Source organism: Sphingobacterium sp. UBA2480 (assembly GCF_002341965.1).
Classification (GTDB): Bacteria; Bacteroidota; Bacteroidia; order Sphingobacteriales; family Sphingobacteriaceae; genus Sphingobacterium; species Sphingobacterium multivorum.
Genome location: NZ_DDPA01000007.1, coordinates 57672 through 519044, shown reverse-complemented (window position 1 = coordinate 519044; position 461373 = coordinate 57672). Strand labels below are relative to the sequence as shown.

At 40.1% G+C, this 461373-nt stretch carries 387 protein-coding genes, 1 tRNA gene, 3 pseudogenes and 1 riboswitch (1 of these 392 cut by a window edge); of the genes and pseudogenes, 193 read left to right on the top strand and 198 right to left on the bottom strand.

All coding sequences use genetic code 11. The features are described from left to right. The 6 genes from B3600_RS15475 to B3600_RS15450 all read left to right on the top strand — a co-directional run. On the top strand, window positions 1-607 hold the end of the coding sequence (locus B3600_RS15475) for a SusC/RagA family TonB-linked outer membrane protein (protein WP_286753582.1). Its footprint begins 2273 nt before the window's first position; the window shows 607 of its 2880 coding nt (coding positions 2274-2880); the start codon falls outside the window, past its left edge; its stop codon occupies window positions 605-607. Window positions 608-628: 21 nt separating this feature from the next. Continuing rightward, on the top strand, window positions 629-2392 hold the full coding sequence (locus tag B3600_RS15470) for a RagB/SusD family nutrient uptake outer membrane protein (protein WP_286753581.1): 1764 nt from the start codon (window positions 629-631) through the stop codon (window positions 2390-2392). Between the two features lie 16 nt (window positions 2393-2408). Beyond that, window positions 2409-3434, top strand: coding sequence for a DUF5627 domain-containing protein (locus B3600_RS15465; protein WP_286753580.1), 1026 nt, complete (start codon window positions 2409-2411; stop codon window positions 3432-3434). A 23-nt stretch (window positions 3435-3457) separates the two neighbouring features. Next, a complete protein-coding gene (locus tag B3600_RS15460) occupies window positions 3458-5143 on the top strand; it encodes an endo-1,4-beta-xylanase (protein WP_286753579.1) in 1686 nt (561 codons plus the stop codon). A 31-nt stretch (window positions 5144-5174) separates the two neighbouring features. Further along, window positions 5175-6905 carry an RICIN domain-containing protein gene (locus B3600_RS15455; RefSeq protein ID WP_201638900.1) on the top strand — a complete coding sequence of 577 codons (1731 nt, stop codon included), beginning with the start codon at window positions 5175-5177 and terminating at the stop codon, window positions 6903-6905. A 100-nt stretch (window positions 6906-7005) separates the two neighbouring features. Then, window positions 7006-7821, top strand: coding sequence for a sialate O-acetylesterase (locus tag B3600_RS15450; protein WP_286753578.1), 816 nt, complete (start codon window positions 7006-7008; stop codon window positions 7819-7821). Window positions 7822-7960: 139 nt separating this feature from the next. Here the strand turns inward: B3600_RS15450 and B3600_RS15445 are convergent, their stop codons facing one another. From B3600_RS15445 to B3600_RS15415, 7 genes are all read right to left on the bottom strand, one after another. Next, window positions 7961-9103 carry a TlpA disulfide reductase family protein gene (locus B3600_RS15445; protein ID WP_286753577.1) on the bottom strand — a complete coding sequence of 381 codons (1143 nt, stop codon included), beginning with the start codon at window positions 9101-9103 and terminating at the stop codon, window positions 7961-7963. Between the two features lie 33 nt (window positions 9104-9136). Next, window positions 9137-10591, bottom strand: coding sequence for a PKD-like family lipoprotein (locus tag B3600_RS15440; protein ID WP_286753576.1), 1455 nt, complete (start codon window positions 10589-10591; stop codon window positions 9137-9139). 1 nt (window position 10592) lies between these two features. Beyond that, the gene (locus tag B3600_RS15435; RefSeq protein ID WP_286753575.1) at window positions 10593-11399 is read right to left on the bottom strand and encodes a DUF4843 domain-containing protein; all 807 of its coding nucleotides are present in this window, start codon (window positions 11397-11399) and stop codon (window positions 10593-10595) included. A gap of 12 nt (window positions 11400-11411) precedes the next feature. Further along, window positions 11412-12905: a RagB/SusD family nutrient uptake outer membrane protein gene (locus tag B3600_RS15430; protein ID WP_115050343.1), complete on the bottom strand. Its 1494-nt coding sequence runs from the start codon at window positions 12903-12905 to the stop codon at window positions 11412-11414. A gap of 43 nt (window positions 12906-12948) precedes the next feature. Beyond that, window positions 12949-16320: a SusC/RagA family TonB-linked outer membrane protein gene (locus B3600_RS15425; protein ID WP_115050341.1), complete on the bottom strand. Its 3372-nt coding sequence runs from the start codon at window positions 16318-16320 to the stop codon at window positions 12949-12951. Between the two features lie 112 nt (window positions 16321-16432). Next, window positions 16433-17629 carry a FecR family protein gene (locus tag B3600_RS15420; RefSeq protein ID WP_286753574.1) on the bottom strand — a complete coding sequence of 399 codons (1197 nt, stop codon included), beginning with the start codon at window positions 17627-17629 and terminating at the stop codon, window positions 16433-16435. A 65-nt stretch (window positions 17630-17694) separates the two neighbouring features. After that, complete coding sequence (locus B3600_RS15415) at window positions 17695-18282, bottom strand: RNA polymerase sigma factor (RefSeq protein WP_286753573.1); 588 nt, start codon at window positions 18280-18282, stop codon at window positions 17695-17697. 238 nt (window positions 18283-18520) lie between these two features. Here B3600_RS15415 and B3600_RS15410 point away from each other — a divergent pair, with 238 nt between their 5' ends. Next, a complete protein-coding gene (locus B3600_RS15410; protein ID WP_286753572.1) occupies window positions 18521-20227 on the top strand; it encodes a trypsin-like peptidase domain-containing protein in 1707 nt (568 codons plus the stop codon). Window positions 20228-20232: 5 nt separating this feature from the next. Here B3600_RS15410 and B3600_RS15405 read toward each other — a convergent pair whose 3' ends face one another. From B3600_RS15405 to B3600_RS15395, 3 genes are all read right to left on the bottom strand, one after another. Next, the gene (locus B3600_RS15405; RefSeq protein ID WP_286753571.1) at window positions 20233-21867 is read right to left on the bottom strand and encodes an alpha-L-fucosidase; all 1635 of its coding nucleotides are present in this window, start codon (window positions 21865-21867) and stop codon (window positions 20233-20235) included. Between the two features lie 251 nt (window positions 21868-22118). Further along, the gene (locus B3600_RS15400; RefSeq protein ID WP_286753570.1) at window positions 22119-23723 is read right to left on the bottom strand and encodes a RagB/SusD family nutrient uptake outer membrane protein; all 1605 of its coding nucleotides are present in this window, start codon (window positions 23721-23723) and stop codon (window positions 22119-22121) included. A gap of 15 nt (window positions 23724-23738) precedes the next feature. Then, window positions 23739-26846: a SusC/RagA family TonB-linked outer membrane protein gene (locus B3600_RS15395; protein ID WP_286753569.1), complete on the bottom strand. Its 3108-nt coding sequence runs from the start codon at window positions 26844-26846 to the stop codon at window positions 23739-23741. A 511-nt stretch (window positions 26847-27357) separates the two neighbouring features. Between B3600_RS15395 and B3600_RS15390 the strand changes: the two genes are divergently transcribed. Continuing rightward, the gene (locus B3600_RS15390; RefSeq protein WP_286753568.1) at window positions 27358-27573 is read left to right on the top strand and encodes a hypothetical protein; all 216 of its coding nucleotides are present in this window, start codon (window positions 27358-27360) and stop codon (window positions 27571-27573) included. A 44-nt stretch (window positions 27574-27617) separates the two neighbouring features. Here B3600_RS15390 and B3600_RS15385 read toward each other — a convergent pair whose 3' ends face one another. Next, the gene (locus B3600_RS15385; protein WP_286753567.1) at window positions 27618-28115 is read right to left on the bottom strand and encodes a transposase; all 498 of its coding nucleotides are present in this window, start codon (window positions 28113-28115) and stop codon (window positions 27618-27620) included. A gap of 95 nt (window positions 28116-28210) precedes the next feature. On the opposite strand from B3600_RS15385, the gene B3600_RS15380 reads away from it, so the two are divergent. Both B3600_RS15380 and B3600_RS15375 read left to right on the top strand, forming a co-directional pair. Continuing rightward, on the top strand, window positions 28211-29182 hold the full coding sequence (locus B3600_RS15380) for a helix-turn-helix domain-containing protein (RefSeq protein WP_286753566.1): 972 nt from the start codon (window positions 28211-28213) through the stop codon (window positions 29180-29182). Between the two features lie 190 nt (window positions 29183-29372). Continuing rightward, window positions 29373-30833, top strand: coding sequence for a tagaturonate reductase (locus B3600_RS15375; protein ID WP_286753565.1), 1461 nt, complete (start codon window positions 29373-29375; stop codon window positions 30831-30833). A 51-nt stretch (window positions 30834-30884) separates the two neighbouring features. On the opposite strand, the gene B3600_RS15370 is transcribed toward B3600_RS15375, so the two are convergent. After that, a complete protein-coding gene (locus tag B3600_RS15370; RefSeq protein WP_286753564.1) occupies window positions 30885-31808 on the bottom strand; it encodes a hypothetical protein in 924 nt (307 codons plus the stop codon). A gap of 189 nt (window positions 31809-31997) precedes the next feature. Here B3600_RS15370 and B3600_RS15365 point away from each other — a divergent pair, with 189 nt between their 5' ends. Next, on the top strand, window positions 31998-32477 hold the full coding sequence (locus B3600_RS15365; protein ID WP_286753563.1) for a hypothetical protein: 480 nt from the start codon (window positions 31998-32000) through the stop codon (window positions 32475-32477). Window positions 32478-32510: 33 nt separating this feature from the next. On the opposite strand, the gene B3600_RS15360 is transcribed toward B3600_RS15365, so the two are convergent. Further along, complete coding sequence (locus tag B3600_RS15360) at window positions 32511-35912, bottom strand: family 43 glycosylhydrolase (RefSeq protein ID WP_286753562.1); 3402 nt, start codon at window positions 35910-35912, stop codon at window positions 32511-32513. Between the two features lie 272 nt (window positions 35913-36184). Between B3600_RS15360 and B3600_RS15355 the strand changes: the two genes are divergently transcribed. Continuing rightward, entirely contained in the window at window positions 36185-38914 is a 2730-nt protein-coding gene (locus B3600_RS15355; RefSeq protein ID WP_286753561.1) for a DUF5695 domain-containing protein, read from the top strand. A 194-nt stretch (window positions 38915-39108) separates the two neighbouring features. Here B3600_RS15355 and B3600_RS15350 read toward each other — a convergent pair whose 3' ends face one another. The 5 genes from B3600_RS15350 to B3600_RS15330 all read right to left on the bottom strand — a co-directional run bounded on the left by B3600_RS15350 (window position 39109) and on the right by B3600_RS15330 (window position 46596). After that, window positions 39109-39765, bottom strand: coding sequence for a response regulator transcription factor (locus tag B3600_RS15350; protein WP_286753560.1), 657 nt, complete (start codon window positions 39763-39765; stop codon window positions 39109-39111). A gap of 86 nt (window positions 39766-39851) precedes the next feature. Further along, window positions 39852-40679 (bottom strand): CheR family methyltransferase, encoded by an 828-nt coding sequence (locus B3600_RS15345; protein WP_286753559.1) that lies wholly within the window; start codon window positions 40677-40679, stop codon window positions 39852-39854. Then, the gene (locus tag B3600_RS15340; protein WP_159333172.1) at window positions 40676-41050 is read right to left on the bottom strand and encodes a response regulator; all 375 of its coding nucleotides are present in this window, start codon (window positions 41048-41050) and stop codon (window positions 40676-40678) included. The genes B3600_RS15345 and B3600_RS15340 overlap by 4 nt, the downstream gene beginning before the upstream one ends. A 77-nt stretch (window positions 41051-41127) precedes the next feature. Continuing rightward, window positions 41128-44742 carry a response regulator gene (locus B3600_RS15335; protein ID WP_286753558.1) on the bottom strand — a complete coding sequence of 1205 codons (3615 nt, stop codon included), beginning with the start codon at window positions 44740-44742 and terminating at the stop codon, window positions 41128-41130. Window positions 44743-44880: 138 nt separating this feature from the next. Then, complete coding sequence (locus tag B3600_RS15330; RefSeq protein ID WP_286753557.1) at window positions 44881-46596, bottom strand: FAD/NAD(P)-binding protein; 1716 nt, start codon at window positions 46594-46596, stop codon at window positions 44881-44883. 206 nt (window positions 46597-46802) lie between these two features. Here B3600_RS15330 and B3600_RS15325 point away from each other — a divergent pair, with 206 nt between their 5' ends. Beyond that, the gene (locus tag B3600_RS15325; protein WP_167450487.1) at window positions 46803-47270 is read left to right on the top strand and encodes a PA2169 family four-helix-bundle protein; all 468 of its coding nucleotides are present in this window, start codon (window positions 46803-46805) and stop codon (window positions 47268-47270) included. A gap of 68 nt (window positions 47271-47338) precedes the next feature. Here the strand turns inward: B3600_RS15325 and B3600_RS15320 are convergent, their stop codons facing one another. Together B3600_RS15320 and B3600_RS15315 are read right to left on the bottom strand one after the other, a co-directional pair. Further along, a complete protein-coding gene (locus tag B3600_RS15320; RefSeq protein ID WP_286753556.1) occupies window positions 47339-49765 on the bottom strand; it encodes a glycoside hydrolase family 95 protein in 2427 nt (808 codons plus the stop codon). Between the two features lie 206 nt (window positions 49766-49971). Beyond that, window positions 49972-50574: a Crp/Fnr family transcriptional regulator gene (locus B3600_RS15315; RefSeq protein ID WP_286753555.1), complete on the bottom strand. Its 603-nt coding sequence runs from the start codon at window positions 50572-50574 to the stop codon at window positions 49972-49974. 457 nt (window positions 50575-51031) lie between these two features. Here B3600_RS15315 and B3600_RS15310 point away from each other — a divergent pair, with 457 nt between their 5' ends. Further along, the gene (locus B3600_RS15310) at window positions 51032-51907 is read left to right on the top strand and encodes an AraC family transcriptional regulator (protein WP_286753554.1); all 876 of its coding nucleotides are present in this window, start codon (window positions 51032-51034) and stop codon (window positions 51905-51907) included. 104 nt (window positions 51908-52011) lie between these two features. Here B3600_RS15310 and B3600_RS15305 read toward each other — a convergent pair whose 3' ends face one another. Continuing rightward, entirely contained in the window at window positions 52012-52923 is a 912-nt protein-coding gene (locus B3600_RS15305; protein ID WP_286753553.1) for an alpha/beta hydrolase family protein, read from the bottom strand. Window positions 52924-53149: 226 nt separating this feature from the next. On the opposite strand from B3600_RS15305, the gene B3600_RS15300 reads away from it, so the two are divergent. Next, window positions 53150-53500 (top strand): lipocalin-like domain-containing protein, encoded by a 351-nt coding sequence (locus B3600_RS15300; RefSeq protein WP_286753552.1) that lies wholly within the window; start codon window positions 53150-53152, stop codon window positions 53498-53500. 186 nt (window positions 53501-53686) lie between these two features. Here the strand turns inward: B3600_RS15300 and B3600_RS15295 are convergent, their stop codons facing one another. Then, window positions 53687-54307 carry a discoidin domain-containing protein gene (locus tag B3600_RS15295; RefSeq protein WP_286753551.1) on the bottom strand — a complete coding sequence of 207 codons (621 nt, stop codon included), beginning with the start codon at window positions 54305-54307 and terminating at the stop codon, window positions 53687-53689. A gap of 459 nt (window positions 54308-54766) precedes the next feature. On the opposite strand from B3600_RS15295, the gene B3600_RS15290 reads away from it, so the two are divergent. Continuing rightward, window positions 54767-55762: a metallophosphoesterase family protein gene (locus B3600_RS15290; protein WP_286753550.1), complete on the top strand. Its 996-nt coding sequence runs from the start codon at window positions 54767-54769 to the stop codon at window positions 55760-55762. Between the two features lie 63 nt (window positions 55763-55825). On the opposite strand, the gene B3600_RS15285 is transcribed toward B3600_RS15290, so the two are convergent. Next, window positions 55826-56710 (bottom strand): NAD(P)-dependent oxidoreductase, encoded by an 885-nt coding sequence (locus B3600_RS15285; protein WP_286753549.1) that lies wholly within the window; start codon window positions 56708-56710, stop codon window positions 55826-55828. 140 nt (window positions 56711-56850) lie between these two features. Here B3600_RS15285 and B3600_RS15280 point away from each other — a divergent pair, with 140 nt between their 5' ends. The 7 genes from B3600_RS15280 to B3600_RS15250 all read left to right on the top strand — a co-directional run bounded on the left by B3600_RS15280 (window position 56851) and on the right by B3600_RS15250 (window position 67259). After that, window positions 56851-57207, top strand: coding sequence for a winged helix-turn-helix transcriptional regulator (locus tag B3600_RS15280; RefSeq protein ID WP_286753548.1), 357 nt, complete (start codon window positions 56851-56853; stop codon window positions 57205-57207). Window positions 57208-57621: 414 nt separating this feature from the next. Further along, a complete protein-coding gene (locus tag B3600_RS15275; RefSeq protein WP_286753547.1) occupies window positions 57622-57804 on the top strand; it encodes a hypothetical protein in 183 nt (60 codons plus the stop codon). 45 nt (window positions 57805-57849) lie between these two features. Further along, window positions 57850-58578, top strand: coding sequence for a PRC-barrel domain-containing protein (locus B3600_RS15270; protein ID WP_286753546.1), 729 nt, complete (start codon window positions 57850-57852; stop codon window positions 58576-58578). A gap of 415 nt (window positions 58579-58993) precedes the next feature. After that, complete coding sequence (locus B3600_RS15265) at window positions 58994-59152, top strand: hypothetical protein (protein ID WP_156167705.1); 159 nt, start codon at window positions 58994-58996, stop codon at window positions 59150-59152. A 93-nt stretch (window positions 59153-59245) separates the two neighbouring features. Next, window positions 59246-64654: a translocation/assembly module TamB domain-containing protein gene (locus B3600_RS15260; protein WP_286753545.1), complete on the top strand. Its 5409-nt coding sequence runs from the start codon at window positions 59246-59248 to the stop codon at window positions 64652-64654. After that, entirely contained in the window at window positions 64620-66950 is a 2331-nt protein-coding gene (locus B3600_RS15255; RefSeq protein ID WP_286753544.1) for a BamA/TamA family outer membrane protein, read from the top strand. The genes B3600_RS15260 and B3600_RS15255 overlap by 35 nt, the downstream gene beginning before the upstream one ends. Before the next feature lie 45 nt (window positions 66951-66995). Then, window positions 66996-67259: a SemiSWEET transporter gene (locus B3600_RS15250; RefSeq protein WP_286753543.1), complete on the top strand. Its 264-nt coding sequence runs from the start codon at window positions 66996-66998 to the stop codon at window positions 67257-67259. 51 nt (window positions 67260-67310) lie between these two features. On the opposite strand, the gene B3600_RS15245 is transcribed toward B3600_RS15250, so the two are convergent. Then, the gene (locus B3600_RS15245; RefSeq protein WP_046675215.1) at window positions 67311-67496 is read right to left on the bottom strand and encodes a CsbD family protein; all 186 of its coding nucleotides are present in this window, start codon (window positions 67494-67496) and stop codon (window positions 67311-67313) included. 96 nt (window positions 67497-67592) lie between these two features. After that, window positions 67593-68576 carry a YihY/virulence factor BrkB family protein gene (locus tag B3600_RS15240; protein WP_286753542.1) on the bottom strand — a complete coding sequence of 328 codons (984 nt, stop codon included), beginning with the start codon at window positions 68574-68576 and terminating at the stop codon, window positions 67593-67595. A gap of 305 nt (window positions 68577-68881) precedes the next feature. On the opposite strand from B3600_RS15240, the gene B3600_RS15235 reads away from it, so the two are divergent. Continuing rightward, window positions 68882-69337 (top strand): PA2169 family four-helix-bundle protein, encoded by a 456-nt coding sequence (locus B3600_RS15235; RefSeq protein ID WP_286753541.1) that lies wholly within the window; start codon window positions 68882-68884, stop codon window positions 69335-69337. 119 nt (window positions 69338-69456) lie between these two features. On the opposite strand, the gene B3600_RS15230 is transcribed toward B3600_RS15235, so the two are convergent. The 9 genes from B3600_RS15230 to B3600_RS15190 all read right to left on the bottom strand — a co-directional run bounded on the left by B3600_RS15230 (window position 69457) and on the right by B3600_RS15190 (window position 75329). Continuing rightward, entirely contained in the window at window positions 69457-69912 is a 456-nt protein-coding gene (locus B3600_RS15230; protein ID WP_286753540.1) for a hypothetical protein, read from the bottom strand. Between the two features lie 11 nt (window positions 69913-69923). Then, complete coding sequence (locus tag B3600_RS15225; RefSeq protein ID WP_286753539.1) at window positions 69924-70514, bottom strand: CHAP domain-containing protein; 591 nt, start codon at window positions 70512-70514, stop codon at window positions 69924-69926. After that, the gene (locus tag B3600_RS15220; protein ID WP_286753538.1) at window positions 70433-70819 is read right to left on the bottom strand and encodes a hypothetical protein; all 387 of its coding nucleotides are present in this window, start codon (window positions 70817-70819) and stop codon (window positions 70433-70435) included. The genes B3600_RS15225 and B3600_RS15220 overlap by 82 nt, the downstream gene beginning before the upstream one ends. Before the next feature lie 30 nt (window positions 70820-70849). Beyond that, window positions 70850-71404 carry a DUF6266 family protein gene (locus B3600_RS15215; RefSeq protein ID WP_286753537.1) on the bottom strand — a complete coding sequence of 185 codons (555 nt, stop codon included), beginning with the start codon at window positions 71402-71404 and terminating at the stop codon, window positions 70850-70852. Window positions 71405-71495: 91 nt separating this feature from the next. Beyond that, window positions 71496-72140 (bottom strand): DUF6266 family protein, encoded by a 645-nt coding sequence (locus B3600_RS15210; RefSeq protein ID WP_286753536.1) that lies wholly within the window; start codon window positions 72138-72140, stop codon window positions 71496-71498. 146 nt (window positions 72141-72286) lie between these two features. Next, window positions 72287-72415 carry a hypothetical protein gene (locus B3600_RS15205; RefSeq protein ID WP_286753535.1) on the bottom strand — a complete coding sequence of 43 codons (129 nt, stop codon included), beginning with the start codon at window positions 72413-72415 and terminating at the stop codon, window positions 72287-72289. 240 nt (window positions 72416-72655) lie between these two features. Then, complete coding sequence (locus B3600_RS15200) at window positions 72656-72997, bottom strand: hypothetical protein (RefSeq protein WP_286753534.1); 342 nt, start codon at window positions 72995-72997, stop codon at window positions 72656-72658. 101 nt (window positions 72998-73098) lie between these two features. Next, window positions 73099-74154: a hypothetical protein gene (locus B3600_RS15195; RefSeq protein WP_286753533.1), complete on the bottom strand. Its 1056-nt coding sequence runs from the start codon at window positions 74152-74154 to the stop codon at window positions 73099-73101. Window positions 74155-74324: 170 nt separating this feature from the next. Further along, on the bottom strand, window positions 74325-75329 hold the full coding sequence (locus B3600_RS15190) for a hypothetical protein (protein ID WP_286753532.1): 1005 nt from the start codon (window positions 75327-75329) through the stop codon (window positions 74325-74327). Window positions 75330-75565: 236 nt separating this feature from the next. Between B3600_RS15190 and B3600_RS15185 the strand changes: the two genes are divergently transcribed. Further along, window positions 75566-76180: a hypothetical protein gene (locus tag B3600_RS15185; protein ID WP_286753531.1), complete on the top strand. Its 615-nt coding sequence runs from the start codon at window positions 75566-75568 to the stop codon at window positions 76178-76180. Between the two features lie 268 nt (window positions 76181-76448). Continuing rightward, entirely contained in the window at window positions 76449-76676 is a 228-nt protein-coding gene (locus B3600_RS15180) for a hypothetical protein (protein ID WP_286753530.1), read from the top strand. Between the two features lie 97 nt (window positions 76677-76773). Here the strand turns inward: B3600_RS15180 and B3600_RS15175 are convergent, their stop codons facing one another. The 3 genes from B3600_RS15175 to B3600_RS15165 are packed head-to-tail and all read right to left on the bottom strand — an operon-like array spanning window position 76774 to window position 83087. Continuing rightward, window positions 76774-78039 carry a TlpA family protein disulfide reductase gene (locus B3600_RS15175; protein ID WP_286753529.1) on the bottom strand — a complete coding sequence of 422 codons (1266 nt, stop codon included), beginning with the start codon at window positions 78037-78039 and terminating at the stop codon, window positions 76774-76776. 5 nt (window positions 78040-78044) lie between these two features. Then, window positions 78045-79397 (bottom strand): RagB/SusD family nutrient uptake outer membrane protein, encoded by a 1353-nt coding sequence (locus B3600_RS15170; RefSeq protein WP_286753528.1) that lies wholly within the window; start codon window positions 79395-79397, stop codon window positions 78045-78047. A gap of 12 nt (window positions 79398-79409) precedes the next feature. Beyond that, the gene (locus tag B3600_RS15165) at window positions 79410-83087 is read right to left on the bottom strand and encodes a SusC/RagA family TonB-linked outer membrane protein (RefSeq protein WP_286753527.1); all 3678 of its coding nucleotides are present in this window, start codon (window positions 83085-83087) and stop codon (window positions 79410-79412) included. 464 nt (window positions 83088-83551) lie between these two features. On the opposite strand from B3600_RS15165, the gene B3600_RS15160 reads away from it, so the two are divergent. Then, window positions 83552-83914 (top strand): helix-turn-helix domain-containing protein, encoded by a 363-nt coding sequence (locus tag B3600_RS15160; RefSeq protein WP_286753526.1) that lies wholly within the window; start codon window positions 83552-83554, stop codon window positions 83912-83914. A 4-nt stretch (window positions 83915-83918) separates the two neighbouring features. Here B3600_RS15160 and B3600_RS15155 read toward each other — a convergent pair whose 3' ends face one another. Beyond that, complete coding sequence (locus B3600_RS15155) at window positions 83919-84788, bottom strand: HEPN domain-containing protein (protein ID WP_286753525.1); 870 nt, start codon at window positions 84786-84788, stop codon at window positions 83919-83921. 645 nt (window positions 84789-85433) lie between these two features. On the opposite strand from B3600_RS15155, the gene B3600_RS15150 reads away from it, so the two are divergent. The 6 genes from B3600_RS15150 to B3600_RS15125 all read left to right on the top strand — a co-directional run bounded on the left by B3600_RS15150 (window position 85434) and on the right by B3600_RS15125 (window position 93489). Further along, window positions 85434-87170, top strand: coding sequence for a hypothetical protein (locus B3600_RS15150; RefSeq protein WP_286753524.1), 1737 nt, complete (start codon window positions 85434-85436; stop codon window positions 87168-87170). Window positions 87171-87249: 79 nt separating this feature from the next. Continuing rightward, entirely contained in the window at window positions 87250-88227 is a 978-nt protein-coding gene (locus tag B3600_RS15145) for a hypothetical protein (RefSeq protein ID WP_286753523.1), read from the top strand. 97 nt (window positions 88228-88324) lie between these two features. Further along, window positions 88325-90169, top strand: a complete 1845-nt coding sequence (locus B3600_RS15140; protein WP_286753522.1) for a GNAT family N-acetyltransferase — start codon at window positions 88325-88327, stop codon at window positions 90167-90169. Window positions 90170-90171: 2 nt separating this feature from the next. Then, window positions 90172-91296 (top strand): RNA-binding domain-containing protein, encoded by a 1125-nt coding sequence (locus B3600_RS15135; RefSeq protein WP_286753521.1) that lies wholly within the window; start codon window positions 90172-90174, stop codon window positions 91294-91296. A 3-nt stretch (window positions 91297-91299) separates the two neighbouring features. After that, window positions 91300-92439 (top strand): hypothetical protein, encoded by a 1140-nt coding sequence (locus B3600_RS15130; protein WP_286753520.1) that lies wholly within the window; start codon window positions 91300-91302, stop codon window positions 92437-92439. 381 nt (window positions 92440-92820) lie between these two features. After that, a complete protein-coding gene (locus B3600_RS15125; RefSeq protein WP_286753519.1) occupies window positions 92821-93489 on the top strand; it encodes a hypothetical protein in 669 nt (222 codons plus the stop codon). 232 nt (window positions 93490-93721) lie between these two features. Here B3600_RS15125 and B3600_RS15120 read toward each other — a convergent pair whose 3' ends face one another. Together B3600_RS15120 and B3600_RS15115 are read right to left on the bottom strand one after the other, a co-directional pair. Continuing rightward, window positions 93722-93967, bottom strand: coding sequence for a hypothetical protein (locus B3600_RS15120; protein ID WP_248932228.1), 246 nt, complete (start codon window positions 93965-93967; stop codon window positions 93722-93724). Between the two features lie 490 nt (window positions 93968-94457). Further along, entirely contained in the window at window positions 94458-94871 is a 414-nt protein-coding gene (locus tag B3600_RS15115; RefSeq protein ID WP_286753518.1) for a hypothetical protein, read from the bottom strand. Window positions 94872-95147: 276 nt separating this feature from the next. Here B3600_RS15115 and B3600_RS15110 point away from each other — a divergent pair, with 276 nt between their 5' ends. Next, window positions 95148-96053, top strand: a complete 906-nt coding sequence (locus B3600_RS15110; RefSeq protein ID WP_286753517.1) for a hypothetical protein — start codon at window positions 95148-95150, stop codon at window positions 96051-96053. Window positions 96054-96104: 51 nt separating this feature from the next. On the opposite strand, the gene B3600_RS15105 is transcribed toward B3600_RS15110, so the two are convergent. From B3600_RS15105 to B3600_RS15095, 3 genes are all read right to left on the bottom strand, one after another. Continuing rightward, a complete protein-coding gene (locus tag B3600_RS15105) occupies window positions 96105-96464 on the bottom strand; it encodes a putative quinol monooxygenase (RefSeq protein WP_286753516.1) in 360 nt (119 codons plus the stop codon). A 315-nt stretch (window positions 96465-96779) separates the two neighbouring features. Continuing rightward, the gene (locus B3600_RS15100) at window positions 96780-97832 is read right to left on the bottom strand and encodes an alpha/beta hydrolase (RefSeq protein ID WP_286753515.1); all 1053 of its coding nucleotides are present in this window, start codon (window positions 97830-97832) and stop codon (window positions 96780-96782) included. Continuing rightward, a complete protein-coding gene (locus tag B3600_RS15095) occupies window positions 97829-98404 on the bottom strand; it encodes a DapH/DapD/GlmU-related protein (RefSeq protein WP_286753514.1) in 576 nt (191 codons plus the stop codon). Before B3600_RS15095 ends, B3600_RS15100 begins: the two co-directional genes overlap by 4 nt. 195 nt (window positions 98405-98599) lie before the next feature. Between B3600_RS15095 and B3600_RS15090 the strand changes: the two genes are divergently transcribed. Then, entirely contained in the window at window positions 98600-99496 is an 897-nt protein-coding gene (locus B3600_RS15090; protein ID WP_286753513.1) for a helix-turn-helix domain-containing protein, read from the top strand. 175 nt (window positions 99497-99671) lie between these two features. On the opposite strand, the gene B3600_RS15085 is transcribed toward B3600_RS15090, so the two are convergent. Then, entirely contained in the window at window positions 99672-101453 is a 1782-nt protein-coding gene (locus B3600_RS15085) for a right-handed parallel beta-helix repeat-containing protein (protein WP_286753512.1), read from the bottom strand. A gap of 389 nt (window positions 101454-101842) precedes the next feature. Between B3600_RS15085 and B3600_RS15080 the strand changes: the two genes are divergently transcribed. Further along, the gene (locus B3600_RS15080; RefSeq protein WP_286753511.1) at window positions 101843-102229 is read left to right on the top strand and encodes a hypothetical protein; all 387 of its coding nucleotides are present in this window, start codon (window positions 101843-101845) and stop codon (window positions 102227-102229) included. Between the two features lie 7 nt (window positions 102230-102236). On the opposite strand, the gene B3600_RS15075 is transcribed toward B3600_RS15080, so the two are convergent. The 3 genes from B3600_RS15075 to B3600_RS15065 all read right to left on the bottom strand — a co-directional run bounded on the left by B3600_RS15075 (window position 102237) and on the right by B3600_RS15065 (window position 103577). Beyond that, complete coding sequence (locus B3600_RS15075; protein ID WP_286753510.1) at window positions 102237-102728, bottom strand: DinB family protein; 492 nt, start codon at window positions 102726-102728, stop codon at window positions 102237-102239. A 32-nt stretch (window positions 102729-102760) separates the two neighbouring features. Beyond that, complete coding sequence (locus tag B3600_RS15070) at window positions 102761-103141, bottom strand: DUF7674 family protein (protein ID WP_286753509.1); 381 nt, start codon at window positions 103139-103141, stop codon at window positions 102761-102763. A 70-nt stretch (window positions 103142-103211) separates the two neighbouring features. Further along, window positions 103212-103577: a hypothetical protein gene (locus B3600_RS15065; RefSeq protein ID WP_286753508.1), complete on the bottom strand. Its 366-nt coding sequence runs from the start codon at window positions 103575-103577 to the stop codon at window positions 103212-103214. Between the two features lie 443 nt (window positions 103578-104020). On the opposite strand from B3600_RS15065, the gene B3600_RS15060 reads away from it, so the two are divergent. Next, window positions 104021-104683, top strand: coding sequence for a hypothetical protein (locus B3600_RS15060; RefSeq protein ID WP_286753507.1), 663 nt, complete (start codon window positions 104021-104023; stop codon window positions 104681-104683). Window positions 104684-104821: 138 nt separating this feature from the next. On the opposite strand, the gene B3600_RS15055 is transcribed toward B3600_RS15060, so the two are convergent. Next, a complete protein-coding gene (locus B3600_RS15055; RefSeq protein ID WP_286753506.1) occupies window positions 104822-105472 on the bottom strand; it encodes a hypothetical protein in 651 nt (216 codons plus the stop codon). A gap of 13 nt (window positions 105473-105485) precedes the next feature. Further along, on the bottom strand, window positions 105486-106028 hold the full coding sequence (locus tag B3600_RS15050; RefSeq protein ID WP_286753505.1) for a cysteine hydrolase family protein: 543 nt from the start codon (window positions 106026-106028) through the stop codon (window positions 105486-105488). 309 nt (window positions 106029-106337) lie between these two features. Here B3600_RS15050 and B3600_RS15045 point away from each other — a divergent pair, with 309 nt between their 5' ends. Together B3600_RS15045 and B3600_RS15040 are read left to right on the top strand one after the other, a co-directional pair. Beyond that, window positions 106338-107162 (top strand): KilA-N domain-containing protein, encoded by an 825-nt coding sequence (locus B3600_RS15045; protein WP_286753504.1) that lies wholly within the window; start codon window positions 106338-106340, stop codon window positions 107160-107162. Between the two features lie 73 nt (window positions 107163-107235). Continuing rightward, window positions 107236-107511 carry a DUF4262 domain-containing protein gene (locus B3600_RS15040; protein ID WP_286753503.1) on the top strand — a complete coding sequence of 92 codons (276 nt, stop codon included), beginning with the start codon at window positions 107236-107238 and terminating at the stop codon, window positions 107509-107511. Window positions 107512-107558: 47 nt separating this feature from the next. Here B3600_RS15040 and B3600_RS15035 read toward each other — a convergent pair whose 3' ends face one another. Next, the gene (locus B3600_RS15035; protein WP_286753502.1) at window positions 107559-107726 is read right to left on the bottom strand and encodes a hypothetical protein; all 168 of its coding nucleotides are present in this window, start codon (window positions 107724-107726) and stop codon (window positions 107559-107561) included. Between the two features lie 70 nt (window positions 107727-107796). On the opposite strand from B3600_RS15035, the gene B3600_RS15030 reads away from it, so the two are divergent. The 5 genes from B3600_RS15030 to B3600_RS15010 all read left to right on the top strand — a co-directional run bounded on the left by B3600_RS15030 (window position 107797) and on the right by B3600_RS15010 (window position 110963). After that, window positions 107797-107940 carry a hypothetical protein gene (locus tag B3600_RS15030; RefSeq protein ID WP_286753501.1) on the top strand — a complete coding sequence of 48 codons (144 nt, stop codon included), beginning with the start codon at window positions 107797-107799 and terminating at the stop codon, window positions 107938-107940. 97 nt (window positions 107941-108037) lie between these two features. After that, window positions 108038-108634: a hypothetical protein gene (locus B3600_RS15025; protein WP_286753500.1), complete on the top strand. Its 597-nt coding sequence runs from the start codon at window positions 108038-108040 to the stop codon at window positions 108632-108634. A gap of 81 nt (window positions 108635-108715) precedes the next feature. Continuing rightward, a complete protein-coding gene (locus tag B3600_RS15020) occupies window positions 108716-109486 on the top strand; it encodes a DUF6896 domain-containing protein (protein ID WP_286753499.1) in 771 nt (256 codons plus the stop codon). A 49-nt stretch (window positions 109487-109535) separates the two neighbouring features. Continuing rightward, complete coding sequence (locus tag B3600_RS15015; RefSeq protein ID WP_286753498.1) at window positions 109536-110147, top strand: Crp/Fnr family transcriptional regulator; 612 nt, start codon at window positions 109536-109538, stop codon at window positions 110145-110147. Between the two features lie 114 nt (window positions 110148-110261). Further along, the gene (locus B3600_RS15010; protein WP_286753497.1) at window positions 110262-110963 is read left to right on the top strand and encodes a family 16 glycoside hydrolase; all 702 of its coding nucleotides are present in this window, start codon (window positions 110262-110264) and stop codon (window positions 110961-110963) included. Between the two features lie 20 nt (window positions 110964-110983). Here B3600_RS15010 and B3600_RS25615 read toward each other — a convergent pair whose 3' ends face one another. The 3 genes from B3600_RS25615 to B3600_RS15000 all read right to left on the bottom strand — a co-directional run bounded on the left by B3600_RS25615 (window position 110984) and on the right by B3600_RS15000 (window position 112567). Then, window positions 110984-111298 (bottom strand): penicillin-binding transpeptidase domain-containing protein, encoded by a 315-nt coding sequence (locus tag B3600_RS25615; protein WP_376749762.1) that lies wholly within the window; start codon window positions 111296-111298, stop codon window positions 110984-110986. A 202-nt stretch (window positions 111299-111500) separates the two neighbouring features. Then, window positions 111501-111872, bottom strand: coding sequence for a response regulator (locus tag B3600_RS15005; protein ID WP_286753496.1), 372 nt, complete (start codon window positions 111870-111872; stop codon window positions 111501-111503). Between the two features lie 110 nt (window positions 111873-111982). Next, window positions 111983-112567: a ferritin-like domain-containing protein gene (locus B3600_RS15000; protein WP_286753495.1), complete on the bottom strand. Its 585-nt coding sequence runs from the start codon at window positions 112565-112567 to the stop codon at window positions 111983-111985. A 379-nt stretch (window positions 112568-112946) separates the two neighbouring features. On the opposite strand from B3600_RS15000, the gene B3600_RS14995 reads away from it, so the two are divergent. Together B3600_RS14995 and B3600_RS25610 are read left to right on the top strand one after the other, a co-directional pair. After that, window positions 112947-113375, top strand: coding sequence for a GAF domain-containing protein (locus tag B3600_RS14995; RefSeq protein WP_286753494.1), 429 nt, complete (start codon window positions 112947-112949; stop codon window positions 113373-113375). Further along, window positions 113293-113694: a sensor histidine kinase gene (locus tag B3600_RS25610; protein ID WP_414711861.1), complete on the top strand. Its 402-nt coding sequence runs from the start codon at window positions 113293-113295 to the stop codon at window positions 113692-113694. The genes B3600_RS14995 and B3600_RS25610 overlap by 83 nt, the downstream gene beginning before the upstream one ends. Window positions 113695-113812: 118 nt before the next feature. On the opposite strand, the gene B3600_RS14990 is transcribed toward B3600_RS25610, so the two are convergent. From B3600_RS14990 to B3600_RS14980, 3 genes are all read right to left on the bottom strand, one after another. Next, window positions 113813-113944, bottom strand: coding sequence for a hypothetical protein (locus B3600_RS14990; protein WP_286753493.1), 132 nt, complete (start codon window positions 113942-113944; stop codon window positions 113813-113815). 418 nt (window positions 113945-114362) lie between these two features. Further along, window positions 114363-115193, bottom strand: a complete 831-nt coding sequence (locus tag B3600_RS14985) for a universal stress protein (RefSeq protein ID WP_286753492.1) — start codon at window positions 115191-115193, stop codon at window positions 114363-114365. 212 nt (window positions 115194-115405) lie between these two features. Beyond that, a complete protein-coding gene (locus B3600_RS14980; RefSeq protein ID WP_286753491.1) occupies window positions 115406-116446 on the bottom strand; it encodes a response regulator in 1041 nt (346 codons plus the stop codon). A 212-nt stretch (window positions 116447-116658) separates the two neighbouring features. On the opposite strand from B3600_RS14980, the gene B3600_RS14975 reads away from it, so the two are divergent. From B3600_RS14975 to B3600_RS14850, 26 genes are all read left to right on the top strand, one after another. Next, window positions 116659-117096: a helix-turn-helix domain-containing protein gene (locus B3600_RS14975; protein ID WP_286753490.1), complete on the top strand. Its 438-nt coding sequence runs from the start codon at window positions 116659-116661 to the stop codon at window positions 117094-117096. 440 nt (window positions 117097-117536) lie between these two features. Further along, window positions 117537-118295, top strand: coding sequence for a polysaccharide biosynthesis/export family protein (locus B3600_RS14970; protein WP_286753489.1), 759 nt, complete (start codon window positions 117537-117539; stop codon window positions 118293-118295). 19 nt (window positions 118296-118314) lie between these two features. Beyond that, the gene (locus tag B3600_RS14965) at window positions 118315-120603 is read left to right on the top strand and encodes a GumC family protein (RefSeq protein WP_286753488.1); all 2289 of its coding nucleotides are present in this window, start codon (window positions 118315-118317) and stop codon (window positions 120601-120603) included. 294 nt (window positions 120604-120897) lie between these two features. Then, complete coding sequence (locus B3600_RS14960; protein ID WP_286753487.1) at window positions 120898-121452, top strand: UpxY family transcription antiterminator; 555 nt, start codon at window positions 120898-120900, stop codon at window positions 121450-121452. Beyond that, window positions 121440-122735, top strand: a complete 1296-nt coding sequence (gene tviB / locus B3600_RS14955) for a Vi polysaccharide biosynthesis UDP-N-acetylglucosamine C-6 dehydrogenase TviB (RefSeq protein WP_286753486.1) — start codon at window positions 121440-121442, stop codon at window positions 122733-122735. Before B3600_RS14960 ends, tviB begins: the two co-directional genes overlap by 13 nt. A gap of 3 nt (window positions 122736-122738) precedes the next feature. Next, a complete protein-coding gene (locus tag B3600_RS14950; protein WP_286753485.1) occupies window positions 122739-124181 on the top strand; it encodes a lipopolysaccharide biosynthesis protein in 1443 nt (480 codons plus the stop codon). Beyond that, complete coding sequence (locus tag B3600_RS14945) at window positions 124178-125344, top strand: DegT/DnrJ/EryC1/StrS family aminotransferase (protein ID WP_153847649.1); 1167 nt, start codon at window positions 124178-124180, stop codon at window positions 125342-125344. Before B3600_RS14950 ends, B3600_RS14945 begins: the two co-directional genes overlap by 4 nt. A gap of 7 nt (window positions 125345-125351) precedes the next feature. Further along, complete coding sequence (locus tag B3600_RS14940) at window positions 125352-126215, top strand: glycosyltransferase family 2 protein (RefSeq protein ID WP_227550300.1); 864 nt, start codon at window positions 125352-125354, stop codon at window positions 126213-126215. Window positions 126216-126255: 40 nt separating this feature from the next. After that, window positions 126256-127428 carry an O-antigen ligase family protein gene (locus B3600_RS14935; protein ID WP_286753484.1) on the top strand — a complete coding sequence of 391 codons (1173 nt, stop codon included), beginning with the start codon at window positions 126256-126258 and terminating at the stop codon, window positions 127426-127428. Window position 127429: 1 nt separating this feature from the next. Continuing rightward, on the top strand, window positions 127430-129253 hold the full coding sequence (asnB, locus tag B3600_RS14930; protein WP_286753483.1) for an asparagine synthase (glutamine-hydrolyzing): 1824 nt from the start codon (window positions 127430-127432) through the stop codon (window positions 129251-129253). A gap of 250 nt (window positions 129254-129503) precedes the next feature. Next, window positions 129504-130604: a glycosyltransferase gene (locus B3600_RS14925; RefSeq protein WP_286753482.1), complete on the top strand. Its 1101-nt coding sequence runs from the start codon at window positions 129504-129506 to the stop codon at window positions 130602-130604. A 55-nt stretch (window positions 130605-130659) separates the two neighbouring features. Next, window positions 130660-131970 (top strand): DegT/DnrJ/EryC1/StrS family aminotransferase, encoded by a 1311-nt coding sequence (locus B3600_RS14920; protein WP_286753481.1) that lies wholly within the window; start codon window positions 130660-130662, stop codon window positions 131968-131970. Continuing rightward, window positions 131948-132544, top strand: a complete 597-nt coding sequence (locus tag B3600_RS14915) for a sugar transferase (protein ID WP_286753480.1) — start codon at window positions 131948-131950, stop codon at window positions 132542-132544. Before B3600_RS14920 ends, B3600_RS14915 begins: the two co-directional genes overlap by 23 nt. Window positions 132545-132580: 36 nt before the next feature. Continuing rightward, window positions 132581-133678 carry a glycosyltransferase family 4 protein gene (locus tag B3600_RS14910; protein WP_286753479.1) on the top strand — a complete coding sequence of 366 codons (1098 nt, stop codon included), beginning with the start codon at window positions 132581-132583 and terminating at the stop codon, window positions 133676-133678. 89 nt (window positions 133679-133767) lie between these two features. Then, entirely contained in the window at window positions 133768-134649 is an 882-nt protein-coding gene (locus B3600_RS14905) for a glucosamine inositolphosphorylceramide transferase family protein (protein ID WP_286753478.1), read from the top strand. Window positions 134650-134705: 56 nt separating this feature from the next. Further along, window positions 134706-135794 (top strand): glycosyltransferase, encoded by a 1089-nt coding sequence (locus B3600_RS14900; protein ID WP_286753477.1) that lies wholly within the window; start codon window positions 134706-134708, stop codon window positions 135792-135794. 53 nt (window positions 135795-135847) lie between these two features. Next, complete coding sequence (locus B3600_RS14895; protein ID WP_286753476.1) at window positions 135848-136948, top strand: NAD-dependent epimerase; 1101 nt, start codon at window positions 135848-135850, stop codon at window positions 136946-136948. A gap of 201 nt (window positions 136949-137149) precedes the next feature. Beyond that, window positions 137150-138532, top strand: coding sequence for a pectate lyase family protein (locus B3600_RS14890; RefSeq protein WP_286753475.1), 1383 nt, complete (start codon window positions 137150-137152; stop codon window positions 138530-138532). A gap of 97 nt (window positions 138533-138629) precedes the next feature. Next, entirely contained in the window at window positions 138630-139778 is a 1149-nt protein-coding gene (locus B3600_RS14885; protein WP_286753474.1) for a glycosyltransferase family 4 protein, read from the top strand. A 45-nt stretch (window positions 139779-139823) separates the two neighbouring features. Continuing rightward, window positions 139824-140855, top strand: coding sequence for a GNAT family N-acetyltransferase (locus B3600_RS14880; protein WP_286753473.1), 1032 nt, complete (start codon window positions 139824-139826; stop codon window positions 140853-140855). Between the two features lie 68 nt (window positions 140856-140923). Then, window positions 140924-141727, top strand: coding sequence for a phytanoyl-CoA dioxygenase family protein (locus B3600_RS14875; RefSeq protein WP_286753472.1), 804 nt, complete (start codon window positions 140924-140926; stop codon window positions 141725-141727). A gap of 34 nt (window positions 141728-141761) precedes the next feature. Next, window positions 141762-142748, top strand: a complete 987-nt coding sequence (locus B3600_RS14870; protein WP_286753471.1) for a hypothetical protein — start codon at window positions 141762-141764, stop codon at window positions 142746-142748. Between the two features lie 69 nt (window positions 142749-142817). Continuing rightward, window positions 142818-143318, top strand: coding sequence for a GNAT family N-acetyltransferase (locus B3600_RS14865; protein WP_286753470.1), 501 nt, complete (start codon window positions 142818-142820; stop codon window positions 143316-143318). A gap of 254 nt (window positions 143319-143572) precedes the next feature. After that, on the top strand, window positions 143573-144661 hold the full coding sequence (locus tag B3600_RS14860) for a GNAT family N-acetyltransferase (protein ID WP_286753469.1): 1089 nt from the start codon (window positions 143573-143575) through the stop codon (window positions 144659-144661). Then, window positions 144642-146594 carry a polysaccharide biosynthesis protein gene (locus B3600_RS14855; RefSeq protein ID WP_286753468.1) on the top strand — a complete coding sequence of 651 codons (1953 nt, stop codon included), beginning with the start codon at window positions 144642-144644 and terminating at the stop codon, window positions 146592-146594. Before B3600_RS14860 ends, B3600_RS14855 begins: the two co-directional genes overlap by 20 nt. A gap of 65 nt (window positions 146595-146659) precedes the next feature. Continuing rightward, window positions 146660-147019 carry a hypothetical protein gene (locus B3600_RS14850; protein ID WP_286753467.1) on the top strand — a complete coding sequence of 120 codons (360 nt, stop codon included), beginning with the start codon at window positions 146660-146662 and terminating at the stop codon, window positions 147017-147019. Window positions 147020-147057: 38 nt separating this feature from the next. Here the strand turns inward: B3600_RS14850 and B3600_RS14845 are convergent, their stop codons facing one another. The 6 genes from B3600_RS14845 to B3600_RS14820 all read right to left on the bottom strand — a co-directional run bounded on the left by B3600_RS14845 (window position 147058) and on the right by B3600_RS14820 (window position 153843). After that, window positions 147058-147312 (bottom strand): hypothetical protein, encoded by a 255-nt coding sequence (locus tag B3600_RS14845; RefSeq protein WP_286753466.1) that lies wholly within the window; start codon window positions 147310-147312, stop codon window positions 147058-147060. A gap of 87 nt (window positions 147313-147399) precedes the next feature. Then, window positions 147400-148215, bottom strand: a complete 816-nt coding sequence (locus B3600_RS14840; protein WP_286753465.1) for an AraC family transcriptional regulator — start codon at window positions 148213-148215, stop codon at window positions 147400-147402. A gap of 74 nt (window positions 148216-148289) precedes the next feature. Next, window positions 148290-148916, bottom strand: coding sequence for a DAPG hydrolase family protein (locus B3600_RS14835; protein ID WP_286754002.1), 627 nt, complete (start codon window positions 148914-148916; stop codon window positions 148290-148292). Between the two features lie 297 nt (window positions 148917-149213). Continuing rightward, complete coding sequence (locus B3600_RS14830; RefSeq protein ID WP_286753464.1) at window positions 149214-150386, bottom strand: MFS transporter; 1173 nt, start codon at window positions 150384-150386, stop codon at window positions 149214-149216. 228 nt (window positions 150387-150614) lie between these two features. Beyond that, window positions 150615-153002 carry an ABC transporter permease gene (locus B3600_RS14825; protein ID WP_286753463.1) on the bottom strand — a complete coding sequence of 796 codons (2388 nt, stop codon included), beginning with the start codon at window positions 153000-153002 and terminating at the stop codon, window positions 150615-150617. Window positions 153003-153348: 346 nt separating this feature from the next. Continuing rightward, entirely contained in the window at window positions 153349-153843 is a 495-nt protein-coding gene (locus B3600_RS14820) for a hypothetical protein (RefSeq protein WP_286753462.1), read from the bottom strand. Between the two features lie 397 nt (window positions 153844-154240). On the opposite strand from B3600_RS14820, the gene B3600_RS14815 reads away from it, so the two are divergent. Beyond that, window positions 154241-154807, top strand: a complete 567-nt coding sequence (locus B3600_RS14815) for a fasciclin domain-containing protein (protein ID WP_286753461.1) — start codon at window positions 154241-154243, stop codon at window positions 154805-154807. 485 nt (window positions 154808-155292) lie between these two features. Here the strand turns inward: B3600_RS14815 and B3600_RS14810 are convergent, their stop codons facing one another. From B3600_RS14810 to B3600_RS14780, 7 genes are all read right to left on the bottom strand, one after another. Beyond that, on the bottom strand, window positions 155293-156447 hold the full coding sequence (locus tag B3600_RS14810; RefSeq protein WP_286753460.1) for an acyltransferase: 1155 nt from the start codon (window positions 156445-156447) through the stop codon (window positions 155293-155295). A 77-nt stretch (window positions 156448-156524) separates the two neighbouring features. Continuing rightward, the gene (locus B3600_RS14805; protein WP_286753459.1) at window positions 156525-157088 is read right to left on the bottom strand and encodes a Crp/Fnr family transcriptional regulator; all 564 of its coding nucleotides are present in this window, start codon (window positions 157086-157088) and stop codon (window positions 156525-156527) included. 175 nt (window positions 157089-157263) lie between these two features. Further along, window positions 157264-158187: a TIGR01777 family oxidoreductase gene (locus B3600_RS14800; RefSeq protein ID WP_286753458.1), complete on the bottom strand. Its 924-nt coding sequence runs from the start codon at window positions 158185-158187 to the stop codon at window positions 157264-157266. A 55-nt stretch (window positions 158188-158242) separates the two neighbouring features. Continuing rightward, window positions 158243-159079 (bottom strand): phytoene/squalene synthase family protein, encoded by an 837-nt coding sequence (locus B3600_RS14795; RefSeq protein WP_286753457.1) that lies wholly within the window; start codon window positions 159077-159079, stop codon window positions 158243-158245. A 44-nt stretch (window positions 159080-159123) separates the two neighbouring features. After that, complete coding sequence (gene uraH / locus B3600_RS14790; protein ID WP_286753456.1) at window positions 159124-159540, bottom strand: hydroxyisourate hydrolase; 417 nt, start codon at window positions 159538-159540, stop codon at window positions 159124-159126. 265 nt (window positions 159541-159805) lie between these two features. After that, a complete protein-coding gene (locus B3600_RS14785) occupies window positions 159806-160540 on the bottom strand; it encodes a DUF4249 domain-containing protein (RefSeq protein WP_286753455.1) in 735 nt (244 codons plus the stop codon). Window positions 160541-160607: 67 nt separating this feature from the next. After that, window positions 160608-161216, bottom strand: a complete 609-nt coding sequence (locus tag B3600_RS14780; RefSeq protein WP_286753454.1) for a hypothetical protein — start codon at window positions 161214-161216, stop codon at window positions 160608-160610. A gap of 561 nt (window positions 161217-161777) precedes the next feature. Between B3600_RS14780 and B3600_RS14775 the strand changes: the two genes are divergently transcribed. Continuing rightward, window positions 161778-162473, top strand: coding sequence for a hypothetical protein (locus B3600_RS14775; protein WP_286753453.1), 696 nt, complete (start codon window positions 161778-161780; stop codon window positions 162471-162473). A 139-nt stretch (window positions 162474-162612) separates the two neighbouring features. Then, window positions 162613-163422, top strand: coding sequence for a helix-turn-helix domain-containing protein (locus B3600_RS14770; protein ID WP_286753452.1), 810 nt, complete (start codon window positions 162613-162615; stop codon window positions 163420-163422). On the opposite strand, the gene B3600_RS14765 is transcribed toward B3600_RS14770, so the two are convergent. Further along, complete coding sequence (locus tag B3600_RS14765; protein ID WP_286753451.1) at window positions 163419-165863, bottom strand: TonB-dependent receptor; 2445 nt, start codon at window positions 165861-165863, stop codon at window positions 163419-163421. The genes B3600_RS14770 and B3600_RS14765 overlap by 4 nt on opposite strands. 253 nt (window positions 165864-166116) lie before the next feature. On the opposite strand from B3600_RS14765, the gene B3600_RS14760 reads away from it, so the two are divergent. Then, window positions 166117-166578 (top strand): VOC family protein, encoded by a 462-nt coding sequence (locus B3600_RS14760; RefSeq protein WP_286753450.1) that lies wholly within the window; start codon window positions 166117-166119, stop codon window positions 166576-166578. A gap of 173 nt (window positions 166579-166751) precedes the next feature. Here B3600_RS14760 and B3600_RS14755 read toward each other — a convergent pair whose 3' ends face one another. Both B3600_RS14755 and B3600_RS14750 read right to left on the bottom strand, forming a co-directional pair. Next, window positions 166752-168164: a DUF4932 domain-containing protein gene (locus tag B3600_RS14755; RefSeq protein ID WP_286753449.1), complete on the bottom strand. Its 1413-nt coding sequence runs from the start codon at window positions 168162-168164 to the stop codon at window positions 166752-166754. 849 nt (window positions 168165-169013) lie between these two features. After that, a complete protein-coding gene (locus tag B3600_RS14750) occupies window positions 169014-169415 on the bottom strand; it encodes a hypothetical protein (protein WP_286753448.1) in 402 nt (133 codons plus the stop codon). A gap of 156 nt (window positions 169416-169571) precedes the next feature. Here B3600_RS14750 and B3600_RS14745 point away from each other — a divergent pair, with 156 nt between their 5' ends. Then, a complete protein-coding gene (locus B3600_RS14745; protein ID WP_286753447.1) occupies window positions 169572-170291 on the top strand; it encodes a hypothetical protein in 720 nt (239 codons plus the stop codon). A gap of 215 nt (window positions 170292-170506) precedes the next feature. On the opposite strand, the gene B3600_RS14740 is transcribed toward B3600_RS14745, so the two are convergent. Further along, window positions 170507-171022, bottom strand: a complete 516-nt coding sequence (locus B3600_RS14740; RefSeq protein ID WP_286753446.1) for a YegJ family protein — start codon at window positions 171020-171022, stop codon at window positions 170507-170509. A gap of 348 nt (window positions 171023-171370) precedes the next feature. Here B3600_RS14740 and B3600_RS14735 point away from each other — a divergent pair, with 348 nt between their 5' ends. Both B3600_RS14735 and B3600_RS14730 read left to right on the top strand, forming a co-directional pair. After that, on the top strand, window positions 171371-172420 hold the full coding sequence (locus B3600_RS14735; RefSeq protein WP_286753445.1) for a hypothetical protein: 1050 nt from the start codon (window positions 171371-171373) through the stop codon (window positions 172418-172420). Window positions 172421-172553: 133 nt separating this feature from the next. Then, on the top strand, window positions 172554-173375 hold the full coding sequence (locus B3600_RS14730; RefSeq protein WP_286753444.1) for a DUF6896 domain-containing protein: 822 nt from the start codon (window positions 172554-172556) through the stop codon (window positions 173373-173375). A gap of 133 nt (window positions 173376-173508) precedes the next feature. Here B3600_RS14730 and B3600_RS14725 read toward each other — a convergent pair whose 3' ends face one another. The 4 genes from B3600_RS14725 to B3600_RS14710 all read right to left on the bottom strand — a co-directional run bounded on the left by B3600_RS14725 (window position 173509) and on the right by B3600_RS14710 (window position 176581). Continuing rightward, complete coding sequence (locus tag B3600_RS14725) at window positions 173509-173835, bottom strand: hypothetical protein (RefSeq protein ID WP_286753443.1); 327 nt, start codon at window positions 173833-173835, stop codon at window positions 173509-173511. Window positions 173836-173989: 154 nt separating this feature from the next. Further along, entirely contained in the window at window positions 173990-174541 is a 552-nt protein-coding gene (locus B3600_RS14720; protein ID WP_286753442.1) for a putative glycolipid-binding domain-containing protein, read from the bottom strand. 179 nt (window positions 174542-174720) lie between these two features. Beyond that, the gene (locus B3600_RS14715; protein ID WP_286753441.1) at window positions 174721-175392 is read right to left on the bottom strand and encodes an Imm19 family immunity protein; all 672 of its coding nucleotides are present in this window, start codon (window positions 175390-175392) and stop codon (window positions 174721-174723) included. A 64-nt stretch (window positions 175393-175456) separates the two neighbouring features. Then, window positions 175457-176581, bottom strand: coding sequence for an aldo/keto reductase (locus B3600_RS14710; RefSeq protein WP_286753440.1), 1125 nt, complete (start codon window positions 176579-176581; stop codon window positions 175457-175459). A gap of 365 nt (window positions 176582-176946) precedes the next feature. Here B3600_RS14710 and B3600_RS14705 point away from each other — a divergent pair, with 365 nt between their 5' ends. Both B3600_RS14705 and B3600_RS14700 read left to right on the top strand, forming a co-directional pair. After that, window positions 176947-177465 (top strand): ferritin-like domain-containing protein, encoded by a 519-nt coding sequence (locus B3600_RS14705; RefSeq protein ID WP_112375903.1) that lies wholly within the window; start codon window positions 176947-176949, stop codon window positions 177463-177465. Between the two features lie 263 nt (window positions 177466-177728). After that, window positions 177729-179927: a hypothetical protein gene (locus B3600_RS14700; RefSeq protein WP_286753439.1), complete on the top strand. Its 2199-nt coding sequence runs from the start codon at window positions 177729-177731 to the stop codon at window positions 179925-179927. Between the two features lie 94 nt (window positions 179928-180021). Here the strand turns inward: B3600_RS14700 and B3600_RS14695 are convergent, their stop codons facing one another. From B3600_RS14695 to B3600_RS14680, 4 genes are all read right to left on the bottom strand, one after another. Then, entirely contained in the window at window positions 180022-180603 is a 582-nt protein-coding gene (locus B3600_RS14695; protein ID WP_286753438.1) for an NAD(P)H-dependent oxidoreductase, read from the bottom strand. Window positions 180604-180679: 76 nt separating this feature from the next. Next, window positions 180680-181504, bottom strand: coding sequence for a helix-turn-helix domain-containing protein (locus B3600_RS14690; RefSeq protein WP_286753437.1), 825 nt, complete (start codon window positions 181502-181504; stop codon window positions 180680-180682). Window positions 181505-181624: 120 nt separating this feature from the next. Next, window positions 181625-182698: an ATP-binding protein gene (locus B3600_RS14685; RefSeq protein ID WP_286753436.1), complete on the bottom strand. Its 1074-nt coding sequence runs from the start codon at window positions 182696-182698 to the stop codon at window positions 181625-181627. Window positions 182699-182866: 168 nt separating this feature from the next. Further along, complete coding sequence (locus B3600_RS14680; protein WP_286753435.1) at window positions 182867-183898, bottom strand: hypothetical protein; 1032 nt, start codon at window positions 183896-183898, stop codon at window positions 182867-182869. A 397-nt stretch (window positions 183899-184295) separates the two neighbouring features. On the opposite strand from B3600_RS14680, the gene B3600_RS14675 reads away from it, so the two are divergent. Then, entirely contained in the window at window positions 184296-185543 is a 1248-nt protein-coding gene (locus tag B3600_RS14675; RefSeq protein ID WP_286753434.1) for a hypothetical protein, read from the top strand. A gap of 77 nt (window positions 185544-185620) precedes the next feature. On the opposite strand, the gene B3600_RS14670 is transcribed toward B3600_RS14675, so the two are convergent. Next, a complete protein-coding gene (locus B3600_RS14670; protein ID WP_286753433.1) occupies window positions 185621-186088 on the bottom strand; it encodes an SMI1/KNR4 family protein in 468 nt (155 codons plus the stop codon). Window positions 186089-186157: 69 nt separating this feature from the next. Beyond that, window positions 186158-186387 (bottom strand): annotated as a pseudogene (locus B3600_RS25605) (DUF6984 family protein). A 101-nt stretch (window positions 186388-186488) separates the two neighbouring features. On the opposite strand from B3600_RS25605, the gene B3600_RS14665 reads away from it, so the two are divergent. The 7 genes from B3600_RS14665 (at window position 186489) to B3600_RS14635 (ending at window position 194244) form a co-directional block, all read left to right on the top strand. Continuing rightward, window positions 186489-187049: a Crp/Fnr family transcriptional regulator gene (locus B3600_RS14665; protein WP_286753432.1), complete on the top strand. Its 561-nt coding sequence runs from the start codon at window positions 186489-186491 to the stop codon at window positions 187047-187049. Window positions 187050-187391: 342 nt separating this feature from the next. After that, the gene (locus B3600_RS14660) at window positions 187392-188147 is read left to right on the top strand and encodes a glycosyltransferase (RefSeq protein ID WP_046675155.1); all 756 of its coding nucleotides are present in this window, start codon (window positions 187392-187394) and stop codon (window positions 188145-188147) included. Between the two features lie 26 nt (window positions 188148-188173). Beyond that, window positions 188174-191194 carry a hypothetical protein gene (locus B3600_RS14655; RefSeq protein ID WP_286753431.1) on the top strand — a complete coding sequence of 1007 codons (3021 nt, stop codon included), beginning with the start codon at window positions 188174-188176 and terminating at the stop codon, window positions 191192-191194. Beyond that, a complete protein-coding gene (locus tag B3600_RS14650; protein ID WP_286753430.1) occupies window positions 191191-192015 on the top strand; it encodes a hypothetical protein in 825 nt (274 codons plus the stop codon). The genes B3600_RS14655 and B3600_RS14650 overlap by 4 nt, the downstream gene beginning before the upstream one ends. After that, the gene (locus tag B3600_RS14645; protein WP_286753429.1) at window positions 192012-192578 is read left to right on the top strand and encodes a hypothetical protein; all 567 of its coding nucleotides are present in this window, start codon (window positions 192012-192014) and stop codon (window positions 192576-192578) included. The genes B3600_RS14650 and B3600_RS14645 overlap by 4 nt, the downstream gene beginning before the upstream one ends. Beyond that, window positions 192575-193759 (top strand): glycosyltransferase, encoded by a 1185-nt coding sequence (locus B3600_RS14640; protein WP_046675151.1) that lies wholly within the window; start codon window positions 192575-192577, stop codon window positions 193757-193759. The genes B3600_RS14645 and B3600_RS14640 overlap by 4 nt, the downstream gene beginning before the upstream one ends. A gap of 2 nt (window positions 193760-193761) precedes the next feature. Then, complete coding sequence (locus B3600_RS14635) at window positions 193762-194244, top strand: GtrA family protein (protein ID WP_046675522.1); 483 nt, start codon at window positions 193762-193764, stop codon at window positions 194242-194244. Window position 194245: 1 nt separating this feature from the next. On the opposite strand, the gene B3600_RS14630 is transcribed toward B3600_RS14635, so the two are convergent. After that, window positions 194246-195862: a cellulose synthase subunit BcsC-related outer membrane protein gene (locus tag B3600_RS14630; protein WP_286753428.1), complete on the bottom strand. Its 1617-nt coding sequence runs from the start codon at window positions 195860-195862 to the stop codon at window positions 194246-194248. 32 nt (window positions 195863-195894) lie between these two features. Between B3600_RS14630 and B3600_RS14625 the strand changes: the two genes are divergently transcribed. Beyond that, window positions 195895-196221 (top strand): hypothetical protein, encoded by a 327-nt coding sequence (locus B3600_RS14625; RefSeq protein WP_156167698.1) that lies wholly within the window; start codon window positions 195895-195897, stop codon window positions 196219-196221. Here B3600_RS14625 and B3600_RS14620 read toward each other — a convergent pair. Together B3600_RS14620 and B3600_RS14615 are read right to left on the bottom strand one after the other, a co-directional pair. Then, window positions 196189-196944 (bottom strand): DUF4184 family protein, encoded by a 756-nt coding sequence (locus B3600_RS14620; protein WP_046675148.1) that lies wholly within the window; start codon window positions 196942-196944, stop codon window positions 196189-196191. The two genes, B3600_RS14625 and B3600_RS14620, sit on opposite strands and share 33 nt — an antisense overlap. 15 nt (window positions 196945-196959) lie before the next feature. After that, entirely contained in the window at window positions 196960-197316 is a 357-nt protein-coding gene (locus B3600_RS14615) for a response regulator (RefSeq protein ID WP_046675147.1), read from the bottom strand. Between the two features lie 445 nt (window positions 197317-197761). On the opposite strand from B3600_RS14615, the gene B3600_RS14610 reads away from it, so the two are divergent. Together B3600_RS14610 and B3600_RS14605 are read left to right on the top strand one after the other, a co-directional pair. Further along, window positions 197762-198094 (top strand): hypothetical protein, encoded by a 333-nt coding sequence (locus tag B3600_RS14610; RefSeq protein ID WP_112375900.1) that lies wholly within the window; start codon window positions 197762-197764, stop codon window positions 198092-198094. Window positions 198095-198144: 50 nt separating this feature from the next. Then, window positions 198145-199083, top strand: coding sequence for a proline dehydrogenase family protein (locus B3600_RS14605; protein ID WP_286753427.1), 939 nt, complete (start codon window positions 198145-198147; stop codon window positions 199081-199083). Between the two features lie 68 nt (window positions 199084-199151). Here the strand turns inward: B3600_RS14605 and B3600_RS14600 are convergent, their stop codons facing one another. From B3600_RS14600 to B3600_RS14580, 5 genes are all read right to left on the bottom strand, one after another. Further along, the gene (locus tag B3600_RS14600; RefSeq protein ID WP_286753426.1) at window positions 199152-199853 is read right to left on the bottom strand and encodes a lycopene cyclase domain-containing protein; all 702 of its coding nucleotides are present in this window, start codon (window positions 199851-199853) and stop codon (window positions 199152-199154) included. Further along, window positions 199850-200308: a sterol desaturase family protein gene (locus B3600_RS14595; protein ID WP_115050190.1), complete on the bottom strand. Its 459-nt coding sequence runs from the start codon at window positions 200306-200308 to the stop codon at window positions 199850-199852. The genes B3600_RS14600 and B3600_RS14595 overlap by 4 nt, the downstream gene beginning before the upstream one ends. Window positions 200309-200317: 9 nt before the next feature. Beyond that, window positions 200318-201154 (bottom strand): phytoene/squalene synthase family protein, encoded by an 837-nt coding sequence (locus B3600_RS14590; protein WP_046675142.1) that lies wholly within the window; start codon window positions 201152-201154, stop codon window positions 200318-200320. A 4-nt stretch (window positions 201155-201158) separates the two neighbouring features. After that, a complete protein-coding gene (locus B3600_RS14585) occupies window positions 201159-202637 on the bottom strand; it encodes a phytoene desaturase family protein (protein WP_286753425.1) in 1479 nt (492 codons plus the stop codon). A 112-nt stretch (window positions 202638-202749) separates the two neighbouring features. After that, window positions 202750-203391: a MarR family winged helix-turn-helix transcriptional regulator gene (locus B3600_RS14580; protein WP_286753424.1), complete on the bottom strand. Its 642-nt coding sequence runs from the start codon at window positions 203389-203391 to the stop codon at window positions 202750-202752. Window positions 203392-203664: 273 nt separating this feature from the next. On the opposite strand from B3600_RS14580, the gene B3600_RS14575 reads away from it, so the two are divergent. From B3600_RS14575 to B3600_RS14560, 4 genes are all read left to right on the top strand, one after another. Then, entirely contained in the window at window positions 203665-206127 is a 2463-nt protein-coding gene (locus tag B3600_RS14575) for an outer membrane beta-barrel protein (protein ID WP_286753423.1), read from the top strand. Window positions 206128-206328: 201 nt separating this feature from the next. Then, window positions 206329-206835 (top strand): STM3941 family protein, encoded by a 507-nt coding sequence (locus B3600_RS14570; protein WP_286753422.1) that lies wholly within the window; start codon window positions 206329-206331, stop codon window positions 206833-206835. Window positions 206836-207014: 179 nt separating this feature from the next. Continuing rightward, complete coding sequence (locus B3600_RS14565; protein WP_286753421.1) at window positions 207015-208034, top strand: SDR family NAD(P)-dependent oxidoreductase; 1020 nt, start codon at window positions 207015-207017, stop codon at window positions 208032-208034. A gap of 92 nt (window positions 208035-208126) precedes the next feature. Beyond that, window positions 208127-208939, top strand: coding sequence for a helix-turn-helix domain-containing protein (locus B3600_RS14560; protein ID WP_286753420.1), 813 nt, complete (start codon window positions 208127-208129; stop codon window positions 208937-208939). Window positions 208940-209150: 211 nt separating this feature from the next. Here the strand turns inward: B3600_RS14560 and B3600_RS14555 are convergent, their stop codons facing one another. From B3600_RS14555 to B3600_RS14530, 6 genes are all read right to left on the bottom strand, one after another. Further along, the gene (locus B3600_RS14555; RefSeq protein WP_286753419.1) at window positions 209151-211040 is read right to left on the bottom strand and encodes a GxGYxYP domain-containing protein; all 1890 of its coding nucleotides are present in this window, start codon (window positions 211038-211040) and stop codon (window positions 209151-209153) included. Between the two features lie 12 nt (window positions 211041-211052). Continuing rightward, complete coding sequence (locus B3600_RS14550; RefSeq protein ID WP_286753418.1) at window positions 211053-212705, bottom strand: RagB/SusD family nutrient uptake outer membrane protein; 1653 nt, start codon at window positions 212703-212705, stop codon at window positions 211053-211055. Between the two features lie 10 nt (window positions 212706-212715). Next, window positions 212716-215658 carry a SusC/RagA family TonB-linked outer membrane protein gene (locus tag B3600_RS14545; RefSeq protein WP_286753417.1) on the bottom strand — a complete coding sequence of 981 codons (2943 nt, stop codon included), beginning with the start codon at window positions 215656-215658 and terminating at the stop codon, window positions 212716-212718. 66 nt (window positions 215659-215724) lie between these two features. Beyond that, window positions 215725-216786 carry a LamG domain-containing protein gene (locus B3600_RS14540; RefSeq protein WP_286753416.1) on the bottom strand — a complete coding sequence of 354 codons (1062 nt, stop codon included), beginning with the start codon at window positions 216784-216786 and terminating at the stop codon, window positions 215725-215727. Window positions 216787-216936: 150 nt separating this feature from the next. Beyond that, entirely contained in the window at window positions 216937-219507 is a 2571-nt protein-coding gene (locus tag B3600_RS14535; RefSeq protein ID WP_286753415.1) for a Kelch repeat-containing protein, read from the bottom strand. Window positions 219508-219717: 210 nt separating this feature from the next. Further along, complete coding sequence (locus B3600_RS14530; protein WP_286753414.1) at window positions 219718-221964, bottom strand: TonB-dependent receptor; 2247 nt, start codon at window positions 221962-221964, stop codon at window positions 219718-219720. Between the two features lie 514 nt (window positions 221965-222478). Here B3600_RS14530 and B3600_RS14525 point away from each other — a divergent pair. Further along, a complete protein-coding gene (locus B3600_RS14525) occupies window positions 222479-223117 on the top strand; it encodes an isochorismatase family protein (protein ID WP_112375887.1) in 639 nt (212 codons plus the stop codon). 210 nt (window positions 223118-223327) lie between these two features. Here the strand turns inward: B3600_RS14525 and B3600_RS25600 are convergent. Both B3600_RS25600 and B3600_RS14520 read right to left on the bottom strand, forming a co-directional pair. Continuing rightward, window positions 223328-223468 (bottom strand): annotated as a pseudogene (locus tag B3600_RS25600) (DUF4377 domain-containing protein); the annotation flags it as partial. 12 nt (window positions 223469-223480) lie between these two features. After that, window positions 223481-223669 (bottom strand): hypothetical protein, encoded by a 189-nt coding sequence (locus B3600_RS14520; RefSeq protein WP_286753413.1) that lies wholly within the window; start codon window positions 223667-223669, stop codon window positions 223481-223483. 231 nt (window positions 223670-223900) lie between these two features. Here B3600_RS14520 and B3600_RS14515 point away from each other — a divergent pair, with 231 nt between their 5' ends. The 6 genes from B3600_RS14515 (at window position 223901) to B3600_RS14490 (ending at window position 231846) form a co-directional block, all read left to right on the top strand. After that, the gene (locus B3600_RS14515) at window positions 223901-225631 is read left to right on the top strand and encodes an IPT/TIG domain-containing protein (RefSeq protein WP_286753412.1); all 1731 of its coding nucleotides are present in this window, start codon (window positions 223901-223903) and stop codon (window positions 225629-225631) included. 19 nt (window positions 225632-225650) lie between these two features. Further along, complete coding sequence (locus B3600_RS14510; protein WP_286753411.1) at window positions 225651-227387, top strand: IPT/TIG domain-containing protein; 1737 nt, start codon at window positions 225651-225653, stop codon at window positions 227385-227387. Window positions 227388-227700: 313 nt separating this feature from the next. Beyond that, window positions 227701-229548: a hypothetical protein gene (locus B3600_RS14505; RefSeq protein WP_286753410.1), complete on the top strand. Its 1848-nt coding sequence runs from the start codon at window positions 227701-227703 to the stop codon at window positions 229546-229548. A 10-nt stretch (window positions 229549-229558) separates the two neighbouring features. After that, the gene (locus tag B3600_RS14500) at window positions 229559-230260 is read left to right on the top strand and encodes a hypothetical protein (RefSeq protein ID WP_286753409.1); all 702 of its coding nucleotides are present in this window, start codon (window positions 229559-229561) and stop codon (window positions 230258-230260) included. Between the two features lie 171 nt (window positions 230261-230431). Beyond that, window positions 230432-230611 (top strand): lmo0937 family membrane protein, encoded by a 180-nt coding sequence (locus B3600_RS14495; protein WP_286753408.1) that lies wholly within the window; start codon window positions 230432-230434, stop codon window positions 230609-230611. Window positions 230612-230649: 38 nt separating this feature from the next. Continuing rightward, window positions 230650-231846: a GAF domain-containing sensor histidine kinase gene (locus B3600_RS14490; RefSeq protein ID WP_312522900.1), complete on the top strand. Its 1197-nt coding sequence runs from the start codon at window positions 230650-230652 to the stop codon at window positions 231844-231846. Between the two features lie 70 nt (window positions 231847-231916). Here the strand turns inward: B3600_RS14490 and surE are convergent, their stop codons facing one another. After that, the gene (surE, locus tag B3600_RS14485) at window positions 231917-232651 is read right to left on the bottom strand and encodes a 5'/3'-nucleotidase SurE (RefSeq protein WP_286753406.1); all 735 of its coding nucleotides are present in this window, start codon (window positions 232649-232651) and stop codon (window positions 231917-231919) included. Between the two features lie 51 nt (window positions 232652-232702). On the opposite strand from surE, the gene B3600_RS14480 reads away from it, so the two are divergent. Beyond that, complete coding sequence (locus B3600_RS14480; protein WP_286753405.1) at window positions 232703-233611, top strand: diacylglycerol/lipid kinase family protein; 909 nt, start codon at window positions 232703-232705, stop codon at window positions 233609-233611. A 61-nt stretch (window positions 233612-233672) separates the two neighbouring features. Then, window positions 233673-233939 (top strand): hypothetical protein, encoded by a 267-nt coding sequence (locus B3600_RS14475; protein ID WP_286753404.1) that lies wholly within the window; start codon window positions 233673-233675, stop codon window positions 233937-233939. Between the two features lie 92 nt (window positions 233940-234031). Here the strand turns inward: B3600_RS14475 and B3600_RS14470 are convergent, their stop codons facing one another. Then, on the bottom strand, window positions 234032-236050 hold the full coding sequence (locus tag B3600_RS14470) for a hypothetical protein (protein WP_286753403.1): 2019 nt from the start codon (window positions 236048-236050) through the stop codon (window positions 234032-234034). A 194-nt stretch (window positions 236051-236244) separates the two neighbouring features. Between B3600_RS14470 and B3600_RS14465 the strand changes: the two genes are divergently transcribed. The 3 genes from B3600_RS14465 to B3600_RS14455 all read left to right on the top strand — a co-directional run bounded on the left by B3600_RS14465 (window position 236245) and on the right by B3600_RS14455 (window position 237703). Beyond that, on the top strand, window positions 236245-236448 hold the full coding sequence (locus B3600_RS14465) for a hypothetical protein (protein ID WP_046675125.1): 204 nt from the start codon (window positions 236245-236247) through the stop codon (window positions 236446-236448). Window positions 236449-236453: 5 nt separating this feature from the next. Then, window positions 236454-236816, top strand: a complete 363-nt coding sequence (locus B3600_RS14460; protein WP_286753402.1) for a VOC family protein — start codon at window positions 236454-236456, stop codon at window positions 236814-236816. A gap of 86 nt (window positions 236817-236902) precedes the next feature. Continuing rightward, window positions 236903-237703, top strand: a complete 801-nt coding sequence (locus B3600_RS14455; RefSeq protein ID WP_286753401.1) for a 3-keto-disaccharide hydrolase — start codon at window positions 236903-236905, stop codon at window positions 237701-237703. Window positions 237704-237880: 177 nt separating this feature from the next. Here the strand turns inward: B3600_RS14455 and B3600_RS14450 are convergent, their stop codons facing one another. The 7 genes from B3600_RS14450 to B3600_RS14420 form a co-directional block, all read right to left on the bottom strand. Then, complete coding sequence (locus B3600_RS14450) at window positions 237881-239119, bottom strand: Ca2+-dependent phosphoinositide-specific phospholipase C (protein WP_286753400.1); 1239 nt, start codon at window positions 239117-239119, stop codon at window positions 237881-237883. Window positions 239120-239129: 10 nt separating this feature from the next. Then, the gene (locus B3600_RS14445; RefSeq protein WP_286753399.1) at window positions 239130-241934 is read right to left on the bottom strand and encodes a TonB-dependent receptor; all 2805 of its coding nucleotides are present in this window, start codon (window positions 241932-241934) and stop codon (window positions 239130-239132) included. Window positions 241935-242181: 247 nt separating this feature from the next. After that, window positions 242182-243354, bottom strand: a complete 1173-nt coding sequence (locus tag B3600_RS14440; protein ID WP_286753398.1) for a helix-turn-helix domain-containing protein — start codon at window positions 243352-243354, stop codon at window positions 242182-242184. 103 nt (window positions 243355-243457) lie between these two features. Further along, window positions 243458-243640, bottom strand: a complete 183-nt coding sequence (locus B3600_RS14435) for a hypothetical protein (RefSeq protein ID WP_046675119.1) — start codon at window positions 243638-243640, stop codon at window positions 243458-243460. Between the two features lie 202 nt (window positions 243641-243842). Continuing rightward, window positions 243843-245507 carry a hypothetical protein gene (locus B3600_RS14430; RefSeq protein ID WP_286753397.1) on the bottom strand — a complete coding sequence of 555 codons (1665 nt, stop codon included), beginning with the start codon at window positions 245505-245507 and terminating at the stop codon, window positions 243843-243845. Window positions 245508-245539: 32 nt separating this feature from the next. After that, window positions 245540-245665, bottom strand: coding sequence for a hypothetical protein (locus B3600_RS14425; protein ID WP_262506884.1), 126 nt, complete (start codon window positions 245663-245665; stop codon window positions 245540-245542). Window positions 245666-246104: 439 nt separating this feature from the next. Further along, window positions 246105-246947 (bottom strand): helix-turn-helix transcriptional regulator, encoded by an 843-nt coding sequence (locus B3600_RS14420; protein ID WP_286753396.1) that lies wholly within the window; start codon window positions 246945-246947, stop codon window positions 246105-246107. An 864-nt stretch (window positions 246948-247811) separates the two neighbouring features. On the opposite strand from B3600_RS14420, the gene B3600_RS14415 reads away from it, so the two are divergent. The 3 genes from B3600_RS14415 (at window position 247812) to B3600_RS14405 (ending at window position 250697) form a co-directional block, all read left to right on the top strand. Further along, window positions 247812-248189, top strand: a complete 378-nt coding sequence (locus tag B3600_RS14415) for a nuclear transport factor 2 family protein (RefSeq protein WP_286753395.1) — start codon at window positions 247812-247814, stop codon at window positions 248187-248189. A gap of 31 nt (window positions 248190-248220) precedes the next feature. Beyond that, window positions 248221-249297, top strand: a complete 1077-nt coding sequence (locus tag B3600_RS14410; protein ID WP_286753394.1) for a DKNYY domain-containing protein — start codon at window positions 248221-248223, stop codon at window positions 249295-249297. A gap of 218 nt (window positions 249298-249515) precedes the next feature. Next, complete coding sequence (locus tag B3600_RS14405) at window positions 249516-250697, top strand: MFS transporter (protein ID WP_286753393.1); 1182 nt, start codon at window positions 249516-249518, stop codon at window positions 250695-250697. A gap of 99 nt (window positions 250698-250796) precedes the next feature. Here B3600_RS14405 and B3600_RS14400 read toward each other — a convergent pair whose 3' ends face one another. Continuing rightward, on the bottom strand, window positions 250797-251177 hold the full coding sequence (locus B3600_RS14400; RefSeq protein ID WP_286753392.1) for a YidH family protein: 381 nt from the start codon (window positions 251175-251177) through the stop codon (window positions 250797-250799). Between the two features lie 223 nt (window positions 251178-251400). Here B3600_RS14400 and B3600_RS14395 point away from each other — a divergent pair, with 223 nt between their 5' ends. The 3 genes from B3600_RS14395 to B3600_RS14385 all read left to right on the top strand — a co-directional run bounded on the left by B3600_RS14395 (window position 251401) and on the right by B3600_RS14385 (window position 257463). Continuing rightward, window positions 251401-251796 carry a hypothetical protein gene (locus B3600_RS14395; protein ID WP_046675112.1) on the top strand — a complete coding sequence of 132 codons (396 nt, stop codon included), beginning with the start codon at window positions 251401-251403 and terminating at the stop codon, window positions 251794-251796. Window positions 251797-251968: 172 nt separating this feature from the next. Further along, window positions 251969-256312, top strand: a complete 4344-nt coding sequence (locus B3600_RS14390) for a CusA/CzcA family heavy metal efflux RND transporter (RefSeq protein ID WP_286753391.1) — start codon at window positions 251969-251971, stop codon at window positions 256310-256312. 2 nt (window positions 256313-256314) lie between these two features. Next, window positions 256315-257463, top strand: a complete 1149-nt coding sequence (locus tag B3600_RS14385) for an efflux RND transporter periplasmic adaptor subunit (RefSeq protein ID WP_286753389.1) — start codon at window positions 256315-256317, stop codon at window positions 257461-257463. An 89-nt stretch (window positions 257464-257552) separates the two neighbouring features. Here the strand turns inward: B3600_RS14385 and B3600_RS14380 are convergent, their stop codons facing one another. Beyond that, window positions 257553-258650, bottom strand: coding sequence for a TlpA disulfide reductase family protein (locus B3600_RS14380; protein ID WP_286753388.1), 1098 nt, complete (start codon window positions 258648-258650; stop codon window positions 257553-257555). A 20-nt stretch (window positions 258651-258670) separates the two neighbouring features. Further along, window positions 258671-259969 (bottom strand): hypothetical protein, encoded by a 1299-nt coding sequence (locus tag B3600_RS14375; protein WP_286753387.1) that lies wholly within the window; start codon window positions 259967-259969, stop codon window positions 258671-258673. A gap of 125 nt (window positions 259970-260094) precedes the next feature. On the opposite strand from B3600_RS14375, the gene B3600_RS14370 reads away from it, so the two are divergent. Beyond that, window positions 260095-261501 carry a hypothetical protein gene (locus B3600_RS14370; protein WP_286753386.1) on the top strand — a complete coding sequence of 469 codons (1407 nt, stop codon included), beginning with the start codon at window positions 260095-260097 and terminating at the stop codon, window positions 261499-261501. A gap of 266 nt (window positions 261502-261767) precedes the next feature. Beyond that, entirely contained in the window at window positions 261768-262847 is a 1080-nt protein-coding gene (locus tag B3600_RS14365; RefSeq protein ID WP_286753385.1) for a fatty acid desaturase, read from the top strand. A 175-nt stretch (window positions 262848-263022) separates the two neighbouring features. On the opposite strand, the gene B3600_RS14360 is transcribed toward B3600_RS14365, so the two are convergent. Both B3600_RS14360 and B3600_RS14355 read right to left on the bottom strand, forming a co-directional pair. Further along, on the bottom strand, window positions 263023-263757 hold the full coding sequence (locus B3600_RS14360) for an SDR family NAD(P)-dependent oxidoreductase (protein ID WP_046675106.1): 735 nt from the start codon (window positions 263755-263757) through the stop codon (window positions 263023-263025). 227 nt (window positions 263758-263984) lie between these two features. Beyond that, window positions 263985-266798, bottom strand: coding sequence for a PAS domain S-box protein (locus tag B3600_RS14355; RefSeq protein ID WP_286753384.1), 2814 nt, complete (start codon window positions 266796-266798; stop codon window positions 263985-263987). A 443-nt stretch (window positions 266799-267241) separates the two neighbouring features. Between B3600_RS14355 and B3600_RS14350 the strand changes: the two genes are divergently transcribed. Both B3600_RS14350 and B3600_RS14345 read left to right on the top strand, forming a co-directional pair. After that, window positions 267242-267964: a ferritin-like domain-containing protein gene (locus B3600_RS14350; RefSeq protein WP_046675105.1), complete on the top strand. Its 723-nt coding sequence runs from the start codon at window positions 267242-267244 to the stop codon at window positions 267962-267964. A gap of 21 nt (window positions 267965-267985) precedes the next feature. After that, window positions 267986-268819 carry a ferritin-like domain-containing protein gene (locus B3600_RS14345; protein ID WP_046675104.1) on the top strand — a complete coding sequence of 278 codons (834 nt, stop codon included), beginning with the start codon at window positions 267986-267988 and terminating at the stop codon, window positions 268817-268819. A 65-nt stretch (window positions 268820-268884) separates the two neighbouring features. On the opposite strand, the gene B3600_RS14340 is transcribed toward B3600_RS14345, so the two are convergent. The 3 genes from B3600_RS14340 to B3600_RS14330 all read right to left on the bottom strand — a co-directional run bounded on the left by B3600_RS14340 (window position 268885) and on the right by B3600_RS14330 (window position 270898). Continuing rightward, complete coding sequence (locus B3600_RS14340) at window positions 268885-269721, bottom strand: anti-sigma factor (protein WP_286753383.1); 837 nt, start codon at window positions 269719-269721, stop codon at window positions 268885-268887. A gap of 2 nt (window positions 269722-269723) precedes the next feature. Then, complete coding sequence (locus B3600_RS14335; RefSeq protein WP_286753382.1) at window positions 269724-270290, bottom strand: RNA polymerase sigma factor; 567 nt, start codon at window positions 270288-270290, stop codon at window positions 269724-269726. 287 nt (window positions 270291-270577) lie between these two features. Next, a complete protein-coding gene (locus tag B3600_RS14330) occupies window positions 270578-270898 on the bottom strand; it encodes a hypothetical protein (RefSeq protein ID WP_286753381.1) in 321 nt (106 codons plus the stop codon). Window positions 270899-271337: 439 nt separating this feature from the next. Here B3600_RS14330 and B3600_RS14325 point away from each other — a divergent pair, with 439 nt between their 5' ends. From B3600_RS14325 to B3600_RS14310, 4 genes are all read left to right on the top strand, one after another. Continuing rightward, the gene (locus tag B3600_RS14325) at window positions 271338-272327 is read left to right on the top strand and encodes a preprotein translocase subunit SecD (protein WP_286753380.1); all 990 of its coding nucleotides are present in this window, start codon (window positions 271338-271340) and stop codon (window positions 272325-272327) included. 147 nt (window positions 272328-272474) lie between these two features. Beyond that, entirely contained in the window at window positions 272475-272918 is a 444-nt protein-coding gene (locus B3600_RS14320; protein ID WP_286753379.1) for a hypothetical protein, read from the top strand. 180 nt (window positions 272919-273098) lie between these two features. Continuing rightward, window positions 273099-274157, top strand: coding sequence for a hypothetical protein (locus B3600_RS14315; protein ID WP_286753378.1), 1059 nt, complete (start codon window positions 273099-273101; stop codon window positions 274155-274157). 194 nt (window positions 274158-274351) lie between these two features. Continuing rightward, a tRNA-Leu gene (locus tag B3600_RS14310) sits at window positions 274352-274433 on the top strand. A 132-nt stretch (window positions 274434-274565) separates the two neighbouring features. Here B3600_RS14310 and B3600_RS14305 read toward each other — a convergent pair. Next, window positions 274566-274949: a hypothetical protein gene (locus B3600_RS14305; RefSeq protein WP_046675100.1), complete on the bottom strand. Its 384-nt coding sequence runs from the start codon at window positions 274947-274949 to the stop codon at window positions 274566-274568. Between the two features lie 238 nt (window positions 274950-275187). Beyond that, window positions 275188-276156: an ROK family protein gene (locus B3600_RS14300; RefSeq protein ID WP_046675099.1), complete on the bottom strand. Its 969-nt coding sequence runs from the start codon at window positions 276154-276156 to the stop codon at window positions 275188-275190. A gap of 385 nt (window positions 276157-276541) precedes the next feature. Between B3600_RS14300 and B3600_RS14295 the strand changes: the two genes are divergently transcribed. Beyond that, window positions 276542-277834 (top strand): DUF389 domain-containing protein, encoded by a 1293-nt coding sequence (locus B3600_RS14295; protein WP_286753377.1) that lies wholly within the window; start codon window positions 276542-276544, stop codon window positions 277832-277834. 71 nt (window positions 277835-277905) lie between these two features. Here the strand turns inward: B3600_RS14295 and B3600_RS14290 are convergent, their stop codons facing one another. Further along, the gene (locus B3600_RS14290) at window positions 277906-278613 is read right to left on the bottom strand and encodes a CPBP family intramembrane glutamic endopeptidase (RefSeq protein ID WP_286753376.1); all 708 of its coding nucleotides are present in this window, start codon (window positions 278611-278613) and stop codon (window positions 277906-277908) included. Window positions 278614-278673: 60 nt separating this feature from the next. On the opposite strand from B3600_RS14290, the gene B3600_RS14285 reads away from it, so the two are divergent. After that, complete coding sequence (locus tag B3600_RS14285; protein WP_070566885.1) at window positions 278674-279111, top strand: helix-turn-helix domain-containing protein; 438 nt, start codon at window positions 278674-278676, stop codon at window positions 279109-279111. Between the two features lie 7 nt (window positions 279112-279118). On the opposite strand, the gene B3600_RS14280 is transcribed toward B3600_RS14285, so the two are convergent. Further along, a complete protein-coding gene (locus B3600_RS14280; protein ID WP_286753375.1) occupies window positions 279119-279607 on the bottom strand; it encodes a hypothetical protein in 489 nt (162 codons plus the stop codon). A gap of 161 nt (window positions 279608-279768) precedes the next feature. Between B3600_RS14280 and folE the strand changes: the two genes are divergently transcribed. The 3 genes from folE to B3600_RS14265 all read left to right on the top strand — a co-directional run bounded on the left by folE (window position 279769) and on the right by B3600_RS14265 (window position 284042). Beyond that, the gene (gene folE / locus B3600_RS14275; protein ID WP_286753374.1) at window positions 279769-280440 is read left to right on the top strand and encodes a GTP cyclohydrolase I FolE; all 672 of its coding nucleotides are present in this window, start codon (window positions 279769-279771) and stop codon (window positions 280438-280440) included. 66 nt (window positions 280441-280506) lie between these two features. Further along, window positions 280507-281514 (top strand): CobW family GTP-binding protein, encoded by a 1008-nt coding sequence (locus tag B3600_RS14270; protein ID WP_286753373.1) that lies wholly within the window; start codon window positions 280507-280509, stop codon window positions 281512-281514. A gap of 488 nt (window positions 281515-282002) precedes the next feature. Continuing rightward, a complete protein-coding gene (locus B3600_RS14265) occupies window positions 282003-284042 on the top strand; it encodes a M13 family metallopeptidase (protein ID WP_286753372.1) in 2040 nt (679 codons plus the stop codon). 6 nt (window positions 284043-284048) lie between these two features. Here B3600_RS14265 and B3600_RS14260 read toward each other — a convergent pair whose 3' ends face one another. Further along, the gene (locus tag B3600_RS14260) at window positions 284049-284198 is read right to left on the bottom strand and encodes a hypothetical protein (protein WP_286753371.1); all 150 of its coding nucleotides are present in this window, start codon (window positions 284196-284198) and stop codon (window positions 284049-284051) included. Between the two features lie 69 nt (window positions 284199-284267). Between B3600_RS14260 and B3600_RS14255 the strand changes: the two genes are divergently transcribed. Then, complete coding sequence (locus tag B3600_RS14255; RefSeq protein WP_286753370.1) at window positions 284268-286076, top strand: glycoside hydrolase family 2 protein; 1809 nt, start codon at window positions 284268-284270, stop codon at window positions 286074-286076. Window positions 286077-286186: 110 nt separating this feature from the next. After that, on the top strand, window positions 286187-286363 hold the full coding sequence (locus tag B3600_RS14250; protein WP_167450483.1) for a DUF6496 domain-containing protein: 177 nt from the start codon (window positions 286187-286189) through the stop codon (window positions 286361-286363). Between the two features lie 58 nt (window positions 286364-286421). Here the strand turns inward: B3600_RS14250 and B3600_RS14245 are convergent, their stop codons facing one another. The 8 genes from B3600_RS14245 to B3600_RS14210 all read right to left on the bottom strand — a co-directional run bounded on the left by B3600_RS14245 (window position 286422) and on the right by B3600_RS14210 (window position 292449). Continuing rightward, the gene (locus B3600_RS14245) at window positions 286422-286829 is read right to left on the bottom strand and encodes a hypothetical protein (protein WP_286753369.1); all 408 of its coding nucleotides are present in this window, start codon (window positions 286827-286829) and stop codon (window positions 286422-286424) included. Between the two features lie 143 nt (window positions 286830-286972). Then, window positions 286973-287611, bottom strand: coding sequence for a DUF417 family protein (locus tag B3600_RS14240; protein WP_286753368.1), 639 nt, complete (start codon window positions 287609-287611; stop codon window positions 286973-286975). 67 nt (window positions 287612-287678) lie between these two features. Then, window positions 287679-287906 (bottom strand): helix-turn-helix domain-containing protein, encoded by a 228-nt coding sequence (locus B3600_RS14235; protein ID WP_286753367.1) that lies wholly within the window; start codon window positions 287904-287906, stop codon window positions 287679-287681. Between the two features lie 29 nt (window positions 287907-287935). Further along, complete coding sequence (locus B3600_RS14230) at window positions 287936-288517, bottom strand: hypothetical protein (RefSeq protein ID WP_286753366.1); 582 nt, start codon at window positions 288515-288517, stop codon at window positions 287936-287938. A 32-nt stretch (window positions 288518-288549) separates the two neighbouring features. After that, window positions 288550-289284 (bottom strand): YoaK family protein, encoded by a 735-nt coding sequence (locus B3600_RS14225; RefSeq protein WP_046675092.1) that lies wholly within the window; start codon window positions 289282-289284, stop codon window positions 288550-288552. A 49-nt stretch (window positions 289285-289333) separates the two neighbouring features. After that, entirely contained in the window at window positions 289334-290146 is an 813-nt protein-coding gene (locus B3600_RS14220; protein WP_286753365.1) for a glycoside hydrolase family 16 protein, read from the bottom strand. Between the two features lie 197 nt (window positions 290147-290343). Continuing rightward, window positions 290344-291195, bottom strand: a complete 852-nt coding sequence (locus B3600_RS14215; protein ID WP_286753364.1) for a universal stress protein — start codon at window positions 291193-291195, stop codon at window positions 290344-290346. Window positions 291196-291423: 228 nt separating this feature from the next. After that, window positions 291424-292449 carry an NAD(P)-dependent alcohol dehydrogenase gene (locus B3600_RS14210; protein ID WP_286753363.1) on the bottom strand — a complete coding sequence of 342 codons (1026 nt, stop codon included), beginning with the start codon at window positions 292447-292449 and terminating at the stop codon, window positions 291424-291426. A 140-nt stretch (window positions 292450-292589) separates the two neighbouring features. Between B3600_RS14210 and B3600_RS25595 the strand changes: the two are divergent. The 5 genes and pseudogenes from B3600_RS25595 to B3600_RS14190 form a co-directional block, all read left to right on the top strand. After that, window positions 292590-292724, top strand: a pseudogene (locus tag B3600_RS25595) (YdeI/OmpD-associated family protein); the annotation flags it as partial. A gap of 208 nt (window positions 292725-292932) precedes the next feature. After that, the gene (locus tag B3600_RS14205) at window positions 292933-293355 is read left to right on the top strand and encodes a hypothetical protein (protein ID WP_046675088.1); all 423 of its coding nucleotides are present in this window, start codon (window positions 292933-292935) and stop codon (window positions 293353-293355) included. Window positions 293356-293460: 105 nt separating this feature from the next. Continuing rightward, entirely contained in the window at window positions 293461-294546 is a 1086-nt protein-coding gene (locus B3600_RS14200; RefSeq protein ID WP_286753362.1) for an efflux RND transporter periplasmic adaptor subunit, read from the top strand. 16 nt (window positions 294547-294562) lie between these two features. Then, the gene (locus B3600_RS14195) at window positions 294563-297724 is read left to right on the top strand and encodes an efflux RND transporter permease subunit (RefSeq protein ID WP_286753361.1); all 3162 of its coding nucleotides are present in this window, start codon (window positions 294563-294565) and stop codon (window positions 297722-297724) included. Further along, window positions 297717-299153 (top strand): TolC family protein, encoded by a 1437-nt coding sequence (locus tag B3600_RS14190; RefSeq protein WP_046675085.1) that lies wholly within the window; start codon window positions 297717-297719, stop codon window positions 299151-299153. The genes B3600_RS14195 and B3600_RS14190 overlap by 8 nt, the downstream gene beginning before the upstream one ends. Window positions 299154-299230: 77 nt before the next feature. On the opposite strand, the gene B3600_RS14185 is transcribed toward B3600_RS14190, so the two are convergent. Continuing rightward, the gene (locus B3600_RS14185) at window positions 299231-305230 is read right to left on the bottom strand and encodes an alpha-2-macroglobulin family protein (RefSeq protein WP_286753360.1); all 6000 of its coding nucleotides are present in this window, start codon (window positions 305228-305230) and stop codon (window positions 299231-299233) included. Between the two features lie 136 nt (window positions 305231-305366). Beyond that, entirely contained in the window at window positions 305367-305939 is a 573-nt protein-coding gene (locus tag B3600_RS14180) for a hypothetical protein (protein ID WP_286753359.1), read from the bottom strand. Between the two features lie 364 nt (window positions 305940-306303). On the opposite strand from B3600_RS14180, the gene B3600_RS14175 reads away from it, so the two are divergent. Continuing rightward, window positions 306304-306801, top strand: a complete 498-nt coding sequence (locus tag B3600_RS14175; protein WP_046675081.1) for a DinB family protein — start codon at window positions 306304-306306, stop codon at window positions 306799-306801. A gap of 50 nt (window positions 306802-306851) precedes the next feature. Here B3600_RS14175 and B3600_RS14170 read toward each other — a convergent pair whose 3' ends face one another. From B3600_RS14170 to B3600_RS14160, 3 genes are all read right to left on the bottom strand, one after another. Beyond that, on the bottom strand, window positions 306852-307442 hold the full coding sequence (locus B3600_RS14170; protein ID WP_159333213.1) for a dihydrofolate reductase family protein: 591 nt from the start codon (window positions 307440-307442) through the stop codon (window positions 306852-306854). A gap of 118 nt (window positions 307443-307560) precedes the next feature. Further along, complete coding sequence (locus tag B3600_RS14165) at window positions 307561-309630, bottom strand: M48 family metallopeptidase (RefSeq protein WP_286753358.1); 2070 nt, start codon at window positions 309628-309630, stop codon at window positions 307561-307563. 151 nt (window positions 309631-309781) lie between these two features. Then, a complete protein-coding gene (locus B3600_RS14160) occupies window positions 309782-310708 on the bottom strand; it encodes a 2-hydroxyacid dehydrogenase (protein WP_046675078.1) in 927 nt (308 codons plus the stop codon). Window positions 310709-310940: 232 nt separating this feature from the next. Between B3600_RS14160 and B3600_RS14155 the strand changes: the two genes are divergently transcribed. From B3600_RS14155 to B3600_RS14140, 4 genes are all read left to right on the top strand, one after another. Further along, window positions 310941-312479 (top strand): ArnT family glycosyltransferase, encoded by a 1539-nt coding sequence (locus B3600_RS14155; protein ID WP_070566930.1) that lies wholly within the window; start codon window positions 310941-310943, stop codon window positions 312477-312479. 166 nt (window positions 312480-312645) lie between these two features. After that, window positions 312646-313203 carry a hypothetical protein gene (locus B3600_RS14150; RefSeq protein WP_046675076.1) on the top strand — a complete coding sequence of 186 codons (558 nt, stop codon included), beginning with the start codon at window positions 312646-312648 and terminating at the stop codon, window positions 313201-313203. An 80-nt stretch (window positions 313204-313283) separates the two neighbouring features. After that, window positions 313284-314078, top strand: coding sequence for a helix-turn-helix domain-containing protein (locus B3600_RS14145; RefSeq protein ID WP_286753357.1), 795 nt, complete (start codon window positions 313284-313286; stop codon window positions 314076-314078). 190 nt (window positions 314079-314268) lie between these two features. After that, complete coding sequence (locus tag B3600_RS14140; RefSeq protein ID WP_112375845.1) at window positions 314269-314670, top strand: hypothetical protein; 402 nt, start codon at window positions 314269-314271, stop codon at window positions 314668-314670. 13 nt (window positions 314671-314683) lie between these two features. On the opposite strand, the gene B3600_RS14135 is transcribed toward B3600_RS14140, so the two are convergent. After that, entirely contained in the window at window positions 314684-315475 is a 792-nt protein-coding gene (locus B3600_RS14135; protein ID WP_286753356.1) for an NIPSNAP family protein, read from the bottom strand. A 211-nt stretch (window positions 315476-315686) separates the two neighbouring features. Here B3600_RS14135 and B3600_RS14130 point away from each other — a divergent pair, with 211 nt between their 5' ends. Together B3600_RS14130 and B3600_RS14125 are read left to right on the top strand one after the other, a co-directional pair. Further along, complete coding sequence (locus B3600_RS14130; RefSeq protein ID WP_046675074.1) at window positions 315687-316046, top strand: response regulator; 360 nt, start codon at window positions 315687-315689, stop codon at window positions 316044-316046. A gap of 305 nt (window positions 316047-316351) precedes the next feature. Then, window positions 316352-316864: a GNAT family N-acetyltransferase gene (locus tag B3600_RS14125; RefSeq protein ID WP_046675073.1), complete on the top strand. Its 513-nt coding sequence runs from the start codon at window positions 316352-316354 to the stop codon at window positions 316862-316864. Between the two features lie 105 nt (window positions 316865-316969). Here the strand turns inward: B3600_RS14125 and B3600_RS14120 are convergent, their stop codons facing one another. The 3 genes from B3600_RS14120 to B3600_RS14110 all read right to left on the bottom strand — a co-directional run bounded on the left by B3600_RS14120 (window position 316970) and on the right by B3600_RS14110 (window position 320725). Further along, on the bottom strand, window positions 316970-318802 hold the full coding sequence (locus B3600_RS14120; protein WP_286753355.1) for a cytochrome-c peroxidase: 1833 nt from the start codon (window positions 318800-318802) through the stop codon (window positions 316970-316972). A gap of 34 nt (window positions 318803-318836) precedes the next feature. After that, window positions 318837-320183 carry an acid phosphatase gene (gene acpA, locus B3600_RS14115; protein ID WP_286753354.1) on the bottom strand — a complete coding sequence of 449 codons (1347 nt, stop codon included), beginning with the start codon at window positions 320181-320183 and terminating at the stop codon, window positions 318837-318839. A 158-nt stretch (window positions 320184-320341) separates the two neighbouring features. Then, window positions 320342-320725: a winged helix-turn-helix transcriptional regulator gene (locus tag B3600_RS14110; RefSeq protein ID WP_046675072.1), complete on the bottom strand. Its 384-nt coding sequence runs from the start codon at window positions 320723-320725 to the stop codon at window positions 320342-320344. A 311-nt stretch (window positions 320726-321036) separates the two neighbouring features. Between B3600_RS14110 and B3600_RS14105 the strand changes: the two genes are divergently transcribed. Then, window positions 321037-321720 (top strand): YceI family protein, encoded by a 684-nt coding sequence (locus B3600_RS14105; RefSeq protein ID WP_070566941.1) that lies wholly within the window; start codon window positions 321037-321039, stop codon window positions 321718-321720. 134 nt (window positions 321721-321854) lie between these two features. Here the strand turns inward: B3600_RS14105 and B3600_RS14100 are convergent, their stop codons facing one another. Next, a complete protein-coding gene (locus B3600_RS14100) occupies window positions 321855-323582 on the bottom strand; it encodes a tetratricopeptide repeat protein (RefSeq protein WP_286753353.1) in 1728 nt (575 codons plus the stop codon). A gap of 278 nt (window positions 323583-323860) precedes the next feature. Between B3600_RS14100 and B3600_RS14095 the strand changes: the two genes are divergently transcribed. Beyond that, window positions 323861-324352, top strand: a complete 492-nt coding sequence (locus tag B3600_RS14095; RefSeq protein ID WP_286753351.1) for a GNAT family N-acetyltransferase — start codon at window positions 323861-323863, stop codon at window positions 324350-324352. 15 nt (window positions 324353-324367) lie between these two features. Here the strand turns inward: B3600_RS14095 and B3600_RS14090 are convergent, their stop codons facing one another. Beyond that, the gene (locus tag B3600_RS14090) at window positions 324368-325897 is read right to left on the bottom strand and encodes a DUF2931 family protein (RefSeq protein ID WP_286753350.1); all 1530 of its coding nucleotides are present in this window, start codon (window positions 325895-325897) and stop codon (window positions 324368-324370) included. Window positions 325898-326260: 363 nt separating this feature from the next. Between B3600_RS14090 and B3600_RS14085 the strand changes: the two genes are divergently transcribed. From B3600_RS14085 to B3600_RS14070, 4 genes are all read left to right on the top strand, one after another. Next, entirely contained in the window at window positions 326261-326836 is a 576-nt protein-coding gene (locus B3600_RS14085) for a GNAT family N-acetyltransferase (protein ID WP_286753349.1), read from the top strand. A 172-nt stretch (window positions 326837-327008) separates the two neighbouring features. Then, window positions 327009-327488 carry a hypothetical protein gene (locus B3600_RS14080; protein ID WP_046675066.1) on the top strand — a complete coding sequence of 160 codons (480 nt, stop codon included), beginning with the start codon at window positions 327009-327011 and terminating at the stop codon, window positions 327486-327488. 85 nt (window positions 327489-327573) lie between these two features. After that, the gene (locus B3600_RS14075) at window positions 327574-328737 is read left to right on the top strand and encodes a PepSY-associated TM helix domain-containing protein (RefSeq protein ID WP_286753348.1); all 1164 of its coding nucleotides are present in this window, start codon (window positions 327574-327576) and stop codon (window positions 328735-328737) included. A 93-nt stretch (window positions 328738-328830) separates the two neighbouring features. Further along, entirely contained in the window at window positions 328831-329163 is a 333-nt protein-coding gene (locus tag B3600_RS14070; RefSeq protein WP_046675064.1) for a winged helix-turn-helix transcriptional regulator, read from the top strand. A gap of 2 nt (window positions 329164-329165) precedes the next feature. Here B3600_RS14070 and B3600_RS14065 read toward each other — a convergent pair whose 3' ends face one another. Beyond that, window positions 329166-329624: a VOC family protein gene (locus B3600_RS14065; RefSeq protein ID WP_286753347.1), complete on the bottom strand. Its 459-nt coding sequence runs from the start codon at window positions 329622-329624 to the stop codon at window positions 329166-329168. A 382-nt stretch (window positions 329625-330006) separates the two neighbouring features. Here B3600_RS14065 and B3600_RS14060 point away from each other — a divergent pair, with 382 nt between their 5' ends. Next, entirely contained in the window at window positions 330007-330630 is a 624-nt protein-coding gene (locus B3600_RS14060) for an HPP family protein (protein ID WP_046675061.1), read from the top strand. A gap of 81 nt (window positions 330631-330711) precedes the next feature. Here the strand turns inward: B3600_RS14060 and B3600_RS14055 are convergent, their stop codons facing one another. The 4 genes from B3600_RS14055 to B3600_RS14040 form a co-directional block, all read right to left on the bottom strand. Further along, window positions 330712-330975 (bottom strand): hypothetical protein, encoded by a 264-nt coding sequence (locus B3600_RS14055; protein WP_070566961.1) that lies wholly within the window; start codon window positions 330973-330975, stop codon window positions 330712-330714. Between the two features lie 255 nt (window positions 330976-331230). Next, window positions 331231-331638 (bottom strand): VOC family protein, encoded by a 408-nt coding sequence (locus tag B3600_RS14050; protein ID WP_046675059.1) that lies wholly within the window; start codon window positions 331636-331638, stop codon window positions 331231-331233. Window positions 331639-331766: 128 nt separating this feature from the next. Next, window positions 331767-332288, bottom strand: coding sequence for a hypothetical protein (locus B3600_RS14045; RefSeq protein ID WP_286753346.1), 522 nt, complete (start codon window positions 332286-332288; stop codon window positions 331767-331769). 72 nt (window positions 332289-332360) lie between these two features. Further along, complete coding sequence (locus B3600_RS14040; protein ID WP_201638850.1) at window positions 332361-333014, bottom strand: Pr6Pr family membrane protein; 654 nt, start codon at window positions 333012-333014, stop codon at window positions 332361-332363. A 187-nt stretch (window positions 333015-333201) separates the two neighbouring features. Here B3600_RS14040 and B3600_RS14035 point away from each other — a divergent pair, with 187 nt between their 5' ends. Both B3600_RS14035 and B3600_RS14030 read left to right on the top strand, forming a co-directional pair. Then, on the top strand, window positions 333202-333945 hold the full coding sequence (locus B3600_RS14035; protein ID WP_201638849.1) for a LytR/AlgR family response regulator transcription factor: 744 nt from the start codon (window positions 333202-333204) through the stop codon (window positions 333943-333945). Continuing rightward, the gene (locus B3600_RS14030; protein WP_286753345.1) at window positions 333942-335861 is read left to right on the top strand and encodes a sensor histidine kinase; all 1920 of its coding nucleotides are present in this window, start codon (window positions 333942-333944) and stop codon (window positions 335859-335861) included. The genes B3600_RS14035 and B3600_RS14030 overlap by 4 nt, the downstream gene beginning before the upstream one ends. 276 nt (window positions 335862-336137) lie before the next feature. On the opposite strand, the gene B3600_RS14025 is transcribed toward B3600_RS14030, so the two are convergent. Further along, window positions 336138-338606 (bottom strand): glutaminase family protein, encoded by a 2469-nt coding sequence (locus B3600_RS14025; RefSeq protein ID WP_376749767.1) that lies wholly within the window; start codon window positions 338604-338606, stop codon window positions 336138-336140. 272 nt (window positions 338607-338878) lie between these two features. Here B3600_RS14025 and B3600_RS14020 point away from each other — a divergent pair, with 272 nt between their 5' ends. Next, window positions 338879-340699 carry a mechanosensitive ion channel family protein gene (locus B3600_RS14020; RefSeq protein ID WP_112375832.1) on the top strand — a complete coding sequence of 607 codons (1821 nt, stop codon included), beginning with the start codon at window positions 338879-338881 and terminating at the stop codon, window positions 340697-340699. A 92-nt stretch (window positions 340700-340791) separates the two neighbouring features. Here B3600_RS14020 and B3600_RS14015 read toward each other — a convergent pair whose 3' ends face one another. Further along, on the bottom strand, window positions 340792-341286 hold the full coding sequence (locus tag B3600_RS14015; RefSeq protein ID WP_201638847.1) for a GNAT family N-acetyltransferase: 495 nt from the start codon (window positions 341284-341286) through the stop codon (window positions 340792-340794). 152 nt (window positions 341287-341438) lie between these two features. Between B3600_RS14015 and B3600_RS14010 the strand changes: the two genes are divergently transcribed. The 5 genes from B3600_RS14010 to B3600_RS13990 all read left to right on the top strand — a co-directional run bounded on the left by B3600_RS14010 (window position 341439) and on the right by B3600_RS13990 (window position 344492). Next, a complete protein-coding gene (locus B3600_RS14010; protein WP_286753343.1) occupies window positions 341439-342074 on the top strand; it encodes an FMN-binding negative transcriptional regulator in 636 nt (211 codons plus the stop codon). Next, window positions 342061-342597, top strand: a complete 537-nt coding sequence (locus tag B3600_RS14005; RefSeq protein WP_286753342.1) for a GNAT family N-acetyltransferase — start codon at window positions 342061-342063, stop codon at window positions 342595-342597. Before B3600_RS14010 ends, B3600_RS14005 begins: the two co-directional genes overlap by 14 nt. Before the next feature lies 1 nt (window position 342598). Next, window positions 342599-343330: a YggS family pyridoxal phosphate-dependent enzyme gene (locus tag B3600_RS14000; protein WP_286753341.1), complete on the top strand. Its 732-nt coding sequence runs from the start codon at window positions 342599-342601 to the stop codon at window positions 343328-343330. Between the two features lie 11 nt (window positions 343331-343341). Further along, complete coding sequence (locus tag B3600_RS13995; protein ID WP_286753340.1) at window positions 343342-344073, top strand: glutamine amidotransferase-related protein; 732 nt, start codon at window positions 343342-343344, stop codon at window positions 344071-344073. A gap of 95 nt (window positions 344074-344168) precedes the next feature. Further along, window positions 344169-344492 (top strand): hypothetical protein, encoded by a 324-nt coding sequence (locus tag B3600_RS13990; RefSeq protein ID WP_112375828.1) that lies wholly within the window; start codon window positions 344169-344171, stop codon window positions 344490-344492. Between the two features lie 135 nt (window positions 344493-344627). Here the strand turns inward: B3600_RS13990 and B3600_RS13985 are convergent, their stop codons facing one another. Together B3600_RS13985 and B3600_RS13980 are read right to left on the bottom strand one after the other, a co-directional pair. After that, on the bottom strand, window positions 344628-344918 hold the full coding sequence (locus B3600_RS13985) for a putative quinol monooxygenase (protein ID WP_286753339.1): 291 nt from the start codon (window positions 344916-344918) through the stop codon (window positions 344628-344630). Between the two features lie 80 nt (window positions 344919-344998). Further along, window positions 344999-345610, bottom strand: a complete 612-nt coding sequence (locus B3600_RS13980; RefSeq protein WP_286753337.1) for an NAD(P)H-dependent oxidoreductase — start codon at window positions 345608-345610, stop codon at window positions 344999-345001. Window positions 345611-345707: 97 nt separating this feature from the next. Here B3600_RS13980 and B3600_RS13975 point away from each other — a divergent pair, with 97 nt between their 5' ends. Then, window positions 345708-346604 carry a LysR family transcriptional regulator gene (locus B3600_RS13975; RefSeq protein WP_046675049.1) on the top strand — a complete coding sequence of 299 codons (897 nt, stop codon included), beginning with the start codon at window positions 345708-345710 and terminating at the stop codon, window positions 346602-346604. A gap of 37 nt (window positions 346605-346641) precedes the next feature. Here B3600_RS13975 and B3600_RS13970 read toward each other — a convergent pair whose 3' ends face one another. Next, the gene (locus B3600_RS13970) at window positions 346642-347211 is read right to left on the bottom strand and encodes a Crp/Fnr family transcriptional regulator (RefSeq protein ID WP_286753336.1); all 570 of its coding nucleotides are present in this window, start codon (window positions 347209-347211) and stop codon (window positions 346642-346644) included. A 173-nt stretch (window positions 347212-347384) separates the two neighbouring features. Further along, on the bottom strand, window positions 347385-348788 hold the full coding sequence (lpdA, locus tag B3600_RS13965) for a dihydrolipoyl dehydrogenase (protein WP_286753335.1): 1404 nt from the start codon (window positions 348786-348788) through the stop codon (window positions 347385-347387). A gap of 382 nt (window positions 348789-349170) precedes the next feature. Here lpdA and B3600_RS13960 point away from each other — a divergent pair, with 382 nt between their 5' ends. Further along, window positions 349171-349647 carry an OsmC family protein gene (locus B3600_RS13960; protein ID WP_286753334.1) on the top strand — a complete coding sequence of 159 codons (477 nt, stop codon included), beginning with the start codon at window positions 349171-349173 and terminating at the stop codon, window positions 349645-349647. A gap of 83 nt (window positions 349648-349730) precedes the next feature. Here B3600_RS13960 and B3600_RS13955 read toward each other — a convergent pair whose 3' ends face one another. Together B3600_RS13955 and B3600_RS13950 are read right to left on the bottom strand one after the other, a co-directional pair. Next, a complete protein-coding gene (locus B3600_RS13955; RefSeq protein WP_046675045.1) occupies window positions 349731-350426 on the bottom strand; it encodes a LytR/AlgR family response regulator transcription factor in 696 nt (231 codons plus the stop codon). A 3-nt stretch (window positions 350427-350429) separates the two neighbouring features. Next, window positions 350430-351440, bottom strand: a complete 1011-nt coding sequence (locus B3600_RS13950; RefSeq protein ID WP_046675044.1) for a sensor histidine kinase — start codon at window positions 351438-351440, stop codon at window positions 350430-350432. Between the two features lie 171 nt (window positions 351441-351611). Between B3600_RS13950 and B3600_RS13945 the strand changes: the two genes are divergently transcribed. The 3 genes from B3600_RS13945 to B3600_RS13935 are packed head-to-tail and all read left to right on the top strand — an operon-like array spanning window position 351612 to window position 357420. Then, window positions 351612-353000: a TolC family protein gene (locus B3600_RS13945; protein ID WP_286753333.1), complete on the top strand. Its 1389-nt coding sequence runs from the start codon at window positions 351612-351614 to the stop codon at window positions 352998-353000. Between the two features lie 10 nt (window positions 353001-353010). Next, window positions 353011-356301 (top strand): efflux RND transporter permease subunit, encoded by a 3291-nt coding sequence (locus B3600_RS13940; protein WP_286753332.1) that lies wholly within the window; start codon window positions 353011-353013, stop codon window positions 356299-356301. A gap of 21 nt (window positions 356302-356322) precedes the next feature. Continuing rightward, window positions 356323-357420, top strand: a complete 1098-nt coding sequence (locus B3600_RS13935; RefSeq protein ID WP_286753331.1) for an efflux RND transporter periplasmic adaptor subunit — start codon at window positions 356323-356325, stop codon at window positions 357418-357420. Window positions 357421-357482: 62 nt separating this feature from the next. Here B3600_RS13935 and B3600_RS13930 read toward each other — a convergent pair whose 3' ends face one another. Next, window positions 357483-358523 carry a linear amide C-N hydrolase gene (locus B3600_RS13930; protein WP_286753330.1) on the bottom strand — a complete coding sequence of 347 codons (1041 nt, stop codon included), beginning with the start codon at window positions 358521-358523 and terminating at the stop codon, window positions 357483-357485. A gap of 173 nt (window positions 358524-358696) precedes the next feature. Further along, window positions 358697-359530 (bottom strand): hypothetical protein, encoded by an 834-nt coding sequence (locus B3600_RS13925; RefSeq protein ID WP_286753329.1) that lies wholly within the window; start codon window positions 359528-359530, stop codon window positions 358697-358699. 328 nt (window positions 359531-359858) lie between these two features. Here B3600_RS13925 and B3600_RS13920 point away from each other — a divergent pair, with 328 nt between their 5' ends. From B3600_RS13920 to B3600_RS13900, 5 genes are all read left to right on the top strand, one after another. After that, window positions 359859-360644 (top strand): methyltransferase domain-containing protein, encoded by a 786-nt coding sequence (locus B3600_RS13920; RefSeq protein WP_286753328.1) that lies wholly within the window; start codon window positions 359859-359861, stop codon window positions 360642-360644. Next, the gene (locus B3600_RS13915) at window positions 360625-361446 is read left to right on the top strand and encodes an alpha/beta fold hydrolase (RefSeq protein WP_286753327.1); all 822 of its coding nucleotides are present in this window, start codon (window positions 360625-360627) and stop codon (window positions 361444-361446) included. The genes B3600_RS13920 and B3600_RS13915 overlap by 20 nt, the downstream gene beginning before the upstream one ends. Window positions 361447-361519: 73 nt before the next feature. Beyond that, window positions 361520-362443, top strand: a complete 924-nt coding sequence (locus tag B3600_RS13910; RefSeq protein ID WP_286753326.1) for a Dyp-type peroxidase — start codon at window positions 361520-361522, stop codon at window positions 362441-362443. 111 nt (window positions 362444-362554) lie between these two features. Beyond that, on the top strand, window positions 362555-362917 hold the full coding sequence (locus B3600_RS13905; RefSeq protein WP_046675035.1) for a DUF4180 domain-containing protein: 363 nt from the start codon (window positions 362555-362557) through the stop codon (window positions 362915-362917). 3 nt (window positions 362918-362920) lie between these two features. Continuing rightward, entirely contained in the window at window positions 362921-363460 is a 540-nt protein-coding gene (locus B3600_RS13900; protein ID WP_286753325.1) for a GNAT family N-acetyltransferase, read from the top strand. A gap of 16 nt (window positions 363461-363476) precedes the next feature. Here B3600_RS13900 and B3600_RS13895 read toward each other — a convergent pair whose 3' ends face one another. Together B3600_RS13895 and B3600_RS13890 are read right to left on the bottom strand one after the other, a co-directional pair. Beyond that, window positions 363477-363929, bottom strand: a complete 453-nt coding sequence (locus B3600_RS13895) for a VOC family protein (RefSeq protein WP_046675033.1) — start codon at window positions 363927-363929, stop codon at window positions 363477-363479. Window positions 363930-363951: 22 nt separating this feature from the next. Continuing rightward, window positions 363952-364404 carry a GNAT family N-acetyltransferase gene (locus B3600_RS13890; RefSeq protein ID WP_286753324.1) on the bottom strand — a complete coding sequence of 151 codons (453 nt, stop codon included), beginning with the start codon at window positions 364402-364404 and terminating at the stop codon, window positions 363952-363954. A 215-nt stretch (window positions 364405-364619) separates the two neighbouring features. Between B3600_RS13890 and B3600_RS13885 the strand changes: the two genes are divergently transcribed. The 4 genes from B3600_RS13885 to B3600_RS13870 all read left to right on the top strand — a co-directional run bounded on the left by B3600_RS13885 (window position 364620) and on the right by B3600_RS13870 (window position 369079). After that, window positions 364620-365120, top strand: a complete 501-nt coding sequence (locus B3600_RS13885; RefSeq protein ID WP_286753323.1) for a GNAT family N-acetyltransferase — start codon at window positions 364620-364622, stop codon at window positions 365118-365120. A gap of 64 nt (window positions 365121-365184) precedes the next feature. Further along, window positions 365185-366081: a helix-turn-helix domain-containing protein gene (locus B3600_RS13880; protein ID WP_286753322.1), complete on the top strand. Its 897-nt coding sequence runs from the start codon at window positions 365185-365187 to the stop codon at window positions 366079-366081. Between the two features lie 96 nt (window positions 366082-366177). Further along, on the top strand, window positions 366178-368118 hold the full coding sequence (locus B3600_RS13875) for an oleate hydratase (RefSeq protein WP_286753321.1): 1941 nt from the start codon (window positions 366178-366180) through the stop codon (window positions 368116-368118). 64 nt (window positions 368119-368182) lie between these two features. Then, window positions 368183-369079, top strand: a complete 897-nt coding sequence (locus B3600_RS13870; protein WP_286753320.1) for a 3-hydroxyacyl-CoA dehydrogenase — start codon at window positions 368183-368185, stop codon at window positions 369077-369079. 106 nt (window positions 369080-369185) lie between these two features. On the opposite strand, the gene B3600_RS13865 is transcribed toward B3600_RS13870, so the two are convergent. Next, window positions 369186-370307, bottom strand: a complete 1122-nt coding sequence (locus B3600_RS13865) for a serine hydrolase domain-containing protein (protein ID WP_286753319.1) — start codon at window positions 370305-370307, stop codon at window positions 369186-369188. Between the two features lie 231 nt (window positions 370308-370538). On the opposite strand from B3600_RS13865, the gene B3600_RS13860 reads away from it, so the two are divergent. Beyond that, entirely contained in the window at window positions 370539-371288 is a 750-nt protein-coding gene (locus B3600_RS13860) for a hypothetical protein (RefSeq protein WP_286753317.1), read from the top strand. A gap of 122 nt (window positions 371289-371410) precedes the next feature. On the opposite strand, the gene B3600_RS13855 is transcribed toward B3600_RS13860, so the two are convergent. Continuing rightward, window positions 371411-371935, bottom strand: a complete 525-nt coding sequence (locus tag B3600_RS13855; RefSeq protein ID WP_046675027.1) for a DinB family protein — start codon at window positions 371933-371935, stop codon at window positions 371411-371413. A gap of 162 nt (window positions 371936-372097) precedes the next feature. Here B3600_RS13855 and B3600_RS13850 point away from each other — a divergent pair, with 162 nt between their 5' ends. From B3600_RS13850 to B3600_RS13820, 7 genes are all read left to right on the top strand, one after another. Beyond that, a complete protein-coding gene (locus tag B3600_RS13850; RefSeq protein WP_046675026.1) occupies window positions 372098-372772 on the top strand; it encodes a response regulator transcription factor in 675 nt (224 codons plus the stop codon). A 9-nt stretch (window positions 372773-372781) separates the two neighbouring features. Beyond that, window positions 372782-374068 (top strand): sensor histidine kinase, encoded by a 1287-nt coding sequence (locus tag B3600_RS13845; RefSeq protein WP_286753316.1) that lies wholly within the window; start codon window positions 372782-372784, stop codon window positions 374066-374068. A 152-nt stretch (window positions 374069-374220) separates the two neighbouring features. Further along, on the top strand, window positions 374221-374901 hold the full coding sequence (locus tag B3600_RS13840; protein WP_286753315.1) for a response regulator transcription factor: 681 nt from the start codon (window positions 374221-374223) through the stop codon (window positions 374899-374901). Further along, entirely contained in the window at window positions 374901-376277 is a 1377-nt protein-coding gene (locus B3600_RS13835) for a HAMP domain-containing sensor histidine kinase (RefSeq protein ID WP_286753314.1), read from the top strand. Before B3600_RS13840 ends, B3600_RS13835 begins: the two co-directional genes overlap by 1 nt. Window positions 376278-376390: 113 nt before the next feature. Continuing rightward, window positions 376391-377491 (top strand): efflux RND transporter periplasmic adaptor subunit, encoded by a 1101-nt coding sequence (locus B3600_RS13830; protein ID WP_286753313.1) that lies wholly within the window; start codon window positions 376391-376393, stop codon window positions 377489-377491. Between the two features lie 35 nt (window positions 377492-377526). Beyond that, on the top strand, window positions 377527-380625 hold the full coding sequence (locus tag B3600_RS13825; protein ID WP_286753312.1) for an efflux RND transporter permease subunit: 3099 nt from the start codon (window positions 377527-377529) through the stop codon (window positions 380623-380625). A 205-nt stretch (window positions 380626-380830) separates the two neighbouring features. Beyond that, the gene (locus B3600_RS13820) at window positions 380831-382147 is read left to right on the top strand and encodes a TolC family protein (protein ID WP_286753311.1); all 1317 of its coding nucleotides are present in this window, start codon (window positions 380831-380833) and stop codon (window positions 382145-382147) included. Here B3600_RS13820 and B3600_RS13815 read toward each other — a convergent pair. From B3600_RS13815 to B3600_RS13800, 4 genes are all read right to left on the bottom strand, one after another. Further along, on the bottom strand, window positions 382144-383721 hold the full coding sequence (locus B3600_RS13815; RefSeq protein WP_286753310.1) for a hypothetical protein: 1578 nt from the start codon (window positions 383719-383721) through the stop codon (window positions 382144-382146). The genes B3600_RS13820 and B3600_RS13815 overlap by 4 nt on opposite strands. Continuing rightward, the gene (locus B3600_RS13810) at window positions 383721-384782 is read right to left on the bottom strand and encodes an HlyD family secretion protein (protein ID WP_046675019.1); all 1062 of its coding nucleotides are present in this window, start codon (window positions 384780-384782) and stop codon (window positions 383721-383723) included. Before B3600_RS13810 ends, B3600_RS13815 begins: the two co-directional genes overlap by 1 nt. Beyond that, on the bottom strand, window positions 384782-386059 hold the full coding sequence (locus B3600_RS13805) for a TolC family protein (RefSeq protein ID WP_286753309.1): 1278 nt from the start codon (window positions 386057-386059) through the stop codon (window positions 384782-384784). The genes B3600_RS13810 and B3600_RS13805 overlap by 1 nt, the downstream gene beginning before the upstream one ends. A gap of 264 nt (window positions 386060-386323) precedes the next feature. Continuing rightward, window positions 386324-387094, bottom strand: a complete 771-nt coding sequence (locus B3600_RS13800) for a DUF3050 domain-containing protein (protein ID WP_046675017.1) — start codon at window positions 387092-387094, stop codon at window positions 386324-386326. Between the two features lie 211 nt (window positions 387095-387305). Next, window positions 387306-387399: riboswitch (SAM-I-IV-variant riboswitch) on the top strand. Between the two features lie 66 nt (window positions 387400-387465). Between B3600_RS13800 and B3600_RS13795 the strand changes: the two genes are divergently transcribed. Beyond that, a complete protein-coding gene (locus B3600_RS13795) occupies window positions 387466-387729 on the top strand; it encodes a hypothetical protein (protein ID WP_046675016.1) in 264 nt (87 codons plus the stop codon). Window positions 387730-387829: 100 nt separating this feature from the next. Here B3600_RS13795 and B3600_RS13790 read toward each other — a convergent pair whose 3' ends face one another. From B3600_RS13790 to B3600_RS13730, 13 genes are all read right to left on the bottom strand, one after another. After that, a complete protein-coding gene (locus B3600_RS13790) occupies window positions 387830-389347 on the bottom strand; it encodes a RagB/SusD family nutrient uptake outer membrane protein (RefSeq protein ID WP_286753308.1) in 1518 nt (505 codons plus the stop codon). A 5-nt stretch (window positions 389348-389352) separates the two neighbouring features. Continuing rightward, complete coding sequence (locus B3600_RS13785) at window positions 389353-392523, bottom strand: SusC/RagA family TonB-linked outer membrane protein (RefSeq protein ID WP_286753307.1); 3171 nt, start codon at window positions 392521-392523, stop codon at window positions 389353-389355. Window positions 392524-392700: 177 nt separating this feature from the next. Continuing rightward, window positions 392701-394683: a sialate O-acetylesterase gene (locus tag B3600_RS13780; protein ID WP_286753306.1), complete on the bottom strand. Its 1983-nt coding sequence runs from the start codon at window positions 394681-394683 to the stop codon at window positions 392701-392703. Between the two features lie 98 nt (window positions 394684-394781). Next, window positions 394782-396980, bottom strand: coding sequence for an alpha-galactosidase (locus tag B3600_RS13775; RefSeq protein WP_286753305.1), 2199 nt, complete (start codon window positions 396978-396980; stop codon window positions 394782-394784). A gap of 12 nt (window positions 396981-396992) precedes the next feature. Beyond that, window positions 396993-399221, bottom strand: a complete 2229-nt coding sequence (locus tag B3600_RS13770) for a glycoside hydrolase family 95 protein (RefSeq protein ID WP_286753304.1) — start codon at window positions 399219-399221, stop codon at window positions 396993-396995. A gap of 34 nt (window positions 399222-399255) precedes the next feature. Then, complete coding sequence (locus B3600_RS13765; protein ID WP_286753303.1) at window positions 399256-400851, bottom strand: solute:sodium symporter family transporter; 1596 nt, start codon at window positions 400849-400851, stop codon at window positions 399256-399258. Between the two features lie 15 nt (window positions 400852-400866). Beyond that, window positions 400867-401907, bottom strand: a complete 1041-nt coding sequence (locus tag B3600_RS13760) for a GntR family transcriptional regulator (protein ID WP_286753302.1) — start codon at window positions 401905-401907, stop codon at window positions 400867-400869. A 13-nt stretch (window positions 401908-401920) separates the two neighbouring features. Next, on the bottom strand, window positions 401921-403942 hold the full coding sequence (locus B3600_RS13755) for an alpha-galactosidase (RefSeq protein WP_286753301.1): 2022 nt from the start codon (window positions 403940-403942) through the stop codon (window positions 401921-401923). Between the two features lie 11 nt (window positions 403943-403953). After that, window positions 403954-405132, bottom strand: a complete 1179-nt coding sequence (locus B3600_RS13750; RefSeq protein WP_286753300.1) for a DUF4998 domain-containing protein — start codon at window positions 405130-405132, stop codon at window positions 403954-403956. A gap of 21 nt (window positions 405133-405153) precedes the next feature. Beyond that, complete coding sequence (locus tag B3600_RS13745) at window positions 405154-406341, bottom strand: DUF5000 domain-containing lipoprotein (RefSeq protein ID WP_286753299.1); 1188 nt, start codon at window positions 406339-406341, stop codon at window positions 405154-405156. 25 nt (window positions 406342-406366) lie between these two features. Beyond that, window positions 406367-408265: a RagB/SusD family nutrient uptake outer membrane protein gene (locus B3600_RS13740; RefSeq protein WP_286753298.1), complete on the bottom strand. Its 1899-nt coding sequence runs from the start codon at window positions 408263-408265 to the stop codon at window positions 406367-406369. A gap of 13 nt (window positions 408266-408278) precedes the next feature. Beyond that, on the bottom strand, window positions 408279-411470 hold the full coding sequence (locus B3600_RS13735) for a SusC/RagA family TonB-linked outer membrane protein (protein WP_286753297.1): 3192 nt from the start codon (window positions 411468-411470) through the stop codon (window positions 408279-408281). Between the two features lie 280 nt (window positions 411471-411750). After that, the gene (locus B3600_RS13730) at window positions 411751-412056 is read right to left on the bottom strand and encodes a hypothetical protein (RefSeq protein WP_286753296.1); all 306 of its coding nucleotides are present in this window, start codon (window positions 412054-412056) and stop codon (window positions 411751-411753) included. 223 nt (window positions 412057-412279) lie between these two features. Between B3600_RS13730 and B3600_RS13725 the strand changes: the two genes are divergently transcribed. From B3600_RS13725 to B3600_RS13710, 4 genes are all read left to right on the top strand, one after another. Beyond that, on the top strand, window positions 412280-413152 hold the full coding sequence (locus B3600_RS13725) for an AraC family transcriptional regulator (RefSeq protein WP_286753295.1): 873 nt from the start codon (window positions 412280-412282) through the stop codon (window positions 413150-413152). 134 nt (window positions 413153-413286) lie between these two features. Next, window positions 413287-413619, top strand: coding sequence for a hypothetical protein (locus tag B3600_RS13720; RefSeq protein ID WP_286753294.1), 333 nt, complete (start codon window positions 413287-413289; stop codon window positions 413617-413619). Beyond that, complete coding sequence (locus B3600_RS13715; RefSeq protein WP_286753293.1) at window positions 413616-413879, top strand: hypothetical protein; 264 nt, start codon at window positions 413616-413618, stop codon at window positions 413877-413879. The genes B3600_RS13720 and B3600_RS13715 overlap by 4 nt, the downstream gene beginning before the upstream one ends. A gap of 219 nt (window positions 413880-414098) precedes the next feature. After that, a complete protein-coding gene (locus tag B3600_RS13710; RefSeq protein ID WP_286753292.1) occupies window positions 414099-414977 on the top strand; it encodes a DKNYY domain-containing protein in 879 nt (292 codons plus the stop codon). Between the two features lie 411 nt (window positions 414978-415388). On the opposite strand, the gene B3600_RS13705 is transcribed toward B3600_RS13710, so the two are convergent. From B3600_RS13705 to B3600_RS13675, 7 genes are all read right to left on the bottom strand, one after another. Then, window positions 415389-416852: a polysaccharide lyase 6 family protein gene (locus tag B3600_RS13705; protein ID WP_286753291.1), complete on the bottom strand. Its 1464-nt coding sequence runs from the start codon at window positions 416850-416852 to the stop codon at window positions 415389-415391. A 28-nt stretch (window positions 416853-416880) separates the two neighbouring features. Then, window positions 416881-417648, bottom strand: a complete 768-nt coding sequence (locus tag B3600_RS13700; protein WP_286753290.1) for a hypothetical protein — start codon at window positions 417646-417648, stop codon at window positions 416881-416883. Window positions 417649-417672: 24 nt separating this feature from the next. Continuing rightward, window positions 417673-419235 (bottom strand): RagB/SusD family nutrient uptake outer membrane protein, encoded by a 1563-nt coding sequence (locus B3600_RS13695; RefSeq protein WP_286753289.1) that lies wholly within the window; start codon window positions 419233-419235, stop codon window positions 417673-417675. A 58-nt stretch (window positions 419236-419293) separates the two neighbouring features. Continuing rightward, on the bottom strand, window positions 419294-422392 hold the full coding sequence (locus tag B3600_RS13690; protein ID WP_286753288.1) for a SusC/RagA family TonB-linked outer membrane protein: 3099 nt from the start codon (window positions 422390-422392) through the stop codon (window positions 419294-419296). Between the two features lie 204 nt (window positions 422393-422596). After that, the gene (locus tag B3600_RS13685; RefSeq protein ID WP_286753286.1) at window positions 422597-424732 is read right to left on the bottom strand and encodes a TIM-barrel domain-containing protein; all 2136 of its coding nucleotides are present in this window, start codon (window positions 424730-424732) and stop codon (window positions 422597-422599) included. A 6-nt stretch (window positions 424733-424738) separates the two neighbouring features. Further along, on the bottom strand, window positions 424739-425878 hold the full coding sequence (locus B3600_RS13680; RefSeq protein ID WP_286753284.1) for a glycoside hydrolase family 88/105 protein: 1140 nt from the start codon (window positions 425876-425878) through the stop codon (window positions 424739-424741). Between the two features lie 429 nt (window positions 425879-426307). Beyond that, window positions 426308-429550 (bottom strand): TonB-dependent receptor, encoded by a 3243-nt coding sequence (locus B3600_RS13675; protein WP_286753283.1) that lies wholly within the window; start codon window positions 429548-429550, stop codon window positions 426308-426310. 465 nt (window positions 429551-430015) lie between these two features. Between B3600_RS13675 and B3600_RS13670 the strand changes: the two genes are divergently transcribed. Then, on the top strand, window positions 430016-430492 hold the full coding sequence (locus B3600_RS13670) for a hypothetical protein (protein WP_046675000.1): 477 nt from the start codon (window positions 430016-430018) through the stop codon (window positions 430490-430492). An 82-nt stretch (window positions 430493-430574) separates the two neighbouring features. Here the strand turns inward: B3600_RS13670 and B3600_RS13665 are convergent, their stop codons facing one another. The 4 genes from B3600_RS13665 to B3600_RS13650 all read right to left on the bottom strand — a co-directional run bounded on the left by B3600_RS13665 (window position 430575) and on the right by B3600_RS13650 (window position 433573). Next, a complete protein-coding gene (locus B3600_RS13665) occupies window positions 430575-431387 on the bottom strand; it encodes a M48 family metallopeptidase (protein ID WP_046674999.1) in 813 nt (270 codons plus the stop codon). Between the two features lie 126 nt (window positions 431388-431513). Beyond that, window positions 431514-432164, bottom strand: coding sequence for a glycerol-3-phosphate 1-O-acyltransferase PlsY (gene plsY, locus B3600_RS13660; protein ID WP_046674998.1), 651 nt, complete (start codon window positions 432162-432164; stop codon window positions 431514-431516). A gap of 15 nt (window positions 432165-432179) precedes the next feature. After that, on the bottom strand, window positions 432180-433037 hold the full coding sequence (gene nadC, locus B3600_RS13655) for a carboxylating nicotinate-nucleotide diphosphorylase (protein ID WP_286753282.1): 858 nt from the start codon (window positions 433035-433037) through the stop codon (window positions 432180-432182). Between the two features lie 77 nt (window positions 433038-433114). Continuing rightward, window positions 433115-433573 (bottom strand): DUF4783 domain-containing protein, encoded by a 459-nt coding sequence (locus B3600_RS13650; RefSeq protein ID WP_286753281.1) that lies wholly within the window; start codon window positions 433571-433573, stop codon window positions 433115-433117. Between the two features lie 163 nt (window positions 433574-433736). On the opposite strand from B3600_RS13650, the gene gpmI reads away from it, so the two are divergent. From gpmI to B3600_RS13630, 4 genes are all read left to right on the top strand, one after another. Beyond that, complete coding sequence (gpmI, locus tag B3600_RS13645) at window positions 433737-435269, top strand: 2,3-bisphosphoglycerate-independent phosphoglycerate mutase (protein ID WP_286753280.1); 1533 nt, start codon at window positions 433737-433739, stop codon at window positions 435267-435269. Next, entirely contained in the window at window positions 435250-435837 is a 588-nt protein-coding gene (locus B3600_RS13640; protein ID WP_286753279.1) for a hypothetical protein, read from the top strand. The genes gpmI and B3600_RS13640 overlap by 20 nt, the downstream gene beginning before the upstream one ends. Before the next feature lie 226 nt (window positions 435838-436063). Beyond that, window positions 436064-436363, top strand: a complete 300-nt coding sequence (locus tag B3600_RS13635; RefSeq protein WP_146753134.1) for a hypothetical protein — start codon at window positions 436064-436066, stop codon at window positions 436361-436363. 161 nt (window positions 436364-436524) lie between these two features. Continuing rightward, window positions 436525-438819 carry a TonB-dependent receptor gene (locus B3600_RS13630; protein ID WP_286753278.1) on the top strand — a complete coding sequence of 765 codons (2295 nt, stop codon included), beginning with the start codon at window positions 436525-436527 and terminating at the stop codon, window positions 438817-438819. An 87-nt stretch (window positions 438820-438906) separates the two neighbouring features. Here the strand turns inward: B3600_RS13630 and B3600_RS13625 are convergent, their stop codons facing one another. Then, window positions 438907-439461 carry a ferritin gene (locus B3600_RS13625; protein ID WP_286753277.1) on the bottom strand — a complete coding sequence of 185 codons (555 nt, stop codon included), beginning with the start codon at window positions 439459-439461 and terminating at the stop codon, window positions 438907-438909. A 188-nt stretch (window positions 439462-439649) separates the two neighbouring features. Next, the gene (locus tag B3600_RS13620) at window positions 439650-440306 is read right to left on the bottom strand and encodes a tetratricopeptide repeat protein (RefSeq protein ID WP_112375771.1); all 657 of its coding nucleotides are present in this window, start codon (window positions 440304-440306) and stop codon (window positions 439650-439652) included. Window positions 440307-440649: 343 nt separating this feature from the next. On the opposite strand from B3600_RS13620, the gene lon reads away from it, so the two are divergent. Then, a complete protein-coding gene (gene lon, locus B3600_RS13615) occupies window positions 440650-443127 on the top strand; it encodes an endopeptidase La (RefSeq protein WP_286753276.1) in 2478 nt (825 codons plus the stop codon). Window positions 443128-443217: 90 nt separating this feature from the next. On the opposite strand, the gene dctA is transcribed toward lon, so the two are convergent. From dctA to B3600_RS13575, 8 genes are all read right to left on the bottom strand, one after another. Next, complete coding sequence (gene dctA, locus B3600_RS13610; protein ID WP_286753275.1) at window positions 443218-444483, bottom strand: C4-dicarboxylate transporter DctA; 1266 nt, start codon at window positions 444481-444483, stop codon at window positions 443218-443220. A gap of 133 nt (window positions 444484-444616) precedes the next feature. After that, a complete protein-coding gene (locus B3600_RS13605) occupies window positions 444617-446527 on the bottom strand; it encodes a class II glutamine amidotransferase (protein ID WP_286753274.1) in 1911 nt (636 codons plus the stop codon). Window positions 446528-446647: 120 nt separating this feature from the next. Then, the gene (locus B3600_RS13600) at window positions 446648-448525 is read right to left on the bottom strand and encodes an Nramp family divalent metal transporter (RefSeq protein WP_112375766.1); all 1878 of its coding nucleotides are present in this window, start codon (window positions 448523-448525) and stop codon (window positions 446648-446650) included. Between the two features lie 84 nt (window positions 448526-448609). Further along, on the bottom strand, window positions 448610-449212 hold the full coding sequence (locus B3600_RS13595; RefSeq protein ID WP_286753273.1) for a 2'-5' RNA ligase family protein: 603 nt from the start codon (window positions 449210-449212) through the stop codon (window positions 448610-448612). An 86-nt stretch (window positions 449213-449298) separates the two neighbouring features. Continuing rightward, on the bottom strand, window positions 449299-451254 hold the full coding sequence (locus tag B3600_RS13590) for a gamma-glutamyltransferase family protein (RefSeq protein ID WP_286753272.1): 1956 nt from the start codon (window positions 451252-451254) through the stop codon (window positions 449299-449301). Window positions 451255-451375: 121 nt separating this feature from the next. Further along, window positions 451376-453052 (bottom strand): sodium/sugar symporter, encoded by a 1677-nt coding sequence (locus B3600_RS13585; protein WP_286753271.1) that lies wholly within the window; start codon window positions 453050-453052, stop codon window positions 451376-451378. A 51-nt stretch (window positions 453053-453103) separates the two neighbouring features. Next, window positions 453104-454432 (bottom strand): xylose isomerase, encoded by a 1329-nt coding sequence (xylA, locus tag B3600_RS13580; RefSeq protein WP_286753270.1) that lies wholly within the window; start codon window positions 454430-454432, stop codon window positions 453104-453106. Window position 454433: 1 nt separating this feature from the next. Continuing rightward, complete coding sequence (locus B3600_RS13575; RefSeq protein ID WP_286753269.1) at window positions 454434-455918, bottom strand: xylulokinase; 1485 nt, start codon at window positions 455916-455918, stop codon at window positions 454434-454436. 123 nt (window positions 455919-456041) lie between these two features. Between B3600_RS13575 and B3600_RS13570 the strand changes: the two genes are divergently transcribed. From B3600_RS13570 to B3600_RS13555, 4 genes are read left to right on the top strand one after another with little or no spacing between them, the layout of a single operon-like run. Then, window positions 456042-457064 carry a LacI family DNA-binding transcriptional regulator gene (locus B3600_RS13570; RefSeq protein WP_070563701.1) on the top strand — a complete coding sequence of 341 codons (1023 nt, stop codon included), beginning with the start codon at window positions 456042-456044 and terminating at the stop codon, window positions 457062-457064. Between the two features lie 27 nt (window positions 457065-457091). Further along, window positions 457092-457649, top strand: coding sequence for a hypothetical protein (locus B3600_RS13565; protein ID WP_286753268.1), 558 nt, complete (start codon window positions 457092-457094; stop codon window positions 457647-457649). A gap of 1 nt (window position 457650) precedes the next feature. Next, window positions 457651-458124: a hypothetical protein gene (locus B3600_RS13560; RefSeq protein ID WP_070563707.1), complete on the top strand. Its 474-nt coding sequence runs from the start codon at window positions 457651-457653 to the stop codon at window positions 458122-458124. A gap of 13 nt (window positions 458125-458137) precedes the next feature. After that, window positions 458138-459160: a WD40/YVTN/BNR-like repeat-containing protein gene (locus tag B3600_RS13555; RefSeq protein ID WP_286753267.1), complete on the top strand. Its 1023-nt coding sequence runs from the start codon at window positions 458138-458140 to the stop codon at window positions 459158-459160. 100 nt (window positions 459161-459260) lie between these two features. On the opposite strand, the gene B3600_RS13550 is transcribed toward B3600_RS13555, so the two are convergent. After that, window positions 459261-461336, bottom strand: a complete 2076-nt coding sequence (locus B3600_RS13550) for a Na+/H+ antiporter (protein ID WP_286753266.1) — start codon at window positions 461334-461336, stop codon at window positions 459261-459263. Between the last annotated feature and the right edge of the window lie 37 nt (window positions 461337-461373).

Here is a 461373-nt window from a genome sequence, read left to right as displayed (position 1 = left end):
TTATATGAGCCAGTCCGACATTGACAATTCGGCCTTCTCTTCATTTGGTGAAGTAAAACCGGGTGATATTAAGTATAAAGACCAAAACGGGGACGGCACGATTGATACGCGTGACGAAGTTTATCTGGGCAAAGGCGGATGGAGCGGAGCTCCACTTACATTAGGACTCAACCTGACGGTCAAATGGAACAACTTCACCCTTTTTGCTGCCGCTACAGGCCAGTTTGGTGCCAAGGCCATGAAAAACAGTTCTTACTTTTGGGTAGATGCGGAGGATAAATATTCCGTGGTCGTGCGCGACCGCTGGACAGAGTCGACCAAAGAAACCGCTACTTATCCACGCCTAACTACCTTCAACAGTGATAACAACTTTCGAAGCTCAGATTTTTGGCTTTATAAGACGGATCGCATCAACCTGTCCAAAGTGCAGCTTTCCTACGATTTCCCCAAACGTATACTCAGTTCCAAATTTATCCATGAATTAGGTATTTACGCCAACGGATCCAATCTGTTGATGATTGCAAAGGAAAAAGAAATCATGCAATTGAATATCGGACAAGCGCCTCAAACGCGATTTTTCAACGTCGGCCTAAAGGCTCTATTTTAATCATGAATATTTAAAATGAGAATGATGAAAAAACTATTAACGCTAGCCATCGCGAGCAGCCTGTTATTTTCTTCCTGCGAAGATATGTTTGAACCGGCTCTCGAGAATAATCTTGAAATTGAAACGGCCAATAGCCGCCCGTTATATGCTCAGGGATTGCTTTTAAACGGATACAACCGAATCCCAAGCAATAGCTACAGCTTTGATGACGTTGCGACCGACAATGCGGTGAGCAACGATAAGAACAATACATTTCTAAAAACGGCAACCGGCCAGTGGACAAGTATCAACAACCCCTTTGATCAATGGCGCAACAGCTATTCGGCCATACAATACCTGAACAATTTTCTGTCCTTAACAGACCAGGTTGAATGGGCCATGGAGCCAAAAGTTAGCGCCCTATTCAACGACCGGATGAAAGGCGAAGCCTATGGCCTCCGTGCACTGTTTATGTTCTATCTCCTACAGGCGCATGCCGGCAAGTCAGGCACAGGAGAGATATTGGGCGTTCCGATCCATTTGACTCCTGAGACCGTCAATTCGGATTTCAATCAACCCCGAGCCTCATTTGAAGCCTGTATGCAGCAATTGTACGACGACATCAACAAAGCAGAGGATCTATTGCCGATGGATTATGAAAATATAGCAAGCGATAGCCAGGTTCCAGTTAAATATGCAGGAACCGTAAACGCCAATGATTACAATCGCGTATTTGGCTCCACGTTTAAATTACGGATGACCAAGCGCATTGCACAGGCTATTCGTGCCAGGGCAGCGCTATTAGCAGCAAGTCCAGCATACAGTGAAGGGAGTAAAACGACCTGGGAGCAAGCCGCGATCTATGCGGGGCAGGTCATCCAAGCCAAAGGCGGTGTCAGTGGGATCGACCCTAAAGGATTTACCTGGTACAATAAAGAGGTGGTCGACGGTTTAACCTCCGGCTCCAATCCGGCCGAAATTCTTTGGCGTACAGACAAAGGAAATAGTAACAGTATGGAACAAGATCATTTTCCGCCAACATTATTCGGTAGAGGCCGGCTCAACCCTACGCAGAACCTGGTCGATGCCTTCCCTATGGAAAATGGCTATCCCATTGCCGATGCCAATTCGGCCTACAATAAAGCCAATCCTTACGATAAACGGGATCCACGATTGAAGACCTATATCATTGTCAATGGTGCGACAGCAGGTGTCAGCAATTCAGCGATCAATACGACAGCCAATAGTCCGACCAATGACGGCTTGAACAAAGTCGAAACATCTACACGAACCGGTTATTACCTGAAAAAGCTCCTGCGTCAGGATGTCAACCTCAACCCCTCATCTTCTACGCAACAAATGCACTTCAATGCGCGTATACGCATGACGGAAATGTATCTGGCCTATGCCGAGGCGGCCAATGAAGCTTGGGGACCTACAGGTATGGGTACCTTTACGTTCTCGGCCTACGACATCATCAAAGCTATTCGCCGGCGTGCAGGTGTAGGCACCAACAATGGCGACCCTTACCTGGAGCAAGTCAAAAACAATAAAGATCAAATGCGGCAGCTGATCCGAAACGAACGCCGACTGGAGCTTTGCTTTGAAGGATTCCGGTTTTGGGATCTTCGCCGTTGGAAAATGGATATCAATGTCGCCGCCAAGGGCATGAGTATCAACAACAACAGCTATACCGAAATACCTGTCGAGAATAGACTCTATGAAAACTATATGAATTACGGCCCAATCCCGTACAGCGAGGTACTTAAATACAGCAATCTTGTACAAAATATAGGTTGGAATTAAACTTAACATGCACACGATGAAAAAAATCAATATCCTGTACGCAATGGCTTTAGTAAGTTTGGCGTCCTGCAAAAATAACGACTGGGAGTTCCCTGACTTTGAATTTCAATCGGTATACTTCGCTTATCAGACACCGGTCAGAACAGTGACCCTGGGCGAAGACATCTTTGACAATAGCCTCGACAACCAACATAAGGTCAAAGTCATGGCAACTACAGGCGGCGTGTACAACAACAAAAAAGATATTCGTATCGACTTCGTTGTCGACAACAGTCTCACAAATGGGCTTCACTACCCAAATGGGCAGGCTGTTACCGCACTGCCTGACAATTATTATCAGCTTGCCAGCAACCAGATCAGCATTCCCAGCGGTAGCCTCACGGGCGGTGTGGAGGTACAGCTGACCGACGCGTTTTTTGCCGACCCCAAGTCGTTGGAAACCTATTACGTTTTACCGCTCCGGATGACAAAGGTTGTCAATGCCGATTCAATACTCTCCGGTAAAACCTCATTACAGACTGCCAATAGGGCAATTGCATCCGACTGGGACGCTGCACCGAAAGATTTTATCTTCTATGCCCTCAAATATATCAATCCCTGGCATGGCAATTACCTTCGCCGCGGTACCGATCAGATCGTTGGCAAAGGCGCCAACAGTAGCTTGACAAAAAGCGTTGTCAGGCATCAGGCCTACGTCGAAAAAGATGAAGTCAAAAACATCAGTACGGCAGCACTTAAGAAATCAGTCTTGCCCCTATCTTTTAAGGGAGCAGGTGATGTCAATATCAATGTCAATCTGAACCTATCTTTTGACGACGACAACAATTGCAGTGTTAGCTCGGCTAGTGCCGGCGTATCAGCTACCGGAAGTGGAAAATTCGTCAAACGGGGTGAAAAAAACAGCTGGGGCAATGCAGACCGAGACGCACTATATCTATCCTACACGATCGATATGGCACAAATGACCGCCACAAGCAAGGATACCCTCGTTATGCGGGACCGATCCGTAAAAATGGAAACTTTTACGCCCGTCAAAAAGTAGTATCAATTCAATAACGAACAACGATGAAAAAAATCAATAAAACTATCGTCATCCTACTTTCGCTCGGCACTGTCTGGAGTTCCTGCTCCAAATATCAACCCTTGGAATTTGCTGTTGATAAACCGCAGGAAGTGCTGGCGCAGGAAGATATAAATGCCTACAATCCCCTGAAAACTTATTTAGACAAACAGGCAAACCCCGCATTTAAACTTGGTGTCGCGCTCAATATGAACGATTATTTTAATAAAGGAGTACTCTACCGCTTGGCTAATCGTAATTTCGAAGAAATGGTGATGGGCTATGAAATGAAGCATGGTTCCATTGTGCAAGCCGACGGAAGCCTGAATCTATCTCGTGTAGAACAGCTGATCACAGCTGCACAGGAAAACAACATGGCACTTTATGGCCACACGTTGTGCTGGCATTCGGGACAGAATGCCGCCTATCTGAATAAGTTAATCGCTCCGGTGGTTATACCAGGTTCTGGAGGACCAGCTCTAGCGGGACATGCACTAAAAATGAGCAATCCCTCTGTTGTCAATGCCTGGGAAGCACAGACAGCCACAGACATTAACCCAACGGAAATAGGGAAAGAATATGTATTGAAGATTGTAGCCCGGGGCAGTAAAGCAGGCAACATTGGTATCGATCTGCAGAGCACCTCCAATTATACGGGCGACAATATGGGTTCATTGGCATTAACAACAAGCTACAAAGAATACGAGCTCAAAGTCACCGCAACTGCAGCGCGTAACCGTTTTATCATCAATTTTGGTCAATATGATGGAACTATTTTCATCGACAAAGTCGTGCTGACAAAAACAGGTAGTTCGGCAAGCCTTATTGCCAACAGTGATTTTGAAAACAATATTGATGGCTGGTTTGGCTGGGGAAACAATTCCTCCAGAGCGCAGTCCGCCAATGGCGAAGGTTATGGAAGCCCTGGGGGCAGCACGATCGAGAAAACCCCTGCCGAGAAAGAAGCCATTCTCGCGAAAGCGCTGGAGACATTTATTGCCGGCATGCTTGAGAAAACCAAAGGCTACATCAAGGCTTGGGACGTAGTCAACGAACCGATGTCCGACTGGCCCGACCAATATGCCCTAAAGACGGGAGTCGGCAAAACCGATCTGGCGGATGATGAATTCTACTGGCAGGATTATTTGGGTAAAGATTATGCCGTGAAAGCCTTCCAGTTTGCCCGCAAATATGGTAATGCCAATGATCTCCTTTTCATCAATGACTATGGCTTGGAAGGCAGTGGCAACAAATGCAAAGGGCTCATCGCCTATGTCGGCTACATCGAAGGCAAAGGGGCCAAAGTGGATGGAATTGGCACCCAGATGCACATCGATATCAATACCAGTAAAGACCAAATCGTCAGCATGTTCAATCTATTGGCCGCAACAGGCAAGCTGATTAAAGTGTCTGAGCTCGATATCGGCCTTGGAAACGGCATAAAGACCAGCAATGCAACAGCTGAAATGTATCAGAAACAGGCTGACTTATACAAGTTTGTCATTGAGAAATACCTCGAGATCATTCCCAAGGATAAACAGTACGGTATCACCCTATGGAGCCCGTTGGATAGTCCAGACCAAGAGGGTTCATTCTGGCGACGCGGAGAGCCCATCGGCTTATGGACCGAAGGATTTGTTCGAAAGCCAGCCTATCAGGCTGTTGCTGAGGCATTGTCAGCTAAAAAATAAGATCATTAATCACCCTTTAAATATGTAAATTATGAGAACAAACAACATGTGGTTATTGCTGATCTTTTTATTAGCTATTTTTTCCAGCTGCTCGCGGCTGGAAGAAAAAACATTGATCAGCGAATCCGAAAGAAGTCTTAAATCCAATGTTTCCGCGCAAGCCGTTACAAGCTGGCCGCGGCCAACCCCTACTCTGCATGTCGGTGGCAAGTACCTCAAAGATCCCTGTGACAATAATATTGTCCTGCACGGGGTAGCCATTACACCAAGCCCTTGGTTCAATGGCTGTCAGTATGGAGCCAACTCGGGCTACTGCACCTGGGACAATTACAATGTGCAGGGCGCACTCAATTACAACAAGGCGGTCATGGACAAGCTCAGCAGCGCCGCCGACGGTTGGTACCTCAATTATATCCGTCTGCATATTGATCCTTATTGGACCAATGATCCAGGTGCACCCATTCCCGAAGACGATATCTCAAGGTTCAACTACAATCGTCTGGTTACTTACACTGACCAGGTCATTGTCCCCTTAATCAATCATGCCCGCAGCCGCGGTATGTATGTCATCTTACGTCCTCCAGGTGTATGTCCGCACCGTATCGCCGTCAATGATGCTTATCATACCTATCTCAAGACCGTATGGACTTTTCTGTCGCAGCACACTGCCCTAAAAAATGCAGACAATGTGATGTTTGAATTGGCTAACGAACCTGTTGAAATCCTTGGGACGAACGGTACTTGGGGAATGACGGGAAATGAACATTTTGCCGCGCTGAAGAATTTCTTTCAGCCCTTAGTCAATATCATCCGTAACAACGGAGCCAACAACGTCTGCTGGATACCCGGTACCGGTTGGCAATCCCATTACCAAGGCTACGTCAATAACCAGATTACGGGTGGCAACATTGGCTATGCGGTACACATTTATCCCGGTTATTGGGGCGGTGTCAATACCTATCAAGCTTTCCAAAATGCCTGGAATACCAATGTCAAACCTATTGCTGACATTGCGCCAATCGCTATTACAGAGACCGACTGGGCTCCACAGGGATATGGTACTTTCGGCACAGGATCTACGGGCACCGCTGGTGGTAATGGTTTTGGTGCAAATTTGAAATATATCGTCGATCAGTCTGGCAATGTCAGCTGGAACCTCCTTGCTCCCGACGACCTGCTCCATAAAGGCGACCCCAATGCCGGCACCGCCTTTAATAACGATTGGGAGGCCTGCGCTGCACCGAGCAAACAATGGTTTCAGCAATATGCCGCCTCCAATTACCCCATGTCTAACTGCACCGTCACCAGCTTGGTGAACAATGGGATTTACGAAATTGAATTTCAGACCGATGCCAACAAAGTCCTTGATTTGAAATCAGGGGAAGATGCCAACGGTGCAGCACTCAGACCCTGGACCCGAAATGGTGCAAACGCACAGCGCTGGGTAGCCATCGATGCAGGCAATGGTTACTGGCGCTTTGTCTCCAAAGCAAGCGCAAGCAGTCGTTGCATCGATTTGACAAGTAACAGCAATGTACTCGGAACTGCCATCCGGCTCTGGCAGAACTATGGCAATGATGCGCAGGCCTGGAAGGTCACAGCTGTAGCTAATGGCTATTACAAAATTACCTCAAAGGTAGATGCCACACGCGGTTGGGATGTACCCAGCTGTACGATGGATGGCAACTCCAATCTGCAGCTTTGGGATTACTATGGTACATCCTGTCAGTTGTTTAAATTCAAATTTATAGCGATGAACTAAAGGTCATCTTTTATCGGTAAGCTATTCTTACCGCGAAATAGTTTATTTTAATCACATGAAAAACTTCACCATGCGACAAACACAATTTAAAATCCTGTTCATGATCTTCCTACTATGCGGTTTTTCAGGTACAGCAGCGTTCGCCCAAGACAAAAACTTCCATATTTACCTTTGCTTTGGACAATCCAATATGGAAGGGCACGGTAAATTCGAAGCACAGGATACCATGGCCATCGAACGGTTCAAGGTACTATCGGCAGTAGATTGCCCCGATTTAGGGCGGCAATATGGCCAATGGTCGCCGGCTCGGGCACCACTCACACGCTGCCACACCGGACTTACACCTGCAGATTATTTTGGCCGAACACTTGTAGAAAATCTTCCCAAAAATATTGAGGTCGGTGTCATCAACGTTTCAGTAGGTGGCTGTCATATTCAATTATTTGATCAGGACAGCACAGCAAGTTATGTTGCAAAGTCACCGGAATGGATGAAATCCATGCTTGCTGCCTATGACAACAATCCTTATCAGAGACTGGTAGCTCTAGCCAGGATGGCGCAGCAGAAAGGTGTTATCAAAGGTATTTTGCTTCATCAGGGTGAGTCCAACACTGGCGATCGGCAATGGCCCAATAAAGTAAAAAAAGTCTATGAAAGCCTCCTGCGCGATTTGCACCTGAGCGCCCAAGATGTCCCGCTGCTTGCCGGCGAACTCCTTTCGGCCGAAGCCGGCGGTAAATGCGCAAGCATGAACGCTATCATTCAGATACTGCCCGCTACCATCCCTACTGCCCATATCATCTCCTCCAAAGGCTGTGCAGGTATTGGCGACGGACTACATTTCAGTCCTGCGGGATACCGGCAGCTAGGCAAAAACTATGCGGCAAGCATGCTTAAATTGCTGAAAAAGCAATGAAATAAAAAAGCTAGGGAATCAATCCCTAGCCTTTACAGATAATCAGCCATAGTGATACACACCATGATCGATATGGCCATTCGTTCTAATAATAGTATCCTTTATGGCTTAAGGCAATAACAGTACATACTGTTGTCCTTTAATTTCCAAAAATTTTGGCTAATTCCTGGTGTAACAGTTCACCTTTGATATTGATAGCAACAATGTTCCCTTGAGGATCCACCAGATAATTTTGCGGTACGGCACGCACGCCATACAGCACTGCTGCCTCATTGCTCCAGCCCTTTAGATCGGCGACATGTATCCAAGGCAATCCATCATCCTTAATGGCCTTTAACCAGGCATTTTTTCCTTTTGTATCATCCAGCGAAACCGCGAGCACTTCCAGGCCCTTATTTTTATATTTGTTGTATGCCTTCAATAAGTTGGGGTTTTCAGCACGGCAGGGACTACACCAGCTTGCCCAAAAGTCGATCAGCACATACTGACCTTTAAAATCGGATACGTTGACCAATTTCCCTTCCGTATCTGGCTGGGAAAAATCAGGTGCCTTATTACCGATTTTCACACTTCTCTCCGCTAGAAAACGTGCTTCCAACTGTCGCGCATTTGTCATTTGACGCACCTCTTTGGAAAGCTTCAAAAACAAAGGTTCGATCTCACTGAGCTTGCGTTTATTGGCCGCATCAATAAGCGCGTCCACCGCAAAGATTGAATTGGGATTTTTGGCAGCAAATGCCAGCTCTTTAACCCGTCGCGCCTCAAATCGCGCCTCAAACTTCTCATGGATAGCCTTATACTGCTCATTGGCATCAGGAGCAACCTGCTTTACGGCCGAAAAGGCCTTGTTACCCGCATCAATAATATCCATAAAACCACCGCCAATCTCATTTAAATAAGCGACATAGGCGTTATGCAAGGGCGACCCCTTTATGGCAGCGGTACGCAGTGAATCTTTGATGGTCATGTTGTAAGTTTCATTACCCAAATAAAAATATAATCGATCGCCAATATTTTGTGCGATCAATTTACCCTTACCGTCCTGATCAAACACCATTCGGGAGTAAGCTGGCTCCTCTACCGTTCCTTTGAAACTAAACTTGCCATCCACAATAGCCGATGAATCCGAGGCTGGAAATCCATCTTTTGTGTAATCGAGATACACTTTTTTGCCATTGAAAGCTTGTGGTACAGTTCCTTTGATCTGAAAACCGGCTTGTTGCGCAAATAATGTCAAGGGCAAAAATGCCAGCGCTAAGGCAGCTATTTTTAAATTTTTCATGTTTATATAATTAGATTGTATATTGTTCTTTTTTTACTTACGCCAGGTCATATCCACGGGATTTCCGGGAAGACCGTCAATTGTTTTAAACAGCTCGCCGTTTTTCCCTACCCGGATATCTATATAATACAGCGCGCCTTCTGCCCCCGCAATCAATGTATTCTCATCATCATCATCCAGTTTGAGCAGGCTGACATCCGATTTGATGGCTGCCTTCAACAGTTCCACCTGCTGATTGAGTGGATTATAGCGAAACACCTGATTTTTGTAGGCCACATAGATGTACCCATTGCGGGTGGCCACCATCTTTGTTTCGGTATTTATCCATTCTTGTTTTATAAAGAGTCTCTTATGTATTGCCGTAATCATAAACGGTCCATTAAAATTTGCATTGAACTTCAGTTCATACAGTTGGCCGCTACCATCCTTCACATAAGCGTAGGTATCTGTGTTATTGATCTGTACCATTTTAATCAGATCCATACCCACCTTTGTCGGATCAAAAATTTCAGTATTTACGGGACTATACTGGGTACCAAAATACATCGGACTGCCATACATATTGATTCGGATAAACTGCTTTTTATTTTTTTCGAAAGCAATTACACTATAGTTGTTGTCGACGGTTGTCAATATAATCTCCGGTGCCAATTCATAGTCCCCATCCGCGTAAGTTCCAAACATACCATAGGTATTCGATTGATCCCAGGTATTCGTTGTTCCGCCATAAAATTTGCCGTTAATGACGCCCATCATTACTCCTTGCGGATGGGCGAGCAGATTTCCGACAGCAATCGTTGCGGGAGCTAGAAAAAAGTTATCGTGCAGCGTACCGGGCTTCACCGCTTCTTTAACCAAGTTATTGACATCGAGGCGCACACCTGCCTGTTTGGAAATAATCCAGTATCCTAATGGGGTATTTCCCGTGAACTGATTTTTGAGGTAATGGATATGCATCGGATCAGGTGGTAATGGTTCGCGATTGATCGCCTCATAAATATTGGCTTGTACGCTGTTGTCAGGTTTTATAAAGGACAGCTTACTGACCCCATTCTGGATGGATAACACAAGTGATCCTCGCGAAAAAGCAGTCGCTCCCTGGATTTTGAAATTATAGAAATATTTCATTCCATTTGCCGTATTGGTCACCGTAAGACGCGCCGTGTATCTTTTGGCCTGAAGCCCAAAAACGATGCGTAGGGTGGGCCCTTCGTAGTGGTTGGCTTCGGGGACAATTGCCTCCGGTACATCTATGCGCCAGTTACATTTCAGTGAAGCCGCATCGATGCCCGTAATTTTAGGTGCTATAATAAGACTATCACCAACCGAAGCTTCATACAAAGTATCCAATCCGGTAATCTGCGGTCCCTCAGGCATATCGACAGCATAATTCCCCTTGTCCTTATAACAGCTACCCAAAACCAATAAATTTAAAGCCGCAATGGCAAAAAATAGTATTGCTCTTGATCTCTTTACATTTCTTTTCATCTTATCTGACTTCCTTTCCTGATTCATCTATAAAATAATACTTACCCGAAGCGCTATTCTTTCTCAATAAGATGCTTCGGTTTGGATTGTCCACGTGATAGAACTGATAGGTCTGTCCGTCGTCTTTACTGCTCAGCACATAATTCTTTTCCGGGTGATCTTTCACCCATTTAAAGGGATCATTGAGCATCATCAGCAGGAGATTGACAAAGTAGAGATTCTTGGGTGCATCAAGTCCGACTGTAGAAAGCGAGCGCTGTTCAGTCACAATCAAGAAGAGCTGATGTTTTACCCGCGAATAATTATCAAGCCACATGGTCCACCAGGCCGGTTGCTCCAATCGGGCAGAAATTATGATGCGCGCGCGTATCAAGGCTGGATTTTCAACAGCAAAGTCATCGCTTGCCTTTAGTTTTATGAGCAGTGATACAGATTGATTTTCAAGTTCGCTGATATTGTGTACGATAATGGGCAACCGTGCCCGGCCTGCATCACTTTCTATGGTATAGGCCGATTTCAACTGTTCATAATGCAGATCAGCACGGGCCGTTGATGAATCCTTTTCCACGAAAACCTCGTATTGTCGCGCTTGCTGATCACGGTATCCCATCACTTTGACAGGAACAAAAATGGTATCCTGTGCCTTGGTCATATCATAGGCAAAGGTGTATACAATGCTATCCCGATCCGTGTCGCTCAGATCGAAATAAACATTAGCCGACCTATCGTAAGTCGTTAAAACCGCCTTTTTACAAGACCACAGTAGCATCAGCGGCAGTAGCAGAAGTAATAAAATATTTTTTTTCATTGTGGTTACTATTTACCGTTGTCCATAAATTATTTCATCATCAGGCAGCGGCCAAACATAAATTTGTTGACTGGCTGGAATTGTGGTGCCTTGCTGTCCGACAATTGGTACATTGAGCCGCTTATAGGCAAAAAACAATTGCCCTTCGGCAAACATTTCCTTACGGTATTCCTTAAGAAGTTCGTTTCGAAGTTTGGAATTGGTTGATATATCTACTTTCTGACCAATGCCGCGATGTTCACGTACCTCATCGAGCCATGCTGCAGCCTGAGCGGGAGATGTCTCGTAGCTACATTCAGCAGCGATATAATAGATTTCTGACAAGCGGATCGCAGGCGCAACCAAATAATGCAGATTGGCTGCAAAACTGTCGCCCAGTGTATTCCTTCGATATTTGTGAATAGATGATATAAAGGAATTCCCAACACTTACCGTTCCAAACCATTGCGTATAGCGCATGTCACCGCCACCGGCTCCTGCAACCTCGTAAATGGTTTTTGCTTCATCCTGATCTAGATAAATCGCGCTGTTGTTATCCTGGAACCAGTCGTTGTTATAGGTGCTGTTCATGCCTGGAATGTACCAGGCAAACAATAGCTCTTTATAGAAAACCCGATCTTTTTTATCCGCATCGACGGCAAGGAAATCCGTGGCATTGGTCCATGGAAATTTTTTGACATCGATCACTTCACGTGCGTTCAGCAATGCCTTTACTTTATCTCCACTATAGAGATAGGTACGCGCTAGCAGCCCACATACGGCATAATAGTTGAGCCGGTGCCTTCTGTTTTGTAAAAAGAGACTCTTATCCTGCAGTTCTGAATTTTTCAAGGTGTCTCCGACGGTAGGATAACCAATCACGTAGGATTTCAGGCGGATGGGATCAACCTTGAGCAATTCTTTAGCGTCTTCCAGATCTCGGATCACCGAATCCAGAAGTTGCGACACCGTGGACAGTTTAGTGGATTTATTGGAATAGGTCGTTACATAGGGAATGGCTTCAATTTTGTCATTCACAGCCGGAGCCGGACCAAATAGGCGTAAAGCATCAAAATGCAGGTAGGCTCTCAAAGCCAGCGACTCCCCTTTGATCAATTGATAGTTGCTTCCCGTAAATAACTGCTTTTTACGGTCAATTTCACCAAGTATCAGATTAGCATTGACAATACCATTGTATAAACCCTTCCAGATATTGTCCTTTCGACCAATAAAGTTGCCATCATTGTATTTAAACAATTTGGTCTGTTGATAACGCAAGGGATCATTACTTGACAGCGCATAGTTCTGCGCAAGCACTTCTGGCGTTCCGATGGTCAGCTCCTTGCCATAGAGATCATCTTTAGCACATCGCGTATATACGCCGATCAGGGCTTCCTTGAAACCGTCCTCGGTAGAAAAGAGGACCGACTTGTCGATTTCGCTTTCAGGTTGTATATCCAGCCACTTGGAGCAAGAAAGCGTACTCAGGGCTGTGAACAGTATTAAAACTATAGTTAACTTCTTCATCTGTACATATTTTTTCCATCCGTAGGATGATACTTACCATCTTTTATAATCCGGCCTGTAGGGTAAAAGTCACACTGCGGGCAAATGGATACGTAATTCCGCGTTCTACTTTTACCGAAGACCAACGAAAAATATCATTTGCAACAAGTCCAACACGCAGGCTCGACAGCGCCAATTTTTTCGACAGCGCTTTTCCAGCATCGTACGAAAGATTCAGTGACTGCAGGGCAAATAAATTGTCAGGCATGATAAAACGCGAGGATACCCGCGTTTGCCCCAGATCCTGTATGCTTTTGTAAAAGGTCACATCGCCAGGATTTTTCCATTTTTCCTCCAGGACTCTACTGTCTACATTATAGCGCGGGTCGGCATTTTCGACACGATCTACCAAGGTTTGATTATAGGTTTTACCTCCTATCCGCGTCTGGAAATAAGCGACCATCATAAACTGCTTATAGCGTAGTGTCCCGCCGAAAAATCCTTCCATTTTTGGTGTAGCCACCCCGACGACATCAATATCCCGTGCATCCCAGTCATACGACAATGTGCCATCTTTTTTGATATACACTTCCTTGCCGTTTTCCGGATCTATCCCCAAGGAAGGGACGGCATATATGGCGTCCAACGACTGACCTTCTTTATAGCGAAGCAAGGGTACGGCCATTAAATCACTCCCCTGCTGTGCTTCATCGACGCGTTCGTTGTAGCTCTTCAGTGCATTTGAAATACGTACGATTTTATTTCTGTTCCGTACCAAATTTGCCAATAGACTCAGCGTCCATTTTTCTTTTTTAAGGGCAATCCAATTGGCGTTGAGTTCAAATCCTTTGTTTTCAAGATCGCCCAGATTCTCTTTATAAGAGCTGAATCCCGTAGAAGGTGCCAAGTTGATATCGGCCAAAATATCTCGGGTAATCTTATGGTAGTAGCGAGGCGAAAGTGTCAGACGATCATGCCAAAGTCCAAGATCAAGACCGACATCGGTACTCTGGGTCTTCTGCCAGGTCAGATTTTCATTACCATAATTACGGACCGTACTTCCCAACCCTGAGGAATACCAATTGCTCTTATCATAACTATAGGTTGTCCGCGACATGTAAGGATCGAACTGTACAGACCCCGTCAGTCCTATCGTAGCACGGAGCCGCAACTGGCTGACCACATTGTTGGCAAACCATTTTTCCTTATGCATATTCCAGCCGATTCCTGTCGACCAAAAGGGAGCAGTACGCTTATTGGACCCAAATTTGGAGGAGCCATCAATACGGACGGTAGCATCCATCAGATAACGGTTATCATACGAATAATTAGCACTGAGAAAGGCACCAAATAGCCTGGAGGCACCCAAGCTACTCGAAGGACTCGCATTCTCAGCATATCCTTTGGCAAATCCCACACTGGTAAATCGGTCATTTGGAAAGCCTATCGCTTTGAAAGAACGCTCATCATAGCTTTCCGTCCGGATATTGGTTCCCCCGACCACATTGAAGCTATGTAGATCAATCGAACGCATCCAATTGAGCCGTATGTTTGCATCCCAATACAATTCATTATTTGTATAGCTGGTATAACTACCCTTTTCATCTGTTTGTGCTGTAGGATAGAAATAAAAATCATTGGCTAAGGGCGAGCGGAAATTATCATCGGTATTCAAGCGTTTCAACAAACTCACCTGTCCCCGCAGGCGCAGTCCATTGCTGAGGTCAAAATCACCGGAGAAATTGTTCAGTAATTCGGTATATCCCAGTTTATTGAAACTATTCAACGTCGCATTGTAAAGTGGATTCAAGACATATTCCCGTTGTGCACTTCCCGAATTTGCTACCCTTGTCCATACATCGGCCTCCTGTATTATATTTCCTTGATCATCTGTCATGCGGTAATAAGGATTCATTCTGACATAATCTGCAAAATTTCCATAGGGAGATTCACGTCCATCGACCACTGTTACGGCAAGCTCGTTCTGAAATCTAAATTTACCTTTGAGGTTATAGCTAAAGTTTAATCCGCCCGAATATTGATTTCTTCCCGATCCTTTCATCACACCGGGCCTGGTCTGATAACGCATGTCCACGCCATAACGAAACGTCTCCGAACCACCTTCCAGATAAAGGCCATGCTTTTGCCCAACCGCAGTCCGTACAGGCTGTGACAGCCAATAGGTATCCACACCGCCAAGGACATTGGCCAGCTTTTGATAATACAGTTCATCCAAGGCATCCTGTGGCTGCCGCTGAATCGTGGCATCATACAGCCCGGCCAGCTTCTCATAGGCCAATTTATCAGCAGCATGCAAAACATCATATCCGGTCAGGTCGGGCATATTCACATTGCTCTCATGCGTATAAGTCAACTGCAATTTACCATCCTTGGGCATTTTGGTCGTAATGACCATCACACCGTTGGCCGCTCTCGAACCATATATGGCGGTTGCAGCAGCATCTTTCAAGATCGTGACGCTTTCAATACGGGTCATATCCAGGTCGAGCACCTTCTGTACACTTACTTCAAAACCATTTAATATAAAGGCCGGCATATTGATTGTGGTCGTGATATTATCCCTTCGCAGCACTTCATTCCCTCCGGTGGGCAATGAAGAAGATCCACGCACATTGATATTTGGCAAAGCATTGGGATTGGATCCAGCAAGATTGTTGTCGAGCAATTTAAATGATGGATCGAACACTTGCATGGCCTGCAGCACATTCTGCGGATTGACCTGCCGTAGTTCATCACCACTTTTGGTAATAGCAGTTCCGGTATAGGAATCTTTTTTTAGTACCTGATAACCGGTAACAACGACCTGCTCTAGTGCATTCGCTTCTTCTTCCATCACTACACTATACTCATCTTTGTTTTCGACCAAGGCGAGCGTGTAGTTTTTATAGCCCACCCGACTTAATGTAAGCGGTTGCATTGTACCGACAAAAGAAAAACGTCCCTCTTTATCGGCCACTGCGATGGTATTGCCCAACTGTGAAATGTTCACGTCGGAAAGCGGCGTACGGTCTCTCCCAAGGACTTGTCCGCGAATCTGTTTTTGGGATGATTTTTCTACCGGGGGGAGGTTTTTGGGCTCGGATTTCCGTGGACTTATTTTTTTTTCCAGGAAAATCGTCTTCGATTCAATCGTATAGCCGATTTCCTGCGGACTTAAAATTTTATCAAGAAATAATTTAAGCGGCATTTTGTCCGCTTTAATTGAAATTGGCTTCGCCGACTCCAATATCTTTTTGGCTCCGAGCACTTCATAGTTCGTCTGAATTTTGACCACCTGCAGCACATCCATCAGTGGAACATTGCGCCCGGCATAGGTTACGGTTTGCCCATTTACCTTATGACCCAGCTGTAGCAAGACGGCCAAAATGAGCCATAAAAAGGGTCTGGTCGCTTGTGAAAAACAACTTAATTTCATTAATTCTAGTTAGTTTAGTTAGGTTAGATTGCAGGATCGATTGCATAGATGACAAGATCCACTGCCCAATTTGTTAATTCATATCGTTTGGTCAAGTATAATTTTACGTTCTTTACTGCCCTCCTTTCTGTGCTTTAGGATTATTTTTTTCAATGATGAGTTTCCCATCGTCCGTCAAATGATAGGACAGATCCTGGTCTTTTAATATTTTTAGGATCGTTGATAACTTGCTCGTTCTGAATGTTCCCCCGAAGAAGGAAACATCGGGTACATCGCCTTTATAAACCACATCAACCGCATACCATTGAGACAGTTCATCCATGACCTGCCGAAGTGATTTTCCGTCAAAGTTGAATTTGCCATATATCCAAGCCATTTCCTGCGCTATGTTGACCGGATGCTTGGTAAGCTCCGTTCCTTCATTGACCGACTGATCGCCGGGGAGCAAGGTTACTTTTTGGCCTTTGATCAATTCTTTTACCTGTACTTTTCCCTCCAGCAAGGTTGTTTTTATCTGTGCTGCTGTCGGATAGGCATTGATATTAAAATGCGTTCCAAGTACCTGCACCTGTTGATTTTTGGTGTGCACAATAAAGGGTTGATCTTTGCGTTTTGCAACTTCAAAATAGGCCTCGCCCTGGAGACTGACCTCGCGTCTGTCTTTCGCGAATACCGTCGGATAAGCAAGTGTAGTCCCAGCATTTAGCTTCACCTGAGTGCCATCGGGCAAAGTGACCTCGTAGGTACCACCACGCGGAGTTTCTATCCGGGCAGATACCGCTGCATCGATCGACGCCACTTCATGACCATCGTTATAACGTATACCTCCGCCATCGATCACGACTTGCTTTTCGCCCCTATTCAAAGCATATTGTCTACCATCTGAGAGTGTTATAATCGCCCGATGGGAAGCCGGAAGGCGGTCATTTACAGCCTCAAATTGGGTTTGAACCGGCCGGCTGTTATCCCGATTCCAATACCACACAACCGAAAGAGCTAACAGCACACTAGCGGCAGCAACATAAGGCCATAGACGCTGCAGCAGCCCAGACCTTTTGGTTGAAGAACGAAAGGAAAGCTTAGCTTTTATCGACTCAAAATTACGTTGCTTTTCAAAATGCTGTAGACTGGCATAAGCCTCACGCTGCTGCGCCTCATCCAGGCAACGCCAATAAATCTGTTTGTTCATCACGGATTCTTGCAGCCAGCGTTCCAAAAAAAGACGGTCTTCGCCGCTGAGCGTTCCCCGCATTTCACGGAGGACAAGCGAACTGATACGGATAAGTTTTTCTTCTTCTTTAGGGTCCATTTTACGCTATTTCATCTATAGATACCACGCCGATTTAAAAAAGTACCAAAGACAATTAAAAAAAATTAAATTTTTCCAAAAAGGACGATCAATGAGAGTAGATAATTAAAGGAATCGCGTTTTAAATGTTGGCGTAGCAGGCCTAGGGCACGTAACTTTTGATTTTTTACTGTTTGAATATTTAGTTGCAATAGATCCGCAACTTCCTGATTGCTGTTGCCTTCGAGGTAGCTCAGCTGTATAATTTCACGTGCTTTGGGTGGCAGCTTCTGAATGGCTTCGTAGAGTTCGGCCATGGCTTCGGTATACACAATTTCATGTAGATAAGATTTTTGATTCTGTTCCTGTTGTGCCACATAACTATCGACTCGATTCAATCTTCGCTGCCGAGCGGTCTGGTGATTAATGCCTACATGACGCGTAGCCTGATAAAGCGCCGCCTTCAGATGTGATAAACTTTCAAAACGCCGTCTGCTCTGCCATAAGCGGAGAAATCCCTCCTCGGCGATATCTTCAGCTTCTTTGCTTTCATCCACAAAGCTCGATGCGTATAAACAAATGCGACTAAAATAACGGTTATATACATGCGCACAAGCCTGCTCCTCCCCGTTGAGGAAATCTTCAAGCAGCTCTTTTTCGCTCGTATAGTTCATTGGTAGATCGGTTTAGCTAGCAGTTCATCTTTTCGTGGTTAAAGATAACTAAATTAATTTTCACCATTTACCTCATCAAGCCATAAATTTTTCAGCCAAGCACATAAAAAACAAGCTCAGGTCAGTAATTTATTCAGAACTGTTTCCCTACCCTTGTTTTTTCGTTGCCAAATGCCCTACCTTTGAGCTGTCGCTTTTTAAAGCAAAACCTAATCCAATAAATCAACCTATTTGCCCTATGACACCTTGCTCCAACAAAATTTCTGAAAGCACCTTTCTCCGACACCTCATTATCTGGACAATTTTGTGCTTGATCACAGGCTTCAATTACTGCTTAGCGCAGCATAAGCAGACCGCTGACCGCGAGATACCGAGATCTATTATTGACCGAGCGCTAGCGGCCTCCATAAAAATGTTCGGTATAGACAGTGTAAGCAGTCAACAAAACAGTGCGCCTTTCAGTGGAGTCATCGTGCGCTCGGATGGAACAATCCTTACGGTGGCGCATTCCACCAAGCCGGGCAATTTTTATCGGGTGATTTTTCCTGATGGCAAGCAGGGTATTGCCAAAGCGCTCGGACGACTGGTCGTCGATCAACAGAGCAACTTGCCCGATATTGCGATGATGAAGATGCAGGGCGAAGGCCCCTGGCCATTTGCGGAAATGGGCTGGTCGTCATCCATCGCCGAAAAGCAACCCTGCTTTGGACTATCCTATCCCGAAACCCTGCCCTTCAACATCCCCTTTCTCCGCACTGGGCGCATTCTAAAAAAAATGGACGACTATGGTTTTATTCAAAGTAGCAGTATTATGGAGCCCGGTGATTCCGGCGGTCCATTATTTGACGCCTTAGGCCGCGTAATTGGCCTACATAGTCGTATCGATGCTGCGGAGGGCATCAATTTTGAGGTACCTGTAAACAGCTATCGCAGCTATTGGCGCTCGCTGATCCATCCGGTTGCAATCAACAGTTATCCCACTGCTACTGATTCAATCGGTAGCGATCCCTTAGCGAAAGACCTCGTGGTATTGGGACGCAAAAAACCAGCACAAGATCCCAAAACAAATGTTCAGTCTATCCTTATCCACAGTAAATTGCAGGGAGATAGCACGTATATATTAGGCACCGCATTTAATCTGGCAAACAACAAGCAGGTGATCTTATCCAAGAGTAGCCAGATTGGCGCTGCGCCAATGGCCAAATTTCGCAACAGCACCTATGCTTTAAAGATCCTGCTCAGAGATGAAGAAAACGACCTGATCGCACTTATAAGTGATCATAAATTTCCGGCAATCACTGTATCGGCGAACACCGGACTAGCCATTCCTGATTCGTTACTCGGTATAAAGCTGTGGTCACTGCTTGCCGCCAATAACCGTAAAAGCGGTGTCCTCGGCATGCAGCCGCAAACCTTTCCACGCATACCGATTCCGGGCACGTTCGATGCGCAGATGCAGGAGATTGCAGGTCTTCCAACCTTAACAAAAGTGGACAGCATGGGTGCTGCAGGACGGGCTGGACTTCGTATTGGAGATCAAATCATGGCGTTAAACGACCAGGATGTTGCAAGTGCCCTCAAAATCAATGCGGCCATGCAACAATTTTCCGCAGGCGACACGCTACAGGTTCGATACCGACGCGGGTTGACGGCGCTACATACCCAGGTCATTCTGTCCAAATGGGCAGTGCAGCAAAACCCACATCCCGCCAATCACATTCCCAAAGGAAAATCAACGCGCAGGGATAATTTTCCACGTGTATTTCTCCACGATTCCCGCATTCATGCCGACGAATGCGGAAGTCCGATCATCGATAGCGAAGGCAATTTTATAGGACTCAATATTGCACGCTTTAGTCATACAGCTTGCCTTGCTATCCCTCGAGATACTATCCTGAACATTTTATCCAAAGCGCAACACCTCATTAGCAGCTCAAAAAGATGATGTTATCAGGTAATTTTCAATACTGTCGCAATATTGTTTTGAACGAAGTCGTCGGGTAGCGATACTTGCAGGGCATTGTCGAGTTGTCGAAAGGAAATCCGATCATCCGTTCCGAGCAGCTCTACCTGACTGACCTTTCGCGTATGGGCCGCCGAACGGCCCAATGACTTGATTGTAATCTGCGTTCCGGTCGTTGTTCCCATAATAAAGGCATACACTTTATTTTCCTTTGTCGTAAAACGGACATCATCGCCGGTAAAAGCTTTACCTTTTCCTTCATTGAAGCCCTGCACACTCAATGTAGGAGCTTCCTCTTGTGCAGGTCCCTCACCAAAAATGCGCCAAGGACGCGTTCCAATGATGGCTTCTTTGTGTATGGCCATCCAGCTTCCTATGCCCTGTACCACTTCCTTCGCCCTATCGTCTATAGAACCATCGCCGCGCAAGGGTACGCTCAATAGTAAATTACCATTTTTACTAACTACATCAATCAACATGTGAATGACAGTTTTGGCCGATTTATACTGATTATTTTCATAAATCCGGCGATCATAATGCCAGGAACCTATGCAAGTGCAGGTCTGCCAGGGCTGTGGTTCAATGGTATTGCTCTGTCCCCGTTCGATATCCCATACCAGGCATTTCCGTTGCTGTTCATTCAGGATTTTACCGTTAATGACCACATCGACCTTGCCTTTGTTTGCCAGCATACTTTTATTATAAAAGTCGGCCGCGATCTCCAGTCCAACATTGCTGATTGGATAAAGCGGCAGTACCGTATCGTCGAAGTAAACCATGTCGGGTTTGTAGTTATCGATCAGTTCCAGGGTGCGCGCTTTAAAATTTTCACAGTACGCTTTATGCGGTACGCTCACGCCGGAGGTGACATCCCAGTGCCACTGCCGATGAACCGTGTTGTCGTCTTTGCTATCCAAACTGGGTTCATGATCCTGAGCGTAGAGCTCCTGTGGATCGTAGTCTGCCCACCATTTTCCGACGCCATCTTTCTTTGTCAGCTTCCCATCGTATGCTACTCCGGCAAACTTTCCAGCTTTATCACTTCGTTGCGCTGTCTCATACCAGGTCCAGGCATGGGCTGCGTGAACGCTCACACCAAATTTGAGTCCTCGCTTTTTGGCAGCACCCTCCCAGCCGCCTACAATATCTTTTTTGGGGCCAACATTGACGCTATTCCATTGATGGTGGCTACTGCGGTAAAGATCCAGATTATCATGATGATTGGCTAGGGCCATGAAATACTGGGCACCGGCATTTTTATAGAGGTCCATCAGCTCTTCCGGATTCCAATTTTCGGCTTTCCATTGATGGATCACATCCTTGAAACCAAAAATGGAAGGATGTCCATATTTTTCGAGATGATACTGGTATTGATCGGATCCTTCCTGATACATACCGCGTGCATACCAGTCGCCCCTTTCCGGCTGACACTGTGGGCCCCAATGTGCCCATATACCAAATTTGGCATCCCTAAACCAATCAGGTACCTGATAATTTTCAAGTGAGCGCCAGTCGGGATGAAAAGGTACTCTTCCCAAATAGGTGTGTGCAGCGCTAAATTTGCCAAGGAAAAGCGTCGGAATAGTTGCACCGAGAAACTTAATTGCTGTTCTTCTGTCCATTTACAATGATCTTCGATCAGAATGCCTCGACACAAATAGCACGACAAAGGCATCCGGTTTATAATTTGTTATCTACTTGAATACCAAAAATACCTGTATTGGATCAGGAAAGAAACTACATAATCGATCAATACTAGTACAATATCGACACAGGATTCTTTTTGATCAGTTGAACAAAAAAAAGGTGCCCTAAAAAGGACACCTCCACCTAACACTAACTATGAATAAATAAAAACATCTATTTTCCCAAATCAATTGTTCATATCATTGCCTTTCAAATTTTTATTGTTGTCCAATTCCGACTGTGGAAAAGGATAGAACATTGCTTTGGTAGACCAGCCGCCTTTTTTTAAAGGTTCCAGCCAGCTTGGATTGGCCATCCCCCACCGTAACAGGTCAAAATAACGTTGATATTCACCCAAAAATTCAACAAATCGCTCATGCACGATAATATTTTTGATCGTATTTAAAGGAACGCCGTTTTTTACTAATCCCTGAGCGATCAATCCATCTACGTCAGGAATTGTTCCATTGGATTTTTGATACCATAGGTGTGGCTGCTCATCGGGAACGATATTATTGGCGCGCTTACGCACCAGGTTGATGTATTGTTTCGCTCCGGCGATATCGCCACGTTCATTGAGACATTCCGCATAAAGCAGCAGCACATCGCTATAGCGAAAAATACGATCATTGTTGCCATTATCAAAGTCAGCGATCTGAACATCCGGACAATATTTCCGGGTACCAAAGAAATCTTTATTGGTCGCCAGGTTTTTCATCCAGTCCGTATAGGTCGTGACCTTACCGTCGAGTTGCGTAAACTTTGCACCATTCTCGCACCAAAGCGTCATATATTTCCGGGGATCTCCTTCCTCAAATTCATCATGGGCCATTTTATTGGGCGCCAGATTCCACCAGGCACCACCCGTTCCGTCAAACATACCGATTTCCTGCCACCGCCATGAACTCGATATATCGTCCCCTAGCCAACCTGGGCCATTGTAAAGTTGCACCTCGAAAACCGATTCTTGATTATTCTCTTTCTTTTCCAAAAAATTATCGCTGTAAGCGGACATCAACTGATATTCCTTGCTATCAATAACGCTTTTCAATTGAATCTCGGCATTTGCAAAATCCGCAGCCTGTCCTTTTGCCAAGATCGGTTTGTACAGGTAGGTTTTAGCCAGGTAAGCCTGTGCTGCACCTTTGGTTGCCCGACCGATCATTTTACTGTCGGCATAGAGTGCTGCCCGCGTTGGCAATAATTCCGACGCCCTCTTAAAGTCATCCACGATTAGGGCATATACGGCTCCCGCCTGTGCATTGCCGGGATAGTAATCATCGTTGGTCTCGACAGGTTTATTGATCAGCGGAATGGTTTCGCCAAACAACATGCTCAGGTGCAAATAGTTCAGCGCTCTCAAAAAATACGCTTCCCCCAAGAGTCTATCCTTTCTATTTTGGTCTATTTCGCCTTCAAACTTCTGAATCCGATCGATGGCTAAATTAGCCGCAAACACCCCGTTCCAAAAATCTCTCCAGGTCTGGGCTGCCATCCCATCGCTCGCAGGGGTATTGTAGGTATCCTGATACATGGGTTCCCATTTGAAGGTATGATTATAATCATCCCCAGGAGCCAAGAGTTCGAAATACAAACTACGCGCATATCCCCCCTGCGTACGTCCGATCAGTGCCTGGTAGGCCGGTATGACCGAATTTTCCAATTGATCTGCTGTTTTATAATAGGTGTCTGTCGACAATTCCTGCGGGTTGGAGAGATCCAAATTCGGTTTGCAGCTTGAAAATTGTATCAGCAATGCAGCAGCTGCGAGTTTTATATATTTTCTATTCATGATGTCAATAAGGGATTAGAATGTAAATTGAATACCCATAAAATACTCTCTTGAATTTGGAAAGCTCAACCCCCAAGGCGTTTGCCCATCGATACCACGGCTTAGATTGGAGCGTGTATCGCCTGAGCCCACTTCAGGATCATAACCTGAATACTTGGTAAAGGTCAGTAGGTTTTTTGCGCCTACGTAAAACCGCAGTCGGTCGATCTTCCAACGTTCAAGTCTCGCACTTGAAAAACTGTAACCAATGTTGACGACTTTGAGCCGCAGATAAGAACCATCCTCCACAAACCTGTTGGATGCCCTTAAATTTTGATTCGGGTCGCCGAGTACTGCACGTGGAATATTGGTATCTGTATTTTTGGGATAGATGGTCGTTTCACCGGATACGGGATTTTTGAAGACAAGTTCTTCTGCGCGGTAGCGATCAAGTGTTGACGCAAAATTATTGTAGTAATGATACATCCCCTCGCCCCAGTATCGGCTATTGTTGTAGATATCGTTTCCCTGACTTCCTTGCCACATCATCGATAGGTCAAAGGTACCAATAGCACTGTTGTAGTTTACATCAGCATTGAAACCATAGCTAAAATCAGGTATCGGGCTTCCCAAGAAGTCCTTATCCTGATCATTTAAGACCTTGTCACCATTTCGGTCATTGAAGCGTACATCGCCCAATGCTGCATGGGGTGCAAAAGCTTTATCAGCATCCAATTGTGCCTGACTGGTATATAAACCGTTGGTGGTATAGCCCCAAAATTCCCCTACCGAACGACCAACTGCTGTTCTTGTGACGTTTTCACCCCCAGGAGAGATACTTCCCCATAAAATTTCATTATTGTTGCCCAGACTCAGCACGCGGTTTTTCACAAAAGAAATATTGGCGCCGATACGATAACCAAAATTACCGACCTGATCTTTGTAGGAAGCCAGGATATCCCAGCCCCGATTCCGTATGCTACCGGCATTCAGCACGGGAAAGTTGTTACCATAGCCTGCGGTAAACGAAATGGGTACATTGATCAGCATGTCCTCGGTCTTTTTATTATAGTAATCAACTGTCAAAGCCAATTTATGATCAAAAAGCTCCAGATCGAGACCAAGATCAGTTGAATACTGACTTTCCCATTTTACATTCGGATTCGAGGGAGTCTGTGGCAGGGCCCCCGTGACCATCACATTGTTCAGGTAATACCAGACATGGTCGAAACTAACCGTCCGTTGATACTGATATTGTGCAATATCCGAATTACCCAGAAGCCCGTAACTAGCCCGGAGCTTCAATTCGCTGATTGCAGGAAACGCTTTCATAAAGGACTCCTGGCTGATGCGCCAGCCTGCAGATACCGAAGGGAAGTTTCCATAGCGGTATTGATTACTGAAGTTGGCCGATCCATCCCGCCGCATGTTAAAGGTCAACAGGTAACGATTGTCATAATTATAGTTGATACGCCCCAGCATGGAATACATGGCAGACTGTCCCACACCTGACCCCACAAGACGGGAACTCGCCAGGGATGCCGAATTAAGGATCAAAACATCCGGACTTGGCAAACCGCGGGCCCCGGCATTGACAGCATTATACCGGGATTCTTCTGAAGTGATTCCCGCCAAAGCCGAAATCGCATGCTTACCAAAGTTATTTTCATAAGTCAGCGTGTTTTCAAATAACCAGCGGTTATTCTGACTGCTGGAAATATTAAGTTCATCCGGATTATGGTTCTGATATTGACCAACGGAGTAATTACCAATATAGCCTTCATTGCGTATGCGGCTAAGATCAATGCCCATGTTAAATTTATATACCAGTCCTTTGATGATCTCATAAGTAGCCCACGCATTGCCGTTTACCGAAAAGTTGTCATTGACGTTTTTATTGAGGTATGCATTTGCCAATGCACTCTGCACATCCGTTCCATTGCCAGCTCCGGCAAAACCAGTGCTGCTGTTGGCATCGTAGAGCGGTAATGTCGAGGACCACTTTTGCGCATCGATGATATTTTTGTCGCTCCAGTTGCGGCGGGTGTAACCTAAGGAAAGGGTTTCGCCTATCTTGAGTTTTCCTTTGGTAAAATCAGCGATAAATTGGGCGCCATAATACTTATTTTTATCTTGAATAATAATGGATTTGTCTGTCGCATAGATACCGCTAAGCCGAAAATTGGCGTTTTGAGATCCGCCGGAAACCGAGAGATTATGCCGTTGATAATTGCCCGTCTGCAGCAATTCGTCCATCATATTATACCCCTGCCCGATGTCGGAGGGTTTAGACAGCGCGGCCAGATAATCTTTGCGTGAAGGATCCTTATTGTACATTTCCTCATTAATCAATTCGGCCAGTTGCTGTCCGTTCAGCAGAGGTATATTATGGGAAATATTTTTGATGCCGGCGAAGGCATTATAATCGAGCTTCACCTCTCCGGCTTTACCCCGTTTTGTGGTGACCAAAATAACGCCATTGGCCCCACGGGAGCCATAGATGGCACTTGATGCGGCATCTTTCAAAACCTGAATGCTGGCAATGTTATTTTCATCCGGCATAGCTCCGCCGATCATCCCATCCACGACATAGAGCGGATCGGTTCCGTTAATGGATCCAACGCCACGGATACGGATAGCGCCATTGGTTACCTGCACTCCAGGCACGGCGCTCTGAAGCGTAGCAATTGTACCTCCAGGTACTTTCACCAGATCTTTGGTGTCCACAACAGCGATTGAAGAGGTCAGATCCACCTTTTTCTGTTTGCCATAGCCCACAACAACCACTTCATCCACCGCAATTTCTGCGGCAACAAGCGGGATACTAATTTCCGAAGAATTACCGATTACATATTCTGCCTGATTATAACCCACATTGGATACAATTAAGATTTCACCCGGATTGAGCTTGAGTACAAATTCGCCTTTCTCATTGGTTGAAGTACTGAGGGTTTTATTCTTTACTTTGATCGACGCCCCGATAATGGGTTTTCCTTGATCACCTATGATCTTTCCATGGATCACCTTTTCTTGAGCAGACAGTCGTCCAATGGACATTAACATGGAAGCCATTAACAACCACTTCACTTTCCTATTCCTTTCTTTAGGAAAACAAAAGAAAGAAGACACATAATTTCTGTTCATAATCTTTTTTGAGATAAATGTCTTTTTGCCCCGAGAGGCGAGTACTTGGTTATTTATTTATACAAATTGGTTATTCGTTATTCCCTTTGTCGGATCAGTCATTCGAATGAGCCAGCTATTCGCCAATTGGTTATAAAACAAAGCTAGAAGTTTCGGTAAGATCGCTTTGCAACGAATATTTAAAAGAAGGGTAAAAATGTTTAAAACCTGTTATCAAGGACATCTCCAATTGATTTTAGCTAAAGATTCAAAGCCAACCTCTCGAACGAAAACAGCAAATCTATGGGAAAAGTCTTTCGGGAAGGCTTATAAAAATGCAGCGATCAGCACGCTACGAAAAACAATTTAACGCAAAAAATAATTCCTCATAATTTTTCATCTTTTGAAGAAATATCAACTATATTTCACATCTTTGAATTGATTTATGCAATCGATTGAATTAACCATTTAACGCATATTTTGGGTAATCTTACCCAACCTTTTTTTTAAAGAAAAAAACGAACCAAACTTAATGGAATATTTTTCACTATTGAAACATCGTTCTGATGAAATCATTAAATTCATCGCTAATTGCGGTATATTTTCTTTACTTCTCAAAAATGGTCAGGTAATCCATTTTATACCGGACAATCCCGATCATTTTATGAAATGGTTGGGTAGCAAAGGCATCAAAGATATCAAAAGACAACAAACTAATCGGTTACAGGAAGAAGAGGCTGCTGTCTGATATTTTTCAGCGGTATAGCTCCGACACGGATAATATTTGTATTTTTATTCATCGTCTTTTTCTTTTATTTTCAATACGCAGATCAATAAAAAGTTGAGCATAAAAAATAAGACCACACGCACAATATTGAGATTGCGCCACTGCATGGCTTTCTCTTTCAGGATCAGGTCCACGGTATCACTGTAGGGCAATCGCTGAAATTCCATCAGGGTGGGCGCAAAGTAGATCAAGGTCCAAATCCGAACGCCAAGATGGGCCAAAAACACGGCGACCATCAAATTCCGGGGCTTTTTTATTTTCCAATTATAACATAAAGCGACGATAAAGATAATTTCATGTAGGCTGTGCATGACAATCCAGAAAACCTTAAAATCCATGGCATATGGCTCCTGAAAGACAATCAGGGAAGAAGGCGGCGCTACTGTCCACGCAGGCACCATCAGTGCTGTCTCCCAAAGCTGTGCGCCATTCATCAGAAAGTATGCACAGATTGAATAAAATAGCCAATGGGTAGCTTTGGAGAATGTAAAAGTATTTTGCATGTTGAGGAATTATCGTTAATTTTCTATACAAAACTACCTCGCTTCCATCGCATCAACTTGCAAAAAAAGGAGTAAAACTAGTAAATTAGGGAACCATGGGATTTGAATTCAAAACTGACGATAAACCATTTCACATGGCCTTTGATCACGATAACTTCGATGGTGAAGGCTTAAAAGAGCATGCCTTTAACATCAGGCTTCCGGATGGAGAGCTATCGTCAAAACAATGGATTTTTGATGGTATTAAAATCCTATACACCGAAGCCATTCTTGACCGGACAACGCATTTCGACTGGAAGGGAGATACCGAACTGATCAGCATGCATTTTAATTTGCAAGGTTGTACATCGATCCAACAGGATGGAATGGAAGCTGCTTTTGAATTGAAAAAAAATCAGCATAATCTAAGCTATGGCACACAGGCGCAGGGAAAAATGATGTTTGATGAATTAAAAATGAAGTCCTTAGTGATTCAATTTCAAAAGGAATCTTTTTTGAACATATCAAAAAATGGAAACGAATCTCTTAAACGATTTGCCGATAGCATTGTAGCAGGGAAGCCCATCCTATTTTCCAAATCCAATTTGAACATCGATCTATCCCAACTGAACTGCATTCATTCGATTTTGAACTGTAATTACGCTGCCGATCTCAAAAAGTTATTTTTTCTTTCGAAGACCATTGAATTACTTGTCCTGCAAGCAGAGTCCTTCAATACTATCCAGCATTCAAATTCTACCTACCTCAAATATGATCACGATAAAGAACGGATTATATTCGCACGCGATTATCTGGTCGACAATATCGAGTCGCCTCCCTCGCTGATTGAACTGGCAAAGATAGCCGGGATAAATGAATATAAGCTAAAGCGGGGATTTAAAGAATTATTTCATCAAACTGCATTTTCCTATCTATCCGACCTGCGTCTAGAGCTTGCTAAAAACCAGCTTCTCGAGGGTAAAAAACCGGTTACTGAAATCGCATTTGAAATGGGCTATTGTTCGCTGCAGCATTTCAGTACTGCATTTAAGAAAAAGTTTGCGGTCAGTCCCAGCCAGGTCAAGTAGCATACTATTCCTTTCGAAGACAGGATGCTTATCGACCAAAGATAGTACAATATCGACCAATAAAGGCTGCTAGATTATTTTCATTTGTAAATAAGATGAAGATCCGTTAGACTTGTACTTAGATAAATATGCGCGCGTCATAAATAGTTGCGTCATCATTTTTGATTTTTAGAATCTAATCTTACGCCACATGAAGCTGTCTAAAGAAAATCTGATTAATATAGCTGTTCACAATATAGATCTACCCCACTCCTCCATTTTCGATTTACCCGAAAAAGTGATTCAGTTTGGGACAGGTTCCCTTTTGAGAGGACTACCCGATGATTTTATCCATCGGGCGAATCAGGCAGGGCTATTTAATGGACGAATTTTGGTTGTAAAATCAACTACCCAAGGTGACAGTTCAGCTTTCAATACACAGGATGCGCTATATACCCTCTGCGTGCAGGGTTATTCAAATGGAAAGATTGTCGATCGTCAGCAAGTAAATGCCTCCATTTCCAGGGTATTGTCGGCACAGCAAAGCTGGTCAGAAATTTTGGAAACTGCTACAAATCCGCAGATGGAAATCCTGCTATCCAACACTACAGAAGCAGGTCTGGTCGAAGATCAAGGTGACATCGGAGATAATCCTCCGGCAAGCTTTGCAGCTAAAGTAACCGCTTATCTCTATACCAGATTCCGTCATTTCAACGGCGATCCAAGCAAAGGACTTATTATTATCCCGACGGAACTCGTTCCCGACAATGCACAGGTACTTAAAAAAATCATCCTCAAGATAGCTGAACGGCAAAATCTTAATCCCGAATTTGTCAGCTGGATTAAAGAGGCCAACCACTTTTGCAATTCACTCGTCGACCGTATCGTCCCAGGGAGTATCTCGAGCAGCAAGTTCCCCTATGAAGACCTACTCGCTATTATGGCCGAACCATATTGTCTCTGGGCAATAGAAACAGACAGTGAAACCGTAAAGAAACAACTTTCATTTGCTGCAATTGATCCTGCAGTTAAACTTGTAGCCAACATCGAGCAGTACAAAGAGATCAAACTACGTTTATTAAACGCTACCCATACCCTATGCTGCGGCATCGCGCTTTTGTCTTCTGTAGAATATGTGAAGGACTTTTTTCAGGTTCCTGCGTTTGACCGGTATATCCGCCATATTCTTTTCAACGAAATCGGCCCCACACTACAGCATTATGCCCATATTGAGCAAGCAGCATGGGAAGAGTTTGGCAGGGCGGTGATCGACCGTTTTAAAAATCCCTTTCTTGCCCACCGCTGGCATGCTATTGCTTTACAGTATACCACCAAGATGAAAATGCGTGTGTTTCCGCTGATCGCCCCATGGTATTCTTTTCAGGGCAAACCACCAGTGGGTCTAGCCATTGGTGTTGCGGCTTATCTGCTGGTCATTCGTGAAGCCGCCAGTGGAAGGCTTGTTTTTCAGGACGACCTCCAACCCAAGCTGAGCCAGTATATCAACGGTTTAAAGTCCACTCACGACTTACTGTCCGATAAGGATATCTGGGAGCTATCATTCGCGGACTATCCTGAATTTTCTAACCTGGTACAGGAATTAGTTGAATTTATCGAGGCCAACAGTATCGGGCAAGCAATTGAAAAATATCTAAAGATCAACGCCCACTAGGACCAAAATTAGATATGTGACTAGTCATTTCAGTAATGAAAGGACTTAACCTCATTCCAGTGTATGAATGGCCAGTATTAAACTTCGCATATCTTGCTGGATGGAACGAATGGTCGCCTGTAGTTCATTGTGCATATTGGCTAGATCATGTAGTTCCTCGGCTGAAAAAGTTCCACCATCCTTAAAATAAAGCTGCTGCAGGGGACTATCCGGTTCATCATCCAAACCATATTGCAACCAACGCTGCCGCATTGTTTCAATCAAAGAAAAATTTTCAGCGTTGCTAAATTTTTTCTCGGACAGAATTCCCCAAACTGAGCTTGGGTAGATCTGCTGCTTATTATTTTGATACCAAATACTTTCAAGCATATTTCGCTGCAGCTGCATCTTGATCCTTTTACCTTTGGGGTTTAGTGTCATAAATCCCAATACGGCGGTGCCGACCCCGCCAGCGATACTCAACCCATTGTTGAGACCATCATTTTTGACCGTGGTTGCAGTCACGGCTGTAACGGCTCCCAGTAGTATAGAAGCCACAGTCAGACGGGTCTGCGTTTTCGCATTCAGTTCGTCTATATAACCTGCGAGCTTATCGATACGCTCACCATTACAATCCAACTCTGCTGCGATGGCATTCAGCTCTGTCTCAAACAGCATGTACCTTTCAATCATCTTTTGCTTGGCCGCCAATTTCAGCGTAGCATTATTCGCAGTCCCCAAATACTGGATGATAGGTTCTGCCAGATTGAGATATCTGATCAGCACAAAATCATGGTAAGAAAAGATTTTCCTTAACTGAATACTGTCCGAGGCAGTGATTTCCTGTATTGGAATTGATCTATAGGCCACATTTGGCGCGCAGTAATTTGTTGTCAACGTATGTACCTGAACATTGTTGATCAAGGTCGAACAGGCTGTCAACAGCAATACGGACAAAAAGAGAAAGGATCTAAGCGTTAGAAGAATTATTTTCATTACCTGAGGTTATACCTTATTTTTTACAACAATAACCTTTTCATAATGTTTTTGATCGCCCTAATTTTACTTTAGAAGCGTATCACTCCATATTTTTTAATATATTTAAAATGAAAACAGGAAATCCATTGTAGACAGATACAATGAAGGTGCACAATATACGAGCCTAGCAACATCAAAAGACCACTTATGAAGAAGACCACTTTTCGGAACCTATTTGTCGTACTATCTTTTATTGCTATTCTATTGCCCATTTATCCTTCCATCCGGTCGTATTTCAGCAAAACCTGTATCACCGAAAAATATGGCGTTCATTACAATGAACAGCGTAAGAAACTGGGCCTGTATCCCATTCCCGATAGCTGGGGCAGAAGAAATCTCGATTCTTCCATCATCTGGTATAATCCCATCGGCAATTTAGGACATCGTTGGAAAAATGTTTATTTTAAAGGCTGCAATATCAAGGAAGAACTGGATCTTTTCGCTTTCGGGTACGATGCCGAAAAGAGGCAATATACCAAGGTCCTGAAAGTGATGACTCGCTATAATATACAAGCGAAAGTGGTGGATATCCGCTATAAATTGCAGACCATATCATCCACCAGGCTTGTCGGAAAGGCGGAGGCTGACTCATTAATCAGCACTTTAACGCCAAATGACTCCAAGTGATCCTTCTTACCGTTTTTCATCTACTCACTGTTTTTATTTCCAGATACGAAGTCTTTCAAATTCGCCATAGCCCAACTGGTTGTTACCGGCAATCTGGTAAAGGCCAACGCGCAGTCTTTTGCCGTTCAGATCGGGACGTAGAAACGGTGTTCCAGGCAGATCTTTCCAATCCACACCATCTATCGAGCAACGCAAAAAGAAATAACTACCGACCTTTTGGACCTGAAGGTAAGGCGAAAAATTAAGGCCCGTTCCTGTATTCTCTTCCTGAAAAATCTGTGGACCGATGCTCCGCGAAAGGTTGCCCAGGTTCCATCCCGTCAAAATACAATTGCTGATGTAGGCATCCTTACGATCCATGCTTTGAATCATGACACCAGCTTCACTTGATGTACGTACTTTACGGCCCAGGCCTACCACATCACTTACCTTAACCTCTAGCGTGAAATCGCCCTCCAGCTCTTTAAAAACAAACGGGGCTAGAAGATCTGCATCGCCCCATTTGGTATTTTTGGACTGGATTTTCCAGGTTCCAGCCAGGCAGGAAAGCGCTGTCTGTGTGCTATCGATTCTTTCACTGTATTGATAACCATCCCAGAAAGGAATTTTCTGATCCTTGGCTGAATAGCTATCATCCTGTGCTGGCTGCACCAATTTCGGCTTTTGCGCCGAAATCGCTTCCACTACCGGCTCACTGACATGGCCAAAGGCATCCTTCGCAAGAACTTCGATAGATTTTCCGGGTCCGGATGATTTAAAAAGGTGGTAAGACTGCTGCTTCCAGCCTGAGCTCTCACCATCAGAACGGAATAAATACCACATTCCTGGCTTTTTCTCTACCTGTGCAAATACCTGATCGGCATTGATCAGGTGCGGCGGAGAAAGCACCTGCGGAACATACCCGTCCAGTCCCTTGGCCAGGCCCGCTTTCCACTGACTGAACTTTGCGTCTACTTCATCCGATGTTACGGTACCAGCATAGGCGCGAAAGAAATGAAATGGATAAGCCAGTTCGAGGGTATTCTTACTTACCTGCAGCAGTTTGTCAGAAAACACGCGCTTTTCAATCTTCCCATTGCGATAAAAGCTCTTCTTTCCTTTATCATTGACAAGCACAGCATGCTGCCAGATACCATCGTCATACCAATCAAAATAAAGCGTATACCGCTGCTGCTGAAGAATCTCCCTTAGCGCCGCACTTTCAAAAGCTTTACCTTTCAGTGCCAGTCTATTTCCCCTTACCATGACCATCGCATCGTCAACCGTCACTAAAGTATCCTTTGCTGTTCCATGGTTCCGCAAGGTACTGAGCTTTCCGGGCTTTAAATCGTCAGTTTGCAGCGCAAAGAAATTCGATTTAGGCACTTCATTGGCCAACCTAACCACTTCCTCCTCATCCAAGCTCGTATTATATACCTGCAAACTGGATACATAGCCCGAAAAATGCTGGTCCAGTACATCCGAAGCTCCCAAGACAAAAACATCCCCGGGCTTGACAAACAGCATCCTATTTTCCCTGCGCTGCAGCTTTCCGTCCACATAAACAGACTCCTGATAGCCGTCAAAGGAAAATACAATATGATGCCACACATTTGAGTCCGGAACCGATGCATATCCCAAATCAGGCCAGGAGCCATGCGTGATGGCCCCACGTCCGGCATCAGTACCATAACCAAAAATCGCTTTACTGAGATCCTGCTGGCCCGACGACCAGGCAACCAGCTGTTCAAATCGGTCTATGTCCGGATTATTGACCCATAGTCCTATACTATAGGAGCCATTTGCAGCCAACGACTGTGGCACGGCGAATGTCGATCGCAGCACAGTCCCACCATCAAAGAAGAATGCCTTTTTACCCTGATAATTTTTAACAGCCAGAGCCTGTTCCGTGCTGAATATGCCCCCGAGTAGCCCTTTATTCTGGATACTTTTTACGTATTGTCCTTCCTGGTAATTGGCCGCATCGATATGGATCAAATTACCCACTGCGAATTCCTGCACAGGCATCTTTTGTGCTGCGGACCATAGCGTCTGTTGTGGAAGCTTTTGTGCATACACCTTCATGCTCCAAACGCCACAAGGAAGTCCATTCAATTGGCTGTTCAATACATTTAGCCTAACATATCTCGTCCTAGCTTTGCCATGTTCTACAATAGGACTCGCCCAGCGGTCGTTATCCGAGCGATCCACAAAATTTTCCCAGACGATACCATCCATAGAGGTTTCGAGTCGGTATCGATAGGCATACGTCGGGTATTCAAACTGAATAGATATGGTCTGTATATCCATTGTTTTACCTAAGTCGATAGCTACCCAGGCGGGTCCCTGATTATTTTTGGCCCGCCATAGCGTTCCATTGTTGTTGTCTACTAAAAAAGAAGGCCTAAAGTCGGTATTGTACCAGGAAGAGGCCGTCACGGTTTTACCAAAAGCCAAATCGACTGGCTCTGCTACTGCTGGAAACAAATCCGGTACACCAACATGTGTGGGCCGCACCGGCTCAATATCGCCGTCAGGCGTAAAGAATAGCTCGTCCATGGCAACCTGACGATGGAAGCCACCCCCAGCGTGTGGATTGTTGTGCCTGTGATAGACAATGAAATAACGATTATCCTGTTCAAGAATACTATGATGTCCTGGACCGTGTATACTGCCATCCTCGTTTGTAATCAATATTGGATTGGTCGATGGGTATTCAAAAGGCCCCATGGGACCGGTTTTACTTTTAACGTACTGAACACGATACGTACCATCTTCGCAATGCCCCGAGGAGTACATCAGGTAATAGATGCCCTTACGCTTAAACATATAAGGAGCCTCAAAAAAGTCCTTTGCCACCGTATTGGGTATCAATGTTGTCTTTTCGAACGTTTTCATATCCCTGTTGAGTATCCCCACCCCACATCCATGATCGGGGTAGATTCCCCAGGTTCCCCAAAATAGATAAATGCGGCCATCATCATCCCGAAAGGTTTGCCCGTCCAGGGTAATTACACCTGGAATCATATAATTAGGGATCATCGATTTGCCTTCGGCTACCAAAGGTTCCCAAGGTCCCGTTGGGCTGTCGGCCACTGCCCCAAAAATTTCTACAGGCTGACTATAATAGAGGTAATATCGCCCGTCGTATCCTTGCGTCATATCAGGCGCCCAGTACCAATGTGTATTGGGCCAGTTCATGGGTTGAATGGTCCAGTTCTTCAGATCCTTGGAGCTCCACACCTGCGAAGGGCCTGCGCCCCAACCGTTCCCATCCGTAGTCGCATAGATATAATACGTATCGGCAATTTTCTTGATGCTCGGGTCCGCAAAATATCCGGGCAGCAGTGGATTCAATACATTAGGCTGTTGGTACGGTTTCAATGGCTGAGCCACCAGCCCTGTTAACGACATAACCATTGCTGCCAAAATAGCGAAAGAAAAATGATGTTTCATGATAACACAGAGTTTACAGTACATAAGAGTTTACAGGTACATAAGAAACGATATTGCCATTTAACAGACTTTACAACAAATAAAATCTACAATAAATGTCTATTTAACATTAAATTTATAACTTCAGTCATCGCATTACAAATTTTGAGGGCTAACTGGTTAAAAATGGGCTATTGAAGGTTAAAATCTACCCATAAATACAGGGTACAATCCTTCATCTTTGTAAGAGCATTGACCTTAGCTGTCTTATAATGAGTATTAAAATATCTAAAATGAATCTTAAAAAATGCTATTGGATCCTATTTGCGCTCGTATGCACACAGTTGCCAAGCAGCGTATATAGCCAGCAGGACGAACACCCCGTATGGAAAGCAGTCAAAGCGCAGCAAGCCACCTTAGGCGTAGAAGAGGGCGCCAAAAGCTTTACCCTCAAAAACCTCAACGTAGCCATTCTCAATGCGTCGCAGACGCTATCTTCTTTTCGTCCCAACGGAAGCGAAAAAGACTTTGACTATACACCTGTCGAACTCCTTCACAAAAGAGACCGTAATCAATTTTTTCATTTCGGTGATATCACGATCAGTTTGCGTCGTCAGGGCGACAGCTCCTGGAGCGCCTATTCATCGGCTACAGCGCGTAAGCACGTAAAGGCGCTAAGTCCTACAAAAAACAACCTGGCCAGCGCGGATATTAGTCCTACGCTCAACAACATCCCCTTAAAGATCATCCGCAACTGGCAAGATGACCATGGCGACCTGATCCTTAGCTTTGAGATTTCAAATCCAACTGATTATACCATCGAAATTGGCGCGCTGGGCATTCCCCTTCCATTCAATAACAACATGGACTGGAAAAATCTCGATCAGGCGCATGCACAGAATGTGTTTTTCGATCCCTATATCGGCCAAGATGCGGGTTATCTACAGGTCAACCGTCTACATGGCAATGGACCGAGTCTATTAGTATTGCCCTATAAAAATGCAGGCTTTGAAGCCTACAATCCGCTCAATACCGACCCGACTCCCCGAAGTATTACCTTTGAGGGATTTCATGAATGGCTGATCCACAGTAAGGCCCATGCTGAGACTGACTGGAAAGGCGTAGAACAATGGAATACACCGACTTCTACCCTCTTGAAGCCACAGGAATCAAAGACCTTTGCCTTAAAATTCGTTCTCGCACCAAGTATCCGACAAATTGAATCGGAGTTACTGAAAAATAATAGGCCTGTTGCTGTTGGGCTTCCCGGATATGTTGTCCCCATGGACAATCCCGCCAAACTTTTTGTTAAGCATAGCAAAGCGGTCAAAAATGTCAGTGTTTATCCTGATGGTGCTTTGACCCTGACAAAAAAAGGAAATACAGCACAGCACTGGACGGAATACGAAGTGAAAGGCAATCGTTGGGGACGTGCGCGGCTTACCATCAACTACCAGGATGGCATTACACAGGCGATACACTATAAGGTAATCAAATCTGAAAAAGAAGTCGTCCAAGATCTGGGCCATTTCCTCACTACCAAGCAGTGGTATGAAAATGATAAAGATCTTTTTGACCGATCACCATCTGTTATATCCTACGACTATGAAGAACAGCAGCCCATCACCCAAAATAAGAGTGCCTGGTTTGCGGGTCTAAGCGATGAAGCCGGTGCCGCAAGCTGGCTTGCCGCCCTGATGAAACAGGTACTACAGCCCAATCAGCAGGAAATAGCCAAATTGAAACGTTTTGTCAATGAGACGCTATATGGCCATATCCAGCATAAAGAAGGCGACAAGAAATATGGCGTTGTCAAAAGCCTCTTTTATTATGAACCCGACTCGATGCCCGCAGGAACCTACCGCTCGGACATCAACTGGAAGACCTGGGCTGCTTGGCCTAAAAAAGAAGCCGACGACATTGGGCGGTCCTACAATTACCCACACGTGGCGGCAGCACACTGGGTGATGTACAGGCTTGCCCGCAACTACAACAATCTGGTCAACGAGGAAACCTGGGACAAGTACCTCGAACGGGCGTACCAGACCAGTATCGCCATGGTCGAAAAAGCGCCTTATTACGCGCAGTTCGGTCAAATGGAAGGCAGTATTTTCCTTATCGTCCTCAATGACCTCCGAAAGGAAGGATTAACCACCATGGCCGATAAGCTTGAAGCTGCCATGCGCAAACGAGCAGAGCATTGGAAAACCCTCAATTATCCATTCGGAAGCGAGATGCCCTGGGACTCTACCGGTCAGGAAGAGGTATACCTCTGGTCACGCTTTTTTGGTTTCGATGAAAAGGCTCAAGTCACCCTAAATGCCATCATCGCCTACATGCCAACCGTTCCGCACTGGGGTTACAATGGCAGTGCGCGCCGTTACTGGGATTTTGTCTATGGCGGCAAGCTCTCCCGTATCGAGCGGCAGCTGCATCATTATGGTTCGGCCCTCAATGCCATTCCCGTCCTGACTGCCTACCGCGACCATCCGGACGACTTCTACCTACTCCGTATCGGACATGCCGGCATGATGGGTGCATTGGCCAATGTCACCCAAGACGGCTTTGGCCCGGGAGCATTCCACTCTTACCCGTCCACACTGGCCAATGACGGTATCTCGGGTGATTATGGAACCGGTTTTTATGGCTATGCCGTCAATTCGGGAACCTATATTGTCGACCATCCCGAATTTGGCTGGCTGGCTTTCAGTGGTAATCTAAAAACCGAAAAACAGCTGGTCAAGGTTGCCCTGACTACAGCTTCCAAAGGGCGTGTCTTTCTGGCAAAAGAAAATCTTTGGCTGACCACCGACGCCGGAGAAATTGCCGAATTACAGTACGATCAAAAAGACCGAAGCGTCACCCTAATCTTCAATACGGATGGAAACCAATATAGCACGAATATGCTGCTCAATGTAAATCCAGAAAGCCATTATGAAGTGGAAGGAATAAACAAAGATGCGATGAATCGCTATGTAATACCCCTATCAACAAAAACGGTAAAATTGAAAAAGCTGAAGTAGCAAAAAATCCAGGCAACGATCGACTCAAACATGGGCTATATCTACGCTAGCATTCACGCTAGAAACAAAAGCGATCGTAAGACTCCAAAAAATCGGGCTTCCATTTAGATGGAAGCCCGATTCTTAATAACTCACTTTACCAGCATATTTCCTGATACCTTTCCTAATGTCTTCTCCATTCGAAAAATCCTGCGCTAACTCAATAGCTTTTGCTGAAAAGCGAAACGGATCAAATCTGCCGTATTTTTACTTTTTGTCTTATCCATCAAGTTCTGGCGATGCCCTTCAACGGTTCGTTTGCTTAGAAAAATTTTATCCGCAATCTCCATTGCCGTGAAACCCTGTGCAATGAGCTCCAGCACAGCAAACTCCCGATCGGAAATCTCATACTGTGCCAGGCGCGAACCTACATCGACCGTAGCACTGCTCTCAACGTTATAATCTTCCATAAAGCGCAAACCGAAATTGGTCATCAGATACTTGTGACCTTGCGCCAAGCGCAATAAGCCAAACAAGATCTCATCATAATCGCCACCCTTGGACAGATAGCCGTCCGCTCCGCTCCGAAAAGCTTCGGCAACGTCAGCTGGTTTCTCTATCATAGACAGTATGGCAAACTTAACATCCGGATAGATTTTTTTGGCCATACGGATAAAACTTATGCCATCCATCCCAAGCATATTCACATCAGTTAAAACCAGATCCGGCAATGTATTTTGTTCGAGGTAGATCAGTGCATCCTCCGCACTATCTACTTCAGCTACCACCGTAAGCTTGTCGTGGGTATCAATTATCAAGCGTATCCCATTGCGTACAAGCCGGTGGTCATCAACTAAAAGAATTTTAGTCATTTTTCCTCCAATCCTACTAAGATACTTTATTTTTTTTAATAAGTTAATTTTTTAATACTATCCAGTTAAAAAAAAAGTAGTCCATTCTACTTGACCTTGCGCCATATTTTTTCGTTTCCCACCTGATCATAGTTGGGTGCTAGCGCAGAGAAGCGCAGCGTCTCTTGACTGCCTAAGGCAAGGTAACCAAATGTCTCGAGGCTTTCATCAAAGAGCGATAATACCCTGCCCTGCAGCTCTGTGTCAAAATAGATCAGCACATTGCGACATAGAATCAGCTGAAAAGCATTAAAAGAAGCATCATTCACCAGATTATGCGAAGCGAATACAATTCGTTCCCGCAATGCGGGATTGAGTTTCACCCAGTTATAATTCGCGGTATAGTACGATGAAAAATCAGCTTTACCACCTGAAAGCTGATAATTTTCAACATAGGATTTTAGATTTGCCATCGGGATAACAGCCTTCTTTGCCTGCTCGAGCACTGAGGGATTGATATCGGTGCCGTAGATCAGCGATTTATGCAGCAGATTATGTTCCTGCAATAGAATGGCCAGTGAATACGCTTCTTCACCTGTTGCACAGCCAGCTATCCATATACGGATAAAGGCGTAGGTGCGCAATTTGGGTAGGATTTCCTGGCGAAGATGTGCAAAAAAGCTAGGGTCACGAAACATTTCGGTCACATTGACCGTCATCTTTTCGACAAATCGCTGCAGGTATTCCGGATCGTGGACAACACGGTAACGCAGTTCGGCAAAACTCGCAAAATTATCCAGCAGGCAAAGTTGGTTGATTCGCCGCGATAAGGAGGCTTTCGTATAATGGGTGAAATCGTAACCATAGAGACGCTCCACATCCTCCATCAGCATCATCACCTGCTCTTGGCTGACAATTTTTTTTCCCGTAATCATCCTTTTATTTCCCCTATTAGCTGTACCAGAAGTTCAATGTCTATCGGTTTCGAAATGTAGCCATTCGCCCCTGCAGCCAGACATTTTTCACGGTCGCCGGTCATGGCTTGTGCCGTCACCGCAATGATGGGCAATTCACAGGCATTCTTTGTTTTCCGAATCAGCTGAGTGGCTTCATAACCGTCAATCTCGGGCATCATCATATCCATGAGGACAAGGCCTATGCCGGCATGATCCCGTAACTGAGCAAGTCCCTCTTCAGCAGACAGGCAGCCTATCGCTTGAAAACCTCTTGACTTCAGGGCCAATTTCAATGCAAATATATTGTTCTGATCATCGTCAATAATCAATATGATTTTGTTCTTATCCATGCAGTTTTAGTATCCCCCTATTGTCTATATTTAACACCTTACTAATAATCAATCCATCCATCATCCTTATATACCTATTATCCATACATCCATACGCGAAGTAGGGACAAAAGCTGATCAATATCCACCGGTTTGGATATATAATCAGACGCTCCTGCGGCAATACATTTTTCCCTATCCCCCATCATTGATTTGGCTGTAACAGCAATAATGGGCATGTTTTCGTAGCGCTGATCTTGTCGGATCGAAGCTATCGTTTCGTAACCATCCATTTCGGGCATCATCATATCCATCAGGATCACCGCTACATCCGGATTATCTTCCAGCTGTTTCAGCGCATCTTTTCCATCTGTTGCCGGGACCACGGTCATCTGATATTTTTCGAGCGCCTTAGTGAGCGAGAAGATATTTCGGATGTCGTCATCCGCTACAAGCACCTTTTTACCCTGCAGAACATCCCGCAAAAAGCCAAGTCTACCCGGAGATTTGGTAGAAGGACCATTATTTTCCTCTACGAGATGTAAAAATAAGCCCACTTCGTCCAAAATACGCTGATAGGAATTAGCCGTTTTGACAATGATAGAATCCGCATACCGTTTTAATTTCATTTCCTCTACCTGCGAAAGGTTCTTACCGGTAAATACAATAATCGGCAGATTTTCAAGACCCTGATTTCGTTTTACAGCTTCCAATGTCTCGTAGCCAACACGGTCTGGAACCCCCATATCAAGTATCACACAGTCGGCAGTGTCTGAGCTCAGCGCCACAATGCTATCATCTACATTGCTCTTGATCTCCGAGGCAATGTCAAAACTTCCGAGGAAGAGCGACAGCGCTGCCGCATGTTTGGGATTTTCTTCAACAATAAGTACTTTTTTGGGATGCCGCGTGAGGGCATCTTCTATTTTACGGAACATATCACCCATCTGCTCCAATGCCATTGGTTTATTGATAAAGTCTATGGCGCCCTGCAGCAGACTTTCTCTCTTAACCTTTAAAGAAGACATAATATGCACCGGTATATGTCGAGTCTTGGGGTTTTCCTTGATCTCAGCCATTACCTGCCAGCCATCTTTGAGCGGAAGCTGAATATCCAGCAGAACAGCTAACGGCATATAACGGGCCACCATCTCAGCCGCGATATCACCACGGACGACCACGATACCCTTGTAGTTTTGCTGGCGCGTATATTTCAGCAGAATCTTTGCGAATTCAATATCATCCTCAACAATCAAAATAAAGCGGTCGCCTGCGACGATACTATCGCGATCATCAGGAATATCGGCTGGAATAGGTATCTCCAGTGTCTTTTCGGCAGGTAAGTTCACTGTTTCCGAAGTCTGCACTCCATCTGTAGATGCTCCTTCAGCGAAGTCTAGCTCTATCGGCAACAATTGCACCGTGCCGAAAGCAGCTGGCGCGGCATCCGAAGTCTTCGCTGGAAGGATCAGCCGGAATACACTGCCTTTGTTTTCTTCGCTATCCAGCAAGATTTCGCCTCCGAGCAGACGCGCCAGTTCCCGACTGATGGAGAGCCCCAGTCCAGTACCGCCAAATTTGCGGCGTGTAGAACCGTCTGCTTGTTGGAATGCTTCAAATATCAGATGCTGCTTGTCTTTCGGTATCCCGATTCCGGTATCGCGCACTTCAAATACGATACGGTTTCTCTGCGACTGTTCGCGGTCAATATGCAAGGTAACCTTACCCGAAGCTGTAAATTTGATGGCATTCGACAATAGGTTACGTAAAATCTGATCGAGGCGCTGCTTGTCTGTTTCGAGCTTCAGCGGCATTCCCTCCGCAACGCTCATTTCTAATCCGAGTTGCTTGTCGGCGGCGATTGGTGCGAACATCGCCGTCAGCCCGTTCACTATATCGGCAAAAAATACAGGCTGTACATCCAGATCCATTTTTCCAGATTCTATTTTGGAAAGATCTAGAATCTCGTCTATCAAGGTCAGCAGGCTCTTTCCCGAACTCTGGATCACAGCTGCCGATTCCATCTGTTCTTCATTCAGGTTGCCATCCGAATTTTCGGCCATCAAGCGTGAAAGTAATAGAATTGAGTTGAGCGGAGTACGCAGTTCATGCGACATATTGGCCAAAAATTCAGACTTATAGCGCGTACTCTGTTCAAGCTCCGCCGCCTTTTTCTGTATTTCCTGATTGCGTTCGGCAATCTCCACATTTTTATCCTCCAGCAATTTGGACCGCTCTTCCAATTCCCGGTTAGACTGCACCAATTCTTCCTGCTGTACGCGGAGTTCCTCTTCCGAAGCCTGCAGCTTATGGGTATGCATCTCGAGGCTCGAATTGAGCGATTCCAGTTCGGTATGCTGTGCCTGCAATTCTTCGGTCTGTGCCTGGGTTTCTTCCAATAAATTCTGTACCACCAGTCTGGCTTGGGCCGCCGCAAGTGTCGTACCCACCTTTTGCACAGCATCCCTAAAAAATGCCAGCTGAATGCTCGAAAAAGGTTGTAGTGAGCCCAACTCCAGTACACCGATACAGTCGTTACCATCAAAAACAGGCAGTATAAAAAGGTTGTTCACCAGTACCTTCCCAGCAGCAAAGCTGATGACATAATGGGTATCTTCGAGGTTTTCGAATAATTTTTCTTTCTTGTCTTTGAAGACCTGGCCGACCATACCCTCACCTGGGGCGAAGCGTTTACGTTCGGGATTTTCAAGTCCATAGGATCCCCTTAAGACAAGCTCACCCTGTTCCATCAGGTAGATGGCGCCGTTGACACAGTTGCCATATTTTGTTAGATGGCTCAGCGTGACAGCCGTGAGCTCTTCCTGCTGTTTATTACCCATCAACAGGTTGCCCAATTGGGTTAGTCCAGCTTGATGCCAGTTGTTATTATTGAGTTCTTCAAAAGATGTTTTGAGCGAACGCGCCATTTCATTGAGGGATCCCGTCAGGCTGCCCAGATCGTCCTGTTCGCCATCCTGTATCTGCATATCATAATGTCCGGCCGCTATCTCCCGAGCGATGCGCTGGGTAATGCTCAGCCGCCGCTGGATCTCTTCATCTTTACGTTTCAGGTCATTCTGCAGCTGCTCCCGCTGAAAGAAATCCGCTCGCAGGCGGAAGTAAAAGAAGAGGGTAATCAATAAGGACACAGCAGCGGCCAACAAAACAAAGATGGAGGTATAGCCCGAAGAGCGGCTCAGTTCTTCCGAACGCTTATTGAGCAAAAGTTCTTCACGATCGATAATTTTGCTGATCAGCAAACGGCAACTGTCCATATAGGTTTTGCCCTCCTCAAGCTGCGATACGGAGACCATTCCACCACGCTTTTTGATATTGACCAGGTTTTCAAGTTTTGCCAGTCGGGATTGTACCAGTGTGGATAGCGTATCGATTATCTGCTGCTGTTCGGGATTGTCGGACGTAAGGTCGTGCGCACGGCTCAGCGATTGGGGCAGCGACTGAAGGCCGGTTTTGTAAGGATCCAGAAATTTTTCCATACCTGTAAGCAGGAAGCCGCGCTGGCCAGTTTCGGCATTCTGCAGATCCTGCAGAATTTTGTTGACGCGGCTCATGACACGCCGGCTGTGGTCGACCATCGCACTATTATGGCTCTGCTTACGAATACTAATATAAGAAGCCGTTGAGCTCGCTAACAGGATCAACAAGGATATTCCGAAACCTATCTGCAGATTTCTTAAAATAGTTTTAGGCATGCTTTTTCATCAATTGAGTTAAGACTATGCCAACCAATGGTCTAGATGGCGGCCAAATATAGCAATAGGGCGTCTAAATTAAATCCTGCGCCGCCGGCCCTCAACCATCTTACCGTATTTTAACAAAAAGTTGCGTATTTATCCGCTCTCCGCAATCTTGCCGGCAATGATAGCCGATGTCGCAGCACAAAAATCAAGGCCTGAATAATCCGGATTGTAGCCCCCCATATAAGGTACGGCCATCATAAAAAGACGTTGGCTAGCTATACCACTGTGATCCACCAAGCGGAAGCTGTCATCTATCTTTACACCGGGTACCTGCAAAAAAATAGCGCCATCCGGTGCCACAAACATGTGGTCATTGCCTGCCAGCATTTGTTCCTTGGCCTGTTCCACGGAGCGAAACCGTAAGTAGGCTGGGCTGACATGGCCATTGTCGACCAAACTCTTGAATGGAAATTCTTCAAAGTTCAACGGTCGCTGTCCCACACAATCCACAAATGTCTTATAATGCGATTTTATTTCGATCCCTGATTCATCGGTATAAAAATAATTGGCGCCGCGATCGCTCGCTGGTTCAACCCGGCTTTCGTTGCCTACATTGACTACTTCCAGGCGGCCGGCATCGTACAGCGCAAGCAACTCACGACTGGAACTCTGCGGCACAAAAGCGATGACAATAGAAATCAGCGGCATGAGTACTTTTTTTAAACGCAGCATATCTTCGGCAGACATGTACTTGGCGGGATAATTTAAGGTGAAACTCAAGGCAGAAAGCACTTCCTTCCAATAGATGGATTGGCGCCTTTTAATAGATTTCAGCGCTTGTTCGTGCTCCTGGCGAAATCCCTCGAAGGCATCTTTCTGTTCCCTTAAATGGAGTACTGCCTCTACAAAGTCTTCCAGGCTGAGCTTTTCCACGATCGCATAAAAGTCGGGATCTCTTTCCTTGAACTGCGCTTTAAAATTGCGCTCAAACAGAAAATCCAGCGAGACGAAACCCTCATTCTCTAGCCTGTTAAGCATCAGCTCCTCTTCGGAGATCACCAGGTTATTGGCCAGGAAAGGTTCTTCCTGATGGAAGCGGATCGCAGGAAGCAGTCCACTACGGGTATGCATCAATACCTTAAAATTTTCGCTTCCCGGGTCGATCTCATACCTTAGCTCTCCTGTTTCCAAGGCTTCAAAAGAACCATTGTGGCGAGCCAGCGTACGGATAGCGTCGATTGCGGTGAGCGAAGCACCGCGTATCCCGACGGCGTGATTGGTTTTTAAGGCCAACTTGGACGGTGGATAGGGCGATTCGAAATAATGTTCAACATTGCCCTCATACTTGGTTGGCCACTTATGTCCGGTGCAGATGACTACCTTGTCTACGATATAGGTATCGGTGCTGCCCACCGTGATTTTAACCTGCGCCTGGCCTTCGAGGTCAATAATATCAGTAACCTGGCTAGCGAGGTGAACCTGTGTTTCAATGCCCTGTTCATCCGCCATCCGCTTCAATAACATAAACTGCTCCGACAGGTAGCGGCCCAGAAGCAACCGTGGAACCACCTTGTAGCGATTAAAATCGTCCACATCGATTCCATAAGTACGGAGCGTAGCCTCCGATAGGGATTGAACATAATCCTCAATCGTCGTGACCAGTGCCGGGATTTCATGATCCGATACATTCGTCAAGTGCTCCGGTGTGGCACCTTCGTAGCTATAAGGCATTCCTGCCCCCAATTGTTTTCGGGATTCGAAAATAGATACCTTGAGACCGGCGATATTCTTTTCGATCAATCTTTTGTACATAAACAGGCCACTGGGTCCACCCCCGATAATGGCTACATGAATGTTTTGTTGCATAGTTTTCGTTGCCTGCCTAATGGACAGTATTCGGTTTTAAGAACAAGGGCAAATTGCAGAAAGTTTTAGACAGATTTATTCCCGTGCAATAAAAAATGGGATAAATACGGGCTACGATTTAAATACCTGAATATCGGATTCTGCAAACGATCATGCAATGCCTGCTGTTTTTCGAATAAACAAAAATGATAACAAATAACAATATTATGGAAAACAACATCAACAATCCGGAGATCATCAACGACATTATCAAAATCAACAACGACCGCATCGAGGGTTATAAAAAAGCAATTGATCTGGCAACCAGCCACGGCTTGGATAGACTAGTCCCAACATTTCAAAAATTTATCGGACAGTCGGAAGAATTTATTGCCGAATTGACACCTTATGTTGAACTTGAAGGCAAAGAACCGACAGATAGCACCATGCTGAGCGGTAAGCTTTTCCGAGCCTGGATGGGAATAAAAGTAAATATCACGGGAGATGACGAAAGAAGTCTGCTTGAAACCTGTGAGCAGGGTGAAGATGCATTCAAATCGACCTATCAAACCGCTTTGGCTGATGGTTCGGAAGAGCTTTCGCAAAATGTGCACAGTTTGATCAACACGCAGCTCAGCAAGCAGCTTGAAGCGCACAATATCATTAAGATGCTGCGTGACAGCAAAACCATCTAACTTTAAATTGTAATTTTCTTTTTCACAAAAAATACCGAAGGATAAATCCCTTCGGTATTTTTTTGAAGTTATATTTTCAGATTGACTTTTTCACCCGCCGGTAGTTCAAGCTCGAGCAATTTCCCCGCATACTTCACCCGACATTTCTGTTTCTTTTTGGCTTTTGCTGCAGCGCTTACCAATTGGCCATTTGTCCATTTCAGATCAATTTCGATCGCTCCCCTGGCTACCAGGCCCTTTATCTCGCCATCTTTCCAACTGGCCGGAAGCGCCGGAAGCAGCTCAATAAAATCTTCATGGCTTTGCAGGAGCATTTCCGCAATCCCGGCAATCACGCCAAAGTTGCCCTCGATCTGAAATGGAGGGCATGCATCAAACATATTGTAATAAGTACCGCCACCGCCGTCATATTTGGTATCCATATCCGATGTAGGACGCAGTTGTTTATTGAGCAATTTCAATGCCCGATCGCCCTGCTGCAATCGTGCCCAAAGCGCAATCTTCCAGGCGTAGGTCCACCCCACCCCATCATCTCCCCGTCTTTCCAACGACTGCTGCACAGCTTTTGCCAATGCGGGCGTACGATCCAACGTGATTTCATTACCCGGGTATAGCGCAAACAGATGGGACAGATGACGATGAGCAGGTTCTACCTCTTCAAACTCTTCGGCCCATTCCATCAGGCGCCCATCGCTACCAATTTTCGGACGGGCCAGCTTGTCTTTTGCGGCCTGCAAGCCCTTTAAGAAATCGTCTTCTTTTACGCCTAGTATTTCCGACGCAGCCAGGGTGTGCTCAAATAGATTGAAAATAACCTGCTGGTCATGCGATGGCCCCATACTGATCTGCGCAATAGAGCCATCGGGCGCTTTAAAGGAATTTTCTGGCGAAGGTGAAGGCCCCGAAACCAACAGTCCTGTTTTAGGATCCGTTGTCAGCCAATCCTGGTAAAAAGTCGAAGCCTCTTTTAGAATCGGATAAGCCTTTCTCAAAAAGTCTTTATCCTGTGTAAAAGCATAATGCTCCCAGATATGTTGGGCAATCCAGGCTCCCGCACCGATATGCATCCCCCAACTTGCACTTTCCCCCGGAGAAGTGTAGCCCCAAACATTCGTTATCGGATGCAGTGCCCATCCCCGCATCCCATATTGTATCTGGGCTGTTTTACTTCCTGGAGCCACAAGCGATGCGATCAGGTCCATCAAAGGAAGATGTGATTCGGATAGATTGGCCACCTCCGCAGGCCAATAGTTCATTTGTACATTGATATCGGTATGATAGTCGCCATTCCATGGTGTCTGTATCTTATTGGCCCAGATTCCCTGCAAATTGGCAGGAAGGCCACCTGCTCTCGAGGAAGAAAGTAAGAGGTATCTTCCGTACTGAAAATACAGCGGATATAAGGCCTGTTCATTTCCGCTACGCAGATTATTGGCCATCAACACATTGGTAGGCATATTATTGGTACTATTTCCCAGCTGAAAACTCACCCGTCCCATAAACGAAGAAAAGTCTTTGATATGGCGATCCCGGAGCGTCTGGTACGATTTGCCCGTAGCTGCTTTCCGTATTTCGAGATGTTCTTTTTGATAATTGGCATTAATATAGTCTGGATAATGCTGTTTATAATTTGTTTTTGCAGTTACGATAAGCGTCAACGCATTGGCACCTGTAACCTGAATACCGGTTTTGGTCTGGCTACTGATTTTCCCGCCCTCCAGGACCGGTGTCACCTCAGCTTCATACTGCATACCATTTCCACCCCGGCCATTATCGAGCACGCCAAACATACGCAGTCCGTGCTTTGCTGTAACTTCGGTCGCAAACCTTTCCGGCCGATCCAAACTGAAGAACACATTGATCGCCCCGGCTTTGTCTGCCGTGAGCCGGATAATGATCGCCTGGTCGGGATGACTAGCGAAAACTTCCCGTGTAAACTTGACGCCATTTTGGACAAAAGAACTGGAAGCAATTCCTTTCATCAGATCCAGTTCACGGCGATAATTCTGATAAGCGGCATCCGTGCCGAAGTCAAGCCGTAAATCGCCCAAGGTCTGGAAGCAGCCAAAGGGAACATTGGCACCATTACCACTCCCCGATCCTTTTCCCTTTGTAATCTGCGTTTTATTGGTCAGTTCGGTTGCTTCTTTATAGTTGCCCTGAAACAGCAATTCACGAATCTTTTGCAGGGACTGTGAAGCCGCAGGATTGTCACCTGCGTCGAAGCTTCCACTCCATAACGTCATTTCGTTCAGCTGAATCCGCTCGTGGTTGACATCGCCAAAAACCATAGCCCCAAGGTTTCCATTACCAATGGGTAAGGCTTTCAACCACTCGGGATCACTCTCCCAGCCGTTTTTGGAATCTACGGCTAAGGCATTTGCAGGTTGTTCAAACCAGATACAGTTTTCTTTCTTGGTTCCAGTCTGCGCAACAGTAATTTCCACCGACAGGAGAAAACAGAGCGCAAGACCAGTACATATACGGTTTAGCATTGATGTGTTCAATTTCATTGAGGTTTACGATTCGATTTAGGGATGCAATGCCAACTGTTCGCAATAGAAAAGCACTGAATCCTCGCCATATCATCAAAAATAAGGATAGCTATTGGCAAACACATACACTTTATTGCTCTTTTTAGATACCCTATTAACACATTGTGTTCCTTCCGTATAAAAAAGTTCAGGATTCTGTGGGGATGTTAAACTTTTGCTCTTATGCGGCTCAATGTAGATTGCGTTATCCCCAAATACGAGGCGACGATACCCAATGGTGTGCGTTTTAAAATCTCAGGATAACGTTCAACAAGATTTCTATACCGGTCCACCGCGGGCAACATCCGCAGCTCATTGGCTTTCTCTTCACTTTTGATATAATAACGTTCGGTCAATACCCTACCGATAAAATTAAATTCGGGGAATTTATGGTAAAGCTCATACAGTTTCTCGTAGCTCAGAACCAATAGACGGCAGGGCTCCAGTGTTTCGATGGCTTCGAAGCTCGGTTTTTGACTAAAAAAGCTATAGACCGCAATAGCAAGCTCCCCTTCATACAGCAGCCAAGAGCTGATCTTATTACCGGCGGGATCAATATAATAAGAATGTACACCGCCCTGGAGAATGAAGTAGATCTGCTTTTGCACCTGTCCGATATCAATCAGGCGAACCCCAGCTTTCACATCGATCACATAGCTATGCGTTTCGATCAGCTGTTTTAAATCGTTCGACAGCGGATGAATGCTTTCAAACAGCTTTACAATAAGATCTGTGGCCGATTGGCTATATCTATTGGTCTTTTTTTGCATACAATGAATTTATCACAATAATGGCGCGCCAACAATATCCTAAATATACACGATAAGCATGCTATATTTTTTGCTTTTTGGCAAAAAATACTTTCGACAAATTGCCAAACTTTGGTTATGAAAGGTAAGCGATAAATCCGCTGTGCTTTTGGCGCTGGCGGTATTATTTAACTGTCAGCAGACATTTCATCTATAGGAACTGGGATGAAATCAAAAAAAAACAGGTCTACGCCACGCGCCCTGAACAGTAGGTGGCAAAAATTTTAACGATATGAAATACATCAAATACAGTTTGATCGCCATCCGGCGAACTGGAAAAAAGTAATATTTTACATGATTTTAAGCGTTTAATACATGCCTTTTAACCGTTAAAAAACGTTTTTTGAGTGATTACTTTCAATCGATTATGAAGATTGGTATACGTTCCCATTTATTTCATTAAAAATGTTAAGAATCTATGCGGCCAATTTACGCGAAAGCACTATCAAATTCAGGAAACAGGATTTTTGAAATCCGACACGAAAATTGTCCCAAACTTCTTTCCGAGTACCATTTTCACCGTGAATGTCAGCTTACGTACATCATTAAGGGTAAAGGCCAAAGCTGCATAGGAGATCAGCTGGAAGACTATGAAAGCGATGAGCTGATTTTTATTGGTCCTGGTTTGCCACACGTCTGGCACAACTCGCCTACAGAAACCGACCAGGAGCAAAATGTACAATTCATCACCTTGTATTTCGACCCGGAAGCTCTGCTGTCATTTTGTTCCTTATTATTTGAAACAAGCCAGCTAAAAGATTTTCTTGAGCGATCGAGACAGGGAATGCTGTTTTATGGAGAAGCAAAAAATCAACTCAAAAAAATACTGCACAAGATGCTCGCTATTTCTGAAGTACAAAAAACAGCCTATCTCTTCGAGTCTTTAGGGATTCTGTTGGATACTCAGGAATACAGTAAACTATCCGATAAGCCCTATATTGATGGCCTGGCGGGCAAGGATGGAGAAATTATCTTCAGTATTTACACGTATGTTTTTGAAAATTTCAGTGATGACATTTCCCTGGACGAGGCAGCCAAATTGGCCAACTTGACCAAGCCGTCTTTTTGTCGTTTTTTTAAAGCACGTACACGGAAAACATTTTCAAAATTCGTCAATGAAGTCCGAATCAATGAAGCCTGCAGGCTTTTGGTTCAGGAAGAAAACCCAATAACCAATATCGCTTACGCCTGCGGTTTCAAGTCCTTGCCTAACTTCAACAAATTCTTTAAATCGATTAAAGGGATTACTCCGACCGATTATAAAAATAAGCTGCTATCCACTAAAAGCTCATAAATAATAACAAGTTAGTTTATTATTCAGCATCGGTAAACGATGGCACCATAGATTCACTTCGGTGTGGCTTTTTGATTAGCTAAAGACAGCGGTAACTCTCGTCTCTATTTGCTATTTGCTCTCAGTATAAAATCTATAATCGGGCTAGGGTCTACCAGACAATGCGGATGATGTCCGACCTCGGGTTTATGGATGATTTCGATATGACCACCTGCGCGACGAATCTCCTCCGCAAATGGCATGGTGTTTTCGGCGATAGGCACGACATCGTCCTTATCGCCGACAACATGGAGCAATGGTATTTTGAAACCGGCGATGATTTTTGCTTTATCAATAGGTGCCTCCGTAAATGCCCAAGCCTCCGTTTCGGTCAATCCGTAGTCTTTCTTAAAAGTCTCCCAATCCGGTTTGCTTCCTTTTCCTGTTGTTCTGCCACCGGGCCAACTTTTAAAATCCAGCACGGGAGCATCGGCATAGATGGCATTTACCCGATCAGGATAACGCAGGCACCAGTTGTAGATATAAACACCGCCCCTGCTCATTCCCTCCATAGCCGATTTCTTATTGAGCCCACCTTCCTGTAATTTTCGGTAAAACCCATCCCAGATTTTTAGCGCTTCCTCATTGCCAAAAAGTTCGGCGACATCACAATATACCACATGGTAACCGTGCTCAAGTAGACCAATATCTACCTGCGGTTCATGTCCCCAAAAGCGGGCGCGCCATATCCAGGGATGCCCTACCGCTATTACTTTTGGACGGATAATCTTGGCCTCACGCCCCTGAAACAAAAATCTATAGCCCTCGAATCCGTGAAAATCTAAGTTTGAAGCACCCAATTTCATATTTTGGGCCAGGTTAAAATCACTAGCTCCATTTTTCTCCAAAGTGATCCCGTCGGTACTCGATTTGCGCTGTCCCATACTTGGCCCAACGATAGTTGATAATAAGACAAATAAGCCGTATCTTACAGTACGGCTTAGGTAAGGAATTTTATATTTTACTGCTTTTTTCATGCTTGTTTTAGGTTCCTAAAAAGTTCAATACCATTGATATCCTAAATTTAATCAAAATTGAGCGTTATCGGTGAATATCTTACAGGAGCTTTGCTGTTCAAAAATCTGTGGAAATTTATGAACATCGATTTATCCCAAATTTAATTTTAATGAGACAAATGTCGCTCTGAAATGCGCCAATATTTACTACATTTAAGGTATACTTTACACCGCAATCAAACACAACATGAAAACACTCGTAACACTTATTTTGGTCCTTTGTTCCTTTGCAGGATATAGCCAGACCGCCAAAGAACTTATTGGGAAATGGAAATTGGTTAAACAGACAAACGTCGATGGCGTTGTGTCTACACCTAAGGACACTTACCAGGTGTTTATGGAGGATGGAAAATTTCAGGGTATCCACAATGGTGATTCCCGTAATGGAAAATGGAAACTTTCCGAAGACAATAAAACACTTACCGTTAAAATAAGCATCATCTCCATCAAATTTAAGGTAGAATCGTTTGACAACAAGAAACGTGTCATCAGCAGCGACAAAACCGGTACGTTGGAATATGAAAAAGTGCAGGAATAACAGCTTAAAATAATTCCTATCAGGAGCAATGAATCTAAAAGCCCGGCATGGATTTCCATGACCGGGCTTTTGTCTGCTTTATCCTGAGCCATCATCCATTCAGCTCCAGCTGTATAGGTATGATGGCTATTTTTTTGCACCCTAAATCAGAGCATCACCCTAGTTCCAAGGCAATTGATTCGACAATTATGGTGTAAAAAAATCAAGCTCTGCTATGGCCAGTGACTGCGACTTCCCGGCAATGACCGTCGATTCCACCTTGACAAAACGTGCATTTTTTACATTTTTTAAGCGGTAGGTACGCGTCGAGGGATCATTAATTAAATTGCCAAACTCAAAGCTGCCCGCATCTTCCCAATGCGTACCATCCAGACTTACAGAAAGCTTACCTGATTGCATCATGCCTTCTGCATTTTTACGCTGTGGGGTGTAGCTGAATGCAGCGATTGAATACGCCGTCCCCAGATCGATGACCAGCTCCTGCACTGGGCCAGTGGCTTTCGATTGCCAGTATGAATCGGCCCGCTCGTCAAAGGCTTCACGCCCATTTTTTCCATCGAGATTGCTGCTTGCAGCAACCAGATTCCAGCCTTGTTTAGGAATTCCCAATTCATCCTTTAAGGCCTCATACTGCTTGTCTGTCGGTATAATATGAACTGCCTTGGCAATAATGTCTTTCTTACTATCCTGTGCGTCAATAGCGTAAGTATTCTTAAATACCAGTGCTTCGGATTTCATTTGTTTCTGCGCATAGATGGGTGTAAAAAAACTACTCACACATAACGCAAACATCAATTTTCCTTTCATATTCGTTATTTATTCTAAAAAAGTTTACTCTAAAATGGGCAGTACCTCTCCGCAAAACACTTCATTAAATATGACTAATTTCGAGAAAGCACCACTTGTTTAATATAAATAAACTTTTGTTTACTCATCTACAAATTGGTACAAAAATATAAGATTCTAAAAAATTTAAAAAGAAGATTATCGACCAATCATTGCACATTATCGACACCCATCATTAATAAATAACGGAGTCCAGTGGTCCTCCAAATCCCTTATCATTCTACTATATTTTATCCATAGCGTTTCATGATGAAATATAGTAAAAATAAACTTTGTTTAGTATTACAAAACTTATGTATATTTATAAAAATGAAAAAACGTCATCTTTATCTGTCCATTTATTTCTTTAAAATTGATCACCTAGCTTATAGCAATACTTGACAGAGCGGAACAGTTATTTTTTAGCTTAATTATATAACCATGATAAATCGAAAAAAATTTCTAGAAATAAGCACCGTCGGAATAACCGGTCTTTTCGTCAGTCCATCTTTGGCCGCCTCAAAACAAACAGATTCAGACAAATTTGAAATCAAGCAGCAGCCAATAAAATTTGGTATCATCACAGACCTCCACTATGATCTGATGCATGATAGTGATAGGCGCGCACAGCTTTTTATCGATGCAATGAATAAGGAGCAGCCAGACTTTATTATTTCTTTAGGTGATTTTTGTGTGCCCAAGCCAAGCAACAAAAATTTGATCGAAATTTGGAAGAAATTTAATGGAAAGAAACATTATCTACTGGGCAACCACGATACCGATGGTGGATTTACGAAAGAACAAGCTTTAGCCTTTTGGGGTGCCGAAAAGCCTTATTATTCTTTTGATAATCAAGGTTTTCATTTTGTCATACTTGACGGAAACGAAAAAGATCCGCAAAAGAAGCTATCCGGTTATCCCCGTACCATTGGAAAAGAGCAACTTAAATGGCTCAAAGAAGATCTACTTAACACAACATTACGCACCATTATTTTTTGCCACCAAGGTCTTGAAAATACCATCAACGGCTTGGACAATGGCATGGAAGTGCGTTATTTATTTGAACAGATCAACAAGGAAGCTGGATACAATAAAGTAATACTTGTACTTACAGGACATCACCACCTCAACTATCACAATCAAATTAACGACATTCATTATGTTCAGATAAACAGTGCCTCCTACTATTGGGCGGGTGAAGATTTCGAAAGTAAAGCATTTGGCGAAGAATTTTACAAAAAACACGGCATTCTAAAACGGACACTCGTTTATAAAGATCCAATATGGGCTATGGTATCGCTAGATAAAAAACATATCAAGATTGAGGGCACCGAAACAGTAATGGCCGGCGTTTCACTTGAGCAATCGGGAATTGATGTCTATAAAGATGTATATCCAATCTCATCCAAAATTGATTCAAGGAAGTTAACTTATTAAACCGAAGGGACAAAAAGGCCTGATCACGATGACCCGGCCTTCAAAGTAATTGCCCCACAGCGGTTATGCCTGCTGCCGTAAAGTTTTGATCACTGCCGCAAACTCTTCTTGTTCATAGCCTGCAGCCTTTGCCCGCTGCAGCCAGTTTACAGCAAACTCTGGGAACTCGGTATTGATACCGCTTAATTTTGCTGTGGCAAGAATCCGTTCCGTTGCTTCGACTGAAATGGACAGTGGACTCTGGGAGATACCAAAATCACCACTGCTGATCACCCTCCCTTCATGTTTGAGAAATTCGCCCATCCCAGGAGCAATCTCCGCAATAATATTACCGTATTCCTTGACATCAAAATTCTCCGATTCGGCTATAAGCGCGCCATGCAAAAAACCGGCAGCAGCACCATAGATATAGGAGAGCGTAGCCGTATCCATGGCCGCAGCGGCCCCAATTTTCTCGCCAAGATATTTGAGGTTACCGCCCAAGACTGCCAATCGATCCAGCATTTCCTGATATTTATCAGCATTGCCAGCGAACAAAATGGTCGTATCGGGCTGTGCCATCTGCTCTGGAGCAACCTGTATGGCTCCATCGATATAATCGGCATTTCTTTCCTTGAACCAAGTTTCGCTCAGACGCGCCTCCTGTGCCGTACCCGTAGTCAACTGCACGATGGTTTTGCCCGATAGTACCGCATCATTTCCGATCGACGAAAATAGCTCGTTCGATACACTGTAATTATGGACGATTACCATACTTACAGGACTTGCCGCAATGGCTTCGCTAACGCTTGTTGCGAGCTTTGCTCCCTGTTGGACCAACAGATCTGCTTTAGCGCGGGTTCGATTAAATACGGTTACCTGAAAACCTTGTTGCAGATAAAGCGTTGCTATTTTAATGCCCATGGGGCCTAATCCGATGATGCTGATTTGATTTTTTAATGTTTCCATGTATCTCCTTAAATTTGTTTATAGGACAAATATGAATACATCTCCGTATTGTCACAATAAGGGAAAAAGGATTCATCCAGGGAAAAATCATTCCCTATCAAAGGCTAAAATTCTGTAGATTTATTTTAAAATTTAAAGTTATGTATAGCAGAAAGATCCCCGAAGACCTCGACTGTGGTATCGTTGTTACGATGAAAATCCTGGGCGGAAAATGGAAGGCTTGTATATTGGATGGTATCCATAAAGGAATAAAACGTCCGAGCGAACTGCATCGCGCTATCAGCGATGCAAGCCCGAGGGTGATCAATATGCAGCTGCGCGAACTTGAAATGGCGGGTGTTATCAGCAAAAATATTTACCCCGGACTTCCCCTTAAAGTAGAATACAACCTGACCGAATTGGGCACCAGCCTATTACCTGTCATCGCAGTCATCGACCGATGGGGCATTGAAAACCATCAGCTGATCGAAAATTTAAGCGAGATAGCTCTTGGATGATTAGACTATAGCCGACAACAGAAAAAGGCTAGGTCAACCACGAACCTAGCCTTTACAAAAAACAATCCTTTAACCTCTGTTTATTTAACTAATTAATACATTTCCGAGCAAAGAACAGTGTCAGCGGAAAATCGTTTGAATTATTTTTCTTTTTTGATATAGGGCGACCAAAAGCTGTGAAAGGAGTCCGGCCATTCACCGCCCATTCATCCCGCATGAACGCTGCTCCTCGTGCTTGTTAGGCTCTACCGAAGCCCTCGCCGTGGTCATGGCCGTTTCCGCCCTTAGCTATTTCCTTGTAATGTTGGTATGCAATCCCCGAAAACAGAAAAACAAGAACCACTATGAGGAAAATGTCTGAAAAATTTTTCAAACGAAGCCATTCAGTGGTTGTTCTTTTTAAAAAAAGAATTTATGGCACATTTAGAAGTAAAACCTAGAAACGGAGCGCCCAAGTGGCTGTGGATCCTGCTTTCACTGATTGCATTGGGATTGGTCGTGTATTTTGTAAACCGCTACAACAGCGACGACAGGCTACCTGAATCTACGCCCGACACAAGCATCAATAGTACAGCACCGCAACGGGATACCCTTTAAATCACTGTCACACCTACGAATTGATAACGCAAAACATTTGAAAACATGGCATTAGAAGAAAAAAACTATAATCATTTGATTGAACTCGGTGGAAGCGATTTTGAAATTGTCGATGGCGAACCTGATATCCGCGGCTGGAAAGTAAAAAATGAGGCCGGTCAGCTGATCGGCAAGGTCGATGATCTGCTCTTTGATCCAGAAAGCCAACAGGTCCGTTATATCATCGTTGATCTCAATGATGCCGAATTTGTAGTAGAAGACGATAAGAAAGTACTTGTACCAATTGGCCTTGCGTCGCTCTACGACGGCACAAAGATTCAGGCGAGCAATGATGAAGCCTATCCCGCCCCGCCAGTCGAACCTATCAATCATAGCGTGATCTTTACCGTAGATGAAATTCCTACGGAAGAGCCCGCTACAGATTATCTGTATAATCCTGCCGATGATGGCGAAGTGGTGGTCATCTCCATTAGCGAAGACCAGGCCATCCGACTGCCTGCTTACCTAACTGATCAGCTCGCCCCAGAAACAGAACTTAGCGTCCGGCATGTGTTTGAAGGTACCGGCGATGTGGGCTTTATCGTGAGCGCCAACAACTACGATCCTACCGAATTTTACAAGCATTATCACTTTAGTGAAGATACGTTCTACAGCCGGGGACAACAGACCGAAACTCTTCCTTCGGATCAAACGCAGCGAACACGAAGAGTAGCCGCGCGCTATGACCAAAACACGGGACATGAACCCGGCACAATCGACAACAACGAACTGTAGACAACAGTCCTATAGGAAAGATATCGAAGATAACACGCATGCCGAACGAAGCAATCAGGCTTAGCTATTCAAGCTAAGCCTGATTATTGAATACGGTAGCCTTGTATTAACCTGTAGCTCTTTCCGAAAACGCGTGACTCTTTCCGAAAAATGGCAACTCTCTTTCCGAAATATCGCAAGCCTTTCCGAAAAATGGAAATCCTGTCCGTAAAATGCCAACATTTTTCCGAAAGCAACGACAGGTACTCGACAAATATCTTTCCCGAACGTATTTGGCAAAGTATCGTGTTAGAAATACCCCTTTAGCCTGTATTTTATAACCAATAGTACCACATAAACTACCTAAATTCGCTTGCCTGCGCCTAAAACTGCATTAAAATTGCATGTTCTTCCATGACATCAATATAAATCGGTTATGAAAACAAGCTATAAAATCGTCATTGAAAAGAACAGACAGACCATCCGGAAGTATTATGAAAAATATAGCTGGTATAAGCTAGACCGCGAAGAGCTGACACAGGAGCTGCTTATCCGGGGTGGTTTTCTGGCCATTCTGACCTGGCTGCTGTGGTAAGCTAATCCCATTCGAGCAGGGATTTCGCTGCATATAGCCAAACTATTTGCTGTCAGGTGTTGTCCTTAATGGAAACTTAAATCGAAAAACACCTTGAACAGATTTACACGAATTGCTTTAAAAACAATACTGTGGATTATTGGCGGCATCATTGCGCTTTTTATGCTGATCCTTTTTTTATTGCACCTGCCCAGTATACAGAATTATATCGCCGGAAAAGTAACGCATTATGTCGAAGGCAAGATCGGCACACCAGTTAGCATTGGTTACATTAATATTGATTTCCCAAAAAAATTGGTCCTCGAAAACATTTACCTCGAAGATCAAAGTAAGGATACCCTGGTTGCGGGAAAAAGCATTGCCGTCGATATCAATATGCTCAAGCTATTGAAAAATACGGTAGAGATCCAAAGCCTGGAAGCCCATGGAATTACCGCCAAAATACGACGTACTCTTCCCGACAGCGCCTTTAACTTTGATTATATCGTTAAGGCCTTTGCTTCTGAAAAAGAAAGTGAACCTGCTGCTGACACCACTTCTGCCCTGCTGTTTAACCTCGATAAAATACAGTTTGAAAAAATACATGTGGTTTATGCCGATGCTGTGATCGGTACCAGTGCCGACGTCTATCTTGGTCGTTTAAATACGAACATAAAGAAATTTGACCTGACCAAAAACATGGCCTTTGAGCTACCTAAAATCAACATCGACGGACTTAATGCCACGGTCAAGCAGTGGAAACCCGCCGTAGAAGGCGCAGGCCCATCGGTAGAAGATTTTGGTATCACTGATAAAACGGCACAGACGACTTCCCTCCTTCCTGACGTGGGGATACAGGTGGCCGACCTCAATAATATTTTGGTCCGCTATGAGGACCAGTCCAGTGCACTGAAGTCGCAATTTGTTCTAAAAAAATTCCATGCCGATATCAATAAGATCGATCTAAACAAACAGGTTGTCGACATCAATAAGCTCGATCTCGACGGCTCGGACAACAATGTCCTGGTCGGAAAAATTCAACAGGCTACTGCCAAGGTGACAAAAACCAACGCAACGACAGGGAACACAGCAGCAGTGGATGCGGCAACAACCAACGCAAAAAATAAGGCAGCAAAAACTGAGAATTCAAACATCCAGGCAGAAAAGAACGACACTGCCAAAACAGATACCAGTTCGGCCACAAAAATGAATTGGGTCGTCTCAGCCAAAGACATCATCATCAACAATACCAGTATCCGTTTTAAAGACGACAACCAGCCGCGCATCAAAGGCTTCGATTATTTTAATATCCAAATGCCCGGTCTTAAAACCAGGTTAACCGATCTGTACTACAGCGCCGACTCCATGAGCGGATCCTTGAAAGAGCTCATGGCAGCCGACCACTCCGGCTTTGTCATCAAGCAATTAAAGGCCGATTTTAAGTATACCAATACCGGTGCCGAAATCAAAAATCTCTATGCGGAAACACCACGCACCCTGATTCGCGATTATGTTAAGCTAAGTTATCCTTCCCTTGATATCATCGCCAAAAAACCAGAACTGATCACGGTCAATGCCAACATCACAAAAAGCCATATTGATATGCGCGATATCCGATTTCTCGCGCCCTTTCTTGACACCATGCAGGTGATGAAGCCCCTGCTCGACAAGAAATTTTATATCGACACCCGCGTGACCGGCCGTCTCGATGACCTGCATATTCCGAATATCGATTTCCGGACACTTTCCAATACCCGATTGATTGCCAGCCTGCATCTGAAAGGACTACCTGATATGAATAAATTGTCGGTAGACCTCAACCTGAAAAAACTGACGACCGGCCGTTCGGATATCGAAAAACTGGTTTCTAAATCTATGCTGCCTGCCGGAATCGAATTACCCAATACCATCGGTCTGAGCGGAACTTTTAAAGGTGGAATGACTGCCTTCAAGACCAACCTCGCATTGGTGACCGAAAAAGGTACCGCCAAAGTCGATGTAACGGTCCAAATGACCAAGCGCGATACCCTATACGATGCGGCAGTCAAAGTTCGTGACCTCAATATCGGTCAAATCATGAAAATGGACAGCACCCTGGGCATCCTTTCTTTCGAAGGGAAAATCAAAGGCAGGGGTACCGACCCTAAAAAACTGATGGCCAATTTTGACGGTAAAGTGAATCGGCTGGATGCGATGGGCTACCGCTACCATGATATCGACATGGATATATCGGCCGATAAAGGTGCGATGAAGGCATCCATTCTGAGCCCAGATCCTAATATCAACCTTAAGCTGAATGCCAGCGCCGATATGAAATCGACTTATCCCAAAGTAGCATTCGAACTGCTGGTCGACAGCATCAATCTGCAAAAGTTACACCTGATGCAGGATGCGCTCAGCTACCGGGGTAAACTGAGCGGTAACTTCAGCACGGCAGATCCGAACTTTTTGAATGGTGAAGCGCATATTACCAATTCGTTGATCCGATATAACTCCGATCGTTACGCACTGGATACTGTCTCGCTCTTGGCCAAAGCCGATACCAGCCGCAATCAGCTGGTACTACGTTCTGATTTTCTGAATGCCCACCTGGTCGGCAAATACAAAATTCTGGAGCTGCAAAGTGCCGTCCAAGATTTGCTTCAGGTTTATTACAAACCCGAAAAGCCGGTCAAGATTCCGGCCTACTCACCGCAGATCATCGAATTTTCGGCACAGCTGACCCGCAATAGACTGATTCAGGATTTTCTGCCACAGCTGACAGAAATGAAAGCTATTACCTTGGACGGTCTCTTCAATAGTACCTCCAAAAACCTCTCGGCCAAACTGGATGCCCCACATATTGTGTATGCGGGTACAGCGATTGACAATGTGACCCTGGATATCAACAGTCTGGATAGCGCCCTCTATTATTCGGCCTTAATCAACAAAGTTAAAATGAGCAGCATTGAGCTGACCAATACGGTTTTCAGTGGTAAGGTTGCTCAGAACATCGTCAACATGGGGCTTTGGATCAAAGATAAGCAGGATAAAGAACAGTACCATCTGGGTGCCAACATGGAGGCCAAAAATGGCCTATTTGAATTCAGCCTGCTGCAGGACGGCCTCATGCTCAACTACGATAAGTGGGATGTGGCGCCCAACAACACCTTAAAATTTGGCAGCGCAGGACTGCTGGCCAACAATTTTGTTCTCAGCAACAAGGGACAGGAACTGCGCATCGCTTCGAAGGACAGCATCCTGAACTCACCGCTTGATGTGGCGTTTAAAAACTTCCGCATCGAGACCCTGAGCAAGATGATTATGAGTGACAGCCTGGATGTTGGCGGCGGCATCAACGGACAAACCACGCTCTCCCGCTTGGAAAGCAGTCCTATTTTTGTTGCCGATCTTGTCGTCGACAAGTTTTACTTCGGAAAAGATACCGTGGGCAATGTCAATATCAAAGTCAATAATGAACGAGAAAACACCTACAATGCCAACGTGAGCATTACTGAAAACGGAAATAACCTCGTCCTGAGCGGTGATTTTATCAATCCGCCACAAGGAGACGCAACACTGGACTTCACCCTGGATATTGCGCCACTTACGATGAAGACCGTACAGGCCTTCAGCATGGGCAACCTCAAAGACGCGAAGGGCAACCTCGAAGGTCAGCTAAAAATAAATGGGTCTCCTTCGAAACCACAGATCAGGGGCGACCTCAATTTCAGGGAAGCCGAATTTAATGTAGCCATGCTCAATGCCCTGTTCAAAGCAAAAGACGAACAGATCCGTTTTGACCAAAATGGAATATCGTTCCCCAAATTTGAACTCGAAGATAGCAAAGGTAATCGGGCGCAGGTGAGCGGTGCCGTCCATACACAGACCTACACCGCCTTTGATTTTGACCTCGATATTGCGATGGACAATTTTGAAGTACTCAATTCCACACAGGCCGATAACGACTTATTTTATGGAAAAATGTTTCTGGGTACCGATCTGCATGTAGGCGGTAATCTGGACAAGCCTGTTGTGGACGGTACCATCAAAGTACTAGACAGTACCGATTTTACAATGGTAATGCCCAACAATGATCCCGGTATGGCCGATCGGAAAGGTGTGGTCGAATTTGTGGACAAACGCGATACGGCAACCGCAAATGCCCTTGCCCGATTAGATTCCATGACCGTCACCAAACTGACGGGCATAGATGTCGACCTGAACCTGCAGACCGATAAGGATGCTAAGTTTAAGATTCTGCTTGATGCAGGCTCGCAGGATGCCCTAAACATTCAGGGCGAGGCCGAATTAAATGCCGGCGTAGATGCCAGCGGTAAAATAACCATGTCGGGCACTTTTACCGTGGAGCGGGGAAGTTATTCGTTCAGTTTTGGACCCGTCAGCAGAGACTTCAAATTTCAGAAAGGAAGTACAATTACCTGGAATGGCGATCCATTGGACGCGCAGTTAAATATTACGGCAGTATATACCTTAAAAGCCCCTACGCTAGAACTTGTAGCGCCACAGCTTGGCACTCAGAACGCCAACTTGTACAAGCAAAAGATACCTTTTGACGTGTTGCTGAAAATTTCAGACCAACTGTTTCAGCCACAGCTCAATTTTGATATCGACCTGAATGCCAACAATGCCATCGTATCGCAGGATGTGATCAGTAAGGTAGACAATGCCCTGACGACCTTACGCGATAATCCTTCCGACCTCAATAAACAAGTCTTTTCACTGATAGTGCTGGGGCGTTTTATGTCGGCCAATCCATTTGAAAGCCTTTCTGGTGGCGGGGGTACAGAAGCACTGGTACGCAATAGCGTCAGTTCGTTTTTGAGTTCGCAGCTCAACCGCCTGGCCTCCGATTTAATTACGGGAGTTGAACTTGATTTCAACCTGACCTCAGCAGACGATTACAGCACCGGAACTGCCCAGACGCGTACCGACCTGAACATCGGTGTCTCCAAAATGCTGCTCAACGACCGCCTGAAAGTCAATATCGGATCTAACTTTGAAGTAGAGGGAAATTCACGCCCTGGTGAGGCGGCCAATAATATTGCCGGTGATATACAGCTGGATTATCAGCTTTCCCAAGATGGGCGCTACTTTGCGCGATTCTACCGCAAAAATCAATACCAGGTCACTTTGCAGGGACAGTTTGTTGAAACGGGTATCGGTTTTATCATTACTATGGATTACAACCGGTTTAAGGAGATCTTTATGCGCTCCAAAAAACTCAAGGAATATTACAATACAGGCAGCAAGAAGTTTAGGAAACGTTTTGATGTCGAGCGTATGGAACAGGATTCGGCTTATAGGGACAGCGTACGCACCGTCATCCGCGACAGCCTGATGCTCCATAGCCCCGAATACCGCAAACGCATGGAAGAACAGGAAAAAGAACAGCAGCGCCGCCAACAGCTGGACAGCACGGCAAACAGCGCAGGGAAAAAGAGTACGCCGAAGCAGTTAGACACGATCAAAACCACAGCAATTAAAAATGAAGACGAAGAAAGGGCTTACCATGCAAATTAAACTACAGGGGCTGATTGGCCTATTTATAATAAGCGGCATCATTGCGGCCTGTTCGTCGACCAAAAACCTACCCGAAGGCGAGAGCCTGTATGTGAAGGGGAATGTGAACATCGCATCCGATACCATTTCGAAGAAAAACAAGGAGAAACTGGCGACCTACCTGGCCGAATCGCTGCGGCCCAAACCCAACAAGCGGGTGCTGGGCATGCCCTATAAGCTTTATTTTAACAATATGGCCGGCGATACCGCCAACAGCAACTTTATAAAACGTTTCCTCAAAAAAATTGGCGAGGAACCTGTACTGCTGAGCGATGTAAACCGGGAGTACAATGAAAATCTGCTGCGCAACCGACTGGAGAATATCGGATTTTTCAATGCCGAAATAACCTCCGATACCACCGTTGAAAACAAGAAAGCAACGGTAGACTATACGGCCAAGCCCAACCTGATCTACCGCATTAAATCGGTCACCTTTGATGTCGACAGCACCACCCAGCTCGGCCGCGATATTCAGGGGACTTCCGGCGAGAGCCTGCTCCGGCCAAACAACAACTACAGCTTGGATGTGGTACTCAACGAACGGGACCGGATAGACAATGTCCTTAAAAATAAGGGTTATTATTATTTTAGCCCAGACTATATCCTGGTGCAGGTCGATAGCACCATCGGCAACCATAAAGTCAATCTGTATGTCACAGTAAAAAAAGAAACACCCGAGCAGGCCCGGGTACCGTCCAAAATCAACAAGATTTATATCTACCCCAACTATACGGAGACGGGGGCAGGCTACCAGCGGTCGGCCCGGAATGCCGAACCCTTTGATAGCAGTTATTACTTTATCGATCCAAAACACAGCTTTCGCAAACCTGTTATTGCCAATCACATCTTTTTCAAGCAGGGCGACCTCTACAACCGCGATGCCCACAACCGGACCATCAGCCATCTGGTGAACCTAAACAGCTGGAAATTTGTCAAAAATAACTTTGTGGACAGCAAGGAAGTGCCCAACGCACTGGATGTGTACTATTACCTTACGCCCTTGCCCAAGAAATCCATCCGGGTAGAGCTGCTGGGCAAGATGGCTTCCGTCTACAACGGGACCGAGGTCAATGTCAACTGGACCCTGCGAAATGCTTTTAAAGGAGCCGAAAAGCTCAATATCAATGTATTTGGCGGCTACGAACTGCAGACGGGTGGCAATGCCGACCTCAATTCCAGTTATTTCCGGTACGGTACCGAGGCCACCTTAACCTTTCCGAGGATATTGACGCCATTTGGTACCATCAATCCTTCGCGCCAATTTATTCCGAACACCTATATCAAGGCACGCTATGAATTTTTAAACCGGCGAAAAGCCTATACCCTCAATTCCATGGCGCTGAGCTACGGTTATAGCTGGCAAGAGAACGAAGAGAAACAGCATGATCTGGCGTTGATAGAAATCACCTATGTACAGCCGAGAGGCATTTCGGAAAGTTATAAAATGCAGATGGATACCATTCCGGCGTTGCGGCATGTGATCGATCCCCAATTTACGATTGGGCCCAATTATAATTTCACCTTTCAGAATACCATGAAAAAGCACCTGCAGAATACCTTTTATTTTAAGGGCAATCTGGACCTTTCGGGCAATATTCTGGGACTGGTCAAAGGTGCAGATTTTAACAAGGGGAAGACCTTTAAACTTTTTGACGCCTACTTCTCACAGTATATCAAAGCCAGTGTCGACGGCAGGCATTATTTCAAACTCAGCGAAAATTCACAACTAGCTTCCCGGGTAAGCATCGGGATGAGCTACTCGTACGGCAATTCGCGTTCCCTCCCCTACCTGAAGCAATATTATGTGGGTGGTCCGAATAGCATCCGTGCCTTTGGCGCACGTGCGATCGGGCCGGGTACAGTGGCACCCGAGCGACTCGGAAATGGACTTTTTTATGCCGATCAGACGGGCGATATCAAGCTGGAGCTGAATACCGAATACCGAGCCAAACTAGCGGGTCCCGTCCATTGGGCTGCCTTTATTGATGCTGGCAATGTTTGGCTGCAACGTGAGGATGAGAATAAGCCCGGGGGCAAATTCAGCAAAGATTTCCTCAAGGAACTTGCCGTGGGCGGTGGCCTGGGGCTACGCTTTGACTTTACCTTTCTGATCCTGCGTACCGACTTTTCCATCCCGTTCCGCATTCCTTATTTACCAGAAGGCGAACGCTGGGTACTGAAAGATATTGACTTTGGAAGTTCAAGATGGCGGAAAGACAATTTGATGTTTAATCTTGCGATCGGTTATCCATTTTAGTCGATTTGAGCAAAATCATGATACAATTAAACAGCTATTTCTCTTATGATCAACGAAAACTTATTGGGAATTATCGCGGGGATCTTGACCTCCATTTCGATGCTGCCACAGCTGATCAAGGTATTGAAAGAAAAGAATGTGGATGACCTTTCTCCTGTTATGCTGTTAACCTTAATCATAGGACTTGCCCTATGGGTGTGGTACGGGGTAATGAAAAGCGAGGTGCCCATTATCTATTCAAACAGCTTTGCTGTTCTCGTAAACCTGTGTCTCCTGGGCAGCTATCTGATTTACAGAAAAAAGGCATAAAAAAAGGCGGATAACATTGCTGCTATCCGCCTTTAACCTGAAAACACTATTCTACAAACCGTTCAACCAGCTATTCACCTCATCTTGTGTTTTACCTGTTTTCTTTTGAAGTTTACCTACCAGCTCATCTTCTTTGCCTTCTGCATATAGTAAATCATCATCTGTAAGGTCAGCGTATTGCTGTTTTACCTTACCTTTAATTTCGTTCCAACGACCTTTCCATGTTAATTCACTCATATTATTTTCCTTTCTTTTTTTATAGATAGAACAGCCTGCAGCTGGAATCGTTTAAAAAAAATTGTTATCAAATGTTAAAAAATGTTCACGGCAATTTTACTCAGTCGTATCAATGGTGGTTTCCTCGGGATCCAGTGGTGCCGGCGGTATTTCATCGACATTCCGCTCAATTTCCTGCGTTTCCACATGGACTGCGAATTCAGAAGGTTCGATCGGTATGGCCATTTCTGTCGCGTACTCCCGTGTAAAAATCGCACCGAAATAGAGAATCGCTGCAGTATAATATACCCACAGCAAGATGAGCACAAATGAGCCTGCCGCACCGTAGGTATCCTGCGTGGCCGAACGTTCTAAATAGATGCCGATCAGGTAACGGCCGATAACAAATAATATAGCCGTAAATAGGGCCCCGGCACGAACGGTCTTCCATTGGATATTGACATCGGGTAAGGTTTTAAAGATCACGCTAAAGAGGATGACAATAACCACAAAGGAAATGACAAAATTAATGACGTTCAACAGCACGACCGTTATTTCCGGAAAATAGCGCTGTAGCTGTCCGGTCAGGGCCAAAATAATACCGTTGACGATCAAGGTGACCACCAACAGGAAGCCCAGTCCAATAACAAGCGATGACGATAGCAACCGGTCCTGAATTAGTTTTAACCAACCTTTTTTTGGTTTTGGGCGTACATGCCATATTTTATTGATGGAGTTTTGCATATCGCCAAAAACCGTGGTTGCTCCAATAATCAGCGTCACTATACTGATCACCAGGGCCATATTGGATTTGCCCGACAGCTGGAGGTTCTGAATGACCTCTTCAATCTGTTTGGCGGCGCTATTGCCCACTAAACCGTTCAGTTCGGTAAAAACCTTTCCCTGAATGGCTTCGGCACCATAAAATATTCCGGCCAATGCGATCATTAAAACTAAAATGGGGCCAATGGAAAAAACGGTATAATAGGATAATGAAGCACTGTATTTCATGGAGTCTTCATTCATAAATCCCGATACCGTATTTTTCAGTATGGTCCAATAGGTTTGTAGCTTGCTTGTCTTTTCCTTTTTTACGTCCATTGCGCTTGTGTTTTTTAATCTTTATTATTCAAAATCTGACTTGTTTTCTAAGAAAGAAACTCTTAAATAGGACAGAACGTTTGTTTTTTTAGGAAAATATAGTCTACGTTATACATTTTCCGTCTGCGTAGTAGCATAGCTTATGCGAGGAAACACGAAATAAGTCCGCTCAAAATCAAGCAGTAAGCTGCCACAAATTATCATAAAAGAAATAAAGACAAACTAATGATTAATCTTCCTTGTTCCTCTACAAACAGCATATAAGATTAAACAGCACACAAGATTAAAAATAGTATAACGAAAAGATGAAAAGTAATCAGAACGACCCGAATATTTTAAATGACCTTATTAAAATCAATAATGACCGCATCGAAGGATACAAGCTGGCTGTTGATCTGGCCAACGAGCAGGGCGAAGGTGCCCGGGAGGCTGTTTTTAATCAGCTCGCTGCGCAGTCTGAAAAATTTATTGCTGAACTCAGTCCGCTGGTTGAGCTCGCCGGTCAATACGCCACCGACCGGACAAAACTGAGCGGCGAACTTTTCCGGTTGTGGATGGTGATCAAATCAAAATTAACGGGCGGTAAGATGCAGTCTTTGTTGGAGCAATGTGAACGGGGTGAGGCAGCTTTCAGTGAAGTTTATGAGAAAGCACTTGCGGAGGAAAACAAGCTATCGATTGGGGCCAAAAACCTGATCCAAATTCAGCTCAGCCAGCAGCGCGAAGCGCACGAAAATATTAAAATCCTGTGCGGCATTTAAATTCTGAATTGATGAGTTAATTTCGAAGAAACTAAGAAAAAAAAAATAGGCTAGGAAACTAAAACCTAGCCTATAAAACACGATAATCTAACTTGCCTAAGGTATCCAAAAAACCAATGTCAGCGTAAGAATGTTTTAAAAAATTTTCGAAATTTCCAGGCAATAGCAACTGCTAGAAAAACAAATCCGATGAGCCAAAGATCAGGAACTGCCCATGCGCTCCTTTTCTCCGTGCTAAGCTTATGTTGCGTCTGCAGGAAGCTTTCGCTGCTCTTTGTAGAAAGCTCATTTTTTGCACTTGTATTTACCTTCGATTCCAGCATCGCCAGTTGACCACTTTGTGCAATCAAACCACTATCCGGATGAAAGCGAAAATTGCTGTCCGTCCAAAAAAGCCAATACCGTGATTGGCTGTCTTTCAGCCTACTGTACAGGACATCCGCTTGCTGATTGTAACTAGACCGAATTCTCTCTTCCCGCCGATCTTCCTTCTTCCTGCTTTGATAAAGCTTACAGGAACAGAGAAACAAAAAGACTGTAAAAAAAAGTAATCGCTTGTATATATACCTTACCATATCCTCTCCTTTCAGTCCAGCCAATTTGAAAAGGCATAAATGGTAGCCAAGGGACGCCGCTTACACAATACACGATTATTCACATTCCCTTCCACGGTTACGATCCAATTGTCCTCCTTTTTGCGCACAATCCCCACGTGGTTGATACGTTGGAGACTGGAGCTATAGATGGCGAAGAGATCTGCCTGCCGCACAGTACGCTGGTTGATCTGCTGGGCCGTATACCGACGGGCCATCGGAAACAGTGCCGGACTCCAGGCATTCCGCGGAGCTCCAAGGCCCGCCTGGCCATAACACCAGGAGACAAAAGCGGCACACCAGGCATGGCCCTTTCCAAGACCAGTATATGCTAGGTATTCTTCGACCCGCTTGCCATCGTTGTGGCCTGTGGCTTCCCTAACTCCAATCTCCGCTATAGCAATATCCACAATGTTTTTGCGATTTTTTTCTATTCGATCCTCCTGCCTGGGTATGGCCCCTTTAAGCAGAGATCTGTGCTGATTTCCTGTTATATGTCGCTCTAAAGCACGATGGCCAAAACCGCCAAGAAAGATAACAGCGACAGAAAGAAAACCGAAAAATAAATAATGCATTGTTGCCATGATGTCAATTGATTAAAGTGAACACTAAATTGCTGACGAAAGAGCTTAAAAGGCTGCCATAGTATTTCTTGCAACCAGTAGCAGCAGTAGATGACCAATAGGGTCGCCAATACGGCAAAGAGCAATACCGAAACAATACCGATATCCACGACCGCTGCCGTGGGATCTACCGCTTGTAGCAGAATGCCTGCGGCAATAAAAAATACGAGCAGACTAGCAAGCACAATTCCGAGCAGCTGCCTATTTGTTAAAGGCCAATAGATATCCTCGATATCGGAGACCATTTGTTTTTGTGATGTTATCATTGAATTTATTATAAATAATCTGATCCAAGATTATTCAAATAGTCCTAAGTACTGACTATCCGAAAAATTAGCTTTGTCTCTATCATGCACAATCAAGTAGAGGTGTACGGGCAGCACTTCCATGCCTTCCGGCAGCCGCAGCTGCAACTTACCATCCTGCCGCAGGGTTGCTTCTTCATTGATTGCAGCCAATTCTTGTGCAACAGCATAAGCACATAGGATGATCCCATCATCCCATTCATTGCGTCTTATCCGGTCCGCCATCGGATCCCAAGTGAGCGTGATACCTGCTCCTTTTCGCTCTATTGAATTTACGTTCAACGCGGACTTCATGCCTGCGCTCAGTTTTGCTTTGGCGGGGTCAACCTCGATATTGGGATAAGTACCCACCATAGCATGCTGCAGTATGGCAGACATTGCCCGCCCGATAGCCGACTTTCTATTTTTACGTGAGGCATAGCCCATCTGCAGAATATAATTCACCGGATTGAGAAACTTCCGCGCTTTGGTGAATTTCATGCGGACCGTTTCTGTTCCGTTAACCACAAAAGATTTTCTATCTTTTTGTTTCGACAATATTTTCATTTTATTTACTATTAAACCCATCTATATGGGGGTAAACACCTTATAATTTATAATATGACCGGCACTATGTACCGGCCATATTACTCATTCATTATACCAGATCAAACTCACCTAGATAGTTTGTCCGACTGATTCGCTTGTTCTTACGATCGGCAAAGAAGAGCCATAGCTGTCCCTTGCCGCCCAGAAAGTGTTCGGGCAGTTCAATATCTGCCGCTCCCAATCCCCTTGTCGGGGTTTCTGGTGCTGTCATAAATTCATCCAACTCAGGATGATATAGCAAAATATAGACACGATCGTCAAGATTACCATTCTGTATTTCAATGGCTTTATTTGTCCAGCTGACCATTAATATGCCTGCGCCGACTTCCGCTTTAACCGTTCCACCGGGCTGCAAACTTCCCTGGGAAATCTGTACCTTTGCATAGTCAAGCGTAAAATTGGGGTAAGTCCCTACAACAGCTGTTTTAATATTGGCCTGCAGCGCCGCATTTGTCGGCGTCATCGTATTCGCATTGACCTGCGAATAGCCTACCTGCACAAAAGGTGCGATTGGCATAATAAACTTGGCAATGGTGTAAAACCGTGCTTGCTGTATCAGTTGCTCTTCCGTTGCGGGCTTATTGCTCTTTTTTGAAAGCCCACGGATATAATCAATGCTTTTCCAGCTCGCTCCTATTACTGATCCAGCTTTACCGCTGAATCCACCATTTGCACCTTTTCTAATTGTTCCCATGATATTATTTTTTAAAATTTAACACTGTAAAAGCTTGATTTATACCGGCATACCACGCTTTACACCAACAAACATAAAATCAATAAAATGGAATATCAAGGTCCGAAAAGGGATAGTCCGGTCGCTGTCCGGGCTCTTTTTTCTCATCAATCAACTAGGCTAATAAATGTCCATTTGCTGACCACATGAGCTCGGACTTTGTAACCTTCATCATCCATAATCGTAGGCAAATTGCTCTTGATCTGTTCGGGACTTGTCCATATCTGATTCGACATCCGCCTACTGTTTCTCTACCTATTCCCTACAATTTCCCTACGCTATTAGTAGGCGAACAGTGGAGCATCTGTAGGCGAATACAATTAGCATTACGAACGAGATACGAATCGTTGGCGAAGAAGATTTAAAGAAGGGGCGAAGAAATAGAAAGCTGATGGTAGAAAGTAAGGCTTGGCTTTGGAGCGCCAAAAATCAAAACTAAACGAAAGAAGAAAACAGAAAGTTAGGATCTCAAGGAATTAATCCGGAAGGTGGTGGTATTTCTTTTTAAAGTCTACCATATCTGCATGCAAAAAATATTTGCCTGTATGGTCTTTTTTGAATGGGAGGATCAGTCCCTGTTTTTCGCAACGGTATAGTGTCTTTGACACAATGCCTACATAGCGGCATACTTCTTTGCTGTGGACAAGCTGCAGGGGTGGATCGGGTAGTTTTCGGAGAATCAACGTTTTGATCTGCTCAGAGGAATCGGTGATCTTGTCAACAAGATACCTGAGTGCGTCATGCAAACAGGGCTGGCGACATTCTTTTGGTTTCGCAGAAATGTCAAAACAGCCCTCACAATGTATGTATTTATTCATAGACTGGGATTTAGGATCAATCGTCCTCCCCCTCCATTGTTGGAAAACCAATTGATCGGATTCATACTAAGTAAAGATTTTAACGGACACAAGTTGCATGATCACATTTGTTCATGAATTTTAAGGATTTTATTTCGGTATAGCAAAGCCTGTTCAGAAAGTAAATTGATAAAACTACTTTTTAGCCTACTTGAGCTTTTGACCATCAGATTGGATCTTCTTAAAATTGCATGGAATGCAAGTTCCAGAAAAGACAGTATTTCCGGATGTGTGGTGCTGACATTTTGCAGCATAAATAAGGTAAAAAATGCTTTTGCAGGCTTATTCCCCACTCCCATCAGTGTAATTCCTTCCCTAATGACCGATTCAAAATCATAGAGTTCGATCGATGCTCCCTTTATTTTTTTGCCTCCCTGAATAAGCGGGTTGAGGTATTTCACGAGTTTATCAACCTCGTCCAGCAGTCCTTCAACAGTCTCCTGCTGCTCAAACTTACCGTATACATGACATTCATCAATGAGCCGGAGCAGCTTTTCAAAGGTGTGTCTATCCCATATTTCTTCACTGTCAATAGCGGCATAGCTTTCAAATATGGTACGAAAGCGTGATGGCAAGTCCAAGTGTTTTACTTTTCTCAGAAACTCTTCAAAGGTAATTCCTTCGTCCACAATATGATGATAGTACATAAAGATCTTAAAAAAGGCCAGTTGCTCAAATCCTGCCAGATGAAACAGTGGTACCTCGGAGCATACCATTTTCATCCAGGCACTTTCCCTACGGACTAGGCTTTCCATCTCCTCACAGAGGGCTTCGATATATTGTTGAAGATCTGTAAATTCAAGGTGCAACAAGGGTCTATAGTTAGAGTCGATTGACAATATATTCTGTGCTATCAAGCCTTGAGATTTTTGCGGTTTGGTTGCTTCTATCCGCTTCTCCAATTGTCCTTCAATATCGTACATACGAATATCGAAATGACGAGTAAGCCTGTAAAATTCTGGACCGGTCAGATATGTAGTCCCCCTTTGTCGATTGCGTAGGGAACGTTTTTCAATGCAAAGCAATTCCATCATTTCAGCGGTTGCTCGTTCAGGATCTTTTATTTTTTCATCGATAATCTGAAACAAGGCAAGTTGTATTTCAATATCAGGTGGCATAAACTAAATAAAGCTAAAGTTAATTATTTAAAATAATAAACTTTAAATATAATACGAATCAAAATTGATTAAAAATAAAACTTTATGTGAAACTATTATTTTACCAAGCGATTTATCTACCGGTAAAAATTTTACCAACAGGTAGCTAAAAATAAAATATTAATTTTTTGCTAATCCATTTTGAATCTACTTTTTATTTTAGCTACCAACGTAGGCTCTATCTGGTAATAGCCTCCGGGCTTATGAAGACAACGGTAAGAATAAAGTTTATTTTGAACGCTTTTTTTGTTGATCTTTTCAAACAGCGCTTCAAGTACAGGAGATATAATAATATAGTTCTTTTCCAGATCAAATAACATAATATGGTCAGCACGAATATACAGCGTGCTGTTGATATGTATAAAAATTCCATCAAAGCTCGTATCAAGCGCTTCGTCGTCATCGGCTAAAAAAGGGATGGCATGACCTTCGTTAATGATAACATAATCAAAACCTTCCCCATGTATAAACGCGAAAAACTCCACATCTAACGCCTCACTATCTGGATCAGTAGATTTAAAGTTCTCTGCATCGACAAATGTATTGGCAAGCTTTTGTGCTTCTTCTATTAACCTCTTGTCTTCAATATCTTTTGAGCTTGTTTTTTTAGGTAGATTTTTAGACTCAGTACTCAAAATTGCAAACATTCGCTTTCGATATCCTTTGAAGCAGATCAATACAAAATAGCCAAATATTACTGCGGATAAGTAATATTTTAAATCAACCTGTTGATAAAAAGCCAAAATTTCTGATTCACCCCCATAAGGAGAAACTACATCTAAAGCTTCGTCCATTACGCTACTATTTCGCCGCTGATTGAAGATGGCATATCCGAAAAGTAAGTTGTTTAATATGTAAGGCAGGATCGACCATAATATCAGATAATGGGGAGGTCTATATTTAAAATCTGATTGCACGACGACCATAACAACACAAAACCAAAATACATACAAAGTCGTTGCCGACAATAGAGACCAGATAATCCGGTCTACCATCATTTCATCATAATGAGGCTGGGGTAAAGAGCGGAGCGCGGGAACATAGGCCGCAAAATTACAGATAGCGACCACAAAAATACCGACAACAATGCAAATAAAATAATCATACCACCTAGGGTTACTTTTCGTTTTGATCATATTTGGCAAATAATTGACTGTAAATATATCAATTAAACAGGCGCAACATAGGTAATATATTTACCTAAATGCAGACTCTCAAGTAAAACAATTACCTTTTGAATAAACTTCTTAGCATTTAAATTTACTTTATTCGAAATTCATTTCTAATTGAATACAGAAAACATATATAAACCTTGTGAGCAATAGCCTATTATTGAATATGCTATGCCATATTATAATAACGATTTAACCAAATGGGAACATACTATTCACAAGACAATTCGCTTGCGATATTTTACAGCTATTGGGAAAAATTACATCCCGGCCTTGAAGATTTTCATAAGCGCTGGCTATTGAAAAATGGAGAGATTATACCGATGAAAAGAGGTGATACCCTGTCGGAAATGCCGCATATGCAATCCGCACTCTACATTGTATTAGTAGGCATATTGGCCAAAGAGCGTTATTGCCCTGATCGGGATGAACAACTGATTATGACCGTAGCCCTACCCAATATGGGATTTTTTACGACGATGCATTTTTTTAGCAAAAGTCCTGCTTTGGGTGATATTGTCTGTTTAAGATCAGGATTAGTCTTAAAGATTCCCTACAAAGCAATAGCGCCCTATCGTAACCAAGAAAAGGCGATTGATACGTTGATTGATCTATTGGTCAATAAGAAAAAATACCAGCTTGACCATCTCCGGGTAATGGATTCATTGCTTATATCCACAGATCGTTACTTCTATTTTGCAGATCATTTGCCGCAGCTTTGTCACGCACTTACACAAACCCAGCAGGCCCGGCTATTACATATGTCGGTGCGAACTATTCGGCGGGCTAAACGACTACATGTACGACGAAAGTAAATTTTAGGCCAACTGTTGTCCTCGTTTTAGCCAAAAACTCAACGATATCTTTGAATTAACGAAAGAAGAAAAATTAAAAGATTAAGGACATGGGGAAAAACAAGAAATGGTTTCGGAATAAATTTGCGGTATTTCCCGCAGGGGTACAGCCATAATAAAATGCTGATTGCGGACTCAAGATTTGAGGCAGCACAGCCGTTCCAAGAATGGGGCGTTACCAATTTGGAGTAAATTATGATATTTTATTACTAAAAGAACGGAGGTCAATATGGCATGGTTTTCTTTTACAGGCTCAGATCCAGCTGATCCAGCCGACTACACATTATCGAGTTCACAACCATCATGTACTGGGACACCACAACAACTGTGTGCGATCCAAGCTACCAATGATGGTGGTCACCCCGATTTGGATACAAATATCCTTTCGGAGATGGTGCAAGCACTGAACAATCAGGCAAACACCACTAATGTGAAATTAAAAGTTCGTCCCGCTTAATTAAGAGGATAGCAGTATAATGCTCATTATAGAAGGATCTGGCGCACCAGATCCTTCTTTTTATATTTAACTATTGATAGATTGAAACTTCTGTAATCTATTTGTTTTCCTCTATGACCAATACATCCATTTCTTCTACAGCAATTTCAGCTTTTATACCATAGTAGATCAGTTGACGGTTTAATTGCTCAAGTGTATCAAACGGGTTCAATTCTATTATTCCCTTATAATTCACCTTATCTTTGGCAGGTGGAAACTTTTCTGAATAATCCAGGGAAAGAACCAAGGCTTCACTTGTATTTATTCGGGTGATTTTCGCCCCCATTACCCTTGCGTCTTTTGCCGGTGAGCATGGTTTGAGTACCAATGTCTTGATCTTACGTTTTGCCTCGAAGACATATATACCAAAGAAGTTTTTAAAATCCTCCAAAATTATCCTTGCCTGAGCAGAGTCTGACCGTTTAAATTGATCGTACCGTTCATAACAAAATCCATTTTTAACAAGCCATGTCTCAAAGCCCTTTCTTTCGAAATCATCATAAATGCTCGTATCCTTAACATTTAATATGATTCTTTCTTTTCTGGGCATATAGATACTGGTATTGATCATTGCCTTACTAGCGAGCGCCCTTAATGCGGCTAAAAGTGAATTATTATAGGTTGAACTTTTATACTGCCCGGTTACGGTATCCTGTACAAATTCCCAAGCCTGAAAGGGAACACCATTTTGATATCCTGAAATCATTACACCAGCTTTTAACTTTTCTGTATTTAGATCTGTCTTATGGAAAAGATCGGCTTTCCCATAGTCATCTTTAAGGGGAAGATCAATTTCCCCTACATTATAGAGCTGCAATAGATTTTGCTGTGTGATAAATTCACTTGAAGTAATGGCCTGCACCTTACCTTTATATAAAAGTACTTCATGCGGCACTCCTTGATGAGGAAAAAGCTGCTTTAAATAACTGTCACTATAAATCACTGGAAGATTTACCTGATGTTCTTTAAGATAGGCATTGGTTTCAAATAACTTTTTCATCGTTTGTCTATCTTGCCAGGTCACCGTGATCACCTTTATTTTATCACCATATTGCTCCTGTAGTTTCTGTAGCTTGGGCATGATCTTAATACAGCTTGCACAAAAGGAGTCAAAAAAATCGATTAAGATAACTTTATCTTCCAATTTTTTCCAGTCGATGGCTTTGCCATCACCTCGCATGGACAAGACAGCCTTAGGTGCAATGAAAGTGTCACCCACTTTCAAACTTTTCGCCAAATCTGATTTAAAATTCGGCTGTGCGCAAAGGGTAGCGCAGCATAACAACAGTATAAAGGCTAAAATATTTTTGTTCGTTGTTTTCATGTTAATTATCGTTTATTTTGGTCCAATCCACCGATGATGATCACCGGCTCCGCAAGTCTATAAGCATATCCAGTGCTATTTGGATCAAGTTTGTATACTTCATTTCCAATTCTCCGTTCCAGCGTCTTTTGAAATCTGGGGTCTAGATTCAATCTTTTTAGATCCGCCCATCTCCTTCCCCGGAATACGAGCTCACGCCTTCGCTCCTCCAAAATTATTTTCAGCAACTTATCTGGATCCGACTCCTTGACCTCTACTGGTACATTTTTTTTCCATCGCATCTTCAATAAGGTATTTAATGCAGACAACGCCTCAGTTACCCTCCCTATCCGACAGGCCGCCTCTGCTTTAACCAGGTAAATCTCACTTGTCGTAATCCCCACAAACATGGTGGCTGCATTCTTGTCGTAACTTCCTTTAAAATAAAAGGATCCTGATGGGTTGGCATTGCTTCTGAAAAATATAGCTTTTCGCAAATCATTCGCATCATAGGACTGATACAGTGACGTATCGATCAGTGCATTTGTCGTCCCCAGTATCCCAAGGTTTACACTTAAAGCGGGGAACAGTACTTCTACATTAAATCGCGGAATTGGCAATGCATCTGTGGTTTTGAGCGAGTTGTAATCCAATAGTTCCGGACTCAAGCTAAGACAGGAATCTGCAAATAGATAAGCCTTAGCAAAATCTCCCATATCAAGATTCACCCTTGCAAGCGCAGCATAGGCTGCTGCTTTTGAAGGTCGTCCTTTCACCGCTTCCACTTCAGGGAGGTTGGCAGCAGCCTTTGAGAAATCAGCGATAATCCGAGCATAGTTCTCCTGTAGGGATGATCGTTTGGATACTTCATCCAGATTTGGGCTGGAACGCAGTGGAAGCCCCTGCTCATTTACCGCTTGCGCCTTTACATAAGCTGGGCAATGGACCGCCGCCAGTTGCTGTAAGGCAAATGCCCGATAGAAAAAAGCACCACCTGTCAGGCGCTTGTATTCTTTGGTATTTTCTGCCGGATTGAGTTTAGAAAGAACATCCAGCACCTGATTGGCAATGTACACCGTCTTGTAAGGGCGCTGCCATTGCACGACATCCAGATAAGGCTCATCAGCCCACAGGTAGGCATTTCGCTGCTCGACATTGGATGCCGATTCCCACCGTTCTTTAGTGAGGTAATAGTCGTCAGTTCCAATTTCGCCCCATATGGGATAGCCACCATTTAGATTGGTATAATCATTTAGCAATAAATTGGCATCTTCCAAGGTATTGGGTATGGCCATTTTAATATCTGGTTTTAGATCCAGGTATTTATTGCAGGAAAGGATTGACATAGCCAGTACTGCTAGGATAAAAATTCTTTTCATCATCATAACGGTTTAAAGATTAAAATTAAGACCAAAGGAGAGCATCATCGGATCCGGGATCCACTTGCCATACTCAGGATCTATCCCTTTTTTGTTGCCACGCCATAGTGTCGCTACATGCTGTATGTAGCCATAAATCCGCATATTTTTAAAACCATATTTGGCCAATTGGGGCAGCTGCAAGCTACATTGGATATCACGCAGTTTAATCTGTCCGGCATTCTCCACCAATGCAGAGGAGCTCACGTAAATATTGCTTGCCGCCGAATTACTTGGATAGATAAAAGCAGGGACATCCGTATGTTGTTCATCGCCCGGAGTTTGCCAACGGTAGGCGTAGTCAGCATGACCGGCGCCAACATTTAAAAAGGAATAATTGTTAAACGTAGTTCGGATAAACTTGTGTCCCAACTGATAGGATATATTCCAGGAAAGCTCCACATTTTTAAAACGAATGCTATTTCTGAACGAACCAAAATACAAGGGCATCTGCGAACCATGATTTTCTAAGCTGGATACTTTGGCATTTAGTATAGCAATGTAATCTTTTGACACTTCTCCATTTAAGTAAGCTCTGACAGCACCATCTTCCGGATCCAGCCCTGCCCATTTATACGTTAAGAGACTATACAGATCCATCTCCTCAATAGGTGTCTTTTGAAAAGAAAGTGCCTTGCTCACATTATACTGCGCATTATCATTTGAAAGAAATGCTTTGACCACTTTTGTACGGTTATAGGCGAATACCAAATTGCTGTTCCATTCCCATTCCCCTGTGACAAAAGGCCTTCCGTTAAGTGAAATATCCCAGCCCTTCGTGTCCAAGTTTGCAACATTCATCATAAGCGATGCGAATCCAACTGTCGGATCCACCTGACCGTCGGCGATCAGATCCTTTGGTGTTTTGTGATAATACTCGACACTTCCGTTCAACCTGTTCCCTTTCAGTCCAAAATCCATTCCCAGATTGAGAATACCCACACGTTCCCATCTCAATTTGGGATTTGGCGGTATATTGATCTGTGCATAATTTTGCCCTGTCGTACCATTTGGAATGGTCTCTACCTTCATGACCGGATAGGCCGATATGGTATTATTCACATTGCCGTTGTACCCAAATGTGGAGCGCAGTTTTAGTAGTGAAAATGGGCTATCTTTCAAAAAATCCTCTTCCGTAGCGATCCAAGCAAGACCCAGTGACCAGAACGGCTGCCCCTTATTATTGCTTTTCACACCAAACAGATTGGAAGCATCCTTGCGGAAACTGCCACTCAGAATATATCTTTTCAGATAACTATACGATCCGTTCCCGTAATAGGAGACAAAGCGATTTCGAAGCTGGTCAAAGACATTACGGTCAGGCAGGTTGTTCACGCCGAGCAGCCCATTCATCATCTGTATTTCGCGTCCCAGTTGCATAGGCTGAAATGTCCCGTCCTCAGGGTCAAAGCCAAAATATTGGGAAGCACGCATATCCTGCCCCACCTCACGGATATCAAATCCCGTCAACAAAGACACTTGATACCCTTTGCCCCAAGACTTGTTAAAGTCTGCTGTCAACCTTCCCTGATGGGAAAAACTCGACGCATTCAGTTCATATCGATAATCTCCCACAGGCATATTCCAATACACCTGCTTATCATCCCAGGTAGCGAAATTGTTGATTTCGAAACGCTGCTGAAACGTATTTATTCCCTTCCAATCGATAATGGGATTTATATTGCGCTGTAAGGCATATAACCCCTGAATGCTGAGTCCAAATGGAAACGCATATTGCACGGAAAGATTGGACATGATTTCTCTGTTGATCTGTTCTGATCTAGAATCATACAGTTCTTTCAGGGGTTTATAGCTCCAGTCAAGCAGCCTACCGCCGGCGACAGTGTCTTGAAAAGTAGGATTAAATGCAGGGATGTATACCTCCAAAGGATTTCCATTATCGTCCGCAAGCCGCATATAGGGGGCATTGGCTATACCATTGGCCAATGCATTGTATCCGACACCATAAAAGCTATCATTCTTCTTCGACTCAGAGTAGGTAAGCCCAAGATTGATCAACAGATTTTGCAGGGGTTTAAACTGCATATTGCCCTGCAGATTCATCCGATTATAGCTTGAGGTCACCAGCTCATTCAAATTCTTGTCATATCCTACCCCTATTGAAGCATTGACTTTGTCACCACCTGCATTAATCCGCACACTGTATTGCTGATTGATAGCCTTTCGATAGATATATTTGAGAAAGTCGTCGCGCATATCGTAGCCCCTTAATTGATCCAGCTCAGCCTTTAGCTGTTCTTCTGAAATTTTTCCATCTTTCTGGTCTTTCATGCGCTGTACGATCGGCTCCACATTATTACCCCAGTACCCGAGCGTCGCATTATATCGGCCACGGTTAAACAGGTCGCCAATCAGATCAATATAGTCCGAAGTTCCTATCTGTGGATAATAATAGAGATCAGGCTTGTCTTTTATGCTGACGTTCATATTAAATTCAATAGTGGTCTTTTCATTGAACTTGCCTTTTTTTGTAGTGATAACAATGACACCATTACCAGCACGGGCACCCCAGATGGATGCAGCGGCGGCATCCTTTAATACGGTGACATTTTCGATATCATTGGGATTGATATTATTAAAATTTGCTAATCCATAGGCGGCAAACTTACTTTCATAGGGGATCCCATCGATGACCAGCAGGGGGAACTTGTCTGGTGACAAGGTACTCTCGCCCCTGACATTGATATTTAAGTAATTCCCTCTTAGGTCAGGTGACATCTTAGCACTGGAAAGCCCAGGCACCACATCCTCTAGCCGGCTAACAAAATCGGTAGATACCTTGCGATTGAGCAATTTATTATCGACGAATTCGAAGCTACCTGTCGCCCTTTCCTTGGGAATCTTTTGGTAGCCTGTGGAGACTACTTCAACCTCTTCCAATTGATTCTCTAGCGGTATCATCTTTATCTTTAATGATACTCCTAAGGAGTATTCAACTTCAAGAGGCTTGTAGCCTATGTATGTAAATTTTACTACCCCATTTCTATGTTTGACTGGCAGTATAAAACTCCCATCCTCGCTGGATGATGTCCGCTGCTTCTGAGCCTCTACACGTACAGATACACCCTGCAAGGGCTTTCCATCTGTAGCTGAAACTACAGTACCTTGCAGTACGAAACTATTTAGCCCATCTACCCCGCTGTTCTTGCGGGGCGTCTGAGCTGATAAACTAAACATAGAAACAGTAACATTTAAAATCACAAATACTGTGATCTTGAGTATTTGAATATATAGCAGTGTGCTGCTATTGGATTGTAATTTTAATTTTTTCATCATTTTAGGAATTGGTATTGGATTGGGATATGCGATTAAAGAAATCGGAGATTTCCTTGGTGCCTTTAACTCTTCTTTGCTTGTTTCGAAAACTCCCGAAAGAGATAGTGGAGTCAAATCCAAATTGCTTAAATGTGCCTTTAGATAAGCAACAAGAGCTTTCAATACGTCTAGTGAGAATCCAGAGAGCGCTTCTGAATTTACTTTTGATTGAAGTTCAATAAGATTGTCTCTGATCAGACCAATTGGATATTGCTTCCAAAAAGCTTCAATGTCCTTTAACGGGCTATAATCAGATTCATGAACGTCATAAAGCGTTCTTTCTAAAGCGAGAATGTAATTGCATTTGGGTTTCATTTTTTAAGCTTTTAGGGCATAACTTTAAGCAAAATGATCCCATTACGTTATACTAACGCATATAGTGGTCCCTTTGAGAAAAGTTACGCGAGTGAAATAAAATGGCGTCTCAAATGCGGTTATAAAACAATTACACGGAGATTAATAGAAACGATACCGCACCAGTTTAAGAAGTTCAGACTTTTTGTAGACTGATTTATTCCTTTCCAAATATGAATTCGACAAGGAAGAATTACCTAACAACTATTCTGGAGGACATTTTTTAAGATCCAAAGGATTCTTAAATGCTATTGTCCCTATATACAAATAGAAGAGAAACCTCCCCTGCTCAAAGGTTGAGCGTGAGAAACTACGCGACCCTATTATCAAATATATAAGGGAGGTTCTCTCTACGAATTTTTTGTATTTTTTTAAGTTTATAATTCTCATTCATCTTTGGTTTTCAGTTTCTCACGCTGTTACCAATGAATGATGATACAAATATAAGAAAAACAAATTTATTATTCCAAATTTGGTATAATAAATTTGTTATTTTAAAGGTCTATTTGTTTATGGCTGAACAGTACATAGACAAGGAAAATTTAAAAATTATCAGGGAAAGACTTTGGGCTATTTCAAATAAAAAAGAAATTACCCTTGAGGATATCCAAGATCGCACTGGATTTAGTTATAGCCAAGTTTATCGAATCGTACGCGGAAGTAACAATATGTCAGTCAGTGGCTTTATCGCAGTATGTAAAGCACTAGAAATTCAACCCACGGAAATATTTGACTTCAAGATCAAAATTCCCAAACATTTACCATTGAGAAAAGACCGAAAATCCTAGATCTTTAAAGTTGCGAAATACGCTCTTCACAAAGTCTAGTCACCACATCTTCTAGTTTATCAACTCTACTAATTAATTTTTTCAAATCAACGGGATCAATAAAGTAATCATCTTTATATCGAGCGTCGATGTAAGCATTATTAAGGATTTTAAACAACCTATTTTCTTCGCTATCTGTTCGTGGGTATCTAAAAACATTATAAAGGTCTTGTGATATGTGTTTGGCATATTTACGATATGCTCTAATCCGGTGAGTCTTGGGTTTATATCCTGTATACACTAATAAAACTCCCCCGTAAAATTTTTCCGCGGTTTGATTTAGAATGAAAACAACCTCGTTTAAGGGGAGTTTGTCTGCTAGAAATTCTTCATATAATAATTTCGTGGCCTTTAAAAACCTTGAGCCACTTTTAACCCATTTGTTAAAATCTTCAATAGCAAGTTGTTTCAGCTGTTCGTTAGTCAAAGGCTTACTTTCAACAAATGTATATTCTCCACTATTATAGAGCGTGATCCCCTCTTTGACAATATCGCTAAAAAAGTATTGACCTCTCTCTAAACCACTGTTGATATAGGAAATTGAATGTACAATCGCGCTTACCTCGTTTTTAAATTTCCCTGTACGGTTATCAATCTTACTCGCAATCTCAACTTCCTCGCCTTTTTCATTATCAGATAGAACCACCAAAATATCGTAATCGCTAATATAGGTATAGGTCGTTCCTTTATCGACATACTCATCCTCTACCCACTTACCAGTGGCGTGACTCCCAAACAAAATTATCTTAGCCGGATTCGTTATCTCACAGATAATTCCAACGATTTCAGCTAATTCGCCCTGTTTATGTTGGGGTAAATGGGAAAGTTGATTCATAAGGTAAATTTATGAAAATTACTTTCAATCAAAAAAGCATTACTTTAACAAATCATTGTAAAGAACTTTAAATACGGGATTCCGTAAAATATTAATTTGTCGATTTCTTTTTTTTGCATTAAATTAAATAACCATTAAGCCATATAAAAAACATCAAAAGTATGTCACATTTATCCGTATTTTTTACGGTTTGAATTGTGCCACTTTAAAAAGATCAAGAAAGAATTACCTTATCGCTTTAAATACAGCGATATGGCACGATGAAAAAAAACAGAACTTAATATCCAATACTTCTAAACTAAAAACGATCTCCACAGATTTCTCTCCAATACCAATTTTAAGGATATAATAAATGCAAAAGAAAGGAGGTAAGTACTTTGTTATTGGGAAAGTAAAATATTATCGCTGAGAAAGAAGCAAAGATAAAACTAAACTACTCGCTTGTGCTTGGTTGTGATAATGTAATATTGTTTATTGATAGTTTCGGGCCAAATTAAATTTACTATATTCAAGTAGATAATTGGAATCTTCCCAGCTTTAACCTTAATAGTATTTCAAATACTTAAAGAGAGATAAAAGTCAGAGAAAACTTCAAGACACTTAGAACACTTTTTTGAAAAAAATCGGAATATTTTTTTTTAAACCATGTCGCTAGAAACATTTACCATACCGGGATATAAGGATATTTTTATAGGTAGCCATGAAAGTTATGAAGAACTTGTTAAAGATCTCAACTCTGAAACGATTATAACTCTATGCGCAATATTGAACGGAGAATTAACGTGTCCTGAACCATTAGCGCAAATCCAAAAACGTTTAATATTTTTAATTTCTAAAAACTTTACATTTGATCAAAAACAGCAATTAAAAGATTCATTCCGTTATTTCCACAAAACAGCATCTGGAATTTTTGAAGGGGGGATAATTTTTAGAAGGTATCTTTTGGCAATGATATTGAAAGAACTGAACAATTACCGGTCTGTTCAATCTACAAAGTCTGATCAGGAGAAAGAATACCTTTTTTTTAAAGCATATCTTAAGATTATTGATGAAGTTAATGACTCAGATTTGTTAAAAATAGATTTTTCAGAAATAGAGAAAAGTAATCCATTATACATATTTTGGTTGTGCTGGAAGCCTGTCCTAGGTCAATTTGAATTAATGGAAAAAGGAAATATGGTCTTTGAAATGTTAAAATCGGCATGCCTTTTAGAATATGCAAAAAATAACTTATTAGTATATCTAAAAGACTATCTAAACCAATTTGGATTCAAAAGCCCAGGTCATTTGCTTGCGAGCTTTAATAGTATTTATAAAGCAACAGAATCCTATAGGCCTAAGGAACATTTTCGAAAATATACACTATTGAATGTAAGAAAAAATAATAGTGCAAAGCATATAAAAAGTCAGTGTATTAATTCTGAAATCAAGGGCACCTTAGAACTTAGAGACCTCAAAAAGTCTCCATTATTATTTCACCAGAAAAAACATAGCTACATTATATTAGATTATTATTTCGCTCGAAAAAAAACATTTAGAAGTATTTATTTCGAATTATTCCACCAAACTAGTTTAAAACCTGAAGACAAAATATTACAACAAAAAGCTTTCAATAAATACAGCCAAGAAATAGGAGATTTATTAGAAGCTAAATGTCTTAAACCTATTATTACCTTATTAGCAGGCAATGATTTTGACAAAATTCATTTTGATGATAAATCAGAAGGCATACCTGACGGTTATGTACGAAAAGGTAGAAAGATATTTTTGTTCGAATACAAAGCATACTTTTTCCCAGAAAGTCTTGTGCATGAGTCAGATTTCAATAAAACACTTAAATATTTCAATGACAGATTTATCGTTAAAAAAGGAATTGGACAGATTAAAGAACAAATTACCAAAATTTATAATTTAAAATTTGACTTCGATAAGGAGTTAAAAAATTTAGTAGAAACTGGTAGCGTTACAATCTATCCAATAATCACATTTAATGAATATCACTTCGGTTTAACAGGGCTCAGTCAATATTTAGAAGGCGAATTTAAAAAGATAATTCCGCAAAAATACCGTGAGAAGTTTTCGATTATGCCCCTTGCCTTAATTAACCTAGAGACAATCTTGGACATGGTCTTAACTGATCAAGACATAAATGACTTAAAAACACACCTAAATTCTTATCAAACATTTACATCTAACACTCAGTATCGTTTCTTCAAGAATCCTGACAATGCTACTTTAAATTCTGCCTTCGTTGGATTTGACAATTATTATTATTCGGCAATTGCACCACGCCCTGTTTCAATGGAAAAGACACAAAATATTTTAACTAGTTTATTAAAACTTACTGGTATCTCATTAGATGAATTAAATCGAAAAATATAATTTAATTATGATTTATCATTGTTAACAAGATTCCCTGAAAAAAGAATTTTTAGCGAATAATTTAATGATTCAATACACTATGAAAGCACATAATACAGGCTTATTAAAAGCTAATATAAAACTCATAAAGGAGACAGAAAGTAACTTAGAAACAATGAAAGAAAAGTTTAATGAGCTAAAACTCCTTTCTACACAAGTTGGCAATAATGAAGACTTCCATAAAGCCTATAGTTGTTTTTTGTATTTATTTTCCTATATCCCGGTAATGGGGACAAAATTAGATGTTGGTATTTCCCTTTTCCGGTCTAGACAACATATTAAAAAGAACGAGACATTTACTAAGATTTCTGAAATTTCATTCAATCAAAATTTACATCTTATTAAACAAGGGCGATTTAATCGGGAGGGGGAGCCAATGTTCTATGCTACTCTTCCTGTTAATGATAACTTGATCGAATCTACTCTTGTAGCTTGCTTAGAAACCTGTAAAAGATTAACTGAGCTGCCTGCTATTTCAATTAAGGATTTTACAATCGGTAAATGGGAAATTAAACAGCCATTCTATGTTGTTAATTTTTGCATGGACGGAGAGCATTTAAAAACAAATTTTGGTATCAAAATCCAGATAGATGATTATGTAGATCTAATCAAAACAAATTATAATCATTTTACAAGTGATTTTATTTTGGAGTTTTATCAGTACTTTTCAGAATTAAGCAGTAAGCGAGCAGAAAATAATAACAATTACTTCATACTCATGGCTCTATTTTTATCCCTGAGAGAGTATTATAAAAATAACCCAAATTATAAGGTTATGGGTCTTATATATCCAAGTGCTATGAGTGAAAGAAAAGGATTGAATATTGTACTCATACCAGAGGTCGCAAAGAATTTAATCTATTGTGAGAAAGTTGGAATGTATCGTTTTAAAGGTTCAGAAAAATCATATAGAGCTGCCCCATGTTGTGATGTCAGTATTCCTTCGGAAGAAGGATATTTTCAAATTCAAGGACATAATACTATTAGAGACGAAGAACACTATGAACCTGAATGTTAATTAATATAGAGGGTGAATACAAAAATTAGTAAGCCAAAATTTTTATTACTTTTAGCCTTATAAAGCAAGCATATTATCGTTCTTAATCTATTATAACATGGAAAATTCTTTACAGAATGTTTTAAATGAAATTCCCATTCAATTGGACACCTATATTAACATGGAACAGCCAAATGAAACATTACCAATTTACCACGGAGAATTCGTAATTACCAATGGTACTGAAGAAAGTTTGGTAAATGGGAGTATAGAATTCACTTGGTTTCCAAACCCTTGCGTCAAATTCAATGGAACATTTTCTGATGGAGAATTAATGTTTTTTGAAATGAAAAACTTAATACTCAAAATTAACAATGAGAATATAGGAGTTGTAAATCTTTCAGAAGTTTCACTAGGTGAAAGGGGACAATGCCGTGGTTATGTTAACCGTTTTATTGAAGGTGACTCTTCTATCGCAGTACAAGAAATTATGTTTTGTATTCCTAATTTGAGAGGTTACATTGGTGATCGTGTTAGGCATTCTGAAAATAGACAGAAGATTTCTAGTAATAGGATCGAGTTAATTGATAGGTACTTTCGAATTATTTTGGATAAATTCTCAGATTTTACTGACAGAAAGAAAAAACTACAAAACAATGGTGGATATCTGCTCACTTATGTTGGAAAAGTTTCTAAAATTAATGGACAACCAATTCGGCTAAAAGAAATTCACGAGTGGCATCAACAACTACAAAATTTCTTATTTTTCATTAATGGATTAAGGGCTTCTCCATTATTTTATAGAGGAATTCATGATGGTAGGGAAATTTTTACGGATTATTCATTTTACAATTCAGATCCGTACAAATTTGTGCATAGTTGGTCGAATATTTCAGAAAATATTGATTTTAATAAACTATGGAAAGAATATATTAGGCTTTGGAAAAATGAAAACAATAGAGATTTTTTATTAACTGCTGTTCATTGGTATGTAGAAGCCAATTCAAATGCAGGAAAGGTCGAAGGTTCGATAATATTAATTCAAACTGCGCTTGAATTAATATACAATTGGTTAATAGTTGAAAATGAAAAGATCATTATAGGGAATGAGGCCGAAGGAGTATCTGCTGCTAATAAAATACGGTTACTAATTTTTCAATTGAAAATTAGTAGGTGCATTCCCGACAGTTTCGAAGATCTTATTAGTGTTGCAAAAGAAAGCGATGGTCCAGAAATATTTGTTAAAATTAGAAATGCGTTGGTCCATGGTCAGGAAACAAAACGTAATGAATTACAAAAAATTCCAGACAGAGCTAAATTCCAAGCACTTCAATTAGGAATTTGGTATGTCGAATTAGCTTTATTATATATTTTAAAATATAAGGGAAGATATAATAACAGAACAGATGGGAAAATTTGGGAAGGTGAAGGTGAAATCGTACCGTGGGCAAATTCCAAAAAATTTAAAATCGGTCCACCCAGTGAATTTAAAGAAACCGAAATCGAATCATTCTTAGATCTTTTACAGACCCAAGCTAAGGTCAAAAACCCTTCATTGGATCGGATCAGAAATTGTAAATTGATAGCAATAGGATATGATTGGAACACTCCAATTTCTATTGGTGCAATCAAACCTAAAACAAAATCGGATTTCACAGAAAATAAGGCTAATTTATTAGAAGAGGCCGATAAGTATGAGTGGGAAATTGGTTATTTCTTTACAGATCCTGAATTTCAGGGTAAGGGCTACAGCTCTCAAATATTAAAAGAATTATTAAACAAATATGGAAAAGGAAATCTAATGGCCACCACTGAAATGCGTGAAAATAATGCGATGATTTATCTCTTAGAAAAACATGGCTTCTTAAGAAAAGGTAACCCATGGAAGAGTGCAATCAGCGGTAAAGATCTAAATTTATATTTAAGAAATTTCGAAAATAAAACATCTAAAAATCAAGCTTAGACATGTTATTGAATAAAATAATAGATCTCATAAATTCAAAAAGTGAAGGTGAATATTGGGACTTTAAAGAGAAGCCTTATGAAAATAATGCTGCACTTTTGCACGATATATTATGCCTTTCAAATTGTCTCTATGAAGGAGAAAGATATTTGATTATTGGATTAACAGATCCTTCAAGCGGGTGTCAATTAATTGGGTTGGAAAAAAATCAAGCTAACCGTAAAAATCAAGTTTCTTATATAGACTTTTTAAGATCAATAAAATTTGCGGGAGACAATAGGCCTGTATTGGAATTAAAAACTTTAAATCTAAATGGTTCAGAAATTGACGTTTTAGTGATACAGAATTTACCTTTAAAGCCTTATTATATTACTACATCATACCGAGATAAAGACAAAGAAGTCAAAGCGAACCATATTTATTCAAGAACCCAAGATACAAATACGCCGATAGATAAATCTGCCGACATAAATCAAATTGAAAAAATGTGGTATCAAAGATTTGGTTTAGATCTTACTCCTGTTGTAAAGATGCAGCGTTATTTGTTAGATCCAAATCAGTGGACAAAAAACATAGGTAATAGCAGATTAATCTTTCATAATACTTTTCCAGAATACACTATCGAACTGAGTGAAGTCGAGAAATTTTGGGAAGTATATAGTTATTTCTTTACGAATGAGAAATCGTTTTTAGGAACGGCAAAGTTCAAATGCCATCAGACAGAATTATTTGAGCTAGAATATATGTATTGCGATGAGATGAGGATAATTTTGCCAGTTCCACAATCAGCATATCTGCGCGTTGATGGTGAGGACAATTGGTATTACTATTATGATAGGAGCTCCAACGACGGCCTATTTTTGCATTTTCTTACTGATGGAAATTATAATCTTGTGTCCCGCGGTACGGGTGCGCCATTCCTATTGTTTAACGACCAGGATGCCAGAAACGATTTCAACCAGTATGTATTAGACAACTCTACGGGACTCGAAAATATAGAACCTACATTTTGGGGCCAACACGCATTAAAAAGAATGACACAGACGGGAAACGAATCTGTGATCGACCCATTGTTCTTAGACCGGATATATCAGCTTTATCAGGCCTGGATACTCAAAAACATTTAAAGGATGATTTTTAACTCAGATATAACATTCAGTAACGAGGCAAAACAAGTACAGGAGACCTCATATAAATTTTTGGAAAGATCTTCATGGAACCGCTGCAAATTAGCGAGGACCCTCATATCAATGTGGATTAAAGATTTGACCGATGATTTAGAATTTATTAGCCAGATCAGATCTAAAAGCGACAAGCAACATGATGCAGCTATTTTCGAACTCATTGTTTATACATTTCTAAGCAAACAGGGCTTGACAGTAGACAAACATCCGATCCTTTCAAAGGCGACTACGCCTGACTTTACAGCTAAAAGTGATACGGTAGCTTTGATGCTCCTTGAATGTACGCTTTCGTCAAACTCATTTGATTCGACGGAGGAGGAGAGACGAAAAGAAGCTGTCGAAGATATTATCATGCAAATTCACTATTACCCATATTTCATCAACCTTGGTTTCAAAAGAATATCAAAAATCAGTGTCACGCCAAAAAAGCTAAAAAGATTTATTGAACAAATAAGAATATCAAGTGAAGGCTTTGAAAATGAACAGTTATTTCATCGTAAATTCTTATACAAAGAAAATGAATGGGAAATTGAAATCAGTCTGCTAAAAAAGTCAAATAACGAAATAAAGACCAGCTTGGGTGCTGTATTTCAGGATGCAAAAATCATCGATAGCAAAAAAGCTATTCTAACAGCGCTTAATGATAAGAGACCGTCTAAATACGGTATCAGCGATACTCCTTATGTAATCTGCATTTGCGTTAATGATATGTTTTTTCATACTGATGAAATGTATAGTGTATTATTCGGAAATGACTGCGGCACCCATATTAACCTGACATTTCCCGGAAGCAGTGGCTTCCTTTATCACAACAAACCAGTAAATACTTCTGTATCTGCCGTAATTCTGTTTAAAAATACAGACATCTTAACATTAGGAAGTGCAGAATGGAGCGTTTGGCACAACCCATTTGCTAAAAACCCATTAGAGTTAAAGTCTCTACCTATTGATGAATATCATTTTACAATAGAGGGCAATAGGCTCTTAAAAAGAGTAATAAATAAAAAGGCTAATGTTTTCGAATTATTACACGTCGACGAGCTTGCCTATAACACTGATCCAAAGGGCACGGATGAATCCTGTTAACAAAAAAAGTCAACTGACAGCTCGGCGGGTTGAGGCATTTTTCTTTTTAAGACAAGCCTTGACAAAGGTAACCTCTTCAAAGGGAAAAACTTCCCCAATCTTCATTCATGGACGTACATCAATCTGCAAATCGATAAATGCAGGAGAAGCGCGATAGACGAGACGAAATAGTATGTAACTGCCTTTTTTAAAATCTTACTTGTTTTTTAAATTATTTTTTTACTTTCGGCTAAGGAGTCGAGTGCCTCAGTTGTGAGTGACTGAAACGCGAGGTTAATCAATAATTGACAAGTCAAACAGCATTTTTTTGTTAAACCGCTGGCATGGTTGTCTTTAAACACTCACGAAAACCAAAAAAGTCCAGCAAAAAACAAAATTGCTATGAAGCTTGAAATTACAAAAGCTTGCGCGGATTCTTTACGCGTCTTTACCCAAAACAATTACGGTATCCCACTAAAATCGTCCCATGCACATGAACTTGTGGCGGCTTATTTTGGCTATTCTTCGCGTGCCGCCATGCTCTCGGACGATGAACGTCCTATTTGTAATCTGACGAATGCGGAACTGATTATCTTAAACCATCCAACGCAGCGGATAGAACAGCGCCTAAAAACCTTGGCAAACCTGCCATTAGGACTTCCTTCCAGCGATATTCTTGCTGCGACAATTGACAAGACAATTGTCACCAATGAAAAATTACCAGGGAAGGTCTGGACAGATTTCAAAGAGATAGCAATAGCCTATGCCGAAGACAGGGTATTTCATAATGAGAAAATGATGAGAATGATTGGGATAGACGGCGGATTTGATCAAAGGGAGCTGGACTGGCTTATCCAGGTCAATATCAAGACAGAAGATACCAATGTGCTGATGACCGTCACGTACGATTACCCTGCAAAGGCAAAAAAGCCGATGAGACATGCCTCTGTGGCGGTAACGCTTCCACGTATTTCGGGAAATATTGGTTATGGTGAACCCCAAGTGCTGCCAACTTTTTATAACGGCCACATGAGCGATCCTGACTTCAGGTTAAAACACGGAATTGACTGATTATTGGACAAAAAAACATTATAGTTTCTTAAGCGATCCAAAGCTTCAACTGTTATTCAAATTTAACATGGGAATAAATCAAGTTATTGACCCCGCTGGAATAGAGTGGGGTCTTTTATCTGCACAATGAATCACTTAATTTTGTGTGAACAATACGTCCGTGGGATTGTAAACCCGTCCCGATCCCACCTCCGCCATTCAACGTAATAACTGCCGATGTTATTTATACATTTTACCAATCAGTAGGTTCAATACGTTCCAATTTTATCATAACCTTTTGCCTCAATCTTGGTGACGAGAAAAAGAGGCTTCTTTTTTCGACTACTTTGAAGTAACATCCGTCGTCGTTCATATTTTCATTCTCACATTGTAAATATATTTCCTCCCCATTATCTGGTATATTAGGAAGCACATCGAATGACTTTACATCAATAGCGTCACCCTTATAATAAAATTCTAATTCAAACGGTTTAGTCATCTTCTAATTTTTAAAGCTTTAGTAAATATAAGAATATTCATTTGTACATGAGTATGAAAAAAGGCTCAACGATCCTCCCCCCTTAAAAAGCCGTAACGAATACATAACGGAGCAAAATTTTGTGGTTTCAAAAAAAGTGCTTAAATCGCTTCTGTAAGTCACAAACGACATTTTTTGACCCAATCCGGATGGATAGAGTGGAAGACTCATAATCTTTTAGTCACTGAGTTGGGGCCAAGTGGAAATGAAGTTTAAGTTTAATTACAATAGATTTTTAATCTCTTGAATTTGTAACTTTCCAAAAGTATATCACCCCCCCCCCGAACGCTATAGCAAATCCAACCCAGGGGTTTTCATACCTAAGGTAGCAAACAAACCAATTGTCGCAATAATGCCAGTAACAAAAAACAGAATTATATTTCTCATAACATTAAGATTTAGATAAACGAAAACAGGCAAATAGAACTACATGGGCTAATCCCATATAATTCTATTTGCCTGTTTTTATCTTCTTAATAAACTCTAATAAAGGCGTTAAAGGTTCTATTGAACTCTCGTGGGCTCCACTTAATGGATATTGAAAAATTATCCCGTCTCTTTGTATTTCATAGATATTGGTTCGATCCAAATAGTTGCTAAATTTTTCCAATCTATCGTCTTGTCTAAATGTAGCAGAGTCAACTATGCCATAATATGGTGGATGGACACTGCCAACAAATCGATGTTCTAATTTAATTGCCTGTACCTGGACAATGCTACCCCCATCATCAGGGTTGACAGTATTGGACAGAAAATATTTAATTGGACATGGGGTATCTCCTTTCTCATAATATCTCAATAATTCGATCCCTGGATAGCATCCACTTTCCAATGCTACAATTTCACATACAGATAGATTGCGCATATACAAAAATAGGCTGGCTTGCGCCGCGATCTGAGGAAAAGAAGTAGTATGTAAGCGTTAGTGAAGCGATACTGAAAAGTATGAATATTTGCCATACTAATGAATTTGACGATAGTTGAATAGGACACTATTCCCCCATCTGACAACGTGCATAAGCTATACAATATTGATTTATCCAAAAAGGTAGAAGGAATTGCGGCGCTCCAGCAAAAGTAGGTTAACGGGCAAGCGTATTCGGAAAATCCCTACATGTAGGATGGATTGATTCTTGCATTCATGATAAAAGGTTCCATGATATTTGCGCTATTTGACGCTGCACTAGAAAAGTTTTTGTGTACTTTTAGTATGGAGAATGGTACAGGAGATAAGCAATTTATTCAAAAAATGGGTTATAGAAGTTATTTATATTTAAGAAAAAACAACAGAAATTTATACATCTTTGAGGCAAACAATTCTTTGCCTTTTTTTTGGATTGCACTTATAAATAAAACAATATTAAAAAAATACTTTCATGATTGGCAAAAGTATCTAGAGGATCAAGAAGCCCGCAATCAACAAAAATTTGAACAATTTTCAGAATACAATCCCGAAAGTATTACTATAAGCGAGCAGGCTTTAAATATAAACTCGTCGAAAAGCAGGATATTTTTACAAAAGCATTTTCCAGAAACAATTCCATTATTTGATGATTTTATCACTTATATCAAAACGCAATTTGAAACCGATGACAAGCTTGAAATTGACATTAGTCAATTGTCCGCATTTTACAATTCGCTAAACAATTTCTATCACATATTAGAAAATGAATTGAACGCAATAGAAACAGATAATCCCGCCGACATAAATTTTTTGGCAACTGAAGATTTAATAGGACAAGGAACGGGATTTGTGATGAGTGACAACAAAGAATTTTCATCATTTCCGTCTTATCAGAAAGAACTCAAAAACAGAAAAACCGCGGTCATTGTAGAAAAACAAAAATTCAACAAGAAATCTCTGATAACTGCCGTTATCTTATTTCTGTTATGCCCTGTTTTTTCAGTAATTGCATACAAAATGTATAAAGACGAAGGGCTTACAGGAATGATCGCATTAATAGGAATTTTAAATTTAGGGTTTTATGGTTTTTCGATTTGGTCTCTAAAAAAAGAACTCAATAACTTTCTTGGAAAAAGGACTTGACTTCGCCAAATCATGATTGACCATAGCGGGAGTAGACATCAGCATTAAGATCTATTCTTTCAGTTTGCTAAATAGCTGTATTGCGGTTTTCAAATCCAGTGCCTCCATATCCACAAGCTTTAATGCTTTGACCATATGGAGCGTGCCGGTCTTGTACTTTTGAAAATGTTCGGTTTTCAAATGGGACTGATAGGCTTGCTGATCTTTGTACATTTCCAGTATTCTTACCTGTGTTGGATTATCTTTTTGGAACATGGGGAAGATGGCAATTACACCCGGTTCAAGCCTTACGGATGCTTCCGCTTCTTCTTTCAGTATGATCTTGTAGTGTTCTACATGCTGGGGATGTATTTCGATTTCTGAAATGCGCACCATCATTGCCTGCTGCTGGGCATGAGTATTGTTGGTCATGCAAAAAATTATTGCTGTTGCCAGTATAACCTGCAACGAAAATCTAACCCAAACAGGGTACTCAAAAATATTTTTATACATATTATAAATGTTTAATAATTCTTACTTTTCTATTGTAGAAATAACAGTTCTTGCGGTTTCGCCTCGCTCCTTGCCTACCGTTTTTTCAATAACTTGGAACAGGGTCTTTATCTGTCCTGCTGTAATGCCTGTGTTCGACCCTATTATATTCTCCGTTCCCAATGCAGCGGGCAAAGCTGCTACACAGAACGGAAATCCACCCTCGCATTGTCAAAAAGCATCTTCTCATATCTTTTAATTTAAATATTCCCTAAAGAATGTTTCCAACTTACCGAAAGGAATTACGTCAGTCTTGTCGTATAAATCAACATGGACAGCATTCGGTATAATGATTAGTTCCTTTGGTTCAGATGCCGCTTTAAAAGCATCTTCGCTAAAATAACGGGAGTGCGCTTTTGCACCAGCAATGATCAAAAGCGGCCTTGGCGATATCTCTTTGATATAGGTTAATATGGGCATATTCATAAACGATAATGCGTTAGTTGCATTCCATGCTCCGGTTGAATTAAGTGAGCGTTCATGAAACCCTCTTGCTGTGCGATAGTAATCGTAATAATCTTTCACAAACTGTGGCTCATCGCCTTTCAGTTTTTCGGGATTTAATAGTGGTCCGGAGTGAAAGCTTCCTGCTTCCGCATCTTTCCAGCGTTGCTCGCCCAATCGTTCTAATGTTTTTGTACGATCTTCTAGTGTAACAGCATCATTATAACCTTTCGACATGACTCTTGTCATATCGTACATACTTGTCGTCGCTACGGCTTTTACCCTTTTGTCTATTGCAGTCGCATTTAACGCGAAGCCACCAAAGCCACAGATCCCAATGACCCCAATTTTGCTTCGATCAATATTTTTCTGGATCCCGAGGAAATCTACTGCCGCACTGAAATCTTCCGTGTTGATATCGGGCGAAGCAACAGCACGAGGCTCCCCGCCACTCTCTCCTGTATAAGAGGGGTCAAATGCCAACGCTGCAAAGCCACGTTCTGCCATTTGGTTCGCATATAATCCTGAAGACTGCTCTTTTACCGCTCCGAATGGGCCGCTAATGGCAATTGCGGCTAATGGCTCAATCCCCTGTTTTTTGGGAAGGTAAAGATCTCCGCTCAATATAATCCCGTAACGGTTTTTAAAACTCACTTTCTGACGGACTACTTTATTACTTAACTCAAAGGTATAGTGTTCTGTTGCTGCGTTCATTTTGCTCAATTTATTAACTGATTTGGTCTGGCAGAATGCCTGTGTAAAAACGACCATGATCATAAGTATAGTTAGGGTTCTCTTTTTCATTTATCTTCGATTGATTTAATAATTTTTGCCGGTACGCCTCCCACAATCGTATTATCAGGAACATCTTTTGCTACGACCGCTGCTGCTGCAACTATCGCATTTACGCCGATGGTGACGCCCGGCAGAATACTTGCATTTGCACCGATCCATGCATTCTTTTTGATATGGACATGCCCGGGGACCAGAGACTGCCGATCCGCTGCGGCTATAGGGTGCCCTTCTGATAAGATACTGACTTTCGGGGCAATGAGTACATTATCTTCAATTGTAATGCCTCCTAAATCCAGTAACGTACAGTCAAAATTGATAAACACATTTTTTCCTATACGGGTATTTTTACCATAGTTGATATAAACCGGAGTAAAAACAGTAACACTTTCGTCGATCTCGCGGCCTGTTATCTGGCTTAGAAAACTTCTAACTTCCGTAGGGTCAGCACTGTTGTTCATCTGAACGAGGAGCTCTTTTGTCGCGTGCGCGGCTTCACGCATCTTATAGGCTTGCGGATCATTGGACGATATCATCTCTCCATTTCGTAACCGCTGAAAAATGTCTGTGGGGTTTGATTCCATATATTAAAGTAATTTTAAGAAACATCATCATATGGAGTATAGTTTACCTCCACCATGGTTATACAAATTTCTTCTTTTAACCAGGTTGATTGTTTATACAGGATACGGATTTATTTACCAGTTTTACAGATTATGCCCGAGCATGGGAAAAAACAAATTGAGGTTTAGTAGATTTGAATTCAAATTTGTTAAGTTATGGAGCAGGTCGAAAGATATGATACGGTCAAGCAGTACAATGACAGCATGGGAGTAGACACCTTGCACCCCCTAGTCAGTGTAGTCAATTTCAATGAAATACCAACTGTTCAGAATTTTCGGCGTTATATGGGCATTTATGCTGTATTTCTGAAAAATATTAAATGTGGCGATATGCGGTATGGGTGTCAGCCCTATGACTATGAGGATGGAACATTGGTATTCGTATCGCCCGGACAGATTTATGGAATTGACAGTAAAGGTGTTGCCATAAAGCCATCCGGGCATGGACTTGTCTTTCATCCCGACTTTATAAAAGGAACCAACCTGGGAAAGCATATAAAAGACTATACCTTTCTTTCCTATGAGGTGAACGAAGCACTGCATTTATCCAAAAAGGAGCGCAAAACCATTGTGCATTGCTTTGAAAAAATAGCAGAAGAAATTGATCAGAATATCGACAAGCATAGCAAAACATTGATCGTATCCAATATTGAGCTTTTGCTAAATTATTGCCAGCGTTTTTATGACCGGCAGTTTATAACAAGAAGCAATGTCAATAGTGATATTCTGTTACGGTTTGAGAAGTTGTTGAATGACTATTTCAATTCAGACAAAACACTTTTACTGGGACTTCCCTCCGTCAGTTATTGCGCTGATCAACTACATCTTTCTCCGAATTACTTCGGAGACCTTATCAAAAAGGAAACAGGAAGCACAGCATTGGATTACATACAAGCTAAATTGATCGATGAAGCGAAAGAAAGAATCTTTGATCATTCCAAAAGCATTAACGAAATCGCCAGTGAACTAGGCTTTAAATATCAGCAGCATTTTACCCGCCTTTTTAAACAAAAAACGGGAGTTACACCGAATGAGTATAGGAATTTAAATTGATAAATCTTACTGCACATACTGTAAAATGCACAGCAGGAAAGGTGGTCATTCTACGTCGACGAAAAAAGGGCTCATTTATTTCCTTATAAATAAGCCCTTATAATCTATTCGAACTTTCGTTTCCTGTACACTGTTTGATATTAAAATCAGCGCTATTCTATTATTGCCTCAACACTTACTCCACTAAATTATTAGAAATATCTAAGCTTTCACCAACAGTATATAACCTGTAAGTCGGATCTTCAATATTCCGGATGATATTGTCGGTAATCTTTCCAAAAATATTATTGCTGCTTTGTAGTCCGCGCTTAAGTTTTACCGTTGGGGAGCCAATCAAAATATTATCCGAAACAAGCAAATTTTCATTTGCATCGACACGTATACCAGAACCGCCAGCTACCATAGTTACGGTATCATTCGAGACGTTATTCCCCGTACATTTCAACACATTGATGGCCGAGAGATAAATATAATAGAGTTGACAATTGTTGATCCTATTATCAGTGATAGCTATCCTGTCAAATCCTGTACCTGTCGATTTAAAAGTGTTGATACCGGTTTTAAATCCGCTTTTGATCTGATTTCCACTCACATTGATATCAGATGATCTGCGTGTCGAAGAAGATTGAATATCGATACCGGCCTCATTGGAACCATTCCCCTCGATAATATTCCCTTGTACCGAACAGTTGTTGACCGTATATAATGAGATGCCTGTTTTCTCAATACCCAAAACTACATTGTTGGCTATGATTGTCCCGCGGCTCCCAGTGACTGAATTTGTAACACCGATGCCATCTATTCTTGATTTTTCGATCAGGTTACCAGTACAAGTTACTTCCCGAGACCCATTGATCGAAATTGCTGCCGGGCTTAGCTGTCTATTGACAGTGAGCGTATCTCTTCCAATTAGGGTATTTCTAACGATATTATCACTGATAACTGCTTTCTCTACCGTTTGTAAATAGATGCCCATTCCTTTGGCGTCGGTACCTGTACCATCTGAGATATTCTCTACCAGATTGTTGGAGATGACAATATTGTCAATGACTTGCAATGGATCTAAATCGGTTCCCAGATGGTAGAAAACAATTCCGTATTCGCTCTTATCTGAAATACGATTGCCTGTAATTATGTAATTGCTCCCTCCTCCCATACAGTGAATACCGTAACTGTTGCTACCCACGAAACTAGAATTTGTGCAGGTAAATCCAATGTTCCTAGCGGTTGTAGTAACTGAATATCCAAAAGAAACATCAAACATACTGCGATTCTGATAAAAGTGGCTGCCATCAACCGAGAGATTGTTTGTCTTTATACTGAGGATACCACCACGTATGGCATTGTAGATTTCACAGTTGCTGAATGCGATTTCATTACAATCTGAAATGTACACATTGTGATAATATATGCCACTTTCGCCCTGCGGAACCTCAAATTGGCCAAAGCCTTTTAGTTTAAGCCCTTCGATTGTAATCTTGGAAGAATTGGTCAAAGAGATAAAATTCCTTCCGGCTTCGGACTGGCTCAACCCGCCATTGTTGGAATAAAACTTAATATTATTGGCCTGATCAATGACAAGGCTCTTTACACCGTAAACCCCATCTAAGTAAACATTTAACCCTTTGAGGATAGCCAGATTCACGAGCTTCTGAAGCTGGATGGTATTGTCGGCAATAGTAGTACTTACACCAAAATAGCGAGCGTCAATGTAATCTACAAATTCGTGCTGCAGCTTGCTGTTCTGGACTGCAATAATGCTTCCGCCATCGTCTGTTCCTGGATCGGGACTGGCTGGAGCTAAGTAATAAATAATCGGTGCCGCTGTATCACCTTTTTCATAATACCCCAATAACTGTACGCCGTCGTAAGTTCCATTCTGTAAAGCGGTAATTTCACCTGCAGATAATGCTCGCATATCTGCCATCGTGTTCTTTACTAAAAATTGATTTGCCATATTTCTTTTCTTTTTAAGTGTATAGCAAAAGTAGGCTGGCTCGCGCCGCAACCTGAGGAAAAGAATGACTACGTTAGCGGTAGCGCGGAGATACCGAAAAGTCGGGGTTTGTCCATCATAATACTATAAGGGAAACAGCGAAATTTGCAGAATACTCCTAATAAGATCTGCCCCAAATAATTTGGTATGATGAACTATTACAGCTATATTAGTATAACCGGTTAAATAAATAGCATTTAGCCAAGCGTCCTAATTTAATTGGGGCGCTTTATTGTTTTTTAGCCCCTGTATAAATTCAAGACCATAAATATCTAAGCCTGTTCGCCGATCATTTTTAGATTTTTGAAGAAAAGGGCAGTCTTATCGGATTAAAATAGAATTGAATCGATATGGATCATTTAGAATCGATACCATTATGGACATTAGTAGCTAACATCAAACAGGAAATTAGCTATGGTCAAGGGAAACTGCAAACTCGCTATGGCACGAAACAGTTTAGCCCGGGCACCAAAGTGTATATTATCGATTGGTATGCTGGGATGTGCCAAGATATTACCGTAATCGGCTTGTCCAGAGATACGAAAAAATTAGTTACCATTGTTATACGGGCCGAATGGATCGAAAACCTCCGCGTCAGGTTGTGCCACAATCCTAAAGTCTGCTCAAAAATAAAAGCCTACTTTGATAAGAAGGACGCTGGAATGCAGCGGTATAACGAAAAATTCATCAATGATATGTTTATCGGTATACCTCAATGGAATGAACCCCGGCCTTAGCACTGGTTTATTCTTTCACCTGAGATACCCATTTCGGAGCACGATCAATAGTCTGTCTAAGGTATAAATTCAATTGTGCAACGTGATGCTGAATATGCCGCATATTATACAATAGAATCTCAAGGAAAGAAAAGTTTTTAGATTCGTTGATCCAACGTGCATTCATTCTGCTAGGAGTGAGTTTTTCTATATGCGTTCTAGCTTTTTGTCTGCAGTACTCCAAATACGCAAGAATTTCTGACCTGGTATATGTCCGGTCCGGTTTTTTGCCCGTCGGATCAAATTCTGAAAATGTAAACGGTTTTGGTGGTTCAAATTTATTGGGTTCTACAGATAAATAATAATCTGTCCAAAAGATACAGTGGAAAGACAGGTACCAAAAATCTAATGCTGTATCCCAATGTTCATCGGGACACATATGGATCGCATTTTCAAGCATGTCTAAACTAGCGCCAAACTGGCTCCAAAGTGCGTCTTTTATCATAATTGAATCTTGCATATTTGATTTTTTACTCAGCGCCGCGATGTTTCTTATTTGTTCAAAAAATTCTTTACCTCATCATTAACTGGAGAATTATTGTAATTATCTATAGCAGTATAGGCCCCACCTAAATCCTGTCCTAACCGTTTTTTTAAATGGGGGTTTTCGGAAAAATCCAATTTACCCAAAAAACTTAGATAAATGGCATTTTGAACTCGTTTATCAACTAAAGGCAAATTCTTAGTTAAAAAATCCACCATAACATCAAACTTATTCAGATCATTTTTAACTATAGCTTGCTGTATAAACCGTTTAAAACGACCCATTTGAAAGATAATAGAAGCCCTGTAATCTTCATCTAAAAGTTCTTCTTTCAAACTCGGAAACAATTGAATCAACTCTTTAATAAACAAATCTTGGTCTTTCATCATTATTATATTGGAACAACTTCCTTACTTTCTTCCCTCCTTAAATCAATAGCTCTTGAATACGATGATAAAATTAGCGTTTAATATAATCCCTATATTCTTCCTGAATCATTCCCGTGGAAATATATCTATGAGAAGATGCTTTGTAGCTGAATGTGGCAAATTCTAACGCATCAACGATTGAAGGAAAAGTATGAATTACGCCAAAAGGTTCATCAGGATCAATCAATGAAAACGCATAGATATCCATGAAATCTTCATTCCCCTCATCAAAGCATTCAAAATAGGCTACAGAAAAACTTTCGTCGTTTTCCTTATCAATACTTAACCATTTAAGAATAGTATAATCATCTTCCTGGACATCATCCAGCCACTGCTCTACAGATTTTCCCAGTCTAAGCCTTGTTCTGATTTGATCGTCTGTTAAATACTGTATCATAAATAGAAACGTGATGTATGAATTTAGTAAATTGTCCTATGGAAAAGAAATCATTTCGGCATCATCTTTTAATCCATTTGATTGATTTATGAAAGTATGCTTTTTAATCCCATTTTTATTTTTCATCATAGCGTGTCAAAGCAAATGATCAAAAACAGGTACCAGACAAAATCCAAAAACAAGCATTTGTATCGTTAGGTTACGTATGTGGGGACTTTGCGGTCAGGGTTATGATTTTATCCTAGAAAAAATAAATGGGAAATGGAAGGTGATAAAACGCGACTATACTTGGATAGCTTAAAAAGATAGTGTTCATTGAGTTTCTCTCCTATTTTATCCACCAAAAGCTGTTTGCTTTTCCTTTTTATTATATTTACTCAAAAGAGTTCGCAACCTTGGCTAAATTTCGGTCGGTTTAGAGCACGACATCCAATAGACACACAATGACACTAGAATTAATACCTGTAATAGAAATTGGATATAACATTCAGGGCATTCCAACACCAGACAAATATCCTTATTGGGACTACCCTATGTTATGGGATAAATATAATGCTGAAAGCTACAAAAAAGCAGGTTTTAAAGACGATTTAAACCCATATTTAGCCGGATCATCATTTTACAGACTTTCTGAAATCACAGACAGCAATTTAACGAAACTAGTAATTGACCATACACACGAAATGAGGGCAGGAACATACGAACGAGAACAAGCAAGTGCGTTTTTTGGAGGTTATGTTCTTCGAATTGACCAGCAGGACAAATATTTTCCACAATGTTGTGGCGATCTTTCAGACATCCATTATTGGGAAAAACTTGCAAATGGAAAAGATGGCTATTATGCAGGACATCCGCAACCAAAAGTAAAAGTGGACACGAACATAATTACGTTTGATTTTACAGTAGAAGAGTTTGACGAACACTTTGCCCCCACACCAAAAGATGTATTGGTTTCATTTGAAATCTCATCTCTAAAGTCAGCAATTGAAAATGTAAAACAGGAGCTCGAAAATTTTGAAGTAAGACTGGAGAGAATAAATCGGGACAACAATTTAAACATTGAAAGAATATGCGAACTGTTGATATGGAATGATGAAGACTATTAATAAAGAAAACGGAATGACTACATTATAGCCAATTTTAGAACAACCGAAACATCTGACAAATGAACGAATTTACCGAACAGTGTAAACTGATGAAGACTCTGCTATTTTCTACAAGCTGATACTGATACTGAGTTATGTTCAGTCGTACATATCAAGTACAAAATTCACATTGTCGTTATTCAAATCCTGCAATTTCTTTAAAGCCATATTAGCCTTCTCAGAATCGATGATTTTTAATGCGTGAACACATTTTCGTAACGTTGGCTCCAGCTCATCATCATACCATCTGTATATTTCTTGGTTTAAGGCGATATTTAAAATGGGGTCTACAAACCTATCGTCAACCAATCTTTTTAACCAAATTAAACTGACTAGATCCTCGTGCCTACTATGCCAAGTGCCTATAAGGGCTTTCTCAAGAAGATCATAATCATCGGCACCAATTTTCTGCTTTTGCCTAAAATCCAAGCTTTCTATCAAAATTTTTTCATTCTCATTTTCAATAGCTATTTTTAATTTGTTTTTTGCCTTTAATAGATGACTCAGGATAAAAAAAGTAAGTACAAACATAATTGCCTGAATGATAAACACGGGGTAAAGTAGATCCCCTTCGGCATAACGATATCCAAAACTTACAATCGTTACCGGAAATGTAAATACAAGCCCCACAAGAAACCATTCGTTATAAAACGGATCGTCAGGATAAATCGAACATACAGATAAAGTACCTATACTGACATAGGTCAAAGCAATAAAAAATGATAATTTTCTTTCTTTTGTGTACCACATATTGTATATCTACTCATACATAAGTCCCTAAAATAGCATGACAAGATTCAACTTTGATCATACTTTGTATTGACGTCATTTCTGACCATAGCCAATTAAAATACTGAATCACCTGTCGAGCTGGGATCATCGGCCTATCGGCGGTGGTATGTCCATCAGCAACTACAGTAATAGAATAGTCCTTTGTCAAGGCCGATTTTATTGTAGCATCCACACAAAAATCTGTGGCACATCCGGTCAAGACCAATTCTGTCACGCCGTTGCTGGTTAATAATGATTGAAGTTCTGTTTGATAAAACGAATCATTGGCTGTTTTAGAGACAGATATGTCTGCGGGTCCTCTGATCAGCTCTGGTAATAACGACCAATCTTCTGTCCCCGGCAGAAAACAGTTTTCCTTTGTCCCATCATGCTGTATAAAAATGACCAGCTCTCCGTTCTTTCTAAACACCTCGGAAAGTCTGTTTATCCGATCAATAACAGCAAAGGTATCATGCCTCAGCTCATAGGGTCTAAAACTTCCCCGTTGCATATCTATAATTAGTAAGGCTCTCATTTGTGAACTAGCTTCTGTATTATTGATAAATATAATGAATGTTCATTATTGAACATCAATTATTCGATATCAGATAACCAATAAACAAGCATGTGCTGTTTTGATGTATTAAACATCTTGTAATAAACAGGCGAAAGGTAAGAGATTTTAAGATTTTCTTAAAGTTTTTATTCTAAATCTTTATATACACCGGCTTATAAATTGCTATTTTTTTTAGTATATTTACTCCTGTAAAATAAAACTGTAATAGCCAATTATTCCGTCTAGTTTTCTCAAGCTGATGGGAAAGAACTTATCAAATCTAAAAACATGAATAAGAATAAAAAAATTAATGTACAAGGAGTAGATATTCTCCTGTATCAAGAACATCAAAATGATTACATATCACTCACCGATATTGCCAGACACAAAGATTCGGCACATACTGACGATTTAATTAAAAACTGGATGAGAAATCGCAATACAATTGAACTCTTAGGTTTTTGGGAAAGTATATATAACCCCAATTTTAAACCCGTCGAATTCGACGGGTTTAGAAAACAAGCTGGTCTCAATAGTTTTGTGATGACTCCCAAACGCTGGATTGAAAATATCAACGCAATTGGTATAGTTTCTAAAGCTGGAAGATACGGGGGAACTTTTGCTCATAAGGACATAGCACTAGAATTCGCTTCCTGGATTTCAATCGAGTTTAAACTTTATATAATAAAGGAGTTTCAACGTTTAAAAGACGATGAAAACAATCGTTTAAAATTAAATTGGGATTTACATAGAACTTTAGCCAAGGTGAATTACCAAATCCATACTGATGCAATAAAGGAAAACCTCATTCCAGCAGAAATTACCAAGCAGCAAGAGAATTCCGTTTATGCCAGCGAAGCCGATATACTGAATGTCGCACTATTTGGTATGACAGCCAAACAATGGAGAGATACTAATCCTGACAAAAAGGGCAATATTCGAGACTACGCAATTATAGAACAGTTGGTCGTGCTAAGCAACATGGAAAGTATAAATGCGTTGCTGATCCAACAAGGCCTACCACAAAATGAAAGACTTATACAACTGAACAAAGTAGCGGTAACCCAAATGAAGTCGCTCGTAGAAAATAATGCTGTTAAAAAATTGAAATAGAAAATCACACGTATTTTTAGAGAAAGTTTCTACAATTATTAAAACTTGTCCATACCTTAAAAAAAAAAGCATCATGCCCCAAGTAAGCAAACATACCTATAGCAATTCTGACGATTCATATAAACAGAGTAGAGCTAACGTCGAAAAATTTGGTCTTGAAGTGATCAATGTGGCAGCGACAAACTATCTACCTTCCTTCTCTTATAGCATTGGTCTGACACAGACTTATCAGCACCCCGAGATAATCTGTATAGGGTCATCTACGAAGTTGGCACATTTCATTATAAATGATTTCGCTGATCTAATCAAACATGGCCAAGGAATAGAAAGTAACAAGGTATTCAGCTAAACTTTTAGATTTGAATCCCCCTCTTCGATCCCTCCTTTTCGTGAACGCTAAACTATAATAAAGTTAGTAAAACTATATGTTGCATTTAAGGTACGATCTTCAAAATAATGAACCTTTGCAGCATCCGACTTTCGCTTTATGGAGATCAAAAAACCTTTTTCATCATAACGCATTTCCAGCTCGCTTACTTTTCCTGCATTCCAGACATCTTCCATCAGTTTTAGGTTTCGGTTTTGGTCATAGACATACTTTTCGGTTTTGGGATCAAGGGAAGAAGGTGTATCGATGAGTTGTAATAAAAGTCCTTCCTTGAATTGGTACGGTTCAGATGGTGTTGGAGCACTTTGCGGTCAGGGTTATGATTTTATCCTGGAAAAAATTAATGGAAAGTGGAAGGTGATAAAACGCGACTATACATGGATATCTTAGGTAGTCAACCCTGTGCGTATACCGAACAAATAAAAATAGTATTTTCCAATAAATAAAGACCTTCTGGTAAATGAGAGTTAAATATGTATATTTAATTATGAAAAATATTCTTTTCGCTTCCACACTGGCTCTGTCTATACTTTCCTGCCAAGAAAATAAGCAACAGAACCCACCTATTGTAGAGAATGCAGTGGATAATGCTGAATCGGCTGCTTCAGGTTCTTTTAAGAGTTATCGTGGAAACAATATAACTGTAGACAATATCTATTCCGAATTGATAAAAGATGATAAAAACCTTACAGCTCTCAATTCCATGATTGTGAAGACATTAGAGGAAACAGAAAAAGTTTTAGCTGTATATAACAGTGTACTCGAAACCACTAATTCTTATTATCAGGATGCCAATGAAGGAACGAAAGCCATTACAGATTCACTTGTAAAACAACAGGTAGAAAAAGAAATTAGCGCCAGTGCTGATCGATACGATCTTAAAGTAAAAGATATAACAGATCATATAAGTCAAATAACTAAAAATAATGAAAAGCTCGTTAGCACCTATACTGCTTTTAAAATCAGAAAAACACTACCTGAAATTGAAAAATATCAAAATGCGCATCCTCTAAAAATAGATAGCCTGAATACTTTCATTTCCAAACAGAATAAATTGCTGGAAGAATTAAAGAAATTTAAATAAATGATATCAAGAGAAGAAATAGTGAGTCAACTTGGGTGATCAGAAAAATAACCATAACTGATATATTTAAAACGAATTGCTTTGGATAGAACAACACATACAATCACTATTAAATCAATTGACCAAATTCCGACAGTCGATGAAATTAAATCAATTTCAAGAGAAGTGGCCTTAACGCTTATTTTTGAAGGAAAGACGAATAAACAGCGAGAACAAATCGGACAATATCTCGAATATGCACTTTCTGGTTTTCAGGTCTTGATCCATACTATCGACCCTGAACTTAACGTTGTAAAACTAATTACCGATAAAGAAATTGAAGATCATCAAGACTTTTTTGAGCAATGTGCAAAAGATTACGGGCATCTAGGTGGACAACTAGTGTTTATGTTGGTTGACAAACTTGATTTAAATTTAAATAAGGATTTTCCACTAGATACGTTTAACGAGTTAAAACAAGACGATCGACAGATAGGAACAGTTGGTGAATGGAGGTATTTCGTCCATGGTTTTCACTGCGGTTTTCAACATTTGACAACGAAACAATGTATTGAGGTTCCTCTTACCTTCGGACTCGAGTTTGGAGATTTAGATCCATATTTTTTCATGAAGTTTATCCTGTCTTCACCGGGCTACAGGCCTCTGCCAATTCCCCTATTTGATGAATATGCCGACGGATTAAGAATAATAAAAAAAATGACCGCATTAGGAAAATTTGAAGAGATTCCTTCTAATGTCCCTGGCCACACTGGCATTGCCGTCACAGATAGAGAGAAAGTTGAGATTAAATCCGACTTGGATTTAGAAAAAATATTCGTAAAACATATAAATATCTTAAATTGGATAAAGTGAGAAGACTGACTTAAAAAACAAGTATATTTAGTATAAAAATGGAAGATCATTGGAACAAGTAGAACCCCTAGAAAAAGCGTTGGCAATGCTTATCGACAATTTCAAACAATTTTTTCCGCTTAATAAGGAGGAACAGGAAGCACTGAGGCGTCTTTTTACGCTGAGAATCGTAAAGAAAAAAGGATTTCTGCTTCAAGAAGGGGAAGTTTGCCGGCACTATTTCTTTGTTGTTATGGGCTGCTTTAAGATGTTTGCCGTAGACAGTAATTTTAGGGAACATAATATACAGTTTGCTGCGGAAGGTGATTGGATCGCAGATTTCCAAAGTTTTTATAATGAAGAGCCGAGCAGGTTATACATCGAAGCGGTAGAACTGGCTATCGTCCTACAGATCCAACACAAAGATCTTTTGTATCTATATACTAATTACCATAAATTTGACCGCAACTTTAGGATCATCATCGAACGGAAGCTAATGGAATACCAAAACCGTATTCTATTGAATATTAGCACCAACGCAGATGAACGCTATGTTGCCTTTCAGAAACAATACCCTCACTTGATCAATCGACTTCCGAACACACAGATCGCTTCCTACTTGGGTATCACTTCCGAATTTCTGAGCAAAATCCGAAAAAAGGCGCTGGGTAAAAAACAGTGAGCACGATTTAAATTAACCCTTAAACTAGTTCAAGGATGTTTCTTAAGATTGTTCATGCATCCTAAAGGACTAAGTTGGGTAACTTTGTACGAGTTTTTAATCAAAGAATAATATATGAAGAAGGTTAAGCTTTACAAAATGCGTTACGCGCGATTTTATTCAATCGTTCTATTAATAGGGTTAATTGTAAATACAGTATCTGCACAGACAATAAAACTGGAAGAAAAGCGGCTTACTCCCGTGCAAACTTCCATGTCAATGACACGTATCAATGGAAAAAGAGCTGTTAGCGTAATCAAATCGCCCAAAGTACTTGCTGATGATGAAGCAACCTATGTTAGGATCAATGATCTGGACTTTAAAGATGGTGTGATAGAGGTAAAAGTTTTGTCACAACTGCTGCCCGATGCGCCGGCTCATGCCAGAGGTTTTATCGGTCTCGCTTTTCGGATCAATGAAGATAATTCCCGATTTGAAAGCATCTACGTACGTCCAACAAATAGCATCGCCAATGACCAGCTGAGAAGAAACCGGACTGTTCAATACTTTTCTTATCCGAATTTTAAATTTACGGATTCACGTGCCACCGCTCCAGGTCAATACGAGTCCTACGCGCCTATTGTGCCCAATCAGTGGATCAAATTAAAAATCGAGGTAAAGGGCCAAACAGCCAAGTTATTTATCAATGATGCCAAAGAGCCCAACCTTATTGTCAATGATCTCAAAATGGGTGCCGATAAAACTGGGGCTATAGGTCTTTTTGTTGATATCGGAACCGAAGGTTTTTTTAGGGATTTGAAAGTGACAAGCAAATAATTAGGACTCGAAAGCTAATGTCACTTTGTAATACCGCATCTTCCATTTGGACAAACGAATGGCCCAGAAAACCCGAAGTGAGTAATGATTTTGAAAGCTATATAGAACTTCACTGCTGTAACACGTTTCAATTCATCAAGAATATCACTTAGAATTTCAATTCTTGCCTTTCCAAAATCAGGATTTTTATCAGATGACTGGATACAATTTGAAAAATAATAAATATTGTCTTTAGTTGTGACGTAACCAACATACCAACCCACATATTGTTGATCTTGTCTGCCAGATCCAGTCTTCGCCCTTACGACAGAACCCAGTGTATCCTTAACAATCAAAGCTGGGTACCCTTTGTACTCGAAATAAAGAAAATATTATCCAGATCAAAGGGTGAAAAGTTTGGTATTTCCATTGGGATTAAAGTCGTTAAATGTTAAACGAAACTTGCTTATAATTTGTTTTTAAATAATTGTTCGCTGCTCATTTGATTGACAATGCAAGTATCACGAAATTTTAAAAGGTTTGAGACCAAATACGATATTAAGATTCACTTTCATAAACAAATCTCCGTATATAGTTTTCCAAGTCGGTAAGATCAAAAGGTTTAGCTAAAAATCCGTCGGCTCCACATTCTACTGAAATACTCCGTCCATCGATATGACCTGAGATCATAATTACAGGCAGCTTATCATGTTTAGATGAACTCCTGAGATCACGCATTACTTGATCTCCGTTACGTCCAGACATATGAATATCCAAAAAGAGTATATCAGCATCTATACTATCCAATACTTCCAACAGAAATAAGCTGTTCGCCACCGTTATAACTATCGTATCTTGATCCTCCAATACTATAGAAAATGCATTCAGTATTTCTATATCGTCATCACACACCACAATTTTCTTTTTCATCTTGAGTTTTTTTAAATTCTATCGATCAGAGATACATTTTCAGAGATCATCATTTATAAAAAATGGATCTTACAGACGTAAGATCCATCCATTTTTTTATTTAGTAACTCTTATTTAGCTTTTGTATTGAGGTTGGTATCCGCCAAGGCAGTTAAATCAGAATCACATTTTTTTTCTTCTGCAAGAGTCTCACGCAAAAGCTGAATGATCTCATTGTACTTCAAGACTTTAGCAAATGCCGCGAGGGTACCATATGTGGCAATTTCGTAGTGCTCAATCTTTTGGGCAGCAGCGATAATACCTGCATCTCTAACGGTTCCTTCTTCGGTTTCCTCGATAATATGTTCACCTTCTTCGATCAACCCAGCCATTGCAGCACATCGCTCTGCTTTAGGCTTCAGCTCCAAAATCTCAAAGCACTGTTCCAAGCGTTTCACATGATCTTCAGTTTCCAAAAGGTGTTTGGAAATAGCTTTTTTTAATTTCTCCGCGGTAGCGTTTTTTTCCATTTTGGGCAATGCTTTTATCAAAGCTTTTTCCGCCCAATAAATATCTTTAAGCCCGTCTTCAAATAGCTCGGCCAAATCTTTTGCCGCATCGGATCCTGAACGCTTTTTCGTATTGTCTGTGGATTGTTTCGTCATCGTTCCATTTCCAGAATTTTCACTTGCGTTACTTTTAGTTGTTGTTTCCATTTTTTGAAAGTTTATTGCCCTAGAGCTTTTGAATTTGAACATCCATCGAACAGTATTAGTTCTATTAGCAGAGCAATCACCTGTATTTCACGTGTATATTCCGACGAAGACGTATAAAAACGTCTTTTTGTATTGAAAATCAAGGTCTTTTTAAACGGAATAATAAGTGCCTCCAATTGGGATTCGCCCCTCTCTGCCAAGATTAGATTCTAAAAAAACATTAAATTATGCTTATATTTAGACATAAGGTCCGCTAACACAAGATTCGAACAGAAAATCAAACATCTTATTCGCCAATTTGTAATTATATAGTCATTCCTTACAAAGTGATATATTTTAGTCATTGATATTGACTTCGATTTTACTAACAGCGACAGATATGAAAGAAAATAATGATGCCATCTCCCATTTACTCATGCGGATCGAAGATATTCCTGCAGTAAAGAATATATTGAACACCATATGTCTATATACGGGAATGGATCTAGGGCTGGTGACCTCTCACAATGGCCATCAATGGATAGCCTGTGCTGTACGGGATTCGCTCGGAGTCGGGGTAACAGCAGGGCAGCAGCTCGAATTACATTACACCTTAGGAGATGAGGCACATGATAAACATGCACCTATTATTATCCCCAATATTGACCACTGTGAAAATGAAGATTGGAAAAAGAAATTGCATGCAAAAGGTTTTAAAAGTTATATCGCATTTCCGATCGTTGACAATGACGGATTGTTCTTTGGAACGAGTGTACCCCAAAAGAAAAGTACATACAAATCTCGGAGCAAAAACTCCAGTAAAATGTGATCATGAGCGTATGGCACAGGTGTTTTCAAATCTCATAGGAAACTCATTCCGGCATGGTTTGGAAGAAAATACTATCGTTATAAACTCTTCTATTGAAAGTGACAGATTTATCTTCCAAATAGAAAATGATGGCCATAAGATAGCAAGGCGTATATTCAATAACCTATTTAAGCCCTTCGTAGGAAGAAAAAACCAGAAAGAAGGCGGACTGGGATTGGGTCTTTATATTTCCAAACAGATAATCACAGCTCACAGGGGTGATATCCATGTCAAATGCTTTGATGAAAAGGTGGTTTTTACCCTCTGGATACCAATATGATAGATGCTTTATTCATTATACGATACTCAAATTCAGTTTTGTTAAAGAAAAAAGCGAGCAAAAGGCTGGTCTAATAATCCAGCCTTTGTGCAAGTGCAAACAATAAGCTATCTTTTCATCAATCGCCTATTTCTTTTTTTTTACGGAAAACATTCTCCGTTAAGTCTTTCGAAACAGAATCTTTTTCTTTTTGATAAGAAGATTGCGTTTTCTCTTTTGTGCTTTTTTCCTTTTTAATGTCTTTACTCATGATGTATGGATTTTATAGCTGATCAATGTGTACTTCAGCAGAAGTTCAATATCTCCAATCATAAATCTTTTCATATACTACTTGTTAAAAAAGAACAACTGTAGTTTCAGCTGCAGGAGTAAAGTTAACAACCTTTATCATACACTGTTATCTACAAATTATCTACACCATTGCTTTTTTTTAGTCAAATTTAGTAGTTGAAGCTAAAGTTCTACTCTAATCCAGTGCCCGCTTGTCTAGCTATTTTTAGCATTATGGAGTAACACCCTCTTATTTTATCAACCAACTTAATCCTAATCTTGATAAAACAACAAAGGAAACTTGACTGTCTGAACAACAGGGAGGAGGTCACAATCACCGAATTCTCTACTTTTAAATGCTCCAGTTTTTTGGGGAGAGGTCACTCTTAGGGATTTATTTACTTTTTATAAGTTAATATCGGAATTTTTCTCAAGCGAGATAGTTCGTGTGTCGTTGAAGCATAAAATATTGGGTTTAAATAATGTTTAGATTTATTTATAAAAAAAACAACTAGAGACGGTCTTATTTTTCTAACCGCAAGATCAATATCTTCAATTAAAGTGTTCGTCGAGGTTCTAAGAGCATATTTAACCTTAACCGCAACTCCTATTCTTTTGAACAACCGCGCTTCTAAAAGCGTAGCTTTAAGCATAATTTCTCGTGGAGAGACAATATGCAATAATTTAATTTCAAAATTAAGTGTTTTTACAAACTCTACAATCTTCTTGATTTCCTTTTGATAATTAGTCATATCTGAAGCGTAACAAATACTGTCTATAGTTTTTGTCTTATAAAAACTAGGCACACTAATCACGGGAACTGGAGATTTCGCAATTAATTTGTTAGCTGAGGCACCAATCGTCTTTTTTAATCTCCCTCCCCCCTGAATACCATGGCATATACAGGTACATTTATGCTTGGACACGCATCTCAAAATAGTGGTCACTGTATTTGGATTCATCTGAAGGTCGATCTCAAAATTGACGGCAGGCCCTTCTATGTTACTAAAAATTCGATCTAATAACTTGTTTAACTTAGTTAATATAAAATCTCTTCTGACTTGACAGTAATTTTCAAACCTATGAGGTCTCCAGCTTTTGGGTTTCAAAAGATGATAAACATGCACAATAATCAAAGTAGCACCTTTTAACTGTGACAATTTATAGGCAAAATGAATAGCTGAAGTAGAACTAGCCGAAAGATCTGTAGCTACCAGAATTTTTTCCATACATCCTCATCATTTTTCGTTAAAATTACTTTTAGAATAGTACAGACACAATGATGGCTATCAGTTAAAACACTGATCGTTAGCGTAAAATATGCTTCACAGATAATTTGATGATATACATTTTTCAAGATTTGGAGAGAACACCTTATACAGGCATTTTAGGGAAGGTAATTATAATTGTTCTGATGAAAACAGGGCTGTAAACCGTTTGTTTAGCTTTTCATCTTTATTAAACCGCCAAGATCCATAATATAGATCTGACTTCCATTTCTTTCTATTAATCCTCTTTCTCTAAAATCGGTAAGTATTCTACTAACCGTTTCTGTAGCGATACCAGCAAGTCCAGCAAGCTCGTCCCTACAAATATCTATTTGGTCTATTGGGACTGCATTCTTATTTAACCTAACTAATACTTGTGTAAGTCTTTTTCTCACAGACTCATAAGCAAGCTCTACGAGTTGATCTTTTTTTTCGCGTAAATTGGCTGATAATATTTTAATAAAGTGTTGATTAAGTCCAACATGTTCGTTTAACAAGTCAATAATTGCACTTTTCGATATAAGATAAAGAGATGAATCCTGAGTAGCTTCGGCACTTTCAAGCCAAGGATCATCTAGCAACAAAGTATCCAAACCAATAAAACTGTTTGGTTTATACAACCCTGTAATCATTTGTCGACCATCGTCTGTTAGTTTCAAAGTTTTAATACAACCTTCGATCAATAGATAAAGCCATTGCGAATGATCGCTTTCGTAATACAACGTTTGTTTCTTTTTGATATGTCGTATTTTGCATTGAGAAATAAGATCGAACAGTTTTTCCCAGCCTGTACCATTATGGGGATGATTGTTAGTCGCTTCGCTAATCGGCAATGATGTCTGATTCTTATTCTTGTTAATTCGACCTTCTACAGATCTAACAAGCTGATCGCTCTGAAATGGCTTAGTGACAAAATCATCAGCGCCACATGCTATCCCTTTTTTTACAATATCTGGAGTTGATAAAGCATTTAAAAAGACGAAGGGTATTTTAGTAGTTGATGGATTTTTTGACAATATAGATAATACACCAAAACCATCTATATTTGACAGCACAGTATTGCATAATATTAAACTAGGAAGTTTACTTAATGCTAGATTAATCCCTATTTCGCTATTAAATGCCGCTGTTACTTCATACCCTGAATTTTTTAATACATCCGAATATTTACCCAGTAAATCCAGATCATTTTCGATAATTAAAATATTATTCATTTTTGTCAATACCTGTATAAGATAATTCATAAATCTACTTCTAATTCTGCTTTGCGACAATTTTTTCTTAAAAAACATAACGTTTCAGCGACAAAACCGATCAAAATATGTGACCATCGTCACTATAAACCCTGACAAGCATCATTTCACGTAAAGAGCATTTGAAAGAAATTTACAAGAAAGCTAATTATGGCCTAAAAATTAAGAGAATTATGAACGCTATCATATCGGGTAAGGATTTTTTTAAAGTTGGTTTAAATCCCGAAAGCAGCAGAGCTGCCTTAAAAGATTCTTCGCAAAAACATGCAGGTAATATTGTAGAATCCATTATTAGAAAGCAAGGTCATAATATAAGTAAGCTGGCCAAATATATGAAGATTAGCAGGTGTACATTATACAAATGGTTTGAGCATGATACTTTACCTTTTGATATATTAGTTAGAATTGGCTCTTATACTAATTATGATTTTTCTTCTGATTTTCCTGAAGTTTTTCGCTCAAGTTCAGACGCTGAAATAGAACAGCATCCTTTACAAAACCCATCCAAAGAAAATGAGAAGATTGACTATTGGATAAGAAAGTATATCCTTCTGTTAGAAAAATATAACGAGTGTCTAATAAATCAAAATCACTCTCAACACCCCAAATAACTTTCTTAATTCGCTATCTTCTTAAAAAAACATCCCTTTTATCTTTTCCGTTAGCTTATATGTATTAAGGTCATGACGGGCTCCTCCCCCATTATATCTGCTATATGCATTTTTCTTTTGGTTATCTGTGGTTTAAAACTGTAAAGAAATCAAAATGTTTAAACTGAGAAATGCAAATCTCCTGTTTTACTACTTTTCTCAAATTGATATGCAACAAAAATTACATTCATCAAACATTAAATACAACCAAGTATTATACATATAGTAATTCACTTTTTTTACAACTCCTGGTAAATCTGTTGAACAAAACCGTAAACTATTGTAAAATCGGTATACCATTTATACACTTTAAATACAAAGTAATCTGCCGCATAAATTATTGATAGTTTTCTATATACCTTAGTTGTCAAGAAGTTTTGCACATTTTAAGATATAAAATCATGAAAACAAAACACCTGTTAATTATTATATATATACTCACTTTTAGCTCATGTGCGCAAAAAAGAGAGTTGGCTTATTTCAGCAATTTAGCTCCTCAAACCGCCGAGAAAACGATACGAGACGAATCAATAAAAATACAACAAAACGATCTTTTGAAGATAAATATAAATAGTCTTAACCCGGAATCAAACACGCTATTTACGGTTAACCGCCAAAATGCATCAGGAGCTACCTATGAAGGACCGGCAGGTTACAGAGTAGCTAAAGACGGAACGATTACTCTCCCCGTAATAGGCAATATTAAAGTGGAAGGTTTGACTATTACACAAACCCAGGATGCATTAATAGAAAAACTAGCTAAATATGTCAAAGAACCAATGGTTGAAGTACAACTTTTAAATTTTAAGATTACCGTAATCGGAGAAGTAAATAAACCCTCGAGCTTTATCATACCTGGCGATCATATTAATTTATTAGAGGCGCTTGGTATGGCAGGTGATATGACGGTTTATGGTAAACGAGAAAACGTATTAGTCATTAGAGAGCAAAATGGGAAAAGAATAATGAAAAGGTTGAATTTAAACCAAGAAGATGTGCTTAATGATCGCTTTTTTAATCTGATGCAAAACGATATAGTTTATGTGGAGCCGGATAAATCTAAAGCTATAGAGTATAGCCCTAGCACGAGAATTATGCCTATTGTTATTGCCTCTATATCGGCAGTTGCTGTCCTGATTTCATCCATTTTAAGAAATTAATTACTTAAGGAATAAGATCATGTTTGCAGAAAAGAACTTAAACGGCCCTAAAGATGTTGCAGAAGCTTTGAAAAGTTTTACCAAAAACTGGCCCTATTTTTTAATTAGCATTACGACAGCAATAGCTTTCGTTTATGGCTTCTTGTTCATAACACCTCCTGTTTATAAAATTAGTAGCACATTGTTAGTACAAGACGATAAAGAAGGTGCTTCTATGTCTAACGGCACTGCTTTTAGCGATTTGAACATGTTCCAAACCACTAAAACAGTTGAAAATGAAACTGAAATTTTCAGATCAAGAGATTTGATATCTAAAGTTTTAAAAGATTTGAATCTTGAGACATCATACTTTCAGAAAGTAGGTTTTAAAACAAAAGAGTTATACGGTAATACATTACCTATTAAAGTAGAAGTACAGGAATTGGAAAAAGGAGCTTATTCCAGAGCTATAGAAATTACATCTATTAACAACAACCAATTTCGTTTAACAGTTGGTAATATTAATATGATTGCAAACTATAATCAACCTATCAAAAATAAAAACTATACAATACGAATAAAGAAAGGGCCTGCTTTTAAACCTGAATATGGAAAAATAAATATTCAATTTCAAGATCTGTATAAACTGACAGAGTCATATAGCTTAGCTAGGTTGAATATAGTTCCTGTAGTTAAAGATGCTAATACTATTACAATTAGTTTGAACGATAATATTCCGCAACGGGGATTAGATATTTTAACAAATCTTATTGAAAACTATAATACTAATAATGTAAACAATAAAAATATTATCGCTCAAAATACAATTAAGTTTATAGATAACAGATTAAAATATTTAATAAATGACCTCGCTGGAGCGGAACAAGATGTAGAGAACTTCAAACAACAAAATCAAGTGACCGATTTCGGTATAGATGCACAATTAAATGCAACAAGATCGGTTGAATACAATCAATTGTTAGCGGAATCAGTTGTAAAGCTCGGCCTAGTAAAATCTATAGAAGGTTATTTTCAAAGCAATCAGGCACAAGGCAGTTTAGCGCCAAGCGCCATGGGAATAGAAGATCCTATACTAAATGTAATGATTGGAAAGTTTAATGATTTACAGTTAGAAAGAAACAGAATGCTTCGTACAGCTAATGCTGAAAATCCTCTTGTTTTAAATTTGAATGAGCAATTATCAAGTTTAAAAAGCAACATTCTGGAAAACTTAAAGTCAATTAAAAGTGGGTTTAATATTCAGAACAAAAATTTACAAAAAAATTATTCACAATTCTATAGTAAAAGTAAATCTGTCCCTACAATAGAAAGAGGACTTTTAGAAAGAAGTAGAGATCAAAGTGTGAAAACGGGGTTATACCATTACTTGTTGCAAAAACGTGAAGAAACAGCATTATCATTGTCTACAACTGTAGCTACATCACAAGTTATAGATAGACCAGCTTATAATACGACACCTATTGCTCCAAAAGCACAAATGCTTTATTTATGTGGTTTAGTCTTCGGATGCTTAATACCAGCAGGGTCTATTTATGTTAGGGGATTTTTTAACAATAAAGTGAGGGATGCCAGAACAATTGAGCTTACAGGTGCAAAATTGCTAGGTGAACTTTCCCACAATCTAGATAAAAGTACCAATGTTTTTCAAACAGACCATCGCTCCACTATTTCCGAGCTATTTAGGTACATACGCATGAATTTAAGCTTTATGACAAATCAACGTCATAAAATGATATTGGTTACATCAAGTATGAAAGGGGAAGGAAAGACATTTTTTAGCATCAATTTGGCAACTACATTAGGAATGCTTAATAAAAAAGTTGTTATTGTAGAACTTGATTTAAGGAGCCCCGTACTATTAAAAAAGTTAAAATTATCATCAACGCTAGGAGTTACAGATTATCTTGATGATGAGTGTATTTCTGTAGATGATATTATCCAACCCAGTCTATTATCAGATAATGTCAGTGTAATTGGGTGTTCAGAAATTCCAAAAAAACCAGCAGAAATGATAATGAGCTCCAGAGTTGATGAACTCCTAAGTGAATTAAGAAAACGCTTTGACTATATAATTGTAGATACATCCCCTGTTGGACAAGTAGCTGATGCTTTCAGTTTAGCGCCTTATGTAGATGTAAGCATTTACCTGGTAAGATATAATTACACGAATAACTATCAATTAGGTATCCTGAAAGATATTAACGACGAAAATAAGCTTAAAAATCTAATGGTAGTATTTAACGACGCTAAAAGAGGAAAGAACCAAAAGTATGGTTATGGTGGCTACGGATATGCCATGCCTAACTAACACGCTTCTTAAAAGAAAAAAATAGATCTATTACAATATTTAAAGCAATAACTATTATAAAAACAAACTTACGCTGCACCTGATTTGAAATAACTGATCTTTAAATAATTATTTTAGCCGCCTCCAATTTACCCTTTATCTAATTACTTCACAAAACACACGCTCATCACTGTAAGTGATATGGCGAAGCCTTGCAACCCAAAGTAGCAAACCAGTATTTACACAATGTCCGGAAAACTCTATTGGGTCTAATAAAACAACACATTTTTTTACTTCTTCTTAACGAATCTGACAATGGAAATGGCATTAAATTACAAAAGAAAACTAAAAAAAAACTGGCTGGTTATTTATGTACGTCCTCGTTGGGAAAAAAAGGTTGATAGGTTGTTGCAGGAACAAGGGATTGATACTTTCTGCCCCTTAAGAACTACAGAAAACCAATGGGCGGATAGAAAAAAGATGGTAAGTGTACCACTTTTTACTGGTTATGTTTTTGTTAAAATAGATGATAGAGAGCTTACAAAGGTCAGATATACGCTTGGAGTAGTTAACTATATCTATTTTATGGGGAAGCCAGCTGTGATAAGGGAGTCAGAAATTGAACAGCTTAAGGAACTGATGAAAACATACAATAACCTTGAAATAATTAACCTAAAAGATCTTTCGCCTGGTGATAGAGTAAGAATTAAAAGTGGCTTATTCTACAATCATGAAGGTAAAATAATCAAAGTACAAGGAAAAACAGTCCTGATGTCGCTTGACCATATAGAATGCGCATTGGTAACCTGTATCGAGATTAATCATCTTATAAAAGCTTCACCTTTAGACACAGCATTATGCACAAGATAGAACCCGTAAGAATAGCCATAATCGGTCTTGGGTATGTTGGACTTCCACTCGCAGTAGAGTTTGCCAAAAAGCATAAAGTCATTGGTTTTGACATTCTTCAACGAAGGGTGGATGAACTTAACGATGGCAAAGATTGTACTTTAGAGGTAAGTGAAGAAGAACTCAAAAAAGTGCTAACTTTTTACCGTACAGTTCAAAATGGACTGTATTGCACGAGCGAAAAAGACAAATTAAATTCTTGTGAAGTTTTTATCGTCACTGTTCCGACACCTGTTGATAAAAATAATAGACCAGATTTAACGCCATTAATAAAGGCTAGCACTCTAGTAGCAAGTGTTTTAAAAAAAGGAGATATTGTTGTTTATGAATCGACTGTATATCCTGGTGTGACAGAAGATGAGTGTGTTCCTATTTTAGCAGAAAAATCAGGACTAGTTTATAACGAAGATTTTTTCGTAGGATATTCGCCAGAACGGATCAACCCTGGTGATAAGGAACATACAGTTGCCAATATATTAAAAATAACTTCGGGCTCTACACCTGAAACGGCCACTAAAATTGACAATCTTTATAGATCTGTAATTGGGGCAGGCACCCACAAAGCTTCATCAATAAAAGTCGCAGAAGCAGCAAAGATTATAGAAAATGCACAAAGAGACATCAATATTGCCTTTGTTAATGAATTAGCGATGATTTTTAACAGGCTGGGTATAGATACCACTGAAGTGCTTACTGCTGCAGGTACAAAGTGGAATTTTCTGAATTTCAGACCAGGTCTGGTAGGTGGGCATTGTATAGGTGTTGATCCGTATTACCTTGCACAGAAAGCACAAGAAGTTGGTTATCATCCTGAAATTATTTTGGCTGGGCGTCGCGTAAACGATGGAATGGGAGCTTATGTAGCAGATCAGCTTATTAAACAAATGATCTATAACTGCACGCATATCATAGATGCAGAAGTGTTGGTGTTAGGATTTACTTTTAAGGAAAATTGCCCCGATGTAAGGAATACAAAGGTAATCGACATAGTTAGGAGGTTAGAAGAATATAAAGTAAAGGTCTACATTCACGATCCTTGGGCCAATTCAGATCAAGTTAAACAAGAGTATGGCGTGATTTGTCAGAACGGGGAATCGAAAAAGAGACAATACGATGCAATTTTAATAGCCGTTGCTCATCAGGAATTTAAACACCTCGACCTTACAAAGCTCTGCAAAGAAAATACAGTCGTTTACGACATCAAATCAGTCTTGCCAAATACCATGGTAAGTGCACGCTTATAACAAATGACTTTAAAGGAAAAGACCATCTCTGGCCTAATATGGGCAGTAGGTCAGCAATTTGGTTCTAAACTAATTAGTTTTTTTATAACCATAGTGCTTGCCCGCATTTTAACCCCGGCAGAATTTGGGTTAATAGCTATGTTATCGGTATTTATATCCATCGGAAATACATTACTAGACAGTGGCCTTACTTCTTCACTTATACGAACGGCCGATGCAGATCAAAAAGATTTTTCTACCGTTTTTTATTTTAATTTGATAGGGAGCACAATACTTTATTTTATATTATTTTTTTGCGCCCCTCTTATTTCATCGTTTTACCATCAGCAAGTCCTTACAACTATCATTCGTGTTTATAGTCTGATATTTATTTTAAATGCTTTCTTTGGTGTACAAAACACCTGTCTTGTAAAAGAGATGAGGTTTAAAACACAAACAAACATACAAATTCCTTCATCTTTAGCAGGGGGAATTTTAGGAATTATTTTGGCTGAAACCGGATATGGCGTTTGGAGTCTGGTATGGATGAGTTTATTTACTACATTTTTATCTACCATACTTCATTGGATATATTCAGACTGGCGTCCTGCTTTGATATTTGATAAAACAAGTTTTAAGCGTCATTTTGAGTTTGGTTATAAAATGACCCTATCGGGAATACTTGACACCCTTTACCAGAATATATACACACTGATTATAGGTAAATTTTACTCTGCTACTCAACTAGGATATTATTCCCGGGCCGATTCTATCAGTCAGCTACCAACAGCAAATATTTCAGCAGCTGTCAATAAAGTTACCTATCCGATGTTTTCAGAAATATCCCATAATAATGTGCAATTGAAAAGGGTAAACAAAAAAGTGATGCAGCAGGTTATTTTTTGGAATGCTCCCATATTGATTTTTATGAGTGTAGCAGCCCAGCCTCTTTTTAGTTTTTTATTAACCGATAAATGGTTGCCAGCAGTACCTTATTTTCGAATACTTTGCATTGCAGGTGTAATGCAGCCCCTTCATGCGTATAATTTAAATATTTTAAAGGTAAAAGGCCGGAGCGATTTGTTTTTAAAACTGGAGGTTATAAAAAAAGCACTAAGTGTAATAGGCATTTTGAGTGTAATACCATTTGGTATTTATGGTCTGTTATATTTTCAATTATCCTTTAATTTTATTGGATTTTACATCAACACAATCTATAGTGGAAAGATGATTAACTATCCGATCAAAGAACAGATATTCGACATTTTACCCACCATAATCTTAGCTGTCTTTATTGGTATTTCAACTTATCTTCTTGATTCTTTCTTAGTGGATTCTTTTAATATTAATAATTTGACACGGATTATCATAAGTGCTTTGTTTTACGCTCTTTCTTATTTAAGTATCAGCAATCTTATAAACCTTACAGCAATAATAGATTTTAAACAATTAATACTAAAAAGATGATACCAGTAACTAAGCCATTTCTTCCTAAAATAGAGGAATTTGAAAACTATGTAAAAAGCATTTGGGACCGCCAATGGTTAACCAATAATGGTCCTCTAGTTAATGATTTGGAACTTAAACTCAAGCAGTACCTAAATGTGGATTATTTATTATATGTATCCAATGGTACTATTGCTCTCCAGATGGCTATCAGAGCATTGGAATTGAAGGGAGAAATTATTACAACCCCATTCTCTTTTGTTGCTACAACGAATAGTATTGTATGGCAGGGCTGCAAACCAGTATATGTGGATATCGATCCGGATACGTTCAATATTGATCCAGGTAAAATCGAAGCAGCAATTACCCCTAGAACTTCCGCGATTTTGGCAACCCATGTGTATGGCAACCCATGTAATATTGATGCAATACAAAATATTGCTGATAAATATGGTTTAAAGGTGATATATGATGCTGCCCATTGTTTCGGAACAAAATATAAGAACAGGTCAGTCTTTGCGTACGGAGATATTAGTATCACAAGCTTTCACGCAACTAAATTGTTTCATACTATAGAAGGAGGAGCTGTTTTCACTAAAAAACCAGAGTTGTTAGAGAAAATGGCATTTATACGTAATTTCGGATATAGCGGCCCGGACACCATTGCGCTGGCAGGCATTAATGCGAAAAACTCAGAATTTCATGCAGCAATGGGGTTGTGTAACCTAGGACATATTGATGCCATTCTGGAAAAGAGAAGATCTTTGTCTCTGCATTACCGAGAGAACCTGAAAAAGTTAAAAGTTAAATTTCAGTTCATTGATTCTGCTCCCGATTACAATTACGCCTACTGTCCGATTCTGTTTGATTCAGAAGAACTGATGCATGATTGTATTGTCAAACTTGAATTGGCAGGTGTATATTGCAGAAGGTATTTTTTTCCTTCCTTGGCTACTTTACCGTTTGTAAGCCGTAAAAGAATGCCCGTATGCGATTCTGTGGTAAAGAGAATTGTTTGCCTGCCCCTGTATGATACACTCACCATCCCCGATCTGGATATGATTTCACGTATATTATTGAGAGCACAGAAATATCCTGTGAAAACCATCAATACACAAAAAGGCTTTGGAGAGTTGATTGCCAATCGAATAGAAAAAGTCATAAATGGTCATGAAAAAAAGTAAACCAGCTATGAAAAGTATAGAAACTGAAGTGATGGTTAGCATCTGCTGTGTAACTTACAATCATGAGAAGTATATAGCACAGGCTATTGAGGGCTACTTGATGCAGCAAACTTCTTTTAAATTTGAGATTCTTATCGGGGAAGATTATTCTACCGATAATACCAGAAAAATTGTAGAGGAATATGTGCTAAAACATCCTGATAAAATAAAATTAATTACTTCAGAATCTAACGTGGGTGCCCACAAGAACGCGGTAAGACTGAACAAAGAGGTAAAAGGTAAATATTTGACCCAATGCGATGGAGATGATTATTGGACAGACCCTTTAAAACTGCAAAAACAAGTTGATTTTTTAGAACAAAATCAAGAGTATATCATGTGTTGTCATTATTCAAAAAGGATTAAAGAAAATAATGAAATATATTATATGAATTTAAATCCAAAACCAATAATCTATTCGTTTGAGGATATATTATTCGATAATGATTTTGAAACAGTACTCAATACAATTCTTTTCAGAAATACGCCCGAAATTAGAGAAATTTACTCAACAGATTGGTTCTTTAAATTTAATGCCCCAGACAGATTTCTTAAACTTTATTTAACATTTACTTCCGGAAAGAAAATCTATGTTTTACCCGAAATAATGTGCTGCTATAGAAAACATCCAGGAGGCATCTGGAGCATGTTAAAAGCAAAAAGTTTAAAACAAAAAACACTTGACGATTTGTACTTGATTATTGAAATTTTCAAATATTCCCGCGTTCAAAAAATCAAGTTGCTTCTCTATTATCTTAAAAAATATTTCCTATTTGAAGTTAGAGATCACAGTCTACAAAATGCTTTTAGTACAATAAGAACCATATTGTAAGCGGTTAGAAAATATAATTATACATTAAATAATTTCCGATATGAAATATCTTAAGATTATTATTTTATTCTTAGTTTTCTGCAATCTTCCAAGTTATTTCTTGGTTAAAGCTAATGCCGCAATTGGTCAGCTTTTAAGCTACAGCACCTTCCTTCTCCTAATCGTTTACTATTTTTTAAGTGAGAATAAGAAGCCAATAGTTCCATTTATCGTATTCGGTCTTTTATTCTTTTTGATATCGATAATAGTCAGTGCACAAAATGACGATGGTTATTTAGTAACGCTTATTAAATATTTTATCGTCATAGTTATGGGAGCAAGTGTTGTAAGCGATACCACAAAGGAAGATATATATATAATGCTTTTACTAGGATGTTTAAGTATAATTTTTGAATCTATTTTTATTGAAGGTATTGGTGGCAGATATAGAGGGTATTATATTAACCCTAATGCAGCTGGCTATGCTTGTATATTAGGTTATTCTCTAAGTTTTTCAATAAATAACAAAAAATTAAAAATCATTGGCCAATTACTATTTTCAATGGCCGGCTTTCTTACTTTCTCCAGGACTTTCTTATTTATCTGGATATTAGTCAATTTGATATCTTTGCTAATCAATTATAAAAATGTATATAAAATACTAGTAGGTATTGTTTTATTTGGTCTGTTTCTTTCATTTGGAGATAAACTGGATTTAAGTACGAAAAGAATGCATGCATTTTCAGGAATACTTGAAGGTAAAGTAAATGATGATTTAAAAGAAGAATCGAGAACAGAAACCTGGTCCCATTATTATAATCAAATTTTAAACAATCCAATCTTGGGTAATGGATACCATTCCTTTAGCGGAGAAATTTTTGGACCTGAATACAATACTTACACCGTAAAAAATGGTGTACACAACACTTTTTTAATGGTTATTGGTGAAGCTGGCTTTTTTGTCCTTCTCTATTTTCTATGGATATATGGGTCTTTTTTAATTAATGGCATAAGAATGTTTCATGATAATCCGGTAATTTTTCTGGTTTCATTTTCTTTAGTAATGTACATGCTTACCAATCATAATTATTTTGAAAATAACCTCGTATTATTTGTTTCGATGTGGCTGTATATTCAAATAGATCTGGGTAAGAAAGTATCTGAAAAGAAACATTTAGATCTTCACCAAGTCAAGAACTATCCGGTTGAGTATCTAAATATAAATGCATTTTAGTATGTGTGGAATTTATTTAACCAATATTCCTATTGAAGAGGAGGCCGTAAAATTAAAACTGGAATCTATACAATTCCGTGGACCGGACTATTTAGGGATTCAAAAAGTATTTGATTTGACTTTTGGACATTTACGACTATCCATTTTAGATTTAAATGTTCGCTCACATCAACCTATGACATTTGAAGACCTTGTTATAGTGTTCAATGGTGAAATTTATAACTTTCAGGAGATAAAAACAGATTTAATAGCTCTAGGGTATACTTTTGATACAACCAGCGATACGGAGGTGTTATTAAAAGGTTATAAAGAATGGGGAGCTGCTTTAGTGCCGAAACTAAACGGAATGTTCGCTTTTGCTATATATGATGCCACATCAAGAAAAATATTTTGTTCACGCGACCGCTTAGGTGTAAAACCCTTTTATTATTCATGGAAGGACGGTGAATTTGAAATTTGCAGCCAGTTATGTCCAATAAGCCAACACAAACAAATAAACGATGAAGCTATATCGATGTATTTGGACTGCGGTTATATCCCCAGCCCATACACGATCTATCAAAATGTCTATAAATTACCTCCCGGAAATAATCTGGAGATTGATTTGGACAGACAAAAATACGATGTTAAAGAGTACTGGAATCTGAAGGAGGTCGCCGAAGTGGGCTTATCTTATAATGAGGCCAAAGAGAAGTTGCACAATCTGTTAAAAGATGCCGTAAAAATAAGATTGCAAGCAGATGTGCCTTTTGGATCATTTCTCTCCGGAGGAATAGATTCTGCTCTAGTATCCAGTATTGCTTCAACGTTTTCAAAGCATCCTATCAAAACATTTTCGATAGGCTTTGAGGATCCGGAATATGATGAAAGCAAGATCGCTGCAGAATATGCAAAAATTATAGGTTCTGAACATACAGAAACGATTTGTAAAGCAACAGATATTTTAGAAATGATTCCCCAATTAGTAAAAGTGTTCGATGAACCTTTTGCAGATAGCTCTGCATTGCCTTCTTTACTGTTGAATAAAATAACGAAGCAATCTGTTACCATGGTCTTGTCTGGAGATGGGGGGGATGAAAGTTTCTTTGGATACAACCATTTTAGATTAGTGCCTTACGCAGATAAAATTACGTTTGTACCCTATTTTTTGAGAAAAATGGCCGCCAGCCTATTAAGTTTTAATTTCCTGGGTGCCCGAGCACTTTCCTATAAAGGAATACTCAATGCTGCTTCAAAATATGATTTCATTGCAGGTATATTTGTTGGATATGACTCTCTTCTAAAGAAGAGAAACTTTAATTGGTTGTCCCACTATAATGGCTATAAAATATGGTCGAAAGATTTGTTACAGGCAACAGCTGATTTAAATATTAAATTGTGGTTAGAAAACGATAGTAATGTAAAAGTAGATCGTGCCAGTATGGCTCATTCAGTAGAAGTAAGAAGCCCATTTCTTGACTATAATATCATTGAGTTTGCAAGAACACTTCCTATATCATTTCGTTACGAAAAAGGCCGAAGAAAAAAAATATTAAAGGATATTCTGAAAGAATACATTCCTGAAGAAGTATTTGACCAACCCAAAAGAGGATTTGCTGTGCCTTTAGCCGGCTGGATAAGAAATGAACTGCGTAGTGAATTTGAAGAAAATCTAACAGACGATTTTTTACGTCAGATTCCTATCTTAAATGTACCCAGGTTTAAAGATATTTTTAAAAAGCATTTAGAAGGAAAGCATGACTATTCATCTTTTATTTGGAGAATATATATATTGTCAAAGTGGTATCAAGAATTTGGATTTTATAAAAAATTTGGTACCCAATAAATACCTTTAGCACCGAATAATAATACCCTTTACTTCTTCTTTAACTAAAAAGAAAAGCATTGTTTTAAGCATGTATGGCTTTTTTTAATGCTTTTAATCGTTGGTATTGCCCCATTAAATATTTTGATCATTGAAGTTTTCCAGATACTTGTCAACTATGAAACACTCATGGTTAGCAAAGCCCGCGTGTGTATTCCATTCCGGTAACTCGGAACAAGTTAATGACAAATAAAAGACAGATTAAACACATATGAAAAATAAGTTATTTTTTGTTATTAATAACCTTCATAGTGGAGGGGCAGAAAGAGTGTTATCTATATTGGCAAATGAATTTAGTAAACAAGGATTGAGCGTTTTTGTTGTTTGTCTCAATGAAGCCGAACCAGGTTATCAAATTTCATCTCATGTCAAGATGATTAATTTATTAGAAAAGAGGGAGAAGGAAAATATTTTTAACCGTATTAAATATGCATTATTAATATTTCTACGATTGTCTAATTTACTTATTAAAGAAAAGCCAACTTGTGTTATTTCTTTTATGACCACAGCAAATTTATGGACCGGTTTGGCTTGCTCTTTAATTAAAACACCCTTTATAGTTTCGGAACGAACTACCCCTGATCATACGATTAATTCATTCAACTTCTTTTTAAAAAGAATTTCCTATATCATATATAAAAAATCTAAGGCTATAGTTATACCAGCCAAAGGAATAGAGGACTGCATTAGAAATCATAAATCTTTTAAAAGATTAAATAATTTTAAAATTATCCGAAATCCTTTAAATGTATTTAAATCGCCCTCTGTTAAACCGGTAAACACCAAGAAGTTCATCTTAGGAGTTGGTCGTCTTTCCTATATTAAGGGATTTGACCAACTAATTGAAGCCTATAGTAAAATTAAAGCTGATGACGTTGATTTATTAATTGTTGGTGGCGGAAGTGAATATGAAAACCTATCCAACCAAATTGAAAAATTGGGTATGCAAAAACGGGCTAAATTAATTGGACCAAAAGATAATCTGCAGGATTATTATAATCAAGCCGAATTGTTTGTTCTACCATCCAGAAATGAAGGATACCCAAATGCTTTAATAGAAGCGATGAGTTTTGGCTGTCCTTGTATTGCAATGGATTGTGAGTTTGGCCCATCAGAAATAATAGAAAATGAAGCAAATGGAATTTTAATAGAGGCAAATAATACTGGTAAACTTACTTCCGCAATGGATAATTTATTAGCCGATGAAAGCCTTAGAGTAAAAGTTGCTAGCAATGCGCAGTTAATAACTCAAATAAATTCTATAGAAAACATTCTGCCAAAATGGAAAGATTTGATATTGCATAATGCATAGTCAATGTCCTTTCTTTTACTGAAACAGATATTTAACCACCTTAAATTTTAGAATTATGAATATTCCATTTTCACCTCCGTTTATTGATCAATCGGTTATTGACCAAGTAGCACAAACACTTCAAGATAAGTGGATTACAACCGGACCTAAAGTTAAATCTTTCGAGCAAGAAATAGTTAAACTTACCAATTCTGATGCAGCAGTTTGTGTGAATTCCTGGACATCCGGAGCAATACTGATGTTAAAATGGTTTGGGATTAAAGAGGGAGATGAAGTAATTATACCAGCTTACACTTATTGTGCAACCGCTTTAAGTGTTTTGCATTGTGGTGCTATTCCTGTAATGGTAGATATCAACGATGATTTTTGTATAGATCCTGAAAAAGTCAGAAAAGCCATAACTGCGAAAACAAAAGCTATTATAGCTGTAGACATTGCAGGATGGCCATGTAATTATGTTGAACTAAAAGCTATTATTCTGGAATCGGAGGTGAATAGTATGTTTACAGCAGAGTCTGATAAACAACAACTTTTAGGACGTATCTTATTGATCGCAGATGCAGCACATTCTATCGGTGCAACGTATAACGGTTTGTCTTCGGCTAAAATGAGCGATATAGCTATATTTTCATTTCATGCAGTAAAAAATATCACTACAGCTGAAGGGGGCTGTATTTGTTTAAATCTTCCTCGCAGTTTTAATGCAATGACAGAATATGAATATCTAAAGATATATACACTTAATGGACAAAACAAAGATGCCTTGACTAAATCAAAAGGTGGTGGTTGGCGTTATGATATATTATTTCAAGGGTTAAAAATTAATATGCCAGATATATGTGCTGCTATTGGTTTGGCACAAATAAAAAAATACACTAATGAGTTATTGCCTAAGCGTAAAGAAATAGCTTCAAAATATTGTAAGGGCTTGGAGCAAATGGATTGGTTTATAAAGCCCCCTTTGCAGGATGATGAGAGAGAATCTTCCTACCATTTGTTTCCACTACGAATAATGGGTATTACCGAAGCACAGCGGGATCGGATAATAGATGATTTGGCCCAACTAGGTGTAGCCGCCAACGTACATTTTATACCGATGCCTATGCTTACTTATTTTAAAAACCTTGGGTATCATATAGAAGATTATCCTGTCGCCTATAAGCAATACTCATGTGAAATTTCTTTGCCTATTTACCCTCAGCTTTCAGATGCCGAAATACAATTTATTATTGAATCGGTAATTGCCACCGTACAAATTCAAGTAAACAAACCAGCACAGGCAGAGGCTAAAGATAAAAATAAGAAAACAAGAAAAGCAATCGTTTCAACAAGAATTTTTGGACATGGACACCAAACGCATATTTGATATTTTATTAGCCTCATTTGGCCTAATTGTACTTAGTCCGGTTTTTGTAGTAATTGCTATACTAATACTTCTAGATTCGAATGGAGGAATATTCTATCGTCAGATCAGGGTGGGAAAGAACGTGGAAGATTTTCCGCTGTTCAAATTCAGAACAATGTATGTGCATCCGAAAGACCAGCAACTACTTACCATAGGTAATCACGATACTCGTATCACAAAAATTGGATATTGGTTAAGAAAATATAAACTGGATGAATTACCTCAGTTATTAAATATATTAAAAGGCCATATGAGTTTTGTTGGTCCCCGCCCTGAGGTTCGTAAATATGTAAATCTTTATAACGAGGAGCAAATTAGGGTACTCTCCGTTAAACCGGGAATTACCGATTGGGCATCTATTGAATTTTCTGACGAATGCGAACTTTTGGAAAAATCCAATGATCCGGAGCATTTCTATATAGAAGAAATAATCCCATTAAAAATCACACAAAATCTGAAATACATCAATAATCATGATTTATGGATTGATCTGAAAATCATATTTCTGACTTTAAGAAAAATTGCGATTGGATAAAGCAGTCAATTAATACGATTCTAACTCATCAACAAAATGAAAATAGTTCACATTATAGGCGCACTTAGAAGAGGTGGAGCAGAGCGCTTTGTTGTCGACTTATGTAATGAGTTGGTAAAGAATGATCAGTATCAAATATATTTAATTTCTCTTTGTGATAATGATGCTGATACAACTTTCCTTAATGAAATCAGTGGGAAGATAAGTTATTTATCCCTACACAAGGGCAAAGGTCTAAATTTCCGGGTACTTTTTAAATTGACCAGTTGGCTGGTTAAGCAAAAAGCGGATGTAGTTCACACGCACTTAAATGCTTTTGAGTATTTGCTTTTGTATAGATTTATGAGTGGTAATTGCAAGTTTTTTCACACCATCCATTCAACAGCCGAATCCGAATGTCCGAATTTTTTAATTAAGGCATTTCGTAAAACTCTTTACAAGAAGAATAAGGTAATTCCTGTCGCAGTTTCAAATGATGGGGGCAAATCATTTAAGAAATATTATGGTTTGGATAATGTTATTGTAATTGAAAATGGTCGTCCATTTTTAACTCTGACTGATGAATATCCTGTACTTATTAAAAGATATAAAGAAAATATAAACTCTTTCCTTTTAATTCATGTGGGAAGGATTATGAAAGTGAAAAACCAGCAGCTATTAATTGAAGCTGTACAAAAGTTTAATGCAAATGAAGAGAAAAAATGCAAACTATTAATAATCGGTGATGTTCGTGATGAATCCTTATATCATCATCTTTATTCAATGATAAAAGACGACCCTTACGTTGAGTTTCTTGGAGGAAAAGAAAATATCGCTGATTTTCTAAGTATGGCAGACTTTTTCTGCTTATCAAGCTTTTATGAAGGGATGCCTATATCCTTAATTGAGGCATTATCAGTTGGATGTATATCGATTTGTACTAAGGCCGGTGGTGTTAAAGATATGATTAAGAATGAGGACACCGGCTTCTTGAGCAATGATAATAGTGTGGATTCATATTATCAAACGATAAAAAGAGCCGTTTTATATCCAGATAAACAAAAGATAAAAGAAAATAGCCTGAATTCATTTAAACAGCACTACCATATAGGAACTTCGTGTAAGAAACATGTAGATGCATACCTTGTGATCTAAACATAAATACTAAATAAACAGAACCTTTTAAGAATTTGCATAATCAGGTTTGGATATTGAAATTCTTGTTATTTAATCTTGATGAAAACATGAATAACGTAATTGACAGGTATTTTGGTGCAGACAAATGGAATATAGGATTTGTTAAACAATCTGCTGCAGATTTAATCCGGAGAAAAAGATTTAATGGAAAAGTAGTATGGCTGGAGGAGGATGAAGCCCATTATTCGGCAGACCCCTTTGTTGTCAAAATTAATTCCAGTCTTTTCATCTACTATGAGGAGCTTAACTTTTGGAAAATTAAAGGCAAAATTTCAAGAATTAAAAATTTTAATTTTAGCACTAAACAAAGGATATCTGGCCTTACACCAAAAGGGATACACTTTTCATACCCATACATTTTTGAAGAAAAGTCAAATTTTTATTGCATTCCAGAAACAGCAGATGCAGGTGAAGTAAGTCTGTATCAGCTGGATCATGAAAACTCGACCGAGTTAAAGAAGAAAAGGGTTTTGCTAGTGGGGCCACGCTATGTAGATACTTCGATTATCTACTACAAGGGAAAACATTGGCTATTTACCAATATAGATGGCATGTTAAATAATCTATACATATACTATTCAGATTCATTAGAGGAGGAATTTAAACCACATGCATTAAACCCCATTCCGGTAAGTTCAAAAAATTGCAGGAGTGCCGGAAACTTATTTATAGTAAACGGGCAACTTTACCGCCCAACTCAGAATCTGGAAATCCGTTACGGAGGATCCATCATTATTAATAAGATTTCTGAACTTTCTGAACATTCATTTAAATCAGATCCTGATTTTGAATTATTACCGGAAGCCCCTTATTTGGAAGGTATGCATAATATCAGCTTTGGAGACAATTTGATTGTTGTAGATGGAAAGAGAAGAACACATTCTCCCATTACTCCCGTACATAGATTATTAAAAAAAGTTCTTTACTAAAATATATGCCCTTATTGGCGCATAATGTTAGCTGAAAATGTGATTATTTTCAAAGGATGGATACGATTTCAAATAGATTATTATTTTTATCAATGTCTGATACTGCAGGTGGAGCAGAAAATATCCTGCGTATGGCAGCAGGTGTAACAAACAGTCCATTAATATTTCTGAAGCATGTATTTGATTCTCGCCTTTTCATACCAAAAAAACAGGAGGTAAAGTATTTAACTAAAGGGGCGCTGTTGATCGGCTTTTTAAAACTTGTTAAAGAGCTGTACCCTTACAGAAAAGATTACACGATCATAAGCACACATCCTTACCTAAATTCATATTTAGGCCTGCTCAAACGCGTTGGGTACCTAAAATCAAACCTGATTGTCCGTGAATGTACTTCGGTATTTACCCGTTATACAGGTCTCAAAAAATTAAGCTATCAGATAGCTTATAAATTAGGTTATCCAGCCGTTAATTTAATCGTCTGCCAAACGGGAATTATGCGTAATCAGCTATTAGCCCAAAATAAATTTATCCCAAACGATAAGGCTGTAATAATAGAAAATCCGATTGACCTAAATCATATATTAAGAAAAGCAGAAGCCTCTATAGATGAAAGTCTGACAGATTCAGAATTTATTTGCTCAGCCGGCAGGTTAATTCCTGAAAAGGGCTTTTCAATACTAATCCATGCATTTGAAAAAATTGCACAACAGCATGAGAACCTAAAGTTATTGATATTAGGAGAAGGCAAAGAAAGGAAAAATCTCAATACTTTAATAAAAGACACCGGTCTACAAGATCGAGTAATCCTAATGGGGCATGTTGATAATCCAATACCATATTATAAAAACGCAAAACTATGTGTTGTCTCATCTATTAAAGAAGGATTTCCAAATGTTTTGCTTGAAATGATGGCCGTAAATGACTCCGTTGTTTCAACCCTTTGCGCCGGCGGCATTGAAAAAATACCTTCTATTCTTAAAGTTGAACCCAATAATATCAACTCTTTAACATCAGCTATAGGGTTTGCGCTCGCTGATTATCCCAGCCAGAAAAACGATAGCAGGCAAGACTACCTCAAAGATCGCAGTCCTGAGCTATTTATTAGTTCCATTCTGGAAGAGATGCACCGGGTAAATAGCTTATAACTTTTAATAAAAAGACTCAAACAATCTATAATTCATCTATAAACTTATATCTTATGAAAATTTTAGTCACAGGCACGGCCGGATTTATTGGCTTCCATTTAGCCAAACGTTTGTTAGAAAGAGGAGATACAGTAGTAGGTATAGATAACATCAATGATTACTATGATGTCAACTTAAAACACGATAGACTTATAGAAACAGGAATAGATGTGACAGAACTAGAATATGGTATAAGTAGGATAAGTACCAAATATCCAAGCTATACTTTTATTAAATTGGATATTTGTGATAGTGAAAGTTTAGTGACTTGTTTTGAAACTTTTCAGTTTGATGCTGTTTGCAACCTTGCTGCACAAGCAGGTGTAAGATACAGTATCACAAATCCTGAAGTTTATGTAGAGACTAATATAAAAGGTTTTTTGAATGTTTTAGAGTGCTGTAGAAATTTTAAAATTAAACACTTACTTTATGCCAGCTCATCAAGTGTGTATGGATTAAATAAGGTAATGCCTTTTTCTACACATGAAAGCGTAAATCATCCCGTTTCACTATATGCTGCATCTAAGAAAAGTAATGAATTAATGGCTCATGCCTATAGCTATTTGTTCAATTTGCCAACGACAGGTTTAAGATTTTTTACAGTTTACGGTCCTTGGGGTAGACCAGACATGGCTTTGTATATTTTTACTAAAGCAATAATGGAAGGTGAAGAAATAGAAGTTTTCAATAGCGGTAAGATGAGTAGAGATTTTACTTATATTGACGATATTGTCGAAGGCATAGTTCGAGTAATTGATACTCCCGCACAAGCAAATCCAAATTGGAATGCGAAAAGCCCTGATCCTGCCACTTCAAAAGTACCTTACGTTGTTTATAACATTGGAAGAGGAGAACCGATAAGTTTGCTAAATTTTATTAATGAAATCGAAAAACATACTGGAATTAAAGCCAATAAAGCTTTTTTGCCTATGCAAGCCGGAGATGTTGCCGAAACTTCTGCTGACATTAATGATTTAACCAATAAGCTTCATTATCAACCAATAACAAGTGTGGGAACAGGGGTGAAAAATTTTGTAAAATGGTACAACAACTATTATACAGCGTCTTATCAAAATCAGACAAAAATTATACAAACCACAAATGGTTTGTCATAATACTGTAACATAAGGTTTTTTAACAACTTGAATAATTTTACTTGAAAACAAAAATTTAAAAAACCACAACTAACTAAATATCAATACTTAATGAAAAAACATTCAAAATTAAGTTAGATAACTACTTCATTATCTGCATTGTGTTTTAATTTACAAATCCTTTAGGTTTGCGCCCAAGATGTAAATTTAAAACACAAATTCATGCAGAAGAAATCAAAATTAATTACAAAAGTGCTAGTATTTAGCTCACTACTGTTTACAATTTTCACCTTTAGTCAATGTCAAAAAGAAGGGGTAGAAAATCTAACAATTGATGCGCCTAACGATGTGGATTTACAAAGTGTTGTTTCAACAACTTCAACTTCTGTATTCACGGTAAATATTTCAAAAGGTATTTCCGATGGCGGATTTTCGGTACGAATTCCGATGGACGCCAATTTAATAAGCGACACAAACGATAAGCCAACTGCATCAACCGTAAGAGTATTTGAAAATGGTGTTGAAATAGGCCCTTCGCACTCTGTACACCAGGAAATCAGAAACTTAGGTAAAGGTCGTTTCAGTCATAAATCGGGCTTCTTGTTTCTTTCGGCTTCTGATAACTCAGATCCGAGAACCAATCGTAAGAAATACACCTATACTGTAGGCGATCAAAGCATTACAATACCTCCAGTAGTTCCGCCAACCGGTACCACAGATCCTCCAGTATCTACTAATGAACCTATCGGATATGCTTCTGTAAATGGTAAAACAACAGGAGGTGCAGGCGGTCAGACGATAACTGTGTCAACTTTTTCAGCGCTTCAAAGTGCTGTTTCATCCTCGTCCCCATTAATTATACAAGTTTCTGGTACAATTACAGGATCTGGATTACTTAGAGTACAATCTAATAAAACAATTCTGGGCCTTAACGGATCTAAACTGATTGGTGCAAGTTTGTTTATATACGGGAAGAGCAATATCATTATCCGGAATATGACAATCAGCAAAGTTAAAACATATTCAAATATAATTATCAAAGGTGGTGCACACCACGTATGGGTAGATCACTGTGACCTTTCATCAGAACGGGTAAGCGACTGGGATTACTATGATGGATTGTTGGACGTAGGAACTGGTGCTGATTACGTCACACTATCATGGAATAAGCTGTACGACAACCATAAAGCTATGCTGATCGGTTTTAGTTACAACGAACCTGAATCTGTTGGTAAACTTCGTGTTACTGTACATAACAACTATTTCTATAATGTTTCAGAACGTTGTCCGAATGTAAGATATGGAACTGTTCATACTTTCAATAACTATTATGACAATGCAGGATTTGTTAGCTCTTTTATGGGGGCAATTGTGAGAGTGGAAAATAGTTATTTCAAAAACACTACGCTTCCGATCAGAACAGAACTTAGTCCTGTAGCAGGTGTTATCAGCGGTGAAAATACCAATATATTTGATAACTCTGGAAAAAACAAAATTACTACGGCCCCTTCAAATTGGGTACCTACTTACGAATATAAATCAGTACTTAGTGCTGCAGCAAATGTTCCATCTATTGTGATGAAAGGTGCTGGCGCAACTTTATAATCAACAGAAGTAAGTTAAAACATTTAATTGCAAGGCCATCTGACTGTAAGTCAGGTGGCCTTTTGGTTCATGTATAATTCTTTTTAATTCCACTATTATGGCAGAAAATAGAAAAAAAGTATTGATAGCGTGCGATTCTCCGCGTACATTACTTGATTTTAGGGGTAAACTCATTGAAGAACTTATCAAGAAGAATGAGGTGTTTGTTTATACCCCAAAAATTTCACAACAGCATGTTCAAGAAAAGCTAAAGAATCTTGGAGTAACTGTTTTTGAAAATCATCTGAACGGAAGTAATGTATCGATCCTCTCCGATCTTACATACATGATTCAATTATACAAGGTTATCAGGAAACTAAGACCGGATATTTTCTTTCCCTACACATTTAAACCTGTAATCTATGGAACTATTATAGCAAAGCTTTGTGGAATAGATTGTATAACTCCGATGTTAACCGGACTGGGGTATAATTTCACCGATAATGGTTCTAAAAAAAGTGTAGTGAGCCTGATAACCAAAACACTGCTTAAGTTCAGCCTGATGGAAAACCGGAGGGTCAGAATCATTTTTCAGAACCGAGATGATTTTAATAAATTAATAGAATCAGGTATAATCGGAATTAAACATCAGGCATTTGTAGTAAATGGTTCTGGTGTGGATTTGGGCCATTATGATTATTCTGAACCAGAAACTACTAATATCAGCTTTCTAATGATAGCTCGCCTTATCAATGCAAAAGGTGTAAATGAGTTTTTTGAAGCCGCGAAAACCATCAGATCCAAATACCCGGATATAAAATTCAGGCTTATTGGTTCTTTTGATGATAACATTGACTCCATTAACAAAGAACTGTATTTCAAAATCCAATCTGGAGATACCTTGGAATATATTGGGCAAGTGGATGACGTAAGACCGTATATAAAAAATTCATCCATCGTTGTACTCCCTTCGTATTATGGAGAAGGTGTACCCAGATGTATCCTAGAAGGCATGGCCATGGGAAGGGCCATCATTACCAGCGATTCTGTTGGATGTCGTGAAACTGTAAATGTTTCACCTTCCTGTATTAATGGTTTTTTGGTTCCGGTAAAAAATATTCCAGCGCTTGCTTCCAAAATGGAGCACTACATAAATAATACCCGAGATATTATCTCATATGGTATCAATGGTCGAAAATTCGCCAAAGAGAAATTTGATGTGAACCTTGTCAATGCAGAAATGCTGAAAATCATGAACGTTGGCTAGCTTGTACATCTAAAAACCTATAGTTCTTTAAAAATATTATAAGTCATGGCATATCGCTTGATCAATTTTCAACAATCGGAAGAATGGACAGCATATGTCCATAATTCTGTAAACTATGATTTTTATCATACCTGGTACTATCATTCACTAGAGAAAAACGGGGATCCATTTCTTTTCGTTTACGAAGAATCGGATGTGTTTATTGCGCTACCTCTGCTAAAAAGAGAAATTGAAAATTCAGGTTTATATGACCTGACTTCTGTATATGGTTATTCAGGGCCGATTTCCAACAGAAAATTTGCAGACATAAGTGACCAGATACTTGAAAATTTCAAGTATTTTTTCTTAAACTTCATGAACACTGGAAGATATATCTGTGTTTTCTGTAGACTTAATCCTTTTATTGACCAGAAAGTGTTGATTGAAAAAATAGGGGGTATTTCCAACAATGGTAAAACTGTATACATGGACTTATCCATTTCTATTGAAGAGCAAAGAATAGGTTATGAAAAAAGGATGGGCAGACAAATCAGACACTTGAGAAAGATGCCTTACATTATTAAAGAAGCTAAAATCGGAAATGAAATAAGTTTATTTACGGCCATGTACAATGAGAACATGCACCGGCTGAAAGCAGAAAAAAGCTATTTTTTCAACGAAGATTATTTTGCAGCAATCATTAAAGAGGATAGTTGCAAGTTAATCGTGATGTATGATGGAATTAAAATGATTTGCGGCGCAATTATTATGTGTTGTGGAGGCATAATCCGAAACCATCTGTCTGCCACAGCAGTCGATTATGTTAATCAATCGCCCAGTAAGTTACTCACGGACGAAATAAGTATAATAGGCAGGCAGCTGGGAATGAAGTATTTTCACCTGGGCGGTGGTTTGGGAGGTCGGGAAGACTCCTTATTTAAATTCAAATCATCCTTTTCAAATCTGTTTCTCGAAGATTCTACCTGGAAATTTGTATCGGATACAGTCGTATACAATGATCTGATCAAAGAAAGAAAGAGCGATTTAAATATAAATTATTTCCCCTTGTACCGTTACCCTGAAATGGCCATTAAATAAAAGAAATCCGATTTCAAAATACCGGGTTTTCAAAAAAAATAAATTTTTAACCATTAAATCTGTATGCTTTGAAAAATATATTTAATTATTCTGGAGCTACTATTAGTGACTTTGAGAATGCAATTGATCAGTTTGGTTGGGTTATATATGAAAACGCTCTTAATGAAGGGCTGATTACTCAAATTATTAATGACCTGGAACCGGCTTATTTGCAAAGAAGAGAAATCCAAACCCAAAACGGTATTGAAACAAATATGGAGGGAACCCTTCATCATTTATTGGAATGTGACAATTTTAGTTTACATTTTTTAGAACAAATGTTTTGTGATAAGGAAATACGCTTCTTTTTAGGTGGAAACTATATTTTAAATGGGTTTAGCGCGGTTATTAACATGAAAAATGATAGGCCGTATGTTCAAAATATTCATCGGGATTTGAGAAGTTTTACCGGAAATATGAAAATGATGATCCAAATGATTGTTTTGCTTGATCATTTTACAGAAGAGAATGGTGCTACTTATTTACTTTCCGGCTCACACAAAGAAGATATTAAACCAAGTGAGGAATATTTTTACAAACACGCTGACCGGGCGATAGCAAAAAAAGGCAGTATTATCTTGTTTGATTCTAACTTATGGCATGCTGCCGGTAAAAATTATACTGAAAATGCTAGAAAAGTATTAACATTAAGTTTCACCAAACCATTCTTTAAGCCGATGTTTGATTTTCCAAGATATTTAGGTTATGAATTTGGAGAATCTTTAAGTGAAAGCTTAAGGCAAGTTGTTGGTTACAACGCCAGAATTCCAGCAGATTTGTACGAGTTTTATCAACCTCCTCATAAAAGAATGTATTTATCGAATCAAGGTTAATAGTTTTTTTGAGAAAATTTAACTTCCCATTTTTATGAAAGATCAAAAAGAACTTCAGAAAACCATTGGAGGCTTTTTTCAGTTACAACTCTCAAATGGCGAAGAATACTATCCTTCACTCATAAAATTAAATACAACCAGAAATGCATTGGAATATATATTGAAGGTTAAGGGGTATACTAAAATTTATATACCCTATTTTACGTGTGATACGATATTGGAACCTATGTTAAAATTGGCAGTTCCATATGAGTTTTATACACTGGACAAACAGTTAGACCCTATAGTTGATTTTGAAATTGGATATACTGAATGCTTTTTGTATACCAACTATTTCGGCATAAAACAGCATACGGTAGAAAAATTAAGCAAAAACGTTAAAAATTTAATTGTTGATAATTCGCAGGCCTTCTTTTCAAAACCAATAGATAAGATCGATACAATATATTCATGCAGAAAGTTTTTTGGCGTCTCTGATGGTGCTTACTTGCAACTTAATAGTAGTCTCCGATTGAACATAGAAACGGACATATCTTTTGATAGATTGTTACATCTTATAAAGAGTATCGATGTTGGGAGTGAAAATTCATATGGGGATTTTGTTGAAAACGATAAAAGTCTTGAAAACAACGATATAAAAAAGATGTCTGTTCTAACGCAGAAAATTCTTTCTGGAATTAATTATCAAAACAGTGAAAAAATAAGAAAACAAAACTATAATTATCTGCAGGAAAATTTGGCTCTAATGAATGAACTTGATATTGAAATACCTTTAGATGCTGTTCCTATGGTATACCCTCTTCTTATTTCAAATGATAAAGTTAAAACTAAACTTATAGCGAATAAAATATTTGTTCCTACCTATTGGCCTAATGTTTTTAAGTGGACAAACGAACAGATGTTTGAAAATCATCTGGCAAAACACCTTGTCCCACTACCAATAGATCATCGGTATACTATAAAAGATATGGAACGAATAGTTTGTGTGTTGAAAAATATAATACATGAACTAGCATCCTAATTCTATTTACTAGCCACTTTATTTTTTGATTCACATTATGAATTTACTTTAAATCTTAAAAAAAATAGGATGGATAATTTAGTTTATATAAGACCATTGGTTTTAAGCGATGCAAATGTCTCTTATCAGTGGAGAAATGATTCTGACATCTGGAAATATACTGAATTTAAACCTGATAGATACATTTCTTTAGAAACTGAACAGGAATGGATAAAAGGCAAATTAGAGAATAAGAATGAACGACGGTTTGCAATTTGTCTTAAAGAAAACAATCAATACATAGGAAATATTCAGTTATTAACTATAAATAATGGACTGGCATCCTTTCATATATTCATAGGTGAAAAAAGCTTATGGGGAAACGGAATAGGCAAGCAAGCTACAAAGCTTATATTAAAGTATGCTTTTTTCGAACTAGGTTTAAAATGTGTCTTATTAGAGGTAAATCCATTAAATATTTCTGCTTATAAAACTTACGAAAGAATGGGTTTTGTTGCAGTAGGCTCCAATGAAGCAAATGGATTTATTAAAATGAAATTAAATAAAAAAGAGTTTCCCATCCAACCTTAGTTCACTTACTATCATGAGAAAATTAATTACTCTTTTTCACAAAGAGCAATGGAAAGCCTACGTATGGCGCCAATGAGAAAATATATAATTCCTTAGTTGATCGTATAGGAATCGATCCTAATAATAAGATTGAGTATTTCCCCTTATACAGATGCGACTTTATGCCGTTAAATAATGTAATACTCCAATATTAGCTGATATATGTTAGTATTTGATTAACCTCTTGGTCTTGTGTCCACCTAAAAATGTATCCCATGATTAAATTACTTACCCTTAACGAAAGAAGCGAATGGAATTCCTACATTAAACGCTCTTTTGTACACGATTTTTATCATACCTGGCATTATCATTCTTTAGACAATAGTGGTGATCCTATACTCTTCATTTATGAAGAAGGTGAAAATTTCATAGCCTTTCCGTTCCTCAAAAGAGTTATCCCTGATTCGCCATTTTTTGATTTAAGCTCTGTGTATGGATATCCTGGACCAATTGCAAGTAAAAAATTCGAACACCTGGATGAAGGATTAATCGATAATTTTAAAAAGTCATTTTTAAAATTTCTGAAAAACGAACAGATAGTCTCCGTATTCTCCCGATTGAACCCTTTTTTTGATCAGTATATTTTGATGAAAGAATTTGAGGGGGTTCATGAAAATGGACTTACTGTTGCACTCGATCTGAATTTACCTTTAGATGTTCAGCGTAAAAAGTACGATCGGTCTGCCACTAGAGCGATCAAAAGGTGCCGGAATAAAGGATACTTCGTAAAGGAATCAAAACGACAGGAAGATATTGATACATTCATTGATATCTATACAGAAAACATGCGTCGAATCGGCTCAACTGAATACTATTTATTTGATAAACAATACTTTACAAACCTAATTCATTCAAAAGAGTTTGACTGCAGATTATTATTGGTTTATTTAGGTGATGAAATAACATGTGCAATGATCATCTCTTTTTCTCACGGCATTATTCAGGCACATTTGGTTGCTACTAAAGCATCATATTTAAATCAATCTCCTGCAAAATTTCTAGTTGATGAAATTACCATTATTGGACGGGAAAGGGGAATGAAGTTTTTTCATCTAGGTGGGGGGCTCGGCTTTAAAGAAGATTCCCTATTCCGATGGAAATCGGCTTTTTCAGATCTATTCTTAAACTATAAAAGTTTCCGGTTCATTGCAAACCGCAAAGCATACAACTATTTGCTTGATAAGCGAGGAATTGATAAAAAAATAGCAATCGACTATTTCCCTTTATACAGAGCTTTCATTACCTTATTTTCCTCTCTATTATTTATCTATAATTACTCTTATTATGAAAAAGTTATTATTTAGTAATAAAGTACATTCAAGATGGCTGATATTATTGATCGATCAGTTAATCGTAATCTGGACACTCTTTATGTCTTTATTGCTGACAAAAAAAATTGAATCTGCTGAATTGTTTTACACCAGCGATATCCTATATATAGGACTTTACAGTGTGATCTCTATTTACGTGTTTATCAACATGAGAATTCATACAGGAATCATAAGATATTCCAATACAGAAGATATCTTCCGCGTATTCATGGCGGTGCTAATAAGCAGTATTGGTTTTATGCTTATCAGTAATTTGTTGGTTGCTCCATATTTTAAACTTCCGTGGAAATGGTTTGACGAAGTACTGTTATTGAACTTTTTTATTTCTTCATCCTTGTTAATTATTTTGAGAATATCCGTCAAACACATTTTTGGATATTTAAAAGATTTACAACCCGGAAATAAAAAGGATAATATTTTAATTTATGGAACTGACAACACCTCAATTCTGGTGAAACAAGCATTGGATACCTGTCAGGAAACACCTATAAATGTGTTTGGTTTTATTGATGATGATCAGGATAAAATAAACAAACATATAGAACAAAAAAATGTATATCCGTCATTTTGCATAGAAACACTTAAGAAAAAATATGCTATCAATAAAGTTTTATTAGTTGGGAACGATCTAAATAGTAATGGAAAAAAGAAAGCAATTGAAAAATGTATAGAACTGGGTATTAAAGTGGTTACAGTGCCGTCTTCTGATAAATGGCTATATGGTAAATTAAGTCCTAATCAGATACAGGACTTGAAAATTGAAGATCTTTTACAGCGGGAACCTATTATCCTCAAAAAGAATAATGTATCAAAAGAGATAAACGGAAAGAGAGTTTTGATTACCGGAGCAGCAGGCTCAATAGGCTCCGAAATTGTACGTCAGGTTTTAAACTATAACCCAGAGTATATCATCCTCTGCGATCAGGCAGAAACACCTTTACACGAACTTCAGCTTGAAATTCAAGATTATTATCCCGAAGGTAAAATCAAAATATTCATGGCCAACATTCAGAACAAAAGCCGAATGAAAACACTGTTTGAAGAATTTAAACCACAGATTGTTTTTCACGCAGCGGCTTATAAACATGTTCCGATGATGGAAAATAATCCTGCAGAAGCTATATTAACCAACGTATTGGGTACGAAAAACATATCCGAGCTTTCGATAGATCATGAGGTAGAAAAGTTTATTATGATTTCTACAGACAAAGCTGTAAAACCTACTAATATTATGGGAGCTTCTAAACGTCTTGCAGAAATGTATATCCAATCGCTAAATAACAATAATATATTATCAGCTTCGGAGAACGTTAGAGCAAATTTTAAGAGTTTACTTAAACCAAAAACCAAATTTATTACGACCCGTTTCGGGAATGTTATGGGGTCAAACGGATCTGTCATTCCGAGATTTAAAGCTCAGATAGAAAAGGGTGGCCCAATAACAGTTACCCATCCCGAAATAACCAGATATTTTATGACTATTCCTGAATCTGTACAATTGGTATTGGAAGCTGCAGCAATGGGAAATGGAGGTGAAATCTTTATTTTTGATATGGGAGACCCGGTTAAGATTGTTGATCTGGCAAAGAACATGATCAAACTTGCCGGCATGGCGCCTGATAAGGATATCAAAATTGTTTTTACCGGACTACGCCCCGGAGAAAAGTTATATGAGGAGTTACTCCTTTTGGAAGAAGAAACTATTCCGACCCATCATCAAAAGATTAAAATATCTAAAATTATTGATTATAGCTTTAATTATGTTCATCAGGTTACAGAGGAATTATTGTGCTTAAATAGCTTGAACAATGACTATGAAATGGTAAAAAAAATGAAAGAAATTCTACCAGATTTCATCAGTAATAATTCCAAATATGAAGAGCTAGACTTGTGTGAGACTAATTAGATCAACTTTTACATTTTTTTATTATGGGCATACACGTAGGAAATATTCTAAAACAGGTTCTTCGAATGGAACGTATTGGGATTAGCGAATTATCCCGAAAGCTTAAAGTAAGTAGAAGAACAATATATAATTGGTTTGAACAAGAAAATTTGAATCTTCAAATTCTCTTAGAAGTTGGTAATATAATTGGACACGATTTCACGGCCGAACTACCTGAAACGTTAGTAAAAAACCATCGTCACGTGCTTAGTGCACAAGATGCTTCTTCTGTAAAAAATACAGATGCCGATGATAATTCTGTTTATTTCTGGATGAATAAATATATTGGCTTGTTAGAAAAATATAATGATCTATTAAATCTCATTTCCGAGAACTCACCTTCAAATAAGAATTCAACAGGCAAAAATGGTTATTTTTTATTGTAAAGATGACCTGAAGCCTACCCTCCTATTGTAATCTCACCCTAACTAGCTATATCCAAAACTAAATAATTCCAATAGTATATCGTATCAATAATATTAATGCTTGACGGAGAAAGTTCTTTGATAAAACTTCCATTATCTTTTGCAACCTTGATAGGGGTCTGAGGAGGATAATAAGTGTAAATAAATTTACCACCTGGAAGAATCAATATTGATATCAAAACATAAATGGCAGTTATTGTACCGGTTACTTTTAGAAATATCTTAACACCTTTTTTGAGAGTCAACTTTCTCATTTAGTTTTTTGTTTTGTTTTGATAGGCTCCAAAGAAGCCTTATAATCCTTAGGATTGAATATAATCCCAATATGCGCTAGATAAAATTCATGTAGTAATAATCCCTTTTTTGAAATCATCTGGGGTTTGGCCGGTGAACCTCTTGAAAAATCTAGTAAAATATCCTCTATCCTCAAAATTCAGTTCATAAGCGATCTCTTTAATTGTGTGATCACTTTTAATTAGCTTACGTTTCGCCTCTACAATTAATCTGATATGTAGTAATTGAGTTAATGACTTATTCATTTTCTCCTTTAATATTTGATTTAGCCTTTTTTCTCCAAGTCCCAATTTACCACTATAGAAAGATGCTCGACGTTCAGTTTTATAGTATTGTTCCATTAATACTATGAATTCATAAACACGTTTTTGATTGACATCCTGTATAAGAAAGGCTTTCTGGTTCAATCTTATCAGGTTCAGTAAGAACACCTTTAAAAGAGATTTTAATACCAAATAAGTTCCCTTGGGATTCTGATACTCATCAATTAGAAGGGAATAAAGGTGCTTAAATCGTACAGTTACTTCAGCATCAAGCGGAATAATAGAATATTGTCCCTGCATATTGAAGAGTTTGAATACGTCCAACGCATATTCTTTGTCATCTTCTTCCAAGTACTCACGCTTAAATGATATGATATAGCCATTCTTGTCTTTCATATCCACTTGAATTGAGCGAAAGGGGGGAACGAGATAAATGTACTGTTTATCCGTAATTTGATCTTCAAACGCTAACTCCTTGTAGCTAAACCAAATCATTTCAAAGTATTCTTCCCTATCGACACTTCGAAAATATTGCTCGGGGCATAAATGAAGATCATATACTATTAATTTATCGAAATCAATTGGGTGGCTTAATTTCATTCATTCAGAAGTTAATAGAAACACAAAGGCTACCTTTAGTGTTTAAAGATAGCTTTTTAATAATAATTAAACAATTACATGACGTCTCCAAGAGAATGTATTTTTACTTTCTGTCCTGTTTCCCGCTCGTATAATTCAGGAAGAAATATTCCAAAATTGCTCATCTCTTCATGACAATGCGTACACAGTCCAGCTCCTACCTCATCCGGATATATCTTCATCCTGGTCTCATAATCATTTGCTAGATCATTACCTTCAAATAAGCCCAACCAAAACCTACTTCTCATTTCACATCCATAGGCTGTATCTCTTATAAAGTGAACCATTTTAGCGGCATATCCGGGTAACCCATCAATTCCTAAACGGGCATGAATTGCTGTAAAGCCTAATTCATCAAATTTTGAGGTATCAAGAATATTGACAGGATCTTGGAAATTTATCTTCAGTTTGTGTACCTCTTCACCCCCAAGTCTCTCATGGGCAATATGGGTTCCCCCGATATACTTCCCGGTTCCTCTTTCTCCGATCCAATCACTGAAAATGTGGTCTTTCTTATGCCACCAAGAGTATTGTTCGGTAGTTTGGATATAGCCAAACCACCATTCAATCATTTTGCCGGTAATATTGGGTAGACTTGAACGTGCTGCAACAACAGTAAGTCCATCATCATAGCGATGATACCCAGCTTCAAATGGTAAAATAGCCAGGTTTTAACAAGTCATTAGCTTCTTCGATTCTCATAATATTTGATATTTGTTATTTCTCTCACAAAGATGCCATAGGCAGCCTGCAAATTCGTGTACTTTTTGCCAGTGATGTTGAACTATTTGGAATCTCAAATAATTTTCACAATGTATTTAGAAAAATTTTATTAATTATTTACTCTGTCATGTACATAATGACCCTAAATTCTATGACGAGGTAGCACTAGCTGGTGTCAAGTAAACCACCAGTCAAACGTTTCAGAAGTTAGGCGTAGTTTATTAATGTGGAGGCTATTATTGAATCGCCACTTCTATTTTAGGAGGTTTATTATAAAATAATGTTATGCAAACAATCAAAGCTAAGAAAGCGGAAACGCGAAATACCGCTCGGTGATTTGATGATAGCATCCCCAAAAAAGAAGAGAGAAATTGTCCGCCAAAAATACCAATGGAATAGTAACTTAAATTTCGGCCTCTATTTGTTGCATCACTATGCTCAACAATCAGGTGATTTAATAAAGGTACAGTGAATCCAAAGCCTGCTCCCATCGCCAAAGCCGCGAGAAATAAAACTAAAGTAGTCTCAGCAAAAGAGAAAAAAAATAGTCCTAAGCCAAAGAGTAAAAATCCTAACGAAACGGTGTTATTTGAGCCTATCCATTTTGACATTTTTGGCATTTGCCCTACAAATACAACTGCAACAAGAGAAATAAATGCCATGAAATAGCCAGTATTAGATTCACTAAAATTAAAAGCTTTTGGCAAGTATTGAGGTAGTCCAACAAAGACAACAAAAAATAAGGTCATAGAAAGCGTAGAACAGACACAAAAAGTTAGGACCTCTTTTGAATTAATGTATTTTCCATTGTTAAATGATGGATTGGCTCCAGATCTGACTGACTTTTTAGCTTTTTCAGAATCAAAACGAGGAATGTACAATATAATCAGAATTGCACATATAACGCCTAAAAGATAAATCAAGAAGGGAAGATGCCAATCTATTTCACCTAAAACTCCTCCTATGCTTAAGAAGACCACCCCGCCAATTTCAATTGACATGCCTTGCCTTGCCATCATTTTTATCCTTTTCTCACCATCAAAAAACTCTGCGATTAAACTGGAACTGGAAGACTGTATGGCAGCTGTCGCGGCACCTAATAATAACCTACCAGCTACCACCACATAAAAATTACTTAATACCGCACCTAGTACCCCTAACAGGGCATATGGAATCAGCCCCCAGTAGATCATTACATATGGTCCTTTTTTGTCAATTAGCTTGCCAATGATAGGAGCAAATAATACTAAGCCAAGCGAGGGCAGCGTAATTAGCCAACCCGGGCTTTCAACAAATCCTAAGTGTTTTGAAATTTCTGTTAAAGATGGCGCCAATACAGTGCCCACCATGATCGTAAGGCTACTTGTCAGTAGAATAGCAAAGGTTCCTAATTTCGATAATTCTTTCATGTCTTTCACCAATTATATGATTAAGATTAACATCTCAAAGATCCGCACGTATAGGCCTTTGATTCGTGTATTATTATCTAATCATATTGAACTATTTGGAATTACAAATGCGGTAAAAACCAAGATTATCTTTAATTATATAACTGCTAAAGATGATATCTAAAGACAATAGCTTTAAAATATTATTTTATATGGCCAGCTGTCCTCCGACTGCCAGCTACAAATTGTCTATTCAGCGCGCAACCTGTCAACTGGATTGGTTCTTGCGGCCCTATAAACCCTCATTCCGACAATTAATCCACAACACAATACAACGGTAAATAATGTACTGATATATGGCATAAGACCAGGACTTGAATGATAGTAATAGATAACCTGAAAAATAAATTTACCGGTGAACAAATAGCCTAATACAGAACCTATCACAAATGCTATGAGAAGAATGCGTATAAATTCTTTACTGATCAATTGGATAATCTGTAATATTGAAGCGCCCAACACTTTACGAACACCGATTTCCCTATTTCTTCTATCTATATTTAAGGAAATCTGGGCAAATAAACCGGATGCGGATAAGAGCAACGTCGTAATGGCCAGAAAAAATGCGATAGATTTAAAAGCTTCCGTCATGCGAATCTCTTTTTCAATTACATCAGACTGGAAGTAGGCACGGTATGGCATATTGGGTAGCAGCCGGTTCCACGTCGACTGTAGATACCTGTTTACCGCTACCAATTTATCCTTATCTGCCCGAATGACCATAGACTTATACTCATCCGGTCGGGCCAAATGCAATACACAGGGAGGTACAAGTCCATGAAGTCCATACTCTTTATAATCTTTCACAACACCAACAATGGTATAGTTAGTACTATCCAAGGTGACCTGCTGCCCAATAGCCTGTTTCAGCTGCGATCGCTGCAAAAATGTTTCATTGACTATAATAGATTTGTCTGCGTCAGTCCCTATATTAAAAAAATGACGGCCTTGGACTAAACGGATTCCCATACTATTCAGATACTCCTCTCCCCCAATACGTGCTACCTGCGCCTGTATATTCTCTTTTCCAACCTGGGCATTTTGCGTATAAGAACTTTCGCCGATCTGTTCCGTTGTTCCTGCTACATTTTTGATAGCTGGATTCTCTTTGACGGCAGCGCTGAACAAGGCATATTCTTGTGGGTTATTGATAGTGATAACCGCTACTTCATTGATAGCATAACCAAAATCGGCTTTCTGCTGGAATTTTGCATTGTTGGCCATAACAATCCCCACAACCAGCGCAAAGCATGATAAGCTGAATTGGGAAATCAGTAAAAAACGTGTAAATCTATTGGAAGCCCCCAAAGCTGTTTTCCCCTTTAGGATTGACACTGGCTGGAAGGAAGTAATATACATAGCAGGGTACAAACCTGAAAGCATCGCACAGATAGCCGGGATACATAGCAAGAAAAGCCAGAAGCCAAAATCCCGTCCATAATCGGGCGAAAGCGCAAGGCCGGTAAGTTGGTTGATAGTCGGTAGCAGTAATTGGACAAAAACCAGAGCCAATATAGCTGCTGATAGGCAGAGTATCATATTCTCCGTTAAGAATTGCCAAACCAATTGTCGTCTTACCCCTCCTATTACTTTTCGAATACCGATTTCTTTCAATCGGCTACTGGCAAAGGCTATAGAGACATTGGTAAAGTTAAAACAGGTAATCAACAATAGCAACAGTGACATAATCGCGGGTATAATCACCAATACTCCACGTGGATTCGTGACCAGCTGACTACCATAAATATAACCGGGCATATCAATATCAGAACTGGTCGCCAGTTCTGAAAAAGGCTGTAATGTAAATCCTTCTATTCGCTGACCTGTATGATGCTGATTGTTTAACGCAACATAGCGATTTAGATTAGCTATAACGGAGGTAGCCTTATTGCTGTCATCCAATTCCACAAATGTGGTGATGCTCTTTGAATGCGTCCAATTATCTGAGTTGGTAAAACCAAAGTTCCCCCCATTGTTAAACGATGTAATGATATCAAACTGAATACTTGAGTTGGCAGGAATCCGTTTTGTCACCGCAGCAATTGTGTAAACACGAAGTTGACCGTCTGCACCGATAAGCGTAACGGACTGACCTACTGGAACCTGTTTTGGGAAATATTTATCAGCGAGTGTTTCACTGATGACTATTTGATTGGGTTGATCAAAACCTGATAAATTTCCGTCACGTAGGGGAAAGTTAAATAAATCAAAGAGCGGTCTATCGGCAAAATGGATGTGTTCATCAAAAGTATAATCACCGATCTTTACAACCACAGCTGCATTACCTAAACGGGCGATCTGTTTAGCTCCGGCATTCTCTTTCACCATTGCATCTGCCATCGGTCCGGGCACAGTCCCCCAGAACTGCTTATTGCCGTCTACCATACGGATACTATTCAAGCGGAAAACATGTTTATCACTTGTATGATTTTGGTCAAAGCTTGATCTATAGTTGTAATTGAGATATGATAATATACAGCAAGCAATGGCAAACCCAAGACCTATCGTATTTAGAATCACATAAACTTTGTTGCGCCAAAGTATACGGAGAGCAATCTTGAGATAGTTAGAGAACATAGGATCAGTTTTATCAGCAGCATGCCAAATACCATACCAGTTGTCGCGACAAGCTCACTTATGCCATCTGAAAGCTATCACGGCCTATTCAGGTTTTTACTTGGAAAAAGAGAAATGTACGAATATGAACAGTTTATAAACAGATTGTTCACGCGCGTACACCAATTATTATCAAAATTGCTAACTTTACCGACTAAAACTATATCCTGCTGGATGTAGCTTTAAAATTTATTTGGGCATATTGTTGGATCGGATAGACTGACCATGCGATTCCGTCTCAAATTGACCGTTTAAATTGAAGTTCGAACTAATAGATTTAAAATCTATAGATATATTATTTTAACGGTTAGTAAAAACTATATGTTGCCTTTAAAGTACGGTCTTCAAAATAATGACCCTTTGCAGTATCCGACTTTCGCTGTATGGAGATCAAAAAACCTTTTTCATCGTAACGCATTCCCAGCTCGCTTACTTTGCGTCCATTCCAAATATCTTTCATCAGTTTCAGGTTTCGATTTTGGTCATAGACATACTTTTCAGTTTTGGGATCAAGGGAAGACGGCGCATCGGTGAGTTGTAATAAAAGTCCTTCCTTGAATTGGTACAGTTCCGATGGTGCTTTCTCGACGGCACAGCCATTATGTAGAAACAACATTGCCGGATGTCCTTTAAAATAGTAATATGTCTTTTTTTGATAACAGGTATCCAGATTGCCGATATTTTTACTAAAATTGAAATATTCGGTACGTTCTTCTGCCTCGAATTCGTTTTCGTTATTATATCGTATGCTAGTCATACTTAGGATCATGCCATCGGGGTTAAAACCGTAAATATATTTCATCCCAATCTTCTCTTCACCCTGAAGCAGAATACGCTTTACATTATTGTTTTTTCATAAAATTGAGATTAAATGAAAAAACAGTTTTTGTAAAATAATCATCGTCCTCCAAGGGTGTAACGTTATAGAATGGTAGTGCTTGAGCCTTTCCCACAGCCACAAAACCTTTATGGTTCCAATGAAGTCTGCACTCAAAGATAGGCACTTCTCTATTAAGGCCAACACAAATGTATTTGGTGATTGGATTTCTTAACAATGCTTACTTTGGAAGTTTAATCGAAACTCACAGAGGGCACTAAGCTAAAATAAGCAAATTTTATTCTTCACGGCAATCCAAGCTTTCCATTTCATCGTAAATGATCATATAAAACTTTTAAATAACAGATAAAAAATAAAGATCATGAAAATTAAATCAATCTTATGGGTGGCTGCCACTGCAGCAACATTATTGGGAAGCACTTATATGGGTAAGGCTCAAACAAAGGAAAAAACTGTTATGGTAGGTGGTGCACCGATGTATCCTTCCAAAAACATTATTGAGAATGCAGTCAATTCCAAGGATCATACTACCTTGGTTGCTGCAGTAAAAGCTGCTGGCCTTGTAGAAACCTTACAGGGAGCTGGTCCTTTTACTGTTTTGGCCCCTACCAATAACGCCTTTTCTAAAGTACCCAAAGAGGCCCTAAATAATTTAATGCTTCCAGAAAATAAGGCTCAATTAGCCTCAATATTGACCTACCACGTGATTCCTGGAAAATGGAGTGCCGCGCAGATCGCCAAAGCAATCAAAGATGGTAAAGGAACTTACGTAGCCAAATCAGTGCAAGGTGGCAACCTTACTTTTTGGATGAAAGGGAACGATGTATATGTAAAAGACGCAAAAGGCAACAGCGCAAAGGTAACGGTCGCTGACGTCAATCAATCCAATGGGGTAATCCATGTGGTTGATGCTGTATTGATGCCCTAAATATTGTTACCATAGAATCAACTATCTATTGTCAGCATAGATTCAATGATGTTTTCTTATCACATCAAAGTGCTGTCAATAATGATAAAACGAGCAATATTAACATTGCTCGTTTTATTCTTTCCTCCCATCCGAACGGTTTTCAATAAGGAATTCGTTCATTAAATTTAGTATACTTCGTTTTTCTCAAACCAAAATAGCGCTCCGAATGTTGATTAGAATACCAATATATGTTTTGAAGCCTGTTTTTAGGTGTTTTCGAAAAGTGGAATTCTGTTTGTGCCGATTTGAGAAATTTCTTCAGATTGCTGCCCTTAATGTCATCATATTTGTTTTTATATTCGACATCGTTTAAATAAATATCTTTCCCAATTGTCAAACAAAACCTGAAATATATTTTTTTTCCATTCATCAGCACCTAGATGCAACCTATTTTTCAGGAAAACACACAACCTAATAATCACTAGCTTACTTCATAAAGCAGATTATCCAAAGATCCATTTTGATGCCCGGGGAATCATATTATAAAAACAAGCGACAAAACCCCAGGAGACCAAGAAAACAATAGCTGCAGTGACAGGGATCTTTAACGATATCGGAATAGCAAGTATGTTAGCCAGCCAATAACCAAAACCTACAACAAAATAATGTATCAGATAAATTCCAAAACCGCATTTTGTAATATTTGAAAACAGCTTTCTCCATTTTGGTGACTTCAACTTAATGGTTCGAACCAACAAAAAAATGGCTAATGTCATCATTAATACCTGTGGCGAACAATATAAGAAAAACAGTTCGATCTGGTCCTCACTAGAGTTGGGATCGGCTACCATCCATTTAAAACCACTAAATGTGATTCCATACCCAATACCAAATAAGGGTATACTAACCAAAAGTGTTTTGCGAAAGGACCATACTTTGAAGCGATGTGTCAATATATACCCAAGCAGTAAATACCCATTAAATCCAGCAAAATAATAAAATGTACCAAAACTGTTCCAAGCACTGAGACCAAATAGCTCTTTGGAATAAAATGAATAGGCATAAGGCAAAAAAAGCGTGCACATCCAAATTCCCAAAAAAACTTTTTGCTGACCTGGAGTTGACTTATCTACCCAAGCAGAGAAGAAAGGCATATAAAGGTAAACGCCAATTAACATATAGATATACCACATAGGCACGGTATACACATTAAATTTAACTGGAATTAAAGAAATTTGAATAAGCGCACTCTCCAAAGTTTGGGCAGCGTCTTTCGGAGCATAGGCAAACACTTCTGATATGATCGTTGAGGGAAGACCGAGTACACCCGTAATCCAAGGAAAGAGGTTGTACAATACAGACCACAATAAAAAAGGAACTGTAATGCGCAGAAGACGCTTTCTATAAAAGTCACCCATATTCATCTTGACAGGAAGCAAAAGCAACCCGGTAATCATAACAAAAATCGGTACGCAGGCCCGGAGAAGTGAGCCGTATATAGCACCCCAGTAGTTAAAATCCGGATTTGATCGCGCTTCGGGCGACACATTAAATGGATCGGAACAGTGAATGGCAATCACCATAATTATAGCGATAAAACGCAATACATCAACCCAGACAATTCTTTGCTGATCAAAATTAGAAGTAGAGGTTTGCATGTTCAACGTAGTTTGGTTAAGATGCAAAAATAGACAATCTACCGCTGAACAATTTTTAAGTAGTTAAAGAAATAGCACTATTTCCGCAAGGAACAAAGTGTCACATGAGATATGCCAAGATAGGACGCTATATAGCCCAGATTTACCCTTTGGATTAATTTTGAGTGATTTGCCATAAAATCTTCGTAACGTTTTTCGGCCGAAAGATAAAATCGATTGATTAACCTGCGCTCCATCTCCAAAAAGGCTTTTTGATGTACATACCGCATCCAGTTCGCAATATCGATATGACTACGACAAAGTACTTCCAGCTGATCAATTGGCATAAAATATAACACCGAATCCTCCAGAATCTGTACTGATTCACTCTCATAACCCGATACGGGTCCGTGGAAACTATTTGTTGAATAAAGTAGATCCCCTTCTTTGCTAAACCAGGAAGTAACTTCTTTTCCATCGCGTACCGTGTAGGCGCGGGCAATTCCGTTTTCTACAAAATAAATATTCCGATCACTTCTGTCTGGTTGTATCAATATGGCCTTTTTGGGCACACTCAGTTCTTTTAAATTGCTAAGCAAAATTTCTAAAGACTCTTCTTTTATATCAAAATGCCTACGTATAGATGCGATGATATTATCCATGAAAGGTTATTTTCAATTTTTGGTAAACGACAAAGCTAAAGAAAAGAAATTTATAAAGCCGCACCACTTCTGCATTCAAGGCTGTCTTACTGTTTAATTTTTGACTATAAAAGAATGAAGGTATACGTCAATTTCAGTGGAAATAAATAAAAAGATAGCTACCAAGTCAACCTACTTAAATAAAGAATGACTTACTGCAATTGTTTAGTGATCTTGCAATGGTATCATAATTAAATTTAAATCCTCTGTTCCTAATTTTTTCGGCACTTATAGGAGAACCATTTAATAGCATAGCAGCCATATCACCATACAATAGTTTAATAACGAAACCAGGCACATTCGGCAAAAAGCTGCTCCTACCAAATGACCTGAGCAGCACATACGCAAAATCATTCATCGTGATATGTTGTGGAGCAACAGCATTATACACACCCCGAATATCCGTCCGATAAAGTATAAATTCGTACAAGCGTACGACATCATGTATGTCTATCCATGGAATATATTGTTTTCCATCGCCCAGAGAAACATTAATACCAAGTTTTGCCAAAGGAGCAAGCTTGGCATACATTCCCCCATCTCGGCCCAAGACAATACCTTTCCGTAAAATAATGGTTTTGACCCCCAAGCTTTCAAACTGCCATGCAGCCTTTTCCCATACCTTACAAATATGAGCCAAAAAGTCATTTCCACTACTAGAATCTTCAGAAAGGATGGTATCAGAAGTATATGCTCCATAATAACCTACCGCAGATGATGAAATGATTTTATCAATCTTAAGCTCGTGGCGTTTGACGTATTCAAATAGTAAATTCAATGACAATACACGACTTTCGATAAGCTCAAGGCGACGCGAGGAAGTCCATCGACCTGCACTTATATTTTCACCAGTGAGGTTAATGATTGTATCGACCCCATCGAAGGCATTGATATCTATGAAGCTTTTTTTCAGATCCCACTCAAAATATCTTATGCCACTTGCAGATTGGTCTTTGGGTGTCCGCGTAAGGAGATGTAACTCATAACCAATTTTCCTAAGGTGTGCAGTAATATAACCACCTACAAAACCAGTCCCCCCAGCAATTAAGATCCTTTTCATATATAAGCTTTTTTAATCTTTTCTACAACATTGTGAAACAGCGTGCTGCGCTGTTTTATAAATAAGCAATTTTGTAACGCAAATAGCTCTTAAGGGCAACAAGCGCTTTATGGGGGTTCGATATGCGAATCCTATGCTCTAAAATTTCTTTTGAAGATTTTTTACGGATCTTCGCGAATAGTGAAAGGTAATATTTGTAAGCAAGATAAACCCCAAACTTTGCTGAACCTGGGAGCTTTTTGATTCCCAATAGCGCCTCCCTAAATTCTGTATGAATTTCATTTTCGATCTGACTTTTGATCGTATTATTAAAGACAGTCATATCCAAATTGGGGAAGTAGGTTCTTCCAAGCGTATGGTAATCCTGTTTGAGATCCCGTAAAAAATTTATTTTTTGAAACGCTGATCCCAATTTCATTGCAAAAGGCTTAAGCTCCTCGTACCGCTTTCGATCTCCCTCTGTAAACACTTGTAAGCACATAAGCCCTACTACTTCAGCCGAACCATAAATATATTCCTTATAACTTTCGGAATTGTAGTCAACCTTATTCAGATCCATTTCCATGCTATGAAGAAACTGGCTGATCAGCCTGACGTCGATCTTATACTTGTGCACAGTTTCCTGAAAGGACTGCAAAATTGGATTTAAGGAAATTCTTTCTTCTAAAGCACAGTTGGTATCCAAATACAATCGTCCCAAAAGGCGCTTCCTATCATACCCATGAAAACTATCAACAATTTCATCAGCAAGTCGCACATAGCCATAAATCGCATAGATGCTATTACGAATACGTGGTTTTAGCGCCAAAATACCGAGCGAAAAACTTGTGCTATATTTTTCGGTCGTTCTTTTGCTTACTTCATATGCGAGTTCATCAAATAGTCTCTTCATAGTCCTATAGATTATCTTCCGATTCTACGTTTATTTTATTTTAGCTAGCTACCTCTATATGTTGCATATCCGAATGGGCTAACAGTGATCGGAACATGATAATGCTTATCATCTTTGATTTCAAAAACGACTTCGATAAATGGGTAAAATGTTTCGGTTTTTTGAGAACGAAAATAGCTTTCCGTATAAAACTTAAGTTTATATACTCCCTTATTGTCTACTTTACCAGTATCCAGGAAATTACCGATGCGACCATTGTTATCCGTTTTTTCACTGGCCACAGTTACCCATTGCTTGTTTGGCATCAATTTCTCCAGATCCACTTTAACATTGGGTGCAGGGCTTCCCTTTGAAATATCCAGAATGTGACTTGACAATTGATATTTACTGTTCTGGCTATATGCCGTCAATCCAACCATCATACATAACAACATGATCATGTACTTTTTTGTATGCATCATCGCTATATTCATCTTTATTTCGTTAAATAATTCATTTACTTATGATCAGCTTTTTTCAAATTTGCCTTTTTTGTTCGCGCGCTCATTCACAGTCATCACTATAATTTTCTCCTCAAGTTGTTTACCAACTGTCCACTTGTGGTTTAGTCTCCTAAAGACCATCACAGTTCGTTAATTAGAATATATTTATTCTAAATACATATTGTTAAAGACTATTTTAAGTATAAAAATAAACCAAAAACACAACTTATCCAAGCCCGTCTCATTATAATTTCTCCATATATTCCTGCGTTTTGAAAAGATATGTCCCTGAAGACGCTACCGAAAAATACCCTAACGCGCCATTAGATATATTTGAGCTTGGATTTCCCGGCGCTGCCCCACCGGGATTTGCTGCTTGAAACTCATTCCAAAATTTGTAGACGCTGGCATCAACACAGTACCGGATTATCTTAACTTCGTCATTGAGCTCCAAATCTATTGTACAATCAGAGATTTCATGTGTAATATATTTTCCATCGTTGAACTTATCGTTGTAAGTTGAAGCAAAGCGCATAGGAGAATTATTGACAGCGATTTCGTACAGATAATAATTGTTTACTTGTGCAGGATCGTAAAATTTAAAGGTTGGATAGTAACGTTCTTCTGTAAAAATCTTTTCTTTTGTGGCGCCCAAAGAATCTATAGCTACATACGGAGGCATAGCGACCGAAGACCGGTAATATTCGCCATCTACCACTACCTCAAGGTTATATTTTAATCCTGGACGAACTTGAAAGTTTTGCGCCCGGTAGTAACCATCAGTTTCATAGACAAAGTTCATTTCCTCATTCGCAGAAGAACGCACCATCACCGATGCACCGAGTACTGGTTCACTTTTTCTATCTGTATCAAAATTGACGGTCTTAGTAATTCTAATGAGCTGATCTACGTCTAAATCATTCAAGTTACCTTCAATCACAATGCGCGCTTCGCTATTTTCCAGATCTAGATCAATCACCTTTTCACAGGAGGTAAATAAAGATGCCAGAAGTAAGCATACTATAAGTAGTTGTTTTTTCATATCATTAAAACTTAAAATTCCAGGTAATAGATGGTATAATACCAAATAATGCAATCTGATAGGCTTCTGTTATATTGGGATTGACCTCATTTTCCCTAAAGTCCACAATATAGGCGTTGCGTCGGTTGTAGGCATTATATAGCCCAAATGTCCAACTGGAAGTAAAACGTTTGTTTGATTTTTGAGGTTCATACGTTGCAGACAGATCCAAACGATGGTAAATTGGCGACCTATGGCTATTTCGCTCTGTATAATAAAATAACGTGGTGTTATTTAAGTCATATTTCCCTGCTGGATAAGTTACTGCATTACCACTGTTAAAAATAAAATTTGCGCCCAAAGACCATTTGTCCGACAACTTATACATCGTCACCACGGAAAGATCACGGGTACGATCCTGCCTTGCATTAAACCAGGCTCCCTGGTTAATTCCATTAAACTTTCGCTCACTCTTCGATAAAGTGTAACCTATCCATCCACTTAGTTTACCACTATTTTTCCGTAGCAATAATTCAAGACCATATGCACGCCCCTTACCAAAAAGAAGTTCTCCTTCAAGCAATTCGTTAGTCTGTAGATCTGCGCCGGTACGAAAATCGATCTGATTGGCCATGGACTTATAATAGGACTCCACTGAAAATTCATAAGCGCTACCATTGAAATTTCGAAAGTATCCGAAAGCGATCTGATCAGCTCTTCAGTACAAATGAAGGGTTTTTATGGCAAAAAAAAAACAAAAGGCTTTCCTGCCGTTTTTGTAATAATGAAGCAGTTGAAACCACTTGTTTGAAGAAAGGTGTAATAGAACAAGTTAGGCATTTTCATTGCAGTCATATGATCCGCAGAAATATCAATCGATCTTATCTTGATCTGGAATAATATAGATTTTCTACATTTAATTCCTTCAAAATCGAAATATAATCAATAGGAAAATTGAAGCCGAGATCCTTCTGTACCTGATTGATCAACTCGGCAGATACCGGTGAACCTTTGGTAAAATTACCCAAATGGCTAGCACAACGAATTTCCCCTAAGTTTTGAAATAAATATTGTGATAAATATACTGCGCAAGTACCCTGCGTACCTTTAGAATATATTTGTTTAGTTTTTTCTGTGTTATATTCTATAGCGAAAAAATTAAACAACAGTAATTGATAATTAACAATCATAACATATGACACTCGAAGAATTAACACTTGAAATTTATGGAGAAAGGGCATTGACGTATTTTGACAGTAAACACCTGGTTGTCTGGGCCGTCAATGTTTTAGCATTAGGCTATGAGAGTGACAACCTGTATATTTTGGCTGGTTTGGATAACGCTTTTACGGAAGAACGCGAAAGCTATTTTTGGAAATCAATTGCTGACCTAAAACTAGATATAGAGAAAAGCGAAGAGGATTTAATGGAAAACTATGCCTTAACAATCGCAAAAAAAGCGATCAGAAAAGAGGTCGGTATAGACTATGCTTTCAGTCAAATGCGGAAAATTGTGTCTGCAAGTGGATACAACTACAGGTATATCGCCTTTTATGAAATTGACGAGGATCTGGACTATTTGAAGTATGACAATTCAACCCTTTATAATAAAGGACTTACGTTAGAAAATTCAAAAGAATTCATCTTGGAGGAAATGAAAATATTCGTCGAAATGGAAAACTTAAATATTCCCCGCGAACAACGTGAAAAATGCTATTGTGAGACTTGTAAAAACCTTAATGACCCGATAACGAAAAATAAATTTCAGCTTAAAAAACCATTTAAATATACAGTTTTAGCTTGTGGTATATGTGGTTCCGATAAACTCAAACACAACAGTAACCATGATGTTAAGTGGAGAATAATAGAACAATCAAAAAGAGATAATTAGGAGTGGATATCGACATTACATACATTGGCCGGAATGGATCTACATCGTCAGATCCGTCGGCATATGCTGAGTTCACAGATAATAAATTGTGCCTTCAATACAAGGATTTATTTTATTTTTACCTTTCTAATGAACGTACATGATCAGCAAAACAATCTTAGTAAAAGATAAGCTCGAGCCCAAGAAATTGTTAAAGATTGCAGCATTTGACAATTCAAAAGCTGTAACCAAACCGCATAGGCACAATGGATACCTGGAACTTGTATTTTTATCGTCTACATCAGGGCGCCATGTAATTGATGGCCATGAAAGCCCTATCAAAACGCCCTGCGTACTGATCATTCGGAAGGAATCTGTACACCATTGGGAGCTGACTACCCCAATCGAAGGTTTTGTGCTCTTGGTAAAAAAATCGTTTATAGACCTGAGCTTAGATCTTCAAATCGCTAGAATGATCGATGAGATCAGTAAATTAGACACCATATATCTTAAAGAAAACGGGATCATACCCACACTCCTCAGGCTATTAGCACAAGAAGAAAACAAAATATGCCAAGAGGGCCTGTTTAGATCATTATTGGCTAAGGTACTCGAAAATACAGACAAAACCGAGCACCCCACATCGCTATCCAACGACCTATATGTCAGATTTATTGAACTATTAAATACGGATTCAAAAATAATCAATAATGTTGCCTACTATGCGAATCTGCTCCATACAAGTCCTCAAAATCTGACTGCTGCCTGCAAAAAAGACACAAATAACACGGCTTCCCAGATACTGGCAACCTATATTATCAAAGAGGCAAAGAGACTTGTTTTCTATACCAACAAGTCAACCGCCGAAATTGCTTTTTCATTGGGTTTCACCGATAAATCAAACTTCTCAAAATATTTCAAAAGATTTACTGGCTTTACACCTTCAGAATTCAAGAAACAATATGACTAAAACTCCTTCTCACCAAACTCACTCTTAGGTAGCTTTGAGGATTGACTTAACTTGTGAATATTAAAATTAAGGTTGAGCATCACTATATTTTTTTCATAAATATAGTTGGTAGTTGTAAAAAAATCATTGGAGGATGTCGTAATACGTTGTTCATTGACTCCCCAATTGCCAAGTTCAATGAACTGCCATTGGAGCTGTGCTTTGATCGCCCCTTGCAAAAAAGCCTTACTCAGATTAAAGTGAGGGGTAAAAAATCTAGAATCTCTTCCTTGTACCGTAGGCCTTGCAGAGAGGTAATTAACCTGTAGACCCGTACTCCAATCCTTAGCGAAATCTGCTTGAACCCCAGCATTCATGGAATAGACCCAATCACTATTGCTATTTATCATTTTATAAGTCAATACCTGTCCTGAAATTTTATAACGATATAGGTTCACTCCACCATTCACTCTTAACCAAGGAAGGATCTTCCCCTCCCCTCCTATTTCTGCTCCCCATCGGGTAGCATAATCTGCATTGGTAAATACCCGATTGAGTATGGTATCTGCATAGACAGAATTAACGCGTTGGACTGGATTTTGCGTGTGTTGGTAGTATGTATTTAAGAATATACTTCCCTTTTTTAACTTCTTTACGACACCTGTCTCAATATTCGTTGTAAACTCTGGCAACAAGGTGGGATCCCCTTGTTCTAAGGTCTCTGAGTGTTCACGTTCGGGTATAGGATTAAGCTCAAAATTGTTATTGCGTTGAACCCGCCGCGCAGCAGCAAACTTCCAGGACCAATCGTCGCTTAGGCTGTGGATCAAACTGAAAGAAGGATACAATTGGTGGACAGCGTATGGATATTCTACCCCAGTATGAACTAAAAGTACATCACGTTGATAATATTCATAACGAAGTCCAAGTGAAAACTGTGTCCTTTCACGTTTATGATCATATTGGCTAAAAATAGCATGTACCCTATTCGTTGCATTTAATTTCCCTGTAAATTCAGGAATAATTTTCATGGCCTCACCAGGCTTTTCAGTGGCGAAATATTCAAAATTACCGCTCTGCCTATCGTTTCTAAATTGGTAACCACTTAAAAGCTCACCATGTGGTAATTTCCATTGATGTTGGACAGATATCCTTAATCCGCGTAAAGGATTGGTGTAATTGTTATTTGTCCATTGGACAGTATCAATCCCGCGTTCGATATTCGCATTCTTGGTCGATCCATAGATATTGGCATATTCATAAATTGCAGCTGCTTGCAAGGCATGTGCTTCACTGAATTTATACTGATAATTGAAATCAATAAGATAGAACTCCCCCTGTTTATTCTGGAGATTAGAGTTAAAATAATTTGTTGTTGAGAGTTCAGCTCCTGTTGAAGGTTGGATCGTTCGATTTGTATAATAGATATCTGCTAATCGGTCCTGGAATTTCCTTGATGCCAGCAAACCAAGATTAAATTGCTGTTTCTTGGACAGCTCATATGCACCGTTCAGTCTGACCCCAAAATTGTATTTGTCAAAACTACGTTCGCCTTTAGACGGGAAGAAAGTCTGCCTATCCCCAATGATGGTATATACGTCGCCTTCTCGAAAACCGGCGTTGTCATTGCGCAGATAATTGGCCGAACCATTCAGTTCAAGTTTATTTTTTTTGAGCTGGAAAGAAATATCTCCGCCAAATCGCTTTTGGCTTTTGTGATTCCCATAATTGTCTATACTGGGGAATCCCCCTTGAAGATTGATTATCCAGCTAAATCCATCCGATACAGCTTTTTTTGTCTTTAGATTGATTATCCCTTCTTTGCCGTCAGGGTCAAATTGTGCCGATGGGCTTGTAATATATTCGACATCGGTCACATCGTTCGCTGCAATCTGGCTTAAAATTGTTGCTGGATCTAAAAACGAAGGCTTACCATTGACAAGAACAATAATACCTGTATTCCCCCGCATACTTATATTACCGTTTCCATCCACAGCAGCGGATGGTAGATTTTTTACAATATCCAAAGCTGTACCACCGACGGCATTTTTATACTGGCTAGTTTGATAAAGTTGTCTATCAGCTGAATGCTTCTGCGCAGCAAGCTCTCCATTAATCTTGACTTCGGTCAAGCGCTGTTCTGTACCCACCAGTGGTACTTCTGCAAGAGCGACCGGACTTTTTCCATCAAAATCCACAACGTGTTTTTTCTGACGATAACCGATAAATTTAAAAACAATAGTGTATTGTCCTTTTTTCAGTTTGAAGAAACGGAAACCACCTACTGAGTCTGCTACCGTCCCATCGACAACATGACCGCGCATATCGAGGACAGCTATACTGGCAAAAGCGATTGGCGAATTTGTAATAGAATCCTTGACACTTCCAAAAAGTACGGCTTTTTGTGCAAGCGCTGTTGTTATCGTCAATAAAAGGCAAAGTAGGGTAATGAGTCTTTTCACTGATGTTTAAGTTTCCCCAAAAATAGAAAAGTTAATAACCATGCAACAATTACTTGAAAATTATACCACAGTATTTTCAAATCGACCCCAATAATGATGCAGTTCTATTTCTTATCCTATGCCAAGTCGATCAAATAACAAATCTCATAAATTTGTTAGACTGCAAATGATCAAAATCCAAATTGAATGAAATAGCGGCGTATCAATTGTAGGCTATACTGAAAAAGAAAAAATAACCCAAAAATATAAAGCTATGCAAAAGATTATTCCAAACCTTTGGTTTGACAGCAACGCGAAGGAAGCCGCAGAATATTACCTATCGGTTTTCAAAGATGGAAAAATAATCAATATTACGTATTACCCGAATTCAGAAGCCGAAGGACTGGCTGATTTCCAGAAAGACTTTGCTGGAAAAGTGCTTACCGTTGAGTTTGAGATTCTGGGAATGCGTCTTATCGGAATCAATGCCGGACCGATATTCAAATTTAACGAGGCTATCTCGCTGATGATCCCCTGCAAAGATCAGGGTGAAATAGACTACTATTGGGAAGCACTTACATCGGATGGAGGACAGGAGAGCGTTTGTGGGTGGCTGAAAGACAAATATGGATTGAGTTGGCAGGTTTGTCCTGAAAATTGGGAGGAACTCAACAAAAGACCCGGCGCATTCAAAAAAATGATGGGAATGAAAAAAATCATTATTGCTGATTTTTAAAACTAATTAACGACAAAGCCATGTTCCAGCACGTCCTAGCCATACTGCATAACGCAAAGGGTGATCGGATGACCACGCCATGCTAAACGAGGAATGGGATTTTCATTTTTTTGTATTTCGGGCAGGTTAAACAAATTAAATATACAATATATTTATAACATATTCAAAATCAATTACTTTGTGCTAAATTTTAGATAATGGTCTTTCATCGGTATCCCATCTGCGGTCCGGAATGCTTTTCCTGTCATGATAATTTCATAGGTCTTGTTCGGTTCCAATTCCCAATCAATGATAACAGACTTCTTATCTGGGGAATAGCGTTGTCCTTTTATCACCGGAAAACTTTCTTTGGAGATTCCCCTAAATGACCGTCCCTGTCCTAATAGCGGCTTGTCAAAATTTATCTTCAGCTCCCCTAACGTACTGCTGACATTCATTTGTCCATCCTGAATTCCCTCAAAAGATATGATTTTTGGTCTTTTTTCTTCAAAGGTCTTATCTAAAGAAGAAATATCTGTAGCATATGATTGATAAGCCTTGGCAAGTACAGGCATATAGCTCTCTAAACTAGGATATCTGTTTCGTTGATGGTCAAAGTTTTCAAGTTCATCAACAAGTTTTTCAATCCAAAGAAATCCCCTATCTAGCTGTTCATTGGTTTCTTTTGAGATTTCTTCGGAGCTGAAATTATGATCTTTTTGATATTTGATAACCGCAGCTCGAACCAATGCCTCGTTCAACATCGTTTGCCAGCTACCATAGGCCTGCCCGTTCATTTTTTCCTTCACGATGCTATATAATTTTACACCGCTGTCTCTAAAAATTGTCGTGTCTTTTTCTAGTAAATAATTAACAAAGGAGTGGTTAAACTCGTGAAGTAATGTAGGGAAATAGCTCTGTAACGGAAATTGCGCCATGCCAAGACTATCCATATTCCATGTGCCCATAATAGCATAGACTTCCTTATGACCCTGTGGATTTTTAATAGCTACCCCATAGTTACCGCCACCATTCCCCAAACCATTCACAATCAAAAACTTTTCGGATGGTTTCTTACCATAGAATTTAGGATACCAGTCCAATTCAATATGTTCATAAATTGGAAGAAAACGCTTTTGTACCTCATTGTACAATGCCTGGTTATCCTGAAAAAATCCTTTACTATTACTGTCTTTGTAAAACTTCTTTAACAGTGTTGCGAATTGAAGAGCGTTAGCTCTACTCCACCTTTTGTCTAGGGTTTCGTCGATATTTTTTTGCTTAATATTGAATTTATCATCTAGATGTATAGCCATACTCATCACGGCATCGTAACCTATGCCATTTTCATTTTTAATCTTATTGACAAAGGTGATCAATTCGTGTTCTTTAAAAGGACCGTAGTGTTGATTGATCCGATCAACATAGCGCTTAAAAATAGTTGAGCTATACTCTTGATTGCCGGCAAGTCTAAATACAATACTTAGAATCTCGATACGCTCATCAACTTTTGGCTTATCCATAATTTGATTACGCTGCCCATAGGTAAGCATAAATGATAAACTGAATAGGATAATCAATACATATTTAGAAGTTTTTTCGAACATATTGGAAATAGGTTTTACTATCTTTTATTTATTTTGTACTTGTATGGGGATTCCAAATAGTTTGCCAATAAATATAATACGCTATTTGCCAACACACTATGACTGAATTCCTTTTTTAATACTGACCGTTATTGAACACTAGCCGTTCAGTATTGAACAGGCTGTCAGCCGTCTTCTGTAGTCTTTCTATTCACTAATACATATTACAGGAAATTAAAAAGGAAAGATCCCGATGTTAAATCTCAGCTAGAATATTAAAAAATATTGAACCCCATAAATTTCGACGAGTTGATAAAACATCTTTATCTCTTAAAAGTAATGAATGTACAGCGTTATATAATTGGCAGATGCTTTCCGTTAGATCAAATTTGTTTTCGACAGGTATGTTGTTATTTTTTTAATACCCAAACTTGATTTTTTCCATCATAGCTTCCAGAAAGGTTATTTTGTTTTATATCTATTAGTTTATAATTCTTACAGGGCGACTTTTCATCAACTTTTGAAGAATAGCTAATTTTATCTAAAATCTTTGGAATTAAGTTGGATGTAGAATTCCCCGGATTCAACTTTATCCAAAATAATCGTAATAAATTTCCCTTCCTTATTGATGCTATATGTCAGAGGCACACCCAGGTCATTCATGATTATCTTATAAATCTTTATCTGGTCTACTGGATATTGCACTTGGTCACCAAAAAGCAATTCTTTCCCATTTGCTATCAGCGTTAAAATAGGTCCGTCAAATTATATCAGGGTCAGTTCATATTGGAAGACATTTATATCATCGGAATTATTGATCAACATCTAGTAAGTAAGTAAGTAAGTAAGTAAGTTAAAAGTTAATGAAACCTATTGATCGCTAGATCGAACTAACCTCTTATTTTCGTTACCGTCATTTGGAGAAGCATTTTCCCACTTCATTTCCTTCGTATTCAATTTTTTTATAAGATACTGTTCTGTATATATTTTACGTTCATCGTAGAGCGTCACCAAAGTCTTATCATTGCTCAATACATAGGTCCGGGAAATAGTCGTGTCTCGATTTGAAAGCGCGTCGTAGATATTCTTAACACAGGTCATATCTGAATTGAATTTGTACGTAACGGAACCATCGACCGCCATTCTAGGATCATCATTTGCCACGGTCCATTTACCGATCAGGTTATCAATGGCTATCTTTTCATCTTTTTTACAAGAGCTAAGAATGACAATGATGATGGCTGGAAGTAGGATTTTGTAATTTCTTTTCATAACTTCTTGATTATTTATTATTGATATATTTACAATACGAGTGAATATGAGAATCTGCTACAGTGTGCTTATAATCTTAATCCCATCGTTAATGAGTTATATATTTTGCCTTTTTACCTCCTGTTTTGTAAATTCAAAAACCATTAAAGCCATATTATGAAGCTAGTTGTAAAAATATCTCAGATCTGTATTATTATATTACTACTATTGGGATATAAAAACGGAACCTTGGCACAAGCTGCTGCAATATCACGGTCAACAGATTCATTAATCGTACTGCATTTTCAAACGAATGACTCGCTGGTTTACAGTCGGGAGGATTTTGACAATATTTTAAGTAATCATCCTGAATTTCTATTTGAAGAGGCATTTGATCCTACATTGAGCTATCACCTCCAACACGATGTGGAGTTCACCAGCGAGGCTGGACACGATAATTATTGTATGCTCTATTCCTACTTCTTAATGCAGGTAAATGGTGAGCAGAAATATACTACACAGCGCAAAAGATTATTTCAGCTATTTTCAAAAATAAATGAATTATTTGCATTAATTGAACAAGGAGGTACGTACTTTGGCCATCAGCATAAAAGACTACTCGCGGAAGTAGAATATTCAATTTACCTAATGCCAAAAGATAAGAGCGGGCTTCGGAAAACATATGCTATCAACAAACAAAAACAGCTGTATATTCAGGGCCTACGGCAGCTTGTAGCTGATGAAACAGCGAATAATGGGGGAACTGAACCTAAGCGGAAATTAAATCAAATCAAACGGCTTAACGCAATAATAGAAAACATAAATCAACTCATTACGGATAATTCCGCTCTAAGGAGGGCGCAATATTTTCAAAGCAATTATTACGAATATTACTAAACAGCAGGCAAGTGTCGTATAAACTATCAAAAAACTTGCAGATGAATTCAGTTACTACGTGGAATGTGAAAAGGTGTGGAAATTTCTTTTTGTCAAATGATTTTCCAATTGGTTTTAAATAGCCGTCGGAAAACAAGACTATCGAATTTGAGAAAATTTACTGCACATTTACTGCTTCTGAAATTGGGGGGGTATTTAGGAAAAGTTATTCTTACCTAGTCTTCTATAACAAAATCGATCGATTTATTAAATTCTTCCTTTTCCGATCCTGACAGTTGATCACGCATGGCTCGGATCGTATAACCTCCACGTAATATTCCCTTATCTAAATACATCCAATCTGATATATTCTGTTTATCAATCACCACGGTATCGCCAAGAGCGACCTCTTTTGTAGAGACCGGACTGTTAGAGACAACGCCGGTAAATTGACCATTTTGATAGCTGATATTGCCGACCCAAATATGCTCTAAACTTTTATCAGGAGTATTATATGCTATTTTAAGTGCAAATGCTTCATACCCTTCTTGCGGTTTTTCAACAGCCTGTACAAACTGGTTGAGTGAGTTTTTTGCCTTTACTATAGCTGCATTCATTGCCTCATCATCAGAACGGAAACCGATAACCTCATCATTTTCAATTTTATCTTTTATGGACGGAGACTGGCATGCCAGCAGCAGCGCACTACTGACGACACCAAATAAAATAGGCCTAAAAATCTTTGATCTCATCTTTTAATATTTTGCATATACAATCTTTACCGAGCGATTTAAATAGCGCAAAAGAATTCGGCTTTAGCATTTCGAATTTCGTCGACAACGTTTACCTTCTTTTAAAGGGCATTTTTTTAAACAGCATATCCTAAAAATAGGAAAAATTGTGGTATTCGGAGATGGCGCACTTTTTTCGGCACAACATCATCCCCAGAGCAGTTTTGTGTTTCGCGATAATCTGAAGAAATACCGAATTGTCCCTCATTCAAAGATCCTTCCCAATCTATATCAATTTTCACGGTACTATGTGCGCGAAAACAGTTTATATTCAACAATTTTTTGCTATGTTTAGTTGTCAAACCTTTTATGATGAGCATACACAGTATAAATAGAGATTCAGGACATTACAGTATTTCAACAGGTTTTGAAGAGGCAGATTTAAAGGCTCTTGCAAAGGATATCAATACAAAATCCATCCAATTTTCCGATCCTTTATCGAATAAGGAAATAGATTTATTGGAAAGGATCTTCTTCTCCCAAAGGCCAGATATTGCATTACGGATTTTTGGACATTATGCTACAGCTTGTGACTTAACTTTTCTGAAGCGTATCCCTTCTCTAAGAAGGGTTTCAATAGATTGTCTGATCGACGCTACAGGAATTAATACTATCGCCCAGCTCAAAAACTTAGAAATGCTAGCTGTGGGTATTTTAAATTTGGATAATTTTGATTTTTTAGAAAAGATCAATCCCCATCTAAAAGAATTATCCTTATATCGCACCAGATCAAAGAAACCGCAAATTGACTGTATTGAAAGATTCAAAAACCTAGAATACCTCTATCTTGAAGGACACCAAAAGGGAATCAATGCAATCAACAAACTAAAGGACCTCAAAAAAATTGTTCTCCGCTCGATCTCGACTCCCAACATTGATTATCTTAATGGCTTAAAATACCTGTGGTCCGTCGATATTAAGTTGGGGGGAATAAAAAGCTTTGAGGCACTAAAAACCTTATCATCGATTAAATACCTGGAACTTTGGCAAGTACGTGGACTTTCGGATCTATCATTCATTTCAGCGTTACCCACACTCCAAAATCTGTTTATCCAATCGCTGAAACAGGTAACTATCTTCCCAGATCTATCTAGCAATAAATCACTGAGACGGATTTCACTCGAAGATATGAAAGGATTATCTGACCTATCTTCCTTAAAAAATGCTCCAAATCTACAAGAATTCATTATTTGGAACGGAAATCAAAATGCCGAAAATTTCATACCTGTATTTGAAAATACTAATATAAAAAGTGTCGGCGGCTTTTTGGGCAGTGATAAAAGAAATAACCGCTTTGCCGAACTAGCTCGGCAGTATCATAAAGAGACTTTTAAGTATGATGATTTTGTTTACGAATAACCTCAAAAAAAATCTGCTCAAAACGCTTGGCATTCGAGATGAATGACCGTATTTTCTCAACAAGGTGAATAGCAACAATCATGGAAAAACGAATAAAAAATAGCCATAACTGATCGATTTAAAACGAATTGCATTGGACAGAACAACAGATATAATCACGATTAAGTCAATTGACCAAATTCCGACAGTAGATGAAATTAAATCCATTTCAAGGGAAATAGCTATAAAGATTATTTTTGAAGGAAAGACGAATAAACAACGGGAACAAGTCGGACAATACCTCGAACATGCACTTTCAGGTTTCCAAGTTTTGACCCATACGGTCGAACCTGAACTAAACATTGTAAAGCTTATTACAGATCAAGAGATTGAAGACCAACAGGACTTTTTCGAACAATGTGCGAAAGATTACAGGAAAATAGGTGAGCAATTAGTATTTACATTGGTCGACAAACTTGAATTAAACTTAAACAAGGATTTTCCACTTGATTCATTTAACGAGTTAAAACGAGACGATCGACAGATAGGAACAGTTGCTAAATGGAGATATTTCATCCATGGTTTTCACTGCGGTTTTCAACATTTGACAACGGGACAATGTATTGAGGTTCCTCTTGCCTTCGGACTCGAGTTTGGCGATTTAGATCCATATTTTTTCATGAAATTTATCCTGTCGTCTCCAGACTATAGGCCTCTTCCAATTCCCCTATTTGTAGAATACGCCGACGGTTTAAGAATAATAAATAAAATGACCGAACTAGGAAAATTTGAAGAGATCCCTTCTACTGTTCCTGGCCACACTGGCATTGTTGTCGCAGATAGAGAGAAAGTTGAGATTAAATACGACTTGGATTTAGAAAAAATATTCGGAAAGAATATTGAGGCAATTAAGAAGAAATCCAAATTCAACCTTTGGAAGTTTCTTGGTGATAGAATAAACCAACGCAATCGATAAAGTTGCTAAAGCTGGGATATATGGTGAAACTTGTGCTCAAAAGGACGTAGCGCTAGAATTTGCTTTCTGAATTTCAATCGAGTTTAAGCTAAAAAATACTACTTCAACAGATGAGCAGTTTTTTTATAGAGTATTAATCCAACTTTTGATTATTGTGCGAGAAATCATCTACTTGCTTTTCGCCGATGACGACGTCACCACGAATGGATCTTAAGTAGCCTTCAAAAGCGATATTCAATCCCTCAATAATCACGTTATCATATGCATCAATATCGCCCAATATTTTCGTATCGTCATAGCTATCGCCAACGATTGCCAAAACGCAGTTCGTGCTTTGCTTTGGAAAAAGTCCAACACCTATTATTTCCTCGCCAAATTTCACAAACCAGGTTTCTTCGTGATGATCGTCCGTCGTGTTTGGTATATGTATGGCCTGGCCGAGGTCTTCGCACTTAATCATATCAAAATTCATTGTGCCCTGTTTATCTTACATAACTAAGACAGCACTAAAAGGAATATTGTTTTTAGAAACTTCATCACGATTTCACCTTTTCCTTTGAGTGCAAACGCCGGGATCATAAATGGAAGTTCTTCGGAGCTCCGGAAGATGCTTGCTAAATTTCGGCTGTCTTGGTAAATAATCCTGGATAATCGACCACTAAACCCAAATGATCTACTTCAAGGTCGGCCTCAAAATCTTTCGGAACATTCTTGTATTGAAAGGTTAACATGTTCGTTTTCGAATAGTTCTGATGAACTGGTTTTATGCCGTCGTTTAGAATATCAAAATAGAGCACTTTGATATCCATACTCTCACCGACTTCGAGATTCAAACTATTGATCGGAAGTGTATTGGTAAATGGTGTGAGGGAGATATCAATATAATCAATACCCTGAAAATCGTCTTTAATCGATCCATTTATTTCCCAGTCATTTTTAACTTTATTTCCTTTTATTCTTTTATTAACGCCATTCACTTCATATTCCAAATCAAGACGTTGAACATTCCAATGCTCGTCAATCTTCAAATGATATTCGAGGGTATAGATTTTATCTTCATAATACCCAATAATGTTGGAATCGACTAAAAAAAAGCCTCCCTGTTGTGTCAGTTTAAAATATTCGAGGGAATTGTAGACAATGCCCTTCCAAATTAATGTTTTCATCTTTAAAATTTATTTATCGCTCATTTTTGCAGAGACTTTATCAAAATTGGGATGCATTAAGGAATTTTTCAAAGCACTTTTTATTGGGCAAAGTATCAAAGAGCTTTTCAGCAATAACAACATAGCCACTTTCTTTGAAAGATCGCATCAGAATTTCATGCGCCGCGGATCTAGCGTAACTATAATGAGCCGAGTTTTTTATTGCAAATTTTTTTTAAAATTTTATTCAATTCAATTACGTTTTCTTTATATCTTGGATATTTTCGAATATTTCGAACACTATGATTTTGATTGTTTACTGTACCCACTTCATCAAGCTCAAAAAAGACCTCGTCAATTAAAAGTCCGTTTAAAATACATTTAGAAATATATTCCGCACTTTGTTCAAACTGTGGTACTGTCTTTAAATGGCTATAAATAATCTGCTTCGCATGGTCTCTTTGCTCTCTTTCAATTGCTGTCATTGGTAACATAAGCAGAAATAATTGTTCAAACTGTTGAAATGATAACAGTTCATCCCAAGTTAGAAACCAAGCTTCAAAATGCCCACCCAAGTTCCCAAAGTAAATGTCGTTAAGAAAAAATCTAATTTCATGATCTTGAAATTCAATTAAGAAGGTCGTATCTCCATCTAATTTTCCTTCGATAAATTTTGAAACTTCTCCAAAGTCATCTAGCGAAAAAAATTGTTCTTCCCATTCCGCTAATTTTTCTTTGTCAATGCCGATAACTTCTAATGCTTCGTCAATGTTGATCTCGTTTATGTCGTCGTATCCATTGAACCATTTAATATAGCTATACCAAAAGAATGTATTGTCTTTTATGTTGTTTTGTGTAATTTGTCTATTCATATTTAGATACTGTTATTCAAATTCGATACGGCAAGCCAATTTATTTAAGGTACGATTTTAAATGCTATGCTTTTGGTACGGGAGCATTTGCCGCAATTAATTTTTCATGTTTTAATTCTTCCCAAAAATCGGCGGAAATTTTAGTCTTGAAAGATTCCGCATTTTGAATGGCCTGCTTTACGGTATGTGCTCCGGGAATCACCCCTGAAACCTCGTCTGGTGCTGCAGCGAATTGCAATGCAGCTGTCCGCAGGTCTACAGCATGATCGTTCGCCACCCTTTGTAAAGCATTCAACTTTTCTTTAACCCCAGCAGGAAACGTTCCATCATACAGATAGCGGTCCCTGCCTGACAGAAATCCAGCACACAGGGGTGCGCCTACAACAATCGACAACCCTCTCTCAGCGATCTTTGGGAAAACCTTATTCAAATCGTCATCATGTTTAATCAATGAATATTGGCAGGCTGAAAGAAAAATATCGGGATCTGCCACGTCTAATGTTTGCAAAATTGGTTCGATGGTATTGACACCTAGCCCCCATCCTTTTATTATGCCTTCTTCTCTCATTTTAGTCAGCTCGGGCATCGCTCCTTTCGCCGCTTGCTCAAAGTAACTTCCATAGCTGTCTTTCATATCACCATTGTCGGGTGAAAGATCATGAATATATACGATATCTATAGATGATAAGCCCATGCGCTGTAAGCTATCCTCTACGCTTTTTCTCACACCGGCAGCACTGTAATCATATTGATAACGAAAATTCATTTTACCCTTCCATAACAACTGTTCCATGGTAAAGTCCTCTTTAGGTTCCAAGACTCGTCCTACTTTAGTGGAAAGGGTAAAGCTGTCGCGTGGCTGATCTTTTAAAAACAGGCCCATTCTGCGTTCGCTGATGCCCAATCCGTACCAAGGGGAAGTATCAAATAATCGTATCCCAGCATTCCAAGCTGCTTCTACTGCTTGGAGACATTCTAGATCTGCGTTTTGCTGAAAGCCATTCCCTAATGCCACGCCACCAAATCCTGCTTTATTATTGGAGCGAAAACGTCTGTGTTTGCTTAAATTATCAGGTTTTACCATATTATGTTCTTTAATTGTTCTTACCAAAATATTAGGTGCCGCTGCGCTAAAGATTAAGCCCGATCCTGCAAGGCCTGTTTGCACTATAAATTTTCTTCTTTTCATACGCGACACCTTATCTAAATTCCCCTGACTATTCTATTTATTTGCAATGGCCAAATTCAATATGCATATAGCAATCAGGATTCTTCCTAAAAAAACCATTCTCAGGCCTGCTTTGTTTTAGAAGATCATCACTATAGCAGACCATCGCTATCGCATGAAGGACGATGGCATACTATTAGTGACCACACCAAGAAATAGATTGGTATGATCCAGCACAATTAAAAAAATTAGAAATAGTTGATCCCCGGCAATACGTTTTAGACCTTTTCCAATAATTGTACTCCCGAATTGACAAAACGGAAATCAAAATTAAGAATTTTTAAAAACGATCTTCTTCTGACTCATGTCCATCTCTAAAAAGAATTATGGCAAAATCGAATCAAAATCAGCAACAAATGCCAAACGAGCATTTACATGAGTTATTTGTAGACGAATTAAAAGATATTTTAGGCGCGGAGAAACAGCTCTTAAAAGGTTTAAAGAAAATGAGCAAAGCCGCAGAAGACGAACAATTAAAACAAGCATTTGAGGAGCACCACAGCCAAACTGAAGGACAGATCGAGCGGCTTAAAGAAGTATTTGGAGCGTTGGGCATTGCTGCCCGCGGGAAAAAATGTAAAGCTATGGAAGGCCTGCTGGAGGAAGCTGATGAAATCATCGAAAACTTTGAAGGCGATCCAGCACTAGATGCGGCACTCATTTCTGCAGCCCAAAAAGTTGAACATTATGAAATCGCCAGCTATGGTTGCCTTGTCACATTTGCAAAATTAATGAACCATACTGAAGCCGAGCAATTGCTTCAACAAACACTTGATGAGGAAAAGCAAACCGATACATTACTCACAGAAATAGCCGTCTCGTCAGTAAACGAGTCAGCGTCATAAGTTAATAAATGCCCGGCAATCCGGGCATTTATTATACCTGTGTAATCGTCCATTGAGTTATCTTTGGCAAAACACATCCTATCCCTAGCCACAATCACTTTATTTTCTTCAAACCTTAGTTATTCCTTTCATCAGCCTAATTGAAAAACAGAACAAACACGTTTTCACCGTAGTTGTACCATAAACATCAATTGTTAAAACGATTGTTACCTTGCTCCTCTTCTTATAAGGAGACAAGCACATTATACAGTTAAGAAATTAGCATGATGATAAATCCCGTCACTCCTTGGACAGCAACGGTCCAGGCTGATATAGCAGATTCTACGTCTATTTTTGAAATAGACCTAAAAACATACAGACTCAAAATTCATAATGCAAGCGATTCGATTTGGCTCGTGGTTATTTGGCCAACGGGCGCTAGCATAGCCTTTAGACTGGCCTTTGGGATGAATAGCAGCTTTGAAAAGGTGACGATCTCCGAAGCTCCCGATGAGATCCTTATCACTGCTTCTACTAGGTTAGCCTATTATCGAATCATTGTCTTCTTTCCCGAAAGTCTGCGCGCCACCTTTCGTTATACCACGACCTTGCGAACGAAATTACCGCTTCTTATCCCGTTTTGGCCCCGCGATATTGTTTCCCTGACTAAAGATGGTAGTACTGAAAACACAGCAGGAAAAATACATGCCAAACAGGTAGGATCCCGGTCAGGTCAGCTCTATTTTAGTATGACAAAGCCAAAAGCCGGTTCTGTTTTTTATTTTCAGAATCTCACAGCCATGTCTCCCTATTGCCAGGAAACAGAAGTATCACTCCGGGAAACAGTCGGCGGTGAATGGCCAGAACTGGGGTTCCAGTTTCCTGTAAACGCTGAAAAACCATTGCCGGCCAATAAAGAATATATTATTTCGGATGCTTTTGTACAGCTCGATGAAAAGATTCCCGAAAGTGACGTCGAGGTCGTTGAAAGTTACCTCGATTCACTGGCATCAATATACCTCCTCCTTCCTAAGCCTGAAGCCAGCCAACATAATTGGCTGCAGTCGGCTGAAAAGATCCTGGATAATATTTCGAACAACAAAGGTTGCTGGACACAAACAGACGGCAATCCTTATCTGAATGCTTATGTGGGCGACTACAAAACGCCTGCAGAAATCATGGTACAGCTTGCCGTCATACTCCCATTGCATGAGTATCTTACCTGGACCGGAGAACAGCACCCTTTGTTGCAGGAACTCTCTGATGGACTCACCTCATTTTATGATAAGTCTATAAAGAGTTTAGTCAGGTGGCACCCTTCGTTAAAAGATGACTTGGATCATTCCGAAGAGCAAAAGAGTGAGATGGTAATGGACTCCTGGTATCTACATCACCCCTTATTAAACCTCGCCAGGCTTGCATTGCGGGGCGACAAGATGGCTGAAAAACTATTTTTGGATTCGATAGATTATGCGATAAAGGTTGCCAAGCATTTTAACTATCAATGGCCTGTCTTCTATAAGATGACCACCTTGGAGGTATTAAAAGCCGAAACGGCTCCGGGTAAAGGCGGTGAAAAAGATGTCCCAGGATCATATGCACACGTTATGCTCCTGGCCTGGCAGCTGACAAAAGAAAAACGATTTTTTCTGGAAGCAAGCAGGGCACTTAAAAGTTTAGACGGTCTGGCCTTTGATATATTTTATCAGGCCAACAATACGGCATTTGCTGCAGGGGCCTTTTTGGAGATGTATAAGGTGACCGACGATGAGCATTACCTAAAACTCAGCTATTGCTGCCTTGCCGGCATATTTAAAAACTGTCAATTGTGGGACTGCAATTACGGTTACGGAAAAAATTTCCCTTATTTCTTTTCTGTTTTTCCCTTGAAAGATGCCCCCTATACCGCGGCATACGAAGAGCTGGAGGTATTTGCCGCCCTGCATCATTATCTTGAGGTGGCAGCAGGAATGGCTATTCTTCCATCGCTAAAAATATTGATCCCTGAATTTATCAAGTATGCTGCGGGCCGACTCGCCTACTATTACCCTCCGCTACTCCCAACAGAAATGATTGCCGAAAAAACCAAAACGGGTGAGATACAAAAAGACCTATGGATTCCACTTGAAGACATACATGATGGCTGGGAGAAAAGCGGTGAAGTCGGCCAGGAAGTATATGGCGCCGGACTGGCCTTTGGTATCATACCACGACAGTATTTTAAAGTGGGCAATTGGGGTGGAACCGTTTTTATAAATTACCCAATTTCAAACTTTCGAGCCGGCAAAGATTCAATTACTTTCCGATTGGAGGGCAGTGATCTGCTCTTGGCACAAATGAGGCTTTTAGGCTTTTCCAGGGAAGTATTAACCAAAATAAGTGTAGAACAAAAAGTTAAATCATCATATAAACCTGTGCATTCAAGTCGTACTGGTTTTTACGAATTAACCGGAGCTGGGATGGTTAGAATAACAAGAAAATAGATGAACAAAAAAGTTGATAGCATATCCGACCAAGATCACTTCCGCCCTCCCAAGATGTTAATATAGCTGAAATTAACTTCTTGGAAAAAGGACTTTATCGAACCAAGGAATAAGCATCAACGATTTCCATTTTCCATTCATCTATCGTTTCTGCCGCTGCACGGTCGGCACAGTCAAAGAATAAATGGCACTTCACATCGAAGCCACAATAGGTATAGATACCTCTATCGGAGGTCAGTATTAGCGCCTTATCCATTCCTATTTCCTGATATTCAGCCTTGGATTTTCCATGTGAATTGATAATGTAGGCAGTCTTACCGGCCAACAGTCCTTTTTGTACTCCATTATCGTACCTATAGGCAAATCCGTAGCTGAATACCCTATCGATATACCCTTTCATCATAGCCGGCATACCTGTCCACCATATCGGATAAATAAAGGTAACAGCTTCAGCCCATGCAATATGTTGCTGTTCCTCTCTAATTGCTTCGCTTACGATGCCCCTGTGTTGTCCGTCAATATCTTCAAGGGACAGCACAGGTTCGAAATTAAGCTGATACAGATCCCTGACTACAACTTCGTTCTTTTGTTGCAGGAGTGTTTCTTCAATGGTTTGCTTGAATAAGTGATTTAAACTTGCTGTATTTGGATGGGCATAAATAATAAGATGTTTCATTTTTTTTGTTTTAAGTAATTGAATAAAACAAAAGTAGCCTGAAAGCAAACGGAAAAATTGTAAGAAAACGAAAAGGCTATTCTCCTGAAGCCCGGCAGATATCTTGCTGAAACCGCACAAAATTTCTTGGAGAAAGATTGATAAAATGCTTAAAATCCCGGATAAGCTGGCTTTGGTCGTAATATCCACATTCGGCTATAATTTCAAACCAGTCCACTTTTTTCGATGATAAAAGAACATGCTGTATCAGTTCAATTGCTTTTACAAAACGCTGGTATCGACTAAGCTCTTTGGAGCTATAGCCAAAATGCTTTTTTTGCGTCAATTGCACATTTCTTTCAGTTTGCCCGGTTTCTTCGGCAATGGCCTTGACTGGATTGCGTGTGCTGTCTTTAAAATTAGCCAATAAAGCCGCGGTGCTGTGCTGTGATTTTAAATAAGGTCTGCAAAAATCGAGAATGCAGTTTACTCGGTCTGATACACTTGTCATACCGTTCAACTGATGCCACAGGTAGCTAAAACAATTTTCACCCATAACTTCATCTGGATTTATTGGCAAATGGTCTGAAAGAAATGCCTTTCCAAAAAAACGATAAAACACATCGCCCCTGAAATTAACCACTAAAATTTGTGATCCGGGGAGAAGTGTATATTCAAAGGCAGATTTTAAGGGACCTAGTACGATGCATTTGTCCACCTCGATTTCATTTTTGGCATCAGAAACCAATCGGACTATTGTACCAAAGTTGAACACCATAATAGTCTGAAAAGACGGCAACAATGTTTTCGTTAGGGCATTTGCTGAATTGTTCTCTGCAAAATAAAAATGAGAAAACACCGTTTCAAATTCGCTTGCAATGGAAAGCCTGTAACTACGATATGTCTGTTCGTCTGCTTTCATGATTTGTGGCATCCATATTAAAACTGTTGATCTTTTGCTACTGCTATTTTGGTGTTTCTCCTCTAATCTACGAACAAATTCAACATGATCAATTAAATCAATCATTTCCGAAGCTCAAACCTAATCTTGCTTCAAAAAGATCTTTATTTCTGTTCCTTGCCCAGGCTCACTTATTAAGTCAATCTTCCCACCAACTTGTGTCACAATCGTATTGACCAAATATAGACCTACGCCAGATCCATCGACCATTTTGGTTGCGCGTTTAAATTTCTCAAAAATCGTCTGCTGCACTTCTAGCCCCATGCCTATCCCATTATCCTTTACAGAAATAACGACATAGCCATCTTCCTTGAAAGATTGCACTAGAATTTCTGGAGACTGTGACTCTGGTGTATATTTAATCGCATTATTCATCAGATTATAGAGCACACTACGCAACTTACGTCGTACGAAAGTAAATTCCGAAACCTTTAGATCCTGTCGGATGATTGCATCGGTTTCTATCAGCTGCGGTGCTAAACTCAACCGCACGTCTTCTAGAATATTTGGAAGATCGATCAGTTCAGTTGATGCCTGATGTTTCTGCTTTTCCCAACGACTTTCGGTCAGATCATCTATTATTTTTTTTATTTCGACCAAACTTTTCTCATGATTTTGCATTAAGGGCAAGAATTTCGCTGAATTTTTATCCTTAAATTCCTTCATTAACCCAAATGTAAGTTTGAGCACCAATAATGGATTTTTGATATCATGGGCTATTGTATCGAGCAGCAACTCATGTTCTAGAACAAGCCGTTCTTGTTCTTTAAGATCCTTTACTCTTGGCGTAATATCCACAAATGTAATAATGACTCCATTCGTCCGGTTCTCATTACGGACATGATAAGGGAGTATATTCATCTGGTACCACTTAAAATCTGTAGTCTGTATTTCTTTCTCCAAGATTTTACCTGTCGCTATCACCGTGTTTATATTACTGATAAAGGTCGGAAATCTAAAATTTTCTCTTATATCCTCTAGCGGCATTCCTATGAATTCGGATTTAAGATCAAACTGCTTCATCGCTGGTGGAGTGAACTTTCTTAAAATTAAGTTCGCATCAACGAATAACTGCGGGATAATGGTATTGCTAAAATAGTTTTCCAGGTCTTCGTTGAGTTGAGTTAAGTCACTAATTTTCTTGTTTTTATTCATAGAATATCAAATGTCTTATGAATAAAAACAAGAAAAAAACAGATATTGTTTTGCGGTATTAAAGCTCAAAACCGTAATTTGGGTCCATCTAAAAATTTTTAAATTCATTTTAAACAGCAATAGGCTCGAGGGGAGATTTACATCCATTATAGAAATGCAACCATTGCATCAGTAAAAACTGTAGGTTACCTTTAAAGTGCGATCTTCAAAATAATCAGCCTTTGCGGCATCCGATTTCCGCTGTATGGAGATCAAAAAACCTTTTTCATCGTAGACCATTCCCAGCTCGCTTACTTTTCGTCCATTCCAAATATCTTCCATCAGTTTCAGGTTTCGGTTTTGGTCATAAACATACTCTTCGGTTTTTGGATCAACGGCAGCCGGTGCATCGCTGAGTTGTAATAAAAGTCCGTCCTTGAATTGATATAATTCCGATGGTGTTTTCTTGACCGCACAGCCATGATGTAGAAACAACACTGCCGGATGTCCTTTTAAATAGTAATATGTCTTTTTTTGATAACAAGTATCTGAATTACCACTATTTTTACTAAAATTGAAATATTCGGTACGTTCTTCCGCCTCGAATTCATTTTCGGTATAGTAACGATATTGCAAAGATGAAAAATCATTATTCGCCGTCATTTTCTTCCAAAGGCTTTCGTCCGGGAACGTACCCTTTAAAATCATGTTGTCCACTCCACGAACCTGCTCTCCCTGCCAGTCATTGTTGTGTGACCTATTTGGCATTTGGGCATTCAATGTGAAGGTTCGGATGATATCAACTTTGTTATTCTTATTGTATTGATAACTACTGACTTTTACAATGCCATTGGAATAATCTATTCTTGCTTTTTTATCGGTGAGACCATGTAAATTATAAGAGTATCTGGTATAGAAAGCGGTATCAACGTTTTCGTTATTATATCGTATGCTTGTCATACTTACGATCATACCTTCCGGATTAAAATTGTAAATATATTTCATCCCAATCTTCTCTTCGCTCTGAAGCAGAATACGCATTACTTTATTGCTTTTCATAAAAGTAGGATTGAATGAAAAAACAGTTTTTGTAAAATAATCATCCTCCTCCAAGGGTGCAACGTTATAGAATGGTAGTACCTGAGCCTTTCCTACAGTCCCAATACCCATAAACAACATAAGGGTTAAGCAATAGCAAAGATTATGTTTCGTGTATATCATAAAGAAGAATTTTTGTTCCTTTAAAATCGGAGGGGCGGAAAGATGTCTTTTCCGACCACAGCCAATCCCAAACTAGTTCATCAATTTTATTTATTACTTAAGTTAGTCAATCAATTCATCATTTTTTGAAAACCGAGTTTTTTCTCCTCTCAGCCAAATATATAGACCATCATCAAAGGGGAAAGAACTTGGGAATCTTTCCAGATTTGCCCAGCAAGCTTCAATTGGTACCGATGTTCTAATATAGCAGCAGAATATTCATATTAAAAAACTAACCTCTGAATTTTGTCAACGAAATAATTGAATAAAATTAATTATATTCAATTATTCAAACGACACTAAAAAAAAGACCTTATTCCATTTTTCGTTAGTAACAGTTAAGCCTATTCAAGAACTTATGAAACGATTGGATATAGACAAGCGACATCCCGTATCAAAAACGGAGAATATCAATAGACAAAACATCTTAAGAACTGATTTTGAAACTCTTACTAAGTTCTATGAGATCTGTAAAAAGAAAAAAATATCTGAACGAGAAGTTTCGTTCTTAATGGGTAAGACCGACAAATATTTCCAAGGGTGCCTCAACCTGTTTTTTAAAAGTGCTATTAAACCTGAATTTCTAGCTATTCTTCCTGCCATTACTTCAAAAGACATTCAAAAAATTATATCAAATGACATCGCCCTAAAAGAAACGATCGATATTCATGGTGCTTATAAACAACAGAAAAACGAATTTTCGGTCTCCGATTATTATAAATTCACTGTAACTTATCAAGATGGAACCACTAAAAACTATCGGTGGAAAATAGAAATTACGAGGGGATCAAGGTCTAAAGTAAATCCAGAACTATTTGAGATATTGAAAAAATTAATCTCGCGCCATTACTTTCACAAGCCAAAATTTGCATTCAATATCTATATGACACTCAAATCGAGGTTTAAAAATGCTTTCAGTACATTAGAGCTACAAATTGCGCTTTCGAAATTAACCAATAAAAGGACCAATCCAGCATTTTCTTTGCAAGAGGGTATCGATAATACGAGGACTACCTATAGCAAGATATTGACCCAAAGCGAAAAGTTTCTGGAACATTGTCAAGACTACATGATCTGGATTTTGAGCTATGTGCCATTAGATTCAACCTCGAGCAAATATTTCATCTGGTATGAAGATACCGACGAAAATGATAAGCTGCTAACCTCGCAGGATGGAAAAGTGCTACTCTCCTCTTCTATAGAAGAATTGCTGACTTTGTTGAAGAGTAATGAAGATAGCTTTAAAGCACCTGCTAATTTAGAAGCATGGTTGTCCGGTATGGAAGACTTACCTCCTATCAAGTCGACCACATATTCTCCCAAGGAAATTATTGACGGCTTTGAGGTAGATGCTGTTTCTGTAGATACGCTCGGTTATTTTGTAGACTTTTACAATTTAGCTGGTGATCTGGGCTATCAAGATGAACGATTCGACGCTCTTCTCGAATTTCGGAAGGTTGGAGAACTTACAAAAGTCTGGGATTATTTTTGCAACAACCACCTTTTCAAGGCCAGGAGACATAAGGAACTCTTTTTCGATAAGGCAAAGTTTATTGTTGATTTTAAGAAATTGGTGGGAAAATTTGAGAGATTACTGCTTGGATAAAAGATTGTGCAACTACAGGCAGGCTTCATACTCACTTAGCTTCTTTTTAACATCAGACCAAAACTCTTACAATGCTTTTAAATCCTTATCAGGTCAGAATCATAGATATATTCTTCTAAAAATTTCGAAAATGTATTACCTATGATTTTATAGTCCCCTCCACAGAATACGTAGACCTCGTTTTCTTTTTTTAATTCCGTATAAAGTCTTATTGCATAAACATATAAGTTAAACTGATAATTTGCAAAAACATACAACTCTCCTGGAGAAGAAATTATATTTAATAGTTCTCTATAATTTGGTATTCCCTTCCAGTTCTCAAATTCTTCATTTATAGTTTTAACCTTATTCAATTCATAAAATTCATAAAGGGTATCCGTATATTCAGATCCAGTTCCATTTAAAACATTAAAGTATTTAATCAAGTCAGGCGGTAGTACAATATTATTGGTCTTCTGAAAGGATATCAATTCGTTATTCCTAACTGGTATAAATGTTTTTATACCTTCTCTTTTCCATTTATTTTGTAATAATTCGAGCAACATCGTTATTTTTCTAACACTTTATTAATTAATGCACCAAACTAATATTTCTTACTATTGAAAATATAGACGTCAGACTGGAGGAACTTCGGGCAGTTTGATCAATAGCGAAAAATCCCCTTTGAAAATATCCAGTTCATAAAAATTATCATCGGTATCTAGTATAACTGAGATAAGAAGATACATACCTGAAGGCTTCCCATACCACTATCATCCATTTTCTCAACAAATATATCTTCTAAGGTAGTTATAATCTTTTCACCCTCGGGTGTATCCCGCACCAGAAATGAAATCAGATTGATTTCAGCGAGGTTTTTACTACCTGATGGGCTTGGAAAGTATTCGAATTAAATTTGAAAAGGAAATATGGGCAGCCTGTTGCATTTTTCTATATTTGAAGTAAATGGAACTCTTATCTTATCTACTTAGACACATAAAATTGAACAGCGCCGAATGCGATGCTATCGACAGAGCTTTTAGTAAACAAATTTTTGCGAAAGGTACTGTACTGGCACATCCAGACAACCACCATCAAAATGTTTATTTTATTGAAAAAGGATTATTACGCGCTTTTTATAATTTAGATGGAAAGGATATCACTCATTATTTTTTCGACGAGAATAATTTCCTGGTATCTTTTGAAAGTGTTTTTTTTGACCGCCCCCACCCCTATGGTAAACAGGTATTGGAAGAAGCTTGTTTGCGTGTTATCCCCTATAGCAAACTCGACGAACTCTGTAATAGCATCCCTGCTTTTAAGGACTTCCGGCTGCAGGTATCGCTGCAAGTGATTAGTATGCTATCCGAAAAAACTCTTGCATTACAATTTCAAACTGCCGAGCAACGCTATAAAAATATGCTCGACAAATTTCCTGGCATATTGCTAAGAGCCTCCTTGGGACATATTGCCTCCTATCTGGGTATTACCCAACAAACACTAAGCGTGATACGCGCGTGCAGGTAAGCCCGTAAAATTTTCTTGTCCCCGCCCCAAAAACCGACAGCTCTCCTTAAGTGCATCAGGTATTCCTTGTAATTTCATATGCAGTAAAATTTAACGACATACATACTAATTGCTGTCCGTTGACGGATCATTTCGAAATACGTTAGTGATAACATAAGTTAAATCAAGAATCAGCTAAACAGTTATGGAAACAAAAAAGTTTTAAATAAAAAAATATTTAATTATCTGATAATATACACACCGAATTAGTTGCCAAAATAAAATAAATTATTTATTTTCAAGTACTTTATAATTAACAAAATCATTTTTTGAAACAATTATAACTAATATTAAGCTTTGGCCATGAAGAATTATGGAATCGTCATCCCCTGCTATAACGAAGAAAAAAGATTACCTTATCAGGAATTTGTAGACTTCGCGCAAAATCACCCAGAGGTATTATTGTGTTTTGTAAACGATGGTAGTAAGGACAATACACTCGCGCTGTTAAAAACATTGAAAACTGCTCAGCCCGAAGGCATAGATGTACTTGACCTAGAACAGAATGGAGGAAAAGCTGAAGCTGTACGACAAGGAATGCTTCATGTCTTCAGAAATTCAAATGCTAAATTAATAGGTTTTTTGGACGCAGATCTCGCCACCTCTGCCGAAGAGTGGCTTGAAATGGCAGAATACAAAGAAAAATTTCCACAATATGGTGCAATAGTTGGAAGCAGGATACAACGATTAGGAGCTAGTATTTTACGGGATGATAACCGGTCTATGTTTAGCAAAATGGTCAAGACCTTTATCCGTGTTATTTTAAAAACACCTTTTCAAGACACTCAATGCGGCGCAAAGATATTCGCGCGGGATTTAGTTCCTTTCTTATTTAAAACACCCTTTATGACTCCCTGGCTTTTTGATATTGAGATTTTTCTCAGACTTCAGAAAAAATTCGGGAAAACTACACTACAGAAAGGTGTACTCGAATATCCGCTCATGAACTGGAAAGAAGTAGGCGACTCAAAATTGAAAATGAAACATGCTGTAAAAATCCCGATGCAATTGGCCAAGCTCTATTATCAATATCATTTAAACGGAGAGAAAAAAATTTAAAGTATTTATTATCACAATCTGTAGCAATGACATTGGATAGAACTATCTGGGATGATTTCAGAGGTAAAAAACTCTTACTCTCCGCAATGTCACTTGCGCTGCTTACCCATGGGATAATCATTTATTACACATTACCCCAGACTTACGATGCTTTTGTACATATATTTTTTGCCGACCACTATAGTAGATTTTGGTTTGAACCCTGGGACTACCGCTGGTACACAGGATTTCCAACCATTAGTTATCCGCCACTGGTCCATCAGCTGATTGCCCTAATCAGTAAAATTTTCCCCCTAAAAGTTGCATTTTGTATTTATGCCATTTTAATATTGGAAATTTTATTGGTAGGGGTATATCGCTTTAGTAAATTGTTTTTCGATAAGACTACAGCAGGTGTCGCTGCTCTTCTTACCGTGGTATTAAGCTCTATTGCAGAAACTCTCCATGTGTTTGGGCAAATGCCTACGCTCACAGGCCTTGCATTTTTACTGAATGCACTCCCATTTCTCTATATGTATCTAGTCAAGAGCCGCCCTATATTTTTAATCATGTCACTCGGATTCTTTGCAGTGGTCATCAGCTCCCATCATGTCACAGCAATTTTTGGAATGGTCTTTTTTGTCGCCCCTACAGTGTTCATGGCACTTACAGATATATTACCCGCAAAAAAATCCAAAACTAATTTTTTCTATTTTATCATTAACATTGCACAAGCAGCCTTAAAAAAATACAAAAGCCTTATACTTTTTGGAGCTTGTATACTGATATTAGCGATAGGACTGATCTTCCCTTATTGGTATTGGAGCAAAACTGATCCTATAACGCAGGTATCCATACCCCATGGCTCAAGGGATAATTTTTTTAAAAAAACATCTTCAGGGCTCGTCTTTTACATCATCCCCTTAACATTAATTTTTGCTTTTCTGCCTGCTATTACGTATTCCTTATTGCGAAATAAAAGGTTTCTGGGATGGCTAGTATCCTTCTTTCTCTGCTTATTATTGGGAAGCGGTGGAACCACCCCTCTTCCGAAAATGATATTAGGTAAAAACGCATTTGAAATACTTACATTAGATCGCTTCGGTTTTTGGGCATCAATTATTGCCATACCTTTTGTAGCACGCTATATCTATTCTTTTATGATCGGAAGATCAAGATTATGGTGGATTGATCGGTTTGGATCGAGTACCCATTTCGTACTTGCAGGCATCACGGGATTTACCTACTTTTTATTTCTGATATTTATTTTTCATCTCGCCAGTTTTAGACCCTTACAGCCACAGACAATTGCGATAGATCCGATCAAAAACTTTTTAAATAGGGACGAACATATGCGATGGCGGTATTTAACATTGGGTTTTGGTGACCAAATGGCATGGCTAAGTGCCAATTCATTGGCGGCGACGGTAGACGGAAACTACCACTCTGCAAGGCGGCTACCAGAATTGACAAGCCGCCCGGTGGAACGGCTAGAAAATGCAAAATTTTCCGGTGGGTTTGGAATTGCATCCCTCGAAGATTTTCTAACCGAAGCCCCTAAATATAGCTTAAAATATATCTTCTGCAACGACAGGTATTATGACCCACTCTTATATTACACAGGTTGGAACAGAACAATCAGGCTTGAAAATGGGATAATGGTATGGGAAAAAGGTAATATCCCGACCATTAAAATGACGCCACATAAGGAGCTCTCCAAAAAGTTGAAGTATATGTGGGGAACAGTACCCATATGCAGTCTGATAATTACCTTTATCCTTACACTTAGGTACCTCCGAAAACACAAAGAAGCAGATTACTTTGTCTTAAAAACAGAGACGGCTGATTATTATCCCAATTCAATTATTTTTATAACGGCCGTACTTCCCTTCTCTTTCTTTTCGTTTTACATGATTAAACAAGTATCAGAGCTCCTGTTTGTCAACGAACAGGGTACTCCAGAAGCGACAGTATTGAATTATTACAATCACCTGGATTTTCAACAATTCGAAGCGGCACATCGACTTTTTTTGCCAAGCCCCACCTATTCTCTGGATCAGTATTTACTGGAAAAATCAGTAAATGACGGCGGACTTTTACCTTCTTACGCGAAACTGGATAGCATTTCCATAGAAAGGGAACACGCTACTTCTGATCGTGGAAAATACAATGTCAATACACGATGGATGACTTCTCTTGGCTACCAATATAAATCTGAAAAACTTCATGTGGTCAAAAAAGATCGAAACTGGTATATCGAGCCTCGCCCGGCAAGACTAACAATTTCTGAAACTCAACTCTATGAACACAACTACCTGCTCTTTAAAAAGGCCGGTAAGAGGTTAATCACGAGTTTCCCTTCCATACGAGAGGATCGCATGGCAAAACCCTTGGTTAATGTAAATCAAATCAATGTAATCAAATCATCTCAAAAAACTTTTCTGACTGGAGAACTCATGAATATAGATGATGTACCTGCCAATGTATCATTAAAACTAACTGTAAAATATAACAACGGGATCGAAAAAATATATTTTCCAAAGGAACTTTTTCAATATAATTTAGCACCAAAAGCTTCAAGCCCATTTCAGATTGACCTGGAGAAAAACAAAAGCATGGATTCTTTGGTATTGCAATCTGTAGTGCTAAATGTAGAAACGGATGTGAGTGAAAAAGGGTATATACACGGCGGCGAGCTTTCTTATGAAGTCAAAGAAATCGATTCGAATAACATTGAGCTAGAAACGCGTTACCAAAATAACCTAACTACACCACTGACTATCCCTGGTTTTTTAGTGGTGGAAAAGGACAAAAATGGTCTTATTTGGCAGACTCAACTGATTACACACCCAACGGCTTTACGCAGTGGAAATGAAGTATTCATCAGTACCAATATTCGAAAATTGCAGCATATGGCAAAAAAAATTGACGTAAAAGTAATTTCAGTCCATATAAATGGTAAACAACAGATCAACTTTTTGCCACAGATTGCAACAGATTATAGGATTAATAAGGGAATACAAGCCATTCCACACAGTTTTATTGCCGAAGAATTTTATTTGCAATGAGAAAATTTAGCCCATACATCGTATTGTTTTCTCTTTTTTCCGCTTGTACAAAAGAAATTAGCGCACCACAGTGGCCTTTAAATAATTACGACTTGGTACTGCCTGCAAATGATATATCGTTTGACTGGAGTCCGAACGAAAATTATCGTGCTATATTGTATTCCTTTTCTCAGCCCATTGAATTATCAACTGCTATTGAAAATGGAAAACTCAATGTTAGCCTGCATCAAGTTACCGGTGTCACCGAAGGACCTGCTGAATTGTTGCTTTTGGGAAAGAATGTGTATCATTTTCCCCTAAGCATAAAGAATAAGGGACATAATCAACCTAACGCCAAGACATTCTATTCCCCGCGGACATTTAATCCAGATTCTAGTTTAATCCAACAACGCTTATCTATACTTATTGACAAAGACAGAAATTTACATCCGATCAGTTCCACTGAATTCTTTGGCGAACAGAGTTATACGGTATCGGCAAAAGCCGGAATCTATTGTCCAGAGCAAAACAATCCGCTCTCCTGTTATTACGTCAATCCTGGCACCTGTTCATCCATACCAATCAACATCAACAGGGTATCAGATAGCTTGCTTCAAGTGGAGGCGGGGCCACTTGTTGATCAGTTTAATAACCTTATCGCGAATGGAACCTTAGCGCAATTTATTTTGACGGAAGAAGAAAAAACCACCATTAGCGAAGTTTTGGTGCAGAAAGGTTATGCCAAAATAAAACTTACAAGTGGGAACAAGGGTAGCAAAAAATTGCGTGTAAAAATTGGAGACCGCAGCTCAAAAGCAGCAGAAATAAAATCAACTTTATGAAACTGGCATTTTATCTGATTGTAGTAATCATAGCAGTATTTGCTTACCTGCAAATAAGAGTTGCTCCTAAGGCTGAAATTCTCCCCAGTTTTATGACTAAAGACGATGTTGTTGAAAACCGGAATAAACCGACCATAAACATGATAATTCGATCTCGGATCGCACCACCAAAAGCTTCACTGAGCAAGTTAGCATTAGATTACAGCAAAATATGGGCTCATCTAAATTATCTTTTTGAAACAAACGACGTGACAACGGGAAAAGAATTTTATACCGAAGATTGGTTTAAGTTTCTTTCAAGACGCCATCCCCCCCTGTCTAAAAGCGTGCTATCAAGAGAAGACCTTAGTCACAACCTTATTATAAGTAGTTGGTCGAACGACAATCTGATCTGTATAGCGACAGACAGCGCAGTGCTGCTAAACTATCATATAGAAGAAAACAAGGTAAAATCCGAACTCGTCACTGTGGCTGTCGTCCTTTTGTTTCAAGGTGACAACTGGCGCCTTGATGGGCTAAAAGTAATTGAAAGCAAAATAGTTAATCCCAAAATAGTTTTATGAATATAGCCTTTATATCACCTTATCCTCCAAGTCAAGTAACGCTTAACGAATATGGTTATCACTTGATCAGAAGCTTTATTGGAAAATTCCCAGTAGAGAAAATTTACGTTCTGACGGATCATCTGGAAAATGACCGCGATTATCAACGTTATAAAACGGAAGGAATTGACATTATACCATGTTGGAAATTTAACAGCTTGTTATCATCCTGGCATATCTATAAGCGGCTGAAATCATTAAAAGTTGACGCGATCATTTTCAACATGCAATTTATGACTTTCGGCGACCGTAAAATTCCAGCAGCACTTGGACTTTTCACACCCTGGCTATGTAGAAAACTTCAAATTCCTTCGATTGTACTGCTTCATAATATAACAGAGACCGTAAAGCTTGATACGATAGGGATGGCCAAGGCCAAATGGAAAGAAAATATCTTACTGAAAATTGGAGAAATGCTTACCAAAATTATATTAAAGGCTGACCTTGTGGGTGTAACGATATCACAGTATGTGGATATTCTAAGAAAAAAATATCATGCTGACCACGTCGTCCTTCTTCCACATGGTAATTTCGAACTTCCGGAAAGAACCTATTTAAATGAACCTCTAAGGGTCATAAACTTAATGGCCTTTGGTAAATTTGGCACTTACAAGAAAGTGGAAGTGCTTATTGAGGCTACACAAATACTTCGAGCAAAATATCCTGAATACAAATTTGTGGCGACCATTGCGGGGACCGACAATCCCAATGTGAAAGGATATTTAAACGCTGTACAGCAAAAATACAATGAGGTCGAAGATCTTGTGTTTACAGGGTACATCGCCGAAGAAGACGTAGCTAAAATTTTTCAAGATAGCACTTTTATTATTTTTCCATACACAACAACAACCGGCAGTTCGGGAATACTTCATCAGGCTGGGAGCTATGCGCGAGCCTGTATATTACCCAAAATCGATGACCTCGAACGCGTAGTTGAAGAAGAAGGCTACAGCGGCGCATTCTTTGAAACTGATAATGCTGCTAGCATGGCTGAAGCTGTTGCCTATCTACTCCAGAACCCAGAAGAACGTCGAAAAATTGAAGATCAAAATTATGCAGCAGCCAAAGGCTTACCGATGAATGAACTTGCCGAATGGTATATTTCCCATTTACAAGTATTGATAACGAAAAAAAGGAATTGATCATGGCTAAAATTATCACGTTGTTTTTAAATCTTTTCTATAGACTGTTCAAAAAGTTTATTCCTTATCAGTTATACGCTTATCTGGCTGTAGGTGCCTTAAACACTATTTTAAATATCCTGATTTTTGTACTAAGCTATCATTTTATACTGCCAAAAGCTGGTCTCGCAGTCGCTGGTGTCCATTTTGAGTCTTATACAATCAGCTTAGTTATCGCCTTTTTAATAACCGTTCCAACTGGTTTTTGGCTTGCGCGGACCTTTGCATTTGAGGCGGGGATTACAGAAAAAACAGAGGGTGCAAAAAAACTTATTAAATATTTCATAGTTGTCTTACAAGGCCTAGGAACAGATTACCTAATCATGAAAACGCTCATCGTCGTATTTCGGGCCGAACCTACTCTAGCAAAAATTATATCGACTGCGATTACATTATCAATCAATTATATATTGCAAAAATATTTCACGTTTGTGAAAAAGAAATAAGCTACCATCGCCAGGCAAGTCGCAAAGTAAACCAATTAAAACGATATCCTGTTCCGGTACTGGAAGCAACGTTGCTTGTCTGATATTTGAAAGAAGATTCGAAATGACGTAAGCGGAATCCAATCTCTGGCTGTACCCGGAAAGCACTTTCCCAGGACTGCTTTTCTATCTGTTGCATGCCGGCAGCTCCCTGAACTTGAAAGTAGAAACTTGATATAAGTGGCAAAGGGGTTGTATAGTCCAAAAACACTTCCGTACTTAAATATCTATTGGGCGAAAAATAGTATTGAATACTGTTATCTTTAAAATGCAGTGCCGAAAAGTTAATACCGGCTTTAAAAGTAGGTTCAGTTCTGAAAAGGTGATAGAACGAGCCAAAGAACTGTTGACTCGTATTATCATCCGTCAAGAAACCAATGTTGCCTTGCGAATAAAAGCCATATTTACCTCCTAACATGATATGGGCGACATAACCAAGATTTGTACTTCTGATTTTTTGTCCAAGCAACGAAGCCGTGTAATTTAAAATATCTGATCCAATAAACAAACCGATCATTCTGCGGTCATGCGGTTGATATTGTATGGTTTGTTTTCCTGTGATGCCGAAGTATCGTTCGCGGCCAGCTGGATCGATCCATTGTAAGTGCACATCGGTAGTCCCTGACCAAGCTTTACTCCATCTTTCAATCATATTGAGATGTGCAAATTGTAGTTTGGTCTTTTCTACATTTGGCGATTCGACGGATCCCAAGCCTGCTCGCAGGCTTAACCTGTAAGTGCGCCCTTCACCTTGTTGCCACCACACAGAATTTTCTAACCTTATATTATCCCCTACATCCTTAAAGTAACTAAATTCAGTACCTGCATTCTGCCTACGCCATGCATGATATTTATCCATAAATTCCTGAAGCTCCTTTGGCGAAAACTTCGTTGTGTCACGTCTCATATAGTGAAGTGCTTCCTTGAATTCTTTTTTACCTAAAAGTACCTCTGCATATTCTTTGATATAGTATTTATTTGGAAATTTTACGGAGAGCGAATCGTAATATGCTAAGCCGTTTCTATAGTCACCCGACGTCGTTAACAGGCGGGCCCGGAGCAGCAACTGCTGTTCTGGATTGAGTTTTGTTTGCTGTTCCGCAAGAAAGGCAGCTGCTTGCTTCGTCCGAATATTCCATAACATGGCATTAAAGTAATTGACAATCGCATTTTGGTTGTCTTTATCCAACTCCCAGGCCATCTTTGCATACTTGATAGCTTTTGCAGGATGATGTTGCATAAATAGTGCATAGGAAAGATTAATTCGGGTGGTAATGGGCTCATAATTTAATTCCAATAATGACTCAAATGTTTTCACGGCATCACCAAAAGCTCTTTTTTGTAATTGCATATCACCTTTAAGAAGCAGCGCGCCGGCATCTTTGGGCTGTACGGCAAGGATACTATCCACCACACGAATAGCCACCTCAAACGCTTCGTTTTTTCTAAAAATCAATGCACGTTGTATATACCCTTCGCGCTGTTCATTGCTTAATTCAGTAGTCGTCACTACATTTTGGGCAATAGACAATCTTGTAGAGCTAAGCAAAAACAAAACAAAGAGTAGCAGATTTTTCATAATTGTTTATTAACTTAATAAAAAATAAGGCAATGGACAATAACACAATTCTTACAACTAATTCAAATGCAGAATCATGCTTAATTGTGCTGGATAACCGATTTACATCATTCGAGACCTCGGCATTGCGGTCTAAAATTTTGGAAATATTAAATTCATCCATACCATTAGTTCATATTGATGCTTCCAATGTTAGCGAAATAGATTTATCGGGTGTCAATGAAATTATTCATTCAAATTATGCCCTTTCACTTGTCTCCAAAAAGATGAATCTGATTTATCACAAGACTTCACCTTTACAAAACTGGGCTAGCATCACAGGTTTTTCACGATTTATCAGCAGTACGATAACGATCTGATTTTTTGTATCCCCCGAGTATCGATACCAAGATCATTGCGTAAATCAAACTGCCCATAAGCCCCATAAAGAGATCCCAAAAGGTGTTATAATGCGATAAGATTAATGATCTCATCACAAAAAACAATAGTGTAAACAATGCTATCAAAGACCAGTATTTAATATAACCTTCAGCCATTTGATTTTCATCTTTTGGTATTTTCCTGATACAATTGCATACAACAACTAAACCGAAAAGACTAAAAATAACCTGCAGAATTGCGTAGACGGGGAATTTAGCATTTAAAAAAAATATTGTGGCATTAAGAACATGAAAACGTTCGACGAAAAATCCATCGTCGTGTGTAAACGCGTCCCAGAACACATGTGTTGCGATACCCAACGTAACAGAAAACAGCACCACAAATGGGTTCTCCACAGCATAATTCCCCCATTTAAATGAAGCATATTTTTTCAGACGTTTTTGCAAAAAAAGGGGTACATTGGAATACAGAGGTCCTTTGACAAACTCGTGAAAAATAAAACATAAGATTAAAGCCAACGGTATATCGAGAAAAAAGAATCCAGGGAAATGATGACCAATATTAGGTCCTGTCCTCATTTTAAAGAAGAATTCAAAATCAGGGACCATACTTCCCACAACTAAACCTGTAAATGAAAGATAACGACGATTTATTTTTCGAAAAGGTAAAATCAAAGCCGGATGTGCAAATGTAAATGGCATAATATCCCTTTCTTTTTAATCTATTTCAGCTAAAATCTTCTGAATTTCCTTTTTCGTAATATTTCTTTTCAGTAAAAATTCAACGGATCCTTGCGCAATGGATTGCATAGCTACGCTGAGGTCTTCCAATGCGGTGGTGAAAATAACAGCACTTTCTGATGTGATTTTTCTTAATTCCTGCAATACTTCCAAACCATTCATTTTTTCCATTTGATAATCCAAAAAGATAATGTCTGGTTTTTGATCAAGTTGATTTAGACAAGATTCGCCGTTCGTAAAAACAGCAATATCACTAAATTCAAGATCCCTTAAAATCTTGGATAACATCGCTGTTACCACAGGATCATCATCTACAATAAATATTTTTTTCATACTAGGTATTTAGGTTAAGAAACTCTATTAACAGCTTTTTGTTTTAATAAATTTAATGATTTTAACATAAAAAAAATCACTAAATTAAAATTGAAATTAAAAAAAATGGATCTAATTAACTTTAATGCATGGTTAGTCAACACATCTTCAGTTATTTTTCAAACAATTTGATCGAAGTGGGAACTGCTGCGCTTGCCGAGTTTTAGAATACGATCATCGAATGTTCAAGTAATATAATCGACAACAGAATGTCTATTTATTGAAAAAGAATTATTACGCGACCTTTATAATTTAACCTCCTTGGGACATATTGCCTCCTATCTGGGTATTACCCAACAAACACTAAGCGTGATACGCGCGGGCAGGTAACTGATTTCATTTTTTAAGATATATTAAAAACACTGCAGATTATTTTAATTTGCTTTGCAGTATGAAATCATTACATATGAAAAAAATACTGTCATCCCTTGTCATCATCTTCATGGCGATAATGAGTGTTGCTCAATCCTCCAATGATAATTTTGCAGGTAAATGGAAAACCGAGGAAGGCTTCATTATCACCATCACTTACAGCAACGGAAAATTTTCTGGTCTCGATCCCAAAGGACGTCCAACCCTCTACAATGTGCGTTTTGAAAAAAATGAATGGAAGGGGACTGTGGAAAACCATGATACTGGCCAAAAAGGTAATTGCGAAATGTACCTCCAGGGAAAAAAGTTGAAAATTGTGGCCCATAAAGGCATCTTTTCAAAAACTTTTTATTGGGTAAAACAATAAGCAAAAAATTTAATTTACGTATTTTGTGTTGCTAATTTTAAAATTGAAAAATGGAACAGTTACTAATAGCTGGTGCTGCAGCACTAAGGAAAGCTGCATTAAATGAAGATGCCAAAGCGTATGTTTTGAATAATGAGGTACTTTATCGATTCATGAAGAAAGCCGCCGAACGTTATATCGGCGGTGAAAACCTTACCGAAACCGTAGAAAAGGTACGAATTTCAACGAATGAAGGTTTTAAGTGTTCGATGGAGTATATGGGGGAAAGTACGCGATCTATTGAGGAAGCGGATAAAGCCACAGATGAATTTCTAAAGATCTGTCATGTAATAAATCAAAAGGACCTCAATTCAACAGTCTCGCTCGACCTTTCACATATTGGACTAGAGATCTCAGAAGGCTTATGTTATGAAAACCTTTCCAAAATATGCGAAATAGCAAAGGGAAAGGAAGTAATCATCAGTGCCGAAGGGACAGAAAGAACAGATAGAATCTTAAAACTCTATCAGAAAGCGTCAAAAGAATTCTCCAATCTTTCCATTACGCTACAGGCATATCTCTATCGAACGGCAGATGACTTTGAGGCCATGTGCAAAGAAAGGGGGCGTATTAGGATAGTAAAAGGAGCTTTTGAAACAGCCAAAGGTTTATCCATACCACGGGGAGAGGAGCTTAATGAACAGTATCTATATTATGTTGAAAGGTTATTTTCGAAAGGCCACTTATGTTCCATTGCAACACACCATCATGAAATTCAGCAGGAAGTAAAAAAACTAATTGAACAACTAAATCCTAAAAAGGAATCTTATGAGTTTGAAAGTTTATTTGGCATCCAAACAGAGCAGTTGGTCAAATTAAAAGCTGAGGGTTATCCTACGAAGCTGTATTTTGTATATGGTCATGAATGGTATCTCTACCTTTGCAACAGATTAGCCGAATATCCATTAAATTTATTTAGAGCCTTACACGATATTGTTGATTCAAAGTGAGAGTCGATAAAGTAAATAATAAAGCAGCGGATTTCTGAGCTTATTTGAGCTGTCCAAATGCATCCACTTTATAGATTGGATTTTAGGGGCATACTTTGAAACTTTTTGAAAAAGTAAAGAACCCACAAAAACTGAGTGTATCCGTACACTGCATCTTCAACCGGAATCGTAAGTACCCTGATCCCCATAAATTCCATTGGATTGTAATTGACAATAGGGGACTCCAATCCTGTTCCGGTAAGTATGCCGTTGACAGGTAAAAAGCCCAGCATCAGCAAAGTGAAGACTAAAGAGGCCTGCGTAATCCATTGTATCCGAAATACAAAGTGAAAAAGCACCAATGTCGCCATAGTCACAGCAGCGGTAACTACGGTATAGATTCTGTCAGCATATCGAAGAGCAACAACAGCACATATAATGACACTTACAAAGACAACAATATTATTGAAGGCCGATAGCGATTGTAATCTAAAAAATTTATCGATGCAGAAATAGGTAAAAATACATGAAAAAGGGATGAAGATAAAGAATAACCATTCTTCCAATGGCAATCCTGCTATAGCCAGTCCCAAGGTATATCTTGTGTCAAACCACCATACTCCCTTACTGGTAAACCAGACATCCCAAGCTATAAAAAATACAGCAACAAGCGCTGATGCCTTTAAAAATGGGATGAACTCACGATCGAATCGAAGCCGCTTGTCGAAGGATGCGACAAAACAGATTATGACCGTAAAAAATAAGATAAGCGAATAAGTATATTGCATCATATTTTTTCATTGTTAGTATACATTTTAAAGTATTTCATTGGAACATATAAAAAGCCAAAACACTCGCCCTCCTCTTTGCCTAAATGTTTATGATGTTGTTTATGGGCACGACGAAGCGCTAAAAAGTAACGGTTATTCGTTTTACTCAACCATTTGAAACGTTGATGGATAAATATATCATGCACAAAGAAATATGCCATACCGTAGAGCATAATTCCCAATCCAATATAAAACAGATAATTGTACCCCTTTAACGACCCGAAATACATCAACGCGATCGTGGGAAGGGCAAAAATGATAAAAAAGTAATCATTCTTTTCCAGAAACCCCGCATTGCTGTGATCATGGTGATCGCGATGTAATATCCAGAGAAAGCCGTGCATAATGTATTTATGGATAAGCCAGGTGGCGCCCTCCATAGCAATAAAAGTGACCAATACTGTAATAAAATTCATAACTCTATTTTATAAGTAAGCAGCTTTGTAACGTAGATAACTTTTAAAAGCAACATAGGCTTTTTGTGCATTAGGTATTCTAATCCTACTTTCCAAAATTTCTTTGGAGGATTTTTTCCGAATCTTCGCAAATAGTGAAAGATAATACTTATAAGCCAGATAAACGCCAAATTTTGCCGATGCAGGCAATTTTTTGATTCCCAAAAGCGCTTCCTTAAATTCGCTGTGTATCTCATCCTCAATCTGGCTTTTGAGTGCATTGTCAAACACCGCCATATCCAGGTTTGGAAAATAGGTACGTCCAAGCACCTGATAATCGTCCTTGAGGTCACGCAAGAAGTTTATTTTTTGAAATGCAGAACCCAGTTTCATGGCGTAAGGTTTTAACTCCTCATAGCGCTCTCTATTACCTTCTGTAAAAACCTGTAAACACATCAGCCCCACCACTTCAGCCGAACCATAAATATATTCTTTATAACGTTCGGAATTATAGTCGACCTTATTCAGATCCATTTCCATGCTATGCAGAAATTGTCGGATCAGCTCGATGTCGATAGCATACTTATGCACCGTCTCCTGAAAAGACTGTAATATCGGATTTAATGAGATACCTTCCTCTAAAGCGCAGTTAGTCTCGAGGTATAACCGCGCCAAAAGTCGCTGCTTATCATAACCATGAAAACTATCGACTATTTCATCAGCCAACCTTACGTAGCCATAGATTGCATAAATACTAGCCCTAATGCTTGGCTTGAGGGCCAATATACCAAGCGAGAAACTTGTACTATACTTTTCAGTTGTTTTTTTGCTTACTTCATAAGCGAGTTCATCAAATAGCTTTTTCATGGTCTTATGTTTTACGATATAAATCAATGGCTTCTTTGGCAACAATTTTCCCCGATAAGATGGATGGAGGTACTCCGGGACCAGGAACTGTCAGCTGACCTGAATAAAAAAGATTATGGACTTTCTTATTTCTAATCTTGGGTTTCCATACCGCTGTCTGTTTTAATGTATTTGCTAGCCCATAAGCATTTCCAGCGTAAGCATTGTAATCGCTGATAAAGTCGCTTACGCAGTAACTTCTCTTGTATGTAATCTGCTCGTATAGGTTTTTTGTACCAGTATGCTTTCCCAAACGCTCTAACATCTTAATTAGGTATTTTTCACGTGTTTCATCATCGTCTGAGATAGCTGTCGCCAATGGCATCAACAAGAAGAGGTTCTCACTGCCTGCAGGAGCCACATGAGGATCCGTTTTGGATGGACAACATACATAGAACAGTGGATTTTGGGGCCATTTTTTTTCACCATATATACAGTCAATATGATCGTCCAACGGATGCTCAAAGAACAGTGTATGGTGTGTTAGATTTGGAATGGACGATTTCATCCCCAGATAATATATCAAACTCGAAGGGGCAAAGGTCCTACTCTTCCAATAATCTTCATCATAGTTTCTCAACTCCTTGGTAAGTAGTGTTTCGATATGATGATAATCAGCGGATGCAACCACAAGATCAAATGCGTAATCTACGCCATTAACACCTAATGAAGTGATCTTATTCTTTTCAATTTTTAATGTATCAACATTATGATCGAAATGAAAAGTGACACCTTGCCTCTCCGCTACTTGCTGCATCGCCAGTACTAATTGAAAAAAACCTCCTTTCGGATAATGAGTGCCAAGTGCGTAACCGCCGTAGTTCATCAGGCTATATAATGCCGGAATATCCTTGGGTGAGGCGCCCAGAAATATGACCGGAAATTCCATTAATGTCCGCAATCGTTGGTCCTTAAAATATTTGGCAACATAGGATCGGAAATTGGAAAGCAAATCTAGCTTAAAAGCGCTAAGTGCAATTTTTGGAGAGAGAAATTCGCCCCAATTGTGACAGGGTTTATTGACGAAATCCCGCATCCCCACTTCATACTTAAATTTTGCAGCTTCCATAAATCGATCTAACTGCGTACCCGCCCCAGGTTCGATCTGTTCAAATAATAGTTTTAATTGCTGATAGGATTCCGGAACACGAACTTGTCCGGAGTCAAATATCATTTCAAATTGAGGATTGAGCGATACAAGCTCAAAAAAATCAGCTGTGCTGCATCCAAAATCCGAAAAAAAGGACTCAATGATATCGGGCATCCAGTACCAGCTCGGTCCCATATCAAATTTAAATCCTTCTGTCGTACTGAATTGTCTCGCCCTTCCACCGGGCTGCGTATGTTTCTCAAAAACATGCACATCGTACCCTGCTTTAGCAAGATACGCTGCCGCTGAAAGACCCGAAAAACCTGCGCCAATAACGGCTACCTTCTTTTTCATTTGTTTTTTTAGCTAAACTACTTGGGCAATTCCCAATCGACTTATTGGCACCGCAACTAGTAATGTACACATCCTATTGCCTTTTGTCATTTCTATCGCATCCCGATGTGGATTATAACTTCACTTGCTCCAGCAAATTTTCCGGTGCAATATTTCTATCATAGATTAATTGATGAAATTTGCTCAGTTTATCCAATAAACTTATCAATGTTATTTTTTCGTGGTAGGTCAAATCACCTGAAACAATGTGCGTCGCATGGCGTATTTTTCCCATTTGCCGGTCCAATGCCGACAAGCCATTTTCTGTGATATAGAGCAACTTACTCCGGCGGTCCAGTTTTGAATCGTGTTGACGTATCCAACCTTGTTTGATCAAACGGTTTATAACGGCCATGCCGGCTGGCTTTTCATGAATATTCCTTCTGATCAATTCCATTTTTGTCATCTCACCAAAGGACCGTAGTGTAATAAGATAGATAAACTCCTCTTGTGTGGAAAAATCAGATTCCCAAATAGCAGCCTTTGAATAACTTTTTGCGAACCTATTCATATGCACTATTAACGTGCTGATGACACTTTCCGGACTACGCCCATTTTCCTTACCGTCCCAATTGGGTTCTTCGAGAACATCGGTTTCCTTTGTTACTATCCAACGTTTAAATCCATTTGCGTCAGTGCTATAGATTCCGTCTACGTTTTCCTGTTCAAACTCTTCAACTAATCCAATGATTTCTTTTAAAAGCTGATATTTCATATACTTTATTTAGAACATAAATATACCATATTTGTTTTAATTATTTCAAAAATAATATTTTTTAGAATAAAAATAAACCAACATCATAGCCTTAATAGTGGCAAACTGTAACCCATCGAGGCAGAGGCTTTCTTTAACTATGACAAGCCTTAAGTGTCAAATTTGTGTTCGTTTTATTATTACACGTGCAACATTTTTTCCGTAAGCTCGACTAACCTATAGTCACTAACTGCAAACAATTGTCATCAAGCTTTGCACAAGAACCTTAAATACATGAAAGAGTTAAAAAAAATTGCCCTAGTTCTCCCATACCTGTTGTTTTTCGCTATATCTCATGCTTCGTCTAACACGACGATCATTTCATTCATCGATTCAACCTTTACTGTTACGGGCAAAGTAGTTGATTCTATTACTAACGAACCTGCTCATTTAGTTTCCATATCCTTACTGGATCATCAAAGTGGCAGTAATCCTGTCAGAATAGTGGTGACAAATGAAAGTGGGGACTTCCAATTGACCCATAGTCAGCGTTCATTTTACCTAAAAATCAATCATATGGGCTTTCAGTCTCAGATAAAAAGAATTGTAATACCCAACGGGAGCAATATAGATATGGGTACTATAAAGCTTCATAAGATTGACAATAAGCTTGAGGAGGTTGCAGTTTCTTCCAGAAAACCTCCCCTAGAACTTATTACCGGTGGGTATAGATTTAATGCGGAAAACAATATACTAGGCAATAGTACAAATATAGCAGAATTGCTCAAGCAGGTTCCGGGATTAACAGTTGATGAAATGGAAGGCAAATTACAATTGCTTGGAAAAGGAGCTACTGTATTGATCAATGGTCGGAAAGTCAATTTGGGTGGTCAAGATTTATTGAACTACCTGAAATCTCTACCGAGCAATGAGGTCTCGTCCGTTAACGTGCTTACAAGTCCGGGTGCGGCATATGATTCCGCCGGAGATGGAGGTGTGCTCGATATCAGACTTAAGAAAAATTCCAATTTGGGCTTCTTTGGGTCGGCAAGTACAAGTGTTTCCACCCTTTGGGGGACGGACCAATCGCTCAATTTAAATCTTAAAAAAAGTAAGTTTGAAATTTCAGTGGGCTATAATTTTTCATATAGTGAAAACCTACATAAACGAAACGATCTAATAAAAAACTATTACTTACCCGATTCTAGTTATCTCTATAGACAAGAACAGGCCAGCGAAAGATCCCAAAGAACACATTCCATGAAAACCAATACACTTTATAATATTGATTCGACGAGCACACTCTCTTTTAATTATTGGTACGCCAGCTTTTATGGCAAATTTCCTAATGAAAGAGACGCTACGATCTATAATCGGGAGGATCAATTTCAAAGGCAGCTTAAACAGCAGGACTTCATGTTTTTGGACAATAATTTTCATATCGCCGATTTCATTTATGATAAAGATTTTAAAACGAAAAGCAAGCTTTCGATCGGTTTGAATTACGCGAAATACTCGAATGAAAATAACACTTCATTCTGGAGAAAGGCATATGATTTTTCTAACACGGAAATAAATTCCTCAGAAAATGATAGCAGAAATTTTATTACTTCCAGACTATATGAAATCTGGACATTCAATACCGATTACAAAACAAACATTGGAAAGGGTATTGATCTAAAATTCGGTGCAAAATATACCCGTGCAAATACAGAAAGCTTCTTTAAGAATCTAGCCACAGATGGAATTATCGATGCAGGAGAATTAAATAGTGAAAATAAGGTTCAATACGACGAAAATATACTTGCAGCCTATTCTTCTCTGAATGGTAAATTGAAACACTTCTCCTTCGATTTAGGCTTGCGATTAGAATCGTTCGACTATAAATTACGAGCCGTTTTAACTGACGAACAAATTAAAAACAACTATCTTAATTTATTTCCCAACTTTAATATACGTTATGATTTCAAAGACCTTAAAAACAGCATTGCTTTATCAGGGAACAGAAGAATCGAACGTCCCGGATATAGTATGCTCAATCCATTTGCGGTGAACAATAATCCTATCTATTTCACCAACGGTAACACACATTTGAAGCCATATTTTGCGAATAGGCTAGATCTGCAATATTCACATAAGTGGAATAGCAACCATTCACTGATCTTTTCTTTATATGGAAACTCCTCGAAGAATATGTTTACATATATCTCCAGATATAATGAGGAGGTTGGGAGTCCAGAGTTTAATTATTATAATGATTACAATCTAAACCAAATCGGAGGTTATGTCATGTCGGAAAACAAGTTTGGAAGCAGCGTGAATGTCAGTACATATTTATCAGCACAACGCCCAACTTTCAGATCGAACAATACAGAAGATATTTTGTTACCTGGGATTGTCAACTTTAGTGGGTCGATCAATACTTTCATCTATATTCTGCCAAAGACTACTGTTCAAATACTCGGCTTTTATGCATCGAAAAGAAATAGTTTTCAAATGCACTATGGGTCGACGGGATATATCACGACGGGTTTACAGCAAAAAGTGCTTCAGGACAAGTTAAATATATCCCTCACGATTGAGGATATTTTCAACTTACAAAAAGCGCCTATTTCCAGTTTAGGCAATGTGATTAGCATTGAAACAGTGAATAAATTGAAGTCACGCTATGCAAAATTGAGTTTCAGCTACAATTTTGGAAAAACCTTTTCAGCAAAACAGACCAAAAAGCTCGAAAAGGATTCGAGGATAGATTAACCCATCAATACTTTGATCATCACAGATGATTCGTGGAGGCATAGCGCTGGATATAATTGAGTTTAGAAAATAGTTTAAATACAGATAGACATTAAAATACCGCGAATTTAAAACGATTCACCACGAATTGGAATTCCCTTGAAAATTTGAGGAAAGTTATTCTAATTTAGTCCTATAAATACATAGAAGAAAAAGTGAATTATGAATGAGACTATCATAGAATTTGATAATAAAAAGCGCCTGAAATTAGCGCTGTTTGGTTTTCTGATGACGATAGCGGCTTTGGCATTTGCCTACTATATCTTCTTTGTCGCCGAAAAAATAAGAATTTTCTCTGGGGCACTGATGTTGACCTTAGGAGGCTTAGGGTGTTATTGTCTGATTGGTGGTATAAAGGCCCTATTTAATAAAGATCGAACCGGCCTCCTATTAAACGCAAATGGTATTCGATATAACGGTACACCAGTAGGAATAAAGGTTGGGACTGTAAAATGGACTGCGATTCAATCCGTCTCAACAGGGATGGCCCATGGTGTCCATTTTGTTTTTTTGAAGCTGCACAATCCCGAAAATTATATCCAGCAGTTCGCTCCACAAGTACAACAACATCTGCTCGAAAATGGAATAGCCATTTCGGTCGATCAGTTGTCGCTTGACTTCAATGAGCTCAAAAAATTGATAGAAGAGTATTATCAGCGGTATCATTAACAGTAAAAAGAAAAAGATTGATTCCCCAACATCGTTCAAAACCTGTACAAGTCAATTGAATGAGTTGTTCGCCTTATATTTTTCATTTGATCTTTTAAACAAAGTAAGTTAGGACGTCTAAACAAAACCATGCGTCAAAATCCCTCCTACCTTTGTCTTAACAAAATCAAATTTTTAAAATGAAAGCAAACAATTATCAAGGAGCATTACAGAAACCAATCGGTTCTGGCTTCACAGCAAAATCTACTTCAGAGGACGTCATTAAAGGAATTGATCTAAGCAATAAAATCGCAATTGTAACGGGAGGTAATACGGGAATCGGACTTGAAACTACCAAAACGCTCGCTTCTGCCGGTGCAACTGTTATCGTTCTTGCAAGAAACGTTGAAAAAGCAAAAGTAAATTTAGCAGGTATAGTAAATATCGAAATCGAAGAAGTGGATATGATTGAACCGGCTTCTATTGACAGATTTGCTAGAAAATTCATTTTATCAGGCAGACCACTTCATTTACTAATCAACAATGCCGGTATTATGTGGGTCCCTTTGCAGCGTGACCAACGTGGAATTGAATCGCAACTAGCGACAAATTATTTAGGGCAATTTCATCTTACAGCTAGACTGTGGCCCGCATTAAAACAGGCGGGTGCTGCACGAGTTGTCAATGTATCTTCTCTTGGACATCATAATTCTTCCTTCAATTTTGAAGATCCAAATTTTGAAAATCGCGAATATGAAACTCTTCAGGCTTATGGTCAATCAAAAACGGCAAGCAATCTTTTCACTTTAGAGCTAGATAACCGGGCCAAAGATTTTAATATAAGGGCGTATTCTTTACATCCAGGCTCGATCGGAGGTACAGAATTAGGGCGGGATGCAGACCCGGAACAATGGAGGAAGTTAGGATTTTTAGATGAAAATGGAAATATACACCCAGCGATAATGGCTACATTGAAGACCATTCCACAAGGTGCTGCGACTACGGTTTTTGCAGCGACCAGTCCGTTATTAGATGAAATAGGCGGTGTATATCTGGAAGATAACGATATCGCAGAGTTGCTACCAACAGATCCTTTAATCCCAACCCATACAAAACTGCATCAGAACGGTGTCCAACAATATTCATTGGATAAAGATTCAGCAAAACGCCTTTGGCACCTTAGTGAAGAAATGATCGGAGTAAAGTTCAATATAGACTAATATCCAAACGGCTTACGATAAAAGATTTAGCTATTAATTTTTTATATTTATGTCATCACAATGCCTTTAAAGCCGAACAGAAAATTCGAATCATGGAGTATAAAGCGAAATATATAACAGATGATATTAAGCTATCCTGTTATGAGGATAAGTTCTTCAAATCGGATATCAGTTTCGAGTGCCATATGTTAATCTGGTTTATTTCCGGTGAAACAAAAATTGTACAAGCCGATGCTACTTACCTGTTTAAAAAAGGCGATATTTTTCTAATACCAAGAAATCAGTTAGCAACAATTATCAACTACCCAAAAGATGGACAGCCTCACAAAACGGTCGTGATGCACTTAACGAGTGAGAAGCTAAAAAATTTCTATGCAAATCTGACCATAAAGCCTTCTGCTCGAAAATCGGAAAAGATATACAGCTTTAACAATCATCCTTTACTGGAAAGCTGTCTTTCCTCATTGATTCCTTATTTTGAACTACAGAAACTGCCCGAGAACATTGCCTCCCTGAAAATCACGGAAGCAATCAGTATCCTCCGGGCGATAGATAAAGAAATAGATCCTATTTTGGCTAACTTTGAAGAACCCGGCAAAATTGACCTTGCAGGCTATATGGAAAAGAACTTTATGTTCAATTTATCGCTGGAAAAATTCGGTTATCTGACAGGACGAAGTTTAACCACCTTCAAAAGGGATTTTAGCAAGATTTTCAACCTCACACCGCAGCGATGGTTAACAAAAAAACGATTGGAGCTAGCACACTATCAATTTGTTGAAAAAAGAATGAAACCAATCGAAGTTTGTTACGCGGTAGGATTCGAAAATCTTTCACATTTCTCCTATGCGTTTAAAAAGCATTTTGGTTACACGCCTACCGATCTGCTAGCATCGCGACTTTGAAAAAATGTTGAATAGGTCTAATAGCGAATTTCATTCCGGATACATATTAAGCATTTGAAAACGTTGAATACAAATCATAGCGAGCGCAAGCTTATCTCAAAGGCCACCTATCATCGTGCAGACTTCCAATACATCCGCCGCGAGCCCATGCAATGGCAGAATGACTCAACGGAAGATGTATTGTTTTATCGACTGTATGTTAAATCCCTGCTTAGTAATAGGATTTCAGGTATCGTTCTGTTTCCTCTTTATTGTGGCTCATACGTATGCGCCAAATCAATTCCTGGACGTTGACGGTCTCGAAATCTATTCCCAAATGGTTTCGCATAAGTTTTGCCGCCGAAGCTCCGTCCAACTCTCCATTCGTATTTTCCGCGATAGGATCTGCCCCTTTGCCTATATCTCTAAACTTACTCCATGCGTGCACCCCGATTACGGAGAACTTATTTTCGGTGTCTGCTGTAAGTTTTTGGGCAATATAAGCTGGGGTCCCCTCCCGTTCATGGTTAACATTTCCAAAATTCCAAAGCGTATAGCGAATGCTAATGACCGGAATCTCATACCCTTGTTTATTTTTCAACCAAATAATATCTCCCTTTCCGCCTGCATAAGGACTGTATTGTAAGACAACAAGTCCCTCGAGCTGATCATTAGCATCAATAAATGCTTGATACCCTTCTTTGGCAGCTGCCGACTTCACATCTTTAGCCATCAGTCCAAGCACTTTAATGCGATGTTGCCGCATATGCTGTGCAACATCTTTGGCCAAATTGGCCAGACGTGTGGTACGGTTATCTTCGATCCCAAAATTATCAACATATTGATAACCACCTCCAAGGGCTTCAATCAAAGTATAATCACGATGCTGCTTATTAAAGACGTTACTAAATTGACTTGGTGCCATTTGCAAAAGATTGCTCGCAGAAATACCAAACCCCATTTTCATGTTCGTGGCATCGCTGTTTTGATAGTAATCAGAAACAAAATCGTTCATCATCCACTGTACATTGTCACCATCCGAAAGATAATAAGCAACGAATTTCTTATCCTTCGACCAGTCGATAAACTGCGGATTGACAACCTTAGCCAATACACCTGTCTGACGCTGTTTGTATGTCAATGAAGTCAATGGAATATTATACGTCCAATCGCTAGGGACCCAGACATGCCCCTTGGCAGATGCCCTGCTTACGAATACCGACTCATCCACGCCTTGCTCCCATCCATAGATTGGGGCGCCAGGCGCCAGCCACGATAATATTTCCTCATACACCTGTAAATTCTGGCCGGCAGTTGCGTTCTCTTTTTGCTTATTAATGTTGAGGACAAATAAGTTGTTGGCAATTGCGAAGTCGCGCAATTCTCCAGTCTGTACGGGCATAACCACCAACGCTTTGTTGCTAACTTTCGTTTTAAATTCTTTCCAGGCATCTGCCGTGGATTTATTACGCGCATCATATTTCATCGCATATCCGGCCGCATCATATTTGGCCTTGTCGCGGACATCAACAATCAACGCATTGTACACGGAAGAAGCCACTGAAGCCACGATATTACTTTCTGGATTATTTGTTACATCCGTGAGTACATAACCGTCGAATAGATCTTTTATCTGCAACTTGATCCCATCGGACGGGCCATAATTATTCCGCGCCAGCTCAATGGCACTTTGCATCCCTTGTTCGCTAACCCCAAGATCACCCAACGCCTGCTTAGACAGGCTGTAGGATTCCCGCCCCGCATGATCATGCAACCAGACAGCGATCTGGCTCTTTCCCTGCTGTACAGCACGGTTGGTCAACCCCGCGAGCGATTGCGCCAATAAATGATACTGTAAGCCTCGTATTTCATTGCTTTCACCAATATTGTTTCTAGAACCAACGTTAAGGACCTCCACGACAGACCAGTATCGTTTGGGTTTTACCGTCATCTCTAATAAATTATACTGCCCGTTATCTTTAATGGGCTCGTAAAGCTCTTCATATAGTTGTGGAACGGTATCATTCATACCTTGATTGATATCGGGACTTTTATATTTTGAGCAGCTCAAAAATAGACTGCATAGGGCAAGCATTATTCCAGTAATCATAGCGTATTTCATAAAGCATTCAATTTAATTATAACCATTATTTTGGGTCAATCCTTCGGTTTTATTGATTTCATCCTGTGGAATAGGCCTCAATAGGTGAATGGGGTTTAGGTTGTTGTATTTTTGAACCAATGGATTGTTGGCCTTCGCCCGCACAATAAGTTTACCGGTCCGTTTTAGATCAAACCAGCGATCGTGCTCGCCCATAAGTTCGCGTGCTCTTTCATCGAGCAGTACATCCAAGCTAAGAGCCGACAGTTTGAGCTGATCGTTGAAAGCAGTCTCGGATAGCGCAGCGCGTTTGCGGAGCTCATTGACAAGATGGAGTGCTTCTTGATTTTGATGCATGCCCAAATAGGCCTCTGCTGCTAATAAATATGCATCCGATAGACGGTATATAACATCTTCTCGTGTACCTGCCCCACCCCAGGGCATTTTGGTATCTTTGAATTTTTGGATAATGGGCATCCGGTCTATCGCATTGGTCAGTACAGGCAATGCAGTAGACTGCGGATACCAATTGTAGTCATTTCCATTTTTAAAGGGGTAAAAACGTAACGCTCCAACAACATTCCCCGAATGGTCATTCCAGCGTGGAAAATAGATCCCCAATTTGCCAAAATCTTTACTTGCTGGATTATTCACTATAAATGAACGTTTGAAGGTTACGTCGTAACGTGTATCCACATCGGGATTGTCAAAATATTCATGAACACGCGGTATAACCCAATATTGCCTACTCATAGCGCTATAGTCAGCTTGATTACGAACAAAAAGGTCAGGCTCCAATGCAGTTATGTTAAAGCCAAATAGCTGCTGCTGTGGATTCCCCCCACCGACATAGTTCTTGTCCGTGCCATATTGCATCGCCCAGATTACTTCGCTATTATTTTGATTATTTTCGTCATACACACTCGCATATGATCCCAATAAGCGATATTGACCCGATTGGCTGATACTCATAAAATTTTGTGCCGCATCTTTAAAATCTGTCGTCACCGCATATGATTTATATGCCCGCGTTAGATAAAGCTTCCCCAACAAAAATCGAATTGCAGCGTCATTTACTTCTCCTAGCTCAGCATTTCCGAATGGAAGGGTCCCTTTTGCACTTTCCAGATCTTCAATCAATTGTTTATAGATCTGCGTTTCGGAGGCACGGTGCACACTTTTCAGCACCTCTTTCTGTTCTTCCAGATAAAGTGGGACGTCCCCGAATGTTTCCACTAAATAATAATATGCAAGGGCACGGAAGAATTTACCTTTCGCTACCATTTTTGGATAGTCTGTTCCAGCAATGTCTGCAGTTGTTCGAGTTAGCAGAATGTTGGACTCTTGTACAATCTTATATAAATTGTTCCAATATCCGCCTACAACTGGCGCTGTACCATTGAAGGTCTTATCATAACCGTTGAACATCCGCTCCGATTCACCTTCGGTAATTGCCATGTAGAGGTCCGTTCCGAAATATTGCATTTCACCTGTATTAAAAACAGCTCTACTCTTCACATATAAGTCAACTAGCAACTTTTGCTGACCTTCTTTGCTATCGTAAAATTTATCGGTTACTACAGAAGGCGAATCGACATCGAGAAAGCTGGAACAACCGACCATACCAACCATCAGCGAAACGCCCAGCACGAAAAGGTTTATTTGATTTTTAAATATATTCTTCATGTCGTAATAATTAAAATGAAACATTCACCCCAACATTAAATATGCGAGGATAGATGGAAAGTTGAGTGTAAAGATTTTCGCCGATAATCTCTGGATCGGGCCCCAGGTACTTTGTAAATGTAAATGGATTAATAACGGATGCATAGGCCCTAAAAGATTTACTTTTTAACCGTTTAGCCAACGCGGCAGGCAATGTGTACCCTAAGGTAATATTCTGTACTTTTACAAAAGTGCCGCTCACTTTTCCCAATACTTGGGTATAATAGGACTGTGCCCCGATCTGTGGATAGCTGTTACTTCTGTTTTCCGGTGTCCAATAGGCAACATTCAATTTATTCCAGTGCTCGTTGTCCCAAGCGGTGAATGTATAGGTGAAATCATCGTTATATAAACCTCCAATTCGTCCATACACATAGGCTGTAAGATCAAAATTTTTGTAGCTAAAGGTATTGGTCAAGCCAAAGGTATAGTCAGGAGAAGGCGTGCCGAGGACCTTGTAGTCACGCTCGTCCAAAACACCGTCGCCATTGAGATCCGCAACTTTGATATGCCCCGGGGCCTGCCCGTATTTTGTTGCCATGTCCTTTTCTTCTTCTTGCCAGATTCCCAAACGTTCGAAATCGTAGATAACCCGAATAGGTTGACCAATAAACCACCTATTCGCCAGGTCATCTTTACCGTCGCCAAAAATATCCTTGATACGGTTCCTATTCAGCGAAAAAACTGCGTTTGTTTTCCAGGAGAAATTGCCATGTTGTACGTTGATACTTTTCAGATTGAGTTCTATTCCACGGTTACCCGTTGTTCCGACATTACGAAGAATAGAAGTAAAACCATTGAGACCAGCCACGGATTGTCTGAAAATTAAATCTTTGGTCGTCCGGTCATAGATATCTATTGTCCCAGACAGACGGTTGTTCAATAGCGCAAAATCCAATCCAAGGTTCCATTCTGAAGTCATCTCCCAAGTGAGAGCAGGATTACCCTTTGTCCCGCCGATGCCATAACCATTTTGTCCTTTACCATTGATCACATATTTAGAAAGATCCAATACGCTATTGACCACATTGTAGTCCATATTATTGTTACCACTCTTACCCCAGCTCAGCCGTAGTTTTAGATCGTTAAAAAGGTGTTGTCTTTTCATAAACTCTTCGTTGGATATACGCCAAGCTATCGCGGCGGAAGGCATAAATCCCCACCTATTCTGCGGTGCTAACCGTGAGGTTCCATCCCTACGCCCTGTCAGTGTCAAGAGGTAACGATCTTTATACCCGTAATTAAAGCGCATCATATAGGATAACATGGCTGCCTCCCAATAGTAGCTCGAAACATCGGTAATTTCGTCTGCTGATTGGATTGCATGCCAATCTGAATCAAAAGGCATACCTACACCACGCATCTGTGATCCCTGATGAGTTTCTTTCTGCATACTAAATAAACCGACGACGTTAATTTTATGTATATCAGCCCAGTTTTTATCATAGGTTAAGGTATTATCCCAAACATAATTTAGATTTTTGCTTTCCCGACGGAAGGCATCCGGTGCATTGACACCGCTTTTAGCCTGCGTATATCGACCAATCCATTCCCCATATGTATCATTATCCAGCTGGATCGCAAATTGCGATTTGAAGGTGAGCTCCTGTAAAGGTTTGAATTCCGTAAATCCAGCTAGATTGATAAAGTTCGCTTCTGTAACTTTCTTATTGTTCTCTATTTGAACAAAAGGGTTTATTTTACTTGATGTGGGCTGTACTTCGAATGCATAGTTCCCATCTTTGTCATATGGACTTGCAATCGGCGGGATGAAATAAGCATTGATAAGTGCATCATCAGCCCCATGATTGGTTCTATTAAACGAAAAATAGTTGTTCATCCCGACTTTGAAGCGTTCTGAAATACGATGCTGCAGCCCCATATTGACCGTGTAACGCTTAAAATTTTCGCTACCGACCAGTCCTTCGTCATTATTATACCCTGCAGAAAAAGCATAATTGCTCTTTTCGGATTGTCCGTTGGCACTGAGGTATTGTGTATTTCCTAAGCTATTTGAGGTCACTTCGCGTAGCCAATCATAATATTCACCATATTTAATACGACGTTTTTCATCAGTGGTTAGGAAATCAGAGCGGCCTAATGAGCTTTCACCATATTTCTTTTTCCAAAGCGCAATTTTATAATTTACGTATTCAAGTCCGTTACCCATATTGCCGATCATATCAGGAATACGAGTTGGTGTTTTAAGATTGAGCGAGCCCGCGTATTCTAATTGAAAACCCTGTTTTTTTCCCGCTGCCTTCGTCGTAATAATCACCACTCCATTAGCTCCTCTGGAACCGTAAATAGCAGATGAAGATGCATCCTTTAAAATATCGATAGACTCAATATCTGCGGCATTTAAGTGTCTCATCCCTGAATAAGATGGAATACCATCAATGACATAAAGAGGTTCGTTGGAATAATTGAATGAATTCGTTCCCCTGATTTGAACACTCATATCGGCTCCAGGTCTATTGTTGGTTTTGGTAACCAAAACTCCACTTACCCTACCATTTAGCGCTTCGGTTACATTGGTGGCTTGCGCTTGAACCAACTCCGAATTTTGAATATTGGCAATTGAGCCTGTCAAATCCTTTTTTTGCACTTTTCCATAACCATAAACAACGACTTCATCGAGGTTTTCGTCCTTACTCATCATCGTTACTTCTAGACTTCCGCTGGCAGGAACAGTCGTAATAACCGATTCATATCCCAATAAAGTAAATGTCAACGAATTGCCCACTTGAAGGTTCAAATCAAAGGTTCCATCAGACTTACTTGAAGCCAGCGATCTTGAATTAGTTGAAATAGATACTCCCGTCAAAGGAGTGCCAGACTTGTCTTTCACCCGACCTTTCACTTGACGCTGCTGTCCAATAACAACAATGGAAAACAGCAAAAGCACTGCCATAGTGAAAATAGATTTATAATAAATTTTCATCCTTATCTTTTATAAATTGATACTATATTGATCTCCTTATTTGATTTTGTGCCATTTATGCTGGCCTACAATTTTTGCATGGAACTTATTGGTTTTATCTGGGATCGATTGGCTGTTTTCGGGTACCTTCACGAAATCCCAAGCGCATATCAAATCCGATTCCGTTCCAGACACTTCAGCAGTCATCAACTGGTCTATTTCTACAGCTGATTTAGCGCTACTCCATAATCGAAATTTCTTTATATATCCCGTCATACCACGATTATTGTCCTCGGGCTCTACAAAAGCCCACATCTTAAGATTGCGGCTATTCGGCTGATATTTTTGTAATACACCCGCTGGATCCTTGATATCGTTAGATTTGGAGAATAATAATTTACCATTGATATACATCTTTAACTGATCCGAGGCCAAGGATTCGTCATAAACAGCTACAAGATGATTCCATTGCCCATAATTGGTTGGATAGGCTGCGCCCCACTCCAATACACGGTCTTGCTGAGGTCCCATCCCAAGCGTCGTACGGAGGTTACTTCCCATAAAATTAACCATCCAACCTTGTTTTACACCTTTACCATCATGACTAAAAGTGGCGACAAAATCTCCAATGGCAAACTCAAAAAAACCAGGGTCATATTTGATCCAGGATTCTACGGTAAATTGTCTGGAAGAGCTGAACAAATTAGACTCACCAAAATCGATGTATCCCTTTTTATCAATCCCAAATACCTGTAAATCACCAACAGTACCAGACGATAATGTTTCCTGATAGGAATTTCGAAATGTTTGAATGGCTTTACTAGCGTCGATACAAAAGCTATTCACCTCAAAAGGTAATACAAAATAGCCGGCCTTTGCTTTGGAAATCCCCTCTTTGAGATGGCCTAATGCCTGTTCTAATTCAATGGCATTCGCTTTAGGATAAGTTCCATCGACTTCACCTATTTTGGCCGTATCCAAAAGAATTTGCATGGTATCCAGATAATTGTTCAGGCAGGAAAGATCAAGCTCCATTGGCCCCTGCTTTTCCTGAACACAGGCGGTAAACAATAACGTACCGCAAAAAATAAGAAGCAGTTTGTTTTTAATCCATTTCATAATCAGATTGGTTATTTTAATATCATTAGAATATGCACATTGCTAAATTGATTTACTGGATTTAGCTTAATTGGCTTTATTCGAAAACAATATTAATGCAAGCTGATTAATTTAGGGGTTAATCAAAGGGTTAATCATTAGAAAAACGCACTAATCCTGATCTAAAAGGGATTCGAAAGATATACTGTAATTAACCTCCATCCATTTATGATATCTCTTTTGAAATTTTTGATATGCCTTTTTAGCTTTGGCCATATCCCCGATTCTCTTCCAAATGTTAATTTCGATCCTCAGTGCTTCAGTGGAAGTTGGATCCGTTTCATAAAGGAAATGGATGAGCTGCAACGCCATCCTCAATTCATTTATAACAATGGCATGTTGAATCTGACGCATTAGAAAATCGCAAATATCTTGTTCCATTTGAGATTTAAGCATATCTAATCCATCAGCACTTTCCTTGGACAGAAATTGTCCACGGCTCAAGATTGTCCACAATTCATTGCTTATTGAATTGCTCTCCATAATGGATTTAAAGTGATAACTATCGATATAAGTTCCGTCTAATTCTACTTTATAATAGGATTTAGCATATACCAATTTAATTCCATTCAGATATTCTAAAGATTTGCGAAGGTGGTTTAGCGTAACGCCTCGAATATTTTTGGCAGCACCATGTTCCTTCTCAGGCCAAAGCAAGCTGCTCAATAGTTCAGATTTGATTCCTTTTTGGGGGTTGTGTAAAAGGAGCAATATCAATAAATGCTTTATTTTTCCTTTGAAAAGATGTGTAATATCCACTCCTTTCGCATCAATAACCTGAAAATCGCCAAAGAGATGGATGCAATTTACTGATGGAAACAGAAAATCATTGGTCAAAAGCAATTCGGCTGAATGCGGTTTATTGGCTGGACGGTCAATGGGTATTTGATAGGATGACAAGGGTGTTAAAACAGCCTTATTACCTATTTTTCTCTTCCACTTCCAATATAATCCTCCTAGAATAAGAATCACACAACCTATTATCCAAGGGAGAAAGGATATCCGTTTTGATTCTTGTTCACTATTCCAATCACTCGCTGTTAAAACAGGAAGTCTTAATCTATAGATTGTGATCTCTGACCTCACTTCTTCATTATCATAGACCTCAGTCACAGCGTAAAATCTATTCAATGGTTCAAATTGAAAAAGGTTTGCATTGGTTTTTATTTTATCGGACCTAATCGGAATAGAATCGCCCAAAGGCTGATAGGCCGGTTTATCCAATGAAAATTGGTACAACTGGAGAGAAGAACTGGATTCGTATTCGGAATACATCAGGCTGTAGAAGTTCCGTTTGCCATCATAAACCAGTTGTCGTACAGGGATCTTGTTTCTCTCTTCCCATTGAAGCTGCCAGATTTTTTTAACCGACTGCTGGTTGACATCAAATTGATACAGATCATAATAATAGCTACGCCCAAGATTATTATCTCCTTGTGGATTTCCCATTCCGCCAAAAATGTATAAATGATCGGAACTATCGAGAAAAGAAGAAGTAAAATAGCGGGGATGAATTTTATCACCTTTAACCGACAGCGTGTCCCATGTTCCATTTTGGATATTTAACTTTAGAAAATTTCCATTATAACGTTCGTTTCCAAAACCTCCAAAAATAAGGTAATCTTTTTGCGACAGGAGCTGCCCCGTATGGTGGTGGAGCTGCATCGGTAACTGCCTTTTGCTTACGCAAACAAGCTGTGGGTTATCCAGATCTATGCGTACAATGGAACAGCTATCTTGAGGCAAATTATTGACTTCATAGATGTAAAGCTTATTATCGTGAAGGAAGCTATTTCCTAACTGAATCCGAAGTGGAAGATTATGCGGCATTGGATGGACTGATTCCTTGCCAGAATACAGGTCAATAGTGCGAAGGCTGTCCTGTGAAAAAACAATTAGCCGGCCACCACGCTGATCAATTTGATAACCTCCAATAGATTTGAGTTTTATCGTCTTCCATTTTTCCCAGAAAAAGGATTCCGTTGCCATCCAGTTCGGATTCAGCACTTTTCCAATGGCATTGCCACGGCTATCATGAATAATATCTCCCTGCCGTTCCTTCAATGGGATACTGCAATGTACATCTCCACCAGATAAATAAATATCTTTAATGGTATAATCGGCTACATCTATTGCATAGCCATTCTTTCCGAAGATTAGCTGGCGGGGACCTGCATTGGCTTTCAAACCCGTGATTTCAGAGAGGACGATGCTTTGATCCAACACTTTCCACAATAATTTTTTCCTAGACAGGTCGATATGCAAGTTTACTGAAAACCACTGTTGAATTTTAAGCTGATTTTTATCAAAGACAAGGTGTCCCAAACTACTTGAACCTTCCAAATTAAGGCTAAATTCAATCTTATCGCCACGAATACTTCGGAGATTCATTGAAATGGCCTGTTCTGAATTGACAAAATTCAATTTAAATATTCCACCTTGATTTGATTTTTCATCAAGCGCCAGGTTAAAAGACAGCTGAAAAGTCCCTTTATTAAATGATTCCAATCCTTTGATTTGGCCGAAAGATATCGCTGCAGCTGATCGATTGTTAATCGGATATGCGTTTCCTTTTATTCTCAGTCCATTTCCCCATGTCTCCGTAAAAAGAAGCGCGAAACAAATCGCTAAAATATAGTTGAAAAATCCATGGTCTATAATCCTTGAAAAACACCCTTTCATGTGGCAAATGGTCAGAGAAATTAATATTAATATCGAAATCGATAATTCAGTTATGCTAATCTAATAACAAAAACTGAAAACTCATATATATCACCTAACACAGATGAATCCAATTCTTATACGTCTAATGGGAGCAGCTTATAATACCTTCGAATCAATTCTATTTTTTGAATTTTATTCCAGTTGCAATATAGAAATTACGATAAATAATTACAGATCCAATTGAATACCTAAATTTGCTATTGTCCCGCTTCCTTTTACATAATAACGGCCTTCATTGGTGGCTCCTCTCACCTCCGCGTGCAGCGGGAAGTAATCATTATTTAGGATATTATTAACTGAAAAAATGAAAGCTAGATTCTTTAATTTATAGCGCGTTTGGAAATCCATCAGCCCATAGCCCGAAATCGGGTATTTGCCATAATTATATTCAGAAGGTTGAAAAACATCGCGTTTACCCAAATGTAAATATTGGAGATAGACGTTCCACCGATCTGTCAATTTGAAATCGGCATTAATATTTATTTTAAAAGGCGAAATAATGGAGTTGTCCAATTTATCCTTATACTTTCCCTCGTTTTTCAAATCTTGCCTACCATCCATGTACCCGAGTATAGTACCAAACTTGAACCAGTCAACAGGAGTAATATCGACAACAAATTCCAAACCGTAAATACGTTGCGGCACTTGAATCAATTCATAATTACCAGGTGTTGACGTTTCTGCGAACGTACTGCCTTTTTTGGAGGAGCTATAATACCCTGTCAATTGGTAGCTCAACATAGAATAGGTCCCATTTAGCCCCAACTCCACGTTATTGACAACTACTGGCTTCGGATCGATCTGACTCAAAGGTACTCCATTTCGCAATACAAGCCCCACATCGCCGATAGAATATCCTTGCGAAAATGAAGCAAAGGGCTGTAGGTATTTCAATTTATTATACTTTCCTGCCAAATTGAATACAAATGCATTTGAATTGCTCTTGTCTCCCGGAGTGACTTTCCCTGCTTTTGTCAGATCCCCTACCTTAAAATCCAAGTTTTCGTAACGCACACCACCTTTCACTATCCAGTAATCGGCGAGATTAAATTTACTTTGAAGATATAAAGCCCCACTTTTCATATTCATATCGGGTGTCACTAATCCATCGCTCAACGTTTTTTGAACCGTGTGATCTTTTAAAAGATCTACTCCATAAATTAAGGTTACTTTATTGTTGTTGGATAGATCAAAGGGCGTACTGAAATTTAGTCTAGCTCCCTTATGATCTGAATAGGTTTGGTTGTAGGTTTCAAATACCGTGTTCATATCTTCATAATACAGACTCATATTTGCTGAAGTCCGACCAAAGTTGCCATCATACTTTACATGAAAAGCTTTATTGTAAGGTGTTCCGCCATTAATCACTGTATCTGAAGGGATCCCAATAGCGGGTTTACTTCCAAACTCCCCCTTAGTGCCGACGTATTTACTATCCTGAACACTTCTATAATAGTTACCCATCAATTCAATGCGATGATTATCGTTAATCTGATAACCGATCTTCGCCAAGGTATTATAACTTTTTGTCTCGCCCAGACCATAGAATGGACTTACAATGGTACCATCAGAGCTGCGGACCACGCCGGTTCGCGCAATCTTTCCTTGCACGACATAATCAAACTTGTTTTGCGATCCCGAAAATACTTGTGCCAAATTATACCCATATGTTTCACTTGGCTTGACCAAGCTTAGGGAATTATTTAAAGAGGTTGACGAATGAAAACTCTTGTCTGTCTTTGGCTTCTTTGTAATGTAATTAATTATACCACCGGCGGCACCATTTCCATACATTGCAGAGGCACCGTTGATGACTTCGATATGGTCAATTGCGCTAGCATCAATCGTCTTCATATCTCTTCCGCCATTTCTTAAAGGAGTAGATTGAGGAATCCCATCGATAAGTACCAAAAAATTCCGACCACGTATTTTAGCGATGAAGTTGTTTTGGCTTTCCTCACTTGGGGAGATACTTGGCACTTTCTGCATTAAGATATTAGGTAAGTTGTCATTTATCAGACGCTGATCTTCTAAGATCTTACCTCCGATATAGGTAATTGACGATGGTACTTCGTCGATGCTTTCAGCCAATCTGCTCGCCGTCACGACAACTTCATTCAAATGATTACTTGTTTGTTCCATGACAAAGTCCGGAAGCTCCAGAATTTCCCCTTCCAGTGCGATCTGCGATCTGATTTCTTGAAAACCAATATGCTTTACGGTCATGGAGTGAATTCCTTTAGGAATCTTTGAAAAAATAAAATTCCCCTCATTATCAGTCTTGGTACTATTTATCCCGTCAATATTGATATACACATTGGACAAACCTTTCCCCACTGAATTTTTCACTTTGCCCTTAATTATCCCTGGTTCTTGACCATGACCATTTTTCTTAACAGTCATCGGTTTTTCCATGGAAAAACTTATTGCTGGAATTATAGAAAAACTTAAAACCAATAGACTACTAGCCAATATTGTCTTCTGGGTAATAAACCAAGATCTTGTTGTTTTTTTCACGTATTTAAGGTGTTTAAAAAATCATTTGCCCTGTCTGCATATTGATGTCTTTCTATTTCCAAACCTTGCTATCCTGGAAATACTGCTCTGCAAAAAGACACAATTACTATTTAGACTAATTATTATTAGCGGCAAATATAGTAAAGTTGGGAAATACTTAAAGCTAAAAATTTAGAATAATAAGCGATCGAATAACTCCATCGATTATTCCTTTAGGATGCAGAATGATAATAGCAGCAATAAATCTTAATGTACATTATGTTTTATGCTTGTTGTACTCCATTTTTTGCTGCTTCAACAGTCCCTAACTTTATCAAACAAAAGAAAACAGGTTCCTCTAGGTCAGATTTCATGAATACCGGAACCATTGACATTATAAAAAATTAGTATTAACATTTTAAATCTTAAAGTCATGGCACTTACAACAAGAATCAACGCGGACGATGTAGCATTTTTATTGATCGATCACCAAAGTGGTCTATTCCAGACAGTAAAAGATATTGAAGTACCTACATTGAGAAGTAATGTAGTCGCTCTTTCACAGGTCGCCGCTATTGAAAACATTCCTGTTATTACAACTGCTTCAGAACCAAAGGGTCCGAATGGTCCATTGATGCCAGAAATCCACGAAAATGCCCCACATGCACAATATGTCGGACGTACTGGTGAAGTAAATGCATGGGACACTCCTGCATTTGTTGAAGCTGTTAAAGCTACTGGTAAGAAAAAATTGGTTATTGCAGGTGTATTAACAAGTGTTTGTGTGGCGTTTCCTGCCATTTCAGCAATTTCGGAAGGTTATGAAGTTTTTGCGGTCATTGATGCTTCAGGCGATATGAGTCCATTATCAACACAAGTAACAATTTCTCGATTACAGTTGGCAGGCGTTATTCCCATTACGACCACAGCTGTAATTAGCGAAATATTAAAAAGTTGGAAACATACGGACGCTGCGAAATATGCACATGCACTTTCCTTGGTGATGCCTAATTATCAAGCTTTAATAGAAAGCTATTATAAAGCACAGGAAGTCGCACTAGAAAGCAAATAAGTATTTTTATTTTGTTTAACCATCTGCGGGATCGCTTTTACATAAGCTTATCCCGTAGATTACCTTCCGTTTAAAAAAAGCGTATCATCCGTTTTCATCACTTTTACCCTTTTCCTAAAGGAATAAAGGTCTTTTCCGTTTGGCAGTCTGGATAAGAAAATAAAAAAGTACCAATTTCTCAAAAAGGGACTTTCTTAGTATATATTCAAATTACTTTTTTGTTTTTGACACTTGAGTTATCAGTGTATATTGCTGAGATGAACCATCAGCAGGAGGATTTCTAACCTCTTCGACCTTTACTTTGATCACATATTCATATCCTGATTCGTAGTTAAATCCCTGGATATTGCCATAAAAATATTCCTAGTTATCTGATTCTTTCGCCTTGACCTGCATGCACTTCATTGGGCTTACACCTTCGCAATCAACCAACTGCGGTCCCACAATCATTATTCTCTCATTGTTTTCAGCAGAATTTTTACTACACTGGATAAAAAAGAATAAAGTGAAGACGGCAAGAAGCCCCTTGAGTAATTGGTTTATACGTTTCATACAAGAAATTTTAATAATAACTAATATAACAATTAAATACATTCTTTTACTATATCTATTTTAGGCGCATCAGGATTGGATATAACAAAGATATCCAATATCTTACTAAAGCCTGATGAGGTCGAAATGCCATTATGATACTTTCCATAAATAATAAAAAAACGATGGGTGAATTACTTACAAGATATTATTATCATATTTGCAGCTAATATTTAGCCAGCATATTATCTAATGAATTTTCATACTTGGATCAACCAACTTACGAAATTAAGAGTACTAACATGTATTTGTAACCTCCTTGGATTATTATTATTTTCCTGTGCAAAGGATGTTATTATAATCCCACCAGATACAAATCCGACAGAAGTCGTTCTTTTAGCACCCTTTAGCAATACCGGCAATAATTTGACTTTATCCGCAGAAGTAAGGTATTTGAATAATAGCGATACTATCCTCTCCCATGGTTTTATGGTCGACGGAAGAAGTGGAGATACTTATATTAAAAGAGAATATCCTATTGCTACGATTTTAAACTCTGGCCCATTTACGTACAAAATTCCCGATCCAGAAATTTACAAAGAAGGCTACTATTACAGTTACAAATATTTTGTAAAGACAGAAAAAGAGACGTATCTAAGTAAATCTGATCAGTTTAGCATCAGTAATATTAAAGTCATTGCCAAAGAAAATCTTAAAATAGCTGCAGGCGAAACTATTACGATAGCAGGTGAGTTTGCCAACATTGAAAAAGATTATGATCTCTACTACTCCTTTCAAGAGGAGAAAAAAATGCCTTTTGAAATTATCAATTCAGGTAAAGCCATTCGTTTCAAGGTTCCCGAAGGTGTAAAACAAGGCTATAATGTCACTTTTAGATTGATCAGCAAAAACCAGGAGAAACCGCATCTAGCTGCTATTATTGCTAAGGCTTTTATTGTTGGGACATTAGCCCCACCGGCTTCTTATTCTTACTATTACGATGATATTCTTCGTCTCCCTTATCCTACAGATTATTCAGAAAAACCGGGGCTAGAAGTATTTGTAGGGAATATCTTTTTAAGACATAGCGATGAGATGGATCTTCGCTATCTTATTGATAACCAAAAAGGAAAAAAATTCCCTATTGGTTATACGAATGGACGTGACACCATAACCTTTCCTCAACTGTTGCAACTTATTGAGCCAGATCCGAACGAATTCAAGGTAATACCAGCTTATGTACACCCAGGAACAAAATTTGAAGTATTTGGAAGTGGCCCGGACAGATTCAATTTTGGCGGGCATGTATCTGTAGGAAATCAGCATGTCATTTATAACCAAGTAGACAGAAACGCAAAAAAAGGGGAATTAACAATAAGTGATCTCCCTGAAGGTGATTATCCGATGATCATGAACAATAATCACTTTACCTATAAAAGTACCAATACAATTAAGGTCAAAAAAATGAATATTGCTTCAAGTAGCCATAGTGAAGGCTATGCCGGAGATAAAATAACGTTAAAGGGTATATTTATAAAAGGGCAATCCTATACGCTTGAAATAGATAAAGCTAATACAAGCTCAACAACCTGCACAACGACCGGTGAAGTAAATTTTGAAATCCCCCAATTTATGACGGCTGGGAAGTATCAAATCAGATTGAGTTATAAAAGCGATATGGACTATCAACGATCCTATTATTCCAATAGCATTCCCTTGGAAATTAAAGCGACAACGATCACTGCCATATATCCTTTAAAAGCCTCTGCAGGTGATTTGATTACGATTGAGGGACATGGACTGAAAGGTTATCAAGCCCAAATTGCAACTTTGGAAGCGCGACATACCTTATCCCAGAACAATAAAATTCAATTTGAAATTCCAGCTAACCTACCCAAAGGTAAGTATCGAATCAACGTTAGTTTTTCCAATTTCGACAAAAACAATACTGTTACAGCAACAGACTACCTTGAAATCAACTAACCGGTAACGATAATTTATTATGAAGACAAAATTTGTACATAACGCCACGTTCTTCCTATTTTTAATATCCATGGCAAGTTTGGGTATTTTTATTGGATGTAAAAAAAATGAAGTTACGCAGGCTGTCGATTATAGCCCTGTATCGTTAAAGGCAGGCTCATTTAGCAACCTGGAGGGGAAAACCGTTACTCTACATGGTCGCATAGAAAGGTTAAATGGGATGCCGGTAGAAGATCATGGGTTTATCATCGAAAAAATAGAAAACAATAAGGATAGTGAAAAGGAAATCTTAATCAGTCTGGGCAACAAAGTAACCCCTGGTGAGGTTTCTTTTAAATATCAATACAGCCGTGATTTTGAAGTTGGAGACCGTTTTCGTTATACCTTATACGTCAAAACAAAAAACGGATTTTATCGCAGTGAAAGTAGTATTTTTGAAGCAGATGGACTTCAGATCAATTATCTGGAAGACATGCTTGTACCCAATAACAATAAAATAACAGTTACTGGCGATTTCAAGTTTATATCCGAAAATGTAAAATTATACTACGACGGTTTAGATCAGAAGGAATATATTGTACCTTATCAACTCACAAGTGACCGAAAGAGTCTAATCTTTACTTTTCCAAAATCAGGTAGTTTCAATCATGGAAATAAGGTATTCTTTTTTCTCCGTTATAAAGACAAATCCGGTCAGGAAATCAGTAGAGGCATCGCCCGCATCCAGATACTGGGAACCGTAAATCCACCAACAAAAACTCAGCTATACCTCAGCAATTATCTACCAATAGAAGGAACAGGATTAGATCCGGAACGGATTTGGATGGATCCTCCCTTGTACATATTGATCAATGGCAAAAAAATTAAATACAAAAACTACATCTATCTACTTGATATAGAAAACCTCAAAGGAACTAGATTTCAACTGGGATACCACAATGGAAAGGATTCTGTTGTGTTCAAAGACTCTATCGAACTAATCAAACCTATCGGCAGTAATATCCATTTTGAAAAGAAGATTATTCACTCTCCTTACTTAATGAAAATGACTGGAATCGATTTCTATTCCTACATTACGGTATCTGAAAAAGCAAAATATTATCTCGGCAAGAATGACATAGCGCATATTCCTTACAGTACACAAGGAAATACAGAATCTTTTGCTGTGCGCAATATTCCGAATGGCCTGTACAATTTCAGTTATAGCAATCCTTTCTATACGGCAACAACTACCGAGCAGGTTGAAGTCAGAAACTTGACCTGGGTTACTCCCCCAATTACATCGAGATTTGTTGGAGAAGCTTTTACAATTACGGGTAATTTTATTGATGATCAGGAATACCTGGTATCAGGAGATGGAATTTACGAACATCCTATAGCACAAGATGGTAAAATAAATTTTACTCTGCCATCAAACATAATCGGGCAAACAGAAATTCAAATTGGATACCGTGTAAACATCAATTATGATGAATCTTTTTACGCACCTAAAAAACAGTCCCTGTATATAAACGATTTTCAAGTGAGCGATATTACACCTTTAAAGGGTTATCCTGGAGATGTTATAACGATCAATGGAAAAGGCCTTGGCTCCATACAGATAACTGTTGGCGGCACTTATGCCACAAGTGTCTATCGAGGCTCAGAAGAACACCGTTTTATCATCCCGGCATTTGCACCTAAAGGTAAATCAGCTCTTGTAATGACATTAAACGGTACGACGATTAAATATAAAGAGCTTTTTGAGGTTTTGTAAACTCAAATTTAATAAATGTTATGTGTGTCAATATTATCTCCATTGATATGTACGTAAAAAGCAACATGACAAAACAAACTGGATCGTTAGTATAATTAAAAGACAAAGCTTCTTTTTTGTGGAAAAAAGAAGCTTTGATCATCATCTTTCAAAAGATCCGTTTTTTCAAGACTGTTTTTTTAACCATAAAGTGAATTTTTTGAAAAAATAAACCTAGTTTTAGAACGATTTTAACTTATTTTGCAACTCAAATAAAAACCATAAATTAATCTATATGCGTCGTAAGCACCTATTATGTATTTTAAAATTATACATGTGTTTCAATTTTTTATGTCTTGTTTCCTGTAAATACAACAGTGAAGACCTTAATTTTCATGAAATTAAACCACCGGATAAAGAGGCCAAGGTATCTATGAATCTAGCAGACGTACCAAATGGTCAAACTGTTTATATTTATGCTCCAACTGATTTATCGTATGTAATCAATGCCACATCAGGCTCTATCGCTAAACAAGAATTTTATCTCAATAATAAACTTGTGGGCAGTGAAAAGGCAGTATTACGGATAAAGCCTTCCGATCTTGCAGGAGGAACGTCGGATATATTGAAAGTAAAAGTAGAACTCTCTTCAGGAACAGGAAGTTTAGCTGAGGTTTTAGGACAGGAGAAATCTGCTTTTGAATTTACCTATCCAATAAAATACATAAACCCCCAGGTAAATTTGAATATTGACCAGCGGATTAATTCTTCAAAAAAACTAGAGATTTTTTGGACAAAGCCAACTATAGAAGGCGCTGAAATTGAGGGTTATGAGATATATAATTTCAGTAATTTGGATCAGATTCTCATCGATCGAATTTCAGATCCCGATAAAAATAGCTTTGTCGATGATGATTATTCCTATGGAGCTAAAACATATAAAATAATTACAAAATACAAGGGCAACAAGGTTCCACCAAAAGAAGATTATTATTCTGTAAAGTATAAGGTTTTCACCAGCGATTATTTCAAAACGAAAACCTTAAAAAATCTAAATCTGAACATACAGTGGACCCACCCAGATGGTATTGCTAACAAATATATTTTTGTTTGGAAAGGAAATAGACAATCAATCCCCTTAGGTAAAAATAATGCTGAGGTCTACAGGCCTTCATTCCCTTTTCAAGAAGAACAGTATTATGAATTGTATATCCTGCCCGAAAAGGCGAACGAATGGGACTATGCAAAATATCCGAAGATCATCAACTATTTTAAAGAACAAAAATACGATGATGAAATAGATTATGCGCATATGATCATGACTGAAGGAGATATTAAAAACAATTTAATCCTTTCCATGCGAGGTATTAAAAATGGTTTTGGACTTCGAAGTTATGGAATTAACGACCTCGTTATGAAGAGTAGAAATGACGACCATATTCAATATCCTTTTTATATCAATTCTTTTCAAACTGCTCCAACCACTGGAAAGGTTGCTGTTCACATAAGAAGCGACATCTATGAGAACAAGCCGAAAATCGAGGTATATACAGATTATACGCTCAGTAAAAAACTTGGGACCTATGAGACCGATGATTTTCCAGTTTATTTTTTGACTGATGACGATAAAATCCTTATCCGTAATAATAATCAATCTTATCAATTTAGAATATACGATGTAAATTCAGGGAAATTATTAAGCGAGAAAACAGAAAATGGTCAACAATTTCGTCCCTCAATCTCTCCGAATGGGAAATACATTGTATCGGCAGTGGGAGCAGCAACAGGCTGGTATAAATTGTATAAATACGAAAATAACGAATATACACTATTAACTGAAAAAACGGAAAGCCGGATCGTTAATGCATTTTACTTTCATCCAACCATTCAGAACCAGGTCATTATTCAATCAATCGATAACTATTTCTCGATTTGTGAATTACCAACTTTAAAAGTAATTAAAAAAGTGCCTGGGGAATTTCTTTCTTATGATAGTTTCACTGGAAATATCCTTTTTAAGGACGAATATTTTTCCTCTAATTCTGTCGTCAATGTCTTAGATAAAACATATAGTGATATCCTTTTTAGTATGACAACGGGCAATTACTTCCAACCTTATCAAGCACGACTTCTAAACAACAATATTATTCTTTACAACAATTATGTCAATATCGTCCAATAGCCTAAAAATCATGAGAAAACTACTATTAAGTATCCCCTTGTTATTCATTACCATAACTTCAATGGCTCAAATTGGATTCGGATATCGATTTGGCATAGGCAGCTATAAAATGTCCGAAATGAGTTCATTTTTGAATGTTATTCAAAGCGGAATTAAGTTGGACTATCCTGTTCCTATTTCAGTTACTGATAATTTCCCAAATCATTATACCAATTACGGGGAAATTACATACTCCGTAAAAAAGAATGACTATGGTGTCAATTTCACTTATCTATCCACTGGGGGCCGATTGGCCTATTCGGATTATTCCGGTGCTATTGCCTATAACTTGAATGCGAACGCCTATCGCATCGGAGCGGTATATCGTAATTTTTTCTTCCAGACAAATGAAGGACAGGATAAGAATTTATCGCTTTTTGCGGAGATTTCTCCTGCGATAACTATCAATAATATTACGTCAGATGGTTATTATCAAACTCCATCTGGTCGCAATGAAATCGACGAAAAGCATATTGTTGAATCTAAATCCACAGGTTTTTCAATCACGCCTTACGTTGGTATTCAGTGGAATATTGTTAAATCCATGGGGATCAACCTAGGTTTAGGATATAATGCTGAAATACCTGGCAAAAGTAGTGAAATGAGAGATACCAAGACTGATTGGTCCGGGCTACGCGTTGGATTAGGGCTGAATTATAAACTGACCCCATAATAATTAGTTTCATATTTGAAAAATTAAGCCTGTTCAGACCTCAGTCGTAGCAATTCAAAAAAAGTCGTTGTACTAATGTAAAACGGCTTTTTTTGTAAGTTTTCTTATCAAGTTACAAAATTACGAAACGATTCTATTTAGATATTGTTCTTCAATAAAGAATAATATTATATGGAAGACCTATTATATTCGGTAGCTGTTAGCGTAATGATTGTTTGGGCGGTGACTTTTTTGGGAGGGTTCATAACAGAAGATTTTATTCATATTCTTTTAATTATTGCAGCTATAGCATTTATATTTCGCGCAATGAAGGGTTTTAGCAATTCTAAGGTGCATCAACCTCAACAGTAAGTCAAAGCTATTAATAAACCAATCGACCGGCAGTAAAAATGACGATCCCAAGCCAATTAAATCAAAATCAATGGTACGATATGCATACACAGAAGAGCGACTTCGACTCTTGTCAAAGAATTTTGGAGGCTTTATGTGGCCACACGAAAATGAGATATGGCATGATACGCAAGAAAGATGGCCGGAAATGGGGAAATTGGTGTGTTTATGATTATCATTCTCAGAAGATCGTCAATAAAAATAGTGAACACTACGTTAAAATATATCAGGAAATAAGGAAAGGTTTCTCCCCTATTTACATTGACGATACCGAGCAGTGTTCTGTCGGCGAATGGACACAAGTTCTTCATGAGTTCGGTTTAAAAAGCTATATCTCTTACCCAATTATTAACAAAAATAATTCTATTGTTGGACACTTGAGTTTCATGAACGCTGAACCAGTACGCTTCGACCCAATTAAATTAGAGACGCTGCTACCTGTTTGCAGTGATTTGATTGCAATAGATTTCAAAACCATTATTGAACGTAGAAATACGAGGAAAAAATTGGAGCAGGAACTTAATTATTCCAAAAACAGAGAACTTGTTTTATCGTCCTTGGCTCACGACTTAAATAATCCCGCCAGCATCGTAAAAGTGATATCACAATATCTTGGCGAAAACATTAAAGATGAAAGCCAAAAAAACTTAATAAAGAAAATACAAGAGGCTTCATCACGCGTCAAAGGAGTGATAGATGATATTTTAGATTTCAGTAGTATCCGTCTTCAAGACCGGCTAATTAGAATTAATGATCATTATCGCATGGATGCATTGATCAAGCAAATTTTATCTGAATTCGAAGTATTATATAACAGAGCACTAATCGCCAACATCAACCTTCCGGTTGATGTACCTTGTGATCATCAGAAAATGGGGCGTGCATTCACTAATTTAATTGGAAATGCTATAAAACATGGTAATCCTTTTCAAAATATCGAAATAAATGCATTCATTCAGAAAGAAAATTTCATTTTTAGTGTTACAAATGAGGTCACCTATCCCCAATATTCAGATCTTAAAGATCTATTTAAGCCTTTTGTAAAAGGAGTCAATAGTAATGGGCTCGGGTTAGGATTGTTTATTGTGAGTGAAATAGTAAAAATTCATGAGGGAAAAATAGCCGTAAATTTAAAGGACAATAAAATAACTTTTAACCTGATGATCCCAATAGATTCAACTACAGTTGTTCAATAGTAAAGTATAAACCAAGATTTCGTATTAAATTTTCGGCTGTTTCCATCGTATATTCTTTTATTACTACCTATTATTTTTGTTCGCCTGTCTCCATTGCTGCAAGTTCATCATGTGCAGTAAGATCAAGACGTAAAGGCGTAATAGAAACCAAATTGTGTTCTACTGCCCAGCGATCAGTACCTTTTTCAGCAGGTTCTAATGGCACCACTGTGATCCAATAGTTTTTCCTTCCCATAGGATCCTCTCCGGGCACCACACGGCCATCATATAAACGTACTGATTGTCTTGTCCAGGATAGCCCCTCCGGGTTGGCTGGAAAATTCACATTATAGAGAGCAGGGCCTTTATTTTTCAGTAAAATCTTCAGCACATCGCTTGTCCACGGATACAATCCTTCAAAGTCCGGCTCGGTCTTTCCTACGGGTGTGCTCAATGCGATACCTGTAATACCGAGCAGTGTCGCCTGCTTTGCCGCAGCCAAAGTTCCGGAATGCCACATGGAATTGCCTAAATTTGGTCCCATGTTAATACCCGAAAGTACAACCTGCGTATCGGGAAACATATGTAGACCCAACGCCACACAGTCTGCTGGAGTGCCATTTACCCTAAACGCTTCAATATCCTCAAAAGTTATCGGTGCACGTCGGTAGCTTAGGGGCCGGGAATGCGTAATAGCATGTCCCATAGAAGATTGCTCCACATCGGGCGCAACAATCTTTACCGTCCCAAACTCTTTTGCCGCATTTGCCAGTGCCGCAATCCCCGGTGAATAAATGCCATCATCATTGGTAATAAGTATATTCATAACTGTCCTTTTCTATGAAAACCAATCTCAAGCAGGCTTTGTTCAGCTTTTATGAAAGAACATGGCAAAAACATAAGGTTAGTACATAATCCTGCTGCTGGGGATGACTCAAACGGAGACAAAGATGAACTATGCCAATTGATTGAAGATCTTGGCCACAATTGCATTGTAGTAACCAAAAAAGATGCTGTCAAAAAAATCGATCCGCAGACAGACATCATTGCCCTTGCTGGCGGTGATGGGACTATAAGAATGGTAATTATGGCGCTATTGGAAAAAAAACTACGATTTAAAAGGCCAATCGCCATACTCCCACAAGGCACTGCAAACAATATTGCTATTTCTCTTGGTATTCCTTTGAACATTGAAAAAGCTATCGATCTCTGGAAAAATTGCCAACTTAAAAAATTCGATGTAGGAATGGTTATAGGGCTAGAAAGAAAGCCGTTGTATTTTATTGAATCCATTGGCTTTGGTGTATTTCCTTTACTGATGAAGAAAATGGATAAAAAAAATACAGAAGAGCTGAGCGCAGAAGATGAAATCAAAACCGCACTAAGACAGCTTCGCAAACTGGTAGAAACATTCCGAGCTACCACACTAAGACTCACAGTGGCTGGAAATAACTATGAAAAAGATTGCATACTTGTTGAGATCATGAATATATCAAGTATGGGACCGCGGCTAGTTCTTGCTGCTGACGCTGACCCTGGAGATGGACAATTTGATATCATCATTGTCACTGTTGATCAACGCCAGGAACTTATTAGCTATATCGATGGACTATTGAATGGAACCAACGTCGAATTTAAAATAAAACCTATCCGGGCTAGTCGATTGGCGATGGAATGGGAAGGCAACGAAATACACATCGATGATGAGCACAAGAGTTACTTCGGCCAACAATTGAAGCTTACCTCGCTCGAAGGTATAGTTGAAATTGTCACTGGCAATAAATAAAATATGATTTGAACCAACGATAATGGATCAAAAAATGTTCTTTTTTAAAAAACTCGTTAAAATGAAGAGATCTAAAAACACCAAAGAAACGCATGTTGGCATGCTTGTTCTTATCATCGCAGCCATTCCAAACCCAGATCCACGGGAGCCAAGCCCAGACTTATCCGAAGCTCAACAAGAGGGCACTTCCAAAGAAGATAGAGATCCCAATACCAATCAATCGGGTATTAAAGATGATCGTACCCATGACAGGGAGGAAGCGCAAGCCGAGCAGAAAGAAAAAGATGATGAAGATAAACCTGATCTTTCGGGTGATATCAATGTCTAGATAGGGCCACATCTTCTGCTAGCTGTATAGGTGTTGCGCCGACCTTAAAATAGCAAGATTGCTCAGCTAACACTGGAAGAAGCTTCCCATTTTTAATTTTTTTGTGGTGGAAAGAAAAATAGTTTTGGATTTATTTTGAAATAGATCCAAACCGCCTTTCCCATTTTAATCAATTCTTTTGATGGAAGGTTCCTCGAGCGAAACGCTAACAGTAAGGAAAGGGAAAAGCTGACCATAAAATTAAAGAATCCTATGATACCAATCCCTAAAATGCCCCAAATCCATATATCAGTAGATAGCTCCATCCCATGACCAAATAGTCCCAATGCCAGATTCCCACTGGCGAATGTAATGTGCCTTATATCCAGATTTAAACCTAAAAAAAGTCCAACGGAAGCTGTCGTTCCCATAAAGATCCCAAACCAAATATTGGATACGATACCAGCCCATTTTTTTTCATAAAACGAAGCTATTTTGTTTGTTTTTGCCTGGCCGAATATTTTTTTCAATAGGGGATGTTCTTGAATGCGGTAGTACACGGAGTTGTGTTTGTCTCGGTTTGAAATACTGCCGGCAATAATCCCGGAAAGAAATAGAAAAATACCGGCGATAGACGCATGCAAGATCAGCGGTGTTTTTATTGGATTAAGATCATTGACCAGATGTAACCACTTGGCGCTCGCAATATTGACCTGAAACAATTGTTGAATTACCCAGACAAGAAAAAGGCTCATCGGAAAAGCCATCACAACATTACCAATAAAGGCAATAAACTGAGACCGAAATAATCGGGCAAACAATTCAGCAAATTTCCAATAACGATGTTTGCTGTCCTCCTGTTCGGAAATCCCTTGCTCAATAGCGTTCACCAATGCAGAAGCTGTCATCGCAGGCTGTTTGGTTGCCAAAGTTGCACCAAGAAGATAAATAAGCGTAAAGCCAATCGCATAATTCATGCTATAAAGAAATGCGTGACCAAATTCACTGCTGTGTATCTTACCTAACAATAATTTAACGATGCACATAACGCCGACAATGAGGCCTCCTCCACAGGCTGAACGGAACATTTTCCAATATTCCTGTTTACTTGAGGTAATATAATGCTCACCGGTCTGCGCAGTATGATGCGTAATTTCGTAGGCCAAGAGCTGTGTACTCTGTCCAACCAATTTGCGAATATTGCTTTTCCGGGAATTATAACCAATAAGTGTAGTGCCCAGCGCAATCGTCTTTTGCCTCTTTTCATCTGCATGATCGATGACTAAAAACGACAAGATTTCTCGGATCCTTTCCAGTTGTTGCCGCATACGTAAGAGCGATTGATTCACTTTGATGGAAATTCCAAAACGATGTGAATTATCGAAAGCCGTTTCAATATACGATTCGCATTGCTTATGAAGTACCAAGATTTGTTTATAAGAAAGATCATCCGAGGAAATAAACTTATATTCTGATTGTAAAATACGATCATTCAATTCGGTAAACTCCCGCATAATAGCAATAAATGGGCTATCAAAATTTTGAAACTCGGGTACCATCTTGTTTACGTCTGTTTCCATTGCACGCCCAGTAATACGTTGAACCAACAATTCCAACCCATACAATATTTCGGTCATTCCAAAACCCGTTTTGTCATCGTAAATCGTTTCAAATTGAGATACACGAAACAGCTCATCGAACTGATGTTGCGGAATCGCGGCAACCCAGTCCGCATCCCCAGGTCTATAAAAAACCTGATTTAACAGATATTGTAAAGTAGACTTTGGTGGTTGAAAAGGCAAATACCGCTCGGTGATTCTTTTTTTTAGTTCATAAAAAAAATCTGCATAACTAATTATACCAGTATCAGAAATCAATTGATCAAAATCTTTTTCAGCCAAGATTCTTTTGAGATAAAGCTGAAAGCCTTCCAACTCCTGCGGTGCGGCATTGAGATAATCCAGTAAAAATTGAATATCGACCTGATAAAGTATATGAACATGCTTTGGTCGGATGATGTCCACGAGTAAAACCAAAAAATCAACGTTTACATAAGCAGGATCCCTTAATTCACCTTTAAATCGTCCAAACAAACTTTTTACCTGCTGCTCTTTATCCTGTTCTTTTCTCATAAATTATAAAATCCCTACTCTAGATACCAAATTTGCATACATTTTGTTTTCCTACTCACAAAGATTGGCTCGCTGAATTGTGTCAAATAGCCACTTGAATCAATGATTTTGGTCATTTAGCTTCCACTTGAAGTTTTATACTTTTACAGGTAAGAAATTATAAATCAACGATTAACTTGATATAAGAGACGAAAATGAAAAATAACAATAAAATGAAGCCTGCAAAATTATGTTACGAACATATCGGCGGAAAACTCGGCCAACTTTTACTAGAGGCTCTGATTGTAAAAGGCTGGTTAGCAAAAGCAGATCCTAGTGATAAAAATTTCTATATCACTGAATTTGGAGCATCTCAATTGACGGCATTTGGTATTGACCTATCGCAAATTAAATCCTGAACAAAATGAGTTTAATATTGAATTACGACAATTTCTTTCTACCCGTAGAAAATCTCGAGAAGGCAAAGGAATTTTATGGAAATCTACTTGGCCTAGAAACTAAATTCGATTTTTCGGATAAGGGAATGACGGCTTTCAAGATAGGTGACAATGAACCTGCAATCATTCTTAGTACAGTACAACATACCAAACCGACGATTTGGTTTACCGTTGCCGATGTCAAGACAACATATGAACGGCTTAAGGAAAAAGGGATCGTATTTTTAAGCGAGCCATTTGAGATCATGACAGGTTTAGCAGTTGAATTTAACGATCCATCCGGAAACAAACTTGGAATAACAGATTATTCCAAATCAAATAAAGTGTAAAGTTCGGAGGTACCCGCTGAAGCAATGTGTAGTTTAGTGTAATATATCGTATCTTGCTATCCAATTTTAAACCAAACATCAATGTTATGCGAAGAATCCTTTACTCCATATTAGCTACCGGCCTTATTTTTGCAGGATGCGCAGGAATGAAAAGCCAGGGAGATAATACTGGCTGGAAATCATTATTTGACGGAAAAGACATCAATGATTGGTTTGTTAAAATTCATCATCATGATGTCGGTGTGAACTACGGAAATACGTTTAGAGTCGAAGATGGAATAATTAAGGTCAGATATGATCAGTATGATGATTTTAATGATCAATTTGGCCATTTATATTATAAAACACCCTTTTCTTATTATCATTTAAAGTTTGAATATCGATTTGTAGGCGCGCTCCATAAAGGTGCCCCCTCCTATACGCTTCGTAACAGCGGCGTGATGTTTCATTCGCAGGACCCCAGAACAATGTTGAAAGAACAGGACTGGCCTATTTCTGTCGAAATGCAACTTTTAGGAGGATTGAGCGATGGTCAACCCCGTCCTACAGGAAATATGTGTTCCCCTGGAACCAATGTGGTCTATCAGGGCAAAATAGCTTCCTCACATTGTTTAAATTCTACTTCGAAGACCTATGATGGTGATCAATGGGTTAAAGGGGAATTGATTGTATTGGGAGATTCGTTAATCAAACACATCATTAACGGAGATACCGTACTAGAATATTCAAAACCTCAGATTGGAGGTGGAACGGCCAATGGGTATGACCCCAAAATGAAGATCGATGGTAAGTTGCTCAGCAGTGGATTTATCGCTTTACAGAGTGAAGGTCAACCCGTAGATTTTAAGAATATATGGATTAAGGAGCTGCCTAAACCAAAGAAGTAAAAAGAGGCTAACGTAAGGAAAAAAGTACAACAATAGCGTTTTTGAAGAGAAAACGACGGTGTATATTATTTCAATTGCTGAAAAAGCTTGAGTGAACAAGTAAGATCATTCAGAAAATTTCTGAACGACCTTACCTATTCATTTATTCAAGTGTATTTGCAATAGCGACCGACAGACCTACCGTTTTGTAGATATCATATCCTTAGATTTTTTCTTCATGCTATTCACCGGATTCCGACGGGCCACCTTACCACTAGGTAGCTTTACATAGTAAGAAGTATTATAACCATTTCCAGGTCGAAAAAAATCTGTTGAAATGATCTGAGCTCCACTGCTGAAAGCAGCATTAGCCCTACTGTAATCATTGATTTTTGCTTCAAAGGTTTCAATATCAGACCTACTACGTACGATATACCCCTCCCTCACCAAACGTCGAATTTCTTCCTGACGAACCAAAGCATTGTCCAATAGTATAAATGAAGCAAAACTATCATTGGGTTCCGACTGGACAAACATGATACGCTTCTCAAGATTAGGCCTATCTTTAACATACGCTGATTCAAGGTTCATTCCTGCTGTTGCCGGCAACAGCAGGAAGATAAATTTACCACGAGCGGATTTAACAGTGGGCCAATGACCAGAACGTATTGCCTCACGTAAAGTGCTGTAGTTTCCACGTACATCGTCAGGTGTAACAAGCTTTTCTCTTCCCAATACCGCAACAACTTCAGCATCCAACTGATCAAAAGCCTTATCATCAAATGGAAGTACTTCAGCACTATTAGGAAAAATCGGAATCCCTTTGTCTTTGGCCTCGACCATAATAAAAATAGGGAGATGTCCGGGATGCTTTTCAGACCATTCCCGTAGCGCTGTAAGACCAGCACGGAATGTCGTATAATGTGATCGAAAATCAAAATCAGCAATATGAAGCATCTTGAAACCAGGCTTTTCCAAATCCTCTTTTTGATACGGAGCAAGATCCGAAACCCCCATTTTATTGAGGAGCTCATAGCCCGCAGGTTTATCAAAGCGATGTCCAGTAGGGTCATAATATACATCCATTTCTAAACTACGGATTCCACTATCAAGTTGCACATCGAAAGGTGGATGGTCGTACTTTAATCCTTCACTCATGGACATCGCATTAGGGTGAAACTCCTTAAAGGAATTAAGTTTATCTGGAGGGAATAGCGTTGACATCTTTTCCATCATCTTTGAAAAAATAGGATCTGCATAAGCCGAAAGACGAGGATCCACGGGTTTAGCGTAGCTATTGTGTGTCCCAAGGACTTGAATCTGGTTGATCTTTAGTTGGTCCAGCTCTGCCAGTTCGGTTTGTTGGCCAAAGCTCGTTCCAATACCCATTATAAGCAGGGATATTGCGGTTAAAGTGATTTGTTTCAATTTCATCATTGTTGTCATTTTAAAAAAGTTTTGCACTGATACCAATTTGACCACGGACAGAATACCATTCAGCCTGCTCAGCACGATCGTATACACCATGGTAATAGCGTACCGGGGCACCAGTAATATTGTTTAACTCGGCAAATAGCCTAAACTTGGCGTTAATAGCGTAAGAAGAAGAAAAGTCAACTGAAAAATTACTCGAATACCATCGGTAATGTTCAGGTCCGGCGATTTGACGAATAGCATCAAGATATTTCCCTTTATAATTTCCGGCAATACGAGCCATAAATTTGCTATTTTCATAGATTAGAGAAACGTTGAAAAGATGTTTGGCCTGTTTAGGAATCGTACTCTTATCTTCCATTAATTTTCCATTGTCGAAGCGCGGAACTGTAGCTTTTGAATCTGTAAACGTATAATTCGCATCGATTCCAAATCCTTTCCATATTCCGGGCAATTCGGTAAACCTCTTTGATATGCCGGCTTCGAAGCCTGCGAGCCACGCATTTTTGAGGTTATCCGGTTCATTGACATTGAACATGATACCATTGATATTTTGCGTAGACTGATTGGAATAAATCAGGTTAGAAAGCTTTTTATAAAAAGCGCCTGCTGAAACCATGCCTATTCCACCGAAATAATGTTCGACCATTAGATCAAAGTTGCTGGCAAAAGTGGGTTTCAAATTAGGATTTCCGCGTGTGATCACACGATTGATATCATCCTGGACCGTACCTGGATTGAGATTTCCAAAATCAGGGCGCGCAAAACTTCGTGTGAATGCAAGTCTAATAATATCGTTTTTTGTTGCATTGATCTTTACATGTACCATAGGCAGAAAGGCATTGTAGCTATTGTCCTGATTGATAGCTTCAACATGCGTAGATTTATCGGCAAGCGTTGATACTTTGTTACCCGAAAAAGTGACTTTGTTATATTCGTTTCGTAAACCAGCAATAAGGGTAAACTGCTCAGTCAGTTTGTACTCCGCGGAGCCATAAATAGCGTAGACATTTTCCCTTCCGCTGTAATAGTTGGCCGCTCCGGAGGCATTTGTAGCGGAATCGACTCGGAAGGGGTACAACTTGTTATCTGCAATTCCTGCTGGTGAAGCAAGCTGCTTTACGGATTCCATGGAAATCTGGTCAATGAGTACATTGTTATAAGGTGATCCTATTTCCGTCAAAAAACCGCCACGATACGGATAGGATTCAGTCCCTAAACGAGCTAAGCTCGGAGCAGGTCCCGAGACACCGGCCACATAAATACTATACGGATTCTCTACCTTCTTGTCTTTGTGAATAAATTTGCCACCAAATTTAACGGTCAATGAATTGCTCGGTGTATATTTTAAATTGACGCCAGCACGTTTGTTGCTCTCCTCGTTTTTACTTCTAATATTGACGACTTGTGTCAACTTCATAGCCTCTGCACTAATTGGAGAGGAAGGTGAAAGATATGGCAGAATTCGATCAATATTGTCCCCTACTCCGTCGGGTGAATCCATCGCCAAGTATTTCTTTCCATCTGTAGCCATGCCTTCGTAGGACACCTTCTGGGAGAAAGTAGCCATCGGGTAGTAGTCGGGATCCTTAAATTTAAATGAAGATTGATCGACACTAAGTGCCCAGTCCAAGCCTAATTTTTCTGAAAAAACAGACTGCCCGCTCAGCTCTCCGGAATACAGATTGGTATGATAATCTGCCGTCCTTGTTGTAATCGTTGCTGTCTTAGTATTAAAATAGAAATAGTTTTCCCGCACACGCTGAGCATCTAGATATTCACTATATAGGCCCTTGACCATAATTTTGTGTTTCTCGTTGAAGGCATATTCCAGCCCTCCATTAAGCCCAACAGTACGCCTATGGGCAATATAATCGCGCAGTTGAAGATCTGTAATGGAAAAAGCTTGGCGTTTATCGCTGTTTCCAAAATCATAGTTTAGATTGTATCGATCTTGGGCAGCTGTTCGGTCCCAGATTACTGCAGAAAGAATGTACCCTAATTTACCTTTGGCAATACGATCTCCAAAAAGGACAGAACCATTGTATGAACCTCGTTGAGATTGCCCATTATATCCACTAGCGGCATTGATGTTGAGTGTATGTTTAAGAGGGGCCGCTTTGGTAATAAAATTGATGGATCCACCAATAGCATCTCCTTCCATATCGGGAGTAATAGCTTTTGACAATTGTACATATTGAATCATTTCCGATGGGAAAATATCCATCTGAATTCTCCTATCAGCATAATCAAGACTAGCTGAAGGAAGTCTATTTCCATTTAACAACGAAGCGCTCCACTGGATTGGTGTACCCCGTACGGAAACATAGCGTCCTTCTCCTTGATCTCGCTCAATGGAGACTCCTTGAATACGTTGTACAGCTTCGGCGGCATTTCGATCGGGCAATTTACCAATGGCATCTGCCGCTAACACTTCCATAATGGCATTTGCCCCTTTCTTGATGTTCAATGCTTTGACTTGAGAGCCCGCAGAAGAACCAACAACAACAACTTCACCGAGACTATTATTGGAAGGCACCAATTTAATATTCCCTAAATGGATCCCTTCTTGGGAAACTACTGTATCAAGTGTGAACACCTGATAGCCCGTGTAGAAAATAGAAAGCCTAATATGTCCCTTTTCTTTTAAAATCAATGTAAATCTACCATCTAAATTGGTTTGTGCCGCCAGCTTTCCAACTTGTACTGTTGCTCCGGGCAATACTTCATCAATAGTTGAAGTAACAGTTCCCGTAATTTGTTGTGCCTGTATAAAAAAAGGCATCAACACAATCAAAAAGAGTAACATCCTTTTCATATCATGTAATCAATTTTTGTTATTTGATACGAAATTGATGTTTCATAAACTACAGATCGTCTTCCTCGATAAAGAAGTACCTATCGCTTACGACAAACAACACAACAAACTGTATATATGTTATTTACAAAAATTAATTTTGTATTAAGCTTAGGTTATCGATAAATTAGCACCGGGTTAACGACGTAGAAATACGCCTTTTCCATAGAGAAAATTAAACGTAACTCGGAAATGCTGCAGTAAGCCATTAGGCCTTGAGTAGATTGAAATGCGCTGCGTCCTTGAGATAGGCCGATGGGGTGCAACCCTGGACTCTTTTAAAATATTGATTAAATGAAGATTTGGAATGGAAGCCGGCCTGAAATGCTAACGAGAGAATATGAATACTTTCGCCTTTCTTTCTGCACTTATCCATCAGCATCACCACCTCCTTAATCCTATATTCATTGATATACTGATAAAAAGACTTTTCTTTGTATTGATTTAAGGTTTCTGAAAGGTGATGGCGCGATACATCCGCTTTTGCCGCTAGACTTTCCAATGTCAGATCGGGATCCAAAAAAACTTTATGATTGGACATCAAATACTCTACCTTAGCCAAAATACCTGCATAGTCCAAGCTGCTATTCTTTTCATTTTCCTCCACAGGAAAAGAGCGCTGTTTTTTACTTTCGACACCGATCGGTTCTTTCTCATTATTGACAGATAGCTGTTCCTTGGCTTCCTCCAGCTGATAAACATGGACATAGAGGAAAGAGCTTATTTTTACATAAATAATCGAGATACAGATAATCGATAATATCAAATAGATAACGACGCGAAGCCACAAATGGATAAAAGAAAAATAAGGGGTTACATCATACAGCTGAGTCCAGATCGTGATGATAAGAAATGCAAGACCTATTAGTAAGAGTAAAAATGCAGCCAACCTAACCATCCCTTTTTCCAATTTCCAGAACACCGATATCGACTTTATCTGAGCCAAAATCTTTAAAGGGTAAGCAATATATAATATCGTATATGCATAACCTGACGTCGAATTGTATTTTCTTATAAATGGCGGTAGCTCCCCAGCATTCTTAATTACATAAGCAGCAATCCAAAAATAACCGATTGAAGCACCTATAGACGGAAGCATAGCAAGGAGAACATCAATGGGTTTCCCGCGATGTTCGAGATAGCGCACATAACACCATAGTAACCCTGGATAAGCTAAAGCAATAAATGTGTTAAACTGTTGGTGGATTTTTGAATGGGGCCAAAAAACATTAAGAGCAAAACTGATTGCCAAATGCAAAAATATGGAGGCTAATAAATAAGAAAGAATATTATCATGCTGTCCATTATTTTTTCTATTCTTTAATAAAACACCCAATGCCAATAATGCCTGGGTTGCCCCTACAATAATAATATAATTCACGTCCTTAATCTGACTAAGCTGTTTCGCGAAGTTAAGAATCAGGTATTATCAAATTGTTAAATATGCTATCCGCTACCTATTCAATATTTGACATAACAAAGTATTAAGTAAGTTTATTACTATCGCGCAAATATTTTCTTAGCCAGATGATGACTGTCCTCCTATCCTGTACATTATATTTTTCCATGGCTTCTTCAAGCCACAACTCGCCATTAACAATTGCATTGATGACGTCCGTCTTCACTTCTTTTGTAAATCGAGGTCTAGCTTTATTATTTTCATTCATTAAACTGGTTTTTATAACTGGCTATTCATTACGCTCATATCGCGTACACAATCGGGCTTTTTTAATTAAAGATAGGGGAACATAATAACAGGTCACTATGATTGTAAAAAGCAACCTGTTAAACAGGTTGCTTTTATCGCTATTTAAACGAAAATCCAAAATTCTAATTAAATAGCTCATTAATCATCATAAGAACGCGATGTTAATTCCTTACACAACGCACATTTTTCATCTGTGTCTCAATCAAATCTATACCAATGACAGATATGTTGAGTAGATTTGCTGTCAGATCTGCACTATTATTCCCGAAGATTCCTTTTTCACCGTGGTAATACCAGGCACCCAACCCAAGTAGTCCTCCAATTTTAATACCCGAGGAACCGGTCCAGATTTCTGCGCGTGTTCCAAAATTGCCCAGATTGATCTGTACAAGACCATTCACCACAGCGAAAGAGGTACTACCTCCATTGAAGTTAAAGTGAAGTTTGTTATTTGGATATGGTGCAGCTGTTCCACTTGCGTTATATTCAAAATAACCTCTACCGCTACTTGTCCCGTATGTAGGACTCTGACCACCGATTCCCAAAAAGCCGGTCAGCTTCCGAAAATCGCTTTCACTGGCTTGGCGCCACACACCTTTTGGGTAAACTTCGTTACAAGGATCACTATTGACCCCGAATCGATCTGGCACTAGCCCTTTGAATGAAAAGTAGGTATTTCTGGCATTTGAATGCGCATAGGTATGGTGAAAACGATAGGGATTATGTCCTGCCTGATAATAAATATTCTGTCTCGCCCATCTTACCCCGTCGACAGTTAAAGGTGATTCTAACAAATTGACCAATAAACGATGGCTGTTTCCTAATACTGGTGTAATATTGAACGCAAAATTCGCTGGAGTCGATGAGAATTGGCGCGTTGAATTATCATCTATTTTCAAAGCCAAGTTTGAAACATTTACTTTTATCCCACCAGACACCGCTGCCGGGTCCGCAGTATACACATAAGCGATTTTTGCATCTTGGTAAGCCGGGTCAATATCCGCAAAACTTGAAAAGGCTATTTCTTGATCGGCAGAAATTAAGTTTGAAAGTGTACCGTTAACAACATCGATTGTGGCAGTTTTTATTCCTGCGATCTCTACCTTAGCGCCCGTCATATTAGCGAACATCCCCATCGAATTTAGTTCTACCCCCAAACGGGCAAATTTATGTTTAAATAGAATGTTGATCGGAACATTCACATTTGCACTCCCCGTGGGTACAGCAACCTCACCCATTGCATACAACACATCTTTTCCCGCTGGAAGCGCAATGGTTGTAGTGCCCGTATTTATGTTAGGGATATCTTCACCATTATTGTAAGATAAAGCTACCCATTTGTAGGTTTGGCCTTGCGTTACATCAATTGCTCCTTGGCTACCTGTTGTAAATTGGGTAGATGATATCAATTGGCTGCCGTCTTGTGAAAACAAGAATAAACGATAAGTAATGCCATTGTCCATCGCGGCGGCACGTGCCCCTTGTGCAGATGCTGCTGCGGCCTTGGTTGTAAACTGGGCCGCCTTAAATGGAATATTATTATCTACTTCAATCAATGCGTCAAATTCTGGAAACTCCAATAGTTTTGGACCATTCAAATTAGTCGAATTTGTACTGGCTTTACCTTTGATAGATGCTGTCTGCTGTGTCTCATCTATGCCCGATACTTTGAGAACCAGCTTCGTACCATCCAGTTTTGTCCCTTCCTCAGTCTGATCAATACGACCGTCTTCCTTAGAACATCCAAAGAATGTAACTGTACTTCCCAACAATAAGGCAATAGATGTAACGCTCCAACTTAAACGCTTTAAACGTGATATTTTCATAAAATTGTTAATTTAAATAAATAGATGTTAGTTTATAAATCACCATTTCCTTCGCCTCCAGAACCATTTCCCCAATCGCCAACACCAGGATTTGGAGTTCCCGTACCGCCCGAACCGGCAGCAATCCCTTGTTCCAGCTCAATTGTTTGCACCTCCATAGTAGGTGCTTCGTAGATTTTCTTTTCTTTTTTCATTTTTTTTTAAAATTTGGTTTAATTAAGTCGATACTTAATTGAGTTAAGCCTAAAAATGACCTAAACAACATTACCAACAACATTTACGCAAACTTATACACGAAATAAGAAAATTATTTAAAAACAAAGATTACATTTTGACCACAAACATGACTACAATTTGACCACACAATACGCAACAACCTAATAGTCAACTAAATAAAAACAGAAGAATACGGTATAATGCGATACAAACGTAGTCCACCTCAGAATATAACAAACTATAAAACAAATAGATAAAAACGTAAAGAAAAATACAAAACATAAAATCAAACAAATTAACCCAAATAAACAACCTATCGGCTTCAGCGGAAAGCAATAAAAAATGTGCCCTAAAAAATAAATCACAGCTTATCATCTCGGTCTAAACTAGACTTTGCAAATAGGCTTCGAGATCCACCTGTTTTTCTAATTTCAGCTTTTGTTTTATTCGATACTTCGTCACACGAACACTTTTGGGTTCAATATGAAATGCAGTCGCAATATCAAGTGTACTGTGCTGCAGGTACATGTATGCGCAATGCTTTAATTCGAGTGCAGTGATCCTGTTTTCAGACAGCATTCTTAGCTTTAGAAAAAAATCAGGGTTGATGGTTTGAAATTCGCGAATAGGTTGTCCCGTTACTTCATCAAATCGCAGTTCATCTTTTATCATCCGTTCAAATACACCAGCATGTTCATTGCCCTCAGTTTCTACGAGTACGACCTTCAAATGATCAAGGAGTTTATTTTTGCGTTCGATCTGCAATGCATCAAAAAGAGCAGCCTTTTGCATCTGTTCATTTTGTGATTGTAGTACTTGTATTTGAGAAAGCAATTTCATCCGATCGTCTTTTTGATAGTCAAGCTCAGCATTTAGTCGGTTTTCTAAATCATCATTCCGTATTCTTAGTTTTATACATTCATCTGTCTGAGCTTTATATTTTATTCTGAAGAAGAAACTTAACGTAAGAATCATAAGAAATAGGATGACACTCATGCTTCCCCAAAATATACTATGATATTGTCGATGTTTAAGATCTCTTTCAATTGTGTTCAACACTTCAACAATTTCAGTTCCCTGTCCATTATGACTTAATTGAATATCCTTGGCGCCACTTCCTAACAATCCTTTCGTTCTCCATTGGTAGGTCACATGCAATAACGGCGTAACATACCCTTTACTTAAATATGTCTTTTCCAACGAATAAAAGAGTTTTTTTTTCATCTTTATGGCATATACTGGAATATATCCTGACCTTGTAATATCTCTAGAAATTTTTTGATTAAAAAATAAACCCTTTACCATGATAAGACCTTTAATTATTAGTTTCTTGATTTCAAATAAGATTCATATAACAGCTTTTGATCAATGTAAACGACCGATAAGTGGTGTACAACAACTAATTGAGCATCTGTATCTTGTTACTTTTCGGCAGGAACCTTTCATTGGAAGTTGATTTATGGCTGAAATCTTTCTCAAACAAATAAGCCAAAAATTCAAAACTTAATCAAGGGTTAAAAGGCTTCAATTTGACCACAAAAACACACTAGAATGACAACAAATCGACTACAACATGCTACAAATTCGTAACTCAAAATATAAAACAATCCATTGTAACGTAACACACGCGCTGTAAAAGAACATCATAAATTAAAATATTTTCGACCCTACCTTCAATAAAACTCTCCCATTATCCAAAAATTTCGAAGACAGAAATAATGCCATAACCAATCACCCTTGTAGCTAGACAGCTACAACTATATCCCCTGAAAATTATATTACTGCAACCGACACGAGAAGCATGAACCAGTAACCTTTTTTTTTTTTGCCGCTTTTCTCCGTATAGTACTAACAGCGTGCAGACTATGAAAATATCTGGCTAAAAAGCTACCTACACCAAATAAATAAGGAGCTAAAAGAAGGTGTAATTAATTATCTCAAATTGTCATAAGGAACTTAAACAGTTACTGTTCTCGTGGAACATAGCGCGCAAAAAAGAAATTGTCAAATGGCGAAAGCTCAACAATGATTTAGTATTTTTAAAATAATAAACACTTAAAACAAAGATGGTAATCATCAGATTTAACTATGGACAAAATAACAAAAGAAGATATTGTCGAAGCTGAGAACCAGCTTTTTGCGGCTCAGCTAGCAAGTGATGTAGATGCTCTTGACCTCCTTCTGTACGATAGCCTGGTAGCAATTGCGCCAGATGGCCAAATGCTAACAAAAGAAATGGATCTAAATGCGCATAGGTCAAAGGCAATGATTATTGAACAAGCCACAACAGAAATCAATGCGATCAAGCTCGTGGGAGATACCGCACTTTCAGTCGTTACGATGACGGCCAAAGGTCAGGTTATGGGGGCACCACTCGAAGGAAAATTCCGGTATTTTAGAACCTGGAAACGCATTGACAACTCATTAAAGGTTATTGGGGCAAGTTTTATGCAATTACCCTCATAAATAATTGGTAATAACTAATTAAAAAAAGAATATGTTAGCACATATCTGCATTACAAAAATTATAAAACTTGCTTTTTTTGTAGCTTGTATTTTTTCTTGTTTTCTTATCTCTTGTCGAAATATTGGCCAACCCGTCAATAAACAAAAATCGGGTTCCTATTTTATTGATTCGAAAGGGCAGATCGCTTATTGTCAGAATGGAAATTGGTTTAGCTTGGGTATTTCACAAATGCAGGCTGACGCCAAATCGTTTGAAGTCCTGTCAGAAGATATCGCCAAAGACAAAAATGCGGTCTATTTTCGTGGGATGCCCCAAAAACTTGTGGACAAAAGTTCCTTTTATGTTGACCAGCAGATTCCAAAAGATCGTTTTCACGTTTATTATATCGATCAGGTCCTGGGCTTCCATATTATCGAAGGCGCAGATCCGAAGACATATGAAGCGGTTGCGGGTCATATAAACTGGGCACGCGACAAGGATCATTACTTCTATTCGAATGATCCCATAAAAGTCGACAGGAACACCTTTTCTTTCATCAACGATTACTTTCTAAAGGATAAAGACTCCGTATATATTTCACCTAATATCGGTACTTTTAAGGCAATTTTAGCCAATACTGGAAACGTTGAAGCGATTAACAAATATTACATAAAAATTTATGACACGATTTATTATCCGCCATTTCAACAGGGGTTAGCTATTGTAAAGAGGCCATTTAACACCATTCACAAAATTCGTGTGCTTGATCAGGACCATATCAATATCGACAATAAAACTATCCTATTCAGAGGAAAAGATTTTAAATATGCGCATGTTGATGCCCCCTCTTTTAAATTATATCCTATTGATGAAGAAATTGACTCTTACGGAAGCAACTCCTATTCAAAAGACAAAAGTCACGTGTTCTATAATCAGGAAATAATCCCAGGTGCCGATGTAAAAACATTTATACCCTTGGGCAATGATTTTGGAAAAGACACAAAAAATGTGTTTTATAAAAACCAGTTGCTTGAAGAAGTAGATGCAAGAAGCTTTAAGAAGGAAGGCGATTTTTATAAGGACAAACTTGGCAATAAGTTTAGTAGCCTTACAGGAAATAAGGTATAAAATCCATCATGGAAGCAATTAGTCAGACTTTAAGCGCTATACATCAAACAACATTCTCTTCCTTCCTTGGGTTCGCCACAATCCGACCAATATAACAATTTCTTTTTCCATTACTTACAAATTTGTTAGTAACACACAAATAGCTGCTTGACACCCAGAAGCAAGTATTTGCCTTTACATTTGCTCGTATAATTAATCATACACAACAGTTTTTATTTATGAAAAAATACGCATATATAGGCGCTTTGGGTTTTCTCGCAGTAATCACAACAGAGTTTGGCATTATTGGCATCTTACCGCAACTAGCCGATCATTATCATATCAGTATCGATAAAGCAGGTTATTTATTGAGTGCTTTTGCTTTGATCATTGCGATAACTGGGCCATTTATGACATTACTCGCTTCGGGATTCGACCGCAAGAAAGTCATGTTAACTGCCATCGCTATTTTCTTAGTCACAGCGATTGTCTCTTCATTATCCCCTCCTTTTTGGTTACTGCTTATTGTAAGAATTCTTCCGGCCTTTCTCCAACCTGTCTATATTGCAACAGCATTGTCTGTCGCCATTTTAAAAGGGGGGAAACAAAATGAAAATGAGCTTATGAGTATTGTTTTCAGTGGTGTTGCGATAGCCATGGTAACAACCGTCCCCTTCGCCACCTACATTGCCAGTCTCTCTTCCTGGACATATTCTTTCACAATACAGGCAGTTGTCAGTATAATCGCGCTATTGGCGATCTATCTTGCCATTCCTCCGTTGCCCGTGAAAGAAAAAAAAACCTATGGAAGTCAAATGAAAATATTAACCAAGCCCATCTTTTTGGTCAGCACCGCCATGAATTTCTTTATGGTATCAGCTTGGTTTTCTACCTATAGTTACTTCGCCGAGTATTTAAACAAAGCAAAGAATATGGACAGTACCATGGTTAGTTATATGTTATTTGTATTTGGTATTATCGGAGTCATTGCTAACTGGGTTGCAGGGAAAATGCTCAACCGAAATATTACGTTTACCACGGCCTTTTTCTTATCGGGTACACTTATTATCCCCTTACTACTGTATTTTTCCGATGGCAATCTATTCGCCACGGTCTGTACGATTGCCTTGTGGGGATTTCTTTATTCTCCTAGCTTCTTAAACGCATCTACCTATATGATTTCCTCTGCACCCGAGGCGCTAGAATTTGCCAATAGTCTAGCGACTTCATTTGGCAATCTTGGGGTAACCTTGGGAACTACCGTAGGTGGCTGGATTATCGTTTCGAAAGGTGTAGAATTTTCGCCATGGCTTACGATGGGCTTTGGTTTTCTTGCTTTTTTGATGATCGCCCTACGACAGTTTCTAGAAAAACGTAGCGCAATAAAGCAAATAACGGTCGCGCAGTGTACATCGCAATAATATATTTTGCCCGTATCGTAAATAGCGAATGCACGGTCAATTTAGATCTAGTTAGCGTGAATAATCATTCCAGCGCGAACTAGATCTAACGCTTTCTCCTTAAAGACCATCGATAAGATACCAGCTCAGAATAATACCTATGACAAAAATTAACACAGCCACAATCGTGATGCTATTTGAAGTTTGAGTAAAGTTTTCCGCTTCAATTTGTTTGTTCGTTTTACGATATTTAAAGAAAGCGACAATAACTGTCAATGCACCTATGACTACAATGGAAACGCCAACAGCGCCAGAATGTTCATGCTGTGTGCCTGCAACTACATCTTTTTTTAAAATGAGCTCAATCTGACGAATAAATAATGAAAATTTAACAACTACAAAACCGAATCCCATAATCCCTAGGCTCGTCCGGATCCAAGCAAGGAAAGTTCGTTCATTAGCAAGATGGTCATTTACCTTTTGTGGGGTATTTTTAGTCATTCGAAATAAATTTTGATCAACAAATACGCTAAAAGAATTATAAAATTTATACCTAGCCTTAAGCAACCTGTTATGGCTGTGACTATGCTTTAGCACATATCGTTCACAGGTTAGTCAATTTTTTAAGGTTCAGCAATCATTTTGTTTGTTTTTCAATAAAACGCGCAGAACGTTGAAAAGTTTGATTAATATTTTAATGATATTTTTTATAGCTTTGTTTAGGATGAAAAAGCTGCTGGCTATATGCTTCTTGACGATTTACATCGCGTCGGCAACCGAAATTTCACAATTATTGAGATTTCCGTTGTTGATTGAGCATTATTTTGAGCACAAAGTAAAAAATCCAAGCCTCTCTGTCGTCGATTTTCTGAACGTACACTACAGTGGGTACCACCTAGAGAATCACCCACATGACGATGACTATGAGAAAGATCAAAAACTTCCTTTTATGATGCATACAACCTCATACAACGCTGTTTTTGTGTGCCCCCAAATTGCTGCTATCAAAATTAAAAATAGATCCTTACCCGAAAAAAATAACAATACCGCTGTTTGGAATGATCAGTTTATAGAGGATACATTCATAACTTCCATTTGGCAGCCGCCCAAATTCTGTTAATACATCATACTTCTTATTATTTCGGTTGAAGACTTCCACCCGACCATAACTTTCACGTCAGTAAAAGTTTAAGTTTTGTCATGTCACAATTGCATCCTTTTTTATCGCTGCGATTCTATGCTTGGCTGAAGTCTTCCGCTATTATTTTACGATTTAACAGAATCTATTTATTATGCTTACGAAAATCATTGAGTTCTCTGTAAAGAACAAACTCATTGTAGCACTACTGATGTTGGCATTAATCGGGATAGGCACATATCAGGTGACCAAACTTCCTATTGATGCTGTACCTGATATTACCAACAATCAGGTGCAGGTCATCACTATTGCCCCTTCTTTTGGTGCAACGGATATTGAACGATTAATCACCTTTCCAATCGAACAGGTCAACAGTAATATTTCTGGATTACAGGAAATCCGGAGTTTTTCGCGATTTGGGCTATCCCTTGTAACCATTGTCTTCGATGACAACATTGATGTCTATTGGGCCCGGCAACAAGTCGCTGAACGTCTGCAACAGGTACAGCAAGAAATTCCTCCAGGCATAGGTTCTCCCCAGCTGGGCCCTATTTCTACAGGTCTTGGAGAAATTTATCAATATGTCGTTCGACCCCAGCCGGGATACGAGCACAAGTATAATGTAACCGAACTGCGTACTATCCAAGATTGGATTGTCAGAAGGCAGCTGCTAGGCGTCAAAGGCGTAGCTGAAGTCAGTAGTTTCGGAGGAAAGCTGAAACAATATGAGATCGCTGTCAGCCCTGACAGACTCAATGCCTATGGGATTACAATCAACGATGTCTTTGACGCACTAAATGCCAATAACCAAAACACCGGCGGCGCATACATTGAGAAAGGACCAACAGTCCTTTATATCCGAAGCGAAGGACTGGTCGGCAACATTGACGACATCCAAAATATTGCGATTGCGGGTAAGCAAAACGACCTACCGATTTTCATTCGGGACATTGCTCAAGTACAACCTGGCCATGCAACCCGCTATGGCGCAATGACCTACAACGACAATGGTGAAGTTGCTGGAGCCGTCGTGATGATGCTGAAAGGCGCCAATAGCAGCCAAGTCATTGCAGATGTAAAGGCCAAAGTAGAGGAAATCCGAAAAACATTGCCTAAAGGTGTCCTTATTGAACCTTTTCTTGATCGTACCAAAATGGTCAATAATGCCATCAGTACGGTACAGACAAATCTCTTGGAAGGAGCATTAATTGTCGTCTTTGTACTAGTGCTCTTCCTAGGCAATATACGGGCTGGATTGCTCGTGGCCTCCGTCATTCCTTTAGCCATGCTATTTGCAATCTGCATGATGAACCTCTTTGGAGTGAGTGGTAACCTGATGAGTCTCGGTGCACTCGATTTCGGATTAATCATTGATGGGGCTGTCATTATTGTCGAGTCTGTGATGCATCAGCTTATGCAGCAGCAACGATTCAAAGAATTGCTCAAGGTGCCCGCTTCTGAAATGGACGATATGGTGACAGTATCTGCCGGTCGTATGATGAACAGTGCTGTTTTTGGACAGATCATTATCCTGATCGTTTACCTCCCCATCTTAACATTGGAAGGAATCGAAGGTAAAATGTTCAAACCCATGGCAGAAACAGTCGCGTTTGCTTTATTAGGCGCGTTCCTGTTATCGCTCACCTATATACCGATGATGAGTTCAATATTACTCCGTGCGAGAAATAGCAAACCTTCGCTTTCGGATCGGCTGATGAAAAGACTTGAAAAATTTTATGTCCATGTATTACTCAAAGTACTCCGACTTCCAAAGACTATTCTTGCATTGGTTATCTCGCTTTTTATACTTGCCGTAGTTACACTAAGTCACCTCGGCGGGGAATTTATTCCTTCACTAGAGGAAGGAGATTTTGCGGTCGACACGCGGGTTCTTCCGGGCAGTAACCTGACTACGACTATTGAAAGCACTCAAAAGGCTGCCCATATTCTGAAGAGCAGATTTCCTGAGGTCGAAAAAGTAGTCACCAAAATTGGCAGCGGCGAGGTGCCAACCGATCCTATGCCAATGGAAGCATCAGACATGATGGTTATCCTAAAAGACAAAAAAGAATGGACTTCGGCCCATACATTTCCAGAACTTGCTTCAAAAATGAGTATGGCCTTGACGGATGTACCCGGTATTACGGCCGGCTTTCAGTACCCCGTCCAAATGCGGTTCAACGAACTGATGACGGGGGCGCGGCAGGATGTTGTCCTCAAAATATTTGGAGACAACCTCGATTCTCTGGCCTTACATGCTCAGCAAATAGGTAAAATCATTGAAACGGTCCAAGGAGCCCAAAATCTTTACGTCGAACCTATTGGCGGACTTCCACAAGTCGTCATAACCTATAACCGTCCAATGATCGCCCAGCATCGACTCTCCATTGCTGACGTAAATAGAACCATAAATGCTGCTTTTGCTGGACAGAGTACAGGTCTGGTATTCGAAGGAGAGAAACGCTTTGACATGGTCGTCCGCCTAGCCGCCAAGGACCGAAAGAATATTACCGATATCCGTAACCTCTTAATCCCCACGCCTACGGGCAACCAAATTCCACTTTCCCAATTGGCACGTGTGGCCATTGAGCAAGGGCCAAATCAGATCCAACGTGAAAACGCACAACGCCGGATTGTCGTCGGATTTAATATCAAAGACCGCGACGTACAAAGTATCGTCCATGAACTACAAGCTAAAATTGATAAGGAAATCAAACTTCCAACAGGATACTCCATCAAATATGGCGGTTCTTTTGAAAATCTCAATAATGCCAAACAACGCCTCCTGATTGCTGTCCCTATTGCTTTAGCCTTAATCTTTATACTTCTATTCCTTGCGTTTAAATCTGTTAAAGAAAGTTTATTGATCTATAGTGCTATCCCATTATCGATTATAGGTGGGGTTTTCCTGTTGGCACTAAGGGGAATGCCTTTTAGTATCAGTGCCGGGGTTGGATTTATAGCCTTATTTGGCGTGGCTGTCCTCAATGGTATCGTATTGATCTCCGAATTTAACAGGCTTCAAAAAAGTGGCATCCGCAATATTGTACGCATTGTTGTCGATGGCGGAGAAAATCGTTTGCGCCCCGTTTTGATGACCGCATCGGTTGCCTCACTGGGCTTTATCCCCATGGCACTGAGCAATGGCGCTGGAGCTGAGGTACAACGCCCATTGGCAACTGTTGTCATTGGTGGCCTGCTTATAGCAACGTTATTAACATTATTCGTTCTCCCTTTGCTTTATGTAACTATAGAACGGGGATTTAAACTCAATAAATTAAAAGGACGACATGTTGCACCTCTTTTGATTGCATTTATTTTTTTAACAACAAACAATTCAACAGCACAGACTGTGGTTACTTTGGATCAATCTATTGAACTCGCTCTCCAAAACAACCGTAACATAAAAATTGAAAAACTAAGAGCTGCCTATGCCAAAGCGCTAATAGGGTCATCCACTGCCGATATTCCGCAGATGGATATCAGTTTGGATTATGGCCAGATCAATAGCGCCTATCAGGATACAAAGGTCAGTATCAGTCAACGTTTTGGTTTTCCTGCGGTCTACAAAAGGCAACGGGCCCGCTATACCGAAGAATGGAAAAGAAGTCAACTACAAGTCTCTCTCAAAGAGTTTGAGCTTAAAAAGGCTGTCAGTCTTACCTATTACAACATACTGTATTGGCAACAAAAGGAACAGCTTTTGACTAAAGCACTGTCATTGTATAGCAGCTTTCTCGACAAAACCATTCTACGTCAAAAAGCAGGTGAAAGTGATGCCCTTGAAAGTGTAACCGCGAAGAATCAAAAAGCAGCTATCACGATCCAATTGAGACAGGTACGTGATGAGATAAAGGGACTTCAATTGCAATTCCAGTGGCTGCTAAATACGGAAGAGACCTACACCCTAAGTTCTATGGAAAAGATCGAATTCCCTCGGTTATCGCTAACCGATCATCCTTTGCTCAAGGTATTGGAACAAGAAAAAATAGTCTCGGAACAAGCAACAAGGGTTGAAAAATCTAAATTGCTCCCCGAGTTGCTATTAGGCTATAATCTAAATAGTTTTAAAGGTACCGGTCCAGATAACAGGACCTACGACGCAAGTCCGCGATTCCATTCTGTACAGTTAGGTGTTGCCGTACCGGTATTTTCCAAAGGACAGAGAGCTCGGATCGAGACTGCACGTCTAGCGGAAACCATCGCCAGCGACGAATTGCAAAATGCACAATTTGAGCTTAAAAAAAGAGTACAAGAGCTTTCTCAACGCTATCAGACTAGTCTCGATATTGTTGATCAATATGAAACCGAAGGACTCAAGAATGCTGAAATCGTCTTTGAAACCGTACAGAAAAAATTCTCAAACGGCGCCATAGATTATCTCGAATTTGTCACTTTGGTCAACCAAGCAATCCTACTGAAAAGTAATTATACGGATGCGTTGTGGCAGCTCAATGAAAATGCCATTCTGCTTCATTACACTATGATAAATCGATAAAAATGAAAACGAAAAATCTTTTATCCCACTATATGGTTTATGTGTTGGCTATCGTCTGTATTTCCTGCCATCGAAATACGGAAAATGCAGCCTCCAAGCCACCAGGCCCCAAAGACGAAAACCTGGTTTCGCTAACAGATGCCCAGTTGCGAAATGTGCATTTAGAAATAGTAACGCTTGCGGATGAACCGATAACCAACATCTTAAAAGTCAATGGAAAAATAGATGTCCCGCCTCAAAACTTCGTGTCGGTAAGTATTCCTTTAGGAGGATACTTAAAAAGTACCAAGCTGCTTCCTGGTATGAAGGTTTCAAAAGGAGATGTTATAGCAGTTGTGGAAAATCCACAGTTTGTGCAGCTTCAGCAAGATTATCTCTCGGCCCAATCAAAGTTACATTTTGCCCAGCTTGACTTCAGACGTCAAAAGGAACTCAACCAGAATCAGGCGAGTAGCGATAAAGTAATGCAGCAAGCTCAGGCCGAAATGAACAGTCAACAGATTATAATGAATGCCATTGCAAAACAGCTAGAGCTTATACATATTCAGCCCAGTACAGTTTCTGCTGGAAATATTCGAAAAAGTGCTCCAGTATACAGCACTATAGATGGGTATGTGAGCAAGGTTAATGTCAACATCGGGAAATATGTGAATCCTTCAGATATCCTCTTCGAATTGATCAATCCAACGGATATCCATCTGAACCTCAAAGTCTATGAAAAGGATCTTGAACAGCTTCGCCCTGGACAGCTTCTATTGGCGTACTCCAATGCTAACCCAAGTAAAAAGTACAATGGAAAAATCCATTTGATCGGCAAAGATGTCGATCCCTCCGGCATGACAGATGTGCATTGTCATTTGGACAAATATGATCAGAATATGATACCTGGTGTATACATGAATGCTGAAATACAAACAACGGCTACATTGGGGCACGCTCTGCCTGAAGAAAGTATCGTAGACTTTGAAGGAAAAAATTATGTATTCATATCGGAAGGAAACAGCAATTATCGCCTGGCGGAAATAGCAGTTGAGGAGCCTCAAAAAGGACTAGTGAAGGTATTGAATTACCGCGATTTTGAAGGGAAGAAAATCGTTAGCAAAAATGCCTACACGCTCCTAATGCAACTAAAGAACACATCAGAAGAATAAAACATACGTCATTGGAGAAAGACCTTTCCTGCATTTAGGAAAGGTCATAACCTTCCCCTCTGCTCCTACTCTATTTTTTATACTGGATCTTAAAGCAAAGGATCGAGAGATTCTTCTATAGTACGTTCTAGGTCCACCCCAGATCCTCCGGTTTCTATGATAAGACCATTTCGATCAATGATATAAACCTTTGGTAATCCCTGCACCCGATAGTTAATTGCTGTTTTGCTATTCAGCGCTTGCTGATCGCCCACATTGGTCCAGGATATGCCGTCTTCGACCGCTGCCTTCTTCCAAATCTCCCTATTTGTGTCTAAGTTAAAAGATAGGATCTCTAGACCTCGTTTTTTATATTTAGCATACAACATCGGTAGCTTCTTATTACTTTTTCTACAAGGCACACACCAAGCAGCCCAAAAATCGAGAACAACAATCTTTCCCCGAAAATCAGTCAAATTCACATCATTATTATTAAGGTCTTTGACAATAAAAGCTGGAGCCAGATCCCCTCTTCTAAGTTCCTTTGCTTGGAGAAATTCCTTTAAGAACCGTCCTGTTCTACTTTTTTTCATATTCTGAGGGAACCTATCAAAAGCCAACTGCAAGGAATCTCTTGTCAATGATGTCCTTAAGAAATAGAGTTCCTGCATAAGTGGATAAGACGGTGTTTTATCAAAAATATTGTGGACTCTCAACTGTCTGATGGACCGATAATAATGGTCCGATGCTATTTTCAACTCCACCAGTTGGACCGAATCGGTTTCAATTTCAATTTTTCGGTCAAGCTCAGCTGCTCCTTTCCACATGGGATCCAGTTGCCTATTGATTGGGATGGCATCAGCCTGTGATCTGGAATTCAGCACCGCTATATCCGAAAAATGTAAACTATCGCCTAATATCTTCATGCGAGCCGGTTCAATCCAGATGACTGCCCTCAAATTGGGCTTTGCCGTTAGTACATATAATGAAGGCTCCTCTAGAGTTCCTTTTATGGCACATTTTCCATCCTTAAGTATGACGTCATAGGACCGACCACCTTCCTGGAAGCTATTCAATTGAAGCTTTGCGCCATTGGAAAGTCCCGAGATATCAAATTGTATTTCGAAAGGCTTTCCTTTTTCTTGCTGAGCCAAGCAAGCTAGCGGTAAGAAAAATAAAAAAGGAAATATCTTTTTTAGTATCATCATATGCATAATTGGTTTACCTATCAAAAACTAATATCCTTCCTCTCCGCCCCACTTAAACGGGTATTTCTAACAAAACCTGCCCCTTTAAAACGATATTGCAGACCAACTATTTCAGTTGGTGCATTTTTAATCATCGTAGTGTATGTAGGTTTATCATTGATCCAAAATTTAACCTGCTGATTTTTACAAACTATTTTAAGCTTGGTCCACTTGGAAAGATCGCAGCCAAATCCACTGAGGTCATCTTGTTTGCTATCCGTATAAAAGCCACCAGCTGTAAGAGCTATGTCACCGATACAGGCTGTATTTACTAAAGGTACAATGATGATATCGTTTTTAGCCTGTAAGAGTACTTCCACACGCTGGCAATTATTACCATTATTGCTCGCTCCTGTTTTGATGTCTGTTTCAAAACTAAAGTTGTCGGTCATAACTCCTGTCATATCCTTTTGATTGTAAAGTCTTACCAGTGGAGCATCAGGAAGGAGGTCGACATTATAGCTATTCAACAATTCCTGAGTAATGGCAGTTTCATGGGGTAACACGATTTCAGTTTTTTTGAAATACAAAGGCTCCTTTCCCGAGGCTGCTTCTACTAATCCTAGCCAGCCATTGGTTTTAATCTGTATATCATGTTCTCGAACAATTTTATTCCCAATAATCAGTTTAGCTCTAAAGTAACCTGGATAATAATAAATCGCAGAATGGTGTTTGCCCTTTCTATCCACCTGTATCTTACGGCTGGTGTCCCAACTTTGTGCAATAAATACCGAATCGTTTTCATTTGCAGCAGAAGCATCGTAATTAAAAACGACCGAATTTGGCAAGCCTTCTGTTAGCATTGTCTTGGACGAGAAGTGGAAGGCACTATTATTAATAGGCTTCTTATTTGGAATAAACCTATTACCGAAAAGTCCGACCAAGACAAGGACGAAAACAGATGAAATAGCGATAATAAATATAGGACCGTGCTGTTTTCTTTTCTTCACCTTTGGTTCAAAAGCGGATTTATGCAATACCTGCTCCTGCGGTATATATTTCTGTGCATAAGCATTCCGAAAAGCCCGCCAGTCCTCATGATCAACGTAGCGCGCCAATGTATTTAATGTCGTGAGGGCTGGTTTGCTCTGGTAATCAATCCTACCAAAAATCCGCTTCAACGTAGAAACACTAAGTATTACTCCCGTTTTCTCCTGTATCTTTTCCGAAAGTTTTTCAAAATCAGCTGTACTCCAATGAGCGGTTTCACCCCATTCAAGTTGATTTTCAATGGAATTCTTAAGATGCAGAAACAATTCGGGATCACTCAACTTAACCATAATTTATTATATATCAACATTTTAAAAACAAACAATCTGCTTGAACAAACTTGAATAAACTTGCCGCAAGGTTGAGCGAGTTGAAATAAGGTCTATCCGTTAAATTTATCAAAAATTTAATTAACATGAAAAAGATATTTTTGACACTAGCCTTCATATGGGTCATTCTATTACAAAGTTATACTCAAGAAAAAAATAGCAAAGCATCAATAAGCAAGAGCATTCCATTAAACGCAGAACAATGGTCCTTCCAGCACGGAAAAGTTGATTTTCTAAACTTTAAAGGTCGTAAAGCAATGAAAATCGCTCCAGCATCTGGTCCGGTCGTGATTAAAGACTTAATTTTTAAAGACGGAACCATCGAGTATGATGTGATACCTTCAAAAACAGAGTTCGCCAGCGCCATTTATTTTCATCGAAAAAATGAAAAAGAACAGGAGATTGTCTATCTCCGAGTTCCTAAAATGGCTCATCCATTCGCTAATGAAGGCATTCAGTACTGTCCCATCTTAGACGGTGTCAACATGTGGGACATCTATCCCCAATATCAGGCACCTGCGGCTGCTAAAACAGAAGAATGGAATCATATTAGACTCGTCATATCAGGTGTGCAAATGCAGGTTTTTGTCAATAACAGCTTGAGATTGACCGTACCAAAACTAGAGGGACGAGAAAATACTGGAAGCATTGCCTTCGACGGCGATGCATACATCAGTAATATCGAGATTAAACCTAATGAAATTGAGAACCTACCGCAAGCCGAAGGTGTGGACCTGACCCGACATGAGGCCAATTATATCCGAAGTTGGTCGATAACCCAACCCACGACTTTGGAAGAAGGGCGAGAACCAACTACTTTTCGTGACCTGCCGAAAGACGAAGCCTTCACGGAAAAAATAGCAACCGAGCGGTATGGATTGGTAAACCTTACAAGACGCTTCGGTAGTGCCGAAAAGCGTCGGATAATATGGCTAAAAACTATTATTACAGCACAAGAACCTACATTAGCTAATCTCCAGCTCGGATTCTCAGATGAAATATGGCTTTACCTAAATGATCAGATTACCTACACAGACAAAAATATCTTTAGGCAGAATATGAAAAGGTATCCCGACGGAAGGATATCGGTACAGAACGGGAATACCCGCTTAAAACTTAAAAAAGGTGAAAACCAATTGCTCATTGGGGTATCCAATGATTTTTATGGCTGGGGATTGATGGCACGTTTAGAAAATATGGAAAATATTACCGCCATAGAACCTTATGAGGTAAAAAAACGGGCTATCGAACACATCGAGCGCTATTTGGGCACCTATGCTGCCGAGATATCGCCCGCATTTAAGCTCACCTTTGTACAGAAAGACAGTATGCTTATTTTAGAGGCCCCCAGTCAAGAAAATGTAGCGCTCGATTATCTTGGAAATGATCTCTTCAAAATGGGGCTTGGAATAGAACTTCAATTTACGCCTGACCTGAAACAAGTCGTAAGAAAAGAGAATGGGTTTGAGATGAAATTCATTAAAGAACAATAGTATAAAAAGTGTTAGAATATGGCCCTTAAAACTTTAAAAATAACAGGGACCTTATAGGGACTTCATACGGACCTTATAGGGACCTCATTCGGGTGAATAGCTATAAACTCCCTTTAAATTCCGTATCACTTTATGGTAAAATAAGCATTAATCGTGATGCCTTTGCTTATTAATATTATAACTTCCAGCAAGCTATTTCATCCTTCTCGAATTGCTTGATACATCTTAAGGATATGTTAAACTTTTAACATTAACACTTTTTAACCATGGAATATGATACCTTTAGCAAAAATTATAATTTATATCAACCACAAATGCCCTTTTTAGACCATGTTCTGCAAGTTCCAACCTACGGATGGAAAGACGCCGATGGAAATCTCGTAAAGCCAAGCAAAAAAGAAATTTTCACTGAATTCTTCAAACGCCTTAATATTTTTAAGGATAAACGAAATTGGTTACCCTTTTTTAGCTGGTTAAAAGTAGCTTGCCTCATCCCCTTTTTTATCATCTTTTTGGTTTACCATTTCAGTTGGTGGACTGTGTTAGCCGCGTTCCTGTACAGTATGATCGTTATGGGGACCCATGGAACGATATGGCATCATCGATTTGCGACACACGGCGCATTTAAATTCCGCAACGGTTTCTGGCGTTTTTTCACGCAGAATTTGACCATCAATGTAATTCCCGAAGAAATATATGTTATTTCACATCATGTTCACCACGCAAAATCCGATAAACCGGGTGATCCCTATAATGCCCAAGCTGGCTTTCTATACTGTTTTTTAGCCGATGTAAATCACCAGCCTATTGCTAAGAACCTTACGGAAAATTCCTATAACCGCGTCAAATTGCTTATGCGACACACGGGTGTAACAGCTAATAGTTATGCGCAATATCAAAAGTGGGGGTCGTACGTCAATCCTTCACATGCAATAGGATCCTGGATATTAAACTGGGCTTTTTGGTATGCCGCTTTTTATTTAATCGGTGGTCACGCACTTGCCTGTACACTCTTTGGAGCCGCCGGCTTTTGGGCAGTCGGTGTGCGCACATTCAACTATGAAGGGCATGCAAAAGGTGAAGACAAACAACGTGAAGGTATCGATTTCAATGAGAGAGACAAATCCATAAACCAGTTATGGCCTGGCATTGTAGCAGGCGAATGGCACAACAACCACCATTTATATCCAAAGAGTGCGCGGAGTGGCTTTAAGCCTTATCAGATAGATCTCGCATGGTGCTATATTAAAATGATGCATAAATTTGGAGCCGTCAGCAGCTATCGGGATGACAAGAAAAGATTTGATGAACAATATCGTATCCCATACCTAAAATCAAAAGAATAGTCAATCGTTGCATTTCGAAGCGATCTTGGTCCTTTTCCATTTAATGTAATAAAGTTTCAAATTTTATTTGGATCCGAATTGTAAAATCGACTTTGGAGACAGCGTCTTCTTTGATCGTCAGCATACTGTTCGGCGCTACTCATAAACATCGATAGCGCCGAACAATAGTGAACATCTAATTTTCTTGATGATAGAGATCAGAAAATATTTTTGATAATTTCGCAGGCTCTTCTCGCCATGCGGCATACATACCTTGTCCCATTTCATCCGGGACTATATCGAGGTTTCCGGCTGCGACACTTTCTACTATCTTTATTGCGATACGATCTGGATCTGGCATATCCCAATCACTTCCCTTGTTCATATCGGTATCAATTGCTCCCGGATTAACAGCATATACTGTCACATCCTTTTTAGCCAGTTCAATTCGAACAGATTGTGTAGCAGAATAAAGTGCTGCTTTGGAAGCAGCGTACCCAGCAATAGAAGGTAAAGGCGAATAGGCGGCAATCGAAACAATGTTGATCATGATAGATGGCCTATTCTTTATCAGAATTGGAGCAAATGCACGCATCATGTTTATTGTTCCAAAATAATTTACCTTCAGATCATTTTCCATCGCCAATACTTCTCCTTGTAGCATATTCCCTGGATTTAAGGTTCCTGCATTGTTAATCAGAATCTCAGTATCTGGGGCTGCTAGCGCACTCATTTCTACTTGTTTAACATCGGTAATATCTAGTTGCAGCGGTACGATTCGATGATCGTTGAATGCTGGCATATTTTTTAAATCCCGGCAGGTTGCATATATCTTCCCTGCACCGTTATTGAGCAATGCACTTACCAGTGACTTTCCTATCCCTCTATTAGCCCCTGTAATCAGGATGACTTTATCTTTAAAAATTTGCATGGTGTTTTATTTATTATCCAACACAAAGCTATCCAGAAAGATAATGCTGTAAAATCCGAAACTTGCGATAATAAACATGCTCTTGATACGCTAGAAATCAAAAAAATCATATTCAAAGGAAATCAGACACTTCATCATCGCCCTATCAAGAGAACCTATTAACTGTGCATAAATGGATAACTTAGGTCGTAAATACGGCTCATGCAACTTTGAGAGCTTACTTCAAACTAAGAAACGTTCACCTTTACTAAAGCTGTATACAGCTCCTCCGGCGTAAAGGGTTTGACTAACCATCTACTTATGGCCACGGAATGACATAGCTGTTCTATATCCTGCTGATTCGAACTAAAAATAGGAATAATGGTCGGCTCAGTATTGTTATCGAAATTTTTTTCACGAATATTCTGTATCGTTTCAATACCGCTGATGATAGGCAATTGATGATCGATCAAAATTGCATCAAAATGATGTCCCTTTTTTAATATCTGTAATACCTCAAATCCAGTTTTTGCATGCACGGTATTAATCTTCTTTAACGATAACATCCGATCCAAATCATTTCGCTCCGACTCTTCCTCTGCAACAATTAGTACATCCTTTATTTTTTTTAATCCATCCCACGCATTAATTTCCCAAACGGCGGGAACATTAATAGTGAAAAAGAAACGACTACCGGCACCAAAGGTACTCTCCAATTTCAATTCACTGCCCATCATTTTAAGCAATTTATTCGATATTGTTAGTCCAAGGCCAGTTCCCCCATAACGTTTAGTCATCGAGTTATCTTCCTGTGTGAATGCATCAAATATCCGTTCCACATTGTCCTCTTTAATACCTATGCCTGTATCTTTGACGCTAAAGCACAGAACAGCCTGGGTGGCATCATGTGATTCTACTGTAATGCTGAGTTCAATAGTTCCCTTCTCGGTAAATTTTGTGGCGTTGCTCAATAAATTCATCAATACTTGCTTGATACGGAGGGCATCAACCCAAATATAATGTGGCACATCGGCCGCGATATTCAGATAAAACTCTAAATTTTTGGCTTTGATCTGCATATTGAGAAAGTTTGTCAGTTGAATAACCAAGTCCTGAAGATCCGTCTGTTCAACGTCCAGTTGTAGTTTGCCAGCCTCAATTATAGAGAAATCTAGAATGTCGTTTACAATTCCAAGCAATAAATTGGCTGATTGATCAACGATACTCAGATATTCCCGTTGAGTATCTTCAAGTGCTGTCCCAAGCAACAAATCGGTAAAGCCAACAATCCCATTCAAAGGTGTACGAAGCTCATGGCTCATATTTGCCAAAAATTGTGATTTTGCTGCACTTGCCTGTTCAGCTACTAATTTCGCCTTTTCCAGCTCTTCCCGTTGATGAATAATCCTGCTAATATCAGTTGCAATCGCAAGATAACCGATAACATTTTCGTTAATATCCCGAATAAATGTAACGGCTAAGGAAACATACAATCTAGATCCATCTTTTCGACAATAGGTCCACTCTCGCTGTTCAGCACCATGCAGCTCTGCCATATCTACAAAGAAACGAAGTTTATCTACCGAACGTCCTAATTCAACTTCCAGTTCCTTAGCTCTCAACACGAGCTCCTCTTTCAAATGAAAATGTTCAAGCCCCAATTTCCCAATGACCTCTTCACTGCGGTATCCCAAAAGGTTTTCCGCTCCTGTATTAAACAATGTGACTACACCAGTCGTATCGGTCGCGATAATAGCTACAGCGGAGGTTGCATCCAATACTTCTGAAAGCAGTTTTTTTGAATTCGAAGACTCTGCTTCGATGCGTTTACGCTTATCAATATCCTGAAAGGTACCGTATAAACGAACGCAATGGCCATTTTCAAAATCAGCATTTCCCAATGCACGTATCCACAGTTCATGACCAGCGAAGGTGACAATCTCAAGCTCCAAATCCCAAGCTTCTCCCGAAGCGAGTGCATGTTCAATGGCAGTCCGTATTTTATTCCTACTTGATCCCGCTTTATAGAACTGTAACGCAGTTGTTAGCTCTGGTTCATAGTCTTCGGGTACTTCATGAATTTCTCGCGTAATTTCGGACCAAACAATCTTCCCATCAGCAGGCGTATATTCCCAGCCTCCAATTCTAGCTACCCTTCCAGTCCGCATCAATGTTGCTTGGGCATGCTTCAGTTCCTTTTCTAGAAAATGCTGTTCCGTAATATCCACGGCATTGCCAATCACATAGGGTATTTTGTTCCCATTGGTCTGCAAAATGTTATTAAACATCCAGATACGCGTCTCACCCGAGCGTGTCAAGGTTCGCATTTCTCCTTTGATTGTTCCGCGTTGAACAATTGCGCCCAGATAGTCCTGTAAATTCTTGTGCCCCTCCGATGGGACAATATCAAAAAGTGATCGTAACTGAATCTCCTCCCGTGTATAGCCCAAAGTCTTGGCTCCAGCTTCATTGACGGCTATAAAATTGCCCATCAGATCATGCGTACACATAAGTCCCTGAGAGTTATCGAAAAATGCTTTCAGTTTTTGTTCACTTTCTTTATACTTTTCTTTTTCTTTTCTGTTGACAATAAGCGCGACAACCTCATCCCGAAGAAGGGTTAGGATCTCTTTTTGATGCTGATCGAGCTGCCTTGGAACACGATCAATAACACATAAGGCCCCTAAGGCATATCCGTTGGGATCGATTAATGGTAATCCAGCATAATAACGAATGTTTGGTTCTAAGGTAACGAGTTCATTCGATTTGAAGCGATCGTCTTTTTTGGCGTCCTCAACTTCCATCAGCTGATCTTCTTCCAGCGTATATTGGCAAAAAGAAACATCGCGCGTTGTTTCGTCTATCTCCAAGCCAACCCGCGATTTAAACCACTGCATATCCTTATCCACTAGTGAAATCAATGAGATGGGTGTACCGCACACTAGTGATGCAATTTTCGTAATGCGGTCAAACTCTTCCTCGGCTGCTGTGTTTAAAATTTCGTATTCATGCAACACGCGTATCCGATCTGATTCATTCTTTGGCGATAATTTAGCGTTCATTCAAAAGCCTGTATTGTTAATAATTTTATCTTCGAAGTCTTTATAGGTCCAAATGTATAGCATGCGCTAACGTACAAATAATATTTCACTAATCTTTAACGATTGATTTGAATCATTCCAATGCCCAATTAATATCGATTTGGTTTTAACTTTTCTTAGTCTATCGTAAAAAGTAGAAAACCAGCGGTAATAGCATGATAAAATATAATCATGAACACCGCTGTGTTAAAATAGTTTTAAATAAAAAACAAACTATTAGATTAAAAGATCACCGATAATAAGCGCCGTGCTGCCTTCGGTTCCCAAAAGGGAGAAGATTATATCGGTTTTTCAATGCCAAAAATATATTTTAAAAAAAAAAGAATTTATGAAATCCAAGCTTTCCAAAAAGTCGTAAATGGGTATAAGTACAGAAAAAAATTATAAACTAAAAGACTTTTGTTATGGAAAAGATAACCTCCCACAACGAAACACTATTGAACTCCAATAGTGACATGGACAAAAGAGATCTCAGACGAAGAGATTTTTTAAAATATGCAGGAGCCAGTGCTGCTACATTAGCCATCCTGGGTATGTCGAGTTGCAAAAAAGACCACGATGATGGCATGGATAACGGTGGTAAGGGCATGTACTTTGGTAGCGGCGACATTGCCATCCTAAATTATGCCTATGCACTTGAACAACTTGAAGCTGCATTTTATATCCAGCTAGTCAACAACCCCTATAGTGGCATGACGGACATGGAAAAAACTTTTTTTACGGATATCCGTGATCATGAAATTGCTCATCGTGAGTTTTTCAAGGTAGCCCTAGGGGCCAAAGCCATTTCAAGTCTTGAATTTAATTTAGGCGGTATCAATTTCAGCAGTCGCGAAACGGTACTGGCAACAGCAAAAACATTTGAAGATCTTGGCGTTTCGGCCTACAATGGTGCTGGATGGTTAATAAAAGATGTCAATTATTTACTGTTGGCTGGCAAGATCGTGTCTGTTGAAGCTAGACATGCCGCCTGGGTCAGGGATATGATCGACAATGGTAGCTTTGCCAATCAGGAAGTAGTGGATTCAAATGGTCTTGATGTCGCAAAGAGTCCAAGCGTTGTCCTTAGTGCCGCAGCGCCATTTATTAAATCCAAGATTGATGTGAGCGATCTACCAACTTATTAATTCACCTAAAAACTGATTATCATGAATCTCTTAAACGTTTTTGAACAAATAAATGCTGTAGATCCTGAATTCAGCGATCGCATCAGCCCTCGTCGCGAAGCAATTAAAAGTTTGGCTTCAATGAGCAAAAAAATAACTTTGGCTGCCCTGCCCTTTATGATAGGTGAGCTCTTTAAAAAAGCTTATGGTGCTACGGCTCCCACAGATGTCAATGGAGTACTCAACTATGCGTTGACTTTGGAATATCTCGAAGCAGAATACTACACTATGGCTGTTGCCAAAGCAGGTCTTATCCCCACAGGTAAACCACTCGGTGCGATAACCACCATTCGTGACCATGAAATTGCACATGTGAATTTTCTTAAACAGGTATTAGGCAATAAAGCTGTTTCAAAGCCAACCTTTGATTTCACCGCTGGGGGGACTTTCGGCAATGTTTTCAGTGACTACGACACATTTTTAGCTATCGCACAAGCATTTGAAGACACCGGGGTAAGAGCTTATAAAGGGCAAGCGGGAATTTTACTCGGCAATCGTGTTGTACTGACTGCGGCGCTTCAGATCCATTCTGTTGAGGCACGACATGCCTCTCATATCCGCCAAATGCGTCGTGCTCGCGGAGGTGGAGCTGCCAATCAAAAACCTTGGATTACAGGAAGTAATGACAGTGGTATTGGCGCAGTTGTCGATCCGGTATATGCAGGCGAAAATAATATAACACAAGCGGGAGTGGATATTACAACATTGGCAGGTGCCATGGGGAAAATTTCGACCAATGCAGCAACCCAGTCTTTCGATGAACCTCTAACTGCAGAAGCTGTACTTAATATTGCAGGTCTTTTTATAAAATCCTAACAAAAGACGTAGTTTACCTGTTTTTAGCATGTCCTGATCGGTTTATCCCATCAGGGCATTGTTTTTTATATACTCCCCATTACACATAATGCTGTGAGTGTCGGTACATCTTTGCCGCCTTCATCTTCGAGGGTAATAGCAAAAGCCTGGGCCTTTGGAATATCCAGCATCTTACTTGCTGTATCTCCTTTTAAGTCAAGTGGAAAAACACCGGCATTAACAGGTTTACCATCGACCATTGCCCACAGTTGATATTGCTTACCTTTGGGTGCAACAGGCATGTGCTCAATACTCAGATAAACCGTCTTTGATACTTGATCCCAGAATACCAAAGCAAGGTAATCGGGTTTAGTTTCTACCCCCTTCAGAGGGATTGTTTTTATTGCTGGATTTTGAACGAGAGCCCATTTATCCTGTAGGGTAGCAAGTTTTGCCTGCTCAGCATCAAGTAAGGACGTCGTCTGATTTAGCCTATTCGCTGTATCTTGTTTACGTTGATATAGGAAGATATTAGCACCAATACTAACGGCTAACAATAGGCTTGCAGCAATAGTCCACTTGTATGATCGAGCAACAAGCGTTTTCTTTTCGGTATCCATAACAATTACGTCGTTATGGTCCGTAGAAGAAGGCACTAATGTTTCATCAATTTTATGATCTTCGTTTGGTACTAGATTTTCTGCAATGAGTTTATTCCATATATCCTGTTTTAATTGCATAGGCATCTCTATCGCTTGGCTATCGGCCAAATCTTCGAGTGCAATCTCTGCTTCGATGATGGCTTGTTCCACTTCGCTATTATTTTTTCGAATACAATTCAAGATGCTCACTTCCTCTTCAGAAGCAAGTCCCAAAACGTACGATTCAATAATCCCCGACGATATGTATGCTCTAATATCCAAAACTAGCGGTACTCTTTTAGTAATTGTTGTAATTGTATAAAAGCTGCCCTGGTACGTGTTTTTACTGTTCCTAACGGCACATCAAGCTGTTCAGCAATTTCTTGTTGTGTATATCCTTCATAGTAGGCCATCTCAATCAAGATTCGCCATTCCGGCTTCAATTTATCTAAAATATTTTTAAATCCAATAAAATCTGCTTTCGTGTGTTGTTCGCCCTGACTTAGATCTTGTTCTTCCTCCCTATTTACGATATTTGAGAGCGGTTGGTTTTTCTGCTCGTTTACGATAGCTTTTGATTTTCGATGATCGAGGGCTGTATTGCGGGCAATGTTAATCATCCAGGTATAAAGGCGGCCTTTTTCTGCATCGAAAACATCGATATATCGCCAAATTTTGACGAATACATCTTGGATGACTTCTTCCGCATGCTCCGTTGAGACCACGATACGACAAACCACACCAAAGAGTGCATCGGCATAGTGATCATAAAGATAACTAAAAGCCTGTTGATTCTTTTTTTTCAATAAAAGAATCAATGTTTCTTCAGAAAGGTTGTTTAATGGACTCAAATTTTACGTTTATAATACGCTAAAGATGAAAATTAAAAATTTAAAAAAAAAGCAGCAAAGACAAAACAAGTTAAAGTACCTATAAAACAGGTTAAAATACCTAATATAAGTTAGCCTATTTTCTGTTAATCCTCATTATTATTTATATTTTAATACGCAATGCATGATTTGCTTCCACCATATCGTACTAATTTACTCTTTTTTGTATTTCTAATTTTCAATGCTAGTTTTTCATGATTTGATTCCACCTGGGAGGACGAATCACATTTAAATCTATTAAAATCTGTCTAAAGCTTTATTTTGTCGGACGAATTTTCCTTGGAAATTGGATTTATCGACAGCATTTCACATGTAGCCAAGTAAAATTCGTCAATTAGCTGAATAATCAAGTCATTCTTTACGTTATGTACAGCTATACCCACCCAATTTTTGGAGGGAAGATACTTACTCCGAGTCCATTGAACAGGCTGCACTATTTGTTTTTCTGAACGCAACCATTCTAATCCACTATCATTGAAATATATCTTTTCATTTGACAAATCCATCACGATGAAAGGTCTTTTCTTAAAATAGAAAATACTCATATCAAGATCTGCAATTACATTCATTCGAATATGTTTTTTGAGATGCATATATGCATTTATACGGGTTAGTGTTGACATCTATTTATCTTATTGGCTATAATAAAATCATCATAAATTTCCATGAACATTCAAAGCAGGCGAAGTGTTCATCAGACGAGAATCAAAGATATTCGAACCAGCGGTCTAAGTAGGGGTATATTTTGTTCTAATAGGTGGAAAAAAATGTTAATGTAAGTTGAAAATACGACGGATAAAACCACTAATTTACCAAGCGAAAGAATATGTGTTAGTTTGCCCCATTACAGGTTTCGGCGAATCGTAAAATGCCTGCACGGATTGTAAATACCACCATTGAACCAGTATTGCAATGGTTTAAATTTGATAAATAACAAAAGATATGCGGAAAGAAAGTAAAAGCACGTCATTCATTAAAAAAATTCTAGGCTTAATTAGTCTTATCCTTATGGTAACAAATAGTAAAGCACAGCAAGTCACGCACTATTTTCCAAACGGAAAAGATAAGGCAAAGACCATCAGTGGACAGTATGGTGGTAATAGCGGGATTTGTCTTTTTGAAGATGGCAGATTTCTGTTATATGGTTATGCTACATCTGTTTTCGGCTCCTATGTTTTTGAAAAAGACTACCTGCTTTTCTATCCAGATGAAGCCCCTTTATTTCAACTGTATGGGCGTCACAAGCCTAATTTCACAGACAGTACTTGTATCAATTTGGCAGGTTTTGAAGAAGGTAAAACCTATGTACAATTTGATAATGACAGTACACATCGGGTTTTCAATGACAAGGCAAACTGTTTCAGCCCCCCTTTTGTTCATCAGGAATCCAAACCGGTTCAATCGCTTAAATTTATTGTACAAAACCAGTTTATGGAACATGACAGTACTTATCAAGTCTTTCAGTATAGCAATGAAGAAAAATTCAATGATTTTATAGCTGTTTATAACAGACCCCAACGTGCACGTCAACATTTCAGCGCTTTCCTATATTTGGCTGAAGGGAATAAATTAGCCATCAGACTCTCCAATTACGGTGGAGAAAGAGGTTTTTTAAGAGAAAATCAAGACGGTTCAAATCAAGAACACTGGCACGAAATATTGACCATGAAGAAGGATTATGATCGGGCAAATTATATTGACCCCCTAGCAATATTTAGTAACGCATATTATACCCTATTTTATCCTGACCTCGAACAGTACGTCTTGGATACTGTCACCAATAGATATGTAAGTAAGTTTGCATCGGAAAATGAGGCCTATTTTGCTGGCAATCCTGAGCAAGACGATCGATACTTAAATAAATACATCCGTCAGAATCTGTTGCTTCTAAAAGACGAACAATTCGATCCATCAAAACTGTCAATTACCAGTCTATTTTTTTCACGCTGTGAAGAATCTGAAAAGCCAGATCATGATGAAAATGGATCACAGCAATAATCGCTCAAAAGCCATAGCAATGATTCAAGTGGGAGCTTAGCGCTATTAAGAGTCGAAAGATTAGCACGTTTTCTTAAATATGGCTTAATTTTGGTAGTAATGACTAGATAACTGGATAACATTTATACTAGTTTTATTTCGGTAAAGATGATGAATTATAAAACGCTTATTATTGGGCTAGGATTCTGTTCGCTAGCGGGTTGTGCAACACAAAAGGAAAATATTGGAAATAGAACAGAGAGAGAAAGTGTATCCTTAGCTGAGGGACAAAGAAAATCATTGCGAGAATATCCGATCAAGATCAAATTTAATGGTATTTCAGAAGATAGCCGTTGCCCTGAAGGCGTCAACTGTATTTGGTCTGGAGTTGCAGTAGCAGAAATTGAGATCGCAGAAAAAGCAACTAAACCCACGACAATAAAGCTCGCAACAATAGACCTACAGGATAGAGGTTACCGAAGAACTGCCAACACCAACGGATATACCATTTCATTACAGGATATCGCCCCTTATCCGAACAAGGAACAAGGGACACAAACGCTACGGGGTAACTACAAAATCGCTGTTATTGTACAAAAAACTGTAAAATAAGCCCGCAGCGGTTCACTGTGCGCCAACAATCGTCCTATGGAAATAGTCATTGAAAAATGACCCAATTCTATTAAAGAATGACCCAATTTTTAAAAACACCAATACATATATTTTAATTATATGCATGGATACTTATTGGTTCATTCCTTGAAAAATAATACCTTTGCCAAAACCTCATTTATGAAAAAGTTTTTTAAATTTATTAAGATTACATTTTTTTCTATACTGGCTATTATTGGGCTATTATTTCTCTATTTTTTCATTTCCAATCGGATATTTATAGGAAATACCAACGCGGAAAATATAGCGTACCTCAAGCTTCATAAAACGGAGATTAAGGATCGTATTGTAGATTCTCTATTCGATAATAGCTTCTATAATTCGGATATTTTCTTACTTGGGGAAATTCATGGCTACGCAGACAATCAAAAGTTGGACAAAGAGCTGTTATTTTATTTGAACAAAAAGCTTGGTGTTAAATATTACATTGCTGAGATGGATAGTACAAATGCCAACAAACTAAACAGCTTTTTATCCAAGCCGCTAAAAGATAACGCCCTACTGAAAGATGTAGTTAGCTCCATTCGCAAACGTATCCCGCAACAGTCTAGTTTAGAGCTATATCAAAAATGGGTCGAAATTTATGATTATAACCGCCACCTTGCCGATTCGGCAAAAATCACTGTTATTGGCATAGACAAAAGCTTTACAGCGGATAAATCTGACGTATCCAGGGATTCAGCTATGCTGTTAAATTTGGAAAATTATATTAAAAATCACCATATTGATGGTCAAAAACTATATGGACTATTTGGTTTTTTTCATGTTTTACAAAAAGGAAAGGATGCAACCAATGATCCTTTTGCTACACGCTTGAAAAATAGCGGCTATAAAGTATCTAGCTTTGTTAGTTATACCATTGCTAGTGAAATGTATCTTCCAAAGAATCCTCAATTTCCAACCCCTGAAGATGAAAAAGTAGATTGGGTAAATGCAGATGGCCCACTTATGCTCGTGAAAGGCATCCAGGATCTAAAAGAATTAAGTCGACCAAATAGTATATCGTTATTTAAACTCAATGCAGCACATTCACCTTATGCTACTTCTCAAGATTTAATAACTGTAAAATCACGGCTTTTTGGCGAAAATATCATACCTGCTGAAACGAATCATACAACAGACTTCTTTCAATATGTATTTTTGTTACGAAATTCAAAGGCCTTAACAAAACTTGATTAGGACAGCAAGCATTTCATCAAAAAATTGGATAAACAAGCCGTCTGCTGATCACATGATTAAAGAAACAAGAATCCTATTGAAAAATATTCCATTCATAAACAGGATGATCCGTATTTAGGAGGAGGATTCTCGCTTATCGATTTGCAAGATATCACTTTGGTTTTTATATTTGCGACATCATAAGAAATCCTAATGCGGAAGTGGCGTAATTGGTAGCCGCACCAGACTTAGGATCTGGCGCCGCAAGGCGTGGGGGTTCGAGTCCCTTCTTCCGCACTTATCAATATCCCAAGCTTTCAGCTTGGGATATTTTTTTCCAGTACTTTTTGACGCTAAGTTATCACCATTGAGGGTATAATTTCTTGAAGCAAACAGAATAGATTAGCGATAATATGTCGCGTCAAGAATTTAAGCCGCCCAGTCAAATGGTTTTGTACAAGGGTCACACTCATATTTCAACACTTTTCCTAAGCTTTTCGCTTTTTTACCTTTTTTTACGAACACATAAGCCAAGTCTACATATTCCTCTACTTCGGCCCCACTTTCATCCCGTCCTTTTACAACCACAGAATAATATTTTCCATCCGGATATGCCTTGAAATATACTTCTTGAACAGTAATCTTTTTGGGTATTTGATTATCACAACAGCTACACCATAAAATAACGATGGGTTCTTTTTTAAGGTATGCAACGGCCGTTTCGGCTTGCTTTTGTGTCAAGGCCTGAAGTTGATCTGCTTTTGAGAATAAAGCTGTACACAGCAACAGAAGGAGAAAAATGGTCTTTTTCATTTGGAATAGTGTTAAGTTTAAAACAACTTATTAGCAAAGACTATGCCTTTAGCTTCTCAAAAAAAGATAACAGTCGCTATGATAAATTAAATGGTCAGTTATTTCTCCTTAAATCCCCGACAACAGATCATATGTATTCTGTGAAAGTGCCGTTGTACTTTAGCGATTTAGCCAAGTTGTTCTCAAAACACAACAGTCCCGATAAGCGGTAATTCTGCCTTGAGAACAAACCAATATATTATTTTTCCCAGACCAATGCGCTTGCACCAAGAATAGCAGCATCAGCCTCTTCCAATTCACTAAAGACCAGTTTCACTTTGTTTCTAAACAAAGGAAAAAGGTTTCTTTCCATATGGAGTTTCGCGGGTTTTAAGATAAAATCACCGGCCTTAATTACTCCGCCAAAAAGTAGAATTGCTTCAGGAGAAGAAAACATCACAAAATTTGCTAATGCTTCACCTAGTTTCTGCCCAGTATACCTAAATACCTCAATGGCTATCGCATCCCCTTTGAGCGCACATTCATGAACTGTCTTCGAATTGATCGCGTCCTCAGGGAATTGATTCAACATCGATTCCGGAAATTCGGCCCGCATTTTCTTGGCTGTAATAGTGATCCCCGTAGCAGATGCATAAGCCTCTAAACTTCCTTCAGAACCCGTACTCCAATGTTTTCGTCCTCCTGGTTTGACAATGGTATGGCCCAATTCGCCAGCAAAGCCATCGTGTCCATAAATAAGCTTCCCTCCGGCCACTATGCCGCTTCCTACTCCCGTGCCTAAGGTAATCATAATAAAATCTTTCATGCCGCGTGCCGCACCAAAAAGCATTTCACCATAAGCAGCGGCATTTGCATCATTGGTAATGGTGCAGGGAATCTTAAATTTGGCCGTCATTAAATCACTAAATCGAATCACACCTTTCCAAGGGAGATTGGGAGCGTGGTCTATTGTCCCAGTGTAATAATTAGCATCAGGCGCGCCGACACCAATCCCATCAAAGCTTTGTTCACCACCAAATGCTTCAATTAAGGGATAAGCTTTCTCGTACAACGCATCAATAAACTCTTCCACCGTTTGATAAGCATCTGTTTTTATGCTTCCTTTTTCAAGTACTTCGCCCCGATGATTGACCACACCAAATTTTGTATTGGTTCCACCGATATCTATTCCCAACGCCACGCGTTTTGATAAATCTATTAATGACATTTCTCTTCCGTGTTTCTAAGTTCTAAAATTACTAAAAGATAATATTTTATAAGGAATCAACAAAATCTTCTTCACAATTATCCATAAATAGCATGCTAATCCCCTTTGAAAAGCCGATCTACCGACCACCAGATCAACCTAACTTAAAAAATTTAAATGTGCTAAATACCCGATAAATATGAGGTAAAATAAAGTATCAGCAACCTAAAGCAGACAACGATATCTGCCGGTCACCCGGGATTTCAGCCAAATGAAAAATAGATTTCACGTTATTAACGAGTGTTTTTGTCCGTAAAGACTTTGTATAGCAGAATTGCGACAAAAGACTAAAATCGGCATAATTTTAGCGTCTTAATAATTGCTGAGCCACTATATTAATACGCTAATGAATAAAATATTGAGATTTTTCGATCTACATCAGGGAGAAGACCTAAAGGAGACTGTTCTAGAAAATGTTGTGAGCAATATCTCTTTTCGCGGTGCTAATGCATGGATTCTAGCATGCGCAATTGTGGTTGCATCTGTAGGGCTAAATGTAAATTCTACAGCGGTAATTATCGGTGCTATGCTTATATCCCCATTAATGGGCCCGATTGTTGGAGCTGGATTTGCGTTGGGGACCTTTGATTTTCCCCTCTTAAAAAAATCATTAAAAAATCTATTGATAGCAACTTTAATAAGCTTAGTTGTTTCTTTTATTTATTTTCTTTTAAGCCCCTTCAAGGAAGCGCAATCCGAATTATTAGCGCGTACATCCCCCAATATTTATGACGTAATGATTGCACTATTTGGTGGTTTAGTAGGGGTTATCGCGATTACTAGGGTAGACAAAGGTAATCCTATTCCTGGCGTTGCCATAGCAACAGCCTTGATGCCCCCACTTTGTACTGCAGGCTACGGATTAGCTATCGGTAATCTCAGTTATTTTGCGGGTGCTTTATTTCTATACATCATCAATTGTGTTTTTATCTGCATTGCTACATTTATCATTGTCAAATATTTGCGTTACCCCAAAACTCATTATATCGATAAAAAACGCGAAAAAAGAATTACTCAAAGTATTACCATCATCACGATTATTCTTGTATTGCCAAGTGTCTATTTTGCATACAATCTACTGCAAGAAAAAAAATACACCAGCAAGGTAAACCAATTTGTTCAACAGGAACTCAGCAACAAAGGTTACACCGTTATCTATGAAAAGCTGGAGATGAATAGTAATCCAAAGAAACTTGAACTTGCCTTTTTATCAAAAAAATTCAGTGACAAAGAGGTTGAATCTTTACAGCGTGTAATGGAATCATTTGGTATTACCAATACTAACCTTGTCATTCATCAGGATAGTTTAGATTTAAAATCGAGTATTCTAAGCGAAATAGACAGACGTACAGCAGCTGTAAGTGAAAAGGACCTCACGATACGCGCCCTAAACAATGAATTAGCGAAATACCAGTTGGCCAGTCCGCAACTCGATCGCGATATCGCTGTATTATTCCCCGAATTGAATTCCTATAGCATTGGTGTCCAACAACATTATGCAAAGGCCGATAGCGTTGCCAGTATAGTGGCATTTATATACGCTACCAAAACCCCACTTCCACCAGCACAACACGAAAAATTACAACAATGGTTACAAAATCATTTCCCTAAAGATAGTGTAGCGATCATTAGTCAATAGCAGGCAATCCATCGGAAAATATATTTTTAATAGCATCTGCTCAACAAGCAAGTAATGGAAAAATTAAAAGATCAGGACCAGCCATTCGTGTTTTTTAACGATTTAAGGAAAATATAACACAATACTGGAAAGCCTACATAATAAATAACGACAACAAACAACGGAAATATTCCTTCAGGTCTAACCGGATCGACGGCATGAGCTTTTATTAAAAGTTGCAGTCCAATATTTTTTTCCTTTGAGAATACGACCATTGTTGTGAAATTATAAGCAAAATGCAAAGCAATTGGAAATATTATTTTACCCGTTTTTATACATATACGTGCTAGTAAATAACCAAATACTCCCGTCGAAATAAAGACTTTTAACATTTCAAAAGAATGTCCGATTATGCCATATGAAAACCAGTGATAAACTCCAAAAGCTATGGCTGTTATGAATGCAGCTTTTGTCTTCCCATAGCGACTGACCAGAATATACAATAGAGCTCCTCTAAAGATCAATTCTTCAAATATAACTGCTTTCGATACATAATAAAGACTTCGAAAAAAATCCCCAAGTGTATACTCTGGGTTAAACTTATAAGGATTTTCTACCAAATAGGCTATTCCTAAATAGAGGATAACCAAATAAAACATTGGTACAACCAAACTTAAAAATAACGGTTTGCCTTTCGCATAAAAGCCCAATACCTTAAGGTCCTGGTGACAGAAGTGTTTTAGTAAAAACCAAGAAACCAACAATTCAATAACAATAGCAATCATACTTTTTTTCTTCAAAGCTATAGTCTTAAATCATTTAATTTTACGACATTTGAATACGCCGCAAAATGCCGTAAGATGACCAATAAATCAAGTAAAGAAAAAATTGCACTTCTGATCAAAAATGCACGTATAAACCGAGGCTACTCACAACAGCAACTTGCTGATCTGGTCAAGCTTAATCTGCGATCCGTACAGCGTATTGAAAATGCTGAAGTCCTTCCAAGGGCCTATAACCTAAATCTTATAGCAAGGGAACTTGAGCTGGATATAGCAGTACTGAAAGAGGAAAGCAATATTTCAGATACAGCAGAACCTGACCAAATCAATAATACATTTAATAAACCTCGAAAACTCATACTAAGTATCGGTATCGGATTGATTGGTATTTTATTAATAGCCGCCTTTCTATCACAATCAAGTGGTTTCCCGGAAACGAGCTTTGAACTGTTTTTGTTGCTTGCTTTGGTTGTTGTGGTTTATGGGATCATACTTTGGACCATTTGGCGTAGTTAACAATCTACTACTTTACGATAGATGCATCTTGTATAAAAATTTCAACCCGAGTCCTGTCTTTTTCGTTAAGCTTGACATATCCTTTTAAAGTAATAGTGTTCTCCTTCAACCAAATTTTATCGTTGTTAGCCAACGTAATCTCTACCATCGGTGGAATTCCATTTTGCCCACAAAACATGCATTGTAAAACAGGTAAAACGGACAATAGGAACCTGTTATGTCGGAGACCTGCCTTGAGCGGCACCATATACCCCTGAAGTTCCACCTTCATGCCATCCATTTTTGCAAGCTTACTGGGAAAAAATGGCGTGTATATCGTTTTCCCATTTTTCTTGTTCACTTTATACAACATGGTATCAAAGGTTTTCCAAACTTCATTCATGAGTGGCTTATGGTCTGCTAGATGCTGAGATTCCAACCCCGTTTGTGCCAAGACTGAATAACACTCTCCACCTAAAAAAATGAGTAAAAAAACAAGAGTAAATTTCTTAAACATAGCCTATTAAAGATGTGACAATCAAATATAGTGAAAAAACATTATATGCAACTAAATTGCATTTACTGCTTTTTCACTATATTTATAAAAATAAGTTAACAACTCCTAATTGCAGGAGTCTTCGTATATCTAATTAGTGTACACTAACAAAACAATTATTTATGAACACATCATTAAAAAGAGACATCTCCTCCCCTATCGAAAATCTAGGCGATCTTCATATCATGACTTCGATTGATACACCTATGCGACACGATGCATTTACACGAACCGACAGCGAGAAAATTAAAAAGATCGCGCAGCTTTTTCAGGATATCATGCATGAATTAGGCCTTGACCTCCAGGATGATAGTCTCAGTGGACCCCCCTATCGTGTGGCTAAAATGTATATCAATGAATTGTTCTATGGCCTCAATCCAGCCAATAAGCCCCAACTTTCCACATTCGAAAATCGATATGGTTACAACAAACTATTGGTTGAGAAAAATATACGTGTAAATTCAGCCTGCGAGCATCATTTTCTACCAATTGTGGGGCGAGCGCACATTGGTTATGTAGCAAAGAAAAAAGTAATCGGATTATCAAAGATAAATCGTGTAGTAGATTATTACGCACACCGCCCACAGGTACAGGAACGGCTTACGTTACAGATTTTTAATGAACTTAAATCGACCTTAGAAACGGATGATATTATTGTGCTCATTGACGCAGATCATCTCTGTGTATCAGCACGGGGAGTTAAAGATACGACCAGTAGTACAACTACCATGGAGTATAGTGGGATATTCGCATCGGAAAGTCAAAGAAATGACTTTTTTAATTTATTGAAATAAGATACCATATGGAATAATTTTCCATGTACTTCTGATAATTATAGATCGCATATTTAATCATAAAAAATGAATAAAAGTCATGCTCGCCCTGTCACGATACTGACAGGCTTTTTAGGTGCCGGAAAGACTACTTATCTAAACGCCCTAATGAAATCATATCCGAACAAACGTTTTGCTATTATCGAAAATGAAATCGGCCAACTCAACGTTGACAGCATGTTACTGACTGAAAATTACGGACAACTTGTTCCACTTCAGGAAGGCTGTCTCTGCTGTACGCTAAATGACGAGCTCTATAGTTCGCTTGAATTACTTTATAAAAAACAAGATAGTTTTGACGAGTTGGTTATCGAATGTACTGGTTTAGCCATACCGACTGCAATTATAGAGCCCTTTACGACGCACCCGATATTCCATAACTACTTCCCTTTAAAAAAAATTATTTGTCTCGTAGATGCCACTCTTGTCGAAGATCAGATCAAGGAAAGAGATGAAGTACTCAGACAAATTATGGCGGCTGACGCCATCATCATTAATAAAACCAACGATGTACACCCAACTTATCTAGATTCGCTGTACAATTATTTAGCGAACCTAAATCCACTTGCAAAAACTTTATATTCGAAAGGAACAATGGAATTTCCTTTTGAAATAATTGAAGATATAGTGTACACAAAGAAAATAGAAACGTTTTCTTTTCTCAAAAACCTGTCCCCCAATAAGACGACAATATTAGGTCAATCGAGTTTCGGAAAATCACATCTCAATGATATTTCGACACGAATCTACACCTTTGCAGAAGAGTTTAATTTCGTCAATTTATTCCTTGGCTTGAGCAAGCTTGTCGGAAAATATACAAACAGAATCTATAGGGTAAAAGGAATCGCATTTAAAAAAGATAGCGACAAAAAAATCATTATTCAAGCTGTAGGTTCTCGTATCGAAATGAGTTATGGCAGCCAATGGAAACAGGAGGATAAAAAGTTGAATACGATGGTTTTTATCGGGAAAGAACTGGACAGTCTGTATATAGAGCGCCTTCTCACAAGACTACTGGAAAATCATTCCAATTAATAAGAGGTAAATACCATCATCGATGTACGATGTCTTAGAATTGCTGCGCTCGATAGTGAATTCGCGCACGGCTTTTCTAAATTCCACTGTGGAAGCTTTAAGGTGATTAATTAATCTATCAATTTATGCAGATTTATATTTCAGCCGCGCTCCAAAGAAATGCAATCATTTCCTGCCGAACCAGCATACGATACTTGCATTCGGAAAGAAATTTGGATTCTATTGAGGTAGCAGTTAACAGATCGCATTAAAAATCATAGGTCAATGTATAATAAAATTATAGATTATGCACAGATTTACTTGTTGCTGAATTAGAATTTTCCGTCATTTGTGTAAATGATTTTTTTAGCTTAAAAAAAATCACCGCTAATTATTGACATGGCTGATACAAATCGAATTACACGGAGCAAATAACATGACCTATTTTACTCCTAATTTGTGCGTACTCCAGATTGAATTATTGAAAATCATACAACATTAAAACAAGAATGAAAAAATTAACACTTGCCCTAATTTTCTTGGCTGGAGTTTACACTCAGCATGCAGAAGCACAGATAGCAGGTACAGGGTCCGACAAAGGACTTGATCTGAGCTTAATGGACAAATCTGTACGTCCCCAGGATGACTTTTACAACTACGTGAGCGGAACCTGGATGAAAACCGCCAAAATACCTTCTGATAAACCTACTTGGGGAAGCTTCAATAAATTGGCAGAAGATACGGACAACAACTCGATGAAAATTCTGAGCTCTCTTCTAAAAGATAAATTTCCAGAAGGAAGCGAAGGAAAAAAAATACAGGACTTGTACGCCTCCTATATGAACTTGCAGAAGAGAAATGCCGATGGGATTAAGCCCATCCAAGGAAATCTAAGCAAAATCGATGCGATAAAGAACCTAAAAGATCTTCAGAATTATTTAACTTCCGTAACCAAAGAAGGTGAGAATAATTTCTACGGCTGGGGGGTCGGTGCTGATTTAAAAGACTCTAAAATGAACGCGGTTTATTTAGGAGAAGCGTCCTTAGGTTTGGGAAGAGATTATTATCAAAAAGAAAATGAAAAAAATACCGAAGCAATTGCGGAATACCAAAAGTATGTAGCTTCCATGTTAAAGGAGTTGGGGTATAAAAATGCTGAAACTGCTGCAAAAGGGATTGTTGACTACGAAAAAAGCATTGCAAAAACCTACCTGACCAATGAACAAAGCCGGGATAATACATTACAATACAACCCGCAGACTATGGCTGAGCTATCTGCTCTAGTCAAAAATGTAAATCTACCTGAGTACCTCAAAAAAGTTGGCGTCAATACAGAAAAAGTAATCATCGGAGAATTAGGTTATTATAAGAACTTTGACAAATTGATCAGCAACCAGAACCTTCCTGTCATTAAAGATTACCTTAAGTTTCATCTTATTAATGGGAGTGCCTCTTATTTGAGTGAAGAACTGGGAGATATGCGATTTGCTTTTTATGGGAAATATTTAAGAGGCCAGCAAGAGCAAAGAGCACTAAACAAAAGAGGATTTGAACTGATCAACTCCACTTTAGGTGAAGCTTTTGGGAAGTTATATGTTGAAAAATATTTTCCCGCAGAAGCCAAAGCGCAAATGGTGGAATTAATTGACTATTTAAAGAAAAGTTTCGCACTTCATATCAATGATTTAACATGGATGTCCTCTGTCACCAAAGTTAAAGCGCTTGAAAAACTAAATAAATTTACCGTAAAAGTTGCCTATCCTGACAAATGGAAGGACTATTCTAAATTAAATATTCTATCGGAAAGCAAAGGTGGAAACCTGTATGCTAACTTGCAAAGTATCACTACATGGCGATATGAAAGAGATTTGGCGAAAATCGGAAAAGCAGTAGACAAATCAGAATGGGGAATGACTCCACAAACAGTAAATGCCTATTACAATCCTGTAAACAATGAGATCGTGTTTCCAGCAGCAATTCTCCAACCTCCATTTTTCAATCCACAAGCTGATGCCGCGGTTAATTTCGGTGGTATAGGTGCTGTAATTGGCCACGAAATGAGCCATGGATTTGACGATTCCGGAGCGCAATTTGATGCGGATGGAAACTTGGTCGACTGGTGGACACCAGAAGACAAAGCCAATTTTGAAAAAGCAACAAAAACACTCGCAGCTCAATACGATAAATATGAACCTGTAAAAGGCACTTTCGTCAACGGAACATTTACAAACGGTGAAAATATCGCGGATTTAGGAGGTGTAAACATTGCTTATGATGCACTTCAACTATATTTAAAAGATAAGGTAAACCCAGGTGAAATAAGTGGATACACACAAGACCAACGTTTTTTCCTAAGCTGGGCAACGGTATGGAGAACCCTATCCAGTGAAAAATATATGGTCAACCAAGTTAAAACTGATCCACACTCTCCAGGATATTTCAGAAGTTTTGGTCCATTGATCAATGTTGACGCTTTTTATAAAGCTTTCGATGTTAAGCAAGGTGACAAACTTTACAAAAGTCCAGAAGAGAGAATTAAAATCTGGTAATAAGCATTATACGGGAGCTGTCTCAAAAAAGGCAGCTCCTGTTATTTTCTTTAATCCAATATCTATTTCTTTTGTGAACCAACCAACCAACCAACCAACCAACCAACCAACCAACCAACCAACCAACCCCAATATCGAAAGCACCACTGGTAACATTTCGTTTATAATTCACTAAATCATTTTAGTATACTTATATTCATATTCTGAAAAACCAAGAAGTATACCATGATAAAAACCAAAACCTCAATTTTTGTGCTGGCACTATCGCTCTTCGGTTGGCTTAATGCTTTGGCACAACAGCCACAGCTTTCAACCCCATGGACAGCAATAGCCAAGCAAACAGAAATCCCACTTTCCGAATATCCACGTCCCCAAATGGAAAGGAATGAATGGCTATGTCTCAACGGTAAATGGGATTATATAGGTGGAAAGGATGCTCCGAACGCACTAAATCCTGCTGTCCCCATTTCCTTTGACCACAGCCGAGAAAGCATTCTTGTCCCCTATTGTCCAGAGTCCTATTTATCCGGAATACAACGCAAACAAGAAATTAATCTGTGGTATCGTAAAAATTTCGAGCTACCTAATCATTGGAAAGGGAAAGATATTATACTCCATTTTGGTGCAGTGGATCACGATGCAACTATATTTGTAAATGGTAGAAAAGCTGGTACTCATTCAGGTGGCTACGACTCCTTCTGGATCAACATCACTGAGTTTTTAAAGGCCGGTCCAAATAACATTGTCGTCGCAGTGCATGACAAGAACGACGGTAAGTATCCTTCGGGCAAAAATGGACCTCGAGGCGACTATACATTTTCTTCTGGCATATGGCAAACTGTGTGGATGGAACCAGTAAGCAAAAACCATGTACAGGGAATCAAATTGTTGCCTCAAGTAGCAGAAAAACAACTAAAAATACAGGTCACTAGCACAGCGAAGGCAAAAGTTACGGCCATCGTTTCTTCAGAGGGAAAAGAAATTTCAAAAACGGTAATTCAGTCGGGCATGGAATTTAATATCCCGGTAGAAAATCCAAAACTTTGGTCTCCTGACTCCCCCTTTTTATACGATTTAAAATTAAGTATACATGGGAAGAATGGAGAAATCATTGACGAGGTTAAGAGCTATTTTGGTATGCGTGATATTAAACTTGGTAAGGTAAACGGAATTGTAAGGCCGCTCTTGAATGACAAATTTGTGATGCAGCTCGGTCTCCTGGATCAGGGGTATTGGCCCGATGGTATTCTAACAGCACCTACGGAAGAAGCTCTCAAATATGATATCGAGTTTACCAAAAATGCTGGTTATAACCTTATTCGTAAGCATATGAAAACCGAACCCCAACGGTTCTATTATTGGGCAGATAAAATGGGACTGCTTGTGTGGCAAGATATGCCCTGCCTTTGGTATCCCGAAGAAGATACTACGATTTATCGAAAAGCATTTCGTGATGAATACAAGGCCATCGTTGACGACCACTACAACTCGCCATCCATTATCGCCTGGGTTCCTTTTAACGAAAATTGGGGCGCATTCGATGTACGCAATATTACCGACTGGACCAAACAATATGACCCTTCACGTTTAGTGAACGGTAATTCGGGATTTAACAACAATCCATCTTACCAAAAAGCTTATGGTGACCCCGGAAATGGAGATTTTGTTGACACCCATATCTATGTTGGCCCCAAGGGTGCCTCAGAACCTGATTCGAAAAGGGCAGCTTCCCTCGGAGAGTTTGGTGGCGTAGGCTTATTTGTCCGCGGTCACATGTGGCCTGTCGAAAACAATGCCTATGCCTACGAACCCACTATAGAGGCACTCACAGACCGTTATATATTCCTAATGGACAATGTCGAACAATTGCTCCGATACAAAGGACTGAGTGTTGCTATTTATACGCAAACTACCGATGTGGAACATGAAGTCAATGGCCTATTGACTTACGACCGTAAAATACAAAAAATGGATCTTGAAAGAATAAAAGCAGTCAACCAAGCCGTGATTAAAGCTGGAAATGAATTGAATTAGCGGATACAGATGTTCGCTATTTCGCTCTCAAAGAATTTTCAAACGATTCAACTGAAACAGCTGTTCTTTTTGCAGAAGTGTTTAATAACAGATCAACGGGTAACACTATTATGGCAAAATATTCAGAAAAAGCATCTGAGAAAGTTGAAAAGACGATGCACGAAATGAAAGAAGGAAAATTAAAATCTGGTAGCGGGAAAAAGGTAACATCACGAAAACAGGCGATTGCTATCGGCCTCTCCGAAGCAAAAAAAGAAGGTGCCAAAGTACCCAAAAAAAAATCCTAGCAAGTAAACTTGCTAGGATTTTCTCTTTAGCCCAAATTATGCTTTTTCATGCGGCAATCTACAGTAGGGATTTTTTCTTGTCTGTACCATCATAAGGATCTGACAAAACATTTTGACTATCCTCGACATCTATAAAATTTTGATTTACATCTACGGGTGTATAAATATGAACACTGCTTCCATTTCTTTTTTTGAGATAATATTGAATCTTTGTTGTATCAATATTGGTCACATCTGAAGCTGTCCATATCATTTTATGACCTGCACCATCAATCGTTATTACTGTATCATTGCCACGAGCGATGATACGCTGCAGTCCCAATTCTCCTTTTCGATCACCTTCTCTTGTCAACAAATGTGTGTTACCATCTTTATCAATCATCCTGATCTGTTGATTATTGTTGCATCCAACTAAAAGGCTGAAACTAAACAGAAGAAATGGAAGGGTCGTTCGTATTATTTTCATATCGTTCGTGGTATAACTCAATATAGTTTAACGACGAGACACAAAGATGCTGCCAAAATACAGCTGGCATGAAAGATACCTTCCAAAAGTTGGTGGATTTACCCCGAGTAGTGATCGCCTCCAGCAAACAACCTGCTGCTAATTCACATACAAAAACTATCTGTCTCTATTTTATATTCGTTTTTTTTATCAGACGGCTGGCACTTTCTGCTGCAATGATCAATTGCTGCTGCAAGCATAATTACATCTTTCAGGACTAATCTACCGGCCGCGGATAAATAAGGAAAACCATAATTAGGTGACGGGAAATCTCCATCTAGCTTTGGCACAAACGCCTCTGGAGTTGTTATAAGGAAAGAAAGTGTAACCAATGACATAAGCACGGTACACAATGCCCCAAAAATTCCGATTTTAGGATACCAGATACCTAAAAATATCATCAGACCAATTGAAACAATTACAAAGCCAAGTATATAAGAAAAAATATAAGTTCCATTTTCTTGGTGCCATGCAATATTTTTCTTTACGACACGACCCTCCGGATTTTTAAACAACTGGTATTCCGGTATTAGCTCTCCGTTTTTATCCAACACCCGTTTTTCCGTATTATGATAAAAAAAACGCATTGCCGGACTATTAATAACAAAAGGAACTATACCATCAGCTTCATATTGAAATGCTTTTAATCCTCCAATCCATGCCATCACAATAAAAATTGAAATTCTAGCAAAGTTTGTAAAGATATATTGTGACTTTGCCAATAGCTTTATTATTTTCTCCATAACGTAGTTTGTTTAATACCATGCAAAACTAAACAATGGCTTAAATCCACAACATGGACAAATAGATCTATAACATAGCCTTTTCGGCAACAATTGATAAACCGACCCGCTTCCGAAATACCTTAGGAGATACGCCTACCATCTTCTTAAAAAATCTACTGAAATAAAACTCGTCTTTGTACTGCAAATTGGCTGCTATTTCTTTAATACTTTTGGCCGTCAAATGGAGCTGTCTTTTACTTTCCAATACGAGGCGTTCCTGGATCAACTTTGAAGGGGATTTTCCCCATTTCAATTTTATTTTTTTCGTAAAAACGGCTGGACTTAAACCATAGTTCGCTGCATAAAAGGTAACTTCTTTATGCGCTTTATAATTCTTTTCCAAAAAATGCTCAAAGTCATCAATAATATCTCTATGAGCCAATACGGTTTTTGTACGTCGTTAAAAAGTAGCTTTTGTCTACTCGCCAGCGCTAAAATCAGCTGTAAATAGGTTCTGCTCAATGACTGATCATAGGATTCCGACGACATTTTGAGCTGATCTATTTTTTCCATGATAGTTGATATCTCATGATAAATAGCTGCTGAGAGCAACACATGAGGTTGCTGGTAGATGTTGTTGAATAGAATTCCATTACAGGCAACTTCATCTTTATGATATTCTATACAATAGAAATCGCCGTGAAATTTTAGCACACTAAAGGTACTTTTCTGCACCACATCCATCGTAAACAACTGATAGGGAAACAAAAACAAAACACTTTTAGGATCCGCATGGTATGTCACCAAATCAACCGAAAAACTCGTCGCTTTCTCAAATAAAAGAATGCAGTACAATGGTTCACTAATGTTGAATCTACCGGCAGATAATACTAATTTTTCAAACAGGATATGGGAATAGTTCATGTTATTAAGCTAAAATATGAATTTAATCGAACCTATTCATCCGGTCTTAAGCTTCGCTTCAAATGATAAAACTTAAGTAGAATATGGTCATACCATAAGGCAAATAAAAGCATACTAGCCGGTAACAATAATGTTTTCAGTTTAAAATATTGAAACATAAAACCGCCTATAACTCCCCCAATAAAAAAGCCTCCAATAATCATCAACTTAAGAAAAATACTTTTGTGTAATTTCACTTTTTCAGCAATTTCTCTATAAAAAAGTAACTGCGAGATTTCAATACCAAGATCAGTAAACAATCCCGTCAAATGCGTCGTTCTGACAACTGATTGTGACACCTTCGTTACCAGGGCATTCTGAAGTCCCATAGCAAAAAGCAGGGCAAATGAAATTATTGTTGGTAACGTTGGCCCTGCTTTAAATAAAGCTGGGAGCAGTCCTACATTAATTAAGATAATAGACTCCATACAAATTGGAATGATATAAGCGTTATGTGATTTCTTTTTTGAAGCTAATTCTACAATAAAACCTGACACGGTAGCTCCCATTAAAAAGAAAGCAATGTATAACAGATAAATCAAAGCCATCTTATAATTCATTAAAATCAACTGTTCTGAAAAAAAAGCGAAGTGACCTGTGACATTCGTTGTTAAAGTGCTAACGGCAAGAACACCTGTAATATTGACCAAACCCGCAACACAAGATAAAATAGAGGCTAACTTTAAATTATGAATATAATTCCTTCCTCTCCCTTGATGCCTAAACATTTGAATTAATCTTTATAAATTAGAGAAAATAGATGAAAACAAGATTCATTTAAGGTTTCAGTAAATCATATACCCTGACATAATCCACCTCCATCTCTGCAGGAAATGCGCTGCTATCGACGCCTTGCACACCGCCCCAATCTCCACCAACGGCCAGATTCAATAGTAAATGAAATCTTTTATCAAATGGCCACACGCCATTGCCTTTTCCTTCATTTGGAAAACTGTAGATCTGTACATCATCCACGAAACCACGAATATATTCGGGGGTCCAGTCTATCCGATAATTATGAAACTCCGATGTTGCCTGATCAATTCGTTTCATCACTCCTTTTTGAGTTCCGATAGAATGATTATAATCCTTTGTATGAACGGTAATATGTATTGCATTCTCGTCATAACCGACATGCTCCATGATATCTATTTCTCCCGAATGTGGCCATCCTCCGTAAACCCAATCTGTCGGTAACATCCAAGCGGCTGCCCACGTACCTTTCCCTTTCGGCACCTTGGCTCGGACTACAAATCGACCATATAGAAAATCGCCCTTGTTTTTACTCATCAGCCTGGCAGAAGTATAGTTCAACCCTTCATATTGTTCTTTTATTGCAGTAAGACGTAAAACACCATTTGCCACACTTGCATTTTTTCTGTTTGCATCTGTATAGTATTGAAGTTCATGATTTCCCCAACCATTATGCAAGGAGCCTACATCATATCCCCATTTTTTTGCGTCCGGAAGACCATTGTAATCGAACTCATCACTCCAACTGGGCATTTCAGCAAACTTATATTCTCCTACATGTGTACTATCGGGACTTGCGGAAAGTATTGCGATCAAAGGAAGTATCCAAAGGCTCATTATGTTTATATTTTATACAATTATTGATAAAGCTAATGAAAAATATGAATAGATTACCTCACATCGGAGACGCAATTTAAAGCTCAGTTAGTAATTATAAAACCGCGGCTACTAACTTTAGTTTAATCATTTTCACTTTACTAAAACGTGCACTATCAACCAATGGAAAGTGATAAGCAGGAGGAGATTACCCGCAATTAATATAAATTACGCTTAAAAAAGGTAGGTACAGTCAGGTTGCGATAAATTGCTTTCGTAAGATTTCGGGAAAATATACTTTTGAAAAAACTTTTAGCACTGTACGACACAAGTAAAAGATCAATAGCTTCGATTTCCACCATGTAGTCGATACAACGTGGTATAGGCATATTGTAATCTAAACGATTGACCGCATTTTTTTCCACATAATCAATATTATTAAACGAAAATTGGGCGGATAGCTTTTGTTTCCAGTCTTCAATATCTTCTTGTTTTGGAGAGATATACTTTTGTGTTACGTGCAACAGGCTGAGATTAAATTTCTCCGGTACACGTAAGGTGAAACTGTCGAGTAGATCATATTCGGACGCTTTAAAATTGCTCAGTAATCCGATATTTTGCAACCTAAATTTTTGGAAAGTGATGGGTACTGCCAAGACACCGATTGGACTCTTTTTTATCAGGGCGAAGGTATTGCTTCCCAAGACAGCTTTCTGTATCATACCTTTACCTTTAGCTCCCATGACGATAAAATGATATTCCTTTTCTTGTAGTAAGTTTAGTACCGTTTTTTCCAAGTTGCCGGCCAAACTTGCGGTTTTACAGCGGAGATCAGGAAATTCATCGTCGATACGTATCTGCCAGTCCTTGAGCATGCTTTCAGCCTCTTCCTTCTGAGGCTTCAAAAACATATTCTCCATTTTCGCATGGACACTGTCTTTTATTGGGATGGTATAAGTATGCAGAAGTTCTACTGTCCAATTAAATTTTTTAGCCAGATTCGCCGCATATCGAATAGCAGTCCATGAGTTTTCAGAAAAATCGGTGAGTACGAGAATTGTTTTGTCCATAAATATTTTGCAGATAAATCAGCGCGGATTATTAGTATTACAACAGTAAAGAAGGCAGAAGGTTTTTAATAATCAATCAAAAGAGAGACTTTAAAAAAAAGGTTTTCAAACGGGGAGAATGAAAACCTTAAATAACCAATTATAAACCTAAATTATGATACAACAAAGATAAACATCAAAAAGATAAAAACCAAAATAAACTACCAAAAAGATAGACTTTTTTTTTTACTAAGGAATCAGTACAGCCCTTCCTTTGATCTTACCGTTGCGCATTCGATCATAAACTTCGTTAGCCTGATCAAGCTTAAACTGCTCAACTTCAATATGAATCTTCCTTTGCCTAGCCAAACCTACAACTTCCATAAGCTCAACCCGCGAGCCCCAATATGGGTTTGTCATACTCACACCAAAAGGAAGCCCCGACATATTGTACTGGTAGTGTCCCCCACCTAATCCAACAATTGTCAGGTCACCATCCAAACCAACAACCTTTGTTCCTAGATCTATAGTCGATGTCGCGCCTACAAAGTCAATCACTACTTTAGCTTTTTTAATGCCCGTAATCTTATTGATTTGTTCGGCTGCATTTGCATCCTTCGAATTAACCACATAGGCTGCGCCCAGTTCTTTAGCAAAGGCTAGTTTTTCTTCGGTGACATCACAGGCAATAATTGAACTCGCACTTACTTCATTTAGTATTTGTAAGGCAACATGGCCCAAACCTCCAACTCCGATCACAACCACATACTCATCCGCTGTCAATTTGCCTATCGAACGTTTTATCGCCGAATAAGGAGTAAGTGCCGCATCCGTTAATGGCGCAGCAATGACTGGATCTAAGTCATAAATTGGGACCAGTAAACGCGAAGAAGGGACAAGCATATATTCCGCCATCCCACCATCAAGGCCTAGCCCACCACCATAGGCCATTTCAGACTGGTGATCACAATAATTTTCCTTTGATTGCTGACAGGGCTTACAGTGCCCACAACCCCAAGGGCCATAGACCAGTACCGCGTCTCCTTTTTTATAGTCTTTTACATCCGATCCAACTTCTTCAATCCAGCCCGCATTTTCGTGTCCCAAGGTAAATACCGTACCTACAACGGTCCCCTCATCTATAATGTGGAGATCAGAATGACAAACACCTGCACCACCAATTTTTAGTAATACTTCATCGCCCTTAGGAACGGGCTTCACAAGATCATTCACAACGCGGACATCTTTATGCCCAAAAAAACGTACTGCTTTCATATTGATTTTTTTTTGTTGACTAATAGAAGAACAAATAAGAACGATATATGTTTCAACACATATAAAGACAGCGGCAACATGTAAGTCTTATTTCAAGAAAAAGTATTGCAATCCCCTGATCGTATTATGCTTTTTTTGAAACACTCTCCAAATCATACAAACAGGGATATTGTGATTGGGTAGGCTCAGCTAAACAGGAACAAACTAGAAAAACAAGGGCAGAAAAAGCAATTCAGATGCTAAGAAATAATCAAAAAACGCTTAAAACCGTTTAAAAAAGAGGCATTAACTCCTAGAAAAGAGTTATAAATTAACGGCAAGAATAAATTTGATAGGCAAAGGTATTCAGAATAACATCGTAGACCTTTTACATTTCAGCAATGTCAATTTTCAATAATTGTAACAATACTAGATAAACTTTAAAATTTCGATACCCAAATCACTTGTATCATTTTTAAAGTTTAATTACATTTGCTTTCAAGGATGCAAGGAAAATTCCATCAATATCTATTCGGCGTAGTTTGCGCAATACTTATCAGTTTTGGCTGGTATCATGTGCCAACACCAAATAATATCCCCTCCTGCAATCTTCACGCTGTCAATCACTTCAACAAGCAAGTAAAAAGCGAAGATTATGATACCAAAGTTATTCGCAAAACTAAACGTCCTCGGCATGAAAAATTAAGGGCATATTTTTCAGAAAATGACAATGAAAATGATGACGCGGGAAGTGATTCCAATAGCCCTAACTTATTTGCACTTACCGGGGATGATTTTGGGAATATAATATCGTATATCCATCCTCAATTTCAAAATACACGCACAGCAGTTTCGCTTGCAAATTCCAACCAGCTTACTTCTAGAAAAAACGCTCTCTATATTCATTACAGTGTATTCAGGCTGTGATTTTTTAATAATTTCTTAAAAAAACATCAAAATAGCTTTCAAAATCACTTGGAAGCAGGTCACACTATTGTTCAATTTTTCGAAAATTATTAAAAAACTATTATCATGGTCATGAGAAGCTTTATGTATATAAGCCTATGCCTTATTATTCTATCTACAAGCTGTCAGTCAGAAAAAAAAGACAAAAAAGAAGCTGCAGTTTTCAATGTCACTACTCCTTTGGTCAAGGATACAATCGTCAATAAAGACTATGTCGCCCAAATCCGTTCGATGAACCATATTGAATTACGCGCGCAGGAAAAAGGCTACATTCAATCGATATTTGTCGATGAAGGTCAATTTGTACAAAAAGGACAACCCCTCTTTAAAATCATGCCCAACCTCTATGAGTCCGATGTTAATCGCGCTAAAGCAGAGGTAAAATATGCTGAAATCGAATATCAGAACAGCAAAAATCTGTCCGAAAAAGATATTGTCGCTCCGCAGGAAACTGAAATGGCAAAAGCAAAATATGAAAAAGCCAAAGCTGAGCTAGCCGCGATGAATACTCATCTCAAATTTACGGACATCGTAGCACCGTTTTCCGGAATCGTTGGTAAGCTTCACGTACGTAAAGGAAGTCTTGTCGACGAAGGCGAGTTGATCACAGAGCTGTCCGATAACAGTAAAATGTGGGTTTACTTCAATGTACCCGAAGTGGAATACCTCAATCAAATGGACGAAAAACAAGACAATGGCCCGCTGCATGTACGGTTAAACATGGCTAATGGAAAAGAATTCGGTCATGAGGGTATAGTTGAAACAATTGAATCAGACTTCAATAATGAAACTGGAAATATTGCCTACAGAGCGACTTTTCCGAATCCAAAGGGATTACTGCGTTATGGTGAGACAGGCAATATCGTCATTACATCACCCTATTACAATGCGCTTATGATACCGCAGAAAGCAACATTTGAGGAGCTTGAAAAAAAATATGTTTACGTTATTACAAAAGATAATAAAGTAAAAGCAAGAGAAATAAAAGTTGCTGCCGAACTGCCGCATATCTATGTTGTTTCTTCCGGATTGGGCAAGGATGAAAAGATTCTGCTCAATGGACTTCGCATGGTACAGGAAAACCAGACCATTGAATCCAAATATCAGACTCCGGAGAAAGTCATGTCAAACTTAGATTTATATGCGGAGTAATTAAAAAAGCAACATTATGTTTAAAAAAGTAATACATCGACCGGTATTTGCTATTGTCATATCGGTTGTCATCCTATTTATCGGAGGTTTGGCCATAAAGCAGCTTCCTACAGAGCAATTTCCAAAAATCGCACCGACTACAGTGGCGGTCTCCATTGCCTATCCTGGTGCAAGTGCCGATGTACTTGTAAAATCCTCACTGATTACACTGGAGAATGCAATCAATGGTGTACAAGGAATGCGCTATATCGCTACCGACGCAACCAGCGCCGGTGAAGCGACCGTAAACGTCGTATTTGACCCCGGAACGGATCCCAACGATGCCGTAGTACTGGTCAAAACCCGGGTGGATCAAGTCATGCCACTATTGCCTGAACTTGTTCAAAAGGAAGGAGTCGTCGTCAATCCCATTCAGCCCAGTATGCTGATGTACGTGAATCTTTACAGTACAAATAAAAGCATGGATGAAAAGTTCTTGTACAACTATGCAACGGTAAACATCATTCCTGAAATCAATCGTATTCATGGTATCGCCAAATCACAAATCTTAGGTAGCCGTAGATATGCCATGCGCGTCTGGTTAAATCCCGATCGTATGCGTGCCTATAGCTTATCAGTTGATGAAGTGATGAAAGCGATAGGAGAACAAAGTATCATCGGCCGTCCCGGTCGACTGGGACAAAGCTCGGGTATTGCAGCGCAATCCCTCGAATATGTCCTAACTTATAAAGGACAATACAATACACCTGAAGAATACGACAATATTATCGTTCGCGCAAACGGCGACGGTGAAAACATCAAGTTAAAAGACGTGGCTAAAGTCGAACTGGGAAGTGAATTCTTTGACATCTATTCCAATTTAGACGGGCATCCCTCGGCTTCAATTGTGTTAAAACAGAATTATGGTAGTAATGCCAATGACGTTATTAAAGATGTGAAGGCAAAACTTGCTGAGATGAAAGGTAACTTTCCTCCAGGTATAGACTATAAAATCAGTTATGACGTATCCCAATTCTTGGATGCTTCTATCGAACAGGTGATGCACACCCTACGCGATGCTTTTATTTTAGTTGCCATTGTTGTGTTTATTTTCCTCGGCGATTGGCGTTCGACTTTGATTCCAATCATCGCCGTGCCCGTTTCGCTGATAGGTACATTCTTCGTCATCCAATGGTTCGGTATGTCGATCAACTTAGTGACCTTGTTTGCATTGGTGCTTGCCATCGGGATTGTCGTAGACAATGCCATTGTGGTTATTGAAGCAGTACATGCCAAAATGGAAGAAAGTGCTATATCGCCGTACAGTGCTGTAAAAGAAGTCATGGCCGAAATCGCAGGTGCTATTATCGCTATTACAGCTGTTATGGTGGCCGTTTTTATCCCCATTTCATTTATGACAGGCCCTGTGGGAACATTTTACCGTCAGTTTTCAATTACTATGGCGAGTTCCATCGTGATATCTGCAGTAGTCGCATTAACCCTTACTCCTGTGCTTGCCGCGATGCTCCTTAAAAATAACCATGGTAAACCAAAAAAATCAAACGTATTCACTAAATCGCTCGACCTTTTTAACCGTACTTTTGACAAAATAACGGGCAAATATGCCTCCTTACTTCGTAAAATTGCCAGCCGAAGAGTGATTACATGGGGTATCTTAATAGCATTCTGTGTCGGAATTTTCGTCATTAACAAAACGCTTCCAGGAGGTTTTATACCGAGTGAGGACCAAGGTACAATATATGCCATTATTCAGACTCCTCCAGGATCAACATTGGAACAGACCAATAAGCTTTCCAGAGAGCTCCAAAAGATCTGTCAAGGGGTAGATGGGGTTGAATCCGTCTCATCACTGGCAGGTTATGAAATCATGACCGAAGGCCGTGGATCGAATGCCGGAACCTGTCTTATCAACCTCAAAACCTGGGGTGAACGTGAACACTCCGTTAAAGAGATCATGGAAGAACTTGAAGAAAAATCAAAAAATCTAGGTGCAACAGTTGAATTCTTCGAACCTCCGGCTGTTCCGGGTTTTGGTTCTTCAGGAGGTTTCTCCATGCGCCTGCTGGACCTCAATAGGACAACCGATTACCAAGATTTCGATAAAGTCAATAAAGCTTTTATTGCTGTTCTCAAAAAGCGCAAAGAGTTAACTGGTGTATTCACTTTCTTCGCTGCCAATTACCCGCAATACGAATTGGTATTTGACAATAACGCCGCCATGCAAAAAGGCGTTTCCATTGGTAAAGCCATGGACAACCTCAATATCCTTATCGGTAGTACCTATGAGCAGGGTTTTATCCGTTTCGGTCAATTCTTCAAGGTCTATGTACAATCTTCACCAGAATTTAGAAGGCTACCTTCCGATATCATGAATCTTTACGTCAAAAACGATCATGACCAGATGGTTCCTTATTCGGCCTTTATGACCTTAAAAAAAACACAGGGACCAAATGAAATCACGCGCTACAACATGTACAATTCGGCCGCCATCCGTGGACTTCCGGCAAATGGGTATACAACAGCCGACGCTATTCAGGCAATCAACGAAACCGCAGTTCAAACATTACCACACGGCTATAAAGTTGCCTGGGAGGGCTTGTCCTATGATGAGGCTCAACGCGGAAACGAAGCCGTTTATGTCTTTTTGGTTGTCTTAGTCTTCGTATATCTTGTACTTGCTGCGCAGTACGAAAGCTTCATTATTCCATTTGCGGTATTGTTGTCGCTACCCGTGGGTGTATTTGGATCATTCTTTTTATTAAAGGCAATGGGTCTTGAAAATGACATCTACGCACAGGTCGGGCTGATCATGATTATTGGTTTATTGGGTAAAAATGCGGTGCTTATCGTAGAATTTGCCGTGAAAAGGCGCCAAGCTGGCGATAGCATATTAGAAGCAGCTATTGAGGGCTCAAGAGCGCGTTTCAGACCAATTCTCATGACCTCATTTGCATTTATCGCGGGACTTGTACCACTTGTCTTTGCCAGCGGCGCGGGAGCTATCGGTAACCACACCATAGGTGCCTCAGCACTGGGCGGTATGCTTGTCGGAACAATCTTTGGCGTTATTGTCATTCCCGGACTTTACTACATTTTTGCAAAATTGGCTGACGGAAGAAAAATGATCCAAGCCGAAGAGGAATCACCATTAAGCGAAGACATGATACATTATGAATAAGAATAGATTATATCACTATACAGGTTTTGCACTTTTCTTGCTCAGTCTCGCAGCCTGCAAACCACTGGAAATAAAACAACGTGCCGAAAATAGAACCGTTCCTTATAAATATGGCGATGCCGACAGCGACACCGCGAATACAGGAAAAATAAAATGGAACAGCTATTTCAGCGATCCCAATTTACAAGGACTGATCGGTCAGGCGCTAGCAAACAACCAGGAGCTACATATTATGCTTCAGGAAATTGAAATAGCCAAAAATGAGGTAAGCGCCAAAAAAGGTGAATATCTACCTTCCGTAGGCGTAAAAGTTGGCGCGGGGGTCGACAAAGTAAGTCGCTACACAAACATTGGAGCGATGGAAAAGAATACAGAAATCGAACCCGGACGTGAAATGCCTGAACCGCTATTTGATTTTGGAGTTGGTGTACAGGCACAATGGGAAACAGATATCTGGGGTAAACTTCACAATGCGACCAAAGCGCAGCTGCAACGGTATTTTGCCAGCGTGGAAGGCAAAAACTTTATGGTAACTCACCTAATATCCGAAATTGCAGATTCTTATTATGAACTCCTGGCGCTGGACAACGAACTCCTGGTTATCAATGAGAATGTAAAGATTCAAAACGACGCCCTTGTCGTCGTGAATGACCTGAAGAAAAATGCGCGATCCAATAAATTAGCGGTCAAAAGATTCGAAGCCCAGATATTGAAAACCCAAGGTATGCAATATGATATCAAGCAGAAGATCACAGAAACAGAAAATAGAATAAACTACCTTGTTGGAAGATTCCCGCAGCCGGTTCAAAGAGACCAAGCCTCTTTTGACAAGCTTGTTCCTCAAACCGTCTACACAGGTATTCCCTCGGAGCTATTAGAAAACAGACCCGATATTAAGCAGGCGGAGTATGAACTTGCAGCTTCCAAACTGGATATAAAATCGGCTAAAGCCCGCTTTTACCCATCCTTGGATATTGCTGCTGGTGTAGGGTTTCAGGCCTTTGATCCAACTTATCTCGTTAAGCCGGAATCATTTCTGGCTTCGCTCGTTGGAGAACTTACTGCGCCCCTGATTAACAAACGAGCGATCAAGGCGGCTTACTATAATGCCAATGCACGACAGGTTCAGGCTGTTTACCATTATGAACAGACCATATTGGCTGCATATATTGAAGTTGCAAACCAGCTCTCCAAAATTAAAAATCTGGAGAATGGCCTACAAATTAAGACCAAGGAAGTCGATGCATTAAATGAGTCTATCGGTATTTCCAACGACCTCTTTAAATACGCTCGCGCAGATTATATGGAAGTTCTGCTAACGCAACGCGATGCCCTGGAATCTAAATTTGAGCTCGTTGAGAAGAAGGTCAACCAACTCAAAGCAAGCGTAGCGATATACAGATCCCTAGGAGGCGGATGGGATCATTAATAGCGCACTTTTAATTTTAGTTTTTATATGTTGGGGACTTATCATGTGATAAGTCCCTTTTTATTTTAACAATACACTTACTCCACCACGATTTCTTTCATTTTCTCGTTTCCATAGTATGTCGGGAAATACATTAATTCAGCCTTCGCGGGGTTGACAGTATAAGTCCCGGTATAACGAGGTAAAAGTTCGATCTCAAAGGTATGTGTACCTTTCCCCAGTTTGTTGCAAAAAATGACAACACGATCTTTGAAATGCTCTCGGTGCACCTCGATTCTATAGTATCCATTGTTTTTTGTTTCATAAGAACATCCCGCCGGTATCGGAACTTCAATCTGCACATACTCAGCTTCACCAGTTAATGTTACGCTTGCTTCAAGTTTTACAGGCTTCCCTTCCTTGAGTGCCGCTACCGTAGCACCATTGTCCTTAAATCGCGTTGCCACGGCAAAGCCCTTTTCTTTTTCTACAGCTGGATTGGGATTCCAAAAATTTTGATAAGCCGTCACAAAAGCCGGCCCCGCCCCTTCTTTCCTCACTTTAATCTGCTCATCCGACTTAAAGCTTTGCGTATACGGAAATGCAGTGACGCGTTTGCCATTGATGACCATTACCGGTGCCTGGAAAGATTCACCCTCTTTCAGTACATCAGGAAGAATACTTCGTATGATACGGGAAGATTCGTAGATATTATACCATTGGTTTTGCTGCCGCTGCGAGAAAAAGTAATTACGGATATTTTCTAAATCTGAATCATGACCACCAATTGATTTTAAGACACCATAAGCCAACAATGTATTCTCGGTATTGGTTTCCGTTGGGCGCATAAAAAATCCGCCTTTCTGATCTGTTGTAGTTCCAGAAGTCCAATAGAGCCCACCTAAGACAGCCTTTGACGCGTATTTAAGAACGGTATCTGCAGCATGTGAATCCTTAAGACCCAGTTTTGAAATCAACAGATATTTCAACAGTTTATCCTTGATGGTTTTACTTTTCAGTTTTGTGTCGATTTCGAAGAAATAATCTTTGTAATCAGCTTTAGGATCCAACCGGAGTAGATATATCAAGGAGCTAAACAAATTCTCCTTGGCCCCGTGAAGCTTATCTTTATCCAATAGAACATCCAGCGAAGCCAAGCTGCTTTTCAACATGGTCTTTTCACGTTCTGCATAAATCTCCGTATCGATCTCAACCTGGTAGCCGGCTTCTCGGGCATCCAACAGTACCCCGATCACATAGTTGCTGATCCAGGTCACAGTTTCACTTTTGTTCCACCAACCCCAGCCCTGATTGGAATTTTTGTTTTTCTGTAACTCCTTCAAAAGATCCTTTATTTTCTTATCCTCTGTAAAGGGCTTTCCGATCAATTTTGTCAGCTCTTTTTTGGAAAGTAATGCGCTCAATTTGGAAGCCATCTGTTCATTGCATAGAAATTTATAACGATCGATCGATTCAATTTCCCGTTGTAAAAATTCCAGCGAATTTGCTTCGGCATGCAAGGTGATTTCGCCTAGTGCTGGAGAAGTTTTTAGTAAATATTCTGCGGTACTGTTGAGTACTTTAAAATCTCCTTCATGTTGTTCAAGCCCCTTTTCAAAAATCGGAATGCTACGTTTTTCACCATCAAAATATCCATTTGACAATTCGATCGAATAAGCAAGTTGGACGCTGTCCCCCTGAGCGGCAATAACTGATATAGGATCCCGATAGGACTTCGCAATTTTCAACGTTGCCTCCTGCGTTGTCAGCCCATTGTTGATGGTACGAAAGAGCTGCAAGCTGTCGCTAAGATAATTAACAACCCTTCCCATGGCTGTAAACTGATCACTTCTGATGGCAAATCGGGGAGTCGCCAAATGTGCCGAAACAGCTTTAAAGGATTTGACATTTAGCTCTTTTATGTCGGCGAAATTTTTACTTCCTTTAGCGATAAAGAATGTTCGCCAATTGGTAATATCATCCGGATAGGTCGCTTCAAAATTAACTTTTCCCTGAGCATCGGTAGTTAGCTTTGGCTGCCAGAATGCATCATCGCGGAAGTTCACGCGCATCGTATTTCCAGATTCCAAATAGGGCATATCCACAGCACCTGTCGATGTCGCAGATGCTCCAGCTTTCATCTGAACCATCACCACGCCATTGGCGGCCCGCGCACCGTACAATCCCAGCATAGATTGATCTTTAATCACATTCAATGACGCGATAGTCGATGGATCAAGACTTGAAATATCACCTTCAAAAGGGACCCCGTCCACTAAAATCAATGGTTTTTCATTGGGGGCCGGACTAGCAGCGCCACGAATACGAATCCCTGCTACAGCCCCCTGCAGCATAGCTGAAGTCACCCCATCCATCCTAGCATTGATCGATTTCACTGCCGCAGTCAATGATTGCCTTTTTTGGACGCCATACCCCACAACAACCACTTCATCCAATTGATTTTCGCTTGGCTTTAATTGCACGAAATAATCTTTGCCACTGGAGACTTTGACCGTAGCGGTATTGTACCCTAAAGCAGCAATCTCAAGTACCGTATTTTTGTCATCGGAGAGCTCAAGTTCCACACTACCATCAAAGCTTGTGAAATATCGTTTTTTGGTATCCGGAACACTCACCTTAGCCCCAATTAATGGCGTATCCCCATCATAAACTAAGACCCTGGCGACCTTATTATTCTTTCTCTTCGTTCTAAAATCTTCCCGGTCTATTTTTAAGAGCTGCGGAACAATCTCGTGCTCATGGCTTATAGAATCCCGCAATGGATTTTCTACGGTACGCACAATAATTTCATCACGTACAAGTTTGTAAGCCAATCTTGCCGCTTGGGATGCATTGCTCCATTGAATAGAATCCAGCCGGAGATAATTCTCCCCATTGGCTTTGAGTTTGATTGGCAAACTAAAAGAAGTTGAATCATCCTTTACAATATGCAAAGTAACATCGCCGACTGGAAGATCTCCAAAAGTTCGATGTCCACCGTAAAACAGTCGAAAATACATTCTCTCTTCGACATTCGTCGGTTCAATAAAGATCAATGTAGGCCGAATGCCTTTCTGTTCAACATCATTGCCCAAAGTTAAATTCAATTTAAAAATAGCCTCATTTTTTCCTTTCTTCACCGTAGCAAATTGTGCTAGTCCCGTGCTATTTTGCATGATCTCTTTGAAAGTACGTTCTACGTTTGACTTGATATCCTCCAATGACCATATCTTCTCCTGAAAATCTAAATTTGGCTTGAAATCATACAGATCAATCCGCATAGGATTGCCATCCCAGCTTTTTTGCTTTTGATAATTTTTATAGATGCTATATTGATAGCCCCCCTCAATTTCAAAACGTCCAATTTTCGCTGTGTCAACCATGAGCGTACCTATTTTGGACACACCATTATACATTTCTGTCCTTGGAAATGGTCCCACCATCAGTGGTACAGGAACCTGTGTACGCAAACGACTATCGTAAACGGTTTTTCTTACGGGATTGAGGTAATAGAGATCTCCAGCTGTCTGGATATATGCTGGTCTCTCAATCAACACATTATTATTGGGTAATTGCCAGGCTCCAAAATTGTTGGTTACTGTAATCAACTGGCGCTTCAATTCAGTCAATTCATTAGTGTAGAGCTTACCACGTTCTTCTTTAGGTAATTGGTAAACCAAAATCTGGCCTTTACTGAATGCTTTTTCGGGGTAGGTAAAACCAATCGTATCCTGTGAGGCATTAAAGGAAACAATGATCTTTTTTCCCTTTTCAATATAAAAGCCACTTACACGAATGTCGCGATCCTTGGTCCTAAATCTAAAATCATGCTGACCCGGAGCAACTTCAAAAATACTGCTGTTGTTTTGCTGCTCTTGCTTAGCATAAGTCAGCACGCCGTCTATCCATACCAAATGTATCCCCTGCACCACACCATTTACAACGACATAAGGGGAAATCTGGCTCTTGACAGCATCTAAAGGAAGAGACTCCTGATAATAATCTTTGGGATATAAAAACCGATAAAAAGCCATCGTATCCAACTGCATGTCTTTAGACCATTTTGCCCAATTTTGAAGAGCTCCCTGATGTGCCTTCTCATCATCATCCAAACTAAAATTAAGATTTTGTGAGACTTTTGCCCTTCGCATCAGACCACCCATAGTAATATTTGGAGCGGTTGCTGACCTAAATTTTGAGGTAAAACCATAGGCCGTAATATCAACATCCTTCAAAGGTTTACCATTCTTATCCGTAACCGAAAGTTCCACGTCAGCCTTCTGCCCCGGATAAACTGTCGTCGCCGTGTTGACTGCCAAATTTAAATTCTTCTCCACATAGGGTAATTCTTCCTGGATAACTTTTGATTTTCCTCCAAAAAGATAGGTGATTTCCATGCTATACCCGTCTTTTCCACGGGCTAAAAATTTACTATTTAACGTGGTATGATAACCCGAAGCAATCGTACGACCAGCACGATGGACACGATACCAAAATGGAATCATAGCGGGATTATTGACATGCAATATCACCGAATCCGCAGTTCGATAAAACCGATAATTCAGTTGTGCCTGTTCTTGATCCTCTAAATATACACTTTTACTCAATCCATTCGACTTGACAACAATTTCTTCAGCCTGCCAGGGTATAGAAACCAAATTAGGTAAACTCAAATTTTCAGTCTTCAGCATTTCGCGATGTTCACCTAATATCATTAGCTGAGCAGTTGTTGGCATCGCAACACCTTTTTCGAAATACTTCAGCTCTGCATGCCCGTCTTTTACAGCAATACGAATTTCTTTTTCGCTGTTGAGTATATTGAGATCGAGACTTCGTTCAATTCTTTCATTATCTGAACTTAGATAAGTGCCAATAGCCCGAAATGTAAGACCAATGTCAGCCGGAAAAATTGAATCGGGTAATACAATTTCCTTTTCCGCCACATCTGCGAGAGAAACGCTCGTTTGCCATAAAGTATCTGGAATAAAATTAACCTTATTGGCTTTTACATCAAGCGTATAAAGTGGACTTGTCACAACACGCAAATCTACTTTCCCATCATATATGGGCATTTCATTTTCATTTAAAGCTTTTAGTTTCAGTCGCACACTGTCCCCTTTAGCATATTTCGTCTTTTCGGACGTCATATTAAAACTTAGGCTTTTTAACTCATAATCTTCATATCGGAAAGACTGTTGATGCAAGACGACTTTGGTTTTTGTAGATTCCAAAGAGATCCCATAATCTTTATCAAGGATAAGGCCAAGCCCCTTCAAATTAAATTCAAAGGTGTACATTCCCGGACGATAGGGAGCAAGTCGGGTCAAAACGGTATCTTTGGCATACCCATATCCACCTGTCAGACGTACGGCAATAGAATCACGGTAAGGTTTCCATTTTTCTTCCTCAAGATAAGCTTTAAATTTAACCTGCTCATTTGGCTTATACATTGGCTTGTTAAAAACCATAAAGCTTTCTGTCTGTTCAGTTTCCTGTTTATGAAAGAACCTCTTAATCTTAAACTTTGTTCTAAGCAAGCTATTTTTGATCCCTTTCCATAATGGAACCCTGTCTTTGTAAGGCCAACTCCGCTCTACACTCAGGTAATGATAGACACCCTTATGTTCAATACTGACAATATCGTCATTATTTGCATTGGCAACTTTATAGTAATGAAACTTCTTATCGAATGACATGCGACGTCCCTTCACTTTTACTTGTGCATCTTTTATAATCGTTCCCAGCGAATCGTATAGACAAATCGCAAAAGTTTCTGCTGGGATAATCTTGACATATAGGTTATCACTAATCAATTCCTGATAGATGAGATCAGCTCCACTGGCGCGGACCTGGACATAATTACCAGGAGGTAAAGTCGGCTGTGGACTTCCGGCCTTATACTTAAGAAAAAAATCGCTGAGCATAGTTTCATCGAATTTCTTCTCTCCCAAGTGAATTTTTCTTAGAACTTCTGGGCTCAGTTTATAAATATAATAGTCAGAAGATCCACGCGGACTATTGAATAAGGTCGATTGCCCACAAAGGACCACGGAATACAGAACAGCTAAAAAGCATACAACAATTGATTTCCATTTCATGTTTAAGATACTGGCTAAATTCTTTTAAAATAGATAAATTTACCTAAAGCCAAGTACTAGATTCTTTCATCCGGCACTTCAACTTTCGTGCAGGGATGCGAAGAATATCAAAATTCCATAAACGAAGAAAAAAAAATTATAACTTCAACCTACTTTTGACCGAATTTACAACTTCTGTATCCGAGGGGAAGTCACCAGCTCCCGAACCGGAGGAACGATTCACCAAAGGCGGCTCCTCACCATATAGAGTATCGCGGGCAATGACTACCTTCTTGTCGAGATCTACATAGCTAATGATATAATTGCGCTGATAAGCTTTATCTCTTTGGCCGATTTTATTAACATACTCACCTTTTTCCTGCATGTCCATCGCTATCATAACAATGCCTTTGACAGCATCACCGGGATAATTATCTATTGTTCCCAATGCCTCGTTCCATTTTTCCTTATAAGTTATTCCCAAATCACCGGCACCGCCATTTTCAAGAATTAGACAGCTCTTCCCCCAGTCTACTGTGGACAATTGTACTGGATATTTATAAATAGCGGTATGATCGCCAAAACCTGCTAAAATTCGGGAAGATAATTGTTCTGATTTTTCCTGATCCGCCTCCATATTTCCCAAAAGACGGTAAGCCCATATACCGATACCAATTGCTGCAACCAATACCAGGCCTACAAAAGTGAATATTGCTTTCTTATTTCCCATAGTTCTATTTTATTTAATTAATTACCAATCAAATATACTTAGTCTATATGCTCATTTTCACCCTTTTTACAATTCGCTTGACCTGCTTTATTATTTGCTGCGCTTGCGTAAATAAACGTTATAAAAAAAACAAATACTCGAACCTTTGCAGTCCAAGTTTTCAACAACATGAGATAATAAGAACTGCCACTATTTTATTTTTATCATAAATCGATAATTCATACTGACACATAGCTGTCACCCTGTGATTATATCTTTGTTTAACCTTAGTAGGAAAAGAAAAATATTAAACGAAAAAACAATTCCAGTGCGAAGGCTATTAGTAGGATAACTAATCGAATTTTAAATTATTACAGTAAAAAACATGGAAACATTACCACAATTAAAAGAAGAATTAGCGAATGAATATCAAATTACAAAAAACTTTATCGCACTTTTTCCTGAAGGCAAGAATGAATATGTCCCACATGAAAAAAGCATGAAAATGATGCGTCTGGCAACCCACTTAGTCGAAGTTTTCGAATGGCCAAGTACCATTTTAAAGACTTCAGAACTTGACTTTGCCAAAAGTGCTTATGTGCCAACAAGTCTATTGACCCGGGATGATCTCTTAAAAAAATTAGACGAAGATTACGAAGCCGGAAAAAAGGCTTTAGAAACAGCTAAGGAGGAAGACTTAATTCCAAGCTGGACCATTAAAAATGACGGCCATGAACTGGCAAGCTGGAGCAAATACGGTGCTATTCGTCACTCATTAAACCAGATTACACATCACAGGGCACAATTAGGTGTTTACTATAGACTCAATGATATTCCCCTTCCAGCAAGTTATGGCCCCTCTGCCGATTCACTGAATTTCTAAAAAGCTAGCTGCTGAAATGAACATACGACATCTAGATGTCGTATGTTCATTCACGCCGGACAATAGGTATGTGCGACAACACCACCTGGAAAAACCTGCGCGTGCATAAGCTTTAGTTCACAGGGTTTGGAAAGACCGTCAAAGATGGGCAGCCCAGTACCCAATGCAATTGGATGTGTGATCAAATGATACTCGTCAATTAATCCGGTTTCAATTAAACTTCGCATAAATTCAGCTCCGCCATGCGCCAATATTGGCTTCCCAGATTCTGCTTTTAGTGCTTTAATTCCTTCAATGAGACCTGCATCAAAAACCCGGGCATTCATCCAAGAGGAATTCGCAGGAAGCTTTGTATTGTTTGCGAAATCTTTTGTTTTGGGATGATAGCCCTCTTTTGTAAAGACAGCTTTAGGGATTTCATTCATTGCTGCCGCAAAAGGATTTGTCGAAGCAGGCCAATAGGAAGCCATTACTTCAAAGGTCTTTCGACCCATTAGATGAATGCCGGCAGATTCACAAATATTTAAAACCCATGCGCTAGAATGATCGTCGCCACTTTTAAACATCCAATCAAGTTCACCGTGGATGCCCGCAACAAATCCATCGATGGAAATAGACATTTTCATTATTAATTTCCGCATAACAAAAACTTTAGTTTTCAATAAAACAAATCCAATTTAAAATTGGGTTACTGTCTCTCAAAATTAAACCATTTCATTCGACGTACAGCGGGGACAAACCGTCAATATAGAAGGGCAATTACGACAGTCCTTTTTTCTGCCCCTTACCCTCCTCAAGGGTAAGCATAAAATCTAAATAGTGCTTTTTCTTCGCGAAATGCTGATCATCCAATAACTTTTTATAGACCGAGATGGCATTAAAAAGAATTTGAAGATTATCCTCATTGTAACGATCTACATTAAAATATATTAATTCCCTATTGATATATGTGTCCAATGACGTAAGCAACGTATCATCCAATTCGTCTTTGCTTCCAGGAAGTGCCATAAGTGTTGCCAGTTTCTTTTTTAACTCCCCTTCCATAGGTTTGACGTCTCGCAACCTAGCCTCAATATCTGCGAAAGGCAAAGTCTGAAATATAAACCGGGTGTTCTCCGTCATGTCAGCATAAAGTTTTTGTGCCTCTTCATAATTTTTATCGAAAAAAGCAAAATCATAATATCTCCGTTCAAACTCTTCACACATCCCCTGGTTATCCGCTAAGCGTGCAAAATAAGAGTGGATCTGTTGGTTATAGAGGGTAATTTTATGCTCCGTAGCTACAATATTATCTTCAATTTTCCCCAGTAATTCGAAGGCATCCGCAGCACGATATTTTATACCATCGTAGTCAAACGACTTTAACTTTAATTCGCCTTTGCCGATTGCTTCAACGACATACTTATCATTTTTCAGGCTATTAAGTTCATATAATGCGTCAACTCTACTATCGGCAAATAATTCATCAAAAGTCGGCTTTGGCTGATCCTGAAAAATTGGCGTTTCACCTTTTCGTACAGGATGATTGTAGTCATAGAAATCATTGAATCTTTGATCAACAGCATACTTGTTCATCCGATTTTCAAAATCCGCACTGAAAGATGCTATTTCTAACAGCGAAGGAGGATGTTGATACTGTACCTGCGCAAACAACTTGTCCGAAATCTGGTTTGTTACCGCAGCACGATCAGCTAGCAATTCAATAGCAGGTGCGTTGTTGATTTCTTTCTTGACAATATTAAGCTGCTGTAATGCCTTTACCCGATCTTCATCCGACGGATGAGATGACCATTGATCTTCAAGATTTAATTTCGATTTATCATATTTTTTTAAAGTCGCTAATTCGATCTGGGGAAAACCATTTCGCACTTGATATCTATTGCGTTCCGCAAACAGGAGCATGACATAGCGATGCTCGGGATAAATATTGCGACTGCGGATATTTTCAGAAAATTTGCTATCATAGAAGGTAAGCACATTATTTAGTGCATGATTTGCAAAACTCAAGCGCAGCAGCGAATCAGCCAAAGCCTGGGAACCGGCAACATGTGCCGCAATCTCATCCGCATGAAATTCCATCTCTCTCGATAATGCCAAATAATTGAGATTTACATATTCGTAAAGATGCTTCAAAATATGCTGAATCTGTTGGATAATAAACACTGATATGCCAATAAAAATCGCAGTGTACCCACTGATGTTGCCCCATTTATCAAACATATTATCCAGCGATTCATTCTTATACAGCATATTGTAGATAATCTGATTAACATGGTAAACATAGCTACCCACTTTCATGCTCTTTTGTGAGAAGTGTCCAAACTCGTGTGCAAGAATAGCCTTTAATTCCTGTTGAGTAACTGCATTCACCAGCCCCACACCAATCTGAAGATTTTTCTTAATGGGTAAAAACATACTCCAAAAACTAGAGTCATAGAATACAGATGCATTGACCTCATGCGATAGAAAAACTTTCTTTGGAAAGCTGGTATCAACTTCTTTTACGACCTCATGAATAAGTGCGAATAATTGTGGTTCGTCGCGCTCATATATCTGCGTAAGATGTCCCGTATCAACTTTTGTTGACGCAAAAACAAATTTTAATAAAAAGAACAGTATAGTCAGACCTGTAGCGAGTAAGCCCAAACATAAAATTGCAGTGTAAAACATGGGCTTGGCTGTGAAAATCATTATTCCAAGTATGGTAAAACCAACTGTAATACCTATTGCGAAAAGCAGCAGAATAACATAAGTAATCGCAAACACAACAATAGATAAAATTGTTTTACGCGCGTGTTTCCTAAAGTTTGTAGATACTTGTACCTTCATAAATTGTTTATAAAGCAAGGATAATTGACTATATAAATCTAAAAAATAAAATCCACTTGCCTATAAGTTTACAGCAAACCAACTTTGCAAACTTATCCGATAAAATACCAATAAATGCATTATGCCTCAAACCCACGTACATCTTAAATTGCTAATAACCTTTTTGTAAAGAAACCTCATTGAGCAAAGGTCGCCCGTCAACCATTCTTCGATAGTTATCCACCACTTGTAAGACGGAAGAGCCAATATTTGTCCTACTCGCAACATGCGGGGTTATCACAATGGATGGGCAATCCCAAAAGGGATGATCTTGCGGTAATGGTTCTTGATGAAATACATCCAGATATGCTTCGGCAATTTTCTTTCCATCAATTGCATCCAACAAATCACTTTCCACGAGATGTTCCCCTCGACCAACGTTCACGAGTACAGTTTCTTTTGGGCACAAATTGAACAAATCACAACTTAGAATTCCCTTTGTTGCATCGGTCAATGGTAGGATATTAACCATAAAATCCGTGTCTTCAAGGGCAGAACGAAGTCTTTTCATTCCAGTAAACGAATTCACTCCCTTAAGATTTTTAGGTGAATTAGCCCACCCATTTACGTTGAATCCCAATTGGACCAACCTTTCAGCCACATAACCACCAATTTCGCCTAATCCTAAGATAGTAACTCTGGTTTCACCAATTGATTTGTATAGCAAGGGCTGCCAATGTTTCTTTTCTTTTTCGTTTATATAAGCCGAAAACTTCTTCATCGAATGCATCAAGCAAGTCAAAACATGTTCAAACATATCGCTTTTCAACATGGGATCGATAATCCTACAAATGCGGAGATGGGATGAAATACTTTTGGGAAAAAGGTGATCTATTCCGGCGCCCCCAGACTGGATAACTTTTAAGTTTGGAAAATGAGTGTAATAATCTGCTTCAGGTTTCCAACAAAGCGCAAATTCGACCGCATCATAATTTTCAATCTCAGGGAAGATCTCCACCTTTATTTCAGGTAAATATTTATTGATTTCTACCTTCCACTCCTCGGCCCTGGCCCTATTCAGTATTAATGCTATACTCATGTTTTGTTGGTTTACACGAAAATAACATTTTATGCCGATCTATCGTTTGCTTTCTTGGGGATTCTTAGTCTTACGTTTTCAAAAAATTTTGTGATGATTTCCTTTATTTAGACAAAACAGTGGGCTAGCTGTCTGTCCAAATTAGCTGAAACAATCGATTCTATTAAAAAACAAAGTTTAGAATCTATTTTAATCGTAAATTGGTGGAGGACATCCATAAACGCAGATTCAGATGGCACTCAAAAACCGAATTATCCTAATAAGCCTAATCATTTTTAAATTCATTATGCAATACCAGTTGATTAGCCCAACCTACGAATTGCAGCGCGATGAATTCTTACATATAGATCAAGCAAACCATTTAGCTTGGGGCTACCTTTCCGTACCACCATTAACATCGTGGATTTCCTATCTCATCAAAATACTTGGCAATTCTGTCTTTTGGATCAAGTTTTTCCCGGCACTTTTCGGAGCCTTAACGATTCTTATCGTTTGGAAAACAATAGAATCGCTGAAAGGAAATCTATTTGCACAGTTCTTTGGAAGCTGTTGTATTATGTTTTCTGTACTATTCCGTTTGAATGGTTTATATCAACCTAATTCATTTGATGTCTTATGTTGGACCTCCATATATTACTGTATAATAAAATATTTAAACAACAGACAATCCAAGTGGTTATTTTATATGGCTATTGTTTTTGCGCTTGGATTTCTAAATAAATATAACATCGTATTTCTCATCTTGGGCTTGATCCCCGCAGTCGCATTGGTTCCGGAGCGAAAAATATTTACAGAAAAAAAGCTATATTACGGAATACTCATCGCCATACTAATTATCCTTCCCAATATAATATGGCAATACAAAAATAACTTTCCTGTATTTGTTCATTTCAAAGAACTTCAAGATACGCAACTTGTCCATGTTAACCAATGGAGCTTCATACGTTCTCAATTTTTGTTTTTTTTCGGGACCTTTCCCGTCCTCATTTTTGGATTATATGCACTGCTGAAACATCCTGCATTTAAAACATATCGTCTGTTCTTCTACTCATTCTTTATCACCCTTGGAATCTTCTTATTTCTAAGAGCGAAAGATTATTATGCAATAGGTCTTTACCCTATATATTTTGCTTTTGGCGCAGTTTATATTTCATCACTTTTGGAAAATAAAACCGGTCAGATTTTAAAACCTATTTTGATCGCTTTAACTGCGATCCTATTTCTTCCGGTCTATAATATTGCATTTCCCAATAGAAATCCGGCATATTTTGTGAACCATCCCGATAAATACAGAAAGTATGGTATGTTGACCTGGGAGGACGGTAAAGAGCATCCGCTCCCGCAAGATTTTGCGGATATGTTGGGATGGCAAGAACTTGCACGCAAAGTCGATAGTCTCTATGACCAAATACCTAGATCGGAAAATACGCTGGTACTTTGCGACAATTATGGGCAGGCCGGCGCCATAAACTACTATTCCAAACGCGGAATTAAGGCTGTTTCATTCAATGCTGACTACATCAATTGGTTTGATTTGAATAAACCATACCGCAATGTTATTCGAATTAAAGATCGCTGGGAACGAGAAAGAGAACTAGCAATAACAAGTCCTTTCTTCGGCAAATCAATATTGGCCGACTCCATTACAAATAGCTACGCCAGGGAATATGGCACAGTAATCTTCACTTTTATTCATGCAAAAATCAATATCAATGAACGTATCTCCAAAGAGATCGCATCAGAAAAAACAGCGAAGAAACTTCCTTTGTAAATAGATCATTTTTTAAGCGATTAAGCTAATTCCAGTCTATTTTTTTATTAAAAAATAGTATATTTAATTCAATAGCCAAAGGCTTCCAGCGCAAATGATACTTATCGTATATCTTCTGGTATCATAACTACGCCATGGAGCTTAACACCAAATTAACAGGATAATTATGCGCTTTTTGAATTTCTTGAAAGGACAAAGTAATTTGAGACAGATTGACGTTAGTGAAGACGATGATTTTGTAGATTTACAGCTGACCGTCACAAAATACTGGAAAGATGACGACGAACATCATATTGTCCAAGCTAAGGGGCTTTGGGGTAGAGAGATAGTTGGTTTGGCAATCGCCTTTCGTCCCGACATGAAATTGGGCATTGTCGATACCGAAGTCGATAAACAAAGGTTTTATCGCGAAGGGATCAATTTCTATTCGATTGGCAAATTAAGTGACAATTTTACCAAAGCCTTAAATAGCCTCTTTAAAATTGATGGTACATCCTTTAAAATGCACGATAATATTGGATCGACCGCCTTTATCGTCAGTGGGCACCCGGAATATTTTGATGAAGAATATATTAAAGCTAAAGTTTTCTTTGACGACGGAAATGAAAAACATCATTACGCGGAATGGTATGTCAACATCGATTTAAAACACAATATTCTCGAACTTCGAGAAAAAGACCCCGGATATAGAAAAAACATCATTAGTATCTTGACAAATGTTTAAATTTGAGCGTGAATCCGTCAGCCTCAAAAAAAAATAATACCATCCCATTAAATTCATTTCCTAATGAGTTTAATTCGGGAATGGCTATAAAAAGGAATGCTGTCAGAAATTTAGAGTTAGCTAAGATAAGTCAGGCACATCGTGATGATTTCTACTTGTTTTTTATTCTTGAAGAGGGAAATGGAATATTTGAAGTAGATTTTCAGCGCTATCAATTAGGCTCCTCCGCCGTAATGATCATCCAGCCTTACCAAGTACATCGGGGTTTAGCTATGGATTACAGCGCTTTTAGTGTCTTAATGATCAGTGTAGAAAACCTAAACTCAGACTACGTAAACGCGCTAAAGGATATTACGACGATTGCTCCCATCGAAATCGATCAGGATACAATGGCGGTCTTATCCCAGACTGTAGACACCTGTTTAAAAATCAACGAAAGAAGACATGAAAAACTATATACTGCACTAATGAAAGATAGCTGCAATACCATCGCGGCACTTATTATCTCGCAGTATTTAATCCAATCAGCTAAAAGTGATGCACAGTCTAGATTCGAACTGATCAGCAAACAGTTCAGTTCACTGTTAGATAAAGATTTTATTGACATTAAACAGCCTAGAGTATATGCAGAGAAAATGAAAATATCAACGGCCTATCTCAATGAATGTCTCAAAAAAACAACCGGAAAACCCGTTACTTATCATATTCAGCAACGCGTTGTATTAGAAGCAAAACGTTTGCTCTACCATTCAAATAAATCTGTAAAAGAAATTGCAGTAGAGCTAGGTTATGACGACTATCCATATTTTTCACGTCTATTTTCAAAAGTAACCGGTATGACAGCTCTTACCTTTCGAAATAGAAACCTTGAATAGTCCAATATTTACCACTTTTTATCTCTTTTAAACTAGAGCGAATTGGTATTTCTTTGTGTTAGAAAGCTTGGTTCAGCCCGTCGTTAGCGACAACTCGAACAGCGTCTTTAATGATTATCTAAATCCGACAGAAAGGAGATTGTAGTCCATTAAATATCAAGAAGAACACCACAAATAAAAGAGAAAAGGAATGAGATATTTTATCGCTGAGCCCGTCGGGCATATCAAAAACGATTTATTTTTTGAAGTCGCAAATTTTCTTTGGGACAGTGGAAATGAAGTTGCTTTAGGAAAAAACAGGATATGCGACTGTGAAAAAATGCAACATGATGACTACGATTACACCATTTCATTAGTCCCTAATAATGAAACTGTTGAATCCTTATTTAAAACACACTACACCATCCTAGGCAAATATTTTGACAAAATTAATAACAGCAATCCGATGCTAATATTAGCAAATACCGGCATTTATACGAATGCCCTTCCCTATCCCCATAAGATTTACAGTTTTGAAAAATTGGACAAACAGGCGTTAGCCAGCTTTTTTGACTGGTGCAAAAAATTCAATTTGTTTGTTAGGAGAAGATAAACAAGTTCAACCACTAAATATCAGAATATGCAGTGGGATATAACAGTACTTTTATACTCTTGCTAACGTTATTCTGATATTGCGGTAAATCCTGCATTGGTTTGTATAAAGGTCCAAAATCTTTCCAATGTATATTCCGATCTTCCATGTTTTCAAATGTCGTCAGATACATCAGGTTGGGCATTGTGCTACCAGCAATCACCTGTCCATAAAAAACAGCATTAAAATTCAGTTTTTTGAAAATATCGATCTCTCCATTGTTAAACATCGCTATCTTATTTGCAGAAAGCTGCTCGGTTGCGGCCTCATAACTGCGTAGTTCATAAATGCGTTTATTTTTTTCAACAGATAATTTAGGAACCGCCGATTTGGGCATTTCTTCAAATGCTTTCATCCATATTGTCTCCAACCTTTTGAAAGGAGGATTACTATAACCTGCCTCAATATAAGCCTTTCCAGCCTCCAGGTATTTTTGATCTTTGGCAAGCCGCTGATCCAAATTAACCAGTAAATTGAGATCAGAAGCGCTGATGAACACATAAACCAATCTATCTTGACCAGCAGCATTTTCTAAGGGCTTAAATACCCCGACCTCTTTAAATCCCAATTTATGCAATGCCGGCAAATACGCCGATTCAAGATACTGATCAATGACTTTCTCCTGCTCATCGTTCTCATAATGATATACTTTCAATTGAAAATACGCTTGTTTCGATTTCTCAAAAGCGAACAGGCAATTTCCTGCCATGATAAATAATAGCGGCAATATGAAATGCCAATTGGGAATAAAAATGTATTTTTTCATTAGAATTCAGGACAACATTGGATATTAATTAAAAAATAAAGATAATACTATTTTTGATAGTTCAAAATTAGACTAACCCAGCAAATTAACTCCCTTTTTCATCTTTATATATCCAAAATACGGGTTTATACTTATTCGAATCGGTATTTTAACCTTATTCTCGCAATAGCTTTTTATTTAATTTAGCTCCACCTTTTTTTAAAGCTGCAACATGTCAAACAAAACAATACTTATGTTGGACGATGATAAACATGTCCTTGAAATATGTACTATAATCCTCGAAACAAATGGCTATAATATGGCGGTCTCTGAAACGTCTCATGATATTATCGAAAAAGTAGAAGAGGTACATCCTGATTTAATTTTGATGGACAACTGGATACCCAAAATAGGCGGTGTAGAAGCCACACGATTGCTCAAAAATCATCCCTTATATTGCAATATCCCTGTCATCTATCTATCCGCTAATACCGATATCGAAACACTAGCTCAGCAAGCCGGAGCAGACAGCTATCTCGCCAAGCCCTTTGATTTAGAAGACTTAGAAAATAGAATAGCCGAACTACTGTAGTTCTAATCTTATAATTCAGCATCTTTACATATTTTAGCACCATTACGGAAATGCTACTCCTGAAACTTATATTTTGATGTCCTAATTGCGCATAAGGCCACATTGAAACGAATAGGATCATGTGTTACTTTAATACAATTGCGGCTTGCTCAATTGCAGGCATATATCGTCGTAGTTGTCGCGCCATAATCATCGGGAATCAGCAATTGAGAAGGAATGCTATACCACATTTGAAGTATAAATAATAATACATACTTTCGCGTTATAGTATTAGAAATAATCATTAAGACAGCATTAATTACGTTATGTCAGAGCCCGTTTTAGCATTTCAATCAGGTTCATTCCATATCCGTCAGCTTGCAGAGAACGAATCTCCACTTTACAAAGCGATGCGTATCGAGTCAATTCAAACCGAACCTACACTTTTTAGACGGAGCACTCCTCCTGAAATAGAACTATCTGACTTGGATTGGGCAGAACGCATAAGATACCCACGCATTGTTTTTGGTCTTTTCGAAAATGAAAAAATGATTGGGATAACCAGCATGCTGCTGTTGAATAAAGAAGAGGCCTACTTTGGTCAGTCCTTCATACAGCCGCTGTACAGAAAATTAGGTCTATCGAGTCTTTTGTATAAAATAAGAATGGCGTGGGCCACCGAGAATCAATTAAGAAAACTGACGATAAGCCATCGTGAAATAAATATGATTTCGAAAGCCGCTATCCAAAAAGCCGGTTTTCATTATAGTCATAAAGAACTTGTGCAATGGCTCGACGGAACAACTGGCTACTCCATGTATTATAGTTTATTCCTATAGTCAGTAAGGCTAACTAACTTGACTGTTGATCAATCCCGGCAAACCAAGATAGGGTAAAAATAATAGCTTTTCCATCTTGAATGCGTATATTGAATCGTAGTCATTTTATTGGCTTTCGAGACTTTCCATAAACGCAATAATATCTTTCATTTCCTTTTCACTCAGATGCAAATTTTCATCTGACAATGTCTGATTGGATAATTTGATCCCCAGTCCTGCCCCACCCCCATTATTATAAAATTCCATGACCTCATCCAACGTCCGATAGATCCCATTGTGCATATAGGGAGCAGTTTTCTTTACATTCCGGACAGAAGGTATTTTAAAAGCATATTTATAAGAATCAACACCAATGATATCATAGTAGCCTAAATCCGAATCCAGCACAGAATCTTTCATGGATTTTGGAACTCCTAGGACTTCGACTTCGCTCTGAATAAATTTGGGCGGTGTAACACCGTTGAATAAAGGCAGGAAATGACAGGTCGCACATTTTCCCTTGCCCATAAATAAATTAAACCCATTCACTTCCGATTTGGACAATGCGTTCTTATCCCCACGCATATAATCATCAAATCGGCTATTGATTTTGGTCAGGCCACGAATGTAAGAAGCAAGTGCATTGCTTACCTGCTCTGCTGAGATTGGGCCATCCACTGTATTGAATGCTTTATTAAATAATGACCGATAGATTTTATCCGAAGAAACATATTGAACGATATCAGTTACCGAGCCGTCCATTTCCTGCTTATTACCAATGACATCGTGTATCTGTTCTTCCAGCGTCAACGAACGCATATCATAGAAGTAGTTGGACTGTAAGGCCGCATTGAGCAAAGTAGGCGTATTACGTTTGAGCAAACGTCCCGAACCATGAATGTCCACTTGCAAGTTCAACCCATCTGTAAATGCAAGGTCAGGATGATGGCATGAAGCGCAACTTCTCGTATGTGTTCCTGACAAAGCAACATCATAAAATAATTTTTCTCCCAGTACGGCCTTTTCATTGCTGAAGTGAAATTTTGGTCCCGGGCTAAAGGCATCTACATTAAATGCATTCAGATCAAACATCGTATTGACGTCTTGCCGAAGCATTCGATTGTATCTGATTTTAGGGCCAGACAGATTACGTTCCAACTGTGCTATCTCTGTACTGATGTTGTTGGCAAATTGGGTAATGAATTGCGCTCTATCGAACGATTCAAATTCCGCGTGTTGTTGCAAATATTTGATCGCCCCTTTAAGCATCAATGTTAGCGTTTCTTTTCTACCTTCATATTGCAAAAGAATTTGTTGTAGGCTGCCTAACGCCATAGAAGACTCGATCATACTATTTCGAGAAAGTGCATTATCAAATCCGGTAATCCCCAAAGATATAATCCGAAATACTTCAAGTTTCGAAGCATCCAAAATGCGCCAATCCTCCAATTGATGATCTTCAAAATAGGAAATCAAATAATCCGTATTGGTTATCAAATGTTCGATTTCACGAATTAGCTTTTGCCTATTGCTATTATCGTAAGTGGGATAGATAAGCTCTTCAATCACCTGCAATCCAATAGGCTCCACCCCTCTAGCCAAAGAGGGATCCAACAAATCCGCATTTTCAACTTCCTCCACCGGAGGTCCATTTAACCTTCTGGATAGATCTGCAGTAAAATACTCCGAAGCCCATTCAAACTTTTTAAAAAGTAGCCTTGTCGTCAAAAAGGCTCTTCTGAGACGTAGCGTATCCACCGTACCTTTCTGTACTTCGGCCTGCAGCGTATCCTTGATATATGTCTTAAAAGAAAGCATCTGACCCAGTACTTCTTTCTGAATCAGATGCTCTCGGGCATTGCCTTCTTTTTGTTTTGTATAAACAGGCTGCCCTGTAGTAAATCCGAGGGTAAATACTATTGCAACCAATAAGATAAAAACGACAACCTTTTTACACATAGTTCAATTTCCTATCTCTCGATATAAAAACCGACTATTTGAAAACGAGCGCATTTCTAAAGGGATTTGCTTTTTTATCCCTTTCAGCAAGAGGCTCTATTCCCCAGCGTTTTTCTATAAATGAAAGGATGCTCACTGTCTCATACGGCGTATGATCCACTACACCACGCTTAGCAAATGGTCCAATGACAATTGCCGGGATTCGGCTACCAGGTCCCCAGCGGTCAACGACGGGTGGGTTAACATGGTCAAAAAAGCCACCAAATTCATCGTAGGTCAAAATCACCAACGCATCTTTTGCATTCGGTCCCTCCAATACAGCATTGATCAAATTAACAGCAAGTTGTTCTGATGAATAGACTGCCGAACTTCCAGGATGCTCATCATTGCCCCCACCTGGTTTAACAAAAGATACACTAGGAAGCGTTCCTTCTTTTGCGGCCTTGATAAAATCGTTTTGATCCTTCATGTGTTGTCGTCCTTCCTTACCATCCTCATAATTAGCAAAATATAAAAAAGGCTCATGATTGTAGGCAAAATTATTTTTACGTTCGGCAACAGCGTCATCCCAGCCTTCTGAATACCAAGCCCAACTTACATTTTTCGCTGTCAAGCGATCGCCAATGGTCGGCATAGTCTGAGAAGGTAATAATTTGGAAGTATCAGATTTCGCGGGATAAGGTTTGTTGCGAGAAAGCACATGATTGATTGCATAACCATCTGGCGTAACTACACCATCTTTAATCATCTTTCCATTTGCATCGAGTTTAGCAACCAATGAGCTTGGTGCATCAGGCCAAACAGGAATAGCCGCAGAAATCATATAAATATGATTTAAATAGGATCCGCCGAATACACTCTGAAAGAAATTATCACATAATGTATAGGCTTTGGCAAACGGATACAAAGGTAGCTTCTCTGTATTGTAATAGCCCATCGCTAAACCTTTGGAATCATTATAGAGTGCAAATTTATCCATCTTTCCACCATTGATCTGCAATTGATTATGATAAAACCGATGTGTAACATCGGGCGTCGCCTTATCCGAAGGTACATATTGGTCTATATTAAAAAATTGATTGGGTAGATTGGTTGGAAAGGAATTGTTACGTGGAATTTCGGGGAGGTATTGGTAGGCTTTACCATTCTCGTCTACCTGTAAAAAATCACCCTTTCTGACATTCGCTATGCCATTGGCTCCCTTGAATTCGCCATAAAGATTGTCAAAACTATGGTTTTCCATATAAATAACAACCACATGGTTAATTCTTTTGATACCTTCATCAAAGGGAATCTCTTGGTGTCGGGCGTTTTTGGTAACTCCGCAACTGCTGATACTCAAAACTCCAAGAGACAAATAAAGTAAGTGTTGTAACCGCATCCTGTCTTCTTTTTAGTAGGTTAGACTGTAATTTCTAGAACAAACTTACAATTATTATCGTTTTCATAACCTATAATCAAAGGGATTTGCTACCAACGTATCAGGTTCTTTACAGGCATCCTCCCTCTTATCACTAAAAGTAAAGGCGTGTTTACATATTAGGTCGTCGCTTCCAGTTCCCCATTTTTGGTATAAAGCTTACTTCGGTAAGTTATACCCCATTTCGTAATCTCATCGATGATTGGGCCCAAAGTTTTTCCGCATTCGGTCAATTCATACTCCACCGTCAGAGGTTTGGTATTTAATACTGTTCTTCTGATCAGCTGGTTCATTTCTAAATCCTGCAGTTCTTTAGACAACATCTTCGCACCTATCCCCTCAACTTCGCGCAGCAGTTCCATAAAACGTAATTTCTCAACCAACAATAAGGTACCTATAATATGAAATTTCCATTTTCCGGCCAAAATCTCCATGGTATCGTTAATGGCCAACACACGTGTTTTGCATGCACCTGACGACGTTAAAGTTGCTTCCTTTTTCATTACATTATTTTTTTATTCATGTACGCTCTACCCTCACAGGCTTCCTTATCCCCGATACGATCAACGATAAATGAACACACAAGCAAAGCTTGGTGCCACTGACATGATTTCTTTATTCTTACAAAAATACGCATTTATAAAGTTACAGACCACTATCTTTTTGGAAAGTAGTTTCTTTAAGGAAACTGATACCAAAAATAAACTATCTATCATCTACCTTTGTATCGACAACATCAGCAGCTGCAAATTGGCACAGTTGATGTGGCAAAATATAAAGTGTAAATAACATATAAAAAATAAAACGATTAAAAATGAAAAAGCAATTAATCTCGGGTTTAGCCCTTATCCTGTTGTTAGCTTCTTGTCAAAATACAAATGGCGACAAAGCAACAACAACAACTGCTCAGGAAGTAACTGAACAAAAAGGACAGACTTACACTGTTGAAGCAGATAAAAGCTCATTAAAATGGACTGGTTACCATAAAGGCGGTTTAAACCCAAGATATGGTGTTTTGAAAAGCGAAGGAACACTTTCAGCTGAAAATAACGCAGTTACTGGTGGTACTTTCACTATCGATGTCAATTCTATTCTGACAGATACAGCTTCTGTAGATCCTGCGACATCCGGTGGCAAAAAATCATCAGATCTGGATGCACATTTAAAAAGTGCTGATTTCTTTGACGTAGCAAAATATCCAACTGCAAAATTCGAAATCACCAAAGTTGGCCCATTTGATGCAGCGCAAGGAAAAAGTGTTGTTGCTGATGCGACAAATACAGTTAGTGGTAACTTAACCATCAAAGATAAAACGGTGAATGTAACTTTCCCTGCAAAAATTACTTTCAATGGTGATGAAGTAACATTCTATTCTAAATTTACGATCCAAAGACAAGATTGGGGTCTTACTTACGGTACAGAAGGTAATCCTCAAGATTGGATGATCGCACAAAACGTTGACATTGAACTTAATGTCACTGCAAAAAATGCGAAATAGATTTCGATAGCGCTTCGTCGCTCTTAGCAAATAGATTAATCGGGTAAACTCTACTTGATTAATCTATTTGATTTAAATAACCTCCAAATACGAGATCACCTTTATTCAAGACATGGATCAAATGTGAATCTCCCTTACTTTTCGGTTTGCTCTAATTTTTTCTTCAACCGTTGTTTTGCCTTACGAACGGCTTCCACCGAAACACACAGCAATTCACTCATACTCGCATTACTTAAATCCAATTTGAGCAACGCTAATATCTTAAGATCATTCTCGGTAACCTTTGGATAAGTTTGCCGCATTTGTGTCAGATAAGCGGGATACACTTTGTTAAAAACATGTTTGAATTTTTGCCACCGCTCATCTGTCATAATGTGTTGCTGCAAAAGCGCATTCAAATTATCCGTAACCTGCGTGATGTACGCCGGATCAGATTCGGAGATCTTCGCCACCTCCTGCCTAAGTTGCTGGATAACGACATCATTCTGGCGGATGGTGGATGTAAATTCAGTCAAAGAGTTTCGTAAAATCATTAGCTCCTGATCTAGCAATTGTTTTTCATAGGCAAGCGCAAGTTGGTCTTTTTCTAGTAAAGTATTCCGCATCTTAATTTTAATTTTCGACTTATTGACCAACAATACAATTATGGCAAAAATCAAGAGAAGAACAATGCCTATAAACTGATACATGCGTTTTGTCCGAATCCGTTTTTCTTCAGTAGCCTGTATAGTCCGATTGTATTTTTCAGACTCCCTTTGCCACAACATTTTCTGTATCTCTTTATCATTCATCCTTTTTTCCAACGAATCTTTCAACATCAGATACAAATGCAATTGCTTAAGCTCCTCCCCTCCACGTCCTAACCCCCGCATGATGTTAGACTTGGATTTTGCTAATTCTACTTTATATTTTAAAAAATAGGGCTTATCTTCCATCAAACTTTCACAGGTCATCACATATTGCTCAGCCAATTTCCATTCTTTCAATTCGATATACCAATTGGCTAAATTGAGATTTGCACGCATCGCATCTTTCCGCTCATTATAACGCATAGAAAGCTCAATATTTTTCTTAACTAACCCAATAGCTTTTTCCTTTTCACCTTTTCGCCATGCATGATCTGCTAAATTACCCGAAATGATACCAATCCAAACCGAATCTTTCGCCAATTTAGCTTCATCCATTGCGCGATTCAAATAGGTAAAAGCTTGGTGATCGAGCGAGTCCTTTGCTAGATATACAGCAATGGAATTGATCAGATCGACACGTTCCCGTGCAGCCGGCGTGGTAAAAGGTAGCGCTTCCTCTAAATAAGCAACAGCATTTGCCTGTTCACCAATGTAGCTGTAGAAACTCGCCATAAATTGGTAATGCTTGACTACCATGGGGATTTTTTTGATAGTAACTTTAGATTTTAAATCATTCGCTCGTAAAAAGAACGGAAATGCTTCTTTTACCCGTCTATAGATAAAGTTGTAATACCCTTCACGGGCACAACCCAACATTTCTAATTCAGGATCCGGATGTACACGGAGCAACTGCTCAGCCAAACGATAATAGCGCTCAGATGATGAATTTATGCGATCAAACGCAATTGAGAAACCGTCAGCCATACGCATATAATAAGCCCATTTTAAAGCAACACTTCTTTTTTTGTCTGCCAATTCCAAAAACGGCGCCAAGGCATTTTTCAATTTTATCGTATCACCATCAAACCTAATAGGCAACTGAAGAGCAGCCTCCAGTTGGACAACAGGGTTTTTAATTGCAGCTATTTCCACTACAGATTGCCCACATACATGATTAAAGTTGCTTGACAATACCAAAGAAACGAATACAAAAAAATAAAATATGGTCTTCATGCTTGAAAAAGGTCAATTTCAACGTTCTGTCTGCCTATTGGCATAACCGATAAATTAATTTCAACAATTCTGTGAAATTAATACGCAAAAGCCTCCGAGAAAATGGTTAATACTGACTTATTGTTCGTAAATCGGATCGCCGACTTGCGGTTATAAATATAATATTTATAACTTTAACATAATTACACGTTTTCATTAAAATTTCGCCTTCTTTTGATACCACTGCAACCCATTAGGTTTGGCATATCAGGCCTTTTATCTAACACTTTTTCCAAAAGATGACCAAAATTCAAACAAAAACAATGGGATTGACTCTCCGAAAAGGAGTATTGCAAGATCTGCAAGAAATGTTAATCCTATTTTCTGAAACTATTGCGACTGTATGCGCAGATGATTATAATAACGAGCAAATTGCAGCATGGGTATCGTCCGTCAATAATCATGGCCGTTGGCATCGGTTAATCGAAGATCAGTATTTTATTGTAGCTATGCTAAATCAGAAAATGGTTGGGTTCGCTTCCCTCAATCATGGAAACTATGTCGATGTCATGTATGTCCATAAAGATTTTCAACGCCAAGGGATTGCTCAAAAACTTTATACTACATTGGAAGATGAAGCAAGAAGACAAGAAAGAACTTTCGTGACTGCTGACGTAAGTAAAACCGCGAAACCCTTTTTTGAGGCAAATGGATTTAAAGTTATCGCTGAGCAGATACAAATAAGAACTGAAGTCGAAATACCAAATTATAACATGAAAAAAGATCTTTAGATTCACTTCCAAATTTTAGAAATGCTCCCCATAGTCGATTACTTCAGTTTTCAAAAGCAGCTTACTTTCACTATCGGTTCTTAATGTCGCTGTTGCTATTTTAGTCTTTGTGTCAACACTGAACTCCAGCATAGCCCCAACGTCCTTTTTGTCATTAAAAAATGAAGCGAAATTCTTAAATGTCTCAGTTTCATCAAACAAAAACCGCGCAGCACATCGGTTATTATGTTGATCATACCATTTGATGTACACATCTTTGGGAATACCTCGAGATGCCATGTCCATATCCCGAAGACGCTCATCAAAGACAAATCGTTCGGAATTATAAAACTCAAAGTCCGCATCAAATGCTTTTATGTCAGAAGACAATACAAATTTAGGCTGTACAGGATAACGTTGCCGTAATTTATCCCAGTAGCCATAGGGAATAGATTTATTTGCAATGGCTTGTTGAACATCCGAAGGAATAATCGATGTATCGGACAATACTTGATCGCGCCATTCCTGATTAAAGACATTACCGTACGCTCCATTATCTTTGGATGTATCCGTAGCATGGATCACTACTTTTTCGGCTTGATAACGACCGATTTCGACCTGACGACGTCCTGTCCCACTGGCCCATACTACAAGTACACCGCCAGGAGCAAAACCCAAAATAATCTTATTATAATGTTCATCATTAGTTTTGATCGCTCCTTTTTCTTGGTATGGTGTACTGAACAACCTCCGCAATTTACTATAATCAATCGGACCGTTCATGCGATAAAAAACATCTTCAGCAAAGGAATACCAAGTAACGTCTAATGCCTTAGGCAATGACATCACCTGCTCATATGTACCGCCTCCAGCTTGTCCCCACACGGCGTTATAGTTTACGATATTGCCTTCACTAAATGTAAATTCATAATCTTCATCTTTCGGAAAGATAAAACGGCCACTATATAACTGGACGGGATAAGCTGCTGGATTACTCATCGCACAGAACCATTTATAGCGCCCTTCTCTGATATTATCTTCTTGTGTTAGGCGTTCTTCCCTGAGGTCATTAAACTCACGTATTGTCGTTGAGAACGCGAATATAATCGGTAGTAAAATAAGATATCCAAGCAAAGTCGGAACCAAATATTTCCAGGATTTTATTGCCCATGTGATAATCACGCTACTAAAGAATGTCAGGAAAATACTGAGTGTTAAAATCAAGGGAAACATTTCCTTAATCACTCCCCCTAGATCTGCATAAAGCCGATGCTCGTATTCATCACCCAAGGTTGATAAAAAAAGAAGTACCGGAAGCAATAAAGAAAATAAGCAATAAAAAAGAAAACCGTAGCCAAGTTCAAAAGCGAATTTTGGTTTCTCTAAGACCTTTAACTTCTTCCGAAAGAAATTAAAATGGAAATAAACCAAGGCGATAACAATAAAATAAGGCGAACAGCAAAATGCAGCATAAACCATATTTAGATCTGCATTCTGTACAAGTAAGGTCGCAATTAGGCTGATGATAGCAACCAAAAAAGCAGAAACTGTCGCTCTTAAAATCATTGTAATTTGTTTTTAATCCAAAAAAAGCTGCCGAAAGCCGTATAACTGACAACAACACGATTCAAAAATAACAAGAAATGTCTTATGAATATAAGCCGATCAATATTCAAATACATTGATCAACTATTCGATCCAACGTGGACAATATATTTTTTTCACAAGAAGTATTTAATTAACTGTTATCCGTTTTCGTCAGGATCGATACATTGAGCCATTTCATATTACATTCAATAAACGGTCGACTTTATCCCCTCAGCGAGATATCGCTCGTTATAGTAAAATTTCTTCGAAAAAAAATCCGATCAAAAGCCCTTTAACGAAAATCATTTAAGTTTACTAACTTCGCTTTTATTCTTCAAAAAAATGGATATACATCATAACATTAGAAGTGCCCAGGAAAGCGACGCACATCATGTCCCTGAAATTATGCTCCAGGCAATGGAAGACATTATATTTCGCTTTATCAAAAAAGAAGATCGAAGCGAGGCTGTAAATTTCTTAACGCAGCTCTTCAAGCAAAAAGGTAATCTCTATAGTTATGAGCATACGTTTGTCGCAATTGACGACAATGGACATATTTTAGGCTCATTAACCGGTTACGATGGTGATCGATTTATTGAATTAAGACAGCCTATTTTGGATCATATGAAGGAACTGTACAATAATAATTTGATTCCAGAAGCCGAAACAATTGGCGACGAATTTTATATCGATTCAATTGCGGTTGCTCCCATGGCACGGGGCAAAGGTATCGGGACAGAACTTTTAAATTATGCGATTACACATGCCAAGCAAAATGGTTTTAAGAAAGTTGGCCTGCTCGTCGACCTAGAGAATCCCAATGCACAAAAACTCTATGAAAGGATTGGTTTCAAACTCGGCAAAAAAACTCCTTTAGTAGGGGGCGAATATTATCACATGTATATTCAACTTGATTAGATACGGCTTTTATCTAATTTATCGCCATTTCAGACCTTATCCCGCTAATCAGTATCTTTTGAGAAGAAGTCCAAGCAGCTCTGGCAGACGACACCAATTAGATCAGACATAACCACTGATCAATTGGCAAGGATTTTGTATTCTAGAAAATAACTATGAAAATTTGGGAATAATGAAAAAGCTAATTTCAATTGCGGTGGGCTGTCTAAGCCTAGTTCTGGCGACGCCAGCTTTAACACAAGCACAACACAGAGGACATGGTGACCATGGCTGGCATGGCAACAAGGACCGTGAAAAATACATTCGAAAACGGGAAAAAGAGTACGACAAATATGTGCGCGAACGCGATAAGCAAGATCGCAAATACTGGAAACATGCATACGAACATGATCATGGCCGTCCAAGATGGGCTAGTGCACATCACTACGACATGAGACATCATGTGTACTTTAGCGATTACAAAACATTCTATGATCCTTATCGGGGCGGATATGTTTATATGACCAATGGCCGATGGAACTTTTCTGTGAATGTCCCTTCTTTTCTCGTGAATGTCAACTTAGGAAATGCTGCGATTCGTGTGGTCAAAGATGTACCTCTTGACAGAAGACCAGAAGAGTATTACGACGATAATGAGGATTGGGACGATTAACGGTACTATTAAACTTTACGTTTATTTAGAATAATTACTGATAATACTGTATTTTTGCGCTGTTCATCCGATTGACAGCGCATCTATGACAACTAAAAGAGCTAAACAAAAAAGCCTAAAAAATATAGTTAGAAAATTGCATCTTTATTTGGGCTTATTATTTGGTATAATCTTTTTTACTGTTTGCGTGACAGGGATGTTATTGAGCTTTGAAAAAGAGCTTACCCCACTTTTATGGCCGAAAGAACAGCAGGTAACTGTACAAAGCAATCGTCTTTCCCTTGCACATATTTCCCAAAAAGCCGAAGCTATATTTCCGGACAAGAAGTTGTTTCGCATCGAAATTCCAGCAGATCCTTCCCGTAGTTTCCGTATTCAGTATGGACAAAAAAAGACCGGATACTGGTATGCATATATAAATCCTTATACAGGAGCACTATTATCCAAAGGTCGGCAGAGTGACCGCTTTTTTCAAAAGACTTTGGATATCCATCGTTTTCTTCTCGTCGAAAAAATCGGAAGTACCCTAACTGGAATCTCAGCTCTAGCGGCTTTCTTTCTTGCCCTAAGTGGTATTTACCTTTGGTGGCCAAAAAATAAATCCATGCTCAAACAACGTGTAACGATAAAAATGGCAGCCTCTCTCAAAAGAAAAATCTGGGATTTTCACGCAGTGGGCGGTTTTTACGCATCTTTGTTTTTAATTATTTTTACCTTGACGGGATTGACCTGGAGTTTCGATTGGTACAATAAACAATTCTATAAAGTATTGGGTTCAACCCAAAAATCAACAAAAGAGAAAATCAGCAACATCAACAATCAGGCTTTTTCAGACTACCTCGTGCTGGATACGATCTATCAGCAGCTAAACAGCCTATATCCCAGCTCTGGAAATATAATTATCACGTTTCCCGAAAAGAAGGACTTAGCTTTTGCACTAACTAAGGAAAATTTTTCAAATGCAACTTTACAGATCAACCAGGCTTTCTTTGACAGCAAATCCGGACAACTACTTAAAAATAACCCTTTAGAAAAATTACCTTTGGCGCAACAGGCTCAACGTATGATGAAATCTATTCATATGGGGTCGATATTTGGATTACCTTCTAAAATTATTGTATTCTTAGCCGTTACACTAGCCGCTTCTCTCCCCATCACAGGAATATGGATATGGTTGAACAAAAGAAGAAAGAAGAAACCGTCAAAAAGCCAAAAGAAGAAAGCAATTCAACTTCAAACCATAACATAGCGTATTATCCTTATTTTTAAACTTATTCAAATGAATTCTTATCTCAGACACACGACTAGATAATAATAGAAGAAATGATCGATATTAGCTGCTATGAAAGACCGCAAAGAAAATTCGACGAATGCAATCAATGAAAAAGCATTACAACAGTTCTGTAACGCCTCCAAGACGCTGGCATTATTCAGTGGCCGATGGAAGCTTTCGATTCTATTCAAACTCCTGGAGCAGGATACGAACTACTCGGAATTCAAAATTCTCCTTCCCCAAGTCAGCGATCGTACACTTGCAAAACAATTGAAAGAATTACAACTGGACGGACTCATTCAAAAAGACCGAAGTAAAACAGCATCAATCTATTCGCTGACCGATAAAAGTCGTAAACTAAAACCCCTATTGGCGGCGCTTTCTGGGTTTAACAACGACTAACCTTAACTAAAATCAACACGCTCCAAAAACTCAATCACTTCCCCATTCGGACTGTAAACGAGGCTATTTCGCACAAAAACATCTTTTTTACCTTGGCTGAGTATGAGTTGAAATACTCCATCACTCAAATCTTGAGCACCATGGGCGATAGCCTGTATTCGGGCATCTTCGGCGTCTTCTACCGTAAAACACAGATGAAGTAGCGCATTCTCGACATATTCCTCCCCTTCTATACGCCTTCTTCCCTGCGTTGGAATAGCAGCATTCTTATCACAAATTTCCAAATAATAGCCAATAGAGGCATTAAAAAGCATAGCACAACGTTCTAAATTAAACTCGGGTAATGACCATTCATGCACAATAATAAAACCGAGATTTTCATAAAATCCAATTGTCTTATTAAAATCCTGAGCCTTAATCGACAGGTGGTGAAAACCCACAATATTATCTTTCAATTCCATAAAGTATATTTTTTGAACAAAACTAATTTGTTTTTCTGGTGACTGGAACAACTTACAAAATTGTAAGTTGCGCTGGTGGCCATAAAAGAGTATACGTTAAAACTAGCAGTATCAGAGGGAGATTTTAAATTATAGGAGATAGATTTTATTATTTTAATGTACTTTTGCCCATTAAATTTCTCGATCTGAAGAAGGAATAAAAGCTTTGTAACTACCATGAGTCTATAAATATGAGGTATTCATTAGACATCATTTCGATGGACTTTACTGTCCAAAGTATCGTGACATCCAACATAAGAAATCGGATGTTATAAATTCTTCAAAAATCGAGATAGAATGCGCAAAGTTTAAAGCCCTTAGTCTATATATATTTGCAAATAAAATGAAACAGCATCTTCACCGACAATTACGGATCTATAGATATGTAATCTATAGAGAGACATTAGTCGATCCTTGGGAACATTTTTGGTCATTTATTGGCGCCTTTGTAGGAATATTTATTATCGCTTATATCCAATCTCTTCATTTACCTTCGCTGGAAAATATCTTTTTGATAGGCTCCTTCGGAGCTTCCTCGGTTTTGGTTTATGGTGCCATACAAAGTCCACTTGCCCAACCCCGCAACTTAATTGGTGGGCATGTTGTTTCTGCAATCGCCGGTGTTACCGTTGCACAGCTCCTTCCCGATATTATCTGGCTGACCGCTCCCTTCGCCGTGGCCTTGTCCATTGTTTGTATGCAGCATACACGCACACTACACCCTCCTGGTGGAGCAACAGCACTCATTGCCGTCAGCAGCGGAACAAAAATTTCATCGATGGGATATTGGTATGTATTAAGTCCAGTACTATCGGGTTGCATAATTTTATTCCTGGTGGCTCTGATCTTTAACAATATCACGAAAAAGAGACATTATCCTGTAAAAAAATCACGTTTACGCCGCTCAAGAAGACAGCATTTAAAAACCCGTTTTGAAACAAGCAGGAGCCCATCGAGTCTTGATTAAAAGTCTTTATGATCTATTGAATAACACGATCTAAAACTAATAAAGGATAGCGTTTTGGGTAGACGCCCAAACGCTATCCTTTTATGATCGCTTCTTTCCGTCATCTAAAACAGTTATTATAGCCCGATAAATTCCATACAGAAGGAATAGTAAACTTGTAATTGTAAGCCCCAAATACTCCACCACCCAAGCAATAAGTATGGCGACCAAATGGATTTTACCATTCTCCGGTTTAAATGCGGCACCTGAATAAACGTAATAAGCGATGGAACCAAATATAAGAATCCATATTATCGCATAAACATAATGAAGCGGATTTTTGCTGAGCTTTCTATTTTTAAACATATGTCAAGTTTTATGATCTAATACTAATCCGCTTATCTAACACGAACGAGCATTTCGTCAAATGTAGGGTGCACATCCGTTTTTGACAAGCCATAACTATAATTCGCTTACCATGATTTAATATTCGTACTTCCTATAAAAAATCGCCCGCGGCAATGGTCGGCATACACTTGCTTCGCTACGTTAAAATCAAAAGAAAAAGTCCCTTACATTACTGCAGGGACCTTGCTTTCACCGATTATTCCGTTGTGATTTTTATGCGGTTGGAAATTTGCTCATATCCATGTAAAATATCTCCCAGGTATGCCCATCAAAATCTTCAATACTTCGCTGTTGCATAAAACCATAGTCTTTCATTGGCGTGGGTTCTATACCGCCAGCTTTCAGTCCTTTATCAACAATTTCGTTCACACGATCCAGACCAGAGACAGCAAGTGAAAATAGTCCTGCGATCTGTTTTTTTGTATCTGCAAGCGGTTTTTCCGTAAATGTTTTAAACTTATCCGGAGATAAAAGCATAACAAAGATATGCTCACTCCAAACCATACATTTGCCTTGCTCATCCGAAAACTGAGGATTGTTCGTAAAGCCCAATTGTGTATAAAAATCCATTGACTTATTCACATCTGCTACTGCGAGATTTATAAATATCTGTTTCATCATTTAAAGTTTAATTGCTACTGATCTAACAAAGATGAAAATTTCCGTCCAAAAAAAACTTGGCCTATGCGAAGATTTTTATTCAGCATCAATGAACTGGTGGAATAGCTAAATCTTGTTTGGAAAGCTCGTTACTTGGAGAGCTCATTCAATTCGGCCTGCGAAAACACATGCTCGCCTTTTAGATAACCATTCGCTTCTTTCAGATAGGTATATATTACATCTCGGCCCTTTGGATTGGGCAATTTATGTAAATTTTTGACCAAGAAATCTTTATCACGCAATCTATCTTTACCATAGCTTAAAAAAGATGGTGCGTGCGTCTGCACGCTCCAACGGATAAAACGTAAATCGATATTGTCAGGGTATTTCATGATCATTTCTTCGAGGAGCTTTTTTCCTTTCTTGAATTGCCCCAATTTTGTAAACGGGTTGCCCATATGTTTTGCCCATAATATCTCATAAGCCGCGAGATAACCCTTTTCTGTGGCGGAATTGGCAGCTTTTTCCAATAGTTTCAGATTCGTTTCACAGAGCTTTTTGTTTTGAACAGCAGTCGCGTACTCGGCTCTCATTTTATCAACATCCACTTGACCAAAACAACAAATCCCACATAATACCAAAGAGACACAGATAAAAAATCGTATAACCATTTTTCAATTCAATTAAAGTAAAAAATAAACGCCGTTTTGTGATATAACAATATCGAAGAGCTTTGAGTTTTCTTATTTTTTAATCCGTTGAGAACGCCGTTTGTTTTGCCACTTTCCCAATACAATGAGCAATGTACCAATGACGATGAAAACCAACGTTACTCCAAAGCTGTTCAAAATAACCCTGTCCATCCCCAATTCGGAAACATTGACAAAAGGATAGGGATAAAATCCAGAAAACGAACCATGCCACAACGTATAAAAAAGATAGACTAATGGGAAGATCAACCAATAAAAAATATGACTCCACCGGATTGTTCCCTTGTCCAAAAAACGCCACCAAAAAAGGAAAAAACTCAAAGGAGCGAGCACATGCAATAATTCGTCAACCACCATTGATAAACCCTGAGGATGCGACAGAAAGCGAAGTATGGTATTATAGATAATTCCGACAATAAGAATATATAATGTTACGGCAGTAATTGTTTCGGGTCTAGTAAAAAATAGGCCCATTCGACTTTTTGACCAGCAAATAGTAAAAAAACAGCATAACATAACCATTACATTACTCAGAATTGTAAAATAACTAAAAAACTGAATAATATAGTCGATCCTGTCAAGCTTGGAGGTATGAGCACTTAAGATAAACTGTCCAACAATTGCAAACAAGGTAATTATACCAATGCTACCAGCAAAAACCGATTTTAATGACTTCTGAGCCTCCATATTTCTAGTGGTCTATACGATACTAAATATAAAAATTTCAACTGCTATTTGGAATTTTAAATAATGAAATCCAATTCACCCCTACTCGAATCTTAAATCCAGATTGTAAATAATTGCAACGAATTGTAAATGGATTCAGTTTCCTTACTTACAATTATTATTTTTATAGGCTATAAAGTATTGATAAATGATCAGAGTAGCCATTATCGAGGATGAACCCGCGGTACGCAAAGAAATCAGCTATTTAATCCAACAGGAAACTGATGTTGAACTTGTTGGCTGGAGTGATACGGTGACAAATGCTGTAAAATTGATTGAAGAGAAACAACCAGACGTTATACTCATGGATATTCAACTCCGTGATGGTACAGCATTTGACATCCTAAAAAAGCTAATCGCTATTCCACAGAATATTATTTTCATTACGGCCTACAATCATTTTGCCATCAAAGCCATCAAATATGGTGCTTTGGATTATCTTTTGAAACCGGTCGATCAAACCGAATTAAACGAGGCATTAGAACGTTACCGGCGTAAAAGCGAAAACAATCCCCAATGGATGCAGCGTTTATCAATGGCGCAAGAAGCTTTACATGCCAGCGAACTTCCCGAAAGCATCGCCTTGTCTTCCATACACCATGTACGTATTGTCCCCGTTCACAACATCGTGTACTGCAAAGGAGACGGTCCCTATACTTTTTTCTTTTTAAATGATGGTACAAAGGAGTTAATTTCTAAACCCCTCAAATATTATGAAGAATTATTGCCACCGCCCTATTTCTTACGCACCCATCAATCGTATCTTGTTAATAGGTCACATATTTCTGGTGTCAATCGTTCCGAGTATATTGTCTTAAAAAACAAAGAGGAAATTCCGATTTCATCACGCAGAAAAAACTCGATCTTAAATCAGCTGTTCCCTGAAAAATGAGCCTATTGAACCGCATTTTCCCTTGGCTGCTACTGTCTTTGTTTTCGATCGCTTGCGCTCGAAAGAATGACGCACTGTCGCCCGATCATGATGCTATTGCCGCAGAGATTAAAACGCTCGAAGACCAAAAGTTAAATGCAGCAAATGGAGATTCCATTAAACAGGCCTGGTTAAAGTTAGACCAGCATGCCACCGTAAAAAAAGACACGATACTCGCTGCCCGTGTAAAATATTATCTAGCACGACTCTATGCTATGAGTGGCCAGGATTCGGCTCTTTTTTTTGTTCAACAGGCGCTCGAACTCATTGAACCCACCACCGGAAACGCTAAATACAAAGCTCTTATTTACAATGGTATAGGAAATATCCGCAGCATAGAAGCAAAACAACGCGAAGCGGGCTATTATTACAACAAAGCCGCCACGATTGTTTTGTCGGATACCGCATCAGGATTGTCAAACGAAGCGAAATCAGCGATATTACTGTCCGCTGCCCAAAACAACTTGAGCTCCTTTCAGTATAACCTTGCAGAAAAAATGAATCGTTCGGTACTCCCCCTAATTGATTCGCTGCCTGAAGGACACATTAACCGGCAACGCGTATTGGTACAAATGATCCAGACGCTGAATACTTTACAGCGGCCAGCAAAAGATATTGCCCCCTTCCTTCATCAACTCGAAGAATTACATGCTAAAAATCCAGACAAATACAACATTAGTTTTCTATATGATTCGAAGATCCAATACTATGAAACGGCTAAAAAACCAGATTCCATTTTACATTATGAGTTGCTAAAAATAGCGATAGATGAACGTTTGCACCAACAAACAGGGTCCTCTATATTGATGAACAATCTATTCGTAGACTACAGTAATGTTGCCGCAATCTATGTTTCATTAAATAAGCCGGCCTTGGGAGAAAAATTCATCCAAAAAGCCAGCAAACTTAAAGCGCAGTTTCCAAAATTGATCTTTCCCAACAACGAAATTACATTTCAAAACAGTCTAGCAGCCGTCTATCGCTTGCAAGGAAAAAATAAAGCCGCAATAGACGTATTGAATCATCTTGTGCAATTACAAAGGGGTATTTACCAATCGGAGAATACACAAGCGATCGCAGAAATGAATGCCCTATATCAACTTCAGGCGAAGGATCAATCTATTCGAATACTGAACGAAAATATCAAGATCAATAAACTCCGGCTACAACAAAATCGTTTAGGACTGATCATATCCTCGCTAGCGGTTATTTTATTGATCATCATACTTTTCTTCCTATATTACAGTTTTCGCCAGCGCCGTTCCATACAAGAGAAAGAAAAGGTCTTGTTGCAGCAGCAGTTGTTGCGCACACAGATGGAACCGCACTTTATTTTCAATACCCTTTCCGCTGTACAGAGCTTCATGCGCCTGGATAAAAAGGAAAATGCCATCAAATATTTAAATCGTTTCAGTCGACTACTACGCAGCAATCTCGAATTAAGCCGTGAAAACCTTGTTCCATTAAATGAGGAACTGGAAACCTTAGAAAACTATTTGATCTTGCAGCAAATGCGTTTTGAAGATGCTTTTCATTACCATATCACACAACCTGAAGATCAAGATTTAAGTGCGGTCATGCTACCACCAATGCTCATACAACCCTATGTTGAAAATGCGATTCTGCATGGCATAAACCTCGAAACGTGCGATGGCAGTATCGACATCCAGTTTACGTTATCTGAAGAGATCCTACAGGTGACGATTAAAGATAGTGGTAAAGTAAATCCAGACATTCCTGTAATTACCCATCGTTCACTCTCTGGGACCATCAGTCGTGAACGCATGCAGCTGTTGGGCAAGAAAGCAAGTGTACAGATCACCAAAAACCCAACTGATGGTACCACAGTCATCCTGCATATACCAGTGACATATTAATGGCAAACAAAGGAATATTTAACGTCCTTTCTAGGTTCTACTGCAGTGAAAATTTCAGGAAAACAATACAGAACTTGCAAGACAACACGTATTTCAACAGAAATCAGAAAAAAAAACCATGTTGAGCCAAATTTCGATACCGTAAAATACGAGATATTGAAACGCATAACCCTATAAACAAACGGCGAGCAATCTTTTAATTGCCCGCCGTCTTATTAACTAAACACAAACTAAATATTTCATTGTGGACTCCCGTCTCCTACTCATTTTCCTCATTTATTTCTGTTTCATGATATCCGCTAAAAGTTTCATGTAAAAACCTCCAACAACACTACGCGCCTTGAAGTTTTCGCGGATCCCCGTAGTCGAATCATAAAAATCATTTAATGGGACACGGGATTCCGTTTGAATCGCATGATTATAGACTGGTTTTATCAAAGCTTCAAATGCTTCTCTTGATGGAGCAAATGATGCCGTCCAAAGAATCCAGTCATTTTTTGTGTATGCTTTACGGCTATCCAATGGTATGCCGAATCTATTTTGCTTGGTCAGATAATACTTAATTTCTGTATCATACACTTTTTGTGGAAACAGATTCAATCCCAACACTTTGTCCCAGATCAAATTATATTTTTGACTCCAGGTATTTTTATCATCAAATGTCAGTGCATAATGATCACCGGCATCTGCCATTTCCATCCATTTCGGAACCATTTCCTCGGCAATTGCACGGTATTTTTTTGCTATTGCAGTTTCACCAATGGCCTCCGCAAGCTGCGCATAACAAGCAATACCAACGATAGCCTTAACAGATAAATTGGCATTTCGTGCAAGGTGACCGGCAAAATCATCTGTACAGAGCTGCGTTTTAGGGTCAAAACCATCTTTAACGAGATAATCTACCCATGTTGTCAATGTTTTCCAATGCTTCCTGGCATAGTCAGCATTCCCTTGCACTTTTGCGATTGCAGCAGTTAAAATAATCATATTGCCCGATTCCTCCACAGGCATAGGTTCACCATAGGTTTGACCATTGGCCAATGGATACGTACCCAAATCGTGCGCTGCCCAAGGATAGGGATATTTACCGCTCTCACTAAAATAAAATATTCCACTTAACATCCCTTTCAACAACTCCGGATTATAGATCAGATACAATGGCGCTGAAGGATAAGTGACATCGACCGTATTGATGAATCCGCCACTATTATTTTCTTTGGAAAGCCATAATAGTTCGTTTTGTGGACTTTTCACCAAGGTATGTGCTGCAATACTTTGACGATAAGCGAGAACGCTAAGGTGTGCATACTCTTTTCCACCCGATTTTAGCGCATCTGCATACACTGTTTTGTCGAATGCCACGCACTTATCGAGTACCTTACGATACTCATCTGCAGCCAAAGTCAGCTGATTTTCCATCGTTTCTTTACCGGAGTTGTTCCACCATGGTCTCAGGTTATTTTTGAAATACTGAATCGCATAAATTTCATCGTACCCAACCTCTACAAAACGTTCCTCCGCTTTCGCCCCCACATTGCCAAATGGAATGACCGTGTTCAGCGCAAGTGATATCCCCTTAACAGTTTTTACCGATGTCGTTGTTCCCTTTCTAAAGGCGTCTACGGCTCCGCCTCTCGGACTAATAAACTGTTGCGTTTTATCCCGCTTCGGCGCAGCAACATAAAAATACCCCCAGTCTATCCGCATATCATCGGCCCCTTTCTGCAGAATAGGCTGTTCGACCGTTCCCGTTTTTAGTACAGACAATTTTGCCGTCTCATATTTTTCGGCGATCACCTCCTGTGAAGGTTTATACACCGCAATATTTGTGGATGCACTTAGAAAAACTTTAACCGCATGCTGCTTGCCATCGTTTGCTTTGACGTTATACGTGATATAGCTTACCGGTCGAGCCAATAAATTCAGATCATCCATAAGCAAAGGCGACGTAAAGGTTAATTTTAGATCAACCTTACCTGCCTGAAAGTTATAAACCGTACGCGTCGCTGTTATTTCTACATCGTTTTGCACGGCTTCTTCAATCCGTGCCCCACGCTCTTTAAGCCTGTCAACCAAACCAAAATCGAGATAACGACCGCCAGCACTATTCTTCAAATGGATGGCAATATTATTTTGCCCAGCCTTCAAATTCGTCTTGTCAATCGGTATATACTGAAAGTTGTTGGTCCAACCTACTTTTTCGTAAACCTTCTTCCCATTCAAAAATACGTCTATGTTATCATCATGATTGAGTTTTAAAAACAACTCATTAATACCCTTCGGATCCGCTACGGAAAACTCACGTCTCACCCAGATATCGTCCGATTTCCAAAGGGTTTTTACCTGCTTCTCGTCATCACCTATGGGTGCAAGTCCCGATTTCCACGTATCCGTATTATAAGCGGAAGATTCCCAGCCACCTTGAGGTTTTGATTCTGTATACTGTACCGTATAAGATTTATCTTCGGCAGTCGGTAGAATAACCGCATAACTCGGTTCCTCTTTACCAAGAAAACGATAAATATGACCATCAACATCAATTAAGCCCAACAGCGAATGATCAGCGTCTGTCCAGTGCTTTGTTGTCGATGCATGAAGCTGATCTGTCATTGACCATATACTAAAATTGGGGTTGTGTGTAATCAATGGATAAGCCGGAGCTTTGCGTTCTTGGGCTTGTCCATCTAAAACAGTGGAAACACAGGCTACAATAACACAGAGACCTATCTTCCCAAGTTTGTTCATTGCATAAATAGATTTTTGAAAAGGTTTAATCATATTTTTTAGATAAAATTAGCTATACAGTTTTTCGTATTGAGCATATGCTCAATCGTTTTAACAAAGAAAGTCGGAATAAGTTAAATTCAGCTGTCGCATCGTATCATTTTACCTTCAATTTATATCATATTTGACGATCTGCCGTCTAATCGAGATAATTATTATCTTTGAGAACCTGTCCGATCGTTATGCGCAAAATAATCTAGTAAACATCGGCATTCAATTTTACCAATAACACGATGAGAAGTATTTACGTTTATTTCTTAATGACCATATCTTGTCTATTTTCAACGAGCGCACCGCTTTATGCACAAGAAACAGATTCGGTCAATAAAAAAGAATTGGATTTAAGTTCCCTACTGAACGGAATTAGACAACAGCAAATTAATGATTCTCTTGAACGGGTAAAGCTTCAGCATGAAATTGCCGATCTTAAAAGTCAAAATAGCCCCAAAAAAGAAAATTTAAAACAGCAGCTGAATGAGTTTGACGAAGAAAATAACCTTCGGAAGCAGCAGCTGAAAGTTAAAGTAGACTCCATCAAAAAAAACACAAAAAGATATGCGGTCGCGCCATTTCAGGATACGCTATTCTATATCTATAATAAACTTGGATCATCATTAGCCAAAGACCGCGCCTACAATGTGGTCAGCAGAATCCATAATCTATATGAAGACGATTTTGTGAAAGTAGATTCCTTTAAAATCGAAAACAGCGAAATAAGTGCCGACATCGTTTATAAAGATCTCGTCATAACTTCCGTCACAGAACTCGATGCCCTTCTTGAAGGAAAAAGCAAAGAAGAGATTGCGGCAAACTACCTAAAAAGAATTCAGGATTCAATCAAAACGGAACGTGCTGATAACAGCATTACAAAACTTCTTACGCGTATTGGGCTTGTATTTCTCATTCTAGTCGTTTTTTCGATATTGATTCTATTGATAAACAAATTGAAAAAATATGGTACGCGACGTATATTGACAGAAAGAACACAGCGGATCAAAGACATTAAGATCAAAAATTACGTCCTTGTCACCTCTGTACAAAAAACACGGATGTTTATTAATGCCATAAATATCTTACGTTGGGGCTTGATCGTACTCATTGCCTTTATCATGCTGCCGATTGTCTTCAGTGTTTTTCCATTTACACAGAGCTGGGCATCCAATCTCATTGGACTTTTTACAAAGCCCCTGAAGACTGCAGTTTTGGCCATTTGGGATTATATTCCCAATCTGATTACTGTATTTGTCATACTCGTTGTCATGCGGTATGCCGTTCGATTCATAAAGTATATTTTTAGCGAAATTGACAAAGGCAAATTAGAGGTCAATGGTTTTCATCGCGATTTTGCCATGCCAACCTTTACTATTGTTCGCTTTCTGCTCCAAGCCTTCACGCTGGTGCTCATATTCCCTTACTTACCCGGCGCAAATTCAGATATCTTTAAAGGAATATCCGTATTTATTGGTGTCCTGTTCTCTTTAGGGTCATCTTCTGCGATTTCCAATATCATAGCGGGGCTTGTGATCACCTATATGCGTCCTTTCCGTATCGGAGACCGGATCACTATCGCCGACAAAACGGGCGTTGTTATCGAAAAATCCCCCCTGGTAACCAGGCTCCGAACGATAAAAAATGAAGAAATTACCATTCCCAATTCCTCGGTACTTTCGGGAAATACCGTCAATTATTCGACATTCTCTGAGGAGGGAATCTGCTTTCAGGTGGAATTGACAGTTGGCTATGAAGAGCCTTGGCAACGTATCCACGAATTGCTGCTGAACATCCCGCCACGAATAAAAAGAGTCAACCTTAATCCTGCCCCATTCGTCTTGCAAAAAAAATTAGACGACTTTTATGTTTTATATGAACTGAATGTCTACATCGCTAGATCCGCGGAAATTGAACTGGCAAAATCTGAAATTTTTCAGTTGATCCTCGATGATTTTTTAGCGGCAGGAATTGAAATGAATGGTCCACACCTATTTGCCAAGGTTGATCATGTCCAGCAATATAATCCAAAAGCACCCAACAATTCGCACGAAAACGAACTTTAAAGCTTGTTTCCATGCGTTGTATTTTATAGATCAATTGCTGCGTTCAGACCGGACTGAACGCAGTAATTGATCAACAGCGGGAAGCAGGTTAACTAAAGATTCAAAACATAGATCAGCTCTTCTGCTTTGACCCCATCAGGCCAAACGACATCCCTTGAATGTGTATACTCAAAGTTAAACGATTGATTTGCAGCTCGCGAGGCTTCGTTACCAACCCGATGAGATACCGTAATCCGAAGGCAGCCTTGTTCACGTGCCCATGTTATACGCGCTTCATAAAACAAGCGGGATAAACCCCGGCCTCTATGGCCTTCCTGAATGAAAGACGCGATCAAAATCGCATTTGATTCATCCGCCCGATCCAACACGACACCGGTCAGCCCAATCAATAAATCTTGGTTATACAAACCGAATATCGCACACTTGGGATTGCCCAGTAAGGCCATCCACTCGGCATCACTATAAGCCGCTTCCTTTTGATAATTGCTACCGAACACCTCAGGAGCAGAAGATAAGGCCTCCAGTCTTATCTTTTTGTATTGCTGCCATTCTCCTATTTCTAAACGTCTTAGCTCATATTTCTCCATTTTTGGCGTCTTTTTTTGCTTATCTTTTAACGTAAATATACTTAAGCAAGCGCAATAAATGAACACTGGACCAGCTACATTATTCAATTTGGACTAGCTCATTTGCACCCATTGGCCGTAATTTTGAATTAAATCAAGAAATAGCTATTTGCATGTATGTACCCAAACATTTCCAGTTCGAAGATTACGCAGAAAAGGTTGAATTTATGCAACAATATAGTTTTGCCACCATCGTATCGGTTAAAGAGGGGATTCCAATAGCAACCCAGCTCCCCTTCCACATCCGTACAGATAAAGATCAGCTGCTTTTAACATCACACTTCGCTCGCGCAAACGAACAAGCCAATTATATCGAAAATACACCGTCATTAGTCATTTTCTCCGAACCACATGCTTATATCTCGCCACAGCACTACGACAAGGAGGAAAGTGTACCAACCTGGGACTACATTGCGGTTCATGCCTATGGTCTTGCATCTATCCTTACGGAGGAAAAAGCAATAAACAAGGCTTTAGAGCAAATGATCCTCAGTTACGACGAAGCTTATCTAACACAATGGAACAATCTCTCCGATCGCTTCAAAAGTGGCATGATGCGAGGTATCATCACCTTCGAACTTGTCGTTACGGATTTACAGGGCCAAAAAAAATTAAGTCAAAATAAAAGTGAAACAGAAAGACAGCGTATCCGCGATTTTCTGAAAAATAGCGACAATGAGCTCGAAAGAAATATTGCCGCAGCAATGAAAAATGGATCAATAAGTAATGAAAAAAATGAACAAAAATAACACCGAAATAGCCATCACTAAAGTAAAACTAACAGATATTGACCTGCTGCAGCAGATTGGAAAAGAAACATTTATCCAGACCTTTTCAGACACAAACACCGAAGAGAACATGAAGACTTATCTAACGGAAGGTTTTTCAAGAGAAAAATTATTGGCCGAGCTCTGCCATGATGAGTCTGAATTTTACTTCGCCGTTTTAGAAAATAATGTTATCGGTTACTTAAAAATAAATACCGGACAAGCGCAGACCGAAAACCAAAGCCCACAGGCATTGGAAATTGAACGCATCTATGTTCTACAGGAATTTCACGGTAGAAAAGTGGGGCAGCTATTGTTCGAGAAAGCACTAGCCTTAGCTCAAAAAAAAGCAGTTTCATTTATCTGGCTTGGTGTTTGGGAAAAAAATTCCCGCGCGATCAATTTCTATCGGAAAAATGGCTTTGTGGCATTCGACAAGCATATATTTCAACTGGGTGACGATAAGCAAATCGATATTATGATGAAAAAAACAATACAACCGTAACATGGATGAGTTTATTACAGAGAATATACGCATTATACAACAGCGTATCGACAAAGCGTGCAAAGCAAATCAGCGCGACCCACGCGAAGTAAAATTATTGCTAGCGACTAAAACCGTACCTGCCGAACGTATCGAAATCGCACTGCAAACTGGTCAAACCTTAATTGCCGAAAATAAAGTACAGGAATTAAAAGACAAATTTGAGTATTTAAATACTATTCCGCATGTTAATCATTTTATTGGCCACCTGCAAACCAATAAAATCAAGGATCTGCTTAAATACAACGTATCCTGCATCCATTCAATAGATCGTATAGATCTTGCCGAAAAATTGCATCAACGACTTTTAAAAGAAGATAAAACCATGGAGGTGCTCATTCAGGTGAATACTTCCTTTGAAGAGAGCAAGTACGGCGCTGCTCCAGAGGAAGTGATCGATCTGGTACAGCAAATAGCAACATTAAACACACTAAAGATTAAAGGACTGATGACGATAGGTCTATTGAGTGCCGAGGCCGAACAGGTGCGAGCCTGTTTCAAATTGCTTAGACATATTCAACAACAAATTATAGCCCTAGCTATTCCTGATGTATCGATGAAAGAACTGTCGATGGGCATGAGCGGGGATTTAGAAATAGCGATAGCGGAAGGCGCGACGATTGTCAGGGTAGGAACGGCAATTTTTGGACAGCGTCCTACTCCAGATAGTTATTATTGGAACGAAAACCGATAACATAAAAACCAATGCGGATACATTTTATACAACACGAAGTTTTTGAAGCACCCGGAGCCTATTTAGCCTGGGCAGAAAAACAACAGCATGAGGTCACCTTTTCCCAGGTCTACCGACAGGACCTTCTGCCAGACGAAATTGATTCCGTCGATGTATTGATCATTATGGGCGGACCTCAAAGCCCAGATTCATCCCCTTCCGAATACCCTTATTTTGACGCTAAGGCCGAAATCGCCTTTATCCGCCGATCTATTGATGCAGGCAAGGCAGTTGTTGGTATATGCCTGGGCGCACAACTGATTGGCGAAGCGCTATTGGCAAAGTATGAACATAGTCCACAAAAAGAAATTGGGGTTTTCCCCATCACGCTTACAGCGGCAGGAATAAACGACTCCAAAATAGCACATTTTGGCAGCCCGTTATCGGTTGGACATTGGCACAACGATATGCCTGGACTTACCCCTGAAAGTGAAATCTTAGCAAGTAGCGCCGGCTGCCCTAGGCAAATTGTGCGTTATACAAATCTCGTTTACGGATTTCAATGCCATATGGAACTCACGACTGAAGTCGTCCGGCTATTGATAGCTTCAGAAGAAGATCTCCTTCTCCAAAGCCAATTGCACCAATTTGTGCAATTACCCGACGTAATTCAGGCTTATGATTACAACGAAATGAACAATAAACTTCATACATTTTTAGATTTACTTGAATGTGCATACAGGAGAAGTCTGGTCAATAAATGAGCATAACTGTTTAAATGAGGCCATAAAAATTCGTAGAGGTAATTCATTAGTTGGATAAAAAATCGTAGATTTGATATTAACACAAAGAACTATTGATGGACCTAAGACGCAGTAAACTTCAAAAAATGGGCTATGTCGCCCTTCTGGCATTTCTCCTGTACAGCTGTGTTTCCCAAAAAGAAAACAAAAAACTGACCTGGTATCAACATCAGATTATCGAGCAGCTTGTTCCGGAAACTGATTCCAGTTACAGAGTGCAAATTGGTATCATGGCTGCTACCTTCTGGCTAGATAATCAAGATGGTCAGCTGACCAAAAAATTGAATCTCCTGCAACAGAGCTACACGCAACGAAATAAAGTCGACGTCGCTGTTCAGCAAGGTACCAACAAAATCATTCGCGTCACCAAATCAGAATAGAGCACGCTCTATCTAGGCAACACAAATGATTTTGGCACCACCAATACTTCAATTATAGTTACTTCAATTATAGTTCATATCCTAGGCCCACACAAATCATCTTCTCAATAAGGTCCGGACAGACCACATGGTAAATTAAGCAATCTTATTCATTGCTATAATTTGAGGCGTTTCCTGTAATTTTTCACCAGCCACTTTTCCAAATGCCACAATATAAGGTTGTTGATTATGCGCATCCAAGCCCGCTTGATCTTCCCAAATTTCATAAAATATAAATTGATTTTCATCACTGTTTACCTGGTGCAGATCATACTGTATACACGCTGCTTCTTTCCTACTTGCCTCGACCATTTCTAACAATAATGCCAATACTTCTCCCCGATGTGCAGGAACTACTTTTAAAATTGCGGTTAAATATACCTTCATGTTATTGATTTTATTTTGGTAATTTACTCTTTTCATCGCAATAACGCCATGGATAAAGCGATTTATCGATCAATAAATTTTTAGTTCAACGTAGTTTCCAAATGGAAGACCTCTTCCAAATATTGTTTATATTCCTTTTCGTAATTGTCGACACGTTCTTGAGATGCCCCCTTTTCCATATCATGAAAATGGAAACTTCCCAGGTGTTCCAATCCTGCAAACTGATTCATCTTATGAAAACCGAATAAAACACCGGCATCAACTGAATGCTGATCAAAAAACTCATTTTCCATTGTAAATGCTGTCTCAGGGGCATTCCAGCTCGAAGTCACCATGTATTTTTTACCTTGCATCAAACCTCCGGTGCCGTAATTAATTGCCGGATTCTTACGCGATCGACCATCATTTTTATAGATACCGTTGTTGTGACCGGCCGTAAAGACTTCATCGATATAAAGTTTCAGACGATTCGGAACCTGGAACCACCATACAGGAAAATGGTAAACGATAATGTCTGCCCATTTAAAATTTTCAACTTCAACCATTGGATCAAAATCATCATTGATATTGGTAACCCTTGTTTCAAATCCATTTTCAGCCAATGTTTCAACGGTCCAATTTGTTATCGTAGTATTAAAAGAACCTCCCGAGTGTGCGAATTTCTGTCCGCCATTGATAATAAATATTTTCATTTCTATAATTTTTATTATTGATAACACAAATTTCTATCATATTTTTGAATCATACAAATAATTTAAATTGTATATTTGTATCATAAAAATAATAACTATGAAATGGAACTTAGAATGGCTTCGTACATTTAAGGCAATCTATGAAACCGGAACATTATCTGCAGCTGCACAGGAATTATTTATTTCTCAGCCGGGGGTAAGCTTACATCTGAATTCCCTGGAAGCATTTACGGGGCACAAGCTTTTTGATCGCTCTGCGCGAAGAATGGTGCCGACCGAAAAGGGGAAAATCTTGTATAACTATGTTATTGATCCGCTTAAAAAACTAGAAACCGGTGAACAGCATTTTCACAAACGGGCATTGGACGAACGTATAACGATCAGTATCGGAATGTGTTTTGAGACCTTTCAGTACACCCTCGAAGAACATATTGCCCAGCTCCCCTTCAATTTAATTATCAAATTTGGAGAATATCCGCAGATGCAACAGGATCTTGATAATGGTTTATTGGATCTTATTATTACGCCTCAAAAAGGAAACCAACAGAATCTACAGTATGAAGCTTTTTCAAAAGAACGTATTGTCTTGATTGCAGGGTGTCAGACGGATACATCCACACTGGAGGCACTGCTGAGTGCCAATAAAATTAAAGAAGCAGCTCAACTCCTTAAAAAACAATTATGGTATAGCACGGCTGCCGATATGGATCATTTAAAAAACTACTGGTCAACACACTTTGGCGAACATCCAGACTTTAGCCCCAATTATATTGTTCCCAATATTAGCTCCATCATACGCTGTTTGAGCAACAATACAGGCTTTTCGATTGTTCCGGACTTCCTATGTGCTGAAGCAATTGCATCCGGGAAAATAAAACTAATCTGGGAAGGGACATCGCCTGTCGAAAATATCCTTTACTTCGGAACTAGAAAGAAAACCATGTATCAGGAAGAAATTGGGCAGTTGGAAACGCTGTTAAAAGAGAAATGGTAGTTCACCGGGCTATTTCTTGCCGATGGCCCGATTTACCTTACTGGTGGAGCATTTTACTTAAAAACTCGGGCGTAACGCCAATATATGCAGCAACTTGTTTCTGCGGAAGACAGTCGATCAATGTAGGATAACGTGTACAGAACTTTTCGTAACGTTCTTTGGCAGCTAGACGGAGATTCTCCATCGATCGACTTTGATAATAAACCAATGCATTTTCGGCAAGTATCCGAAAATAGACATTCAGTTTCGGAATCTCCTGATAGAGTCGATGCAGATCGACTTTGGAAATCATCCATACTTCAGATTCAAATACCGCATCGATGTATAAACTTCCGGGTTTTCCCGTCACCAAACTATACATATCGCCGATCCACCAACCCTCGGGAGCAAACTGTTGAATATATTGAAAGCCGTCTTCATCCACGCAATAACTTCTTAGACAACCCGAAGCGACAAAAATAGCATACCTGCTCAGATCGCCCTCCAACAGCAAATATTGTTTTTTCTTCACTTTTTTGGATTTCACAACAGCCAATAGGCGTACGATTTCATCTTCCGTTAGGTCGATCTCTTTCTGAATACTGTCTAACAATACCTGCTTGTCCATAAATTAAAGGATGATACACAACAAACATAGATAAATTGATTTTTGTATCCAAAAAAATAGACCAGCAGCGCCTTTTCTTGGACGGAAACCCGTTTAGTTCTTCTGAAAGAAATACATTGAGCTCTTTCGAAAGAAATACGTGTTGTCCTTCTCTGAAAAGGCGCATAGGATACTTATATATTTACAGATGGACGCCCTGAAGCAATGGTATGCGCTTCCTTCAAGACTTCTGAATAAGTAGGATGTGCATACGACACCCTTGACATACTATCGGCGGTGATTTCATATTCCAAGCCCAAAACACCTTGAGCAATCAGATCGGCCGCACGTGCTCCAATGATATGAACCCCCAATAATTCGCCATATTTAGGATCGGCTAACACCTTTACAAACCCTTGCGTATCCATCCCCGCGCGGGCACGGGCGTTTGCGGAAAATGGGAATTTCCCAACCGTATACGCTACACCCCTTGCGTTGAGGTCCTCTTCTGTCGCACCAACTGAAGCGACTTCAGGCCAGGTATAAACCACACTTGGAATGCGATCATAATGCACCTTTGGTTTTTGGCCGTCTATATGTTCAACAACAAAAATTGCTTCTTCTTCAGCTTTATGCGCCAGCATTGCTCCACCGATCACATCGCCAATAGCGTAAATATGGGGAACCGCCGTCTGTAGCTGCTCGTTGGTAACGATCATACCTCTGGCATCCAGTTGAACAGCTGTATTCTCCAACCCAAGCCCCGCTGTAAAGGCTTTCCGTCCGACAGCAACCAAAACATAATCCGCCCGTAACTGCTGCTCCTGACCATCGCTATCCCGAAAGAATACGCTTGCCGAACTGCCTTCATTTTCTGTTTTGTAGACAGCCTGTTTAAGCAGAATTTTAATGCCATCTTGGAGTAGTATTTTTTTCAATGCATCCCCCAATTCATGATCCATATTGGCAAGGAGGCGATCGGCATATTCTATGATAGTGACCTCACAGCCCATCCTGTTGAATATAGATGCCATCTCTACCCCAATAACACCACCACCGATGATAACTATTTTACCCGGCTTCTCAGGCAAAGATAACGCCTCCGTTGAGCTGATAATACGTTTTTTATCTATGGTTACTCCCGGAATTGTCGCCGGCTTTGAGCCGGTAGCAATGATGAATTTATTTGCACCAAGGGATAGTCGTTCCCCAGCTGATGTAGCGATCTCGACAGTAGAATTATTCACGAAAGAAGCCGTTCCGTGGATCACCGTTACCTTATTCTTTTTCATCAGGAAATTCAGCCCCTGCGTATTTTGCAAAACCACTTTATCTTTACGCTCATACAGCCGACCAAAGTCTATCGACAGCCCTGCTACCTGAATCCCATGTGCAGCAAAATGATGCTGCGCGTCATGATAGTGATGTGTACTATCCAAAATTGCCTTTGTGGGAATACAGCCGACATTGGTACAGGTACCACCCAATGTATCATATTTCTCTACAAGTGCAGTTTTATACCCCAATTGAGCACTGCGAATCGCCGCTACATAGCCGCCTGGGCCAGACCCAATGACAACCAAATCATATTGTTCCATATACGAACTATTTTTAGTTAACAGAATTATTCACGACCAAAACAGGTCTTACAAATACGCCCCGCATAGTTGACACCATCCAAAAGGCTACTATAAAAATTTCACGATATACGCCAATCATAGTACAAAATAAAATACCAAAAGGTATATTTAAAGACAATAGAAAACATGGTATTATTCACAAACAATATATTTAATTAAAATCACAACAAACTTACGAATAAAATACCAATCAGTATATTGTAAACAAAAAAAATAAATCAAAAAACATAATGTGAAAGTCAATTCTACCCAAAAGACATTGCGCTTATGTTGAGGATAAAGGGATATTCTTTAACTTGCTTACAGATTAGCACCAACAGCGTCAAACGATTATTTTCAAATGAAACAACATAACTACACAGCCACAATTGCGTGGACAGGAAATCGCGGCAGCGGAACCGATCATTATAAAAACTACGAAAGAAGCCACCGCATTCGTATTGACGGCAAAGCTGAGATTGAAGGTTCTTCGGATCCAGCGTTTCTGGGAGACCCCAGCAAGCACAATCCCGAAGAATTATTGCTTGCATCCCTATCCTCTTGCCATATGTTATGGTACCTTCATTTCTGCTCCGTCAATAAAATTATTGTAGAAGAATATGTAGACCACGCAACGGCGATCATGCTTGAAGAAGAAAGTGGAAAGGGCTATTTTAAAGAAGTTACGCTAAATCCTTCAGTCCGGGTAAAAGATTCTACGATGATTGCACAGGCCATTGAATTGCACAAAAAAGCAAGTGAATATTGTTTTATTGCCAATTCAGTCAACTTTCCGGTATTGCACAAGCCCAACGTCAGTATCAGCACATCCAGCTAAATGAATAAACTTTCTTCTTCAAATGATATGCTGTGAATTGACAAGAACGGCGATACCTGATCGAATTACTTCATAGCTTGGCGCTATTTATTGGCTAACCGCTCCTGCAATTCCCGACGAAAAGTTATACCGACAGGTAAAGACGTATTATTGATCTGCACCATGCCATGCTCATATTTGATCACCTTATTGATCGAAGCAATGTAGGATTTGTGGATACGGACAAACTTTGATGCTGGCACCTGTGTGAGAATTTGTTGGGTGGTGCTTGCTGTTAAAAAAGTTTGTCCCGGGGTAACAATTTTTACGTAATTGCCAAAGCTCTGAATAAAATCAATCTGCGATAATTTAACCTCAATAATACGACCATCCATGCGTATACTAATCGATTTGGGTTCTTCTTCCTGGGGTGACAGGACCGTATTATACGACAAAAAACGTTGAACAGCCTTAAAAAAACGGGGGAATGAAATAGGTTTTAATAAATAATCGACAACGCCATAGTCATAACTCTCCAATGCGTATTCGGAATAGGCTGTTGTCAAAATCGTTTTGGGTGGATTATCCAGCATCTTCAAAAACTCCATCCCATTAATTTCGGGCATTTCAATATCCAGGAAGATTAAATCTACTTTGTTCTCCCGAAGAAACTCCAATGCCTCAAAAGCATTATAACATTGAGCAACTAACTGTAGATCAGTACTTCTTTCAATATAATTGACCAGGACATAATGCGCGGCAGGTTCATCATCAACGACGATACAGCTTTTTTTATTCATTGTTTAAAGATTGATAACCAATGACACCTCATACTCTTCTTTCTTGGAATTTGTCGTTAGTTTATACCGATTAGGATACAAAAGCTTCAATCGAGCCACTGTATTTTCCAAACCTATTTTTGCTGAAAACACATTCCTTTTCTTGACCGGAACAGAATTTCGGACATGCAAATATAAGTTCCCTTTTTCAATCTTGATTGAAATATGTACAAAACAATCTTCAATACTGCAGGTTCCGTGTTTAAAAGCATTTTCCACAAAAGTAATCAATAACATCGGCGCTATCTGATAATTGATATCTTCCTCTTTTTGATAGTCAAATTCAATTTTTGTTCGGTATCCTAATCGTTCGCGCTCCAGTTCGATATAACTTGAGATAAAATCGATCTCATCATCCATCGCAACAAATTCCCGATCACTGCTCTCCATCTGATAACGCAGCAGCTGGGAAACTTTGATGATCAATTCGGATGTGCGTTCCGGATACTTCAAATTAATGCCATAGATGGTATTCAACGTATTGAATAGGAAATGTGGATTGAGCTGTTTTTTCAAATGCGATAACTGCGTCTGATTCGAAAGCAGTTCACGTCGCGTCTTCACCCGTTGGAAGCGATAAAATTCTATAAATTGAATACTGCCCAATATGCAGATCAAGGATCCCAATAATACACCAAACTGATAATGGAACGTTTTCTGAACCAGATTCTTGTAGAGAAAACAATTCTTGTAAATGACGTTATCCGTCAGCTCTTTTAATATCAGTGCAAAAATCAGCAGCGTTGCCACCGAAGCCAGAATATACAACAGGGGTTTATTCTTTTTAAGCAGTAATGGCAATAGAAAAAAGCGATTTAGTTGCGCATGCGCATAAAGGATCAGGAAATAGAGCACCCCCATCAAAAATCCCTTCCAACTCAGGATCAAAATCCAGTCGTTCAACGTAAAGAGGATAAACGAAAAGATCAATAGGACGACTTCCTGTATCATCTTGTTCTCCAAAACCTTTCTCATAATCCTTTTTTTTGTTAAAATTCTGTTACAAAGTAAGAGTTTTAAGTTTATAACAGCAGAAAAATAAATGACGAATTAAATTGGTCACTTTTAAACACGATAGATCATTTAAAAGGGGCCTTACAGCCTAGCTCATCGCTATCTTCGTGTCCATAAAATGATAGATAACCTATGCTGAAATTGAATTTAGTGCTGTCATTGGCTGTGTCACTTGCGACATCCTCCTCCTTCGCTCAGACGCTTACACTGCGCGACGCCGTAGAACAGGGTCTTGCAAATTATGGAAATATCAAGGCAAAGGAATATTATCTCCAGTCTTCCCTGCAGACCAATGAACAAGTCAAACGCGACTTTTGGCCCAATCTGAACATCGTAGCGCAACAGGACTTTGGAACAGTCAATGGACAAAATGGTCCACTGTATGGATTCGGCGGACTAGGGGTAGCTTCTTCAGGAGCCGCTCTTCCCGAACAAAATTGGAATGCCGCATTTGGTGCGCTTTACTTAGCCAACGTCAATTGGGACATTTACACCTTTGGACGAAAAAAAGAACGGATCGAATTGGCCAAATCTGATACCAAACGACTACAGGCCGATCTCGGCCAGGAACAGTTCCAGCATAAAGTCAAGATTGCTGCAGCTTACCTCAATTTATTGGCGAGTCAGCGCTTGGAAAAAAATCAACAGATGAACCTCGACCGTGCACTGGTATTTTTAAATATCGCTGCCACGAAAGTAAAAAACGGCATATTGCCCGGCGTAGATTCAACGCTAGCTTCTGCCGAAGTCTCACGCGCAAAGATCAGCCTCAACCAAGCCAGCGAAAATGTTAAAGAGCAAAACAACAAATTAACAGTACTGATGGGAATACCAGCAAAAAACCTGCAAATAGATACCTTGCTCGTCCAGAAAACACCAGTACAGCTAACTCCCCTTTCAGACAACTTGATTGAAAGTAATCCTATTCTGCAATTTTATAAAAGTAAAATTGAATTGGGTGAACAACAATTAAAATTATCAACCAAAGAATATTTTCCCACTGTAAGCGCCTTTGGTGTTTTTCAGACAAGAGGATCAGGTTTTAAGAGCGACTACATTACGGATCTACAAGCTTATAGCACAAATTATTGGCAAGGAGTTCGTCCCAGTAGGCAAAATTATCTCTTGGGATTGGGCATAAACTGGAATCTGACTTCTATTGCACGCATTAATAAAAAAATCAGTGCACAGCGCTTTACGAATGATGCCCTAAGAGAAGAATACCAAACCGCCGAAGCCCAATTGGCAGCACAGCTGGATGCTGCTGATGTTAAAATTCAATTGGCCCGAAAAAGTGATTTAGAAGCTCCCCGACAAGTATCGGCAGCCCAGCAAGCTTACAATCAAAAAATGACGATGTATAAAAACGGCCTAGCTACGCTTGTCGACGTTACACAGACCCTTTATACACTCAATAGAGCCGAAACCGATCGTGAGATCGTCCACATCAACCTTTGGCAGTCGCTTTTATTAAAAGCCGCAGCTGCGGGAGATTTTGATATTTTCAACAAAGAACTATAAATAACATTACATGAATTTAATACGTTTTGCCTTACGCAAGCCGATATCCATCCTCGTACTCGTATTGGGACTTATTGTCTTTGGCATAGGTGCCGTTCGATCGATCAAGGTGGATATCCTGCCAAAAATGAACCTTCCGGTTATTTATATTGCTCATCCATTTGGTGGCTATTCGCCGGATCAAATGGAATCTTATTTTGCTAAAAACTACGTTAATATCCTTCTTTTTGCCAATGGGGTCAAGTCTATTGAGACCAAGAATATTCAAGGTCTGACCTTAATGAAAGTATCGTATTACGAAGACACCAACATGGCACAGGCTGCGGCCGAGCTAAGTGCCCTGGCCAATCGGATCCAGGCCTCCTTTCCTCCAGGCTCACAACCGCCGTTCATCATTCGCTTTGATGCCTCGTCGCTTCCTGTAGGTCAACTGGTATTGAGCAGTAGCAAACGATCCAATAATGAACTGCAAGATCTGGCCAACGTCTATGTCAGGGCATCATTTACATCAATCCCCGGCTTATTGTCCCCACCTCCTTTTGGGGGAAGTCCACGCACAATTGAGGTCAACGTTGATCCCGATTTAATGCGTAGCCACAATATGACACCCGACCAAGTCGTAGAAGCGCTACGACTGAACAATCAAACTGCCCCGGCAGGAAACGTACGCATTCAGGATAAAAACTACATTACGCCGACCAATAATACCATTAAAGAGGTCAAAGATTTTGAAAAAATCCCGCTATTTAAAGGTGGTGTACAAAATCTTTACCTTGGAGATATCGCTACGGTAAAGGACGGAGCTGATGTTACTGCAGGCTACGCCTTGGTCAACGGCAAGCGCTCCGTATACGTCAGTATTGCCAAAGCTGGCGATGCCTCCACATGGGAAGTCGTCCAGAACTTAAAAGCAGCTTTACCAAAAATTCAGGAGAATTTGCCCGACGACGTCAAGTTATCGTATGAATTTGATCAATCCGTTTATGTCATCAATTCGGTAAAGAGTTTGATTACAGAAGGTGCCATCGGAGCTATCCTGACCGGACTAATGGTTCTCTTATTTTTAGGGGATCGAAGAGCCGCGCTGATCGTTATCCTAACCATTCCGATTTCCGTGATATCCGGCGTACTCTTTCTGAAACTCTTCGGACAGACCATCAACCTCATGTCCCTCAGCGGACTAGCCTTGGCTATCGGCATCTTGGTCGACGAAAGTACCGTAACCATAGAAAATATACATCAGCATTTGGATATGGGTAAACCCAAAGCCTTGGCAATCTGGGATGCCTGTAAGGAGATCGCCCTACCAAAATTATTGATCCTGCTCTGTATACTAGCCGTATTTGCGCCTGCATTTACCATGACAGGCATTCCGGGCTCCTTATTTCTTCCCTTGGCTTTGTCCATTGGATTTTCGATGATCGTATCCTTTCTCCTTTCGCAGACATTCGTTCCCATCATGGCAAACTGGTTCATGAAAGATCATGCGCATAAGGCTCCACATGCGGCCAAACCCGCGGGTTTAAATGCAGATGAAGCCCAATTTGCAGCATCTGGGCTGACGGTAGAATCCGAACAGGATACCCTAAATCAGAAGAAACTATTGGTGGAACGTGAAGACTTTAACAACGATGGAAAGATCAGTATTTTTGAACGGTTTAGAAACAGATTCATGAAAATGATCGATCACTTGTTCAAAAGAAAGAAAACCATTACTGTGATCTATCTGCTTGGAGCAATAAGTCTTGTAGTCATTTTACTTAGCACAATCGGCCAGGACGTGTTTCCAAAAGTCAACTCGAGTCAGTTCCAAATGCGCCTTCGTGCAGCTGAAGGTACACGTATCGAACGCACCGAAGAAAAAGCAAAACTGGCGCTGGCCGAACTGGAAAAACTGGTTGGGAAAGAACATATTAGCATATCTTCTGTCTATATCGGTCAACACCCCGGACAGTTTTCAGTATCACCGATCTATCTTTTCATGGCTGGTCCACATGAAGCTGTTTTCCAAATTGCACTGAAAGACTACCATCACGATATGGACAGTTTCCGTGATGAATACCGGAAACGTCTGAAAGCAGCAGTTCCCGATGTACAGGTATCCTTTGAACCGATCGAACTTACGGATAAAGTATTAAGCCAAGGATCGCCTACTCCTATTGAAGTTCGGATAGCAGGAAAAAACAAAAAGAACAACGAGAAGTACGCCGGAAAATTGATCGAGGAGCTAAAAGCCATCCCTTATTTTAGAGATGTACAATTAGCACAATCCATTAAATATCCTTCGTATGATATTAAGATAGATCGCATCAGGGCTGCACAATTGGGTATCGATCTCAGCGAAGTGACACGATCGCTTATCGCGTCCACTTCTTCTTCGCGTTATACCGAAAAAAATACCTGGATCGATGAAAAGGCAGGACTCTCATACAACGTCCAAGTGCAGGTTCCCATCGATAAAATGAAAGATGAGAAAGAAATTGGTGAAATCCCTTTATTGAAAAATTCAGCGCGACCAATTCTGAGCGATGTTGCAACGATCACACCGTCCTTCACCTATGGAGAGAATGACAATTTGGGCGCGATGCCTTATGTATCAGTTACAGCAAATATTGATCATACAGATTTAAAAACAGCCTCCAAGGATGTAAAACGTAGTATCAAAGCCCTTGGTGAACTCCCTCGCGGTTTATCCATGGAGCAAATAGGCCTCGGAAAGGTGTTGGAAGAAACCATGAGCAGCCTTGAATCTGGTTTAGCTGTAGCAATTATCGTTATATTCCTGATGCTATCAGCCAATTTCCAATCGTTCAAAGTTTCTATGGTTGTGCTCACCACAGTTCCTGCGGTTGTGCTAGGCTCATTGATTCTGCTGTTGTTAACTGGGTCGACCCTCAATTTACAATCCTATATGGGGATTATCATGTCGGTGGGCGTATCCATTGCAAACGCCGTTTTGCTCATCACCAATGCCGAACATATCCGTCGGCATAATGGAGATGCGCTGGCTGCGGCTCGTGAGGCAGCATCCTTAAGACTCCGGCCAATTATCATGACCAGTTTGGCCATGATTGTGGGCATGCTACCCATGGCCATTGGCCATGGTGAAGGAGGCGAACAAGTTTCACCACTCGGTAGAGCCGTAATTGGAGGATTATTATTTTCGACATTCGCCGTACTCGTCATCTTACCACTCATATTTGCTTGGGCGCAAGAAAAAAGCAGTACACAATCGATCTCATTAGATCCTGAGGACAAAGAAAGTAAACACTATATTGCAGCATTAAAACCTTTATCGTAAAAGCAGTATAATCTATAAAATATGAAAAATAATTTGTTCAAAATATTATCTATCGCTGGTCTGATCGCATCCTTAGCAGGATGCCATTCGGCAGCCGAGGAAAATGCAAAAAAGGAAAGTCCGGAAGCTGTCACTCCGGCAATAGAAACATTTGCACCCTCAAAACAGAAATTAACAAACAAAATGCAGATCCCTGGGGAAATCAGTGGATTCCAACAGGTCGAGATTTACGCCAAGGTAAGCAGCTATGTCAAAAGCCTCAATGTGGACATCGGAAGTAAGGTCCATGCCGGCCAATTATTGGCTGTCTTGGAAGCTCCCGAATTGAGTTCACAGCTGTCAGCAGCAAAATCGCGGCTCAAATCGCAAGAAGCAGTTTATATGGCTACAAAGAGCACTTACGATAGACTCTTCGAAACCAGCAAGGTGGAAGGAACTGTGGCTAGACTCGATCTTGAGGTTGCTGAGTCAAAAAAGAATGCTGATTTTGCCCAGTACCAAGCCGCTAAATCAGCCTATGCAGAAGTACAAAACCTCTTGAATTATTTGGAAATCAGAGCACCCTTCGACGGTGTCATCGCAACAAGAAATGTCAATCAAGGCGCCTATGTTGGTCCAGCTGGCCGTGGTTCGGAAATGCCCATCATGACCATTCAACAACAACGTAAACTCCGGTTAGCCGTTGCTGTTCCGGAACAATATTCGGGTTTTCTAGCTGAAAACCAGCCCTTGCAATTTACCGTCAAATCATTGCCTGGACAAACCTTCTCCGGTAAGATTGCACGTAAATCGGGTGCCTTGGACAGTAGATTAAGATCCGAACGGGTAGAAATTGATATTAACAATATCGACAACAAGCTATTGCCCGGCATGGTCGCAGAGGTCGAATTACCTTTAACATCGCAAGACAGTACTTTCGTTGTGCCAAAATCAGCGGTATTTACTTCGGGCGAAGGAAGCTTTGTGATTGCTGTCGTTGCTGGCAAAACCCAACGCATCCCCGTACAGAAAGGGCGCAGCATCGATGGTCAGATTGAAATATTTGGTGACGTAAAACAAGATTCTAAATTGGTCAGCAAAGCGGATGAAGAGATTATAGACGGAACCTCAGTCAACTAGGATCGCTATAAAATCGCATAAAAACGGGCTTGTCCAATCTTTTTGGACAAGCCCGTTCTAATTTAAATACCCATAAATTTAAAGGGTTGGGCAGCCTTAAACAGCGTATTTGAAATGCCATTTATTGCCATCCCTTGCTTCATATCCAACTTCATCGTTGGAGCACCTTTCTTTAAATCAAATTTAGCCAGATCCACCCACAACGTTCCCGGAACCAATACATTCTCAAAATAATAGACTTTATTCTTCTGATCAGCTACAGATCGCCACCGCGTAGAGGAAATATTGGGCTCCGTTTCGGAACTTATTCCAAATGGAACCGAACAGTTTCTGATCACACTGAAAACGCTCGCAACAGAAAGCCGCAAATCATCTGTCTGCGGAATCGCATTAATGTAATAAGAAGCCCTCACAAAACGATCAGCAGCGCGGTTTGTTCCTGGAAGCATAATGGTTCCCGGAATTCCCTGCCAATACCTGTTTAGCGCAAGTTGATCTTCGAAGACAGGAGAATTTGTCATGACGGTATAAGCCGCATCGTGATGAATAACCAATTTCCCGTTAATGTATTCAAATATAGCGTTATCGCCTGTGGCATCTGAAAGCGATAAATGCACCGTCGTAAATTTGGTAGTGCCCGGGATATAATCACTTACAATCACAAATGGTTCATCCTTTAAGGCAGATACGGCTTCATTGACGGTCGCAAAATTATCCAAAACATATTGGGCCCAAGCCGAGATTGCAAGACCTTTTTTTGGTCCAGCTGGATCAAATTTAGGATAAGTAGATTCGACAAGCCAGAGTACATTGGCCACTAATCCCTTTTCATTTAAACCATCGACCGTAGCAATGTCCCACGCACTGGAAACAACACTACCATATTGTGAAGTCCACTGCAATGACTGCGGCCCTACCTCCCCGCTTCTTGCTACGCCGCGCGGAAATACCCATAAATTGGCCGCGATATCGTCTCTCCAGTCCATACTTCTAGCTGTGATAACGGTCTGATTAGGTCCTTTATAAACAACGCGTGTACAGGATCGACCTTCGTTAGCAACAAAAAGAAAGACGATCAACATAAATTGTGCAAGATACTTCATATGTATAGATTTTTTTAATAAGTGATACAGCTTTTTTGCCTTTGAGGACAAAAGGATCTAATATCTTAAACAATAATTCGGACTTATTGTTTGTCTAAGCTGTAACCGGCATGATTTAATCCGGCACAGCTTAGACGAGCATAAGCTACAGCAGTAGTAGATGGCTTTGGGTACTATTCAGTTGCTTTCGGGTCAATTGCTGCGGCCGCTGCAGTTAATGCCAAAGCACCCCCAACGATCATAGCCTCCTGTCCTTTTTTTTCCTTAACAGCCAGCACGTCTCCGCGCTTATTATACAGTTCTAGAATATTATTAAGTGCTACTGCACCGGTCTGCCAAAGCTGGACTGCATAAAATTTTTGCTCCGTAGTTTTAACAATAGCTTTACCATCTTCTAAAATCGAATAAGTCAAATAGCTACGTAAACTGTAAGGTGAATCAGCACCTTCAAATCGGGCAAGTTTTACCGCAAAACTTTCGCCACTCATATCATACATATACACTTTTTCTTTTTGGGATGATCGTACAATGGATTTAACATCGTTTTTAAAATCAAAATAATGCCCATCCACATAGGCATGCGGTGGGATAAGTACGACATCTTTAGGCAAACTTACCGACCCCGTGATATAACCGTTCACCCAAGTTTCGTTAAATATAGTGGATTTACTGGCGTTTATATCGGAAACCGAAGCATTCATCTTTCCATTAAAAGCAGCTTGTTCAGCAGAATAGCTTTGCGTTTTACCATTAATAACCATGGCCGAACTCTTAAGATCCCATAAGATCGGTTTATCGATTTTATTTTCTATCCGAAGGTAAATTCGACCATCTCTGTCGGCGAAGGAATAATCAATCTGTACCGTATCATTTTTAAATGAAAACGTTCCCTTGTCTTCGTCTTTTTTTACGTTCTCCCCATTGAACGTCATGAGATAGTTGGAAGAACAGGCTGAAAGAAAAACAGCACAATACATTAGCGGGAGAACTTTAAATACTTTTCGCATAATATCAGGATATCTTAGTGTAATTACACAGCACTAGTGCTGTTGTATAACAATATAAAAAACTATTATTAAAAAAACAGCGAACCGACATAAAATAATTTCCTAATTAGGGTATTAATCGCAAAGTATCGCTGTTGCTATAAAATAGAAAATGATCATTATATCCTTCTTAATGGAGAATATGGTATTCGATTGATCGTAATCATAAACAAAGCAAGGAATATTCTCAACTGTTGGTCAGATTAGCGCGACAAAAACGATTAAACGAATAGAAGTTTTTTTAACCGGAAGGCAAAAGCTATATTTACAATCAACTAAACCCAATTCAATGAAAGAGAAATTTATCGACAGAAAAGATCAACAGGCCAATAAGATATTTGAAAGAAGGACACTATCCTCCGATTATAGAACGATTATTCCCTTACTGTCTCCTGGCATGGAAATCTTGGATGTGGGCTGTGGTACCGGAACACTCACGAATGAGGTCGCGACTTATATCGGTGACGGAACCATAATCGGGCTCGATAATACACAGTCTTTTATAGATAGTGGCAATGAACTATATGGCAACACCAAAAATCTGAGCCTGGTCTGCAGCAATATTTTTGATTATCAGCCTCCACATCCGTTCGACCTGATTATAACGGCGCGCACCGTGCAATGGTTAAGTGATGTTCCCAGAGCATTAGGCTTATTTAAATCTTGGTTAAAACCTGGCGGACAAATCTCTATTTTAGACTACAATCATACCGCCATTGAATGGACCCCCGCTCCGCCAGAAAGCATGCGCACATTTTACCGCACTTTCCTGCAATGGAGAGCAGATGCAGGGATGAACAATCGTGTTGCTGATGAGGTCGCTGCACTGCTCCAGCAAGCAGGTTTCCATTCGGTTCAGGTTATCAATGCCGATCAGATCTACAAAAAAGGAGAAGCTAACTTTAATACCAATCTGGCCATTTGGAACAAAGTCGCCCAGTCGCGACAAATGGTTACGGAAGGGTATATCTCGGACGAACTTCGCTTACAGGCTATCGCCGAATACAGCCAATGGATCGAAACAGAAGCGAAAAGCATGACACTTAAAATGAACGATGTACGGGCTAAAGTATAATCTCCTTTTATTCGTTTTCCTCCTACTGACACTCCCCGGCCTGGCCGTAAAAGCACAGCTCAGGGATACCATGATCAATGTAGGCAACCACAACCTTCATTTTACTTTAATGGAGGGAAAAGGTATCCCCATTGTCTTTGAATCTGGGGGAGGAAATGATGCTTCCGTTTGGAGAAAATTATTGGAGCCCCTATCCAGCAAATTGGGTGCACCGTTAATTACTTATGACCGGGCGGGCTTTGGAAAAAGTGAAATAGACACCGTTAACATTAGCTTGACAAATGAAGTAAAGGATCTTAAAACTGCCTTGCAGCAATTGGGCTATCGTGATCGGTACTTTTTTGTTGCCCACTCCTTCGGTGGTAACTATACGATGAAATTTATAACGACCAATCCCGGACAGGTTGTCGGCACCGTAATGATCGATATTGTCTCCCCTTATTTCATGACTATGGAGCGATCCAAATCATTGAAGAGAGAATATGCCAGTGAGCTTGATCACATAAAAAAAGAAAGCTTAGGGTTCTATCACCTCGTTTTAAACTACGAAGCGTCAACGGCTGTTTTACATGAGGTTGCTGAAAAAATCAATGTCCCTATGACTGTCATTGGCTCAGGAAAATCACCTTTTGAAGAACCCGATCGCAGTTTATTTATTGCTGCCCTTAAAAAATTTGCTGATCAAAAAAGCAATAGACGTTATATTTTAGCCGAAAAAGCGGAGCATCATGTCTTTTACGATGAACCGGATTTAGTTATTGATGAAATCGTCAAACTATATCAACAAACCGCATTCGAGTAATCAAAAAGTCTATCGCTAAAACCGATTTTATTTGTAGCTTAGCAAGGCTGTACAACACACAACAACTTATCTTATGGATCATCAGGCCCAAAATGTCATCGATACACCGAGCAACAATACGGTGTTTATGGTATGGAATTTCCACGAAAATGGGATCGTCAAGGATGTCTTCCAACGCTTATGTGCATTGGTTGTCAATCTCAACAATTCGGCGCAGGTACGTTCAAATCTCGTGAAGGCCAGCGTGGTATTGGGCATTAGCCACCATGCGTGGAAAAAGCTGGAACTCAACGAACCTATGCCAAAGGAATTGGTTCCTTTCGAACCCATCATTGGTCAAAAACATGTTGCTGTGGCTACCCCCGGCGATGTACATTTCCATATTCGCGCTTATGAAAAAAGCTATTGCATTGACATGGCGACCGAAATAGCAGCCTTATTAAGTCCCGTTGCGGATTGCAAGGAGGAAGTTCATGGGTTCAGATATTGGGATGGCCGAAGTATCTTGGGTTTTGTCGACGGAACGGAAAATCCCCTTGGTGAGGATCGTGCTTTCTTTGGTATCGTAGGTGATGAGGATGCAGCCTATAAGGGTGGAAGCTATTTATTTGTGCAAAAATATATTCATGACATGAATGCCTGGCGTTCTTTACCCGTCGCCGATCAGGAAAAGGTCATCGGCAGAAGCAAAGCAAACGATATTGAGATGGGCGACGATGAAAAACCGGCTAATTCTCATTCGGCCCTGGCCAATGTCGGTGACGATTTAAAGATTGTGCGCGATAATATGCCTTTTGGGCAAATCGCAACAAATGAAATGGGAACCTACTTTATCGCTTACGCCAGTACATTCAGTACGGTACAATTAATGCTGAAAAGAATGTTTATCGGTGAACCTGAAGGAAATTACGATAGAATACTAGACTTTAGTACGGCGCATACCGGCTCCCTGTTCTTCTGTCCAACAATCAATATGCTGAAAGAATTTGCAGATTAAAACCTATTTATCCGCTATCTCGGATCATTTTCAACAGCATATCCCAACGAAGTGCAATGGATCATGGAATCTGGTCCCACAAATATATTTTTCAAACGACACAACAAAAAAATGGAAATCACTATTATTCAGCTAGGTGACGAAAACATTGCTGAAGTTAAAGGTTCAGGCGTCTTTATCCATAATCTCGATGATGGTCTACAGATTATGGTCGACTGTGGCGCGCAAGAAGCGTACAAAGCAATTATTTATCAAGAGAACATCACGGATGACTTCTTCGAACTTAAAACAAAACTTGCCGGTGAAATTCTTCAAAAATATACGCAGTATGGCTTTGACATTGCCATCGTTGGCGATTTCTCCAAATACAACAGCAAAAGTTTAAACGATTTTATCTACGAAAGCAATAAATCAAAAAAAATCAATTTTGTAGGTACGCGTGAAGAAGCGATAGCCAGATTTTCAAAACGTTAAACCATGCGCATTGATTCAGAAAGATTAGCGATTCGGCCCATCATGCCGGAAGACAGTCGGGCAATATTCGGGTATCGTTCAGATAAAGAAACCAATAAATACCAGGGCTGGATTCCAGACTCTTTGGCAGAAGTCGATGAATTTATAGCAAAAAACCCAAACACGTTCAATCTTCCAGAGTCCTGGTTTCAGCTCGTTATGACCGACAAAATAGCAAAGGCTGTAATCGGCGATATTGGCGTTCATTTTTTTGGTGCTGAACACCTGCAGGTGGAATTGGGCTGTACGATAAAAAAAGAATTCCAGCAACAGGGATATGCCAAAGAAGGACTGAAAACAGTTATAGAGGCCCTGTTCCGTCAGTATCATAAACATCGGATCACGACCTCGGTAGCTCCAGAAAACAAGGCATCCAGGCAGCTCTTAACAAGTCTGGGATTTCGTCAGGAAGCTCATTTTGTAAAAAGCTATTTCCATAACGGTCAATGGGAAGATGATGTGGTCTTTGCTATCCTTGCCGAAGAGTGGAAATCAGCAAAATAAGTCGCCCTTTCGCGACTTATTTTGCTGTACGATCGATCCAATCGGCATAAGAAAGCACGCCCAATTCGGGCCTACCCTCCCCTTCCAAAACTGCGATAAACTCCAATTGGTTGCCATCCGGATCATTAAAGTATATGGCCAATGCAGGCATCCATGCAAAGACCATCGGTGCTTCGATACCATCTTTTAAAAAATTGTAGGGTGTCAGATCACGTTTTTTCAGATAATCCACGGCATAATTTAATATATCCGCTTTATTTGCGCTAAAAGCAAAATGTCTGGGTTGAAAGTTTGTTTCTTCCTGCCACAGGCCCAACATATAGTCTTTTCCGGTTCCAATCCATAGAAAAACAATGGGACGTGTCGGATCACGATGTGCCACACGTAATCCCAGTACCTCCGTATAAAATGCGACAGACTTAGCTAAATCCCGCACCTGAATATGCGTTTCGTATAAACCTTGTATCATGAGTTATTTCATTTTATTAAAATTATTTCGATCCATTAATAGCGCTCTCGTGATGTAAATGCAAAATCGGATAGGATTTCCCCATACCATCTACAGGTGAGCGTCCGATGAGCTGATATCCTTTTTTCAGATAAAAATCAACCGCCTGCTGGTTTTGCTCATTGACATCAACTTTATATACCTGAAGCTTATCCAGTACATGCTGTAGTGCCACAGTCCCGAGACCTTTCCCCCTGTATGCTGAATCTACAAATAACATTTCCAGATTATCGTCGGAGACAGCGAAAAAAGCTGTAGGCTGTCCGTTGTCATCTATGACATATACCTTTAATTGTGGTAAGTACTCGGTTGGGATCAGCCTCTTATATAACTGAAGATCCTCCTCCTTCAAAAAATCATGTGTCGCCCGAACCGAATTTTCCCAAATGTGCAGAATTGCTGCATAATCAGCTTCGCTTGCCGCTCTTATTTCCATAACTATTATCTCGCTCTAAAAAAATGTTTACACGGTATCGCAGCAGAAAAGCATTCTTATAAAAACTTCCCGTCCGCTTTACAGAAAGGCAATGTAAGTTAAATTGGAGAACTAAAATCATGAAAAAGTTAAATAAGACAGAAAGATGATGATTTAAGTTCCGATAATTTGATTTAAGAGAAAACAACCTTATCTTGTAAATAAACACATTAGCCATGCACAATACGTTACGATTTGAAAAATACCTATTGGAAGATTTTGATGCTTTCCACGACCTGGTGAAAGCGGATGATGTCATGAAATATATTACCGGCAAAGGATTAACTGAAGAACAGGCCCGCAGAAAATTCGATTCGATTCTCGCGATCAACCAGGATCCAGATTTAGGCTACTTTAAAGTCATTGAAGCCGATACACAAAGACTTTTGGGGGACTGCAAACTGGTTAACTATAAAAAAGATCCAACAGTATTCGAAATTGGTTATTTGCTCCGCAAAGAACATTGGGGAAAGGGGCTGGGAACACAGATTTGCGAGTCGATGCTAGCCCTTGCCACAACATTAAATCCAGATAAAGATGTGATTGGTATTATTGATCCCGATAACACCGCATCGAGACGACTACTGAGCAAATTCGGATTCAAAAGTTTCTTCGTTGGGATAGAAGACGATATTGCCACAGAAAAATTGCTGCTCAAACGGACAGCATCCGAATAAACAAAGCCCATACGAATATTGAAAACAATAGGAACTGTATATGCCCAAACCGAACAAAAAGTCAATGAAGTTTAAGGTAAAAACAACTTATAATACACACGAAAGTCTTCAAGATACCTTATCATTCTTTGGCGTAAATTGCCACCGCCCCTATTATATTTCTTCTGGAAATCCAATTTTTGAATACCCAAGCAATGCTTTTCGTATTGATTATTATGCCATCTGTATCTGTACGGCGGGCGATATTGATATTCAGGTAGACAATCAGGAATACCATATCTCGACAAATCATATCCTCGTATCCGCCCCAACAACAATTATCCGCTTTTCGCAGGTCAGTCCCGACTTTAGAATGAAGCTACTCTTTTTTGACAAAGCGTTCCTGCTTAAACATATTGTCAATCCATTCTTTATTGAGCAACTGGGGCTTTTCAAAAATTCGACCTTTACCATTGTCAGCTATCAAGACAAACAAATTGACAAGCTATTAAAATTAATAGACTACCTTAAAGAAGTTACCTTAAGGACAACGCATTTTACAGCAGATATTATCCGCACGATCATCTTTAACCTACTGCTAGAGATCGCCGACGAATTGGCCTCTAAGGACCAAAATGCAATAGAGAATGTACAAGAGTCCAACAGTCTGTTCTATAAGTTTACAGACCTGGTGCAGCGACATAGCAATCAATACAAAGAGGTACAATATTACGCCGACCAGTTATTTATTTCAAACAAATACCTTATTCAGGTTGTTAAAAGAGCATCAGGTAAAACGCCACATGAAATTATTGATGAGCATGTACTTAAAGAAGCCTATGTGCTGCTCGGGAATCCCGAAAAGACAATCTCAGAAATTTCTTATGAAATCGGATTTAATTCCATCTCTGCATTTGGTCGTTTTTTCAAAAAATACGCCACCTTATCGCCATCTGAATACCGAAAGCGACAAAATATGTAGATAGAGGAAATTCGGTAGAACAATAGCGAATTTGAGGGCACAAATGATTAAGGTGGTCTTAGTAACTTTACTCAAGAATTAAAAAACATAAGAATCATGAAAGAAATCACCTCAAAATTCGACAAAGTATTAAATGCATCTGCTGAATATGGAAATGTAAATCATGAACCTGATTCAAGCAAAGAACAACAACGTAATACGCCGAAAAAATCGATGCCCTTTTCTGATCAGATCGGAAACTATCAACGTAATAAAGGTATTCCACCAAAATCATATAAAGACAGTAAAATCTACATCGTCGGAAGTGGTATAGCAGGGATGTCTGCAGCCTACTATTTTATCCGGGATGGCCATGTTCCTGCTGAAAACATCACCTTCCTTGAACAGCTCCATGTGGAAGGCGGCTCGTTAGATGGTGCCGGAAATGCAACCGACGGCTATGTCATCCGCGGGGGCCGGGAAATGGATATGACCTACGAAAATCTTTGGGACATGTTTCAGGACATTCCTGCATTGGAGATGCCTGCGCCCTACAGTGTCCTGGATGAGTACCGTTTGATTAATGACAACGACTCCAACTATTCCAAAGCAAGGCTTATTCATAAACTGGGTGAGATAAAAGATTTCAGTAAGTTTGGCCTAGGTAAGCTAGATCAGCTGGCCATCATTCGATTGCTGCTCAAAAATAAAGAAGATTTAGATGATTTAACCATCGAAGACTACTTCAGCGAGTCATTTTTATCCAGCAATTTCTGGACTTTCTGGCGGACCATGTTTGCTTTCGAAAACTGGCATAGTTTACTTGAGCTGAAATTGTACATGCACCGTTTTTTGCATGCGATCGATGGATTGAACGATCTTTCATCACTTGTATTCCCAAAATACAACCAATACGATACCTTTGTGACCCCTTTGCGCAAAGTACTCCAAAGCAAAGGTGTAAACATTCGATTCAATGTGTTGGTCAAAGACCTGGATATCCAAAGCAATACCGATGGAAAAGTTGTGGAAGCCCTGATTACAGAACAAGATGGCAAAGAAGTGAAAATACCGGTCGGAAAAGAAGATTTCGTCATTGTGACCACCGGATCAATGACAGAAGATACTTTCTACGGGGACAACAAAAATGCGCCGATCATCGGTATCGACAACAGCAGCAGCGGTCAGAGTGCAGGCTGGAAACTCTGGAAAAATCTCGCCGCGAAATCGGCCATATTCGGCAAACCCGAAAAGTTCTGCAGTAACATCGAAAAATCGGCCTGGGAATCTGCAACCCTTACCTGTAGACCTTCGGCGTTGGTCGAAAAACTCAAAGAATATTCGGTTAATGACCCTTATTCTGGAAAAACCGTTACGGGCGGTATTATTACCATTACCGACTCCGATTGGCTGATGAGTTTCACCTGTAATAGACAACCTCATTTCCCCGGCCAACCGGATGATGTTCTTGTCTTGTGGGTATATGCTTTATTTATGGATAAAGAAGGAAATTACATCAAAAAGCCAATGCCACAATGTACCGGAGATGAGATTCTGGCTGAACTATGTTACCATTTGGGCATTATCGATCAACTGGACGATGTCATCAACAATACGATTGTACGTACGACATTTATGCCCTACATTACCTCTATGTTTATGCCAAGAGCAAAGGGTGACCGTCCGAGAGTGGTACCTGAGGGTTGTAAAAACCTGGGCTTAATCGGTCAGTTTGTTGAAACCAACAATGATGTGGTCTTTACGATGGAAAGCTCGGTACGTACCGCACGGATTGCCGTGTACGAACTGTTAAATTTAAACAAACAGGTTCCGGATATCAATCCGTTACAATATGATATCCGCCATCTTTTAAAAGCGGCCAAAACATTAAACGATGACAAACCGTTTGTGGGTGAAGGTTTGTTGCGCAAAGTACTTAAAGGTACTTACTTCGAACATATCTTACCGATCGGTTCAGAGGAACAGGAAGAACATGAATCGTTCTTGACTGAACAGATCACCAAATTCAAAGATTGGTTAAAAGGAATTAAAGGATAAGGATTACAACCTGCACCATGTCTCCGTGGTGCAGGTTTTTACGAATTGAAAAAACAATAACATCATGGACTTTAAAAATATAACGATAGCTGGAAGTGGCGTTTTAGGTTATCAAATCGCTTTCCAAACAGCCTTTCATGGCTATCATGTCACCGTGTATGACATCAGCGACGATGTATTAAAAAAAGCTGCCGCAAAATTTGATATTTTAGCGCAGGGATTCGAGAAAGATCTACAGGCAAGTAAAGAACAACTGGCTGCGACTTTCGATAGACTCAGCTATAGTTCAGATCTTGCATCGGCTGTAGCAAAAGCAGATCTTCTGATCGAAGCCGTTCCCGAAAATCCCGCTATTAAAATTGGCTTCTACCAAGAGCTGGCCAAAGTCGCACCGGAGAAAACCATTTTTGCCACAAACTCCTCAACCTTGCTACCAAGTCAATTTGCACAAGAAACCGGCCGCCCCGAGAAGTTCTTGGCATTGCACTTTGCCAACGAAATCTGGAAGCACAATACGGCCGAAATTATGGGCCATCCGGGTACAGACAAAGCGGTATTTGAGCAGGTTGTAAATTTTGCAAAATCGATTGGCATGGTTGCACTCCCGCTGCATAAAGAACAGCCTGGTTATATTGTAAACTCCTTGCTTGTTCCCTTACTTTCCGCAGCAACGGATCTTTTGGTCAACGAAGTAGCTGATGCAGAGACAATCGACAAAACCTGGATGGTTGCCACCGGAGCTCCAACTGGCCCCTTTGGGATACTCGATATTGTAGGAATCACGACAGCGTATAATATCAACAAAATGAGTGCTGAGGCAACAAATGACCCTGTAAAGATTAAAACAGTGGCCTATCTAAAAGAACATTTTATAGACAAAAACAAATTAGGCGTCGCTACTGGAGAGGGGTTCTATACCTACCCCAACCCCACGTATCAATCGCCTGACTTTTTAAAGTAAGTTGGCCATAAGCAACAAATCGTCCCAACATACATCTGGGGCGATTTGTTGGTTCTAACGTCCGTTATGGTGCCTGCGATTAACGGATGGGACATGGACTCCTTTGCTAATTGGCATAAACAGCATTCAGCCATGCAAAAGTTGAGCGATGCTGTTCATTCAATACCGGTTTATTGATGCCCATTGTTTTAAGAATGGCGTCGAAGGCTTCACCGATCATAAAATCATCGCGGTTACTAAAAAACGAAATCACCAGATCTTTCTGAACGTCCATATAGACCATATTGTGAAATCCGGTAGATTCACCCGAATGAAACAAGATTGTATGATCGCCAAGATGCTGTATAAACCATCCCAAGTGATAGGCTATTCCATCCTTTACCGGCATTGCGTTTTGGGCTAACAACTGTTTCAGCTCCGGCTGTTGTAACCTGTCTTTTATTAAAAAATTCGCCCATGTATGATACTCATCGGCAGATAAGTAAACACCACCATCACCCTGTGTCGCACTGGTCACACTCTGATCGGCAAACAGATAGGAATTTTTCCCTACATGATAACCATATGCTCGCTCTTCCACTGTATCACCGGGTGTATAAACCATTCCCTTGATAAGGCCTATGGGTTTAAACAATTGGCCTTTGACAAAGGATGCAAAGGACTGTTTAGCCACCCGTTCAACAATTAGAGACAATAGACAATATCCCGTATTGCTATAGCGAAATTGACTTCCCGAAGGAAAATACAAACGATCAGTCTGCCTGACATACTTCAGCACATCCTTATCCGACACTTGGTCTTTCCTTTCTTTTGGTATCAATTCCTCATAATCCCAAATACCCGATGTATGTTGCAGAAGTTGGGCAACCGTAATATCTTTCAACGCAATGGGGAGATCTTCAAAAAAAAGGGACAATTGATCCTCCAGTTTTAAACGCTTTTGAAGCACTAAAGCATAGATCGCTTGCGCAGTTATTTGCTTGCTCACAGAGGCCAAACGAAAATGCGAACTGGCTGTAATCGCACGTTTTTCGGTCAAATCAGCCTGCCCAATGGCATAGCGATAAACAACAGTACCATGTTGACTAATGACACAAGCGACGCCTGGCGCAGTCTGTTCGTTGTAATAGGCTGCAATGCTGTTATCCAATTTTGACTTATCAATTTTTTGTCCCATAACCATACTTGTTACACAGATCAAAATAAAGCTCAATTTTAAGTTCCTCATATTTTTTAAGGCACATTTCGGTTTATATTATTAGCAGCTCGCAAAAGGTACATTCGTCAATGTGAAGTCCAGCTCGCTGATCTTCAAAAATCGCTATTTTACGGCAATGCTTGGCTCTTTTTTGTACATTTTTATTTATTTCTTTTATTTTTGCTTTCAAGCTTCATTTCTCATGAAGTCCAATTGGCCCAGGATCCTTCCGCCAGTTTTTTATTAAAATCACAACAGACTATGTTTTTTATTTACAGTATCTACGACTTTGTATTAGCAGAAAAAAGTGTTACAACAACATTAAAAAAAGAAAACGCGCCAAGAACCTTCACCTTACAGATTATTACCCCAGCCCGGCGGTTTATTGGCTTACCTTTCGGTGGCGGATTTGTCAAACTTTCCAGACTGTATGACGAACATGGTAAATTGATTCACGCACGCAATTATTCAGATGAATTAAAAGCGGAGATCAAATCGTTCAAAAGTCAGTATAGCATCCCCTATTTCCAGTTATGGAAGGGATTCCTAATTGTCGCTGCGGCAATTCTAATCTGGGCAGTCATTTATGGCGTCAAGAATAAATTGGGAAATCAACAGCGGGAAAAAGAGGTTGGCCAAATGATTGATCAGTTGAAGCAATTAAAAGCCGGCCAACTGTATGGTGCAACATTTTTTACCGATCAGGAAGGCAACAGCATAGACGGACTTCCAGCAGGTTGGATCAAGATCGATAAAATCATAGGGGATACGGTTTTTATACATCGGTCAAAGCAGCTCGATACCTCCTCGGCACTCTTTGACATGAAGAATATCGCTTCATTCAAGCCTCAATCGACCGACGAGTGGCAGGAAAAAACTGAAAAAATGGATTTTAATCTATTGAAAAAGCAGCTTCAGGATGCTGCGACAAAAAAAGTTGACCTGCTTTATATCGGCAAAGACCACGATACATATTCGGGTGTTATCTTAACGATAAAAGGTAGTGAATAGTTCTTATCTTCGGGTATACTTACCGTATTAACCTTTCAGCTCATGCAAGCTATACGATGGTGTTAATGCATAGCAAACTCAAGATCGAGCGTATCAATCGAGATCGATCTTGAGTTTAATTTTTAATACTTGATCTCTTCGTCAACGTCATATTTCATACCCGGATAGTGCAGTAATCTTCGCATCAAGGCAATCTGTCCGGCAAGATAATCTTCCCTCCCGACACACATGCCAATAAAATTCAATTTATTCTCCTCAATAAAAGGAATATTCATATTGATCGTAAAGATTTCAGCCAGCTTCGCATCATCCACTTGAAGCAAGGCAGCATAGACCTTTGGTGATATCGCTTTAAAATTTTCTTTTAATTCCTGCACACTGGGATAGTGATAACTTTCATCGAGTGTCTTTCCCATAAAAAACAGATCATGGTATGGATCGTTTTCCTGAAGGCCAAGCACATGTGCCATGGCATAGCGCACATTCACAAAATTACCCGCCATCCATACGATATGGTTGGTCTGGCCATCAATTCGTTTTAATGCATCCTCTTCCGAAATGCCGTCCAACGCATTCAAAAAAATTTGACTGTGCATTCGATAAGCAGGAATGATGATTTCCAATTTTAATGATTTCGGTGTATCCATTTCGTTTTGATTTTTATATTAAACATCTGATTTAGAATAAAATTACACGTTTTAAAAGAGCTTACACTTGTCGTATGGCAAGAAATAAAAATGATCAAAATTGACAGATCATTGCGAAATAAATTCTAAATTTCTACTAAATTGAAATTCTATCTTTACGATATGAAGATTTTGATCATAGAAGACGAATTGGAACTGGCCAAAAGCATCGCAACATATCTTAGCGAACAACACTATTTATGCGAATTTGCGCCAACTCTGCAGGATGCTCTGGACAAAATTCAGCTATACCAGTACGATTGTATCTTACTGGACATCGGTCTACCAGATGGAAATGGTTTAAAATTGCTGGAAGAATTAAAGGCGCAGCGAAAGCAAGATGGCGTGATCATCATTTCTGCAAAAAATGCCTTGGACGACAAAATACACGGACTACAATTGGGAGCCGACGATTATCTAACCAAGCCTTTTCACTTATCTGAACTTACAGCACGAATCTATTCGCTGATACGTCGCAAACAATTCAACAGCGCAAATATTGTTGTGCAAAATGAAATACAGATTGATCTCCTCGCAAAAACGGTGATCGTCAATGAGCTGCCCATCGTACTGACGAAAAAAGAATTCGATCTACTCATGTTTTTTATCGGCAACAAAAATAAAGTGATTTCCAAAAGCACCTTGGCCGAACACCTGTCTGGCGACATTGCTGATATGCTCGACAACCATGACTTTGTGTATGCCCATGTCAAAAATCTAAAGAAGAAATTGCAGGACGCCGGAAGCCAACCCTATATTAAAACAGTATACGGTACGGGTTACAAGTGGGAAAATTAAATCAATGAGATGAAACCCCTACTCCGCAAAATAACGACCCCCTTTCTACTCTATGTATTGATCGTACTTGGTGTCAGTATTCCCGTTTATTATTTTGTGATCGACGGTATATGGAAAAGTGAGCTGGACGAACATAACGAAATTATTGTCAAAAAAACAGCTTACGAACTCAACAGATTACAGCTGTCTGAAGATAGGCTCCAAGCCAGCATTGCTTTATGGAATAGCATACAACCTGAAACGAACATACAGAAAGTGAGGCCGGGTGATTTATTACAAGATAGTGTTTATACCATTGAAAAACCACAGCGTTTTGTCGAACCAAAGACAATTGACCGATTTAGATGCCTGTCTTCTGTTATTCAGATCAACGGTGTATCCTATCGCTTTACTGTACAAACAAATATTGAAGAATCTGTAGAGACTATCGCCGCTATCGCAGCGACGACGCTATTTTTCTTTGTTATCTTAGTCATTGGATTACTTATTCTTTCCCGAAAAATATCACTTCGCCTCTGGAAACCATTTCGCGATACGGTAAACAAGTTAAAGGCCTTTAATCTCAATAGTCAACAACAGATTAGCTTTCAGCAAACGGATACGATAGAATTCCACGAACTCAACCAATCCCTGTCCAAGCTTCTTGAACAAAACCTGGCCGTATACCGATCACAAAAGGAATTCACCGAAAATGCTTCACATGAATTGCAAACACCGTTGGCCATCTTAAAAAATAAGTTAGATATCTTATTGCAATCCCCGGATCTAAGCAATGAGCAGTACCAACTTTTTGAAGATATGCATAAAGCGCTTTCACGCAGTAGCCGAATCAACCGCAATCTGCTGCTGCTTGCCAAGATAGATAATAGTCAATTCGATCACTCAGAAAGTATTCCTATGGACAGGCTGGTTTCACAGTGTATTGAAGTCATGCAAGAGCACTTTGAGCTGAAAAACCTACTGCTGCTACAAGATATACAGCCTTCGGTCCTGCTTACAGGAAATAGTAGCCTGACCGAAATCCTGATCAACAATCTACTCCTAAACGCCATACGTTACAGTAATGCCAACGACACCATTGCGATACACCTGACTCAAGCAGCTTTAAGGGTACATAACCCCGGGTCAACAGCCTTAGATAAAAAACTTCTCTTCAAGAGATTTTCCAAGCTTTCAATAAACAGCCAAGGCAGTGGTTTAGGGCTGGCAATTATAACTGAAATCGCCAGGTATCAGGGCTGGACTGTCGATTATCATTTTGAAAATAATCAGCATATTTTTTCCATTCATTTTTAAAATTCCAAAAGTATTCCCTGGAAAGTTTTATTTGCATATCCGTTTAAATTTAACTTAGTTTGATACTTTTGTATGAGCGATGCATGGATAGCCCATGATTTGGTGTCATAATTAAACTTCGATGCATCGAGGCTTTTAACGTTTTTCCTTATATGAAGATTCTCCTAGTCGAAGATGACGTACGTGTCGCAGGATTGATCAAACGCGGACTTGATGAAAATGAATTTCAGACAGCTATTGCCTACGACGGTATATCTGGGAAGAAAATGGCCCTACAACACGACTTTGATCTTATCATAACCGATATCGTGCTCCCTAAGATGGATGGATTGGATCTCTGCAAAGAAATTCGTCATATCAAACCCGATGTTCCCATTATTATGTTAACGGCATTAGGAACTACAGATGATAAAATTGAAGGTTTTGACGCCGGAGCGGATGACTATCTGGTCAAGCCTTTTGAAATGCGTGAACTGCTCGCCCGCATCAGAGTCCTGCTCAAAAGATATCAAAAACAAGATACTCTCACGGGAACAATCTTGCGTTATGGTGATCTGGAAATGAACCTCCATAACAAAAATGTCAAAAGGAATAATACCGAAATCCATTTGACACCCAAGGAGTTCAAATTACTCCATTATTTATTACAACATCCCGAACGCGTGCTTTCGAGAACAGAAATTGCAGAAAAAGTGTGGGAAACTCATTTTGATACCGGGACGAACTTCATTGATGTCTACATCAACTATCTACGTAAAAAAATCGACAAAGATTTTGCGACAAAATATATCCATACCAAATCTGGAATGGGCTTTATGTTAAAACAAGACTAATGCGAATCAGAACCCGAATCTCTAAATTATACACGCTGATTACAGCGACAATATTGCTGATATTCGCCAGCACAATCTATTTCTCAGCGGTAGAGAATCGGGAAAAAGAATTTTACGCCCTTTTGAAAAAAGAAGCTTACACCAAAGCAAACCTTTTTTTGAATGCAAAAGTTGACAAAAAGACCTTAGAAGATATCTACCACAACAACCGCAAAATTCTCAACGAAGTCGAGGTTGCAATTTACGACACGAGTTTTGACCTCTTATATCATGATGCCGTAGATATTGATTTTGTCAAAGAGACACCAGCCATGCTGCAGAATATTCTAAAAAATAAGGAAATAAAATTCTATCAGGATAAATGGCAAGTCATTGGCATGACCTTTCCGTATAAAAACAAAACTTACCTCATTACTGCAGCTGCCTATGACCAATATGGCTACAATAAACTAAACAGTCTGTTGTCGACTATTCTTCTGGTTTTCATCTTGGCTATATTTCTGATCTATGCAGCAGGAATATTCTTTTCCAAAAAGGTCTTTAAACCTATTCTGGAAATGACACAACGCGTAAAAACCATTTCTGCGACAAGCTTAGATGCCCGGCTTACGAGTAGCGGAAATAAAGACGAGCTTGCCGAGTTGGCCAGTACATTCAATGCGATGCTCGACCGCCTCGAGAACTCCTTTGATGCCCAAAAGCATTTTGTTTCCAATATCTCACATGAACTCAGAACCCCATTGGCCGCAATGATTGCAGAGCTCGAGATTTCTGCCAATAAGGACCGTAGTATAGTGGAGTATAAAACAGTCATCGACAATACACTAAATGATGCCCAGAAGCTTAAGAAACTATTTAATAGTTTGCTTGATTTTGCCAAAGCAAGTTACGACAGTTCCGAAATAGCGTTTAAGACCTTACGCATTGACGAAATACTAATTGATGCATGCCAACAGGTTCTTCAGTTAAATCCACATTATAAACTTGACGTTTTCGTCGACCCAGCGATTGAAGATGAAAAACTCCTATCCATCAATGCAAATGAATATCTATTGCAGGTCGCCTTTGTCAACCTCATTGAAAACGCCTGTAAATTTTCGTCCAATCAAAAATGTCTAATCGCCATCAAATCGGATGAAAGTAGGATTCACCTCGAATTTAAAGATGACGGAATAGGCATTGACCCGGTCGATCTTCCCCAAATATTTACGCCTTTTTATCGCGGCAACAACAAAGACTATAGCGAAGGAAATGGTATTGGTCTTTCACTCACCCGAAAAATTGTCCTTCTTCACCAAGGCGAGATCGGTATCCGGTCGACAAAAGGTATTGGAAGTGTTTTTAGCATTGATATCCCACACCGCTCCCTATTCTAATAAAATTCTAATTTTTTTCTAAAGCCTCTCTAACCGGCATATCGGGAGCAGGTGGATAGTTTTGCGGTATGATTAACCGTACAATCAACTATTCGACCCAATCCTTGAAGTACATGAATTGGATCCCTGTTCTGCTGTTGCTGCATGCGTGCAACAGCCAGTCTTCCGAAGGTCCCAGCCAATCGCCGACCATCAGCGCAGCTGGAGACACCGTGACCGTTAGTGAAAATACGTCCCTGTTATCGAAGCTCAAATTTGTTACGGCGACCAATGCACAACATGCGCTGAAACTAAATGCAGCTGCTACAGTGAAGATTATTCCCAGCAGCTACGTGGAGATTCCCGTACCTTTTGCTGGACGGATAATCAAGTCGCATAGGACTCTTGGTCAAAAAGTAGCCATCAACACGCCTTTATTTTCAATTAGTTCATCCGACTATTTTGAGGCGCAAAGGGCCTATCTCGATGCCAAACAAGCCTATATGCTTGCTGAACATATGTTAAAGCGCCAAAAAGATTTAATGACGCATGGTGTTGGCACCAAAAAAGAACTCGAAGAAGCGGAAACAAATTTTGCAATGAGCGACGCTGCCCTTGGAAATGCCAGGGCTGCATTAAAAATATTCGACAGCAACCTGACCAATATTGTTCTCGGCCAGCCCCTCCTCGTCCGTTCACCTATTCAAGGGGAAATTTTAAGTAGTTCAATTGTCCTTGGTCAATACACGAAAGAAGACGCTCCAGCATTGCTCCGCATTGCTGAATTGTCAAAGGTCTGGGTATCGGCCTACATCAAAGAAAAAGACCTGCCGGCCATCAATCAACTTGCGCATGTTGACGTTCGTACAGATGCTATCCCCGATAAAAAAATACAGGGGAAAATTATTCATATTAATCAATTTGTCGACGAATCAAGCCGAAATATTGAAGTCCTCATTGCATGCGAAAATACCGACCGTACATTAAAACCGGGGATGTATGTCAATGCCGAATTCGAACAGCGTATGACTTCGACACTTTTTATTCCGGCAAAAGCTGTATTTCAATTTAACGATAAGAGTTTTGTTTGGGTCAAAACGTCCTCCAATACCTTCGTCAAGCGCTATGTCACTACTGGGGTAACAGAAGGTGATGCAATCCAGATTTTAACCGGCCTGCTTCCGCAGGAACAGATTGTTGGTGAAGGTGCCTTTTATTTAACCCCCAGCTTGTAATGGGCTCAGGCTTTCAACTTTTAAAATAGAAACACATGAATATTAAACAATTGATTGGCCATATCATTGCAAAGAGATGGGTGATCGCCGCATCCTTTCTATTGATCGGGTTCTTCGGTTATTATGCCTGGCGACAACTTTCGGTTGAAGCCTATCCCGATATAGCTGATGTATCGTCACAGATCGTAACCCAGGTACCGGGCTTGGCTGCCGAAGAAATGGAACAACAGATCACCATCCCCATCGAGCAAGCCATCAATGGTTTGCCTGGTATGGAAGTGATGCGCAGTAAAACGACTTTTGGCTTATCCATGGTCACGATTGTCTTCAAAGATGGTGTTGAAGATTATTGGGCAAGAGCCCGCATACAGGAGCGTCTTGCTGATTTAGCCCTTCCTTATGGTGCCAGTCCTGGATTGGACCCCCTGACTTCACCTACAGGTGAGATCTTCCGTTATATTCTTGAAAGTAAAACCCACGATTTACGACAGTTGACGGATCTCCAAAATTTTGTCATTATTCCCAAAATTAAACAAGTTTCGGGCGTTGCTGATGTAACCAATTTTGGTGGAATCACCACACAGTTCCAGGTGGCACTGGATCCCAAAAAGCTTGATCAATACGAAATCTCGCTTGCTGAAGTTGTCGCCAAGATCGAAAGCAATAATGCCAATGCCGGCGGCAGTGTGATGAACCGTGGGGATCAGTCGTATGTCATCCGTGGCATCGGTCTGGTCAAGACATTGGATGATTTGGGCAACATCGTCGTAAAATCCACCAACGGGAACCGCATATATATGCGTGACCTCGGTCAGATCAAACTTGGAAATCTAGCCCGCAAAGGTGCCCTAGGATACTCGGATAAACGTGGGGCCAATTACTCGGATAACATCGAAGGGATTGTCCTGCTATTAAAAAATGAGAATCCTTCTGCTGTTTTGGCGGGTGTAAATGCAACGGTCCGCGAACTAAATGACAACATTCTTCCTGAGGGTGTAAAAATACATGTTGTGCTTGATAGAACAAGCTTAGTTGACAACACACTACATACTGTTTCCAAAACCCTCCTGGAAGGCATGATGCTGGTTATTTTTGTCCTCATTATTTTTCTGGGCAGCTGGCGTGGCGCACTCCTGGTGGCCATCACAATTCCATTGTCCCTGCTGATTGCCTTTATTCTGATGCATTTCACCCATATTCCCGCCAATTTGCTTTCCTTAGGGGCAATTGATTTTGGGATTATTGTGGATGGCGCTATCGTTATACTCGAAACCATTCTTAAAAAAAGAGAAGATGAACCAGAAGGTTTTTTACAGGAAAAAACTGTAGCACAGAAAATTTCTGAAGTCGCCAAACCCATATTCTTTGCGACATTGATCATTATTACAGCCTACCTTCCCTTATTTGCATTCGAGCGCGTCGAGAAGAAACTTTTTACACCGATGGCTTATACTGTAGGTTATGCCCTCTTTGGTGCTTTGGCTGTCGCTCTTGTACTCATACCTGGATTAGCTTATTTGATCTATCGCAAACCCCAAAAAATCTTTCACAACAAATGGTTGGCAAAATTGACTGCAGCTTATCAATCCGCGATAGAAAAGGTTATGCGGGCTCCCAAGCAAGTTTTTATTCCATTGGTCATCGTATTACTTGCTACAGGCTTGCTCACCGCATCCGTTGGCAAGGACTTTCTTCCCACATTGGATGAAGGTTCGATCTGGCTTCAAGTTTCGCTGCCCCCCGGCATCACGGTTGAAAAGTCCAAAGAAATGAGTGATACCCTACGTGCCCGCACACTTCAATACGAAGAGATCTCTTACGTCATGGTTCAGGCGGGACGCAATGACGATGGTACCGATGCCTGGACTCCCTCTCATTTCGAAGTTAGCGTGGGATTAAAACGCTACAAAACATGGAAATGGGGTAAAACCAAGGAAGATCTAATCAATGAGCTTGCTGCAGAATATGCGAAAATGCCCGGATTCAATGTTGCTTTTTCCCAACCCATGATCGACGGTGTCATGGACAAAATCGCAGGTGCACATAGTGAGCTCGTTGTCAAAATATTCGGTGATGATTTAAGAGAAAACCGCAGAGTCGCCGAGGAACTTATCACGACACTCCAACAGGTGAAGGGAGCCGTCGATCTGGCCATTGATCAGGAGCCACCACTCCCCCAGCTGCAAATTATCGCCGATCGCGATAAAATAGCACAATACGGATTGAACATTGCTGACGTGACCGACCTAATTCAGATTGCTATCGGCGGAAAAGCCGTTGCCCAGGTCTATCAAGGAATCAAAGTGTATGATATTACCTGTCAATATCCGGAGGAAAACAGGAATTCGCCCGAAAAAATTGGCAACTTAATGCTGTATCCCGAAAATGGAAACCGTATCCCACTAGCTCAGGTGGCAACCATTAAACTTAATACGGGAGAAAGTATGATTTCGCGCGAGCGCAACAATCGCCAATTGACGGTTCGTTTAAATGTCCGTGGTCGGGATCTAGGGACATTCCTCACCGAAGCACAGCAGGCCATTGCCAAGAATATATCCTATGACCCACATAAAATCAGGTTAAAATGGGGCGGACAATTTGAAAATCAGCAGCGCGCTTACAGCCGGCTTGCCATTATCGTCCCATTGACATTGGCCATTATATTTATCTTGTTGTACGGCACATTTGGTTCATTTAGACAGGCAGGTCTTTTAATGGGCATCGTACCTTTGGCACTTTTTGGCGGAATGCTCGCGCTCCATGTTCGTGGCATGACGCTCAACGTGTCGTCGGCAGTCGGTTTTATTGCCTTATTCGGTGTCGCCATACAAAACGGTGTCTTGATGCTTTCACAGATGAATGTATTACGCAAAAATGGATTATCCCTACATAAAGCTGTAACACAAGGCGCTTTTAGTCGTTTTCGTCCCGTTTTGATGACCGCCACAGTGGCCATACTTGGTTTGCTTCCGGCTTCGCTGGCAACAGGGATCGGATCGGATGTACAGCGCCCTTTGGCAACAGTAATTGTCTACGGTCTGCTATTTTCGACCATTCTTACCCTATTTGTGCTTCCCCCGCTCTATTATCTTTTAGAACGTAACAGCACCACACAAAAAAAACCAGTAGAATAAATACAAATTCAACCATTCGAAACAACAGAAAGCAAGCTGTTTCGAATGGATTCAACCTGAACATTAAAAAGGTTTCAGCCAACCCTATACAGCAATCACATCCGCTGAGGGTTCGATCGGGCTACTTATTTCATGTGTCAAGGAGCGCCCTCGTACTTTAATAAAAGAATCATTAAAACAGAACATTCAAAACACGTCGATGATCATGAACAAGCAACATATCTTAACAAAGAAAAGCTTTACCTTTTTTCTTTTTATACTCTCCCTATATCATGCAGCAATCGCTCAGGATAGGGAGAGCACAGCGTCAGGAGCAACAGCGCAGCAACTTGATTATTCAAAATTCATCAATACAGTCGCTAAAAATAACCTGGCTTATGCAGCAGAAAAATTCAACCTCAATATTGCAGAAGCCAACATAATTAGCGCCAGGGTCTTTCCGGATCCTGAATTTAGTATGGGCATTTTTGATAATAGTGAACGTACAAAGCAACTGGGCCGAGGTTATAATGCGGGGATTGCATGGACACTGGAACTGGGTTCTAAACGAAAAGCCCGGATAAACCTTGCAAAAGATGAAGCCGAGGTAACCCGTCTATTGCTGGAGGATTATTTCCGAAATTTACGTGCCGACGCTACACTTGCATTTTTAACAGCAAAGCAGCAGGCATTCCTGCTGAAAATAAACCAAAATTCCTATCAGCAACTTAGGCAATTGGCCATATCGGATAGTATTCGGTATCAATTGGGGAGCATCCCTGAAATTAATTTCCGTCAATCTAAACTGGAAGCCGCCAATATGCACAATACGTTGCTGGAAACAGAAGCTACCTGGAAATCCGCCCTTGCAAACCTCTCCCTGTTTATGGCAGATAGCTCCGTCACGACAACGGTGTTATCCCTGGATGCTTTCAACCCTTTGGACCGTACCTACCACTTAGATGAACTGGTTAGAGTAGCCCAAAATGACCGCAGCGATCTAAAAGTTGCCCTGCAAAATAAACAGCTTTCAAAACGCCTGCTCCAATTGGCCCAAGCCAATCGGATAATAGATCTCGGGCTTTCAGTCGGCGTCACCTATAATCGTGAAGCGCGAAATGAAACCGCCCCAACGCCCCAGTTTACAGCTGTAAATGCAGGCATCTCCATTCCGCTCAAGTTCTCGAATTTTAACACAGGTGATCTGAAAGCTGCAAAATTTAAGATCGATCAAGATGAGATTGCCTATCAGGAAGTCCTCCTACGCATTCAAATCGAAGTTACGCAAGCGTTCCTCTCCTACCAGGCCGCTCAAAAACAGGTACAGCTATTTGACAGCGCTATGCTATCGGAAGCAAAGGCAATTTTAGCAGGAAAGGTTTACAGCTATAAAAGAGGCGATACATCCCTACTGGAAGTTTTAAATGCCCAACGGACCTACAATGAAACCCAGCTTAGCTATTATGAAGCCCGTTACAACTATGCGATCGCCTTGGTCGAACTCCAACGTACAGCTGGAATATGGGATATTCAGGAGATCTAAGCGGGAGAAATTCTGTTTTTTCCTAGTTTCTTATACATGCTTTTCAAGGAAGGCGAGATCAGTATCAGCAAAAGTATGCTGATACTGATCATGGACATGATCTCATAATAATCCATGGCATAACGCACAAAAGATTGGATCTTGATCCGCTCAGCCACGAGCTTTAAAGCCGCCGTATGTTCCTTATACTGCAGTCCATGCTGCAAAATGCTGACAGATTCCTGCTGCAGGTACTCCCGAAATAAGGGATTGCCCACTTCCGTTCGATCCCTAAACACCTGCTGGTGCTGGGCATGTTCAAACAACTTGAAAAAATTCTGTAAACCGATACTACTCGTGTAGCCCAAGTACCGGATAGCGAGACAGATCGATGCTGCTGAAGCGCCCAATTGAGGACTAACACTGGTAATGCAAAATAAGATGGTCGGTACCATAATAAGCCCAAATCCGAGTCCATGTAAAACTAATGGTATCCAAAAATGCGCATCATTACCCTGCCCCTCAAAGGAGAAAAACATCCATTGGTGAAACAGCAGCAAGCAACAGAAGCCCAGAATCCAAATCCATTTTACGGGACGTTGCCCAAGCATCCAATACAATGAGCCCAGTACACCGGCGACAATACCAGCAATATTAAACCATTGGATATAGGACAAATGAATGGGATCAAGTTGAATTACCTGTTCGAGATATTGATTTGAGATGGTCAGGGAGAAGCGCTCGATATACATCATATACAAAATCAACAGTCCCAAGAGAAAATTTCTGTTTTTAAAAATCGCCAAATGCACATAAACACGCCTGAGCACCATTTGCCGAACAATAAAAAGAGTAAGCAGCGTCATCCCCAGCGCGAATACAATAAGTAGCTGCTGATCGTTAAACCAATACACTTCCTGTCCATACACCATTAGATAGCCAAAACTGACGATCACAAGGCTATAGAAAATACAGCTTGCCCAGTCTAATGAAAACAGGGGGTAAGGACGTATATGCCGTATGGAGCGCATCGTTAGCATAATGAGCAATAACCCCGGTACAAATGATAATGCAGCGTATAGATAGAGCTGATCAAAATTGAATGAATCTATAAATTCAGCCGTAACAAACGTATTAAAAGGCGAGCTACATAATAGTAAGCCGAAAAAGACAGCGTAACTCACTTCCTTGGCCCGATCACTTTTCAACCTGGAAAATATCATGGAGATCGATAAGTTTACGGCAGAAGCAAACAACATTCCTTGAAAAAAACGCAGTCCATATACCCAGCTGATATCCCTGATACTGTACATCAAAAAGCAATTCAATAGCTGTAGCAGATGAAAGATAATATAGTACTGCTTAATGGGAAAGTATAAAAAAAAGCGTCGTTCCAACACGTAGAATCCGACAAAACCTGCATAAAACAAAATGATCAGAAACTGGATGTCACTGGGTTGCGCCCCATAAAATCCAGCAGTGACATTTGTATTGGCCCCCGGCAGGAAAAATAAGACCATACTCGGCATTAAACTGCTGAACAGGATAAGCTTGATCAACCACTCCGGCACCCACTCCTTAAAAATACCTTTCACTATTGCTGTTTTTTTGATACCGAGACATTTACATTCATTCCCGAAAGAAGCTGTTGAGCTCCCCTTTGCTTATCCAGCTCAATGCGAACAGGTACGCGTTGTACAATCTTCACAAAGTTGCCCGTTGCATTATCTGGCGGTAAAAGGGAGAAAGCTGATCCTGTAGCCGGGGAGATGGAAATAATTTTGCCATAAAATTTCTGATCCGGATAGGCATCCGCCACCACCTCCACCCTATTGCCAAGATGCAAATAGCGCAGCTGTGTCTCCTTAAAATTAGCCGTCACCCAGGTTGGGGTTTCTCTATTGACGATAAAGCCCAAAACTTCACCAGCACTTATCATTTGACCTTTTTCAATGGTGCGTTTGCCAATCTGCCCATCGTAGGGTGCGCGAATAACGGTATACCCAACATCAAGCCGCTTGCGGCCAACAGCTGCAGTCAAACGAACGCGCTCGGCATCAACGACACCTTTTTTCATGTCCACATCGTGCACCCTTTCTTGTGAAGCCTGCAATTTATGTTTTAACGAAGCCAGTTCACTCTTGTAGACATCCAAAGTCGCTTTTACATCCTCCAGTTGCTGTGCTGTAGCAGACTTTTCTTGAAACAGGTAATTGTATCGATCATACTCCAATTGTTGTTTCGTTACACGTGCCTCGCCAGCAGCAATGGATGTCCGCAAAGATTCATGCTCTGCCTGGAGGATTTCTTTTTGACTATGAAGAACATTGATCTCTGCTGCTTCCTTATTGACGGATGCAGCTACCTGATCCGCCTCATATTTATATTCCTTATTATCAATAAGCAATAGGGTATCACCTCGTTTAACCAATTGGTGATCGTGATAATGCACGGAAACCACATAACCTCCTACGCGGGAAACAATGGGATTGATGTACTGTGTTACTTGCGCATCATTGGTGTAGGTATACCGCACGCGCATCCATAAGGTGTTAGCGCCCCATAACAATAATGCCAACAAGACAATTGCAGCCAACCAGTTGGTGATTCGAGTGAGTTGTGCCTCCACAACTGTTCTTCGTGATTTAGGTTTCATTAGATAGTACCCTTCAAAAATTCGATAAAATAATAGTGTTTCTGTATCGCAATATGTGCGGTTTCAAGATCAAAAAGTGTTTTTAAGTATTGCATATCCGCATCTAGAAGATCTGTAATCAGCGCCGATGATTTAAAATACCTGTTCTTTATAATCCGTGCATTTTCCAGTGCCAGTGCCTTATTGTTTTGGCAGACGTCCTGCTGTTTGATCGCCAATTGATAATCCAAGAGCGCCTGTAACAACTGATTTTCCAGAATTTCCTCCTCATGATGGTGTTTCACCTGTTGCCGGTCTAAGGCTATTTGTGCTCCGCGCACCACATTCCTATTGAGATAAATAGCTGATATTGGTATGTTTAATTTAAGCCCTGTAATACTCAGATTATACCAGCTGGGGTTATAGGGATAAAGGAAAACCTGGGGATTGGCAAAAGTAAATGTGCTGGTCAACCCCAATTCAGGAAGATAATTTGATCGGGCCTGTTTGACTGATAATTTCTTCAAAACAACTTCCTGTTCGGATTTTTGGAGGGAAAAAGCATGGCTTCGCGCTTCGGCAACAAGCGTTTCATAACTGGGGCTTTCCACTTTAAAAGGCTCGCTCAAGGGGATAATCTCCGCTGTAATGCCTCCAATAAGCTGTAGTTTCTGATTTGCAGCCTGAATATCATGACCGATCTGAACGAGCAACAGTTCCCGTTTCGAAAGTTCTAACGAAATACGCAAAACGTCACTGTGCAAGACAACACCCGCCGTATACAGATGTTCAATCTCCTGGAGTTGTACCCGTTGATCAGCAATATCCTGCTCGATTAGAGATTTATTACTATACGACAGTTCCAAATCCAAAAAAAGATTGCAAACCTCCAATTTCTTCTGCGCCGCCGCATTCTTCCAATCGATCCGGGCCAGCTCATTTTCCAATTTTTTGGACTCAATTTTCATCAGATCGCGATGCCCATTGTAGAGATTCAGATAAAAATCCAAACCGCTATCGTACAAGTAGTGAATGATATCATGCTGGGCGGGTTTATTTAAAAGGCCTTGATCATAAACAGGCATATTACTCGCATAACTGGCAGAAGCTCTGGCGGAGATTTTGGGCAGCAGTTCCATGCGTTGCTGCTGGACTGCCACCTCACTTTCTTTGAGCTGCAAATAGGACTGCTCGACGTATTTACTGTTCTGGAGTGCTTTGTCGATCATGTCTTTCAGGGACATACGCAAAGAATCGAGGGCGAAGGTGTCCGAAATAGTGAATACTAACAATCCCATAGTTAGTATTCCTTTTGCCCAATGGGGAGGAAAAAAGTTCACGTGTGCTCTATTATTTTTTTGCGTTGCAAACTTAGACACTTATTACAACTTGGATTTCTTCACAAACGCCAATATGTTATGGAAAAAAGACATTTTTTCATCAATTCAAGCAAAAAGACCAATATCTGCCAAGTAGGGTTTGCGCTACTCTTTTTACAGCCTATAAAAAAGGCCTCTCAAATCAACATTTGAGAGGCCTTTCGGGGATGGTATAAAACCAGATTATCCGTATAAAGAATCTTCTATTGCATTCCACAATTGTATTCTTTTTTGTAGCGCGATTTTACTGATCTCCTTCATTTCTGCCCATTTAACGTCATCGTCCTTCGCAAGATCTGTGATCATCTGCATGGCCAAAGGTCCATGCTCGTCGCCGTCCAGATCAATATGACGCTGGAAATAATAAATAAAGCTATCCAGATTGGCTGTAGGGAAATTTGTTTTAATTTCTTCCAAGATAGAGGTAAACATTCCCGGAATAAGATCTTCACGCCCGAACGTAAAGGCGGCAGCAATTTTATGCACCTCACCTTCAGCAATCACTTCAAATGTAAAATTCAAAAAGTCTTTGATCCGCTTATCCAATGTTGTCGTCGCGATGACATCGAATATGTCGCTCGATTTTTTGGCATGACCGATAAATTTATTGACCAGATGAAGATCGGCACCCATGGCATCCATGGCGTCCAGATACATTTCAAAATGGCTCAAACGGCGGCCATCAATGTATTCGTCCGACTCCTCTGCCAATACAATTTCGTTGATCAGATAGCGTGTTGATGGATGCTCGCTCGCAAACCAGGGTAAAGTCGTACAGGTCAATTTAATCTGTAAAGCTTTTAGTAAAGACATAAAATCCCATACAGCGTAAACATGCCCTTCTGTAAAAGAACGTAGATTCTTGATCGTTTTGATCTTACGATACAAAGGGTGTTGCAATAATACCTCGCGTTCGGCAGCAATGTATTCATTAATTTCCGCAATTCTATTCATGGCGCAAAAGTATCGTCTTATCTTTATTTATTAAAAGTATTTTAAATGAGATTACAGTAGCATGATAAATTTACCGTCCAGCTATCCGCTTCATAACCAAATCAAAAACAACAACCTGCCCCCACTTTGACCTCCCTTGTACTGATTTTAACGCTCATTTACCCTTAAAAACAAAAATATTTTTTATAATAAAAAATAATCTACTATATTTGTAGAGTATTCAGAATTGCATGATGCAATACCAACCGAGTGCAGGCACCGCGGTGGTAAATTAATACGGGTTTCGACCAAAATAAACGTTGCAGAACGATTATTTTCCCACAAAGATCTGGATACAGTTTATGGTTTAATCCTTTAAATTTTTAAATTGTATGGCTACTACAACAAATCTTTACCAACACTTACTGGAAAAATTCAGTTATTATTCAACGGATGAACTCATACAGCTTAACAATGACACCATCTTAGGACAAGGCTGGGGATCATCAAAAGCTACCTTTAGAACAGCTTTGATCAGTACGTTCTCCAAAAGAGGACTCGATCTTTCCAACATAGTTTCTAAGGAAGACGGTTTTACCTCGGTGAAGCATGTCCCTGTACGCTTGGAACAGAATGTGTTGATCCCTTTACAGTAATCGTTATCACCGCCAAAAATAGCGCGCATCGAAAAGATTTCGTGCGCGCTGCTGTGGTTGGTTTAGGAAATTGCCGATCAGAAGAAGGCAAAAAGTCTTGTTATTTATAGTTTGGATTCTGAATCAGTATCCCTGCGCTTTTCTCAATTTCTGTTTGTGGTAATGGCCAGCGATAGAATTTATCTTCGAAATGATAGGGCACTTTACTGTCTTTGACAGCATTGAGTACTTCACCCGCAATATGCCAACGAATCAGGTCGTAATGCCGTAGTCCTTCAAAAGCAAGTTCGACTCTTCTTTCGTGGCGGATACGGTCGCGCATTTTTTCCTTGGTATAACCGGCAGGGAACCCAGGCATCTGAACCCGACTCCGCAAAGTATTCATGGCATCATAAACCGATTGATCTGGCCCGGCGATTTCATTTTGTGCTTCGGCATACATCAATAACACCTCGCCAAACCGCAGTACAACCGCATCCTGTTGGCTCAATGTTGAAAAGCCAAAAGGTAAGTTGGCCGGATCCAAAAATTTCAGCACCCCATACCCCGTAGGCCGCGGATTGGACGGTGTATGGATCTTACCGCCGCCAAAATCAGGATGGTCCACAAAAATTGTTTTGCTCAGGCGCGGATCCCTATCTTTGAACGGGTTGGTTCGGTCGGTCAACGGTGATTCACCAAAAGGCAAACCATCTTTGCATTCATAGGTATCCACCAGGTTTTGTAAAGGCGAAGCAGCAATCCAATCGCCTAGGTACATGTCCCAAGGGGCAGTATTATTCGGTGCCAGAAAATTGACCGAAAAGATAATCTCGGTATTATTCTTTTGTGTCGCATCGCGAAAGACATTTTCAAAAGCCGTACTCAGGGTATACTCTTTCATGATATCGGTGCATAAGTCTTTTACCTCTTTCAAGATTGCTAAATCGGGCACCCCTTTGTCACCATAAGCCGCAAACAATAAAACCCGTGCTTTCAAGGCTTTTGCTGAACTTGCGGTCGCATGCCCCCCATTATTGAAATACGGTTTAGCCGCTAAGTTGGCGATCCCAAAATCCAGATCAGCTCGAATCTGTTTTAGTATATTCTCTGCACTTTCCTTTGGCTGACGCTGATTCTCCAGATTGAGGGGAGTCAGCACAAGCGGCACTTCGCCATAGATACTGTACAATTGGAAATAAACGAAAGCACGGATAAAGCGGGCTTCAGCTTCCATTTTCTTTTTCTCTGCATCGTTTATGTCTGCCCCTGCATAGCTTTGTAATTTCTCGATCAAACGATTTGCTCTGCCTATCGCTACGTATGCATCATTATAGATACCGGTTTCGTAGCCACCTGTTGTTGGATTTAAATTGCCGCCAACGATTTCGTTGACGCTACCTGAATTGAACTGATTATAGCCATTGTCGGTCAGACAGTCCCGAAAAGGCATCCCATAAGAGAACGTCTCACTCTGCAACGAAGCGTAAACACCGGCCAAGGCATTATCAAAATCCGATTTTTTGCTAAAATAGTTGTCCGAAGCAATCTGATCCAAAGGATTGAGGTCCAAGGCACTGTTACAGGAACCCAAAAATAGTCCGGATAATAGCAACGCTGTTATAAATTTCTTTTTCATAGCACTTAAAAATTAACTTGTACACCAAATGAATAAATCTTGTTTTGCGGATATTGCACGAGGTCACCATTTCCATAGCGCTCAGGATCCAGGCCCTTAAATTTGGTTGCAGTCACAAGGTTATCACCCGAAAAATAAACCCGTAGGCGGTCAATTTTATATTTTTTCAATAGCCCATCAGGTAAAGTGTATCCTAATACAAGGTTTTTCAACCTGAAGTAGGAAGCATCCTGTATAAAATAGCTGGAAGCTCGACTGAATTTCTCCGGAGCGCTCCAACCCCAATAAATACGGGGCATCGTAGTCGAAGGATTTTCAGGTGTCCAACGGTCTAACCAATCTTTTGTCGGTGGGCTACCCTGTACAAAAGGAGTTACACCCCAGCCCGAAACATAAGATTTGACACCATATACCCCTTGTAATAGGGCCGAAAAGTCAAAGCCCTTAAAACTTGCACTTAGATTAAAACTATAGTTCAACTTTGGATCTACACCCGTAATAATTGTTCTGTCGTTCGCATCTATTTTTCCATCCCCATTGACATCCCGGTACTTGAGATCTCCTGGCAATGTATTGTCATTAAACTGCTTAGGCGAACTAGCGACTTCTTGTTCCGATTGGAATATACCTATGACTTCGTAGGTATAAAAACTGTCCATCGCGTAGCCGTTTTTCTTGATTGTATAGCCCCCGATTTCCGGTTCGCCAAATTTCACCAGCTTGTTTTTGAAACGATCGAGGTTTGCACCTAGCTGATAGCGTAACCCTTCCAATGCTCCCGTAGTAATCTGATTACGATAAGTAATTCCCAATTCAAGACCTTTATTCTCGACAATTCCATCATTGACGTAAGGTGCTCCTAAACCAACGATTGCAGTAATCTGTGACTGCCTAAGGATATCAGTCGTTCTCTTTTTGTACCAGTCAAAGGTGATATCTAAATTTTTAAACAGACTTAAGTCCAACCCCACATCGGTCATCGTTGTTGTTTCCCATTTGATAATCGGGTTGTTTAATCCCTGTTGAGCAACACCGGAATTTAGCGTACTATTGTCAAAAGAGTAATTTCCGGTAAGTCCCAATACGGGTTGATACGGATAGTTACCGGTATTCTGATTTCCAAGTTGGCCCCAGGATCCACGGATCTTCAAATTATCCAGCCAACCCGAAGCAAATTCCTTGACAAACGATTCCTCAGATACACGCCAGCCGGCTGAGAAAGAAGGGAATGCTGCCCAACGGTTTTTACCGTAAAACTTGGAACTACCATCGTAACGCATATTGGCTTCTAAGAGGTATTTTCCTTGGTAATCATAGTTCAATCGGCCGAAATAAGAAATCAATGCCCATTGGTTGGCTGTTCCGTTTGCCCGTTGAATATCCGATCCACCGGCATTTAATTCCGTTAAGGTATCGTCGACAAAATTCTGTCTGAAGCCCTGGAGGTAGGTATACTTACTTTTTTCAATACTATATCCGGCCTGCACTTTGAGGTGGTGGGCCCCAAATGCACGATCGTAGTTCAGGTAAGTAAATAAATTGGTGTAAATGGTTTGCTGATCCTGATCTGTAAGGCCCTTGCCAAGATCCAATGTTGTTCCCAGCGTACCCGTGTGGTAGTAATATTCATCCAAGGTCGATTTATAATCCTTGTACTTGTCCATATTGAAGTTATAGGCACCTTTGGTGTACCAGGAAAGACCTTTAAACAGTTGTACTTCCATCCAGGCCTGCAAATTAGCCGCATAATCATCGGTATTGTAGGTGAATTTCCGATCCAATACGGCCATAGGATTTTTATTGTTGTACTCCCAGTCGTAAGCTTTGTACGTATATCGCCCGCTACCATCCGGCAAAAATGGGCCATAGGTTGGTGCCTGCGACATGGCCGACAGGAACAAGTCTTTGGATCCACCCGGAATAGATTCAGTATGTCCTGTTTTGAGCAAGATATTTGTTCCGAATTTAATCCCGTCCGAGATTTTGGTCGTCAGATTGAGCCGGGCGGAATAACGGTCGTAGTTAAAACCTTTGATCATTCCATCCTGATTGACGTAGCCCAAACCAACATTAAAGGTTGTCTTCTCGTTTCCCCCTTGGATACCAAGATTATGCGTGTAGGTCGGTTTAGTTTGGAAAATAAGCCCCAACCAGTCCGTATTTGGATATTTTACAGGATCGTTGCTATTGCGATAGGCAGCGATCACATCGGCGGGATATAGGCCATCGTTGAGATTGGAATTCTTACGCGCTTCATTGTATAATTCCATATACTGCGCCGAATTAGTGATCAGATCAAACATTTTCGTAGGCTTATAGATACCCACATTACCGTCATACTGAACGGTTGTTTTCCCTGATTTCCCCTGTTTTGTGGTGATCAAAATAACACCATTTGCCGCGCGGGATCCATAAATCGCTGCAGATGCCGCATCCTTAAGTACACTGACATTTTCGATATCATTGGGATTGACATCCGAAAATTTGCCTTGTACACCGTCGATCAACACCAAAGGATCCGATCCGGCACCACTAAAAGTTCCCTTACCACGAATGCGGATGGATACACCTTCATTGCCTGGTTCTCCCGAGCCCTGGTTGATTTGTACGCCCGGTATTGCGCCCTGCAGCATGGAAGCTGTATTGACAACGGGCCGTTTGATCATATCTTTGCCGCTCACTGTAGCCACGGCACCTGTTAGGTTTACTTTCTTTTGCGTACCATAACCAACGACAACGACTTCCTCTAAACTTGAAGATGAGTTATTTAGCACAACATCCAATTGTTGGCCGTTGCCATTGAAAACGACCTCCCTTGTTTCAAAACCCACGGATGAAAACAGCAGGACGGCTCCGACATCGACGGACTTGAATTCATAGTCGCCCAACCCGTTTGTTTTTGTTTCTACAGCCGAATTTTTAACCTTTACTGTAACGCCTTCAATCGGTTTTCCATCGCTATCCTTTACCTTTCCTTTCACAGCATGCTGGAACATGCCTAATTTATTATATGCCGCATGCGGTGTGTTCTCCGGTAATCGGCCAGCTGTTGTCCATAACGATTTTGCAGACCCCGCAGTTGGTACCGCAATCGAAAGACAAAGTGCCATAATACTGACTTCTGGAACAAATGACACCCGTTTTTCGGGCCACTGTCTTGTCTTTTTTGTGTTCATTGTTTACTGTAGTTATGTATAAAATAGTTCTTGATTAATATTTTAGGGGAAAAGAGATCCCTTATCATGCAAAAAATTGCATAATCATAATTCGTTTAGACGCGATATTTTCTAATTACTTCTTACGTATACGATAGGCTCTCCAATTATGGTTCATAAGGGGATGGTTTACATCGGTTATTTATCCCAGCTATCGGTACGGAACGGAGAAGCGGGTAATCCAGCATCGTTATAGAGTACCAAATCCGGGTTATCGGCCCATCCGTAACGCACTGCGACGGGTGACGGTACTTCTTTGGCAGATACGATCAACTTATTTCCGACCTGTTTGACTTCTGCAGGATAAAAGACATGATCGGCACCAGCAATAGTAAAGCTAGCATTGCGTTTATCCGCTCCTTTCAGTACAAGCTTTTTGCCCATGGGATTAAAGCTAAGTTGCATTTCTGCAGCTTTTGTCGTCCAATGCGCGAGAACAGGGCCCGAATAAGGGATTTTTTTGCCATATAGCTGCGCTGTTGCGATCCAGCCAAGCCTTCTACCGACATCCTGCTTATTTTTGGGGTGAATATCCTGAGCATCGCCGATATCCGTTATAACAGCCATACCTGTATAAGGCAATTTGAGTGTTTGGCGCTGCGCTTCCCGTAATCTCGCCCAGGAAGAAGGCTGCGGTGTTAAACTTTTCGCCTTAAAGTTGGCCAGTTGAACAAAATAAAAAGGCATCTTTTCATTGTTCCATTGCTTGCGCCAGTCCTGAATCAGTGCGGGCAGCAGTTGCTGATAGGGAGCGTCTTTTGAATCCGCGTTACTTTCTCCCTGGTACCAAATGGCGCCTTTTATCTTAAAATCCACAAAAGGCTTCACCATGGCGTTGTAGAGCACAGTAGGCCTATTAGGGCCTTCCATGGCGTTAGGTTTTGTGGGCAGCTTCGCCAGATCATAACCCACTTTGCATTTCCAGTCTCCCACGAGAGATAGCTGTTCGCCATTTGGTCCTTCCAGTCGCGGCTGCTCTGTACCGCCATATATTCCGCCATCGCCGGCTCCGTCAAATACGCGAACAGCAATATGCAATAGGCTGCCATTGTTGGCTGTTGCAGGAACAGTATATTTCCGGATCTGATCGTAGCCGACAGTCTCGCCCACCTTTGTACCATTCACATAGGTGATGTCGTTGTCATCAATTGATCCCAAAATCAACTTAAGAGGTTTACCTTGCCAATGTGCCGGTAGTTCAACGTCTTTGCCAAAATAAACGACACCATCCATTCCCGGAAATAGGTTATTGTCAAAAAAGCTCGGAATTGTAATCGTAGACCAGCTGCTTTTATCCAATTGTGGTGCAAACCACTCGCCCTGCGTTGCTGTCTTCACCTGATCCTGCTGTTCGGCGACGCGATTCCATTCGGCCAGCTCTTTCGCATAGATTTCCTGTGCATCCGGACGTTGAATTTTCTCAATGGCCGCCGTATAGGTTGAAAAAGGTGAAAGTGCCTCCCGGCTCATCCAGGCTTCAATGATTGTTCCGCCCCAGGAAGAGTGGATCAGCCCAATGGGAATGCCTGTTTTCTCGTAGATTTCCCGTGCAAAAAAATAGGCCGTAGCCGAAAACTCCGGAATACGTTCTGGTGTCACCGCATTCCATCCACCGGACTCCACCTTCACTGCTGTGGTAGGTTGATTGGCCGTAGCTTTTGGAATCTGCAAAATACGAATATTGGGAAAGTTGGCTGCTTTGATTTCCTGCTCAAAGTTATTGATCTTACCCCAGCCCGCGAGGGGCATTTCCATATTTGACTGTCCTGAACAAAACCAGACTTCACCGATCAGAATATTCTTTAGGATCAATTGATCACCATCGTTGATTGTAATTTGGTAGGGTCCACCGTATTTTGGCGTCTCCAGATAGACTTGCCACTCTCCTTGCTGATCGACCTCAACCTGATAGCTCTTGTTGTTCCAGCTGGTATTTACGCTAAGCTCCTTACCAACTGCGGTACTAGTTCCCCAGATCTTGACCTTTTCTTTCTGCTGTAGTACCATATTGTCGCCAATAAAAGCCGGCAGCTGTACTTTGGCCTGTAGGGCAGAAAATCCACTGGCAACGCTGAGTAGCAGGGCCAACAAAGTCCGTTTATACTGTTTAGGTTTTATCATGATTTTTGAGTTTGTTGCTCCATTGGGTTTATACATTTGGCGCATCCGAAGTCCAGACTGTTGAAGTCAGCGCTTCGGATATGCCACTCTTATTTTTTTTAAAGTGCCGATATTTTCAGTAAAACACTGGGACGGTTGCTACTCAGGTCAGGGTTTACCCCAACTTTCATCAGGTAGTCGCCCGAATAGGATTGTCCCTGGCCTAAGCTCGACTTGGTTCCCGGATACAAGTTGATTTCCTCCACCCGATATTGCTTTTGGGCATCCAGTCCTTTTAGACGGACAGGATCGGTTGTTCCGATACCATAGCGGTTATTGACCAGGTAGTTGAAGACGACAGCTTCTGTTTTTTGGCTATTCACGTAGCTGAGGGCGGCAAAGTCACCTTCACGTGGATCGGCCAGACGATACTGCTCCCCGTGCCATATTGTTCCTTTAAGCGCGTCGTAATTCTTTACCGCCTGCTGGCAGAATAACAGATCCTGTTCTTTCAGGTGGCTCACCACAATATCAAAACCCAGTTTGCCCATCATGGCTACATCCGTGCGGAATTTGAGGGACTGTTTTCCCCAGTCAGTCACATGGTTTGAAGTGCTGATTGCCGGGAAAAAGTACGAATACTCGTACTGCATAAAAATACGCTCCAAAGGGTCTGTATTGTCCGAAGGCCAAAATTCGGTAAAGTACCGAAGTGCCGCATAGTCCACACGACCACCCCCGCCTGAACATAACATCATCGGCACTTTCGGATATTTCGAACGTATACGTTCAAGGACTTTATACAGTCCTTCCACATACGAGATATAGAATGCCCCCTGATCCTTTAAAAATGCAGAATGCGCATTGTAAATAACCGCATTGCAGTCCCATTTGATATATGCCAAAGATGGATTCTTGGTAAAAAGATCATCCAGTATATTAAAAACAAAATCCTGCACCTTGGGGTTTGTCAGATCCAGGATCAACTGATTGCGGAAGTAATGTTCTTCCCGCTGTGGCTGTTTGACAACCCAATCCGGATGTTGTTCATAGAGTTCGGATTTGGGGCTAACCATTTCAGGTTCTACCCAGATACCGAATTTAACCCCCTGCTTGGTTGCTTCTTCCACGAGTGTCGCGATACCATTGGGCAGTTTTGTCCGGTTTGGTTGCCAGTCTCCCAGACTGGAGTGATCGCTGTTACGCGGATATTTATTTCCAAACCAGCCGTCATCCAATAAAAATAGATCTACGCCTAGTTTCTTGGTATCCTGGAGTAAACCTTTTAATTTTTGTTCATTAAAATCAAAGTAGGTCGCCTCCCAATTGTTGAGTAAAGTCAGGCGTTCGCCATTTCCATCCAGCAGCTGATATTTACGGGCCCAATTGTGCAGATTTCGGGAGGCGGTTCCTTTTCCCTTTGTCGATAAGGTATAAATCAACTTGGGTGTTGTAAACTCCTGGTTGCTGGCTAATTTTACATTGGAAGCATAGTTATTTATTCCGGCGATGATACGTAGGTTATTGAGGTAATCCACTTCAAAATCCACCTTAAAATTTCCACTATACCCCAGGCTTGCCATCAATACTGTTCCTTCATCTTCGGATGCAGCCTTACCCAGTGACACCATAAAGGAAGGTGGCTGGAATAAATTCGCCCGTGTTCCGAGCTTACTGTCCAGCACTTTAATGCCATGTGTTAACGGAGCCTCGTCCACCTGCATTTCTTTTGCCCAGTCGCCATGGTACTGCCGTAGCCAATACGCGTTGGAGCGCAGGGTGAGGTTGGCCGAAGCAAATTTTTCCAGCGTGACGACTTTCTTTTCCTTATTTTGGATGGTTGCCCACTGTTCAATGATGTCCTCATTCAAAAACGATTTGTAGTGTAAAACGACATAAATATCGTATATCGGATCTTTTAGGGTAATATCAAGCTGTTTGACATTCGCATCAACGTTTTTCACCTCATGCTTTTCATAGCGTAGGTCCAGGGAGCGGTTACCATCGGCATGAACGACACTGATGGCGGGTTCCAGTAGGTTTTTTGAACCTGAAGGGGTATAAGCTGCGTTGGAGAGGCCACTATAATCTGTCAATTGCCTATAACCGCTTGCAATGGTCGAGTACTCTTTTGAATCACTCAATTTTTCACCGTAATAGAGCATTTTCAGTGTTTTCGTGGAATCGTACTCCAACACGAGGGCATTCGATCTGGTTTCAATAGGAATCTGTTTGGACTGCGCCTGTGCCTCCAAATGGACAAGCCCCTGGGTCATCAAAAGCCCGAGTACAACATGTTTAAAATGATGGGTTGGCATATATAAATAGATTTAGGATTTGTTTACGAACTTGACTATTTTGTTTGCTTTCAATTGAATCTTGTAAAGGTATTTACCATTGATTTCCTGCTGTGGGCTTAAACCTGCCAATTGGGAAGGACTCAATACCTGAATCGTTTGATCTTGCGGCGAAGAAAGGCTGAGCTGCGTAATGCTGCCGTTATTCCATTCCATCTTTTCAATGTGTATATTGCCCCGGGCTTTGAGCCCCTTGACCGTCCCTGCCGACCAGCGATCAGGCAGTGCAGGAAGTAATTCCAGCACATCCGTTTGCGATTGCAGCAATAGTTCACTCACAGCAGCCACATAACCCAGATTACCATCGATCTGAAAGGGTGGATGGGCACATAAAAGATTGGCATAAACGCCGCCGCCATTGTTGTAATCAATACCATCGCCGCCAACGAGGTTAATGAAATTGGTCAGGATTTTATAGGCATGATTCCCATCCTGCAAGCGGGCCCAAAAAGCCACCTTCCAGGCCATAGACCAACCCGTGGATTCATCGCCACGCGCGGTGAGGGTAACTCGTGCAGCTTTGGCCAGTTCCGGTGTTTTTAAAACAGAGAATTGATTACCGGGATAAAGACCAAAGAGATGGGACACATGGCGATGCTTATCCTGCGGATCATCACGATCCGTTTCCCACTCCTGCAGCTGTCCCCATTTGCCGATTTTGGGTTTGAGCAGCGCATCGCGAAGTGCCGTGATATGTTTACGGTAATCGGCGTCCAACTTCAAAATTGTGCTTGCCTGGATGTAGTTGCTAAAGAGATCGTAAATAATTTGGTGGTCATAACTCACGGCATCCTCTGTGGGTCCATGTTCCGGCGACCAGCCCTTTGGCGCCACCACAGTTCCGTCTGCTCTTCGAACCAGACGATCATCCCAAAACTCACTTATTTCTTTTAAAATCGGATACGCAAATTCGCGTAGGTATTTCTCGTCTTTGTTAAAAGCATAATGTTCCCACAGTGCCTGCGCATACCAGGCACTTCCCGGCGTATTCCAAAGAAAGCTCTCCCCACCAAAAATATTATTTTCGGTCTTTACAGTCCAGCCCCTGACGCCCGGAAATTCCTTTTGTGTATTTATTTTTTTCACGGCACGCATGCTATTGATATAATCGAGGTAAGGCCAGGCCGACTCACTCAGATTGGCCACTTCTGCAGGCCAATAATTCATCTGCACATTGATATTGGAATGGTAATCAGAGCGCCATGGTGGATTGTTGCTGTTGTTCCACAATCCCTGCAGGTTTGCAGGCAAACCGCCTTTTCGGGAAGAACTGATCAGGAGATAACGTCCATATTGGTAGACCAGTGCTTCAAGAGCTGGGATCGGCTGTTTTTTATAGGCCTCCAACAGCACTTTTGTTGTTTGCTTACTGTCCAGCTGGCTATGGTCGAGATCAAGCGCCACTCGGTTAAACAGCGCTGTATAGTCTGCAAGGTGCCGTGCCAACAGCTTATTTACGCTATATTTTTCCGCTTGCTGCAGATTACGTTCATTGACCTTCATCGGTTCTTCGGCCGACTTCCATTTGGTGGCCCGAGTATTGGCATAATCAGTTGCGGCACTCAGCAGCAGAACAAGGCGATCGGCAGATTTTACGCTAAGGACAGCCCGTCCTTTTTCATCTGTTGTTCTGGAAAGTGAACCACCTACGATTTGCACACGTACCTGCGCGGCATAGCGCATGCCATTGTCGAGCATTCCCTGAAACGCAAGCTTACCATCCGCCACCTCTACCGCCTGCCCATGTGCATCCTGAAGTACAATCTGGGCATTGAGTTTACCTTTTTTACTGTTTGTATACTCAAATACCATAACTTGGTCGGGCTGACTGGCAAAATAGCGCCGGTTGATCTGCTGTCCATCCTGCTGATAGGCTATTTCATGCAGCCCTTTATCTAAGTTTAACTTTCGGCTGTAAGAAGAATACGATGAATCGCCCCCTTGTTCAAAGCGAACAAAAAGATCACCAAAAGCCTGGTAGGCCCCTGTTTCCTGTTCATCACCTGTCCAAAGGCTATTTTCATTAAATTGAATATGTTCTTGCTGGACACCGCCAAAGATCATGGCTCCTATTCGTCCATTTCCGATCGGATAAGCTTCGGTCATCCAATCTTTTGCAGGTCGATCATCCCAGAGATAATACCGTTGGGCGTAAGAAGTGCCAAAACAAATAGTCAAAAGTATTAAGAGAACGTATTTCATTTTTGTGTGCATCAACATAGCAGTTTATACGATTTTATTGAGCAATGCCCAAGGGTGAAAAAATAAGATAGATGACAATCATCAGGACAATCAGCATTGCCCCCACGCCATAGCGGCCTTTCCAATAGGCTTCTTTATGCTGGCCGGAAAATTCAAATTGATACGTTGACCGATAATCGGGTTGGCTCAATTTACTTCCTCCCCAGATAAGCAGTGAAATCAGCAAAAAAAGCACCGCGAATAGATGGAGATAATGCAATTCTGTTTTCCAGACAAACACCAGAAAAAAATAACTGAACATGTACAAAAACAGCCCAATCTGTGCCATGCGCGGTGTCACACGGCGGGATAAGATCCCCAAGATCATAATGGTGAAAATGGGCATATTAAATAAACCCGATACGGTCTGCAAATAGGTATAAAATCCATCGTGGGCAAAAAGGATAAAAGGGGCAATAAACATTGCTGAAATTGAAATGATCAACTCGAACAATTTCCCTTTTCGCACCAATTCCTTTTCACTGTATGGTCTCTTTTTATAAGCCAGGTAGGGTTTGTAAATATTAAAAATAAATAAACTGCCGCAGCTTTGCAGCCCGGCGGTGTACGTTGTCATCGCCGCACCAAAGACCAAGGCCAAGGAAAAACCGATCAGGATATCGGGGAAAATTAAAACAATAAGTTTCGGAAAAACAGAAGCCGTAGGCTGTACATGCGGCAACAGATGCACAGCCAAAAGTCCCGGCAGATTGATCAGCAAGGGCATAAGGAGCTTACCACCTGCAGCCAAGGTCATCCCTTTTTGAGCCTCCTTTAAATTCTTAGCACTTAGGGCCTGTTGTGCAATATAGGGTTCCATCCCCCAGTAATAGAAATTGATCAGCAGCATCCCGGTAAATAAGGTCGAAAATGGGACCGCATCATGCTTTCCGCCAACCGCATTAAGGTGTTCCTTTTTTTCATGCAGTAGCTGCGCCAGGCCAGACCAGACATCCCCAGCCCCCAGGTGCCAAAGCGCAAAGACAGGAATGAGCACCGCAAGTAAAAACAGACATAAACCCAAACTTAAATCCGATAAGGAGATCAGCTTGAGACCACCCAAAATACTGTATAAACTACCGATCACGCCTAAGGCCCATACCAGCAGCCAGATGCTCTGCCAGTACGTAATATGTAAGAGCCCCGGAACATCAAACATGGTCGCCAGGCTCAAGGCTCCACCGTACAATACAGGAGGCAGCAAATTGACGATATAACCAATTAAGATGAGGATCGAAACCAGCATTTTTGTTTTGCTGTCAAATCGCAGTGCCAAGAAATCCGGAACCGTCCGAAAGCCATGCTTAAAATAAATTGGCAGCAGAAATTCCGACACCAAAAGCATGGCCACAACCGAACTAACGCCCCAGCCGATGACTGAAAGATTATTGATATAAACCGATTCGTTTTCACCGATAAACTGGTTGGCGCTCAAGTTTGTCAACAGCAAGGCCGAACCTACCATCCAAAAGCTATTGCTCTTTCCGGCCAGAAAGAAACCATTAAGCGTGGTGGAATAGGTGGTCTTAAATTTCCATAAAGACCATAACGCAACCAAGCCAGTAAAAAGACAAAAACTAAAAATTATCATCGTAAAACTTCCTTTTTATACCGAGCCTCGATCCGCCAATGTTGTCGGCACCACTTCCCGAATCACTGTTCTTTCGAGCACAAACTTAGCGGCTTCGGAACCAATCCGTGCAAAACTCGTCGAAAAGGTCGTGATACCACCGCTGATAATCTCCTTAATGACATCATCATTATGGGATAAAATCCCTAGATCCTCACCCAAAATCCAGCCCTTTTGAAGCACCTCTTTTAACATCTGATAGAGCTCCGGATTATGAATGGTAAAATACAGTTTCCCCTTTTTTAGATCGCCCACATGGTATTGCTTTTCGATACGTCCTTTTAGCTTATAGTCTTTCAGAAAGCGTAAGAAAGCATTTTTGATTTCATTGGGTTCGGCTGTATTCTCCCTAAAATAGAAGATCACTTCCTTATACTTTTTGATCTTTGGATGGAGCTCTTGAAACACGGCGTAAGTCGCTTCTTCAAATTCCTGAGAAACATAAGAATATTCCGCGCCCAGATCCATCAGCCGATCGATAATCAATAGTTTTGATACCGGAATATTGCGCAACAGACGTTCAGAATCGGCATTTTCAATCGGCGCAACAATATACACCGTATAGCGACCTTGTATTCGGTTAAAGATATCCTCAAAGGTTTCCATATTGTTGTGATGGAAAAAAAGATCGACCGTCACTTCTTCCGGAAGATTGGCCCGTAATTCAGACACCAAGGTATCCTGAAAAGTATCGTAAGCATATAGCAACACGGCAACTTTCTGTTTCAACTGGGTGTTATTGCTGACGACAAAATATCCTTTTCTATTTTTGGATTCCACCACGCCATGGGCGATCAGGTCGCGGTAAGCTTTGGCGAAAGTTTCCCGAGCGTAGCCGAGGTATTGAATCAGGTTATTGACGGATGGTAAACTGGAATGTACCTCCAATTCACTGGCGTCAATGGCATCCAATACGCCCTGCACAATACATTCATGTTTCGAAAGCCCGTTTAAAGCTTCCAATCGTTTGATCCGATCGATCAACGCTTTAAACTGTTCTTCTTTGGTTATCTTCATATGTTATTATTAACTAAAGAGCAATCTTAAGTAATTTTGCTCCTGCTTGCTCAAAGACAATGGGATTTTCAGCAGTAAATTCCTGCGCTGTTTTTTCAAATAGCTCCACGGCCTTATATGTTGTATTTGGCATCAGGCCAATCTGTTTAAAATCTATATTTATCATTGCTGGGGCTGTATGGTAATTAAATACCGCCACATACAGCGTTGTTCCTATCTTTTTGTAATAATACGTATTTGCCGCTTTTCCTTCGACAAATCCTGCAGGACGGAAACTTTTACCATCGGCTATAATTTTTAAAATTTCGGGATCCTGCAGATAGTGATTCATCTTAGACTGCCAGTTTTCTTTCTTGGAGAGGTCGTCGCCAAGGATAATGGTACCCGTTACCACACCTGAAAGCAATCTTGCCTTATTCACTTCTGGGCTTTCATCATGAAAGACAAGGTGGTCGGCATCGATAAAATCATAAAGATAAGTTTGCCACCAACCGTAGCTCACACTATTTAAAGTATACTGTGTTTGGTCGATCGTCTTCCAGGCGTCGCAGGCTATCCTGCGCATGTGTGCAAATTGAGCTGTCGCCAAGGAAGGAGAAATTGCTGCGTAGATCAACATTTTCCCCTGCAGCACGTCGACGAGATGTTTCATCCCCACAGCATAAGCCTGCATACCCGTCTGAATTTTCTGATCGTAAAAACCTGTGGATTCGATTGCTGCATGAGAAAGGAAATCAACTTTGATCATACGGAAACCACAGTCGACCAATTTCCCTAAGATTACATCCATACGAGCCAACGTACCGGGATGCGTCGGATCAAGAGCCCGACCGCCATCTAAATTGTGGTAGCCTTTTTGGGTTTTGGTCCAGAGCTGTCCGAAGGTAAACTGGCTCCCCTCAGCTTTGCGGTCGGGGCCACTTCCATGCCCCCAATCCGTGAAAGGTGCCCAATAAACACCTGGTTTAAGTCCCAGGGAGTCACAATAACGTACAAATTGTTTCAATTGTGTATAATCTCCAGACATCCCTCCCGGCGTCATATTGTCCCAAAAGGAATCCAAATCAATAAAGGCTTCACCATCAGCGTTGCGGAAATAAGGAATGTCCTTGGCAAAATAGTCTGCGGTGCCCGTAGCATTCTTAAAATTCAGTTTTTCCTGGATTACACCCCAGCTGTTCCAACCAACCGGTGTTGCTCCTTGCCAAGATTTCACATAGGCCGGCGACAGTTTCCGATGGATCTTGGCATAGTTTTCCAGTCCAGTACGCCAATCCTTGTCACAGGATACCAGGTATTTTGGGGAACGGATCGCATCGCCTTTGACGGCGCCATGCGCCATGGAATCACGTGTGATATTCACATCCGTAAAGCCTGCCCTTACAGCGAGGTGACTGTATTGTCCTTGTGCCCCTTGGATAGCAATGCCCGATTTCCAAACAGATTGATCCAATGAACCAATCAAAAGACCTTTGCCGCTGTCCTTATCGTACACAACGCCGACCTCGGCACTATGCTTACTATCTCTTGCAAGGGCATTGTTCTCATAGGAAATAAAGGTATCGTTATCAAAAGGAACCGCCAGCTGATATAAGGATTTCCCCAGACCGGCGACCGAAGTGTTTGACCAAATAGGCACAAGTTCATTGCTGGCCAGGTTTTTACCTTTAACTTCCAGTTCCAGGATAACACCATCTATCCCGTCGTAGAAATAAAAATGCTGCAGCAATGTGATGCCCTGCTGGGTCTTAACCGAAATGGTATACTGCATACCTTTGCCCAAATTGTCCTGAATGGGCTTTTCGGTCACGCTGCGGGGCCCTGTCAATTTATCCGTACTAATTTTTTGTCCATTAGCAAGTGCCAAATAGGCACTTGCTTGTTGTATATAGGCGACTTGATCTTTACTTAAGGAATACGTTCCATGCGCTTTATCGTACGTTAATGTTATCCCGTTTTTCCTGACCTGAAAAGGCTGCGCGGATACCATGAAAGTACATAGCATAAAACTTAGTGCGAAAATAACTGTCTTCATTCTGCTTGATATTATTGTAAATTGATTTGAAACGCGTTAATCTTCATGTAATGGTCGGGTTGAAAATTGACCAGCATCCCTATATTGACCGTCACCTTTTCTTTGATTTCAAAATAAACACCATCTGATTTAACATCAGCATGGGCCATTGCCTGTTGAATCCGCTCAAGATCTGGAATGCCGCTGTTTGCTTTGCTAACAACCAGTTTTGCTGGCGGTTGATCATAATTTGTCCAGGATAAGTTACAAAAAAAACGATATTTACCGGGCAATAAGGTTACTTTTTGCTCTATTTTTCCATTTACGATAGCCGGAGCTCCCCAGCCGGCTTCAATGTTGACTACACCGCCATCATCCGATCCAAAACCACCGTAACCGTTGTGGTTTTTCATGGCGGCATTGGTGATCCAATTGTCCAAAACTCCCCAGCGGTTACCGTCATAGACCGTCGCTGTAAATGGTGTTTTGTAATTCTGCAGGTACCAAGGCGTAATATTATCCTTTTTTATAGCCAATTTGGTCGATTTGACCATAAAGGTATCAATCGCCGAACTATCTGGTCTGAACACGGTACGATAGGAAACTTCGGCACCCGGAAGATAGCGTTGAAGACCTATCTTTTCATCCTGATTTTTAGCGCGCACGACGGTATCTGTGGTGCCACCATCCCAATTTCTATACGCTATACGCAGTCCATCAAAGCCCATGGTTTCTGATACATTTTGTAAACCCAATTGCAGTTGCTGTCCAGCAATAAAATTCTGTTCGAGTACCACACGTTGGTAAAGTCCTTCGCGATAACGATCGCCATACACATTCCCCACCACATAGGTCGGAACAGAAAAGCGTCCTGCGGCATCCACACTACGAATTTCTAAATTTATGGGTCCTTCAGGCAGTTTGTCGATTAAATAACGCACGGTATCGACCTTACCCGTCAGTTTGACCGGTATTTTCATCGAATCTTGCTTACTGTTCCAATAGATACGTAGCTCAGAAACACCCGAGGAAGCCCTATAGACCCCTTCTACCTGGATACGGTATTTTCCCGAACGAACTCTAATCGAATCCAACTTTGCCGGGTAGATAATTGCTTTCCCATCCGTGTGCTCGGTAAACTCATCCATTTTGGAACAAGCTGCCAACAGCGCCACGATAAATAAGGACAGCAATACGATATATCTTTTCATAACTTTTGCTTTTTAAATTGATTAATAAACGCCCCAAACCTGAATCTGGTTAATCTGCATAAAATAACTTCCCCGCCAATTGCGCAGATTGCGAATGCGCAGGTACTTGTATTTCGGAGCATCTTCCGGTAGATCAAATGACCAGCCAGCGGTACCATACACTTCGTCGGCATTGGTATTTGTTCCCGACGGTGTTCCCGATGGCTTACGGACTGTACAGGTAGCCAATTTGGTCCATGACTCCCAAGAGCCATCCAGATTCGGCGTATTGCTTCCCCAAATCTCAAAATCACGTAAATTGCCCTTATCGTAGAATCCGTTTTCCCTTCTCGGAAAGATTACAACACGACTTAGTTTTGCTTCTCTCCCGATCGAGAAAGTCACCGATTGTGGTATCCCGGCATTCTCTACCGTATAAAAGCTTGGCCATTTGCTCGTATTGAGATTGCCATCCCATAGATTGTCCATGGAGCCATAGAGGATTTGCGCATCCCCCGGCAAACGTAATGGCGTAAACAATTGCCGGTTAAACAGATTTTCCTCCAATGGCGTAATCGAAGTGTAGAGCGTATCGGACTTATTTAACCAACGATCACGGACATAAAATGCGAACTTCATTTCTTTGGATTTCAATCCACGGACATTATAAAGAATAATGGAATCCTGTCCATAATAATTGTCCAGGGGTAAGTACTCCCCATTGTTGAGTGAGTCTACCATCGGTACGATCACCACATTTCCTTTTTCCTTATTGGTTGAGGTAATGCGGATACCGCCAAAGGCAGCCGTTACCTTCATCTCCCCAAACACCAGGTTAAAGATCGGCGTCTTCGGTTCAACAATGACATCTACGGGATCCGACACCACCTCAGCTTTACTCACTGCATACAGTTTAACGGTTTGCGGTTTGGTATCCGGAAACCCATCGATTAAGATTTCATTGGTATAGGTAGACGATTTGACGACACGGGTGGCACCACTCGCCATCACGTATTCGGCTTTGACATAGAGTATATTCTCATTTTCCGGAAGGCTGTAATGTATCGTTGCCTGTCCATAGCCGTTGACCACCGACGGATGCTGTACTGTTCCAGGTTTGGTCTGGTCGTCCTCCATTAAGGTCCAGCCTTTTTCCTCTTTACAGCCGAGCAGCAGAAAAAGCAAACCGGCCATGACATAGATACTATTGCGATATATTCGTTTTTTCATGATTTTCTTCAATTTAATACGCTAATTACCAACCTGGATTTTGTACCAAATTTGGATTGACCAACAGATCAGCTTCTTTAATCGGCCAAAAATAGTCTCTCGGTGCCACGAATCGTTGTTGATAGAAGGTCTGTTCCTGATAAAAAAGTTCCGGATGATCCTTATCCTGATTACGGTCCCAGCCTGTGATATTTTTGTTGAGCTCCTGCGCAGCAAGTTTCCAGCGCCGCAGATCCCAAAAACGGGAACCTTCGAAGCTCATCTCAATATTACGTTCACGTTGTATGATTGCACGGAGCCCTTCTTTTGTCGTCGGTTTAGCGCTATTGAATGCATACTTTGCCCAGGATTCTTTCACCCCTTCCAGACCGGCGCGCTTGCGAATTTTATCAAGATAAAGGAATACATCGGCTACAGGGCCCTCACTTTCGTTTAAGGCCTCGGCATACATCAGATACAGGTCGGCAAGCCGCAGCATAGGCCAAGGATACTCTTCGATATGTGAGCTGTTTCCGTCTTTAAAGGCAAATTTCCAGTTGACCAGCTTTTTTGGATAATAAGTTGTGATCGGCACAGAAACCCCACTGCCAAATAAGCCTAAACGAAGCTGCGTCGTCCAGGTATTTTCGTCTGTCTGACTTGGGCTATTTTCCATATACCAAACCCCACCATCAAAGCCCACATTGGCGTAGAAACGATTTTCACGGTCAAAATGCAAACGCGCTGTTCGGTAGTTTTCGATGTTGTTGAAGCGTTCGTCATGCGTTCCGGCACGCAATTGATTTTTATTGCTAAAATCCAGGGTTTTGTCTTCATCCATCGGCACCCCGTTTTTCGTATAAAACTGTTCAATGATTTTGATTGTCGGGGCCAAGGTACCGTTGACGCTGTTGTTGCCGGCATTATTTGGGTCGATGTGGGCCATGGACGAATACTGCAACTGCCAGGTCCTTGATGTTGGATTTCCCCAAATGATCTCGCGGTTCCATTTTTCCGTCACAGCGTTACGGATGCTCATCTGAATCATGGTGGTATTGGACAGCGGACGTACAGGTGTTGGAAATTCGTACAATGTCATTCCCAGCTCCTCACAGGCGGCAATCGCTTCCTTTGCGGCCTGCGCTGCTTTACGCCACTTCTCTGCCTGAAAGCTCGGATTAAAAAATAAGGTGCCGTCCACATTTTTAAAGGTCGCATAGTCTGCATTGCCATTAAATAACGGACTCGCTGCATACAACAGGACTTTTGCCTTGATACCTAAGGCAATCGGTTTGGTAATATGCCCCAGATCAGTTACAGGCGACTGCACGACACTAGGCAATTTAGCTGCCGCAGCATCAAGTACTTTCACAATATAATCCACAACTTCGTCAACGGACTTACGTTTGACCTGCGTCTCCTCAATTGGTGCTGTGACAGGCACATTGACATCCATAATGGGGATAGGACCATAATGCCGCATCAGCATAAAATGGTAATACGCTTTTAAGAACAGGACTTCACCCTCCCAGGTGTCACGTTCATCTTGCGTCATATCGCGTACCTTTTCGGGATTTTGAATATTCTCCAAAAAAATATTGCAGTCCCGAATGGCATTGTACATATATCCATCCCAATAATTGACATAAGGATTGGTTACATTTTGATTACCACGTGCAATATTCCAGTTGGTCCCATTGATACTCCGCGTTGGGTAATCCAACCAAAACTCATCGCCTGCCATAAAAGCGGGATTTATAGTCGGTTCGCCATCATTGGGCAAATAAGAGTAGCAGGTTGCCAAATATTTGATGGCTTCACTGCGCATGGTAAAGGCATTGTCTATTGTCGGGGCATTGTCGGGTACAACATCCAGATAGCTGCAGGATTGAAAAAACAATAGACCTGACACCACCATCGCTTTATATACAGTTAATTTTTTCATGATACATTGTTTTTTATAATCCCACATTGATACCGATATTGTACACCGCCTGAACTGGATACCCCAGGCCATCACCGCCCATTTCGGGATCCCACATTTTAAACTTGCTCCATACCGCGAGGTTCAGTGCATTGGTATAAATGCGGATATTGGACATCTTCCAGCGATCGAGAATTTTCTTTGGCACCGTATAACCCAGCTCCACGGATTTTAGGCGCAGGAATGCACCATTGCGCATCCACCAGGTCGAAAATTGATTATTGTTGTTATTGAATCCATCGGTCAGCCGAGGCCAGAACGCACGGATATCCTGATTATCTTCCGACCAGTGACTATCGGCCACCTGTTTTAATAGACCATTTTGATAAGGACCATTGATGGCGAAAGGCGTGATATTTCCGGGATTGATAAAGAAAGAAGAGCGCGCAGAGCCCTGTAAGAAAGCACTCACATCAAACCCTTTGAAACCGACCGTGAATCCCATACCGTAGATAATTTCTGGATCGGTAGGAAAACCGATAGGCACTTTGTCCAGATCAGTTATTTTGCCATCGCCATTAATGTCGCGGTATTTGATATCGCCGCCCATTGTTTTCAATGCGCCACCAAAATTTTGCAATGGCGAGTTATCGGCTTCAATATCATCCACAAATAAGCGTTCGGCGATCAATCCATATTGCTGTTTAAGCGGATAGCCCAAATGCGTTAGGTAAGATAAATTAGCTGGATAATTTGGTTCCTCATTAGTCAATAAACGATTGGTCGCATAAGTCATGTTGCCGCGCAACTGCGTCCACCAGGTGTTTGCAAATGATTTGTTATAATCCAAGGCCAGGTCAAATCCCTTACTCTCCGCTTTGCCCATATTGGATTGAATATCAGCCTGAAAACCTGAAGTCGTCGGAATCGTTGAGCGTACCATTAAGATATCACTTCGCTTGGAGTTATAATAATCAAAGACAACTCCCAATCCATTTTTAAGGTTCAGGTCAAAACCAGCATCAAATGTTTTGGCGCGTTCCCAGGTAATATTGGGGTTGGCATAACGTGATATGGAATAACCTGGCCGGGTATAATCCCAAAGGTTTCCCCAGGAAAAACCTTTCCCAGGATCGTTGGGATTGACCTGCGATAAATAGAAAAACCGATCACGCTCATTACCGATCTGATCGTTACCCACCAAACCATAGGTTGCGCGCAATTTAAGACGAGATACCACCGGTGTGATAAACTCAAACATCGGCTCTTCCTGGAGGTTCCAGCCTACCCCAAAAGAGGGGAAAAAGCCAAATCGTTTATCTTTGGAAAAGCGCTCGGAACCGTTGTAACCAAAGTTCGCTTCAAAAAGGTATTTATTTTTATACGCATACGTTGCCCGTCCAGAAACACCGATGTTACGTGCCGGCAGGGAGGCCTGTAAATTACCTCCATTTGCTGTCTGGTAATTGCGCATGATACCGATGAGCATACCCGTGATGTCGTGATCCTTTCCAATGGTCCGGTTATAATTGACTGCGAACTCGCCATAGGTCGTTGTATTCTGTATCCGATCCCCTTGACTGTAGTCGAGGTATTCCGTTCCCTGGTTTTCATTCAGTAAGCTCAATACGGTATTGTTTGTTCCGGGTATTTTCAATAGATTATAGTAAAAGGGTTCAAAGCTTCTGCGCACCGAAAAATACGAGTACCGTTGCGTATAAGCCATTAGACGTGCTGAGAGGCCTTTTGTGATAAAGTCAAAGTTCTGTTTCAGCTCCAGTTGCACATTGACTGTCGAACTATTGTATTCCTGAAATCCGTTGACCATCTTGGCATAGGGGTTATTGTACAAGGTCTTTGTCGTCGGTATAAAGTTATTTCCGAAAAGTGGATGTGTTGTGAAAGGCGCATAAGAAGCTGGATAAACTGCGGGAAACATCACGGGATTGGACCAGATCGCTTCTTTGAATACCCGTTGTCCTCCATTGATCAAATTGCCCCAATCGTCATACCCACCGATCGGCCCTTTATAATCGTCAAACTGTGCGGAAGTACGGATAATTCCAATGGTTGTCGGCGTAATATTTAAGGTAATATTGGATCGTATCGAATAATTTTTGAGGTTAATATTATTATCAAAATTATTACCGCTTTCCGATTTCAAAATCCCCCTGTCATTGTTAAAAGTACCCGCAACATAATATTGTGCGAGATTACCGCCCCCGGTGACGTTAAAATTGAAACGCTGATTGTTGGTATAATCTTTAATCAATTGATCGATCCAGTTATTGTTTGGATAAAGTAACGGATCATCTCCCCTTGCGGTATGATCGATTTTATTTTGGTCATACGGTAATGTTCCTCTCGGGTTACGTGTCAATACCGCTTCATTGGCCAGGTTCATGTAAGTTATGTTATCGGCAAATTGGAAGTTTCGGGTATTGGTAGAAATCGAGTTTTCAAAACGTGCATTAAATTTTGCTTTTCCGACAATGCCACTTTTGGTATTGACTAGCACCACACCATTTGCACCTCTGGCACCATACAATGCAGAGGCCGCCGCATCTTTCAGCACCGAAAAACCAGCAATATCATCGGGCTGAAGCCGCGCCAAAGCTGTTGTATTCGATTCCATCCCATCGATAAGAATCAGGGGGTCTTTCTTTCCGGCGCCGAAGGTCCCGACACCGCGAATAAAGAACGAGGCATTGTCGTTGCCGGGTTCACCACTGCGCTGATACGCAATTAAACCCGCTACCCGACCTGCCAGCATGGTGGTCAGATTGGAGGTAGGGCCTTTAATTTCTTTTGGATTGATCGAGGTGATCGAAGCGACCATACTCGTTTTCTTTTGCGTGCCGTATGCGACAACGGTCACCTCATCCAGGTTCGAGCTTGATGAGGACAGAAAGATGGTCATACGATTGGTGCTGGTGACCTGAACAGTCTTGCGGTCGAATCCGACCGAAGTCAGGACAAGCTGATCGTTGAGGTGTACATCTTTGATCAGGAACTGTCCCTGAGCATCCGTTGATACAGCAGCACTTTTTCCCACAAAAGCGACTGTAACATTGGAAATAGGTAAATGTCCGACGCTATCCAATACAACTCCTCTTAATTCAAATGATTTGGACTGCCCATTTGCGAAGCCCGCTAACAGAAGAAAAAGGAAGACAAGACTACATCGCTGCCATTTACAGATTTGGTAATACATGTGGTAGATCATAAATTGGTCTTCTTATAGATTGGTTATTTGTTTGTAGTACAGTGGTTAGTAATCTATACTATTCTATACTACTGTACAATAGTAGAAACAATTTCCGACATCCACAAATATTTTTTCAAATAGTAGGTTCTTATGGTGTGTTTTAGCTGTCCTGTAGGCTACTGTTCACTTCGCGGAAATAGGGGAAAAATAAAGCGGGATATACTATCATGGCTGATAATACATCCCGCTTCGTCGATAATTTGGAAAATTCTGATCACAAAAAAAAGGTAGGCCTAGCCTACCCTTTTGTCAATGAGTGATGATATTTTAAGGTATGATTGAGTGAATGTGCGGTCTGCCGGGCATCGTCCTGATAGGACGATAAATCTTGGCAGGCCCTGATATCTGTTACATCCACCTTGTTTCTTACTTTGCTGATGACCTGATTTAATTCCGATTTCCAGTTGCCTGGATCTCCAAAATCGTCCACCCAATTTTTGTTGATAAACTTTTTGTAGTTCAAAAGCAAAATATACAATTCCTCACCACTACCGGCGCGATTGATTGACGTGCGCCAGTTCTCTAATTTTTCTTTAAAACTCATAACCAGCAATATACAAAAAATATACTGCTTTACCAAATAACAAGACTTAGATCACCGATCATTGACCTCGGTATGACAGAATCCGTGTTTTTTCCTTCAGTGGCCAAAGCACTGCCCAGATAGAACCTTTCTTTCCCTGTAAAGCAATATCCAGAAAAACTATTATATTTATTCATTGCGATTTTAACGCTTAGGCGTTTCCTATTGGTTTGAAGACACTATTATGCGTTATTTTGATTTTGACGACAGCAAATACGGCTTTCCCTTAGCGATGGATGCCCATCGGTTCGAGGACAATACCGATCTAATTTTTGAGGCTGGTCCGCACACCATCAACTTTTTTGAGATCATGTTTTTTGAACAGGGAAACGGGGTCGCATATACCAATGAAAAACGTATCGAATTATGCCCAGGCACAATCTTATTCGCTTCACCTAATCAAATTAAGCAGTGTGACTTTGATAAAAACGGTGTCAAAGGATTTCATTTAATCTTTAAACCCGAGTTTTTGGAATCTTTCTTTCAGGATAAAACACTGGTATACAAACTCCCCTATTTTTACAATTATTCATTTGCGCCTTATATTGTTGCGACTGTCCGCGATTTTGAGTTGTTCAAGTCCATGCTCTCCGAAATTGTTTTTGAAATCGGAGCTTTCCGATCTGACAGCCCCAATATGATTCGCGCATTACTTGCCAGTATTCTGCTCCGACTGGACCGGCTATTTCGTGCGTTTCACCATATAGCCAGCGAAAGCGCGAACAGCAATTTACTTACTCGATTTAAAATGCTCATGGAAGAGCAGATCAACTCCAACCTGAACTGCAACCAATATGCTAGTTTACTAAAAATACATCGCAATGAGCTGAATCACAAAATCAAAGCCTACACCGGACATAGTCCAATCACCCTCCTCCAACACCGAAAAATACAGGAAATCAAACAGCGGCTTCTATCGGATGAACAGTCTATCGCCCAAATTGCCTTTGAACTTCATTTCAGCGATCCTAATAATCTTTCCAGATTTTTCAAAAAACTGACGGGCTTATCTCCTTCCGCATACAAGCAGAAAATGCAAAATGATAGTTTTTCATAAACTTGTGATATTTATTCAATGACGCAGCAGGCTACCTTTGCATAGATCGTCATTCCAATCGTGAGGCGACGATCGCTGTTTTAAGATTTATCAGCTGGATACCTGTATGTTATCGAGCTACACAATGGAAAAATATGCTAAAACTACTGCTACTCTCTTGTTCACTGTATGGGCTATTTACCACTCCACCTTACCGTATTACCGGTCGGTTGGTTGACCATCAGTATAACCCCGTTGGGTATTTTATTATTGAAATCTATGCGTCCAATAAGGAAAGGGAACCCTTGGCTTTATTAGGTCGGGATACCGTTAGAAACAGCAATGGCGAATTTAAAATACAGGTGATAAAAAAGGGCAGCTATCTCCTGAAGATAGCCGTTCCGGATTACACCGATTATTCCCTGTTTACCACGGTCCAGGATTCCAGTTACTCCTTTCCCGAAATACACTTACAGCCGACAAAATGAGTGTCCTCTATTCAACCTTGTATCCCATAGACCGCATTTTTGCGATCGCATTTGCCTTCTCTAGGGTGATTGGTCGTTTTCGCGTAAGGTATGCTAGGGGCTTACTAGCCCCCTTGCTTACCTATTCTTTGCCGACTGGTTGCTCTTTAGTTACCATTTTAGCAGAGAAACAGCGAAAAAACACCAAAGAAACGGCAAACAAACACCAATCAAACAGCAGAGAAACAGCAAAGAAACAGCAACGAATAAGCAGAGAATAAGGAGAAAAAGAGCAGAGAAAGAGCAAACCAATACCAAGCTAATCTCCTAGCAGGAGCGAAGAAGTACCAAAGAATAGGCAAAGAAATACCAAAGAACGCAGGAAAAAACACTGCGTATTATCTGCAAAAAATCAATCGGCAACTAAACTTTTACCTTATATTGCGGTCTCATTAACACGTACACAAACAAGAATTCTTCTATTTTATTCCAAACGCGATATGATACTAGCTATTTCCTTCAAAACCATGCTCGCCCTTCTTCTGCTTGGCTCTGCCAGCGATGTCTATGTTAATAATAGCAAATACGAAAATAGCAGTGCCTATATCCATCAAGACCAGTTGGGAGACGGCTATGCCAAAATTGGCGGTCGTATTTACTATCGTGGTAAAGAAATTGTCAATGCCAATTCCGGTTCTTTTCAGTTCTTAGGTGATGGTTATGCAAAAGACACCTGGAAAGTCTATTTTCGGGGGGCAGCTGTAGCCGATGCAAGTCCTTCTACTTTTCAGTCACTGGGTGACGGTTACGCTAGTGATGCCTGGAAGGTCTATTTTTATGGCAGATCCTTATCGAATGTGACAGCGTCTTCCTTCAAGACGCTGGGAAATGGTTACAGCAAAGACGCATGGAAAGTCTACTATTTGGGCAAAGAAATTGCAGGAGCCAACTCCTCCAGCTTTGAAAACCTTGGTCGGGGTTATGCAAAAGATACTTGGTCAAGCTATTATCGGGGCGAAAAGAATGATAAGCCTACAGCGACTTCCTTGCAGTCTCTCGGAGGGCAATATGCGAAGGACGATTGGTCTGTTTTTTACCGAAATCAGAAAGTGGAAGAGGCTTCTGTTTCAACCTTTGAATACCTCAACGACGGTTATGCCAAGGATGCCTGGAATGTTTACTATCGAGGGGTAAAAGTTAAGGGTGCCTCGCCATCTACATTTAAAGCGCTTGCGGGAGGTTATGCAAAAGACTCCTGGACCGTTTTCTATCGCGGTCAGGAGTTAAAAGAGGCAAGTGCTTCTACTTTTGAATACGTAGACAACGGTTATGCACGCGATGCTTGGAGTAAGTTTTATCGTGGAGAAAAGATGGATTAATTTTATTCAATAATGATATTAATACCAACCATTTTGGCCTTGGATTTAATCTTTTCAATAAGACCACAATAGATCCAGTTGCGCAACAAGAATTCATTGAACATCAGCCATTCCGCTGAAAGATAATATAGCTGCGGCAAACTATGATCAGATAGCGGTCAGGTTCTACTTTTAGACAGTGCTTGTTCAGTGATTGTTCAGTGCTCGTTCAGTGCTTGCTCAGTGAAGACTGAATAAACACTGACTGATTACTGTCTAAAAACCGATTGAAAATTGTTTTTAGGTATACGTTGGTAACCGTATGTTTCCATTGATCTCATAATTATATGCTGTAAATACAAGCAATATTTACGGCAAAGAAAACGGGGAATAAATCGTTTATTCCCCGCATAAAATATGATTTACATTCGTTTAAGGATTAATGACCAAACTGCTCCCCAGACCGGACATAAATACAGGCCCTATATTTTGGGCTTTCAGCAGATCGCGGTGTTTTGTATCCAGTTTAGGAGCTCCCGCATCTGCGGCTGCCGCAAAAGGATAATTTCCCACAAAAGAACCCAATACAGGGCTGCTGTTTGATGGCTCATAGATGCCATCTGTTGTCAGTGTGTACTGTGGATTAACTCGGGTAAATCCAGCCGGCAGTTGCTGACTTGTCGGCACGTCGAAAACAATGTTTCCCTGATAAACAAAATTGACCGGTTGATCGGTAAAGGTTAACATCGTTGATTGAGCCGATTGGGATACCACATTATTTGCGATATGCCCATCCGTTGGCGCTAATGTCCGGTTATTTCCTCCTTTTCCCGAACCAATATCAAATGACTGCTTACATTTAATCATTGTATTGGCCACAACTTTCACCCGCTTGACTTGAAAGTACCCGCTTAGCGGCGAATTTGGCACGCCGTCCATAATCGCCAACGCGGCTTTTTGCCCCGTACCGGCCATATTCTGGAAGTAATTGTTATAGACCAAATGGTCTTCACCTATGATACGAATACCACCGGCAGCACTATTGCCATTACCGACAAAATAGTTGCCATAAACGGCAGATCCATTGCCATGCCGCAGACATAAGGTTCCCTGACTTTCATAAAAATAGTTGTTGCGGATCGTATCGGCCCCCATCTTATTGGATATGATTTCCGTTTCGCCGTTACAGCGCTGAAAAATATTATCTTCAATGGTTGTCAGTGCACTGGTCATCGACCAGTCGCTGGTGCCAATGCGAATAGTTTCACCGCCATTGTCCGGTACCGCAGCACGCTCGCCAAAGAAGTTATGATCGATGCGGTGTTTCATTGGTTTACTGGTCCCCCATACAACCATGGTCGGGCCTTGATGGATTTTTCCTTTTAAATAGCAGTGGTCGACCCGATGGTAGGAACCATTGATCGATACCCAACGATAGTCGGTCGTTGCTGCCGGCGGATTATAGTCCACAATCGATGTATTGGTAAGGCGACAGTTTGAAGAGGAAGAAGTAAAATCCACCACATTTTTACCTGTCGTATACCCTTCCTGAAAAACGAGCCCGTCCACAACAAGCCACTGTCCTGTGATACTAACGGATGAGGTACCTTTCATGATAACAGCTCCACGCTGCTCTGCCATCAGTACAATGGGTTGCTGTTTTGTTCCCTGCGCACTGAAGGTCAATTCCTGATCTGTCCATTGCCCGGACTTCATAATAACCGTGTCTCCGGGCTGTAAGCTCAATGCCTGAAGATCTGCTGCCGACTGAATGGTGTGGCATTGCACACAGGCAATACTGTTTAAAGTGAGTTTTTCGGCGGGCGATTTCTCACAGCTCGTTCCTACCTCCAATAGCAGCAGAAGTGAAGCAATAACTGAATTCTTTTTAATCATATTTAAATTTGTTTAAAAGGTTCTTTTGTTAAAGTGCTCCCGCAAATGGATAAACGGTGGTATTTCCTTTGCTGCCAAAGACATGAACCACGCCATTGGTTACAATGTATCCCCCGGACCGATTGGTTGTTTTATTGTTTATTTGAATCGGCGCCAAATCACTGTTATTGACCAGGCGTAAGGCCATCATCCCTTCCTGATCAAAACCTTTACCTTCATTCATGTAGCCCAGCAGCGAACTTTTACTGGCAACAGTATTCGCAGGAAGCATGGTCTTTGCTTTGGTGTTTTCAATGGTCAGCTTATCAAAGTTGTAATTCCCTTCCAGCATAAGGTAAAGGAAATAATTACGAACATCATCTTTACTGTAGTCTTCCCATTTTGTCGCCGGTCTCGTCATTGGCTTGCCTGTTCCGTCCACCCCGGTCACAATGGGAAAGTCAAAAAAGAGGCCTGCAGTCACTTTTTTCGTTTTCACATCCCAGGTCTTTATGCCATCATTATGCAAAAAAATAAAGGTTCGATTTGTCTTTTCAAATTCTTCCAAAGGGATACCAGCATATTCTAAGCCTTTCCGCATCCATTTGAAAACCGTATCTGTTGGATTTTCCACTGTTTCGTAAGATCGGTTCTCCAAAAATTTTCGTGCACTTATCCCGATATTGGGATCTAAAGTTTTATGTTGGTAATCGTAATCTTTTTGCAGTTCCAAATCGAAAAGTGAACAACTTGTCATTAATAGACTTACTACGATGATAGCGCTATAGGTCCATTTGGTCTTAAACATTCTTTTCATGACGCTCTGATTTAAATTCTTCTATTAATCTGTATATCCGGGATTTTGAACCAATGATTTATTGGAGTTTAGAACATTCCGGTGAATAGGCCAATACACTCTGTTTGTTGGATCTAAAAATCCAGGTTTTTCCAAATTACCCGCTTCTTCCTGTCTACGTTTTACGATGGGATCCATCACGTCCTTTACACGTCCCGTGCGCACCAGATCAAACCACCTTTTACCTTCACCAAAAAGTTCCAGGCGACGCTCCTCCAAAATCGCCGTTTCCAGCTGGTAGCTTGTCGCAATAGTGGCATCATTTGCATCATATTGTGGCAGGCGCGCACGCTTGCGGACAAAGTTTAAATATTTCAGGGCGTTGGCGCGATCACCCAAGCCATTCAACGCTTCAGCATACAAAAGATACATGTCACTCAGGCGGTACATGGTTAAATAAACTGGAAGTGCCTGGTTTGTGACAGGCCATGGATCCGCTTTGCTTGGGTTCGCATCCGTAGGATACCACTTGATAAATCGATCTCGCTTGTTGCTTGGCAACCCAAAATAGACATCTAAAGTCTGCTGTGGCCTGATATCAGGACTCGGCGAAGTGGTCGTCTGCGGCTGAAACCAGCTTGCCCACACCCCTTCATCGACGACAATCTGCTTGTTGTTCGGCGACCATGAGGTCTGCATACAGGCACAGCCATTTTTTAAGTAGTCCCAATGGATGCTCCAAATCGTTTCTTTACTGGAAGTTGGATTGACAAAAATAGTTTTCCAGCTTGCGCCATCCTGCAAATTGCTTTCATTGGTTCCGGCATAACCTACACCCGTAGGAGACTTTGTCAAAAAAAGACGTGTTATCCATTTTGTCGCATTTTGATAATCCTTTTTCCACATATATACATCCGACATGATTGCACATATTCCTGCCCCTCCGATGGTCCATAGGGGGTTTTTCGCGTCTTTATCGACCAGGGAATAGGCTTTTTCCAGATCCGGTATAATGACCTCGTTCAATAGCTTATCTTTCGGTTCACGTGGACTGGCAGCGGGCTGCTGCACATCCTCATAGGGTTCAAGCCATATCGGAGCATCGCCCCACACACGCACGAGATAGAAATAACACATGGCTCGAAGGGCATAACACTGCGCGAGATAATCCTTCAGCATCTCCGGAGTAATACGGCTATCCAGTTCTGCTGCCTTTGGAATATACTTGATATTGTTATTGATACGCCCGATGGCGGTATAGAGCCCGCTCCAATCTGAAAATTGATTGGTTGGCGTAAGGCTATTTAATACGATCTCGTCCACATAGTCTTTGGTATAGCTGATCGCCCGGTCAAAGTTATCGGCACGATACTCGCCCCAATACAGGTATTTTTCGAGGTAATTGTCTTTGTTATCCTGATAATTACCCTTACCAACCATTTCGAGCTGAAAGGCGCTATACATTCCAGCAATTGCGGCCTGCACATCGTATAAGTTTTTATAATGCTGATCCAGTGCAACTTCGGCCAGCGGTTTCTCTTCCAAGAATTTGTTACAGCTTCCCAACGTAGCTGATAGCAGTAACAGTGCTAAGATCTTTGTTTTCATGTCAAAAATATTTTATCTATCCCATCCTTCAGACGGGACTCACCCTAAAAGATATATGCTAAAAATTGATGTTTACGCCAAATCCAAACTCCCGTCTCCTCGGGTAACGGCCATCGTCCTCACCCGGTGTCAGCGGATTGTTTGTACTGAATTCAGGATCGTAGCCCCGGTAATTTGTCCAAGTCAACAGGTTGCTTCCATAAACGAAGGCAGTAAGTCCTTTCATTTTCAACCTATTGATCAACTGCGGATCGAAGGTGTAGGCTAGCCGTGCACTTGACAAACGAACAAATGTCGCATCTTCGATATAGAGGCTATTCTGGTTCGTTTTCATATTTCCGCGGTTGTTTCGCTCCACATAATTTGGGTATTTGGCCACATCTCCGGGTTTGCGCCATACGTTATAGACCATGTCCGGCGAACCTGCCCCGGTATTGGTCGGGTAATTTTGACGTTGCAGCAAGGCATTGTAAACTTCACCGCCGAAGGAACCATTAAAGAGTACATTTAGGGTAAATCTTTTGTATCTAAAGGTCTGCATTAAACCAAAATAGAAATCAGGTGTCGCGTTGCCGAGGATCATGCGATCTTCGTCATTGATCAAACTATCCTTTTTGTTGTTCAGCCATTCAGCATCCCCCCCTTTGAGTTTACCATCTGGCGCATAGAGCTGGTGTACTGTTCCCTGATAATCGTTACCATTGAATGTATATACCGCTTTTCCATCACGATACATCGGTTTCCCCTGATCGTCTAGGACAAGTGTCAATTTCTCCCAATTGTCATTATAAGCGTTGGACTCATCCCAGGCGTAAACCCCTAAATTGCGCCAGCCGTAGAAATTTCCGATACGGCCACCTTCTTCCGCGTACCATTTATTACCCGGAAAAAATGGTATTCCATCTGCCAGCTTCACAATCTTACCCCGTTCAAAGGAAATATTACCATTCACCTCCCAGCTGAAATCACGCGTCATTATTGGTTTTCCGCTGATCACAAATTCCATCCCGCGGTTGCGGATTGTTCCTAAATTGACATTCACTTTGGCATATCCGGTTTCTTTGGCAAGCTCTCGCGGATACAATAAATCGGTTGTCGTTTTAACATAATAGTCTGCCGTAAATCCCAATCGACCGTTTAAGAAGGTGAGATCTAGCCCCACATTATTCTGGGTGGTTGTTTCCCACTTGATCCGATTATTGCCAAATGTACTGGTCAATGCAGCTCCGCCGACACCATTATAAGACCCGCCAAAGGCCACTTTCGTATACGATTCATAATCGCCTACTTTATCATTTCCAAGTTGACCGATACTGTACCGTAGTTTTGCATCTACCAATGCCGGCTTGGCCCATTTCATGAAATTTTCGTCCGAAAACCGCCATGCAGCAGATGCCGAGAGGAAGTTTCCCCATTTATTTGTCGCGCCGAACCGCGATGAACCATCTCTCCGATAGGATCCCTGAACGAGATAGCGTCCTTTGTAATTGTAACCAATCCGGCTAAAAATAGAAGCAGAAGCATTGGCTGTTGCCGTGGTATAGGTTTTCGAAGGCGTCAGGTAATCCGGAAAGGTCACCAAAACCTCCTCGTTGACGCTATTCATATATTCGGAGTGAAAACGATCATAACGTCTGCGATCCGAACTGAAGCCCAATAAGGCTGTGACATTATGATCCTGCGCAAAAGTTTTATTATAATTCAGATAGGATTGAAACTCCCAGGTAAACGTTTTATTAAACTCATTTGTTCCGCTATTCTGATCCTTGTTTGCCGAGAGAAAACGCGGCGAGAATTGGGTATTCTGTAAATTGTCCAACCGTGCATTGAACAAGGTTGTGAACTTTAAGTCATCCCTGATCTGATAATCCAACTGATTGTTAAATTGCCCGGAATAGGTTTCATCCAGATTTTTCTCAAACAAAGCGTTGGCTACAGGATTACGTTTCGAACCGATGTAGCTTGTTAAAGAACCATCGGGATAGTAAATCAAGGAATAGGCTGGACGGTCCATCACGACGCGAATCGTATTGCCGATCGGAATTGTATTGCCTTTCTGCCAGGAAAATGAAATATTGTTGGAATACTTCAACTTGGATGAAAACTGATATTCCACATTGATGCGTGACTGCAAACGTTTGGCGTAACTATTCAAGATGATCGATTTATCATCCAGATAATTCAAACTGCTGTAGTAACGGAGATTTTTCTGACCACCGGAAACACTCACCTTAATTTCCTTCTTCTGTGCCAGATTCCCCAACAAGAGCCTTTGTAAATCGTTATCGGAATTGAAACTTGGGTTGATGGAATCCGTATTGGTATTGAGGCCTTGGATATATCGGAAAGCCCTCACTTCTGCAGAGTTGCTTACAGGGATGTAATGAGCTAGACGTCCAAAAAGATGGTTGTAGTTAACATTAACCATGGGTTTTCCTTCTGATCCGCGCTTGGTTGTGATGAGGATAACGCCATTGGCTGCACGCGATCCATAAATGGATGCAGAAGCCGCATCTTTGAGCACTTCGATATTCTCGATATCTGTCGGATTTATGGTTGCACCATCAGGGTTAATTACCCCATCGACCAGATATAAGGGGCCATTTCCACCATTCAAAGTCGAAGTTCCCCGCACTTGAATAGATCCTGTCGCTCCGGGTGCCCCACCACCGTCATTGACAATAAGCACCCCGGCAGCCTGCCCTTGTAAGGCATCGAAAAGGTTAATGGGCTGACGCTCTTCGATTTTCTTGGCATTGACGGAAGAGATGGCTCCCGTTAGGTCACGTTTCTTTGCGACACCACCATAGCCCGTGACAACAATCTCATCCAGCGCATTGTCACTATCTTCCAGCGTGACATCAAGTTGCCGCTGGTTACCGACAGTGCGCTCCTGCTCTTTCATGCCCACTTGACTAAAGACAAGCGTACTGGATGGTGCAACCTCCAGCTGATACTTCCCCGCAGCATCTGTACTTGTGCCCTGGCTTTTCCCTTTGATACGAACAGTGACTCCCTGCAGTGCATCTCCCTTTTTGTTGGTAACCTTTCCTGAAAGCCGCATGTTTTGTTGGGCAAAGACCGGTAAGCCTATACTCCCCATAGCAAGAAACAGGAAGAGTACAAAGCATCCCATTTTTGTGATACTTTTTATCATAATAAATCAGTTTTTATGGCGATTGTCTATCATGAGAAGATGATCGATAAGCCGGCCATGCATTTAATAAATTGGTTATTTTTTATAATTAGTTACCTCAAATATCAGTGAATCCCCGAGGTTAAAGAGTGTATTTTTTGGTCTTTTTAGCGGTAAAAAATGTTTTTCAGAAGCTTAAAACATGGATTACTGTTTAAAACAACATCATTGCCCCATCAATTCAAATGCAACAGTACCTACCGTATTTGGTTTATTTTTGCTTGCCGTTGAGATGTCCCCTTCCAATTTGCCAAGCGCATTTCTTTTAAAACGTATCCGCCGCCAGGAATAAGCACCCTTATCATAGTCGAAACTTACGCCATCATCATCATATAGGTTGTACAGCCCTTCCTTTTCCCCGTAATGCCGAATGATCAAATTGACTTTTTCACCAACTGTGGGCGCATGAAGCCGTGCCGTTGTCATCGGGATGATGCCACCATCTTTCACATACACAGGTATCCGATCGTCTTCGGGTTTGGCGACGATTTCCTCTCCATTGCCGACATAACGTCCCGAATAGAAATCGTACCAGTTGCCCTTGGGCAGCAGCACCTTTCTAGTAGATTCTCCCGTAAACAAGGGAGCAACCAATAGATATTCACCACACATATATTGATCTTTTACCTCCCTGTTTACCGCTTCCAAATAGGGGTTCGTTTCTAGGTCTTGGTTTCCCACGGTCAAATTTGTCTGCCCCTGGAATCCATCTTCCAGTGCCATGGCCCGGAAGGGGGGCGTACCTTCAAAATGGTATTTTGCAAATTCAGAGTAGAGATAAGGCATCAATTCCATCCGCAGCAGCGCATAGTATTTCACTTTGTCGGCCACTTCGGGGAAAGACCATGGTTTTGTTCCACTGGACCAGGCATTGATCATGGCCATTGGTGAAAACACAACCGTCTGGAAACGGCGCAACCATTCTTCTCCCGTCTTGGACCCCCTAACTTCTGGCGTCCACAGCAAGCCACAAAAGCCACTATTGACCAGCGCGGTAATAAAATCCTGATGGCTATAGTAGTCATTATAGATCACATAGGGCATGTTGTTGGCGCCGGCATTGGATGCCCGTACAAGTCCAAACGTTCGTTTATTCTGCTGACGGTAGAGACTGTCGGTCAATTTCTGTGCAAGCACGCCATAGGTTTGCCGCATTTGAATTCCACTGATCCCGGAGGGAAATTTGGCCATATCTGGCCACAGGTAGTAATCGTAACCATCGACCTCATCAATCTTATAGCCGCTGATTCCGATATTGATTTGTGATCGGCTCAGCTGGTCTGCGAGGATATGCTTTGCATCCGGATGATTTAAATCAGGAACAGTCCCATTCCACACCGTATGAGATCCTGTAAAAGGCTCAATAGATTTGCTAATGAGAGCGTCGGGTGAAACATAGGGATTAGTCCAGAGGTTTAGCCGAACACCTTTATCAGCCAGCGTTTTTACCAAGGCTGCCGGATTTGGAAAACGTCCTTTATCCCATTCAAATGAACAGGGATAAGCCTTGGACTGCCAGCCCGGTTCGAGCCCAATAAAATCAAGTGGGAAGCCATGTTCCTCAAATTCGGCCACTTCTTTAACAACATCCGCCGCTGTATAAAGCTTCTGCACGCGTTGTGTAAAACCAAGCCCCCACTTCGGTGGCAAGGCACCACCACCACAAAAGAGGTTATAGCGCTTTATTGCATCAAGCGCGTTGACACCGGCAAAGACATAGACTTCGGCCCCTTCCGTAGGCACATACACCTCGACGACATCCGAGTAAGGTCGGGAATTCCAGTTTTTATCGGTATTGCGGTCTTTTACTTCTGCGGGGACTTTTGCATCTTTCCGTACGCCTGTTCCAACATAATAGGTTAAATATTGCGCTGAATTGATCAGTACGCCGTATCCTCTGGAAGAAACGTAGAATGGAACCGGCGCATGGGTACGGCCATTGTCCTTGCCGCCATAGTGATCCACATGCAGATTGAGAATCTTGCCCCGCTGATGTACCGTCTGAAAGTTAAGTCCCAATCCGTAGATCTGTTCATTTTTTTCCAGTGGGAACCGTAGGTAGGTTTTGCCATCGATCAGTTCGGCATGTACATCCATCTTCGGCAGGGGAAAATCGACAGACTGCAGCTGTTCAAGCGTTTCCGCCCGGGGCTTTGCTCCGGCTGCACCGAGTAAAGTATATGTATCCGGCTTTCCAAATATACCTTTCCATACACCAGGGTATTGTTCCTGAAAGCGAATGCTTTGTGCTGGTGCCTCTATCGCAAACAATACCAGCAAAATTGTCCATAATCTCATCATAGCTGATTATTTTTTTAGTAAAGCAGACACGCACCAAAGTATGGGGGCCTGCCCATGCATATCCCCTGTTTTCTGTTGTCGATCGAGGTAATACTGGTAATCATTTTTTCGGTTGGTACCCTCACAGACGTTGCTGATATCACCGTCTTTGTTGATGTAGCCTGTCAAAGCAATCCATGCCTTACGTGCGATCGGCTTGTATTCCTTTGCGTCGAGCCAGCCATTTTTTATGCCCATGATAATCGCATAAGTAAACATGGCTGAACCCGAAGTTTCCACCCAAGATTCAGGTTTATCAATTAGCTGACCCCACAGACCATCTGGTCGCTGATATTGCTTTAGGCTCGTGATCATCTTTTGATATGAAGCCAATATTTTGGGCCTATTGGGATTGTCCTTCTTTAATGAAGAGAGCAGTTCGCTCATTCCCGCGGCCATCCAGCCATTGCCGCGCCCCCAAAAGAAAGGCGCATCAGGTGCGTGATAAAAAAGGCCATTTTCTTTTTGAATGGTATCGAGGTAGACCACCATTTCATGTGCTGCCCGATCCACATACTGTTGATCTCCCGTCACCTGAAAAGCTTTGGATTGAATCATGGTAATCATATACATATCGTCGATCCAGTAGCGGGTCTGCCAGGTAAGACCTTTATCGAGAAATTTCTGGTAACTGTCTTTGACCACCTGCGAGGAGTCAATCGGAATAGTCCATTGCGCATTTGCAAAACGCATTCCCATCGTCTTGAATTGCTGGTCATTTGTTTGTAAGTAGAGTTCCAGTGGCACCGTCCCAAAAACGGAGAAGTCCACATGCCAAGGACGTGGAACAAGATGTTTTTCGGCGCCGAATAAAGGCATAAAGCGTTGGGTCAATTGTTCCAACAATTTCTTATCATTGCTTACTTCGGCGTATTTCAATGCCCCATACCAGGCACAGACTTCGGGATACGTAATATTTTTTGGCGGAGCTGGCGGTTTAAAACTATTATGTGGACTCGCCACAAAACGTCGGGCCACCAGCTTACCTATAAATTTGGGATCAGCCTGCTTTGGCCAATTGACCAGGTCTGTGCTTTGTGCGAAAGCACAAAGAGACATGCAGACGCCAATCCCCAGGAGTATGGACATACAGAACTGCTTCATCATCAGTTGGGTTTATAATTAAGTTATAACCCAAATATCAGCAAGCCAGTCTATTTTAAGGGGGTAGTTTTTGATCGTTTAGGTGGAGAAATTGGTAATGGATCCCATCCGTGTCGCGTTACTTTGCTTACACAGTGTATCCCGAAAGTTAGCAGGGTTCTTTTCGGCAGTTTAGTTATACTGGATAAGCACGCTTATTGTACTTTTCTCTTTTGTCAATAGACTTACGCAACCGTTGCGTAAACAGTGCTATAACTGTGCTATATCCGTGCTTAGGGAGTGCTTTATCCGTGCTTCATCCATTCAGAGGGATAGGACCGGAAAATCCTATAAATTCCTTCGCCATCTTAAGACAATGAAAGAGTATAAAAAAATCCCCAACCTAAATAGATTGGGGATTTTTTACTAATATTTAAATTAGGTTGGTATAACTTAATTAAAGATATAGCGAATACCTAACTGCATTTGGTATCTGGAATCAATACCCGTATTATTTCTGAAAGTCTGCTCTTTAAGATTTTGGCTAACAGTATAAGTAGGCTTATTGTTAGCCACACCCTGATATTGCATAAAGTTGGTAATATTAGGTGTTTTCGTAACACCCCATTTGCTATTCAATAAGTTACCAACATTGATAATATCAAATGAAACTTGCAACCTGTGATTGTCTTTTGTCTTTAATACTTTAGACAATTCTTGCATAATCCGAATATCAAAACGATTCATCCATGGATATTCAGCACCATTTCGTTCTGCGTATTGGCCTCTTCTTGTGCTTAGATATTTATCTTGATTAATATAAGCATCAAGACGTGTCCATTGTGCATCTGCAGTTTCAAGAACTTTCGTTTTATCCTTAGAATCCACAATATCAACTAAAGCGATATCTGCCCGGTCTTTAGGCACATACATTAAAACATTTGAAAAACGTCCACTTCCATTAAGAATATCTCCACTAACTGTATAGTTAAATCGTGTTGCACCAAAAGTATCACCGTATGGTCTACCTTCATACACTAAACCTATTCTTGTAGGTAATTGTGGCGTAATATTGAAATTAATATTTACTGCAGCAATTATTCTATTTCTAACCATGAAGCTTGAATAAGCCAATACCGGAGAATTTGGATTGCTTACAATGGCATTACCTGTATAGGCAGAGTTTGCTTGAGAACCAGGATTTGAAGTAATATCTTTAGCGCTGCTGTAAGTATAAGCTACCATTGCATCACCATATTTTCCAAAACGTTTTTCCAACTGCGCAGTAAGACTGTAAGCATTTCCTTTAGAAGTATTATCTAAAACAATGGCACGTGTAATAGATGGATTGATCTGTCTTGCGTTACCAGAGGCTAACCAATACGCTCTCGTATCTCCTGTACCGGAAAAGGTTCCTTTTGGATCTGACAAGTTTGCATCTCTATGGTAAACCTCATTGATCGATTTGGTATAAATCCCCTCTAAAGTAGCTTTCATATCCCATGGTAAGCTATATTCAACAGCGAGATTGGATCTCCAAATTTGAGGCATCTTGAAATCTCTCGAAGTCACGTCGATTTCATAAGTTGCTGGATTCTTACGATCAGCAGGCAAGTAAGCATTAGGATCTGGATTAAATGGTCTATTAACCGGTCCATCTTTAATATTTTCTAAAATATTTCCATACGTCATACCGGTTTGGCCAGCTTGGTTCGTTAACCATACCCCTGGGACACCACCTGTAAAAATACCTGTTCCTCCGCGCAATACAAAAGATCTATCTTGTCTGATATCCCAATCAAATCCTGCTCTTGGTGATACCAATACTCTAGCTTTCGGTAAACGAGATACGTCTAATTTTTCACCATTCGCGAAAGTCATCCCCAATACTTTTTCATTAGTGACGATATCTGTTGTGTATACAGGAATATCAGCTCTCACGCCATAGCTCAATTTAAAATTTGGTTTTACAAACCATTCATCTTGTGCATATAACGCAATTGGCATCATACTGAAATCAGCTGAAGGTCTTTCATTTCCTGCAACGACAGAATAAGTTAATTGGTACTGCGAAGGTTGTATGGTATTATCACCTTTAGCAGCAGCTATAAAATCGTCCATATTTTTATAACGGAACTGACCACTTACAAACTGCGCAAAAGAATTACTATATTTTTGATAGTTCAATGACCCACCAAAGGTGAATGTATGTGCACCAGCAAAAATATTGAAGTTATCAGTGATACTGAATAAATTTTGATTCAATTTGTTTAATCCAGAAAATGGTTCCTGTCCGAATGAAATGTAGTTTGCGCCACTTCCGTTTTCAATATCAACAGTTGGAAATGCAGTTCCTAGAGGATCTCTAAAATCTCTAAATGCCGAATAAACGACTTGAATCTGATTTGCGTACTTACTATTGAATGTCGAATTTAACTCGGCAGTAATGGAATTGATATTGTTGTTTTGACGATAACGTAAATTGGAGAAAATCATCGAGGTGGTACTTGGACCACGCCCTCTATTACTATTGGATCCACTTGGATTAATATCTCTATAGGAATCTAAGTGGTTATAACGAAGGGTAAATTTATGCTTTTCGTTAATATTCCAGTCGATTTTGGCCGTAATATTATTCGCTTTTTGCTCATTGTTAAATCCTTCATAAACACCTGGATCGTAACCAAATTGATCCATTAAAGTTTTCTTAACTAAATCTAAATCAGACGCTTTAACATTTGACTCATTTGCTCCACCAGTACCACGGTTCGCAAGGATATTAGAGCCCGGCGTAGTACGTTTAGTCGTTTCACCGTTTAAGAAAAAGAATAATTTATTCTTAATGATGGGACCACCAACGCTAAATCCAAGCTGATTATTTTTATATGATTCTGTTTTCGGTAATTTCTCGCCATCAACTTTATAACCTTGAAGATCTTGATTTTTGAAATACCAGTAAGCCGATCCAGTTACTGTGTTCGTACCAGATTTTGTAATCGCGTTGACACCTGCTCCAGTAAAACCACCTTGTTTTACGTCATAAGGAGAAAGGTTGATCTGAATAGACTCAATCGCATCTAAAGAAAACGGTTGTGCATTTGTTTGTCCACCTGGAAGAGCGGATAAGCCAAAAGCATTATTCATTTGGGCACCATCCAATGTCAATGAATTGAATAAACTATTTCTTCCAGCAAACGAGAAACCATCTCCTTGCGAGTTCGCTTGGGGATTTAATTTCGTTAAATCTGTGATACTTCTGGAAATAGCAGGCATTTCCTCAATTTTCTTTCTACCTACAATAGTTGAAACACCAGTTTTGGTTGCACCTCTGCGCGCCGTAACCGTAACTTCTTCCAAAGTTGTGTTTTTATCTGCAAAAACAGGATTTAACACAAATGGCTGTCCCAATTGTAAATAGACATCATTATAGATAATAGGGTCTTGTCCAACATAGGTAACTTCAATTTTGTAAGGTCCTCCAACACGCATGTTAGCTAAGTTGAAACGGCCTGCAGCATTAGCCGAACCTGTATAAACAGTTCCTGATGGAACGTGTGTAGCCTTAATTGTTGCTCCCGAAGTTAGACTGCCGTTTGCTTCTTTTACAATACCTGTAACGCTACTTGTCGTAACCTGAGCTTGTACAGCACCATAGCTGGCCATAACAAGAGCGAAAAAGAGTAAAGATCTTTTCATATAATGTGATTTGTTAAAAAATGTTAAGCAAAATTACTAAGAGATTTCAAATTACAAAGGACTTAATATAAACTTAACACACTAAACCACACATACTTCATGAAATACAGCCCTAAATTACTATATTAACATACAATTTATTAGCGAAAAAAACGTTATAACATGTTTTAAACCAGCATATCCCCTCATACGGACCGACCTAAAATAGTTTTCCACATCAAATCGCTAAAATTCTTTTGTAACAACATTCTTCCAATTGAGATTTAAGTTTTTAAAAAAAATTAGCTAATTTCCAGTCAATCGAGAATTTTATTAAATAACTCAGTTTCTTGTCAAATTTGAGCCACAGTAACCTATTCTGACCAAAAAAATCTAAACGATTCTATAGGCCTGATGGTTTCTATAAAAAATGTTTCAAAAGCCGAGAACTTTTCAGAAATTCGCACACCTATTAATTTATGCTTCATGGAAGACGGTATTCAAAATTCTTCTTTTCAAGAACCTGCAGACATTAAACTGTCTCCAGCAGGACTCTCCTTCTTGGCTTCAGCGGCCAAATGGGCCAACTTTCTGGCCATTGTCTGTTTTATTTTCATCGGGATCTCTGCCATAACCATGGTGAGCCTCATCTTCGGAGCCAGTGCATTATCACTCGGTGCCGACGAATATGTAACAGCAGGAGCTTTATCCACCTTTGGTGTACTTTATCTTTTATTTCTTGCTTTCTTCTGCCTTCCCATCTATTTCCTGTATAATTTTGGATCCAAAGCAAAAAAAGCAATAGCAAACCGCGACAGCATCCAATTGGAATTATGCTTAGATGCGCTCAAAAAACACTATAAATTTATTGGAATCATGGTCATTATTACCATTGCATTCAATTTTATGGGATTGGTCGTTGGAGTCGTACTCGGGATCAGTGACGCTTTTGCTGGGGTATAATACAGCCATAAATAAAGTAAAAAAAAGCGGAGTATCTCATTCATTTGGATACTCCGCTTTTTTTATTGTATTGACTGACTCCTTATTTTTTATAATATTTCATTGCGTTTGGAATCAATTTCTGAATATCCGCAATCCGTCGCTCATCACTCGGGTGGGTACTCAAAAACTCAGGCTGCCCTTTTTGACTACCCGATGCCATACGCTTCCAGAAATCTACAGCTTCATTGGGATTGTAACCCGCCAAAGCCATAATGATCAAACCCGCTGCATCCGCATCAGATTCGTCGCTTCTCGAAAATTTCAGTTGCGCCAAGTTGCCTCCTAATCCATAAAGATTGTTAAAAACACCAAGCGTACTGTTTCCAGATACGCCTGCAGCTGAACCTAAAATCTGTCCTCCCAGCTGTAAAGCGATCTGATTCGAAGCCTGAGCCACAGAATGTTCTTCAATAGCATGTGCTATCTCGTGTCCCATTACTGTTGCCAAACCTGCTTCTGTACGCGTCACTGGTAATATTCCAGTATATACCGCAACTTTACCCCCAGGCATACACCATGCATTCACGTCGTCACTCTTCACCAGATTAAACTCCCAATTGAAGTTAAATTGATTTGCGCGACCTGTACTCTGCAAATACTGATTAACCGCTGTTGCCAACTTGTTACCAACACGTTTTACCATCGCCGCATCCGCAGTTCCAGTGACCACTTTAGCACCATTCTTCGATAAAAAATCTTTATAAGCCAATGCTGCTTGCTGGTTAACCTGATCAGCACTCACTAATTTTAAATATTTTTTGCCGGTAACAGCTGAAGTTGCACAGCCTGACAGCCCCGATGCCAGTGTTACGCATGCTAATACGATAGCCGAATACTTTAACATTCCGTTCATATGTCTATATTTTTCTTTCCATGGTCATATGGAATATCCAAACGTTGTTCATCGCGTTTCCGCTCTTCCCATATGGATATTTCACAATAATTATTAAATCGTACTTAGCAAATACAATTATTGTGCCTATTCTTTTTCCTTAGCCTTTTTCTTGAAGAGATAAATCTTGGATTCGTGCCCCTTTAACAGGCGCTCAATATTCTTTTGGTGGGTAATTAACAACAGAATACAGATGGCTATGCCGTAAAGCAGCACAGAGGGTATGGTTGTTTTAAAAATAAAGGCCAAACTAAAGGGAAATGCAAATCCCGCTGAAATGGATCCCAGCGAAACATAATGTGTGGTCAGCAGGATAATGATAAATACAGAAACACAGACCAATGCAGCCGGTGTATGGATCGCGAGAATCATCCCGCAAAGTGTTGCCACCCCTTTTCCGCCTCTAAATCCGGCGAATACAGGAAATAAATGCCCTAATACCGCAATAACGCCTAAGGCCAACTGAAAGTTGACAAATTGGACATCGCTCGTATTTTGCCCCAATTCGATTAAATAAGCGAGGTTTGTTGCTGTCCAGCCTTTAAATATATCTACAAACATCACGATCGACCCCGCTTTAGGACCCAATACGCGAAAGGTGTTAGTCGCCCCAGCATTACCGCTACCATACTCACGAACATCTACCCCATAAAATGCCTGTCCCAACCATACTGCTGTAGGTATGGACCCAAACAAATAAGCTAGTAATACTGCAGTTACTAAATAAATCGATATCATTAATTAAATCAGTTCTTATATTAATTTGGCTTTCAGACTAAGATCCAAGCTCTTTACACTATGTGTCAAAGCGCCTACTGAAATATAATCTACCCCGGCCTCCGCATACGATCGAATCGTGTCAAAAGTTATTCCCCCAGAGGCCTCTGTCTTGAATCGATGGTCAATAATCTGAACAGCTTTGGCTACATCTTGCGGTGAAAAATTATCTAACATGATCCGGTCCACTTCGCCAAAGTTAAGAACTTCATCAAGCTCCGCAAAATTTCGGACTTCAATTTCTATTTCTATTGGTTTATTTAGGTTCTTTCTGTAACCATTTGCGCGCTTTAGAGCCGGTACAATACCGCCACTATAGTCCACATGATTGTCCTTAATTAAAATCATATCAAATAGACCAAAACGGTGGTTAGTCCCGCCTCCTATACGAACGGCTTCTTTCTCCAATACACGCAACAATGGTGTCGTTTTCCGTGTATCCAAAACTTTCGTATCTGTACCTTTGAGAAGGTCTACATATTTTCGGGTTGTCGTCGCAATGCCACTCATACGCTGCATAACATTCAGCACCAAACGCTCGGCCAACAAAATACTTTGAATATTTCCTTTAACATAAAAAGCAATATCACCCACTTTAACCTGACTTCCATCTTGGATAAACACCTCACAGGTCAAACTATCATCAACATAGGCAATAATCGCCTGTGCTACTTCAACCCCGGCCAAAATACCATTATCCTTAACAATCAATTTGGCTTCACCTTGTGCTCCAGTTTCAATCGTAGAAAGTGAGGTATGATCTCCATCACCCAAATCTTCTGCGACAGCCTGTTTTACAAAATGGGCCAAATAATCCTTGATTTCCTTCTCCATAAATACTATTTATTGGGCTAAGATGTGGAATAATTTTTTAATCGAAAAATAGATTTATAAAAAAAACGTGGCCCGCTTTAATTTTTGTCGATTCTTAGCTCTTCAATCGAATGGTTATTATTTCCTACGCCGATCTTAATGAAGACACGGTAGTTGGCTTGTTCCGTTGATAATGTAAATGTAAAATATTGATAGCCATTGTTGGCATTGCTGGCTTGCGTTAATTTTACAGTTTTGGGTTTGTGCTGATTGAAAAATGTACCCAACATGATTTCAGACTGATATTTTGTATAAACCCCATTCTCCCCCAAAATAGACAAGGTTAAGTTTGAACCAAAATACTTGGCCATATTTTTCGCATTGCCTTCTTTCAAATATGATTTCAGTTCCTCCGAAATACTTCCTAAAGAATCATCATCACCAGGCAAAGCTACCTTTACCGCTGTATTCACTTCTCTTAAATAATGACCAAAGGCCACAGTGTGTACAAAAAGACTAGTAATAAGTATAAATGCGCAATAGCTTAAAAATTTCATATAGCTCAACATATTATAGAACAGCTTCTATCAATCATTAGGTAGCTCCGGTTTTTACCGAACATAAACTATGCCACAAACCTATAAAATTATTGGGGATTAACAAGGGAACTTTTTAAGATGCGTTGATAGATTCTAAAATTAAGATTATCTTTGTTATACGATGAATAAGAAAAAAGTTGCACTCATGATCCTAGACGGACTGGGATATGGAAAACATGATAAATCAAATGCAGTTGAAGCTGCAAACACCCCATTTTTAGATCATTTATTAGAAGCTTATCCAAACTCGAGCTTAGAGGCTTCTGGTGAAGCTGTTGGACTGCCTGCAGGACAAATGGGTAACTCGGAGGTTGGCCACATGAATCTTGGCGCTGGAAGAATCGTCTACCAAGAATTGGGACGTATTCACAAAGCTGTCAATGACGGTGTTTTCAATTCGGATCCGATCATTCAAGATGCCTTTAAATATGCATTAGAAAATAACAAAAAGGTACATCTTATCGGATTGCTTTCCGATGGTGGTGTACACGCACATACAAAGCACTTAAAAGGCCTATGTGATGCTGCAAAACATGCTGGCTTGACAAGTGACCAGGTATTTGTACATGCATTTTTAGATGGCCGTGATACAGATCCAAACTCTGGTATTGGCTATGTCAGGGATCTACAAGACTATTTAAAAACGACAACGGGCACTTTTGCCTCTGCAATAGGCCGATATTATGCCATGGACCGCGACAACAGATGGGAACGTGTAAAATTAGCATACGATCTTTTAGTAAAAGCGGAAGGTGAAAAATCCAATGACCTTGTTGCATCGATCCAAAAATCATACGACGAAGGTGTAACCGATGAGTTTGTGAAACCAATCGCATTGGTTGACGCCAACGGTACTCCGGTAGCAACAATCCAAGAAGGTGATGTGGTCTTCTGTTATAACTTCAGAACAGATCGTGGCCGCGAGATTACCATCGCTTTAACACAAAAGGCTTTTCCAGAATATGATCTACAACCCTTGGATCTATATTATGTGACTATGACATCTTACGATGAAACATTCCAAAATGTCAGGGTGGTCTTCCAAAAAGATAACTTGACCAATACCCTGGGTGAAGTGTTGGAAGCAAATCATAAAACGCAAACGCGCATCGCCGAAACAGAGAAATATCCGCACGTGACATTTTTCTTTTCAGGAGGTCGTGAACAGCAATTTGAAGGTGAAAACCGCCTGTTGGTTCCATCTCCAAAAGTAGCGACCTACGATCTTCAACCGGAGATGTCTGCTCAAGGAATTACTGAAGCTATCGTCAACGATATGGAAACACTTCAACCTGATTTTATCTGCCTGAATTTTGCGAATCCTGACATGGTAGGTCACACGGGTGTTTTTGAGGCTGTTATAAAAGCAGTGGAAACTGTTGATCAATGTACAAAAACGGTTGTTGAGACAGGCCTTAAAAATGGTTACTCCTTTATTATTTTGGCCGACCACGGTAACTCCGAGTTTATGGTCAATGAAGATGGATCGCCAAATACGGCACATACAACCAATTTGGTTCCATGTATCTTGATTGACGATCATTATAAGAAAATAGCAGATGGTAAATTAGGTGATATTGCCCCAACCGTCTTACAGCTTTTAGGCGTCAATATCCCCGTTGAAATGACAGGAAATGTATTGGTATCAGAATAATAATTTACTTATAAATAGTGGCAGAGCACTTTCCCTTGTTATGGGAAGTGCGCTGCTTTTTTGGAGCTGTGGATCTCCATCCGCGACAAAAGGTCCTCAAAAATCTTCAGACATATTTTCTGTTGATTCATTCTTTAGTGCCGAGGTCAATCGCCTGCAGCAACTCAACCCCTCGGTTCTAAAATCTGTCAACAAAGATGGAGAAAAAGAACAAAAGGAACTGAAAATTAGCAACTGGAAAAATGAACTTTCCGCCTTTCAAGCTGCCGACATCAGCAAAAACTTCGATCCATCACTGTATGAAGTTAAAGCTGTAGACTGTGTAACAGAATTTACAGCTAAAAAGAAAGAACTACAAATACAAAAGTTACGCATCGAGTTTGATAACAACGAAAAGGTAAAACACATCCATATCGATAAAAAGATAACAAATACCTTATACGATAGTCAAGAAAAATTAGACTATTATACGGACTCGCTTTATCGCATTGTCAAATTTCAAGATGTCCAAGGCTTGGATGCCAATCAATATGAAATTGAAGGCAAGTTTATTCCTTCCAAAAAATAAACAACCTTATCGATCATATGCAAAGTGTCTATCCAATCTTTGGATAGACACTTTTTTTTGTTCCGACGGGTATCCCCTATCACATCCTTTCGATAATCGATTCAAAATAATAAATGCAACACAATTGCTTTGTATTATATTTTCCTTACCTTTGATCTGATTAACAAAATAACTCAAGAGAAAACGTGGGTTTAAACGTAGTGGTTTTAGCGTGAAAGGTATCTCATTGAACAAATTCGCAGCATTAATGCTCTTATTGACCTTCTTAATTGGTCAGTTCATTGTGTATACCCATGCGCATACGCAAACTACACTCAGTATCGTAGACAGTCCTGCAAAAAAACACCACACGGATCATCCCAAGTGCTCCATTTGTGATCAAAACTCACACCCACAAATTCTTTTCCATTTTACGCTGCATGAATTAATACTTCCGACCCAGCAGATTGAATATGGACTGTTTATCACCGGAGATCAAGTTATTCGATCACTGCTTTCTGGCAATCGTGGTCCCCCCATCGCTTAATTTTTACATAAGTCCAATAATGTCATTCATATACTCTTCTCATTATTGCGACAAACGACTTCATACAAGTTTTTAGAACTCGACAGTCTCAAGAATTCATACGATGAGTTATTGAGCTGCTGTCTTGCTTGATGTTATATACGTAAAAATTATTCGTACAGATGAAACTTAAAATTATAGGCTGCATTTTTATGCTTGCCACTTATTTCTCCATATTTCCAGCTCTCGCCGCAACAATCAGCGGTAAAATAACGGATGCAAAAACGAATCTTCCCATTGCTGGCGCTACAATAGCGCTGCAACAGCTTCGTTCGAGCACCGCATCAGACCAGCAAGGTCACTACAGCTTCAAATCACTTCCTTCAAGTGGACGCTATTTGGTTGAAGTCCGTTTCTTGGGTTATCAGTCCGTTGTTAAGACCGTCGATCTCACTTCGGAAAATCTTTCCCTTGATTTCGCCCTAACAGAAAGTATTATTGAAACCAATGAAGTCGTCGTTACGGGTACATTGGTCACCTCACAGAGCCGTCGCAACAGTACCTCAGTAGCTGTCATTTCCAAAGATGAACTGCAGGGAAATGCAACGAATCTGATTGATGCACTAGCACGACAAGTTCCCGGACTAAGCCAGATCACAACAGGACAAGGTATTTCAAAACCTGTTATACGGGGACTCGGTTATAATCGAGTCGTCACCGTGAGTGATGGTGTTAAACAGATGGGACAGCAATGGGGTGACGAACATGGTATCGAGATCGACCAAAATCAACCGGATCGTGTGGAGGTCCTGCGTGGTGCAGCTTCCTTGATGTACGGATCTGATGCTATTGGCGGTGTAATCAATGTGCTTGAACCAAATGTTCCTACAGCTGGGCAAATTAAAGGTGAGGTACTGAGCAGCTACTCCACCAACAACGGATTAACCAATAGTTCGGTTATGCTTACTGGCAATGAAAATGGCTTTGTATGGCGTGGTCGTGGTTCTTATCAAAATGCCTATTCGTACAATACGCCAGCAGGCCGATATGGCAATAGTGGTTTTAACAACAGTAATTTCAGTGGTATGCTCGGGCTGAACAAGCAATGGGGCTATTCTCATCTGAATTTTTCGTACCTAAAAAATAATATCGGCTTTTACGATGCCGAACCTGGTGACCCGCTTTACATCAACTCAAAAAGCCGTACCTTAGACTTCCCCAAGCAGGACATCCGTCATTACAAACTGGCTCTCAACAATAACTTTGTCATCGGTTCCGGTAGTTTAAAACTTGATCTGGGCTATCAAAAAAATCAACGTCGGGAACTTGAAGAAGCAACGCCTTCCTTATTCTTTGATCTGAATACATATTCACTTGACGCAAAATATTCGTTGAGTGAAAAAAATGGCTGGCAACATGTATTTGGCATTAGTGCAAGCCAGGAGCATAGTCTAAATAAAGGTGTTGAATTCTTAATTCCGGCCTATGATCAGTTGGAATTGGGCGCCTTTGGATATGCAAAGAAAACCTGGGGCGAAAATACCTTTAACGTCGGATTACGCTATGACTACGTCAACAACAAAGGCAAACAGCTCTTTATTGAAGACGAAGAGCAGTTCGCCGGTTTTAAAAATAGTTTCAGCAATGTGAGCGGAGCGCTTGGATATACCCATATTTTCAGCGAAGACCTCAATTTCAAAGCAAATGCGGGTTCGGCATTTAGAGCCCCTAATCCCGCTGAACTCGGCTCAAACGGGGTGCACGAAGGGACTTACCGCTATGAAGTGGGAAATGAAAACCTAAAACCTGAACGAAGCTACCAAGCGGATGCAACGCTGGAGTTTGGACATAGCATCGTCACAGGAAGTATCGGAATCTATGAAAATTATATCCACAACTTTATCTATGCCTCAACAACAAAAGGCGATACCAAAACTGTGGTGGGTGAAGATGGTGATTCGCATACCTACGACGTATATCGCTATGGCCAGGTCAACGCCAATCTTTACGGTGTCGAAGGAAGTCTAAATTTTCATTTGTTGAACTGGATACACCTGGATAATACATTTAGCTATACCCATGCACAGAACAATACATTTAACAGACCGCTTGCATTGATTCCAGCTGGTGTTGTACACAATACCTTGCGGCTTGAGCCTAAGATTAGCGGCTTGAATGCTTTCTACGTTTCTGTGGGTCTGGACAATTATTTCAAACAGAACCGCATTGATGAAACCTTCGAAACCCCAGCAAACTCGTATTCCTTATTGAACGCAGGGATCGGTACAACATTACATCTCGGATCGCAACAGCTCAAAGTATTTGCAGCAGCTTCGAACTTGACCAACAAACGTTATTACGATGCACTGAGCCGATTGCGCCCAGGACGTCTTTCACAGGAAGACACGAGCTTTGGTGTCTATAACATGGGTAGAAACATCACCTTCGGTGTGTATATGCCATTGAGCATAAAGTAAATTTAGCTTAGCACAAACGAGTCGATTAAGATTAGTACACAGTAAAATAGAAAAAGGCGGGANNTCCCGCCTTTTTCTATTTTACAATTATTTGGGATCATCTGCTGTTGCTTCTCTTGCCAAAGCCACCTCGTCGGGCATGGCTTCCAACGAGGAATCCAACGCGAACAACGATTCATCTGATGCGCGGTCACCACCGGCGATTTTCAATTTATCAATCAATTCCAATGCTAACTTCTCTTCCTCGATCTGCTCCTTAACAAACCACTGCGCAAAGTTCCATGTCGCCCAGTCCTTTTCTTCCAACGCCAAATTGACGATGTTATAGATCGCTTCAGTATTATCTACTTCGTGTTTAAAAACGCGATTAAAGCATTCGGTCAATGATTGTGGGTCAGCTGGCGGCTCTGCGATAGCCTGTATCCTAGGACGACCACCCCGTTCAAGTATATACCCCATAATCTTAGTCATGTGATTACGCTCTTCCTGCGCATGTCTATAAAGGAAATTGGCGATCCCGCCATAACCCTGATCATCTGCCCATATGCCCAACGCCAAATAAATCTGTGCAGCCTCAGCTTCTTTAGTCATCTGGCTGATTAAAATTTGCTGCATTTCCTTTGACAATCGATTCGTTTCCATAATATTCATTTTGATTTAGGAAAAGAACAGTCTCAGCGCTGATTTCGTTTGAAATTTATCAAAACAAAAACGGCTAAAATCAGCCCGTTTAAATGAAAAGCAGCTCATTGCTAACACAACGATTCCAACAGGCACAAAAAAAAGGGAACGCCTGTTGGCATTCCCTTTTCTATACTTTTATAGCGATACTATTTCAAGTTATCTCTATATACTTTCGCTTTTTTGATTTCAGTTTGAATATCTTTCTTCGATGCATCAAAGCTCAACACTTTTTCATAATCCTTGATTGCATTGTTATAAGCGTCAGTTGCCATTGCCTTATTGTAATTCGGCGTACCCGCTGTTCCGATCAAGATACCTAAATCACGATTCGCAATCGCTCTATTTTGATAGAATTTCGAATCAGTAGGCGTAATGGCAATTGCTTTTGAATAATCCTCAATAGCAACTTTCAACAACTGTTCTTTGTTGGCAACAGATGTTTTGTTTGTGGATTGAGTAGCAAGGTTGTTTGTTGCTTTCGCTTTGAAATATAAAGCATTTGCATTTTTACCGTTCAATGCAACCACTTTTCCAAAAGTCTCCGCTGATTTTTTATAGTCACCATTTTGAAATTGAGAATATCCCAACATGTATAATACATCCGGATCTTTCCCTTCCTGAGGTAGGGCTTTTGTCAAGTATGACTCGGCATTCTTGAAATCACCATCCAAAAGAGCTTTCTGCCCCATTCTCACATTAGCGTTGCTATGCTCAGCCTGTTTTGGTTGTTGTGCATTCGCGCTAAAAGCAACTAAGGCAAAAACCCCAGTAAACAAACCCAATTTAAATGATTTTAAATTCATATCTAAATAGTTACGTTTTTATATTCACTCTTTAATGATCACGTGTGATCGTTTCTACATTATTGAAAAAAACCGCCGATTGATTTCTTTAAACGCAAGAACTGCCATCGGTGCCTTTTCACATTCCAATATTACAATTATTATGCCTATTTCTCCAACAAATGGCAGATAAATTTTATTTAACCTGCCTTTTTTTCCTATTCTAGAAAATAGATTTGTAATTTTGCTCACTTTTAGCAATTGGCACTTCCCTTGCAATATAGGGGAAACAATAATAGAAGCTTAAAATTTGAAAGTCAGCCGTCAACATGTCAGCGACTGCCAAATACACAAAATAAATACTATGAGCAAATTCGAAACTTTTGATTTCAGTCAAGCAATTCCAATCGTTGCAGAGGATACCGAATTCTTCCCTTTACTTACACAAGAGGATGAAGATAATATGGCGAATGCTGAAATTCCAGAAGCATTGTCTATTTTGCCTTTACGTAATACCGTATTATTTCCCGGTGTTGTCATTCCGATTACCGTAGGTCGAGATAAATCCATCAAATTAGTCAAAGAAGCCTATAAAGGCAGCAAAACTATTGGTGTTGTTTCTCAGAAGGATATGACTGTAGAGGACCCAGGATTTGAAGAACTAAATAAAGTGGGCACTGTAGCTCATATCATTAAAGTACTCCAAATGCCTGATGGTAATACCACCGTCATTATCCAGGGAAAACAACGGTTCAACTTGTTGGAAATTGTCGAAACCGAACCTTATTTAAAGGCGCGTGTGGAGAAATTCAACGAAGCGAAACCGAAGATGACCAAGCACTTTAAAGCGACAATTTCTACTTTAAAAGAAATGGCGCTGCAGATCATCCAGCTTTCGCCAAACTTACCTAGTGAAGCTGGTATTGCCATCAAAAATATTGAAAGCCCCTCGTTTCTGATCAACTTCATTTCGTCGAATATCAATGTCGAAATGATCAGAAAACAGGAACTGCTTCAGATACCCAAAGTGGAGAACCGGGCCAAACTTTTACTGGAACTGTTGACCACTGAAATCCAGATGTTGGAACTAAAGCACCAGATTCAGAATAAAGTACGTGTCGACCTTGACAAACAACAACGTGACTATTTCCTGAACCAACAGCTCAAAACAATTCAGGAAGAGCTGGGTGGCAATACGCCCGATCTTGAGCTGGAAGAGCTTAAAAAACGAGGCAAGAAAAAGAAATGGAATGTTGATGTAGAAAAACATTTCACAAAGGAACTCGAAAAGCTATCGCGGATCAATCCTGCTGCTGCAGATTATTCGGTACAGCTCAATTACCTTGAGCTTTTGCTAGATCTACCTTGGAATGAAACAACAAAAGACAATTTTGATCTAAACAAAGCACAAAAAGTGCTCGACAAAGATCATTACGGACTCGAGAAAGTAAAAAAACGTATCATTGAATACCTTGCGGTATTGAAATTAAAAAATGATATGAAAGCACCTATTCTTTGTTTGGTAGGCCCTCCGGGAGTGGGTAAAACCTCCTTGGGAAGATCCATTGCCAAAGCTTTAGGACGCAAATATACCCGTATGGCTTTGGGTGGTGTACGCGATGAAGCAGAAATCAGAGGACACCGCAAAACCTATATCGGCGCAATGCCGGGCCGTATCATTCAGTCCTTGAAAAAAGCAGGGGCAGCAAATCCGGTTTTTATTCTGGACGAAATCGATAAAATGAGCGCAGATTTCAAAGGAGATCCTTCGTCGGCCTTATTGGAGGTATTGGATCCAGAACAAAACACACATTTCTATGACCATTATGTGGAAATGGAGTTTGACCTTTCCAAAGTGATGTTTATCGCGACAGCCAATTCTTTGAGTTCTATTCAACCTGCGCTATTGGATCGGATGGAAATTATCGAAGTGAATGGCTATACCATCGAGGAAAAAATCGAAATCGCGAAAAAACACCTTTTGCCAAAACAACGCGAAATGCATGGAATGGCATCCAAAGATGTCTCGTTAAAAGCGAAGATCATCGAACAGATTATTGAGGATTACACACGTGAATCTGGCGTCCGCGGATTAGAAAAAAAGATCGGCTCCGTCGTACGTGGTATTGCAACACGTATTGTCATGGAAAAGGATTACAGTCCAAGTATAAACGAACAAGATCTACTTGATATCCTAGGTGCCCCAATATTTGATAAGGACATCTACGAAAATAACAATGTCGCCGGTGTCGTAACAGGCTTGGCCTGGACTTCCGTAGGTGGTGATATCTTATTTATAGAATCTTCACTGAGCCCAGGAAAAGGACGTTTGAGCCTGACCGGTAATTTGGGTGATGTCATGAAAGAATCTGCGTCGATTGCACTAGCCTACCTGAAAGCCCACGCTTCGGATTTCGGCATTAACTATCGTGTTTTCGACCATTGGGATATCCATATTCACGTTCCAGCAGGTGCTATTCCAAAAGATGGCCCTTCAGCTGGTATAACGATGCTCACCGCACTGACATCGCTGTTTACCCAACGTAAAGTGAAGGAAAAACTAGCCATGACAGGTGAAATTACGCTACGCGGAAAAGTATTGCCTGTTGGCGGTATAAAGGAGAAAATTCTTGCTGCAAAACGCGCGAACATCAAAGATATTATCCTGTGTAAATCCAATGAAAAAGACATCCTGGAGATCAAGGAAGATTATATCAAAGATATGCAGTTCCACTATGTGACTGAAATGTCGCAGGTGATCAAGCTCGCGCTATTGGAAGAAAAAGTAATGGGTGCCATCGATCTGGCTCAAGATATAGAAAATACCAAAAAAGAGAATTAACAGATACCGAAAGGTTTTGAATCAAAGGGGGTATCCAAATTCTTTGGATACCCCCTTTGTTATACAATCCATACCTATTCCGCTCACCGATTATACCCGTTTAGATCCCAGCTTTTCATGCAAAAGATCCTCGTCCAAACTATTTTCATATTTTGAAATGACCAGCGTTGCGGCTGAATTTCCGATCAAATTGGTTATCGCCCTTGCTTCACTCATAAAACGATCCACACCAAAGATCAATGCGACAGATTCCACCGGTAAATGGCCAACCACAGGCAAGGTCGCAGCGAGGGTAACGAAACCACTTCCTGTTACACCTGCAGCACCTTTAGAGGTCAATAACAACACCAGCAATAAGGTAATTTCCTGCTCCAGGCTGAGATGCATATTGAGGGCCTGCGAAATAAAAACCGCTGCCATGGTCAGATAGATACTTGTTCCATCCAGATTGAAAGAATAGCCAGTGGGGATAACTAAACCCACAACAGGCTTGGCACAACCCGCATCTTCCATTTTCTGCATAATTCCAGGCAATGCGGACTCTGAAGAGGAAGTCCCCAATACAATCAGAATTTCTTCCTTGATGTATTTTAAAAACTTAAAAACATTCACCTTGAGATAAAAATACAATACCGCTCCAATCACGATGACCACGAAAATAAAACAGGTTAGGTAGAAGCTCAACATCAACATACCGAGTTTGGATAAGGCCTGGATCCCAAACTTACCGATCGTAAAACCCATTGCTCCCATTGCACCGATTGGCGCCAGGTACATGATCATTTTGATAATGGAGAAGAGCACCTTCAGAAAAGATTGCAATACATGGAGGACAGGCTCGGAAGCTTTCTGCCCGATTTTTGTCATACCGATCCCAAATAGTACGGCAAAAACGAGTACCTGCAACATGTTGTCCGACGCTACCGCAGCAATCACATTATCTGGAATGATCCCGATGATAAAATCCATAAAACCATGTGGTTTCTTGGATTCTGAGATGTAATGGGATATCGAAGATACATCAAGGCTCGCTGGATCAGCGTTCATCCCGGTCCCCGGCTGTATCCAATTAACAAAGACCAGACCGATAATCAGGGCAATCGTGGTCATGATCTCGAAATAGATAATGGAAGTCAAGCCGATTTTTCCCACTTTTTTCGTATCCTGCATTCCAGCTATACCGATCACAATGGAACTAAAAATCAATGGCGCAATAACCATCTTGATCAGTTTAATAAAAGCGTCTCCCAATGGTTTTAGCTTGACAGCGAAGTCAGGGTAATAGATACCACAGATGATCCCCACAAGTATCCCAACGATGACTTGAAAATAGAGACTCTTAAAAATATGCTTCATGATCGGTTTATTTACGGACAGCAATTTCCCTTGCTTTAATTGGTTTTTTAATTTAGGATACTGACACTAATTGGTACGAATATATAAAAAAAAGGGACGCATAAATGCATCCCTCTTTAATATAATTTTGAACTTAGCTGCTGAAATATGCTCTTACATTCTTTCCTTCAATCCAGTTCATATACGCTTTGTTAACAACCTTATTTCCACCAGGTGTTGGATAATCACCCGAGAAGTACCAATCACCTTTATGGTCCGGACAAGCTTTGTGTAAATTATCCAATGTTTGGTAAACTACTTCAAGCTCTGCTTTTAGGTGGTGAGGTCTTACAATACGAGCAATTTCTTCTGAGATCTCTTCATCCGTAAACGGTGCGTAGATCGCTTTAACATAATTCTCGATCTCATTAACATCTTGGGTCATTGACAACACACATTTTTGATAAACTTCATCAATAATATGTGCCATACCACGTTGTTTGAGGAGATTAATTGCCGCTTCGAATGCGACAAACTCACCCATACGTGACATATCAATACCGTAACAATCTGGGTAACGAATTTGCGGGGCAGAAGAAACAATCACAATTTTTTTCGGATTCAAACGATCCAGGATCGTCAAGATACTTTGTTTCAACGTTGTTCCCCTAACGATCGAATCGTCAATGGCAACGATGGTATCTTCATGATCTTTTACAATACCGTAAGTCGTATCGTATACGTGTTGTACCATATCGGTACGGTCCGCATCTTGTGTAATGAAGGTACGCAGTTTAGCGTCCTTCACGTTGAGTTTTTCAAAACGAGGTTTAATACTCAAGATTTCATCTAACTCCTCATCAGAAATCTTTTCTGAACGATTTAATAGCGTCTCTTTTTGAAAATCCCGAACGTAGGCATTGATACCATCCATTAGGCCATAGTAAGATACTTCGGCTGTATTTGGAATAAACGAGAATACGGTATTTTTGATGTTATTTTTGACAGATTCCAATACTTGAGGCACTAGTAATCTTCCTAATTCTTTACGTTCTTGATAGATATCAGCATCTGATCCACGCGAGAAGTAGATCCGTTCGAAAGAGCAAGAACGTTGTTCTACGGGTTGTCTAAACATCTCTTGGGATACAGTACCATCTTTTTTAGCGATCAGGGCATGACCTGGTTTAATTTCCTTTACAGCACCAATAGGAATATTGAATGCAGTTTGGATGACCGGTCTTTCCGATGCTACAACTAAGATCTCCTCATCCTGATAATAAAACGCAGGACGGATACCCGCTGGGTCGCGCATCACAAAAGCATCACCATGACCAAAGATACCTGCGATGGTGTAACCGCCATCCCACGTTTTGGCCGAACGCTTCAATATTTTGGTAACATCAATATTTTTAGCAATCAGCGAGCTGATCTCAATATTAGAATGACCTTCTTTTTTGAATTGATCGAACAGATCTTGGTTCTCATCATCCAAGAAATGGCCAATTTTTTCCAAAACGGTTACGGTATCCGCTTTTTCTTTTGGATGTTGTCCCAACTCGTATAACTGTTGCAACAATTCGTCCACATTGGTCATGTTGAAGTTACCCGCTACCACCAAATTACGAGACATCCAATTGTTTTGTCTCAAAAATGGGTGACAGCTTTCGATACTGTTCTTTCCATGCGTTCCATAGCGCAAATGTCCTAAAAGTACTTCCCCCGTAAAACTTACGTTATCTTTTAACCATTGCGTATCTTTTGACTCCTCTGGAAATGCTTTCTGAACAGAAGCAAATTTTTTCTGTACATATTCGAATATGTCTGCCACAGCAGTTGAGCCCATAGCTCTGTAACGCGAAATGTAACGATTTCCAGGTTTTACATCAAATTTAATGGTTGCAATTCCAGCCCCGTCTTGTCCACGGTTGTGCTGTTTTTCCATTAATAGGTACAATTTGTTGATGCCATAAAATGGCGTACCATATTTTTCCTGATAATAAGATAAGGGTTTTAACAGGCGAATTAGTGCGATTCCGCACTCGTGTTTAATAGCGTCGCTCATATCTTGATTTGATGTCGCAAAAATAAGAATTATTTAGCACTTAGCGATCGCCCCGCTCACTTTTTCCGCAATAAAATTACAGTGAATAGACAGAGACTCTTTGAGATAGTCACTGAGAACCTATTGAGCAATAAAAACAGGTACTTTCACTGCATGCCGCAGCTTGTTAACTGTCTCACCAAAAACAAAATCCTTCAGCCCATTATGTCCATGACTGCCTACAACTAACAGATCGGCTTTATAGTTTTCACAAATTTCAGCAATGCACTTGATCCGGTTATTGTAACCTAATTCATATTCCGTCTGATGACCTTTCGACAAGAGAAAGTCTGCATACAATTTCAGTCGTTCCAAATCCTGACGCGATTCAAAATCATCTGTCGAATCTCCGGTATATTTTACCGATGCACTCTCAACAATATGTACAACCACAAAAGAAGTATCCTCGTGCGAAAGCTGTAAAGCATATTGGATTACTTTCTGATCTGAATTTGAGAAATCCAATGCAATCACTACTTTCTTAAAAGAGCCCTTATGCTCAAAATGCAAAGCCTCAAATGGTGGGTGCACCTCCAGCTCCGTTGGTTTTGATTTAAGTAAAATAGGGTATAATACGGTCATCATCAATAAGGCAAACAAGCCCACTGCGCCCAAGATCAATAATACGGTTACTACAATATTGTTGGCCTCACCAATCCAGCCGACCACTTCGTCGTATACCAATTTAAAATTCAAAACAGCGATAATGGCCGCGATCAGCCAGGCCGCTACTTTCGTTAGCGGTTTAATGGCAAAAGTGCCCATCTTGACTTTATCGCTCACAAAATGGATCAACGGGATGACGGCAAAAGCGAGCTGCATACTCAAGATCACCTGACTAAAGATCAGCAGCTGACCAACGCGACCTTCACCCGAAATGAGTATCACCAATACAGCCGGGATAATAGCCAAAAGCCGCGTTATAATCCTCCGTAATGTCGGACTAATCCGCAAGCGAAGGTATCCCTCCATCACAATCTGTCCAGCTAGGGTTCCCGTCACCGTTGAGCTCTGTCCGGCAAGAATCAAGGCAACAGCAAACAATTTTGAGGCCCATTCCGTTCCAAGAAGGTTGCCCAATAGGTGATAAGCATCTTCAAGTTCGGCAACGTCATGCATACCGTTCTTGTGAAAAACAGAGGCTGCAAGAATCAATATTGCCGCATTCACCAAAAAGGCCAGGTTCAAGGCGATGGCACTATCCCAAAAGTTATACTTGAGCGATTTTCGGATAGAAACCTCATTCCTGTCAATTTTTCGCGTTTGCACCAGGGCCGAATGCAGATACAGGTTATGCGGCATGACGGTTGCACCTATAATTCCTATGGCAATATATAATGCAGCGCTATTCGGGATACTGGGGATAAATCCGGTGGCTACCTCTGCAAAATCAGGTTTCGCCAAAAACATTTCTACCATGAAACACATGCCAATAAGCGCGATAAGTCCAATGATAAAGAGTTCCATTTTTCGCATCCCCAGCTTCTGCAGATAGAGCAGCAAGAAGGTATCTGCAAAACTGATCATTACTCCCCAAAGCAAATCGATTCCAAAAAGGAGGTTAAGACCGATTGCCATTCCCAAAACCTCCGCCAGATCACAGGCTGCTATTGCAATTTCAGCAAGCACATAGAGCACAAAATTCATCCGTTTAGGATAGGTCTCTCTGTTACACTGCGCAAGGTCTTTACCGCGTACAATACCTAGGCGCGCGCATAGATTCTGTAACACCAGCGCCATGATATTACTCATCAACAGCACCCAAATCAGGGTATAGCCAAATTGGCTTCCTCCAGCAAGATCGGTAGCCCAGTTGCCTGGATCCATATACCCCACGCTAATGAGATAAGCTGGACCAAAGAAACTAAGTATCTTCTTAAATTTGGATTTCCCTTGATTGACATCGACACTTTCATGGATATCAGATAGGGATTTATGATGAGATTCGTCGTAATGCATAAAGTACTATAAGTGCAATATCGTGTATTGTCAGCCTTAAAGATAAAAAGCTTTACATTATTAGGCAATTAAACCGCGATATTATTAGAATTTAAATGCCAGCTGGCCAGAATTTTCCTTCGATTGGTTGCCAAATTGGATAAAATCGATGATCTCGTACTGACCTAAATCAGGCTTATACTGCCGCACATGAACGCCATTGCACATAAAGCTCAGATCGACAGACCGCAACTGTTCTTTTGCGATTTCAAGCTGCTCTGGCTCCAGACGTCGCCCAATCGAAATATGGGGTTCGTCGCTAATCTCGATCAAATCAAACTCCGTCAATGTTTGAACAACCTTCCGCGCCCGGTCCTTGAGATAACTCCGGGCGTGCACAGTTGGTGCAATATAGAAAGCACCACCCGCAAATGATGAAAAATGATCGAAATAAACATACTGACTACGCTCATAGACCAAAGTCTCCTGCAAAGCCTCAATAGCCATTGTCAGTTTACACGCATCTGCTTCAAAAGCACATATCGTTACATGAGCTTTGGAATTGCAACTGGGATACCAGCCTTTGTTTTTGTCGGGAAGCAGTTCGGCTAACGATGCACGTAATCGCCGCTTCAAGCCATCTACCAAGACAATACCAGCTTCATCAGGCTGAAAAACAAACGAATATTTATTGACACTACCCTCCATAACAAAAATCAGTTTCCGATCAGTAGGTAAGATAATAAATACAGTGGAGATAACAAAACCGAAACCTAAGCAAAGCCAATGAAATACTACCACCCGATGCCGTAATCCTCCCCATTGTTGCTACTGCCGCCCCAAAGTGTACGGTGCTGCTGATCGAAATAAATCGCATTGATAGGTCCACTGGTACGATCGCCGAGCTGAATGCTATACCCCATTTTCTTCAATTGTTCAATAATTGCTGGAGCGGTATTTTTGTCCAATAGCAGGCTACCTGAGCGCGGTTTTCGATCATCGGTCTTTGTTCCTCCCAGCGATAGCCAAAGCTGATTACTGTTGATATTGGCCGCCTCGCTGGCTTGTTGTGGCGTCATACCAAACTCGACCATATTCAAGAAAAATTGCAGTAAATTCTGATCCTGAGTATCTCCGCCCTGCACGGCAAAAGAAAGGTAAGGTTTTCCGTTTTTCAAAGCCATCGAAGGGGTGAGCGTTACACGCGGTCTTTTGCCTGGCTCGACCACATTGAACGGGTTAATCAACGAATCTAAGACAAAACTCTGTAGGCGCTGACTCATGCCCACCCCAGTATTCCCGGCAATACAGGCAGGAAGCCAACCTCCACTCGGTGTGATCGAAACGACCCAACCTTCTTCATCCGCCGCTTCAACACTTGTGGTACCCCGTAATAAACGGTCAACATAGGCACTATCCACCGCTAAAGAGGCCAAAAGAGCTGTTTTTGGCAATTCCGTTAGCGACGAACTTGAGCGTGCGTCATGTTTAGGGACAAAATCATTTTTCAGCTCCGCATGTGGTGTAAACTCCTGCTTACGCTGCTCCAATAACGGAAGATAAGGATTCTGTTTCCCTTCATAGGGATAAGGATCTCCGGGAAGTACATTCGGGTTATTTAGCTTAAGGTCAATTGTTGCAGCTCTCGCCTTCGCATAAGACTCATGTAATAGGCCTTGAATAGGTGTCTTCGGTTTACCGTAGGGATCACCATAATAAAAATCCCGATCGGCAAAGGCTAAGTTCATAACCTGATAGAGTGTATGAATATAAGAAGCAGAATTATAACCCATGGCCTTTAGGTCAAAGTTTTTTAACATTTGCAGGCTCTGTAGCATGGCTGGCCCCTGTGTCCATTCTTGTAATTTATACACGTCAACGCCCTTATAATTGACGTGCAATGGTTCCTCCTCAATAGGTTTCCAATTGGCCAAGTCTGCTTTCGTGATTAAGCCACCTTGCTCCTTACTGCCACGGACAAATTCATCTGCAATATCGCCGGTATAAAACCGGTCGTAGGCAGCCATGATTGCGGCTTTCCTATCTTTTCCCGCTGCTAGGGCCTTCTTTTCGGCTTCTACCAATTTGGACAGGGTCTTATGCAGATCCTGCTGTACAAAAACCTCTCCCGCCTCGGGAGCTTCCCAGGATTTCCCTTCATGTACTAAAAACACCTTTTTACTGTAGGGCCATTCTTTAATGCGGTCTTTACCCCGCTCTATACTCGTTGCTGTTTGTGCATCAATGGGATAACCCGCAGCCATTTCAAGAGCAGGAGCCAATACCTCTGCAAGACTTTTCGTTCCATAATGAGCCAACATATAGCACAATCCGCCGGGTGTACCCGGAGTAACCGCAGCAAGGGGGCCATATTCAGGTGGAAATTCATAGCCCTTTGACCTAAAAAAATCGACTGTCGCTCCACTGGGTGCTACCCCTAAGGCATTTATGGCAATAACCTTCTTTAATTTCGGATGATAAATTAAGGCCTGCGTCTCTCCGCCCCAACTCAAAACATCCCACATCGTACAGGTTGCTGCGAGCATGGCACAAGCAGCGTCCACCGCATTTCCGCCTTGTTGGAATAGTTGGGCACCCGCTGTTGCCGCCAAGGGCTTACCCGTAATAGCCATCCAATGTTTTCCATGTAAAGGTGGTTTCTGTGTGCGCTGAGCTGAACTCAGCATCGGCATACAGGTAGTAAGTAATCCAAATAGCGTCGTCAGTAGCAGGGTACTTCTTCTTTTCATAGCAGCAATCTTTCGTTAAGCAATGGTTTTAGTTAAACCAAGATAGGTATTTTTAAAACAAACAAAAAACTCCTATCAACCGAGATTGATAGGAGTTCTTAAAATCTTATGTGCTCTTGTTTTACCAATAAATAGAATATAAGGCTGTAACCAATAGCGCTACGATCAATGCGATGACCAAAAACGCCCGGTGTGGTTTAAACATCGTGGTATCAACTTCCAATCCAGCTGGCACGACACCACGCTTATTGTCGATAATACTGATGAGAATCATACCGATAATACAGATGACGAAAACAAATCCCATTCTATCCAAAAATGGAATTTCGTACACTCCTGTTGTTGGATTCGGAACAGAGAAACCTGTTGATGACAAGAATGACAGATCGACCCAATCTGGCAATTTTTTGAAGATGATCGAGAAAATAAAACCACCAATTGTTGCAAACAAAGCCGCATTTGAAGTTGCTTTTTTCCAGAAGAATCCTAAAATGAACATCGCAAAAATACCTGGAGATACAAAACCTGTATATTCCTGAATATATTGGAATCCACCTTTCTTATCAATACCTAGATGTGGAGCAATCAGCACGCCCAAAATCATGGCAACCACAACAGTTAGCTTGCCGATGTTGACCAATTTCTTGTCCGATGCTTCTGTATTGAATACTTTTTTATAAATATCCAAGGAGAAGATTGTTGCGATACTGTTTGCTTTACCTGCCAAAGAAGCAACCACTGCCGCTGTCAAGGCTGCAAACGACAGTCCCTTCAAACCAGCTGGCAATAAATTCAATAAAACTGGGTAAGCATGATCCGGATTTACCTCTCCATGTTGCATCATTTCATTTTGGAACAGGCCATCTTTCCACATGACATAAGCTGCAATACCCGGCAACACCACAATAATAGGCATTAATAACTTCAGAAATGCTGCAAACAAGATACCGTTTCTCGCGGTTTTCAAATCTGCTCCAAGTGCGCGTTGCGTGATGTATTGATTACATCCCCAGTAGTTCAAATTAACGATCCACATCCCCCCGATCAATACGGTTAGCCCCGGTAAATCGAGATAGTTCTCGTTTTTACGATCCAGAATCATATGGAAGTGGTCGGAAGCTTTTTCGGTCATCAAATGATAGCCTTCCAATACTCCTGAGCCACCATAGTGCTCTGAAACGAGGTTCAAGGCCAGGTAAGTGGTCGCCAAACCACCCAATACCAGAAAGAAAACCTGAATAATATCTGTATAGCCGATTACTTTCATTCCCCCCAATGTAATGATCACCGCAAAAATCGCAATGGCATACATACAGGCTTCCAGACTGATACCGGAAATGCTGCTTACCGCAATGGCTCCCAAATAGAGGATGGATGTCAAATTAACGACAACATACAACAATAACCAGAAAACGGCCATGATCATCGCTACAGTTCCATTATACCGTTTATGGAGAAACTGTGGCATCGTAAAGATCTTGTTCTTTAAATATACCGGGATAAAAAATACCGCAACCACAATCAGTGTAATGGCAGCCATCCACTCGTAAGTCGCAATAGCCAATCCCATCTTAAATCCAGAACCGCTCATACCGATAAATTGCTCGGCCGAGATATTGGATGCAATAAGTGAGGCTCCGATAGCCCACCATGTCAATGATCCCTCAGCCAAGAAATAGTCTTTGGATCCTACAGATTCAGATTTTTTGCGATAATACACCCATAATCCGTAACCTGCCACAATAACAAAGTATATCAGGAAAACGATGTAATCTTTTGTGCTTAAATAATTATTCATGTATTGGTAATTGGTTTAATTTGATCGCCTAATATAGAAATATTTTTAGAACTATATATATCTATTGACCAAATTTTCTAAATACTCCTGTTTACCACTAATCGTTTTCGGCTCACCTAATTCCACTGCCAAATCCCTTAAGTTCTCCAACGTCAAGGTCCGCTCTTCGAATGATGCGCCATGGCCTTTGTCAAAAGAAGCATAGCGATCGGCCCGTATTTTTTTATAATCCGAATCTTCGAGAATACGCTCTGCGGTAAGAAGTGCGCGTGCAAAAATATCCATACCACCGATATGTGCATAAAACAAATCTTCGGGATCTGTCGAATTCCGGCGGATTTTGGCATCAAAATTCACACCTCCACCTTGGAAGCCACCACCTTCTAAAATAATCAACATGGCTTCGGTCAGTTCATTGATATCATTTGGAAATTGATCCGTATCCCATCCATTTTGATAATCACCGCGGTTGGCATCAATCGAACCCAATTTACCGGCATCTACAGCGACCTGTAACTCGTGTTGAAAAGTATGTCCGGCCAAAGTAGCATGATTTACCTCTAAATTCAATTTAAAATCATCCAAAAGATTGTATTGACGCAGGAAGCCCAGCACGGTAGCCGCGTCATAGTCATACTGATGTTTTGTAGGCTCACATGGTTTCGGCTCAATAAAGAAAGTTCCTTTAAAACCGTTTTTACGGGCATAATCCTTGGCCATATGTAAAAACTGTGCAAGATGCTCCTGCTCACGCTTCATGTTCGTATTTAAAAGGCTCATATACCCTTCTCTTCCACCCCAAAACACATAGTTTTCACCACCAAGTGCGATCGTTGCGTCCAATGCGGCCTTTACCTGAGCACCACCGTGTGCAAGGACATGAAAATCCGGATTCGTTGCGGCACCATTCATATAGCGTTTATGGCTAAAAAGATTGGCTGTACCCCAAAGCAATTTTATTCCGCTTTCCTGTTGTTTTTCCTTCGCATAATCAACAATCGTGGAAAGGCGTTTTTCATTCTCAACAACATTATCCGAATAGTCAACTAAATCGACATCATGGAAGCAGTAATAGGGAATGTTTATTTTACTGATAAATTCGAATGCTGCATCCATTTTATCTTTTGCCCTAGTGATTACATCACTGCTTTCATCCCACGGAAATTGATGTGTGGGTCCGCCAAATGGATCCGAACCGTTACCATTGAACGAATGCCAATACGAACAGGCGAACTTAAAATACTCTTCCATGGTCTTGCCAGCAACAAGCTGTTTTGGATTGTAATAACGGAAAGCCAATGGATTTGTACTGTCTTTTCCTTCGAATTGAATTTGACCAATGCCTTTGAAAAATTCCTTTTTCCCTTTGATAATATTCATCTTATTTTTTATTTATTTGTTTGTTTAATACTTCCTTCCATTGCTGATAATGCTCCTCATATTGCGCTACAAATTGCGGTTCGACAGTATACACAGGCTTCAACGAACGAAATGCTTCTGTAAAGTCTGCATAATAGCCACTCCCTATACCGGCTCCAAGAGCGGCTCCAATACTCCCGTCGTGATTGAAGATCTCCACAGGAACGTTTGTTGCCCCCACAAATGACTCCCTAAAAACGGAGCTCAAGAATAAATTTGCATACCCCGCACGAATCATATTTGGATACAAATTGTTTTCACGCATGATATCCAGGCCATAGCGGAAGGCATAGGCAATCCCTTCCTGTATAGCGCGTAAAATATCGCTTGTCTCATGTCTGTTCAAATCTATTGCTGTAATTGATGCCCCCACTGTTTGGTTATTGAGCATGCGTTCGGCGCCATTGCCGAATGGGACAACCTGTAATCCTTTGCTACCAATAGGTGATGCGCCGGCCAGCGCATTAATCTGTTCATAAGACAAATCTCGTCCCAGTAATCTCCTGCCCCAACTATTCATAATACCGGTCCCATTGATACAGAGCAATACCCCTGTACGGATATCATCCTCGCGATAATTGACGTGTGCAAATGTATTGACGCGCGATTCACGGTCTGCAATCAACTGGTCGCTCACCCCATAGATAACCCCTGAAGTACCCGCGGTCGCGGCAACTTCCCCGGGTTGAAGGACATTGAGGGAAAGTGCGTTGTTGGGCTGATCACCAGCTTTATAATTGATAGTCACTGTGCCAGAGAGGCCAAGCTCCTCGGCAACAGCTGTTTTAATCTGTCCATGGGTCGAAAACACGGGTAAGATCTCAGGAATAAGATGATCCTCAAAGCCATAATAATCCATGATGGTATCCGACAGCTTATTGTTTTTGAAATCCCAAAATATTCCCTCAGACAAGGCTGATATGGAAGTTGTCACCTGTCCCGAAAGTTTCATGGCGATAAAATCGCCCGGCAGCATGATCTTATCTATTTTTTCATAGATCGCCGGTTCATTAGCCTTCACCCAAGCCAGCTTAGATGCCGTAAAATTCCCCGGAGAATTCAAGTGATGGCTCAAATTAAAAGATCTTCCGATTCCATCGAAAGCAGCATTCCCTATTTCTACAGCCCTGCTATCGCACCAGATAATTGCATTTCTCAACACGTTCTGATCTTTATCGACGATAACTAAGCCGTGCATCTGATAGGCAATACCAATGGCGGAAATCGCTTTGGGATCGTATAACCCTAACGCATTTGCCTTCAATAAAGCCTGTTTAAAGTAGTCCCACCAATCGAGCGGGTTTTGTTCAGCCCAATTGGGCTCCACCGTTATAATGGGAGCTTCTACGTCCGGATATTGCACCGAGCAAACCTTGCGTTGCGAAGATGCCTCAACAATCGAAACCTTTACGGAAGAAGTACCTACGTCTATACCTAATAAATACATGGTAATTAATTGAAACTGGTTATTTTAAAACAAAGGCGGAAACAAACATTGCAACCGGTTGCATAAAAGTAGGATATGTTTCTGAATTATCAAAATATTAAATAAAATTATTTACTTTGGAGCGTGAATAAAAAAACGACAATTTACGATATTGCCCGTGCGCTTGGAGTGACAGTCTCTACCGTATCGCGCGCATTGAATAATGTGCCTACGATCAGCGAGGCGACACGCAAGCTTGTGCTTGATAAAGCAAAGGAATTAAATTATAGTGTCAATAAGCTAGCGTCCTCCCTTTCCTCGGGCAAGTCCAATACAATTGGAGTCATCGTACCGACCATGCAAATTCATTTTTTTGCAGAGGCGGTACATAGTATTGAAAAAGAGTTAAAAAAACACAATTATAGTCTATTGCTTTATCAATCGAATGAATCTTTTGAGGATGAAGTTAATGGCGTGAAGACTTTACTGGAAGCCCAGGTGGACGGCATTATTGCTTCGTTGTCGCTAGAAACGCAGGAAACCCAGCATTTTCAGGAAGTGATCAATCAGCGCAAATGTTTGGTTATTTTTGACCGTACGCATAAAAATATTCCTGCTCCCGTGGTCAAACTTGATGATTTTAAAGCAGGCTACCTCGCGACACAGCATTTACTTGAACAGGGCTACAAAAATATTGCCTTTATCACAACGGATAAAGAAATAGCGATTTTTCAGGATCGTTTCCATGGTTTCGAAGCCGCCCTAAAAGACGCGCAGATTTCCCCGCAGAAGGACTTTATTATTCGCGGCGACTTATCCATTGAAGCCGGTATCAAAGGAACCGAACAGATTCTAAAATCTGCAATCCAACCTGACGCCTTTATTGGTGGCGATGACTTTACAGCTGTCGGGATAATACAAGCATTAAAAACTGCAAATATTGCTATTCCAACAACTGGTGTGATCGGTTTTGCAAACCAGACCTTTTCTTCTTTTATCACGCCCACACTGTCAAGTATCGACCAGCAGGCCAACAAAATGGGCGAAGAATGTGCTAAGCTCTTTCTGAAAATGGTCAAACAAAAAAGTCCATACGAAGCAATCGAACAGATTGTTCTTGACCCTATATTGATAAAAAGAAAATCTACCAATAGAATAGACAAATAATCAGTACCTTTGCCTAAATTTATTTAAATGCAAGCCCGGCAGAAATTTAGGATAATAAGCATCTGTTTATTATTTGTCATTCAGGCCCTTTTTTTAGTGGCCATCTTTGTAGAAAACACACATTCTTATATTGTATTGGCTTTTATCGGCCTACTGTCCTTACTGATCTTATACAGTTACCTCAAGTCGCCCATTCATCATTACAGGCATGAATATGAATCGATTAAAATTGCTATTTGGGTACCTGTAGGAGCGATTGCATCCTACTATTTCAATCAGATTTTCGGTTTGGGCCCTGTGTTGGGCGCAGCACTGACAGGTACCATCGCCTCGTTCATTCCCAATATCAACAAAAATTCAAGCTATCTACCCCACCTTCCGGCAGCAATTTATTGCGGTGCATTTGTAGGGATGTCCAATGCGCAGGTGGCGCATGGGTTCTCTTTTATTTTAGCAGCCAGTATTTTTACAGCGATCTTTCTGATCGTATCGAAAAGTTTATTAAATGGTGTCGGCGGTAAACTAGGAACATTGGCCTTCCTGGGTGTTTCACTGACCTACCTCCTGTTATACATTTTTAAGTAATATGGAAACATTCATTTTATACCTCGTTGGAGTTATAGGGAGCACAGCGACCTACTATGTCAATACCAAATTTCACCAAGGAGCAGTGCGTTCATCAGCATTGCTGACATTATTTGTCGCAGGTTTTCTTCATTTCTTCCCACAAAGTGTTTCGCCCTATCTTGCACAATATATTCCGCCGATTTTTATCGGTGCATCATTTATAGGTATGGTATCAAAAAGTCAGTTATCAACTTATTTTGGTTTAGCCCTTGCCGGCATTATCTTTACAACGATTCTGCTTAATACAAGTAAATTTTTCACCGGCTACGGTGGAGCACTTGGAACTTCGGCCTGCATCGCACTGTTGGTCGTATTGAGTATCCCTTATTTTAAATCACCACGGAAAATGACCGTTGGATTTCTCCAGCTCCGCAAAACAATCTTAAAAAAACAGGGGAAAGTTTCAAAAAGACGAGTAGATTTGTTTAAATAAAAAGCATAACCACATGAAACCTTTATTTCTTGCCCTTATTATCCAAATCTTTCTCCTGAGCCATTTGAGTGCTCAACAAGCAAAAATTAACATCGTAAATCAAGAACGAAATAGCAGCTACAGAGGTTTAAGTGTAGTTGATGATACAACTGTATGGGTAAGCGGAAGCAATGGGACAGTTGGGCTCAGCACCGATGCTGGAAAAAACTGGCAGTGGGTCAATCCAATTGGCTACGAAAAAACAGATTTTAGGGATATCGAAGCATTTGATGAGCATGAAGCCTTAATTATATCGGCCGGTTCCCCTGCCATTATCTTAAGCACACAGGATGGTGGTCGAAGCTGGAAAGAAGTATTCAATGACAAGCGGCCCGAAATATTTTATGACGGTTTTGCTTTTACATCAAAAGGGGTCGGCATTGCCTTTGGCGACGCCATTCAGGGAAAAATGCCGCTATTGAAAAGCACCGATTTCGGAAGGTCCTGGAAAGATATATCCCCGAATATGCACTTTACCATTACCGATGGCGAGGCCGGTTTTGCAGCCAGTGGAACATCAATATATTGCGATAACAGCGGAACATATTGGATTGCCACAGGTGGGACAGTTTCCAATATCTACAGCAGCAAGGATCAGGGTAACACATGGCAACGTTACAGCTGCCCCATCATTCAGGGCACAAATAGCACCGGCCCTTTTTCTGTCGCATTTAACACATCAAAAACGGGTATTGTCGTCGGTGGCGATTACAAGGCGGATAAAAACAAAGACAAAAATAGCCTGCTAACCAACGATGGCGGCAAAACATGGTCTGCACCACAGACAGCACCCGCTGGCTTTAAGTCGGCCGTTATTTATCTTTCAAAAAAACAGCTGATCAGCACGGGCACTTCGGGTACAGACCTATCGAATGACGGCGGAAAAAACTGGACGCCTATTGGAAAGGAAAGTTTCAATGCCGTCCAAAAGGCAAAAAAAGGTCGAGCGATATTTTTAGTGGGCGATAAAGGCAAAATAGCGAATTTAGCATTATAAGCTAAATTCGCTATTTCCTGCAACACTACACACTATTTTTTGCAGCACTGTGCCGCTAGGTTTTGTCGTCCAAAACCGAGATTTACGCACTTATAAATAACTACTTACGCGACAAACGCGATTCCTCCAAATCCAGGGAATACTCGATCTCTTTAATGACATCGCTGTCAAAAGCCTTGCTTTCCTTGATCTTGTACAGACCATCACGACGCAGCGCCAAAAGTTCCAGCATAATTTTATTATAGAGCCCCCTTACTGCCGAAAGCTGCGCGCGCGTATCCTCTTCTTTCGCTCGTTCGGATGCATTTACGCTTCGGATAATCTGCTCTTTGACGCGAGCGATGGTCTCATGTTCCAGCATTTCTTTTGCATAATGTTTATCCAGATATGCAATAGATTCTTTGCCAAGCCGTACACGGATCTCATCAATTTGCTCTTCCATTGAAGCTTGCTCGTCGACTTCCTCAATTTTTATCAATTTAATCAACAAAGGCAATGTAAGCCCCTGAAAAACGAGTGTTACCAAAATAACCACAAACGTAATGAACAAAATCAGATTTCGGTGCGGGAAGGCCGTTCCATCGTATAAAGTCAATGGAATCGCTAATGCTGACGCCAAAGAAACCACGCCTCTCATCCCGGCCCAGCCAACGACCAGGGGCAGTTTCCACCCCGGACTCTTTTCCTTGATGCGAACCCGTTTGAATAATATTCTGGGAACAAAAGCCGAAAGATAAACGGCGATTAAGCGCAAAACAATAACAATTACACAGATCGCCAAGGCATAATCAATAGCTTCCTCCATGGAGTATTCACCCAATCCATTGATGATCACCGGAAGCTCAAGTCCAATTAAAATAAAAACAAATCCATTTAATAGAAAGCCCACTGTCGCCCAAACCTCCTTCGTCTGGATGCGCGTATGGTAGTTGAGGTAATCGCCTGCCCGGAAGGAAAGAAACAATCCACCACTAACCACCGCCAAGACCCCCGACCATTCAAAATGCTCCGCAACAATATACATCAGGTAAGGTGCGATGAGCGTAATGGGTGTTGAAATACTGGACGATTTCGCGACATAGCGTAAGAAGATATAGAGGATGTGACCTATAACCAAACCAACTACAACACCCATGACTGATAACATCAGAAACTGTGTCGTCGCATTGCTCATTACGAACTGACCAGTAAGAATCGCGATGGATGCAAATCTAAAGACAGTCAATGAGGCCGCATCATTGACCAGGCTTTCTCCTTCCAATATTGCAATTCCCCGTTTAGGAATACTTACCCCCTTCAGGACAGAACTCGCGGCCACGGCATCTGGGGGAGAGATAATCCCACCCAGTAAAAAGCCCAGCGCTAAGGTAAACCCAGGAATAATACTGACCGAAAAGTAGGCAATGGCCAATGATGTGAAAAAGACTAAACCAAAGCCCATGATGAAAATAGACCGTCGCCACTTTAGAAAATTCCCCCAATTGGTATACCAGGCTGCTTCGAAAAGCAAAGGTGGCAAAAACACCATAAATACGATATCGGGATCAACACTAATAACCGGCGCGCCCGGAATCAGCGAAATCACCAGTCCGCCAATAACCAGCAGAATGGGGTAAGAGATTTTTAAGCGTTGACTCAGCACAAATAACATGGCCATAAAGAAAAACAGCACCATAACCAATAAGAGGTTGCTGTGAATTTTTTCACCGGCCTTCCCGCCCACGGTAGACTTAACATCCTGATAGGGAACCGACATGGACATGCTGTATTGACGAATCTTCCATTCATTATCCAGCTTACTTAATACCCCCACGCCACGAAAAGACTTGGTATTGATCTTAAAAGATTCATCAAACCACGCTGTCGTACTATCTGCATTAAAGCTGATATGCCGCTTATCATAGGTGTAGGTCCAGGCATTTTTTGGATTGAAATATTGATCGGTGAACTTCTCTGCATGTGCTTTATCCCACCTTTCATCATGATCAGTACCCAAAATAACGCCATCTGAAGCAATAACATTCAAAAACGGGCCATACTTTACCTCGCCCGAGGTTTTGTACCAACGGTCTAACAGCCCATTGATTTCGTCCATTGGCTGCTGGGCATTTGTCGGAAAGACAAATAAGATTAAACTAAGAAAACAATACGTACCTAAAATGATCTTTCTAATCATACATTATAAAACTTCGTAATCGCTCAGACAATACGCT

Excerpts from the sequence above, each read along its gene's own strand:
- B3600_RS15470 (WP_286753581.1), top strand. The coding sequence starts at position 629 with ATGATGAAAAAACTATTAACGCTAGCCATCGCGAGCAGCCTGTTATTT.
- B3600_RS15465 (WP_286753580.1), top strand. The coding sequence starts at position 2,409 with ATGAAAAAAATCAATATCCTGTACGCAATGGCTTTAGTAAGTTTGGCG.
- B3600_RS15460 (WP_286753579.1), top strand. The coding sequence starts at position 3,458 with ATGAAAAAAATCAATAAAACTATCGTCATCCTACTTTCGCTCGGCACT.
- B3600_RS15455 (WP_201638900.1), top strand. The coding sequence starts at position 5,175 with ATGAGAACAAACAACATGTGGTTATTGCTGATCTTTTTATTAGCTATT.
- B3600_RS15450 (WP_286753578.1), top strand. The coding sequence starts at position 7,006 with ATGATCTTCCTACTATGCGGTTTTTCAGGTACAGCAGCGTTCGCCCAA.
- B3600_RS15445 (WP_286753577.1), bottom strand. The coding sequence starts at position 9,103 with ATGAAAAATTTAAAAATAGCTGCCTTAGCGCTGGCATTTTTGCCCTTG.
- B3600_RS15440 (WP_286753576.1), bottom strand. The coding sequence starts at position 10,591 with ATGAAAAGAAATGTAAAGAGATCAAGAGCAATACTATTTTTTGCCATT.
- B3600_RS15435 (WP_286753575.1), bottom strand. The coding sequence starts at position 11,399 with ATGAAAAAAAATATTTTATTACTTCTGCTACTGCCGCTGATGCTACTG.
- B3600_RS15430 (WP_115050343.1), bottom strand. The coding sequence starts at position 12,905 with ATGAAGAAGTTAACTATAGTTTTAATACTGTTCACAGCCCTGAGTACG.
- B3600_RS15425 (WP_115050341.1), bottom strand. The coding sequence starts at position 16,320 with ATGAAATTAAGTTGTTTTTCACAAGCGACCAGACCCTTTTTATGGCTC.
- B3600_RS15420 (WP_286753574.1), bottom strand. The coding sequence starts at position 17,629 with ATGGACCCTAAAGAAGAAGAAAAACTTATCCGTATCAGTTCGCTTGTC.
- B3600_RS15415 (WP_286753573.1), bottom strand. The coding sequence starts at position 18,282 with ATGAACTATACGAGCGAAAAAGAGCTGCTTGAAGATTTCCTCAACGGG.
- B3600_RS15410 (WP_286753572.1), top strand. The coding sequence starts at position 18,521 with ATGACACCTTGCTCCAACAAAATTTCTGAAAGCACCTTTCTCCGACAC.
- B3600_RS15405 (WP_286753571.1), bottom strand. The coding sequence starts at position 21,867 with ATGGACAGAAGAACAGCAATTAAGTTTCTCGGTGCAACTATTCCGACG.
- B3600_RS15400 (WP_286753570.1), bottom strand. The coding sequence starts at position 23,723 with ATGAATAGAAAATATATAAAACTCGCAGCTGCTGCATTGCTGATACAA.
- B3600_RS15395 (WP_286753569.1), bottom strand. The coding sequence starts at position 26,846 with ATGAACAGAAATTATGTGTCTTCTTTCTTTTGTTTTCCTAAAGAAAGG.
- B3600_RS15390 (WP_286753568.1), top strand. The coding sequence starts at position 27,358 with ATGGAATATTTTTCACTATTGAAACATCGTTCTGATGAAATCATTAAA.
- B3600_RS15385 (WP_286753567.1), bottom strand. The coding sequence starts at position 28,115 with ATGCAAAATACTTTTACATTCTCCAAAGCTACCCATTGGCTATTTTAT.
- B3600_RS15380 (WP_286753566.1), top strand. The coding sequence starts at position 28,211 with ATGGGATTTGAATTCAAAACTGACGATAAACCATTTCACATGGCCTTT.
- B3600_RS15375 (WP_286753565.1), top strand. The coding sequence starts at position 29,373 with ATGAAGCTGTCTAAAGAAAATCTGATTAATATAGCTGTTCACAATATA.
- B3600_RS15370 (WP_286753564.1), bottom strand. The coding sequence starts at position 31,808 with ATGAAAATAATTCTTCTAACGCTTAGATCCTTTCTCTTTTTGTCCGTA.
- B3600_RS15365 (WP_286753563.1), top strand. The coding sequence starts at position 31,998 with ATGAAGAAGACCACTTTTCGGAACCTATTTGTCGTACTATCTTTTATT.
- B3600_RS15360 (WP_286753562.1), bottom strand. The coding sequence starts at position 35,912 with ATGAAACATCATTTTTCTTTCGCTATTTTGGCAGCAATGGTTATGTCG.
- B3600_RS15355 (WP_286753561.1), top strand. The coding sequence starts at position 36,185 with ATGAATCTTAAAAAATGCTATTGGATCCTATTTGCGCTCGTATGCACA.
- B3600_RS15350 (WP_286753560.1), bottom strand. The coding sequence starts at position 39,765 with ATGACTAAAATTCTTTTAGTTGATGACCACCGGCTTGTACGCAATGGG.
- B3600_RS15345 (WP_286753559.1), bottom strand. The coding sequence starts at position 40,679 with ATGATTACGGGAAAAAAAATTGTCAGCCAAGAGCAGGTGATGATGCTG.
- B3600_RS15340 (WP_159333172.1), bottom strand. The coding sequence starts at position 41,050 with ATGGATAAGAACAAAATCATATTGATTATTGACGATGATCAGAACAAT.
- B3600_RS15335 (WP_286753558.1), bottom strand. The coding sequence starts at position 44,742 with ATGCCTAAAACTATTTTAAGAAATCTGCAGATAGGTTTCGGAATATCC.
- B3600_RS15330 (WP_286753557.1), bottom strand. The coding sequence starts at position 46,596 with ATGCAACAAAACATTCATGTAGCCATTATCGGGGGTGGACCCAGTGGC.
- B3600_RS15325 (WP_167450487.1), top strand. The coding sequence starts at position 46,803 with ATGGAAAACAACATCAACAATCCGGAGATCATCAACGACATTATCAAA.
- B3600_RS15320 (WP_286753556.1), bottom strand. The coding sequence starts at position 49,765 with ATGCTAAACCGTATATGTACTGGTCTTGCGCTCTGTTTTCTCCTGTCG.
- B3600_RS15315 (WP_286753555.1), bottom strand. The coding sequence starts at position 50,574 with ATGCAAAAAAAGACCAATAGATATAGCCAATCGGCCACAGATCTTATT.
- B3600_RS15310 (WP_286753554.1), top strand. The coding sequence starts at position 51,032 with ATGCGGCCAATTTACGCGAAAGCACTATCAAATTCAGGAAACAGGATT.
- B3600_RS15305 (WP_286753553.1), bottom strand. The coding sequence starts at position 52,923 with ATGAAAAAAGCAGTAAAATATAAAATTCCTTACCTAAGCCGTACTGTA.
- B3600_RS15300 (WP_286753552.1), top strand. The coding sequence starts at position 53,150 with ATGAAAACACTCGTAACACTTATTTTGGTCCTTTGTTCCTTTGCAGGA.
- B3600_RS15295 (WP_286753551.1), bottom strand. The coding sequence starts at position 54,307 with ATGAAAGGAAAATTGATGTTTGCGTTATGTGTGAGTAGTTTTTTTACA.
- B3600_RS15290 (WP_286753550.1), top strand. The coding sequence starts at position 54,767 with ATGATAAATCGAAAAAAATTTCTAGAAATAAGCACCGTCGGAATAACC.
- B3600_RS15285 (WP_286753549.1), bottom strand. The coding sequence starts at position 56,710 with ATGGAAACATTAAAAAATCAAATCAGCATCATCGGATTAGGCCCCATG.
- B3600_RS15280 (WP_286753548.1), top strand. The coding sequence starts at position 56,851 with ATGTATAGCAGAAAGATCCCCGAAGACCTCGACTGTGGTATCGTTGTT.
- B3600_RS15275 (WP_286753547.1), top strand. The coding sequence starts at position 57,622 with ATGGCACATTTAGAAGTAAAACCTAGAAACGGAGCGCCCAAGTGGCTG.
- B3600_RS15270 (WP_286753546.1), top strand. The coding sequence starts at position 57,850 with ATGGCATTAGAAGAAAAAAACTATAATCATTTGATTGAACTCGGTGGA.
- B3600_RS15265 (WP_156167705.1), top strand. The coding sequence starts at position 58,994 with ATGAAAACAAGCTATAAAATCGTCATTGAAAAGAACAGACAGACCATC.
- B3600_RS15255 (WP_286753544.1), top strand. The coding sequence starts at position 64,620 with ATGAAGACGAAGAAAGGGCTTACCATGCAAATTAAACTACAGGGGCTG.
- B3600_RS15250 (WP_286753543.1), top strand. The coding sequence starts at position 66,996 with ATGATCAACGAAAACTTATTGGGAATTATCGCGGGGATCTTGACCTCC.
- B3600_RS15245 (WP_046675215.1), bottom strand. The coding sequence starts at position 67,496 with ATGAGTGAATTAACATGGAAAGGTCGTTGGAACGAAATTAAAGGTAAG.
- B3600_RS15240 (WP_286753542.1), bottom strand. The coding sequence starts at position 68,576 with ATGGACGTAAAAAAGGAAAAGACAAGCAAGCTACAAACCTATTGGACC.
- B3600_RS15235 (WP_286753541.1), top strand. The coding sequence starts at position 68,882 with ATGAAAAGTAATCAGAACGACCCGAATATTTTAAATGACCTTATTAAA.
- B3600_RS15230 (WP_286753540.1), bottom strand. The coding sequence starts at position 69,912 with ATGGTAAGGTATATATACAAGCGATTACTTTTTTTTACAGTCTTTTTG.
- B3600_RS15225 (WP_286753539.1), bottom strand. The coding sequence starts at position 70,514 with ATGGCAACAATGCATTATTTATTTTTCGGTTTTCTTTCTGTCGCTGTT.
- B3600_RS15220 (WP_286753538.1), bottom strand. The coding sequence starts at position 70,819 with ATGATAACATCACAAAAACAAATGGTCTCCGATATCGAGGATATCTAT.
- B3600_RS15215 (WP_286753537.1), bottom strand. The coding sequence starts at position 71,404 with ATGAAAATATTGTCGAAACAAAAAGATAGAAAATCTTTTGTGGTTAAC.
- B3600_RS15210 (WP_286753536.1), bottom strand. The coding sequence starts at position 72,140 with ATGGGAACAATTAGAAAAGGTGCAAATGGTGGATTCAGCGGTAAAGCT.
- B3600_RS15205 (WP_286753535.1), bottom strand. The coding sequence starts at position 72,415 with ATGTCGAATCAGATATGGACAAGTCCCGAACAGATCAAGAGCAATTTG.
- B3600_RS15200 (WP_286753534.1), bottom strand. The coding sequence starts at position 72,997 with ATGAATAAATACATACATTGTGAGGGCTGTTTTGACATTTCTGCGAAA.
- B3600_RS15195 (WP_286753533.1), bottom strand. The coding sequence starts at position 74,154 with ATGCCACCTGATATTGAAATACAACTTGCCTTGTTTCAGATTATCGAT.
- B3600_RS15190 (WP_286753532.1), bottom strand. The coding sequence starts at position 75,329 with ATGATCAAAACGAAAAGTAACCCTAGGTGGTATGATTATTTTATTTGC.
- B3600_RS15185 (WP_286753531.1), top strand. The coding sequence starts at position 75,566 with ATGGGAACATACTATTCACAAGACAATTCGCTTGCGATATTTTACAGC.
- B3600_RS15180 (WP_286753530.1), top strand. The coding sequence starts at position 76,449 with ATGGCATGGTTTTCTTTTACAGGCTCAGATCCAGCTGATCCAGCCGAC.
- B3600_RS15175 (WP_286753529.1), bottom strand. The coding sequence starts at position 78,039 with ATGAAAACAACGAACAAAAATATTTTAGCCTTTATACTGTTGTTATGC.
- B3600_RS15170 (WP_286753528.1), bottom strand. The coding sequence starts at position 79,397 with ATGAAAAGAATTTTTATCCTAGCAGTACTGGCTATGTCAATCCTTTCC.
- B3600_RS15165 (WP_286753527.1), bottom strand. The coding sequence starts at position 83,087 with ATGAAACCCAAATGCAATTACATTCTCGCTTTAGAAAGAACGCTTTAT.
- B3600_RS15160 (WP_286753526.1), top strand. The coding sequence starts at position 83,552 with ATGAATGATGATACAAATATAAGAAAAACAAATTTATTATTCCAAATT.
- B3600_RS15155 (WP_286753525.1), bottom strand. The coding sequence starts at position 84,788 with ATGAATCAACTTTCCCATTTACCCCAACATAAACAGGGCGAATTAGCT.
- B3600_RS15150 (WP_286753524.1), top strand. The coding sequence starts at position 85,434 with ATGTCGCTAGAAACATTTACCATACCGGGATATAAGGATATTTTTATA.
- B3600_RS15145 (WP_286753523.1), top strand. The coding sequence starts at position 87,250 with ATGAAAGCACATAATACAGGCTTATTAAAAGCTAATATAAAACTCATA.
- B3600_RS15140 (WP_286753522.1), top strand. The coding sequence starts at position 88,325 with ATGGAAAATTCTTTACAGAATGTTTTAAATGAAATTCCCATTCAATTG.
- B3600_RS15135 (WP_286753521.1), top strand. The coding sequence starts at position 90,172 with ATGTTATTGAATAAAATAATAGATCTCATAAATTCAAAAAGTGAAGGT.
- B3600_RS15130 (WP_286753520.1), top strand. The coding sequence starts at position 91,300 with ATGATTTTTAACTCAGATATAACATTCAGTAACGAGGCAAAACAAGTA.
- B3600_RS15125 (WP_286753519.1), top strand. The coding sequence starts at position 92,821 with ATGAAGCTTGAAATTACAAAAGCTTGCGCGGATTCTTTACGCGTCTTT.
- B3600_RS15120 (WP_248932228.1), bottom strand. The coding sequence starts at position 93,967 with ATGACTAAACCGTTTGAATTAGAATTTTATTATAAGGGTGACGCTATT.
- B3600_RS15115 (WP_286753518.1), bottom strand. The coding sequence starts at position 94,871 with ATGCGCAATCTATCTGTATGTGAAATTGTAGCATTGGAAAGTGGATGC.
- B3600_RS15110 (WP_286753517.1), top strand. The coding sequence starts at position 95,148 with ATGATAAAAGGTTCCATGATATTTGCGCTATTTGACGCTGCACTAGAA.
- B3600_RS15105 (WP_286753516.1), bottom strand. The coding sequence starts at position 96,464 with ATGACCAACAATACTCATGCCCAGCAGCAGGCAATGATGGTGCGCATT.
- B3600_RS15100 (WP_286753515.1), bottom strand. The coding sequence starts at position 97,832 with ATGAAAAAGAGAACCCTAACTATACTTATGATCATGGTCGTTTTTACA.
- B3600_RS15095 (WP_286753514.1), bottom strand. The coding sequence starts at position 98,404 with ATGGAATCAAACCCCACAGACATTTTTCAGCGGTTACGAAATGGAGAG.
- B3600_RS15090 (WP_286753513.1), top strand. The coding sequence starts at position 98,600 with ATGGAGCAGGTCGAAAGATATGATACGGTCAAGCAGTACAATGACAGC.
- B3600_RS15085 (WP_286753512.1), bottom strand. The coding sequence starts at position 101,453 with ATGGCAAATCAATTTTTAGTAAAGAACACGATGGCAGATATGCGAGCA.
- B3600_RS15080 (WP_286753511.1), top strand. The coding sequence starts at position 101,843 with ATGGATCATTTAGAATCGATACCATTATGGACATTAGTAGCTAACATC.
- B3600_RS15075 (WP_286753510.1), bottom strand. The coding sequence starts at position 102,728 with ATGCAAGATTCAATTATGATAAAAGACGCACTTTGGAGCCAGTTTGGC.
- B3600_RS15070 (WP_286753509.1), bottom strand. The coding sequence starts at position 103,141 with ATGATGAAAGACCAAGATTTGTTTATTAAAGAGTTGATTCAATTGTTT.
- B3600_RS15065 (WP_286753508.1), bottom strand. The coding sequence starts at position 103,577 with ATGATACAGTATTTAACAGACGATCAAATCAGAACAAGGCTTAGACTG.
- B3600_RS15060 (WP_286753507.1), top strand. The coding sequence starts at position 104,021 with ATGACACTAGAATTAATACCTGTAATAGAAATTGGATATAACATTCAG.
- B3600_RS15055 (WP_286753506.1), bottom strand. The coding sequence starts at position 105,472 with ATGTGGTACACAAAAGAAAGAAAATTATCATTTTTTATTGCTTTGACC.
- B3600_RS15050 (WP_286753505.1), bottom strand. The coding sequence starts at position 106,028 with ATGAGAGCCTTACTAATTATAGATATGCAACGGGGAAGTTTTAGACCC.
- B3600_RS15045 (WP_286753504.1), top strand. The coding sequence starts at position 106,338 with ATGAATAAGAATAAAAAAATTAATGTACAAGGAGTAGATATTCTCCTG.
- B3600_RS15040 (WP_286753503.1), top strand. The coding sequence starts at position 107,236 with ATGCCCCAAGTAAGCAAACATACCTATAGCAATTCTGACGATTCATAT.
- B3600_RS15035 (WP_286753502.1), bottom strand. The coding sequence starts at position 107,726 with ATGGAAGATGTCTGGAATGCAGGAAAAGTAAGCGAGCTGGAAATGCGT.
- B3600_RS15030 (WP_286753501.1), top strand. The coding sequence starts at position 107,797 with ATGAGTTGTAATAAAAGTCCTTCCTTGAATTGGTACGGTTCAGATGGT.
- B3600_RS15025 (WP_286753500.1), top strand. The coding sequence starts at position 108,038 with ATGAAAAATATTCTTTTCGCTTCCACACTGGCTCTGTCTATACTTTCC.
- B3600_RS15010 (WP_286753497.1), top strand. The coding sequence starts at position 110,262 with ATGAAGAAGGTTAAGCTTTACAAAATGCGTTACGCGCGATTTTATTCA.
- B3600_RS15005 (WP_286753496.1), bottom strand. The coding sequence starts at position 111,872 with ATGAAAAAGAAAATTGTGGTGTGTGATGACGATATAGAAATACTGAAT.
- B3600_RS15000 (WP_286753495.1), bottom strand. The coding sequence starts at position 112,567 with ATGGAAACAACAACTAAAAGTAACGCAAGTGAAAATTCTGGAAATGGA.
- B3600_RS14995 (WP_286753494.1), top strand. The coding sequence starts at position 112,947 with ATGAAAGAAAATAATGATGCCATCTCCCATTTACTCATGCGGATCGAA.
- B3600_RS25610 (WP_414711861.1), top strand. The coding sequence starts at position 113,293 with ATGACGGATTGTTCTTTGGAACGAGTGTACCCCAAAAGAAAAGTACAT.
- B3600_RS14990 (WP_286753493.1), bottom strand. The coding sequence starts at position 113,944 with ATGAGTAAAGACATTAAAAAGGAAAAAAGCACAAAAGAGAAAACGCAA.
- B3600_RS14985 (WP_286753492.1), bottom strand. The coding sequence starts at position 115,193 with ATGGAAAAAATTCTGGTAGCTACAGATCTTTCGGCTAGTTCTACTTCA.
- B3600_RS14980 (WP_286753491.1), bottom strand. The coding sequence starts at position 116,446 with ATGAATAATATTTTAATTATCGAAAATGATCTGGATTTACTGGGTAAA.
- B3600_RS14975 (WP_286753490.1), top strand. The coding sequence starts at position 116,659 with ATGAACGCTATCATATCGGGTAAGGATTTTTTTAAAGTTGGTTTAAAT.
- B3600_RS14970 (WP_286753489.1), top strand. The coding sequence starts at position 117,537 with ATGAAAACAAAACACCTGTTAATTATTATATATATACTCACTTTTAGC.
- B3600_RS14965 (WP_286753488.1), top strand. The coding sequence starts at position 118,315 with ATGTTTGCAGAAAAGAACTTAAACGGCCCTAAAGATGTTGCAGAAGCT.
- B3600_RS14960 (WP_286753487.1), top strand. The coding sequence starts at position 120,898 with ATGGAAATGGCATTAAATTACAAAAGAAAACTAAAAAAAAACTGGCTG.
- tviB (WP_286753486.1), top strand. The coding sequence starts at position 121,440 with ATGCACAAGATAGAACCCGTAAGAATAGCCATAATCGGTCTTGGGTAT.
- B3600_RS14950 (WP_286753485.1), top strand. The coding sequence starts at position 122,739 with ATGACTTTAAAGGAAAAGACCATCTCTGGCCTAATATGGGCAGTAGGT.
- B3600_RS14945 (WP_153847649.1), top strand. The coding sequence starts at position 124,178 with ATGATACCAGTAACTAAGCCATTTCTTCCTAAAATAGAGGAATTTGAA.
- B3600_RS14940 (WP_227550300.1), top strand. The coding sequence starts at position 125,352 with ATGAAAAGTATAGAAACTGAAGTGATGGTTAGCATCTGCTGTGTAACT.
- B3600_RS14935 (WP_286753484.1), top strand. The coding sequence starts at position 126,256 with ATGAAATATCTTAAGATTATTATTTTATTCTTAGTTTTCTGCAATCTT.
- asnB (WP_286753483.1), top strand. The coding sequence starts at position 127,430 with ATGTGTGGAATTTATTTAACCAATATTCCTATTGAAGAGGAGGCCGTA.
- B3600_RS14925 (WP_286753482.1), top strand. The coding sequence starts at position 129,504 with ATGAAAAATAAGTTATTTTTTGTTATTAATAACCTTCATAGTGGAGGG.
- B3600_RS14920 (WP_286753481.1), top strand. The coding sequence starts at position 130,660 with ATGAATATTCCATTTTCACCTCCGTTTATTGATCAATCGGTTATTGAC.
- B3600_RS14915 (WP_286753480.1), top strand. The coding sequence starts at position 131,948 with ATGGACACCAAACGCATATTTGATATTTTATTAGCCTCATTTGGCCTA.
- B3600_RS14910 (WP_286753479.1), top strand. The coding sequence starts at position 132,581 with ATGAAAATAGTTCACATTATAGGCGCACTTAGAAGAGGTGGAGCAGAG.
- B3600_RS14905 (WP_286753478.1), top strand. The coding sequence starts at position 133,768 with ATGAATAACGTAATTGACAGGTATTTTGGTGCAGACAAATGGAATATA.
- B3600_RS14900 (WP_286753477.1), top strand. The coding sequence starts at position 134,706 with ATGGATACGATTTCAAATAGATTATTATTTTTATCAATGTCTGATACT.
- B3600_RS14895 (WP_286753476.1), top strand. The coding sequence starts at position 135,848 with ATGAAAATTTTAGTCACAGGCACGGCCGGATTTATTGGCTTCCATTTA.
- B3600_RS14890 (WP_286753475.1), top strand. The coding sequence starts at position 137,150 with ATGCAGAAGAAATCAAAATTAATTACAAAAGTGCTAGTATTTAGCTCA.
- B3600_RS14885 (WP_286753474.1), top strand. The coding sequence starts at position 138,630 with ATGGCAGAAAATAGAAAAAAAGTATTGATAGCGTGCGATTCTCCGCGT.
- B3600_RS14880 (WP_286753473.1), top strand. The coding sequence starts at position 139,824 with ATGGCATATCGCTTGATCAATTTTCAACAATCGGAAGAATGGACAGCA.
- B3600_RS14870 (WP_286753471.1), top strand. The coding sequence starts at position 141,762 with ATGAAAGATCAAAAAGAACTTCAGAAAACCATTGGAGGCTTTTTTCAG.
- B3600_RS14865 (WP_286753470.1), top strand. The coding sequence starts at position 142,818 with ATGGATAATTTAGTTTATATAAGACCATTGGTTTTAAGCGATGCAAAT.
- B3600_RS14860 (WP_286753469.1), top strand. The coding sequence starts at position 143,573 with ATGATTAAATTACTTACCCTTAACGAAAGAAGCGAATGGAATTCCTAC.
- B3600_RS14855 (WP_286753468.1), top strand. The coding sequence starts at position 144,642 with ATGAAAAAGTTATTATTTAGTAATAAAGTACATTCAAGATGGCTGATA.
- B3600_RS14850 (WP_286753467.1), top strand. The coding sequence starts at position 146,660 with ATGGAACGTATTGGGATTAGCGAATTATCCCGAAAGCTTAAAGTAAGT.
- B3600_RS14845 (WP_286753466.1), bottom strand. The coding sequence starts at position 147,312 with ATGAGAAAGTTGACTCTCAAAAAAGGTGTTAAGATATTTCTAAAAGTA.
- B3600_RS14840 (WP_286753465.1), bottom strand. The coding sequence starts at position 148,215 with ATGAAATTAAGCCACCCAATTGATTTCGATAAATTAATAGTATATGAT.
- B3600_RS14830 (WP_286753464.1), bottom strand. The coding sequence starts at position 150,386 with ATGAAAGAATTATCGAAATTAGGAACCTTTGCTATTCTACTGACAAGT.
- B3600_RS14825 (WP_286753463.1), bottom strand. The coding sequence starts at position 153,002 with ATGTTCTCTAACTATCTCAAGATTGCTCTCCGTATACTTTGGCGCAAC.
- B3600_RS14820 (WP_286753462.1), bottom strand. The coding sequence starts at position 153,843 with ATGAAATATATTTACGGTTTTAACCCCGATGGCATGATCCTAAGTATG.
- B3600_RS14815 (WP_286753461.1), top strand. The coding sequence starts at position 154,241 with ATGAAAATTAAATCAATCTTATGGGTGGCTGCCACTGCAGCAACATTA.
- B3600_RS14810 (WP_286753460.1), bottom strand. The coding sequence starts at position 156,447 with ATGCAAACCTCTACTTCTAATTTTGATCAGCAAAGAATTGTCTGGGTT.
- B3600_RS14805 (WP_286753459.1), bottom strand. The coding sequence starts at position 157,088 with ATGGATAATATCATCGCATCTATACGTAGGCATTTTGATATAAAAGAA.
- B3600_RS14800 (WP_286753458.1), bottom strand. The coding sequence starts at position 158,187 with ATGAAAAGGATCTTAATTGCTGGGGGGACTGGTTTTGTAGGTGGTTAT.
- B3600_RS14795 (WP_286753457.1), bottom strand. The coding sequence starts at position 159,079 with ATGAAGAGACTATTTGATGAACTCGCATATGAAGTAAGCAAAAGAACG.
- uraH (WP_286753456.1), bottom strand. The coding sequence starts at position 159,540 with ATGATGCATACAAAAAAGTACATGATCATGTTGTTATGTATGATGGTT.
- B3600_RS14780 (WP_286753454.1), bottom strand. The coding sequence starts at position 161,216 with ATGGCCAATCAGATCGATTTTCGTACCGGCGCAGATCTACAGACTAAC.
- B3600_RS14775 (WP_286753453.1), top strand. The coding sequence starts at position 161,778 with ATGACACTCGAAGAATTAACACTTGAAATTTATGGAGAAAGGGCATTG.
- B3600_RS14770 (WP_286753452.1), top strand. The coding sequence starts at position 162,613 with ATGATCAGCAAAACAATCTTAGTAAAAGATAAGCTCGAGCCCAAGAAA.
- B3600_RS14760 (WP_286753450.1), top strand. The coding sequence starts at position 166,117 with ATGCAAAAGATTATTCCAAACCTTTGGTTTGACAGCAACGCGAAGGAA.
- B3600_RS14755 (WP_286753449.1), bottom strand. The coding sequence starts at position 168,164 with ATGTTCGAAAAAACTTCTAAATATGTATTGATTATCCTATTCAGTTTA.
- B3600_RS14750 (WP_286753448.1), bottom strand. The coding sequence starts at position 169,415 with ATGAAAAGAAATTACAAAATCCTACTTCCAGCCATCATCATTGTCATT.
- B3600_RS14745 (WP_286753447.1), top strand. The coding sequence starts at position 169,572 with ATGAAGCTAGTTGTAAAAATATCTCAGATCTGTATTATTATATTACTA.
- B3600_RS14740 (WP_286753446.1), bottom strand. The coding sequence starts at position 171,022 with ATGAGATCAAAGATTTTTAGGCCTATTTTATTTGGTGTCGTCAGTAGT.
- B3600_RS14735 (WP_286753445.1), top strand. The coding sequence starts at position 171,371 with ATGATGAGCATACACAGTATAAATAGAGATTCAGGACATTACAGTATT.
- B3600_RS14725 (WP_286753443.1), bottom strand. The coding sequence starts at position 173,835 with ATGATTAAGTGCGAAGACCTCGGCCAGGCCATACATATACCAAACACG.
- B3600_RS14720 (WP_286753442.1), bottom strand. The coding sequence starts at position 174,541 with ATGAAAACATTAATTTGGAAGGGCATTGTCTACAATTCCCTCGAATAT.
- B3600_RS14715 (WP_286753441.1), bottom strand. The coding sequence starts at position 175,392 with ATGAATAGACAAATTACACAAAACAACATAAAAGACAATACATTCTTT.
- B3600_RS14710 (WP_286753440.1), bottom strand. The coding sequence starts at position 176,581 with ATGAAAAGAAGAAAATTTATAGTGCAAACAGGCCTTGCAGGATCGGGC.
- B3600_RS14705 (WP_112375903.1), top strand. The coding sequence starts at position 176,947 with ATGGCAAAATCGAATCAAAATCAGCAACAAATGCCAAACGAGCATTTA.
- B3600_RS14700 (WP_286753439.1), top strand. The coding sequence starts at position 177,729 with ATGATGATAAATCCCGTCACTCCTTGGACAGCAACGGTCCAGGCTGAT.
- B3600_RS14695 (WP_286753438.1), bottom strand. The coding sequence starts at position 180,603 with ATGAAACATCTTATTATTTATGCCCATCCAAATACAGCAAGTTTAAAT.
- B3600_RS14690 (WP_286753437.1), bottom strand. The coding sequence starts at position 181,504 with ATGAAAGCAGACGAACAGACATATCGTAGTTACAGGCTTTCCATTGCA.
- B3600_RS14685 (WP_286753436.1), bottom strand. The coding sequence starts at position 182,698 with ATGAATAAAAACAAGAAAATTAGTGACTTAACTCAACTCAACGAAGAC.
- B3600_RS14680 (WP_286753435.1), bottom strand. The coding sequence starts at position 183,898 with ATGATATACACGAAACATAATCTTTGCTATTGCTTAACCCTTATGTTG.
- B3600_RS14675 (WP_286753434.1), top strand. The coding sequence starts at position 184,296 with ATGAAACGATTGGATATAGACAAGCGACATCCCGTATCAAAAACGGAG.
- B3600_RS14670 (WP_286753433.1), bottom strand. The coding sequence starts at position 186,088 with ATGTTGCTCGAATTATTACAAAATAAATGGAAAAGAGAAGGTATAAAA.
- B3600_RS14665 (WP_286753432.1), top strand. The coding sequence starts at position 186,489 with ATGGAACTCTTATCTTATCTACTTAGACACATAAAATTGAACAGCGCC.
- B3600_RS14660 (WP_046675155.1), top strand. The coding sequence starts at position 187,392 with ATGAAGAATTATGGAATCGTCATCCCCTGCTATAACGAAGAAAAAAGA.
- B3600_RS14655 (WP_286753431.1), top strand. The coding sequence starts at position 188,174 with ATGACATTGGATAGAACTATCTGGGATGATTTCAGAGGTAAAAAACTC.
- B3600_RS14650 (WP_286753430.1), top strand. The coding sequence starts at position 191,191 with ATGAGAAAATTTAGCCCATACATCGTATTGTTTTCTCTTTTTTCCGCT.
- B3600_RS14645 (WP_286753429.1), top strand. The coding sequence starts at position 192,012 with ATGAAACTGGCATTTTATCTGATTGTAGTAATCATAGCAGTATTTGCT.
- B3600_RS14640 (WP_046675151.1), top strand. The coding sequence starts at position 192,575 with ATGAATATAGCCTTTATATCACCTTATCCTCCAAGTCAAGTAACGCTT.
- B3600_RS14635 (WP_046675522.1), top strand. The coding sequence starts at position 193,762 with ATGGCTAAAATTATCACGTTGTTTTTAAATCTTTTCTATAGACTGTTC.
- B3600_RS14630 (WP_286753428.1), bottom strand. The coding sequence starts at position 195,862 with ATGAAAAATCTGCTACTCTTTGTTTTGTTTTTGCTTAGCTCTACAAGA.
- B3600_RS14625 (WP_156167698.1), top strand. The coding sequence starts at position 195,895 with ATGGACAATAACACAATTCTTACAACTAATTCAAATGCAGAATCATGC.
- B3600_RS14620 (WP_046675148.1), bottom strand. The coding sequence starts at position 196,944 with ATGCCATTTACATTTGCACATCCGGCTTTGATTTTACCTTTTCGAAAA.
- B3600_RS14615 (WP_046675147.1), bottom strand. The coding sequence starts at position 197,316 with ATGAAAAAAATATTTATTGTAGATGATGATCCTGTGGTAACAGCGATG.
- B3600_RS14610 (WP_112375900.1), top strand. The coding sequence starts at position 197,762 with ATGAAAAAAATACTGTCATCCCTTGTCATCATCTTCATGGCGATAATG.
- B3600_RS14605 (WP_286753427.1), top strand. The coding sequence starts at position 198,145 with ATGGAACAGTTACTAATAGCTGGTGCTGCAGCACTAAGGAAAGCTGCA.
- B3600_RS14600 (WP_286753426.1), bottom strand. The coding sequence starts at position 199,853 with ATGATGCAATATACTTATTCGCTTATCTTATTTTTTACGGTCATAATC.
- B3600_RS14595 (WP_115050190.1), bottom strand. The coding sequence starts at position 200,308 with ATGAATTTTATTACAGTATTGGTCACTTTTATTGCTATGGAGGGCGCC.
- B3600_RS14590 (WP_046675142.1), bottom strand. The coding sequence starts at position 201,154 with ATGAAAAAGCTATTTGATGAACTCGCTTATGAAGTAAGCAAAAAAACA.
- B3600_RS14585 (WP_286753425.1), bottom strand. The coding sequence starts at position 202,637 with ATGAAAAAGAAGGTAGCCGTTATTGGCGCAGGTTTTTCGGGTCTTTCA.
- B3600_RS14580 (WP_286753424.1), bottom strand. The coding sequence starts at position 203,391 with ATGAAATATCAGCTTTTAAAAGAAATCATTGGATTAGTTGAAGAGTTT.
- B3600_RS14575 (WP_286753423.1), top strand. The coding sequence starts at position 203,665 with ATGAAAGAGTTAAAAAAAATTGCCCTAGTTCTCCCATACCTGTTGTTT.
- B3600_RS14570 (WP_286753422.1), top strand. The coding sequence starts at position 206,329 with ATGAATGAGACTATCATAGAATTTGATAATAAAAAGCGCCTGAAATTA.
- B3600_RS14565 (WP_286753421.1), top strand. The coding sequence starts at position 207,015 with ATGAAAGCAAACAATTATCAAGGAGCATTACAGAAACCAATCGGTTCT.
- B3600_RS14560 (WP_286753420.1), top strand. The coding sequence starts at position 208,127 with ATGGAGTATAAAGCGAAATATATAACAGATGATATTAAGCTATCCTGT.
- B3600_RS14555 (WP_286753419.1), bottom strand. The coding sequence starts at position 211,040 with ATGAAATACGCTATGATTACTGGAATAATGCTTGCCCTATGCAGTCTA.
- B3600_RS14550 (WP_286753418.1), bottom strand. The coding sequence starts at position 212,705 with ATGAAGAATATATTTAAAAATCAAATAAACCTTTTCGTGCTGGGCGTT.
- B3600_RS14545 (WP_286753417.1), bottom strand. The coding sequence starts at position 215,658 with ATGGCAGTGCTTTTGCTGTTTTCCATTGTTGTTATTGGACAGCAGCGT.
- B3600_RS14540 (WP_286753416.1), bottom strand. The coding sequence starts at position 216,786 with ATGAAATGGATTAAAAACAAACTGCTTCTTATTTTTTGCGGTACGTTA.
- B3600_RS14535 (WP_286753415.1), bottom strand. The coding sequence starts at position 219,507 with ATGAAAGGGTGTTTTTCAAGGATTATAGACCATGGATTTTTCAACTAT.
- B3600_RS14530 (WP_286753414.1), bottom strand. The coding sequence starts at position 221,964 with ATGGAAAAACCGATGACTGTTAAGAAAAATGGTCATGGTCAAGAACCA.
- B3600_RS14525 (WP_112375887.1), top strand. The coding sequence starts at position 222,479 with ATGGCACTTACAACAAGAATCAACGCGGACGATGTAGCATTTTTATTG.
- B3600_RS14520 (WP_286753413.1), bottom strand. The coding sequence starts at position 223,669 with ATGAAACGTATAAACCAATTACTCAAGGGGCTTCTTGCCGTCTTCACT.
- B3600_RS14515 (WP_286753412.1), top strand. The coding sequence starts at position 223,901 with ATGAATTTTCATACTTGGATCAACCAACTTACGAAATTAAGAGTACTA.
- B3600_RS14510 (WP_286753411.1), top strand. The coding sequence starts at position 225,651 with ATGAAGACAAAATTTGTACATAACGCCACGTTCTTCCTATTTTTAATA.
- B3600_RS14505 (WP_286753410.1), top strand. The coding sequence starts at position 227,701 with ATGTGTTTCAATTTTTTATGTCTTGTTTCCTGTAAATACAACAGTGAA.
- B3600_RS14500 (WP_286753409.1), top strand. The coding sequence starts at position 229,559 with ATGAGAAAACTACTATTAAGTATCCCCTTGTTATTCATTACCATAACT.
- B3600_RS14495 (WP_286753408.1), top strand. The coding sequence starts at position 230,432 with ATGGAAGACCTATTATATTCGGTAGCTGTTAGCGTAATGATTGTTTGG.
- B3600_RS14490 (WP_312522900.1), top strand. The coding sequence starts at position 230,650 with ATGACGATCCCAAGCCAATTAAATCAAAATCAATGGTACGATATGCAT.
- surE (WP_286753406.1), bottom strand. The coding sequence starts at position 232,651 with ATGAATATACTTATTACCAATGATGATGGCATTTATTCACCGGGGATT.
- B3600_RS14480 (WP_286753405.1), top strand. The coding sequence starts at position 232,703 with ATGAAAGAACATGGCAAAAACATAAGGTTAGTACATAATCCTGCTGCT.
- B3600_RS14475 (WP_286753404.1), top strand. The coding sequence starts at position 233,673 with ATGAAGAGATCTAAAAACACCAAAGAAACGCATGTTGGCATGCTTGTT.
- B3600_RS14470 (WP_286753403.1), bottom strand. The coding sequence starts at position 236,050 with ATGAGAAAAGAACAGGATAAAGAGCAGCAGGTAAAAAGTTTGTTTGGA.
- B3600_RS14465 (WP_046675125.1), top strand. The coding sequence starts at position 236,245 with ATGAAAAATAACAATAAAATGAAGCCTGCAAAATTATGTTACGAACAT.
- B3600_RS14460 (WP_286753402.1), top strand. The coding sequence starts at position 236,454 with ATGAGTTTAATATTGAATTACGACAATTTCTTTCTACCCGTAGAAAAT.
- B3600_RS14455 (WP_286753401.1), top strand. The coding sequence starts at position 236,903 with ATGCGAAGAATCCTTTACTCCATATTAGCTACCGGCCTTATTTTTGCA.
- B3600_RS14450 (WP_286753400.1), bottom strand. The coding sequence starts at position 239,119 with ATGATGAAATTGAAACAAATCACTTTAACCGCAATATCCCTGCTTATA.
- B3600_RS14445 (WP_286753399.1), bottom strand. The coding sequence starts at position 241,934 with ATGAAAAGGATGTTACTCTTTTTGATTGTGTTGATGCCTTTTTTTATA.
- B3600_RS14435 (WP_046675119.1), bottom strand. The coding sequence starts at position 243,640 with ATGAATGAAAATAATAAAGCTAGACCTCGATTTACAAAAGAAGTGAAG.
- B3600_RS14430 (WP_286753397.1), bottom strand. The coding sequence starts at position 245,507 with ATGAAAATATCACGTTTAAAGCGTTTAAGTTGGAGCGTTACATCTATT.
- B3600_RS14425 (WP_262506884.1), bottom strand. The coding sequence starts at position 245,665 with ATGGAGGTGCAAACAATTGAGCTGGAACAAGGGATTGCTGCCGGTTCG.
- B3600_RS14420 (WP_286753396.1), bottom strand. The coding sequence starts at position 246,947 with ATGAAAAAAAAACTCTTTTATTCGTTGGAAAAGACATATTTAAGTAAA.
- B3600_RS14415 (WP_286753395.1), top strand. The coding sequence starts at position 247,812 with ATGGACAAAATAACAAAAGAAGATATTGTCGAAGCTGAGAACCAGCTT.
- B3600_RS14410 (WP_286753394.1), top strand. The coding sequence starts at position 248,221 with ATGTTAGCACATATCTGCATTACAAAAATTATAAAACTTGCTTTTTTT.
- B3600_RS14405 (WP_286753393.1), top strand. The coding sequence starts at position 249,516 with ATGAAAAAATACGCATATATAGGCGCTTTGGGTTTTCTCGCAGTAATC.
- B3600_RS14400 (WP_286753392.1), bottom strand. The coding sequence starts at position 251,177 with ATGACTAAAAATACCCCACAAAAGGTAAATGACCATCTTGCTAATGAA.
- B3600_RS14395 (WP_046675112.1), top strand. The coding sequence starts at position 251,401 with ATGAAAAAGCTGCTGGCTATATGCTTCTTGACGATTTACATCGCGTCG.
- B3600_RS14390 (WP_286753391.1), top strand. The coding sequence starts at position 251,969 with ATGCTTACGAAAATCATTGAGTTCTCTGTAAAGAACAAACTCATTGTA.
- B3600_RS14385 (WP_286753389.1), top strand. The coding sequence starts at position 256,315 with ATGAAAACGAAAAATCTTTTATCCCACTATATGGTTTATGTGTTGGCT.
- B3600_RS14380 (WP_286753388.1), bottom strand. The coding sequence starts at position 258,650 with ATGATGATACTAAAAAAGATATTTCCTTTTTTATTTTTCTTACCGCTA.
- B3600_RS14375 (WP_286753387.1), bottom strand. The coding sequence starts at position 259,969 with ATGGTTAAGTTGAGTGATCCCGAATTGTTTCTGCATCTTAAGAATTCC.
- B3600_RS14370 (WP_286753386.1), top strand. The coding sequence starts at position 260,095 with ATGAAAAAGATATTTTTGACACTAGCCTTCATATGGGTCATTCTATTA.
- B3600_RS14365 (WP_286753385.1), top strand. The coding sequence starts at position 261,768 with ATGGAATATGATACCTTTAGCAAAAATTATAATTTATATCAACCACAA.
- B3600_RS14360 (WP_046675106.1), bottom strand. The coding sequence starts at position 263,757 with ATGCAAATTTTTAAAGATAAAGTCATCCTGATTACAGGGGCTAATAGA.
- B3600_RS14355 (WP_286753384.1), bottom strand. The coding sequence starts at position 266,798 with ATGAACGCTAAATTATCGCCAAAGAATGAATCAGATCGGATACGCGTG.
- B3600_RS14350 (WP_046675105.1), top strand. The coding sequence starts at position 267,242 with ATGGAAAAGATAACCTCCCACAACGAAACACTATTGAACTCCAATAGT.
- B3600_RS14345 (WP_046675104.1), top strand. The coding sequence starts at position 267,986 with ATGAATCTCTTAAACGTTTTTGAACAAATAAATGCTGTAGATCCTGAA.
- B3600_RS14330 (WP_286753381.1), bottom strand. The coding sequence starts at position 270,898 with ATGAATGTAATTGCAGATCTTGATATGAGTATTTTCTATTTTAAGAAA.
- B3600_RS14325 (WP_286753380.1), top strand. The coding sequence starts at position 271,338 with ATGGTAACAAATAGTAAAGCACAGCAAGTCACGCACTATTTTCCAAAC.
- B3600_RS14320 (WP_286753379.1), top strand. The coding sequence starts at position 272,475 with ATGATGAATTATAAAACGCTTATTATTGGGCTAGGATTCTGTTCGCTA.
- B3600_RS14315 (WP_286753378.1), top strand. The coding sequence starts at position 273,099 with ATGAAAAAGTTTTTTAAATTTATTAAGATTACATTTTTTTCTATACTG.
- B3600_RS14305 (WP_046675100.1), bottom strand. The coding sequence starts at position 274,949 with ATGAAAAAGACCATTTTTCTCCTTCTGTTGCTGTGTACAGCTTTATTC.
- B3600_RS14300 (WP_046675099.1), bottom strand. The coding sequence starts at position 276,156 with ATGTCATTAATAGATTTATCAAAACGCGTGGCGTTGGGAATAGATATC.
- B3600_RS14295 (WP_286753377.1), top strand. The coding sequence starts at position 276,542 with ATGAATAAAATATTGAGATTTTTCGATCTACATCAGGGAGAAGACCTA.
- B3600_RS14285 (WP_070566885.1), top strand. The coding sequence starts at position 278,674 with ATGACCAATAAATCAAGTAAAGAAAAAATTGCACTTCTGATCAAAAAT.
- B3600_RS14280 (WP_286753375.1), bottom strand. The coding sequence starts at position 279,607 with ATGTTTAAGAAATTTACTCTTGTTTTTTTACTCATTTTTTTAGGTGGA.
- folE (WP_286753374.1), top strand. The coding sequence starts at position 279,769 with ATGAACACATCATTAAAAAGAGACATCTCCTCCCCTATCGAAAATCTA.
- B3600_RS14270 (WP_286753373.1), top strand. The coding sequence starts at position 280,507 with ATGAATAAAAGTCATGCTCGCCCTGTCACGATACTGACAGGCTTTTTA.
- B3600_RS14265 (WP_286753372.1), top strand. The coding sequence starts at position 282,003 with ATGAAAAAATTAACACTTGCCCTAATTTTCTTGGCTGGAGTTTACACT.
- B3600_RS14260 (WP_286753371.1), bottom strand. The coding sequence starts at position 284,198 with ATGTTACCAGTGGTGCTTTCGATATTGGGGTTGGTTGGTTGGTTGGTT.
- B3600_RS14255 (WP_286753370.1), top strand. The coding sequence starts at position 284,268 with ATGATAAAAACCAAAACCTCAATTTTTGTGCTGGCACTATCGCTCTTC.
- B3600_RS14250 (WP_167450483.1), top strand. The coding sequence starts at position 286,187 with ATGGCAAAATATTCAGAAAAAGCATCTGAGAAAGTTGAAAAGACGATG.
- B3600_RS14245 (WP_286753369.1), bottom strand. The coding sequence starts at position 286,829 with ATGAAAATAATACGAACGACCCTTCCATTTCTTCTGTTTAGTTTCAGC.
- B3600_RS14240 (WP_286753368.1), bottom strand. The coding sequence starts at position 287,611 with ATGGAGAAAATAATAAAGCTATTGGCAAAGTCACAATATATCTTTACA.
- B3600_RS14230 (WP_286753366.1), bottom strand. The coding sequence starts at position 288,517 with ATGAACTATTCCCATATCCTGTTTGAAAAATTAGTATTATCTGCCGGT.
- B3600_RS14225 (WP_046675092.1), bottom strand. The coding sequence starts at position 289,284 with ATGTTTAGGCATCAAGGGAGAGGAAGGAATTATATTCATAATTTAAAG.
- B3600_RS14220 (WP_286753365.1), bottom strand. The coding sequence starts at position 290,146 with ATGAGCCTTTGGATACTTCCTTTGATCGCAATACTTTCCGCAAGTCCC.
- B3600_RS14215 (WP_286753364.1), bottom strand. The coding sequence starts at position 291,195 with ATGGACAAAACAATTCTCGTACTCACCGATTTTTCTGAAAACTCATGG.
- B3600_RS14210 (WP_286753363.1), bottom strand. The coding sequence starts at position 292,449 with ATGAAAGCAGTACGTTTTTTTGGGCATAAAGATGTCCGCGTTGTGAAT.
- B3600_RS14205 (WP_046675088.1), top strand. The coding sequence starts at position 292,933 with ATGCAAGGAAAATTCCATCAATATCTATTCGGCGTAGTTTGCGCAATA.
- B3600_RS14200 (WP_286753362.1), top strand. The coding sequence starts at position 293,461 with ATGGTCATGAGAAGCTTTATGTATATAAGCCTATGCCTTATTATTCTA.
- B3600_RS14195 (WP_286753361.1), top strand. The coding sequence starts at position 294,563 with ATGTTTAAAAAAGTAATACATCGACCGGTATTTGCTATTGTCATATCG.
- B3600_RS14190 (WP_046675085.1), top strand. The coding sequence starts at position 297,717 with ATGAATAAGAATAGATTATATCACTATACAGGTTTTGCACTTTTCTTG.
- B3600_RS14185 (WP_286753360.1), bottom strand. The coding sequence starts at position 305,230 with ATGAAATGGAAATCAATTGTTGTATGCTTTTTAGCTGTTCTGTATTCC.
- B3600_RS14180 (WP_286753359.1), bottom strand. The coding sequence starts at position 305,939 with ATGGGAAATAAGAAAGCAATATTCACTTTTGTAGGCCTGGTATTGGTT.
- B3600_RS14175 (WP_046675081.1), top strand. The coding sequence starts at position 306,304 with ATGGAAACATTACCACAATTAAAAGAAGAATTAGCGAATGAATATCAA.
- B3600_RS14170 (WP_159333213.1), bottom strand. The coding sequence starts at position 307,442 with ATGCGGAAATTAATAATGAAAATGTCTATTTCCATCGATGGATTTGTT.
- B3600_RS14165 (WP_286753358.1), bottom strand. The coding sequence starts at position 309,630 with ATGAAGGTACAAGTATCTACAAACTTTAGGAAACACGCGCGTAAAACA.
- B3600_RS14160 (WP_046675078.1), bottom strand. The coding sequence starts at position 310,708 with ATGAGTATAGCATTAATACTGAATAGGGCCAGGGCCGAGGAGTGGAAG.
- B3600_RS14155 (WP_070566930.1), top strand. The coding sequence starts at position 310,941 with ATGGCACTCAAAAACCGAATTATCCTAATAAGCCTAATCATTTTTAAA.
- B3600_RS14150 (WP_046675076.1), top strand. The coding sequence starts at position 312,646 with ATGCGCTTTTTGAATTTCTTGAAAGGACAAAGTAATTTGAGACAGATT.
- B3600_RS14145 (WP_286753357.1), top strand. The coding sequence starts at position 313,284 with ATGGCTATAAAAAGGAATGCTGTCAGAAATTTAGAGTTAGCTAAGATA.
- B3600_RS14140 (WP_112375845.1), top strand. The coding sequence starts at position 314,269 with ATGAGATATTTTATCGCTGAGCCCGTCGGGCATATCAAAAACGATTTA.
- B3600_RS14135 (WP_286753356.1), bottom strand. The coding sequence starts at position 315,475 with ATGAAAAAATACATTTTTATTCCCAATTGGCATTTCATATTGCCGCTA.
- B3600_RS14130 (WP_046675074.1), top strand. The coding sequence starts at position 315,687 with ATGTCAAACAAAACAATACTTATGTTGGACGATGATAAACATGTCCTT.
- B3600_RS14125 (WP_046675073.1), top strand. The coding sequence starts at position 316,352 with ATGTCAGAGCCCGTTTTAGCATTTCAATCAGGTTCATTCCATATCCGT.
- B3600_RS14120 (WP_286753355.1), bottom strand. The coding sequence starts at position 318,802 with ATGTGTAAAAAGGTTGTCGTTTTTATCTTATTGGTTGCAATAGTATTT.
- acpA (WP_286753354.1), bottom strand. The coding sequence starts at position 320,183 with ATGCGGTTACAACACTTACTTTATTTGTCTCTTGGAGTTTTGAGTATC.
- B3600_RS14110 (WP_046675072.1), bottom strand. The coding sequence starts at position 320,725 with ATGAAAAAGGAAGCAACTTTAACGTCGTCAGGTGCATGCAAAACACGT.
- B3600_RS14105 (WP_070566941.1), top strand. The coding sequence starts at position 321,037 with ATGAAAAAGCAATTAATCTCGGGTTTAGCCCTTATCCTGTTGTTAGCT.
- B3600_RS14100 (WP_286753353.1), bottom strand. The coding sequence starts at position 323,582 with ATGAAGACCATATTTTATTTTTTTGTATTCGTTTCTTTGGTATTGTCA.
- B3600_RS14095 (WP_286753351.1), top strand. The coding sequence starts at position 323,861 with ATGACCAAAATTCAAACAAAAACAATGGGATTGACTCTCCGAAAAGGA.
- B3600_RS14090 (WP_286753350.1), bottom strand. The coding sequence starts at position 325,897 with ATGATTTTAAGAGCGACAGTTTCTGCTTTTTTGGTTGCTATCATCAGC.
- B3600_RS14085 (WP_286753349.1), top strand. The coding sequence starts at position 326,261 with ATGGATATACATCATAACATTAGAAGTGCCCAGGAAAGCGACGCACAT.
- B3600_RS14080 (WP_046675066.1), top strand. The coding sequence starts at position 327,009 with ATGAAAAAGCTAATTTCAATTGCGGTGGGCTGTCTAAGCCTAGTTCTG.
- B3600_RS14075 (WP_286753348.1), top strand. The coding sequence starts at position 327,574 with ATGACAACTAAAAGAGCTAAACAAAAAAGCCTAAAAAATATAGTTAGA.
- B3600_RS14070 (WP_046675064.1), top strand. The coding sequence starts at position 328,831 with ATGAAAGACCGCAAAGAAAATTCGACGAATGCAATCAATGAAAAAGCA.
- B3600_RS14065 (WP_286753347.1), bottom strand. The coding sequence starts at position 329,624 with ATGGAATTGAAAGATAATATTGTGGGTTTTCACCACCTGTCGATTAAG.
- B3600_RS14060 (WP_046675061.1), top strand. The coding sequence starts at position 330,007 with ATGAAACAGCATCTTCACCGACAATTACGGATCTATAGATATGTAATC.
- B3600_RS14055 (WP_070566961.1), bottom strand. The coding sequence starts at position 330,975 with ATGTTTAAAAATAGAAAGCTCAGCAAAAATCCGCTTCATTATGTTTAT.
- B3600_RS14050 (WP_046675059.1), bottom strand. The coding sequence starts at position 331,638 with ATGATGAAACAGATATTTATAAATCTCGCAGTAGCAGATGTGAATAAG.
- B3600_RS14045 (WP_286753346.1), bottom strand. The coding sequence starts at position 332,288 with ATGGTTATACGATTTTTTATCTGTGTCTCTTTGGTATTATGTGGGATT.
- B3600_RS14040 (WP_201638850.1), bottom strand. The coding sequence starts at position 333,014 with ATGGAGGCTCAGAAGTCATTAAAATCGGTTTTTGCTGGTAGCATTGGT.
- B3600_RS14035 (WP_201638849.1), top strand. The coding sequence starts at position 333,202 with ATGATCAGAGTAGCCATTATCGAGGATGAACCCGCGGTACGCAAAGAA.
- B3600_RS14030 (WP_286753345.1), top strand. The coding sequence starts at position 333,942 with ATGAGCCTATTGAACCGCATTTTCCCTTGGCTGCTACTGTCTTTGTTT.
- B3600_RS14025 (WP_376749767.1), bottom strand. The coding sequence starts at position 338,606 with ATGAACAAACTTGGGAAGATAGGTCTCTGTGTTATTGTAGCCTGTGTT.
- B3600_RS14020 (WP_112375832.1), top strand. The coding sequence starts at position 338,879 with ATGAGAAGTATTTACGTTTATTTCTTAATGACCATATCTTGTCTATTT.
- B3600_RS14015 (WP_201638847.1), bottom strand. The coding sequence starts at position 341,286 with ATGGAGAAATATGAGCTAAGACGTTTAGAAATAGGAGAATGGCAGCAA.
- B3600_RS14010 (WP_286753343.1), top strand. The coding sequence starts at position 341,439 with ATGTATGTACCCAAACATTTCCAGTTCGAAGATTACGCAGAAAAGGTT.
- B3600_RS14005 (WP_286753342.1), top strand. The coding sequence starts at position 342,061 with ATGAACAAAAATAACACCGAAATAGCCATCACTAAAGTAAAACTAACA.
- B3600_RS14000 (WP_286753341.1), top strand. The coding sequence starts at position 342,599 with ATGGATGAGTTTATTACAGAGAATATACGCATTATACAACAGCGTATC.
- B3600_RS13995 (WP_286753340.1), top strand. The coding sequence starts at position 343,342 with ATGCGGATACATTTTATACAACACGAAGTTTTTGAAGCACCCGGAGCC.
- B3600_RS13990 (WP_112375828.1), top strand. The coding sequence starts at position 344,169 with ATGGACCTAAGACGCAGTAAACTTCAAAAAATGGGCTATGTCGCCCTT.
- B3600_RS13985 (WP_286753339.1), bottom strand. The coding sequence starts at position 344,918 with ATGAAGGTATATTTAACCGCAATTTTAAAAGTAGTTCCTGCACATCGG.
- B3600_RS13980 (WP_286753337.1), bottom strand. The coding sequence starts at position 345,610 with ATGAAAATATTTATTATCAATGGCGGACAGAAATTCGCACACTCGGGA.
- B3600_RS13975 (WP_046675049.1), top strand. The coding sequence starts at position 345,708 with ATGAAATGGAACTTAGAATGGCTTCGTACATTTAAGGCAATCTATGAA.
- B3600_RS13970 (WP_286753336.1), bottom strand. The coding sequence starts at position 347,211 with ATGGACAAGCAGGTATTGTTAGACAGTATTCAGAAAGAGATCGACCTA.
- lpdA (WP_286753335.1), bottom strand. The coding sequence starts at position 348,788 with ATGGAACAATATGATTTGGTTGTCATTGGGTCTGGCCCAGGCGGCTAT.
- B3600_RS13960 (WP_286753334.1), top strand. The coding sequence starts at position 349,171 with ATGAAACAACATAACTACACAGCCACAATTGCGTGGACAGGAAATCGC.
- B3600_RS13955 (WP_046675045.1), bottom strand. The coding sequence starts at position 350,426 with ATGAATAAAAAAAGCTGTATCGTCGTTGATGATGAACCTGCCGCGCAT.
- B3600_RS13950 (WP_046675044.1), bottom strand. The coding sequence starts at position 351,440 with ATGAGAAAGGTTTTGGAGAACAAGATGATACAGGAAGTCGTCCTATTG.
- B3600_RS13945 (WP_286753333.1), top strand. The coding sequence starts at position 351,612 with ATGCTGAAATTGAATTTAGTGCTGTCATTGGCTGTGTCACTTGCGACA.
- B3600_RS13940 (WP_286753332.1), top strand. The coding sequence starts at position 353,011 with ATGAATTTAATACGTTTTGCCTTACGCAAGCCGATATCCATCCTCGTA.
- B3600_RS13935 (WP_286753331.1), top strand. The coding sequence starts at position 356,323 with ATGAAAAATAATTTGTTCAAAATATTATCTATCGCTGGTCTGATCGCA.
- B3600_RS13930 (WP_286753330.1), bottom strand. The coding sequence starts at position 358,523 with ATGAAGTATCTTGCACAATTTATGTTGATCGTCTTTCTTTTTGTTGCT.
- B3600_RS13925 (WP_286753329.1), bottom strand. The coding sequence starts at position 359,530 with ATGCGAAAAGTATTTAAAGTTCTCCCGCTAATGTATTGTGCTGTTTTT.
- B3600_RS13920 (WP_286753328.1), top strand. The coding sequence starts at position 359,859 with ATGAAAGAGAAATTTATCGACAGAAAAGATCAACAGGCCAATAAGATA.
- B3600_RS13915 (WP_286753327.1), top strand. The coding sequence starts at position 360,625 with ATGTACGGGCTAAAGTATAATCTCCTTTTATTCGTTTTCCTCCTACTG.
- B3600_RS13910 (WP_286753326.1), top strand. The coding sequence starts at position 361,520 with ATGGATCATCAGGCCCAAAATGTCATCGATACACCGAGCAACAATACG.
- B3600_RS13905 (WP_046675035.1), top strand. The coding sequence starts at position 362,555 with ATGGAAATCACTATTATTCAGCTAGGTGACGAAAACATTGCTGAAGTT.
- B3600_RS13900 (WP_286753325.1), top strand. The coding sequence starts at position 362,921 with ATGCGCATTGATTCAGAAAGATTAGCGATTCGGCCCATCATGCCGGAA.
- B3600_RS13895 (WP_046675033.1), bottom strand. The coding sequence starts at position 363,929 with ATGATACAAGGTTTATACGAAACGCATATTCAGGTGCGGGATTTAGCT.
- B3600_RS13890 (WP_286753324.1), bottom strand. The coding sequence starts at position 364,404 with ATGGAAATAAGAGCGGCAAGCGAAGCTGATTATGCAGCAATTCTGCAC.
- B3600_RS13885 (WP_286753323.1), top strand. The coding sequence starts at position 364,620 with ATGCACAATACGTTACGATTTGAAAAATACCTATTGGAAGATTTTGAT.
- B3600_RS13880 (WP_286753322.1), top strand. The coding sequence starts at position 365,185 with ATGAAGTTTAAGGTAAAAACAACTTATAATACACACGAAAGTCTTCAA.
- B3600_RS13875 (WP_286753321.1), top strand. The coding sequence starts at position 366,178 with ATGAAAGAAATCACCTCAAAATTCGACAAAGTATTAAATGCATCTGCT.
- B3600_RS13870 (WP_286753320.1), top strand. The coding sequence starts at position 368,183 with ATGGACTTTAAAAATATAACGATAGCTGGAAGTGGCGTTTTAGGTTAT.
- B3600_RS13865 (WP_286753319.1), bottom strand. The coding sequence starts at position 370,307 with ATGAGGAACTTAAAATTGAGCTTTATTTTGATCTGTGTAACAAGTATG.
- B3600_RS13860 (WP_286753317.1), top strand. The coding sequence starts at position 370,539 with ATGTTTTTTATTTACAGTATCTACGACTTTGTATTAGCAGAAAAAAGT.
- B3600_RS13855 (WP_046675027.1), bottom strand. The coding sequence starts at position 371,935 with ATGGATACACCGAAATCATTAAAATTGGAAATCATCATTCCTGCTTAT.
- B3600_RS13850 (WP_046675026.1), top strand. The coding sequence starts at position 372,098 with ATGAAGATTTTGATCATAGAAGACGAATTGGAACTGGCCAAAAGCATC.
- B3600_RS13845 (WP_286753316.1), top strand. The coding sequence starts at position 372,782 with ATGAAACCCCTACTCCGCAAAATAACGACCCCCTTTCTACTCTATGTA.
- B3600_RS13840 (WP_286753315.1), top strand. The coding sequence starts at position 374,221 with ATGAAGATTCTCCTAGTCGAAGATGACGTACGTGTCGCAGGATTGATC.
- B3600_RS13835 (WP_286753314.1), top strand. The coding sequence starts at position 374,901 with ATGCGAATCAGAACCCGAATCTCTAAATTATACACGCTGATTACAGCG.
- B3600_RS13830 (WP_286753313.1), top strand. The coding sequence starts at position 376,391 with ATGAATTGGATCCCTGTTCTGCTGTTGCTGCATGCGTGCAACAGCCAG.
- B3600_RS13825 (WP_286753312.1), top strand. The coding sequence starts at position 377,527 with ATGAATATTAAACAATTGATTGGCCATATCATTGCAAAGAGATGGGTG.
- B3600_RS13820 (WP_286753311.1), top strand. The coding sequence starts at position 380,831 with ATGAACAAGCAACATATCTTAACAAAGAAAAGCTTTACCTTTTTTCTT.
- B3600_RS13810 (WP_046675019.1), bottom strand. The coding sequence starts at position 384,782 with ATGAAACCTAAATCACGAAGAACAGTTGTGGAGGCACAACTCACTCGA.
- B3600_RS13805 (WP_286753309.1), bottom strand. The coding sequence starts at position 386,059 with ATGGGATTGTTAGTATTCACTATTTCGGACACCTTCGCCCTCGATTCT.
- B3600_RS13800 (WP_046675017.1), bottom strand. The coding sequence starts at position 387,094 with ATGAATAGAATTGCGGAAATTAATGAATACATTGCTGCCGAACGCGAG.
- B3600_RS13795 (WP_046675016.1), top strand. The coding sequence starts at position 387,466 with ATGGCTACTACAACAAATCTTTACCAACACTTACTGGAAAAATTCAGT.
- B3600_RS13790 (WP_286753308.1), bottom strand. The coding sequence starts at position 389,347 with ATGAAAAAGAAATTTATAACAGCGTTGCTATTATCCGGACTATTTTTG.
- B3600_RS13785 (WP_286753307.1), bottom strand. The coding sequence starts at position 392,523 with ATGAACACAAAAAAGACAAGACAGTGGCCCGAAAAACGGGTGTCATTT.
- B3600_RS13780 (WP_286753306.1), bottom strand. The coding sequence starts at position 394,683 with ATGATAAAACCTAAACAGTATAAACGGACTTTGTTGGCCCTGCTACTC.
- B3600_RS13775 (WP_286753305.1), bottom strand. The coding sequence starts at position 396,980 with ATGCCAACCCATCATTTTAAACATGTTGTACTCGGGCTTTTGATGACC.
- B3600_RS13770 (WP_286753304.1), bottom strand. The coding sequence starts at position 399,221 with ATGAAATACGTTCTCTTAATACTTTTGACTATTTGTTTTGGCACTTCT.
- B3600_RS13765 (WP_286753303.1), bottom strand. The coding sequence starts at position 400,851 with ATGATAATTTTTAGTTTTTGTCTTTTTACTGGCTTGGTTGCGTTATGG.
- B3600_RS13760 (WP_286753302.1), bottom strand. The coding sequence starts at position 401,907 with ATGAAGATAACCAAAGAAGAACAGTTTAAAGCGTTGATCGATCGGATC.
- B3600_RS13755 (WP_286753301.1), bottom strand. The coding sequence starts at position 403,942 with ATGAAGACAGTTATTTTCGCACTAAGTTTTATGCTATGTACTTTCATG.
- B3600_RS13750 (WP_286753300.1), bottom strand. The coding sequence starts at position 405,132 with ATGAAAAGATATATCGTATTGCTGTCCTTATTTATCGTGGCGCTGTTG.
- B3600_RS13745 (WP_286753299.1), bottom strand. The coding sequence starts at position 406,341 with ATGAAAAAACGAATATATCGCAATAGTATCTATGTCATGGCCGGTTTG.
- B3600_RS13740 (WP_286753298.1), bottom strand. The coding sequence starts at position 408,265 with ATGAAAAAATTAACTGTATATAAAGCGATGGTGGTGTCAGGTCTATTG.
- B3600_RS13735 (WP_286753297.1), bottom strand. The coding sequence starts at position 411,470 with ATGATCTACCACATGTATTACCAAATCTGTAAATGGCAGCGATGTAGT.
- B3600_RS13730 (WP_286753296.1), bottom strand. The coding sequence starts at position 412,056 with ATGAGTTTTAAAGAAAAATTAGAGAACTGGCGCACGTCAATCAATCGC.
- B3600_RS13725 (WP_286753295.1), top strand. The coding sequence starts at position 412,280 with ATGCGTTATTTTGATTTTGACGACAGCAAATACGGCTTTCCCTTAGCG.
- B3600_RS13720 (WP_286753294.1), top strand. The coding sequence starts at position 413,287 with ATGCTAAAACTACTGCTACTCTCTTGTTCACTGTATGGGCTATTTACC.
- B3600_RS13715 (WP_286753293.1), top strand. The coding sequence starts at position 413,616 with ATGAGTGTCCTCTATTCAACCTTGTATCCCATAGACCGCATTTTTGCG.
- B3600_RS13710 (WP_286753292.1), top strand. The coding sequence starts at position 414,099 with ATGATACTAGCTATTTCCTTCAAAACCATGCTCGCCCTTCTTCTGCTT.
- B3600_RS13705 (WP_286753291.1), bottom strand. The coding sequence starts at position 416,852 with ATGATTAAAAAGAATTCAGTTATTGCTTCACTTCTGCTGCTATTGGAG.
- B3600_RS13700 (WP_286753290.1), bottom strand. The coding sequence starts at position 417,648 with ATGAAAAGAATGTTTAAGACCAAATGGACCTATAGCGCTATCATCGTA.
- B3600_RS13695 (WP_286753289.1), bottom strand. The coding sequence starts at position 419,235 with ATGAAAACAAAGATCTTAGCACTGTTACTGCTATCAGCTACGTTGGGA.
- B3600_RS13690 (WP_286753288.1), bottom strand. The coding sequence starts at position 422,392 with ATGATAAAAAGTATCACAAAAATGGGATGCTTTGTACTCTTCCTGTTT.
- B3600_RS13685 (WP_286753286.1), bottom strand. The coding sequence starts at position 424,732 with ATGATGAGATTATGGACAATTTTGCTGGTATTGTTTGCGATAGAGGCA.
- B3600_RS13680 (WP_286753284.1), bottom strand. The coding sequence starts at position 425,878 with ATGATGAAGCAGTTCTGTATGTCCATACTCCTGGGGATTGGCGTCTGC.
- B3600_RS13675 (WP_286753283.1), bottom strand. The coding sequence starts at position 429,550 with ATGAAAAGATCTTTACTCTTTTTCGCTCTTGTTATGGCCAGCTATGGT.
- B3600_RS13670 (WP_046675000.1), top strand. The coding sequence starts at position 430,016 with ATGGAAGACGGTATTCAAAATTCTTCTTTTCAAGAACCTGCAGACATT.
- B3600_RS13665 (WP_046674999.1), bottom strand. The coding sequence starts at position 431,387 with ATGAACGGAATGTTAAAGTATTCGGCTATCGTATTAGCATGCGTAACA.
- plsY (WP_046674998.1), bottom strand. The coding sequence starts at position 432,164 with ATGATATCGATTTATTTAGTAACTGCAGTATTACTAGCTTATTTGTTT.
- nadC (WP_286753282.1), bottom strand. The coding sequence starts at position 433,037 with ATGGAGAAGGAAATCAAGGATTATTTGGCCCATTTTGTAAAACAGGCT.
- B3600_RS13650 (WP_286753281.1), bottom strand. The coding sequence starts at position 433,573 with ATGAAATTTTTAAGCTATTGCGCATTTATACTTATTACTAGTCTTTTT.
- gpmI (WP_286753280.1), top strand. The coding sequence starts at position 433,737 with ATGAATAAGAAAAAAGTTGCACTCATGATCCTAGACGGACTGGGATAT.
- B3600_RS13640 (WP_286753279.1), top strand. The coding sequence starts at position 435,250 with ATGTATTGGTATCAGAATAATAATTTACTTATAAATAGTGGCAGAGCA.
- B3600_RS13630 (WP_286753278.1), top strand. The coding sequence starts at position 436,525 with ATGAAACTTAAAATTATAGGCTGCATTTTTATGCTTGCCACTTATTTC.
- B3600_RS13625 (WP_286753277.1), bottom strand. The coding sequence starts at position 439,461 with ATGGAAACGAATCGATTGTCAAAGGAAATGCAGCAAATTTTAATCAGC.
- B3600_RS13620 (WP_112375771.1), bottom strand. The coding sequence starts at position 440,306 with ATGAATTTAAAATCATTTAAATTGGGTTTGTTTACTGGGGTTTTTGCC.
- lon (WP_286753276.1), top strand. The coding sequence starts at position 440,650 with ATGAGCAAATTCGAAACTTTTGATTTCAGTCAAGCAATTCCAATCGTT.
- dctA (WP_286753275.1), bottom strand. The coding sequence starts at position 444,483 with ATGAAGCATATTTTTAAGAGTCTCTATTTTCAAGTCATCGTTGGGATA.
- B3600_RS13605 (WP_286753274.1), bottom strand. The coding sequence starts at position 446,527 with ATGAGCGACGCTATTAAACACGAGTGCGGAATCGCACTAATTCGCCTG.
- B3600_RS13600 (WP_112375766.1), bottom strand. The coding sequence starts at position 448,525 with ATGCATTACGACGAATCTCATCATAAATCCCTATCTGATATCCATGAA.
- B3600_RS13595 (WP_286753273.1), bottom strand. The coding sequence starts at position 449,212 with ATGGAGGGTAGTGTCAATAAATATTCGTTTGTTTTTCAGCCTGATGAA.
- B3600_RS13590 (WP_286753272.1), bottom strand. The coding sequence starts at position 451,254 with ATGAAAAGAAGAAGTACCCTGCTACTGACGACGCTATTTGGATTACTT.
- B3600_RS13585 (WP_286753271.1), bottom strand. The coding sequence starts at position 453,052 with ATGAATAATTATTTAAGCACAAAAGATTACATCGTTTTCCTGATATAC.
- xylA (WP_286753270.1), bottom strand. The coding sequence starts at position 454,432 with ATGAATATTATCAAAGGGAAAAAGGAATTTTTCAAAGGCATTGGTCAA.
- B3600_RS13575 (WP_286753269.1), bottom strand. The coding sequence starts at position 455,918 with ATGTATTTATTAGGTATAGACGTAGGTACTTCTTCCGTAAAGGTTTCG.
- B3600_RS13565 (WP_286753268.1), top strand. The coding sequence starts at position 457,092 with ATGCAAGCCCGGCAGAAATTTAGGATAATAAGCATCTGTTTATTATTT.
- B3600_RS13560 (WP_070563707.1), top strand. The coding sequence starts at position 457,651 with ATGGAAACATTCATTTTATACCTCGTTGGAGTTATAGGGAGCACAGCG.
- B3600_RS13555 (WP_286753267.1), top strand. The coding sequence starts at position 458,138 with ATGAAACCTTTATTTCTTGCCCTTATTATCCAAATCTTTCTCCTGAGC.
- B3600_RS13550 (WP_286753266.1), bottom strand. The coding sequence starts at position 461,336 with ATGATTAGAAAGATCATTTTAGGTACGTATTGTTTTCTTAGTTTAATC.